This is a genomic window from Hyphomicrobium zavarzinii ATCC 27496 (genome assembly GCF_000383415.1).
Taxonomy (GTDB): Bacteria; Pseudomonadota; Alphaproteobacteria; order Rhizobiales; family Hyphomicrobiaceae; genus Hyphomicrobium_C; species Hyphomicrobium_C zavarzinii.
On sequence record NZ_KB911255.1, the window covers coordinates 170,001 to 627,688 of the forward strand.

Annotated in this window: 407 protein-coding genes, 4 tRNA genes, 2 rRNA genes, 3 pseudogenes and 4 riboswitches (2 of these 420 cut by a window edge); of the genes and pseudogenes, 232 read left to right on the forward strand and 184 right to left on the reverse strand. The window is 63.7% G+C overall.

Annotated elements, in window-relative coordinates; translation table 11 throughout:
• Together F812_RS0100780 and rrf are read left to right on the forward strand one after the other, a co-directional pair.
• A 23S ribosomal RNA gene (locus F812_RS0100780) occupies window positions 1-2,486 on the forward strand; it begins 313 nt to the left of the window's first position.
• 188 nt (window positions 2,487-2,674) lie between these two features.
• A 5S ribosomal RNA gene (gene rrf, locus F812_RS0100785) occupies window positions 2,675-2,789 on the forward strand.
• Between the two features lie 127 nt (window positions 2,790-2,916).
• Here the strand turns inward: rrf and F812_RS0100790 are convergent.
• Window positions 2,917-3,279, reverse strand: coding sequence for a hypothetical protein (locus tag F812_RS0100790; RefSeq protein WP_020084045.1), 363 nt, complete (start codon window positions 3,277-3,279; stop codon window positions 2,917-2,919).
• 127 nt (window positions 3,280-3,406) lie between these two features.
• Between F812_RS0100790 and msrA the strand changes: the two genes are divergently transcribed.
• From msrA to F812_RS0100825, 7 genes are all read left to right on the forward strand, one after another.
• The gene (gene msrA / locus F812_RS0100795) at window positions 3,407-4,066 is read left to right on the forward strand and encodes a peptide-methionine (S)-S-oxide reductase MsrA (protein ID WP_026867738.1); all 660 of its coding nucleotides are present in this window, start codon (window positions 3,407-3,409) and stop codon (window positions 4,064-4,066) included.
• 266 nt (window positions 4,067-4,332) lie between these two features.
• Window positions 4,333-4,584: a hypothetical protein gene (locus F812_RS0100800; protein ID WP_020084047.1), complete on the forward strand. Its 252-nt coding sequence runs from the start codon at window positions 4,333-4,335 to the stop codon at window positions 4,582-4,584.
• A gap of 507 nt (window positions 4,585-5,091) precedes the next feature.
• Window positions 5,092-6,972: a PQQ-dependent dehydrogenase, methanol/ethanol family gene (locus tag F812_RS0100805; RefSeq protein WP_020084048.1), complete on the forward strand. Its 1,881-nt coding sequence runs from the start codon at window positions 5,092-5,094 to the stop codon at window positions 6,970-6,972.
• Between the two features lie 161 nt (window positions 6,973-7,133).
• Entirely contained in the window at window positions 7,134-8,966 is a 1,833-nt protein-coding gene (locus F812_RS22045; protein ID WP_020084049.1) for a quinoprotein dehydrogenase-associated putative ABC transporter substrate-binding protein, read from the forward strand.
• A 131-nt stretch (window positions 8,967-9,097) separates the two neighbouring features.
• Entirely contained in the window at window positions 9,098-9,667 is a 570-nt protein-coding gene (locus tag F812_RS0100815) for a c-type cytochrome (protein ID WP_020084050.1), read from the forward strand.
• Window position 9,668: 1 nt separating this feature from the next.
• Window positions 9,669-10,937 (forward strand): ABC transporter substrate-binding protein, encoded by a 1,269-nt coding sequence (locus tag F812_RS0100820; RefSeq protein ID WP_020084051.1) that lies wholly within the window; start codon window positions 9,669-9,671, stop codon window positions 10,935-10,937.
• A gap of 18 nt (window positions 10,938-10,955) precedes the next feature.
• The gene (locus F812_RS0100825) at window positions 10,956-11,930 is read left to right on the forward strand and encodes a PQQ-dependent catabolism-associated beta-propeller protein (protein ID WP_020084052.1); all 975 of its coding nucleotides are present in this window, start codon (window positions 10,956-10,958) and stop codon (window positions 11,928-11,930) included.
• A 33-nt stretch (window positions 11,931-11,963) separates the two neighbouring features.
• On the opposite strand, the gene F812_RS22050 is transcribed toward F812_RS0100825, so the two are convergent.
• On the reverse strand, window positions 11,964-13,487 hold the full coding sequence (locus F812_RS22050; protein WP_020084053.1) for a glycosyltransferase: 1,524 nt from the start codon (window positions 13,485-13,487) through the stop codon (window positions 11,964-11,966).
• 188 nt (window positions 13,488-13,675) lie between these two features.
• On the opposite strand from F812_RS22050, the gene F812_RS22055 reads away from it, so the two are divergent.
• The 4 genes from F812_RS22055 (at window position 13,676) to F812_RS0100850 (ending at window position 17,329) form a co-directional block, all read left to right on the forward strand.
• Window positions 13,676-14,566, forward strand: a complete 891-nt coding sequence (locus tag F812_RS22055) for an ABC transporter substrate-binding protein (RefSeq protein WP_245257597.1) — start codon at window positions 13,676-13,678, stop codon at window positions 14,564-14,566.
• Between the two features lie 132 nt (window positions 14,567-14,698).
• Window positions 14,699-15,493: a UDP-2,3-diacylglucosamine diphosphatase gene (locus tag F812_RS0100840; RefSeq protein WP_020084055.1), complete on the forward strand. Its 795-nt coding sequence runs from the start codon at window positions 14,699-14,701 to the stop codon at window positions 15,491-15,493.
• Window positions 15,493-16,554 carry a glycosyltransferase family 4 protein gene (locus tag F812_RS0100845; protein ID WP_020084056.1) on the forward strand — a complete coding sequence of 354 codons (1,062 nt, stop codon included), beginning with the start codon at window positions 15,493-15,495 and terminating at the stop codon, window positions 16,552-16,554. The genes F812_RS0100840 and F812_RS0100845 overlap by 1 nt, the downstream gene beginning before the upstream one ends.
• A 193-nt stretch (window positions 16,555-16,747) precedes the next feature.
• Window positions 16,748-17,329 carry a hypothetical protein gene (locus F812_RS0100850; RefSeq protein ID WP_156827161.1) on the forward strand — a complete coding sequence of 194 codons (582 nt, stop codon included), beginning with the start codon at window positions 16,748-16,750 and terminating at the stop codon, window positions 17,327-17,329.
• A gap of 48 nt (window positions 17,330-17,377) precedes the next feature.
• Here the strand turns inward: F812_RS0100850 and infA are convergent, their stop codons facing one another.
• Window positions 17,378-17,659, reverse strand: coding sequence for a translation initiation factor IF-1 (infA, locus tag F812_RS0100855; protein WP_026867740.1), 282 nt, complete (start codon window positions 17,657-17,659; stop codon window positions 17,378-17,380).
• A gap of 167 nt (window positions 17,660-17,826) precedes the next feature.
• Complete coding sequence (locus tag F812_RS0100860; protein WP_020084059.1) at window positions 17,827-18,033, reverse strand: cold-shock protein; 207 nt, start codon at window positions 18,031-18,033, stop codon at window positions 17,827-17,829.
• Window positions 18,034-18,690: 657 nt separating this feature from the next.
• Between F812_RS0100860 and rpmI the strand changes: the two genes are divergently transcribed.
• The 8 genes from rpmI (at window position 18,691) to F812_RS0100900 (ending at window position 25,827) form a co-directional block, all read left to right on the forward strand.
• Entirely contained in the window at window positions 18,691-18,891 is a 201-nt protein-coding gene (gene rpmI, locus F812_RS0100865; protein WP_020084060.1) for a 50S ribosomal protein L35, read from the forward strand.
• A gap of 51 nt (window positions 18,892-18,942) precedes the next feature.
• On the forward strand, window positions 18,943-19,308 hold the full coding sequence (gene rplT, locus F812_RS0100870; RefSeq protein ID WP_020084061.1) for a 50S ribosomal protein L20: 366 nt from the start codon (window positions 18,943-18,945) through the stop codon (window positions 19,306-19,308).
• Window positions 19,309-19,420: 112 nt separating this feature from the next.
• On the forward strand, window positions 19,421-20,494 hold the full coding sequence (gene pheS / locus F812_RS0100875) for a phenylalanine--tRNA ligase subunit alpha (protein ID WP_020084062.1): 1,074 nt from the start codon (window positions 19,421-19,423) through the stop codon (window positions 20,492-20,494).
• Between the two features lie 23 nt (window positions 20,495-20,517).
• Window positions 20,518-20,964, forward strand: coding sequence for a cytochrome c (locus tag F812_RS22060; protein WP_020084063.1), 447 nt, complete (start codon window positions 20,518-20,520; stop codon window positions 20,962-20,964).
• An 81-nt stretch (window positions 20,965-21,045) separates the two neighbouring features.
• Window positions 21,046-23,478, forward strand: a complete 2,433-nt coding sequence (gene pheT / locus F812_RS0100885) for a phenylalanine--tRNA ligase subunit beta (protein ID WP_020084064.1) — start codon at window positions 21,046-21,048, stop codon at window positions 23,476-23,478.
• A gap of 130 nt (window positions 23,479-23,608) precedes the next feature.
• Complete coding sequence (locus tag F812_RS0100890; RefSeq protein ID WP_020084065.1) at window positions 23,609-24,970, forward strand: NAD(P)/FAD-dependent oxidoreductase; 1,362 nt, start codon at window positions 23,609-23,611, stop codon at window positions 24,968-24,970.
• Between the two features lie 41 nt (window positions 24,971-25,011).
• A complete protein-coding gene (locus tag F812_RS0100895; RefSeq protein ID WP_040497799.1) occupies window positions 25,012-25,446 on the forward strand; it encodes a GFA family protein in 435 nt (144 codons plus the stop codon).
• A 114-nt stretch (window positions 25,447-25,560) separates the two neighbouring features.
• Entirely contained in the window at window positions 25,561-25,827 is a 267-nt protein-coding gene (locus tag F812_RS0100900; protein ID WP_156827162.1) for a hypothetical protein, read from the forward strand.
• Window positions 25,828-25,854: 27 nt separating this feature from the next.
• Here the strand turns inward: F812_RS0100900 and F812_RS22065 are convergent, their stop codons facing one another.
• From F812_RS22065 to mbfA, 3 genes are all read right to left on the reverse strand, one after another.
• The gene (locus F812_RS22065) at window positions 25,855-27,234 is read right to left on the reverse strand and encodes a YiiX/YebB-like N1pC/P60 family cysteine hydrolase (RefSeq protein WP_156827163.1); all 1,380 of its coding nucleotides are present in this window, start codon (window positions 27,232-27,234) and stop codon (window positions 25,855-25,857) included.
• 170 nt (window positions 27,235-27,404) lie between these two features.
• Entirely contained in the window at window positions 27,405-28,859 is a 1,455-nt protein-coding gene (locus F812_RS22070) for a lytic murein transglycosylase (RefSeq protein ID WP_245257598.1), read from the reverse strand.
• A gap of 186 nt (window positions 28,860-29,045) precedes the next feature.
• Window positions 29,046-30,002 carry an iron exporter MbfA gene (gene mbfA / locus F812_RS0100915; protein WP_020084070.1) on the reverse strand — a complete coding sequence of 319 codons (957 nt, stop codon included), beginning with the start codon at window positions 30,000-30,002 and terminating at the stop codon, window positions 29,046-29,048.
• 183 nt (window positions 30,003-30,185) lie between these two features.
• Here mbfA and lepA point away from each other — a divergent pair, with 183 nt between their 5' ends.
• Window positions 30,186-31,988, forward strand: a complete 1,803-nt coding sequence (gene lepA, locus F812_RS0100920; protein WP_020084071.1) for a translation elongation factor 4 — start codon at window positions 30,186-30,188, stop codon at window positions 31,986-31,988.
• A gap of 427 nt (window positions 31,989-32,415) precedes the next feature.
• On the opposite strand, the gene F812_RS22075 is transcribed toward lepA, so the two are convergent.
• The 4 genes from F812_RS22075 to F812_RS0100945 all read right to left on the reverse strand — a co-directional run bounded on the left by F812_RS22075 (window position 32,416) and on the right by F812_RS0100945 (window position 35,871).
• Window positions 32,416-32,691, reverse strand: coding sequence for a hypothetical protein (locus F812_RS22075; RefSeq protein WP_020084073.1), 276 nt, complete (start codon window positions 32,689-32,691; stop codon window positions 32,416-32,418).
• A 227-nt stretch (window positions 32,692-32,918) separates the two neighbouring features.
• Complete coding sequence (locus F812_RS0100935) at window positions 32,919-34,199, reverse strand: DUF2130 domain-containing protein (protein WP_020084074.1); 1,281 nt, start codon at window positions 34,197-34,199, stop codon at window positions 32,919-32,921.
• A 233-nt stretch (window positions 34,200-34,432) separates the two neighbouring features.
• The gene (gene copM, locus F812_RS0100940) at window positions 34,433-34,813 is read right to left on the reverse strand and encodes a CopM family metallochaperone (RefSeq protein ID WP_020084075.1); all 381 of its coding nucleotides are present in this window, start codon (window positions 34,811-34,813) and stop codon (window positions 34,433-34,435) included.
• A gap of 65 nt (window positions 34,814-34,878) precedes the next feature.
• Entirely contained in the window at window positions 34,879-35,871 is a 993-nt protein-coding gene (locus F812_RS0100945; protein WP_020084076.1) for an aldo/keto reductase, read from the reverse strand.
• Window positions 35,872-36,223: 352 nt separating this feature from the next.
• On the opposite strand from F812_RS0100945, the gene F812_RS0100950 reads away from it, so the two are divergent.
• Window positions 36,224-36,523, forward strand: coding sequence for an EF-hand domain-containing protein (locus tag F812_RS0100950; RefSeq protein ID WP_026867742.1), 300 nt, complete (start codon window positions 36,224-36,226; stop codon window positions 36,521-36,523).
• A 331-nt stretch (window positions 36,524-36,854) separates the two neighbouring features.
• Here F812_RS0100950 and F812_RS0100955 read toward each other — a convergent pair whose 3' ends face one another.
• The gene (locus F812_RS0100955; RefSeq protein ID WP_020084078.1) at window positions 36,855-39,242 is read right to left on the reverse strand and encodes a heavy metal translocating P-type ATPase; all 2,388 of its coding nucleotides are present in this window, start codon (window positions 39,240-39,242) and stop codon (window positions 36,855-36,857) included.
• A gap of 103 nt (window positions 39,243-39,345) precedes the next feature.
• On the opposite strand from F812_RS0100955, the gene F812_RS0100960 reads away from it, so the two are divergent.
• Window positions 39,346-39,621 carry a metal-sensitive transcriptional regulator gene (locus tag F812_RS0100960; protein ID WP_020084079.1) on the forward strand — a complete coding sequence of 92 codons (276 nt, stop codon included), beginning with the start codon at window positions 39,346-39,348 and terminating at the stop codon, window positions 39,619-39,621.
• A 41-nt stretch (window positions 39,622-39,662) separates the two neighbouring features.
• Here the strand turns inward: F812_RS0100960 and F812_RS0100965 are convergent, their stop codons facing one another.
• On the reverse strand, window positions 39,663-41,033 hold the full coding sequence (locus F812_RS0100965; RefSeq protein ID WP_020084080.1) for a methyl-accepting chemotaxis protein: 1,371 nt from the start codon (window positions 41,031-41,033) through the stop codon (window positions 39,663-39,665).
• A 218-nt stretch (window positions 41,034-41,251) separates the two neighbouring features.
• Between F812_RS0100965 and F812_RS0100970 the strand changes: the two genes are divergently transcribed.
• Together F812_RS0100970 and F812_RS0100975 are read left to right on the forward strand one after the other, a co-directional pair.
• Window positions 41,252-41,740 (forward strand): DUF411 domain-containing protein, encoded by a 489-nt coding sequence (locus tag F812_RS0100970; RefSeq protein WP_020084081.1) that lies wholly within the window; start codon window positions 41,252-41,254, stop codon window positions 41,738-41,740.
• A 253-nt stretch (window positions 41,741-41,993) separates the two neighbouring features.
• The gene (locus F812_RS0100975; RefSeq protein ID WP_026867743.1) at window positions 41,994-42,761 is read left to right on the forward strand and encodes a DeoR/GlpR family DNA-binding transcription regulator; all 768 of its coding nucleotides are present in this window, start codon (window positions 41,994-41,996) and stop codon (window positions 42,759-42,761) included.
• A gap of 51 nt (window positions 42,762-42,812) precedes the next feature.
• On the opposite strand, the gene F812_RS26740 is transcribed toward F812_RS0100975, so the two are convergent.
• Window positions 42,813-44,168, reverse strand: coding sequence for an aspartate aminotransferase family protein (locus tag F812_RS26740; RefSeq protein WP_051113754.1), 1,356 nt, complete (start codon window positions 44,166-44,168; stop codon window positions 42,813-42,815).
• A 12-nt stretch (window positions 44,169-44,180) separates the two neighbouring features.
• Window positions 44,181-45,182 (reverse strand): phosphotransferase enzyme family protein, encoded by a 1,002-nt coding sequence (locus tag F812_RS26745; RefSeq protein ID WP_020084084.1) that lies wholly within the window; start codon window positions 45,180-45,182, stop codon window positions 44,181-44,183.
• A gap of 213 nt (window positions 45,183-45,395) precedes the next feature.
• On the opposite strand from F812_RS26745, the gene F812_RS0100990 reads away from it, so the two are divergent.
• From F812_RS0100990 to F812_RS22080, 7 genes are all read left to right on the forward strand, one after another.
• Complete coding sequence (locus F812_RS0100990) at window positions 45,396-46,529, forward strand: ABC transporter substrate-binding protein (RefSeq protein ID WP_156827164.1); 1,134 nt, start codon at window positions 45,396-45,398, stop codon at window positions 46,527-46,529.
• The gene (locus F812_RS0100995) at window positions 46,526-47,686 is read left to right on the forward strand and encodes an ABC transporter ATP-binding protein (protein WP_020084086.1); all 1,161 of its coding nucleotides are present in this window, start codon (window positions 46,526-46,528) and stop codon (window positions 47,684-47,686) included. Before F812_RS0100990 ends, F812_RS0100995 begins: the two co-directional genes overlap by 4 nt.
• 1 nt (window position 47,687) lies before the next feature.
• The gene (locus F812_RS0101000; RefSeq protein WP_020084087.1) at window positions 47,688-48,542 is read left to right on the forward strand and encodes an ABC transporter permease; all 855 of its coding nucleotides are present in this window, start codon (window positions 47,688-47,690) and stop codon (window positions 48,540-48,542) included.
• Window positions 48,542-49,348: an ABC transporter permease gene (locus F812_RS0101005; protein ID WP_020084088.1), complete on the forward strand. Its 807-nt coding sequence runs from the start codon at window positions 48,542-48,544 to the stop codon at window positions 49,346-49,348. The genes F812_RS0101000 and F812_RS0101005 overlap by 1 nt, the downstream gene beginning before the upstream one ends.
• Before the next feature lie 17 nt (window positions 49,349-49,365).
• Complete coding sequence (gene fabG, locus F812_RS0101010; RefSeq protein ID WP_020084089.1) at window positions 49,366-50,145, forward strand: 3-oxoacyl-ACP reductase FabG; 780 nt, start codon at window positions 49,366-49,368, stop codon at window positions 50,143-50,145.
• A 71-nt stretch (window positions 50,146-50,216) separates the two neighbouring features.
• Window positions 50,217-52,121, forward strand: coding sequence for a propionyl-CoA synthetase (locus F812_RS0101015; RefSeq protein WP_020084090.1), 1,905 nt, complete (start codon window positions 50,217-50,219; stop codon window positions 52,119-52,121).
• A 166-nt stretch (window positions 52,122-52,287) separates the two neighbouring features.
• Complete coding sequence (locus tag F812_RS22080; protein ID WP_020084091.1) at window positions 52,288-52,557, forward strand: hypothetical protein; 270 nt, start codon at window positions 52,288-52,290, stop codon at window positions 52,555-52,557.
• Between the two features lie 102 nt (window positions 52,558-52,659).
• Here F812_RS22080 and F812_RS0101025 read toward each other — a convergent pair whose 3' ends face one another.
• Both F812_RS0101025 and F812_RS25870 read right to left on the reverse strand, forming a co-directional pair.
• The gene (locus F812_RS0101025; RefSeq protein ID WP_026867746.1) at window positions 52,660-53,913 is read right to left on the reverse strand and encodes a GGDEF domain-containing protein; all 1,254 of its coding nucleotides are present in this window, start codon (window positions 53,911-53,913) and stop codon (window positions 52,660-52,662) included.
• Between the two features lie 377 nt (window positions 53,914-54,290).
• Window positions 54,291-54,551 (reverse strand): annotated as a pseudogene (locus tag F812_RS25870) (heavy metal translocating P-type ATPase); the annotation flags it as partial.
• On the opposite strand from F812_RS25870, the gene F812_RS26750 reads away from it, so the two are divergent.
• Window positions 54,436-54,687, forward strand: a complete 252-nt coding sequence (locus F812_RS26750; RefSeq protein ID WP_198011134.1) for a hypothetical protein — start codon at window positions 54,436-54,438, stop codon at window positions 54,685-54,687. The pseudogene F812_RS25870 and the gene F812_RS26750 overlap by 116 nt on opposite strands.
• Here F812_RS26750 and F812_RS0101030 read toward each other — a convergent pair.
• Window positions 54,658-54,733, reverse strand: a tRNA-Ala gene (locus F812_RS0101030). The two genes, F812_RS26750 and F812_RS0101030, sit on opposite strands and share 30 nt — an antisense overlap.
• Window positions 54,734-55,183: 450 nt before the next feature.
• On the opposite strand from F812_RS0101030, the gene F812_RS0101035 reads away from it, so the two are divergent.
• The 3 genes from F812_RS0101035 to folD all read left to right on the forward strand — a co-directional run bounded on the left by F812_RS0101035 (window position 55,184) and on the right by folD (window position 56,734).
• Entirely contained in the window at window positions 55,184-55,474 is a 291-nt protein-coding gene (locus F812_RS0101035) for a YggT family protein (protein WP_020084093.1), read from the forward strand.
• Between the two features lie 65 nt (window positions 55,475-55,539).
• Window positions 55,540-55,815 carry a DUF167 family protein gene (locus tag F812_RS22085; RefSeq protein ID WP_020665342.1) on the forward strand — a complete coding sequence of 92 codons (276 nt, stop codon included), beginning with the start codon at window positions 55,540-55,542 and terminating at the stop codon, window positions 55,813-55,815.
• A gap of 43 nt (window positions 55,816-55,858) precedes the next feature.
• Window positions 55,859-56,734, forward strand: a complete 876-nt coding sequence (gene folD, locus F812_RS0101045) for a bifunctional methylenetetrahydrofolate dehydrogenase/methenyltetrahydrofolate cyclohydrolase FolD (RefSeq protein ID WP_020084095.1) — start codon at window positions 55,859-55,861, stop codon at window positions 56,732-56,734.
• A 37-nt stretch (window positions 56,735-56,771) separates the two neighbouring features.
• Here the strand turns inward: folD and F812_RS0101050 are convergent, their stop codons facing one another.
• The gene (locus tag F812_RS0101050; protein ID WP_020084096.1) at window positions 56,772-57,134 is read right to left on the reverse strand and encodes a four helix bundle protein; all 363 of its coding nucleotides are present in this window, start codon (window positions 57,132-57,134) and stop codon (window positions 56,772-56,774) included.
• A 54-nt stretch (window positions 57,135-57,188) separates the two neighbouring features.
• Window positions 57,189-58,715, reverse strand: coding sequence for a YifB family Mg chelatase-like AAA ATPase (locus F812_RS0101055; RefSeq protein ID WP_020084097.1), 1,527 nt, complete (start codon window positions 58,713-58,715; stop codon window positions 57,189-57,191).
• A 157-nt stretch (window positions 58,716-58,872) separates the two neighbouring features.
• Between F812_RS0101055 and F812_RS0101060 the strand changes: the two genes are divergently transcribed.
• Window positions 58,873-59,310 carry a VOC family protein gene (locus tag F812_RS0101060; RefSeq protein WP_020084098.1) on the forward strand — a complete coding sequence of 146 codons (438 nt, stop codon included), beginning with the start codon at window positions 58,873-58,875 and terminating at the stop codon, window positions 59,308-59,310.
• On the opposite strand, the gene F812_RS0101065 is transcribed toward F812_RS0101060, so the two are convergent.
• Window positions 59,277-60,980, reverse strand: a complete 1,704-nt coding sequence (locus F812_RS0101065; RefSeq protein WP_020084099.1) for a SulP family inorganic anion transporter — start codon at window positions 60,978-60,980, stop codon at window positions 59,277-59,279. The genes F812_RS0101060 and F812_RS0101065 overlap by 34 nt on opposite strands.
• A 299-nt stretch (window positions 60,981-61,279) precedes the next feature.
• Between F812_RS0101065 and F812_RS22090 the strand changes: the two genes are divergently transcribed.
• Complete coding sequence (locus F812_RS22090; RefSeq protein ID WP_198011113.1) at window positions 61,280-61,609, forward strand: META domain-containing protein; 330 nt, start codon at window positions 61,280-61,282, stop codon at window positions 61,607-61,609.
• A 68-nt stretch (window positions 61,610-61,677) separates the two neighbouring features.
• Here the strand turns inward: F812_RS22090 and F812_RS0101075 are convergent, their stop codons facing one another.
• Together F812_RS0101075 and F812_RS0101080 are read right to left on the reverse strand one after the other, a co-directional pair.
• The gene (locus F812_RS0101075) at window positions 61,678-61,884 is read right to left on the reverse strand and encodes a hypothetical protein (protein WP_020084101.1); all 207 of its coding nucleotides are present in this window, start codon (window positions 61,882-61,884) and stop codon (window positions 61,678-61,680) included.
• A gap of 267 nt (window positions 61,885-62,151) precedes the next feature.
• Complete coding sequence (locus tag F812_RS0101080; RefSeq protein WP_020084102.1) at window positions 62,152-62,538, reverse strand: hypothetical protein; 387 nt, start codon at window positions 62,536-62,538, stop codon at window positions 62,152-62,154.
• A 512-nt stretch (window positions 62,539-63,050) separates the two neighbouring features.
• Between F812_RS0101080 and F812_RS0101090 the strand changes: the two genes are divergently transcribed.
• Entirely contained in the window at window positions 63,051-66,320 is a 3,270-nt protein-coding gene (locus tag F812_RS0101090; RefSeq protein ID WP_020084104.1) for an autotransporter family protein, read from the forward strand.
• 61 nt (window positions 66,321-66,381) lie between these two features.
• Here the strand turns inward: F812_RS0101090 and gshB are convergent, their stop codons facing one another.
• Window positions 66,382-67,335 carry a glutathione synthase gene (gene gshB, locus F812_RS0101095; protein WP_020084105.1) on the reverse strand — a complete coding sequence of 318 codons (954 nt, stop codon included), beginning with the start codon at window positions 67,333-67,335 and terminating at the stop codon, window positions 66,382-66,384.
• 7 nt (window positions 67,336-67,342) lie between these two features.
• Entirely contained in the window at window positions 67,343-68,002 is a 660-nt protein-coding gene (locus tag F812_RS0101100; RefSeq protein WP_020084106.1) for a pyridoxamine 5'-phosphate oxidase family protein, read from the reverse strand.
• Window positions 68,003-68,185: 183 nt separating this feature from the next.
• Here F812_RS0101100 and F812_RS0101105 point away from each other — a divergent pair, with 183 nt between their 5' ends.
• A complete protein-coding gene (locus F812_RS0101105) occupies window positions 68,186-68,527 on the forward strand; it encodes a hypothetical protein (RefSeq protein ID WP_051113756.1) in 342 nt (113 codons plus the stop codon).
• Window positions 68,528-68,621: 94 nt separating this feature from the next.
• Here the strand turns inward: F812_RS0101105 and F812_RS0101110 are convergent, their stop codons facing one another.
• The 3 genes from F812_RS0101110 to rsmI all read right to left on the reverse strand — a co-directional run bounded on the left by F812_RS0101110 (window position 68,622) and on the right by rsmI (window position 70,609).
• Entirely contained in the window at window positions 68,622-69,161 is a 540-nt protein-coding gene (locus tag F812_RS0101110) for an SRPBCC family protein (protein ID WP_026867748.1), read from the reverse strand.
• 132 nt (window positions 69,162-69,293) lie between these two features.
• Complete coding sequence (locus F812_RS0101115; RefSeq protein ID WP_020084109.1) at window positions 69,294-69,677, reverse strand: YraN family protein; 384 nt, start codon at window positions 69,675-69,677, stop codon at window positions 69,294-69,296.
• Window positions 69,678-69,682: 5 nt separating this feature from the next.
• On the reverse strand, window positions 69,683-70,609 hold the full coding sequence (gene rsmI, locus F812_RS0101120; protein ID WP_020084110.1) for a 16S rRNA (cytidine(1402)-2'-O)-methyltransferase: 927 nt from the start codon (window positions 70,607-70,609) through the stop codon (window positions 69,683-69,685).
• A 288-nt stretch (window positions 70,610-70,897) separates the two neighbouring features.
• Here rsmI and F812_RS22095 point away from each other — a divergent pair, with 288 nt between their 5' ends.
• Window positions 70,898-72,181, forward strand: a complete 1,284-nt coding sequence (locus F812_RS22095; RefSeq protein ID WP_083929023.1) for a penicillin-binding protein activator — start codon at window positions 70,898-70,900, stop codon at window positions 72,179-72,181.
• Between the two features lie 35 nt (window positions 72,182-72,216).
• Here the strand turns inward: F812_RS22095 and F812_RS0101130 are convergent, their stop codons facing one another.
• The 4 genes from F812_RS0101130 to F812_RS0101145 form a co-directional block, all read right to left on the reverse strand.
• The gene (locus F812_RS0101130; RefSeq protein WP_020084112.1) at window positions 72,217-72,771 is read right to left on the reverse strand and encodes a hypothetical protein; all 555 of its coding nucleotides are present in this window, start codon (window positions 72,769-72,771) and stop codon (window positions 72,217-72,219) included.
• 246 nt (window positions 72,772-73,017) lie between these two features.
• Window positions 73,018-74,550, reverse strand: coding sequence for a DUF1287 domain-containing protein (locus F812_RS25145; protein ID WP_020084113.1), 1,533 nt, complete (start codon window positions 74,548-74,550; stop codon window positions 73,018-73,020).
• A 118-nt stretch (window positions 74,551-74,668) separates the two neighbouring features.
• Entirely contained in the window at window positions 74,669-75,541 is an 873-nt protein-coding gene (gene gluQRS / locus F812_RS0101140) for a tRNA glutamyl-Q(34) synthetase GluQRS (protein WP_020084114.1), read from the reverse strand.
• Window positions 75,542-75,545: 4 nt separating this feature from the next.
• Window positions 75,546-76,061 (reverse strand): hypothetical protein, encoded by a 516-nt coding sequence (locus tag F812_RS0101145; RefSeq protein WP_020084115.1) that lies wholly within the window; start codon window positions 76,059-76,061, stop codon window positions 75,546-75,548.
• A 158-nt stretch (window positions 76,062-76,219) separates the two neighbouring features.
• Here F812_RS0101145 and F812_RS0101150 point away from each other — a divergent pair, with 158 nt between their 5' ends.
• Together F812_RS0101150 and F812_RS0101155 are read left to right on the forward strand one after the other, a co-directional pair.
• Window positions 76,220-76,882, forward strand: coding sequence for a DNA-3-methyladenine glycosylase family protein (locus tag F812_RS0101150; RefSeq protein ID WP_020084116.1), 663 nt, complete (start codon window positions 76,220-76,222; stop codon window positions 76,880-76,882).
• Between the two features lie 174 nt (window positions 76,883-77,056).
• Complete coding sequence (locus F812_RS0101155; RefSeq protein ID WP_026867749.1) at window positions 77,057-77,617, forward strand: HNH endonuclease; 561 nt, start codon at window positions 77,057-77,059, stop codon at window positions 77,615-77,617.
• A 189-nt stretch (window positions 77,618-77,806) separates the two neighbouring features.
• Here F812_RS0101155 and F812_RS0101160 read toward each other — a convergent pair whose 3' ends face one another.
• A complete protein-coding gene (locus tag F812_RS0101160) occupies window positions 77,807-78,022 on the reverse strand; it encodes a hypothetical protein (RefSeq protein ID WP_020084118.1) in 216 nt (71 codons plus the stop codon).
• 1,223 nt (window positions 78,023-79,245) lie between these two features.
• Between F812_RS0101160 and F812_RS0101165 the strand changes: the two genes are divergently transcribed.
• The 4 genes from F812_RS0101165 (at window position 79,246) to F812_RS0101180 (ending at window position 83,132) form a co-directional block, all read left to right on the forward strand.
• Window positions 79,246-79,665, forward strand: a complete 420-nt coding sequence (locus tag F812_RS0101165) for a hypothetical protein (protein ID WP_026867750.1) — start codon at window positions 79,246-79,248, stop codon at window positions 79,663-79,665.
• Window positions 79,666-79,713: 48 nt separating this feature from the next.
• On the forward strand, window positions 79,714-79,866 hold the full coding sequence (locus F812_RS26755) for a DUF5989 family protein (RefSeq protein ID WP_020084120.1): 153 nt from the start codon (window positions 79,714-79,716) through the stop codon (window positions 79,864-79,866).
• Between the two features lie 86 nt (window positions 79,867-79,952).
• Window positions 79,953-81,794, forward strand: coding sequence for a carbamoyltransferase family protein (locus F812_RS0101175; protein WP_020084121.1), 1,842 nt, complete (start codon window positions 79,953-79,955; stop codon window positions 81,792-81,794).
• 63 nt (window positions 81,795-81,857) lie between these two features.
• Window positions 81,858-83,132: an alginate O-acetyltransferase AlgX-related protein gene (locus F812_RS0101180; protein ID WP_020084122.1), complete on the forward strand. Its 1,275-nt coding sequence runs from the start codon at window positions 81,858-81,860 to the stop codon at window positions 83,130-83,132.
• 45 nt (window positions 83,133-83,177) lie between these two features.
• Here F812_RS0101180 and F812_RS0101185 read toward each other — a convergent pair whose 3' ends face one another.
• From F812_RS0101185 to rph, 7 genes are all read right to left on the reverse strand, one after another.
• On the reverse strand, window positions 83,178-83,693 hold the full coding sequence (locus tag F812_RS0101185) for a disulfide bond formation protein B (protein ID WP_020084123.1): 516 nt from the start codon (window positions 83,691-83,693) through the stop codon (window positions 83,178-83,180).
• 42 nt (window positions 83,694-83,735) lie between these two features.
• Window positions 83,736-84,317, reverse strand: coding sequence for a YqaA family protein (locus F812_RS0101190; RefSeq protein WP_026867751.1), 582 nt, complete (start codon window positions 84,315-84,317; stop codon window positions 83,736-83,738).
• Between the two features lie 109 nt (window positions 84,318-84,426).
• Window positions 84,427-85,773, reverse strand: coding sequence for a radical SAM family heme chaperone HemW (gene hemW, locus F812_RS0101195; protein WP_020084125.1), 1,347 nt, complete (start codon window positions 85,771-85,773; stop codon window positions 84,427-84,429).
• On the reverse strand, window positions 85,770-86,648 hold the full coding sequence (gene rdgB / locus F812_RS0101200; RefSeq protein ID WP_020084126.1) for an RdgB/HAM1 family non-canonical purine NTP pyrophosphatase: 879 nt from the start codon (window positions 86,646-86,648) through the stop codon (window positions 85,770-85,772). Before rdgB ends, hemW begins: the two co-directional genes overlap by 4 nt.
• Window positions 86,645-87,055, reverse strand: a complete 411-nt coding sequence (locus F812_RS0101205; RefSeq protein WP_020084127.1) for a VOC family protein — start codon at window positions 87,053-87,055, stop codon at window positions 86,645-86,647. The genes rdgB and F812_RS0101205 overlap by 4 nt, the downstream gene beginning before the upstream one ends.
• Window positions 87,056-87,095: 40 nt before the next feature.
• The gene (locus tag F812_RS0101210; RefSeq protein WP_020084128.1) at window positions 87,096-87,524 is read right to left on the reverse strand and encodes an anthrone oxygenase family protein; all 429 of its coding nucleotides are present in this window, start codon (window positions 87,522-87,524) and stop codon (window positions 87,096-87,098) included.
• A 52-nt stretch (window positions 87,525-87,576) separates the two neighbouring features.
• Complete coding sequence (rph, locus tag F812_RS0101215; RefSeq protein ID WP_020084129.1) at window positions 87,577-88,290, reverse strand: ribonuclease PH; 714 nt, start codon at window positions 88,288-88,290, stop codon at window positions 87,577-87,579.
• Between the two features lie 253 nt (window positions 88,291-88,543).
• Here rph and hrcA point away from each other — a divergent pair, with 253 nt between their 5' ends.
• From hrcA to F812_RS0101270, 11 genes are all read left to right on the forward strand, one after another.
• Window positions 88,544-89,617, forward strand: coding sequence for a heat-inducible transcriptional repressor HrcA (gene hrcA / locus F812_RS0101220; protein WP_020084130.1), 1,074 nt, complete (start codon window positions 88,544-88,546; stop codon window positions 89,615-89,617).
• A 111-nt stretch (window positions 89,618-89,728) separates the two neighbouring features.
• Window positions 89,729-90,394, forward strand: a complete 666-nt coding sequence (grpE, locus tag F812_RS22105; RefSeq protein ID WP_020084131.1) for a nucleotide exchange factor GrpE — start codon at window positions 89,729-89,731, stop codon at window positions 90,392-90,394.
• Window positions 90,395-90,881: 487 nt separating this feature from the next.
• Entirely contained in the window at window positions 90,882-92,801 is a 1,920-nt protein-coding gene (dnaK, locus tag F812_RS0101230) for a molecular chaperone DnaK (RefSeq protein WP_020084132.1), read from the forward strand.
• A 350-nt stretch (window positions 92,802-93,151) separates the two neighbouring features.
• Complete coding sequence (dnaJ, locus tag F812_RS0101235; RefSeq protein ID WP_020084133.1) at window positions 93,152-94,306, forward strand: molecular chaperone DnaJ; 1,155 nt, start codon at window positions 93,152-93,154, stop codon at window positions 94,304-94,306.
• A 97-nt stretch (window positions 94,307-94,403) separates the two neighbouring features.
• Window positions 94,404-94,994, forward strand: coding sequence for an NADPH-dependent FMN reductase (locus tag F812_RS0101240; protein ID WP_020084134.1), 591 nt, complete (start codon window positions 94,404-94,406; stop codon window positions 94,992-94,994).
• 3 nt (window positions 94,995-94,997) lie between these two features.
• Window positions 94,998-95,735 carry an orotidine-5'-phosphate decarboxylase gene (gene pyrF / locus F812_RS22110; RefSeq protein ID WP_020084135.1) on the forward strand — a complete coding sequence of 246 codons (738 nt, stop codon included), beginning with the start codon at window positions 94,998-95,000 and terminating at the stop codon, window positions 95,733-95,735.
• Window positions 95,736-95,789: 54 nt separating this feature from the next.
• Window positions 95,790-96,077 (forward strand): DUF1330 domain-containing protein, encoded by a 288-nt coding sequence (locus F812_RS0101250; RefSeq protein ID WP_020084136.1) that lies wholly within the window; start codon window positions 95,790-95,792, stop codon window positions 96,075-96,077.
• 87 nt (window positions 96,078-96,164) lie between these two features.
• On the forward strand, window positions 96,165-96,320 hold the full coding sequence (locus tag F812_RS26295) for a hypothetical protein (RefSeq protein ID WP_020084137.1): 156 nt from the start codon (window positions 96,165-96,167) through the stop codon (window positions 96,318-96,320).
• Between the two features lie 294 nt (window positions 96,321-96,614).
• The gene (trmD, locus tag F812_RS0101260) at window positions 96,615-97,340 is read left to right on the forward strand and encodes a tRNA (guanosine(37)-N1)-methyltransferase TrmD (protein ID WP_020084138.1); all 726 of its coding nucleotides are present in this window, start codon (window positions 96,615-96,617) and stop codon (window positions 97,338-97,340) included.
• Between the two features lie 220 nt (window positions 97,341-97,560).
• Entirely contained in the window at window positions 97,561-98,901 is a 1,341-nt protein-coding gene (locus F812_RS0101265) for a globin-coupled sensor protein (protein WP_020084139.1), read from the forward strand.
• 194 nt (window positions 98,902-99,095) lie between these two features.
• On the forward strand, window positions 99,096-100,943 hold the full coding sequence (locus tag F812_RS0101270) for a monovalent cation:proton antiporter-2 (CPA2) family protein (protein WP_020084140.1): 1,848 nt from the start codon (window positions 99,096-99,098) through the stop codon (window positions 100,941-100,943).
• Between the two features lie 22 nt (window positions 100,944-100,965).
• On the opposite strand, the gene F812_RS0101275 is transcribed toward F812_RS0101270, so the two are convergent.
• Window positions 100,966-101,484 carry a TetR/AcrR family transcriptional regulator gene (locus F812_RS0101275; RefSeq protein ID WP_245257599.1) on the reverse strand — a complete coding sequence of 173 codons (519 nt, stop codon included), beginning with the start codon at window positions 101,482-101,484 and terminating at the stop codon, window positions 100,966-100,968.
• A 299-nt stretch (window positions 101,485-101,783) separates the two neighbouring features.
• Between F812_RS0101275 and F812_RS0101280 the strand changes: the two genes are divergently transcribed.
• The 7 genes from F812_RS0101280 to trxB all read left to right on the forward strand — a co-directional run bounded on the left by F812_RS0101280 (window position 101,784) and on the right by trxB (window position 109,564).
• Complete coding sequence (locus F812_RS0101280) at window positions 101,784-103,082, forward strand: HlyD family secretion protein (protein WP_020084142.1); 1,299 nt, start codon at window positions 101,784-101,786, stop codon at window positions 103,080-103,082.
• A 24-nt stretch (window positions 103,083-103,106) separates the two neighbouring features.
• The gene (locus F812_RS0101285) at window positions 103,107-104,714 is read left to right on the forward strand and encodes a DHA2 family efflux MFS transporter permease subunit (RefSeq protein WP_020084143.1); all 1,608 of its coding nucleotides are present in this window, start codon (window positions 103,107-103,109) and stop codon (window positions 104,712-104,714) included.
• Between the two features lie 246 nt (window positions 104,715-104,960).
• Complete coding sequence (gene rplS / locus F812_RS0101290) at window positions 104,961-105,620, forward strand: 50S ribosomal protein L19 (protein WP_026867753.1); 660 nt, start codon at window positions 104,961-104,963, stop codon at window positions 105,618-105,620.
• A 199-nt stretch (window positions 105,621-105,819) separates the two neighbouring features.
• Entirely contained in the window at window positions 105,820-106,644 is an 825-nt protein-coding gene (map, locus tag F812_RS0101295) for a type I methionyl aminopeptidase (RefSeq protein WP_020084145.1), read from the forward strand.
• A 12-nt stretch (window positions 106,645-106,656) separates the two neighbouring features.
• Complete coding sequence (gene radC / locus F812_RS0101300; protein ID WP_020084146.1) at window positions 106,657-107,439, forward strand: RadC family protein; 783 nt, start codon at window positions 106,657-106,659, stop codon at window positions 107,437-107,439.
• A gap of 141 nt (window positions 107,440-107,580) precedes the next feature.
• Window positions 107,581-108,471 (forward strand): alpha/beta fold hydrolase, encoded by an 891-nt coding sequence (locus F812_RS0101305; RefSeq protein WP_020084147.1) that lies wholly within the window; start codon window positions 107,581-107,583, stop codon window positions 108,469-108,471.
• A 127-nt stretch (window positions 108,472-108,598) separates the two neighbouring features.
• Window positions 108,599-109,564, forward strand: coding sequence for a thioredoxin-disulfide reductase (trxB, locus tag F812_RS0101310; protein WP_020084148.1), 966 nt, complete (start codon window positions 108,599-108,601; stop codon window positions 109,562-109,564).
• 57 nt (window positions 109,565-109,621) lie between these two features.
• On the opposite strand, the gene F812_RS0101315 is transcribed toward trxB, so the two are convergent.
• Entirely contained in the window at window positions 109,622-110,488 is an 867-nt protein-coding gene (locus F812_RS0101315) for an SMP-30/gluconolactonase/LRE family protein (RefSeq protein ID WP_020084149.1), read from the reverse strand.
• A 286-nt stretch (window positions 110,489-110,774) separates the two neighbouring features.
• Here F812_RS0101315 and F812_RS0101320 point away from each other — a divergent pair, with 286 nt between their 5' ends.
• The 8 genes from F812_RS0101320 to F812_RS0101355 all read left to right on the forward strand — a co-directional run bounded on the left by F812_RS0101320 (window position 110,775) and on the right by F812_RS0101355 (window position 117,676).
• Entirely contained in the window at window positions 110,775-111,677 is a 903-nt protein-coding gene (locus F812_RS0101320) for a LysR family transcriptional regulator (RefSeq protein WP_020084150.1), read from the forward strand.
• A 355-nt stretch (window positions 111,678-112,032) separates the two neighbouring features.
• Window positions 112,033-113,439 carry a 3-isopropylmalate dehydratase large subunit gene (gene leuC / locus F812_RS0101325; RefSeq protein ID WP_020084151.1) on the forward strand — a complete coding sequence of 469 codons (1,407 nt, stop codon included), beginning with the start codon at window positions 112,033-112,035 and terminating at the stop codon, window positions 113,437-113,439.
• A 93-nt stretch (window positions 113,440-113,532) separates the two neighbouring features.
• The gene (locus F812_RS0101330; RefSeq protein WP_020084152.1) at window positions 113,533-113,952 is read left to right on the forward strand and encodes a metallopeptidase family protein; all 420 of its coding nucleotides are present in this window, start codon (window positions 113,533-113,535) and stop codon (window positions 113,950-113,952) included.
• Between the two features lie 327 nt (window positions 113,953-114,279).
• A complete protein-coding gene (locus F812_RS0101335) occupies window positions 114,280-114,759 on the forward strand; it encodes a hypothetical protein (RefSeq protein WP_051113757.1) in 480 nt (159 codons plus the stop codon).
• Window positions 114,760-114,830: 71 nt separating this feature from the next.
• Window positions 114,831-115,262, forward strand: a complete 432-nt coding sequence (locus F812_RS0101340; protein WP_020084154.1) for a hypothetical protein — start codon at window positions 114,831-114,833, stop codon at window positions 115,260-115,262.
• A gap of 21 nt (window positions 115,263-115,283) precedes the next feature.
• Window positions 115,284-115,889 carry a 3-isopropylmalate dehydratase small subunit gene (gene leuD / locus F812_RS0101345; RefSeq protein ID WP_020084155.1) on the forward strand — a complete coding sequence of 202 codons (606 nt, stop codon included), beginning with the start codon at window positions 115,284-115,286 and terminating at the stop codon, window positions 115,887-115,889.
• 126 nt (window positions 115,890-116,015) lie between these two features.
• The gene (locus tag F812_RS22115; protein ID WP_156827167.1) at window positions 116,016-117,191 is read left to right on the forward strand and encodes a D-alanyl-D-alanine carboxypeptidase family protein; all 1,176 of its coding nucleotides are present in this window, start codon (window positions 116,016-116,018) and stop codon (window positions 117,189-117,191) included.
• Window positions 117,192-117,451: 260 nt separating this feature from the next.
• Window positions 117,452-117,676 carry a hypothetical protein gene (locus F812_RS0101355; protein ID WP_040497816.1) on the forward strand — a complete coding sequence of 75 codons (225 nt, stop codon included), beginning with the start codon at window positions 117,452-117,454 and terminating at the stop codon, window positions 117,674-117,676.
• 8 nt (window positions 117,677-117,684) lie between these two features.
• On the opposite strand, the gene F812_RS0101360 is transcribed toward F812_RS0101355, so the two are convergent.
• Genes F812_RS0101360 through F812_RS0101370 form a run of 3 tightly spaced genes read right to left on the reverse strand, consistent with a single transcriptional unit; the run spans window position 117,685 to window position 120,556 of the window.
• Window positions 117,685-118,371, reverse strand: a complete 687-nt coding sequence (locus F812_RS0101360) for a LutC/YkgG family protein (protein ID WP_020084158.1) — start codon at window positions 118,369-118,371, stop codon at window positions 117,685-117,687.
• A complete protein-coding gene (locus tag F812_RS0101365; RefSeq protein WP_020084159.1) occupies window positions 118,368-119,792 on the reverse strand; it encodes a LutB/LldF family L-lactate oxidation iron-sulfur protein in 1,425 nt (474 codons plus the stop codon). The genes F812_RS0101360 and F812_RS0101365 overlap by 4 nt, the downstream gene beginning before the upstream one ends.
• Window positions 119,789-120,556 carry a (Fe-S)-binding protein gene (locus tag F812_RS0101370; protein WP_020084160.1) on the reverse strand — a complete coding sequence of 256 codons (768 nt, stop codon included), beginning with the start codon at window positions 120,554-120,556 and terminating at the stop codon, window positions 119,789-119,791. Before F812_RS0101370 ends, F812_RS0101365 begins: the two co-directional genes overlap by 4 nt.
• A 277-nt stretch (window positions 120,557-120,833) precedes the next feature.
• On the opposite strand from F812_RS0101370, the gene F812_RS0101375 reads away from it, so the two are divergent.
• The 4 genes from F812_RS0101375 to F812_RS0101390 are packed head-to-tail and all read left to right on the forward strand — an operon-like array spanning window position 120,834 to window position 125,869.
• Window positions 120,834-122,336: an FAD-linked oxidase C-terminal domain-containing protein gene (locus F812_RS0101375; RefSeq protein ID WP_020084161.1), complete on the forward strand. Its 1,503-nt coding sequence runs from the start codon at window positions 120,834-120,836 to the stop codon at window positions 122,334-122,336.
• Between the two features lie 23 nt (window positions 122,337-122,359).
• The gene (locus tag F812_RS0101380; protein WP_245257600.1) at window positions 122,360-123,568 is read left to right on the forward strand and encodes an FAD-binding protein; all 1,209 of its coding nucleotides are present in this window, start codon (window positions 122,360-122,362) and stop codon (window positions 123,566-123,568) included.
• A 50-nt stretch (window positions 123,569-123,618) separates the two neighbouring features.
• Window positions 123,619-124,992: a glycolate oxidase subunit GlcF gene (glcF, locus tag F812_RS0101385; protein ID WP_020084163.1), complete on the forward strand. Its 1,374-nt coding sequence runs from the start codon at window positions 123,619-123,621 to the stop codon at window positions 124,990-124,992.
• Window positions 124,982-125,869, forward strand: coding sequence for a metallophosphoesterase (locus F812_RS0101390; RefSeq protein WP_245257601.1), 888 nt, complete (start codon window positions 124,982-124,984; stop codon window positions 125,867-125,869). Before glcF ends, F812_RS0101390 begins: the two co-directional genes overlap by 11 nt.
• A gap of 3 nt (window positions 125,870-125,872) precedes the next feature.
• On the opposite strand, the gene mepA is transcribed toward F812_RS0101390, so the two are convergent.
• Window positions 125,873-127,222: a penicillin-insensitive murein endopeptidase gene (gene mepA, locus F812_RS22120; RefSeq protein WP_020084165.1), complete on the reverse strand. Its 1,350-nt coding sequence runs from the start codon at window positions 127,220-127,222 to the stop codon at window positions 125,873-125,875.
• Between the two features lie 209 nt (window positions 127,223-127,431).
• On the opposite strand from mepA, the gene F812_RS0101400 reads away from it, so the two are divergent.
• Window positions 127,432-128,085 (forward strand): alpha/beta family hydrolase, encoded by a 654-nt coding sequence (locus tag F812_RS0101400; RefSeq protein ID WP_040497819.1) that lies wholly within the window; start codon window positions 127,432-127,434, stop codon window positions 128,083-128,085.
• Here F812_RS0101400 and F812_RS0101405 read toward each other — a convergent pair.
• On the reverse strand, window positions 128,073-128,522 hold the full coding sequence (locus F812_RS0101405) for a tellurite resistance TerB family protein (RefSeq protein WP_020084167.1): 450 nt from the start codon (window positions 128,520-128,522) through the stop codon (window positions 128,073-128,075). The two genes, F812_RS0101400 and F812_RS0101405, sit on opposite strands and share 13 nt — an antisense overlap.
• A gap of 14 nt (window positions 128,523-128,536) precedes the next feature.
• Window positions 128,537-129,541, reverse strand: a complete 1,005-nt coding sequence (locus F812_RS0101410; RefSeq protein WP_020084168.1) for an alpha/beta fold hydrolase — start codon at window positions 129,539-129,541, stop codon at window positions 128,537-128,539.
• A gap of 323 nt (window positions 129,542-129,864) precedes the next feature.
• Between F812_RS0101410 and folE the strand changes: the two genes are divergently transcribed.
• The 3 genes from folE (at window position 129,865) to F812_RS0101425 (ending at window position 131,895) form a co-directional block, all read left to right on the forward strand.
• On the forward strand, window positions 129,865-130,467 hold the full coding sequence (gene folE / locus F812_RS0101415) for a GTP cyclohydrolase I FolE (protein ID WP_020084169.1): 603 nt from the start codon (window positions 129,865-129,867) through the stop codon (window positions 130,465-130,467).
• A 31-nt stretch (window positions 130,468-130,498) separates the two neighbouring features.
• Entirely contained in the window at window positions 130,499-131,317 is an 819-nt protein-coding gene (locus tag F812_RS0101420; protein ID WP_026867758.1) for an SDR family oxidoreductase, read from the forward strand.
• Between the two features lie 161 nt (window positions 131,318-131,478).
• Window positions 131,479-131,895: a universal stress protein gene (locus F812_RS0101425; RefSeq protein WP_020084171.1), complete on the forward strand. Its 417-nt coding sequence runs from the start codon at window positions 131,479-131,481 to the stop codon at window positions 131,893-131,895.
• Between the two features lie 34 nt (window positions 131,896-131,929).
• Here F812_RS0101425 and truA read toward each other — a convergent pair whose 3' ends face one another.
• The 4 genes from truA to def all read right to left on the reverse strand — a co-directional run bounded on the left by truA (window position 131,930) and on the right by def (window position 134,646).
• Entirely contained in the window at window positions 131,930-132,688 is a 759-nt protein-coding gene (truA, locus tag F812_RS0101430) for a tRNA pseudouridine(38-40) synthase TruA (RefSeq protein WP_020084172.1), read from the reverse strand.
• Window positions 132,689-132,795: 107 nt separating this feature from the next.
• The gene (locus F812_RS22125; RefSeq protein WP_020665343.1) at window positions 132,796-133,056 is read right to left on the reverse strand and encodes a hypothetical protein; all 261 of its coding nucleotides are present in this window, start codon (window positions 133,054-133,056) and stop codon (window positions 132,796-132,798) included.
• A 94-nt stretch (window positions 133,057-133,150) separates the two neighbouring features.
• The gene (gene fmt / locus F812_RS0101440) at window positions 133,151-134,095 is read right to left on the reverse strand and encodes a methionyl-tRNA formyltransferase (protein ID WP_020084174.1); all 945 of its coding nucleotides are present in this window, start codon (window positions 134,093-134,095) and stop codon (window positions 133,151-133,153) included.
• 32 nt (window positions 134,096-134,127) lie between these two features.
• The gene (def, locus tag F812_RS0101445) at window positions 134,128-134,646 is read right to left on the reverse strand and encodes a peptide deformylase (RefSeq protein ID WP_020084175.1); all 519 of its coding nucleotides are present in this window, start codon (window positions 134,644-134,646) and stop codon (window positions 134,128-134,130) included.
• Between the two features lie 170 nt (window positions 134,647-134,816).
• Between def and F812_RS0101450 the strand changes: the two genes are divergently transcribed.
• On the forward strand, window positions 134,817-135,284 hold the full coding sequence (locus F812_RS0101450) for an ATP-dependent zinc protease family protein (protein WP_020084176.1): 468 nt from the start codon (window positions 134,817-134,819) through the stop codon (window positions 135,282-135,284).
• A 24-nt stretch (window positions 135,285-135,308) separates the two neighbouring features.
• On the opposite strand, the gene F812_RS22130 is transcribed toward F812_RS0101450, so the two are convergent.
• From F812_RS22130 to F812_RS0101470, 4 genes are all read right to left on the reverse strand, one after another.
• Window positions 135,309-136,412: a glycosyltransferase family 4 protein gene (locus F812_RS22130; protein WP_083929024.1), complete on the reverse strand. Its 1,104-nt coding sequence runs from the start codon at window positions 136,410-136,412 to the stop codon at window positions 135,309-135,311.
• Window positions 136,413-136,520: 108 nt separating this feature from the next.
• Window positions 136,521-137,894 carry an MATE family efflux transporter gene (locus tag F812_RS0101460; RefSeq protein WP_020084178.1) on the reverse strand — a complete coding sequence of 458 codons (1,374 nt, stop codon included), beginning with the start codon at window positions 137,892-137,894 and terminating at the stop codon, window positions 136,521-136,523.
• A gap of 87 nt (window positions 137,895-137,981) precedes the next feature.
• Window positions 137,982-138,587, reverse strand: a complete 606-nt coding sequence (gene recR, locus F812_RS0101465; RefSeq protein ID WP_020084179.1) for a recombination mediator RecR — start codon at window positions 138,585-138,587, stop codon at window positions 137,982-137,984.
• Between the two features lie 174 nt (window positions 138,588-138,761).
• On the reverse strand, window positions 138,762-139,784 hold the full coding sequence (locus F812_RS0101470) for an AraC-like ligand-binding domain-containing protein (protein WP_020084180.1): 1,023 nt from the start codon (window positions 139,782-139,784) through the stop codon (window positions 138,762-138,764).
• A 205-nt stretch (window positions 139,785-139,989) separates the two neighbouring features.
• Here F812_RS0101470 and F812_RS22135 point away from each other — a divergent pair, with 205 nt between their 5' ends.
• From F812_RS22135 to F812_RS0101495, 5 genes are all read left to right on the forward strand, one after another.
• A complete protein-coding gene (locus F812_RS22135; RefSeq protein WP_051113734.1) occupies window positions 139,990-140,481 on the forward strand; it encodes a MarR family winged helix-turn-helix transcriptional regulator in 492 nt (163 codons plus the stop codon).
• Between the two features lie 284 nt (window positions 140,482-140,765).
• Complete coding sequence (locus F812_RS22140) at window positions 140,766-142,946, forward strand: DUF1217 domain-containing protein (RefSeq protein WP_020084182.1); 2,181 nt, start codon at window positions 140,766-140,768, stop codon at window positions 142,944-142,946.
• A gap of 322 nt (window positions 142,947-143,268) precedes the next feature.
• Window positions 143,269-143,991, forward strand: coding sequence for a GntR family transcriptional regulator (locus tag F812_RS0101485; protein WP_020084183.1), 723 nt, complete (start codon window positions 143,269-143,271; stop codon window positions 143,989-143,991).
• A gap of 274 nt (window positions 143,992-144,265) precedes the next feature.
• Window positions 144,266-144,643 (forward strand): TadE family protein, encoded by a 378-nt coding sequence (locus F812_RS0101490; RefSeq protein WP_020084184.1) that lies wholly within the window; start codon window positions 144,266-144,268, stop codon window positions 144,641-144,643.
• A gap of 36 nt (window positions 144,644-144,679) precedes the next feature.
• Entirely contained in the window at window positions 144,680-146,344 is a 1,665-nt protein-coding gene (locus F812_RS0101495) for a TadG family pilus assembly protein (protein ID WP_156827169.1), read from the forward strand.
• A gap of 36 nt (window positions 146,345-146,380) precedes the next feature.
• On the opposite strand, the gene F812_RS25150 is transcribed toward F812_RS0101495, so the two are convergent.
• From F812_RS25150 to F812_RS0101520, 4 genes are all read right to left on the reverse strand, one after another.
• Complete coding sequence (locus tag F812_RS25150; protein ID WP_020084186.1) at window positions 146,381-148,876, reverse strand: MASE1 domain-containing protein; 2,496 nt, start codon at window positions 148,874-148,876, stop codon at window positions 146,381-146,383.
• Window positions 148,877-149,006: 130 nt separating this feature from the next.
• Window positions 149,007-151,850, reverse strand: a complete 2,844-nt coding sequence (locus F812_RS0101505; protein ID WP_020084187.1) for a cation-transporting P-type ATPase — start codon at window positions 151,848-151,850, stop codon at window positions 149,007-149,009.
• A 313-nt stretch (window positions 151,851-152,163) separates the two neighbouring features.
• Window positions 152,164-152,895 (reverse strand): hypothetical protein, encoded by a 732-nt coding sequence (locus tag F812_RS22150; RefSeq protein ID WP_156827170.1) that lies wholly within the window; start codon window positions 152,893-152,895, stop codon window positions 152,164-152,166.
• Window positions 152,896-153,243: 348 nt separating this feature from the next.
• Window positions 153,244-153,594 carry a hypothetical protein gene (locus F812_RS0101520; protein WP_020084190.1) on the reverse strand — a complete coding sequence of 117 codons (351 nt, stop codon included), beginning with the start codon at window positions 153,592-153,594 and terminating at the stop codon, window positions 153,244-153,246.
• A gap of 312 nt (window positions 153,595-153,906) precedes the next feature.
• Here F812_RS0101520 and F812_RS0101525 point away from each other — a divergent pair, with 312 nt between their 5' ends.
• The 5 genes from F812_RS0101525 (at window position 153,907) to F812_RS0101545 (ending at window position 158,960) form a co-directional block, all read left to right on the forward strand.
• Entirely contained in the window at window positions 153,907-154,950 is a 1,044-nt protein-coding gene (locus F812_RS0101525) for a glycosyltransferase family 61 protein (protein WP_020084191.1), read from the forward strand.
• 309 nt (window positions 154,951-155,259) lie between these two features.
• Entirely contained in the window at window positions 155,260-155,814 is a 555-nt protein-coding gene (locus F812_RS0101530; RefSeq protein WP_020084192.1) for a serine O-acetyltransferase, read from the forward strand.
• Between the two features lie 38 nt (window positions 155,815-155,852).
• On the forward strand, window positions 155,853-157,445 hold the full coding sequence (locus tag F812_RS22160; protein ID WP_020084193.1) for an AMP-binding protein: 1,593 nt from the start codon (window positions 155,853-155,855) through the stop codon (window positions 157,443-157,445).
• 44 nt (window positions 157,446-157,489) lie between these two features.
• Window positions 157,490-157,726 (forward strand): acyl carrier protein, encoded by a 237-nt coding sequence (locus F812_RS0101540; protein ID WP_020084194.1) that lies wholly within the window; start codon window positions 157,490-157,492, stop codon window positions 157,724-157,726.
• Between the two features lies 1 nt (window position 157,727).
• Window positions 157,728-158,960 carry a type III PLP-dependent enzyme domain-containing protein gene (locus tag F812_RS0101545; protein ID WP_020084195.1) on the forward strand — a complete coding sequence of 411 codons (1,233 nt, stop codon included), beginning with the start codon at window positions 157,728-157,730 and terminating at the stop codon, window positions 158,958-158,960.
• 110 nt (window positions 158,961-159,070) lie between these two features.
• On the opposite strand, the gene F812_RS0101550 is transcribed toward F812_RS0101545, so the two are convergent.
• Window positions 159,071-159,147 (reverse strand) — tRNA-Met (locus F812_RS0101550).
• 350 nt (window positions 159,148-159,497) lie between these two features.
• Here F812_RS0101550 and pabB point away from each other — a divergent pair.
• Window positions 159,498-161,348 carry an aminodeoxychorismate synthase component I gene (gene pabB, locus F812_RS0101555; RefSeq protein WP_020084196.1) on the forward strand — a complete coding sequence of 617 codons (1,851 nt, stop codon included), beginning with the start codon at window positions 159,498-159,500 and terminating at the stop codon, window positions 161,346-161,348.
• A 446-nt stretch (window positions 161,349-161,794) separates the two neighbouring features.
• Here pabB and F812_RS26760 read toward each other — a convergent pair whose 3' ends face one another.
• A complete protein-coding gene (locus F812_RS26760) occupies window positions 161,795-161,971 on the reverse strand; it encodes a hypothetical protein (RefSeq protein ID WP_020084197.1) in 177 nt (58 codons plus the stop codon).
• Window positions 161,972-162,311: 340 nt separating this feature from the next.
• Between F812_RS26760 and F812_RS0101565 the strand changes: the two genes are divergently transcribed.
• A complete protein-coding gene (locus F812_RS0101565) occupies window positions 162,312-162,578 on the forward strand; it encodes a hypothetical protein (protein WP_020084198.1) in 267 nt (88 codons plus the stop codon).
• A gap of 184 nt (window positions 162,579-162,762) precedes the next feature.
• Here F812_RS0101565 and hrpB read toward each other — a convergent pair whose 3' ends face one another.
• The gene (gene hrpB / locus F812_RS0101570) at window positions 162,763-165,291 is read right to left on the reverse strand and encodes an ATP-dependent helicase HrpB (RefSeq protein WP_020084199.1); all 2,529 of its coding nucleotides are present in this window, start codon (window positions 165,289-165,291) and stop codon (window positions 162,763-162,765) included.
• A 152-nt stretch (window positions 165,292-165,443) separates the two neighbouring features.
• Between hrpB and F812_RS0101580 the strand changes: the two genes are divergently transcribed.
• Window positions 165,444-165,944 carry a DUF2147 domain-containing protein gene (locus F812_RS0101580; RefSeq protein WP_020084201.1) on the forward strand — a complete coding sequence of 167 codons (501 nt, stop codon included), beginning with the start codon at window positions 165,444-165,446 and terminating at the stop codon, window positions 165,942-165,944.
• 44 nt (window positions 165,945-165,988) lie between these two features.
• Here the strand turns inward: F812_RS0101580 and F812_RS0101585 are convergent, their stop codons facing one another.
• The 6 genes from F812_RS0101585 to F812_RS0101610 form a co-directional block, all read right to left on the reverse strand.
• Window positions 165,989-167,233 (reverse strand): SAM-dependent methyltransferase, encoded by a 1,245-nt coding sequence (locus F812_RS0101585; protein WP_020084202.1) that lies wholly within the window; start codon window positions 167,231-167,233, stop codon window positions 165,989-165,991.
• Window positions 167,234-167,252: 19 nt separating this feature from the next.
• Window positions 167,253-167,948, reverse strand: coding sequence for a ribulose-phosphate 3-epimerase (rpe, locus tag F812_RS0101590; RefSeq protein WP_020084203.1), 696 nt, complete (start codon window positions 167,946-167,948; stop codon window positions 167,253-167,255).
• 156 nt (window positions 167,949-168,104) lie between these two features.
• Window positions 168,105-168,800, reverse strand: coding sequence for a ParB-like protein (locus tag F812_RS0101595; protein WP_020084204.1), 696 nt, complete (start codon window positions 168,798-168,800; stop codon window positions 168,105-168,107).
• Between the two features lie 110 nt (window positions 168,801-168,910).
• Window positions 168,911-170,737 (reverse strand): EAL domain-containing protein, encoded by a 1,827-nt coding sequence (locus F812_RS22165; protein WP_083929026.1) that lies wholly within the window; start codon window positions 170,735-170,737, stop codon window positions 168,911-168,913.
• 141 nt (window positions 170,738-170,878) lie between these two features.
• Window positions 170,879-171,757, reverse strand: a complete 879-nt coding sequence (locus F812_RS0101605; protein WP_020084206.1) for a phosphoribulokinase — start codon at window positions 171,755-171,757, stop codon at window positions 170,879-170,881.
• A gap of 57 nt (window positions 171,758-171,814) precedes the next feature.
• Complete coding sequence (locus F812_RS0101610) at window positions 171,815-172,855, reverse strand: class 1 fructose-bisphosphatase (RefSeq protein ID WP_026867763.1); 1,041 nt, start codon at window positions 172,853-172,855, stop codon at window positions 171,815-171,817.
• A gap of 223 nt (window positions 172,856-173,078) precedes the next feature.
• On the opposite strand from F812_RS0101610, the gene F812_RS0101615 reads away from it, so the two are divergent.
• Complete coding sequence (locus F812_RS0101615; RefSeq protein WP_020084208.1) at window positions 173,079-174,041, forward strand: type I secretion system permease/ATPase; 963 nt, start codon at window positions 173,079-173,081, stop codon at window positions 174,039-174,041.
• 21 nt (window positions 174,042-174,062) lie between these two features.
• On the opposite strand, the gene F812_RS0101620 is transcribed toward F812_RS0101615, so the two are convergent.
• Genes F812_RS0101620 through F812_RS0101635 form a run of 4 tightly spaced genes read right to left on the reverse strand, consistent with a single transcriptional unit; the run spans window position 174,063 to window position 178,056 of the window.
• On the reverse strand, window positions 174,063-174,794 hold the full coding sequence (locus F812_RS0101620) for a proteasome-type protease (RefSeq protein ID WP_026867764.1): 732 nt from the start codon (window positions 174,792-174,794) through the stop codon (window positions 174,063-174,065).
• A 27-nt stretch (window positions 174,795-174,821) separates the two neighbouring features.
• Entirely contained in the window at window positions 174,822-175,649 is an 828-nt protein-coding gene (locus tag F812_RS0101625; RefSeq protein ID WP_020084210.1) for a transglutaminase family protein, read from the reverse strand.
• A gap of 7 nt (window positions 175,650-175,656) precedes the next feature.
• Complete coding sequence (locus F812_RS0101630) at window positions 175,657-176,604, reverse strand: alpha-E domain-containing protein (RefSeq protein ID WP_020084211.1); 948 nt, start codon at window positions 176,602-176,604, stop codon at window positions 175,657-175,659.
• A 36-nt stretch (window positions 176,605-176,640) separates the two neighbouring features.
• Window positions 176,641-178,056 carry a circularly permuted type 2 ATP-grasp protein gene (locus F812_RS0101635; protein WP_026867765.1) on the reverse strand — a complete coding sequence of 472 codons (1,416 nt, stop codon included), beginning with the start codon at window positions 178,054-178,056 and terminating at the stop codon, window positions 176,641-176,643.
• 268 nt (window positions 178,057-178,324) lie between these two features.
• Between F812_RS0101635 and F812_RS22170 the strand changes: the two genes are divergently transcribed.
• From F812_RS22170 to gdhA, 5 genes are all read left to right on the forward strand, one after another.
• Window positions 178,325-178,912 (forward strand): GbsR/MarR family transcriptional regulator, encoded by a 588-nt coding sequence (locus F812_RS22170; RefSeq protein ID WP_051113735.1) that lies wholly within the window; start codon window positions 178,325-178,327, stop codon window positions 178,910-178,912.
• Between the two features lie 54 nt (window positions 178,913-178,966).
• Window positions 178,967-179,683: a DUF4166 domain-containing protein gene (locus F812_RS0101645; RefSeq protein ID WP_020084214.1), complete on the forward strand. Its 717-nt coding sequence runs from the start codon at window positions 178,967-178,969 to the stop codon at window positions 179,681-179,683.
• 125 nt (window positions 179,684-179,808) lie between these two features.
• Complete coding sequence (locus tag F812_RS0101650) at window positions 179,809-180,306, forward strand: hypothetical protein (RefSeq protein ID WP_020084215.1); 498 nt, start codon at window positions 179,809-179,811, stop codon at window positions 180,304-180,306.
• A gap of 173 nt (window positions 180,307-180,479) precedes the next feature.
• Window positions 180,480-180,569: transfer RNA gene (locus tag F812_RS0101655), tRNA-Ser, on the forward strand.
• 478 nt (window positions 180,570-181,047) lie between these two features.
• Window positions 181,048-182,391, forward strand: a complete 1,344-nt coding sequence (gdhA, locus tag F812_RS0101660) for an NADP-specific glutamate dehydrogenase (RefSeq protein WP_020084216.1) — start codon at window positions 181,048-181,050, stop codon at window positions 182,389-182,391.
• Window positions 182,392-182,467: 76 nt separating this feature from the next.
• On the opposite strand, the gene F812_RS0101665 is transcribed toward gdhA, so the two are convergent.
• From F812_RS0101665 to F812_RS0101680, 4 genes are all read right to left on the reverse strand, one after another.
• Window positions 182,468-183,247 carry a cobalamin-binding protein gene (locus F812_RS0101665; protein WP_020084217.1) on the reverse strand — a complete coding sequence of 260 codons (780 nt, stop codon included), beginning with the start codon at window positions 183,245-183,247 and terminating at the stop codon, window positions 182,468-182,470.
• Between the two features lie 15 nt (window positions 183,248-183,262).
• Window positions 183,263-183,838 (reverse strand): hypothetical protein, encoded by a 576-nt coding sequence (locus tag F812_RS0101670; RefSeq protein WP_020084218.1) that lies wholly within the window; start codon window positions 183,836-183,838, stop codon window positions 183,263-183,265.
• Window positions 183,839-183,976: 138 nt separating this feature from the next.
• Window positions 183,977-185,494, reverse strand: coding sequence for a DUF4332 domain-containing protein (locus F812_RS0101675; protein ID WP_026867766.1), 1,518 nt, complete (start codon window positions 185,492-185,494; stop codon window positions 183,977-183,979).
• Window positions 185,495-185,775: 281 nt separating this feature from the next.
• The gene (locus F812_RS0101680; RefSeq protein ID WP_020084220.1) at window positions 185,776-186,654 is read right to left on the reverse strand and encodes an alpha/beta fold hydrolase; all 879 of its coding nucleotides are present in this window, start codon (window positions 186,652-186,654) and stop codon (window positions 185,776-185,778) included.
• 73 nt (window positions 186,655-186,727) lie between these two features.
• Here F812_RS0101680 and F812_RS0101685 point away from each other — a divergent pair, with 73 nt between their 5' ends.
• The gene (locus F812_RS0101685; RefSeq protein WP_020084221.1) at window positions 186,728-187,576 is read left to right on the forward strand and encodes a fumarylacetoacetate hydrolase family protein; all 849 of its coding nucleotides are present in this window, start codon (window positions 186,728-186,730) and stop codon (window positions 187,574-187,576) included.
• Window positions 187,577-187,595: 19 nt separating this feature from the next.
• On the opposite strand, the gene F812_RS0101690 is transcribed toward F812_RS0101685, so the two are convergent.
• The 5 genes from F812_RS0101690 to F812_RS0101710 all read right to left on the reverse strand — a co-directional run bounded on the left by F812_RS0101690 (window position 187,596) and on the right by F812_RS0101710 (window position 190,550).
• The gene (locus F812_RS0101690; RefSeq protein ID WP_020084222.1) at window positions 187,596-188,027 is read right to left on the reverse strand and encodes a YciI family protein; all 432 of its coding nucleotides are present in this window, start codon (window positions 188,025-188,027) and stop codon (window positions 187,596-187,598) included.
• 164 nt (window positions 188,028-188,191) lie between these two features.
• Window positions 188,192-188,902, reverse strand: coding sequence for a cell envelope integrity protein TolA (tolA, locus tag F812_RS0101695; RefSeq protein WP_020084223.1), 711 nt, complete (start codon window positions 188,900-188,902; stop codon window positions 188,192-188,194).
• Between the two features lie 25 nt (window positions 188,903-188,927).
• Window positions 188,928-189,377, reverse strand: a complete 450-nt coding sequence (locus F812_RS0101700) for an ExbD/TolR family protein (protein ID WP_020084224.1) — start codon at window positions 189,375-189,377, stop codon at window positions 188,928-188,930.
• Complete coding sequence (locus tag F812_RS0101705; protein ID WP_020084225.1) at window positions 189,377-190,093, reverse strand: MotA/TolQ/ExbB proton channel family protein; 717 nt, start codon at window positions 190,091-190,093, stop codon at window positions 189,377-189,379. The genes F812_RS0101700 and F812_RS0101705 overlap by 1 nt, the downstream gene beginning before the upstream one ends.
• Before the next feature lie 16 nt (window positions 190,094-190,109).
• Window positions 190,110-190,550: a hypothetical protein gene (locus F812_RS0101710; RefSeq protein ID WP_020084226.1), complete on the reverse strand. Its 441-nt coding sequence runs from the start codon at window positions 190,548-190,550 to the stop codon at window positions 190,110-190,112.
• A 713-nt stretch (window positions 190,551-191,263) separates the two neighbouring features.
• Between F812_RS0101710 and F812_RS0101715 the strand changes: the two genes are divergently transcribed.
• Together F812_RS0101715 and F812_RS0101720 are read left to right on the forward strand one after the other, a co-directional pair.
• Window positions 191,264-193,735, forward strand: a complete 2,472-nt coding sequence (locus F812_RS0101715) for a TonB-dependent receptor (protein ID WP_020084227.1) — start codon at window positions 191,264-191,266, stop codon at window positions 193,733-193,735.
• A 472-nt stretch (window positions 193,736-194,207) separates the two neighbouring features.
• Window positions 194,208-196,805, forward strand: coding sequence for a TonB-dependent receptor family protein (locus tag F812_RS0101720; RefSeq protein ID WP_083929027.1), 2,598 nt, complete (start codon window positions 194,208-194,210; stop codon window positions 196,803-196,805).
• Window positions 196,806-196,913: 108 nt separating this feature from the next.
• Here F812_RS0101720 and F812_RS0101725 read toward each other — a convergent pair whose 3' ends face one another.
• Window positions 196,914-197,267 carry a hypothetical protein gene (locus tag F812_RS0101725; protein ID WP_020084229.1) on the reverse strand — a complete coding sequence of 118 codons (354 nt, stop codon included), beginning with the start codon at window positions 197,265-197,267 and terminating at the stop codon, window positions 196,914-196,916.
• 321 nt (window positions 197,268-197,588) lie between these two features.
• Between F812_RS0101725 and F812_RS0101730 the strand changes: the two genes are divergently transcribed.
• Window positions 197,589-198,557 (forward strand): 2-hydroxyacid dehydrogenase, encoded by a 969-nt coding sequence (locus F812_RS0101730; protein ID WP_020084230.1) that lies wholly within the window; start codon window positions 197,589-197,591, stop codon window positions 198,555-198,557.
• Between the two features lie 85 nt (window positions 198,558-198,642).
• On the opposite strand, the gene F812_RS0101735 is transcribed toward F812_RS0101730, so the two are convergent.
• Window positions 198,643-199,053, reverse strand: coding sequence for a hypothetical protein (locus F812_RS0101735; protein ID WP_020084231.1), 411 nt, complete (start codon window positions 199,051-199,053; stop codon window positions 198,643-198,645).
• Window positions 199,054-199,238: 185 nt separating this feature from the next.
• Between F812_RS0101735 and F812_RS0101740 the strand changes: the two genes are divergently transcribed.
• On the forward strand, window positions 199,239-200,255 hold the full coding sequence (locus F812_RS0101740) for a patatin-like phospholipase family protein (protein WP_020084232.1): 1,017 nt from the start codon (window positions 199,239-199,241) through the stop codon (window positions 200,253-200,255).
• 19 nt (window positions 200,256-200,274) lie between these two features.
• Here the strand turns inward: F812_RS0101740 and F812_RS0101745 are convergent, their stop codons facing one another.
• Complete coding sequence (locus F812_RS0101745) at window positions 200,275-200,712, reverse strand: nucleoside deaminase (RefSeq protein ID WP_156827225.1); 438 nt, start codon at window positions 200,710-200,712, stop codon at window positions 200,275-200,277.
• A gap of 64 nt (window positions 200,713-200,776) precedes the next feature.
• Between F812_RS0101745 and F812_RS27245 the strand changes: the two genes are divergently transcribed.
• Window positions 200,777-201,925 (forward strand): pseudouridine synthase, encoded by a 1,149-nt coding sequence (locus tag F812_RS27245; protein ID WP_020084234.1) that lies wholly within the window; start codon window positions 200,777-200,779, stop codon window positions 201,923-201,925.
• On the forward strand, window positions 201,925-202,494 hold the full coding sequence (rsmD, locus tag F812_RS0101755) for a 16S rRNA (guanine(966)-N(2))-methyltransferase RsmD (RefSeq protein WP_020084235.1): 570 nt from the start codon (window positions 201,925-201,927) through the stop codon (window positions 202,492-202,494). Before F812_RS27245 ends, rsmD begins: the two co-directional genes overlap by 1 nt.
• 163 nt (window positions 202,495-202,657) lie before the next feature.
• Here rsmD and mutL read toward each other — a convergent pair whose 3' ends face one another.
• From mutL to F812_RS0101770, 3 genes are all read right to left on the reverse strand, one after another.
• Complete coding sequence (mutL, locus tag F812_RS0101760) at window positions 202,658-204,481, reverse strand: DNA mismatch repair endonuclease MutL (protein ID WP_020084236.1); 1,824 nt, start codon at window positions 204,479-204,481, stop codon at window positions 202,658-202,660.
• Window positions 204,482-204,632: 151 nt separating this feature from the next.
• Window positions 204,633-205,877 (reverse strand): hypothetical protein, encoded by a 1,245-nt coding sequence (locus F812_RS0101765; protein ID WP_020084237.1) that lies wholly within the window; start codon window positions 205,875-205,877, stop codon window positions 204,633-204,635.
• A 168-nt stretch (window positions 205,878-206,045) separates the two neighbouring features.
• On the reverse strand, window positions 206,046-207,254 hold the full coding sequence (locus F812_RS0101770) for a hypothetical protein (RefSeq protein WP_020665344.1): 1,209 nt from the start codon (window positions 207,252-207,254) through the stop codon (window positions 206,046-206,048).
• A 203-nt stretch (window positions 207,255-207,457) separates the two neighbouring features.
• Here F812_RS0101770 and F812_RS0101775 point away from each other — a divergent pair, with 203 nt between their 5' ends.
• The gene (locus tag F812_RS0101775; protein WP_020084239.1) at window positions 207,458-208,852 is read left to right on the forward strand and encodes an FAD-binding oxidoreductase; all 1,395 of its coding nucleotides are present in this window, start codon (window positions 207,458-207,460) and stop codon (window positions 208,850-208,852) included.
• A 288-nt stretch (window positions 208,853-209,140) separates the two neighbouring features.
• Here the strand turns inward: F812_RS0101775 and F812_RS25155 are convergent, their stop codons facing one another.
• On the reverse strand, window positions 209,141-210,508 hold the full coding sequence (locus F812_RS25155; protein ID WP_020084240.1) for a thermonuclease family protein: 1,368 nt from the start codon (window positions 210,506-210,508) through the stop codon (window positions 209,141-209,143).
• 228 nt (window positions 210,509-210,736) lie between these two features.
• On the opposite strand from F812_RS25155, the gene F812_RS22180 reads away from it, so the two are divergent.
• A complete protein-coding gene (locus F812_RS22180; RefSeq protein ID WP_020084241.1) occupies window positions 210,737-211,285 on the forward strand; it encodes a tetratricopeptide repeat protein in 549 nt (182 codons plus the stop codon).
• Window positions 211,286-211,353: 68 nt separating this feature from the next.
• Window positions 211,354-211,911: a tetratricopeptide repeat protein gene (locus tag F812_RS25160; RefSeq protein ID WP_020084242.1), complete on the forward strand. Its 558-nt coding sequence runs from the start codon at window positions 211,354-211,356 to the stop codon at window positions 211,909-211,911.
• An 89-nt stretch (window positions 211,912-212,000) separates the two neighbouring features.
• Here the strand turns inward: F812_RS25160 and F812_RS0101795 are convergent, their stop codons facing one another.
• On the reverse strand, window positions 212,001-214,403 hold the full coding sequence (locus F812_RS0101795; protein ID WP_026867770.1) for a WD40 repeat domain-containing serine/threonine protein kinase: 2,403 nt from the start codon (window positions 214,401-214,403) through the stop codon (window positions 212,001-212,003).
• Between the two features lie 341 nt (window positions 214,404-214,744).
• On the opposite strand from F812_RS0101795, the gene F812_RS0101800 reads away from it, so the two are divergent.
• The 4 genes from F812_RS0101800 (at window position 214,745) to F812_RS25165 (ending at window position 217,947) form a co-directional block, all read left to right on the forward strand.
• Window positions 214,745-215,476 carry an FHA domain-containing protein gene (locus tag F812_RS0101800; RefSeq protein WP_020084243.1) on the forward strand — a complete coding sequence of 244 codons (732 nt, stop codon included), beginning with the start codon at window positions 214,745-214,747 and terminating at the stop codon, window positions 215,474-215,476.
• A 119-nt stretch (window positions 215,477-215,595) separates the two neighbouring features.
• Window positions 215,596-216,288: an FHA domain-containing protein gene (locus F812_RS0101805; RefSeq protein ID WP_020084244.1), complete on the forward strand. Its 693-nt coding sequence runs from the start codon at window positions 215,596-215,598 to the stop codon at window positions 216,286-216,288.
• Window positions 216,289-216,472: 184 nt separating this feature from the next.
• Window positions 216,473-217,306, forward strand: coding sequence for a PP2C family protein-serine/threonine phosphatase (locus tag F812_RS0101810; protein ID WP_020084245.1), 834 nt, complete (start codon window positions 216,473-216,475; stop codon window positions 217,304-217,306).
• Window positions 217,307-217,503: 197 nt separating this feature from the next.
• Complete coding sequence (locus F812_RS25165; protein ID WP_020084246.1) at window positions 217,504-217,947, forward strand: hypothetical protein; 444 nt, start codon at window positions 217,504-217,506, stop codon at window positions 217,945-217,947.
• Between the two features lie 24 nt (window positions 217,948-217,971).
• On the opposite strand, the gene F812_RS0101825 is transcribed toward F812_RS25165, so the two are convergent.
• Complete coding sequence (locus tag F812_RS0101825; RefSeq protein WP_020084247.1) at window positions 217,972-218,403, reverse strand: hypothetical protein; 432 nt, start codon at window positions 218,401-218,403, stop codon at window positions 217,972-217,974.
• A 276-nt stretch (window positions 218,404-218,679) separates the two neighbouring features.
• On the opposite strand from F812_RS0101825, the gene F812_RS0101830 reads away from it, so the two are divergent.
• The 14 genes from F812_RS0101830 to F812_RS0101895 all read left to right on the forward strand — a co-directional run bounded on the left by F812_RS0101830 (window position 218,680) and on the right by F812_RS0101895 (window position 229,580).
• The gene (locus F812_RS0101830; protein ID WP_020084248.1) at window positions 218,680-219,459 is read left to right on the forward strand and encodes a response regulator transcription factor; all 780 of its coding nucleotides are present in this window, start codon (window positions 218,680-218,682) and stop codon (window positions 219,457-219,459) included.
• Window positions 219,456-220,730 carry a flagellar hook protein FlgE gene (locus tag F812_RS0101835; RefSeq protein WP_026867772.1) on the forward strand — a complete coding sequence of 425 codons (1,275 nt, stop codon included), beginning with the start codon at window positions 219,456-219,458 and terminating at the stop codon, window positions 220,728-220,730. Before F812_RS0101830 ends, F812_RS0101835 begins: the two co-directional genes overlap by 4 nt.
• Before the next feature lie 33 nt (window positions 220,731-220,763).
• Window positions 220,764-222,233, forward strand: a complete 1,470-nt coding sequence (flgK, locus tag F812_RS0101840; RefSeq protein ID WP_020084250.1) for a flagellar hook-associated protein FlgK — start codon at window positions 220,764-220,766, stop codon at window positions 222,231-222,233.
• 10 nt (window positions 222,234-222,243) lie between these two features.
• On the forward strand, window positions 222,244-223,293 hold the full coding sequence (locus F812_RS0101845) for a flagellar hook-associated family protein (RefSeq protein ID WP_020084251.1): 1,050 nt from the start codon (window positions 222,244-222,246) through the stop codon (window positions 223,291-223,293).
• A 36-nt stretch (window positions 223,294-223,329) separates the two neighbouring features.
• Window positions 223,330-223,677 carry a flagellar biosynthesis regulator FlaF gene (gene flaF / locus F812_RS0101850; protein ID WP_020084252.1) on the forward strand — a complete coding sequence of 116 codons (348 nt, stop codon included), beginning with the start codon at window positions 223,330-223,332 and terminating at the stop codon, window positions 223,675-223,677.
• Window positions 223,674-224,099, forward strand: a complete 426-nt coding sequence (locus tag F812_RS22195) for a flagellar biosynthesis repressor FlbT (protein ID WP_020084253.1) — start codon at window positions 223,674-223,676, stop codon at window positions 224,097-224,099. Before flaF ends, F812_RS22195 begins: the two co-directional genes overlap by 4 nt.
• A gap of 1 nt (window position 224,100) precedes the next feature.
• Window positions 224,101-224,523 carry a flagellar hook assembly protein FlgD gene (gene flgD, locus F812_RS0101860; protein WP_020084254.1) on the forward strand — a complete coding sequence of 141 codons (423 nt, stop codon included), beginning with the start codon at window positions 224,101-224,103 and terminating at the stop codon, window positions 224,521-224,523.
• A 2-nt stretch (window positions 224,524-224,525) separates the two neighbouring features.
• Complete coding sequence (locus F812_RS0101865; RefSeq protein WP_020084255.1) at window positions 224,526-224,792, forward strand: flagellar biosynthetic protein FliQ; 267 nt, start codon at window positions 224,526-224,528, stop codon at window positions 224,790-224,792.
• A 172-nt stretch (window positions 224,793-224,964) separates the two neighbouring features.
• Complete coding sequence (flhA, locus tag F812_RS0101870; RefSeq protein WP_020084256.1) at window positions 224,965-227,052, forward strand: flagellar biosynthesis protein FlhA; 2,088 nt, start codon at window positions 224,965-224,967, stop codon at window positions 227,050-227,052.
• Window positions 227,049-227,804, forward strand: coding sequence for a flagellar biosynthetic protein FliR (locus tag F812_RS0101875; protein ID WP_020084257.1), 756 nt, complete (start codon window positions 227,049-227,051; stop codon window positions 227,802-227,804). Before flhA ends, F812_RS0101875 begins: the two co-directional genes overlap by 4 nt.
• A gap of 5 nt (window positions 227,805-227,809) precedes the next feature.
• Complete coding sequence (locus F812_RS0101880) at window positions 227,810-228,217, forward strand: hypothetical protein (protein WP_156827174.1); 408 nt, start codon at window positions 227,810-227,812, stop codon at window positions 228,215-228,217.
• Window positions 228,218-228,263: 46 nt separating this feature from the next.
• Complete coding sequence (locus F812_RS22200) at window positions 228,264-228,665, forward strand: rod-binding protein (protein WP_020084259.1); 402 nt, start codon at window positions 228,264-228,266, stop codon at window positions 228,663-228,665.
• Between the two features lie 4 nt (window positions 228,666-228,669).
• Window positions 228,670-229,122 (forward strand): hypothetical protein, encoded by a 453-nt coding sequence (locus tag F812_RS22205; protein WP_020084260.1) that lies wholly within the window; start codon window positions 228,670-228,672, stop codon window positions 229,120-229,122.
• On the forward strand, window positions 229,119-229,580 hold the full coding sequence (locus tag F812_RS0101895) for a hypothetical protein (protein WP_020084261.1): 462 nt from the start codon (window positions 229,119-229,121) through the stop codon (window positions 229,578-229,580). The genes F812_RS22205 and F812_RS0101895 overlap by 4 nt, the downstream gene beginning before the upstream one ends.
• Before the next feature lie 35 nt (window positions 229,581-229,615).
• Here F812_RS0101895 and fliI read toward each other — a convergent pair whose 3' ends face one another.
• The 3 genes from fliI to F812_RS0101910 are packed head-to-tail and all read right to left on the reverse strand — an operon-like array spanning window position 229,616 to window position 232,596.
• The gene (gene fliI, locus F812_RS0101900; RefSeq protein WP_020084262.1) at window positions 229,616-231,031 is read right to left on the reverse strand and encodes a flagellar protein export ATPase FliI; all 1,416 of its coding nucleotides are present in this window, start codon (window positions 231,029-231,031) and stop codon (window positions 229,616-229,618) included.
• A gap of 50 nt (window positions 231,032-231,081) precedes the next feature.
• On the reverse strand, window positions 231,082-231,807 hold the full coding sequence (flgF, locus tag F812_RS0101905) for a flagellar basal-body rod protein FlgF (protein WP_020084263.1): 726 nt from the start codon (window positions 231,805-231,807) through the stop codon (window positions 231,082-231,084).
• Complete coding sequence (locus tag F812_RS0101910) at window positions 231,808-232,596, reverse strand: DUF1217 domain-containing protein (protein ID WP_020084264.1); 789 nt, start codon at window positions 232,594-232,596, stop codon at window positions 231,808-231,810.
• 214 nt (window positions 232,597-232,810) lie between these two features.
• Between F812_RS0101910 and motA the strand changes: the two genes are divergently transcribed.
• From motA to F812_RS0101930, 4 genes are all read left to right on the forward strand, one after another.
• The gene (gene motA / locus F812_RS0101915) at window positions 232,811-233,692 is read left to right on the forward strand and encodes a flagellar motor stator protein MotA (RefSeq protein WP_020084265.1); all 882 of its coding nucleotides are present in this window, start codon (window positions 232,811-232,813) and stop codon (window positions 233,690-233,692) included.
• An 82-nt stretch (window positions 233,693-233,774) separates the two neighbouring features.
• A complete protein-coding gene (gene fliN, locus F812_RS0101920) occupies window positions 233,775-234,152 on the forward strand; it encodes a flagellar motor switch protein FliN (RefSeq protein ID WP_020084266.1) in 378 nt (125 codons plus the stop codon).
• 84 nt (window positions 234,153-234,236) lie between these two features.
• Entirely contained in the window at window positions 234,237-235,319 is a 1,083-nt protein-coding gene (flhB, locus tag F812_RS0101925; RefSeq protein WP_020084267.1) for a flagellar biosynthesis protein FlhB, read from the forward strand.
• Window positions 235,320-235,329: 10 nt separating this feature from the next.
• Window positions 235,330-235,803: a hypothetical protein gene (locus F812_RS0101930; RefSeq protein WP_020084268.1), complete on the forward strand. Its 474-nt coding sequence runs from the start codon at window positions 235,330-235,332 to the stop codon at window positions 235,801-235,803.
• 18 nt (window positions 235,804-235,821) lie between these two features.
• On the opposite strand, the gene F812_RS0101935 is transcribed toward F812_RS0101930, so the two are convergent.
• Window positions 235,822-236,097, reverse strand: coding sequence for an usg protein (locus F812_RS0101935; protein ID WP_020084269.1), 276 nt, complete (start codon window positions 236,095-236,097; stop codon window positions 235,822-235,824).
• 213 nt (window positions 236,098-236,310) lie between these two features.
• Here F812_RS0101935 and F812_RS0101940 point away from each other — a divergent pair, with 213 nt between their 5' ends.
• From F812_RS0101940 to F812_RS0102030, 19 genes are all read left to right on the forward strand, one after another.
• On the forward strand, window positions 236,311-236,949 hold the full coding sequence (locus F812_RS0101940) for a MarC family protein (protein WP_020084270.1): 639 nt from the start codon (window positions 236,311-236,313) through the stop codon (window positions 236,947-236,949).
• A gap of 144 nt (window positions 236,950-237,093) precedes the next feature.
• On the forward strand, window positions 237,094-237,474 hold the full coding sequence (gene flgB / locus F812_RS0101945; RefSeq protein WP_020084271.1) for a flagellar basal body rod protein FlgB: 381 nt from the start codon (window positions 237,094-237,096) through the stop codon (window positions 237,472-237,474).
• A 3-nt stretch (window positions 237,475-237,477) separates the two neighbouring features.
• Window positions 237,478-237,897, forward strand: coding sequence for a flagellar basal body rod protein FlgC (gene flgC, locus F812_RS0101950; RefSeq protein WP_020084272.1), 420 nt, complete (start codon window positions 237,478-237,480; stop codon window positions 237,895-237,897).
• Window positions 237,897-238,238: a flagellar hook-basal body complex protein FliE gene (gene fliE, locus F812_RS26905; protein WP_020084273.1), complete on the forward strand. Its 342-nt coding sequence runs from the start codon at window positions 237,897-237,899 to the stop codon at window positions 238,236-238,238. Before flgC ends, fliE begins: the two co-directional genes overlap by 1 nt.
• 21 nt (window positions 238,239-238,259) lie before the next feature.
• Window positions 238,260-239,048, forward strand: coding sequence for a flagellar basal-body rod protein FlgG (gene flgG, locus F812_RS0101960; protein ID WP_026867773.1), 789 nt, complete (start codon window positions 238,260-238,262; stop codon window positions 239,046-239,048).
• A gap of 24 nt (window positions 239,049-239,072) precedes the next feature.
• Window positions 239,073-239,573 carry a flagellar basal body P-ring formation chaperone FlgA gene (flgA, locus tag F812_RS0101965; protein WP_083929028.1) on the forward strand — a complete coding sequence of 167 codons (501 nt, stop codon included), beginning with the start codon at window positions 239,073-239,075 and terminating at the stop codon, window positions 239,571-239,573.
• Window positions 239,573-240,682, forward strand: coding sequence for a flagellar basal body P-ring protein FlgI (gene flgI / locus F812_RS0101970; RefSeq protein WP_020084276.1), 1,110 nt, complete (start codon window positions 239,573-239,575; stop codon window positions 240,680-240,682). The genes flgA and flgI overlap by 1 nt, the downstream gene beginning before the upstream one ends.
• Window positions 240,679-241,731: a MotE family protein gene (locus tag F812_RS25170; RefSeq protein WP_020084277.1), complete on the forward strand. Its 1,053-nt coding sequence runs from the start codon at window positions 240,679-240,681 to the stop codon at window positions 241,729-241,731. Before flgI ends, F812_RS25170 begins: the two co-directional genes overlap by 4 nt.
• Before the next feature lie 11 nt (window positions 241,732-241,742).
• Window positions 241,743-242,501: a flagellar basal body L-ring protein FlgH gene (flgH, locus tag F812_RS0101980; protein WP_020084278.1), complete on the forward strand. Its 759-nt coding sequence runs from the start codon at window positions 241,743-241,745 to the stop codon at window positions 242,499-242,501.
• 12 nt (window positions 242,502-242,513) lie between these two features.
• Window positions 242,514-243,011, forward strand: coding sequence for a flagellar basal body-associated FliL family protein (locus tag F812_RS0101985; RefSeq protein ID WP_020084279.1), 498 nt, complete (start codon window positions 242,514-242,516; stop codon window positions 243,009-243,011).
• Complete coding sequence (gene fliP / locus F812_RS0101990; protein ID WP_020084280.1) at window positions 243,008-243,751, forward strand: flagellar type III secretion system pore protein FliP; 744 nt, start codon at window positions 243,008-243,010, stop codon at window positions 243,749-243,751. The genes F812_RS0101985 and fliP overlap by 4 nt, the downstream gene beginning before the upstream one ends.
• A 181-nt stretch (window positions 243,752-243,932) precedes the next feature.
• Complete coding sequence (locus F812_RS0101995; RefSeq protein ID WP_020084281.1) at window positions 243,933-244,889, forward strand: flagellin N-terminal helical domain-containing protein; 957 nt, start codon at window positions 243,933-243,935, stop codon at window positions 244,887-244,889.
• A 334-nt stretch (window positions 244,890-245,223) separates the two neighbouring features.
• Complete coding sequence (locus tag F812_RS0102000) at window positions 245,224-246,183, forward strand: flagellin N-terminal helical domain-containing protein (protein WP_020084282.1); 960 nt, start codon at window positions 245,224-245,226, stop codon at window positions 246,181-246,183.
• A gap of 191 nt (window positions 246,184-246,374) precedes the next feature.
• A complete protein-coding gene (locus F812_RS0102005; RefSeq protein WP_020084283.1) occupies window positions 246,375-247,307 on the forward strand; it encodes a flagellin N-terminal helical domain-containing protein in 933 nt (310 codons plus the stop codon).
• Between the two features lie 200 nt (window positions 247,308-247,507).
• Window positions 247,508-249,205, forward strand: coding sequence for a flagellar basal-body MS-ring/collar protein FliF (gene fliF / locus F812_RS0102010; protein ID WP_020084284.1), 1,698 nt, complete (start codon window positions 247,508-247,510; stop codon window positions 249,203-249,205).
• The gene (locus F812_RS22215) at window positions 249,202-249,804 is read left to right on the forward strand and encodes a hypothetical protein (RefSeq protein ID WP_156827175.1); all 603 of its coding nucleotides are present in this window, start codon (window positions 249,202-249,204) and stop codon (window positions 249,802-249,804) included. Before fliF ends, F812_RS22215 begins: the two co-directional genes overlap by 4 nt.
• On the forward strand, window positions 249,801-251,024 hold the full coding sequence (locus tag F812_RS0102020) for a MotB family protein (protein ID WP_020084286.1): 1,224 nt from the start codon (window positions 249,801-249,803) through the stop codon (window positions 251,022-251,024). Before F812_RS22215 ends, F812_RS0102020 begins: the two co-directional genes overlap by 4 nt.
• Entirely contained in the window at window positions 251,024-252,328 is a 1,305-nt protein-coding gene (locus F812_RS0102025) for a hypothetical protein (RefSeq protein WP_020084287.1), read from the forward strand. The genes F812_RS0102020 and F812_RS0102025 overlap by 1 nt, the downstream gene beginning before the upstream one ends.
• Window positions 252,325-253,920, forward strand: coding sequence for a flagellar hook-length control protein FliK (locus F812_RS0102030; protein ID WP_020084288.1), 1,596 nt, complete (start codon window positions 252,325-252,327; stop codon window positions 253,918-253,920). Before F812_RS0102025 ends, F812_RS0102030 begins: the two co-directional genes overlap by 4 nt.
• Before the next feature lie 389 nt (window positions 253,921-254,309).
• Here the strand turns inward: F812_RS0102030 and F812_RS0102035 are convergent, their stop codons facing one another.
• Both F812_RS0102035 and F812_RS26300 read right to left on the reverse strand, forming a co-directional pair.
• Complete coding sequence (locus F812_RS0102035; protein WP_020084289.1) at window positions 254,310-254,534, reverse strand: hypothetical protein; 225 nt, start codon at window positions 254,532-254,534, stop codon at window positions 254,310-254,312.
• Window positions 254,535-254,779: 245 nt separating this feature from the next.
• On the reverse strand, window positions 254,780-255,052 hold the full coding sequence (locus F812_RS26300; RefSeq protein WP_156827177.1) for a hypothetical protein: 273 nt from the start codon (window positions 255,050-255,052) through the stop codon (window positions 254,780-254,782).
• Window positions 255,053-255,192: 140 nt separating this feature from the next.
• Here F812_RS26300 and F812_RS25175 point away from each other — a divergent pair, with 140 nt between their 5' ends.
• Window positions 255,193-255,981, forward strand: coding sequence for a lysozyme (locus tag F812_RS25175; RefSeq protein WP_020084290.1), 789 nt, complete (start codon window positions 255,193-255,195; stop codon window positions 255,979-255,981).
• 37 nt (window positions 255,982-256,018) lie between these two features.
• On the opposite strand, the gene F812_RS0102045 is transcribed toward F812_RS25175, so the two are convergent.
• The 13 genes from F812_RS0102045 to F812_RS0102105 form a co-directional block, all read right to left on the reverse strand.
• Entirely contained in the window at window positions 256,019-256,957 is a 939-nt protein-coding gene (locus F812_RS0102045) for a CheR family methyltransferase (protein WP_051113759.1), read from the reverse strand.
• 79 nt (window positions 256,958-257,036) lie between these two features.
• Complete coding sequence (locus F812_RS0102050; RefSeq protein ID WP_020084292.1) at window positions 257,037-257,402, reverse strand: response regulator; 366 nt, start codon at window positions 257,400-257,402, stop codon at window positions 257,037-257,039.
• A gap of 134 nt (window positions 257,403-257,536) precedes the next feature.
• Complete coding sequence (locus F812_RS0102055; RefSeq protein ID WP_020084293.1) at window positions 257,537-258,007, reverse strand: chemotaxis protein CheW; 471 nt, start codon at window positions 258,005-258,007, stop codon at window positions 257,537-257,539.
• On the reverse strand, window positions 258,004-260,652 hold the full coding sequence (locus tag F812_RS0102060) for a chemotaxis protein CheW (RefSeq protein WP_020084294.1): 2,649 nt from the start codon (window positions 260,650-260,652) through the stop codon (window positions 258,004-258,006). The genes F812_RS0102055 and F812_RS0102060 overlap by 4 nt, the downstream gene beginning before the upstream one ends.
• A gap of 36 nt (window positions 260,653-260,688) precedes the next feature.
• Window positions 260,689-261,171, reverse strand: coding sequence for a hypothetical protein (locus F812_RS0102065; RefSeq protein WP_026867777.1), 483 nt, complete (start codon window positions 261,169-261,171; stop codon window positions 260,689-260,691).
• 302 nt (window positions 261,172-261,473) lie between these two features.
• Window positions 261,474-262,433, reverse strand: coding sequence for a flagellar motor switch protein FliM (locus F812_RS0102070; protein ID WP_020084296.1), 960 nt, complete (start codon window positions 262,431-262,433; stop codon window positions 261,474-261,476).
• On the reverse strand, window positions 262,430-263,467 hold the full coding sequence (locus tag F812_RS0102075; protein ID WP_020084297.1) for a flagellar motor switch protein FliG: 1,038 nt from the start codon (window positions 263,465-263,467) through the stop codon (window positions 262,430-262,432). The genes F812_RS0102070 and F812_RS0102075 overlap by 4 nt, the downstream gene beginning before the upstream one ends.
• Window positions 263,468-263,795: 328 nt before the next feature.
• Window positions 263,796-264,323 (reverse strand): L,D-transpeptidase, encoded by a 528-nt coding sequence (locus F812_RS0102080; RefSeq protein ID WP_040497847.1) that lies wholly within the window; start codon window positions 264,321-264,323, stop codon window positions 263,796-263,798.
• Between the two features lie 307 nt (window positions 264,324-264,630).
• Complete coding sequence (locus F812_RS0102085) at window positions 264,631-265,110, reverse strand: DUF4186 domain-containing protein (RefSeq protein ID WP_342446736.1); 480 nt, start codon at window positions 265,108-265,110, stop codon at window positions 264,631-264,633.
• The gene (locus F812_RS22225) at window positions 265,086-266,942 is read right to left on the reverse strand and encodes an O-linked N-acetylglucosamine transferase, SPINDLY family protein (protein WP_156827178.1); all 1,857 of its coding nucleotides are present in this window, start codon (window positions 266,940-266,942) and stop codon (window positions 265,086-265,088) included. Before F812_RS22225 ends, F812_RS0102085 begins: the two co-directional genes overlap by 25 nt.
• Before the next feature lie 187 nt (window positions 266,943-267,129).
• A complete protein-coding gene (locus F812_RS0102095) occupies window positions 267,130-267,318 on the reverse strand; it encodes a hypothetical protein (protein ID WP_020084301.1) in 189 nt (62 codons plus the stop codon).
• Window positions 267,319-267,437: 119 nt separating this feature from the next.
• Entirely contained in the window at window positions 267,438-268,814 is a 1,377-nt protein-coding gene (locus F812_RS0102100) for a HAMP domain-containing sensor histidine kinase (RefSeq protein ID WP_020084302.1), read from the reverse strand.
• The gene (locus tag F812_RS0102105; RefSeq protein WP_020084303.1) at window positions 268,801-269,478 is read right to left on the reverse strand and encodes a winged helix-turn-helix domain-containing protein; all 678 of its coding nucleotides are present in this window, start codon (window positions 269,476-269,478) and stop codon (window positions 268,801-268,803) included. Before F812_RS0102105 ends, F812_RS0102100 begins: the two co-directional genes overlap by 14 nt.
• 604 nt (window positions 269,479-270,082) lie before the next feature.
• On the opposite strand from F812_RS0102105, the gene F812_RS0102115 reads away from it, so the two are divergent.
• Window positions 270,083-270,661, forward strand: a complete 579-nt coding sequence (locus tag F812_RS0102115; RefSeq protein ID WP_020084305.1) for a hypothetical protein — start codon at window positions 270,083-270,085, stop codon at window positions 270,659-270,661.
• A 73-nt stretch (window positions 270,662-270,734) separates the two neighbouring features.
• On the opposite strand, the gene F812_RS0102120 is transcribed toward F812_RS0102115, so the two are convergent.
• The 6 genes from F812_RS0102120 to F812_RS0102145 form a co-directional block, all read right to left on the reverse strand.
• Complete coding sequence (locus F812_RS0102120; RefSeq protein WP_156827179.1) at window positions 270,735-271,250, reverse strand: hypothetical protein; 516 nt, start codon at window positions 271,248-271,250, stop codon at window positions 270,735-270,737.
• A 44-nt stretch (window positions 271,251-271,294) separates the two neighbouring features.
• Window positions 271,295-271,585 carry a DUF883 C-terminal domain-containing protein gene (locus F812_RS0102125; protein WP_020084307.1) on the reverse strand — a complete coding sequence of 97 codons (291 nt, stop codon included), beginning with the start codon at window positions 271,583-271,585 and terminating at the stop codon, window positions 271,295-271,297.
• Between the two features lie 87 nt (window positions 271,586-271,672).
• On the reverse strand, window positions 271,673-272,788 hold the full coding sequence (locus F812_RS0102130) for an AI-2E family transporter (RefSeq protein ID WP_020084308.1): 1,116 nt from the start codon (window positions 272,786-272,788) through the stop codon (window positions 271,673-271,675).
• 46 nt (window positions 272,789-272,834) lie between these two features.
• Window positions 272,835-274,421 (reverse strand): GTPase, encoded by a 1,587-nt coding sequence (locus tag F812_RS0102135; protein WP_020084309.1) that lies wholly within the window; start codon window positions 274,419-274,421, stop codon window positions 272,835-272,837.
• Window positions 274,418-275,710: a YcjF family protein gene (locus tag F812_RS0102140; protein ID WP_020084310.1), complete on the reverse strand. Its 1,293-nt coding sequence runs from the start codon at window positions 275,708-275,710 to the stop codon at window positions 274,418-274,420. Before F812_RS0102140 ends, F812_RS0102135 begins: the two co-directional genes overlap by 4 nt.
• Before the next feature lie 133 nt (window positions 275,711-275,843).
• Window positions 275,844-276,227 carry a c-type cytochrome gene (locus tag F812_RS0102145; protein WP_020084311.1) on the reverse strand — a complete coding sequence of 128 codons (384 nt, stop codon included), beginning with the start codon at window positions 276,225-276,227 and terminating at the stop codon, window positions 275,844-275,846.
• 182 nt (window positions 276,228-276,409) lie between these two features.
• Between F812_RS0102145 and F812_RS0102150 the strand changes: the two genes are divergently transcribed.
• The gene (locus F812_RS0102150) at window positions 276,410-278,254 is read left to right on the forward strand and encodes a CHASE3 domain-containing protein (protein ID WP_020084312.1); all 1,845 of its coding nucleotides are present in this window, start codon (window positions 276,410-276,412) and stop codon (window positions 278,252-278,254) included.
• Window positions 278,255-278,269: 15 nt separating this feature from the next.
• On the opposite strand, the gene F812_RS0102155 is transcribed toward F812_RS0102150, so the two are convergent.
• Window positions 278,270-278,476: a hypothetical protein gene (locus F812_RS0102155; RefSeq protein WP_020084313.1), complete on the reverse strand. Its 207-nt coding sequence runs from the start codon at window positions 278,474-278,476 to the stop codon at window positions 278,270-278,272.
• A gap of 308 nt (window positions 278,477-278,784) precedes the next feature.
• Here F812_RS0102155 and F812_RS0102160 point away from each other — a divergent pair, with 308 nt between their 5' ends.
• Window positions 278,785-279,018: a hypothetical protein gene (locus F812_RS0102160; RefSeq protein ID WP_020084314.1), complete on the forward strand. Its 234-nt coding sequence runs from the start codon at window positions 278,785-278,787 to the stop codon at window positions 279,016-279,018.
• A gap of 97 nt (window positions 279,019-279,115) precedes the next feature.
• Here the strand turns inward: F812_RS0102160 and secD are convergent, their stop codons facing one another.
• Window positions 279,116-281,638, reverse strand: a complete 2,523-nt coding sequence (gene secD / locus F812_RS0102165) for a protein translocase subunit SecD (RefSeq protein ID WP_020084315.1) — start codon at window positions 281,636-281,638, stop codon at window positions 279,116-279,118.
• A 108-nt stretch (window positions 281,639-281,746) separates the two neighbouring features.
• Entirely contained in the window at window positions 281,747-282,115 is a 369-nt protein-coding gene (locus F812_RS0102170) for a hypothetical protein (protein ID WP_156827180.1), read from the reverse strand.
• Window positions 282,116-282,535: 420 nt separating this feature from the next.
• Between F812_RS0102170 and F812_RS0102175 the strand changes: the two genes are divergently transcribed.
• The 3 genes from F812_RS0102175 (at window position 282,536) to F812_RS0102185 (ending at window position 285,179) form a co-directional block, all read left to right on the forward strand.
• Window positions 282,536-283,834 carry an MFS transporter gene (locus F812_RS0102175; RefSeq protein ID WP_020084317.1) on the forward strand — a complete coding sequence of 433 codons (1,299 nt, stop codon included), beginning with the start codon at window positions 282,536-282,538 and terminating at the stop codon, window positions 283,832-283,834.
• Between the two features lie 111 nt (window positions 283,835-283,945).
• A complete protein-coding gene (locus F812_RS0102180) occupies window positions 283,946-284,533 on the forward strand; it encodes a TetR/AcrR family transcriptional regulator (RefSeq protein ID WP_020084318.1) in 588 nt (195 codons plus the stop codon).
• 160 nt (window positions 284,534-284,693) lie between these two features.
• Window positions 284,694-285,179: a hypothetical protein gene (locus F812_RS0102185; protein WP_020084319.1), complete on the forward strand. Its 486-nt coding sequence runs from the start codon at window positions 284,694-284,696 to the stop codon at window positions 285,177-285,179.
• 15 nt (window positions 285,180-285,194) lie between these two features.
• On the opposite strand, the gene F812_RS0102190 is transcribed toward F812_RS0102185, so the two are convergent.
• Both F812_RS0102190 and F812_RS0102195 read right to left on the reverse strand, forming a co-directional pair.
• Window positions 285,195-285,914 (reverse strand): MOSC domain-containing protein, encoded by a 720-nt coding sequence (locus tag F812_RS0102190; protein ID WP_020665346.1) that lies wholly within the window; start codon window positions 285,912-285,914, stop codon window positions 285,195-285,197.
• Window positions 285,915-286,008: 94 nt separating this feature from the next.
• The gene (locus F812_RS0102195; RefSeq protein WP_020084321.1) at window positions 286,009-287,826 is read right to left on the reverse strand and encodes a methanol/ethanol family PQQ-dependent dehydrogenase; all 1,818 of its coding nucleotides are present in this window, start codon (window positions 287,824-287,826) and stop codon (window positions 286,009-286,011) included.
• A 560-nt stretch (window positions 287,827-288,386) separates the two neighbouring features.
• Between F812_RS0102195 and pdxR the strand changes: the two genes are divergently transcribed.
• The gene (gene pdxR, locus F812_RS0102200) at window positions 288,387-289,856 is read left to right on the forward strand and encodes a MocR-like pyridoxine biosynthesis transcription factor PdxR (RefSeq protein ID WP_051113737.1); all 1,470 of its coding nucleotides are present in this window, start codon (window positions 288,387-288,389) and stop codon (window positions 289,854-289,856) included.
• A 60-nt stretch (window positions 289,857-289,916) separates the two neighbouring features.
• Here the strand turns inward: pdxR and F812_RS0102205 are convergent, their stop codons facing one another.
• On the reverse strand, window positions 289,917-291,671 hold the full coding sequence (locus F812_RS0102205; RefSeq protein WP_020084323.1) for a trimethylamine N-oxide permease: 1,755 nt from the start codon (window positions 291,669-291,671) through the stop codon (window positions 289,917-289,919).
• A gap of 259 nt (window positions 291,672-291,930) precedes the next feature.
• Here F812_RS0102205 and F812_RS0102210 point away from each other — a divergent pair, with 259 nt between their 5' ends.
• The gene (locus F812_RS0102210; protein ID WP_020084324.1) at window positions 291,931-292,599 is read left to right on the forward strand and encodes a helix-turn-helix domain-containing protein; all 669 of its coding nucleotides are present in this window, start codon (window positions 291,931-291,933) and stop codon (window positions 292,597-292,599) included.
• 87 nt (window positions 292,600-292,686) lie between these two features.
• Here the strand turns inward: F812_RS0102210 and F812_RS0102215 are convergent, their stop codons facing one another.
• From F812_RS0102215 to glnT, 4 genes are all read right to left on the reverse strand, one after another.
• Window positions 292,687-294,021, reverse strand: a complete 1,335-nt coding sequence (locus F812_RS0102215; protein WP_020084325.1) for an FMN-binding glutamate synthase family protein — start codon at window positions 294,019-294,021, stop codon at window positions 292,687-292,689.
• Window positions 294,021-294,710, reverse strand: coding sequence for a GltB/FmdC/FwdC-like GXGXG domain-containing protein (locus F812_RS0102220; protein WP_020084326.1), 690 nt, complete (start codon window positions 294,708-294,710; stop codon window positions 294,021-294,023). Before F812_RS0102220 ends, F812_RS0102215 begins: the two co-directional genes overlap by 1 nt.
• On the reverse strand, window positions 294,710-295,609 hold the full coding sequence (locus tag F812_RS0102225; protein WP_020084327.1) for a class II glutamine amidotransferase: 900 nt from the start codon (window positions 295,607-295,609) through the stop codon (window positions 294,710-294,712). Before F812_RS0102225 ends, F812_RS0102220 begins: the two co-directional genes overlap by 1 nt.
• A 135-nt stretch (window positions 295,610-295,744) precedes the next feature.
• A complete protein-coding gene (glnT, locus tag F812_RS0102230; protein ID WP_020084328.1) occupies window positions 295,745-297,139 on the reverse strand; it encodes a type III glutamate--ammonia ligase in 1,395 nt (464 codons plus the stop codon).
• Window positions 297,140-297,303: 164 nt separating this feature from the next.
• Here glnT and F812_RS0102235 point away from each other — a divergent pair, with 164 nt between their 5' ends.
• From F812_RS0102235 to F812_RS22230, 3 genes are all read left to right on the forward strand, one after another.
• The gene (locus F812_RS0102235; protein ID WP_020084329.1) at window positions 297,304-298,653 is read left to right on the forward strand and encodes an NAD(P)/FAD-dependent oxidoreductase; all 1,350 of its coding nucleotides are present in this window, start codon (window positions 297,304-297,306) and stop codon (window positions 298,651-298,653) included.
• Window positions 298,654-298,674: 21 nt separating this feature from the next.
• Window positions 298,675-299,067 carry a Rid family hydrolase gene (locus F812_RS0102240; RefSeq protein WP_020084330.1) on the forward strand — a complete coding sequence of 131 codons (393 nt, stop codon included), beginning with the start codon at window positions 298,675-298,677 and terminating at the stop codon, window positions 299,065-299,067.
• Between the two features lie 212 nt (window positions 299,068-299,279).
• Window positions 299,280-299,816, forward strand: coding sequence for a DUF2478 domain-containing protein (locus F812_RS22230; RefSeq protein ID WP_020084331.1), 537 nt, complete (start codon window positions 299,280-299,282; stop codon window positions 299,814-299,816).
• 69 nt (window positions 299,817-299,885) lie between these two features.
• Here the strand turns inward: F812_RS22230 and F812_RS0102250 are convergent, their stop codons facing one another.
• From F812_RS0102250 to F812_RS22235, 7 genes are all read right to left on the reverse strand, one after another.
• Window positions 299,886-301,091: an NnrS family protein gene (locus tag F812_RS0102250; protein WP_020084332.1), complete on the reverse strand. Its 1,206-nt coding sequence runs from the start codon at window positions 301,089-301,091 to the stop codon at window positions 299,886-299,888.
• 9 nt (window positions 301,092-301,100) lie between these two features.
• A complete protein-coding gene (locus F812_RS0102255) occupies window positions 301,101-302,327 on the reverse strand; it encodes an NnrS family protein (protein ID WP_020084333.1) in 1,227 nt (408 codons plus the stop codon).
• Window positions 302,324-303,073 carry an ABC transporter ATP-binding protein gene (locus F812_RS0102260; protein WP_020084334.1) on the reverse strand — a complete coding sequence of 250 codons (750 nt, stop codon included), beginning with the start codon at window positions 303,071-303,073 and terminating at the stop codon, window positions 302,324-302,326. Before F812_RS0102260 ends, F812_RS0102255 begins: the two co-directional genes overlap by 4 nt.
• Window positions 303,070-303,882 carry an ABC transporter permease gene (locus F812_RS0102265; protein ID WP_020084335.1) on the reverse strand — a complete coding sequence of 271 codons (813 nt, stop codon included), beginning with the start codon at window positions 303,880-303,882 and terminating at the stop codon, window positions 303,070-303,072. Before F812_RS0102265 ends, F812_RS0102260 begins: the two co-directional genes overlap by 4 nt.
• A 7-nt stretch (window positions 303,883-303,889) precedes the next feature.
• On the reverse strand, window positions 303,890-304,927 hold the full coding sequence (locus F812_RS0102270) for an ABC transporter substrate-binding protein (protein ID WP_051113738.1): 1,038 nt from the start codon (window positions 304,925-304,927) through the stop codon (window positions 303,890-303,892).
• The gene (locus F812_RS0102275; protein ID WP_245257604.1) at window positions 304,927-307,200 is read right to left on the reverse strand and encodes a TonB-dependent receptor family protein; all 2,274 of its coding nucleotides are present in this window, start codon (window positions 307,198-307,200) and stop codon (window positions 304,927-304,929) included. Before F812_RS0102275 ends, F812_RS0102270 begins: the two co-directional genes overlap by 1 nt.
• Window positions 307,201-307,436: 236 nt before the next feature.
• Complete coding sequence (locus F812_RS22235) at window positions 307,437-308,126, reverse strand: Crp/Fnr family transcriptional regulator (RefSeq protein WP_020084338.1); 690 nt, start codon at window positions 308,124-308,126, stop codon at window positions 307,437-307,439.
• Window positions 308,127-308,264: 138 nt separating this feature from the next.
• Here F812_RS22235 and F812_RS0102285 point away from each other — a divergent pair, with 138 nt between their 5' ends.
• Window positions 308,265-308,720 carry a YbaN family protein gene (locus F812_RS0102285; RefSeq protein ID WP_020084339.1) on the forward strand — a complete coding sequence of 152 codons (456 nt, stop codon included), beginning with the start codon at window positions 308,265-308,267 and terminating at the stop codon, window positions 308,718-308,720.
• 157 nt (window positions 308,721-308,877) lie between these two features.
• Complete coding sequence (locus F812_RS0102290; protein WP_020084340.1) at window positions 308,878-310,395, forward strand: O-antigen ligase family protein; 1,518 nt, start codon at window positions 308,878-308,880, stop codon at window positions 310,393-310,395.
• 38 nt (window positions 310,396-310,433) lie between these two features.
• On the opposite strand, the gene F812_RS0102295 is transcribed toward F812_RS0102290, so the two are convergent.
• Entirely contained in the window at window positions 310,434-311,843 is a 1,410-nt protein-coding gene (locus F812_RS0102295) for an oligosaccharide flippase family protein (RefSeq protein WP_020084341.1), read from the reverse strand.
• 242 nt (window positions 311,844-312,085) lie between these two features.
• The gene (locus F812_RS0102305) at window positions 312,086-313,459 is read right to left on the reverse strand and encodes a polysaccharide biosynthesis/export family protein (protein WP_020084343.1); all 1,374 of its coding nucleotides are present in this window, start codon (window positions 313,457-313,459) and stop codon (window positions 312,086-312,088) included.
• 609 nt (window positions 313,460-314,068) lie between these two features.
• Between F812_RS0102305 and F812_RS0102310 the strand changes: the two genes are divergently transcribed.
• From F812_RS0102310 to F812_RS0102325, 4 genes are all read left to right on the forward strand, one after another.
• Window positions 314,069-315,079, forward strand: a complete 1,011-nt coding sequence (locus tag F812_RS0102310) for a glycosyltransferase family 2 protein (RefSeq protein ID WP_020084344.1) — start codon at window positions 314,069-314,071, stop codon at window positions 315,077-315,079.
• Complete coding sequence (locus F812_RS0102315) at window positions 315,076-316,086, forward strand: glycosyltransferase family 2 protein (protein WP_020084345.1); 1,011 nt, start codon at window positions 315,076-315,078, stop codon at window positions 316,084-316,086. Before F812_RS0102310 ends, F812_RS0102315 begins: the two co-directional genes overlap by 4 nt.
• Window positions 316,087-316,386: 300 nt before the next feature.
• The gene (locus tag F812_RS0102320) at window positions 316,387-322,338 is read left to right on the forward strand and encodes a non-ribosomal peptide synthetase (RefSeq protein WP_026867788.1); all 5,952 of its coding nucleotides are present in this window, start codon (window positions 316,387-316,389) and stop codon (window positions 322,336-322,338) included.
• Between the two features lie 90 nt (window positions 322,339-322,428).
• On the forward strand, window positions 322,429-323,448 hold the full coding sequence (locus F812_RS0102325) for a hypothetical protein (RefSeq protein WP_156827181.1): 1,020 nt from the start codon (window positions 322,429-322,431) through the stop codon (window positions 323,446-323,448).
• A 7-nt stretch (window positions 323,449-323,455) separates the two neighbouring features.
• Here the strand turns inward: F812_RS0102325 and F812_RS0102330 are convergent, their stop codons facing one another.
• The 6 genes from F812_RS0102330 to F812_RS22240 form a co-directional block, all read right to left on the reverse strand.
• On the reverse strand, window positions 323,456-326,044 hold the full coding sequence (locus tag F812_RS0102330) for a glycoside hydrolase family 5 protein (protein ID WP_020084347.1): 2,589 nt from the start codon (window positions 326,042-326,044) through the stop codon (window positions 323,456-323,458).
• 30 nt (window positions 326,045-326,074) lie between these two features.
• Entirely contained in the window at window positions 326,075-327,202 is a 1,128-nt protein-coding gene (locus tag F812_RS0102335) for a Wzz/FepE/Etk N-terminal domain-containing protein (protein ID WP_198011116.1), read from the reverse strand.
• A 59-nt stretch (window positions 327,203-327,261) separates the two neighbouring features.
• Complete coding sequence (locus F812_RS0102340) at window positions 327,262-328,029, reverse strand: tyrosine-protein kinase family protein (protein ID WP_020084349.1); 768 nt, start codon at window positions 328,027-328,029, stop codon at window positions 327,262-327,264.
• A 7-nt stretch (window positions 328,030-328,036) separates the two neighbouring features.
• Window positions 328,037-329,077: a glycosyltransferase family 2 protein gene (locus tag F812_RS0102345; RefSeq protein ID WP_245257625.1), complete on the reverse strand. Its 1,041-nt coding sequence runs from the start codon at window positions 329,075-329,077 to the stop codon at window positions 328,037-328,039.
• Window positions 329,078-329,214: 137 nt separating this feature from the next.
• Window positions 329,215-330,552, reverse strand: coding sequence for a glycosyltransferase (locus F812_RS0102350; protein ID WP_020084351.1), 1,338 nt, complete (start codon window positions 330,550-330,552; stop codon window positions 329,215-329,217).
• Window positions 330,553-330,595: 43 nt separating this feature from the next.
• On the reverse strand, window positions 330,596-331,156 hold the full coding sequence (locus F812_RS22240) for a flavin reductase family protein (RefSeq protein ID WP_083929032.1): 561 nt from the start codon (window positions 331,154-331,156) through the stop codon (window positions 330,596-330,598).
• A gap of 272 nt (window positions 331,157-331,428) precedes the next feature.
• Between F812_RS22240 and rfbC the strand changes: the two genes are divergently transcribed.
• The 5 genes and pseudogenes from rfbC (at window position 331,429) to F812_RS0102380 (ending at window position 336,652) form a co-directional block, all read left to right on the forward strand.
• Window positions 331,429-331,995, forward strand: coding sequence for a dTDP-4-dehydrorhamnose 3,5-epimerase (gene rfbC, locus F812_RS0102360; RefSeq protein WP_020084353.1), 567 nt, complete (start codon window positions 331,429-331,431; stop codon window positions 331,993-331,995).
• Between the two features lie 13 nt (window positions 331,996-332,008).
• Window positions 332,009-333,067, forward strand: a complete 1,059-nt coding sequence (gene rfbB / locus F812_RS0102365; protein WP_020084354.1) for a dTDP-glucose 4,6-dehydratase — start codon at window positions 332,009-332,011, stop codon at window positions 333,065-333,067.
• Window positions 333,068-333,072: 5 nt separating this feature from the next.
• Window positions 333,073-333,950 (forward strand): annotated as a pseudogene (gene rfbD / locus F812_RS22245) (dTDP-4-dehydrorhamnose reductase).
• 32 nt (window positions 333,951-333,982) lie between these two features.
• Entirely contained in the window at window positions 333,983-334,855 is an 873-nt protein-coding gene (gene rfbA, locus F812_RS0102375; RefSeq protein WP_020084355.1) for a glucose-1-phosphate thymidylyltransferase RfbA, read from the forward strand.
• Between the two features lie 330 nt (window positions 334,856-335,185).
• Window positions 335,186-336,652, forward strand: coding sequence for an undecaprenyl-phosphate glucose phosphotransferase (locus F812_RS0102380; RefSeq protein ID WP_083929033.1), 1,467 nt, complete (start codon window positions 335,186-335,188; stop codon window positions 336,650-336,652).
• Between the two features lie 61 nt (window positions 336,653-336,713).
• Here the strand turns inward: F812_RS0102380 and F812_RS0102385 are convergent, their stop codons facing one another.
• Window positions 336,714-337,463, reverse strand: coding sequence for a WecB/TagA/CpsF family glycosyltransferase (locus F812_RS0102385; protein ID WP_026867790.1), 750 nt, complete (start codon window positions 337,461-337,463; stop codon window positions 336,714-336,716).
• Window positions 337,464-337,999: 536 nt separating this feature from the next.
• Here F812_RS0102385 and F812_RS0102390 point away from each other — a divergent pair.
• Window positions 338,000-344,491: a type I polyketide synthase gene (locus tag F812_RS0102390; protein WP_020084358.1), complete on the forward strand. Its 6,492-nt coding sequence runs from the start codon at window positions 338,000-338,002 to the stop codon at window positions 344,489-344,491.
• Window positions 344,492-344,555: 64 nt separating this feature from the next.
• Here F812_RS0102390 and F812_RS22250 read toward each other — a convergent pair whose 3' ends face one another.
• Window positions 344,556-345,212, reverse strand: a complete 657-nt coding sequence (locus F812_RS22250) for a 4'-phosphopantetheinyl transferase family protein (RefSeq protein WP_020084359.1) — start codon at window positions 345,210-345,212, stop codon at window positions 344,556-344,558.
• Window positions 345,209-349,882 carry a MupA/Atu3671 family FMN-dependent luciferase-like monooxygenase gene (locus F812_RS0102400; RefSeq protein ID WP_020084360.1) on the reverse strand — a complete coding sequence of 1,558 codons (4,674 nt, stop codon included), beginning with the start codon at window positions 349,880-349,882 and terminating at the stop codon, window positions 345,209-345,211. Before F812_RS0102400 ends, F812_RS22250 begins: the two co-directional genes overlap by 4 nt.
• A 341-nt stretch (window positions 349,883-350,223) precedes the next feature.
• Here F812_RS0102400 and F812_RS0102405 point away from each other — a divergent pair, with 341 nt between their 5' ends.
• The 3 genes from F812_RS0102405 to F812_RS0102415 all read left to right on the forward strand — a co-directional run bounded on the left by F812_RS0102405 (window position 350,224) and on the right by F812_RS0102415 (window position 352,778).
• Window positions 350,224-350,793: a TetR/AcrR family transcriptional regulator gene (locus tag F812_RS0102405; RefSeq protein ID WP_020084361.1), complete on the forward strand. Its 570-nt coding sequence runs from the start codon at window positions 350,224-350,226 to the stop codon at window positions 350,791-350,793.
• A 214-nt stretch (window positions 350,794-351,007) separates the two neighbouring features.
• Window positions 351,008-351,889: a quinoprotein relay system zinc metallohydrolase 2 gene (locus tag F812_RS0102410; RefSeq protein WP_280647554.1), complete on the forward strand. Its 882-nt coding sequence runs from the start codon at window positions 351,008-351,010 to the stop codon at window positions 351,887-351,889.
• 40 nt (window positions 351,890-351,929) lie between these two features.
• Window positions 351,930-352,778, forward strand: a complete 849-nt coding sequence (locus F812_RS0102415) for a quinoprotein dehydrogenase-associated SoxYZ-like carrier (RefSeq protein ID WP_020084363.1) — start codon at window positions 351,930-351,932, stop codon at window positions 352,776-352,778.
• 101 nt (window positions 352,779-352,879) lie between these two features.
• Here F812_RS0102415 and F812_RS0102420 read toward each other — a convergent pair whose 3' ends face one another.
• From F812_RS0102420 to cobO, 4 genes are all read right to left on the reverse strand, one after another.
• Entirely contained in the window at window positions 352,880-354,988 is a 2,109-nt protein-coding gene (locus F812_RS0102420; protein WP_198011118.1) for a TonB-dependent receptor plug domain-containing protein, read from the reverse strand.
• A gap of 245 nt (window positions 354,989-355,233) precedes the next feature.
• A riboswitch (cobalamin riboswitch) is annotated at window positions 355,234-355,472 on the reverse strand.
• A gap of 103 nt (window positions 355,473-355,575) precedes the next feature.
• The gene (locus F812_RS0102425) at window positions 355,576-356,622 is read right to left on the reverse strand and encodes a DUF6925 family protein (RefSeq protein WP_051113739.1); all 1,047 of its coding nucleotides are present in this window, start codon (window positions 356,620-356,622) and stop codon (window positions 355,576-355,578) included.
• 181 nt (window positions 356,623-356,803) lie between these two features.
• Window positions 356,804-357,017: riboswitch (cobalamin riboswitch) on the reverse strand.
• 117 nt (window positions 357,018-357,134) lie between these two features.
• Window positions 357,135-358,616 (reverse strand): cobyric acid synthase, encoded by a 1,482-nt coding sequence (locus F812_RS0102430; protein WP_020084366.1) that lies wholly within the window; start codon window positions 358,614-358,616, stop codon window positions 357,135-357,137.
• Between the two features lie 5 nt (window positions 358,617-358,621).
• Window positions 358,622-359,233 carry a cob(I)yrinic acid a,c-diamide adenosyltransferase gene (gene cobO, locus F812_RS0102435; RefSeq protein WP_020084367.1) on the reverse strand — a complete coding sequence of 204 codons (612 nt, stop codon included), beginning with the start codon at window positions 359,231-359,233 and terminating at the stop codon, window positions 358,622-358,624.
• A 99-nt stretch (window positions 359,234-359,332) separates the two neighbouring features.
• Window positions 359,333-359,526, forward strand: a riboswitch (cobalamin riboswitch).
• Window positions 359,527-359,561: 35 nt separating this feature from the next.
• Between cobO and F812_RS0102440 the strand changes: the two genes are divergently transcribed.
• The 9 genes from F812_RS0102440 to cobJ are packed head-to-tail and all read left to right on the forward strand — an operon-like array spanning window position 359,562 to window position 368,869.
• Window positions 359,562-359,750 carry a CbtB domain-containing protein gene (locus F812_RS0102440; RefSeq protein WP_020084368.1) on the forward strand — a complete coding sequence of 63 codons (189 nt, stop codon included), beginning with the start codon at window positions 359,562-359,564 and terminating at the stop codon, window positions 359,748-359,750.
• Window positions 359,751-359,762: 12 nt separating this feature from the next.
• On the forward strand, window positions 359,763-360,509 hold the full coding sequence (locus F812_RS0102445) for a CbtA family protein (RefSeq protein ID WP_020084369.1): 747 nt from the start codon (window positions 359,763-359,765) through the stop codon (window positions 360,507-360,509).
• 23 nt (window positions 360,510-360,532) lie between these two features.
• Window positions 360,533-360,934, forward strand: coding sequence for a DUF1636 family protein (locus F812_RS22255; protein WP_040497746.1), 402 nt, complete (start codon window positions 360,533-360,535; stop codon window positions 360,932-360,934).
• The gene (cobW, locus tag F812_RS0102455; RefSeq protein WP_020084371.1) at window positions 360,931-361,968 is read left to right on the forward strand and encodes a cobalamin biosynthesis protein CobW; all 1,038 of its coding nucleotides are present in this window, start codon (window positions 360,931-360,933) and stop codon (window positions 361,966-361,968) included. The genes F812_RS22255 and cobW overlap by 4 nt, the downstream gene beginning before the upstream one ends.
• Before the next feature lie 9 nt (window positions 361,969-361,977).
• Window positions 361,978-365,415, forward strand: coding sequence for a cobaltochelatase subunit CobN (gene cobN / locus F812_RS0102460; RefSeq protein WP_020084372.1), 3,438 nt, complete (start codon window positions 361,978-361,980; stop codon window positions 365,413-365,415).
• The gene (gene cobG, locus F812_RS22260; protein WP_020084373.1) at window positions 365,412-366,713 is read left to right on the forward strand and encodes a precorrin-3B synthase; all 1,302 of its coding nucleotides are present in this window, start codon (window positions 365,412-365,414) and stop codon (window positions 366,711-366,713) included. Before cobN ends, cobG begins: the two co-directional genes overlap by 4 nt.
• A 4-nt stretch (window positions 366,714-366,717) precedes the next feature.
• Complete coding sequence (locus F812_RS0102470; protein WP_020084374.1) at window positions 366,718-367,350, forward strand: precorrin-8X methylmutase; 633 nt, start codon at window positions 366,718-366,720, stop codon at window positions 367,348-367,350.
• Window positions 367,347-368,105 (forward strand): precorrin-2 C(20)-methyltransferase, encoded by a 759-nt coding sequence (locus tag F812_RS22265; RefSeq protein WP_020084375.1) that lies wholly within the window; start codon window positions 367,347-367,349, stop codon window positions 368,103-368,105. The genes F812_RS0102470 and F812_RS22265 overlap by 4 nt, the downstream gene beginning before the upstream one ends.
• Window positions 368,102-368,869 (forward strand): precorrin-3B C(17)-methyltransferase, encoded by a 768-nt coding sequence (cobJ, locus tag F812_RS0102490; protein WP_020084376.1) that lies wholly within the window; start codon window positions 368,102-368,104, stop codon window positions 368,867-368,869. The genes F812_RS22265 and cobJ overlap by 4 nt, the downstream gene beginning before the upstream one ends.
• On the opposite strand, the gene F812_RS0102495 is transcribed toward cobJ, so the two are convergent.
• Window positions 368,833-369,600 carry a cobalt-precorrin-6A reductase gene (locus tag F812_RS0102495; protein ID WP_020084377.1) on the reverse strand — a complete coding sequence of 256 codons (768 nt, stop codon included), beginning with the start codon at window positions 369,598-369,600 and terminating at the stop codon, window positions 368,833-368,835. The genes cobJ and F812_RS0102495 overlap by 37 nt on opposite strands.
• A gap of 13 nt (window positions 369,601-369,613) precedes the next feature.
• Here F812_RS0102495 and cbiE point away from each other — a divergent pair, with 13 nt between their 5' ends.
• The 4 genes from cbiE to F812_RS0102515 are packed head-to-tail and all read left to right on the forward strand — an operon-like array spanning window position 369,614 to window position 373,330.
• Window positions 369,614-370,855, forward strand: coding sequence for a precorrin-6y C5,15-methyltransferase (decarboxylating) subunit CbiE (gene cbiE / locus F812_RS0102500; RefSeq protein WP_020665348.1), 1,242 nt, complete (start codon window positions 369,614-369,616; stop codon window positions 370,853-370,855).
• Window positions 370,846-371,247 carry a cobalamin biosynthesis protein gene (locus F812_RS0102505; RefSeq protein ID WP_040497865.1) on the forward strand — a complete coding sequence of 134 codons (402 nt, stop codon included), beginning with the start codon at window positions 370,846-370,848 and terminating at the stop codon, window positions 371,245-371,247. The genes cbiE and F812_RS0102505 overlap by 10 nt, the downstream gene beginning before the upstream one ends.
• Window positions 371,244-371,999, forward strand: a complete 756-nt coding sequence (cobM, locus tag F812_RS0102510) for a precorrin-4 C(11)-methyltransferase (RefSeq protein ID WP_020084380.1) — start codon at window positions 371,244-371,246, stop codon at window positions 371,997-371,999. Before F812_RS0102505 ends, cobM begins: the two co-directional genes overlap by 4 nt.
• Before the next feature lie 2 nt (window positions 372,000-372,001).
• On the forward strand, window positions 372,002-373,330 hold the full coding sequence (locus F812_RS0102515) for a cobyrinic acid a,c-diamide synthase CobB (protein ID WP_026867793.1): 1,329 nt from the start codon (window positions 372,002-372,004) through the stop codon (window positions 373,328-373,330).
• On the opposite strand, the gene cobF is transcribed toward F812_RS0102515, so the two are convergent.
• Window positions 373,309-374,106: a precorrin-6A synthase (deacetylating) gene (gene cobF / locus F812_RS0102520; RefSeq protein ID WP_020084382.1), complete on the reverse strand. Its 798-nt coding sequence runs from the start codon at window positions 374,104-374,106 to the stop codon at window positions 373,309-373,311. The two genes, F812_RS0102515 and cobF, sit on opposite strands and share 22 nt — an antisense overlap.
• Before the next feature lie 175 nt (window positions 374,107-374,281).
• Window positions 374,282-374,492: riboswitch (cobalamin riboswitch) on the forward strand.
• A 217-nt stretch (window positions 374,493-374,709) separates the two neighbouring features.
• On the opposite strand from cobF, the gene F812_RS22270 reads away from it, so the two are divergent.
• Genes F812_RS22270 through F812_RS0102535 form a run of 3 tightly spaced genes read left to right on the forward strand, consistent with a single transcriptional unit; the run spans window position 374,710 to window position 377,380 of the window.
• Window positions 374,710-375,627, forward strand: a complete 918-nt coding sequence (locus F812_RS22270) for an ABC transporter substrate-binding protein (protein WP_020084383.1) — start codon at window positions 374,710-374,712, stop codon at window positions 375,625-375,627.
• Complete coding sequence (locus tag F812_RS0102530) at window positions 375,624-376,613, forward strand: FecCD family ABC transporter permease (RefSeq protein ID WP_020084384.1); 990 nt, start codon at window positions 375,624-375,626, stop codon at window positions 376,611-376,613. Before F812_RS22270 ends, F812_RS0102530 begins: the two co-directional genes overlap by 4 nt.
• On the forward strand, window positions 376,610-377,380 hold the full coding sequence (locus F812_RS0102535) for an ABC transporter ATP-binding protein (protein ID WP_020084385.1): 771 nt from the start codon (window positions 376,610-376,612) through the stop codon (window positions 377,378-377,380). The genes F812_RS0102530 and F812_RS0102535 overlap by 4 nt, the downstream gene beginning before the upstream one ends.
• A 97-nt stretch (window positions 377,381-377,477) precedes the next feature.
• Here the strand turns inward: F812_RS0102535 and F812_RS0102540 are convergent, their stop codons facing one another.
• The 4 genes from F812_RS0102540 to F812_RS25875 form a co-directional block, all read right to left on the reverse strand.
• Window positions 377,478-378,062 (reverse strand): hypothetical protein, encoded by a 585-nt coding sequence (locus F812_RS0102540; RefSeq protein WP_020084386.1) that lies wholly within the window; start codon window positions 378,060-378,062, stop codon window positions 377,478-377,480.
• A 147-nt stretch (window positions 378,063-378,209) separates the two neighbouring features.
• Window positions 378,210-379,277 (reverse strand): energy transducer TonB family protein, encoded by a 1,068-nt coding sequence (locus F812_RS25180; protein WP_020084387.1) that lies wholly within the window; start codon window positions 379,275-379,277, stop codon window positions 378,210-378,212.
• A gap of 289 nt (window positions 379,278-379,566) precedes the next feature.
• The gene (locus F812_RS0102550; protein WP_020084388.1) at window positions 379,567-379,770 is read right to left on the reverse strand and encodes a YgaP family membrane protein; all 204 of its coding nucleotides are present in this window, start codon (window positions 379,768-379,770) and stop codon (window positions 379,567-379,569) included.
• Window positions 379,767-380,093 (reverse strand): ArsR/SmtB family transcription factor, encoded by a 327-nt coding sequence (locus F812_RS25875; RefSeq protein ID WP_020084389.1) that lies wholly within the window; start codon window positions 380,091-380,093, stop codon window positions 379,767-379,769. Before F812_RS25875 ends, F812_RS0102550 begins: the two co-directional genes overlap by 4 nt.
• 68 nt (window positions 380,094-380,161) lie before the next feature.
• Between F812_RS25875 and F812_RS0102560 the strand changes: the two genes are divergently transcribed.
• From F812_RS0102560 to F812_RS26910, 4 genes and pseudogenes are all read left to right on the forward strand, one after another.
• Window positions 380,162-381,175 carry an efflux RND transporter periplasmic adaptor subunit gene (locus tag F812_RS0102560; protein ID WP_020084390.1) on the forward strand — a complete coding sequence of 338 codons (1,014 nt, stop codon included), beginning with the start codon at window positions 380,162-380,164 and terminating at the stop codon, window positions 381,173-381,175.
• The gene (locus F812_RS0102565) at window positions 381,172-384,381 is read left to right on the forward strand and encodes an efflux RND transporter permease subunit (protein WP_020084391.1); all 3,210 of its coding nucleotides are present in this window, start codon (window positions 381,172-381,174) and stop codon (window positions 384,379-384,381) included. The genes F812_RS0102560 and F812_RS0102565 overlap by 4 nt, the downstream gene beginning before the upstream one ends.
• Window positions 384,382-384,703: 322 nt before the next feature.
• Window positions 384,704-385,150, forward strand: a pseudogene (locus tag F812_RS27250) (integrase arm-type DNA-binding domain-containing protein); the annotation flags it as partial.
• Between the two features lie 38 nt (window positions 385,151-385,188).
• Window positions 385,189-385,917 carry a tyrosine-type recombinase/integrase gene (locus tag F812_RS26910; protein ID WP_245257606.1) on the forward strand — a complete coding sequence of 243 codons (729 nt, stop codon included), beginning with the start codon at window positions 385,189-385,191 and terminating at the stop codon, window positions 385,915-385,917.
• Between the two features lie 131 nt (window positions 385,918-386,048).
• On the opposite strand, the gene F812_RS25880 is transcribed toward F812_RS26910, so the two are convergent.
• The 4 genes from F812_RS25880 to F812_RS0102595 all read right to left on the reverse strand — a co-directional run bounded on the left by F812_RS25880 (window position 386,049) and on the right by F812_RS0102595 (window position 388,664).
• The gene (locus F812_RS25880; protein ID WP_083929036.1) at window positions 386,049-387,200 is read right to left on the reverse strand and encodes a Fic family protein; all 1,152 of its coding nucleotides are present in this window, start codon (window positions 387,198-387,200) and stop codon (window positions 386,049-386,051) included.
• Window positions 387,201-387,355: 155 nt separating this feature from the next.
• Window positions 387,356-387,682 carry a HepT-like ribonuclease domain-containing protein gene (locus F812_RS22285; protein ID WP_156827183.1) on the reverse strand — a complete coding sequence of 109 codons (327 nt, stop codon included), beginning with the start codon at window positions 387,680-387,682 and terminating at the stop codon, window positions 387,356-387,358.
• A gap of 36 nt (window positions 387,683-387,718) precedes the next feature.
• Complete coding sequence (locus F812_RS0102590; RefSeq protein WP_020084395.1) at window positions 387,719-388,015, reverse strand: nucleotidyltransferase family protein; 297 nt, start codon at window positions 388,013-388,015, stop codon at window positions 387,719-387,721.
• Between the two features lie 22 nt (window positions 388,016-388,037).
• Window positions 388,038-388,664: a recombinase family protein gene (locus F812_RS0102595; RefSeq protein ID WP_020084396.1), complete on the reverse strand. Its 627-nt coding sequence runs from the start codon at window positions 388,662-388,664 to the stop codon at window positions 388,038-388,040.
• Between the two features lie 431 nt (window positions 388,665-389,095).
• Between F812_RS0102595 and F812_RS0102600 the strand changes: the two genes are divergently transcribed.
• Together F812_RS0102600 and F812_RS26305 are read left to right on the forward strand one after the other, a co-directional pair.
• Complete coding sequence (locus F812_RS0102600; protein ID WP_020084397.1) at window positions 389,096-390,760, forward strand: AAA family ATPase; 1,665 nt, start codon at window positions 389,096-389,098, stop codon at window positions 390,758-390,760.
• A 2-nt stretch (window positions 390,761-390,762) separates the two neighbouring features.
• On the forward strand, window positions 390,763-391,980 hold the full coding sequence (locus F812_RS26305) for a hypothetical protein (RefSeq protein ID WP_156827184.1): 1,218 nt from the start codon (window positions 390,763-390,765) through the stop codon (window positions 391,978-391,980).
• Here the strand turns inward: F812_RS26305 and F812_RS0102610 are convergent.
• The 3 genes from F812_RS0102610 to F812_RS0102620 form a co-directional block, all read right to left on the reverse strand.
• Window positions 391,966-393,234 (reverse strand): DNA-methyltransferase, encoded by a 1,269-nt coding sequence (locus tag F812_RS0102610; protein WP_051113742.1) that lies wholly within the window; start codon window positions 393,232-393,234, stop codon window positions 391,966-391,968. The two genes, F812_RS26305 and F812_RS0102610, sit on opposite strands and share 15 nt — an antisense overlap.
• Window positions 393,235-393,598: 364 nt before the next feature.
• A complete protein-coding gene (locus tag F812_RS0102615; RefSeq protein WP_020084400.1) occupies window positions 393,599-394,279 on the reverse strand; it encodes a hypothetical protein in 681 nt (226 codons plus the stop codon).
• 246 nt (window positions 394,280-394,525) lie between these two features.
• Window positions 394,526-395,155 (reverse strand): hypothetical protein, encoded by a 630-nt coding sequence (locus F812_RS0102620; RefSeq protein ID WP_026867794.1) that lies wholly within the window; start codon window positions 395,153-395,155, stop codon window positions 394,526-394,528.
• A gap of 162 nt (window positions 395,156-395,317) precedes the next feature.
• Here F812_RS0102620 and F812_RS0102625 point away from each other — a divergent pair, with 162 nt between their 5' ends.
• Complete coding sequence (locus F812_RS0102625) at window positions 395,318-396,562, forward strand: hypothetical protein (RefSeq protein ID WP_156827185.1); 1,245 nt, start codon at window positions 395,318-395,320, stop codon at window positions 396,560-396,562.
• Window positions 396,563-396,640: 78 nt separating this feature from the next.
• On the opposite strand, the gene F812_RS26310 is transcribed toward F812_RS0102625, so the two are convergent.
• Both F812_RS26310 and F812_RS0102630 read right to left on the reverse strand, forming a co-directional pair.
• Entirely contained in the window at window positions 396,641-396,841 is a 201-nt protein-coding gene (locus F812_RS26310) for a hypothetical protein (RefSeq protein WP_156827186.1), read from the reverse strand.
• Window positions 396,842-396,966: 125 nt separating this feature from the next.
• Window positions 396,967-397,170 carry a hypothetical protein gene (locus F812_RS0102630; protein WP_020084403.1) on the reverse strand — a complete coding sequence of 68 codons (204 nt, stop codon included), beginning with the start codon at window positions 397,168-397,170 and terminating at the stop codon, window positions 396,967-396,969.
• An 813-nt stretch (window positions 397,171-397,983) separates the two neighbouring features.
• Between F812_RS0102630 and F812_RS0102635 the strand changes: the two genes are divergently transcribed.
• On the forward strand, window positions 397,984-398,931 hold the full coding sequence (locus F812_RS0102635) for a hypothetical protein (protein WP_026867795.1): 948 nt from the start codon (window positions 397,984-397,986) through the stop codon (window positions 398,929-398,931).
• Window positions 398,932-399,022: 91 nt separating this feature from the next.
• On the opposite strand, the gene F812_RS0102640 is transcribed toward F812_RS0102635, so the two are convergent.
• A tRNA-Gln gene (locus F812_RS0102640) sits at window positions 399,023-399,096 on the reverse strand.
• A 247-nt stretch (window positions 399,097-399,343) separates the two neighbouring features.
• Window positions 399,344-400,051 carry a M15 family metallopeptidase gene (locus F812_RS0102645; protein WP_245257607.1) on the reverse strand — a complete coding sequence of 236 codons (708 nt, stop codon included), beginning with the start codon at window positions 400,049-400,051 and terminating at the stop codon, window positions 399,344-399,346.
• A 481-nt stretch (window positions 400,052-400,532) separates the two neighbouring features.
• Here F812_RS0102645 and F812_RS22290 point away from each other — a divergent pair, with 481 nt between their 5' ends.
• Window positions 400,533-401,579, forward strand: a complete 1,047-nt coding sequence (locus F812_RS22290) for a Ppx/GppA phosphatase family protein (RefSeq protein ID WP_342446737.1) — start codon at window positions 400,533-400,535, stop codon at window positions 401,577-401,579.
• 11 nt (window positions 401,580-401,590) lie between these two features.
• Complete coding sequence (locus tag F812_RS0102655) at window positions 401,591-402,322, forward strand: RlmE family RNA methyltransferase (RefSeq protein ID WP_020084407.1); 732 nt, start codon at window positions 401,591-401,593, stop codon at window positions 402,320-402,322.
• Between the two features lie 125 nt (window positions 402,323-402,447).
• Here the strand turns inward: F812_RS0102655 and pqqA are convergent, their stop codons facing one another.
• Window positions 402,448-402,537, reverse strand: coding sequence for a pyrroloquinoline quinone precursor peptide PqqA (pqqA, locus tag F812_RS22295; protein WP_020084408.1), 90 nt, complete (start codon window positions 402,535-402,537; stop codon window positions 402,448-402,450).
• Window positions 402,538-402,844: 307 nt separating this feature from the next.
• Between pqqA and guaB the strand changes: the two genes are divergently transcribed.
• The 5 genes from guaB to F812_RS0102685 all read left to right on the forward strand — a co-directional run bounded on the left by guaB (window position 402,845) and on the right by F812_RS0102685 (window position 408,759).
• A complete protein-coding gene (gene guaB, locus F812_RS0102665; protein WP_020665350.1) occupies window positions 402,845-404,344 on the forward strand; it encodes an IMP dehydrogenase in 1,500 nt (499 codons plus the stop codon).
• 30 nt (window positions 404,345-404,374) lie between these two features.
• A complete protein-coding gene (locus F812_RS0102670) occupies window positions 404,375-404,809 on the forward strand; it encodes an MAPEG family protein (protein WP_020084410.1) in 435 nt (144 codons plus the stop codon).
• Window positions 404,810-404,841: 32 nt separating this feature from the next.
• Window positions 404,842-406,137, forward strand: coding sequence for an RsmB/NOP family class I SAM-dependent RNA methyltransferase (locus tag F812_RS0102675; protein WP_026867796.1), 1,296 nt, complete (start codon window positions 404,842-404,844; stop codon window positions 406,135-406,137).
• A gap of 210 nt (window positions 406,138-406,347) precedes the next feature.
• A complete protein-coding gene (locus F812_RS0102680; RefSeq protein ID WP_020084412.1) occupies window positions 406,348-408,288 on the forward strand; it encodes a methyltransferase domain-containing protein in 1,941 nt (646 codons plus the stop codon).
• Between the two features lie 6 nt (window positions 408,289-408,294).
• Window positions 408,295-408,759, forward strand: coding sequence for a TspO/MBR family protein (locus tag F812_RS0102685; RefSeq protein WP_020084413.1), 465 nt, complete (start codon window positions 408,295-408,297; stop codon window positions 408,757-408,759).
• 6 nt (window positions 408,760-408,765) lie between these two features.
• On the opposite strand, the gene F812_RS25195 is transcribed toward F812_RS0102685, so the two are convergent.
• Both F812_RS25195 and F812_RS22305 read right to left on the reverse strand, forming a co-directional pair.
• Window positions 408,766-409,698 (reverse strand): leucyl/phenylalanyl-tRNA--protein transferase, encoded by a 933-nt coding sequence (locus F812_RS25195; RefSeq protein ID WP_020084414.1) that lies wholly within the window; start codon window positions 409,696-409,698, stop codon window positions 408,766-408,768.
• A 167-nt stretch (window positions 409,699-409,865) separates the two neighbouring features.
• Window positions 409,866-410,726: a leucyl/phenylalanyl-tRNA--protein transferase gene (locus tag F812_RS22305; protein ID WP_198011119.1), complete on the reverse strand. Its 861-nt coding sequence runs from the start codon at window positions 410,724-410,726 to the stop codon at window positions 409,866-409,868.
• A gap of 301 nt (window positions 410,727-411,027) precedes the next feature.
• Between F812_RS22305 and guaA the strand changes: the two genes are divergently transcribed.
• Both guaA and F812_RS0102705 read left to right on the forward strand, forming a co-directional pair.
• Window positions 411,028-412,614 (forward strand): glutamine-hydrolyzing GMP synthase, encoded by a 1,587-nt coding sequence (guaA, locus tag F812_RS0102700; RefSeq protein WP_020084416.1) that lies wholly within the window; start codon window positions 411,028-411,030, stop codon window positions 412,612-412,614.
• A gap of 2 nt (window positions 412,615-412,616) precedes the next feature.
• Window positions 412,617-412,982: an ArsC family reductase gene (locus F812_RS0102705; protein WP_040497750.1), complete on the forward strand. Its 366-nt coding sequence runs from the start codon at window positions 412,617-412,619 to the stop codon at window positions 412,980-412,982.
• A 600-nt stretch (window positions 412,983-413,582) separates the two neighbouring features.
• Here the strand turns inward: F812_RS0102705 and prfB are convergent.
• The 3 genes from prfB to F812_RS0102720 form a co-directional block, all read right to left on the reverse strand.
• A protein-coding gene (gene prfB / locus F812_RS0102710; RefSeq protein WP_156827190.1) for a peptide chain release factor 2 occupies window positions 413,583-414,714 on the reverse strand; the annotation gives its coding sequence in 2 pieces (ribosomal slippage) (window positions 413,583-414,644 and window positions 414,646-414,714; 1,131 coding nt in all).
• 139 nt (window positions 414,715-414,853) lie between these two features.
• Window positions 414,854-417,415 (reverse strand): penicillin-binding protein 1A, encoded by a 2,562-nt coding sequence (locus tag F812_RS0102715; RefSeq protein WP_051113743.1) that lies wholly within the window; start codon window positions 417,413-417,415, stop codon window positions 414,854-414,856.
• Window positions 417,416-417,799: 384 nt separating this feature from the next.
• Window positions 417,800-419,047 (reverse strand): N-acetylmuramoyl-L-alanine amidase, encoded by a 1,248-nt coding sequence (locus tag F812_RS0102720; RefSeq protein ID WP_156827191.1) that lies wholly within the window; start codon window positions 419,045-419,047, stop codon window positions 417,800-417,802.
• 922 nt (window positions 419,048-419,969) lie between these two features.
• Between F812_RS0102720 and F812_RS0102725 the strand changes: the two genes are divergently transcribed.
• Both F812_RS0102725 and F812_RS26915 read left to right on the forward strand, forming a co-directional pair.
• Complete coding sequence (locus F812_RS0102725) at window positions 419,970-422,993, forward strand: Rne/Rng family ribonuclease (protein ID WP_020084421.1); 3,024 nt, start codon at window positions 419,970-419,972, stop codon at window positions 422,991-422,993.
• Between the two features lie 445 nt (window positions 422,994-423,438).
• Window positions 423,439-424,029 (forward strand): D-Ala-D-Ala carboxypeptidase family metallohydrolase, encoded by a 591-nt coding sequence (locus F812_RS26915; RefSeq protein ID WP_245257608.1) that lies wholly within the window; start codon window positions 423,439-423,441, stop codon window positions 424,027-424,029.
• A 50-nt stretch (window positions 424,030-424,079) separates the two neighbouring features.
• On the opposite strand, the gene F812_RS0102735 is transcribed toward F812_RS26915, so the two are convergent.
• On the reverse strand, window positions 424,080-425,285 hold the full coding sequence (locus F812_RS0102735; protein ID WP_020084423.1) for a pyridoxal phosphate-dependent aminotransferase: 1,206 nt from the start codon (window positions 425,283-425,285) through the stop codon (window positions 424,080-424,082).
• 215 nt (window positions 425,286-425,500) lie between these two features.
• Between F812_RS0102735 and F812_RS0102740 the strand changes: the two genes are divergently transcribed.
• The 8 genes from F812_RS0102740 to F812_RS0102775 all read left to right on the forward strand — a co-directional run bounded on the left by F812_RS0102740 (window position 425,501) and on the right by F812_RS0102775 (window position 433,089).
• Entirely contained in the window at window positions 425,501-426,904 is a 1,404-nt protein-coding gene (locus F812_RS0102740; protein WP_020084424.1) for a M48 family metalloprotease, read from the forward strand.
• Window positions 426,905-426,968: 64 nt separating this feature from the next.
• Window positions 426,969-427,814, forward strand: coding sequence for a DsbA family protein (locus F812_RS0102745; protein WP_020084425.1), 846 nt, complete (start codon window positions 426,969-426,971; stop codon window positions 427,812-427,814).
• A 283-nt stretch (window positions 427,815-428,097) separates the two neighbouring features.
• Window positions 428,098-428,535 (forward strand): type II 3-dehydroquinate dehydratase, encoded by a 438-nt coding sequence (gene aroQ / locus F812_RS0102750; protein ID WP_020084426.1) that lies wholly within the window; start codon window positions 428,098-428,100, stop codon window positions 428,533-428,535.
• A gap of 64 nt (window positions 428,536-428,599) precedes the next feature.
• Window positions 428,600-429,097: an acetyl-CoA carboxylase biotin carboxyl carrier protein gene (accB, locus tag F812_RS0102755; RefSeq protein ID WP_020084427.1), complete on the forward strand. Its 498-nt coding sequence runs from the start codon at window positions 428,600-428,602 to the stop codon at window positions 429,095-429,097.
• A gap of 93 nt (window positions 429,098-429,190) precedes the next feature.
• Window positions 429,191-430,534, forward strand: coding sequence for an acetyl-CoA carboxylase biotin carboxylase subunit (gene accC / locus F812_RS0102760; protein WP_020084428.1), 1,344 nt, complete (start codon window positions 429,191-429,193; stop codon window positions 430,532-430,534).
• A 103-nt stretch (window positions 430,535-430,637) separates the two neighbouring features.
• Window positions 430,638-431,333, forward strand: coding sequence for a leucyl/phenylalanyl-tRNA--protein transferase (gene aat, locus F812_RS0102765; RefSeq protein ID WP_020084429.1), 696 nt, complete (start codon window positions 430,638-430,640; stop codon window positions 431,331-431,333).
• On the forward strand, window positions 431,330-432,280 hold the full coding sequence (locus F812_RS0102770) for an RsmD family RNA methyltransferase (protein WP_020084430.1): 951 nt from the start codon (window positions 431,330-431,332) through the stop codon (window positions 432,278-432,280). The genes aat and F812_RS0102770 overlap by 4 nt, the downstream gene beginning before the upstream one ends.
• A complete protein-coding gene (locus tag F812_RS0102775) occupies window positions 432,277-433,089 on the forward strand; it encodes a TrmH family RNA methyltransferase (protein WP_040497874.1) in 813 nt (270 codons plus the stop codon). Before F812_RS0102770 ends, F812_RS0102775 begins: the two co-directional genes overlap by 4 nt.
• 179 nt (window positions 433,090-433,268) lie before the next feature.
• On the opposite strand, the gene F812_RS0102780 is transcribed toward F812_RS0102775, so the two are convergent.
• The 3 genes from F812_RS0102780 to F812_RS0102790 all read right to left on the reverse strand — a co-directional run bounded on the left by F812_RS0102780 (window position 433,269) and on the right by F812_RS0102790 (window position 435,824).
• Entirely contained in the window at window positions 433,269-434,018 is a 750-nt protein-coding gene (locus F812_RS0102780) for a glucose 1-dehydrogenase (RefSeq protein WP_020084432.1), read from the reverse strand.
• A 15-nt stretch (window positions 434,019-434,033) separates the two neighbouring features.
• Window positions 434,034-434,945 (reverse strand): prephenate dehydratase, encoded by a 912-nt coding sequence (locus F812_RS0102785; protein ID WP_020084433.1) that lies wholly within the window; start codon window positions 434,943-434,945, stop codon window positions 434,034-434,036.
• A 132-nt stretch (window positions 434,946-435,077) separates the two neighbouring features.
• Window positions 435,078-435,824 (reverse strand): 3-deoxy-manno-octulosonate cytidylyltransferase, encoded by a 747-nt coding sequence (locus F812_RS0102790; protein ID WP_020084434.1) that lies wholly within the window; start codon window positions 435,822-435,824, stop codon window positions 435,078-435,080.
• Between the two features lie 525 nt (window positions 435,825-436,349).
• Here F812_RS0102790 and F812_RS0102795 point away from each other — a divergent pair.
• The 7 genes from F812_RS0102795 (at window position 436,350) to F812_RS0102825 (ending at window position 445,897) form a co-directional block, all read left to right on the forward strand.
• Window positions 436,350-436,916 (forward strand): c-type cytochrome, encoded by a 567-nt coding sequence (locus F812_RS0102795; protein WP_245257609.1) that lies wholly within the window; start codon window positions 436,350-436,352, stop codon window positions 436,914-436,916.
• A gap of 405 nt (window positions 436,917-437,321) precedes the next feature.
• Complete coding sequence (locus F812_RS0102800) at window positions 437,322-439,388, forward strand: extracellular solute-binding protein (RefSeq protein WP_020084436.1); 2,067 nt, start codon at window positions 437,322-437,324, stop codon at window positions 439,386-439,388.
• Between the two features lie 32 nt (window positions 439,389-439,420).
• Window positions 439,421-441,259 (forward strand): extracellular solute-binding protein, encoded by a 1,839-nt coding sequence (locus tag F812_RS0102805; protein ID WP_198011120.1) that lies wholly within the window; start codon window positions 439,421-439,423, stop codon window positions 441,257-441,259.
• 50 nt (window positions 441,260-441,309) lie between these two features.
• A complete protein-coding gene (locus F812_RS0102810) occupies window positions 441,310-442,428 on the forward strand; it encodes a microcin C ABC transporter permease YejB (protein WP_020084438.1) in 1,119 nt (372 codons plus the stop codon).
• Window positions 442,429-442,466: 38 nt separating this feature from the next.
• The gene (locus F812_RS0102815) at window positions 442,467-443,669 is read left to right on the forward strand and encodes an ABC transporter permease (protein ID WP_040497876.1); all 1,203 of its coding nucleotides are present in this window, start codon (window positions 442,467-442,469) and stop codon (window positions 443,667-443,669) included.
• Between the two features lie 11 nt (window positions 443,670-443,680).
• Window positions 443,681-445,318: an ABC transporter ATP-binding protein gene (locus tag F812_RS0102820; protein ID WP_020084440.1), complete on the forward strand. Its 1,638-nt coding sequence runs from the start codon at window positions 443,681-443,683 to the stop codon at window positions 445,316-445,318.
• A 129-nt stretch (window positions 445,319-445,447) separates the two neighbouring features.
• The gene (locus F812_RS0102825) at window positions 445,448-445,897 is read left to right on the forward strand and encodes a hypothetical protein (RefSeq protein ID WP_020084441.1); all 450 of its coding nucleotides are present in this window, start codon (window positions 445,448-445,450) and stop codon (window positions 445,895-445,897) included.
• 4 nt (window positions 445,898-445,901) lie between these two features.
• Here the strand turns inward: F812_RS0102825 and F812_RS0102830 are convergent, their stop codons facing one another.
• A complete protein-coding gene (locus F812_RS0102830; protein ID WP_020084442.1) occupies window positions 445,902-446,840 on the reverse strand; it encodes a C40 family peptidase in 939 nt (312 codons plus the stop codon).
• Complete coding sequence (locus tag F812_RS0102835; RefSeq protein WP_020084443.1) at window positions 446,837-448,285, reverse strand: leucyl aminopeptidase family protein; 1,449 nt, start codon at window positions 448,283-448,285, stop codon at window positions 446,837-446,839. The genes F812_RS0102830 and F812_RS0102835 overlap by 4 nt, the downstream gene beginning before the upstream one ends.
• Window positions 448,286-448,393: 108 nt before the next feature.
• Between F812_RS0102835 and F812_RS0102840 the strand changes: the two genes are divergently transcribed.
• Together F812_RS0102840 and F812_RS22315 are read left to right on the forward strand one after the other, a co-directional pair.
• The gene (locus F812_RS0102840; RefSeq protein WP_020084444.1) at window positions 448,394-449,050 is read left to right on the forward strand and encodes a glutathione S-transferase family protein; all 657 of its coding nucleotides are present in this window, start codon (window positions 448,394-448,396) and stop codon (window positions 449,048-449,050) included.
• 114 nt (window positions 449,051-449,164) lie between these two features.
• Complete coding sequence (locus tag F812_RS22315) at window positions 449,165-450,178, forward strand: tetratricopeptide repeat protein (RefSeq protein WP_020084445.1); 1,014 nt, start codon at window positions 449,165-449,167, stop codon at window positions 450,176-450,178.
• 170 nt (window positions 450,179-450,348) lie between these two features.
• Here F812_RS22315 and F812_RS0102850 read toward each other — a convergent pair whose 3' ends face one another.
• The 7 genes in view from F812_RS0102850 to cpaB are tightly spaced (at most 37 nt apart) and all read right to left on the reverse strand, a layout consistent with a single transcriptional unit that may run on beyond the window.
• A complete protein-coding gene (locus F812_RS0102850; protein ID WP_020084446.1) occupies window positions 450,349-451,326 on the reverse strand; it encodes a type II secretion system F family protein in 978 nt (325 codons plus the stop codon).
• A gap of 18 nt (window positions 451,327-451,344) precedes the next feature.
• Window positions 451,345-452,355: a type II secretion system F family protein gene (locus F812_RS0102855; protein ID WP_020084447.1), complete on the reverse strand. Its 1,011-nt coding sequence runs from the start codon at window positions 452,353-452,355 to the stop codon at window positions 451,345-451,347.
• Window positions 452,348-453,817, reverse strand: a complete 1,470-nt coding sequence (locus F812_RS0102860) for a TadA family conjugal transfer-associated ATPase (RefSeq protein ID WP_020084448.1) — start codon at window positions 453,815-453,817, stop codon at window positions 452,348-452,350. Before F812_RS0102860 ends, F812_RS0102855 begins: the two co-directional genes overlap by 8 nt.
• A 10-nt stretch (window positions 453,818-453,827) precedes the next feature.
• Window positions 453,828-455,135, reverse strand: coding sequence for an AAA family ATPase (locus tag F812_RS0102865; RefSeq protein WP_020084449.1), 1,308 nt, complete (start codon window positions 455,133-455,135; stop codon window positions 453,828-453,830).
• 14 nt (window positions 455,136-455,149) lie between these two features.
• Complete coding sequence (locus F812_RS0102870) at window positions 455,150-455,893, reverse strand: CpaD family pilus assembly protein (protein ID WP_020084450.1); 744 nt, start codon at window positions 455,891-455,893, stop codon at window positions 455,150-455,152.
• Between the two features lie 23 nt (window positions 455,894-455,916).
• A complete protein-coding gene (locus F812_RS0102875; RefSeq protein WP_020084451.1) occupies window positions 455,917-457,503 on the reverse strand; it encodes a type II and III secretion system protein family protein in 1,587 nt (528 codons plus the stop codon).
• 37 nt (window positions 457,504-457,540) lie between these two features.
• Window positions 457,541-457,688, reverse strand: the end of a protein-coding gene (gene cpaB, locus F812_RS0102880) for a Flp pilus assembly protein CpaB (RefSeq protein WP_020084452.1). 656 nt of this gene lie beyond the right edge of the window; only the last 148 of its 804 coding nucleotides appear in the window; its start codon lies off the right edge, out of view — the gene reads right to left on this strand; the stop codon is at window positions 457,541-457,543.

Here is a 457,688-nt window from a genome sequence, read left to right on the forward strand (position 1 = left end):
CTAGGCCAGTATTTCAGTTAGGACAAGTGGAACCGGACAGGAAAGCCGGGCCTCAGAGGGTGATAGCCCCGTACACGTAATGCCAAGCTGAAATCTCGAGTAGGGCGGGACACGTGAAATCCTGTTCGAACATGGGGGGACCACCCTCCAAGCCTAAGTACTCCTTACCGACCGATAGCGCACCAGTACCGTGAGGGAAAGGTGAAAAGCACCCCAACGAGGGGAGTGAAATAGTACCTGAAACCGGATGCCTACAAACAGAGGAAGCCCGCAAGGGTGACCTCGTACCTTTTGTATTATGGGTCTGCGACTTAGTCTGACGAGCAAGCTTAAGCCGATAGGCGTAGGCGTAGCGAAAGCGAGTCTGAACAGGGCGTTCAGTTCGTCGGATTAGACCCGAAACCTGTCGATCTTGCCATGGTCAGGTTGAAAGCAGGGTAACACCTGCTGGAGGACCGAACCGGTGTCTGTTGAAAAAGCCTCGGATGAACTGTGGCAAGGGGTGAAAGGCCAATCAAGGCAGGAAATAGCTGGTTCTCCGCGAAATCTATTTAGGTAGAGCCTCGAGTGAATACCCCAGGGGGTAGAGCACTGGATGGGCTAGGGGCCCCCACAGGGTTACCAAACCTAACCAAACTCCGAATACCTGGGAGTACTACTCGGGAGACACACGGCGGGTGCTAACGTCCGTCGTGAAGAGGGAAACAACCCTGACCGACAGCTAAGGTCCCTAAATAACGGCTAAGTGTGGAAGGATGTGGGAATCCCAAAACAGCCAGGAGGTTGGCTTAGAAGCAGCCATCCTTTAAAGAAAGCGTAACAGCTCACTGGTCTAGATAAGGGTTCCTGCGCCGAAAATGTATCGGGGCTAAAGCCGTTTACCGAAGCTTCGGATGTGCAGCAATGCACGTGGTAGCGGAGCGTTCCGTAAGCCTGCGAAGGGCGACCCGTGAGGGCGCCTGGAGGTATCGGAAGTGCGAATGCAGACATGAGTAACGACAGGAGTGTCAGAAACACTCCCGCCGAAAGTCCAAGGGTTCCTGCGTAAAGCTAAACTGCGCAGGGTTAGCCGGCCCCTAAGGCGAGGGCGAAAGCCGTAGTCGATGGGAACCACGTTAATATTCGTGGGCCAGTGGGTGAGTGACGGGTGCTGCAAGTTGTCTGGGCTTATCGGATTGCCCGGGCAGCGAAGGTGCCCCAGGAAATAACCCCCACATAGACCGTACCCGAAACCGACACAGGTGGACTGGTAGAGAATACCAAGGCGCTTGAGCGAAGTGTGCTGAAGGAACTCGGCAAATTACCTGCGTAACTTCGGGATAAGCAGGCCGTCATTCTGGGCAACCAGAGTGGCGGGGCACAGACCAGGGGGTGGCGACTGTTTACCTAAAACACAGGGCTATGCTAAGTCCAACGACGACGTATATGGCCTGACGCCTGCCCGGTGCTGGAAGGTTAAGAGGAGAAGTGCAAGCTTTGAATCGAAGCCCCAGTAAACGGCGGCCGTAACTATAACGGTCCTAAGGTAGCGAAATTCCTTGTCGGGTAAGTTCCGACCTGCACGAATGGCGTAACGACTTCCCCACTGTCTCCAGCACACACTCAGTGAAATTGAATTCCCCGTGAAGATGCGGGGTTCCTGCGGTTAGACGGAAAGACCCCGTGCACCTTTACTGTAGCTTTACACTGGCAATCGTGTTTGCATGTGTAGGATAGGTGGTAGGCTTTGAAGCAGGGGCGCCAGCTCTTGTGGAGCCGCAATGTGAAATACCACCCTTATGAACATGGTTGTCTAACCGCGGACCGTTATCCGGTCCCGGGACATTGTATGGTAGGCAGTTTGACTGGGGCGGTCGCCTCCTAAATGGTAACGGAGGCGTGCGAAGGTGGGCTCAGGTTGGTCGGAAATCAACCGTCGAGTGCAATGGCATAAGCCCGCCTGACTGCGAGACTGACAAGTCGAGCAGAGTCGAAAGACGGCCATAGTGATCCGGTGGTTCTGTGTGGAAGGGCCATCGCTCAACGAATAAAAGGTACGCCGGGGATAACAGGCTGATGATTCCCAAGAGTCCATATCGACGGAATCGTTTGGCACCTCGATGTCGGCTCATCTCATCCTGGGGCTGGAGCAGGTCCCAAGGGTATGGCTGTTCGCCATTTAAAGAGGTACGTGAGCTGGGTTCAGAACGTCGCGAGACAGTTCGGTCCCTATCTGCCGTAGGCGTAGGAGAATTGAGAGGATCTGACTCTAGTACGAGAGGACCGAGTTGGACGCACCTCTGGTGGACCTGTTGTCGCGCCAGCGGCACAGCAGGGTAGCTATGTGCGGACGGGATAACCGCTGAAGGCATCTAAGCGGGAAACCCACCTCGAGACGAGTTCTCCCTTGAGAGCCGTTGTAGACCACAACGTTGATAGGCCGGGTGTGGAAGTACAGCAATGTATGGAGCTTACCGGTACTAATAGCTCAATCGAACTTCGATCGCTCTCATTAAGCAATGCTCATCTTGGATCTCACGCAGCATGTCCGCGCTGACGCGCAGACTGCTCCGATGGGGCGGCATTTATGCCGGCGCGCCTTGTGCGCTCGGGCTTTGGCCTGAGTGACGGCGCGCGAAGATGAGCGTAGGAGCAAGCATGGAAAGACCAGAAATTCGCTACACGCTTCCGCTGACCTGGTGATTATGGCGGGGTGGCTGCACCCGATCCCATTCCGAACTCGGCCGTGAAACGCCCCAGCGCCAATGGTACTTCGTCTTAAGACGCGGGAGAGTAGGTCGTCGCCAGGTCTGCCGAAGCGTGCTGCGAATTCGAATTCATCATCCTCTTCACAATGAAATTTCAAACGCCGCCTTGGCTCACGCCAAGGCGGCGTTTTTCGTTGTTTTGCGGCCCCGCTGCGGCGCCCGTGCGTGCTCAGGTGGCTGAGATGAGGGCGAGGCCCACGAGAGCGGCGATCGACATTGCCGTCGACAGGTTGATGTCGCCGAATTCTCGCACTTTGATCTCGCGGATAACCTCGCGGGTCTCGACGCCGCCGCGCGCCTCCGGCTCGCGAGCTCGTATCCAGTTCCAGAAAAATTTGAAGAACGTTTGCGAGCGGCGCCAGATCTCGAAAGGCGCGCGCTTCCACCCATATTTAACTCCGTAGATGGCGACTATGAGAACAGCGATCTGGAGGAGCGTCGAGACCCATCCGCTTATCAGAAACCAGATCAGCGACCAGGCAAATCCGACGGCCGACAGGATAAAAGAAAACAGCCAAGCAAGGATGTCCATGAAGCTCCACCCGCGGAAAACGTCGGCGCCGGTTGTCGGCTCGCGGAAACGTTACGGCCCACTCTGCAACCGGGTTCGCCCATTTCCGTAATGGTTGATGCACATACGCATTCCCTGAGGTGTGACAATGTTGTTCTCGAGAAAAAATACTGAAATGCCGACGCGAGAGACCGCGCTCGCGGGGCGTTCCGCGCCGCTTCGCACGGCAGACGAGCACTTCATCTTTGGGCGGCCGCTCAAGGGGCCATACCCGGATGGCCTCGAGACGGCGATGTTCGGTTTGGGCTGCTTCTGGGGCGCAGAGCGGAAGTTCTGGCAGCTCGGAGCCGGGATTTGGGTCACGGCCGTCGGGTACGCCGGCGGTTTTACCCCGAACGCGACGTATGAGGAGGTGTGCACGGGGCGCACGGGGCACAACGAGGTGGTGCTGGTGGTGTTCGATCCCAAGGTCATTTCCTATGACGCGCTGCTCAAGACGTTTTGGGAAAATCACAATCCCACGCAGGGCATGCGGCAGGGAAACGATGTCGGTACGCAATACCGGTCCGGGATTTATGTTTTCTCGGATGCGCAGCGCAAAACGGCGGAGGCCTCGAAGGCTTCCTTTCAGGAGCGCCTTTCATCTGCCGGATTTGGAAGGATTACGACCGAGGTTCTGCCGGCGCCGGAGTTCTTTTTTGCGGAGGATTATCACCAGCAGTACCTCGCCAAGGTGCCCCACGGCTATTGCGGCCTCGGCGGCACGGGCGTGACCTGCGCCGCACCGGCCGGTGTCGACGCGGCGTGAGGTAAACTCTGTTATTATTCAGATGGTTGAGGTCGCGCCGATGGTCAATTTCGGTGCGACCTCAATGCGCTCGATTCTTCTCCACCGAGACGCCATTGTTTGGCGGCTGCATTTTGCGGCCGCTTGGGCCAGCGCGCTCTCACAGGATTGGCGCGCTACGGATCTGATTCAAATTTACCCAATTCACCATTGACTTAGTGCGCTGCACAATTTGGCCCTTATTGTGCAGTGAATGAACCAATTGATAAGCAAAAGACGAGGGTGTCATGAGCGCAAAGCGTTCCCTTTTGGCTTGTGCCGGTTTCGTGGTGGCGACGGTTGCTGCCGCTGAGGACTTCAAGATGCCGCCGGAGGTGACGCCGCAGTTGCGCGCGGCCTGCGAGACGGATGTCCGCCGGCTCTGCATTGGGCAAAATCCCACGGTTGCGAAGGTGAAGCGTTGCGTCGCGCTCAAGTATTTCCAGCTTGGCCGCAAGTGCCAGGTGGAGCTCGCGTCGCTCGGTTTCGGCGGGCGCTGAGCGCCCCTCCCACCTTCGGCTTCTTTCCCTGAAATGCCTATCGGCCGTCCGTTCGGGCGGCTTCTTTGTTTATCGGGCCGAAACGACGCCCTTCTTTTTTGCGGCTTTGGTGGCTGTTCACGTCTGTGTGATCAGGAATATCTCCCCGCCATTATAGGAAAATGCCCCCTCGCTGTTCTGGTATAACATCCCTACCGTGCTTTCCGTTGGTGAGGGCATTCCGCGGGGACGTTTCCAATGGAGTCGTCCTGGCGTTCGGCGCTCATCAGCGCTTGTTTCTTGAAAACCAGGGAGCAGACGAGCGGTTCGACTGGGAGATTTTCCTGCGAATTCTGCAGGCTCACAGTCAAGAGACCTCCAAGAGTCTCGATCGCATCCGAAATGCCAAAAATTCGCGTGGCGCGCCGTTTCGCATGAGGCTCCGAGGAGCGCCTTGTGCAGCGGATGGCGCAGCTTTGCCTGGTGAGCGCGAGAAGCGAGCCTCTGTAGCTAGGAGAGGAGACCGCAATGACTCATAAGCTAGGCCTGCTCGCGGGCGGCCTCATGCTCGCGATGCTGGGGATGTCCGCCCCCGCGTTTGCGAACGACGAGGTCGACAAGCGCGCGGCCGACCCCAATCAGTGGGCCGCGCCGGGACGCGACAACCACCTGACACGTCACTCGCCACTCAAGGACATCAACACCGACAACGTCGGCAAGCTGCAGATGGTGTGGTCGCAGTCGACGGGCGCGCTGCGCGGCCATGAAGGCCAGCCGCTGTTCATCGAGGACGTCGGCGGCAAGCCGATGCTGTTCTTCGTTTCGGGCTGCCCCAACATGGCTCAGTGCAACATTGCACAGGGCATCGACCTTTCGGACCCCGACAATCCGAAGCAGATCTGGAACTACGTGAAGACGACGGACCGCGATGAATCGGCCGTGCCGCGCGCCTGCTGCGACACTGTCAACCGTGGCCCTGCCTTCGCCGACGGCAAGCTCTACTACGGTACGCTCGACGGCTTCCTCATCGCGCTCGATGCCGCGACCGGCAAGGAAGTGTGGGTGGTGAAGCACGCCTGGCCCGAGAAGGGCGAGACGAGCACCAGCGCTCCTCTGATCGCCGACAACGTCGTGATCCTCGGCTTCGGCGGCGACGAGTTCGCAGCTCGCGGTCGTGTCACGGCTTACGATCTCAAGGACGGCAAGAAGGTCTGGGAGTGCCACTCGACGGGCTCCGACAAGGACGTGTGCCTGACGCCCGAGACCAACAAGGCCAATCCGCACTACGGCACGGCCGGCAAGGACCTCGGCATCCACACGCACGTCGGCGAGGACTACAAGATCGGCGGCGGCGCGGCGTGGGCCTGGTTCAGCTACGATCCCGAGCTGAAGCTCGTGTATTACTCGACCGGTAACCCGGGTCTCTGGAGCCCCGCCTACCGCTGCTCGAAGAAGACGCACGAGGAGTGCAACACGGGCGAGTTCGACAACAAGTGGTCGATGACCATTTTCGCCCGCAAGGTGGACACCGGCGAGGCCGTCTGGGCTTACCAGATGACGCCCTTCGACCAGTGGGACTATGACGGCGTGAACGAGAACATCCTCGTCGACATGGACGTGGACGGAAAGAAGCGCAAGGCGCTCGTTCACTTCGACCGTAACGGCTTCGCCTACGTTCTCGACCGTGCGGACGGCACGCTGCTGCGCGCCCACAAGTACGTGACCGTGGACTGGGCCGAGAAGGTCGATCTCAAGACCGGCCGTCCGGTCAAGGTTCGCGAGCACTCGCCGCTCGAGCGTGGCCGCAACGTCTCGGCTTGCCCGTCGGCGATGGGCGGCAAGGACCAGCAGCCTTGCGCTGTCGATCCCGCGGAGCCGACCAAGTTCTATTGCCCCACCAACAACTGGTGCATGGAGCTCGAGCCGCAGGAGCGCACGCACACGCAGCAGGGCACGGTCTACGTGTTCGCCAACGTGTTCATGTATCCGGAGAAGCCCGGCACGACGGGCAAGATCAAGAAGTTCGACGTGCTGACCGGCACTGCGGACTGGGAGATTCCGGATCCGTATCCGAACTGGGGCGGCACGATGGTGACCGACGGCGGACTCGTGTTCTACGGTTCGCTGGGTGGTGACTTCCGCGCTGTCGATCGCAAGTCGGGCAAGATCCTCTGGCACCGCAAACTTGCCTCCGGCATCATCGGCAACCCGATCACCTACAAGGTGAAAGGCAAGCAGTACGTCTCGATCCTGGCCGGCATCGGCGGCTGGATCGGCGTGCCGGTGACGGCAGGCCTCGATCTCAACGACAAGTTCGGTGCGATCGGCGCGACGGCGATGACCAAGGCTGCCAACCTCGACAAGATCCCGCAGGCGGGCACGCTGTTCACCTTCCGGGTCTTCGAGTGATCACACGCTGAAAAGGAAACGCCCGGCGTCGACGACGCCGGGCGTTTTTGCTGTCTCGGATCGGGAAAGATGGCTCGGGATCAACGGAACTTGATCAACCGGAGCAGGTTGATTGCCTTGTAGGCCCGTGATCGCAACGATATAGAGTTACAATAATTCGCATGTACGAGAAGCGCGTGACGGTGCAGCGGTTCCCTATTCTGACGTCGATCCTCGCGGCGGGAGCCTTTCTGGGCTTTGCCGCCGTTGCGGCGTCCGCCGAAGAGCCGGGCTTTCGGGCGAACAAAGAGTTCGACGAGCTGACTGCCGCGGAAAAGACGGCGGCGCGGGCGGCAGGCAAGAAGGTTTTCGAATCCAAGAATTTCGGCGCGCTTCGCGTCTGTGGCGACCCTGGCAACATGCCGCTTTCGGCGATGGACGGCGGGGGCTTCCAGAACAAGATCATGGCCGTGCTCGCAAAATCGATGGGCGCGGAGGTGATCAACTTCTGGCGGCCCTATCTCGAGCGCGGCATCACACGCCAGACGTTCGAGACCAACGATTGCGACGTGCTCGTCGATATGCCGAGCGCCTACGGCGGGGTGCTGACGACGGTTCCGGTCTATCGCACGACTTATGTTCTCGCCTGGCGCAGCGACCGCGGGCTCGACATCAAGGGGCTCGACGATCCGAAGCTGCGCGATCTCAAAATCGGCGTCTATCAGACATCGGCGATCCGCGAGGTTCTGAAGCGGCGCGGGCTCAGCACCAACGTGGTGGTGCATACGGTGAGCCACAACGGCGACCTGCTGCCCGAGCAGCAGCCGACCTATCAGGTCCAGCAGGTCATCGATGGCAAGCTGGACGTTGCAGCCGTGTGGGGGCCGTTCGCGGGCTGGTTTCCGAAGATGAAGGGGGAGCCGCTGTCGGTTCTGCCCGTCAATCTCATGGATGATGACGTCCCGCTCGAGTTCGATCTTTCGCTTGGCGTGCGGCCGACCAACGTCGTGCTCAAGTATGCGCTCGACTACGCGCTGGAAGCCAACCGCGCCGAGATCGAGAAGATCCTGCGCGACTTCGGCGTGCCGCTGGTTTCGTGCAGCAAATGCGTGGTGCCGGGCGATCTGCCTTCGCATGGCTCCTATACCAAGCCATTCGAGGTGAGCGAGGGGCCGAAAGTCGAGGCCTCGCCCGATCAGCGGGTGACGCGGGAGCGGCTCGAGGCGTGGCTCGCTGAAGGCGCAGACGTGCAGGCGGAGCTCGCGAACGCGGTGCTGGCGGCGGACGAGGAGCGTATCCGTTTCCTCGTCGAGAAGGGAGCCGACATCAACAAGCCCGACGCGCAGGGCTATGGCGCGCTGCAGAGCGCGGCGCGCAACCGCAGCGACAAGATCATTCCCTTACTTGTTTCTCTCAAGGCCGACGTGAACGGGCGCGACAAGGACGGCTTCACTGCGCTGATCCATGCCGCGCAACGTAATCATGTGCCGTCCATCCGCGTGCTGGTGGCCAACGGCGCGGATATCGAAGCCTCCGTCGATGGCGGGTTCGGCCCCCTGTCGCTCGCGATCGAGGACGGGAAGCTCCTGGCGGCGAAGGCGTTGATCGAGCTCGGCGCCAATGTCAACGCCGCAGCGGGCACGGATCGCGTTACGCCGATCATGGTGACGGCCAGTCAGCTCGCGGTGGGCGAAGCAGCCAAGGAGATCGAGCGGCGGCAGGGGCTGAGGTCCACGGATATCGCGACGGCGCTCATCGAGCGGGGCGCGAACGTCAACGCCGTAAACGCGCAGGGCGTCAGCGCCTTGATGATCGCGGCCGCGCGCGGGAACATTCCGATGATCGGTCTGCTGTTGGAGGCGGGCGCGGATCCAAGCCTCAAGTCGAAAGCCGGCAAGACGGCGATCGATGTGGCACGGGAGAACCTCAACGAGGACGCCGTGAAGTCGATCACGCTGTTCGAGGCGACCATTTCCGAGCGGTCACAGCCGCGCGGCGGAAAGGAGAAGCTTTGAAAAGCTCACGCCTGGCCCGCGCTTTTTTTGGAAATCTCTGCAAGCACGGGGAGAGAGGCGCAGGTGCCTCACTGCAACTCAACTGAAACTTCGAGGCGGATATCAATTGCCATGAAACGAGGGACCTAAACGTGAAAAGCAATTTCCTCACCCTGCTGCTCGCCGCAGCGGTTTCGAGCGGAGCCTTCGCGGCCGTCTGCGCCGCCGCCGACGAGCCTGCACCGGCTGCCAAGACGGAGCCCGCCGAGGCGGAGAAGAAGTCAGACGCGGCAGCTCCGGCCGCGGCCGACGCCGCCGGCGGCGCGCCGATGAAGCCGATCGACCGCGTGAACGCGACGGAGAAGGGCAAGCTCAAGAATCCCTTCGATTACAAGGATCCCAAGATCGTCGAGGAAGGCCACAAGATCTACATGGGTCTCTCCTGCAACGGCTGCCACGGTGGTGGCGGCGGCGGCGGCATGTGCCCGCCCTTGACCAACGAGACCTGGGTCTACGGCGGTGACGACGATACGCTGTTCCGCCTGATCGTGCTCGGCAGCCAGGAGCTGCAGAAGCACGGCTATGCGCGCAAGGGGCAAGAGGGCGTCGTGGGCCCGATGCCGCCCTACAAGGATCTGATCGACGACGAAGCCAAGCTCTGGAAGGCGATCGTTTGGATCCGCAGTGTCTGGAAGGGCCGCGAAGAAAAGAAGGTGTGGTGAGATGACCGCTTGGCGGCTGATGAACTTGGGCAAACGTATCACGCTCGGCTCGGCGGCCGCTGCAGCAGTTCTTCTGGGGTGGCTCGCGACCGTTCAGACGGCGCGGGCCATTCCGGAGGCCCCCACGGAAGCGGCGCCCGGCGCGCTCGTGACGAAGATCATGTTCGTCGGAAAGCGCTATGCCGAGCCGCCGCCTCTTTCTCTTCTCGACAAGGTTCTGACCGACGAGGGTCTGCAGGGCGCACGCCTCGCGATCAAAGAAAACAACATGACCGGGCGGCTGGTCGAGCAGCACTTCGAGCTGGTCGAGGTGATGGCCGGAGAGACGGAGGACATCGTCCCCAAAGTGCGGGCCGAGCTTGCCAATGGACACAAGCTCATCGTCGCCGATCTGGAGCCGTCCGACCTCTTGGCTGTCGCGGATCTTGCCGAAGCCAAGAACGCCGTCATCTTCAACGCCCGCTCGAGCAGCGACGATCTTCGCCAGCAGGAATGCCGGGTGAACGTGTTCCACATCACCCCCAACTGGGCGATGCGGGCGGATGCACTGGCACAATATCTCATCTGGAAGAAGTGGCGCCGCTGGCTCCTGGTCTACGGTACGACGCCGGGTGACAAGGAGTATGTGGCGGCGATCAAGCGCGCTGCGCAGAAGTTCGGCGCGAAGATCGTGGAGGAGCGCCCTTACGAGTTCGATGCCGGATCGCGGCGGACCGACTCGGGGCATCAGCAGATCCAGACGCAGATGCCTCTGCTCACGCAGGGGGCCCCGGAGTACGACGTGATCTTCGTCTCGGATGTGGGCGAGGCGTTCGGCGACTATCTCATGTTCCGCACCTACGAGCCGCGCCCCGTCGTCGGCTCGCAGGGACTGCAGGCCGTGGCCTGGCACCGCTCGTTCGAACAGTATGCCGGCACGCAGCTCCAGAACCGTTTCGAGAAGCAGGCCAAGCGCGTGATGACCGAGCGCGACTACACCGCCTGGCTCGGCGTGCGCGTGGTGGGTGAAGCCGTGACGCGGACGGCGAAGAACACGCCGGAGGACGTGAACGCTTACATCCTGTCCAAGGATTTCGAGGTGGCCGGCTTCAAGGGGCTTGGCCTCACCTTCCGCAGCTGGGATCATCAGATGCGCCAGCCGATCCTGCTCTCGGGGCCGCGCGCGCTGGTTTCGATCTCGCCGCAGGAGGGCTTCCTGCATCAGAAGCACGTGGCCGACACTCTGGGCTTCGACGAGCCTGAAACGAAGTGCCGGATCTCAAAAAAATAATCCGAGGAGAGGAACCCCATGACGCGTATCCTGGCTGCTGCAACCATGGCGGCGGCGCTCGTATCCTTGTCTGTGTCGTCCACTTTCGCGGCGACCATTTTCGTTTCTAACGAGAAGGACAACACGGTCACGGTGCTCGATAGCGAGACGCTCAAGGTCGTGAAAGTGATCCCGACCGGCGCGCGCCCGCGCGGCATGGTGCTCACACCTGATTTCAAGGAGCTTCTCGTCTGTGTGGGCGACGACAACCGGCTGGATGTCGTCGATACGGAAAAGCTAGAGGTGGTACGGACGCTCGAATCCGGTCCTGATCCGGAACTGCTCGACGTGGACCCCAAGGGCGAGCGGATCTACATCGCCAACGAGGACGAAGGGTACGTCACTGTCATCGAGCGCGTGAGCGGGAAGGTGCTCGCCGAGATTCCGGTGGGTGTCGAGCCTGAGGGCATGGCGGTGTCGCCGGACAACAAGTTCACGGTCGCTACGTCCGAGCAGACGAGCATGGCGCATTTCATCGACAACGAGACGTTCAAGGTGACGGCGAACGTGCTCGTCGACACGCGGCCGCGCGTTGCGGAGTTCACGCGGGACGGCAAGCTCGTGTGGGTGTCGGCGGAGATCGGCGGCACGGTTGCGGTCATCGATCCCGTGACGCGCAAGATCGTAAAGAAGTTCGGTTTTGAGATCCCGGGCGTCCGCCGCGAGCTGATCCAGCCGATGGGCATCCGCTTCACCAAGGATGGCAAGACGGCCTTCGTTGCGCTCTCGACTGCGAACCGCGTGGCGGTGGTGGATGTCGAGACCTATACGCCCAAGCATTACATCCTGGTCGGCCAGCGGCCCTGGCACATGGCGCTCTCGCCGGATGGCGCGAAGCTCTACGTGGCCAACGGGCTCACCAACGACATGACGGTGGTGGATGTGGCAAGCCTCAAGCCCGAGAAGTCGGTGCCGGTGGGCCGCCTGCCGTGGGGTGTTCTGGTGAAGCCCTGAGGGCATCAGCGGCGGACTGCAGATAGATGCGGGCTACGCGCTGGGGCGGTTGGTCGTCGTGAATGCGGCGCGCGGGCGGTGCTGCGTCTTCTCCCAGATGTAGGGCGTGAAGGCGAGCTGGAACAGCGCGCGATAAGCGGCCAGCGACACGAGCAGCCAATAGACGGGCATCATCAAAGCCGAAATCGCGAGCCTCTGGCGTCCGCGGCCGGCGACGGCCACACAACCCAAAGCCACGCCGGAGACATAGCCGAGCACCAGGTTGGTGAGCCCGATGACTTTCACCGCGTCTGACAGTGTGTGGTGGTGCGGCGCGCTCAATGGGCCGAACGCCAGCTCGGCCGCCATGACGGCATAGAACCACGGGTGCACCAGGGCGGAGAGGATGACGCCGCCCATCAGCACTTGAAGCCCGAAGAACTGGAGCCAACCGAGGTCGCGGGCGGTCCGCACCGGGTTTCTCATGTGGACCAGGTAGGTCTGCATCCAGCCCTTGAGCCAGCGGGTACGCTGCTTCAGCCAGGTGCGGAAGGTGGCGGGTGCCTCCTCCCAGGTGGTCGAGGTGAGCACCTTCACGGTCCATCCGCTGCGCGCGAGGCGGATGCCGAGGTCGGCGTCCTCGGTCACGTTGAAGGGATCCCAGCCGCCAACCTCTTCCAGAACTGCGCGTGGAAAATGGTTCGAGGTGCCCCCGAGCGGGACCGGCAGCGCCAGCCGCTGGAGCGTGGGGAGGAGGCAGTCGAACAGCACCGTGTATTCGATTGCGAACTGGCGGGTCAGCCAGTTCTCCTCCGCGTTGAGGACGTTGAGGCGGGCCTGGACGCAACCGAGATGCGGGCTCGCCGCGATCAGGCGTGAGGCGCGCCGCAACTGGTCCGGCTCCGGCACATCCTCCGCGTCGTAGACGACGACCAGATCGCCGGTCGCGCGTCGAAGAGCGTAATTGAGCGCGCGGGGCTTCGTGCGTGGCTTTCCGTCCGGCACGACGACGATGGAGACGTGATCAGGCAGCGGCGTCTCGGTCACCGCGCGGCGGGTTGCCGTGTCCGTCTCCTCGAGGATCAAAAGGATCTGAAGCCGCTCTGCCGGATAGTCGATGGCGGAGAGCGCCGAGACGAGGTCGCGCACGATGCCGGCTTCGTCGTAGAGCGGAACGAGCAGCGTGTAGCGCGGCAGCTCGACCGGGTGGGTTTCAATATCCTGTTCAGCGGTGTGGCTCTTGCTGCCGAAGGCGGTGTGCCAAAGGGCAGCGGTGCGGAGCGCGACAACGCAAAAGAACGGCAGAACGAGAAGGGCTGCGAGGGCAAATATGAGCTGATCGAGCGCGATGAGCGCGGCGGCGAGACACGCGGGAGGGAGAAGGGCGAGCGTCCACTTCTGCCATCTCCACGCCGGTTCTCCGGCGGAAAGCTCGGGGTGGCTTCGGCGGAGGCTGTTCACGGCGTGGTCGAGGTCGCCGCGCTCGCGCGAGCTATCCCAAGCCGGAACGTTCTGGGGACTGCGCGAGGTGCCGAGGATGTTCGCTCGCGCCGCCGCCGCATCTCGTTGCAGCGGCATGGCCGGGCCTCGGGGCTCCGGGTCCCAACTGCCGTCGAAATCTTGAGGCACCCTCGTCCCCCGAAGCGCTCGGCTTTATGCGCGCGATTTTCGGCCGCGCGCAGATGTAATGATCTTGCCATATTGCTTTCAATGTTAAATAGGGAGATTGCGTTTGCGCCGTTTCTCTTCGAGAGGCCTGCTGCATCATGACGTCCGAGACATCTCATTGCGTTGCAGCACGCGGCGCGGCGGGAACGCGAGGCAGGGCGCTTGCGTGGGCGATGGCGTGTTTCTGTCTGCTCGCCGGTGTGGGCCTCCTCGCCGCATCTGGCCACGGGCAAGAGAAGAGCGTCATTCCGGGCGCCGCCGAGGAAGCCGCGCCGGCGGAGCCTCGCCGCTTCGTCATCCGCTTTCTCACCGAGGGTGAGTTTCCGCCTTTCAACTACTACGACGACGAGGGCGTGCTCTCGGGCTTCAACGTCGATCTGGCGCGCGCGATCTGCCTCGAGGTGGGGGCGGCCTGCGATATCAAAGTGCGCCCCTGGGAGGAATTGCTGATCGGCTTGCGGCGCGGCGATGCGGATGCCGTGATCGCGGCGCACATGGTCACGGCCACCAGCCTCGCGGAGGTCGATTTTTCCGATCGCTATTTCTACACGCCCGGGCGTTTCGTCAGCCGGACCGGGAGCGGAATCACGGACATCAGCCCCGACGCGCTCGACGGCGTCAGCATCGGCGTGGCGAAAGGGACGGCGCACGAGGCATTCGTCAAAGCGTTCTTCCGCGACAGCCGGATCGTGCTGTTCGAGAACCCGGAGCTCGCGCGTGAGGGCCTGCAGCAGGGCAAGGTGGATTTGATCTTCGGAGATGCGATCAGCCTCGCGTTCTGGCTCAACGGGTCGCTCTCGCGGCAGTGCTGCGAGTTCAAGGGGGACGCGTTCCTGGAGCCCAAGTACTTCGGGGACGGGCTCGCGGTTGCGCTGCCGCGCAACGATCCACAGATCAAAACTCTGATCAACGGCGCCTTGAAGCGGGTCCGGCAAAGCGGGCGTTTCCAGGAGCTCGTCGAGCGCTATTTCCCGGTCCGCATTTACTAAGACCGGCGCAACCGTTGCGGTTGGGGCACGCCGCGGCGTCGCGGGCCGGCCATTGTCATACTCCTGAAATGCAAATCCCTTTGTAAGGGAGCCTAAGGATACCCGCAGACGACGCGGATCGGAGGCTTGCCGATGGGGATCGAACGCTCATACCGGACACTGTTCATTTCGGATGTGCATCTCGGGACACGTGCCTCTCAAGCCGAAATGCTCCTCGACTTCCTCAAATATAACGACGCTCAGACGATCTATCTGGTTGGCGACATTCTCGATTTCTGGCGGATCAAGCGCGGCGCGATCTGGCCTCAGGCGCACAACGACGTGCTGCAGAAGCTCTTGCGCAAAGTCCGCAAGGGCACGCGGGTGATCTATATCCCCGGCAACCACGATGAAGGCATCCGCGACTACGCGGGCATGCACTTCGGCGGGATCGAGATCGAGCGGCAGGCCTTTCACACCACGGCCGACGGACGCCGCTTTATCGTGCTGCACGGCGATGAGTACGACGTGGTGGTGCGCTACGCGCGCTGGCTCGCGTTCCTCGGAGATCGCGGTTATGAGCTTGCGCTGTGGTCCAACTGGCCGCTGAACTTCATCCGGCGCCGGCTGGGGCTCGGCTACTGGTCGCTCTCGGCTTACCTCAAGCATCGCGTGAAGACGGCGGTGAGCTTCATCGGCGAGTTCGAGAAGAACCTGGCGGAGGAAGCGCGCCGGCATCAGGTGGATGGCGTGATCTGTGGGCACATCCATCACGCGGCCAGCCGGGATATCGGCGGCGTTCACTACATCAATACCGGCGATTGGGTCGAAAGCTGCACGGCGGTGGGCGAGACCGAAACCGGCGAGATGGAGCTGATCCGGTGGCTGGATGTGGTGCGCGAGCGTAGAGAGGCTCCCGTGGCGGATGCGGCGCTTCAGGCCGCCTGATGCGAATCCTGCTCGCAACCGACGCCTGGAGCCCTCAGATCAACGGCGTCGTGCGCACCTATCAGCGGCTCGCCCACGAGCTTCAGCTCATCGGGTCCGAGCTGGTGGTGCTGGGGCCCGAGAATTTCCGCCGCGTGCCCTGTCCGAGCTATCCCGAGATCGGCCTTGCCGTGCCGGATCAGCGCCATTGCTCGAAGCTGATCGAGAATGCTCGGGTGGATGCAATCCACATCGCGACTGAAGGCCCCGTCGGCTGGATGGCGCGCGCACACTGTCTGCGCCGGCGCCTGCCGTTCACGAGCAGCTTTCACACGCGGTTCGCGGATTACGTGAGCGCGCGCTGGCCCATTCCTGAGTCCTGGGTCTATGCGTTCCAGCGCCGCTTCCATGCCCGCAGCGCGGGCGTAATGGTGGCGACCGAGAGCTTTGCCGCCGATCTCAGGCGGCGTGGCTTCGAGCGGCTGCTTCCCTGGACGCGCGGCGTGGATACGGCATTGTTTCGTCCCCGGCCGGTGCGGCTCTTCGGAGAGGGGCCGGTTTTTCTCTATGCGGGCCGCGTGGCGGTGGAGAAGAATATCGAGGCGTTTCTGCGTCTCGATCTCCCCGGCATTAAAGTCGTCGTGGGGGATGGGCCGCAGCTCGCGGAGCTCGAAGCGCAGTATCCGGAAGTGATTTTCACGGGCGTGCGTGAAGGCGAGGGGCTTGCCGCCTGCTACGCCTCGGCGGACGTTTTCGTGTTTCCGAGCCTCACCGATACGTTCGGCATGGTGATGCTGGAGGCGATGGCGAGCGGTGTTCCGGTCGCGGCGTTTCCGGCGATCGGTCCGAAAGATCTCGTCACGTCCGGCGTCTCCGGCATTTTGAGCGATGATCTCAGGACGGCCGCACTCGCCGCGCAGGCGCTCGACCGGGCGCAGGTGCGCGAAAAGGCAATGGCATTCACGTGGCAGGCGGCCGCCAAGCTCTTTCTCGCGAACATCGACACTGCGCTCGCGCAGGCGCGCCAGCGCGGCGATAGCGTCTCGCGGAATTTCCCCATGGCACGCGCCAGGTCAGTCTAGGCCTGCGTCCGCCGGGGCCTTGCGGCTCTGTCTTCTTACAAATTCTCAATTCTCAGGAATTGCTCTGGCCAGCGATTCTGAATTGGCTATGCTCACCCGCTCTCGGGAAGGAAAGGCGCACGGTTTGCTCGCTCGCCAGCCCGCAGGAATACACGCTCAGGCACGGCTGCGCGGGTGGGGGGACCGGGCTTTCATGTCATCTCGTTGGATGCTCGGCGTGCATGGACTTGCTGTGTTGCTGCTCTTGCCGCTTGCAGCGGATGCGGCAGCGGCCAAGTGCCGGATACGCAATCCGGACGTGTCGATCGCGGGTGTGATGCTGACGGATGCGGAAAGCGCAATCGCGGTCGTGGGCAGCAACGCGAAACTGATCGAGAGCGAGGACGATCTTCCGCACGCGCGCTTCGTCTCGACCAATGGCGTCGAAGAGTTGGTGCTGTTCGCGCCCTACGGAGCGGTGGCGGACGAATATGCCGAAGCCGAGGTGCGGTATGCGGGGCCCGAGGCGCTGGTGCTCAAGGATCTGCCGATCGAGAGCTTCAAGACGGGCCGGGGTGTTCAGCTCGGCATGAGCGTCGCGGAGGTCCAGGCGCTGTTCGGAACGTGCTTCAAGTCACGCCAGAAGACGGGACCGGATCTGTTTTTCGAATACGAAATCGAAAAGGCCGATCGCGATCCCGAACTGACGAAGTTCGGCTTTCCCGTCTATTACGCGGAATACGAGTTCAAGAACGGCAAGCTCGTGCGTTACCGCTTCGGGTTTGCCTTTCCCTGAAAGACCGGCTCGGGACTGGTCTTGAGAGCGGGCTCTCGACCGCTCGTCTCAGCGAGGGCGGCGCGGTCCGCCGCCGGGGCCAACCGAGGACGGAGGGGGACCCGAACGGGCGTCCTTATGGCGGAAGTTGATGCGACCCTTCGTGAGGTCGTAAGGCGTCATCTCGACGGTGACCTTGTCGCCGGCGAGAATGCGAATGCGGTTCTTCTTCATGCGCCCGGACGTGTAGGCGATGACCTCGTGTCCATTGTCGAGCTTCACGCGGCAGCGGGCGTCGGGCAGCACCTCCTCCACCACACCTTCGAACTCGAGCATCTCTTCTTTCGCCATTCACACTCCCTGGGCGATCCCGACAGCAATCAAAGTAAGTATAGAGGATACTTCAGCCCTGCCGATGGCAACGGCGCGAGCCGACAGAACATGGCCTCATTACGATCTTGCAAAAGCAACGGGGAGCAGACACCGCCGCTCCCCGTGCTCGTCCGTTTTCTCTTGGCTCAGAGCGGGCGCAGGTTGACGGCAGCGATCTTGCCGTTGCGCCCACGCTCGGTCTCGTACGCGATCTTCTGGCCTTCGCGGAGAGTCTGCAGCCCGGCGCGCTCTACGGCCGAGATATGCACGAACACATCAGCCCCGCCTTCTTCGGGCTGAATGAATCCATACCCCTTTTGACCGTTGAACCACTTTACAGTGCCGTTCGACATTATAGTGCCTCCAAAGCATCGTCATATCTCCGGACCCGATGACCGGAGAGTCATCAAATCGCGCGATGGAGACTTCTAGTTTCAGCGTGGGGCGCTGTCGCAGAGTGAACCAAGGCGTGTTCGATGGCCTTATATGAACCGGCTTTTCTATAAAGGCAAGATGTTGCACGGGGACGGAGGAGCATGATCTCGAAGCTGTTTTACCGTCGGTAAATTGAACAGCATGAGTAAATGAACGCGTTTCTGTAGCACATCTCTGGTGTCTGCTCTTTATCCGGGCACTAATTCTATGACGAAGGCGCAAGAGCGAGAATAGAGGCAAGTCCCTCTTTCAGATCGGTCTAAGCAACTTATGTAACGCGCTCTCCCGGCTGGGTTATTTTTTTTTGGATCAAACTTCGGGTTTTCCCGGAGCCGCCTCCCGTCCGGGGGCGGGCAACCTGCTTTCAAGGGCAGTTGCAAATGCGAAGACACGCCCGTATAAGTCCCGGCTGAGCCGCCCGGCGGGGCATGCCGTGGCGGCTTTTCATGCTTTTACTATCCGCGCTTTCCGCAAAAAGCGTCCCTCCTCCCGTGGCGAACCGCCTGGCGAGGCGGAGGGTTTGTCCAGCCGTTCGCGGCCGGACTGCGGAGCGCTTCGAACTCAAGGAGAGCAAAATGCCCAAGATGAAGACCAAGAGCGGCGCCAAAAAGCGCTTCAAGATGACTGGCACCGGCAAGGTGAAGGCGGCTGCCCAGGGCAAACGCCACGGCATGATCAAGCGTCACGCGAAGTTCATTCGCGACGCGCGCGGCACCATGGTGCTGAACGACAGCGACGCGAAGATCGTCAAGAAATACATGCCCTACGCCCGCTGAGCTCAAGTCGAGCTCGCCTCAGTCCATTCCAGTCATTAAGGAAGCAAATCCATGGCTCGTGTAAAACGCGGTGTTACCGCTCACGCCAAGCATAAAAAGGTTCTGAAGGCCGCCAAGGGCTACTATGGCCGCCGCAAGAGCACCATCCGCGTCGCCAAGCAGGCCGTCGAGAAGGCGCTGCAGTACGGCTATCGCGACCGCAAGCGCCGCAAGCGCACGTTCCGCGCGCTCTGGATCCAGCGCATCAACGCTGCCACCCGCGAGCACGGCCTGACCTACGGCCGATTTATTCATGGCCTCTCGAAGGCCGGTATCGACATCGACCGCAAGGTGCTGGCGGATCTCGCCGTTCGCGATGCGGCTGCCTTCAAGGCGCTCGTCGAACAGGCGGCTGCAGCGGCAGGCAAGGCTGCCTGACCTTTCGTTTCGTGCTCGATAGTCTTGGCCGCGCGATGTCCTGGGTGACGCCCCGGTTTCGGCGGCCTTTTCCTACGCCGCCCACCCAAGGGCCACTGATGGCAGGCATGGCATGACTGGCACGACCGAACTCGACACTCTAAAGGACGAGCTTCTGGGGCAGATCGCGGCGGCGAAGGATCTTGCGCAGCTCGAGGCGGTGCGCGTCGCGGCGCTCGGCAAGAAGGGGCGCATTGCCGAGCAGATGTCCAAGCTCGCGACGCTGCCGCCCGATCAGCGCAAGGCCTTCGGCGCCGCAAACAACGCGGTGAAGGAGGCGGTTACCCAGTCGCTCGAGGCGCGCAAGACGGATCTCGAGGCGGCCGCTCTCGAAGCCCGGCTCGAGAGCGAGCGGGCGGACGTGACGCTTCCTGTGCGGGCTGGACCGGAGGCGCTGGGGCGCATCCATCCGGTAAGCCAGGTGTTCGACGAATGCGTCGAGATCTTCGCCGATCTCGGTTTCGATGTGGCCGAGGGGCCGGATATCGAGACCGACGACATGAACTTCACCAAGCTCAACATTCCGGCCGAGCATCCCGCGCGGCAGGAGCATGACACCTTCTATTTTCCGGCCAAGCCCGACGGCTCGCGCCTGCTCCTGCGCACGCATACGAGCCCGGTGCAGATCCGCACCATGGAGAGCCGTAAGCCGCCGATCCGCATCATCGCGCCGGGGCGCGTCTACCGCTGCGACAGCGATCAGACGCACACGCCGATGTTCCACCAGATCGAGGGGCTCGTCATCGACGAGACGACCCACATGGGACATCTCAAGTGGGTGCTCGAGGAGTTCTGCAAGGCGTTCTTCGAGGTGTCGGACGTGAAGATGCGCTTCCGCGCTTCGCACTTTCCGTTCACGGAGCCTTCGATGGAGGTCGACATCGGCGCGGAGGCGATCGGCAAGCCCGGCCAGTGGCTCGAAATTCTCGGCTGCGGCATGGTGCATCCGAATGTGCTCAGGAACTGCGGTCTCGATCCCGAAAAGTACCAGGGCTTCGCCTTCGGCATGGGCCTCGACCGGCTCACGATGCTGAAATACGGCGTGCCGGACCTACGCGCGTTCTTCTCGGCGGATCTGAGGTGGCTGCGCCATTACGGCTTCTCCGTGCTCGACGTGCCGACGCTCGGCGGCGGACTCTCCTCTTAGGCGGCGCGCGTGGGTTCACCCCGATGAGATCCAGGATCGCCGCTTTCTCGCTCTGCCTCCTCGGCGCTCTCGCTTCGGGCGGGGGCGCGGCGCGAATTGCGGAAGCGGGGGACGGGCGTGAGTCTGTTTCGCTTGCGCGCGCCGACCGGGAGCATCTGCTGGCCGGTATGCGCCGCTATCTCGACAGCGTCCAGGGCATCGTAGACGGTCTCGCACGCAGCAACATGGCTGCGGTGGCGGAAAGTGCGCGCAAAGCTGGCGCGGCCATGGTGTCGGATATCTCGCTCGTGGCGATCGTCGGCTTACCGCCGGATTTTCTGCTGGCCAGCATGGCGACGCATCAGAAGTTCGACGAGCTTGCAGACGAGGCGAAGGCTGGGGCGACGCGGATGGCCGTGCTCGACAAGCTCAGCGGAATTCTGGCGACCTGCAACGCCTGCCACGAGACTTATCGCGTCGCGATCCGGTGACGCAGCCGGGCATCCGGCGGTTGTTTTTCGCCTCGGGCCACATGGGCTCGGGCGACTACGGTCTAGAGAGGAAAGACGTCCATGAAGTTCACGCTCTCCTGGCTCAAGGATCATCTCAAGACCAAGGCGACGGTCGAGGAGATCTCGACCAAGCTGTCGGCCATCGGGCTCGAGGTCGAGAGCGTCGAGGATCCGGCCGCGAAGCTCGGCGCGTTCCGCGTCGCGCGCATCGTGGAGGCCAAGAGGCATCCCAACGCCGACAAGCTGCAGGTGGTGCAGGTCGAGGTGGAGAAGGGCCAGCCGCTGTTCGAGGTGGTGTGCGGAGCGCCCAATGCGCGCGCCGGCATGATCAGCGTGTTCGCGCCGCTTGGCACCTACATCCCGGGCTCCAAGATCACGCTCGAGAAGAAGCCGGTGCGGGGCGTCGTCTCCAACGGCATGATGTGCTCGGCGGCGGAGCTCGAGCTCGCTGAGGACAGCGAGGGTATCCTGGATCTTCCGGCCGAGCTCGCCGAGCAGGTGGGCGCGCGCTACATCGACGTAGCGGGCCTCAACGATCCCGTGTTCGAGGTGAAGCTCACGCCCAACCGTCCGGACTGCACGGGCGTGCGCGGCATTGCGCGCGATCTCGCGGCGGCAGGGCTCGGCACGCTCAAGGACGAGAAGACGATCTCCGGTGTCGAGGGCAGCTTCGACAATCCGGTCGCGGTGAAGCTCGACTTCGCGAACGGCACGGAGGATGCGTGCCCGGTGTTCGCGGCGCGTCTCGTCAAGGGCGTCAGCAACGGGCCGTCGCCGGAGTGGCTGCAGAACCGGCTCAAGGCCGTGGGGCTTCGGCCGATCAATGCGCTGGTCGACGTCACCAACTACATCAGCCAGGATCGCGGGCGTCCGCTGCACGTCTATGATGCGGACAAGCTCAAGGGCGCAGTGCGGGCGCGGCTTGGCAAGGGGGGCGAGACGTTCCAGGGCCTCGACGGCAAGGAGCACACCGTCGACGAGACGATGTGCGTGATCGCGGACGACAGCGGTCCGCTCGGCCTCGGCGGCATCATCGGCGGGGAGGCGTCGGGCTCGACCGAGACGACGACAAACGTGCTGATCGAGAGCGCCTACTTCGATCCGCTGCGCACGGCGGCGACCGGCCGCAAGACCGGGCTCGTCACCGATGCGCGCTACCGGTTCGAGCGCGGCGTCGATCCCGAGAGCGTGCTGCCGGGGCTCGATCTCGCGACGCAGATGATCCTCAAGCTCTGCGGCGGTAAGCCATCCAAGGCGACGGTTGCCGGGCGCGTTCCGGATACGAAGCGGGCGATCGTGTTCGAGCTTGCCCGCGTGGAGAAGCTTTCCGGCCTTTCGCTGCCGGCGGACGAGATCAAGACGATCCTGGAGACGCTCGGATGCGTGCTGGTGGGCGGTGGCGAGACGCTCGAGGTCACGCCGCCGTCGTGGCGCCCGGACATTCATGGCTCGGCGGATCTCGTCGAGGAAGTGGTGCGCATCGCGGGCATCGATCGCGTGCCGGCGACGGCGCTGCCGCGCATGAGCGGCGTGTCGCGGGCGGTGCTCACCGACAAGCAGAAGCGCGCCCGGCGCGCACGCCGGCTGCTCGCTGCACGCGGCCTCGTCGAGGCGGTGACGTGGTCGTTCCTTCCCAAGGATCAGGCTGACGCGTTCGGGACGGGTGCTACGCTCGTCGAGCTTGCCAATCCGATCTCGGTCGATCTCGCCGTAATGCGTCCGAGCCTGCTGCCGGGCCTGCTGACCGCCGTCGAGCGCAACCGCAATCGCGGGTTCGCGGACGTCGCGCTGTTCGAGCTGGGGCAGGCCTATCGGGGCGACAAGCCGGAGGATCAATACCTTGCGGCGGCAGGCGTGCGGGCCGGAACGGCCGGTGTCTCAGGTGGCGGGCGCCATTGGGACGGCAAGGCTCAGGCAGTTTCGGTGTTCGATGCCAAGGCCGATGCGGCCGCCGTGCTCGTGGCGCTCGGTATCGACGCAGGCAAGGCCCAGGTCACGCGCGATGCGCCCGCCTGGTATCATCCGGGCCGGTCGGGCACGCTGCGGCTCGGGCCCAAGACCGTGCTCGCGCATTTCGGCGAGCTGCATCCGCGGACGCTTGCGGGCCTCGACGTCGAAGGCCCTGTCGTGGGCTTCGAAGTGTTCCTGGATGCGCTGCCGCCCGAGAAGAAGAAGGGCCGCGCCAAAGCGCCGTTCGCGCAATCGGATCTGCTGCCCGTGCGGCGCGACTTCGCGTTCGTTCTCGATCGCGGCGTCAATGCAGGCGATGTGGTGCGCGCCGCGCTGGGTGCCGACAAGGCGCTGATCTCGGGCGTCTCGGTGTTCGACGTGTTCGAGGGGGGCGCGCTCGCGGCAGAGGGCAAGAAGTCGGTTGCGATCGAAGTGACGCTGCAGCCGACCTCGGAAACGCTGACCGACAAGGACATCGAGGCCATCTCCCAGAAGGTCATCGCGGATGTGAAGAAGGCAACCGGCGGAGAAATCCGGAGCTAGGACGTTTCAATTTCTCCGGCATCACCGCCGCCGCCTCTCCGTCTCGGATTGATGTCCCCTGTTCGACAGTCCTGTTGCCAGAGGATCATTCCTGGTATGAGACTGCCCGCGGAAGTGCGGGAGATACGAGATGGTTGCTGACGTCGGCACGGATACCTCGAAGCCTTTGGTTCTGCCCAAGCCGGATTTGCATCACATCATCGTGGTGGGCGGCGGAGCGGGCGGCCTGGAGCTGGCGACGCGGCTCGGCGACAAGCTGGGGCGGCGCAAGAAGGCGGCGATCACGCTGGTCGACCGCTCGCGCACGCATATCTGGAAGCCGCTGCTTCACGAAATCGCCGCGGGCAGCATGGACGTCGACCGGCACGAGGTCGAGTACATGGCGCAGGGCCACTGGCACGGCTTCAAATTCCGCTATGGCGAGATGATCGGCCTGGACCGGGCGCGGAAGCTCATCCACCTGGCGCGTACCGTCGACGAGGACGGGCGCGAGATCACGCCGGATCGCTGGCTTCCCTACGACACGCTCATCATTGCCGTCGGCAGCGTCTCGAACGATTTCGGCGTGCCGGGCGTGAAACAGAACGCGATGATGCTCGATACGCCCGAGCAGGCGGAGCGCTTCAACCGCCGCCTGATCAACGCCTGCGTGCGGGCCAATACGCAGCCGGGCCCCATTCGGCCGGAGCAGCTCCACGTGGCGATCATCGGCGCGGGCGCGACGGGTACCGAGCTTTCCGCCGAGCTGCACGGCACGGCGCGTGGCGTCGTGGCGTTCGGTCTCGACAAGATCGATCCGGAGAAGGACATCCGCATCACCCTGATCGAGGCGAACGATCGCATCGTTCCGGCGCTCCCGCCGCGCATTTCCCAGGCGACGGCCGAGATCCTGACGGGGCTCAACGTCGATATCCGCACGAGCGCTCGCGTGACGGAGGTGACCGAGCACGGGGTGAAGCTCGCGAGCGGCGATTTCATTCCTTCGGAGCTCGTGGTGTGGGCGGCTGGCGTGAAGGGGCCGGACGTGCTGAGCAACCTCGACGGGCTCGAGGTCAGCCGGTCCAACCAGCTCATCGTCAAGCCGACGCTCGAGACCACCTTCGATCCCAACATCTTCGCTTTCGGCGATTGCGCCTATCTGGTGCCTCCGGGCGAAACGCTCGCCATTCCGCCGCGCGCCCAGGCGGCGCACCAGGAGGCGTCGCATCTCGTGAAGCAGCTCAAGGCGCGTCTCAATGGCGAGCCGTTGAAGCCGTTCGTCTATCGCGATTTCGGATCTCTGGTGTCGCTCGGCGACTACTCGACGGTCGGAAGCCTCATGGGCTTCGTGACCGGGCGCAAGATGCTGATCGAGGGCTTCGTCGCGAAGCTCATGTATCGCTCGCTCTACAAGATGCACGAGACGGCCTTGCACGGATATTGGAAGGTGATGCTGGATTCGATCTCGCGCCTTCTGACGCGCCGCACGGAGCCGCACGTCAAGCTGCATTAGGGAGGCAGCGGGCAGGGCAGTAAGGCAGTGGGGGCGTGGAGATGGTGCAAGAGGTGAATGCGGCCGGGGGCTGTCTCTGCGGTGCCGTGCGTTTCAAGGTCCACGGCGTGCCGATCCGCATGGCGCAGTGTCACTGCCGCGATTGCCAGCGCGCGTCCGGCACCGGCCACATGTCGAATGCCATCTTCAAGACGGCCGACGTCGAGGTCTCAGGAACGACGGCCAGCTATGCGAGCACGGCCGACAGCGGAAACACGCTCACCCGCCATTTCTGTCCGACGTGCGGCGGCCGCCTGTTTCTCTACAGTGCAGCGCGGCCGGGCATGATCGTGATGGCGGCCGGGGCTTTCGACGACATGAGCTGGTTCGAGCCGCAGATCGTGCTCTACACGAAGAACAAGCCGGCCTGGGATCTCGTGAGCGAGGCCGTGCCGCATTTCGAGGGGATGCCGCCGCCCCCGCCGCCGAAGGCTTGAAAGCCGGGCGGCTGACTATTGCTTCAAATTTTAAGAAAGCCTTCAACTAGGGATTGACGGGGCTTTGTTATCCTTACTCCGCGGGCCATGAGGGATCCGATGGAGTGCGCACCCGTGTGTGAGCTCAGTGTCGTCTTAATGTTCGTCGTAGCGCACATCGTGGCCTGGGCCGCGCTCGGCGGGGGCTGGCGAGGTGCCGCCAGGGCTCCGTTCGCCGTGCTCGTTCCCGCCGTCGCGCTGATCGTCCTCAACGCGGTGTTCTACGACTCCTACAACGATCTCCTGATCAAGATCTGGGCTTTTCTGAGTTGGGAGTTCCTGTATCTGCTCGGCTATCTGACGTTGCGCATCATGACGCGCGCCTCGCCCGTGCGGTCGTAGGGTACGTCCGGTTTTCGGTGTTCGAGGCTAGGGCTTGCCGCGCAGATAGCCGATGCGGCCGCCGGAGGTCTCGCGCAGCCGTTCCAGGTGATCCAGAAGCTCCCGGGGATGGAGCGGAAGCCCGGTCATCCTCACATGATCGTCCTCGAGCGCGGCGAGCGAGGGCATGATCCCTTCGGCCGTCTTGTGCAGCATGGCGATGGTGGCGACGCACGAGCGGGTCATGTTGCGCGGGACCTTCGGGATCGCGCTCGAGATCAGATTGCGCGCGCGGTCCGACAGATAACTCGACAGGCGGCCGAACACGGCGATGAGCTTGATGAAGAAGTCCTCGCGGAAGCGATAGCCCCGCGTCTCCATCCATTCGAAGAACTTGGTCATGATCATATCCTGCCGGCGCAGGATCGGCGTGAGGCGGTAATCCTGCCACTCGGCCACGAGATCGAAGCGGGGATCTAAGTCGATGTCGCCGGGGGCGAAAGTCTCCCTGGCCTTGACGCCCACGCTCTTGAAGAAGTCCTTGTTGCTGCGCGTATCGAGACGCGTCTTGAAGGCGGGCAGCTCCACCGCGCCGTCGCTGGCATCGGAGAAGGCCTGCGCGACCAGCTTGGCGCAGAACAGTTTGCGGCGGCCCTTGAGGCGCATGCTGAAGTCGTAGGGGATGTGACGCGCTTCGCCCGTCTTGGTCGCTTGGATACGGGCATATGCGAGGGCTGCGGCGCGGGCTGCAAGATCCGCATCGCGGAAGCGGTAGAGCACCGCGCGCCCAAGGCCGTGGTCGAGCACGTGCTCCAGCGTGTTGATCACCGAGCCGTCCTCGATCAACGCCTCGACGACCCAGTGCTGGCCCTTGCCGTCGATGTGGATGATCGCGATGTGGCTGAACTGGGTGTCCACGTCGCCGATGCGGGCGATGGCCGCGCTGTTGTGCGCGCTGCCGCGGACGAGGAGCACGTCGCCCGAGCGGAAGGGGATGTTCTGGCCGGTGTAGAAGGCGGGATTGACGAGGGTGTTGTAGGCCTTGCCGGTGAAGCCGCGTCCGCCTTTCTCGCCCGATGCAAGATGCGGATTGCCGGCGGCGATCTCGCCCAGGATGTCGGAGCCGTAGCGTGCGATGCGGAACACGTCGCGCAGCGCGATCTCGGCCGGGCGCGTCAGCAGGCCTTTCGAATGCCAGACGGCGATCCGGTCGCGCAGACGCATGCGTCCCCTGAACAGCTCGCCCAGGAGCGCGGGGGCGGCTTTTGTGATCTCTCCGCTGCCTGTCGTCACGTCGATGGAGTTGAGGAGGTCGTAGAGCGTGCGGAGCGCGGCTGCCAGCTCATCGGGCGTCTCGAACTGCCGGTCCGCCACGATGCTGAATTGGGCAAGACGCTCCTCAAGTCCCGTCACGACAGACCGTTGCACAACACGCCCCCTTACTCGCGGCCCGCTTCGACACGGGCACTGCCCCTTGGCCAGTATGGCATTCTACTACGACAGCTCTGCCCGCGGAAAATGCTCCGGGTTCTTATTAAGCGCGGGCTTTGCGTGCGGAATAAGGGCCGGACGCCCCGTTGGGGCGCCCGGCCTCGATTCTATCCGCGGCGAAGCGCGGCCAGAAGCTCTGGGGTGGGGTAGGAATCGGCCGGGAGCTTATATTTCAGCTGCATGGCCTTGATGGCCTGCCGGCTCTTGAGGCCGATCAGGCCGTCGATCTCGCCCACGTCGAAGCCCCGCGCGGTGAGAAGGCGCTGCAACTCCTTGGCCTCGTCCTGGGTGAGGGTGGGGATGCCCTCGCGTCCGCGCCGCATGGCCGGGGCGCCGTTGATGCGCGTTGCCAGGTAAGCGGCGGTGGTGGCGTAATTGAGAGACTGGTTCCACTGCAGATAGACGTTGAAATTCGGGAAGGCGAGGAACGCCGGTCCGAACCGGCCCATCGGCAGCAGCAAGGAGGCGGGTAGCGCGTCCTTCTCGAGCGGCGCGCCGTCCGCCTGCGTCACGCCCCACGCCGCCCACTGCGAGCGCGGATGCGTGATGGCGAGGTCCGACTGATCCCAAGGCATCTGCTCCGGCACGCGCACCTCCTGGATCCACGGCTCGTTGGGCCGCCAGCCGAGGTGGGCCATGTAGTTCGCGGTGGTGCCGATGATGTCGGTCGCGCTGTCGAACAGGTCCGGGCGGCCGTCGCCGTCATAGTCGATGGCGTGCTCAAGATAGCGGGTGGGGAGGAACTGGGTCTGCCCGATTTCGCCGGCCCAGGACCCGATCATCGTGGAGGGGGTCATGTCTCCGCGATCGATGATCTGGAGCGCGGCCTTGAGCTCATCGCGGAACATCGGGCCGCGGCGGCAATCGTAGGCGAGCGTCACGAGCGAGCGCATGATCGGCAGCTTGCCCATACCGGCGCCGAAGTCGCTTTCGAGTGCCCAGAACCCGGTGATGACGCCGGGGTCGACTCCGAACTGCTTCACGGCGCGATCGAAGGCCGCGCGGTTCTTCTGGATCTGCGCGCGCCCGTTGGTGACGCGGTTCGGGGTGGCCAGCTTGGCGGAAAAGTCGAGGAAGCTCTGCGAGAAGAAGCCCTGGCGGCGATCGCGCGAGATGACGCCCTGGTCGGGCGTCATGCCGTCGAGGGCGAGCGAGATGGTGCGCTGGCTGATGCCCTCGGCGGCGGCCTCGCGGCGGAAGTCACGCATCCAGGTGTCGAAGGCCCAGTTCGTCTTGCAATTGCGCGGAGCGGCGGGCGGCGGCATGCCTTTGGTCGAGACGCGTCCACCGGTCGCCTGGCCGACAGCCGGGGTCTGCACGGCAGCCGGAGTGGCAGCAGCCGGCGTTCCAGCGGGGGGCGCGGCCGAAGGGGCCGCGGCCTCGCCCGCCAGGGGGGCGCCTGCGTCGGGCGCGGGCTGCGCCTTCTTCTTCTGCGGCTTTGCCTTCGGTGCCTGGTCGGTCGGGCCGAATTCGATGCCCCCTGCCATCACGGAGGATGCGGGGAGGAGAGCGGCTGCGGCGAGAGTTGAGAGGGTGGCGGAAAGAAATAGAGCAAATCGCATTTCGGTCCTTCCGGATCTCGGGTTCGCCGCCACTCATGCCGACCCATGTGGCGCCGTCAAGACTCAAGCCCCCCGGCTGTTTTCCTTGAGTGCTGATGATTTCCGGTGAGTACCGGTGGCCCGTTGCCGCATAGAGTGACGCAGCGCGGAGATCCGCGGCGCCATTTCCGTTTTGTCGGAGGGGTTTCAGGCACTTCCGATGAGAATGCCGACTGCGAAGACGATGAGGCCGCCGGCCACGACCTCGACGGTTGCTCGCATGAACGGGGTATCCATGTAGCGGGCGCGGATCCAGGCGATGGTCCAAAGCTCGATCAGCACGACGACGGCCGCGACGCCGGTGGCGGTCCAGAAATCCGGGATCAGGTAGGGAAGCGTGTGGCCGAGGCCGCCGAGGGCGGTCATGACGCCGGTGATGGCGCCGCGAATCCATGGGTGTCCGCGGCCGGATATCAGGCCGTCATCGGCCATGGCCTCGGCAATTCCCATGGAGATGCCAGCGCCGACGGAGGCGGCCATGCCGACCAGGAAAGTCGCCCAGGTGTCGTGGGTGGCGAAGGCGGCGGCGAAAATGGGCGCCAACGTGGACACCGAGCCGTCGATCAGGCCGGTGAGACCCGGCTGAACGTACTGGAGCACGAACGCGCGCCTCTCCGCCTGCGCTTCCTCCACACGGGTGTCCGCCGAGATGCCGGTTTCCCGAAGGCGAACGGCCAGGCTCGCGTGTTTGTCCTCGGCCGCGATCAGGTCGCCCAGGAGCTTGCGGATGGAGGCGTCGGTGGTGCGGGCAAGGATGGACCGGTAGAAGCGGCCCGTCTCCTGCTCCATGGATTCCGCCTGGGCGCGCACCTTCTCGAGCCCCAGCGGGCGAACCATCCAGATCGGATCGTGGCGTATGAATCCGCGGACATCCTGCCGGCGGATCAAGGGGATGTGGTCGCCAAATTTCTGGCGATAGAGGTCGATAAGCCAGCGGCGATGCTGGTTCTCCTCCTCCGCCATCTCCGTGAAGAGCTTGGCGGAAGCGGGATAGGTCTCCTCGAGGGCGTGGGCATACTCGGAGTAGATGCGGCCATCCTCCTCCTCGAGCGCGATGGCAAGCGCCAGCACCTCCCGCTCGTCCAGATCCTCGAACCTGCGCATGAACTGCCCCTTTTTGCCCAAATAGTTTAGAATAATTCTAATTAATAGAGCTATGCGATGCAAGGGCGCGAGACCCGGCGCGACACTCCGCCGAGGCCCGGATTTTCGCCGATTTTGGGAAAAGCGACGCGGTCCGCGCCCCAAGCTTGTGAGACCCAAGCGCGAGGTGATAAGGACGCGCGCATGACCGACATCTCATTGATCCGCAACTTCTCCATCATCGCCCACATCGATCACGGCAAGTCCACGCTTTCGGACCGCCTGATCCAGATCTGTGGCAACGTTTCGAACCGCGAGATGAAGGAGCAAATCCTCGACTCGATGGACATCGAGCGCGAGCGCGGCATCACGATCAAGGCGCAGACCGTGCGCCTCGACTACAGGCACAAGGATGGCAAGGTCTATCAGCTCAATCTGATGGATACGCCAGGCCACGTGGACTTCGCCTACGAGGTCTCCCGCAGCCTCGCCGCGTGCGAGGGCGCAATCCTGGTGGTGGACGCGAGCCAGGGCGTTGAGGCGCAGACGCTCGCCAACGTCTACCAGGCGCTGGACAACAATCTCGAGATCCTGCCGGTTCTCAACAAGGTGGATCTGCCGTCCGCCGACGAGGACCGCGTCAAGCAGCAGATCGAGGACGTGATCGGCCTCGATGCGTCCGACGCCGTCGGCGTTTCCGCCAAGACGGGTCTCAACGTCGAGGCCGTTCTGGAAGCCATCGTCGAGCGCCTGCCGCCGCCGAAGGGCGATGCCTCGAAGCCGCTGAAAGCCATGCTGGTCGACAGCTGGTATGACGCCTATCTCGGCGTCGTCGTTCTCGTGCGCATCATCGACGGCACGCTGAAGCGCGGCCAGAAGGTGCAGATGATGGCCACCGGCGGCCACTATCAGGTGGAGCGCGTCGGCATTTTCCGTCCCAAGCAGGAGATGCTGGATCAGCTGGGCCCCGGCGAGGTCGGCTTCTTCACGGCCGCCATCAAGGAGGTGGCCGACACCCGCGTCGGCGATACCGTGACGGATGAGAAAAACCCGACGCCGGAGCCGCTACCGGGCTTCAAGCCGGCGCAGCCGGTGGTGTTCTGCGGACTCTTTCCAGTCGATGCGGCGGACTTCGAAGATCTGCGCGATGCGATGGCGCGGCTTCGGCTGAACGATGCGAGCTTCTCGTTCGAGGCGGAAAGCTCCGCGGCGCTGGGCTTCGGCTTCCGTTGCGGCTTCCTCGGCCTCCTGCATCTCGAGATCATCACCGAGCGGCTCGAGCGCGAGTTCAACCTCGATCTGATCACGACCGCGCCCTCGGTCATCTATCACATCCATATGACCGACGGTTCCGTCGTCGAGCTGCACAATCCGGCCGACATGCCCGATACGGTCCGTATCGATCACATTGAGGAGCCGTGGATCGAAGCGACGATCCTGGTGCCGGACGAGTATCTGGGCTCCGTGCTGAAGCTCTGCCAGGATCGCCGCGGGCGCCAGAAGCAGCTTACCTACGTCGGCACGCGCGCCATGCTCGTCTATGAGCTGCCGCTCAACGAGGTGGTGTTCGATTTCTATGACCGCCTCAAATCGGTTTCGCGCGGCTATGCGTCGTTCGACTATCAGATCAAGGGCTACGAGGAGAACGAGCTCGTGAAGCTGTCGATCCTCGTCAACGACGAGCCGGTCGATGCGCTTTCGATGATCGTGCACCGCACGCGCGCGGAAAGCCGTGGCCGGTCCATGTGCGAAAAGCTCAAGGAGCTGATCCGGCCGCACCTCTTCAAGATCCCGATTCAGGCTGCTATCGGCGGCAAGGTGATCGCGCGCGAGACCATCAGCGCGCTGCGCAAGGACGTCATCGCCAAGTGCTACGGCGGCGACATCACGCGCAAACGCAAGCTGCTCGACAAGCAGAAAGCGGGCAAGAAGAAGATGCGCGAGTTCGGCAAGGTGGAGATCCCGCAAGAGGCCTTCATCGCCGCGCTCAAGATGGACGAGAACTGACGCAGACGCGGGACCAACAATTTCTGACGTGTGTCTGGGCCCCGGCCGTCCGTGCGTAGCGTGGCTTCGCCATGACGCCGGGATAACGGCCTAGCCCCGATGCAGGCCGATCCAGCCACACTACGATCGCATTCAACGCCAACTCGATAGACACCTAGAAAGGATATCTCATGCCCACGATGACCGATCAGCGCCGCAAGAAGATCCAGGCTCGCCAGCGCAAGGCCAAGAACGCGCTGAAGCGCGAAGCCAAGGCGACCAAGCGCGCGCGCAACAAGGCGAAGTAAGGCGAGGGCTCGCTCGCAGACGACGGCCTCGCGCGAGCGGGCAGGTCGGCGGGGGCCACGAGGCTCTAGCGAATGAAAACGGAGGGCACCGGCCGGTGCCCTCCGTTTGCGTTAGGTGGCCATGATCGAAGCGTGTGCGCTCAATCCCAGCGGCGCGTGAGACGGCGGACCTGGGGCATATCGAACACGTCGAAATAAGGGCTGGTGCCGGGCGCATAGTCTTCGGCGTATTTGTAGCCGCCATCGCACCAGGGATTGCCATAATAGCCGTAGGGGCCATTGTAAGGCTTGCAGTCGCGTGCGACCTCGCGATCGCGAACCGGCTTGCGCTTGCCGTGGGCAAAGGCGTCGGCCGGCGTCATGGCGAAGGCGGCAATGCCAAGCGCGGCGATTGTCAGCAGCGGTTTCAGGGTCATGGGGCTCGGCTCCTGTCGGAAAGCACTTGCTCGGTATTTGGTACCCACCGGCTGATTACGCAAGAAACGGGTCAGGGCATTCCTGAGGTTTGCTTCCTACCTGTGACCATTAAAGCGCGTTCGATTCGGACGGACGCGCGAGTTTTCTCGATTTACTCGAAGTGACGATACCTGACGATTGGCCTGAACCGGCGCGAGCCCCCGTGGATCGCGCCGGTCGTGGTCTGTCACTCGGCCGCGGTATCGAACGCGTCGCTCTCGATCATGGGCAGCGTCAGCGCGTCGATCTCGTCGAGCGCCTTGCCAGCGATGCCCTGCACGTCGCCGTACATGCCGACGGTGGCTTCGATCACGCCTTTGATCTGCGCCTCGCGCTTGGCCCAGAGCCGGGTCATGGCCTTGCGCTCGCGATCGAGGTCGGCCTGCATGTCCGAGAACTTCTCGACGATCGCCTCCACGCGATGGCGGAAGCGTGGGCCGGTGAGGTACTCGTAGACCAGCTCCATCTTGGTCTGCTGGCCCTCCTTCGAGTGGCGCGCGGCGGCAAGCTCGACCAGCGACTGGCGGAGCGCGATGGCTACGGGAATGGCGCAACGCGAATCCGTGACCCAGATGCCGTCGATCAGATCGAACGTATCGACACCCTTCGGCAGCGCGTTGGAGACGAGGAGCGCGATCTCGGCCTTGGCGGCGCGCTGGTCGCCGCGCAGCTTGGCGAGCCAGCCGTCGCTCCAGTTCTTCGTGCGCTTCGATTCCCATAGGATGGTGCCGCACGGCTGATCGAGCGGGCCCATGACCCGCTGCAGCACGTCGCCGCCAAACTCTCCCTTCGGGACCGCCTCGATGAGATCGCGGGGGAACTTGCCGCGCAGCGTCTTCTCGAGCTCGAGCTCGAGGGCTTCGCCCTGGAGTTGCTGCGAGCCCTGCTCGGCCTTGCGCTTCAAGTCCTCGATCTGGCGCTGCATGGAGGAGATCTGCTCCTCCTTTTCGAGGACGCGCAGCTTCAGGGCCTCCTCGGCTTCGAGCTTCGCTTTCTGGCGCACGTCTCCCAGCGAGTCCTGCACGCGCTTCTCGATGGTCAAATCCATCTCGCGCTTGGCGTCGTCCAGCTCGCGTTGCTTGCGGATGAGGTCCGCCTGCGCCTTCTGCGCTTCGGCGAGCTTGCCGTCGCGCTCGCGCAGGACCTCCTGGAGATCCTGGAGCTGCTTGTTCTTCTGGTCCATGTCGGAGGCGACGAGGAGTTTCGCCTTCTTGGTCTCCTCGGCGGCGATGCGCTCCCGCTCGGCCTGGACGCGGGTGGCGACCTGCTCGGCAATGGCGGCCTTCTCCTTCGCGAGGGCCGCCTGCTGGTTGCGGATCTCCGCTTCGCGCCTGGCGACCTCGGCATCCTTCTCGGCGAGCGCCTGCTCGAACTTCCTGCGCGTCGCTTGGATGATCGGCGCGGCGAGCTGTTCCGTGAGCTTGATCTCGGTGCTGCAGCTCGGACATTTGATGGCGGGCTCGGTCATGCCGTCCTTTCGATGCTTTCGAGTTCAATACGGATTCGCGAATCCGAATCCCTCGCGGGCCTCTCGGGGAGGCTCACTTAGGCGCGGCTGCCGACGCAACCGGTCAGATGATTTCGCGAGTCGATGTTCTCTAAATGTTCTCACCCTTTCCCCTGCCGGTCAACAGCAATCTTCGGGGAAGTGGCGGATACAAGCGAAGGCGCCGCCGCGGCCAGCGCCTTCGATTTGCTGCGTTACTTGCCGCGCTTGGCCAGCCATTCCTTCATAAAGGCGATCTCCGCTGTCTGGGCTTTGACGACCTCCTCGGCGAGTTTCCGCACCTCGGGGTCCTTGCCGTATTTCAGGACGACCTCGGCCATGTCGATCGCGCCCTGATGGTGGGGGATCATGCCGCGCATGAAGTCCACGTCGGCGTCGCCGGTCAGCGGGATCGACATCCCCGCGTGCATCTTGGCGTTCACGGCCTCGAAGGCTTTCGCCGCGTCGTTTGCGGGTTGGGCGGCGGTCTCAGCGTGATGGTGCTCGTGCCCCGCGTGCGGGTCTTCGGCCCGGGCGTAAAGCGGCAGGGCGACGGCCGTCAGGGCTGCGAGGGGAATAGCGAGAAGATGCTTCATCAGGGCTCCCAAGTTTAGGCCGCTCTCTCCGCGGCGCATGCGAAAGGTTATGCAGGTCGTGGCGATCAACGATTGACGACGGTCATCATCGCCTCGGGGTAGCGGGTGCCGGAGGCGGCGCCCGCAGGGAAGGCGGCTTCGATCTCCGCGAGTTCGCCAGCCGTGAGCGTGATGTCGGCGGCGCGCGCATTTTCCTCCAGGTATTTGCGGCGCTTGGTGCCGAACAGGGGCACGACGAACTCGTCCCTGCCGAGCAGCCACGCGAGCGCCAGCTCCGAGGGCGTGACGCCTTTTGCGGCAGCGATTTCGCGCACCTTGCCGACGAGCTTCAGGTTCTTGGCGAAGTTCTCGCCGGTGAAGCGAGGGCTGGTGCGGCGGTAGTCGGCCGGCTCGAAATCGTCGGGGCTCTTGATGGCGCCGGTCAGGAAGCCGCGGCCGAGAGGGCTGTAGGCGACGAAGCCGATGCCGAGCTTGCGGCAGGCTTCCAGGATGCCGTCCTCCTCGGGATCGCGCGTCCACAGCGAGTACTCGGTCTGCACGGCCGTGATGGGATGCACCTTGTGAGCGCGGGCGATGGTCTCCGCGGAGGCCTCGCTCAGTCCGATGTGGCGGACCTTGCCTGCTTTCACCAGCTCGGCCATGGCGCCGACGGTCTCCTCGATCGGCGTCGCGGGGTCCACGCGGTGCTGATAGTAGAGATCGATATGATCGACGCCGAGGCGTTGGAGGCTGCCTTCGACGGATTTCCTCACGTACTCCGGCCTTCCGTCGATGCCGCGCGCGGCTGGGTTCTTCGGATCGCGCACGATGCCAAACTTGGTGGCAAGGAAGACGCGGTCGCGCTTGCCCGCGAGCGCGCGGCCCAAGAGCTCCTCGTTGGTGTGAGGCCCGTACATGTCGGCGGTGTCGAGGAAAGTGATACCGAGCTCGATCGCTCTGTGAATGGTGGCGATCGACTCCGCGTCGTCGCGCTGGCCGTAGAAGTCGGTCATGCCCATGCAGCCGAGTGCGAGTGCGGAGACTTCCGGCCCGTTGGGGCCGAGCTTGCGGGTTTTCATGTGAGCTCCATGGCGTTCAAATTTGCGTTGGGCCGCAGCGAATATGGGGGCCGGATGCCTCCGGCAAAGCCCCTCTCAGGGGCCGAAAGGCCAGTGTGGACGCCGTCCATCAGCCTGCCCACCAAGTGTTTCCCGACATGATTGCCGTTCAGTCCGGCTATATGTGCAACATATCCCGATGATCATTGCCTCATCTGACCTTGTTAAAGTGTCGCACACGCTGGCTGAATTGCTCTGCACTGAGAGTGACCGACGCGTGGCCGGGCTCGCTCGTTTTCGTCGCGTTTGGCTGGAGGCCTCCGGTGCGCGAATGCCCAGAAGGGCAAGGCAACCATACTTGGGAGACGAAACGATGAGGAAAGTACTTCTGATTGCAGCAGCGGCGATGATCCCGGCCTCTGCGGCTCTGGCCGATTGGGCAAGCAGCTTCAAGACCCTCGACACCGACGGCAACGGCCGGATCAGCCGTACCGAATACGAAGCCAACGTAGCGAAGCTGAAGCTCGATCCGGCGCCGACCTTTACGGCAATGGATGCCGACGTGAACAACGGCGTCGACGAGGACGAATGGGCCGCTGCGGAGAAGATGGCGAAGGCCTTCCCCGTGTCGTGCAAGTCGTCCGGCGAATCCTGGTGCCCCAAGCAGTACTGATACGTTCGTACGCTCAGACCTAACCCGAAACCCGGCAGGCAACTTCCGGGTTTCGGAGACGCTGTGGCGGCGACGGCCGGTCTGGCCGGCCACTTCGAGACACGTGACGCACTCGGCAACGGCGTCATGCGCTGGATCGATGTGGAGCGGCAGGCGGGCGGGTGCGTCATGCACTGTCGATCACTCTCACACTCGGCTTGGTTAGAGCCTCGCGTCCGCGGCGGGATGTGAGGTGGGGCGCCCGTTCGCATAAGCGGGGTGCGGGCGCAGGCGCCCCTTTCTGCCGAGCGCCGCTACGTTGCGAAGTCTGCCCCTGCCAAGCGGCCGGCATTCATAGCTCCACGCGGTTCAAGCGCAGCGCGTTTGCGACCACGCTGAACGATGACAGCGACATCGCAGCGGCTGCGATCATCGGCGAGAGAAGCACGCCGAGGACGGGATAGAGAACGCCCGCTGCGATCGGCACGCCGGCCGCGTTGTAAACGAAGGCAAAGAACAGGTTCTGGCGGATGTTGGCCATCGTGGCCGCGGAAAGTGCGCGGGCGCGCACGATGCCGTTGAGGTCGCCTTTGACCAGTGTGACGCCCGCGCTTTCCATGGCGACGTCTGTTCCGGTACCCATGGCGATGCCGACATCGGCTGCGGCGAGCGCCGGGGCGTCATTGGTGCCGTCTCCTGCCATCGCCACGATGCGCCCTTCCCGCCGCAAGCGTTCGACGACCTTGCTCTTGTCCTCGGGCAGCACCTCCGCCTCGACATTCGCGATGCCGAGCGTGCGTGCGACCGCCTCGGCCGTCGTGCGCTGATCACCCGTCAGCATCACGACGCGGATGCCGGCGGCCTTCAGCGCGGCGATGGCCGCGGGCGTGGTGGGCTTGATGGGATCTGCGATAGCGATGAGGCCCGCCGCCTTGCCGTCGATGGCGACGAAGATGGCTGTTGCGCCTTCGCGGCGCAGCTCGTCCGCCGTCGCGTCGAGGCTTCGCGTGTCGATCCCGGCATCCGCCATGATCCTGACGTTGCCGATGACGATCTGGCGGCCTTCGACCTTGCCGACGACGCCCTTGCCGACGGGGCTGTCGAAGCCCTGGGGCTCGGTGAGGGCGAGGCCGCGCTCCCCGGCGGCGGCGACAATGGCCGAAGCAAGCGGATGCTCGCTGCCGCGCTCGAGGCTCGCAGCAAGACGCAGGAGGTCGAGCTCTGCTACGCCGTTCGCGGGGCGGATGGCGACGACGCGCGGCTTGCCCTCCGTCAGCGTGCCGGTCTTGTCGACGAGCAGCGTGTCGACCTTCTCCATGCGCTCCAAGGCCTCGGCGTTCTTGATCAGCACGCCGGACTTTGCGCCGCGCCCGACGCCGACCATGATGGACATGGGCGTGGCGAGGCCGAGCGCGCAGGGGCAGGCGATGATGAGCACTGAGACCGCCGCGATGAGACCATAGGTGAGCTTGGGCTCGGGACCCCAGATCGACCAGGCCGCGAAGGCCAGCAGCGAAACGAGGATGACGGCCGGGACGAACCAGGCCGAGACCTGATCCACCAGCCGCTGGATCGGCGCGCGGCTGCGCTGGGCGTCGGCCACCATCTGCACGATGCGGGCGAGCACGGTGTCGCGTCCCACCTTATCGGCCCGCATGACGAAGCCGCCGGATTGATTGGTGGTGCCGCCGATGACGGCATCACCGATGGTCTTGGTCACGGGCATGGATTCGCCGGTCACCATGGATTCATCGATGGCGCTACGGCCTTCGAGGATCTCGCCGTCGACGGGGATGTGCTCGCCGGGGCGCACGCGCAGGCGATCGCCGGAGGCGACCTGATCGAGGTCGATGTCCTCGTCGGCGCCGTCGGAGCGGATGCGGCGTGCCTTCTTGGGGGAAAGGTTGAGGAGCGCGCGAATGGCGCCGCTGGTCTTGTCGCGGGCGCGCAGCTCCAGTACCTGGCCGACGAGCACGAGCACGGTGATGACGGCTGCTGCCTCGAAGTAGACGGCGACCGATCCATCATGCTCGCGCATCGAGGCAGGGAATAGGCCGGGCCAGAGCGTGCCGACGATGCTGTAAATCCATGCCACGCCCGTGCCAATGGCGATGAGCGTGAACATGTTGAGGTGGCGCGTCTTGATCGAGGCCCAGCCGCGCTCGAAGAACGGCCAGCCCGCCCAGAGCACGACGGGGGTGGCGAGCGCGAGCTGGATCCAGTTGGAATTCTGCCGGCCGATCCAGTGATGGAGCCCGGTGAGATGGCCGCCCATTTCGAGGGCGAAGACGGGGAGCGTGAGGGCGAGCGCGAACCATAGCCGCCGCGTCATGTCGGCGAGCTCTGCGTTCGGCACATCGTCGGCGGTCGCGACCTCGGGCTCGAGCGCCATGCCGCAGATCGGGCAGGAGCCGGGGCCGACTTGGCGAATTTCCGGATGCATGGGGCAGGTGTAGATCGCGCCAGGTTCTACCGGTTCGGGCTCCTTGGGGGGCTCGAGATATTTCTGCGGGTCGGCCGCGAACTTCTCGCGGCAGCGCGCCGCGCAGAAATAGTAGGTGTGCCCTGCGTGGGTTTGCTGGTGCTTGGCCGTCTTGGGATCGACGGTCATGCCGCAGACGGGGTCTTTGACGCCCTCGGATGCCTGTGCGCCGTGATCATGATGATGAGGCTTGGCCGCGTGACCGGGCGCGTTGTGCTGGCAGCAGCACCCCTGTTTCGGCGTTTCCTGCTGGGTCATGACGTTTTCTCCGCCGCAAACTTTCGGACAGCCTCTCATGGGGCTCTATACCCTGTGGGGGTATGTATTGACAGATATACCCCCATAGGGTATCCGTCAAGGCATGATGAAAGCATCGAAAGCCGCACGTCTGAAACGCCTCTCGCGCATCGAGGGACAGGTGCGCGGGCTTGGCCGGATGGTCGAGGAGGATCGCTACTGCATCGACATCGTCACGCAGATCGCAGCGGTGAGGGCCGCGTTGCGGCGGGTCGAGGAGGACGTGCTGCGCGATCACATCTCGCATTGCGTTGCGCATGCGATGGCCAGCGGCGACGCTGCGGAGCAGAAGCAGAAAATCGAAGAGCTGATGGACGTGCTGGCGCGCAGCGCGCGCTGATCAGGGCACGTCAGGAGCGGTTTGTTTTTTCCGGGAGCGCGCTAGGCCGTGTAGGCGAGCCGCAGTCCGCCCCAATGGCGTTCCTTGATCATGATGGGCGCTGAGATGTCGACCATGGGCACGTAGTTACCCCCGCCCATGTCGCGCATATAGGTCTGGACGAGGAACGAGCGATGATTGCGTCCGGCGCCGAGGCCGACACGATCGTTGAAGATCCTGCGGTTGCGGCAGTGGGCGGCATTCCAGATAGGGTCATTGCCCTGGGGCGATGAGAATTTCGTGTTGTGCGTCGGCAGGAAGCCGTTGCCGTCCACCGGCGCGCAAAAGACGACTTTGTTGTCGAAGCGCAGCGCTTCATCGATGATCGGCGTGATGATGCGGTCGAAGACCTCGATGTAACGCGTGCGATACTGCTGCGGATTGGTGCCCGCGATCGGCATGTAGGTGGTGTCGAATACCTGATCGAGTGTCGCGTCTCCGCGGTCGACAGCCGCCTCGAGCGCTTCGGATACGATCTTGGCGCGCCGCATCACCTCCTTGGCGAACGGGCTGTCGTCGGTTTCGACGCCGGAGCCGATGCTGATGGTGATCAGAGCTTCGCCCGATCTCTGAAGCTCGCCCAAGCGTCCCTCGATGCGCGCGATGTTCTCGGCCGACTGGCTGAAGCTCGCCGACATGTCTTCCACGCCCTGGATCAGGGAGCGGCTGCGGGTGTCGATCGAGGCGGCCGCGGTCTGGATGGCCGAGGTGTCGGCGACGATGTTGTTCACCGTCGCTTCCATGGAGTCGAACGTGGCGGATATGAGAGAGGTGCTCTCGTCGACAGCGTGCGCCAGATCCGCGCTCTTAGTGCCTTTTTCGATCAGGAGGTTGGCCTTGGTGGTCAGGTCGCCGACCGTGATCGAGATTTCGCGGGTTGCGATCGCCGTTTGTCCGGCCAGCGCTTTCACCTCGCTCGCGACCACCGCGAAGCCGCGTCCCGCAGCGCCCGCACGCGCCGCCTCGATGGTGGCATTCAAGGCGAGCAGGTTCGTCTGGTGCGTGATGGTTTCAATGCCGGCCGCGACGATCGACACCTTCTTCAGGGCGTCCTGGAAGAGACGCAGAAGCTCGCGCTGCTCGGAAACGGTGGTGGTTAGCGCGTCGATGCTGGCGATGGAGGCGCGGATCGCGGTCATGGAGTCCGCGATCTCTTTGCTGGTGCGCTGGGCAACCTCGAGGCTGTTCTGGGCGCTGGTGGCAACGCGGGCGTTCTCGGTTCCGAGATCGCGCATGTCGGTGCCGATCTCGATCATGCGGGCGGACTGGGTGGCCATGCGCGTGCTCAGCACCTTGGCGTTGCATGCGATGTCGACGATCTGGTGCCCGACGCCTGTCGCTTCCTCGGCGAATACCTTTACAATGGGGGTCAAGTCGCCTGAACCTGCGGGATCGGAAGCGCAGGACGACAGCGGATCTAGCACAGCGGTGTGAGACGGGTGCTTTGTCATGCGGCAATTGGTACCTGATTCGTGAGCCTAAATTGTTGATCCAAGGCTTAGACTTAAGTCCATCAGTCGGCCCATTGTCCGGGTACACCTGGGTCCGAGACAGGCTCGGCCCCCGGATGAGTTCGAGAGGAGTGTGACGCATGTCATTCGATTTTTCGGCAAGCCTCAGCAGGCGCTTCGTGCTCGGGCTGGCGGTGTCGGGCGCGGGGCTTCTCGTCTGCGGGGGACGCGTGAACGCGACTGCGCTGCCTCAGATGGTGGTCCATCGTGATCCGACGTGCGGATGCTGCCACAAGTGGGTCGAGCATCTCGTGGCGAACGGCTTCCCGGTCACGGTGAACGACGTGCCGGGGATGAGAGCGGTAAAAGCCAAGCTCGGCGTTCCGCCCGATCTCGCCTCATGCCACACGGCGGAAATCGATGGCTACATCGTCGAGGGGCATGTGCCGGCCAGCGCCATCAAGCGTCTCATTTCGGATAAGCCCCAGGCGCGCGGATTGGCCGTGCCGGGGATGCCCGTCGGCTCACCGGGAATGGAGGGCGGCGAGCCCGAGACCTACGACGTCATTCTGTTCAACGCCGATACGCGCCAGACATTCGGCCGCTATCGCGAGGACAAAGCTGTTTGAGACGGGAGCTGCCGCATCGCGGTAGCGTGCCCTTGCGCTTCCATACCGTTAACAGCGGATCGTGGCTCGCGCGCCAGCGTTTGCGGAGAGGGAGGTGCAAGGCGAGCGGTGCGAAGCTCTTCTTCCTCGCCTAGACGACGCGCCAGCATTGCGTAAGATGGGCCTTCACCGGCCGCTTGCCTTCGATGCGCTGTGGCTTATTCCGACGCGCAGCCGCTGGAGCGACGCAATTCATTTCTCTCTGAAGCAAGACATGAGCAAGAAGAGTGTTCGCCAGCGGGAAATCGTTTCCTTGCTTTCCGATCAGCCGACGTTGCGCGTCAGCGAGCTGGCGGAGGCGCTTCGCGTCACGACGGAAACCATTCGCCGCGACCTCGACGAGCTGACCGGCCGGGGGCTGATCAGCCGGACCTACGGTGGCGCGATCCTGCGCAAGGCCGCGGAGCCTTCGGTTGCGCAGCGGCACACGCTTCTGATCGAGGAGCGCACGCGGATCGCAAAGACGGCGTGCCGGATGTGCGACGGTGCGCGCGTGTTCATGATGGGGTCCGGCGCGACCACTCTGCATGTGGCGAGGCGCATGGCGGCGGGCATGCAGAACGTGACCGTCATCACGCATTCTTTTGCGATCGCGACGGCGCTTGCCTCCAATCCGACCATCACCGTGCTCATGACGCCGGGCTTCTATCATGCCGGTGAAGGGGCGATGTTTGGGGCGCAGACGCTGCGGTTTCTGGAGCAGTACAATGCGCAGTGGGTCATTCTCGGGGCGAGCGGTCTTGCGCCCGAAGGGGCCAGCGATGCCCTGATCGAGATGGCGGACGTCTATTCGGCGATGATCGAGCGCGCCAACCGCCGGATGATCGTGGCCGACGGTTCCAAGTTCAATCAGATGTTCACGGCGCGCTATGCGAGCTGGAGCCAGGTCGATTTGCTGGTGACCAACGAGACGCCGAACAGCGTACTGTTCAAGGCCATGCAGGCGGCCGAGGTCGAGCTCAAGATCGCGGAAGCAGACTAGAGAGCTTTCCTCCGATGCGGCGGGTTCCGCATCGGAGCTCGGTTCGCTGCTTCAGGCCGCCGGGAGGGCCGAGAGGGTGTCGGCAAGGCGGTCGACGAAGATGTCGGCCTCCTCCTCCGAGAGCGACAGCGGCGGGCGAACCTTGAGGGTGTTGCCGAACTTACCGGCCGCGCCGATCAGCACGCTACGATCCTTGAGACCGTTGATCACGCTCGATGCCACCTCGGCATCCGGCTGGTCCCTCTTCCCGGACCGGCAAAGCTCGATGCCGAGGAAGAGGCCCGCGCCGCGAACCTCGGCGATGCGGTCGTCCTTCGCCGCGAGGTCGCGCAGGCGCTCCTTGATGTGATTTCCCTGGCGGAGTGCGTTCTCCTGAAGCTGCTCCTCGTCGATGACGTTGAGCACGGCCATGCCCGCCGCCGCAGCGACGGGATTGCCGCCGAAGGTGCTGAAATAGCCGGTATCCTCGCAGAAGCGCTCGAGCAGCTCAGGGCGCGTCACGAGGCCCGCCATCGGGAAGCCGTTGCCCATGGGTTTGCCCATGGTGACGACATCCGGCATCACATCGTGGCGGGCGAAGCCCCAGAAGGCATCTCCGGTGCGGGCAAATCCAGGCTGTACCTCGTCGGCGATGTAGAGGCCGCCGGCCTTGTGAACTGTTTCGATAGCCTTGCGCAGGAAGCCGGGCGGATCGGCATAGACGCCGTCGCTCGAAAAGATCGAGTCGCAGATGAAGGCCGAGAGCTTGTGGCCGCGCCGCCCGAGCTCCGCGATGGCGCGCTTGATGTCGGCGGCGAAGGCGTTCTCGATCGAGTCGCTCTGTCCGGCGTTCGAAGGCGCGGCGACCGTGACCACGTGATCCGGCAGGCCGCGCCGCTTCAGGGCGGAGGGCGAGATGTCGGAGATGATCGAGGTGTTTCCGTGATAGGCGTTCTCGGACACGATGATGCCGGTTCCGCCCGATGTGGCCGCCGCGATGCGGAGCGCGAGGTCGTTGGCCTCGCTACCGCTGCACGACAACACCACGTTGGAGAGCGATGCGGGGAATCTGGCTTTCAACGCATCCAGATAGAGATCGACGACGCTGTTCAGGTAGCGCGTGTTGATGTTGAGGCGGCCGATCTGGTCCGTTACCGCAGCCACGACGCGCGGGTGGGTGTGACCCACCGAGGGGACGTTGTTGTAGAAATCGAGGTAGCGCTTTCCGTCGGCTGCCGTCATCCAGGAGCCGCTGGCGGAGACCACCTCGATCGGCTCGCGATAGAACAGCACCGCGGAAGCACCGACGTTGGCGATGCGCCGTTCGAGAAGGGGGTTGAGCGCGCCGGTGTGAGCACCTGCATCGAACGCGTTCATGTCCAGGATCTGGCGTGCTGCCGGGAGCACCTTTACGTTCTTCTTAGCCATGTCGGCGAGCACCTATCGCTCTGTTTTTGAAAGGAACGCCTCGGCGAGCTCTACGGTGCCGTGCGTGAACGGCGCGCCGAGAGACTGTGCCGTGGGTGTCTCGGCGTGGCTTGCCACCCAAGCCGTGAGAAGAAAGCGCCGCAGAAAAACGAAAGTCGGGATGGCCGCTACGTCGGCTGCCGACAGGGGCGCGACCGAGCGGTATCCCTCGGTCCACGACTCCAGAAGCTCGGGGACGATCGGCTCGTGCTCGAAGAAACTCACGGCGGATGCGAAGTCGTAGACGAACCAGCTGAACCCGCAGTCGTCGAAATCGATCACGCCGAGGCGGTCGCCGTCGACCAGCAGGTTCGCCAGCCGAAGATCGGCGTGGATGAGGCCGAAGCGTTCGGGGCCTTCGCCGAAGTCCGCGAGGAACTTCTGGAGTGCGCGGCTCGCCCGCTCGAGAATGGACATGCCGACGGCATTGAGGCCGAGCGCTTCGCGCCAGTCGCCCCACAGGGGAGACGAGCCGAGCATGGTTTCGTAGTGCCAGGTCTTGCGGCGGAACGTGCCGGGGCGCTTCCAGCCCTGGGCATGGCGGTGGAGGCGGGCGCTGATGGCACCCAGCTCGCGGAAGCCGGCGACGATGCCGTCGCTCGCCTGGGACGGCTCGGCGCCGCTCATGAACTCGAAGGCGACCACATCGCGATTGTCGCCGGCGGCGAACATGCTTCCGATGTAGCTGCCATCCTTGCGGGCGAGGGGTTTGGGAGTTGCAACAATGCCTTCGCGCCGCAGGTCGTGAATCCACTGGAGCTCGGATTCGATCTCCTGGCGGGTGTGATAGCCGGGGCGATGGACGCGCAGGATGACGGGCTGACCGGTGTCAGGGTCGACGGCTTTGAAGGTGGCGTTTTCCGAGAGATTCAACGTCGTTACGTTGCACTGCGGTGAAAGCCCCCATCCTTCCGTCAGGCCGGAAAGGCCTTGGCGTAGTTGCTCGACGAAATTGTCCTCGTACATGCCTGCCATTGGTCGCGCCCTGCTTTCTCGCTACCGATGGAGATAAAGAAAATTTCTGCGTTCTGCAACATTCCGCTTGCGTTTCACAACAATTCCCGTTGATCCTACGCTCAATCCGGCGTGACGCGACACGCGCGCGGCGGATCAAGACAAGGGCCGCAAAAACAAAGGTCCAAAGGTTTCTAGGGGAAACACCGCCTAACCGTCCCAGGGAGAGGTTTGATGGAGCTCACTCGTCGTCATTTCACGAAAGGTATGGGAGCCGTCGCGGGTCTTGCCGCGTTCGGATCCGCGCGCCAGGCCTTCGCCGCGCGCGAGAAGGAAATGAATATTCTGTGTTGGGAGGGCTACAACACCGACAACGTGCTCGGTCCCTTCCGCAAAGCGTTTCCCGGTGTGACGACGCGCGCGGAAAGCGGCACGTCCGATCCGGACATGATCAACAAGCTGCGCGCGGGCGAGCTCAAGGTCTGGGACCTCATCAACGTCAACCAGCCGTGGGCGCGCCAGCAGCTCTTCCCCGAGAAGCTGATCAAGCCGCTCAACAAGGATCGTTTTCTCCCCTATTTCGCGAAGATGTCGCCCGAGTTTTCGGCGCCCTATCCGCTGGCTTTCGCCGAAAGCGGAGAGCTCATCGGAATGCCGCAACGCTACGGGCCTTTCTGCTTCGTCGTGAATACAGACAAGATCAGCCGCGAAACGGCCGAGGATCAGGGTTGGTCGATCTTTCTCGATCCGGCAATGAAGGGCCGCTACGGCATCCTCACCTACGACAACTGGAACGTCATCCATTTGTGCCTCACGGCGGGCGTGGATCCGTTCAAGTCGGTCGGCGCGGAGGGCGTCACGAAGTTCACGGAAACGACGAAGGCCGTGTTCGCCGGCGCCAAGATGCTCAGCGACGATCTCGTGGCGATGAACACCGCGCTCATCAACGGCGAGATCGATGCGTACTTCACGGGCGGCACCTATACCGCGAGCCCGGCTCGCTTCGACGGCGCCACCAACATTCGCGGAATCACGCCGAAGAAGGGTCCGGTGGACGGCAAGGGCGGCGTGGTCTGGGTGGAGCTGACCTCGGTCGTCAACAACCCGAATGTCAGCCCGCTCGCCGAGGACTTCCTGGAGTTCGTGCAGAAGGCGGAGATCGCCAAGGCCGTGAGCTTCGCGGAGGGCACGTACAATCCGGTGAGCCAGATGGGCAATCCGGAAACCTTCAAGCTGTGGAACAACACCGAGCTGGACGCGATCCAGTGGGATAGCCTGTCGGAAGAGCTTCATCGCTCGGCAGACTTCTCGGTGGTTCCCGACTACGACGAGCTGCTCAAGATCTATACGGCGGCGAAGCGTCGATGAATATCGCAGCACCGGTCCGCCTTCCCGACGGGAAGGCGGACCTTTCCAATTTTAGCGACACGTCTAGACTGACCCACATGAATGTGAATGCGCCGCCTATCCTTCGCGTTGTCGATCTCAAGAAGACTTTCGACAGCTTCACGGCCCTCGATTCCGTGAACCTCACGGTGGCCGACGGCGAGTTTCTCGCCATCGTCGGACCGTCGGGTAGTGGAAAGACGACGCTCATCCGGCTGCTCGTAGGCATGGAAGAGCAGACCAGCGGCGAGATCTGGCTGCGCGACCGGCGCATCGACGACGTGCCCGCCAACCGGCGGCCGACGTGCATGGTGTTCCAGTCGCTCGCGCTGTTTCCGCACCGCACGGTCGGGCAGAACATCGAGTTTCCACTCAAGATCCGCGGCGTCGATCCCGCCGCGCGCCGGGCGCGTGCGCTCGAGCTGCTCGATCTCGTGAGGCTGCCGCAGCACTACTACGATAAGCGCATCCAGCAGTGCTCGGGCGGCGAGCGTCAGCGCGTGGCACTTGCGCGTGCGCTCGCGTTCGATCCCGAGATCCTGTTCTTCGACGAGCCTCTGTCCGCGCTCGACTTCCGGCTGCGCAAGATGCTCGAGAAGGAGCTCAAGGATCTTCACCAGAGAACCGGTAAGACCTTCATCTACATCACGCACAGCCTCGAAGAGGCTATGGTGATGTCGGATCGCATTGCGATCATGCGCTCTGGCCGGTTCGAGCAGCTCGGACCGGCGGAAGAGATCTACGCCAAGCCCAAGAGCCGCTTCGTCGCGGAATTCATGGGCGAGGTGAATCTGTTTCGCGCGAACGGAAACGGCAAATCCGTTTCTTTCGAGCATGTCACGGTGGATCCCGTCGCGGCTGCAAAGAGCGGACTGAAGCCGGGGTTCCAGGGTTACATGATGGCGCGCCCGGAGAGCGTGCGGCTCTTGAAGCCCGGCGAAGGCGCGGACGTGACGGCCAAGGGGCTCGTCGAGTCCGAGTACCTGCTCGGCTCGCGCGTGCAATACCTCGTACAGCTCGACAGCGGCTACAAGGCGACGGTAGAGCTTTCGCGCGAGAACCGGGTGACCTGGGAGCCGGGCTTGAAAATGGGCATCGGTTTCGACCTCGATCGCACGCATCTCATCCAGGAGGCGTAGCGTGGAGCGGATCAACCAGCGCCTCGGTCTTCTGAGCGCTCTTCCGGTCGGCGTTTTCCTGGCGGCGGGATTTCTTGCGCCTCTCTGCGTCGTGGCTGCCTTCTCGGTCATGCCGCAGAAGGTGTTCTCGCTCGCGAACCTGCCGGATTTCTCCTCCTATGCGATCATGCTGCAGGAGGGATATTGGGAGTCGCTGCTCATCTCGCTCGCGATGGCTTTCGCGGCGACGTTCATCCTCTTCCTCATCTGCTGGCCGCTCGCGTTCGCCATGGCGAAGGTGTTCGGGCGCTTCACGCTGGTGCTCACCATCGGCGTGGTGATGACGCTGTTCGTCTCGGAGAATATCCGCCTGTTCGGCTGGGTGCTGACCTTGATGAAAGGTGGTCTCATCGAGGGCTACTGGCGGAACTGGACGGGACAGTCGTTCGACGGACTGCTCTACAACGTTCCCGTCATCATCTTCGGCCTCGTCTACGTCTATCTGCCGTTCATGCTGTTCCCGCTGGCGCAGGGCATCTCCATGGTGCCCGATGATGCGCGGCAGGCGGCCTTCGATCTCGGCGCGACGAGGTGGCAGATCTTCCGCGAGGTCGAGTTGCCGCTTTCGGCTCCCGGCATCGTCGTCGGCTGTCTCATCACCTTCGTGCTGACAGCGGGCGCTATCGCGGAATCGAAGCTGCTCGGCGGCCGTGCCGTTATCGTGATCTCTGACGAGATCGAGCGCGCGTTCACCTACGGCCAGAACTGGCCCCTCGGCTCGGCGCTCGCCATGACGCTGATCGCGGTGGTCGCGTGTTTCGCGATCGCAGGCGTGACGCGCATCGATCTCGACAGCATCATGGGGAGGAAACGCTGATGCATCCTTCCAAGTCGGGCCGGATCGGCCTCTATCTCTATGGCGTGCTCATTCTGGCCTTTCTCTATCTTCCGCTGGTCGCCATCGGCTTCGCGTCGGTCTCGACGGCGCGCTATCTCTCGTTCCCGATCCGCCAGTACACCACGCAGTGGTATGCCCAGGCGCTCGAAAGCGACACGGTTTCGGATCTGCTCTGGATCTCTCTGCAGGTGGCCACGATCGTGACCATCGTGTCGATGGTGCTCGGCTTCTTCGGCGCGCTCGCTTTCGCGCGCTACCAGTGGCGGTTCCGGCGGCTCTATCAGAAGCTCATCCTGCTGCCGATCTTCTTTCCGCAGTCGGTTCTCGGGCTCGCGCTGCTGATGTGGTTCAATGCCATCGGCATCACGCCCACGTGGCACACCGCCATTATCGCGCATCTGGTTTGGATCGCGCCGATCGCGACGCTGATCATCGCGATCCGCGCCTACAGTTTCGATCCGGCGCTGGAGGAAGCGGCTCGCGACATGGGGTGCTCCACGTGGCAGACCCTGCGGGAGGTCACCATTCCGCTGCTGATGCCGGGCGTGGTGTCGGCGGGACTGTTCTCCTTCCTTCTGAGCTGGGGGAACTTCCCGCTTTCGCTGTTCACCACGGGTGCGGATCTCACGCTGCCCGAATGGCTCTATGCCAAGATGGTATCTGGCTACTCACCGCTCGTGCCGACCGTCGGCATGCTCTCGGTGGCGGCGTCCATCGTGCTCGTCGCGCTTGCGCTCACGGTGCCGCTGCTGATCAACCGCTTCACGCGCAAATCCTCGGACTGATACGGGAGACTTAGACAATGCTGACGTCAATTGCCGGCCAGAGCGTCATCGTGACCGGTGGCTCGAAGGGAATCGGAAAAGGCATCGCCAAGGTGTTCGCCGCCCAAGGCGCGAAGGTGATGGTCACGGCGCGCGGGCTCGCCGATGCGGAGGCCACCGTCAACGAGATCCGCAACGCGGGCGGCACCGCGGTTGCCCACGCGTCCGACGTTTCCAACTGGGAGAGCGTGCAGGGGCTCGTGGCCAAGACCATCGAGGCCTTCGGCAAGGTGGACATCCTGTGCGCCAACGCCGGCGTGTTCCCGCAGAAGAAGATCGTCGAGTTGACGCCCGAGGATTGGGATCAGGTGCTCAGCACCAATCTCAAGAGCACGTTTCTCTGCGTGAAGGCGTGCATTCCTGCCTTCGAGAAGGCGGGCAAGGGGCGCGTCGTGGTCACCTCCTCGATCACCGGGCCGATCACGGGCTATCCAGGCTGGTCTCACTACGGTGCCTCGAAAGCGGGACAGCTCGGCTTCCTCAGAACGGCGGCCATGGAGCTTGCGCGCTACAACACCACCATCAACGCCGTGATGCCGGGCAACATCATCACCGAGGGTCTGCAGGATCTCGGCCAGAGTTATCTCGACGGCATGGCGAAGGCCATTCCGCTGAAGCGGCTCGGCAAGGTGGAGGACATCGGCTACGCCGCGCTGTTCCTCGCCTCGCAGGAAGCTTCCTACATCACCGGACAGACGATCGTCGTTGACGGTGGACAGATCCTCCCGGAATCTGTGGAAGCGATCGACAGCATCTAAGACAGTTTGTGATACCAGCACCCCGGAGCCGGAAAGCGGCTCCGGGGTGCTGTCAAAAAAGAAGCAGGCAGATGGGCAGATATTGGGACGTCTATAACGGATGGCTGGCCGATCCCGAGGCTTTCTGGGGGGAAGCGGCCAAGGCGGTCGACTGGTTCAAGCCTGCCGACAAGATCTTCGACGCGGGCAGCGGACAATATGGCCGCTGGTTCGCGGGTGCGGAGTGCAACACATCCTACAACTGCATCGATCGCCACGTGAAAGCGGGGCGTGGTGCGCAGCCTGCGATCATCTATGACAGCCCGGTCACGGGCACCAAGCGCACGGTGACCTACGCCGAGTTGCTCGACGAGGTGGAGGTCTTCGCGGCTGCGCTCGCCGGGCTCGGTGTCACCAAGGGCGATCGCGTTGTGATCTACATGCCGATGGTGCCCGAGGTCGCGGTGGCGATGCTCGCGGCGGCTCGGCTCGGCGCGATCCATTCGGTTGTGTTCGGCGGGTTCGCCGCGAACGAGCTCGCCGTGCGGCTGAACGATGCGAAGCCGAAGGTCATCGTCTCCGCGTCTTGCGGTATCGAGCCCAAGACCATCGTCAAGTACAAGCCGCTGCTCGACGCCGCCATCGAGATGGCCGCGCACAAGCCCGCGCATTGCGTCGTTCTCCAGCGTCCGATGGAGACGGCCGCGCTCAAGGCCGGCCGCGATCTCGATTGGAGCGAGCTTGTCGCGAAGACCCGCGAGAGCGGGCAGAAGGCGGCATGTGTGCCCGTCAAGGCGACAGACCCGCTCTACATTCTCTACACGTCAGGCAGCACCGGGCAGCCGAAGGGTGTCGTGCGCGACAACGGCGGGCACATGGTGGCGCTCACGTGGACGATGCGGAACATCTACGGCGTCGCGCCGGGAGACGTGTTCTGGTCCGCGTCCGACGTGGGCTGGGTGGTCGGCCATTCCTACATCATCTACGGCCCCCTTCTGAACGGCAACACGACCATCATCTACGAGGGCAAGCCCGTAGGCACACCCGATGCCGGCGCGTTCTGGCGTGTGATCTCGGAGTACAAGGTGGCGGCGTTCTTCACCGCCCCCACGGCGCTTCGAGCCATCAAGAAGGAGGATCCGACGGGAAGCCAGATCGCGAACTACGATCTTACCGGCTTGCGCACGTTGTTCCTCGCGGGAGAGCGTGCCGATCCCGATACGGTGCGCTGGGCGGAGCAGGCACTCGGCATTCCCGTGATCGACCATTGGTGGCAGACGGAGACGGGCTGGGCGATCGCGGCCAACCCGATCGGGCTCGAAGCCTTGCCGGTGAAGCCCGGCTCGCCGACAGTTCCGATGCCGGGCTACGACATCCACATTCTCGACGAGGATGGGCACGCCGTGCAGCAGGGGCAACTCGGAAACATCGTCGTCAAGCTGCCGTTGCCGCCGGGCTGTCTGCCTTCGCTCTGGAATGCGGACGAGCGTTTCGGCCCGAGCTACACCGACCATTTCCCCGGCTATTACAAGACCGCAGACGCGGGCTACCGCGATGAGGACGGCTATCTCTTCATCATGGGACGCACGGACGACATCATCAACGTCGCTGGCCACCGGCTTTCGACGGGGGCTATGGAGGAGGTGCTGTCGTCTCACAAGGATGTAGCGGAGTGCGCGGTGATCGGCGCGGCGGATGCTCTCAAGGGCGAGCTTCCGGTCGGCTTTATCGTGCTCAAGGCCGGTGTCGAGCGCGACGCGAAGGACATCGAAAGCGAGATCGTGGCGCTCGTACGCGAGCGGATCGGGCCGGTTGCGGCGTTCAAGACGGTGCGTGTCGTAGGGCGCCTGCCGAAGACGCGCTCCGGGAAAATCCTGCGGGGCACCATCAAGAAGATCGCCGACAAGGCGGACTTCAAGATCCCCGCCACCATCGACGATCCGGCGATCCTGGACGAGATCGGCGCGATCCTGAGCACGCGGCCGATTGCCGGGTGAGGCGAGGCGGCGAGGCGCGGAACCGCAACGCGTGCCTTGTGTTGGATTAGGGTTTTATGAGGCGCGTCCGCCTCGGCGGCCGCGCGCCTCGTTGTCTTACATCAGGGCATTCTTTAGTGTTGTCTGGCGGGCGGGGAACAGAGGCCCTGGCTAGACGGAGCCGCACATGACAACCGAGGATCCAGTCCCGGTCAGCGGGCGACAGATACCCCTTCTCCTTCAGATACTCGGGCTGAGCTCGCTTCTCGGGGTGGCCATTGGCGTCGCTTTCGTCTCGGTCTTGCTCTTGACCAACGTGGCGGGGCTCAAGGATCTGATCGCGAGCTCCAGCGAGCCTTATCTCGCGCTTTTCCTTCTCTATTTCTTCAATGGGCTGACCTTTTCGAGCGTGACCATGGGCGTCACGATCATGGGGCTGCCCTGGGACAGGCCCTAGCCCGCCCGATGTCGTGATAACGATCTGATTTAATTTGGGCCGCAATCGTCGGCGGCGCGGGGCGTGGCTCTCAGGCTGGACATCTCGTTGAGGTGGGCCGGACTATCCGCTGAACTCCGAAGCATCGCAGACTCTGTTCCTGCCGAGTGCCTTGGCTCGGTAGAGCGCTTGGTCCGCCCGCTTCAGCAACACCGCAAATTCACGCGCATCGCTGGGAAAGCTCGCAATTCCGATACTCACGGTCACCAGTTGGTCAAGGCCGGGGTGAGGGCTGTGTTCCACGGCTGCACGCACGCGCTCCGCGAGTGTCTGCGCGTCCGGGCGGGATTCAGGACATAGCAGCACGAACTCCTCGCCGCCAAAACGGAACAGTTCATCGTCATCCCGCTTCACCTTGGCAATCGTCTCGGCGACGCTACGCAGCACACGGTCACCGGCAAGGTGCCCGAAGTTGTCATTGATACTCTTGAAGTGATCGACATCGATCATCATCAGGCTCACCGTCAATCCCGCACGTGATGCAACCCGGAGCATCGCGGGCCCTTTGGCGTCAAGTTGTCCGCGATTCTGCAACCCCGTCAGAGAGTCCTTACCCACGCGCGCGACCAGCTTCTCGTAGTGGTGCCGGTAGGTCAGCCGGTCGAAAACATCTCCCGTTGTGTGCGCCTCGCTGCGGAGTTCGCCGCGCTCAACAAACGCCAAATAGGCCGATACCATGAGCGTAAAGAAGACCGCTGCGCCCATCTTGGCAATCCAGCCGCCGTAGAACGCCGAAATCGGCACGCCCGTCACGTACTTCAGGCCGGCATAGAAAAGAACCTGGTCGAAGCTCAAAACAATGGCCAAGCTTATAAACATGCGGCCTGGAATGGTGTTCGTCACAACCGCGCCTAAACGCTCGTAGATCAGCACCAGGGCAATGAGGTCGATGAAGAGAAGGCCCGTGCCCCAAACCATGAGCAGGCCGATCTGGTCAATGAACTGGAGGTCTGAATTGTAGCCGGGCAGCCCCGCCGGGTCGCTGTGAAGGCGTAGGAACGACGCCAACGCCACCATAAGGAGGTTGCCGACCAAGAGCCCGTAAACGGGCTGGCGCATGCTCTCCGCATCTTCTTTGATGTAAAGAAGCAGAAAAAAAGCGAGCTTGCCCGTGAACATAACTGTCGAGCCGGGCGAAATCAGGCCGAACGGAAGCTCTATGAAATAGACGGCGGCAAGATAAGTCTCGAGAAAATGTATCGCACCGATGACGCAGAAGAAGACGCCAATACCGATGGTCTTCCTCTTGTAGAATATGTAGGCCAAGCCGACGAAGTAGACGATGGCCTGCCCAAGCAGCAGCAAAAACCCAGACATGTCGTCGCCCCCCAAGATGGCCAGCCGCACTAGCCTCACGCGGTCGCCACTTCTCATAAACGCTCAAGAGAATCAACGCCGGGATAACGCCCCCGACCAAGACCCGCGCTGTCTCGAGCGCGGTGTCGTGTGGTTTTGTGCGATGAGCTTTCTTCACGGCCTGTGCTGGCCACTGGCCGGCCGCGAGGCTGCGTCCTAACGCCAGCCGGGTTTAGCCCACCCCACCCAAGGTGACACGACTTAAGCGCTGACGGATGTCATCTTCCTGACGATGATCCCGATCGCGTCACGCGGGCCAGGGCTCGCCGCGCTCGACGGGCATTGGTTGCGCGCCGGCTGAGCGACGCAAGCTTTATCGATGACAGACCGGCAGGGGCGACACTGAGGCTCACGACGACATTTTGCCGGATTACAGTTTCGGGTATGCCGGCTCAATCCGACCGCCAATGGAAGATGTGCGCGGCGGTCGGCCATCAACGCCACATCCGCGGTCTCAAGGGCAACGTCGGAGCCGCCGCTCCCATGACGCTGCCGACCGTGGCGTTTGCCATTGCCGGCGCGTCGGTCACGCCGTCACCGACCATTGCGACCTTTGTCTGTGCCCGCAGTTTACGGATCGCTTCCAGCACGGTGCTCGGCGTCGTTATGGCAAGCGCGCACGGGGTTTGCGGCCACGAGGCCTGCCATTGCAGAGCACGGGCTTCAGAAGGCGGCCAGAGAGCTTTAAAAAATCAATTGCTTAATTGGTGGAGCCGAGGGGAATCGAACCCCTGACCTCTGCAGTGCGATTGCAGCGCTCTCCCATCTGAGCTACGGCCCCTAAAGGCATGGGATCTTGGCGACGTTTGCACCGGCCCAAGAGGATCGGTGCGGTCGCTGCCTGAAGTTCGCGCATTTACCGTCCGCTTTTCCGCGTTGTCAAGGAAGGGGATAGGCGGCTCCGGCTTGGAACAGCGGACTGGCTTGTCCGGAGGGGGCGCAGGGTGTGCGCCAAGCCCCACGGCGGCTTGCCGCCTAGCGCCTCACCCGTTACACGTCGTCAGATGAAGCGGTATCCGATCCGGATACCCGCTTCCGGTCGAAAAGGGGCGACGCGGCGACGGGGAGCGCGGCAAGCCCTTGGCGTACGGGAAAGATCCGTCGAAAATGCTCGTGGAGCCGGTTCGGTCTTGGTTCAATCGCGAAACGTCTCCAGCTTTCTGTTTTGCCGTGCTTCTTGTCGGAGACAGGGTCCCCACTTCTCCGGAAGCACTCTAGGATTTTGCGCCCAATGATCGAGCTGCTCGGCTTCATCAGCTATCTTATCGATCTCTACGTCTACATCGTGCTGGCCTCGGTCATTCTGAGCTGGCTCATGGCTTTCGGGGTCGTCAATCCCTACAACCGGTTCGTCAGCTCGCTGGCCCAGGCGCTCGCGGCCGTGACGGAGCCGCTGCTGCGGCCGATCCGAAACGCGCTGCCGGACCTCGGGGGCATAGACATTTCGCCGCTCGTGCTGCTGCTCGGCTGCTTCTTCATCCAGCAGGTGGTGCTGACCAATATCGCTAAGCTGTTCCTGTGACGGGGATTGCCGGGACAGACACCCCGGCCTCCGTTCACCGGCGGGCGGGCGCCGGGTGCGTCATCGTGCGCGTGCGTCTGACGCCGAAATCGTCCAAAGATAGTATTGACGGCATCGAAACGACCGCCGAGGGGCCTGCCCTGAAGGCCAGGGTGCGTGCGGTGCCCGCCGACGGGGAAGCGAACGCTGCGCTCTTGAAGCTTCTGAGCGGATGGCTCGGAATGGGAAAGAGCAGCTTGCGGCTCGCCCAAGGCGGCAAGTCGCGCGTCAAGTCGGTCGAGATCACCGGCAATGCAGACGAGATCGAAGCGCGGTTGGCCGAAAGGCTGGCCGCCTTCTAGTTACGGCTACGACTAGGGCAACGCAAAAAAGAGGAAGGGAACCATGGCAGCCCAGATCATCGATGGCAAAGCCATCGCAGCAGATGTTCGCAAGCAGGTGGCGGCGGACGTGAAGGCACTTCAGGCCAGCCATGGGCTTACCCCGGGGCTCGCGGTGGTGCTCGTGGGCGAGGACCCGGCCAGCAAGGTCTATGTGAAGAACAAGGCCGAGCAGACCGTCGAGGTTGGCATGAAGTCGTTCGAGCACAAGCTGCCCGAGAGCACCTCCGAGGAGGAGATCCTGGCGCTCGTGCAGAGCCTCAACGCCAACCCGGAGGTGAACGGCATCCTGGTGCAGCTTCCGCTGCCCAAGCATGTCAACGCCGAGAAGGTTCTGAACACCATCGATCCCGACAAGGACGTGGACGGCTTCCATCCGACGAACGTCGGCCGGCTGTGGATCGGCGAGCGGACGCTGGTCCCCTGCACGCCGACCGGCTCGGCGATCCTGGCGAAGCGCGCGGTTCCGAGCCTCAAGGGGCTCCATGCGGTGGTGATCGGCCGCTCGAACATCGTCGGCAAGCCGATGGCCGCTCTGCTGCTGCGCGAGAGCTGCACTGTGACGATTGCCCACTCGCAGACGAAGGATCTTCCGGGCGTGGTGCGCGAGGCCGATCTCGTGATCGCGGCCGTGGGCCGTCCCGAGATGGTGAAGCGCGATTGGATCAAGCCGGGCGCGATCGTCATCGACGTCGGCATCAACCGCGTGCCGGGCGAGAACGGAAAGACGAAGCTCGTGGGTGACGTGGCTTACGCGGAGTGCGCCGAGGTTGCGGGCGCGATCACGCCGGTTCCGGGCGGCGTCGGCCCTATGACCATCGCGTGCCTCCTGCAGAACACCGTGACGGCAGCGAAGATCCAGAAGAATATCAAGGATTAGGCAGTAGGCAGTAGGCAGTAGGCAGTAGGGGGTTGCTCTATTGCTTGGCCTTGAGCGCTCTAATGAGCGCGTTCAGCATTCTGCCTATGCTTTCTGCACTTTTCAGCATCTCTCCCGAGCGCGTGGGGTCCAATAATCCCACGCGCTCCGAAAGCAGGATGTGAGTTTCGAGTTCCTTGAGAGAGCCGCGCGCAGTTCTGAGAAAGTAGACGTAGGCACCGGTCGTCTCGCGGCCGTATCCCTCAGCAATGTTGGCGGGCACTGAAGCGGCCGAACGGCGGATTTGGGACGACAATCCGTAGGTTTCTGCGTTTGGCATGCATTCCGATTGCCGATATGCGCACTCGGCCAAATCCATCGCAAGCTGCCAAACTTTCAAATCTCGATAGGATTGGATCATTCCAGCCACCACTGCCCTACTGCCTAACTGCCTTCTCCCATTTCCCCCCTTCCCTCACGCAACCCGCTCCTGCCTCAACGTCTCGCCGCGGTAGGAGAGGGCTTCGGCGATGTGGATGCGGCCGACGGTTTCGGCGCCGTCGAGGTCAGCCAGAGTGCGGGCGACGCGGAGGGTGCGGTGGAAGCCGCGGGCGGAGAGCTTGAGCGTTTCGGCGGCCTGGCGAATGAGGGTGATGCCTGCCTGATCGGGCTCGGCGGTTTTTTCGAGAATGTGGCCCGTGCATTCGGAGTTGGTGCGCAGTTTCGGGGCGCCGTGCGCGAGGAAGCGCGCACGCTGGCGTTCGCGAGCGGCGGTGACGCGGGCGCGCACCTCGGCGCTGCCTTCGTTGGGCGGCGGCAGCACGAGATCGGCGGCGGAGACGGCCGGCACCTCGATCTGAATGTCGATGCGATCGAGCATGGGACCTGAGATGCGCGCCTGATAGTCTGCGGCGCAGCGCGGGCCGCGTTTGCAGCTCTGCCCCGCTCCGCCTCCGCACCGGCAGGGGTTCATGGCGGCCACAAGCTGCATGCGGGCCGGATAGGCGATGCGATGGTTGGCGCGGGCGATGATCAGCTCGCCGGTTTCGAGCGGTTGACGTAGCGCATCGAGTACCGCTGGCTGAAACTCGGGAAGCTCGTCGAGGAAGAGGACGCCGAGATGGGCGAGGCTCGCTTCGCCGGGACGCGGCCGCGTTCCGCCGCCCACCAGGGCTGCCATGCTGGCGGAATGGTGAGGCGCGCGAAAGGGACGCTCGGTGCAGAGCTTTCCGCCCATCAGCTCTCCGGCGAGGCTGTGGACCATCGAGACGTCGAGCATCTCCTCGGGCGTGAGCGGGGGAAGGATCGACGGGAGGCGGGCGGCGAGCATGGATTTTCCCGATCCCGGCGGGCCGATCATCAGCAGGTTATGTCCGCCGGCAGCCGCGACCTCGAGCGCACGCTTGGCGCTTTCCTGACCGCGGACGTCGCGGAGATCGGGAAGAGCGGTTCGGTCCTGCTCGAGGGCGGGCTTGGGGCGCGAGAGCGTTTGCAGCCCTTTGAAGTGGTTGACCAGCGATAGAAGGTGAGGAGCGGCGAGAATGTCGGCGTCCTCTCCGGCCCAGGCTGCTTCCGAACCGCAGGCCTGCGGGCAGATCAGCCCTTTGCCCATGGCGCTGGCGCCAATGGCGGCGGGCAGGGCGCCGGGGATCGAGCGGATCGATCCATCTAGCGCCAACTCGCCAATGGCGGCGTATCGCTCGATGGCGTCGGGTGCGACGGCCTCCATGGCGACCATGAGTGCGAGCACGATGGCGAGATCGAAGTGGCTGCCCTCCTTCGGCAGGTCGGCGGGGGCGAGGTTTACGGTTATGTGCTTGTAAGGGAGGCCCAGGCCGACCGCGTGCAGCGCGTTGCGCACGCGCTCCCGGCTTTCGGCGACAGCCTTGTCGGGCAGGCCGACGATGGCGAAGGTCTGCTGGCCCGGGGTAATCCGCACCTGGACTTCGACGGCGCGCGCCTCCACGCCCACGAACGCAACTGTTGCGATGGTCCCGTACATCTCACCCCCGGCGCGGCTGTCATCAGTAGGGGGAACGCCTGACCCGGGAATATCCGTCGCGAAAGGCTGTGCGAAACGCCGGTACCGCCAGAACCTCGCCTCGCGAAGTGCGTTCTATCTTCCGTCGTCTCTTGGATTTTCTCAGGGAACTTTCGAAATGGCCGGACCCAGTGCGAAGTGCAGTCTCATCCCCTGCCTCGGCTACAAGGATGCCGACGCGGCGGTCGATTGGTTGTGCGAGGCGTTCGGCTTCGAGCAGCATGCGGTCTATCGCGACGACGCGGGTCAGGTGGTTCATGCCGAGCTCACGTTCGCGAACTGCATGATCATGATCGGGCCGGACAACGGGGGTGAGTTCGGGAAGCTCGTCATGACGCTGCCCGAGCGCGCGGGCGGGCGGTGCACGCAGACCCTCTACGTCATCGTCGAGGATGTGGACGCGCACTATGCGCGGGCTTCCGCGGCGGGTGCGGAGACCGTGATCGCGCCGCGGGGAGATAGCTACGGCGGGCGCAGCTACTCCGTCCGCGATCCCGAGGGGCACGCGTGGAGTTTCGGCAGCTACGATCCCTGGGCTGCGTCCACAACATCCTGAATGCTCGGGGCATAGTGGACGCGCGGAGATCTGAGGCCCGCGCTGAGGAGCGTTCGGCGCACGTTGGGGCGGGCTGCGGTAAAAACCACTTTCGTGCCGGCGCCTTCGAGCTGGTGCACGAAGCCTTCCAGGGATTTGGCGGCGGTGCTGTCGACGAGGGGTACGTCGGCGAAATCCAGGATGAACGTCTTGGGATGTTCTCCGATGCGGTCCAGCACGCCGCGCACGGCGGCGGTGGCGGCAAAGAAGAATGCGCCGGAGATGCGGTAGACCACGACATCTTGGCCATAGGTGGCAGGCTCGTAGCGTGTGCGCTGCTCTCCGGCCGTATCGGCGGCATCGTCCGCCACGAGGGCGTGCCCCGTTTCGACCTCCACGTTCTCCGCCATGCGGTGCATGAACAGGAAGGCGCCGAGCGTCACGCCGACGGCGATGGCGATCGTGAGATCCTCGAAGATGGTGAGGAGGAAGGTGGCCATGAGAACGGTCGCGTCTCCCCAGGAGGAGCGCAACAGCGCCGCGAATTCCTCTTTCTCCGCCATGTTCCAGGCGACGACAGCCAGGACACCGCCGAGGCTGGCGAGAGGGATGTAGGCGGCGAGCGGCGCGGCGACCAGCAGGAACAGCAGGATGTAGACCGAGTGCAGCATGCCGGAGACCGGCGTTCGCGCTCCGGCGCGCACGTTGGTCGCGGTGCGCGCGATGGTGCCTGTCACGCACATGCCGCCAAAGGTGACGGCTGCGATGTTGGCGGCGCCCTGGGCGACCAGCTCGCAATTGGAGCGGTGCTTGCGTCCGGTCATGCCATCCGCCACGACGGCCGAGAGCAGGCTTTCGATGGCGCCCAAGAGGGCAATGGCGAGGGCGTCCGGGAAGACGGCGCGCAGCTTGGCGAGATCGAACGAGGGGAGCGAAGGGGAGGGCAGCATGCGCGGCACCTCGCCGAAGCGCGAGCCGATGGTGGCGACATCGAGCTGGAAAAGCGCCGTGAGCAGCGCCGTCACGGCGACGGCGATGAGCATACCGGGCCATTTGGGCTTTACCCGGCGCAGGCCGACTATGAGGACGACGGCAAGCAGCGACAATCCGATTGCGGCCGGGTTGAACGATCCGAGCGCGCTCCAGATGGCCGCGAGCTTGGGGGCGAGGGCCGCGGGCTCATGGGCGAGATCGAGGCCCAGCAGCTCTTTCATCTGGCTCGCGAAAATGATGACGGCGATGCCCGCCGTGAATCCGACGGTGACGGGCAGGGGGATGTATTTGATGTACGTTCCGAGCCGCAGGAAGCCTGCGAGCATCATCAGCAGGCCGGCCATGGAGGTTGCGAGCACGAGACCGTCGTAGCCGTGCCGTTCCACGATGGCGGCGATCAGCACGATGAAGGCGCCCGCAGGCCCGCCGATCTGGAAGCGGCTGCCGCCGAGCGCCGAGATCAGGAAGCCGCCGACGATGGCGGTGAACAGGCCCTTCTCCGGGGAAAGGCCCGAGCCGATGGCGATGGCCATCGAGAGGGGGAGCGCGACGATTGCGACGGTGAGGCCTGCCAGCGCGTCCGCTCCGAAGTCTTTCGCGCCGTAGCCTTCACGCAGGAGCGTGATCAGCTTCGGCGTGAAGAGCTCGCGAAAGGTCGGCGCAGGCGGTTTGCGCGGGGGTGACGCGGACGCGTCCATGGATCCGTCTCCTTGATCAAGGAGCGGCGGGATCGTCGGCTCGGGTGTCGGCGGTCGCCGTCGCAACGAAGTCGCGGCAGGAGTAATAAGCGGTTCGAATTCTACAGAATTCGGCCACGTTCAGGTGTGCATCTTTAGGCCATAGGGCGTGCGTGTCCGGTTCGCAATCGTCGCAGGGCGCACTCCTGCATTTTTCTGTGCTTTGGGAGACTGTCCTTATGAGGTCGTTTAGATTTGTGGCCGGACTTCTTGTTGCCGCAGGTTTTCCATTTGCCGGAGCGGCTGCGGATGATGCGATTTTGACAGACATCACCTGGCTGGCCGAGGACATCGAGGGTCGCGGCGTCGTCGACAACGTCGCTTCCACGTTTCGTATCGATGCCTCCGGAAAGCTGAGCGGGGCTGGCGGCTGCAATCGGATTTCCGGCACGGCGAAGATCGCCGGAGAGAAGATCACCATCGCGCCGCCTGCAACCACGCGCATGATGTGCCCGCCCGCGGTCATGGACCAGGAGCAGAAATTCCTCGGCGCGCTTACGCGGGCTCGCAGCTACAAGCTGGAAGGGTCCATCCTAAGATTGCAGGGAGAGGACGGCGCCGAGCTGCTGAGACTGGTGAAGTCCGATTAATCCACTCCGCGCTATCACCGCGCGAACCCGTATCGCCGAGTGCGAGCCGGCGATACGGAGAGAGGTCCTCAAATCTTTGCGACGGTGCCTGCGGGACGGCATGTCCAGCGCTTCACGTACCAGCGCGGATGCTCGTCGGTCCATTTGGCAATTTCAGGCGCGGCGCCCATCACACACTGCATCGGCGTCATGCTCTCCGCTTGAAAGATGAGGCCGACATCCTTGCATTTGCCGGGTTCGGCGGTGAGGCAGGCAATCAGTGCGAGCTCGATCATCGATGGGACCCTTTTTCTTTGGCATTGAGCGCTCCTCAAGGCCGGACGTTTCGGTTCCCATCGTCGTTCTTATCGTTATTGGAAGCGCAGACATGCGGTCCGCGCTTCAAAGATTGTGGAGTGACTCTAGGTTTTGATACTTCCCGTCCCTACCAACAAAATGAGATTTGTAATTCGGCTACGCCATTTCCAGTCCGGATAATGTCGCAGCCAAAAAGGTGCGGCGAATTTCCGGGCTTTGTTCAAATAACAATGGGCTTGCTGTTTCTAGAGCAAAAGCAACGTCAAAACGCTCGCTGCGCAGACGGCAATCAGGGTGGATTCGACGGGGCCGAAGCGATGGTCCACCCATCGGGGTAGGGCGTTGTAGCGCGGGGCATGACGCGCCAGCCAGAGCGAGCTGAGAAAGATCCAGCTCAGGATAAACCCGATCAGGGCGAGGGTCGCGATGCCGCTTGCGTTTCCGGGGGGCTCGGGCACGAGGGCAATCATCAGCGCGACGCCCGCGAGGCTGAACACCAGGAGAGCGGCGACCAGCTTCAGCGTCTTTCGGAAGCCCGGCGGATCATTGATCCATTGCCGGCGCATGCCGGCGATCGACGCCGCCCCGAAGGCGAGGAAGAGAACGATTTTCGACAGTGCCGTGTAGTCCACCCGCGTGCCCCTTTCGGGCTCATGTCCCCAGAGTCTGATGCTCCGCTCTAATCGAACGTGATGCAATCGTTCGGGTGCTGCACTTGCTCGGGCCTGTATCCATTCTGCCACTGGCAAGATGTAACTCTGGCGAGATTACATAAGTAGGGAACTAGTCCCGTAGGCAAGTTCCATCCGTATGTTCACTGTAGGGGTGAAACGTTATTGCGTTTTGCCTATCTGCCATCAGCGCGCGGGCAAAGCTGACAAATAACGGTACAGATTGGGCCCGCTGACGCCTTTTGACGGGAACTGTTCCGCATCGGTGTCGGGAGGGTCTGACGGGAGGACAGTCAATGTATTGCGTATCGCCTGGCGCATCCGCCCCAGCATATCTGCCACATTCGTCTTGTCCGCCCGAGGGGCCGCCCTGGCTTTGAAGCCAGTGTGAGGCCGCGCGCTAACGCGCTCCAACACCTTCGCCTTCCAGAAAAAAAGAACCTCGCCAACCAACATCTTCGATGGGGGAAGATATGACACGTTTTGCGTTCAAGCCGCCTGTACGTCTCGGCAGTGCGGCCGCTTCACTCTCGCTGGCGCTCATGCTGAGCGTTTCCGTCTCGCATGAGGCGATGGCCGCATGTGCGCCGAGCTCAACCTTGACTGTCGGCATCGAATGCGAGGGGGAGCAGGAGAACACGTCCCACATCACCATTACGGATGGAGGAAACGCAGGCGACAAGTTTGCTCCGGGGCTGGTCTCGGATCTGTTCGCGAACTCGGCACTCAATGCATCCTTCACGCCTGCGACAGCCATCACGGTCAGCGGTATTCTCGTCACCCCTATCGATGGGGAGGGAAACCTCAAGAACAGCGGCGACATCGAAAATACGATGTCGAACGACAAGATCCTCGACAACGCGGTCAAAACGACCGCGAAAACAACCGTCCATGTGCCGCCTGGAGGTTGGGGTAGCAGCACGCCTTCCGGCACGACGACATACACGGTGACTGACAAGGATGGCGCCGTAACGACGGTGGCAAGGGCCGCTACTGCGGCCGAGATCCGGGCGATCACGGCCGCGCCGGTCGTCAACGGTGACGGGAGCAAGGACTACGCGAGGACGTTCGGTGCCGATACCATTTCCTCGTCGTCCAACGTTGCCAACATCATTGGGATCAACGCAAACGACGACGGCGAATACAACATCGAGAACACCGGGAACATCAAACTGAGTCATGCCGGCGTCGGCCAGCTTTACGGCATCGCAGGAAACGGTGATGTCGAGGAACTCAATGTCACGAACTCCGGAAAAATCGAGGTCGAACGCGACAGCATTGTCATCACCCGCCTCAGGAGCGACGCCATTCAGGCGCGCCCGGACGATGTCACGGCGAGTGTCGGGACGATCCCAAATGCCGGTCTGCAAGTGGCGGCTGGCGTTTTCGTGGAGGAAGAGCTCGAGTCGTTCTCGCTAGATAATGAAAAGAGCGGAACTATTTCCGTTTCCGGAAGCCTGGCTGCTGGAGTCTACAGCCGCGCTGCCGAATTCAGCCTCATCAACGATGGCCTCATCGAGCACACGGATGGGCCTGGCGGCGGTATCGCCATTGCCGCCGTCTCCGATTCCGGCATCACGAGCACAGCCGAGATCGAGAACCGCGGCACGATCTCGGGCGATATCGTGATGACGAACGGTCACGCGCTCCGCTGGTGGGGTCTCAATGTGCTCGGCCCAATCGATGCCAGCACGGCTCTTCAGAAAGACTACCTCCGTATCAACTCTCAATTCGGCCAGCTCGACTCGACCATCGTCAACAGCGGGACGATCACCGGCGATTTCTACTACTCGAACGGCGCTCATGTTCTGAGCAACGAAAGCGAGGGGACAATCGAGGGCGACATCCATGTCGATCAGAGACGGACGCTGGCGCCCGGCAGGTCGTGCACGGTCGGCAGTGAAGGCTGCTTCGCCACGGGAGTAGCAGTCGGCGATGCCGTGCAAGGCAATCCGGCCCACGGTGAGCTGCCGGCCAGCGAAAACTCGGCGTCAATCGTCACCGCGGTCGACAACAGTGCCGCCGTGATTGCGAATCCCGATCTCGGGATTGCAGGCGCTGCCGCCGGCGCAACTCAGTCCGCCACATTCGATATCTCTATCTGGGGTTCGAAAACATTCACGCTGGAAAACGCCGGAGACATGGAGGACGTCGACCTCACGATCTTCACCAGCCCCGCGACCACGATCTACGGGTTCGACGTCGCCGACAGCCGCAATGTACTCAAACCGCACATCTTCGGTGGAGGCGCGGGGTCCACTGCCGCGTTGCCTTCGGAGAACAGCGGCTTCATCGACGATCTCACCGTCGTCGACGTGGACAACAGCGGCAACGTCACCGGTGGGTCGCTCAGCCGGACGACGACGATCGCTCCCGTGATCGACAGCGTCGTGAAATCCGGCGAGTGGTATCTCGTTGCCAAAGAACTCGATGCACTGAACGTGGGAGACACTCCTGAAGTCGAAGGCACGGTACTCGTGAGCTGGACAGCGGACGCCGCTGCGGGCGCGGGCGGGGATTCGCTTGCGATCCAAGCCACCGTTGCCGACGCTTCGAGTGTTGAAGGCCTGTCCAAGCCGGGCATCTCGGCTCTCAACGGGTTGCTATCCGTCGAGGACAGCGACTCCGATGCGGGTGCCTTGGCGGGTGCCGTCCAGAATCTCTCGGAAGAGGACGACGTGCGCAAGGCCGGCGAGCAGTTGAAGCCGGAGACCAACTACGCCACGCAGCAGGCTGCAATCTTGCTCAACCAGGTCACCGGGCAGCATATCGAGGCGCGCCTTGCCTCGGTCGGCGCAACCGGGTCCAGCGGAAACAGCTTCCCTCAGCCGTCTGGACTGGGCATGAAGCAGAATGATCCCAACCGGTCCAACCTCGGCGGATCCACGCCGAGCGTCGATGCGGGGCCGTCGCAGGGAGGCGGCGCTCTCTGGGGCCGAGCCTTTGGCGTCGGCTTCAATCAAGACGAGATCGAAAACGTCGACGGCTACGACGCGCGCCTCTACGGCATCCTCGCAGGCTATGACAACTGGGCCGCACCCGGCGTTCGTGTCGGCGTGGCGATCGGATATGCCAACACGGATATCGACGGAGAGGGCGACACGAAGGCCAACAAGACCGGGATCGACAGCTATTTGGCCGAACTCTATGCCTCCTACAGGGGTTCGGGCTGGTATGCGACGGGCCGCACCGGCTTCACGTGGCACGACTACGAAACGACACGCGTTCTGAGCGTGCCTTTGCAAGACGTAGCAAAGGGCGATCACGAGGGCGATCAATACAATGCTGCGTTGGAGCTGGGTGCGCCGATGCACGTCGGCGGCGGCAACATTCTGACGCCGGTCGCGTCGTTGACGTACTCCAAGCTGCGGCAGGACGGCTATAAGGAGACCAGCGACGCCGGCATGGGGCTCTCCGTCGGCGATCAGAACAACGACTCGCTGGTGTCGGGTCTCGGCCTGAAGGCGCTGGTGCCGATCGCTGTCGATACTGTGCTCGAGGCACGGGCGCTTTGGTTGCACGAGTTTTCGGACGATGCGCAGGATGTCACGGCGAGCTTCGCGGCCGGCGGCGCGACATTCACGGCCGCGGGGCCAGGTGTTGGGCGCGATTCAGCAGCGCTGGGCCTGGGTCTGCTGGCGCAGATCGGGCCGGAATCGACGTTCCAGCTCAACTACGACGCCAATATCCGCGAAGACTATCTCGCTCATATCGGGTCGGCGCAGTTGTCGGTCCGCTACTGATCGTGCTTCGGCGCTCCGGCTCGATGGCGGAGCGCCGAACGATCTGCTTACGGGGTCGCCGTCAAGCGGTCTTGGCGGCGACCTTCGTCTCGATGACGTCCCAGATGCGTGCGGCGATGTCTGTGCCGCCGAATGCCTTCACCTGGCGGATGCCAGTCGGCGAGGTGACGTTGATCTCGGTGAGGAAGCCGCCGATCACGTCGATGCCGGTGAAAATCAGGCCGCGGCGCTTGAGCTCAGGTGCAAGACGGGCGCAGATCTCGCGCTCGCGATCGGTGATCTCGGTTTTCGCTGCCGTGCCGCCGACATGCAGGTTCGAGCGGGTTTCACCTTCGGCCGGCACGCGGTTGACGGCGCCCGCGATCTCTCCGTCGATCAGAATGATGCGCTTGTCGCCGTTGCGGACCTCGGCGCGATATTCCTGAACCATGAAGGGCTCGCGGAAGACGGTTTGGAACAGCTCGACCAGGGAGGCGAGGTTGCTGTCCTCGGGGCGGATGCGAAACACGCTCGCGCCGCCGTTGCCGTAGAGCGGCTTCACGATGATGTCCTTGTGCGCCCGGCGGAAGGCCAGCACGTCGTCCAGCGAGCGGGTGACAAGGGTCGCCGGCATCAGGTCGAGAAAATCGAGAACGAAGATCTTCTCGGGCGCGTTGCGAACGTGCGCTGGATCATTCACCACCAGCGTCTTTGGATGGATGCGCTCCAGGAGATGCGTGGTGGTGATGTAGGCCATGTCGAAGGGCGGGTCCTGCCGGAGCAGAACCACGTCCCAGTCGGCGAGATTTTCCCGCCGCGCGTCGCTCAGCCGGTAATGGTCGCCGAGCTTGTCGACGACGTTGAGGCTGTGGCCGCGGGCGAGCAGCCGGTCGCCCTCGAGCGCGAGGTTGGGCGGCGTGTAGTAGAAGATCTGGTGACCGCGCCGCTCCGCCTCCAGCAGGATGGCAAACGTGCTGTCGCCGCGGATGTCGATCCGCTCGATGGGGTCCATCTGGCAGGCTATGCGAAGCGGCATTGGTCTCTCAGGCCTTCTCGTCGCCGGTCATGACCCGGCCCATCCATTCGTCGATCGTGATATGTCCGGCCCGTTCGACGGCTGCGGTCTCGTGCGGGCGCAAGGTGTCCTGCATCCCGTCGATGCGCTTCCATTCGCAGAGGGGCGTCTCGGTGTCCGCGCGCGGCACATAGCGCGAGGCGGACAGCTTCTTGTAGCGGTGGATGTAACGAGGGCAGTTCATCCACACGTCGGAAACCGCGACTTTCACGACAAGCTCGGCCTCCTTGAAGAGCCCCATGAGCGGGCCCTCCTTCAACACCTGTGCCTTGCCCTGCAATCTCAGGCGGAAGGGGCGCTCGAAGTCGATGAACAGGCAGCCGATCTCGCCGTTACCCGCGATGTTGCCGGTGGAGTAGTGCATGCCGTTGCCGTCATAGCTCGGAAAGGCGAGCGTGGTGGCGTCGAGCACTCTGACGAAGCCGGGATCGCCGCCCTTGTAGGATACGGTCGGCCGGCCGTTGTGGTCGGCGGAAGCGAGGAAGAACATGTCGCGGCTTTCGATGAAGGCGCGCGCGACATCGTCGATCTCAGTCTTGGCGGCGATCGCTTCCACGCGATCCGCCATCGTGCGGCTCTCGAAGAGATCCTGGAACTCGCGATGCTTTGGTCCGTAAAGCCTGCTCATATTTCCTCCTCGTCTCTCGTTCCTCTCCGTACCCCTGCGTCTTGGCAACGCTTCGATTTTTATGGGGCGCGTTAAATCCATCTTAACCGGAAAAACCAGATTTTCTCCATAGTTACCTGCGGGACAGCGCGCAGGCGCGACATAACCTAGTTTCTGCGTCATGCAAGGCCGATGGAGATTGCCATGACGCCTCAGACCTCGATTGCCACAGCCGTGACTTTCAAACCGGTCCGCGTTGCCATCGCGGCCATTATTCTCACGGGCGCGCTTAACTCCCAGGCCGGCGCCGTCAGTCTCGGCGTCAAGCTCGCCTGCGCTTCCGATTACTACTCCTATTGCAGCCAGCACGCGCCTGGAAGCACCGCGGTTCGCCAGTGCATGCGTTCGCATGGGCCGCAGCTCTCCAACCGCTGCATCAACGCGCTCATCTCCGCGGGAGAGGTTTCCAAGATCGAGGTCGATCGCCGTCGTGCTGCGGCGATGGCCGCGAAGTCGGGCCGCTCCAAGACTGCATCCGCGGACTGATCTTCCATCCCTTTCCAGAACGAATTGAGGGCGCGACCCGGTTGGATCGCGCCCTTCGTTATTCCGGCCGTCTTCGAGATCGGACTTCGCGCGACTACTTCTTGTCGTCGTCGTCCTTTTTGCCGTAGGTGGCCTTGATGCTGTCGATGCCGGCCTTGAAGATGCCGTCGATGGTGCTGCGAGCTTCCTTGTCCTCCTTGCCGTCAGCGGCATCGTAGGTGGAGCTCCATACGACGTTGATCTCGTCGAGGTCGTCGTCATCGGGGGTGACGGAGAACTGTGCCTCGTAGTTCTTCACAGGAAGCGGGCTCTCGACGATGGAATAGCGGTAGCTCATTGCGCCGCGGTCGAGGAGCTTCTCCTTGATCTTGCCGCCGTCCTTCAGGGTCAGCGTGCGGAAGGTGTCGTCACCCTCCTTGCTCTCGTCGCAGGCTGCTACTGCCGGGTGCCATTCCTTGATCGCGCACCAGCCGCCCAGCTTGTCCCAGAGCGCTTTGCGCTCCTCTTCGACCTTCTTTTCGTCGACGTTGAGCTCAAGCTTCTTGGCCGAGACGAGGCTCGCGGCGGAAGCCACTCCGGCTCCCACGGCCAGCGCGCCCGCTGCCAGCATTAGCGCGATAATCGATCTTCTCATGGCGTACTCCCGTGAAGGGCCCATTGAGGCCTCAGTTTGCAAATGCGTTACACTGTAGCGTATAAAACATCCGGTGTGCCGGCAGGAAGTCCTGGCAATCACAAATGTTCGTGTGGTCGAGAAAATTCCCGGCTACAGGCCATTCTCGAGATGCCGGGGCCAGCCGCGCCCAATCAGGAACACGATGTCGAAGCCCAGCTCATGGGATTGATAACGCGTGTGCTGGGCGAGCCAGAGATCGGCAGCCCTGCGAATGCGGGCGCGTTGCTTCGCGGTGACGGCGGCTTCTGCCGCTTCCAGGGTGGCGCGTTGCTTGACCTCGATGAACGCGAGGCGGCGGCCCCGCACGGCGATGAGATCGATCTCGCCGAGGGGCGTTTTTTCCCGGCGCCCGAGAATGCGGTAGCCGCGCAGGCGCAGCGCCAGCGCCGCGATCCATTCCGCATGACGGCCGAGTTTGTATCTGGCGCGGCGTTCCTCCCTTAGACGATCCTTGCGCGGAGGAGGCGCCGGCATCCCGTTCAACTCCCCGCGCGGCGCTTGAGACCCAGGGCTACGTCGTAGACACGGGCTTTGGGGACCTTCAGCGTGTCGGCCACCATGCGGGTGGCGTCGCGGATGCTCAAGCTTTCGAGCGCGGGGGCGAGGCTTGCTTCGATGGCGGCGTCGGTAACCTCCGTCTCCTGCGGGGGACCGACGACGATCACCACCTCGCCTTTCGGAGGATCAGCCGCGAAGTGGCGGGCCAGGCCGGTGAGAGGCGCGCGGCGGACATCTTCGTGCAGCTTGGTCAGCTCGCGCGCGACGGCCGCTTCGCGGTTGCCGAGTTCCTCGGCCAGATTGGCGAGCGTGTCGGCCGTTCGCGTGGGGGCTTCGAAGAAGACGAGCGTGGCAGGAATGGCGGCCAGCTCGGCGAGCCTGGATTTTCGTGCGCCCTCCTTGGCGGGCAGGAAGCCTGCGAAGAAGAACGCGTCGGTCGGCAAGCCGCCCACAGTGAGTGCGGCGAGTGTCGCCGAGGGGCCGGGTACGGCGACGACGGCATGCCCCGCCGCGGCGGCATCGCGAACGAGCTTGAAGCCTGGATCGGAAATCAGCGGCGTTCCCGCATCGCTGATGAGTGCGATCGAGCGCCCGGCCTCCAGCTCCGAGAGGATGCGGGGGCGCTGCTCCTCGGCGTTATGCTCATGATAAGGACGCAGGGGCGTGCGGATCGCGTAGTGCGCGAGCAGCGTGCGGCTGTGGCGGGTGTCCTCGCAGTAGACGACATCGGCGCGCGCCAGGGTTGCGATTGCGCGCAGCGTCATATCGGCCAAGTGGCCGATCGGGGTCGAGACCAGATAGAGGCCCGGGCCCAGGGGCAGGCCAAGCTGGCGCTCGATTTCGAACCCGACGCGGCTTGCGGTCGCGAGGCTGTTTACCTTCTCGTTCTCGGGAGGCTCGTCTCTCATCTTTCCGCCCCTAACCCGGACTAGCTTCCCACTCCATCCGGACAGACAGTCGGGCGATGGCCGTGTCGCGGCACCTCTCTTTCACTCCTTTGCCGTGGAAAAACCAAGAGATATTTGGATTGCCGTGACACAATTCACTTCACGCCCCGGCGCTTGGCCTGTAACCAGAGGCTCTTCAGGATGCTTGGCCGCCTCTGTCGCCGGCCAGGTATCTTTTGCAATCATCTTCCCTGGTCATGGTACTCTCGGCGTGACGTTGTTTTCTACCGGCTGCAGAGGACCGCACTCATGATCGACGCCGGACCTCCAGTCCGTCCTGCGGGATGGCGCGCGCGGCTTCGCGCGGCGGGGCGTCTGGCGTGCCGCGCGGCTGGGGTCATGGCCGCGGCTGGCCTGGTTGCAGGCTGTGCCACCAATCTCGGCAGTCCGACCAGCGACGTGACGGCGGCGCTGGGCGATCAGAAGGGCGCGCCGGCAATGGGCGGGAGGCCGCAAAAGCCCGTGCGCATCGGTATGCTGCTGCCGCTTTCGGGCTTCGGGCCGCAGGCCTCGACGGCGAAGGGCATGAAGCAGGCGGGCGAGCTTGCGCTGTTCGAGCTCGACAATCCGCTGGTGCAGCTCATCGTCAAGGACGACAAGGGCTCTCCGCAAGGTGCCGCACAGGCGGCACAAGAAGCTATCGGAGAAGGGGCCGAGATCATCGTTGGCCCGCTGACGGCGCAGGCGACGCAGGCGGTGGCGCCGGTGGCGCGCAAGGCTAACGTGCCGGTGCTCGCGTTTTCCAACGACCGGCGCGTGGCCGGGAACGGGGTCTATCTGATGAGCTTCCTGCCCGAGCAGGAAGTGGATCGCATCGTCGCCTACTCCGTGGGCCGGGGGAAACGCCGCTTTGCGGCGCTGGTGCCGGATGACGCTTATGGCGCGGTGATCGAGCCCGCGTTTCGCCGGGCGGTGGAGCGGAATGGCGGGGCGCTCGCCGTTATCAGCCGCTATCCGCTCGAGCCCAACGCGATGCTGTCACCGGTGCGGGCGCTGGCTGACGAATTGAAGCAGAGCCAGGATTCGGCGGCGCCCATCGATGCGCTGCTCATTGCCGGCGGCGCGGACGTGCTGCCGCAGATCGATCCCATCCTCACCTATTCCGGCATCAGCGCCGATCGCGTGCAGTTGCTCGGAACGGGCGGCTGGGATTTCCCGAACGCGGGGCGCAGTCCGGCCTTCGTGAAGGGCTGGTATCCGGGACCGGATCCGCATGGCTGGGCCGACTTCGCGCAGCGATTCTCCCGCTCCTTCGGGCAGGCGCCGCCGCGTCTCGCGAGCCTTGCCTACGACGCGGTGAGCATTTCCATCACGCTGTCTTCAGCGGAACCGGGGCAGCGCTTCACGCCGCAGGCCTTGACGCGGGCCTCGGGATTCACGGGCATCGACGGTAGCCTGCGCTTCCGTGCGGATGGGCTGCCGGAGCGTGCTCTCGCCGTGCTCGAGCTTCAGACTTTCGGTGGCAACGTGCTCGACCCCGCCCAGGCCACGGCGCCGGGAGACGGCCGCGTCACGGCGGTCGGCGCGCAGTAGCGTGGCGCGCTGCGATCCGGTTTTTCCAGGTCAGATCAGGCGGCGTTGAGCGCCCGGTTCTTGGGGCGTGTCGCCGCGTTCTTCCTCGAAAGCTCGAGGAGCGCCTCGATCGAGGTTTCGAGGCGGATGTCGTCCAGCGTCTGGACGCGCCCCTGCTCGAAGCTGGCGTAGCTCATCAGCGGCCTTAGCTCATCGCGCATCCGGTCGATGACGTACGTCAGTGCGTCGAGTTGCTCGCCCGCGGATTTGTGGAAGCCGACCGCGGCGTGGGTTCCCGTGTCTGCCGCGACAAGCGGCTCGGTGGCGAGCGCCCAAGTCAGGGGCTCGTCGAGGAGATCGGCCTGCTCGATACGCAGGGCGGGTGCGGTCTCGTTTGCCGGTCTGGCCTTCGCCGTCCAATCGCGAACGCGGCCGGCGAGCTCGGAGTCGAACCTCGCCGATACAGAGGTCCAGGCCGTCTCAGCGATCCGGCGGATCTGTGCCGCTGCCTTGCTGGCCCGGGCGGGCAGGCGGCGTCCTTCGTCCAGCACGAAGAAGAGGAGATCCTCGTACCAGAAGGGACCGGGCGTATTGAGGCGGAAACCAAGCATGGGCGTCTCGTGCGCTGTAACACCAACGCGAAAACCATGGCGGCGCGTGGCGACGCATCCTGTCTTCGCGGCATTTCGGTGGGCACTCGAAAACTGTGCTTATTCGCGGCTTTAAGCAAGACTATTCAGTTCGTAAGGTTTTTGTCTGCCGCAAAATTTTGAAAACTATTCTGAAATTGTATGGCTAATAAAACGTAACCAGATTGAAGCTCCGCCGGATTTCGCGCCTTTTTTGCCCCGCGTGGTTCAGTGCCCGGCAGGGCGCGGGGCTTCGGCTGACGGCGGGGGAGCGTAGGAGGCGGGAAGCACGGGCGTGCGCGGCCCAAGCTTGCCGCGGGAATGTCCGGCGGGCAGTTTGTCGTGCAACTTTTCCTGAGCCGCATTGCGCGCCGGCGACGGACCCCGATAGCGGTAGTGGCCGGTGATCTGATCGACGAACAGCGCGTCCTCGAGCTGCGGACCCCAGCCTCTGTTGTGGATGATCATCGGCCGTCCGGATGGCGCGATCACGGACGACACCATGGCGATGTGCGAGCGCGAGCGCTGGTTCTGAGGCCGGTAGTAGGTGACGATGTCGCCGGGGCGATAGTCTTCCGCGAACGAGGTGATGGGCAGGCTCTCGCCCTGGGTGGCGAAGAAGCGGCGCAGCACCTCGGTGCGGCGATGGTCGATGTTGGTATCGCCACTGCCGGAGCGGGCTTGATGCACGAGGGCCTGGAGGTCGAACCCCAAGGCGCGGTAGGCGCGCACGATCACGTCGGTGCAGACGCCGAACAGGCTCGGCACGTCGCCCATGGGAAATGAAATGCGCCGGTAGGCGTCGTTGTAAATGACGAAGCCGCCGGCCTGAGCCTCCGCGGCTTGCGCGAGGTGCAGGCCGAAGGCGTCTCCCGAGAGCGTCTGGCCTCCGGAGCTCGCGTAAGCCGGAGACGATGCGCTTTGTCTCGCAGTTCCTTGCTCGATGGAGCAGATGCCCGCGAGCACGGGATTGCCATGCTCGTCGGCATCGTAAGTGTCGATCACGGCAGGCGGGACCGCAGGGAGATCGTCACGCGGTGCTAGCGCGGGCGAGAGGAGCGCCAGTTTCGTATCACGCGATGGCGCCGGTGCGGGTGCAAGAGGAGCCAACTCGGCGATCCCGGTACGGGGGGCTAGTACGGCCTCCGGCCGCGGAACGAGTGCCAAGGGTGCTTCGGAAGGCCGGGCTGCGATTGCGCGCCCGAGCGGAGCGGTGCCGACAGTTTCGGACGCAATCAGTGCTATGGGCGGCAGCACCGCAAGGTTTGGGGTGACCTCATGCGCGACGGTGCGAGGCAACGCAGCGAGCGAGGGGCTGCTTGTTATGTTGGGGCGGACCGGGGCGATCTCCATGTCCGGGGCGCCGACCACGACGATGTAGGACTGCAAGGTGCGCACCGATTGGTGCACGACGATCGCCGATGCCACGAGCAGGAACGGCAGGAAGAGGAGGGCGAGGGCTTCCCGCTCGTCGGACGAATAAGGCAGCGAGAGTGCGCGCGCCTCTGCGCCGATGCGGCGCAACTTCGCGCCGACGTCACGCGGAGACATGCGGCGGGCGAGAGCGGAAAGATCGCGCGCTTCGCCGCGGATGAAGGCGAGGCTGGACGCGCCAAAGGCAGAGACGCGGCGCTCGGCCGTGCGGAAGATGTCACCGAGACGAGGCTGCTTTCGCGGAGCGGCGTAGACGCGGCGAGGCGGAGCCGCCGGCTTGGGAGCACGGTGCCTGGCCCTCGGCTTCTGCTTGCGCGACTTCTTCACCTCGATCCCCGAAATACGGGAGAAATCAATTGCTCAATTCTAGGTTATAACCCGATGTTTCACCATCGGAAAAATTGGTTTACGAATGATGGCATGACGGATGTTTCAGCCCGTTGCTTCAGTATCCCACTTTTTGTCGGATCTGCAACGCATCCAGTCCCTGCCTGTGCAAATCGCGAAGCGACGTGTCGCGTGCGCTTTTCGAAAGTTTGCGTCCTTCGGCGTCCGTCAGCAGCCTGTGGTGATGGTAGATCGGCTCGGGCAATCCCAGCAGAACCTGCAGCAGGCGCTGGAGGCTCGTCGCGGGGTAGAGATCGCGGCCGCGAGTGACGTGGGTGATGCCCTGGCGCGCGTCGTCGACCGTCACGGCGAGGTGGTAGCTCGCCGGCACATCCTTGCGGACGATCACGGCGTCTCCCCACTCCGCCGGGTCCATCTCGATGCGCTGGGGGCGGCCGTCCTCATCCAGCTCCGTGAAGGTGACCAGGCGCGACCCCGTCATGCCCTCGAGGGCATTCAATGCGCGATCCATGTGAATGCGGAGCGCGAACGGCTCGCCGCGCCCGAGGCGAGCGGCGATCTCCGGTGCCGAAAGGTGCTTGTGGAGGCCGGGGTAGAGCGGGGCGCCATCGGGATCGACGGCATGAGGCGCCGATTGGGCCTTCTCGGCGATCTCGCTGCGCGTCGCGAAGCAGGGGTAGAGGAGGCCCGCACGCTTCAGCCAGTTTGCCGCTGCCTGATAGGTTCCGAAATGCTCGCTCTGTCGCAGCACCGGTTCTTCCCACTTTAGGCCGAGCCAGGCGAGATCCTCGAAAATCTGCGTGATGTGCTCGTCGCGGCAACGGGTGGTGTCGATATCCTCGATGCGCAGCAGGAAGCGTCCGCCGAGTTTCTGCGCCATGTCGAAACCGACGAGCGCGGACAGCGCGTGGCCGAGGTGAAGCTCGCCGTTCGGGCTCGGCGCGAAGCGCAGGACGGGCTGTGCGCTCATGCCGTCAATCGCATTGTCCGGTGCGGCCGGCGCCGGGAGAATAGGTGGGCGCTATCGCTTCGACGATGCGGTCGTAAATGTGCCGCTCTGACACCGGGTAGAGGAGCGCCCAACTGTTGATCAGCCGTCCACCGCAGGTGAAGCTCACGCGCTCATAGAAATGCATGTCGCCGCGCGTGCCGGAGATGATGAAGGAGCGCTTCTTCACGGGGGCGTAGTCGAGATCGGCGCCGCTGTAGTTGTCGGAGAGAAGCTGAGCGCGGTATTCGGCGAGAGAGGCTTCGGCGTCATTGGGAAATGCGCCGACGATGAGCCGGGCGCCGCCGTCGCGCGAGACGAGGACACGGCCGTCTTCGTCGTTGGGGCCGCTGTTGCGCGATGTGAAGACCGATCCGGGATAGGCGATCATGAATCCATGCCGGTCGCTCTGGATGGTCTCCCAGTTTTTGAGCTTCTCGCGTGCCGCCAATGCCTCCGGTGCGATCAGCGATACGCCAGCCAGGAGCGCGGCCAACAGCATGTGTGGGGATCCCGGTTCTCTCAGGTTGTGCCGCATCACACCCTCTCTACGCGCAACACACTCACTATTCGCAATGCTCTTGCGCGGCGTTTCCAAACGCCGGGTTCCACATTACTTTGAGCGGGAAGCGGCGAAAAGCGTGGAGCGCGTCACACCTCGTGCGGAAAATCGATCGCCCACAAAAATCCAAGCGTGGCGCCGCGACGATCGAAACGATCGCGGACATCCGCAAAGGCGTGAGCGGCTTGCGGAAGATCTGCCCGGCGATGCGGCGCGTGCACGACCTCGTCGGCGATCCTCCTCTGCGACGGCTCGAACCCGGGTTTGCGGGGCTCGCGCAGGTTGTCGTCGGCCAGCAGCTTTCGGTCGCAAGCGCGGGCGCGATCTGGAAGCGCACGGCGCAGGTGGTGGAGCCATTCGAGGCGGCCACGCTTCTCCGGCACGACGTTGCCCGGTTGCGGGCGGCAGGGCTTTCGCAAGGCAAGGTCAAAACGCTGCGCGCCATCGCGGATGCGATCGTATCGGGTGCGCTTTCGCTCGATCGCTCAGAGGCTGAAGAAGACCTGCGTGAAGCCCTTCTCGCCATCAGCGGCGTTGGGCCGTGGACGGCGGACATCTACGTCATGTTCTGCCTCGGCGCGCAGGATGGCTTTGCGGCGGGCGATCTCGCGCTGCAGCTTGCCGCGCAGCGGGCGCTGGGGCTCGATGCGCGCCCCGGCGTGCGTGAGCTGGTCGACATTGCGGAGCGCTGGCGTCCTTGGCGCGGGATCGCGGCGCGACTCTTATGGTCGCTCCATGCCTATCGGGACCGCGACGCGTGAGGCGGTCATCCAAAGGGCATTTTTCCTCGTAATAGCTCTATGATGGTGCGGTTGCGAACGCGAAAGTGGACCCGTTGTCCCCGGGACCTTCACAGAGGTGACATGCGTCGCTAGTATCCGCTCCCGAAAGCGGGGGTGACGCCTCGATTCGACGAACCGACTGGAAGCAAGCTCGTGAATGCTCATGCTGCCACGCCGGAAGCGTTTCCGGCACTGGTTCTCAACGCCGACTTTCGGCCCCTGAGCTACTATCCTTTGTCGCTCTGGAGCTGGCAGGAGTCGGTGAAGGCCGTATTTTTGGATCGCGTCAACATCGTCTCCGAGTACGACCGGACGGTCCGGAGCACGACCTTCGAGATGCGGCTTCCCTCTGTCGTCTCGCTCAAAACCTACGTAAAGCCAGCGCTTTATCCGGCATTCACGCGGTTCAACGTGTTTCTGCGCGACCGCTTCTCATGCCAATACTGCGGCTGCCGCGAAGATCTCACCTTCGATCATCTCATCCCGCGCTCGCGGGGCGGACAGACGCGGTGGGACAACGTCGTGACGGCGTGCGCACCCTGCAATCTCGCCAAGGGTGGTGAGATGCCGTGGGATGCAGGCATGCAGCCGTATCAGATGCCGTACCGGCCCACGGTTTTCGAGCTCCACAGGAACGGGCGGCTGTTCCCGCCCAACTACCTGCATGATAGCTGGCTTGACTATCTCTACTGGGATACGGAGCTCGAGCCTTAGGCTGCGGTGCGTCTTTCGGAAAACCGACAGTTTCGTTTTGCCTGGACCCTCGTCTCGGCAGGGGTGCCGTGCGTGCGCTCGTCAGCTACCGGTCTATCGCGCGCGGACGGAAACGCAAAAAAATGGCCCCGTTTCCGGGGCCAGGATTGGAAGGTCTAACAAACAAAGTCTGCTCGGGCAGGGCGCAGCTCAGGCGGCACGCTTCTCGGGCTTCGCGCACAGGACGAAGGCGATGGCTTCGACGGCCTTGCTCCAATCTCCGGCGTCTGCGGTCTTGGCCTCGGCGCCGAATGCGCGCATGGCATCTTTGGCCGTTCCGCCATCGCGGAAGAAACGGGCGCACGATTGGCGCGCAATGCCTACAGCCTGATGCCACTGCATGGGATTGATGTGCTCGGGGATCATCGGATCGCTCCTTCTTTGACGCGATAATATGTCGGCAAGCACACCAGTTTTCTTCAGTGCCACTACGCGTGACCGGATCATGTGGCACCAACTGGGACTGATGTCAGGTGCCTGGTATGCTTGCCTACTCGTTGGAAGCCCTTTCGGGGCCTCCGAATCTCAGGGTCGAGAAACGCATCACTCCGGGGCTCGACCTCATTCCCGTTACTTGCTGTCCTGATGCTGGCCGCTCGCGGAGACCGTACCTCCGTCTCGGGCACCAGGGTTGGACGCCGCCAAAATTACGCCGACGACATCCTGCAACGAACGCCACGCACTTTCTTCATGCATACGCTTCACTCACACTCTGACGCTTTCACTGCTTGTCCGGCGCGTTGAGGGTAGGCCTCGCCCCGTCGGAGGGGGACTTCGAGGCGGGCCATCGAGCCGGCTGGAACGCATACGCGGGACGCTTACTAGGGGGTGCGAGCCGCTCGGCCATACGCTCGAACTTTTTGGTCCGAGCAGCTCGCTTCATTCGTTCGAACACGCCGCAGAGCGTGCTCTTGGGGGATGCAGAGGGGTACGCAAAATCTACTGTACGCAACGCAGGGGAACGCTTACGCAACGCAACGGCACTCGGTACGCAACTGACGCAACGCTTACTCAAATGGTTCCTGAGAACGGAACGGACTTCTGTTGATAACGTCTGGCCGGAGCCCTGAAGCTCTTCCATTCGCACGACAATCCGGTTCCGGGATGTTTCGAGCGGGACAGTGTCTCGGGATCCAGTTTCCTGGTGCCCCTCGTTCCCCCTGCTCTTCGACGCCTCACCCCGGCACGGTACGCTCGCCACACGCGGTACGCTCAACTGGAAGTTCCTTTTGTGTTCCGCGAATGAGAACAATTAACCGTGACACTGTGGCCACGCGAAGGCGCAAAATTGTCTGGCCGACGAAATGATCTTGACTTGATGTGAAATCGCCACATGCGACGCATGCAAGCGCTTCACCTGTCTGGCTTTTCGCGTTCCTGACCGCTGTTGTTGATAACTCGGCGGCTCCAGGGGCGAGGTTGGGGCCTCTCGGGAAAGGGCGCCGGGCGGCTCGCGCGCCGGGGGAAGCGGCTTCGAAAAGGGGCCGGGTGGATACCAGTCCCGATAACCAACAGAGGCGATCTCAGTCGACCGCGCCGGGTGCGGCACTATAGCTTCCGTTCTCAGATGATCCTCAGAGAGCGGCCCCATGAGCGGACAATTACATGAGCAATTCGAACGGCCAGAGCACCCGCTGCCGTCGGATCGTTCCACTGGACTGGTGTTCACGGCTATCGCGCTCGCCGTGGCCTTTTTCTGGCGGTCCCACACGGCGGTATTAACCATCGCGGCGGGGCTTGCGGTGGTGCTGGCTGCCATCAGCCTGCTTCAGCCTTCTCTCCTGCGTCCGTTGAACATCCTCTGGATGCGCTTCGCGATGCTGGTGAGCAAGATCATGAACCCCATCGTCATGATGATCCTGTTCCTGATCGCCATCGTGCCGGCAGGGCTCATCATGCAGCTTTCGCGCGATCCACTTCGCCGCCGCAAGGGTGACGGCAACACGCATTGGATCGCGACGAGCGCGTCCGAGCGCGCCTCTCTTTCGAACATGAAGAACCAATTCTAGCGGCAGGATCGAACCTGCTGCTCAGGCCATCGTCATAGGGGAAACGTCATGCTTTCGCTGTTCAAGGAACTGTTCGCCTACATGGGGGCCCGCAAGAAGTGGTGGCTCTTCCCGATCATTCTCGTGCTGCTCGTCGTCGGCGGCCTTCTCGTGCTGGCGCAGGGATCGGCGATCGCTCCGTTCATCTACACGGTCTTCTGACGGGCATTGCTTCGCTCGTGTCCGGCATTGCGTCGCGGGCGTGCGGTCGTTTCGCACGCCCTCCCTGAAACCTGGAAACAAAACTCATGCGCGTACTCGGTATTTCGGCTTTCTATCATGACAGCGCAGCCGCGTTGCTCGTGGACGGCAAGCCCGTTGCAGCGGCGCAGGAGGAGCGTTTCACCCGCAAGAAGCACGATCCGGGATTTCCGGAGAATGCGATCCGCTATTGCCTCGATGAAGGCGGCATCGATCTCGACGACGTCGATCACATCGCCTTCTTCGAGAAGCCGCTGTTGAAGTTCGAGCGCCTGCTCGAGACCTATCTCGCCAATGCGCCGGCCGGTTATCGATCTTTCAAGATGGCGCTTCCCGTCTGGATCAAGGAGAAGCTGTTTCAGAAAGTCGGCATGGTGAAATCGCTGACGCCGCTCTCCCGCTCCGGCAAGGGAATCGAGGAGAAGCTGCTGTTCGCCGAGCACCACCAGAGCCACGCCGCATCGGCGTTTTTTCCCTCTCCGTTCGAGGAAGCCGTTGTTCTCACGCTCGACGGCGTCGGCGAATGGGCGACGACTTCGGTTGCGATCGGGCGCGGCTCGACGCTGGAAACGGTGCGCGAGATTCACTGGCCGCACAGCATCGGCCTGCTCTACTCCGCGTTCACGTACTACACGGGCTTCAAGGTCAACTCCGGCGAATACAAGGTGATGGGCCTCGCGCCCTATGGCGTGCCGAAATATGCGGATCGCATCCTCAATACGCTGATGGACCTCAAGGAGGACGGCAGCTTCTGGCTCGACCAGAAGTATTTCAACTATGCGACCGGCCTCACGATGACCTCGCGCGCCTTCGACGACGTGTTCGGCGGGCCGCCGCGCAAGTCCGAGACGCCGCTCACGCAACGCGAGATGGATCTCGCGGCCTCGGTGCAGGCTGTCACGGAAGAGGTGATGTTGCGCATCACGCGGGATCTCGCCAAGACCTACGGCATCTCCAATCTCTGCATGGCAGGCGGTGTCGCGCTCAACTGCGTCGCAAACGGCAAGATCCTGCGCGATGGGCATTTCAAGCGCATCTGGGTGCAGCCGGCGGCGGGCGATGCGGGCGGTGCGCTGGGTGCGGCCTATGCGGCCCACAGCATTCACGCGAAGAAGCCGCGCGTCGCGACGAACGGCGCCCTCGACGGGATGCACGGCGCGTATCTCGGGCCGGCCTACACGCAGGCCGATATCGAGCAGCGCCTCAAGAAGGCAGGCGCCAAGTTCAAGACCTATGACGACGCGGGGCTGCTCGAGCGCACGGTGGACGCGCTGGAGGCTGGACATGCCGTCGGCTGGTTCCAGGGGCGCATGGAGTTCGGTCCGCGTGCGCTCGGTGCGCGCTCGATCCTTGGAGATCCGCGCAATCCAGAAATGCAGCGCAACCTCAACCTCAAGATCAAGTATCGCGAGAGCTTCCGTCCGTTCGCGCCGTCTGTTCTCGCGGAGGATGTTTCCAACTACTTCGATCTCGACAGCGAGAGCCCGTACATGCTGCTCGTCGCCGACGTGGTCGAAGGTCGCCGGCGTTCCATGACCGAGGACGAGACGAAGCTGTTCGGCATCGACAAGCTCAACGTGCCGCGCTCGGACATTCCGGCCGTGACGCACGTCGACTACTCGGCGCGCGTGCAAACGGTGCACAAGGAGACGAACCCGCGCTATCACGCGCTCATCTCCGCGTTCAAGGCGCGCACGGGCTGCCCCGTCGTCGTCAACACGAGCTTCAACGTGCGGGGCGAGCCCATCGTCGGCACGCCGGAGGATGCGTTCCGCTGCTTCATGGGCTGCGAGATGGAGACGCTGGTGGTGGGCAATTGCGTGCTCGACAAGAGCGAGCAGGATCCGTCGCTGCGCGTCGACTACAAGGACAAGTTCGAGCTCGACTGACGCGGCCCGCGATGACGCGGATCGTGCGGAGTTCCGTTTCCGGTTGCAACGAGGTGGCGCGCGATGGTGGCTGAAGCAAACAATCGGCGACTGCTTCTCGTCGCGGGTAGCGTGTGCTTCATGCTGCTCACGCTTCTGTTGTGGCTCACGGCCGATACGGAGCCGACGACACCGTCCACGCGGCGGCTGTTCGGTCTGTGGCGAATCCGGACGATCGTTCCGGCTCTCGCGCTCGCCGTGATCGGAACCGGGTTCCTGCTCGCTGCGTGGTCGCGTTCCCGCCTGCTCGCCTATCTTTCCTCTGTGTTTGCTATCGTCGCGACGCTCGGCGCTCTGGAGGCGCTCGGCGCCGTGGGGCTCGTCTCCTGGGAGGCGATGTTCAAGCCTCGGGTCGACGAGCTAGGCAGCCTCGGCACCAAGCGCGAGCCGAACATTGATAAGCACGGGACCACGCACCAGGACACGGCCTCGGCGTGGGGGCTGCCGAGCGACCCGATCCCGTTCCAGTATCGCACCGACCGGCATGGCTTCCGTAACGCGATCGATCGCGAGGGCGGTGAGATCATCCTGCTCGGGGATTCGATCCTCGTCGCTGCGCTGGTGCCGGTCGAGAAGACGCTCGGCGCGCGGCTTGAAGCGCTGACATCGCGGACTACGCAGCAGATCGCACTCATCGGCATCGCGCCGCAGGAGGAGCATGAGCTTTTCTGGGAGACCGCGCCCGACCTCAAGGGCAAGCGCGTCGTCCAGTTCATTTTCGAAGGCAACGACCTTCTCGATTCACGCCGCTTCGAGCGCATGAAGAGCGGTGGTGCGGCGCCGACCCCGGAAGGGGGGCTTCTCCACGATCAGATCTGGAAGATGCTGACCGCGGCGACGGACGGCCAGCAGGGCGTGCACGGACTTCGGGTGTGCACCGTCAACGATCAGCTCTACACGTTCCTGTGGGCACGCAACTCCTTCGAGGGCGTCGAGAGCGAGGTGGAAAACATCACCCGCTCCCTCGATCAATTCGGAGAGCGGGTGCGCGCCGCGGGCGGGCAGTATGCGGTGGTGTTCGTGCCGAACAAGCTGCACGTGCTGGCGGGGCTCTGCAGGTTCCCCGCGGAGGGCGAAATCAAGGATCCGGCTCAACACATCGGCCAGCTTCGTGGGCAGCTCGAAGCGTGGGGTGCCAAGTCCGGTGTTCCGGTTCTCGATCTTACCGATCCCTTGATCGCGGTTGCGCGCGAGGGAAGGGTCCCCTGGTTCTGGGGCGATACCCACTGGAACGAGACCGGGCATGAGGTTGCGGCGCGCGCACTAGCAGATTGGCCAGCCCTCAGCGCGGCACCCTAGAGCCTTCGAGATACCGGGCGCTTTGCAGAAGCGGCCCCTTTCAGGTCAGGGACCTTCGGCGGCGAGGAAGGCTGCCTTGATGGCGCCGGCGAAGGCGAGCAGCGAGGCGATGACGTTCCAGCCTGCGAGGGAGAGGCCGGCGAAGGTCCAGGCTGCTTCGTCACAGCGGACGACGCGGGTCTGGTCGAGGCCGCTCAGCAGGTCGGACGCGGAGGTGGGGAGTGCCTGGGCCGTGCCGCATGTATCGGGGCCGGGCCAGAATTTCCACTCGACGCCCGCGTGATAGACGCCGAGCCCCGCATTGGCCAGGAACGCGAGCGCAACCACGAAGAAAATCAGCGCGGCGACCCGGGGCTTCTCAGATACCAGCGCCATGGCGATGAAGAGCAGAGGGATCGAGGCATAGTACGCATACCGCTGCATCAAGCAGAGCGGGCAGGGTGCCAAGCCGCCGAGGTGCTCGAACGCGAGCGCTCCCAGAATGACGCCGGTGGCGAGGAAGAGCGTCAGGCCGCCATAGCGATAGGCGGCGGTTTTTTCCGGTAGCTCGGTTGTCAGCATGCGCGTGGCTCCTCGGGGCCGCCCTGCCGGCGGACCCCTACTCTAGAATACATATTTGATGGCGACGAAGCCCAGAACCAGCAAGACTACGAACACCGTGGTGACCAAGGTCAGCCGCTTCTCGATGAACTCGCGGATCGGCTCGCCGAAGAAATAGAGCAGGCCCGCCACCAGATAGAAGCGCATGGCACGTGCGATGACGCTCGCCAGCATGAATTCGATGAGTGGCATGTGGGTGACGCCGGCGGTGATGGTGAGCACCTTGTAGGGGAACGGCGTCATGCCCTTGATGATCAGGATCCAGACGCCCCATTCGTTGAACCAGTTGGTGAACTCGCCGAAGCTCTGTGCCTTGCCGTAGAACTCGAGGATGGGACGCCCGATCTGCTCGAAGAAAAAGTAGCCGATGCCGTAGCCGAATGCGCCGCCGATGACCGAGCCGATCGTGGCGACGGTGGCATACCACCACGCCTTGGCGCGCTGAGCGATCACCATCGGGATCAGCATCACGTCCGGAGGGATGGGGAAGAACGAGCTTTCGATGAAGGACACCCAGAACAGGGCGTGGGGAGCGCGGTCGTTGCGCGCCTTGGCCATCATCCAATCGTATAAACGCCGCATCATGATTGTGTGTCCCCCGGGAGAGCGCCAACGGCTGATTAGAGCAGGATCGCTCCGATTGGAAGGGCGCCGTCTGGTGCAAAAGTGGCCGGAGTCCTGACGGGAGCTTGTGTCATGAGCTTGACGGCGGGCCGAGCGGTTCGAAGCTCGCGGACAGCTCCAGTACGAGCTGGTTGAGGATGAAGCGTCCGGAGGGCGTGGCGCGGATGCGGCCTTCGCGGGCGAGCGGGCGGGGCTTTGCCGTGACATGGGACGGGGCGAGGCCCGGCCCGAGGCACGCGCGGATCTCGTCCAGGCCGCCGCTTTCAGGGTGTCGCGGCGGGTCGACCCATTCCATAAAACCTTGCGCGATGAGGGCATCGACGACGGACTTGCGTGGCGCGAGGCGGCCTAGGCTCGCGAGCCGCGCGAGATCGATGCCCTCGGACAGCCGCAACCCCATCAGCATCATCTCGTCGGTACGCGCGGCCGGAGAGAGTGTCTCCGTCTCGACAATGCCGGTGCCGGTGCGCTCGACCTGGTCCAGCCAGCGTTCCGGGCTCCGCTCGGTCATGGTGGCAAGATGGGCGCTAGGCGCGGCGAGGCGGCCGTGAGCGCCAGGGCCGACGCCAGCGTACTCGCCGTAGCGCCAATAGAGCAGGTTGTGGCGGCTCTCCTCTCCTTCGCGCGCGTGGTTCGAGATCTCGTACTGGCCGAAGCCGGCGGCGCCCGTCAGTTCCTGCGTCAGCTCATAGAGATCGTGTGCGGCCTCGGCTGCGGGAATGACGAGCCGCCCTTTGGCGTAGAGATCGGCGAAACGTGTCTCAGGCTCGATGGTGAGCTGGTAGAGCGAAAGGTGGTCGCCGGCCATGTCGATCGCTTCGGCAAGCTCGGCGCGCCAATCCGCGAGCGTCTGATCAGGTCGCGCGTAGATGAGATCGAAGGAGAAGCGATCGAAGGTGCGGCGCGCGATCTCCACGGCGGCTTTGGCCTCGGCGACCGAGTGGATGCGTCCCAGGCGTTTCAGGTCTCCTTCTCGCAGGGACTGCACGCCGATGGAGACGCGGTTGACGCCGGCTGCGCGATAGCCCGCGAAGCGCGCGGCTTCCACGCTGCCGGGATTGGCTTCGAGCGTGATCTCGGCATCCGCATCGACGGGCCAGAGCTCCGCGATGTGATCGAGGATGGCGCCAACGGTCTCCGGCTTCATGAGGGAAGGCGTGCCGCCTCCGAAGAAGATCGACGATACGGTGCGCGCGTTCCTGCCGCTCTCGGAGGACGACGCTCCCGCGATGAGGCGCGCGACGTGGTCCAGCTCGCGTTTGTAGGCGGCGAGATAGCGCGGCTCGTCCCAGCCGCCGAAGCGGACATGGCTGTTGAAATCGCAGTACGGACATTTCTGCGCGCAGAACGGCCAGTGGATGTAGACGCCGAAGCCCGGCTCTCCGTCGTTCTGGCGTATGGTGGTGTCGGTTGTCATCGGCTGGCCGCGAGGAGCGCGCGGGCCAGGGTTCGCCAGCGGGGCTCTGCGTCCGGGACATCGGCGGCGGAGGCCGCCTTTTCAAGGGCGGCGAGAAACGCGGCGAGGTCGGCCGCTTTCCACTCCGGCGCGTTCCGCGCGAAGTCCTCCCGCAGACTGCCAATGAAGCGAGCCAGCTCGGCCTGCGTGGAAAGATTGCGGGCGGCGGCTTCGAGAGCTTCGAGATTGCGCCCGGATTTGGGGGCGGCGTGCTGGGGCTTCACCTGCTCCAGGCAGTCGCGCTTGAACGCCTCGAAGGCGCGCGTTCGGTGCGAGATCGCATATTTGGATGCGGGCTCCATCTCGCCGAAGGTGAGGGTCTCTCCGTCCGCCACGAACATGGGATCGTAGCCGAAGCCGTTGCCGCCGCGGGTAGGCCAGACGAGTGTGCCGTAGACGCGGCCTTCGAACAGGCGATGCTCTCCCGTCGGCCACGCGAGGCAGAGTACGGAAATGAAGTTCGCGCGGGGGGCGGCGCCGTTCCAGGCCCCCTTTTCCGCGAGCGCGTCGTGGACGCGGCGCATGGCGAGGCCGAAATCCTTGCCCGGTCCTGCCCAGCGGGCGGAATAGATGCCGGGGGCGCCGCCGAGCGCCTCCACCTCCAGGCCGGAGTCGTCGGCGAGCGCGGGCAGGCCCGAGCCCTCGGCGGCCGCGAGTGCCTTGAGGCGCGCGTTGCCCTCGAAGGTGGGCTCGGTCTCCTCAGGTTCGGCGAGGCCGAGGTCACCGGCAGAGACGGCATCGAAGCCGTAAGGCGCGATCAGCTCCTTGATCTCCCACACCTTGCCGGGATTGTGGCTCGCCACCACGAGACGGCTTCCAGGCGCCAACTGCTTCATTCGTCAAATCCCCAGATGCGCGGCTCGGCGAACTCGACGGAGTTGCCGGCCGGGTCGCGCACGTAAATCGAACGGCCGCCCGATGGCCAGGTGAAGTCTGCCTCGATCGCGACGTCGAAGTCGGCGAGGCGATGGCGCCAGGCTTCGATCTCGAACGAGGTTGCCGCGAAGCAGACGTGGCCTTCGCCTTCCGCGCCGTGGGCCGGCACGGGCAGGGGGCCGCCCATGGATTTGCGCGTTGCTTGCGGGTTGAAGATCAGAAGCATCTGGCCTTCGAGCTTATAGAAGATGTGGCGGCCTTCGGTCTTGGCATAAAGCTTCAAGCCCAGCACACCGCTGTAGAAAGTCTCCGCGGCGGCGAGATCGCCGGCGTAAAGCACGGTTTCGAGGATCGCAGTTGGCGGCATCTGGTGATTTCTCCTCTTTTCCCGCGAGGCTGAGGAGGGGCTAGTTGAGCGCCCACAGGAATATCACGGTCGACAGGGCGCCGAGTGCGGTCCGGATGGCGTGGAGACCGCCCCACTTCTCAATGAGTGCGCGCGTGTCGGGGCCGGCCGATCCGGAGGGCGTGGCGAGCAGCCGGGTGTTGGTCGGCATGATGGCGATGAGGGTGAACGGCCAGTTGGCAATGATGACGAGGCCGCCTGCGATCCAGCGCCAATCGCCGGTGGTCCACCAGGCCGAGAGCGCGAGAAGGAAGCCGATCACGGCGAGCGGTGCCTGCATGGCGAAGCCGCGCTTGTAGCTGGGTTTCCATTCCGCCAGCAGGGCGCGGTCATCGAGCTGAAGGCGAGCCGGTTGCTCGGCGAAGTTGATGTAGACGGCCGCGCCGGTGAAGACGGCGGCCGTGACGAGAGCCAAGTGCCCAGCGAGCATGGCGTGCTCCTGTTCTCAGGCGGTCGGCAGCAGGCCTTGGTTCAAGACGCCGTCAGGCCACCGTGAGCTTCTGCAACTCGACCAACTCGGCGATGCCCTTGCGGGCGAGCACCATCAACTGGTCGAAGCTTTCCTGGCTGAAGGCGACCGTCTCGGCCGTGCCCTGCACCTCGACGATGCCGCCGGCCCCGGTCATGACGAAGTTCGAATCCGCGTCCGCGGCCGAGTCCTCGGCATAATCCAGATCGAGGACGGGCGCGCCTTTGTAGAGGCCCGCGGAGACGGCGGCGACGTGGTCGCGCAGGACCCCGTCCTTGACCATGTCCCGCAGCTTCATCCACTGGATGCAGTCGTGGAGCGCGACCCAGGCGCCGGTTATGGCGGCAGTGCGCGTGCCGCCGTCGGCCTGGATGACGTCGCAGTCGATGGAGATCTGGCGCTCACCGAGCTTGGGGAGGTCCACGACGGCGCGAAGGGCGCGGCCGATCAGGCGCTGGATCTCCTGGGTGCGTCCGGACTGGTTGCCGACCGCGGCCTCGCGGCGGGTGCGCTCGCTGGTGGCGCGGGGCAGCATGCCGTATTCGGCCGTGACCCAGCCTCGCCCCTGGCCCTTGAGCCATGGCGGAATGCGCTCCTCGAGGCTCGCGGTGCACAGCACATGGGTGTTGCCGAACTTGATGAGGCAGGACCCTTCGGCGTGCATGGACACCGCGCGCTCGAGGGAGACGCGGCGAAGCTCGCCTGGCTGGCGTTTGGAGGGGCGCATGGGATCTCGGTTCTCTATGGAGGATCAGGGGCGCGCAGGCGCCCTCACCCCTCGTATCCTGGTAATTCGCGCGACCCTACGGGAGGGCTCAGTCCGGATCAACCTCCAATTCCGGGCCTGCTCGCCGGTCCGGGGGCTCTCTTTCCGACGTGCACGCTCAACTTAGCGGCGGGTGTTCGCGGGGGTGAACTTGGTCTTGCATTGACGAGCAGCCTCGCCATTTTTTAGGGTCTCCCGCGACGGCCGACGCCGCATGACCGGTAACTCGATGTCCGACCCTCAATCCGAAATCAAAAAGCTCAGTGAACGCTCGCGCACGATCCTTCGCGAGATCGTGGACAGCTATCTGGCGACGGGCGAGCCCGTCGGTTCGCGCAACCTGTCGCGCGTGCTGCCGATGGCCCTTTCGCCCGCTTCGATCCGTAACGTGATGAGCGACCTCGAGCACGCGGGCCTCATCTATGCGCCGCATACCTCGGCCGGGCGGCTGCCGACGCAATCCGGGCTCAGGATGTTCGTCGACGGCCTCTTGGAGGTCGGCGACCTCAGCGAGGAGGAGCGGCGGAAAATCGAGGCGCAGATCGCCGTCAAGCGCACCAAGTCGCTGGACCAGGTGCTGATGGAAGCCGGCGAGATGATCTCCGGCCTTTCCCATTGCGCGGGCGTGGTGCTCGCGGAGAAGCAGGTCGCGCGGCTGAAGCACATCGATTTCGTGCCGATCGAGCCGACCAAGGCGCTCGTCATCCTCGTTGACGAAGACCAAAACGTCGAGAACCGTCTGATCGACATTCCGGCCGGGCTTCCGCCCTCGGCGCTCACGGAGGCTGCGAACTATCTCAATGCGCACATCCGCGGGCTCACCATTCCCGAGGCGCGCGCCTCGATGGAGGCGGAGCTGGGTCAGGCGCGGGCCGAGCTCGACAAGCTGACGCAGAAGGTGATCAAGGCGGGGCTCGCCGAGTGGTCAGGCACGCTGGACGATCGCAAGAGCCTGATCGTGCGCGGACAGGCCAATCTGCTCAAGGATCTGACGGCGATCGAGGACTTGGCGCGGATTCGACAGCTTTTCGACGATCTCGAAACCAAGCGGGACCTGTCGCAGATCCTGGGGCTCGCGGAACATGCCGACGGCGTGCGCATTTTTATCGGCTCGGAGAACAAGCTGTTCTCGCTTTCCGGCTCGTCGCTGATCGTCGCGCCGTTCCACGACGGAGACCGCAAAGTTGTCGGCGTTTTGGGTGTTATTGGCCCGACGCGGCTCAACTATGCCCGTATCATTCCGATGGTAGACTATACGGCGCGGCTGGTTAGCCGCGTGCTGGCTTGATTTTTCCTGGTTGGCGGCTGATATCGGGCGCACGTGTGCGCCTTCGGTGGCCGTTCGATCGGCCGCACCCGAGACGGCGTTCAACCCAGTTCGCATCGACGCGGAGATGTCATGGCTGACGAGACGACGAATCCCAATGCAGCAAGTGGTGCGGGCGAAGCTCCCTCCGATGCGCCTGCCAACGCGGCCGAGGAGGTGCTGCGGCTCGGAGCGGAGGTCGATACCCTCAAGGGACAGGTTTCGGATCTGACCGACCGCCTTCTGAGGGCGCATGCGGAGATGGACAACGTCCGCAAGCGCCTCGAGCGCGAGCGTGAGGAAACCGCGAAGTATGCGATCACCAAGTTTGCCCGCGACGTGGTGAACGTCGCCGATAACTTCGAGCGCGCCATCCAAGCGGTGCCCGCCGGCGCGGCCGATCAGGACGCCGCGCTCAAGGCGCTGGTCGAGGGCGTCAGCATGACGGAGCGCGAGTTCCTCAACGTGCTCGAGCGCAATGGCGTTCGCCGCATCACCCCCAAGGGGGAGCCGTTCAACCCGCACCAGCATCAGGCGATGATGGAGATGCAGAACGCGGACGTGGCCCCCGGCACGATCCTCGAAGTCTACCAGTCGGGCTACGTGATCGAGGATCGCGTGCTCCGTCCGGCCATGGTGGTCGTGGCAAAAGGAGGATCGAAGCCTTCCAAGGCCCCGGCCGCGGAGGGGGCGGACGAGGCCGGCGGCGGGGACGCGCCCGCGTCCGAGGCCTCGCCGGGGAGCGACACCTCGGTCTGAGGGCGCGCTCTCACGTCAGGGCGCGCGGGCAGGGTACCGATCGGTAACACTTGATCAAGCATATCGAGTGAAAGCCGGCCGTCTCCCGCGCGCTGAATTTCATGCCGGATGCGGCGCTTGGTAGCGGCCGGTGCTCTGGGGTCGAATTGATGCCTCAGGCCGTTGTCTTCCAGCGATTTGCGCCGGCAACTGCAGGCATGGCGCCATTTGCCCCCGCGGGTTTCAGCGCCATGAGCGCCATTCCCGCAAAAGGCTTGCGCGAAGCGCCGTGAGGAGTGTTAAAGCAGTGGCCCCAAAATTGATGCTGCGACGGTGAGCGGTGCCCGTTGTGCGCCGAAAACCTCGCCCTATATAAGTTCGCATCATCAATTGTTCTCCTTGGGGACCGTATCCCAAGCCTCCAAATCCGGAGGCTAACGGACAAAACCGGGCGCCGGCCTAATTTGGGTCCGGACGGTCTGCCGCAACGAAGAGGAATTTCGGAGACATGGCAAAAGTCATCGGTATCGACCTCGGCACAACCAACTCGTGCGTCGCTGTCATGGATGGGGGCAAGCCCCGCGTGCTCGAGAATGCCGAAGGCGTGAATACGACGCCGTCCATCGTGGCCTTCGCGGACGATGGCGAGCGTCTTGTCGGCCTTCCGGCCAAGCGCCAGGCTGTCACCAATCCGACCAACACGTTCTTCGCGATCAAGCGCCTGATCGGCCGTCGCTACGACGATCCGATGGTCGAGAAGGACAAGAAGCTCGTTCCCTACACCATCGTGAAGGGTCCGGGCGGCGATGCCTGGGTGGAAGCCCACGGCAAGCAGTATTCGCCCCAGCAGATCTCTGCCTTCATTCTCCAGAAGATGAAGGAGACCGCGGAAGCCAAGCTCGGCGAGACCGTGACGCAGGCCGTGATCACGGTGCCTGCCTATTTCAACGACGCCCAGCGTCAGGCGACCAAGGATGCCGGCAGGATCGCCGGGCTCGAGGTGCTTCGCATCATCAACGAGCCGACGGCGGCTGCGCTTGCCTATGGCCTCGACAAGAAGACGGGAGCCAAGACGATCGCGGTCTACGATCTCGGCGGCGGTACGTTCGATATTTCGATCCTCGAGATCGGCGACGGCGTGTTCGAAGTGAAGAGCACGAACGGCGACACGTTCCTCGGCGGTGAAGACTTCGACATGAAGCTCGTCAGCTATCTCGCCGACGAGTTCAAGAAGGAGCAGGGCATCGACCTGCGCAACGATAAGCTTGCCCTGCAGCGCCTCAAGGAAGCTGCGGAGAAGGCCAAGATCGAGCTTTCCTCGTCGCAGCAGACCGAGATCAACCTGCCGTTCATCACGGCGGATGCTTCGGGTCCGAAGCATCTCACGATGAAGCTCACGCGCGCCAAGCTCGAGAGCCTCGTGGACGATCTCATCGTCAAGACGCGCGGCCCGTGTGAGCAGGCGCTCAAGGATGCCGGCCTCAAGGCTGCGGAGATCGACGAGGTCGTGCTCGTCGGCGGCATGACGCGCATGCCGAAGGTGCAGCAGGTGGTGAAGGAGCTGTTCGGCAAGGAGCCTCACAAGGGCGTCAACCCGGACGAGGTCGTGGCTGTCGGTGCGGCGATCCAGGGCGGCGTCCTCAAGGGCGAAGTCAAGGACGTGCTGTTGCTCGACGTGACGCCGCTGTCGCTCGGCATCGAGACGCTCGGTGGTGTGTTCACGCGCCTCATCGATCGCAACACCACCATCCCGACCAAGAAGAGCCAGGTGTTCTCGACGGCTGAGGATGGACAGAACGCCGTGACGATCCGCGTGAGCCAGGGCGAGCGCGAGATGGCTGCCGACAACAAGCTGCTCGGCCAGTTCGATCTCGTTGGCATTCCTCCGGCGCCGCGCGGCGTGCCGCAGGTCGAGGTCACGTTCGACATCGACGCGAACGGCATCGTGCACGTTTCGGCCAAGGACAAGGCAACCGGCAAGGAGCAGTCCATCCGGATCCAGGCTTCCGGCGGTCTCAGCGACGAAGAGATCCAGGGCATGGTGAAGGATGCCGAGGCCCATGCGGCCGAGGACAAGAAGCGGCGTGAGCTGGTCGAGGCCAAGAACCAGGCCGAGGCCCTGATCCACTCGACCGAGAAGGAGCTCACCGACAACGGCTCCAACCCGGCAGTTGCCGCGGTCAAGGCCGATGTCGAGAAGGCGGTCGAAGCCGCGAAGGAGGCTATTGCCTCCGACGACGCGGAGCGGATCAAGTCCGCCACCACGGCTCTGGCCCAGGTCGCCATGAAGATCGGCGAGGCCATCTACAGCGCCAAGGGCGGTGACGCCTCGGGCGCGGGTGAAGCCTCCGCGAAGGACAGCGCCGATGACAACGTCGTCGACGCCGACTTCGAAGAAGTGAAGGACGACAAGAAGAAGGCAGGCTAACGCCTGCTTGCGACCCCTTCTCTCCCCGTAGGGTCCGGAGCGGCGACGCTTCGGTCGGGCGGGGAGAGGCAGGGGTTTTTTGCAGGACGCAGAAGATCCCATTCTCGTCGTGTTCGAGTTGCGGCCCTCGCTGGCCGCAAATCCTTGCGCAGCCAAGCGTGGATTGTCGCTAATCCTTTGTTTTGGCGTGCCTCTTGAAGGAAAGCCGTTTCACTTTTTTCCTGGAGGCACTCGAGGCCCGTGTGGATTGGCGCTGCGTCCGGCTCGGAAGTGCTGCGGCAGGCGATGGGTGGGGCTTTCCGCGATAGTGCTTGCTTCCAGTCTTCGCCCGCCGGATAGAATGCCGCCCCATGGCCAAACGCGACTATTACGAAATTCTTGGTGTTCAGCGCACCGCGAGCGAGCAGGATCTCAAGTCCGCATTCCGTAAGCTCGCCAAGGACTGCCATCCCGACCGCAATCCCGGCGACAAGGATGCCGAGCAGCGTTTCAAGGAACTCAACGAGGCCTATGAAGCGCTCAAGGATCCGCAGAAACGCGCGGCCTATGACAAGTTCGGCCATGCCGCGTTCGACCAGAGCATGGGCCGCGGCCATCCTGGCGGCGGTTTCGGGCCGGATTTCGCTTCGTCGATGTCGGACATCTTCGACGATCTGTTCGGCGAGTTCATGGGCGGGCGGCGTGGCGGCGGCGGGCAGCGGAACCGCTCCTCGCGCGAGCGTGGCGCCGACCTGCGCTACAACATGGAAATCACGCTCGAGGAGGCATTCGCCGGCAAGGCGGCCGAAATTCGCGTGCCGACCAGCATCTCCTGCGAAACATGCTCAGGAACGGGCGCCAAGGCCGGCACCAAGCCGTCGCCGTGCCCCACCTGCGGCGGCATGGGCAAAGTGCGCGCCAGCCAGGGCTTCTTCACCATCGAGCGGACGTGTCCGACCTGTGTGGGGCGCGGCGAGGTGATCGACGATCCGTGCCCGGCCTGCTCCGGTGCGGGGCGGGTCACGCGCGAGCGTACGCTGCAGGTCAATATTCCGGCTGGCGTCGAGGACGGCACGAAGGTCCGGCTCGTCGGTGACGGTGAAGCGGGGCTCAGGGGCGGGCCGCCCGGTGATCTCTATATTTTCCTCTCGCTCAAGCCGCACTCGTTCTTCCAGCGCGACGGGGCGGACCTCTTCTGCAAGGTGCCGATCTCGATGACGACGGCGGCGCTCGGCGGGCAGATCGAGGTGCCGACACTCGAAGGCGCGGCTAGCCGGGTGAAGATTCCCGAAGGCACCGAGAGCGGCAAGCAGTTCCGGCTCAAGGGCAAGGGTATGCCGGTGCTGCGCTCGAAGGTCGTGGGCGACATGTACATCCAGGTGGACGTGGAAACGCCGAAGAACCTGACGCGACGCCAGCGCGAGCTGCTCGAAGAGTTCGAGCAGGAGAGCCACAAGGGTACAAGCCCCGAGAGCGCCGGCTTCTTTGCGCGCGTGAAAGACTTTTTCGAAGGCAAAGGCGGCTAGATTTGTTCCGTTCAAGGTGGAAACATCCGGTTCCACCTGAGGCGGGGACAGGGCAAGCTCGCTCGCCGATGGGATTTGTCGCGATCAAGGAGACCCCATGAGCCTTTCCTCCACCAAGCTCCTCTTCTTCGCCGGCAGTGCGCGGGAAGCTTCCCACAACAAGCGCCTGGCGCGGCTGGGTGCGGAGATTGCGGAGGTGAATGGCATCGCCGCGACGTTTGCCGATCTCGGGGACTACCCGCTGCCGCTCTACGATGCGGACCTGCAGGCGATCGAGGGCATTCCGGACAACGCCCGGAAGCTCGAGGCGCTCATGAAGGTTCACACGGGCATTTTCATCGCGTGCCCGGAATACAACGCCTCGATCACACCGTTGCTCAAGAACTCGCTCGACTGGGTGAGCCGCGTGCGCATCGACGGCGAGGAGCCGATGGCCGTTTTCAAGACTCGTGTTTTTGCCCTGGGATCGGCTTCCCCCGGTGGCATGGGCGGTCTTCGTGGCGTAAATACTGTGCGGACCGTTCTCGAACTCGGTCTCAACGCGCTGGTGCTGCCGGATCAGTTCGCGGTTCCGAAGGCGGCTGAGGCGTTCGAGGACAACGGTCACCTCAAGAACAAGGAAGCGCAAGAGCGGTTCAAGCAGCTCATCCAGAAACTTGCGCGCGCGGCTCATGTCCTGCACGGCTGATCGATGACCCATACCTCGCCCCAAGACCATCTCATCGTTGCTCTCGACATGCCGACCGTCGAGGAGGCGCGCCGGCTCGTGGCCGTGCTCGGCGAGAGCGTGACCTTCTACAAGGTGGGCCTCGAGCTGCTGTTTGCGGGCGGGCTCGATCTCGCGCGCGATCTGAGGCGGCAAGGCAAGCGCGTGTTTCTCGACATGAAGCTGCTCGACATCGGCAACACGGTCGAGCGGGCCGTCGCCAATGCCACCGAGCTGGATGTGACGTTTCTCACGGTCCATGGGCACGACCTCAAGACGCTGAGGGCGGCCGTGTCGGGGCGTGGCGGGAGCGGGTTGAAACTGCTTGCGGTCACCGTGCTCACCAATCTGTCGGCAGACGATCTCGCCGAGCAGGGATCGCGCTTCTCACCCGCAGATCTCGTGCTGCGCCGCGCGGAACTCGCCTATGCCGCCGGCTTTGACGGGGTGATCGCGTCGGGACAGGAGGCCGCGCGGATTCGTGCGGCGACCGGGCCGAAATTCCTCATCGTCACGCCCGGCATTCGTCTGGTCGGCAGCACGACCGACGACCAGGAGCGCGTGATGACGCCGGATCATGCCATCGCGGCCGGCGCAAACCACATCGTGGTGGGGCGGCCGATCACGCAGGCGGACGATCCGAAGGCGGCTGCCGAAATGTTTCTGCACTACATCCGAGAGGCGTTGGCCCGTTCCCCGAACGGGGCCAAGGGCATCCATTAGGCCCGCGCGCCCGACGACCATCCATCAAACGAATTCAGAAAAGAGGAACGAGCCATGGCCAAGGGATACGTGATCGCGCACGCCGTCGTGACGGATGCGGAGAAGTGGGGGCAGTACGTCGCGAAGTCGAAGGTCGCGCTCGACAAGTACGAGGGGCGGCCGATCGTGCGCGGCGGCAAGTGCCAGATCATCGAGGGCAACGGCACGCAGCGGAACGTGGTGCTCGAGTTTCCGAGCTACGAGCATGCCGTCGGCTACGCCACGAGCCCCGAGTACGCCGAGGCCAAGGCATTGCGCCAAGGTGCTGGTACAATTGATATTACTGTGGTTGAAGGCGTTTGAAGCCCAGGTTGTGCCTTGTACCGGCCAAATTCATCGTTCAGTACTTCTTTACTTTTCCGATCTTAGGGTTGGATAAAGAGGTGATGAATGGCCAAGCTTCTGTACACACTCGAGGATCATTTCGATGTGGTGGCTGTAGAGCGTAAGGGCCACCTTTCCGGTTTGCTGAGCCTTGTCCTCAGCCGCGTGTTCGCCATCGCTGGCGACGTCGTCCGGGCGAAAGTTCCTAACGGGTCCTACTAGGGCGCGATTGCGCGTCCGGGGTAGCCCGGGTTGCTTCAGGCTCCAGGCTTCGAAGCGATCACAGTCGGTTCCGTCGAACGCCGGTTCAGGGGCATCCCCTGGCCGGCGTTGGCATTTGTGGACCTTCGTTCGCCGACGGGTGATTCGCGTGAAACATCCGCTCGCGCAGGGCGCTCTCCGTCTGCGGTGTTTCTCTACCCGTGCCCGCGCTTCACGATGCCGGGGAATAGGGCGTGCGCTGGTCTTGGGAGGGGCGCTATAGTCGCGTTCATCCCTTTTCGAGACGGATCCTTCATGCCTCACATTCCGACCGCCGGGGACCGCACGCCGTGGCGGGCATCGGTGCTCACTCTCTTTCCTGAAATGTTTCCGGGACCGCTCGGCTTCTCGCTCGTGGGGCAGGCGCTGGAGGCGGGGCTCTGGTCGCTCGCGCTTCATCAGATCCGTGACTGCGGCATCGGGCGCCATCGTGCAGTGGACGATACGCCGACGGGAGGGGGCGCCGGAATGGTGATGCGGGCGGATGTGCTCGCCGCGGCCATCGACCAGGCGCGTAGCGTGGCGCCGGATCTGCCGCTGATCTACATGTCGCCGCGTGGGGCACCTTTCACACAGGCGCGTGCACGTGCGCTTTCGGAAGGGCCGGGCGTCATGCTGCTGGCCGGCCGTTTCGAAGGGATCGACGAGCGCGTGATCGAAGGGCGGGGGATCGAGGAGATCTCGATCGGCGACTATGTGCTCTCGGGCGGGGAGCTTGCGGCGATGACGCTTCTCGATGCGTGCGTGCGGCTCATCCCCGGCGTGCTGGGGGCGGCCGACAGCCTCACGCACGAGAGCTTCGAGGGCGGGCTGCTCGAATACCCTCAGTATACAAAGCCTCGCGAGTGGGAAGGGCGTGCGACGCCCGAGGTGCTGCTTTCCGGAGATCACGCGCGCATCGCGGCATGGCGGCGTGCGGAAGCCGAGCGGATCACGCGCGAGCGGCGGCCGGATCTTCTGGCGCGCAAGACGAAGACGTAGCGCACGAAGCTTTACGCGTCGATGCAGGGCGAGCCGGCCGAGGGGCGATTGCCACCTTGGGAGTATCCGTCAGCGCGCGTCTGATTTTTCGCTTGCGACAAATCGTGCGCGCGAGACTTTCTGACGTGCGGCGCGCCGAAATCCGACACGTCGCAAGCACCGCTTAACTCCTGCGCCCTAATGATTCCTACGAATGAAGGATTTTCACCGGGGGACGGGAATGAAGGGTCAGGTTTCGCTAAAGGGTCGGCTGGCGTTCAACCAGATCGACGAGAAAACCTGCGAGACGATTCGTCAGCACAAAGATTTCATCATGGCCGAGCTGCCGGCGATCCTCGACACGTTTTACGATCACGTCGGACGGTTCGAGGAAACGCTCAAGTTTTTCGGCTCGCGCGAGCGCATGAAGGCGGCGAAGGCCGCTCAGATCCGTCACTGGGCGACGATCATGGACGGCCGCTTCGATGCCGCCTACGAGACTTCGATCCGGAGGATCGGAGAAACCCATCATCGTATCGGCCTCGATCCCTGCTGGTACATCGGCGGCTACAATGCCCTCATCTCGGGGTTATTGAAGGCGATTGCCGACAAGATGGCACCGGCTGCGAAGGGACTGTTCGGCCGGACCACGGGCGGCGGCGACGCGCGGACGGATCTGCAGATCGCCATCAACCGCGTGGCGTTGCTCGACATGGACTACGCCATCAGCGTCTACATCGAGGCGGGGCGGCGTGATCTGGGTGCGCTGGCATCTTCGGTCGTCGAGATGGCTTCCACCGTCGCGAGCACGACGAACCTGCTCGAAGGCGCGGCTGACCAGCTTTCCTCCTCCGCCAGGGCCTCGACCGATCGCACCACGGCGGTCGCTGCCGCTGCCGAGGAGGCCTCCACCAACGTGCGCGCCGTGGCGGCGGCCGCGGACGAGCTCTCTGCGTCGGTGCAGGAGATCGGCCGCCAGGTCGCGACGTCCACGGAGATGGCGAGCCGCGCCGTGCAGACCGTGACGGAGACGTCCAGCAAGGTGCGCGATCTTTCCGAGGCCGCCACGCAGATCGGGGCCGTGGTGGAGTTGATCAGCAGCATCGCGCGGCAGACGAACCTGCTGGCCCTCAACGCCACCATCGAAGCGGCGCGTGCCGGAGAAGCGGGCAAGGGATTTGCGGTGGTCGCGCAGGAGGTGAAATCGCTCGCCTCACAGACCGGCAAGGCCACGGCCGAGATCGGCGCGCAGATCAGCGCAATCCAGGCCGCAACGTCACATGCGGTGTCGTCGATCAACGCCATCACCGCGGTGATTTCCGACATGAGCACGGTCACCACGACCATTGCCTCGGCCGTGGAGCAGCAGGGCGCGGCCACGAGCGAGATCGCGCGCAACGTGCAAGAGGCCGCGCAGGGCACCGTCGAGGTGGCCGCGAACACCACCGGCCTGACGGACGCGGCGTCCTCGACCAAGGCCTCGGCCGAGCAGGTCGCGGTTTCGGCCAAGGACATCGCGGCGAAGGCCGCCGAGCTTCAGGAGCTGGCGGCCGGGTTCATCGGCAGGGCGAACGCCGCCTAAGGGCGTTTGCGGGCGGTTTGCCCGGCAACGTGGAGCATGCGGGTCACATCCCGGCGCTGAAGCTTCTCCAGGCGCCGGGCTCTGCCTTCCTTTGCTTGCGCAATCCGGTCCGGACGATTTATCGAGGTGATACAACCGCGGCTCCGAGCGCCGGATGGTTGTGACACCGTCCAGGACCGGAGACCAACGCGACGATGGCTGCTGACTCGACGTCGATCAATCTCGCCCACGCCGTGGCCCTCCTCACGGCGAGCGTCGTTGCGGTTCCGCTGTTCCGCAAGCTGGGGCTCGGCTCCGTGCTCGGCTATCTGACGGCGGGCCTGATCGTGGGGCCTTTCGGTTTCGGTCTCTTCAGCGATCCCGTCGCGATCCTCCATGTGGCGGAGCTCGGGGTGGTGATGTTCCTATTCATCATCGGGCTCGAGATGCGTCCGGCGAAGCTGTGGGCCTTGAGACGCGACATCTTTGGGCTCGGGCTTGTGCAGGTGGTCACGTGCGGGGCGATGCTGTCGGCCGTCGGCATCTATCTCGGCGGTCTTTCAATGCCCGTGGCCGTGATCGGCGCCATGGGCTTCGTGCTGTCGTCTACGGCGGTGATCATGAAGATGCTCGACGAGCGCGGCGAGACCGCGACGCCGGGCGGGCAGCGCGCGGTTTCCATTCTCCTGCTCGAGGATCTCGCGATCGTGCCCTTGCTGGCGCTGGTCGCTTTTTTTGCTGCGCTCGACGGCAACAGCGCGGGCGAGACGCAGCCCGCGTGGGTCAGCATCGGTATCGGCATCGCGGCCATCCTGGCGGTGGTGGCGGCCGGGCGATGGCTGCTCAATCCGCTGTTCAATCTCGTGGCGACGCTTGGCGGGCGTGAGATCATGCTCGCTGCGTCGCTGATGGTGGTGCTGGGCGCCGCGCTCTTCATGCAATGGGGCGGGCTTTCGATGGCGATGGGCGCGTTCCTCGCGGGCGTGCTGCTCTCGGAATCGACGTTCCGCCACCAGCTCGAAGCCGACATCGATCCCTTCAAGGGCTTGCTTCTGGGCCTCTTCTTTCTCAGCGTCGGCATGTCGCTCGATCTTTCGCTCGTGCTCAACGAGTGGGCGATCATTCTTGCGGGCGTGGCCGCGTTCATGGTCGCGAAGGCGACCGGCATTTTCCTGATCGCGTTGCTGTTCGGATCGAGCTGGCGGGAGGCGGTGCTGCGCGCGGCGCTGTTCGCGCAGGGCGGCGAATTCGCTTTCGTGCTCTATTCGGCCGCGCTCAGCGCAGGCGTTTTCGACCAGCGCTCGGCCGCCGTCATGAGCGCCATCGTCATACTCTCCATGGCGCTGACGCCGCTGATCCTGCTGCTGCTCGATCGCGTCATGCCGAAGGAGGAGGTTTCGCTCGACGGCGTGGATCTGGCCGAAGGGCTCAAGAACCGCGTGCTCATCATCGGGTTCGGACGCTTCGGACAGCTCGTCAGCCAGCCGTTGCTGGCGCGCGGCGTGGACGTCTCGTTGATCGAGATCGACGTCGACATGATCCGGGCCGCCGGCAATTTCGGGTTCAAGGTCTATTACGGCGACGGGACGCGGCTCGACGTGCTGCGTGCGTCCGGCGCGGAGACGGCGGAGGCCATTCTCGTCTGCGTCGACAACCAGGAAGCCGCCGACAAGATCGTGCAGCTCGTGAAGTCCGAGTTCCCCGTCGCTAAGCTGTTCGTGCGCTCGTTCGATCGAGGTCACACGCTGCGGCTGATCGAGGCGCGGGTGGATTATCAGATCCGCGAGACGTTCGAATCCGCGCTCGCGTTCGGCAAGGCGGTGCTGGTGGGGCTCGGGTTCGATCCGGCGGAGGCGGAGGCCACGGCGCGGGACGTGCGCAAGCGCGACGACGAGCGCCTGGCTTTGCAGCTCGTTGGCGGGTTCACGGCCGGGCGCTCGCTTCTGCGCGGGAACATGACGACGCCGGAGCCGACACCGCTGACGCAGCCGAAGACCAAGGCCACGCCATTGAGCCCCACGACGGCCGAGGTGATGGACAAGGACAAGGCGCCGAAACCCTAGGGTTCTCTGCAGATCATGCCGCTCAGCGGCGGTATGCAGCGAGGAAGACGCGGACGGCCGATCCGATCACCTTGCGGATCTCGTCGTCGGAGACGGGCTCCTTGGTGACGCCGTAGAGGCGGGGACGGAAGACGGTTGCCTGCGAAAGCTCGAGGAACTGGGCCGACGCCAGTACGCTGTCGTCGATTTTCAGCGTGCCTTGGGCGACGTGGTGCTCGAGAAAGTGCGCGAAGGCTTCCACCAGCCTCATCGCGCCCGCGTTGAAGAACTCGCTGCCGACGTCAGGCATCCGCTCGGCCACGCCGATGACGACGCGGTGGGCGGCCAGCACATAGGGCTGCGAAATCCGCTGCAGCATCTCCGTGCCGAAGGCGACGAGCGTTTCCTCCAGAGGCCTCGCGGTATCCAGGATCTCGATCAGATCGGCGATGTTGCGGTCGCGCCGCTCAGCGCAAATGGCCGTGAACAGGTGCTCCTTGTCCTGGAAGTAGACGTAGAGGGTCGCTTTCGACACCTGGGCCTCACGAGCCACGTCGCTCATGCTGGCGGCATCGAACCCGAGGGTGGAAAAAACGCGCCCCGCCCCGTCCAAGATCTGCCTGCGCTTGAGAGGGTCTGTCCCCGCCGGGGGACGGCCGCCACGACGGAGGTCTGAGGGCTCTCTGCTCTCAGGTTCGTCTTTTTGCAATGATTTCAATCTGCTCATCGCCAGCCTGTGCAAAGGTGTCACGGATCGAACCAAACGGTTCAGTTCGGTATTGATATTGTCGTATTTCTGCTCTATGTCAATAGCGAACTGAACTGTTTAGTTTAGATTGAATTCTGTTTGGATCGACACCCATGTCAAACGCCAAAGCCATTCGCTTCAAGGATCCGAAGCTCGAGCCTGTCGAAACGCCCCTTCCGGGTGCGCGTCTGGCCGGTCCCTCGGCTCAGCCGCCGCAGCCCCCGAAGGGCATGGCGCAGCATGACGCCGTGTCTTCTGTGGAGGCGCGTGCGGATCGTGAGGTGTCGCCCGCCGAGTCAGATGCGACGAAGGGCGGCGCCGGGGCGGCCCAAGGCGAGGCACCGCGCTCTCGCAAGAAGCTCCTGCTTGGAGGCATTGCGGCGGTCGTGCTCGGGGCGGGTCTCTGGTTCGGCTACGACTACATCACGGTCGGGCGATTCATGGTCTCGACCGACGACGCGTATGTGGGCGCGGACATGGCTCTGATCTCGCCCAAGGTCGCGGCCAATGTGGCCGAGGTGCCGGTCGTCGAGAACCAGTCCGTCAAGGAAGGCGACGTGCTGGTGCGGCTCGACGATGGCGATTTCCAGCTCGCGGTCTCGCAGGCCGAAGCGAAGCTCGCGACACAGCAGGCCGCTATCGCGACATTCGATGCGCAGATCCGGGCGGCGGAGGCAACGCAGCAGCAGATGCGCGCGCAGCTTGATGCCGCCAACGCGACCGTGCTCAAGGCGGAAGCCGACTACGAGCGCACCAAGCCGCTTGTTGATCGCGACGTGACGTCGAAGGCGACCCTCGATGCCGCAATTGCCGCGCGCGATACGGCGCGGGCGCAGGCGAAGGCCAGCGCAGCCGCGATCGAGACGGCGGGCGCGAACATCGCGCTGCTCAAGTCTCAGCAGAAGCAGGCCGAGCAGGTCGCCAAGGAATTGGATGTCGAGGTTGCCCGCGCAAAGCGCGATCTCTCGTTCACCGTGATCCGCGCCCCGTTCAACGGCGTGGTCGGCAACAAGAGCGTTCAGGTGGGCGACTACGTCACGCCCGGCAAGCGGCTGGCTGCGGTTGTGCCGCTCGACAAGGTCTACGTCGATGCGAACCTGAAGGAAACGCAGCTTCGCGGCGTCAAGGCCGGCGATGCCGCGCACATCAGTGTGGATGCGCTGGGCGGCGAGGTGGTCGACGGCACCGTGGAAAGCATCGCGCCGGCCTCGGGCTCGCAGTTCTCGCTGCTGCCGCCCGAGAATGCGACGGGCAACTTCACCAAGATCGTGCAGCGCGTTCCGGTGCGGATCGCGGTGCGGGCGCCGGATGCGCTGGGCAAACTGCGGCCCGGCCTCTCGGTGGTCGTCAGCATCGACACCCGCGCAGCGCACAAGTCGGACGGACAGCAAACCGCCAGCCACATCGAGTAAGCCCTCGCCGGTTCGAGCGCAGCCATGGCCCATTCAACCACCATCGACGAGATCCCGCAGGTTTCCGGGGCGGCAAAAGGCGAGACGCTTGCCTGGATCGGCGTCACGCCGCGCCAGCTCGCGGGCTTCCTCGCGATGGTGTTCGGCATGTTCATGGCGATCCTGGATATCCAGATCGTCTCCGCGTCGCTGTCGGAGATCCAGGCTGGACTTTCGGCGAGTGCCGATGAAATCCCCTGGGTGCAGACCTCCTATCTGATCGCAGAAGTGGTGATGATTCCGCTTTCTGGTTTGCTCGCGCGGGCGTTCTCCACACGCGTGCTGTTCACGGCATCGGCGGTCGGTTTCACGATTGCGAGCGCGCTCTGCGCCACGGCGACGACGATCGACCAGATGATCGTGTATCGCGCTTTGCAGGGCTTCATCGGCGGCGGCATGATCCCCTCCGTGTTCGCGGTCGCGTTCTCCCTGTTTCCGGCCTCCAAGCGCGGCATCGTCTCGCCGATGATCGGACTGGTGGCGACGCTCGCGCCCACCATCGGTCCGACGGTCGGCGGCTATCTCAGCAACGCCTTCTCCTGGCACTGGCTGTTTCTGGTGAACGTCGGGCCGGGCATCCTTGTCGCGGTCGCCGTGTTCTTTCTCGTCGATTTCGACAAGCCGGACCGGTCTCTGCTCCGCCGCTTCGATATCGTCGGCTTCGCGGCCATGGCCCTGTTCCTCGGCTCGATGGAGTACGTGCTCGAGGAAGGGCCGCGCTACGACTGGTTCGACGACGCTACGATCATGACATTCGCGGTGCTGTGCGCGGCGGGCGGCCTCCTCTTCTTCTGGCGTGCGTTTACCGCTGAGCAGCCAATCGTCGAGTTGCGCGCGTTCCGAAACCGCAACTTCGCGTTCGGCTCGGCCTTCAGCTTCATCATGGGCATCGGCCTCTACGGGCTCACCTACCTCTACCCGGTCTATCTCTCCCAGGTGCGCGGCTACGATGCCCTGATGATCGGCGAGACGATGTTCGTGACCGGCATCGCCATGTTCCTGACCGCGCCGATCGCGGGGCGGCTGTCGCAGATGCTCGATCCGCGCGTCATGATGCTCGTCGGCTTCATGGGATTTGCGCTGGGCACATATGTGGCGTCCGGCATCACGGCCGATTGGGATTTCCATGAACTGCTGCTGCCGCAGATCCTGCGCGGGTGCTCGCTGATGCTGTGCATGGTTCCAATCAACAATCTTTCGCTCGGCACGCTTCCGCCGGAGCAGCTCAAGAATGCCTCTGGCCTCTACAACCTCACCCGCAATCTCGGCGGCGCGGTGGGGCTGGCCGTGATCAACACCATGCTCAACAACCGGATGGATCTTCACCTCGCCCGGCTGCACGAAAGCGTTTCGTGGGGGCGGGCAGCGGCGGAAGAGACGCTGGCCGGGCTCACCCAGCAGTTCTCGGCGCAGATCGCCGACGGCGACCAGGCGGCCCTCAAGCAACTGGCGCTTCTGGTTCGCCGCGAGGCCAGCGTGCTCGCCTTCTCGGACGTATTTCTGGTGCTGACGGCCCTGTTTGCAGGCATGGCGCTGCTGGCTATGTTCATGCGCAAGCCGGCCGCGCACACCGGTGCGGCGGGCGGGCACTAACTCCGTTTTTTTTAGGGGTGGCCCGCGTCAGGGCGGGAGCGGCAACTCGAGTGCGCTTATGAGCTTGTCGGGGCCGGTTGCGGGGTGAAGGCGGCCCTCGACAACCCGCCGAAATTCGGTTATAGGCCCAGCCAACAAATTCCCCCATCGAGGGTTGCTCCACAAGGAGCCGCACGAGCCGCGCTCGCCGGACTAGCTCCGCGTCGCTGCTCCTCTGCATTGATATACAAACAAAAAGGAATGAAAATGAACATCATTCAAGAGATCGAGCGCGAGCAGATGGATGCCGTGCTCCGGACCCGTTCGGTGCCTGAATTCTCGCCTGGCGATACCGTCAAGGTCATGGTCAAGGTGATCGAAGGCGAAGGCAAGAACCAGTCGGTTCGCCTCCAGGCCTACGAAGGCGTTGTGATCGCCCGTTCCGGCGGTGGCATCAACGAGAGCTTCACCGTCCGCAAGATTTCCTACGGCGAGGGCGTGGAGCGCGTGTTCCCGGTCTACTCGCCCTATATTGCCGAGATCGAGGTTCTGCGCCGCGGCAAGGTCCGCCGCGCGAAGCTCTACTATCTCCGTGGCCGCCGTGGCCGCGCTGCGCGCATCTTCGAGCGCACGGACGTTCGTGCCCGCCGCCTCAACGCCGCCTGGAAGGGCTTCAAGAAGCCGAAGGGTGATGTCGATGATCTGACGCGCATCAAGGGCATCAACGCGGATCTCGCGGCCCGCCTCAAGACGCTCAACTGCTACAAGTTCGAGCAGGTCGCGAACTTCTCGGATGAGGACATCTCGAACGTCGACGAGGCACTGAAGCTCAACGGCCAGATCGAGCGCGACAACTGGGTTGGCGAAGCTCAGAAGATCGTAACGGAAGCTGCCGCTGCCGAGGTTCCGGCCGAGGAAGGCAACTAAGACCGGCTGGGGCTCCGCTCTGTGGCGCTCCAAGGGACAAGATAACGGCGGCGGCCTCCGGGCAGCCGCCGTTTTGCTATTCGCCGCGTGCAAAGGTCTACGGCCGGGAGCGTTGCACGGCGACCGATTTGGACTACATTCACTTTCGAGCACGTCGAGAGTTTTTCGTTCCCTCACGCACAAGGGCCCGCACGCCATCATGTCCAACGTCGAAGTCACACGCGCGGCGCGCGAGTCGACAGCCATCAAGCGCCACGGCGCCGAGGCTTTTGCCGCAATGCGCAAAGCCGGGCAGCTCGCGGCGTCCGCGCTCGATATGATCGCACCCTACGTTCAGCCCGGCGTCACCACCGAGGAGCTGGACGACCGCGTGCTCGAGTTCGCGCTCGATCACGGCGCTGTGCCGGCACCGCTCAACTACCGCGGATTTCCGAAGTCGATCTGCACATCCATCAATCATGTGGTGTGCCACGGCATTCCCGGACCCAAGCCGCTGCGCGAGGGCGATATCGTCAACATCGACGTGACGCTGATCGTCGACGGCTGGCATGGCGATACGAGCCGCATGTATGCGGTGGGGGCCATCAGCCGACGCGCCGAGCGCTTGATCGAGGTGACCTACGAAGCACTGAAGATCGGTATCGCGCAGGTGAAGCCCGGCAACACGACCGGCGATATCGGCGCGGCGATCCAGGAATTCGCCGAGAAGGAACGCTGCAGCATCGTGAGAGATTTCTGCGGGCACGGGCTCGGCCAGGTGTTCCACGACCGGCCGAACATTCTTCATTACGGCGAGGCCGGAGAAGGCGCGGTGATGGAGCCGGGGATGCTGTTCACCATCGAGCCGATGATCAACCTCGGAAAGCCGCACGTTAAGGTCCTGGCGGACGGGTGGACGGCGGTGACGCGCGATCGCGAGCTGTCGGCGCAGTTCGAGCATACGGTGGGCGTGACCGAGACCGGGGTCGAGGTGTTCACGCATTCGCCGGCCGGCCTCGAGTGGCCTTCTGCCCGCAACGGATAGCCGAGCGGGCATATGCAGGGTCCTGGCGCGAGAGATCCGAAAGCAAATGCCGCGGTCGCGCCGCCGGAGGCGGAAGCCGATGCGCCGGGCAGCGGCGTGCAAGGCTCGTTTCTCGAAGCCTCTCAGCCGCTCTACTCAGGGCACAGGCAGCGGCTCCGTGACAGGTTCCGCAAGGCGGGCGGGGATGCGCTGCCCGACTACGAGCTGCTCGAAATGGTGCTGTTTCGCGCCATTCCTCGCCGCGATACCAAGGATCTCGCCAAGCGGCTGCTTGCCAGGTTCGGCTCGTTCGCCCAAGTGGTGAATGCGCCGGACGCGCGCCTCAAGGAGATCTCGGGTGTGGGCGACGCCGTCATAACGGAGCTGCGCTTGATCCGCGCCGCGGCGCTCCGGCTGATGCGGAGCGAGATCGCGAGCGGGCCTCTGCTTTCGTCCTGGACGCAAGTGCTCGACTATCTCAAGGCGGTGCAGGGCTACGAGCATCGCGAGCAGTTTCGCATCCTGTTTCTCGACAAGAAGAACCACCTGATCGCGGACGAGATCCAGGGCCAGGGCACGGTCGATCACACGCCGGTCTATGTGCGCGAAGTGGTGAAGCGGGCGCTCGAGCTTTCCTCCACCGCGATCATCCTCGTGCACAATCACCCTTCGGGCGATCCGACGCCCTCGCGTGCCGACATCGATATGACCCGGATGATCGTCGATGCGGGGCGTCCGCTCGGCGTCCAGGTTCATGATCACGTGATCGTGGGGCGCGGAGGATACGCGAGCTTCCGTTCGCTCCGCTTGATCTAAGATACCTGCGTTTTGATTGAATCATTTCACCATTCCTTTTCACGATGAGAGTCTATCGGCTTTCCCTTCTCTCCCTTTTTCGTGGAGATATGATTTTCCGATAGGGCTCGTGCAAAGCGAATTGCAGGAGATCTCCGGTCGATGACGATGTTCTTCGATCGACGGCTGAGGACACGGCCTGTGCGGCTCGACGGATTTCCGCCGGCGCTGGCGGGCGACATCGCTTACAGGCGTTTCTGCCAGCCGAAGTTTTCGTCGCGGCGCAGGCCGGACCATGCCGTGCTGGTGGAGCGTGCGCGGTTTCATCTCAGGAACGCGCGCTGGGTGCGCGTGCCGACGACCCAGGGCTGCGTCCAGGCTTACGTATTCGAGCCGGATGCGGGCGTGCCGGATCGCGGCGGCGTGCTGATCGCCCACGGCTGGACGAGCGAGGCCTCGTTCATGGCCGTGTTCGCCGAGCAGCTTCGGCGCGCCGGCTTCCGTGTGGTGGCGTTCGATCAGCCCGGGCACGGAAAAAGCGGCCGGGAGCGGGCGAGCCTCATCGACTGCTCGCGCGCGCTGCTCGATGTGGTGCGGACGCTCGGGCCGCTGCGGTTCGCGGTCGCCCATTCGATGGGCGGGCTCGCGGTTCTGCTCGTGGGTGAAGGGGCCCCGCCTCTGCCGGGCGGGCATTCCTTCGAGCGTTATGTGCTCGTCTCCTCGCCGAACCGGTTCTCCACGGTAACCGGTGAGTTCGCCGAGGAGCTGGGGCTCGGGCGGGTGGCGAGGCGCGCCTACGAGCGGCACCTGGAGCGGATCGCGCATCGCTCGATCGCCTCCTTCACCGCCGCCAATCTCCTCTCTGCCGTCAACCGGCCTGCCCTCGTAATCCATGCCCGGGACGATTTGGAGGTCACGTTCGATAATGCCGAGGAGATCGCGGCGGCGTGTCCGCAGGCGGAGCTGCGGGCGTTCGATGGCCTGGGACACAGGAATATTTTGTTCGCGCCGCCCGTGATTCGCGCAGCGTTGTCCTATCTAACGGACGGCTGACAACTCTTCCCTTGCGTTCGGCAGGGCTCGCGCTCGCCCGTCTCCTTGATTATATGAGGGCAGCTATCGCGCCCGGCGGCGCGACTCATTGGGGGGCCGCGGGTCGCGCGGTCCGGAAGGGTCGATCATGAGCACCACCAAGCACTCACGCGTCATCATCCTGGGATCGGGGCCGGCCGGCTACACTGCCGCCATCTATGCCGCCCGCGCGATGCTGAAGCCGGTCATCATCCAGGGCAACCAGCCGGGAGGCCAGCTCACCATCACCACCGACGTGGAGAACTATCCGGGCTTCGCCGACGTGATCCAGGGTCCGTGGCTCATGGAGCAGATGAAGGCCCAGGCCGAGCACGTCGGCACAGAGATCATCATGGACCACATCGTGAAGGTGGACCTCGGCGTGCGCCCGTTCCGTCTCGATGGCGATTCAGGCGATCGCTACACCTGCGATGCGCTGATCATCTGCACGGGTGCGCAAGCGCGCTGGCTCGGTATCCCGAGCGAGCAGACCTTCAAGGGCTATGGCGTCTCCGCGTGCGCAACGTGCGACGGCTTCTTCTACAAGGGCAAAGAAGTCGTCGTGATCGGCGGCGGCAACACCGCGGTCGAGGAGGCGATCTTCCTCACGAACTTCGCGAAGAAGGTGATCGTGGTGCACCGGCGCGACCATTTCCGTGCCGAGAAGATCCTGCAGGACCGCCTGTTCAAGAACGACAAGATCGAGGTGGTGTGGGATAGCGCGGTCGAGGAGATCGTCGGCGTCGAGGAGCCGCGCTCGGTCACCGGCGTGAAGCTCAAGAACGTGAAGACGGGCAAGATCACCGAGCGGAAGGTGGATGGTGTGTTCGTCGCGATCGGCCACGCGCCCGCGACGGAGCTGTTCAAGGGGCAGCTCGAGACGACTCCGTCGGGCTATCTGATTACGGCGCCGGATTCGACCGCGACGGCCATTCCCGGCGTGTTCGCGGCGGGCGATGTGAAGGACGAGGTCTATCGCCAGGCCGTGACGGCCGCGGGCATGGGCTGCATGGCGGCTCTCGAAACCGAGCGCTTCCTAGCCCAGCATGAGACCACGGCCGCCGCTGCGGAGTGATTGGTCGCGATGGGCATCACGGATCCCGGCCCGCGCCGGGATCCGTATAACTCGACTTCAGAGCTTGTAGGCGACGACCTTGCCGTCGACCATCATCGGGACGATGAGGGTGCGCGTGCTCGAGATGAACCCGATGTCCGCGCTTCCCTGGCCGAGCGAGAGAAGCTCCTTGGCGCTGCCTGAACGGGTGATCTGGAACACCTTGCCTGCCACCCAGTCGCTCACGATGTAGCTGTCGGCGTCGAAGGGCTCGAGCCCGTCGAGATGGCCGACCGGCTTGCCGTCTCCGAGGTTGGCGATGGCCTTGTCGCCAAGGCTTACGGTGAGGAGATGGCCGGGTGTCTTGGTGGAGAAGTCCGCTCCCATGCCCTCGCCCCAGGCGGCGACGACGAGCTTGTCACCTTCGATCAGGAGGCCGTTGGGCGATTTGAGACCTTCTCCTTCGACCCACTTCTCGAACTTGCCGTCGGCGAGGCGCCAGATGGCGTTGCCCGGCCAGTCGGACGTGTAGATCTGGCCATTGCCGTCGGCGGCTACGTCGTTCAGAATTTTGGCGCCGGGGGCTTCGTGCTTGGCGACGATGGTGCCGTTTGCGGTATCGATCTCCACGAGCTTGTCGATGTCTGCGACGTAGAGCTTGCCGCCGAACAGCGCGAGGCCCTTGGGGGCGTCGAGCCCGGTCACCCACTTTTCGGCGATGACCTTGCCATCGAGGGACAGCTTGGAGATGTAGCCGTTGCCGTCCCGATCACCCGGGCCGCCGGCCACGTTGCTCACGTAGATGACATTCGCGGCCGTATCGGGCAAAGCGGATTCGGGGTTCTGAAAGCCGGTCGCCTCCCACAGCTTGGTGGGCTCTTTCGAGCCGCCGCACGCCGCAACGGCGGACGCCAGGGTTAGAGCTGCAACATGGTAAAGCCGCATGGGGAAATGACCTCCGCTAGGGCCGGCGCGCGAAGGCCCGGCAGATGTTGAGGATTTGTTTTATCGGGCGTGAACCGTCGAGCGGTTGCCCGACATATAGGCAATAGCGGCGGCTGTTGCCAACGCCTACGATCCCTGCGGTGGAACGGCGCTGGTATGCATTTTTCGATGGCTCCGGCGCTGCCGATATCAAATAATCGCAATGCTGGGGCAATGGTGCGTATGCGTGCTGGTTGAGCGCTCGCCAGCCCGGTTGTCGGTCGATTGCGCCCCCGGGGATGTCTTTATGGACTGGGACAAACTCAGAATTTTTCATGCCGCCGCCGCGGCCGGCAGCTTCACGCACGCCGGCGACGCGCTGCACATGAGCCAATCGGCAGTAAGCCGACAAGTTTCCGCGCTCGAGCGAGACCTCAAAGTGTCTCTCTTTCACCGCCATGCCCGCGGCCTGGTGCTGACGGAGCAGGGGGAGCTTCTCTATACGACGGTCGCGGAGGTGATGAGCAAGCTGCAGACGGCGGAAACGCTGCTTGCCGACACCACCACCAAGCCGTCCGGACAGCTCAGCATCGCCGCACCCGTGGGGCTCGGCACGGTCTGGGTATCTCAGCGGCTCCGGGAGTTCATGGATCTCTATCCGGAGATCAGCATCGAGCTCATTCTTGATGACGATCAGATCGATATCGCCATGCGCGCGGCCGACGTGGCGATCTGGACGCGCGAGCCCGAGCAGTCCGATCTCATCCGCCGTCCCCTGTTCTCGGCCAGCGTGCGGCCGATGGCGTCCACGAAATATACGCGCCGCTTCGGCGTGCCCGAGACTTTTGCGGATCTCGATAGCGGCAATCATCGCGTTCTCTCCTACAGCGGGCTGCCGCCTCAGCTCCTGCCGGCCATAAGCTGGCTGGAGACTGCGGGCCGGGAGGGAAAAGAGCCGAGGGCGCCGGTGCTGCGCACGAACAGCGTGGTGGCGATCAAGCAGGCCGTGCTCGCAGGCATCGGCATCGGCATGATCCCCGACTACATGACCGAGCAGGACAGCGATCTCGTGCCGGTGCTCACCAAATGCGAAGCCGACAAGCCGAGCCTGCCCGTCCTGTTCGTCTATCCGGAAGAACTGAAAAGCTCGAAGAAGGTTCAAGTACTGAGGGATTTTCTCGTCGCGAAGGCCCGGCACTGGCGGGAATAGGAGTGACGAAAATTTAAGCCTCGGGCGCTGATCCAAAGGCGCGATTGGGATGTAATAATGTTATCCGGACAGTCCGTGCTCCAGGGTTATTTGCCACCACCCGAGAGCGTCGGATACCGGTGTCCTTTGGGTCGGATGCACGGGGTTTTCCGGGTGTCCGGCCCATTTCATTGGCCGGACGGTCAAAAAGTCGCGCAATCGCCGCTTCGACTTATGGACGGAACAAGGCCTGCTGATTTGCAACACGGGCCGCGAGACGCTATCTGATAGGTCTCATTTGATTGTCGTGCTTCTCACCGGAAAGCTGCTCCCGCTTTCTGGAAGCACCTAAGTCTCGGAAAATAGAGCCTTATCCATGGCCAAGACGCTTTACGACAAGATCTTTGAAGACCACGTTGTCGACCGGCAGCCGGACGGTACGTGCCTGCTTTATATCGACCGCCATCTCGTACACGAGGTGACGAGCCCGCAGGCGTTCGAAGGGCTTCGGATGTCGGGGCGCAAGGTGCGCGCGCCCGAGAAGACGCTGGCAGTGGTCGATCACAACGTGCCGACGACCGACCGGCGCAAGGGCATTGCCGACGAGGACAGCAGGATCCAGGTCGAGACGCTCGCGACCAACGCGCGGGATTTCGGCGTCGAGTACTACAACGAGCTCGATAAGCGCCAAGGCATCGTCCACGTGGTCGGGCCGGAGCAGGGCTTTACGCTGCCGGGCACCACGATCGTGTGCGGCGACAGCCACACGTCGACGCACGGCGCATTCGGCGCTCTGGCCCACGGCATCGGCACGAGCGAGGTCGAGCATGTGCTCGCCACGCAGACGCTGGTGCAGAAGAAGGCCAAGAACATGCGCGTGTCCGTGGACGGGAAGCTTCCCGCGCACGTGACGGCGAAGGACATCATCCTCGCGATCATTGGCGAGATCGGCACGGCCGGCGGCACCGGCTCGGTGATCGAGTACGCGGGTGAGGCGATCCGCGATCTCTCGATGGAAGGCCGCATGACGGTCTGCAACATGTCGATCGAGGGCGGCGCGCGCGCCGGCATGATCGCACCGGACGAGAAGACTTATGCGTTCATCAAGGGCCGCCCGAAGGCGCCCAAGGGTGCGGCCTGGGACATGGCCCTCAAGTATTGGGACACGCTGCGCACGGACGAGGGCGCACACTTCGACCGCGAGGTGAAGCTCGACGCCGCCAAGCTGCCGCCGATCGTATCCTGGGGCACGAGCCCGGAGGACGTCGTGTCCATTTCGGGCCTGGTTCCCAATCCTGGCGATGTGGCCGACGAGAACAAACGCGCCTCGATGGTGCGCGCGCTCGAGTACATGGGGCTCCAGCCCGGCACGAAGATGACGGACATCCCGCTCGACGTGATCTGGATCGGTTCGTGCACCAACGGCCGCATGGAGGATCTGCGCGAGGTCGCGAAGATCGTGGAAGGCAAGAAGATCTCGGATCGTCTCGCCTATGCGATGATCGTGCCCGGCTCCGGCCTCGTCAAAGAGCAGGCAGAGGCGGAAGGTCTCGACAAGATCTTCAAGGCGGCCGGTTTCGAGTGGCGTGAGCCCGGCTGCTCCATGTGCCTTGGCATGAACCCGGACCAGTTGAAGCCCGGCCAGCGCTGCGCTTCGACGTCGAACCGCAATTTCGAGGGACGCCAGGGCTATCGCGGCCGCACGCACCTCGTCTCGCCTGCAATGGCTGCGGTCGCGGCGCTTGCCGGCCATTTCGTCGATATCCGGACCTGGCAGGCCTGACGTCCGTATTCTCACCCCCATGGCTGGGCTTGCAGTCGTGGGGGCGAAGCGCCTATCTCTCCCGTTCGCAAAAAGAAGAGCGGGAGGCGAATAATGGCGGGACCTATCGATTGGAAGTCAGCAGCGGCACCGAGCCTGGCTGATTTCGAGGTCATCGCGGCCAGTGCCTGGGAACGGATCCAGCCCGAGTTCCGTGAGGTTTGCGGCGATCTCGTCATCCGCGTCGAGGACTTCGCGCTGGATGAGGTTCTCGACGAGCTCGATATCGAAAGCCCGTTCGATCTCATGGGGCTCTATCAGGGCCTCAGCCTCGACAAGAAAAGCGTGCTCGACGTGCCGCGCGAGCCGGACATGGTGTTTCTGTACCGGCGCGCGATCCTCGACTACTGGACGGAGAATGGCGAGGAGACGCTGGGCGAGATCATCACCCATGTGCTGATCCACGAGATTGGCCATCATTTCGGCTTCTCCGACGACGATATGGAAGAGATCGAGGATCAGGCCACTCACTGAGGGGGCACGAGGACACGGGAAGAAACTCCGCCGTTTAATTGGTCATGCGCGGTAATTCCGCCACACGGCCGGAATGTCGCCTCGTGCGCGCCTTGTCTGGGTGATTGTTAACTTTTGCAGCGGATGTTGGACCTGCTAGGGTGCCGGGGCTTTCGATGCAGCGCTCGGATCATTCTGCCGTCCGATGGACGTACTTCTCATCGGAAAACGAAAGCTAAATCAGATTCTCCGGGGCGCGTGCGGGTGTCACGTAGAGGTGCTCAGTTGACGACGGCTTGCCGTCCAGTGCTCGGCTTGTTCGGGCGTGTGGCCTTGGGCGTTTGCCTCATGGGTCTTGCGTTTTTTGCGCCATCCGTCGCGATGGCCGATGACGTTCCAACACCTGAGGAATATGCGGAGCATGTGGGCGGGGACGCGCACGTGCTGAAGCCGGGCGAGCTCAAGCTCGACGGGCGCCAGCAGGTGTGTGGGCAGCGGCCGACCGTGATCGACAGCCAGCTCGACGACTACGGCGCGGCCTATCCGGGCTTTCTCATCCTCAACCCCAGGCTGCTTTCGAAGGTCTCCACGCCGGTGAAGCTCTGGATCTTCGCGCACGAGTGCGGCCACCAGTTCCGCGGCCCGGACGAGGAGACGGCCGATTGCTTCGCCGTGCAGCGCGGGCGCCGTCAAGGCTGGCTCGACGAGGGCGGGCTCGAGGAGATCTGCCAGTTCATCGCGCCGGCCAAGGGCGACAGCATGCATTTCGCGGGATCCCATCGCTGCGAATACATGCGCAAGTGCTTCGCGGATCCTTCCATCCGCTGACGGGCGATGTTGTCCCCGCACGTACGTGAGGGCCTAGGATCGGGCGTCGATCCCATTTTGGCCCGCGCCCCATGCAGCTCGTGGACTTTCCCAAACGTCTGCTCTCGATTGCGGAGACGCTAAACCGGTGGGCCGGCGCGATCAGCGCGCTCGACCGGAAACGGCGCGCCAAGGTCGCGCGTTACGCCGATGCGGTGGCGGAAACACTGGCCCGGGCGGGGCGATTTTCCGTAAGATTAACGGCGAAGCCTGACGACAAGTCGGCCCAGCGGGGTCTCATGCGCGAGTTGGGGCGGATTTCCGGGTATCTCGAGACACTGGTTGGCGTGCTGCAACACCATCTTGACGGACGAAAGCTAGCTGGCGTTAAAAGACGGCTTGAACAGCTCGGTCCCCATGGACAGGCTGAGGAACCATCGGCGTCGATGTCTCTAATCCGGGTCGACCGCCTACTTGCCGCCGAAGGATATTTTCGAGCGCTGGCCGACAGCTTGCGCGTCTAACGCTCCCAGGGACGATAAAAAATGCAGAAGTTCACGAAGCTGACGGGTGTCGCGGCTCCCTTTCCTTTGCGGAATGTGGACACTGACATGATCATCCCGAAGCAGTTCCTGAAGACGATCAAGCGCACGGGTCTCGGCAAGGCGCTTTTCTACGAGCTGCGCTACGACCAGTCGGGCAAAGAGAACCCGGATTTCGTGCTCAACAAGCCGGCCTACCGGAAGGCCGAGATCCTGATCACGGGTGAGAATTTCGGCTGCGGTTCGTCGCGCGAGCATGCGCCGTGGGCGCTTCTGGATTTCGGCTTCCGTTGCGTGATCGCGCCGGATTTCGCCGACATTTTCTTCAACAACTGTTTCCAGAACGGCATCCTGGCGATCAAACTGCCCCAGGAACAGGTGGACAAGCTGCTCGACGATGCGAACCGCGGGGCCAACGCGACGCTTTCGGTGGATCTCGAAGCCCAGGAAATCCGCGGGCCGGACGGCGGCGTGATCCGCTTCGAGATCGATCCGTTCCGCAAGCACTGCCTGCTGAACGGTTTGGACAACATTGGCCTGACGCTCGAAAAGGAAAAAGCGATCAAGGATTTCGAAGGGCGCGATGCGGTTGCGCGGCCGTGGGCCTAGAGACTTGGCGCTCTCTTTTGCGTTAGCATGACCACATGTGCGGGGAATTGCGCCCGCTGCGGATTGCGACTGCGCCCCCGAATATGTTAGGTGCCGAACTCGTCTCGGCATTCTCTAAGGAAGGCCATGAGAGCCAGGTGGATCCTTGCCGCTTTGTCGGCGCTGACACTCATGTCCGGCGGGGTTGCTGTGCTCTCCGCCAGCTCCGCGCGGGCCGGCGGCCCGGCGCTCGTGTTTGATGCGGCCGACGGCAAGGTGCTCTACGCGGAAGACCCCGACGATCACTGGCACCCCGCGTCTCTCACCAAGATCATGACGGCCTACGTGACGTTCGAGGCCCTCAAGAGCGGCAAGCTGAAGCTCGATCAGCGCATTCCTTATAGCGAGGCCGCTCAATTGCAGCCGCCGAGCAAGCTCGGGTTGCACGTGGGGGCGAACCTCACGGTCGATCAGGCGCTCAAGGCGCTCATCATCAAGTCGGCCAACGACGTGGCTGTGATGCTGGCCGAGGCGATCAGCGGATCGCAGGCGGCGTTCGTCTCGCGCATGAACGAAACCGCGCGCGGTCTCGGCATGACGCGCACCATCTTCGTCAACCCCAACGGCTTGCCTGCGCCGGAACAGGTGACGACGGCCCGCGATCTCGCCAAGCTCGCGCGCGCGGTCATCAGGGACTATCCGGAGCATCTCGCCTACTGGTCGATGTTCGATGCGCGGATCGGTAAGATCCGTATCGGCACGCACAACGGTCTCCTTCGCTCGTTCGAAGGCGCGGATGGCATGAAGACCGGCTTCATCTGCGATTCCGGGTTCAACGTGGTGGCCAGCGCGACTCGCGACGGCCGGCATCTGATGGCGGTGGTACTCGGCGAGTCGACGAGTGCGTTGCGCACAGTGCGCGCCGCCAACCTTCTGGAGCACGGCTTCCAGAGCTATGAGTGGAAGCAGCTCTTCAATCACTCGGCGAGCCTCGACACGCTTCCGCTCGCGGACAGTGCCAAGGGCGTCATGAGCGTGCGCAATGACGTGCGCTCGTTCGAATGCGGCACCGGGCACCGCAAGACGCCGCGCAAGAACAAGATCGTGAAAAAGAAGCGCTCGGACGGCGCCGAGCAGCAGACGCTGGACAAGGCTCCGTCCGGCACCACCAAAGTCGCGGCTGATCCGGACAATGCGCCCGCGGGCGCGAAGGCCAAGGCCGAGGTATCGCCGGGGGATCGGCCGCGGAAGCCGGTGCACGCCTCCTCCGAGGCCCAGGCGCCGGCTGCCAAGCCTCTGAAGGCCAATTCGGCTTTGCCCTAAGGGCAAAAGGCATTTCTCCGCGACAAGCTGACCACATGCTTCGGGCGTTCGTTAACGGCCGGAAGTGGAATTTCAGGCTGGGACAGGTGGGCGGCGAGGCGGGTTGGCTTTTTGCCGAAAATGGGACGTTAACGTTCGCGCCGGGCGCTGTTTTCGGCTGCGGGGCGGCTCAAACCCGGTATTCGGCCCGGTTTGGCTGGCATGGCCAGTTGGCTTCGATCTTGCTCCTCACTTCGCGACAACGAATTCAGAGGACCGCAATGCGTAGCTCGTCGCCCGAAAAGAAAGAGGATCTGTCCACGCTCCAGGACGCCGAGCTGATGGCTGTTGTGCTGGAAGGCCGGCATGGCTCGTTCGCGGCGGATGTCGCGGAGTTCTTCGCGCTCCTGCACCGGCAGCTCGGCGATCTCACGCGCTCGAAGGCGTGGGGCGGCGTGGCACGGATGGTGAGGCGGCGCGAGCACGACCGGATGCTGGCCGCTTAGATCGGCGTCTAGCCGTAAAGGATCACGCCGAGGCGGCGGGGCCCGTGGGCGCCCTTTACGATGCGTCCTCCGATGTCGCCGGTGCGCGATGGGCCTGACACCAGATTGACGGCGCGCGGGAAGCGCTGGTCCACACGGCTTTCCGCAATGCGTTGGAACGCTTCCTCGAACGAGCTCACGATGCTCTCCCGTGCCAGCGCGACGAGGTGAAACTCCGGTAGGAACGTGAGCGAGGCGGGGCTCGCGGCTCCCGAGAGGAGGACGAGCGTTCCTGTTTCCGCGACCGCGCCCCAGGCGTGCGTGAGAGCGGCATCCCCATCCTCGAGCGGCGCGCTGGCGTCCCATTGTTCAGGGCGTGCGGTGAGGCTCGTTTTCTCCCATGACAGCCCGGCAAGGCGCGCGTCGTCTCCAATCACCAGACGCGGCGGCGTGGGCTGGCTTCGGCCGAGCAGGGTCGCGACCGCTGCCGGTACGTCGCCCAGGGAGGCGACTTCGATCACATCCGTGCCCTGGGTTTCGAGCGCCGCGATCAGGCGGGCGTGGCGTGCCTCTCCGGTCAGGCTCGCAAACGCAGGCCGCGGATGGTGGGGCGGGTCTGCCAGGCGTTGTGCGACGGCGCGAGGACGTTCGTCCGTCCGGCCCGCTGCAGCGGGAAGGGCGCTTCTGATGCGGGCAAGAATGGTCTCGCGGCTCATCGAGGCACACCCCGCTGGTGCTCAGCCCAGAGCTGCTGGAACGTGCGTCCTTGCGGAGCGGGGAAGTCGCGGCGTGCCGTCCAGCCGCCTGCGAGCGGCAGGCGCTTGAACGCCCCGCGCGGACGGCCGAGCACCGAGAGCGTGGCTACGGCAAAGCGCGTTGCCAGATGGTACAGCCGCGGCCGCCTCGCGAAGAATGCCCAGGCGCCGAGCAGCCAGCGCTCGTGGCGCCGCTTGCCGGTTTCCAGGCTCTTCTCGCGCCAGCCTCTCAGCAGCCGCGTGATGGGAATCTTCACTGGGCACACCTCCTCGCATTTTCCGCAGAAGGTGGAGGCGCTGGGCAGGTCCTGCGCCGCGTCTATTCCGAGAAACGCGGGTGACAGCACCGCGCCGATCGGCCCTGAATAGACCCAGCCATAGGCGTGGCCGCCGATGGCATTGTAGATGGGGCAATGGTTGAGGCAGGCGCCGCAGCGGATGCAGCGGAGGGCTTCTCCGAGGCCGTTCTTCAGCATTTCGCTGCGGCCGTTGTCGAGGATGACGATGTGGCATTCGGCCGGCCCGTCAGGATCGCCCGGTGCTTTCGGGCCGGTGAGCAGGCTGGTGTAGGCCGTCATGTCCTGGCCGGTGGCCGAGCGGGCGAGCACGCGCAGCAGGGTGGCGGCATCCGCGAGCGTGGGCACCACCTTGTCGATGGCGGCGAGCACGATGTGGGTCTTCGGAAGATGGGCCGAAAGATCGCCGTTGCCTTCGTTGGTGACGATGATGGCGGAGCCGGTTTCGGCGACGAGGAAGTTCGCGCCCGTGATGCCGATGTCTGCTGCCAGGAAGCGTTCCCGCAAGACAGCGCGCGCTTCGGCGACGAGGGATTCCGCGGTCGTGAGGACGCGATCGGGCGCGAGGTGGTTGTGGTGGACGCGAAAATCCGCCTCCACCTGGTCCTGGCTCAGATGGATGGCGGGGGCGATGATGTGGCTCGGCGTCTCGCCGCGGATCTGGAGCAGGTATTCGCCGAGGTCGGTCTCGACCGCCGTGATGCCGAGATCCTCGAGATGCCGGTTGAGGGCGATCTCCTCCGACACCATGGACTTGCCCTTGGTGACGAGGCGTGCCCCGCGTTCCTGGCAGAGGCGGGCAATGATGGCGCGGGCCTCCTCCGCGGTTTCTGCCCAGTGCACGCGGCTGCCAGCCGCTTCGGCTTTCTGGGCGAAGGCTTCGAGGTAGAGATCGAGGTGTGCGAGCGTGTGGTCGCGGATGTCGCGGGCGGTGTTGCGGAGGGCCTCGAACTCGGGCACGCGCCCCTTGGCGGCCGTGCGCTGGGCGACGAGCCCGCCGGGCAGACCGGCGAGCGCCTTGGCGAGCTTGGCGTCGGCGAGGGCGGCTCGCGCATTCGATTTGAATGTCTCGGTCGATGGCGTCACCGGGCGTCCTCTTCTCCCCAGGCTATGGGGGGATCGTGAAGCTCGCCGGCCAGAACCTCCGCCACATGGCGGCAGGGCAGGTGGATGCCGGTGCGGCGCAACCGGCCCGCAAGGTTCATCAGGCATCCCAAGTCGCCGCCGGTGACGAGATCGGCCGCCGGGGCTCGCAGATCCTCGATCTTGCGGTCCGCGACGGCGCCAGAGATCTCCGGGTATTTGACCGAGAACAGGCCGCCGAAGCCGCAACAGGGGCTCACCTCGCGCGCCTCTACGAGCTCCAAGCCTTCGACGGCAGCGAGGAGCTGGCGCGGCTCGCTACGGATGCCGAGTTCGCGCAGGCCCGAGCAGGCGTCGTGATGGGTGACGCGGCCCGAGAATTTCGCGCCGGTCTCGGTTTTGTGGCGCACGTTCACGAGGAAGGATGTCAGCTCGTGGACGCGCCCGGCGAAGGCTTCGACCTCGCTTTCGACCCCTCCGCGTCCCTTGAAGAGCGCGGGATAGTGGATGCGTAGCATCGCGGCGCAAGAACCAGACGGCGCGACGACGAAGTCGCATCCCTCGAAGGCGCGGACGGTTTGCAGCGCCAAGTCGCGGGCGGTTTCGGGATCGCCCGCATTGTAGGCGGGCTGACCGCAGCAGGTTTGACCGGCAGGGACGACCACGACGCATCCAGCCTCCTCGATGAGACGGGCGGCTGCGAACCCGACAGAGGGGCGCATCAGATCGACAAGGCAGGTGACGAACAGCCCGACACGTGGCTTCAAGGCGCGCTCACGAATTGCTGGAGGTGGAGCTGCCGTTCAGACTACAGCGGCGGCGCTATCTCCGCCACAGGCTGTGAAATTTTCCGATCGCGTCACGAAACGGCTTGGGATTGGCCGCCCGTCGCGTGCGCCGGAATGTTGCCGCTTTCCCCTGCGCATGCGAGACTCCCGCGCGAATTGATCGCGCATCGCGAAACGGGGCGCGGTTTCCGCGCGTTCTCCGTTTGGCGCAAATCCGTTTGCCACAGTCCGGTTTCGATCCGAGAGGAACAGAAAGATGTCGTCGATCGAGCTGCCGCTTCCCGATTCGTCCATCGTCGGGCGACGGGATGCGATCGTGCGCGATCTGGTGGCCCTCTGTGGCGCTGACGCCGTGATTTCTGACGAGGACGGACGGCGCGCGTTCGAGACGGACGCGTTGACCGCCTATCGGCGCATGCCGCTGGCGGTGGTGCTGCCGACCTCGACGGAAGCCGTCTCGGCCGTGCTGAAATACGCCAAGGCCAACCGCATCCGCGTGGTTCCCCGGGGCGCCGGCACGTCTCTCTGCGGCGGCGCGCTGCCGCTCGAGGATGCCATCGTGCTCGGCGTCTCGAAGATGAACCGCGTGATCGAGATCGACTTTCAGAACCGCTTCGCCCGGGTCGAGGCGGGCATCACCAACCTTGCCATCTCGGGAGCTGTGTCGGCCGAGGGCTTCTTCTATGCGCCGGACCCCTCCAGCCAGCTTGCCTGTACGCTCGCCGGAAACCTGGCGATGAACTCGGGCGGTGCCCATTGCCTCAAGTACGGGGTTACGACCAACAACGTGCTTGGCGTGAAGATGGTGACGATGGACGGCGAGATCGTGGAGATCGGCGGTTCGCACCTCGATGCGGAGGGGTACGATCTGCTTGCGCTGATCATCGGCTCCGAAGGTCAGTTCGGGATCATCACCGAGGCCACCGTGCGCATCCTGCGTGCCGCGGAAGGGGCGAGGCCGATGATGATCGGATTCGAATCGAGCGCGAAGGCGGGGATCTGCGTGGCGCGCATCATCGCGTCCGGCATCATTCCCGTGGCGATCGAGTTCATGGACAAGCCGGCGATCGAGGTCTGCGAGGCGTTCGCCAAGGCGGGCTATCCGACAAACGTGGATGCGCTGCTCATCATCGAGGTGGAAGGCTCGGAACAGGAGATCGCCGACCGGCTCGCCTATATCGCCAGCATCGCCCACGAGCTGAAGCCGGTGGCGCTGGCCGTCAGCGGATCGGCCGAGCAAAGCGCCAAGATCTGGAAGGGCCGGAAAGCCGCGTTCGGTGCGATCGGGCGGATCTCGGACTACTACTGCATGGACGGCACCATTCCGCTCGCGCATCTGCCGCACGTGCTTGAGCAGATCTCGGAGATCTGCCGCCGCTATGGCCTCAGGGTGGCCAACATCTTCCACGCCGGCGACGGAAACCTGCATCCGCTGATCATGTACGAAGCCAACACGCCGGGAGAGATGGAGAAGGCAGAGCAGGCAGGCGCCGAAATTCTCAAGCTGTGCGTCGCGGTCGGCGGATGCCTCACGGGCGAGCACGGCGTCGGCATCGAGAAGCGCGATCTCATGCGGGTGCAATTCAACGACGAGGACATGGCGGTTCAGCTTCGCATCAAGTCGGTGTTCGATCCGGACTGGCTGCTCAATTGCGGGAAGGTGTTTCCGCTGGATGCGGTGGAGACGGCCAAGGCTGCCGCCACAGCGCAGGGCGTGCCCGCCGGACACGTCGACGGCAATCCCGCGGCGGCGGCTTGAGGGCAGGCATCATGGACGACATCATGAGGCCAGCGACCGAGTGGGAGCTCAAGAGCATGATGACCGCGCTCTCCGAGCGCGGCATTCCCGTCGAGATTCTGGGAGCCGGGACGAAGCGCGGTGTGGGGCGTCCGGTGGCGGCGCCCGTTGCGATGACGACAGGGGCCATGCGCGGCATCTCGCTCTACGAGCCGTCGGAACTGGTGATGGCGGCGCGGGCGGGAACGCCGCTGTCGCAGATCGAGGTGGAGCTCGCTTCGCGCGGGCAGATGCTGCCGTTCGAGCCGATCGATCTCGGGCCCGCGCTCGGGACCGATGCAGGGCTGCAGACGATCGGCGCGATATTCGTGGCCAATATCTCGGGCTCGCGCCGTATCGCGGCGGGGGCGGCGCGGGACTATCTGCTTGGCGTGAGGGGCGTGAACGGGCGGGCGGAGATCTTCAAATCCGGCGGGCGCGTCATGAAGAACGTGACGGGCTATGACGTGGCGCGCGGCCTCGCCGGGAGCTGGGGCACGCTGGCCGTTCTCTCCGAAGTTACCTTCAAGGTGCTGCCGCTGCCGGACGACGTGCTCACGCTCGTCTATCCCGATCTTACGGAGGATCTCGCCGTCGAGCTGATGAGCCTTGCGCTCGCGCAGCCCTACGAGGTGTCGGGCACCGTGCATCTTTCGCAGGCGCTCGCGGGGCGGCTCGCGCACAAGGGGCTTTCCAAGGAGCCGCGGTCGCTCACCGCAATCCGGCTCGAGAACTTCACCCGGTCGATCAGCTATCGCAAGCTGAAGCTTCGCGAGGTGCTGTCGGCCTATGGCGCTCCGCTCGAACTCGAGCTCGAAAGCTCGCTCGAGTTCTGGGCTGAGGTGCGGCGGCTGTCGTTCCTGCCGCCCAATGGAACGCACCTGTGGCGGATTTCGACCACGCCAAGCGCGGCGGCTCCTTTGGTGGCCGCGATCCGCAGGCATATGAAGGTCGAAGCGTTCTACGACTGGTCCGGCGGCCTCGTGTGGCTCGAAACGCCCGCGACGGCAGATGCGGGCAGCGCCGATATCCGCCGCGCTGTTGCCACGCACGGCGGGCATGCGACGCTGATCCGCGCGGATGAAGCCGTGCGCCGCACCGTCGAGGTGTTCCAGCCGCTCGGACCCGCGGTGGATCGCATCACACGGGGCATCAAGCAGGCGTTCGATCCGTTGCGCCTGCTCAATCCCGGCCGCATGTACGCAACGATGTGAGCAGGACGCGACCCGTCACGGCGAGATCTCTTCGGAGCGAATGACCAACGATGCAGACCAACTTCACGTCCGAGCAGCTCGCTGATCCGCGTGTGGCCGAGGCCGACCGGATCCTGAAGCGGTGCGTGCATTGCGGGCTCTGCACGGCGGTCTGCTCGACCTACGTGGTGCTCGGGGACGAGCGCGATTCTCCGCGCGGGCGTATCTACCTGATCAAGGACATGATGGAGCGCGGGACGGAGCGCGCGCCGACGCATCAGATCCGCCACCATATCGATCGTTGTCTTTCGTGCCTCTCGTGCATGTCCACCTGCCCGAGCGGCGTCGACTACATGCATCTCGTGGATCTGGCGCGCGCCGAGATCGAGGAGAAGACCCCGCGCAGCTTCAAGGAACGGTCGCTGCGCAATCTGCTCGCGTTCCTCATTCCCTATCCGAGGCGTTTCCGGCTGGCGCTCAAGGCCGCGCCGCTCGCGCGTCCGTTCATTCCGCTGTTGGAACGGGTCGGCCTCAAGGAAGTGGCCGCGATGCTCGCGCTGGCACCCACTGCCGCCATCACGCGGGAGGCGCGCTTCGGCGGACCGGGAACGGCCGTGACCCATAGCGAACGGCGTGCCCGCGTGATCCTTATGACGGGGTGTGTGCAGCCGGTGCTTCGCCCGGACATCAACGATGCCACCATCCGGCTGCTTGCGCGGCGTGGCGTCGACGTGGTGGTAGCGAACGGATCGGGCTGCTGCGGCGCCATCGTGCAGCACATGGGCCGCGAAGCCGAGGCGATGAAGCTCGCCCGGCGCAACATCGACGCGTGGTCGAAGGAGATCAACCGCGGCGAGATCGATGCCATCATCGTCAATGCCTCAGGCTGCGGCACGACCGTCAAAGACTACGGGCACATGATGCGCGGCGATCCGGCCTATGCGGAGCGGGCGGAGAAGATCTCGAGCCTTGCGAAGGACGTGTCGGAATTCCTCTACGAGTACCAGCTCGGCGCGCCGGAGCGCTGGTCGTCGCTCAGGGTGGCCTATCATTCGGCCTGCTCGCTGCAACACGGGCAGCGCATCCATGACGAGCCGCGCGCTCTCCTGAAACAGGCCGGTTTTGCTGTGGTGGATGTGCCGGAAGGTCACATTTGCTGCGGGTCGGCCGGAACCTACAACATCCTCCAGCCTGAGATCGCGGGCCAGCTCAAGAAGCGAAAGCAGGACCACATTCGCTCCACGCGGGCCGATGTGGTGGCGGCCGGGAACATCGGCTGCATGACCCAGCTCACCACGGGCCTCGATATTCCGCTCGTGCATACGGTCGAGCTGCTGGATTGGGCCTATGGCGGCCCGGTTCCGGCGGGTCTCGCGCACCTTGCGCCCTTCGTGACGGACGTTCCGCGCCCCAGGCGGCAAGTCGAAGATTTTATTGAAACTTAATCGTCATGTGCGCGACATTGTGCGCACGTATCTGACCATCGCCATGACTGACATCGAGCTTGACGATCCACGGGCCCGCTCCGACCGGAGAGAGGTTAGCGGTCCGTTCGACATCATCGGAGACGTGCACGGTTGCGCGGGTGAGCTCGAGACGCTGCTCACGCGTCTCGGCTACGATGTGCGCTGGAGCGGAACGCCCGGCACGGCTTCCGTGGAGGTTGTTCCGCCTGCCGGGCGCCGGGCCATTTTCGTCGGCGATCTCGTGGACCGCGGGCCGCGCTCTCCCGACGTGCTGCGTATCGTCATGAGCATGGTGGAAAGCGGGGCGGCTTTTGCGGTGCCCGGCAATCACGACGTCAAGTTCCTGCGCTGGCTCGACGGCAAGGACGTGAAGCCGACGCATGGGCTCGACCGCACGATCGCGCAATTCGAAGGCGAGACGAAAGCTTTCCGCAATCGCGTGCGGGAGTTCTTCACTACGCTCCCGATCTACGTGTGGCTCGAAGGCGGGCGGCTGGCCGTGGCACATGCCGGCATCAAGGAGGAGATGCTGGGGCGCGTGTCCGGCGAGGTTCGCCGCTTCTGTCTCTACGGGGAAACGTCGGGGGAGACCGATGAGTTCGGGCTTCCGATCCGCTATCACTGGGCGGCCGAATACCGGGGCCGCACAGCCATCGTCTACGGTCACACGCCCGTGCCTGCGGCGGGCTGGGTCCACAACACCATCTGCATCGATACCGGATGCTGTTTCGGTGGAAACCTCTCGGCCTTGCGCTGGCCCGAGCGGGAGATCGTCGCCATCGCGGCCGAGCGCGTCTACACGGTGCCGGTGCGGCCGTTCGGCCATCCGCCGCTACGCCCTGGCGCAATGGTCTAAGTCTTATCGCCCAGCTTTAGACGGCGGCGGCGCGCTGCCGGCAGCGGGTGCGGCGTCGGTCGCGGCCACGTCCTTCTCGGGAGGCGCCGCAGGGCCGGCATTCTTACTCGTATCAACCAATTGAGCGGGCTCGGTCGGCGGCACGTTTCCGCCTGCCGTCAGCACCGTGCGGCAATCGGCCGGAAGATCGGCGAGCGTCATCTCGGGCTTGGGCGGCGCAGGCTTGGAAGGCTTCGGCGGCGGCTTCGACGCATCGACCGGCGGCTTGGGCTTCGGCGCGACTTTCTTCAGCCAATCCTTCAGTTCCCCATCGCAACCGTCATCGCCGGGAACGGGGGGCTGATGCTGGCAATTGGCGGATCCTTTCGGGCAGCCGATGCGCATGTGGAAATGGTAGAAGTGCCCGAAGTAGGGGCGCACCTTGCTCAGCCACGCCCGATCATCCTTGGGGGCGGCTTCGCAGAGCGCTTTCTTGATCGCGGGGTGGACGAGAATGCGCTCCACGGCAGAATAGGACGCGGCGCGCTTGATCAGCTTCACCTGACCTTCGCCCCAAACCTTCGGATCGACCGAGCTGTAATTCGAGATCATGGAAACGGCCGACATGTCCTCACGCTCGCGGCGCGTGAGCTTGCGGTCCGGCATGGGCGTCAGCCAGATGTCGGCGTCGAGCCCCACCTGATGGCTTGCGTGGCCCGAGATCATCGGGCCGCCGCGCGGTTGCGAAATGTCGCCGACGAGAAGACCCGGCCATTCCTTGTTGGCGGTGCTCTCACGTGCCAGGCGTTCGATGATCTTGATGAGATCGGGATGTCCCCACATGCGGTTGCGGGACAAGCGCATCACCTGCCAGCCGGGGCCGTCGACGGCGAGCGGCTTGGCGCCTGCCAGGCAGCCTTTGGCGTACCAGCCAACGGCGCGGGCCGCGAGGGGAGCTGCCGACTTCACGGAGCCGAAAAGCTGCTTGGCGGAGAGAGCCGGCTTCTTCGGCTTTTCCTTGTCGGCAGCGGCGTCCTTTGTATCCTTCGGGTCCGCCTTCGCGGCCGCGGCCTTTTCGGCGGGTGCGGCGGCAGCCGGCGCTTTTGCGGGGGGTGATGCCGGGGCGGCAGCTTTTGCGGGCGCTTGAGGAGCGGGCCGCTCTGCAGGCTTGGGGGCGGGCGGAACTACGGCGTCCTTGGCGGCCTCGGCCGCTGCGGCGGCTTCAGCGGTGGCCGCGGCGGGGCCGTGCCACGTGCGCGCGGTTTCCTCGCTCGCTGTCTGGCTCGCACCTCGGCTGTCCTCGGCCGCGACGGGTCCGGACAGCACGAGCAACGGCGTGAACAGCCAAATTGCGACGCGTCGGGCGAATGCCATGAAACCCCGCAGCAAATCAGATGGGGTCATCCTAGCCGATGGCGGGGCCAAATTGCGACGACCTCGTCGAATCGCGTGGAAATTGTTCTGACGGGCGATCAGTTTTTGTCGTCGCGACCGAGAGCCCATGTGATGATCCGGAGGCGTTGTCGCGAAATGTCTCGCGCGGCTCGTCTGCGATCCATCAGCCCCGCAAATCCGAGTGTGCCGTGACCGATCTGCTCATCACAGGACCTCGCAACGCCGAGACAGTGCTGGTGCTGGCGCCGGGTGCGGGCGCGCCGATGACGAGCCCCTGGATGGGGCGCGTTGCCGAGCTTCTGGGCGAGGCAGGGCTCAGCGTGGTGCGGTTCAATTTTGCTTACATGGCGGCGCGCGTTGCCATGGGATCGCGCAAGCCGCCTCCGAAGGCAGAGGCGCTGATCGCCGAGTATGACGCGGCGCTCGCGCGGATTTCCGCTGAAGCGGGGGCTGGAAAACGAATCCTGATCGGCGGGAAGTCTCTGGGCGGGCGTGTTGCCAGTCTCGGGGCACAGGCCTTTTTCGACGCCAAGCGAATCTCGGGGCTCGTGTGCCTTGGCTATCCGTTTCATCCGCCGAAACAGCCTCATGCGCTGCGAACCGCCCACCTCCTCGGCCTCACTTGCCCGACGCTGATCGTGCAGGGCGAGCGCGATCCGTTCGGCGGCGTGGAGGAGGTTGCGACCTACGGCTTGCCGCCTTCGATCGCGGTTGCTTGGGCGCGGGACGGCGACCACGATCTGGCGCCGCGGCGCAGCTCCGGCGTGACGCTGGAGGATAACCTCGCCATGGCAGCGGGCGAGATTGCGCGTTTCGCCGAGCGCTGCGCTCAGACTGTCTGATGGCGCGCGCGGGCGCCACGCAGGAGCGCGGCGCAGGTCGGCTTTTCCAGCTCAAGCGTGTCCGCGAGCAGGGTCAGGAAGCGCTCCTCGTCATTGTGAACAGAGAGATCCGACACGGCGACCTCTGCGCACAGCACGTAGGCGGTCTCGTAGAGGCGCGGTGACAGGCTCCGCTTGACGAGGGCGAGGACGTTGTCAACGCCGCCTGGCTTCTTCAGAAGCTTGCCGCATTCCTGCGCGGCATCCGCCAGCCAGTTGTCCGTATAGGACTGGAAGGGCGGCAGCTCGCGCACGATGGACCCGATGCGGGCCAGTTCCTCCGTTGTGATGGTGCGGTCGGCGGCCGACACCGTCACCATTGCGTAGATCAGCGCCTCGGGGGCGGAGATGCGGTCTGGCGTGTGCGTGCGGGTTTCGGGTTCATCCGGTGAGGACATGGAACGGTCAGGGCTCAAGGGGTTGAAGGAAGCGATGTGAGGGCATCGAGCAGCGCGGCATTGAATGCCTCCGGCTCCTCGATGTGGGGGGCGTGTCCGAGCTTCGGAAAGGCGATCAGGCGCGCGCCCTTGATACGGCTTTCGGCTTCACGTGCAAGCTCGGGGTAATTGCCGAGTATCTTGGCGACCTCTGGGGATGCGCGGTTTTTGCCAATGGCGGTGGTGTCTTTCTCGCCGATCAGGAGGAGCGTGGGCACGGCGAGCCTCGGAAACTCGTGTACGACCGGTTGCGAGAAGATCATGTCGGAAGCGCGGGCCTGCGAGAGCACGACGCTGTCGCTGCCGGGCCCTTGGTACATTGATGCGAGCATTTCCACCCAGCGATCGAACTCCGGTCTCCAGCGGCCATCGTAGTAGGTTTTCTGCTGATAGGCCTTGATACTCTCGGCCGTGGTCTTGCGTTCGCCTTCGATCAGCTCGTCGATGGTGCTCGGGGGGACGCCCTTGGCGCTCCAGTCCTCGAGCCCGATGGGGTTGACGAGAACGAGAGCTGCGGTCGCGGCCGGGAAGCTCAGCGCGTAGCGGGCCGCCAGCATGCCGCCCATCGAGTGACCGACGAGGATGGGGCGGGTGACGCCGATGCTGTCCAGAAGCGCGTGCGTGTTGGCTCCGAGCTGGTGCAAGCTCATCTGATAGGCGGCGGGCTTGGTGGACCGGCAGAATCCGATCTGGTCGGGCACGACCACCCGATAGCCGGCCGTGGCCAGCGGCGCGATCACGCCCTCCCATGTGGCACCGCAGAAGTTCTTGCCGTGAAAGAGCACCGCCGTTTTCCCGTTGGGGGTGCCTGCGGGGGCGATGTCCATATAGACCATGGTGAGCGGCTGGCCCTGGGAGGTGAAGACGAACTCCCGGACTGGGTGTGGATAGGGGAAGTCCTTCAGCATGGCATCCGCGCGGGCCTCGCCGGCGAACATGGCTAATCCCATCGCCAACACGAAGGCGCCTCGCCAATCCATCGTGTCCCTCTCTGCCTGTTTTCTGCGTCTCGGCGGGATATGGCGTCTATCTTGCGGTGCACAAGGTTGCGGCCTGGTGCCGCGTTCCCGCATTAAGCATGGTGCGAGCGGGGCGCGCGCAGGGGCGGCCCAACTTCTTTTCTTTCCCTTTGGCGACACTATGTTATTGGGAGGCCAAACGTCAGGCTTCCCTTTATTTTCCGGACCTCGTGGGGCGGATCGCAGGGTGCTTTCCGTGTCCCGCGAAACTGATCCGGGACGGCACCGGTTTCGTATAACACGAGCAGTTCCGTTATTTCTCTACAAGGCAATCGCCCACACCCATGAAAAGTAAGATCATCAAAGCTCCCGCCGCCGAGGCGCCTGCTCCCACGCGTGCCGAAGCAGAGGAGGCCGTGCGCACGTTGCTTCGCTGGGCTGGCGATAATCCGGAGCGGGATGGACTGCTGGAGACGCCCTCGCGTGTCGTGAAGGCTTACCAGGAGTATTTCCGCGGCTATCACGACGATCCGGAGGCCATCCTCCAGAAGACGTTCGAGGAGATCGAGGGCTACGACGAGATGATCGTGCTGCGCTCGATCCGTTTCGAGAGCCATTGCGAGCACCACATGGCGCCGATCGTCGGGCGTGCCTGGGTGGGTTACATCCCGAACGGGCGCGTGGTCGGCATATCGAAGCTCGCGCGTGTCGTCGAGACCTATGCGAAGCGTCTCCAGATCCAGGAGAAGATGACGTCTCAGATCGCCAACACGATCGACAAGGTGCTCAACCCGCAAGGCGTGGCCGTGGTCATCAAGGCCGAGCACCACTGCATGACGACGCGTGGCGTGCACAAGCCGGGCACGGACCTGGTGACGAGCCGCATGCTCGGCATTTTCCGGGACAACGCGATTACCCGGCAAGAATTCCTTTCCATGATCGACTGAGTAAGTCCTGGGTTTCTTTGGAGTTGTCTGCGTGAGCGCCGACAAGACTGTACTTATTACCGGCGCATCCAGCGGAATCGGTAGAGCAACGGCAGAGCTTTTCGCACAGCGCGGCTGGACCGTGGCTGCAACCATGCGCAAGCCCGAGACCAGCGATCTCGCCAGCAAGTCGGATCGCATCCGCCTGTTCAAGCTCGATGTGACGGATCAGGCGTCCGTGGAGGCGGCGGTCGCCGACGTGATCGCCCAGTGCGGCGGCATCGACGTGGTCGTCAACAACGCGGGCTATGGCCTGATGGGGCCGTTTGAGGCGCAGACGGACGAGCAGATCCGACGCCAGTTCGAGACCAATCTGTTCGGTGTGTTGAACGTGACGCGCGCTGTGCTGCCTCACATGCGCGAGCGCCGTCAGGGGCGGATCGTCAACGTCGGATCGGCGGCAGGCCGCATGACGCTGCCGCTCTATTCGATGTACAGCGCCACCAAGTGGGCGCTCGAAGGTTTCTCCGAGGGGCTCTGGTTCGAGCTCCGCCAGCACAACATCAAGGTCAAGATCATCGAGCCCGGCATGATCAAGACCGATTTCTTCGAGCGCTCCCGCGAGGTGGCGACGAAGCCGGGGCTCACGGCCTACGACGACTTCGTGGCGCAGGTCGCGCCCAACCTGAAGGCGTGGGAAGAGGCGGGCGCAGAGTCCGATGTGGTCGCGCGCAGCATCTGGCGCGCCTCCACCAGCATCTGGCCGCGCCTTCGCTATCAGCCCAACGCAACGTTTACCGTGTGGGGCCGCGGGTGGGTGCCAGGTCACCTCTATGTGCGCCTCATCCGGCGCCTCTTCAATGCGTGGTAACGAGGCGCGCAAAACACGCGCGTTTGTTGAAGCATTTTCTACAATGCTCCGCGTACCCGTTCAGTAATCGTCCTTTCGGTTGATCTCACTCAATGTCTGCTATGATAGTCGCTGCGATCCTGTGATCCGACGAGCGAAAGTCAGTAGGAAAGAGGTGGATCATGACGAAGATTCTCTGCGCAGTTGACGACACGGAGCATAGCAAGCCGGCAATCGATCTCGCGGCGAAGCTCGCCCTTGCTCTCAAGGGGGATCTCACCGTTGCGACGGTGAACCAGTTGATCGGCGGATACGGCCGGGGTGGAGCGGCAACGCTCTTCTGGACCGAAAACGAGCTGCAGAACGTCCTTCAGAAGGCAGCCGCAGAGGCGAAGTCCGCAGGCATCGCGAACGTGAAAGCGGTGAGCATCGAGAGCCGCGATCTTGCGCTGGCGATCACCGACTATGCCCGCGAGGGCAACTTCGATCACATCGTAGTGGGCACCGGCGGCAAGAGCGCCGTCTCTCGCATGATGCTCGGATCGGTGTCGCGTGACGTGGTGCATCTGGCGCATTGCCCGGTGACGGTCGCGCGTTAATCCGCGTTCCATTCACGGGATCGTTGTTTCGTTTTCAATCAGTCGTGGCAGACGGGCCGTAGTCGACCGCCATCAGGTAAAGGCCTGATGCGGGGGCGACCGGCCCGCAAGCCGTTCTGTCGCGCGCTTCGAGTGCCTGGCGAAGATCGTCACGGGTCCATTTTCCGTCACCCACGAGCTTCAAGCTGCCGACCATCGAGCGCACCTGATTGTGCAGGAACGAGCGCGCGGAGGCCGCGACGCGAATTTCCTCTCCGTCCAAACTCACATCGAACCGGTCGAGTGTGCGCAGCGGCGACTTGGCCTGGCATTGAGCGGCGCGGAAGGTCGTGAAGTCGTGGCGGCCCACAAGCGCGGAGGCGGCATCCCTCATGGCTTCGCCGTCGAGCTTGCGCGGAACCCACCATACCCGGTTGCGATCGAGGGCAGGCGGCGAGCGCCGTGCCAGGATGCGGTAGAGATAGTGCCGCGCGGTGGCGCTGAAGCGCGCGTCGAAGTTGCCCGGCACCTCCGCGCAATCGATCACGACGATCGGCTGCGGCTTGAGATAAAAGTTGATGCCATCGCGCAGGCGCGAAGCGGGCCATTCCTTCTCAATATCGAAATGAGCGACCTGCCCGCGGGCGTGTACGCCCGCGTCCGTGCGGCCCGCGCCACGGATGCCGGCGGGCGATCCCGTGAGCTTCAGGATTGCGGTTTCGAGCGCGCCCTGCACGGAGGTGCCGGCAGATTGGATCTGCCAGCCGACAAACGGCGTGCCGTCGTATTCGATAGCCAGGCGATAGCGGGGCATTGCGGAGACTTGCTTGTTGGCGAAGGCCCCTGCCTACTCTTTCAGGCGCAGCACCTCAAGGGCGTGCCGAAAAGGGGCTCGCCCGGGCTCAGCGTGCCGCCACGGCCTCAGCGCGGGGCGGCGCCGCGGACGGGAACGCCGGTGACGGGATCGTAGTAGTTGAGGCTCAGCGGCGTGCGGCCGCCGGGGTTCACGATCACATGGCGCTCGGAGGGCAGCGGGCGGAAGACGCGGACGCCTTCCTCAATGGTTACGGTGGCGCCGTATGCGTTCGACGGCTCGATACGGGTGGTGTGGGCGTCCTGCGCCTGGACGTTTGCGGCGGTGAGGAGAAGGGCGGCAGCGCCGGCTGATAGGCTACGGATCATCGTCGGCTCCAAAAGCTCGTTTTGCCGCGAGTTTAGGAGACAACGGCGCTCTGTGCTGGACGTTCGCGCGCGATGCTTAATGCGGCGCTCGCCGTCAATCCACGCGGCCGATGCGGGTGCCGCGAGGAATGGTGAAGCCGCGCAGGAATTCGTCCGCGGTCATGGCCCGCTTACCGGCGCGCTGGATCTCCACCAGGCGGACAGCGCCATCCCCGCAGGCGATCGCGAGCTTGTCGTCGAGCACCGCGCCGGGGTGGCCCTGGCCTTCCACGAGGGTGGTGCGCAGCACCTTGATGCGCTCGGGCTTGCCGCCTTGGAGCGTCGCCTCGAACCAGGCTCCGGGAAACGGCGAGAGGCCCCGGACGTGGTTATGGACCTCGGCGGCCGGCTTCGAGAAGTCGATCTGGCTTTCCTTCTTGTCGATCTTGGCGGCGTAGGTCACGCCTTCCGCGGGCTGCGCGAGCGTGGCGAAGGTTCCGGCTTCGAGGTCCGCCAGCGCCTTCACGATCAGGGCGGCGCCGCGCTCGGAGAGCAGGTCGTGCAACTCGCCGGCCGTGAGGTCGGGCGTGATCGGCACCACGTCCGTCAGGCCGACGGGGCCCGTATCCAGCCCCTCGTCCATGCGCATGACCATTACGGCGGTGTGCGCGTCGCCTGCCATGATGGCGCGTTGGATGGGAGCGGCGCCGCGCCATCGCGGGAGCTCCGATGCGTGCACGTTGAAGCAGCCCAGGCGGGGGGCTGCGAGCACGGCGGCCGGAAGCAGCAAGCCATAGGCGATGACTACGGCCGCATCGGCACCTAGGCTCGCGAAGGCCGCTTGCTCTTCAGGCGATTTCAGGGACTGCGGCGTCCGGACGGGGATGCCGAGAGCCGCCGCCTTGGCATGAACGGGAGTAGGGCGTTCGGCCATGCCGCGTCCGGCCGGGCGGGGCGGCTGGGAATAGACCGCGACGACGTCGTGGCCAGCGGCCACGATCGCCTCCAGGGCCGGGACCGAAAAGTCCGGCGTTCCCATGAACACGAGCTTCAAAGGCATGAGGGCTCCGGCTGTCCCGACGGGGTGGCGGCTCAGGCCGGGGCTTCGCCGCGGGCCGCCTTCTTGAATTTGCGGACGACCATATCGCGCTTCAGCCGCGACAGAAAATCGATGATGAGCTTGCCGTTCAGATGATCCACCTCGTGTTGGATGGCGGTGGCGAGCAGGCCCTCCGCCTCGAGTTCACGCGGCTTTCCCTCACGGTCGATGTAGCCGAGGGTCAGGGTGGCCGGACGCTCGATATCGATGCGAAAATCGGGAATCGACAGGCAGCCTTCCTCATGCACGCGGGTGGCCGTGCCGAGCTTCAGGATCTCGGGGTTGAAGAGGGTCAGCGGCCGCGGCTCGTTCTCGTCCTCGGAAACATCGAGCACGATCAGACGTTTCATGACCCCGACCTGGACGGCTGCCAGCCCGATGCCGGGGGCGTCGTACATCGTCTCCAGCATATCGTCGGCGAGCTTCAGCAGCTCGGCATCGACCCTCTCGATTGGGTCCGAGATCTTGCGCAGCTTGGGATCGGGCAGGGTGATGATGGGCAGCGTGGACATGGTCTTGAAATAGGGAAGTCCGGGGCGGCGGTCAATCTGCTGACCTGGTACAGTCCGGTGCGACCTCTTCTTCGTTAATGGCTAAGTACTATTACCAAGCTCGACAATCCTCCTGCATTCGTCTTCAACTCTCATGTAATATTGCGTGAGTCCCGCACTGAGACGGACGCATGAAGCATGATCTCAAACCGCTGATCATCGGACGCCGCGAGTGGGTGGCGCTGCCGGATCTCGGGCTTTATGCGATCAAGGCAAAGGTCGATACCGGAGCCAGGACATCGGCGCTGCATGCCGAGGCGGTCGAGACCTTTGGCCCCATTTCCGCGCCGCGCGTGCGGTTTCTCATTCACCCTCTTCTGGAACAGCCCGAGGTCGCAGTCTGGTGCGAGGCCGAGCTGCTCGGCGCGCGCGACGTGACAAGCTCGAGCGGCGAGCGGGAGAACCGCTGCATCATCCGCACGATGCTGCGCGTCGGTATGCGGGAGTGGCCGATCGAACTCGGGCTCACCAATCGCGAAGGGCTCGCGCACCGGATGCTGCTAGGCCGGCAGGCCATCAGACCGGGTATGCTGGTGGACCCGGCGCGCTCGTTTCTGCTGCCGAAGCTGAGCCCACGGCTTTATCGCGCGCCCGCGTAACCGGGTTTTTTCAATCGAACCAGATCAAGTAAGGCCCAGCGTGCGCAGCAGCGCGGCGTTGACATCGTTCACGTCGAAGCGGCGCTCAGCCTTGAGACGGGCGGCGCGCGATCCGGCGGACAGAAGGCCGGGGTTTCGCAGATAGCTCTCCATGGCGACCACAAGCTCCGCCACGTCGGCGGGAGCCACGAGGCAGCCGCTCACCTTCTCGTCGACCGTTTCCGCGCATCCGGGGGTGCGCGTGGTGATGACGGGGCGTCCCGTCGCGAGCGCTTCCAGGATGGAGCGGGGCATGCCCTCGGCGTAGGAGGGATAGACGTAGACATGGCAGGCGGCGAGGGCGGGGCGCACGTCGTCCAGCTGGCCCAGGTATTCGAGGGTGCCGCCATCGTCCAGGCTCTCGGGGGGCACCGCGTCGCGTGCGTCGCTCGGTGAGCCTGCAAGGCGAAAGACGGCGTTCGGCCAAGCTTTTTTTATGCGCTGGGCGGCCGCCTTGTATTCCAGGACGCCGCGGCGGCGCTCCAGGCGGCTCAGCATCAGGAAGACGAGGCCTTGATCGAGTGTGGGGAGCGGCTCGGCTCTGAACTCGGTCAGGTTTATGCCGCTGCCGGGCACGACCACGGTTTCGAGGCTGGGCCTCAGCAGACCGAGCCTTGCGAGCGTGCGCTCGTCGTCGCGGTTGTGGAACACGACGGCGTCGCTGGCGCGGAGCGCCTCGGCGAAGCGGCGACGACCCACGCTTTCGATGCCGTCGCTCGGCAAGCCGTTGACCATGGTGACGACGCGGCGGACATCGGCCCGGCGCGCGGCGTGGGCGGCCAGCATGGACGTTCTCAAGCCGAAGCTCACGACAACGTTGGGCTGCCAGTCCTTGAACTGGGTGACGAGGCTCGAAATCATCTGCCAGTCGGTCACGAGGCGGAGCGGGGAGGGAGGCGGTTCGAGGATGCGCTGCTGGGCACCGGCGGCCCGCAGGATGCGCGCATATTTTCCGAGGCCGGGCGGCGTGAGACAGAGCACGCGATGGCCGCGGGCGGTGAGCGCCTCGATGAGATCCCGCCGCAGGATGGCGGCTGACTCGGCCGATGGGGCGACCAAGGCGATGCGTTCCGATACTGGTTTGGTCACTGCGCGAGGCCGCTCATGTCGATTCGTATATCGGGGTAAATCCTATCCCACGGCAGCGCGCATCGCCAAGGAAAGGCGACCGGTATAAGCGCCGGGATATGCACAGCTTCAGATGTGCCGGAAGGGCTCGGATAGCAGTTTCTCGATGAGGTGCCTGCAAAGCCAGACGCTGAGGCACCCGAACAGGATGCCGCCAACCATGTGCCCGGCGAGTGCGCCCTCCGCTCCCGCGAGCGAGCTGCCCAGGTGAACCACGGGGATGGTTCCGAGCGTGGCCCGGCCCCAGTTCAAGAGCGTCGCGTAGTGGGGGAAGTCCAGCGTGTTGAAAACGGCGTTTGCGACGAACAGGGCGCCCATGAAGGCAAACAGGGGGGCGAGCCAATAGTTGAAGAGGTTGATCAGAGCTGCGGCGTCGCCTGTCGCTCCGAACAGACGGACGAGATGGGCTGACAGCAGCGCCAGCACGATCCAGGCGGCGAGCGTGAACGCGCCGTTGACGGCGAGCGCCAGCCTGAACGCTTGTCGCACGCGGTCTCCCTCGCAGGCCCCGTAGTTCTGGCCGATGATGGGGCCGATGGAGGACGAGAGCGCGTAGATGGTGCCGAACGCCACCGGAAGGATGCGGCCGATGATGGCCCAGCCCGCGACCGCGTCGTCGCCGTGCGTCGCGATGGCGGCGGTGACGTAGGCGTTGGAAACGGGTGTGGCGACGTTGGTAAGGATGGCGGGGACGGCGATGGATGCCATGGCCGGAATGTCGACGAGGAGCGCGGGCAGCCGGGGCCTAGCGACGAGCCCGTGCACGCCAATGACGCCGTAGAGCCCCACCAGCATGAATACGATGCGCGCGATGACCGTGGCCCACGCCGCGCCTTCGATGCCGAGGCCCATCACGATGATGAAGATGGGATCGAGGATGGTGTTGATGATGGCGCCGTAGAGCGTGATGTTCATGGCGCGGCGCGCGTCTCCGATGGAGCGGAGCACGGCGGCCGACGTCATGGCGAGCGTCAACACGGGGATCGACGGCACGAGAATGTAGAGATACCGCGCGGCGAGATCGTGCGTGCGCCCGGTTGCGCCGAAGAGCGTCAGGAACCACGGTATGGCGAAGTAGATGAGAGCGGCGGCAGCGAGGCCAGCGACGAAGTTTGCAATGTGTGCGTTCACCGAGAAGCGGCAGGCGCGCAGGCGGCGGCCCTCTCCGAGGGCGCGGGACACGAGCGTCGTGGACGCGATCGAGAGGCCGATGCCGGTTCCGATCATCAGGAAGAGAATGGAGCTCGCATAGCCGACGGCGGCCAGCACGGCCTGATCGTCGAGGAGCGAGAGGAAGGCGATGTTGGCGAGATCGCTCAAGAAGATCGCGCCGAGCCCGACACCACCCGCGCCGCTCATGACCAGGATATGGCGCAGGAGCGATCCCACGACGAACTTCGCCGGCGCGCGTGGGAGAGCTTCCGCTTTTGTGGGGGCGTTCATCGTTGTCCTTGCGGGCGGATGCTCGGGGTGACGCGCGAGGTGTTTCAGATGCGTGCTGCTCGGCCGGCTTTGCCCGGGGCCTTTCGCTCAGATCCGTTTGCGGGATTTGATGGCGGCGGCCAGCGTTCCTTCGTCGAGATAGTCGAGCTCGCCGCCGATGGGGACACCCTGGGCGAGACGCGACACCACGACGCCCGTGGGGGCCAGTTGCTCAGTCAGATAGTGCGCGGTGGACTGTCCTTCCACGGTGGCGTTGAGCGCCAGGATGACCTCCTTCACCTCTCCGGAGGCGGCGCGGTCGATCAGCGTCGCGATGTTGAGGCGGTCGGGTCCGATGCCGTCGAGCGGCGAGAGGTGGCCGCCGAGGACGTGATAGGGCGCGTTGATGACGGCGGCTCTTTCGAGCGCCCAGAGATCTCCCATCTCCTCGACCACGACGATGAGCGACCTGTCCCGCCGCTCGTCGCGGCAGACGGTGCAGGGCGCCACGGTGTCGAGGCTGCCGCATACGGGGCATTCGACAATGGTGCGGACGGCGACGGCAAGGGCATCCGAGAGCGGTACGAGCAGATCCTCACGCCGCTTCAAAAGGGCCAGCGCCGCCTTGCGGGCGGAACGCGGCCCAAGTCCGGGTAGACGTGCTAGGAGCTGGACAAGCCGCTCGATCTCGGGGCCGGCTATCTTTTTCGACATCTAGGCTTCTTGCAGGTTCTCAGAGCGAGGCTCCGAAGCGGCGTTCGGCTTTGGCTCGCACCGATGATTGGCTATTCGGAGGCATTGGGTCCGAAGCGAGCTTCGGTCTAAGCACGCTCGGCGCACGTTGTCACCTTGCGTCACGGCGCACTGTTCGTCCGCCGTCGGGGGAGATCAGCTTCCGGGAAGGCAGAGTGCCGAAGTTCTCTGGCCCTTGCGGATGCGGGCTTCCAGCGCCTGCGCGCTCTCCGTTTGCCGCTCCATGTGGCGGCGGAAGTCCGTCGGCGTCAGGCCGTAACGGCCCTTGAAGCGCCGGCCGAAGTGGGAGAGATCAGAGAAGCCCCATTTGAACGCGATCTCGCCGATGCTGCGGTGGGACTGAGCCGCATCCTCGAGCGCATTGCGGCATCGCTCGAGCCGCCGGTCGACCAGATAGCGCTCGAGAGACGTGTTTTCCTCGGCGAGCAGGGCATTGGCGTAGCGTACGGAAATACCCGCCTCTGCAGCAATGCGCTCAGGCTTGAGGCCCGGCTCGATCAAGAGCCGCTCGATGGTGGCTTTCAGGTGAAGGAGCGCGGTCGCCTTGGGCGAGGAGAGCGTGGTCTTGCGCTCGCGGCTGCCGTTCAGCGTGAGAGCTGCGAGATCGAGAATCTGCTCCGCCACCTTTAGCCCCGATACGCCGTCGAGCGTTTCGGCCTGTTGGGGAAGCATCTCGATGAACCCCATCGTCAGCGATCCGATGCCCGTGGAGGTGTCGATAGGACGGCCGGTCAGATCGGCGGTATTGCCGATGCGCGCTTCGAGCGAGGAGCGCGGGATCTTGACGATGACGTGCGTGCAGTGCTCGCGCAGCGTCAGCTCGAAGGGGCGGACGGGGTCGACCAGGTAAAGGCCGCGGCCCTGGAGCGTGCTCTCGCGGCCGTCCTGCATGAAGCCGACCTCTCCCGCGAAGAGGCCGCTGAGCAAGAGGTCGCCGCTGTCCTCGTGGGATGCGTTGCGCTCAGAGCGCTGCACGTGATGCGCATCTGCGTTAAATGTTGAGAGGCCTAGCCCGGGCAGGCTCGTGATCTGCACGCTGCCCCGGAACGAGGGGGCATCGCCGGGCTGGAAATCGTGCTCGACGTAGCCGCGCGTGGCAACCTCACGCCAGTAGCTGAGCCGCTCTCTCGGGTGCACGCCCTGGGTCGAATAGATCATAGCGATCGTCTTCTCGTGCTCGGATTGCCGTGTCAGTCGACAAATAGCGCCGCGTGGTGCGAGCGCCCTGCTCCCCTTTGCATTTCAATACAATTTCTCCACTGAGGAGTCGAATGGCGTTTTCCGCTTTCCCATCTTGGTTTCCGCCCACTGTCGATCCCCAGGCCAGGACTACCCCTGCGAGCAAAGGACGTTTAGAGCAGCCATGACGCGAAAAACTACGGGGCCCGATCTCGGACAGTCTCCTTTGCACCTGTTCCACCGAGCCGTCCAAGTGGTCACCGAGATCTATCAGACTGAGATGTCGTCTTACGATCTGACGGCCCGGCAGTATGCCGTGCTGTTCGCCCTCGCCCATTCGGAAGGGCTCAGCCAGAGCAAGCTGGTCGATGCAACGGGCATCGACCGCTCTACGATGGCGGACATCGTGCGCCGGATGCTCAAAAAGGGCATTATTCAGCGCAAGCGCGACAAAGAGGATGCGCGCGCCTACGAGGTGAAGATCACCGAAGAAGGCACGCGCCTGTTCAAGGCCGTGACGCCGATCGTGCACCGCATCGAGGAGAGGCTTCTTTCCTCGCTGAAGGGCGGCCGGGTCGAGGAATTCCTTGACGATCTCGGCACCATCGTCGGCGCAGTGGCGCCCCCGGCGGCGCCGGCCGCCAATGGTCACTTCGCCGAGAGCGAGGCCCGGTAACTCCGGACAAGACGAGCGCGGAACGGGCTGTCCCGTTCCGCTTTTTTTTGACCCCGTCTTTCCTTCCCCGGATTTTTCCCTTCCCCAATCGTTCCTGGCGCTCTCCCAGGTGGCCCGCCCCGCGATTTGCGGCAGGCTCGCATAAGCTCCTGACCTTATAGCTCGGCAAGCTGCCTGCGTGATTCGCGGCCTGTGGCCCGTCGTGCCGTGCTCCGGCCATCCGCGCGCCTGATCGCGATCTGCTTCAGCGACACACAGAGGCTGGGCGCGATCGGAAAGCCGAAATGGTTTCCACATACCTCTCCTACAAGATGTACACCTCCGACCTTTCGAAGAGCGTCGCGCGCACGCTCTCGGATCCGCAGGTGTCGCGGGAGCAGACCTACTATCGCGACAACATCGGCAAGGTTACGTCGGTCGACGACTTCCTCAAGGATCAGCGTCTCTATTCCTACGCCATGAAGGCGTACGGCCTCGAGGACATGACCTACGCCAAAGCCTTCATGCGGAAGGTTCTGGAGAGCGATCTCACGGACGACAAGAGCTTCGTGCGCAAGCTCGTAGACCAGCGCTACATCACGTTTGCCAGGGCCTTCAATTTCACGACGACCGGAGATGTCGCCTCCGGCACGACCATCGCGCAGGACGCTTCGGACGAGGAGGACACTGTCGGGCTTTACTCCGAGCAGCGCGTGCGCAAGGGCGCCGCGGTTGCGGCGGAGGTCGAATACTATCAGGCCCGCATCGGATCGATCACCACCGCGGATCAGCTCGTTTCGGATTCGCGGCTGTTCTCGTTCGCACTCAAGTCCTTCGGGATCGATCCCAGCACCGCGTCCGAGGCAACGATCAAGAAAGTGCTGACGAGCGATCTGTCCGATCCGGACAGCATGGCCAACAAACTCAACGACAGCCGTTATCGCGAGCTTGCCGCCGGATTCTCTTTCGAGAGCGACGGGAGCGTTCCGGCGGGCCAGACGGCGCAAACGGCCGCGCAGCGCCGCGACACGATCCTTCTGCACTATGAAGCCACCGGAAACGGCACCTCGCCTGCCGCCGCGGCATTCAAGTCCCAGGCTTATGCCGAACTGATGGCGGGCGTCACGTCGGTCGACGATGTGGTCAACGACGATTTCCTGAAGACCTACGCCGCGACCGCCGCGGGGCTGGATCCGATCCTGCTCTCGCCCCTCACCCTGCGCGAGGTTCTGACCAGCGATCTTTCCGATCCCGACAGCCTCGCCAATTCGCTGGACAGCTATCGGACGCTGGCAGAGGCCTTCAATTTCAACACCGACGGTACGCTGGACGATGGCGTGCCGGCGCAGACGGCGGCTCAACTCGATAATTTCGCCGATGGCTATATCGAGAACTACGACAACAAGGTGGTGAGCACCGAGGAGCAGGAGACCAGCTACTACAAGCTCGCCATGTCGGAGGTGAAGTCGGTCGACGACCTTCTGGCCAACGCGAAGCTCTACAATTATGCGCTGAAGGCGTTCGATCTGGATCCGACGCAGGAATCGGCTTCCAAGATCAAGCAAGTGCTGAAGAGCGATCTTTCGAACAGGGACAGCTTCGCCAACAAGCTCGGCGATTCCCGCTATACCGCGCTGGCCGCCGCCTTCAACTTCGGCACCGATGGCGAGGCTCAGGGCGCCATCCGCGCGCAGATCACTCACTCCAAGTCGGAGACGATCACCCGCTACACCGTCACGCTCGGCAAGGAGGAGGCCGACCAGGCGCGTGGCAAGACCGAGAGCGAGTACTACAACCAGCAGATCGACACCATCACGTCCGTCGACGAGCTGCTCAAGGATACGCGCGTCGTCGCGTACATCAAGAAGGCGTTCGGGTTCGAGAAGGAGAGCATCTCGGATCAAACGCTCAGGCAGATCCTCACGAGCGATCCGTTCGACAGCAAGAGTTTCGTGAACAAGGGCGCTAACACCAAGTACCGGGATATGGCGGCTGCCTTCAATTTCGGCGCCGATGGCAAGGCGCAGCGTATCGCGTTGGGAGAGGCGCAGGACAAGGACGAGCGGATCCGTACTCAGGACATGTACATCCGCCAAACGATGGAAGAGCAGGCGGGCAGCCAGAACGAAGGCGTGCGGCTTGCGCTCTACTTCCAGCGCAAGGCTTCCAGCATCGTGTCTCCCTACTCCATCCTCGCCGACAAGGCGTTGCTCCAGGTGGTGCTCACGGCGCTGGCATTGCCCGACAGCATCGCGCAGGCGGAGGTCGACACTCAGGCCAAGGCTATCTCCAAGCGGCTCGACGTTGCCGATTTCAAGGATCCGGCGAAGGTCGAGAAATTCCTGGCGCGCTTCACCGCACTCTACGACGTCAACAATCAGCAGACGTCCTCATCGCCGGCTTCCATCCTGCTCGGCCAACAGCAGGGGGGCGTCATCAGTGACGCGCTCTTAAGTTCGATCCAAGCCACTAAACTTCGCTTCTAGCTAAAGTTGCGCCGTTGCTCGCGCGGGATCTCCGCTGCTTCTCGCGGAATGGATGCCCGCGCGCCCCGGGCAATTCCGAATTCCCGCTTCGCTATCTCATAAGTCATATCCTGCAACGGTTATCCATCATCCTGCAGCGATCCGTATGCTTTCGAAATGTAAGAAGAAGCTCAGTGAATGGCTGTTTAAATATACAATTTATGGTTGCATAAATGTGTTCTCACCCCTAAGACTTTTTACGAGCAAAGGCCGCTTCGTGAGATTGTCAGTTTGCTGAACGCAGCGTCGCTGAGGCTCGCTCTCAAGAGCTCGGGGGATCGGCATGCCTGATTTGGAAACACGCCTTGCGGCTCGTCCGCTCTATCTGCAGGTTCGCGACGTTCTCGTTCAACGCATCGTTGTCGGTCACTGGAAGCCGGGTGCTACGCTTCCCAACGAAACACAGCTTGCTCAGCAGCTCGGTATCAGCATCGGCACAGTGCGGAAGGCGCTGGACCTCATGGAGGTCGAGCGCATCGTCACGCGGCGGCAGGGGCGCGGCACCTTCGTCAACGACTATGCGGCTGCTGAAAATACCTTTCCGTTCTCGATGTTCCACGATTTCTCTGGTCACCGTATCTCCGGCCAGAAGCGTGCGCGGTCGGTGACGCGCATTCAGGCGTCTGTGCACGAAGCCGAACGGATGGGTGTGCGCAAGGGTGATGAGCTGATCAAGGTCGATCGCGTGCGCGAGCATCAGGGGCAGATCTTCTTGTCGGAGATCTGTTTACTGCCTGCGAAGCTCTTTTCGCGCATTCCGGAGGATTTCGGCAGCTATCGTCTTTCCGCGCTTGCGCAGCTCAACGCCATTCTCGTGGGGCGCGCGGACGAGAGCGTGGATATCGTGATGGCGAGTGAGGAGGACGGAGAGAACCTCAATGTTCCGCCCGGCACGCCTCTCCTGCGGCTGGATCGCCTCATCTACTCGGACCACGAGGATGTGCTCGAGTGGCGGGTGGCGCACTGCTTCATGCGCAATGAACGGTATCTCGTACGCTTCAACTGAGAGCAAGGCCGCGTGTCTGGAGATCCGCCGCGGGTGAGTATTCTCCATCCAACAACGGACGGTGGATGCGCGTTCTTCTTTAAATGATGTCCTTCTTCTCTTTAGCAGCAAAATAAGTTTGTCATGACTTCATCGATGGTTTTCCGTCGATCCGTTATTCGCCGTTTAGCATTAGGCGCCTAGGTTGTGACGCATGTCATGGCGAGGGTGTGTGATGCGTAATTTTCACAGACGGGTGCGAGATGCGGCGCAAGCCGATGCGGGATCCGCAGCAGTGGAGTTCGCGCTAATTTTTCCGGTGGCGTTGATTTTTTTCTGCGGCCTTCTCGCCTACGGGCTCTATTTCGGAGCTGCGCACTCCGTCCAGCAACTCGCCGCCGATGCGGCGCGTGCGTCGGTGAGCGGCCTCAACGATTCGGAGCGGGCCTCTATCGCGAGTGCGCATGTGGCGGCGAGTGGCGGGGTCTATCCCTTGTTGCGTGCCGACCGCATCGCCGTTGCAGCGCATCCTCTCGCCGCCGATCCCTCGCAGTTCGAGGTGAGGGTTTCCTTCAACTCGCAGGATCTGCCGATCTGGCTTCTCTCCGGACTGGTTCCGCTGCCGGGAAAAGTCATCGAGCGAACAGCCGTCATCAAGCGCGGCGGCTATTGACCGCCTTTCTCAGTCCCCCAGGAGGAGGTGCATCCCGTGGCCCTCAAATCATTTGCGAGAAGAATATGCCGTAACCGGCGCGGCTCCATCGGCGTGCTGATGGCGCTGTTTCTCACGGTCAGCGTCGGGTGCTGCGCGATCGCGGTCGATATCGCATCGCTCTACCTAGAGCGGCGCACCGCGCAGGGTGTGGCGGACCTCGCCGCAATCGCGGCCGCAGGCGACATTGTGCGCGCCCAGGAGGCCGCGCACGCCACGCTTGCGGCAAACGGTTTCAGCGCGATCCGCTCGCTCGATGTGATCAAGGGGCGTTACGAGATGGATCCGGCGCTGTCGCACGAGAGGCGTTTCGAGGCCGGCAAGCAGCCTTTCAATGCGGTTCGCCTCAATGTGGCGATGGGGGGACAGCTCTATTTCGCGAAGTCGTTCATGCCGGAGCCCGAGATTTCTGTGTCGGCGATCGGTACTGCGGATGCGCAGGCGACGTTCTCCATCGGCAGCCGATTGGCTTCGGTTCAGGGCGGACTGTCGAATGCCATTCTCGGTGCGTTGCTCGGCGGCAACGTCTCTCTTTCGGTGATGGACTATCAGGCTCTTCTCAACGGGAACGTCTCGCTGTTGAGCTTTCTCTCGGCGTTGTCGACGGAGGTCGGCGTGACGGCGGGGACCTACAGCGACGTGCTCAATGCGAACGCGACGGTGGGACAAGTTCTCTCCGCGTTGGCCAAGGCCGCGGCTTCGAGCGGTCAGTCGCAAGCAGCTCAAGCGGCAACCGTGCTGCTGGGCCAGGCTAATGCCTCCGTCACGGTGCCATTGCACTCGCTGGTCGATCTCGGACCCCTGGCGCAAGCCGCGGTCGGACAGCCACAGGCGGGGCTGGCGGCAGACGTCAACGCAATGTCTCTCGTTACGGCGCTTGCTTCGCTCGCCAACGGGAACAAGCAGGTCGCGGTGAACCTCGGCACGACCATTCCAGGTCTGCTCAGCCTCAAGGTCGATATCGCCATCGGCGAAGCGGCCCAGCATTCGGGCTGGGTCGCGGTGGGGCAGCCCGGCGCGATCGTGCGCACGGCGCAGACGCGGCTCCGGCTGCTCGCGGAAGTCGGCGGAAGCGGGATCCTGAGCGGGGTTCGGATCAGGCTGCCTCTGTACCTCGAGATCGCGAGCGCCGAGGCGCGCTTGAAGAGCCTTGCGTGCACGGGGGGAGCCTCCAACGCGCAAGCGACCGTGGAGGCGCGTCCCGCGGCAGCGAGGGCCTGGATCGGCGATGTCGCCCCGGGTGGGCTTTCCTCCTTCGGGTCGAGCGTTCCCGTGACGAGCGGCACCATCGTGCAGGCATTGCTGGTGAAGGTAACGGGGAGCGCTTACACACAGATGAGCAACACGTCGGCGACGGATCTCACTTTCACCATGAGCGATGTGAACGGGCACGTGATAAAGAGCGCGGAGGTTCGCGACTTTCTCTCTTCGCTGACCTCGCATCTTTTGCAAACGATGGATCTTCACGTCGACATTCTGGGCCTCGGCGTTGGCCTCTCGGTCTCCGCCGTTAAAGGCGTGGTTCTTGCGGCGCTGACGCCCGTCACTTCGACGCTCGATGCTCTGCTGGTGCCTCTTCTTCAACTCGTGGGCGTGCGCCTGGGCGAAGTCGATGTGCAGGTGAACGGTATCCGGTGCGGCGGGGCCGTGCTGGCTGGATAGATGGATCGCGAGTGGCGCGAGGCCAGAGATCGCCGCTCAGACTTCCTGTCCGCGCTCGCTCAGCACGCGATTGATCGCTCGTGCCAGCTCTTCCTGCCGGTAGGGCTTCGAAAGACGGAACAGATCCGGCATGGCGTTTTCCGGCAGGTCGGCCCAGCCCGTTGCCAGAATGATCGGCATGTCGGGCCGTTGCTCGCGGATTTTCGCAACGAGCTCTATGCCTGTCATGCCGGGCATGGCCTGATCGGTGATCACGATGTCGACGGGTGCGCCGGAGTCGAGAACGGTGAGTGCCTTTCGGCCGGACGAGACCTCAATGGTGCGATAGCCGAGATCCTCGAGCATGGCGACGGTGCCCATGGATACGAGCGGATCGTCGTCGACAACGAGGACCTGGCATTCCTTGACGGCCTCGTACATATCGGGCTCGGGCGGCGAGGGGAGGGTCGCTTCACCGTCGGATGCGGGTATCCATACGCTCACGGTGGTGCCTTTGCCGACCTCGCTCTCGATTTTCATGGACCCGCCGGATTGTGCGGCCAGGCCTTGCACCATGGAGAGTCCCAGTCCGGTTCCCTTGCCGATGCCTTTGGTCGTGAAGAACGGCTCTATGGCGCGGCGCAGCGTATCGGCGTCCATGCCGGTGCCCGTATCCGTGACCTCAATCAACACGAAACGGCCGGGTTTGAGCTCGGTGCCCGGCAGGCTCTGCGTCACGATCTCGTCGCTGATCTCGATGGTCAGCGATCCGCCGCTCGGCATGGCGTCGCGGGCGTTGAGTGCAAGATTGAAGAGGGCGAGCTCGAATTGTGTGGGATCGACGGTCGCCATCGTGCGGTCGCTATGTAATCTCGTCGTAATGGCGATGGAGGGGCCGATCGAACGGCGAAGAAGCTCGGTCATTCCGGCGATAAGCTTCTGAATGTCGACGGTTTCGGGCTTAAGGTCCTGCCTGCGCGCGAACGTCAGAAGGCGCTGTGTGAGGGAGGCGCCCCGTTCGGCCGCGCTCAAGGCATTGTCGAGCAGCCGTTTCGATTGCGGCTCGGCGGGAAGCTTCTTTTCGAGCAGGCGAAGGCTCGAGATGATGGCGGCGAGCAGGTTGTTGAAGTCGTGCGCGACGCCCCCCGTCACTTGTCCGATGGTTTCCATCTTCTGGGCCTGGGCGAGCTGATCGCGCGCTTTCTCCAAGGCGAGCATCGCTTCGCGCTTTTCCGTCACGTCCCGCGTGATCTTGCCGAAGCCGACGATGTTGCCGTGGGAATCGTGGATGGCGTCGATCACGACGTTGGCCCAGAAGCGCGTTCCATCCTGGCGCTGCCGCCAGCCTTCGCCTTCGTAGCGTCCCTCGCGGGCGGCCGTTTTCAGGGCTGTGCCGGGGAGATCGATCGCCTTGTCCTCGGGCGTGTAGAACATGCTCACGTGCTTACCGAGCGCCTGCTCGCGGGTGTATTGCTTGATGCGGGCGGCGCCTGCGTTCCAGCTCACGATGCGGCCCTGCGGGTCGAGCATGAAGATGGCGTAGTCGTGAATGCCGTTGATCAGGCGCTGGAGCTGATCTTCGCTCTCACGCAGGCCGGTATCGCCGTCCTTTGCCTCGCTGGCACCGCTCGTCTCCTCGTAGTCCGCGAGAGCCAACTTCTGCTCGTTGGGCTTGGCGCGCCTCTCGGCGGACAAGGCGAGGCTCGGAAGTGCGATGCTGGCCAGGAAGACGAGTCCGGTCAGCAGGGCATTGTTGAGAAAGAGGGGGCTCAAGGCGTTGCTTCCGGCGAGCGTGGCCCAAATCATGCCGGTGGCGAGAACGAGCGCCACGGCGGCGGTATTGCGTGGGCTCTGGTAGAGCGCGGCCCACAGAAGCGGGATGAGGGCGATGAACGCCAGGAGCCCGCGATCGAGCCACGCCGCCAATGCCGGGCTGAAGGCGATGACGCCTGCCAGGAAGGCGATCGCCAGGATTTGCAGCAGCGGACGAAGCTCACCCGATGCCAGGGGGTCGCGCAGGAAGAGGACGATAGCCGGCGCGACGAGCACTGCGCCGGCAAGATTGCCGAGCCACCATGTCAACCAAAGCGAGGGGGCTGATTGCGAAAGCGTGCCCTCTGCAACTTGGAGCGCGCCCACGCCAACGGTTGCGCTGATGGGGGTCGAGATTAGAGCGACGACGAGCGCGAAGACGGCAATGCCCGGGGCGGTGTCGAAGGTGCGGATGCCACCGGAGAAGCGATTGATGAGGAGCCCGGCGGCGATGGCTTCGAGCGTATTGCCGGCGGCGATAGCGAGGGACGGCGCCACGGTGCCGGTGGTGGTAAAGTCGGCGAGGAAGGCCGCGACAAAGATCGCGGGCGAAATTCTCAAGCCCCATATCAGGATAGCAGCCAGAGCCAAGCCCGCCGCCGGCCAGATGGCGCTGGCGCTCGGATGTGCCGCTGCAAGCAGCATTCCGCCCTTAGCCAGCAGGAAATAGGTGATGCCCACCCCAACCTGGTCAAGTGCACGGGCGGAGCCAGTCGTCAACGCGATCTCACTTGAATTCATTGGGATGCCTCAGGAGCGAGACATTCGCACTAAATTCCGGACCGCGAAAACGGTTCCTGCCTTTCACAACTATTTCTTTGCGCGCTGGCTCGGGGATCCCGCGGCTCGAACCCGGGCTTTGCGCGAGGGCTCAGCCGGCCTTCCGGGTCGCCGGCTGATGGGGATCTACGGTGACCACCTCGGGGTCAAGTCCGTCGAAGATCTGGAGGCGGCGCAGGATGATCTTTTCCATCTCCAGAATGACCATGAGCAGGACGCCCGCACCCGCGATGACAATGCCATCGGCGAAAGCGATGGGACGCGTGTCGAACAGCTCCTGCATGAAGGGTGCGTAGGTGAACGCGAGCTGCGCGATGACGACCGCGGCAAGGGCGAGCAGCACGGGCGGGGTGCCCATGGTGCCTCGGAAGGTAAACGACGTCATGTGCAGATAGCGCACGTTGAAGAGGTAGAAGATCTCGAACACAACGACGACGTTGACTACCATCGTGCGAGCCATCTCGATGCCGAGCCCGCGATTGAGGGCATAGAAGAAGATTGCAAGCGCGCCGATGGTGAAAAGGGCCGAGACGAAGAAGATGCGCCAGACGAGGAATTGAGAGAGGAGCGGCGCGTTGGAGCGGCGTGGAGGGCGGCTCATGACACCGGGCTCGGTCGGCTCGAACGCCAGCACGAGCCCCAGCGTCACCGTCAGGATGAGATTGATCCAGAGGATCTGGGCCGGCGTCATCGGCATGGTGAAGCCGAACAGAATGGCCGCGATCACCGTCAGAGCCTCGCCGCCGTTGGTCGGGATGGTCCAGGCAATTACCTTGCGGATGTTGTCGTAAACCGTGCGTCCTTCGTGCACGGCCGAGACGATCGAGACGAAATTGTCGTCCAGCAGCACCATCTCGGAGGCTTCCTTCGCGGCCTCGGTGCCTTTCCGGCCCATGGCGATGCCGACGTCTGCCTGCTTGAGGGCGGGGGCATCGTTGACGCCGTCTCCGGTCATGGCGACGATCGCGCCGGTTGATTGCAGCGCGCGCACGATGCGAAGCTTGTGCTCGGGGTTCGTGCGGGCAAATACCTGCGTGCGGGTGGCGATGGTCCGCAGCTCGTCGTCCGTTGCCTTGTCAAGCTCGGCGCCGGTGACGACTTCGGCCGTGCTCGCGAGGCCGAGCTGGCGTGCGATAGCGGATGCCGTTGCCGCGTGGTCGCCTGTGATCATCTTGACGCCAATGCCGGCGGAGCGGCATTCGGCGATGGCGTCGATCACCTCGTCGCGCGGGGGATCGATAAAGCCGACGATGCCGAGAAATACGAGGCCGTGCTCGACGTCCGCGAACGTGAGGCACTGGTCCGTGCCTTCCGGGTGCTTCATGGCGAAGCCAAGAACCCGCTCGCCTTCCGCTGCGGCGCGGGCGATCTCCTCGCTCCAGTAGGCGGGATCGAGGGGCTGGGTGGCGCCGGACGCGGTGGCTTCGGCCGAGCACATGGCCAGGAGCGCTTCCGGAGCACCCTTCACGAAGATCGCGTCGCCGTGATGGTGCTTCGTTCCGTGGTTCGGCGTGGTGGGAGCGGGCGAGACGCTTGCTGCCGTGGCATGGCGGGTGGCCATGAAGCGATGCTGCGCGTCGAAAGGGATCTCGTCGGCGCGCGGCCACTCGGCACGCACGTGCTCCGGGTTGAGCCCGGCCTTCATGGCGAGCGCGACGAGCGCGCCCTCCATGGGATCGCCCTCCACACCCCAATGCCCGTCCGCATGGCGAAGGTGCGCATCGTTGCAGAGCAGGCCCGAGCGAATGAGCGGCGCGGCGGCTTCGAGCGCTGCGACGTCGTCATCGCCGTCGAGTGCCGTGAGGTCGCCCACGGGCTCATAGCCCGAGCCGCTGACGAGGAGGGCATAGTCCGGTGTCACGATCCTGCGCGCCGTCATCTCGTTGCGCGTGAGGGTGCCGGTCTTGTCGGAGCAGATGACGGAGGTTGCGCCGAGCGTTTCCACGGCGGGGAGGCGGCGGATCACGGCATTGCGGGCCGCCATGCGCTGCACGCCGATGGCGAGCGTGATGGTGATCACGGCCGGCAACCCTTCCGGCACCACGCCGACTGCCAGGGCTACGACGGCGATCAAGGCATCAGGCCACGGGTAGTCACGCAGGAGCGTGGCGAACGCGAAGAGAAGCGCGGCGGCGGTAATCGCGACCCAGGTGAAGCGCTCTCCGAAGCGGTTGATCTGGCGAAGCAGAGGTGTCGTGAGCAGCTCGACGCCCTGGAGCAGCGCGCTGATGTGGCCTATCTCGGTTTCGCCGCCTGTGGCCACCACGACTCCCGTTCCCTGGCCCGCGGCGACGAGCGTGCCTGAGTAGGCCATACCCGTGCGATCGCCGAGGGGGGCGTCCGTGGCAACGATGCCCTCGCGTTTCTCCGCCGTGACGGATTCGCCGGTGAGCATGGCTTCGTCGATCAGCAATCCGCGCACGCGTATGAGGCGCAGATCGGCAGGTACGCGATCTCCCGCCTCGATGAGCACGACGTCTCCCGGAACGAGGCCGGCTACCGGAATGCTGGTGCGGTGGCCGTCGCGCCAGGCATTGGCATGGGGCGAGATCATTTTGCGGATGGCGGTGAGCGCCTTCTCAGCCTTGTCCTCCTGGATGAAGCCGACGATGGCGTTGATGGTGACGACGGCGACGATCACCGAGGCGTCGATGTAGTGGCCAAGAATCCAAGCGGCCACGGCGGCCATCAGAAGGAAGTAGATCAGGACGTTGTTGAACTGTGCCAGGAAGCGGAGCAGGGGATGGCGCCGCGCGGGCTCGGGGAGGCTATTGGGCCCATAAGTCTTGAGGCGGCGGGCCGCTTCTGCCGTCGTCAGTCCGGCAGTTGTGGTTTGCAAAACGCTGAAGAGGGTTTCGGCCGGTTCCGCATGCCAGGGGCGCAAATGCGAGCTCGTTCCCTGGTTGCCGGTTGTGACTACGGTCTCTCCACCCATTCAGATATTCGCTCCGTGTTTCGTGCGCTTCGCCTTCTCAAAGGATCGAGCCCTAGGCCGCTGCCGGATCGCAAGGCTCGTCTCCCTCGGTGTGAGTCCGTCGGGATCGCGATATCACGAAACCGCATACGCCCGAACGGTCGGCGTTCGAACTCTTCTCACTCTTGTCCGTATAGGTGCGAGGGGAGAGGCAAACTTTGATCTCCATCAACCGGTGCTCGGATCCTTCCTTTTCTCCAAAGAGATCGCGCTCGCGAAGCCCATTGGACGGACCTCGCGAGCGCGCAGCTATGCGGATTTTAGGGAGATCGGCTCAGAGCCGTATCACACGCCGGTAGAGGATGATCAGATAGAAGAGAATGAACATGTAATAGAACGTCTCGGTGACCTCGCTCGGCCGAGCGATGATCTCAGAGATCAGGCTGTTCTTCTGCAGCCGGTCGGTCCCCTTGAACGCGATGGCGCCGAGCGACACCGGCAGCATCGCGAACGGCGGTGTCAGGAACGCAATGAGGTCGCCTCCTACAGGGCCGTGGCGTCTCGTCACGAAGGGCGCGATCACGCCGCCTGCGACGATGGCAATCTCCAGGATGAGTTGGGGTAGCTGGTTGAAGACATAGGAGGTGTTGTGAAGATTGGTCTCGTCCTGCCGGTTGTGCTGAGACCACGCTTCAGGCGTCTGCCACTGGAACAGGTGCTGGCCCCAGCTTTCCTCTTCGCCTGCGATATAGATGCAGGCGATCGCGAAGACGATGATCGCGGCGCGCAAATAGGTCAGGCGCCGGACTTGCTCCATCGTCAATAGCTTGAAGCATATGACGGCGCCTGCCGCCGGCATTAGGAAATGCAGGCGTTCCAGGTATCCGACGTGCTCGGGCAGGACGTGTGTCTCGTAAAACGCGGGTGCGAACGTCGCAACGGCCATGACGATCGCGGCTGTCGCGAGCGGGATCGCCCACCACCACACCTCGCCGACGCCCGGACCCCACATCGTCGCTGCGCGAAGCCTGCTTGCGGCTTCAGGAGGCCGGTTGTCAGTTGTCATGACGCCCTTTCCTTCCTCCGAGTCCGGGAGACTTGCGGGCGGAGAGCGGAGCGGGTTCGGCCTTCGGCAGAAGGAAAAGCACGACGACGAGCGGGGGCACCAGAAGGCACCAGGCTGACCACGACGAGAGATTTCGGTTTCTGTTCTTTGCGAGGATGGCACCAGCGATCGCGGCTGAAAAAGCGATGGCGCCCCAAATGACGATTGTGAGCATGGAATGTGTCCGTTGGCTTGAAAGGGTGAGGTTGGCGATATGGCCTTGCGCATGCCGCAGACGGGAGGCTGCGAGCGATCTCGGCGGGCGAGACGCGGTTGCCGGATTGTCGTCGGCTTGCGCAGGCGAGCGGATCAGGCGGCGCGCGGAGGGGCTCGCGGTGCGTTGCTCGTCTCGCGGAGGTGATAGGTCAGCGTGCCAAGCAGCGACGACGCGCCCGGCTGAACCCCTTCAGCGGCGCGAGACGGTTTTGGGCACGGAACTGCGGGCGGCTGCGTTGCCGGCTTCATCGTGTGCAGGCGATGGCAGGTTGCGACGGGGGTGTCCTCGTCGCTGGTGTCCTCGCCCTGCTCGGCGTGCCGCGGTTTATGGAGCGGGCGCTCGTAGCCCGTGGCCGCCTGCCAGGATCGGAATTCATCCGCGCAAGCAGGCGTCGATCCCGCCGCAATCCAGGTTGCGACGAACAGCGCCAGTGATGCCAGCAATGTTCGGGCGATCGGCAGGCTAGGCTCCGTGGGTGCGGCGACGGGGGTGTCGGGGTTTTGGCGGATGGCGCGCTCGCAACGCGCCGTATCCAGGTTCACAAAGTAGGGTTTACCGCGATCCTGGTCCAGGCCCGTGTCATAGGCAAGGCGAGCGCTTCTGAAGCGCGGGAGTGGGCCAGCCGGCCATGGAGCGGGGTCTCCGGAGTTAAATTAATATAATAACGATCAAAGGCTTGCCGGACGACGGCAAAGCCTTCTCTGGTCTGATCGGTCTTGCGCTTTGCGCGAGGTCCTGACGCCGGAGTTTCTGCCTTGATCTCGTTCCGTCCCGCCTTGCACGCGCTGAAGCAAGCCTGTGGCCTGCCGCAGGCGGAGATCGAATCCGCTGCGGTCGAGCGGTGGGTGGTGGCGCCAAGTGAAACCCGCTTCATCCCGCCCGCCAAATTCCTGCCTGGGCAAATCGAGCGCATCCGCGAGGCCGAGTTCGGGTCGGTCGCGAGCGTCGTGCGCGATTTTCGCGGCGGATACGACGCCGTTCAGGAAGACACGCTCGGGTTCCGCCTCAAGGATGTGGACCTGGTGGATGGCGTTCTCTACGCGTCGGGCGCCATCAAGCATCTGAGGCCTCGCCACCGCAAATGGCCCGCGTATCTTCAGCCGCGGGAGGTCGTAAGCGGGGCGCTCTATGAAAGCTGGGTTGGCAACACCTGGTTCGGCTCCTGGCTCTCGGACGATTGCCTGACCTATCGCCTGGCTGAAAAGTACGGCGCGCCGGTCACCACGACCATGACCACGGGCGGGCACGTTCCAACCTATGAAAGCAAGCTCGGGATGAAGCCGCGCCGCATCAATCGCGCGCATTTCGAGCATCTGATCCTGTTTCGAGATCTCTCCCAGAATAGCCACAAGAAGGCGCGCGCCGATCAATTCCGGGAGCGGGTGATTGCTGGCATTCCTCATGACGCTCACGCCGGCGTCTTTCTGCTGCGCGGGAGCACGGGTATGCGCCGGGTGCTCGCAAACGAGCGCGCAATCGCGGAGGAACTCGCGTCAAAACGGGGATTTCGCATTCTCGATCCGTCGACGGCGCCGGTGGAGGAGATCGTTTCGGCTTGTGCGGGCGCGCGGGTCGTGGCGGGCGTCGAGGGCAGTCATCTCGTCCACGGCTTACTCGTCATGCCGCCCGATGCGACGCTGTTCGTCGTACAACCTCCGGAGCGGGCGGTCTCGGCTCTGAAGGTGATCACCGACCGGCAGGGTCAGACGTTCGCGTTCGTGGTCGCTACGGGCGGGGAGAACGAGTTCATCGCGGACGCCGGAGAGATCCAGCGAACTCTGGATCTCGTTTCGGGCTGATCGCGCGCCTCAATTTTGGGCAGAATGTTAACGGCGTTTCCCTGGTATTTCCGGTGTAGATGGCGCCAAACTCTGCGGCCGTTTACTTCATTTCCCGAAACAGAAGTTACAGAATCCTGTTTCTCATAAAAGTACTCCCAATTGTCATATCATGGAAATGACCTGGGGCTTGAGTGGGCTGTCGTTCTTGGCTGTCCGGCAGAAGCGGGCTCCAGATAATTCAGGCGGTCGAGGGCTGCGCCGACACATGATTGTTCCGCATGACCATCACGCATGCTGGGGGCTTTTCTCACCGGGAGCCTGTGGGAAATGTCCGTGAAATTTTTGAATCTGGTGCGGGGAGATTACGAGCGGCATGGACGCTCGGCTCTCAATGCCGCCTTCGTCTCGCTTCTGGTCTATCGTTTCGGGCGCTGGGCGATCGAATTGCCCAATCCAATCGCGCGGCGCGTCGCACAGAAGATCTATGGCGCGATCAATGTCGTTGTCGCGAACGTTACCAAAATCTGGATTCCGCCGCAGGTGACCATCGGCGACGATTTTCACATCATCCATGCGGAGGGCTCGCTTTCGATCCATCCGGAGGTGGTGATCGGAAAGCGGCTCGGCGTGATGCACAACGTGACGATCGGCACCAATATGGGGCCGGGTACGCCCGTGATCGGCGATGATGTTTTCATCGGCGTCAACTCGACGGTGCTCGGCGGCATCAAGATCGGGGACCGGGTGCGTATTGCCGCCAACACGGCGGTAACGACGAATGTTCCCTCGGATTCCATCGTGGTCGGCTCGCCCGCAAAAATTTATCCTCGTCTCACTCCGTTTCCCAAGAAGGACCGTGCTCAAAGCGCCGGCCAGGGATAGAGCGATTGCGGGATGAAAGACTTCCCGGAGAGTTTGTCGTGAACGCGCTGACAACGACTTTCTATCACCTTCTCGCGGACAACCTGGAGGTTCGTCCGCACAAGCAGGCTTTGGTGGATGCCGACCGTTCCGCGACCTACGAGGAGGTGTCCTCAGAGGTCGACCGCATCGCGGCTTATCTCAAGGCGCAGGACATAAAGCCGGGAGACCGGGTGATCGTGCACCTGCGCAAGAGCATCGCCGAGGTTACGGCGATGTTCGCCGTCTCGAAGATCGGGGCGGTGGTCGTCAACGTGAACACGCAATGGACGATCGAGCAGCTCGGCTATGTGGCGGACGACTGCGAAGCGCGTCTGATCATCATGGACCCGCGTCCGGCGAAGGCTCTGGCGCGTAGTGCGCTTCCTGCCTCCGTCGCGCGTGTGCTCGTTCTCGGTGATGCGCCGGACGACGCGCGTTTCGACGGGTGGACTGCCACGGCGGCGAACCCGAGCACGCCGGAGGTGGCGCGTCTCGAGACCGAACTCGCGATGATCATCTACACCTCGGGATCGACCGGCAAGCCCAAGGGCGTGATGTTGAGCCATCGCAACATCGTGGCTGGCGCAAGGTCGGTCGCGCGCTATCTCCAGCTTGCCGAGGACGACCGCCTGCTCAGCGTGTTGCCTTACAGCTTCGATTACGGCCTCAACCAGCTCACTACGATGATGCTGATGGGCGGCACGGTGGTGCATCAGCCGGTCGCGATGGCGACCGAGATCGTGCAGGCGATCCAGCGCTATGAAATCACCGGCGTCGCGGCGGTGCCGCCGCTCTGGAACCAGATCGTGCGGCTACTCGACGAGAAGCCCGCGAACCTTCCGATGCTGCGGCGGATCACCAACTCGGGCGGAAAGATCCCGCTCAATATTCTCGAGCGCATGCCGGATGTGTTTCCGGACGTCGACATCTACCTCATGTACGGCCTGACGGAGGCGTTCCGCTCAACCTATCTCGCGCCCCAGAAGTTCAGGGCGAAGATGGGCTCGATCGGCCGGGCCATTCCCGGATCAGAGATCTACGTGATCAAGCCCGGCGAGGGTGTCGCGGGGCCGGGGGAGCAGGGCGAACTCGTCCATCGCGGTCCTCTCGTGAGCCTCGGCTATTGGGGGAAGCCGGAGATCACGAGCGAGAAGATCCGTCCTTGTCCGGAGCTTATGGATCTGATAGGTGCCGAGCCGGTCGTCTACAGCGGCGATACCGTTCTGGTCGACGCGGATGGTGATCTCTGGTTCGTCGGGCGCAACGACGCCATGATCAAGACCAGCGGGTTCCGGTTGAGTCCCGACGAGGTCGAGGATCTGATCTACCGGAGCGGGCTCGTGGGCGAGGCGGTTGCTTTCGGTGTGAGCGACGACGATCTGGGCGAGGTGGTGCATGTCGCCGTCACGCCGCTCGCGGGCTTCGACGAGGCGGCCTTGCTCAAGCATTGCCGGATCGCCATGCCACACTACATGATCCCGCGCTCGATCCATGTGTGGGACACGGCCATGCCGCGCACGTCCAGCGGCAAGCTGGCGCGGCCCGACGTGATCCGAAGCTGCAAGGAGCGTATTTCCAGGCAGGAGGCGCTTTCGGGCGCCAGCGTCTGATCTATTCGTCAAACTGGTGAGTGAAGGGCACTCGAGTGGACACAATGACTTTGACTGAAACGCAACTTCTTTCATTCCTCAAGGACACGCTCAACGTGGATGGCGACGTGAGCCTCGAGAGCGAGCTGTTCTCCTCCGGCGCGCTCGATTCCGTCGCGATGCTACAGCTCATCACCTTCGTCGAGGAGACGGCAGGGGTGCGTGTGCGTCCCGAAGACGTCACGCTCGAGAATTTCGATTCCGCTCAGCGCATCCTGAGATTTGCAGAAAGCCAGCAGTGATATGAGCGGCGCTTCCGTCGACGAATGCCTCCTGCGCGTCGCTACGTCGATCGGCACGCCGTCGTTCGTCTATTTCACGGAGCCCATCGTGGCACGGGCGGCGGCCTTGCAGGCCGCGTTCGGCGGCCGCTTCGCGCTCAGCTATGCCGCGAAGAGCAACCCCAATCCGGCGTTGCTCGGCTGGCTCAAGGATCATGTCGCATTTCTCGACGTGTCGTCGATAGGCGAGTTCCGGCTCGGAACGCAGGCCGGGTGGGAGCCCGCGCGTGCGAGCTTCACCGGCCCCGGCAAGCGCGACTTCGAGCTCAAGGAGGCCATCGAGGGCGGTCTCGGCGAGCTGGTTCTCGAGTCGGTTCGCGAGGCGATTGCGGCGGACCGGATCGCGGGTTCGCTCGGGCGCGTTCAGCATGTTCTGGTGCGTATTGCGCCCTCGCGCGTGCCCAAAGGGTTCGGCGACCAGATGGCGGGACGGCCGAGCGCATTCGGCATCGACGTGGAGGAGATCCACGAGGCGTTTCCGAAAATCCTGGCGCTTCCCAACCTGCGCGTCACGGGGCTGCACATCTACTCCGGCACGCAATGCCTCAAGCCCGATGCGATCGCTGAGAACTACCGCACCTTCCTTTCGATTTTCCGCGAGGTCTGTGACCGCTACGATCTCGCGCCGGAAAAGCTGGTGTTCGGATCGGGGCTCGGCATTCCCTATCACGATGGGGACAAGCCGCTCGATCTCGCCGCGGTCGCGGGCGGCATCATCGGCGATCTCGACGCCTTGAAGGGTGAGGCGCGCTTTGCAAGCACCCAGCTCGTTCTGGAGCTTGGCCGCTATCTGGTGGGTGAGGCCGGCTACTTCGTGACGCGTGTCATTTCCGTCAAGGAGTCGCGCGGGAACCGCATCGGCATTTGCGATGGCGGCATGAACAATCACCTGCCGGCTTCCGGTCACTTCGGGATGGTGATCCACCGCAACTACGCCATGCACAAGGTTGGCGGCGGAGATCCCGCAGAGAAGATCGACCTCGTGGGCCCGCTCTGTACGTCGATCGACCGGCTCGCCAATGGCGTCGTGCTGCCCAGGATCGAGGAAGGCGACCTCATCGCCGTCCACAACAGCGGGGCGTATGGGCTGACCGCCAGCCCCATCCACTTCATCAGCCATGCGGCTCCGCGCGAGGTGCTGGTAGAGGCGAACGCACCGCGCGATGTGACGCGCCAGCTCGGCGATATCGCCTAGCCTCCCGCTCCGCCGTGGCGCAGCGGCCGACACGGCCGGAGGACGCGACAGCATCGCTCGGCGCAGGCAGGCTCGGTCCGTATTTTAGAAGATGGATTTGTAGAGGATGTTGGTTGCGGGAGTAGGATTTGAACCTACGACCTTCAGGTTATGAGCCTGACGAGCTACCGGGCTGCTCCATCCCGCGATACCGACATCACCGACCCGACGAGGCCTCCGTATGGGACACCCTGTCGCGTCGTCTCGAACGATCCGGCCACCGAGTGGTGTAGGGGCTGATCTGGGCCCTCATATCCCGTGAATCCGGGCCGGCCCGTTCGAAGGAGCCGCTCCGGTGCGGCTCGGCAGGGTCTATAGCATGTTTTTCGGGTTTGTGAACCCCACTCAACCGGGGTGCGGCAAAGGCCGTGGATTACCTGTCCATAGACCCCGGCAGGCTGCATATTTCATGCGCGTTCTTATCGGCCACGAGCGGGAAAGTTTCGTATAAGCTGGCGTCAAAACAGTGCTCAGAACTTGAGACGAGACCCCGCACGCATGACTAAAGCCGACCCCAAGCGAGCCGCCGACCAAGCCGGTCAGAAGAAAACCGGTGCCGGGCTCGAGGAAACGTTCGTTCTTCTCGACAACAGCACCGGGCGCGGGGCGCCTTCGCTGCTCTTCTCGGAGCCGGTCGAGATCGTATCTGCCTTCGCGCCGGAGGAGGTGCCTGAAGCCATTTCCCGGCTCGAGGCCGGGGCGGCCGCCGGGCTGCATGCGGCCGGGTTCTTCGCCTATGAGCTCGGCTATGTGCTCGAGCCCAAGCTGCGCAGTCTGCTGCCCGAGGGGCGCAATGTGCCCTTGCTCTGGTTCGGCCTTTATCGCGGGCCGCGCGAGATGAACGAGGCCGAGGTCGATCATTGGCTCTCGACGCACACGCGCAGCGGCTCCTACCAGTTCACGTCGGTCGCGTGTGCGTGGGGTCAGGCGGAGTACGAATCCCGTTTTTCCGCCGTGCAGGACAAGATCCGCGCCGGCGACATCTATCAGCTCAATCTCACGTTCAAGGCGCGCTTCCGTCTCGAAGGCTCTCCGCTGACCTTCTATCGCGACATGCGCCAGCGCCAGCGCGTCGCCTATGCCGGTATCGTCGATACGGGCGAGGTGACGGTGCTGTCGGCGAGCCCGGAGCTGTTCATCGAAAAGCATGGTCGCGTCGTTTCCACGCGGCCGATGAAGGGCACGGCGCCGCGCGCCGGTACGCCCGAGGCGGACGCGGATGCACGGCGGGTGCTCGCGAGCGACGTCAAGCAGCGCGCTGAAAACCTGATGATCGTCGATTTGATGCGCAACGATCTCGGGCGCATCGCGGAAGTGGGGAGCGTCAACGTCACCGATCTCTTCACCGTGGAGACGTTCCGGACGCTGCATCAGATGACGTCCGGCGTCACGGCCACGCTCCAGGACGGCATCGGCCTCACCGATCTCATCCGCGCGATCTTCCCGCCGGGTTCGGTGATCGGGGCGCCGAAGATCCGGGCGATGGAGCTGATCAGCGACTACGAGACTGAGCCGCGCGGCGTCTATTGCGGCGCGATCGGACACATCAGCCCGAAGGGCACGGCGCTGTTCAACGTCGCCATCCGCACGCCGGTCATTTTCCGCGACGGGCGCGGCGAGATGGGGATCGGGTCGGGCGTCGTCTACGACTCGGTCGGCGCGAAGGAGTATGCCGAGTGCCTGCTCAAGATGAAGTTCCTCACCGATCCGCCGAAGAGCTTCGAGCTGATCGAGACGCTGCTTCATGACGCGGGCGCGGGGTACTGGCTCCTCGAAGGGCACATCAAGCGCCTCAAGGCGTCGGCCGCCTATTTCGGCTACGCGTTCGATGAGGCGGCCGTGCGCAAGACGCTGGCTGATGCGGTCAAGGGCCGGGAGGGGGAGCGGCTGAGAGTGCGGGTTCTGCTGGCCGAGGATGGGACGCTCACCCTCACCACGGCGGAGCAGCCCGCCCAGAAGCCGGACGCGGTGATGCGCTATGTGATCTCCGAGACCCGGCTCGACAGCACAAACGCCTTCCTGTTCCACAAGACTACCCGGCGTGAGCTTTACGACCGGGAGTGGCAGCACTACGCCGACACCGTGAAGGCCGACGAGGTGCTTTATCTCAACGAGCGGGGCGAGCTTGCCGAGGGCAGCCGGACCAACGTGTTCGTGGAGAAGGATGGGACGCTCTTAACCCCACCGCTTTCGTCCGGGCTTTTGCCGGGGGTGTTGCGCAGCGAGCTGATCGCGACCGGCAAGGCCACGGAGGCCGTGCTGACGCAAGTTGATCTCGCAAGTGCGAAGACCGTCTATGTCGGGAACTCGGTGCGGGGACTGGTGCGGGCTGAGCCCATCAAGGCCTGACGGGCATGCGCTGGCGGGTGTCAGGGCAGCGTGAAAAAGTTCAGGATTGTTAGAGAGTTTCTAAGGCGCCGCTTTCGAGCGGTGCTGATGATGCGTGCGTTCGTTAATTAGAACTGTTCGCACCCGGCTCCTGCGACGAGGAGATGGCAGCCGTTTCCGGCGCGTGGCTATGAAGTGCCGCTACGACAAAGACCAAAGCCGCAAGCGTCAGGGCGACGGCCAGTGCGATTTCACGCACGGAACGACGCGCTCGCTCGGCAAAGGGGCCAGACTGCAATTTGCGTATCATCATGGGTGCCAATTTGCGCAAAGGAACGTGCCACATCCAGGGTTCCGAACGCCGCGCGACAGAAGAGCACAGCGAACGCACGCGACTTAACTGACGCTGAAATTTTTGACACGGCGCGGAAAGGTGCCCCCCGGCAAGAGGGCGCCTAGGGGCCTCCCTACAAGCCCCGCATGATGCATCCGAACACGAGCACGAACTGAGCGAGAAGGATAACCCAGAATTCTTGACCCGTAATGTATGGAATTGACGCACCGAAGACGTACGTCACCAGTGCGAGCACGGTGAGAATGACCGAAAGCATGAATGTCAGGATGCCCGGAGCTTTCAGTGCCATGGGTCGTTCTCTCCCTCGAAGTTTTGGATTTGAGCGGGTGGCGACCGGCGCGATTGCGCACAGAATCTAACCGACTCGCCCGCATGCGGCGCTTATAGCAGGCACCACCCGCTCTGGCACGGGCTTCACGGCAACACTCCCGCCGCAGATGGCCGAGGGAGTCCGCAAGGGCTCGAAACACGCAATCTTTGGTGCTAAATTTTTGTGGATTTCCATGGGCTTTATGGATTCTTCTGCGAAGAATGATGCCGGCTCCGCAGTTGTGCCCTTGAAGGTGCGTGTCGCGAGTACGAGATCGTTTCGTGGGGGAGCGTGACAAGCCCGCAGAGAGGAGCCCCCGATGTTGCGTACCTGCCTGGTTGCCGCCGTTGGTTTCGTTCCACTGCTTTTTTCGGGCGAGGCATCCGCCTACGACGACAAGGTGAGAAAGCACTGCCGCGCAGATTACATGGCCCATTGCAGCCAGCATGATCTCGGCAGTGCCGGCCTGCGCGCCTGCATGCGCAAGGTGGGACCGAAGCTCAGCCCGGCGTGCATCAGTGCGCTCATGGATTCCGGAGAGGTGTCTGCGAGTGCCGGTCAACACCGGCGTGTGGAGGGGCGGTAGCGTTGGTTGGCGCCTGTCCGGTTTGAGCGAGACCATCGCCTCATGTTGCGGTGTGTCTTAACTCCGGCCTTCGCCGGAGTGACGGAGTATGTGGGCTGGTACTTGGAAATGCGACCCCTGTCGTCCTGGTGCAGGGCCTTCAGAACATTCTCGGCGAAGAGTTCACGTCCAGAACAGAGAGCCGCTAAGTGCCGCGTGGTTTGGCGCGGGCCGTCGGCGCGGCGCTCGCCGGATCGTCCGGCCAGGGGTGACGCGGATAGCGCCCTTTCATCTCCGCCTTCACCGCGTTCCACGAACCGCTCCAGAAGCCCGGCAGGTCGCGCGTGATTTGGATCGGCCGATGGGCGGGCGAGAGCAGGTTGAGCGTGAGCGCTAGCCGCCCGCCCGCAATCGACGGATGGGTCTTCAGCCCGAACAACTCCTGCACGCGAATGTGCAAGGCCGGCGCGCCCGCGCCTTCGTAGTCGATAGCGTGACGATTGCCTGTCGGAGCCTCGAAGTGAGTCGGGGCCTCCTCCTCGAGACGGCGCTTCAGGCTCCAGGGGACAAGACCGTCGAGTGCGGTGCCGAGATCGTCGGCGCCGATGTCCGCAAGGCGCGTCTTGCCCGCGAGGTAAGGTCCGAGCCAGTCCGGCAGCGTGGCCGTCAGCGCGGCATCCGAAAGATCCGGCCAGTCGCTCGAGCCCTCCGATCCGGTGGCACCGCGCAGGAACGCGACACGATCGCGAAGCTGAAGCTGGGCCTTGCTCCAGGGCAGCTTGGCGGCGCCGAGCGCGGCGAGACCCGCGGCGAGAGCGGCTTCCACGCTGGGGCCAGGCTCTGCGGCGCGCGGCTCGCTCGCAAGCTCGATTGCATCGAGGCGGCGGACGCGCCGGGCGCGGACGGCGGCTGCTTCCCGGTCGAACGTCGTCTCGTCGCGCGCCAGGATGCGATCGCCCGCGAACGCGATCACCTCCGCTTCCGATGTCTCAGCCGCGAGCACGATGCGGGTGGCGGCGGCCGTGCCCTGCATCTCGGCGACCACGAGAAAGGGAGCGCGCGCGAGCGCATCCGCGGCATCGAGGGTTGCGCCGCGCCCATTGGCGAGCAGGAACTGGCCGCGTGCGCCGCGCGCCTTTGCGATGCGCTCGGGATACGCGAGGGAGAGAAGGGCTGCGGTCGAGACGGCGTGGCTGTCGGCCGCTTCGTCGCGTTTGGCTGAGCCACCCTCGCGCGCGCTTCTTGCCCAGCCTTCCGCGAGGCGGCGCATTTCGGTCGCGCGCCGTGAGCGGTCGCGGCGGAAGTTCTCCAGACGATGATCGAGTGACGTGTCGTTGCCGCCGAGACCGCGCTCCACGAGAACGGCTGCGATCTCGGAAGCCTCGCGCTCGGCGGCGTGGCGCGCAGCCTCTACGAGCATGGCAGCGAGGCGCGGCGGCAAGGGAAACGCGCGCAGGCGGCGGCCCGTTTCCGTGATATGACCCGCGGAATCCAGAGCGCCGAGGATCTGCAATTCCTCGCGCGCGGCATCGAGGGCGGCCGACGTCGGCGGGTCGAGCCACGCCAGCGTGCGCGGATCGGTGACGCCCCACTCTGCGCAATCGAGCAGCATCGGGGCGAGATCGGCCGCGCGGATCTCGGGCTCGCTGAAGGGCGGCAGGCTTGCCGTCTCGGCCTCGTCCCAGAGCCGGTAGCAGACGCCGGGCTCCACGCGGCCGGCGCGCCCGCGGCGCTGGTCAGCGGAAGCACGCGAGACGCGAACGGTGGCGAGGCGCGTGACGCCCACATCGGGATCGAAACGCGGCACGCGCGAGGTGCCGCAATCGACGACGACGCGGACGCCTTCGATGGTGAGCGAGGTCTCGGCGATGGAAGTTGCGAGCACGATCTTGCGCTGTCCGGCGGGGGCAGGCTCGATGGCGCGGTCCTGCTCGCGCCGGTCGAGCGCGCCGTAGAGCGGTGCGAGGATAGCGGCATCGGGCGACAAACGCTCGCGCAAACGCTCTTCGGTTCGACGGATCTCGCCTTGGCCCGGAAGAAAAGCGAGAATGGAGCCGGTATCCGCGCGCAGGGCTCGCTCGATAGCGTCCGCCATGCGGTCTTCCAGGCGCTTTGTGGGATCTTTTCCGAGGTAACGCGTCTCGACGGGATAGCTCCGTCCTTCGCTGGTGATCACGGGCGCGTCGCCGAGCAGCGTCGCGACGCGGTCTCCCGCGAGCGTCGCCGACATGACGAGAAGGCGAAGGTCCTCGCGGAGGCTGCGTTGTGCGTCGAGCGCGAGCGCAAGTCCCAGGTCCGCGTCGAGCGAGCGCTCGTGGAATTCGTCGAAGAGAACGGCTCCGATGCCTTCGAGGGTCGGATCGTCGAGGATCATCCGGGTGAATACACCCTCGGTCAGCACCTCGATGCGCGTCTTGCGGGAGACGCGCGTCTCGAGGCGTGCGCGCAGGCCGATGGTTTCGCCCACGTCCTCGCCGAGAGTTTGGGCCATACGGCGGGCGGCGCCACGGGCGGCGAGGCGGCGTGGCTCCAGCAGCAGGATCTTGCGGCCTTCGAGCCAGGTCGCACCATCCAGGGCAAGGGGCACGCGGGTGGTCTTGCCGGCGCCGGGCGGGGCGATGAGAACGGCCGACGAGCGGGAGCCGAGCGCGGCTGCGAGCGGGGCGAGCGCGTCGTCGATCGGGAGTGCAGGCGCGAATCGCCTTAGAGAATTCGAGATTGTCGGCTCTGTCATAGTGGCGGACTTAGCACGTCGGCTTGGCCGTGAAGAGTGAGACTGTTCGCGTCGCCTTTACAACATCGTGGTGCTGGCGGATATCGAGGGCCAGGGGCTGCGGCGCCATGTTCCGAGGCCGCGGATCCCGGAACGTTTTCAGGGAAACTTTCATGCTTCGCTTGGCGGCAGTGCTGGGTCTCTTCGTTTCATTCGCGTTCGCGGCGGACCGCGCGCGGGCGACGGAGCTCGATGGGTTCTGGATGGATTCCCACGGCGAGGTGGTGCTGGAGGTGGAGCCGTGCGGAAAGGCGATGTGCGCCAAGGTCGTCTGGCTCCGTCTCCCTTACGGTCCCGACCGGTTACCCCTCAAGGATTTCCGTAATCCGGACAAGTCTCTGCAGCATCGCGAGGTGTGCGGGCTGCGCGTGATCGACGGGTTCACAAAGCAGCCCGACGGCACCTGGGGCGGCGGCAACGTCTACGTGCCCGATCTCGGCATGAGCTTCAGCGGCTATGCACAGATCCTGAGCCCCACCCAAATCGAGGTGAGGGGCTACGTGTTTCTTCCGTTGTTCGGCTCGACGGAAGTCTGGAGCAAGGTGGCAAAGCCCGCGTATCATTGTCTCAAGGACGGGGTGCCGCCTGCGCCGGACCGGGCGAAGGCCGAGTAAGGCTGCTACCTTCGGCTTTTACATCTTGCGTTTTTTCCGCCCGGTTACGGGGCGGAAATGCCCCGCTCGGCTTCGCGCTTCACGAACTCGCGCTGGGTGTCGGTGATGTAGTCGCGCACGATCGGCACGGCATCGCGCTTCTTGGCCAACTGCATGTGGAATACGAGCTGGCTGCCGGTGCGGAACATCATTTCCGCGCTGATGAGATAGAACTCCCACATCCGGCAGAAGCGCTCGTCGTACATCTCGGCCACCTTGGCGCGGTTCGCCTGGAAGCGGCTTTCCCAATGCGCGAGCGTCTTTGCGTAGTGCAAGCGCAGGAACTCGAGGTCGGTGACCCAGAGGCTGTTCTGCTCGACGGCCGTGAATACTTCGGAAAGAGCGGGCGAGTAGGCGCCGGGGAAGATGTACTTCCTGAGCCAGGGGCTCGCGGTGCCGGGCGGGCTCATGTGGCCGATTGAGTGAAGCAGCATCACGCCGGTGTCGGTCAGAAGCTCGTTCACCTTGGCGAAGTACTCGCCGTAGTGGTGCACCCCGACGTGCTCGAACATGCCGACGGAGACGATGCGGTCGAAGCGGTCGGTGAGATCGCGATAATCGCGCAGCTCGAAGCGGACGCGGTCAGCGAGGCCGAGGGCCTTGGCCTTCTCGTTGGCGAGCTTGCACTGCTCCTTTGAGAGCGTCACGCCGACGACCTGCACGTCCGCCATGCGGCCGAGATAAAGGCCCATGTCGCCCCAGCCGCAGCCGATGTCGAGCACCTTCTGGCCGGGTTTCAAGTCGAGCTTCGAGGCGATGAGGCGCAGCTTGTTCTGCTGGGCTTCCTCGAGCGTGTTGTCGTCGCTCGTGAAGTAGGCGCAAGAGTACTGCATGCCGCGGTCGAGGAAGAGGCGGTAGAAGTCGTTGCCGATGTCATAGTGATGAGCAACGTTCTGCTGCGCCTTGCCGATCGGGTTCGCCTGCTGGAAGCGCTTCAGTCCGCGAGAAACTGAGCGCAACACCTTCTGCAGCGGATAGGAGCCGAGCGAGAGTCGGTTGACGGAGAAGAGCGTGAGGAAGTCGCGCAGTGTCGAGTTCTCGAAGCTCATGCGGCCGTCCATGTAGGCTTCGCCCGCGGCAAGCTCCGGGTTGAAGAACAGGCTGCGGTAGAGCGTCGGATCGGTCAGGCGCATGGTCACGTCGGGACCGGGTGCGCGGCCGCCGAAGACGTGGGTGCGGCCCTCGGCGTCGATCACCTTGAGGGTGCCGACGCGAACGAACGACTTCATCATGTGCGAAAGCGGGAACATTGCGTCGCTACCTCTAAACTCAGGCGTAGAGAATCGTGGGCGTCCGGGCTGCCTCGGCGGCTGCGCGGATGGCGGCGATGTTGGCGGCGTAGCTTTCCTTGGTACCGCCCTTGAAGACGGCGGATCCGGCGACGAGTGCGTTGGCGCCGGCAGCGACGACGAGGCCCGCGGTGTCGGGCGTCACGCCGCCATCGATCTCGATGTCGATCGGGCGATCTCCCACCATCGCGCGAACGCGACGGATCTTCTCGAGCTGCGCCGGGATGAAGGCCTGGCCTCCGAAGCCGGGGTTCACCGTCATCAGCAGGATGAGGTCCACGCGATCCAGCACGTGCTCGATCGCGCTCTCGTGCGTCGAGGGATTGAGGGAGACGCCCGCACGGCAGCCGAGCGCGCGGATGGCTTGCAGCGAGCGATCGAGATGCGGGCCTGCCTCGGCGTGAACCGTGATGATCTCGGCGCCGGCCTTGGCGAAGGCTTCGAGATAAGGATCGGCAGGCGTGATCATCAAATGGCAATCGAAGGTCTTCTTCGAGCTCCCGCGGATGGCACTGATCACGGGCGGGCCGAAGGTGATGTTGGGGACGAAGTGGCCGTCCATCACATCGAGATGGATCCAGTCCGCGCCGGCCGCATCGACAGCCGCCACTTCGGCGCCGAGACGCGCGAAGTCCGCGGACAGGATCGAAGGCGCGATGATGAGGGGCCGGGGCATCGTATCTCCGCCATCCGTTCGAGGTTTCAGGCTCTTGCCCTACACGCGGAGCTGCAACTCGACAAGTGCGGAAGGCCCCGCATCCCAAAGATTGTCCGTTGACCGGTCCTTGGAATGGGTTAGGCGGGTGCGTTCAGGCGTTGCTCTCGGCCCGGATCAGTGGGCGTATCCGGGAAGTTCTGCGGCATCCTTGGACCGGCAGAGCTTGAGGGCGAGACGAATGGCCTCCTTGGGATCGCGGCGGATCGTCGAGAGGGGGATTCGCTCGCGGAAGAAGTTCGCCCAGTGAAACTCGGCGTAGGGCTCGGGCGCCTTATCGAATCCTTCCGCCTCGCGCACTTCCCAGGCCAAGTCGCGGAACGGATCATGTCGCAGGGCATGAAGCGAAGTCGGTAGTAACGACGGCGGGATGCGCCGTCCGAACTCGTCATAGGGGTAGAGGCGGCCTTCGGCTTCCATCCGCTGCCAGAATGCGTGGCGGGACAGTTGCGAAATGTCGTCGATCACGTGGACGTAGGCGGTCTTCACCTGCGCGAGGCAAAGGGCAAGCCCGAAGTGGTGGTGATCGACAATGAAGAGTGCGCCGTCGGGGCCGCGCACGGCCGGGATCGGTCTCTTGCAGAGAAGCTTCTCGATCTTCTTGCGCTTGCCGGCGCGGTTTTCGACCTTGCGCTGCTTGCGCGTCACGGAGCGCATACCGACGGCCATCTGGGTCGGGCGAAGCGCTTCGAGAGGCGCCTGGAGGAGCGCGCCAACGGCCATTCGATTGCGCCGCTGGGCAGTTTCATCGGGATGTGCGGTGGAGAGGGTCTTGCGTGGCCAATGGTAATCGAACGCCAGCGCATCGTACATGTGCGTTACCCCACGCGTCGTCGGTCGTTGTGTCCCTTCCGGAAAAGCTAACGAGGCTTTGGTAAACGAAAGGTAAAGGCGGAGGGGGCGGCCCCGCGGCATCGACTGCTTCAGGCGACGTCGGCGAGGGCCAGCGTGCTGGCCGTGCTGTTCGCGCCGACCTGAGCGACGGCAATTCCGGTCTTTGCGCTTTTCGCACGCAGCTTGATCTGAGCGAGATAGGAGGCGACCTCCTCCGCGCTCATGGCGGGTGCGTGCTGATCGAGGTCGAGGGCCGCGATCGAGCAGGTGAGAAGAGGGAAGGCCTGATCGCGGCCGTCGCGGCTCTTGCCGATGATGACGCCGGCTTCGCGGTCCAGAGGCGAATAGAGGCTTTCCGCCTCGAGATTGAAACGCTGCCGGATGGTGGGCAGAAGGGCGAGGAGAGGTGCGCTGTGCTCCTCCACGCCGCCTATGAAAAAGTCGTCGCCGCCGATGTGGCCGACGAAAATATCGCGCTCGATCTGAAGCGACTTCAAGATGTTGGCGAGCATCATGAGCGCCCGGTCGCCGATGCGGAAGCCATATTTGTCGTTGAACGGCTTGAAGTTGTCGACGTCGAGATAGCAGACCAGACGCCGCAGCCCCTGGCGTTCGGCAAGCTCGTCCAGATAGGCGCGGATGGCCTGATTGCCGGGCAGGCGCGTCAGAGGATTGCGGTTGGACGCCTCGCGCGTGCGCATGTCGTTCGAGAGCTTGAGCAGCCCTGTGGTCGGCAGGACGCCGCAATAGGCCATTTGATCGATGACGATGATAGCATCGTTGGCGTCGCTTCCTGACAGCTCGAGCAGGGGATCGAACGGGGAGTTGATGTCGGCGACGACGGCTGAGCAGACGAAGTTCTTGAGGCCAAATCCCAAAGCCTTGTTGCGCAGCAGCTCGCGGCCGAAGCGGGAGTAGATGAAGGGCTTGATGTCACGCTCGCGGACGATGCCCCTCGGCATTCTTCCGGCGTCGATGATCGGAATCATGGTTTGGCGGGGATTGCGCTCGAAGATCTCGAACACGTCCGCGAGGGACGCCTCCACGGACAGCGGCATGAGGGGTTCGACGAGGGCGCGCACGTCGTCGGCCGAGAGTCCGTTGCCGCGCCGGCATTGCTCGTTGCCGATCACGCCGTAGCTGGTCTTCAGCTCGGCCGTGTCGATTACAGGACGGGAAATGTAGTAGCCCTGCGCCAGGTCGCAGCGAATGCGGCGGCAGCTATGCAACTCCGCCGTCGTCTCGATGCCTTCGGCAATGACACGGATGCCGAGCGCATGAGCGAGATCGACGATGGATGAAACGAGCACGCGCTTCTTGGGATCGGATTGCACCGAGGAGACGAAGAAGCGGTCGATCTTCAGGAAATCCGGATTGCATTTGTAGAGCATCTGCAGACCGGAGTTTCCGGTGCCGAAATCGTCGAGGGCAACCGAGAAGCCAGCTCTGCGGAGACTTGCGACTTCGCACTCGAAGGCTTCTGCTTCGAGAATCTGATTGCGTTCCGACAACTCGATGCACACGTCGGATGGGTTCATGCCGTGTGCGGACAGAAGCTGCGTCAGATGCGCCTCGATCTCGCGGCGTCTTCCGAGGAGGCGGCCGTCGAGGTTGAGAAAGAGCAGGGCCCAGCCATTCTCCCGGGCGCCTGCAAACTTCGCGAGCGCCTTGGTCTGGATGACGAGCTCGAGCTCAAGCAGCACACCCGTTGCGTGCGCGTGCTCGAACAGGCTTTCGGGCGAGGCAAAGCCGAGGCGGTCCGTCTGGCGCACGAGGCTTTCGTAGGCAAGCGTGCGGCCGGTGTTGATGTCTACGATCGGCTGGAGCGCGCAGTCGAGATCCGCGCCCGCGCGCATGAGAAAAAGGTTCGGATCTCGTTGCCAACTGACGTCGACTTCGGCTGTTGCATTCGGCATTGCACGACCCTGTACCCGCTTGAGCGGACCCTAAGGGTGCAGAGCTTAAGGACGCGCTAATCGCAATCCACGCAAGTTGCTGAAATATATGGTATTATTCCCGTCTTTTTGTCGTCGTTCCGTCATCTTTCGCTGTGCTGCTCAGAAGAACGTTCTTCTCTTGCGCTCGATGAGCTGAAGGATCATCGGCGTCAGGATGAGCTGCATGGCCAGATCGAGCTTGCCGCCCGGAATGACGATCGAGTTTGCGCGCGACATCCAGCTGTTCTGGATCATTGACAGCAGATAGGAGAAGTCGATGCCGCGCGGGTTCTTGAAGCGAATGACGACCATGGATTCGTCGGGCGTGGGAATCCAGCGCGCAACGAACGGGTTCGAGGTGTCGACGGTCGGGATGCGCTGGAAGTTGATGTCGGTCTCTGTGAACTGCGGGCAGATGTATTTCACGTAGTCCGGCATGCGGTGGAGGATGACGTCGGTGATCGCCTCGGGCGAGTATCCGCGCTCCTCCTTGTCGCGGTGGATCTTCTGGATCCATTCGAGATTGATGACGGGCACGACGCCGATGCGTAGATCCGCGTGGCGGGCGATGTTGACCTTGTTGGTGATCGCGGCGCCGTGCAGACCTTCGTAGATCATGAGGTCGGTGCCGTAAGGGATCTCCTCCCAGGGCGTGAAGGTGCCGGGCGGTGCGCCGTAGATTTCGCTTTCGGCCTGGTCGTGGACGTAGTGGCGCGCGCGGCCCGTGCCGATCTCCCCATAGGTCTTGAAGAGCAGCTCGAGCTCCGGCAGCAGGTTCGCCTCCTCGCCGAAATGGCTGAGCGTGTAGTTGCCTTGGGCCGCGGCGGCCTCTGACGCGGCGTGCATTTCATCGCGGTCGTAGCGGTGGAACGCATCCCCCTCGATGAAGACCGCCGTGATCTTCTCGCGCCGGAAGATCTGCTCGAACGTGCGCCGGACACTGGTGGTGCCGGCGCCTGATGAGCCTGTGACGGAGATGATGGGGTGCTTGGCGGACATTTTTCTTCGTTCGGTCTTGTACGGATTGGCGGAAAGGGTGAGGTGCGTGGCTTCGGATCAGATTCTGAACAGGCCGCGCCGTCCGAACAGCGGCGAGCGCTCGCCTAGTCCGTGCGGGTCGTGGTGCAGGCGTGCAAGATATTCCACCTCGCTCTTCGATCCGCCGACGAAAGCCGTGCGTTGGTGAAGAGAGGCGGGCGTTTGATCGAGGATACGCTCGCAGCCCGAGGTCGCGGCGCCCCCGGCTTGCTCGATGATCCAGGCGAGGGGGTTTGCTTCGTACACCAGGCGCAGCCGGCCCATGGTGTAGCTGTCGCGGAGGTCCGCCGGATAGAGGAAGATGCCGCCCCGGACCAGGATGCGATAGATGTCGGCGACCGGAGAGGCCGTCCAGCGCATGTTGAAGTTTTTGCCGCGCGGTCCCTCGCTGCCGCGCAGGCAATCGTCGATGTAGGTGCGGATCGCCTCGTCCCAATGACGATAGTTGGACGCGTTGATGGCATACTCGCGCGTGGTGGCAGGAATCTCGATGTTCTCCGCCGTCAGCAGGAATTGCCCCGAGACGCGCTGCAGCGTGAATATGTGCGTACCGCTGCCGAGGGTGAGAACCAGCGTGGTGTAGGGGCCGTAGACGGCAAAGCCCGCCGCGAGTTGCGCGCGGCCCGGCTGGAGAAAGCTCGACGCGTCCACGCCATTACAGCGAGCCGGCAGCACGGTGAAGATCGTGCCGACCGAGACGTTGGCGTCGATATTGGAGGAGCCGTCGATGGGGTCGACGGCGACCGCCAAGGGGGCGCCGGGGTGGATAGGAAGCGCCCATTCCAGCTCCTCCGATCCGAGCGAGGCGACAGGCGCGTCCTTGAGCGCGGCGACGATCAGATCGTTGGCGCGAACGTCGATCTCCTTCTGGGCGTCGACACCGCTCTGGCGGCCTGTTTCCGAGCCGAGCGCGCCGGCCAGTGCGCCCAGGCTCACGAGATTGCCGATCCGGCCACAGGCCTCGGACAGGCGAACGACCGTGACGGCGATGTCGGCCCGCGCGGGATCTCCGTGGGCCCAGCGATCCAGAAAGGCCCCTAGATCCATCGGGTCTGTCATCCAGCCTTTTCCTCCCATGGCTTCCCGGTCGTTAATCGGCCGCTTCCGGCCTGCCGAGACTTTTGCCTCGTCTCATTCGAGGGGTAGCCGGGCGTTCGCGCAAGGTTGAACTTTAGTCTCACCTATGAGTAGCCGCGATGTGATGAACAATTCTTAGCAAATGACGATGTATATCTTTTAGCGTGTATAATACTTATGAGCACAATTAATAGGTGTATGTGCGATGGAGGCTGTCGAGCGTACCCGGCCCTCGGCCGGGAACTGGCGGGGCGGTGCGCGCGCGGGCGGAGGGTTCGCCTTTCTTGCCGCGCCCCTCATGGCACAGGTTCTTCTGCTGTCCGGCGTGCTCAACCTGCTGCAGCTCTCGACCTCGGCGTACATGCTCCGGATCTACGACCACGTGCTGCCGTCGCAGAGCCTGGGGGCGCTCGGGATGCTGACGGGGCTGGTGCTGGGCCTGCACGCAGGGTTTGCGCTGCTCGACATGGTCCGCTCGCGCCTCCTTTTTCGCGCCGGGCTGACGTTCGTCCAAAGCCTCGACATCAAGGTACTCGACGTCGTGCGCACGGCTCCGGCGCGGCGAGGCCTCGAAGCACTCGGCGACGTGGAGCGGATCAGCCGGTTCGTCACCAATTCCGGCCCTTCGGCCTTTTTCGATATGGTGTGGGCGCCGGCCTTCCTGGTGGCGGTGGCACTGCTGCATCCGGTGCTCGGCCTGTTCGCACTCGCGGGAATTCTGCTGCTGGTCACGGTGGCCGTATCGGCGGAGCTTCACGCGCGGGATGTGAGCCGGAGGCTTACGCGGAAGCGGCATCAGCGCGCGGTTCTGGTCCGCGACCTCGTGGCTGCGTGCGCCGTTCCTGATGGCTGCGTGCGCTGTCTCGATATCGCCCACCGCTGGCGTGCGGCGTCACGAGGGTACTATCGGCTCAGGGCGTGTGCGGCGCGCCGGTCGTTGCGGTTCGGTGCGCTCGCAAAGGGATTGCGGTTCATGCTGCAATCGGGTGGGCTCGCGGTCGGCGCTCTGCTCGTGATTGAAGGCGCCATGAGCCCCGGCGCGCTCATTGCCTCCTCCATCATCCTGGGCCGCATTTTCGCGTGCTTCGACGCGGGTATCGCGCATTGGCGGGACTTTTCCGCCGCGCGCGAGAGCCACGACCGGATCGCCGCGCTACTCGCGAGGTAGGAGGTAAGGAGAGGGCGTTCGCTAGATCTTGAATTCCTCAATGTTGGCGAAGGCGGAGCGCAGGGCGTCCGACCAGGCGGTCGAGAGTTTCTTGAAATACTCGTCGTCCTGGAAGATGCGCTTCTCGCGGCGCGCATCGAGGCTGTCGCGCTCATAGAGCAGGATGTCGATCGGCATTCCGACCGAGAGGTTCGAGCGCAGCGTCGAGTCGAACGAGAGCAGGATGAGCTTCGCGGCCTCGCCGAGGCTCATCTCGGGACGCGCCACGCGGTCGAGGATCGGCTTGCCGTACTTGTGCTCGCCGATTTGCAGGAAGGGCGTGTCGTCGGTTGCTTCGATGAAGTTGCCTTCGGAATAGATCTGGAAAAGGCGGGGACGCTCGGTGCCGATCTGTCCGCCGAGGATGAAGGACGCGGAGAAGCCCGCCTTGCTCATCTCGAGCGCGGCGCCATCCTGGCGGCGCACGTCGCGCACGGCGTCGCCCACGAGGCGGGCCGCGCGATACATGGAGGGCACGGTGAAGAGCGTCGGGCCGCTGTTGTCGGTGGAGGCAAGCTGCTCGTTAAGATTACTGACGACGGACTGCGTCACGGCCAGATTGCCGGCAGAGAGCAGCACGAGCACGCGGTCGCCGGGCTGGCGCCAGAAGTGGAGCTTGCGATACTGGGCGATGTTGTCGACACCGGCGTTGGTCCGCGTGTCGGCCGCAAAGACAAGGCCGCTGTCGAGCCTCAGCGCGACGCAATAGGTCATCGCGAGCATCCTTCCTGGTTCAGGCAGCTACTGTTGCTGCTGAGCGCCTTGCTGCTCAACTTCGACCTTGACGTCAAGGGCCTCGTTCTCGCCGCCGCGCTGGGTGCCACGAATGGGTGAGGCGGTGGCGGCATCGAAACCGCAGGCCAGGCGCACGTAGCGCTCTGTGGGGCACATGCCGTTCGCCGGATCGAAGCCGACCCAGCCCAGACCGTCGACCCAGGCTTCCGCCCACGCGTGGTGGGCTTCCGATGGTGCCAGCGTGCCCGACAGGAAATAGCCGTTCACGTAGCGGGCCGGGATGCCGATGAGGCGGGCGGCGGAAATGAAGATGTGGGCGTGATCCTGGCACACGCCCCTTCCCTCGGCGAGGGCTTCGGCCGCGCTCGTGTGCTCGTGGGTGGCGCCGATTTCGTACTCCACCGCATCGCGCACGGCGCGCATGAGGGCATGCAGGCAATCCAGCGTGTCGGTCGGGATCTTGCCGTTGCTGACGCTGCGGGAGAGATCGCGAATGCCCTTGTCGGGGGCGGTCTTGGGTGTTTCGCGCAGGAAGACGCGGCGCGGGGCTATTTCGGTAAGCCCTCGCACGATGCCGCACGTATCCTCGGTCTCGACGATGCCGGAGGCTTCGATCGTGATACCTTCGTGCAGGGCCCCGAGGGAGGCCAGGTGGACGAGGTTTCCGAAGCCATCGCGGTATTCGATGTGCTTGTCGAAGCCCGGCGCGGAGATGGCCCAGCTCACCACCTCCTGCCCTTCGAAGGACGGCGGCGTGAGGCGCAAACTCTGGATCGAGTAGCGCGCGGGTGTCTCGTAGCGGTAGGTCGTTCTGTGGCGAATCTCGATCAGCATCCGCCCCTCAAGAATTGAAGTGATAAGCCTCGGAGATCTCATGCGCGACGCGATTGTTGCGTGCGATGAACTCGATCAGGAACTCGTGAAGACCCGATTGGAAGATGGTGTCGATGTCGCCCTTGTCGAGGAGCGCGAGCGTGGATCTCGCCGTTTTCGCGCAAGGCATCTCCTCGCCGTAAAGGGAGGAGAGATCATCGAGGGTGCTCTCGATCTCGCCGTAGCAGGCGCGCAGCGAGCGGGGCATGGCGCGATTGAGGATGAGATAGTCGGCGATGCGCCATGAGCGATAACTGTCCTTGTAGACCCAGCGGTAGCTTCGGTGCGCCGATACGGATCGCAGGATCGCCTCCCACTGCGCGTTGTCGACGCCGCTGCCGATCATGCTGGTGGAGGGCAGAAGCACGTAATACTTCACGTCCAGGATGCGCGCTGTGTTGTCCGCCCGCTCCAGGAAGGTGCCGAGCTGGCTGAAGAAGTAGGTATCGTTGCGGAGGATGGTGTTGAGGAGGGCGCCGCGATAGGCGGCCGATCGCTCCTTGATCCAGTCGAGGATGCGGGGCAGCGCATCCGGGCGCAGCGTATCCGGCTTGATGGTCTGGAATTCGAGCCACGAGCTGTTGAGTGATTCCCACATCTCCCGCGTGAGGGCTGTGCGCTGGGCACGGGCGTTGCGGCGGGCGGTTGCGAGGCAGGCGTGGATGCTCGAAGGGTTGCTCGCGTCGAAGAGAAGAAAGTCGACCACGTTGCGGGTGTCGAGCGTGCCGTGCTTGGCGTGGTACTGCGCGGCGCAGCCGGCGCTTTCGAGGGTGGACGTCCATTCCTGATTGCGGTCGTCGCCCGCGCGGGGAAGGAGCGCGATGCGATAGCCCGCCTCGATGAGGCGAGCCATATTCTCGGCCCGCTCGATGTAACGCGATAGCCAGTAGAGATCGTTCGCCGTGCGCCCTAGCATGTGTTCTGCGACCCGTTTCGCTCGCGGTTTCTTGTCTTAGTCCTGGAGCACCCACGTATCCTTGGTGCCGCCTCCTTGGCTGGAATTGACGACGAGTGAGCCCTTGCGAAGCGCGACGCGCGTCAAGCCGCCGGGCACGAGACGGACCTCGTCTCCAATCAGGACGAAGGGCCTGAGATCGAGATGGCGCGGCGCGATGCCGTCCTCGACCAGGGTGGGACAGGTCGAAAGGGCGAGCGTCGGCTGGGCGATGTAGTTGTCGGGGTTGGCCTTGACGCGTGCGCGGAAGGTTTCGATCTCCTCCTTGGTTGCCGCGGGGCCGACCAGCATGCCGTAGCCGCCCGAGCCATGCACCTCTTTGACGACCAGCTCGGCCATGTTCTCGAGGACGTATTTGAGCGCGTCGGGCTTGCGGCAATTGTGGGTCGGCACGTTTTTCAGGATGGGCGGCCGGCCCATGTAGAATTCGATGATCTCGGGGATGTAGCTGTAGATGGCCTTGTCGTCGGCGATGCCGGCGCCGGGGGCATTCACGATGGTGACGTTGCCGGCGCGGTAGACATCGAACAGGCCGGGGACGCCGAGCATGGAGCTGGGATCGAACGTCAGGGGATCGAGGAACGCGTCGTCCACGCGCCGGTAGAGAACATCGACGCGGCAGAGGCCCTGCGTCGTCTTCATGTTGAGATACCCGTCCATGACGACGAGGTCGGAGCCTTCTACAAGCTCGACGCCCATCTGGTCGGCGAGGAAGGCGTGCTCGAAGTAGGCGCTGTTATAGATACCGGGCGTGAGCACGGCGATCACGGGGTCCGTATCGAGGCGATGGGGCGCGACACTTTCGAGCGTCTTTCTCAGATTATCCGGATAGGTCTCGACGGGGGCGACACGGTTCTCCGCGAACAGGTTCGGGAACATGTGCATCATCGTCTCGCGGTTCTCCAGCATGTAGGAGACGCCGGAAGGCGTGCGGGTGTTGTCCTCGAGAACGTAGAACTCGTTCTCGGCTGTCCGCACGATGTCGATGCCGATGATGTGGGAGTAGATGCCGAGCTCGGGCTCGACGCCGATCATCTCCGGCACGAACGCGCTGTTCTGGATGACGAGCTCGGCGGGGATGCGTCCCGCCTTGATGATCTCCTGGCGGTGGTAGATGTCGTACATGAAGGCATTGAGCGCCTTCACGCGCTGCTCGATGCCCGTCGACAGGCGGCGCCATTCGGCGGCCGAGATGATGCGCGGGATCATGTCGAAGGGAATGAGGCGCTCGGCCGCCTCGGCGTCGCCGTAGACGGCGAAGGTGATGCCCGTGCGCCGGAAGAGTAGCTCTGCTTCGGCGCTCTTCTTGCGAAGGTCCTCGACGCGCATCGTATCGAGCCATGCGGAAACCGCCGCATAAGGCTCGCGCACGCCCTGGCCGAGTCCGTTCATCTCGTCAAAAGCTGGCTTCAAGTCCGATGCCCTGATTTGCTCCATGCTTCGTGTATGGCAAGAGCCGGGCCAATCCGAAGGCCGAAAGAAAAGCCAATGTTTCCGCGGATTTCGTCAGAGGCCGCTGCTTATTTCGCAGACAGTTGCCTTTCTCGCGTGCAGTGCACGATTAAAACGTGGTCACCTTGGCGAAGGCGCACACATGCCTTCCCTGAACGCAGAGCTGCGTTGCGCGGGAGACGCCAGCCGGGCCTTGACGAGTGCGGCGTTCCGTTCTTTAATTTCTGTCATGACAGAAATAACAGTACATAATGGTTCGCTGCCTCCCGCCGTCGAGCGCTTCGTGGTCGCCTGGGGCGAAATGGGGGAGATCTGGGGCGTCAACCGCTCGGTATCCCAGATCCATGCCTTGCTTTACGTGTCGGACCGGCCGCTTTCGGCGGAAGAGATCGCGGACAAGCTCAAGCTCGCGCGGTCGAACGTATCCACCTCCCTGCGCGAGTTGATGAGCTGGTCGCTGATCCGGCGCGTCTCCGCGTTGGGAGACCGGCGCGATTTCTACGAGGCCGAGGCGGACGTGTTCGAGATGGTGCGTCGGATCGCAGCCAACCGCAAGACGCGGGAAATCGATCCGGCCATCGCGGCGCTTCGTCAGTGCATCGCTGCGGCCGAGGGCGATGCGCGCGTCTCGGGCGAGGTGCGCAAGCGGTTCCACGCGATGCTCGATTTCACGGAGGGCGTGGCGCGGAGTTTCGACGAGGTGCTGCAACTGCCAACGCCCGTGCTTGCCAAGCTGATCAAGATGGGGGGCGCGGTGGCGCGCTTTGCCGGGCTCACGGCCGGGCGCCGTTCGAAGCGAGGCCCGCCAAGCGCCTGAGCCAGCCGGGGCGCGACCGAAAGTCCGGGCGGTGGACGTGTCGAGGATGTTGCGATGACCGCGTTGCCAGCCTTCCAGCCTGACTGGGATTCGAGCCCCGATGCTCGACCGCAAGAGGTCGCGCTCCCGCTTTTCGCCGCCGGGCAATGTCCGGACTTGGATACCAGCGTGGTCGACCTCAGGTTCCGCGCCCTGGTCGGAGAGGCAGGCTGGATGCGGCTGCCGATGGCCGTGCAACGCCGCTTCTCAAAACGTCTCGCTGCCGGTGCAGTGCTGATCTATGCGGGGGAGGTTCTCGAAACGCGGCTTTCACGCGCCGGGAAAGTTCTGTCGTTCCTCGCTCGCGTCCTCGGTGCGCCTCTTCCGCTCGACGACGGCATGACGGGTGGCGCCACGGTGGCGGTGATGGAGAACGCCGGGCTCGGCGGGCAGAGTTGGACGCGGACTTATGCGCGTGCCGGGCGGTTTCCCCAGGTGATCCACTCGGCCAAGTGCTTCTCCGGCCCGACGGGGCTCGAGGAGCACGTTGGCCGCGGGGTGGGCATGTCGCTGTCAGTGGTGGAGGAGAACGGTGCGCTCGTGTTCCGCTCGGTGCGCTACTTTCTGGCGTTGGGACGTTGGCGGATCCCGGTGCTGCGTGCGATTGCGCCTGGAGACATGGAGATCGTGCACAAGGACGAGGGCGGCGGTGCGTTCCTCTTCACGCTCACGCTTTCTCACCGTTGGTTCGGAACGCTCATACGGCAGACGGCCCGTTTTCACGACGCGTGACGCCGGGGACCGCGTGCCCTTGGGCCGCCTTGATTTGGATTTGTGGTGACCGGCAGTGGAGGATAAGGTCCGCCTCCTTTCCTCTTGGGCTTGTTTTCGAGCCGCCGCAGCACAGGGAGCCCAGTATGATCGGATCCGCCAAGGATTGGGCGTCGCTCTTGGGATTTGACCGGGAGTCGGACGAGAAGACCATGGCGGCGCGGGCGCGGGTGCTGAGCAAGACACTCGCCTATCTCGACTTGCACTTCTCCGATCCCGACGGCCAGCGGCCTTCGGAAGAGACGGTGATGGAGATCGGGCAGTTCCTGATCCTGGCCGAAGGCATGGAAGCCAAGGGCCGGGGTGCCAAGTTCAAGGAGCTCTACGACACCCTCGTTCAACTGCATCTTGGATGGGACGAGATCGACCGGGACGAGGCGTTTCGCGCCATCGGGCAGAAGGTGGCGCTGTTCAAGGGGATCGTGGCGTTCTCGGACGCGTGGCTCGGAACGGTAACCGCGGTTGCGGCGCCTGCTGTAGCGCCGTCGTCCGTGTCTGCGGCGGTCTCCCCGTTCGCCGCTCCCGAGTTCGACGAGGCGGACGTGAAGACCCGGCTCGTGCGCCCCTCCCATTTGCGGCCTTAGACCCTGGTTTAGCCCCCGGGCGGGGCCGTGGAGCGCGTGTCTCCGGGCCGCCTGTGGCAGCGCCTTCTAAGCGCTCTTGCGCCCCGGGCGATCACCGGCTATTGAGGCCCGCTCGGTTCGCAAATGCCCGGTGATGTGACCACTGTCACCTCGGCGCGATCCGTGACACGGCCGGAGAGGTGGCAGAGTGGTCGATCGCGCCGCACTCGAAATGCGGAGTACGGGCAACCGTACCGGGGGTTCGAATCCCTCCCTCTCCGCCATTTTTCCGCTCACGCGCCTGTAGGCGCTCCGCGAGGGCGGGCCACTTGGCCCGGGTCGCCTTGCTCCCGAGCCCTTCGGGCTGAAGTTCTTCCGCTCACGCGCCTGTAGGCGCTCCGCGAGGGCGGGCCACTTGGCCCGGGTCGCCTTGCTCCCGAGCCTTGCGGGCAAGAGTTTGCAGGCTCACCTCCGCTTGAATGCACCTCCATTCATAAACCTCGCTTCGTCAATTGCTTGGCCAGCCTCGCTTATCGAAAGGCTGCGCTCGGTCAGGGGGCGATCTATACCCTCCTTGGTCTGATCAAAAATTAAGCAGAGGCTGCCTCAAAAACAGTCACAAAAGCTTTGAATGGGGTGTGAACCCCGTATATACGGGGCCTCGAAACCTCGGGCCGGTTGTGAAACCGGCCCGTCGCTGAATGAAAAACAGGCGGGGGGACCCGCCTGTTCGCGTGTCTGGACGTGGATAGGGAATTCTCGATGCTCGACGAAAAGCTGGAGCCGATATTTGCCGAGGTGTTGCGGCGCAATCCTGGAGAAGACGAGTTTCACCAGGCGGTGCGCGAAGTGCTGGATAGTCTCGGCGCTGTCGTCGCGAAGCATCCTGACTATGCGGACGGCGCGCTCATCGAGCGTCTGTGCGAGCCGGAGCGGCAGATCATCTTCCGCGTGCCGTGGGTGGACGACAAGAACCGGGTGCAGATCAACCGCGGCTTCCGCGTGCAGTTCAACTCCGCGCTCGGCCCCTACAAGGGCGGTCTGCGCTTCCATCCGAGCGTGATGCTCGGCACCATCAAGTTTCTCGGCTTCGAGCAGACGTTCAAGAACGCGCTCACCGGCATGCCGATCGGCGGCGGCAAGGGCGGCTCGGACTTCGATCCGAAGGGCCGCTCGGACCATGAGATCATGCGGTTCTGCCAGTCGTTCATGACCGAGCTCGGCCGCCATCTCGGCGAATATACCGACGTGCCCGCAGGTGACATCGGCGTCGGCCAGCGCGAGATCGGCTACATGTTCGGCCAGTACAAGCGCATCGCCAACAAGTACGAATCCGGCGTTCTCACCGGCAAGGGCCTCACCTGGGGCGGCTCGCGCGTGCGCACCGAGGCGACGGGCTACGGCGCCGTCTACTTCGTCGAGCGCATGCTGCGCACGAAGGGTCAGAGCTTCGACGGCAAGAAGGTCGTGGTGTCGGGCGCCGGCAACGTCGCGATCTACACCATGGAGAAGGTGAAGCAGCTCGGCGGCCGCATCATCGCCTGCTCGGACTCCGACGGCTATGTCGTCGAGGAGAGCGGGATCGATCTTGCGCTGCTCAAGGAGGTCAAGGAGCGCCTCCGTGGCCGCGTGAAGGACTACGCGGCTCGCAGGGGTTCGAGCGCGACCTTCGTTCCGGAGGGACGCGTGTGGGATGTGCCGGCCGATATCGCCATGCCGTCCGCCACGCAGAACGAGCTCACGGGCAACGACGCGCGCACGCTCGTGAAGAACGGCGTGGTCGCGGTGGGCGAAGGCGCCAACATGCCGTGCACGCCGGACGCGGTGCGCGTGTTCCTGGATGGCAAGGTTCTGTTCGGCCCGGGCAAGGCAGCGAACGCGGGTGGCGTCGCCACAAGCGCGCTCGAAATGCAGCAGAACGCTTCGCGCGATTCCTGGAGCTTCGAGGCGACGGAGAAGCGTCTGTCGGACATCATGCACGGCATCCACGATCGCTGCGCGCAGACGGCCGAAGAGTATGGCGCGCCCGGCAACTACGTGCTTGGCGCCAACATCGCCGGCTTCACGCGGGTGGCCGAGGCCATGCGTGCGCTGGGCGTGATCTGAGCCTCGCGTTCGATCTCTGACATTTCAAGCGCGGCAGGCCGACAGGTTTGCCGCGCTTTCCTTTTGTGAGTCGCGCTCAAGCGAGGGCGGCGAGGATGGCGTCGAGGCCATCGGTCAGGGCGGCGGGGCCGGGCTGAAGGATGATCGGCGATTTGATCTCGACGATCCGACCCGTGGCGACGGCGGGAATTGCGCTCCATCCTGCGCGCGTCTTGAAACTGTCGAGCTGGACCTTCTTTCCGCACCAGGAGGCGAGGATGACGTCAGGTGCGCGCTCGATCACCTGCTTCGATGTGACGACGCGCTCGCTGGCTGCGGCCTTCGCACGCAAATCCGCGAAGACGTCGGTTCCGCCCGCGATCTCGATCAGCTCGGACACCCAGCCGATGGCGGAGATCATAGGGGCGTCCCACTCTTCGAAGTAGACGCGGGGCCGTGTCGTTCGTCCTTTCGCCTGCTCTGCGATTCCGGCGAGGCGGGTTTCGAGCGTGCGTGCCAGCGCGTCGGCTTTCCCGGTGCATCCGATCAGCGCGCCAAGCGTGCGGATCATCGCGAAGATGCCGGCAATGTCGCGCTGGTTGAACAGGTAGACCGGCAGGCCCCGCTTGGCGAGATCGGCGACGATCGGGCCCTGGATGTCGGAGAAGGCAAGGATGAGGTCGGGCTCGAGCGCGATGATCCGCTCGATGTCGGCCGACAGGAAGGACGAGATGCGCGGCTTTTCTTTTCTGACGCCCGGCGGGCGCACGGCGTAGCCCGATACGCCGACAATGCGATCCTGCTCACCGAGGAGGTAGAGGGTTTCTACCGTCTCCTCGGTGAGGCAGATGATGCGTTCGGCGGGATAGCGCCGCAAGAGAGCGGGCCCCCGCTAGGATGCGGCCGAAGCCGTTGCCTGAGTCGCGGGGGTCACCAGCTCGAGCGCGATGGCTGCGCGGTGAACGAGCACGAAGGCGACGTAGGCAACGGCATTGATGACGAGCACCTCGGTGACGATGGCGATCGAGAAGGCATCGCCCTCGTATGCGAAGGCCACGCCCGCGAGATAGAGGCCGATCTGGTAGGTTACGAAAGCGGCGGCGAAAGCGATGACCGGAGACAGCGGCTGAGGCATGGCAGGCCGCGTTGCGATGCAGGCGGCCAGGAAACCGAGAACGGCCGAGACGCCGATGGCCGCGCCCCAGGCGTAGCTGTCGGCGGTGTGCGGATAGCTGAGCAGCAGGAAACCGACGGCTTGATTGACGAGCCACGCAGTGACGACGAGAGCGAGGCCTTCGCTGCGCCCCATCTTGAGGGCGGCAAGCGCGGCAACGGCCGCCAGGGGTGCGGCACAGGCGAATGAGAAGCTGCCGATGACGGTGAGGCCAGCGATCAGAGCGATCCAAATCGCCGTGCCTGCTGTCTGGCTCGTGGAAGCGTTGGAGGTGTCTGCTGTCCTGTCGGTCACGGGCTTATCCTTTGGCGAGTCTCGATCCTGCGTGTGCGATAGCGGAACGCTTCGTCCGTCCTACCGATACGACGCACGCGGGTAGTGTCAATCCGGTAAAGACGATGACTGACGCCGGACGGCTTGTCTCGCGCGGGATCAGGCGGCGCGGGAGGCTTTTGCAGCGGCGAGCCAGCCTTTTACCCGCTCGACATCGGGAGCTCTCCCGTCGCGCAGGATGCGCTGGCCCGCGGGACTTGCAGCGAATGCCAGCACGTCGGCGCAGAGCTTGGCCTCGTCCACGGCGGCGAGACGATCGCCGGTCCGGTAGCCGGCCTGGGCCAGCAACTCGGCGTAGGTGCCACGCAGGCTCGGAATCTCGAGCATGAGCCGGCATTGGTCCTGCCACAGCGCGATCGTCTCCTCCGAGACCTGCCGCAGAGCCAAGCCTTCGGCGATCCCGCGGGGCGAGGCAGCCAGGAAGTCGGCCACAGACTTAACCCCCAGGGGGGCCAGGCGCTCGGCCATGCGCGGCCCGATGGAGGGCGCGCGCTCGATGTCGTCGGCGAGCGCGAGGCGGTGCCGCTCTGTCGGCCGTTCGTTCAATGGCGGCTCGGCGGCCGGGGGCGTTACGTCCTGCGGAGCAGGCTCGGTTTGCGTGGCGGCAGGCTCGTGAGCTTTGACCTGCAGTGCTGCGGGCTTCGGCGCCGTGACCTTCTTCGGCGGCGCGATGGCGGCGGCACGCTGCTCGGCAAGGCGCGCGCGCTGCGGCGCCTCGATCTCCTTGGCGTAGAGGTCGCGCACGACGCGATCGTCCTCCGGCAGCGTTGCGTTCACCTGACCGGTGGTGGTCAGCTCGTCGTACATGGCGGTCACGATGCGGCGGTCCTCCGCATCCGCGAGGCGCTTGGCCAGCATCTTGGCCGGGATCTTCAAGGCGGCGAGCACTGTGTCGAGCGTCAGGCTGACGTCCGGCGGGGTGACGGCGCTATCTGTGAACGCGCGGTCGAGCACGCTTGCGAAGGTAGCCGCTGCGTAGACCACCAGCTCGGCCAGGATCTTGCGGCTCAAGGCATCGAGCCCGGCCGGAGGATCGATAACGCCGGTGTTGAGATCGTAGTGGGCGATCAGCGCTTCGTAGTGCGGATTGGCTTTCTCCGCGCCGCGGCAGACCAGCTCGCGCAGCCAGCGCTCTCCATTTCCCGCGCCAAGTCTCAGCTCGCCATGGGCGGCAAGGCCTTGGGTGCGGAGGGCATCGTAAGAGCGCGAGATCGACCACTCGGCCGCGCGGTGGATGCTGTTCTCCGCGTCCGACTGTCCGGTGTGGAAGGGCTGGATCGGATCGGTGACGTAATGGGAGAGCACGCCCGCGTTCCAGATGGCCTGCTCCCAATCGTTGCGGCGGAGCGCGTCCGTCAGCTCGCCATACCATTTCTCGGCTTTGTCCAGGGCGCCGCCCCAATAACCGTCACGCACGTGAAGAACGTGGTTCTTGAAGTCCTTGAACTGGTCGTCGGGCGCCTTGGAGCCTTCCATGTAGAGGTCGGCATGTTTCAGGAACAGGCGCTCCCAGCGATCAGCGTCGGGGCTTTGCAGATGATGGAGGGCGTCGAGCGCCAGCTTGTGGTGCGTGCCCTTGGCGTGGGCGGCGTAAACGATGCGGAACAATAAGGACATGCGCTTTCCCCGGGGCCTCTCTCATGCGTCGCTGCAACTTGGGGCGAGTCGGGCACGGAAAGAAGAAGGCCCGAGCGCAACCCTGTGCATGAGTGGCTTGATTTGCCTTGAGGGCGTGCCTGGATCCCGGCCACCTTGCGAGGCACGGCTCCGCCATGACGCCGGGATGACGTTGCTGGACAAGATTTGGCAGGCCCATTTCACCGTCACCCCGTCTCAGGACGGGGTGCAGATCCGAGAGCTTTCTCGCTGCGTGTTGCCGACAGCCAGCGGTCGCGTGCTCAGAGGAAGTCGAGCAGGGCCTTCAGCGTATCCTCCGGGGCTTCCTCCGGCAGGAAGTGGCCGCAATCGAGGGCGTGGCCGGTGACCGTGGCGGCGGATTTCTCGCGCCAGCTTGCGAGCACGTCGAACTTGCGGCCCACGATGCCGCGGCTTCCCCACAGCGCGAGCAGCGGCATGGTGAGCTTCACGCCTGCCGCATCGCTTTCGGCATCGTGGACGAGATCGATGGTGGCGGCTGCGCGGTAGTCCTCGCAAGCCGCGTGAATGGCCATCGGATCGAAGAAGGATTCCACGTAATGGCGCAGCACAGGCTCATCGAAGGCGCCGTCGGTGCGGCACCAGGAGGCCAGCGTGTGGCGGATGTAATAGTGCGTGTTGTTGGCGATCATCCGCTCGGGAAAATCTGCCGGCTGGATCAGGAAGAACCAGTGGTAGTAGGCGGTCGCGAACTCGCGGTCGGTGGCGGCGTACATGGTGGCCGTCGGCGCGATGTCGAGCACGGCCAGGCGCTCGACCGCGCTCTGATGATCGAGCGCGAGGCGATGGGCGACGCGCCCGCCTCGGTCGTGGCCGACGAGGCGAAAGCGCTCGAAGCCCAAGGCCCGCATCAAAGCGACCTGATCGGCGGCCATGGCGCGCTTGGCGTAGGCGGCATGATCGGCGCCGCCCGGCGGCTTGCTCGATTGTCCGTAGCCGCGCAGATCGGCGGCGACCACGGTGAAGCGCTCGGCCAGGGGCGCGGCGATTTTGCGCCAGCAGGCCCGCGTTTGCGGATAACCGTGCAAAAGCAGCAAAGGCGGGCCGGAGCCCCCTTTCACGGCTGCGATCTCAATGCCGTTGCCGACCGGGATGGTGTGTGATGTAAAGCTCTCGAACATCTCGGACAGGGGCTGGCCACGTTAACGTTTGGCCGATCCTACGACAGCTTGCACACGATGAGGGGGACTTTTCATGAAGCTTGTGCGGTTCGGACCCAAGGGCTCGGAGAAGCCCGGACTGGTGGACAAGGACGGCAAGATCCGTGATCTCTCCGCGCACGTGGCGGACATCACGGGTGAGACGCTCTCGCCGGAGAGCCTCGCCAAGCTCAAGGCGCTCGATCCGGCCTCGCTGCCGCTGGCGCCGGAGGGCGTGCGGCTCGGGCAGCCGGTGGCACGGCCGTGGAGCTTCATCGCCATCGGCCTCAACTATGCGGATCACGCCAAGGAGGCCGGCCTCGAGATTCCTTCCGAGCCGATCATCTTCAATAAGCTCGGCAACACCGTCTCGGGTCCGTTCGACGACGTGATCTATCCGAAGAACTCCGACCGCATGGACTGGGAGCTGGAGCTTGCCTTCGTGATCGGCAAGCGCGCCCGCTATGTCGAGGAGAAGGACGCGATGGACTACGTCGCGGGCTATGCGATCTGCAACGACGTCTCTGAGCGGCGCTTCCAGATGAAGCGCAACGGCCAATGGTTCAAGGGTAAGGCGGCCGAGACGTTCGGGCCGCTGGGACCGTGGCTGGTGACGACCGACGAGATCCCCGATCCGTCAAACCTCAAGATGTCGCTCAAGGTCAACGGCGAGGTGAAGCAGCAGGGATCGACGGCGACCATGATCTTCTCGATCCCCTATCTCGTCGCGTACGTCACGCAGTTCTGCGTGCTGGAGCCGGGCGACATCGTGACGACGGGCACGCCGCCCGGCGTCGGCTCGGTGATGAAGCCGCCGCAGTACCTCAAGGCCGGCGACGTGATGGAACTCGAGATCGAAGGCCTCGGCCTCCAGCGCCAGACGGTCGTACCGTTCACGGGCTGAGCGGCCCTCCTCCTGACATTCAGCCGCCGGCGTTCCGTTTGGCGTCGGCGGCGATCCGCTCTTCCTGCGCGCGCAGCTCGGGGGTGAAGGCTTCGCCGAAGTCGTCGGCCTCGAACACCGGGCGGATCTCGATCTCGGTTTCCTCGTCGTGCGGGTTGGGGCAACGCTTCACCCAGGCGATGGCCTCGGCAAGGTCTTTCACCTTCCAGAGCCAATAGCCGGCGATCACCTCCTTGGTTTCGGCGAACGGTCCGTCGATGACGAGGCGGTCCTTGCCCGAGAAGCGCACACGCGCGCCCTTGCTGGAGGGATGGAGTCCTTCGCCCGCGAGCAGGATGCCCGCCTTCACCAGCTCCTCATTGTAGTTGCCCATGTCGGTCAGAAGCTGCTCGCCCGGCATCTCGCCCGCCTCCGACGACTTGCTGGCTTTGACGATGACCATGACCTTCATGGGGATCTCTCCTGCTTACGGTTTGTGTCTCCGGCTGTCCGGCGTTCGCCCGATCAGCGGCTCTCGCAATGAAGACGGCGGACACGCCTGCGTTCCGACATCCCGCGAAAAAAAGAAATGAGGCGTGATGAAATCGGATCCGTGCGGCCGCGCGGGGCGATCTGTCAGCGCACCGAGAACTTGAAAGGCACCGAGACCACCATGGGGCCGTTGTTCGCATCGCTCGGCATCGGGGGGAAGGGGGCGGCCCGGTCGATCGAAGCGACGGCGGCTTCGTCCAGAACCTTCGAGCCCGAGCTTGCGGTCACCTCGCGCGAGATCAACTCGCCTTGCGGGCCGACGGTGAAGCGGACAATGACCGTTCCGACCTCGCGGGAGCGCGGGTTCACCTTCTTCTTCGAGATGTGCGAGAACAGCCTGCCGCGATAGGCGGAGATGGCGGTCGTATCGCCGCCCGTCTGCTTGGCGCCGGCAGCGCGCTGCTCGTCAACGGCGATTTCTGTCTGCTCGACGGCTGCGACCTGCTCGGGCTTCGCCTCCTTGATCTCCTCAGGCTCCGGCTCGCGAACGATCTTCTCCTGCTCGGGGCCGAACTCGGACCCGATCACGTGCTGCACGTCCTCCTCGATCGGCTTTACTTCCTCGACGGGAGGGGCGGCCTGGACGACCGGGGGCGGGGCTTCGACGGCGTCGACGTTCATTTCCGCTTCGCCGAGCTTGGCCACGCCTTCGATGGCGATGCCTTGCTCGACCACGAAGGTGTCCTCGCCGGTTCCTTCATCCAGAGATGCGCCGCCGGGCGAAATCAGGAAGAACCCCACGATCGCCCCGTGGAGGAGGAAGGAGACCAGCCATGTTACAGCCCGTAGCGTCATTGCGCCTGGCGGCTCCGCATTTGCGTTATTGTGCGCTCTTGGGCTTGGGCTGGGAGAGAAGCGACACGCGACCGTATCCACTCTCGCCCACGCGGCCCAGCACGTCCATCACGTCGCCGTAGTTGCTCTTCTTGTCGGCTCGGACGTAGACGACGGTATCGCCCTCGGAGGCACGCAGCTCACGAAGGCGCGGCACGAGATTGTCACTCGAGACCTGCTCCTCGCGAATGTAGAGAGACCCGTCGCCCGCGAGCGAGACGACCATGGCCTTCTTGGATTGACTGACGCGGGCGGCGGAAGTGTTGGGCAACTCCAGGGGGACGCCCGCGACCATCAGGGGCGCGGCGACCATGAAGATGATGAGAAGAACGAGCATCACGTCGACCATCGGCGTGATGTTGATCTCCGCCATCGGGCGATAGCCACTATCGTCCTCGTCGCCCTGGGGCGAGCCATTTCCGACCGCCATGCCCATCAGTGAGACTTTCCTGCACGCAGGGGCTCGCCGGTGGTGGCGGTGCGGGCGAAGCCCTCAGACTGGGGGCGCGAAAGGCGGCGGGCCAGCTCAGTGATGGTGGAACCTGCGCGATTGGCGCCGCGGCCGAGCGACACAGAGATCATGTTGTAGGCCATGACCGCCGGGATGGCCGCCGCAAGGCCGAGAGCCGTGGCGAAGAGGGCTTCCGCGATGCCGGGCGCCACGACCGCGAGGGACGTGTCCTTCTGCTGGGCGATCGACGTGAAGCTGTTCATGATGCCCCACACCGTTCCGAAGAGGCCGATGAAGGGGGCTGCCGAGCCGACGGTGGCGAGAAACGGCAGGCCGACCTCGAGGCGCTGCAATTCGCCCTTGAGGGCGGAGCGCATGGCGCGCTCCAGGCGCGCTCGCAACTCGCTGCGGCTCTCGTTGCGGCTGGCGCCGTCGTCGGCCTCGTGGTGGGCCGCGGAGAGGAGCGTGCGGACAAGGCCGCGAGGGGCCTCGGCCGGGCTCTCGTCGGTCACCGAACGCTCCAGGCGGCGCAGGTCGCGGCCTAGCTTCGTGAGGCGGATCGACTTCTCCAGGATGATGGCCCAGCATGCTACCGAGGCGATCGCCAAGAGGGCCATGACCGTCTTCACGACGGGGTCTGCTTGCAGGATAAGGCCGTAAATCGAGAAATCGTGACCGGCCGCGACCGTGATCTGCTCCACGACGGATACCCTTTACTTACTTCGACAGTTGCACATTCGTGAGCGACTTCACCGTCATTCCCGCGAGGCAGTTATCGAGCGGACCTGCATCGGCTTTGCACTCCACGACATCGTTGATCAGGAAGCTCCCGATCTTGTCGCAGGCAATGTTGTCCAAATCGAAGAGCTTCACCGTGCGCTTCTGGGGCTTGAGCGGTGCCAGATCCATGGCGAAGCGGCGGCCGATCACGCCATCCTGCTGAAAAAGCACGATATCGAGCTTGTAGGACTGGTAGGCCGTCGCGTCATCGTTCTGGACGACGAGATAGGCGCGGCAGCCAGAGCCCTGCGGCTCCAGCTTGTTGAGCTCGACGGACAGCGCGGGCGGTCCTGCAAGGACCGGAAGGGCGCCTACGGATAGCGATGCAAGGGCGACGAAGCCGAGCGCGGTGCCTCGGGAGCGAATGGGCCAGTTCAAGAAATGCCTCCTAGACCTCAGAATTCCGGCCCGCTTTGCCCACTCTTCGCCACGCGGGCGACTGCGGGATGCCGGCTCTTTGCTTCATTATAACCTGACACCGAGCCGCAGTCCCCGCAGTCTTGAGCAGAAATCTCGGGTCGGCATTCCGAATCTTGCGTCGTCCTCACGCTCTTCTTCGACAGAACGGAGTGGTGCCTGGAAACCGGCATCCCCGGCCGGTGATTTTCGAGGTGGGCGCAGAGCTTGCCCGTCAATATCGCGAAACCTGCCCTTGGCGCAACTCATCCGAACACGTTCACACCCGGCATGGCGGGCCAGGAATACCTCGCGGAGGGCACTCAGAAGGCGGCAAAACCTGCCGGTGCCTGCCTGCACCACTCCGGTTCCTTAGGTGTATCCGGAGATGACGATCCTGATTGATTTTCACCCAGATTATTACGGGACTTATTCCCTAAATAGGATGAAGTTCTGTAATTGGGAGCAGGTGATTGCAAAATCGGGAAAAATTCCCGATGCGAGAGTGTCACATACTCCATGAAATCCTGCCGTTTGTGGGAAAGATCACTGTTACTTTGTTGACCGTTTTTTCCTGTGGCTCATAGTCCTCCCGAAGGGAAGGGGAACGGCTGTCAAGGAACTGTGCGGATACAACGTTACGCGCACCGCCAGCCCACTACCGACTATTAGTAACCAAGGGGAGCACGGGGCTAATGAATCTCAGTCGGATCGCGCTGGTCGCAGGAGCACTTGTCGTCGGGTCGCAAGGCGCCGCCGCGCAGGACGCCGCTGGCGGTAATCAGTCAGGGGCCGCTGGAAGCGAGCTGCCCGCGATCGACGTCGTGCAGGAAACCCCGGTTCAAAAGGCTGCGCGGGCCAAGAAGAAGGCCGTCGCCGTGTCGCCGCTCTCGAGCGCACCGTCGACGCCTGCGCCGGAGGCTCCCACCGAAACTCCGGCCGTGAAGGTGCCGAGCGCGGTGACGACCGTATCGGACAGCGACATCCAACGCGAGGGCACGGGACAGGTACAGCAAGCGCTGCAGCAGCAGGTTCCGGGTGTCATTCTCTCCGACGCCGCCGGCAACCCGATGCGCGCGGAAGTTTCGTTCCGCGGCTTCGACGCCTCGCCGGTCAGCGGCCGCTCTCAGGGCCTGGCCGTCTATCAGAACGGCGTGCGCATCAACGAAGCGTTCGGCGACACGGTTCAGTGGGACGTTCTTCCGAGCAACGCGATCGCATCGATGTCGGTCGTCAGCAACAACCCGTCGTTCGGTTTGAACGCACTGGGTGGCGCGGTCAGCATCCTCATGAAAGACGGGTTTAGCTACGAGGGTGCCGAGGTCGACGTGATGGGTGGCTCGTACGGACGCCGCCAGGTTGGCGTTCAGGCGGGCGGATCGAGCGGAAACGCGAGCATCTATGTCGCGGCCGAGGGTATCAAGGAAGACGGCTTCCGTGATTTCTCCGACAGCGAGATCAAGCGCTTTTACGGCGACATCGGCCTCAAGGGCAGCTTTGCAGAATTCCATTTCAGCCTGACCGCCGCCGACAATCATTTCGGAGCGACGGCTGCTGCGCCGATCCAGCTTCTCGAGAAGAGCTGGAGCAATACGTTCACGTCGCCTCAGACGACCGATCTTGAAGTCTTGATGCCGACGATCTCGGGCACCGTGAAGGCAACCAATACACTGACGCTCTCCGGCGCAGGCTACTATCGCCGTTATAAGAACCGCGTCGTTGACGGCAACGTCACGGAGGCTGAAGAGTGCCCCTCTACGCCGCCCGGTGGCGACCCCGCCGAGGAGTACCTCTGCCTTGAGGGCGACGATAACCAGCCCATCGTCGATACGAATGGAAATCTCATCCCGATCGATGACGTTAGCGACAACGAGGAGCTCGTTGGCTCTATCGAGCGTCTCAGAACCGACAGCGACAGCTGGGGTGGCGTTATTGAAGGGCAGGAGAAGAGCCCGCTGTTCGGCCGTCCGAACCTGTTCATCGCCGGTTTGTCGTACGATCACGGACGCTCGCGCTACAAGACGTCGAGCGAACTCGGCGAGATCGGGCCGGGCTACGTGGTTGATGGCTCCGGCGTGATGATCGGCGGCGTGGAGAACCTGGTTGATCCGGACGAGGCGGATGAACTCGCTCCGCGCGACCTGAAGACCGAGAACACCTACTGGGGTCTCTATTTCTCGAACGCGCTGGACGTCACGGACCGCCTCACGGTGACCGTGGGTGGCCGCTATAACTATGCGCGTATCAAGCTCGAAGATCAGACGGGCGAGTTCAGCGAACTCAACGCCACCAATACCTATGAGCGGTTCAACCCGATGGCAGGCGCCAACTTCAAGCTGCTGCCCGGCCTCTCGCTCTACGGTGGCTACTCGGAATCGAACCGCGCGCCGACGCCGGCCGAGTTGGGTTGCGCCGAGCCTGAGGTTCCGTGTCTTATCGAGAGCTTCCTGACGGATGACCCGCCGCTGGAGCAGGTGGTCGGACATACGGCAGAACTCGGACTGCGCGGACAGGGCAACTACTATGGCGGCCGCTACACCTGGGGCGCCGGCTTGTTCCGGACCCTGGCCTCCGACGACATTCTGCCGGTCATGGTCGACAATCGCATCTTCTTCGTGAACGCTGGCGATACGCTGCGGCAGGGCGTCGAATTGTCCGCCGGTTACGAGACGCGCAAATGGAATGTTTATGCGACGTACGCCTTCGTCGACGCGACCCTCGACAAGTGCACCAATCCTGACGATGACGGCCTCTGCGCCTTCCTGGAGCAGGGCGACCGCCTCCCCGGCATTCCGCGCCATCGCTTCAAGGCAGGCTTCGAGTACTGGCTGACCTCCAAGTGGAAGTTCGGCGCGGATCTCGTTGCGGCCAGCAACTCGCCGTTCTTCCCCAACGAGGAATCGGCAGAGGATGACCTTCACGCTCTTCTTGCAGGCTATACTCGGGTCGACCTCCATACGTCGTACGACATCACGGACAACATCCAGATCTATGGTCTCGTGAAGAATCTGTTCGATCGGAAATATGGCCTCTACGGCACGTATTTCGAAACGAGCGATGTCAGCCCGATCAACGAGGAGCTGAACGGCTTCCCGCTCACAGACCCGCGCACCATCTCCCCGTCTCAGCCCTTCGCGGCCTACGGCGGCGTGAAGGTGAAGTTCTAAACTCCCACCTTTCTCCCAAAGGCGGCTCTTAAGAGGCCGGTTGCTCAGCAACCGGCCTCTTTTCTTTTTTGGCGGTCTGCGTGGCGGAGCGGAAGAATCGGTAGCCGGCTTGCTTCGCGACGAGCGCTTCTTCGCTCTAGGGCCTTTCATCCGATCGGGCGTTTTCTGGCATCAAATAGTTCCCGGGCAAATTTCTTATCCGTATAATTACATCAGTATACACACTTCAGCATGTAACGTACAAATACTGATGTAAGTAACGCATAAGGTATTGTTGCCACCGTATAGATCGCGAGTCGAAGATGCTTAGGTGCAACATCTGAAGAGTTTCCGTGTTCCCGAGAAATATCGGGAAATAGTGCCATTGTCGGTGCCAGGACTCTCCGACATTTCTGAATTTGACCAAAAAGAGGCCAATTGGCGCTGGGGTGCCTTGGTCCGCCAGAACAGGGTCGAATAGGGAGTGGGCGGGATGCAGACCTTCAGGTTCACCACGACGAGATCTCTACTTATGGCAGGTGCATCCTGCCTGATTTCAACCAGTGCGTTTGGCCAGCAGGCCGCGCAGCCCGCTAACGAGGGCGGTCTTCCGGAAGTCCAGGTCATCCAAAAGAAGGCTCCGGGGGCTACCAAGGCGGCGACCAAGAAAGCTCCTCCGCCTCAGGCTCCCGCGCCGGTCGCTCAGCCCGAGCCGGTGCAGGACGCCCCGATCGAATCCAACTCGCCCTACGGTGCGGCCAACAGCGGAGGGGCGCGGGCCCGGGCCGAGAACTCGCCGACGTCTCCCATCAACCCGTCCAACATCCTGCCGGGCAACCTGCAGAACTTCTCGTCCGCGGCCAGCCGGGTCGACACCGCACAGATGGACGAGTTCCAGCCGCGGCAGACCAACGACGTGCTGACGCGCGTGCCGGGCGTGAACGTGATCAACGATGATGGCTTCGGGCGCCACGGCGGCATCGGCGTGCGCGGCTCGCCTCCGCGGCGCGGCCGAAAGGTGCTGCACCTCGAGGATGGCCAGCCGATCAACATGAGCGTCTGGATCGATCCTTCGGTGCACTACGTGCCGCCGGTCGATCGTCTCGAGAGCATCGAGGTGCTGCGCGGCACGGTGATCAACCACGGCCCGCTCAACAACCATGGCGTGGTCAACTTCCGTAATCTCTCGCCGTTCGGACCGAACGAGACGGTGATCGGCGCTTCGATCGGACACACCGAGAACGACGGGCGCGGCGAGGCGAAGAGCCAGGATCGTTGGGGCGTTTCCAACACCCGGCATTTCCATACGCGCCAGGGCATCGGCAACGTGGGCGTGGTGTTCTCCTACAGCGGCGCGGAAGCCGACGGCGCGTGGGATACGGAGCGCCTGCGCTACAACGACTTCTACGGCGCTATTGGCTGGAAGGGGATCAACTCGGATCTCACCTTCTCGGTGACGCACTTCCGCCAGCGCGACAACTACGACGAGGCCAACATCGAGGGCGAGGAGGGTGATGGTCCGGGCAATGCCGAGGCCAAGTTCTTCTCGATCGGACACGCCAAGTCGTTCGAGAACCCCGGCGCGAACTACAACACCTACAATGCCGACGTGACCAAGCTTCAGCTCGTGCACAACTACTATGTGGACGACACGACGACGATTACATCGCGCGTCTACGGTTTCGATCATCGCCGTGACCGGTACCAGAACTTCGAAGGCGAGGATCCGAGCGATCCCGGTGATGGGCTCTCGGCGGAGATCGACGGCGACGACGTCTTCGTGCCTGAAGGCGTGATGCTGGGGCGCCTGCGCACCTATCGCCAGCTCGGCGCGGAAATGCGCGCCGAGTTCGCCGACCGCCCGTTCATCGGCGGTCTGCGCCAGGATATCCAGGTGGGCATCCGCTACGAGTACAACGACTTCACGAACAAGAACTTCTTTGGACGCCAGGGGCAGATCCTGGAGGATGGCGACGAGACCGGAACCGTTGTGTTCGACACCGACACCAACGCGAACGCCTTCTCGACGTTCCTGCAGTCGACTATCCATGTAACGAACACCTTCAACGTCACGCCGGGGTTGAGGCTCGATCACTACCGTGTGTCGCGTCTCACGCGTGCGTCCACCGAGGAAGAGGGCGAAGGTGAAGAGGAGGATGTGGGCGATTGCGGTCCGCTCGATCCGTTCCTCGATCCCGTGGATGGCGAATGCGTCGTGATCGAAGGGTTCGATGGCACTCGCCGCACGGACTCCTTCGACACCACGGCCGTATCGCCGGGCATCTCCTTCGCCTACACCGGCTTCTTCAAGTCCACGATCTACGGCGGCTATCACCGCGGCCTGACGCCCCACGTTCTGCGTGAGGCGAACGCCGGCTTCCCGCCGGAGGACGAGATCGGCGACAACTTCCAGATCGGTCTTCGCTCGACGGCGATCCGGGGCGTGACGTTCGACATCGCGGCTTTCCACCACAACATCGAGAACTTCCAGGTCAAGGGCGCTGGTACGGATGCGGCCGGCAACAACGTCTATCACACGCTGGATCGCGTCCAAATCAACGGCTTTGAAGTCTACGGCCGCGTGGACAGCCGCCCCTTCACGGGCGGGCCCTTGAACCTCTTCTTCGAGGGCAACTACACGCTCTCGGACGCCAAGATCAAGAAGGGCACGCTGTTCGAGTGCGAGGAGCCGAACGATGCGGAAGATTGTCAGGCCGATCCCTCACTGCTCGAGGTGGAGTCTGTCGGCGGCAATCGCGTGCCCGAGGTCTACAAGCACTTCGCGCACCTGACCGTCGGTGTCGAGCACCGCTGGGGCTGGGACGCAAGCGTATCCTGGACCTATCGCGGCAACTTTTACACCGACGAGGTCAACACGCCTTATGGCGGCGACGAGGAAGGCGAGGACGGTCTCGTGCCGGACGTGTGGTTGCTTTCGGCCCGCGCCAACATGAAGCTCGGCGATACGGGAGCGAGCCTCTTCATCGCCGGCGATAACCTGCTCGACAAGCTCTACATCGCAGACCGCGAGGACGGCATCAAAGCCGGCCAGGGCCGTACGGTGTGGGGCGGGTTCAAGTACAAGTTCTAATCGCTATTGCGCTTCTCCCGCATTTGCGACACGGCGGAACGCGGCGTCTCGAAAGAGGCACCGCGTTCCGTCTTTCGAGGCCGTACGGATGCGGGTTTTCGAGGGGCGCTACGAGCGGGCGATCTCGGCCGTGTCTGCGAGGATGTCGTAGGTGCAGGAGATCCCGGTCCGCGTTACCGACAGGATCAGGTAGGGCTGGCGGAAGCGCGCGTTCCAAAGCTCGTGCTCGAACTGCCAGACATGCACCGGAATGGCCGGGTTGCCGACGGCGACCCGAGGCTCGGCCTCCGCCGACCAATCGACCGCCCCCGCAGGCGCGGGCGCGCGATGGGCGCAGGCATCGGCTGCGCGGGTTCGATATGCAGAGACGAGGGCCTCCTCGGTTGCGGACCGGTAGAGGCTATCCTGAAACCAGACCTTGAGGACGGCGAGCAACGCCAAAGCCAGGACGAGAGCCCTCATGACGGATTCGCAATCTCGGCCTTTCGCGGCCGGCCAACGGACAGGGCCGCGCTGCATTCAGCCCTTGGGCGGACGCTGCGGCGTTTGATCTCAGAGGCGGCCAGAGTGCCTCCGGCATGGTGAACAAAGAGTTACGGCGAGCGCGCGGCGGCAAGCGAAAGAGGCTCACTCCGCCCGCCTCATTTCGCAGTGCGGCAAGCGCCGAGGGCCGCGTTTCGGCCGGGAATTGCCCGCGAAAGGCTTGTCAGAGCGCGTTCCATGCGGCATGGATCGCGGCCAGTCTCACACCAAAGTCGAACTTCCGGGGAGGACATACGACCCATGGCAAAAAAGAAGATCCTGATCACCTGGCCTCTGCCGGATGCCGTCATGGCCCGCGCGCGGGAAACTTATGATGTGATCGCGCACGGAGACAACCCGAAGATCACCGTCGACGAGATGCTGGAAACCGCCAAGTCGGTGGATGCCATCCTGCTCACGCTCAACGAGAAGTGCCCGAAGGCCGTGATCGATCGCGTGCCTGAGAACATCAAGTGCATCTCGACGTTCTCGATCGGGTTCGACCACATCGATCTCGAGGCCTGCAAGGCTCGTGGCATCAAGGTCGGCAACGCGCCCCATGGCGTGACGGTCGCGACGGCGGAAATCGCCATGCTGCTGCTGCTCGGTGCTGCGCGCCGTGCGGGCGAGGGCGAGAAGATGATCCGCACGCGCTCCTGGCCGGGCTGGCAGCCGCTGCAGCTCGTCGGCCAGCGGCTCGACAACAAGAAGCTCGGCATCTACGGCTTCGGCAAGATCGGCCAGGCGCTGGCGCAGCGTGCGCGCGGCTTCGACATGGAAGTCCATTACTACGACATCTATCGCGCGAAGCCCGAGGTTGAGGCGAAGTACAACGCGACTTATCACGACAGCCTCGACAGCCTGCTCAAGGTCTCGCAGTTCTTCTCGATCAACGCACCTTCGACGCCGGAGACGCGCGGCTTCTTCAACAAGGCCACCATCGAGAAGCTGCCGCACGGCGCTATCGTCGTGAACACGGCGCGCGGCGATCTCGTCAACGACGAGGACATGATCGCGGCGCTCAAGTCCGGCCGCCTCGGGTATGCCGGCCTCGACGTGTTCGCGGGCGAGCCCAAGATCAACGAGGGCTATTACGACCTGCCGAATACGTTCCTGTTCCCGCATCTCGGCTCTGCGGCCATTGAGGCCCGTAACCAGATGGGCTTCGAAGCGCTCGACAACATCGACGCGTTCTTTGCGGGCAAGGACATGCCGTTCAAGCTGGCCTGATCGCCTGACCAGATATGCTTCGTGGCGGCATACGGATTTGAAAACCGTATCCCGCCCCGATTTTTTTCGGACCGCTCGAAGTTGGCTATTGCTTCAGCTCGGCCTGCTTCTTCGGCTCCGACTTCTCGGCGCGCACGCGGGCGAGCATGTCACGCACCATGTCGCGGGCCGTGAAATCGCAAGCTTCGCGGCTCGAATAGCTTTGATTGTAGTCGCGGGCGAGCTGCGGGAAGACGCTCTCGCTCAGGCGCTGATTGGCCTTGTTGCCCGTCATGAAGGCCGTCTGGCTTTCATCGATGTAGGTGTCGAGCTCCCCGATCTCAGCGGGCGTCAACGGGCCGCTGCACTTCACGGCGATGATGCGCGCGGCGATGGCGCCGCCGATCGAGGCCTTCGTACCCGGCCAGCGGGCGGTGTTCGCGGATGCGCCGCTTGCGGCGATGAGCGAGAGGCCGAGCGCCAGTGTCGAGGCGCGGAAAGCCCAGGTAGTCTTCATGATCGTCTCCGTCGTTGAATGACCGCCGAGCTCGTTTCATTCGTTCCGGCCGGCGTTGAGAGGGAAGCCAGGCCGTGCTCTTGGATCGGTCATAGAACTTGAGGCGAGGGCTCGTCCGACAAGTGTTTTGTCCGGACACCGGACCCGCCTATGATGCGCAGAGAAGATATCTCTGAGGCTTGATCATGGCAGACGGCGAGGCGGGGCGCATTGCGGCAAATCGTGGCCAGAACCCGTCCAGGGAAAGCGGGAAAACGCCATCGATCGGTCTTGTTCTCGGCGGCGGGGGCGCGCGAGGGCTTGCTCATCTCGTCATGCTCGAAGTGTTCGATGAGCTTGGAATCAAACCGAAAATCATCGCCGGAACGTCCATCGGCGCCATCTATGGCGCGGCCTATGCAGCCGGACTTTCCGCCCGCGACATTCGCGCGCATACGGAAGAGACGTTAACCAACAGATTTGAGCTCCTGCGTGATCTGTTCGCCGCACGCGTGCAGGGAGCGGGGCGTTTCTGGAACCTGTTTTCAGAGCGTCACGCCATTCTGACGCCGGAGGCGCTTTTGGATCTCGTGTTTCCCGAAGGGGTTCCAAGGTCGTTCGACGAACTCGCCATTCCGCTCCACATCGTGGCGAGCGACTTCTACGCGCTCGAGCCCGCGGTCTTTTCCTCCGGCCCCTTGCGGCCGGCAGTGGCGGCGAGCATGGCGCTGCCCGTCATCTTCGAGCCGGTTCTGATGAGCGGACGCAGCTATGTGGATGGCGGCCTCACCAACCCGTTGCCGTTCGATCTGATGGCGGGGCAGGTGGACGTGGTGGTGGCGATCGACGTGTCCGGCTCGCCGGTGCCGTCTCCCTCGCGTTTGAGGCCGACGGCGATCGAGGCGCTGTTCTCCTCCTCGTTCCTGTTCGAGCGCTCGATCGTGCGGGAGAAGCTCAAATCTCACCAGCCCGACATCTATATCGATGCCGGAACGGGGCGGTTCCAGGCGCTCGAGTTCTGGAAGGTCCGCGAGATTCTCGCGGCCGCGGAGCCTGCCAAAGCGCAGCTTCGCGCCAAGCTTCAGCGGGTTCTCGGCTCCGAAAGACTGGCGGAGATCGCGCCTCCCGAAAAGCACGCAGCACTCGCCCCGCCGGATGGCGCGAAAGAGCGGATGCGCCGCCTGCTTGCGCGCGCCAAGTCGGATGGAGACCGGCAGACGTGATGCGGTGTGCTGGCGTTTTCTAGTCCGCGCGGCGCGAGGCGAAGAACGTCTTCAGAAGCGCGGCGGCCTCTGTCTCGCCAAGACCAGGATAAAGCTCCGGCCGATGATGGCAGGTGGCGTGGCTGAACACGCGGGCCCCATGCTCCACGCCGCCGCCCTTGGGATCGGGCGCGGCATAGTAGAGGCGGCGGATGCGCGCGAAGGAAATCACAGCCGCGCACATGGGGCACGGTTCGAGCGTGACGTAGAGATCGTGGCCGATGAGCCGCTCGCTGCCGAGCCTGGCGGCGGCTTCGCGAATGACCAGCATTTCCGCGTGCGCCGAGGGATCAGACAGCTCGCGCGTGCGATTGCCCGAGGTGGCGACGACAGCGCCGCTCTGATCCGTCAGGACGGCGCCGACGGGAACCTCTCCCCGCGCCGCGGCGGCTTGGGCCTCCGCGAGCGCGAGTTCCATGTGGCCGAGGCGGGCCGGGGGTGCCATAAGGTCGTCTTCCATTCGAATCCAGAGCCTGACGTCCATGCGCAAGTCATCATTCGGTCATCGCCCGCCGCGGGGCAAGCCGCAAGACGGCGGTTCGCGACATCGCGATCGTTCCAGCACCTCCGCCTCGGGAGGCCGTGGCGGTCGGGAGGAGCGGCGCGACGGCCAGGGCGGCAAGAAGAAGCCGTTTGCGGCCAAGTTCCGTGCAAGGACTGGCGAGCAGGGGGAAAAGCGCGGGAGCGAGGGGGAGCGTCCGGACCGGAGAGAGAAGCCGTCGCCGGCTACCAGTTTTCGCGTCCGCAAGCCGGGGCCGCGTCCTGGCGGCGGCAAGAAGGGCGCTCCGCAGCAGCGTGTTCCTTCGGTCTCAGAGCCCATGCGCATTGCGAAGGCGATGGCGCGGGCTGGGCTCTGCTCGCGGCGAGAAGCGGAGCGCTGGATCGCGGACGGGCGGGTTAGCCTCAACGGGCAGGTGCTGAAAACGCCAGCGGTGGAGGTGCGGCCCAAGGATCGCGTGCTGGTGGACGGGCAGCCTCTGCCCCTCGCGGAGCCTTCACAGCTCTGGCGCTACAACAAACCGAAGGGTGTGGTCACTACGCACAACGATCCGCAGGGGCGGCCCACGGTATTCGACAACCTACCGCCCGGATTGCCGCGCGTGATCTCAGTGGGGCGTCTCGACTTCAATACCGAGGGCCTCATCCTGCTCACCAACGACGGCGAGCTTGCGCGCCATCTCGAGCTGCCGGCGACAGGGTGGCTCCGGCGCTATCGCGTGCGTGCGAAGGGGCGCGTCACGCAGGTCGATCTCGACAAGCTGAAGGAGGGCGTGGAGATCGACGGCGTGCGCTACGGGCCGGTGGAGGCGACGCTCGACACGATGCAGGGCGCCAACATGTGGCTGACGGTCGGCATTCGCGAAGGCAAGAACCGTGAGGTGCGCAAGGTGCTTTCGAGCCTCGGGCTCGACGTCAACCGGCTGATCCGCGTGTCGTTCGGGCCGTTCCAGCTTCTGGACCTGAAGCCGGGCGAGGCAGAGGTGGTGCGGCGGCGCGTGCTTGCCGACCAGCTCGGGCCGCAAATCGCGGCGGAGTTCGGACTGGTGGATGCGAGCGAGGACAAGCCCGCCAAGAAGAAGGGTCCGCAGCGGCCGCATCCGAAATCCAAAGGCGAGCACGAGGACGCGTGATGCGGGTCGTCGGCGGGACTTTCAGGGGGCGCGCGCTGGCGACGCCTCAGCACGACGGGCTCCGGCCCACATCCGACCGGGTGCGTGAGGCGGTGTTCAACATCCTCCTGCATGGCGTGCCAGATTTCACGCTCGCAGGCGTGCGTGTCATCGATCTCTTCGCTGGGACTGGCGCGCTCGGCATCGAGGCGGTTTCGCGTGGGGCTGCGTATTGCCTGTTCGTGGAAGAGGCCCCGGAGGCGAGGGCGTTGATCCGGACCAACGTGGAGGCGATGGGGCTCACGGGCGCGACACGTATCTTCCGCCGCGATGCCACGGATCTCGGTCCGGCCGGAAACATGGAACCCTACGGGCTTGCGTTTCTCGATCCGCCCTACGGCAAGGGCCTCGGTGAGAAGGCGCTCGTCGCACTGCGCGACGGGAAGTGGCTGACACCCGGCGCGGTCGTCGTGATGGAGGAACGGGCCAACAGCGAGGCGGTGCTGCCCGACGGGTTCACCGAGCTCGACCGGCGCACCTGGGGCGACACGCAGGTGGTGTTTGGTGGCTTCAACGGATCCGGCGGATGAGGTTTGCTTCCGTGGCGCTCTGGTCGGCTTTCCGCTTCGTTCTTACTGAGCTGTGTCTGGACCCCGGCCTTCGCCGGGGTGGCATCAGTTTGTGGCGAGCGGCTTCAGCATAACGAACGTCATACCGGCGGAGGCCGGTATCCAGACACGTATCAAGTGGGTGTCACTTGCGGCCGAAGAGACGCTCGATGTCGGAGAGCTTCAGCTCGACATAGGTGGGGCGTCCGTGATTGCACTGGCCGGAGAAAGGCGTCGCTTCCATCTCGCGCAGGAGCGCGTTCATCTCGGCTGCGGTGAGGCGGCGGCCGGCGCGCACGCTGCCGTGGCACGCCATGCGCGAGGCAATGGCTTCGAGGCGTTCGCGCAAGGGCGCGGCGGTGCCTTCGTTCAGCAGCTCGGCGGCGAGATCCTTCACGAGTCCATCTACTGACGAGGTGCCGAGGAGGGCCGGAACCTCACGCACGGCGACGGCGGCAGGGCCGAACTTCTCGAGCACGAGGCCGAGCTCCGCGAGCTCTTCGGCCTTCTCATCGAGGGCGAGCGCTTCGTCGTCGCCCACTTCGACGACGGCGGGGATGAGGAGGGCTTGGCGCGCGACACCGCCATTGGCAAGGGCACGTTTCAGGCGCTCGTAGACGAGACGCTCGTGTGCGGCGTGCTGATCGACGATGACGACGGAGGTCTCCGTCTGCGCGACGATGTAGGTTTCGTGAAGCTGCGCGCGGGCCGCGCCAAGGGGACGGTGCTCATTGCCGGGAACAACGGACGCTTCGTCGTGCGCATTGCTGTCGGCGCTCGGCGTGTCGAACGCTTCGAAGGGCGCCTGGAAGGCCGCTTGCCGCTCTTCCGCGAAGCCTCCGCTTTGGGCGGGTGCTTCGAAGCGGAAGGACGACGGCGCGGGGTCGTAGTGGCGGTACTGCTGCGGTGTGGCGGCCGGTGTGCGCGCGAGCGTTTCGAGTGTTCGCGCGCCACCCTGCGCGCTGGCCCGGAAGCCCGCGTTTTCGAGTGCATGACGCAGGGCGCCAATGAGAAGGCTGCGCACGGTTGCGCCGTCGCGGAAGCGGACCTCTACCTTTGCGGGATGTACGTTGACGTCCACTTCCGTCGGCGGCAGGTCGACGAAGAGTGCAAGCAGGGGATGGCGCCCCTTGGGAACGAGATCGCCGTAGGCGACACGCACGGCGCCGAGAACGAGCTTGTCGCGCACCGGGCGGCCGTTGACGAAGAGGAACTGTTGGGATGCGTCGGGACGATGCAACGTCGGAAGGCCAGCGAAGCCTCTCACGCCGATGCCGTCGCGCTCACCCGATACGGGCACGGCATCGTCCATGAACTCGCGTCCCATGATGCGGCCGAGGCGCTGCAGCATACCTTCGGACGTCGCGTCCGTGCGAGGGAGGCGCAAGCCCGTGCGCTCTCCCATGGTGAGGGAGAAGCCGACGTTGGGATGCGCCATCGCGAGACGCTTTACGGCTTCGGAAACGGCCAGATTTTCGGAGCGTTCCGATTTCAGGAACTTGAGCCGCGCTGGGGTAGCGGAAAAGAGGTCGCGTACCTCGATGCGCGTTCCCGGATTGAGGGCTGCAGGCTTCAGCGGTTGCTTGGCGCCACGGTCCACGGCGATCTCCAGCGCATCGCGTGCACCGCGTGGCCGGGAGGCGATGGAGAGATGGGCGATGGCGCCGATGGAGGGCAGGGCCTCGCCGCGAAATCCCAGGGTGTGAATGGCCAGCAGATCGTCCCCGTCGAGCTTCGAGGTCGCGTGGCGCTCGACGCAGAGGGCCAAGTCGCGGGCGTCCATTCCGATGCCGTCGTCTGTCACGCGGATCAGCGACAGCCCTCCCGAGACGGTGACCACCTCGATCTCCGTCGCGCCCGCGTCGAGGGCGTTCTCGACCAGCTCTTTGACGACGCTCGCAGGCCGTTCGACCACCTCGCCTGCGGCGATGCGGTTGACGGTTTCTGGGCTGAGCTGGCGAATGGCCATCGTGAGATCGGAACCTGCGGTGGGAGCGAATGGTAGGCGGCGGCGCCGACTCGATACCGTGTTCCTCAGGATAGCCGCAGGCAGACGGCATAAAAAGGGGGCGGAAACTTCATGCGTTTCCGCCCCTTCTTCGTTCGTAAGTTCGTTTTCCTCAGTTCAGGCCCCAGACCTCGACGATGCCTTCGCCTTTGAGGCCAAGCTTCGAGCGGTATTTCAGCTCGATTCGGTCGACCCGCCGGCCGCGGCCCTTGAGGTCGATGGGCGTGGTGAATTCGCCGTCCTTGAGCTTGCGGGCGAATGGCAGGTTCTCGGCCTCGCCGTTCTCGTAGACGATGCGGGCGCTGTAGAACGTGACGTCCGACCGGCGCGCGGCGAAGCGGATCGCCTTGATGCGGCCGACGCGGGGATCGACGCGGATGGCGTCGCGCTCCTTCGAGAACATGGAGACGCGCTCGGCGCCGAGCATCAGCCAGCCGCCGTTGCGGCCGGGGCGATCGCGGTCGCCGATCCAGGCGTTGGCGATGTCGCCGTAGATCTCGACCACGGCGGGGCCGCGGCGATTGGGGGCTGCCCTGTAGACCAGCTCGATCTCGCGGATGAAGCGGTCGCCTCGCAGATCGATCGGCCGGGTCTGGCTGCCGGCGGGGATGGCGGTCTCGATGACCTTGCGGTCGCGCTCGCCGTTTCCATAAACCACGGTCAGTTCGCGCAGGAAGATGTCGTTGTCGGAGACGCGGAGCGCGAGCCGCTCGAAGCGGCCGAACTGCTCTCCCACGCGGATGACGTCGCGCTCGCCGCGGAACGTTACGTCCTGCACGCCGAAAAGCACCCAGCCGGGCGGGATGTTTCCGCCGATGCCGCCCCATTGCCCCGGACGCGGGCCGTCTGCGCCAGGACCGGGGCCGGGACCATGCGGCGGACCGCCTTCGACCTTGCCAATCACTTGCAGGATCGTCTCGCCGGGCCTGAGGCCGGGGCGCTTGGTGACAGAGATCTGTCGCACGGCGCGGCGCGGATCGACGGCGATGGGTTTGCTCTGCTGGCCGGGCGCGACGCGGTTCAGGATCGGCGATCTCTGGCGCGTCCCGTCGGCGTATTCGATCTCGGCGTCTTCGAGGAGGACCGGCAGGTTGCCTGAGCGGATCGCGATTTCGGAGACGTGTGACTGGCGCGGGTCGATGCGGAAGACGACGTTGGCCATCCGATTGTTTATGCGCGCTTCGCCTATGATTTCCGGCGGACGCTCGCGGGAGGGCGGGCCGCCCCGGTCGCGCTCGCGGAACTGAGCAAGGCGGATCTGTGCGTCTGCCGCCTGGGCGACGGATGCGAAGCTGCCGGCCAGAGCCGATACGAATGCAGCTGAGGCAAGTGCGAGCGAGATGTGGTTACGCGCCACGGCGTATTCCCCTGTTAGGCCTATTGTCTTCATCGAAGTGCGCCTGGCCGGGACGCTTTCGACGCTTCGGAGAGTAAGGGCCGACGGAGCCCAAAAAAAGACAGGACTCGGATGAGCCCTGCCTCATTTCGTTCTACCGGTTTGCCAGCGAGCTACGCAGCCCGGCGGTCAGTGCTGACCCCAGATCTGGACCACGGCCGGACGTCCGTCGAGCGCGCTGCGGAGACCCTTGGCGAGGTCGAAGCGCGACCGGTAGCTGGCCTCGATGGATTTAATCGGCGCTTTGCCGCCTTTGAACTCCAGCGGGCCGTAGGGCTTGCCGGGGTCCACGCGCTCGCGCATCGTGAAAACCTCGTCTGGGCCGCTCGCGTATTTCACGCGGATTTCCTTCAGCGTGATGGCGCGGTCCACGGCCTCGATGCGGAGGCGCGTGAAGCCGCCCTCGTTCTCGCCGACGGTGATCACGTCGCGGTCGAAGCCGGTGAAGCCCGCCGTCTGGGCGCCGAGCAGCACCCAGCCTTGGCGATAGTTGCGCCCTTCGCCCGCAGGATCGAGCCAGCCCTTTGCATATTCGCCCGTCACCTCGATGCGGGCTTGCCCGCGGAAATTCGGATGCGAACGGTAGGTCAACTGGATTTCACGAATGAACCTGCTGCCGTCGATTTCGAACCATTTGGAGCGCGTGTTGGCTTTGAGGTCGGCGTCGACGGCGAGGTTCTGCTCCTGCCCGTCGACGAACACCACCCTGAGCGCGTTGACGTGGACGTCGTTGCCGATCACGCGCAAGCGGATGCGCGTGAACTTGCCGAGGTCGCCGCCGACCTTGATCACGTCACGGTCGATGCCGAAGCCGACGTTCTGGTATCCGAACATGACGTCGCGGCCGTCCTTGACGGTGCCCGGGACGGAGTTGTCCGGCAGGGTGCCGGATTTGGCGTCGGTCACGTCGCCGGTGGAGGGCGCGGAGCGTTGCTTTTTCGCGCCCTCGGCGGTCTGGATGCCGAGTACCTCGATCACCGCCTTGCCGCTGCCGGGCGAGTTCACGATGTTGACAGTGTCGATGAAGCCATCGCCCGATGTGTCGTTGATCGGCCGGGTGCGCTCGCCTTTTGAAAGCACGATGGGACGCGTCTCGTTGTGGACGGTACCGTCGCGGTAGACGATCTGCACGCGATCGATGTTCGCCGTCCCCGTCTTGGCGCGAATGCGGATGCCGCGAAACGCGCCCGGCGCCTCGCTGACGTCGATGGATACGCCGCTCCCGCTGAGATCCACGGTTTGCGTGCCGATGAGGACGAGGCGATCTTCGGCTTCGGCGACGGACAGAGCGCCGGCCGCCATCAAGGCGAATACGGCAACTCCCAGCCTGCGGAACATGATGGTCTCCGTTATGGACATGCCAAGCTTTGGCGTGGCCAGTGTTACGCAAGAAAGCGCCGAAAAAGAAGCGGGCGGTATTCTGCTCGTCCGCTCACGGCCTAGGCGGCGGTCAACATGCCGGACTAGTGGGATCGGCGGGCGAACTCGCCTATGGTCGGGGGCATTCAGCCCGGTGCGCGTTGATGGGAGACTTTCGAGCGATGCGGATCGATCCGGGGGCGGCCATCGCGGAGTTCGCGGCGCTGTTCGGGGAGCGTGTGCAGACGGGCGAGGCGGTTCGCCGTGCTCATGCCAACACGCTGACCTGGATCGCGGCCGAGCCGCCGGACGCGGTGGTGTGGCCCCTCACGACTGAGGAGGTGGTTCAGATCGTGCGGGTGGCTGCGGGCCATCGCGTGCCGCTGGTTCCGTTCGGGGCGGGAACCTCGCTCGAAGGGCAGGTGAATGCTCCGCGGGGAGGCATCTCGGTCGATCTCAGCCGCATGACGCGGATCCTCTCGGTTTCGCCGAGCGATCTCGATTGCGTGGTGGAGGCCGGTGTTACCCGCCCCTCATTGAACGCGCATATCCGCGATCTTGGTCTCTTCTTCTCCGTCGATCCGGGGGCGGCGGATGCGACGCTCGGGGGCATGGCTGCCACCCGGGCATCCGGCACCAACGCCATGCGGTATGGGACGATGCGGGACAACGTTCTTTCCCTTAAGGCGGTGATGGCCAACGGGGATGTGGTCGTGACGGGAGGACGGGCGCGCAAGTCGGCAGCAGGGCTGGATCTGACGCGGCTTCTGATCGGCTCGGAGGGCACGCTCGGCATCATCACCGAGCTTACCCTTAAGCTCAATCCCATCCCCGCGCGTATCATCGCCATGGCCTGCCCGTTCTCGTCGCTCGGCGGGGCGTGCGATGCGACGATCGAGGCGACCGAATGCGGCCTGGGACTCGCCCGCGTGGAGCTTCTGGATGCGCTTCAGATCCGCGCCGTTAATTTTCATTCCAAGCTCTCGTTGCCGGAGCAGCCGCATCTGTTCGTCGAGATCGCGGGCGGAGAGGCCGCCACGGAGGAGCAGCTTCGAGACTTTCGCGAGATCGCGCTTCGCAACGGAGCCATGGCTTGCGATTGGGCGGACGGCGAGGAAGGGCGGAGAACGCTCTGGCGCGCGCGGCATGATGCGTTCTGGGCGGTCAAGACCATGTGGCCGGGCAAATCGGTGATCGCGAGCGATGTGTGCGTGCCCGTTTCAGAGCTGGCGCGCTGTGTCTTGGAGACGGTTGCCGACATCGAGGCCTCGGGATTGACCGCTCCCATCGTGGGACATGTGGGCGATGGGAATTTCCACGTGCTGCCGGTCGTGGACGTGGAGAGCACCGCGGAGCTTGCTCGGGTACGCGCGTTTCTCGACCGGCTGGTGATGCGAGCGCTCGACATGGGAGGGACCTGCACCGGTGAGCATGGGGTCGGGCAGGGAAAGATGGCGTATCTCGCCCGGGAACTTGGTGCACCCGCCGTAGAAACGATGAGAGCAATCAAGAGCGCCCTCGATCCGTTTCAAATATTAAATCCTTGTAAGATGTTAGGAGACGGATTAGGGAATTGAGCGCGGGTGCCCTGGCATTCATCTAGTTGAAAATACTGTATATTTTTAAAATACAGTTCTTTGGAGTTATTAGCCTAAATCTTAAGCAATATCTCCGGTCGTTTTCGCAGCAGCTTGCAAAGTCGTTTCATTTGGGGTGAAATAAAAATTGCGAACGTGGCGCCGTCCCACCTATCCCCCCCTAGGGGCGTCACAGTTCTTCAGCCCGCGACCTCCCCCCCGGTCGCGGGCTTTCCATTTTCTGGAAGGTCGTCGTGGGATCGTGGCGGCTCTCGCGTCGCTCGCCCTTCATGATGGGGCGGCGCGTCTCCAGCCAGCGGCCTTTGCTTCGTTCTCCGAGCAGAACCAGCGCTCGCCCTTTGCGGTGCTCAGCTTCACGCTGTCGTAGGAAGGTTGCCACGGGAGCAGGTAAGTGCGTGCGCCCGAGCGGATGCGGCCCTTGATGGGGCAACCTTCGGGTGCGGATCGTGTTGCTTCCTCCCAGCGTTTGTCGCGGTAGTCCTGCGGGCGCTCGATGTCTCCAGCCCACAGCCCCACCTTGTCCGTCTGGGCTTCGCTTTCGACACTGGCGTAGCGGCTCAGGAAGCCTCCGGTGGCGAACACGCTGCCTTCCCGCACAAGCTGCCGGGCGATGTCCTTGCCGCGCGTGTAGCAGCGGGCCTTCTTGCCAGTTTCGCCGTCGCTCAACAGCTCGCAGGAGATACGCCGGCCGCGCACCAGGTTGGCGAGGGCATCCTTGGCAGCTACGCCGCAGCGCCACTTGCCGCTCTTGCGCTGGCAGGATTGGCCGGTCTCGGGGGCCTCGATCCCGTCGAGGGTGATGAGCGTGCCGGCGACACGCAGCGTATCTCCCGAGATGGCGATGGCTCGGCCTTCGAGTTTTACTGCATCCGTGTCGGGGAGGGCGCCTGTCGTGGACGGCGCGGATACGACGCCTGCTATCTGGCTTGGCGCCGCATAATAAAGAGCAGCGCTGCCCGCCGCTGCGATGGAGACGATGCCGAGCAGCGCGAGGCCTGCCGTCGTGACGGATACGCGCGTATCTCCGGGAAACACGACCTCGTAGTTGCGCAGCTTGGCCAGCAGGCCTTCCCGATCTCCAGACCGGCGGTCGCGGCCGGGACCGGTCAGGTGGGCCAGCACAAGGAGGAGAGCGAGAACGCTTGCGATGACGGCTGCGACGAGGGCGTCGCCATCGAAGCCGAATGTCCAGGTGCGATACGCGGTGCCGAGCACTGTGAGAGCGGCCGCAATCCTGAGCGCGAGATTGATCTTGGGAGCGCGGACGACAGACAGAAGCGGTTCGAGGATCGGTCCAAGCGGCTCTCCTGCGCGCCGGGCCAGCGTGGCCGTGCCTGCCCCCAGTCCCTTGGCCGTGGCGGCCAAAGCGGAGCCTGTGGCTAGGCTCGCCCGTCCCAGAAAGGAGGCTGATGCAACCGAAAGCGACTTGAAGTGTGACCAGGCGCCGGTGCTGGCGCTGCGAACGCCGGATACGCTGGCGTCGAGCCCGCGCTTGCCGGCCTCCTTCACGTGGGCGGCGGCTGCCGACTGCACGTCCTTCAAGCGCTGGCGGCGCTGCTCACGGCGCACGAGGATGGTGGTGCGGACGTAGTCGCGCCATTCGAAGCCTTCATTGCGTTTTCGCCACCAGAACACGCTCTATCCTCGTGCCGTCTTTCCGTGATGTTTCGATGGGGAAGGGGCCAGCTTACACGCGGGCGCCACGCTTCCTGCCGGACCCATGTCCCCCAATGATGGCAGGGCTTTGTCCGAACGACACAAAAAGCTCAAAATCCCCAGCCGGCGCCACATGGACTTGAGCGCGGACGAGGGATAAAATTCCCGCCAATTGGATTTGTCGTTTGCTGCAACTGGAGAAATCTCATGAAGCCGGTTGGTTTGCGCTTGGTTGGTCAGCTCGTTGCGGCAGCCGGTGTCACGGCCTTTTTCGCGGCCGCTACCCCGGTTCTGGCCATCGACGACGACGGTCCCGCCAAGCCGCGTATCGATTGCACGAAGCCAGTCAACAAGAAGAAGCCTGCCTGCAAGCCGCACAACGTCTCCGACGATGCCGTCATCAACGGGGCCTACTGGCTGGCGCATACGGGGCGGCTGGCGGAGTCTCTGGCTCTTCTCGGTACGGTCCAAGATCGCGAAAATCCGCGCCTTCTCAACGCGATAGGCTTCGCCACGCGGAAGATGGGAGATGTGGACGGCGCTCTGCCCTACTACGCGCGTGCACTCGAGATCGAACCCGATTATGTTCAGGCGCGCGAGTACATGGGAGAGGCGTTCCTGGCCAAGGGTGACCTCGCCCATGCGACCGAGCAGCTTGGTGAGATCGAGCGCCGGTGCGGCCAAGGCTGCGTGGCGTTCACGGAGCTCAAGCGGCAGATCGTGGCGTTCGAAGCGACGCATCCGCAGCGCGGGTGAGCGAACCTCGCACAGATTTTGATTGAGACTAGCGGGGGCGGGCATCTCGCTTCCCAAGGGGGACTTTGATGATCAGACTTGCGTCCAGAACCGTTCGGCTTCTCGGTGTCTCGGCTCTCGGTGCCGCGCTTTGCGCGTCTCCGCTGCTGGCTGAGGGACAGCGGGTTTCCAAGGATGTGGGACCCACGAGTGCGGCGTGCGATGCGCTGGCCAAGGGAACGGCTGCATGGACGGCCTGCGTTGGGCAAGCGAGCGCCAAGATGGCGGACGACGAGCTGTTCTATGCCGGCTACTGGCTGGCGAAGAACGGACAGTACGAGCAGGCGCTCGGCTATCTCACTCTTGCCCAGAAGAAGGACGAGCGGGTTCTGACCTACATCGGCTTCGCGACGCGTAAGCTCGGCCATGTCGACGAGGCGATGCCGATCTACCAGAAGGCCCTCGAGGTCAACCCGAACTACACGGTTGCGCGCGCCTATCTCGGTGAGGCGTTCCTCACCAAGCACCAGCCGGAGCAGGCTCGTGTGCAGCTTTCTGAGATCGAGCGCCGTTGCGGGGCTACGTGCCCAGCTTACGTGGATCTCGAGGGACATATCGCCGACTACGAGCGCGCAGCGCGGGGCTGATCGTCTAGCGATCCGGCCAAAGGCAACAGATAAAGAGCGTGTTCTCGCACATGAGGCCACGCTCTTTTCTTTTTCGGACTGGCGGCCGGTCAGTTGGTGGCGGGCCGCAGAAGCGGGTTTGCCCAGAGGCGCACGATGCCATCCGCGCCTGCGGAGGCGAGGCGTGATCCGTCCGGCGAGTAGGTGACGGCGTTGATCGCGCCGGTATGGCCGGTGATGGTGCGGATGGTGCGCCCGCGTGAGACATCCCAGATGCGAAGCTGCCCGTCGGCGCCGCTCGACGCGAGATTTGCGCCGTCGGGCGAGAACGAGAGCGAGCCTACGCGGCCGCGATGGCCGTATAGGCGGCGCTGGGAGCGGCCGGAGCTGGTGGACCAGAGACGGATACTGCCATCGAGACTGGCCGAGGCGATCGCCTTGCCGTCCGGCCGGAAGGCCAGTGCGGTGATGAAATCCTGGTGGCCGCGATAGGTGCGGATGCGATCGAGGGTATCGAGGTTCCAGAGCTTGACGGTTTTGTCGGCGCCGCCCGAGGCGAGGCGCGGACCTTTGTCGGTGGTGGCGTAGGCGACGGCTTGCGCCGCGCTGGCGTGGGCGTCGATCACCTGCACTGGGCCGCCGGGCGTCGCGGTATCCCAGAGCGTGACTTTCCAGTCGTGGCTAGAGGCTGCGAAGCGGTCCGCGCGGCCGGCAAAGACCACGGACCAGATCTCGGCCTCGTTGCGCTTGAAGGAGCCGAGCTTCTCGGCGCGCTGCCAATCCCACAGCACGATTTCGCCGCTGCCATGGCCCGTTAGGGCGTGTGTGCCGAACAAGGCGAATGCGGTCGCCGGGCCATTGTCGAGCTCAATCGTACGGATGAGCATGCCGGAGCTTGGGTTCCAGATCTTGAGGCGAGCGTCCGCGCCGACGGTGGCGATGGCCGAGCCGTCATTGGAGAATGCCACGGCGGTCACCGGCCCAACGTGTCCGCTCAGCTCGGCGACGGGGCGAATGACGGGGGCTTCCTGCAAGGACGCGGTGCGAATGGACGATCCCGTCGAGACGCCAGCCGTGGTCTCGCCGCTGCCGCGGCTTTCGAATTGCGGAAAGCGATCCTGCATGGCGACGGCGCCACTCGCGACGCCGACGCCGACGAGAAGCTTGAACAGGATGGGGCGCCATCCCACGCCTTGCCGCGCGCGGATCGGGCGAGGGCGGCTCGCGGGTTTGCGCTTTTCCTTGTCCTTATCTTTCTCCTTGGCCTCCGCCTTCGGCTCCTTGACGATGATGGCGGTGCCGGGGTCCTTCTTGCGCAGGATGCGCGGGAGCTTGATGGGCTCGGGCGGCTGAGACAGTTTCTTGGTGCCGCCCGCTGCCGCGGCTGGCGCTGCGGCGGCGGCAGGCTCCGCCTTGGCAGGAGCCACCTTCTCTTTTTTCTCTTTCTCTGCTGCGGGTTTCTTCTTCAGCCCGTCGAGGAAATCGAGCATGCCGCCCTTGGGACCCGGCGCATCGGGTTGCGGCGGTGTCGCCGCGGCGGCAGGAGATTTCGCAGGCTTGGCAGGGGGAGCGGCCTCCTCCTGAGCATCTGCCGGCTTTGCAGCCGGGGCTTTTGCAAACCAGCTCGGCTTCGCGGGCTCGGGCGCGAGCAGCGCGCCGCGCCAGGCCGCGATCGATTGCGGGCGAGCTTCCGTCTGGAGGGCGAGTGCGTGATCGATGGCCTTGAGGAAGCCCGCGCGGTAGGCCGACAGTGCCGCGTCGCGCGCGGGCGTCAGCTCGTCCTTGACCATGCGCGAGGGGCTATCGGACGGCCGCTTGCCGGTGACCGCATGATAGAGCGTGGCGCCGAGTGCGTAGATGTCGGTCCAGGGGCCCTGCTGGCGGCTCGTCTCGGCGTACTGCTCATAGGGCGAGTAGCCCGGCTTCACGAGTGCGGAGACGGTTTTCGAGTGCGCGGCGATCTCTCCGCGCGCCGAGCCGAAATCGATCAGAACGGGCGAGCCGTCCTTGCGGATGATGATGTTGTCGGGCGCGATGTCGCGATGCAGGAAATCCTGCTTGTGAATGAGCTCGAGTGCATCGAGGAGCGGCGCGATGATGGCGTCTAGCTCCTTCTGGCGGGGCGCGCGGCCGAGACCCTTGAGCCACGACTTGAGGCTTTGACCCTCCTCGAAGTGAAGCACCATGTAGGCTGTGTTGTTCGCTTTGAAATAGCGATACACGCGCACGATGTTGGGGTGCGAGAACTTGGCGAGCGTCTGGGCTTCCTCAATGAAGCGGTCGAGCCCCCAGCGATAGTCGCCGGCGCAGTCCTGCGAGCGGGGACCGGCATCCGCGGTGGAGGAGCGGGCGGCGAAGTCCGACGGGAAGTATTCTTTGATGGTGACGTTGCGGTCGAGCGCGACCTCCTCGGCGAGATAGGTGATCCCGAAGCCGCCCGCGCCAAGCACGCGCTCGATGCGGTAATCACCGACAAGCTCCGTGCCGCTCTTTAGCGCAATCAGATTGGTCATCAGCTCTCGGGCTCTGCGTTGGCTCGGGACGCGTGTTCGAGGCCTGTGGCTCGAATTTTGTTGAATCGCTCCAACAGTCTAGCATCTTGGTGGGCGCTCATCCGGCAGGGGGCAATCAATACCCATCTTTCTCGGCGGGCCACTCTTCAAATTGTGCTCCTCGCGGAAAAGCACGTCGTGTGCAAATCACCTCCGTTGCCCCTTGTGAAGCAGGAATGTGGCGGAGGCGTGCGCTTGGCGCTCCAATGTTGTGCCATTTTGCGCGGGAGCCGCCGTCCGGCCATGTTGCTGCCGCAGAGCGCAACGAAGACTTGAGGCAGATTCGGGCCTGAGCATATCCCATGCAACCTTCGAAACGCGAACCCGTCAGGCTCCGCCGTGGTTGGGCGCCGACGATCCTGATTGTGGCCGGCGGACTTGCGCTCGCCGGGCTCGGCACGTCCGCGTGTGCCAATCCGGAAGCCGCGCCGGGCGGGAGCGGTTTTGCAAATGCCAGCTCGGCCTTCGACTCGTGGGCGGCTTTCACAGATTGGATCGCTGCTAGCTATGCGCAGGCGCCCGCGCTGGTGCTCGGCCTCGTGGCGCTGATTGCGGTGCCGCCGTTGGCGCTGATCGGGTTGCTGGTTCGGAAACGCGAAGCGGCATCGCTCGAGGTGTCGCAGCTTCAGACGCAGGTGCGCCGTGTTTCGCGCGAAGCGGCGGCCGAGCCTCGTGAAGGCGTGAGGACGGGGCATATTCCATTGCGTCCGCTGGAAGCGTGGATCGAGATCGTCAATGCCGGCGAGGTGGCACCATCCGCCACTCAGCAGCGTTACGGACTTCGGCGCACTCTGCTCCGGATCGGCCGTGAAACCGACAACGACATCTGCCTCGAGGACATGACGGTGCATCGCTATCATGCTGCCATTCATCGTACCGAAGATGCGGAGTTCGTGATTACCGACCTTTCGAGCGCGGGCGGAAACGGCGTGGTGGTCAATGGACGCGCGGTGGCGGAGGCGCGGCTCGGCAGCGGCGACGTCATCGAGCTCGGCAACGCGCGGCTGAAATTTTCGGCCGCTCCGGCGAGCTAAGACTGGCGAGCTTAGAGAACACAGGATCAGGAGGAGGACGAAGCAGCATGTCTGGGAACGCTGGTGGGCCACAAGGTCAACGTTCGGGCCGTTTTCTTGGGTCGCTCAAGGATGCGCTGGTGGCTGCCAGCCGGGAGGATACCGGGCGGCAGGAGGCGGCGGTAAAGCTGGCCGCGGCCCAGGCGAGCGAGGGTGCGACGGTTGCCGTGCCGGGGCCGGATGCGGCCGTCCAGCTTCCTCCGCCGCGCGGCGAGGCAGCAACGCCGAGTGCCGCGGAAGCGGCGCGTGAAGCGCGCACGCCGCGGGTGACGGTGGAGAGCCGTCATGTGGAGACCGATTCGCCGCCGACGACGCGCGTGGTGCGTGCGGTCGGCAAGCCGTCTCAGGATGCGCCTCAGCGCACGACGCTCGTGCGCGGCAAGATGCAGGTGACGCGCGGCGCGTTCGAGCACGATCCGGTGGTGGGATGGCTGGTCGTCGTGGGCGGGCCCGGCATCGGACAGTTCCGCCCGATCTTCGAAGGCAACAACTCTCTCGGCCGCGCGAGCAGCAACCGCATTCCGATCGATTTCGGTGACGACGCGATCTCGTCCGAGGAGCAGGCCTATATCCGCTACGATTCGGCGGAGCGCTCGTTCCTGTTCGTGCCGAACCTCGCGAAGACCAATGTCGTTTCCGTGAACGAGAAGCGGCCTACGGGTGCGGTCGAGCTCGCGCAGATGGACGTGATCACGATGGGGCGGACGCAACTCGTGTTCGTGCCGTTCTGCGGGGCGGACTTCGACTGGTCGGCGCTGCAGGAGCAGAGTTGAGCACAAGCTTTCACGACTTTGACGACGGGCCGTGGCGACACGGCTTAAATACTTGTCATGTCTGGCTCCTCGCCGGAAAACCGCTTCACACTGCTGTTGAAGCGCTCTAGGTTTTCGAGGAGCCCGGCGCTGCCGTTTCGGATCCCGCGAGCCGGGGCCGAGCGATCATGGTCTAAAAGGACGAATGCTAGCTTTCGAGCATGCCAGCCGCACCACCAAGGGTGCGCGTAGCTACCAGGAAGACACCGCTCTTTTCTGGAGCGGGGAAGATGCAGCCGCTCCCGGCGCGGTCGTTGCCGTGCTGGCCGACGGCATGGGCGGGCACGCGGGCGGCGCGCTTGCGAGCCGCATGGCGTGCGAGAGCTTCATCAAGGCCTACGCGGATCAGGACGGCCCGAACACGGAGCGCCTGATCGAAGCGCTGACGGCGGCGAACCAGGCGATCGCCGATACCGTAGATGCCAATCCCATGCTGGCGGGCATGGGGTCGACGCTGGTCGGCGTGACCTTCGGGGCGGACGGGATCGAATGGGTCAGCGTGGGCGATAGCCCGCTGCTGCTCTACCGGCGCGGTGAGATCGCGCTTCTCAACGAGGACCATTCGCTCGCGCCCGAACTCGACCGGCTGGCCGCCGCGGGCGCGATCTCGGAGGACGAGGCGCGCCGCGATCCGCGCCGCCACATGCTGCGCTCGGCCGTGACCGGCGACGACATCGATCTCATCGATCTGTCGCGCCGTCCGCTCAAGGTTGAGCCCGGCGATTATATCATCCTGGCGAGTGACGGCTTGCAGACGCTCGAGTCGATGGAGATTGAGCGTATCGTCGCTGCCTATGCCGAGGATGGGGCGGTGGCGGTGGCCAATGCGCTGATCCGCGCCGTCGAGGCGCTCAAGGATCCGCACCAGGACAACGCCACGGTGGTGGCGGTGCGCCTTCTTCCTCAAGACGCCAGCAGCGCAGGTGTCGCCGATGCAACGGGCGATGCGCGGGCGCCAGTGCAAGACGAGGACCGGTAGCAGGTTCTTGCGACCGGGTCTCCCCTGCAACGCGGCGGCAAGGTCCAAACAAGCGAACGGCGGCACTATGGGTGCGTGGACGTCTGCCGTCCGCGGACGCGATCTCTCCAGACACGAGAGATTGCGCGGCCCCGCTTTCGTGAGCGGGCCTCGGTCCGGCAGGCAGGTGCACATCGATCGTGGTCTGGGAGGTCGCTTTGGTCTGGCCAACGCGCGTTCGGCGCCGTGAGCAGAAGCATGCCTTCGAGGCTGCGCTCGAAGACGCACGCCTCGATCCGGACGGGCAGCCCATTCTGTTCGAGGAGAGTGCCGGGATCGGGCCCGCGATCGGAAGTCTTGGCGACATCGCGACGGCCTCCGGCTACGTGGCGCACCAATCGCTGGCGAACGCCTACAGTGCGGAGCGCGATCCCATCGAGGCCAAGACCGTCGAGCCGCCGGGCGAAGCCGCGCGCAAGCTCAAGGAGCTTTTGACGTCCAAAGTGCATTCGCCGGGTGAGTTGCGGCGCTTCAGGCGCCGGTTCGCTGCCCAGAACCATCCCGACCGGGTTCCGGCGGAGCTTCGCGCCGAGGCGCTGGCGGCGATGGCCGAGGTCAATGCGGAGATCGACCGGGCCTTGAAAACGGCTAGGCCGTCCTAGAGCGAGGTGGGGGGCTGGGGCGCGCTACTTGATGCGGCCTCCGTATTCGAAGCCGCCACCATCGATCGTGTCTTCCCAACTGAACGCGGCGAGGAAATCCTCGCATCGTCCCATCACGCGGCTGGGGTAGGCGCGCATGTGCTCGACGCGGCCGCTGTTGAACCACACGGTCACGAACAGTGGCGGCTCGGTCTCGCGGCCCAGCATGTCGTCGATGAAACGGATGAGGGAGCGGGGCGGACAGTATTGCCAGGCCTGGCGGAGTCCTTTGACCTGAATGTAACTCGGCGGCCCCATGACGGATTGAAGCTCGGTCTGATTCATGCCGGGAGCCACGAGTGAGATCTGGTAGCCGTCGCTCAGGGCCGCGCGCGGCAGACCCGCGAGCGCGAGCGCTGCGGGGGCGACGAGGACCAGCTTTCTCAGCCACATCGATACGCGGATCTTGAATCGCATTGCCGCTCCCACTCGCAATCCGGACGCGGTGGGCATTAGAGCGGGCTGCGCTTGTGCCAGGCTTGAGGGACGCCAGGTTTTCTCCGTACGCGGTTCTTTATTCTGCGACTCTCTCCAAGGCGGAATGACCACTTTCAGCAACACTTCAAGAGCGATTCGCGGCAGCGTCCGAGAAATCCTCAACAAATCGTTGATCGAAAAGCCGACGCACTGCATCCCGGTTAAGTGGGGTTGCGTTTCTGATTCGGGGGGTGCCGATGTGCGGGGGAACATCAAATGATCGTCGTGGTGGACGAGCGGGCGACCGTTACGGAAGGATACACGTCCTGGTTTAACCGGGAGGGAATCTCGGCGTGCGGCTTGGCGCCGGGAGAGTTCGAAGGCTGGGTGAGTGCTGTTTCCGAGGCGGATATGCGGTCCGTCGAGGCGTTTCTGCTGGGTGACTGCGGGAACCGCTGCGCGCTTGCCAAGATCATCCGTCGCCGCTCGGCGACAACTGCCGTGATCGCGATGAACGAGAACCGGTCTCTCGAGGAGACGCTGGATCTGTTCTCGGTCGGCGTGGACGACGTGGTGAGGAAGCCAATTCACGTGCGCGAGATCATCGCTCGCGTCAAGGCAATCCGCCGGCGCGCGGTGGGGGCGCCCGACTATACCGATGTCGGCGAGATGCGCGTGTTCTTCGATGGGCGCGATCCCGAGGTGAAGGGAGAGGTTCTTCAGCTTCCGCGCCGCGAGCGGCGCATCCTGGAGTATCTCGTCAGCAACCGCGGTTGCCGCATCAACAAGACCCAGATCTTCAACTCGGTCTACGGCCTGTTCAGCGAGGACATCGACGAGAACGTCGTCGAAAGTCACATCAGCAAGCTCAGGAAGCGGCTTCGCCACCGGCTCGGCTATGATCCGATCGACTCCAAACGCTACCTCGGCTACCGGCTGGTGGTCGACGCGGTGGCCGAAAAACGGGGCGAAACTGGTGATCCGTCCAGCTTCGCGCAAGATGCGGATGCTCTACTCGATAGGTCAGAGCTATTCGTGAAGGATCCCGTCGTATGAGCATTTCCGGCATGATGCGGACCAGTGCGTCCGGTATGGCTGCGCAATCGAGCCGTCTCGGCACTGTTTCCGACAACATCGCCAATGCCAGTACGCACGGCTACAAGCGCGCGTTCACGGAGTTCTCAACGGTGGTGCTCGAGTCCGGCTCGTCAAGCTACGTGCCGGGCAGCGTGGATGTTCAGGTCCGCTATGGCATCACGCAGCAGGGCGGCTTCGACTACACCACGTCGAAGACCGATCTTGCGGTGAGCGGCGAGGGGTTCTTCCTGGTCAACGACGGCAGCGGCGTGACGTATCTCACGCGCGCAGGCTCTTTCGTCAAAGCTGCCAACGGAGATCTCGTCAACGCGGCGGGTCTTACGCTCCAGGGCTACCCGTTGAACGGCGGCGTGGCCGCCGTCTCCGCCAACGGAACGACGGGCCTGCAGAACGTCAACATCAGCGCGATGTCGCTCGAGGCAACGCCCTCTACCCAGGGCACGTTCTACGCGAACCTCAAGGAAGACTCGGCTATCCAGACCTCGACGCCTGGAACGGTCAACGACACGACCTCCGTCTATTCCGCGAAGACGTCGATGACGGTGATCGACAACGTCGGCCGCGAAGTGACGCTCGACATCTATTATACGAAGACGGCGACGAACACGTGGGAGGTCTCGATCTTCGACGCCTCCACGGCCGATCCGACGACAAAGTCGTTTCCCTATGGCTCGGCCGGCGATCCGCCGCTCGCGATGGAAACGCTGTTGTTCGACCCGACCACAGGTCAGCTCGATACCACCACGCCGAGCCCGACCTACATGGATATTCCCGTGCCCAACGGACAGACCCTGCGCCTCGACATGGCCGAGTCGAGCGAGCTTGCCGACGAGTTCCAGATCCTCAAGTCGGACGTCAACGGCAACAAGCCTAGCTCGGTGGAGAGCGTGGAGTTCGCCGGAGATGGCACGCTCTATGCCGTCTACGGCAACGGCGCGCGCGTCGGCATCTATCGCATTCCGCTCGCTACCGTGCCGAGCCCGGACAATCTTACGCCTGAGGCGGGCAATGCCTATTCCGTCAGCGCGGATTCGGGAAATCTTCAGCTCGGTTTTCCGGGAACGGCCCTGTTCGGAAAAATTCGTTCGTCGGCACTCGAAAAGTCGACCGTCGATACGGCAAGCGAACTCACCACGATGATCGAGTCTCAGTTCGCCTTCACGGCGAACTCGAAGGTGTTCCAGACCGGTGGCGAGCTCATGGAGGTCCTCGTCAACCTCAAGCGCTAAGCGCTTGAGATGATCTAGGGGGAAGCACGCGCGATGAGCCTTTCGGCAAGTTTGTCCACCGCGAACTCGTCCCTCTGGGTCTCTGGCGACCGCACCTCGGTCGTCTCGCGGAATATTGCCAACGCGGATCGCGCCTATTACACGCGCAAGTCGGTCGAAGTCGTCACCATGCCGGGTTCCGGCGTGCGGAGCTCGGGCGTAACGCGGGCGGAAGAGCCCGTTCTTTTTCGCCAGATTCTGTCGTCGAGCTCGTCGTCCGCGATGCATTCGGCGATCCTCGATTCCCTCGATCTTCTTGATGCCACCGTCAATGACGTGGAGCTCGATGCGTCGCCCGCCGCGCTCATCAACAAGCTCTCGACGGCGCTTCAGAGCTATTCGACGCAGCCTCACAGCGAGCTTGCCGCGAAGGCGGCCGTGCGGGCAGCCCAGGATTTGGCGACCGGCCTCAATGGCGCGGCGGCAACCGTGCAGAAGGTCCGCAACGACGCGGATGCCGGCATCCAGTCGTCCGTCGATCGCGTGAACTCTCTGCTCGCGCAGTTCCAGACGCTCAACGATCAGATCACCAAGGGGACGATCTCCGGCACGGACGTCACCGACTATCTCGATCATCGCGACCAGATTCTCGCCAGCCTCTCGAACGAGGTGGGCATCCGCACGGTGTCTCGCGACAACAACGACATGGCGGTCTATACGGACAGCGGCGTGACGCTGTTCGACAGATCGCCTCGCAGCGTGGTTTTCGACCGGACGACAAATCTCACGCCAGGTCTGGCGGGCAGCGCGGTGTACATCGACGGCGTTCCGGTGACGGGCGCCAATGCCACCATGCCGCTGCAGTCAGGCCGCCTTGTGGGGCTCGTGCAGGCGCGCGACGATATCTCGCTTGCCTACGAGGCTCAGCTCGACGAGATGGCGCGCGTGCTCGTCACGGCCTTCGCCGAGACGGACGCGAGCTCCGCTCTGCCCGATGCGCCTGGACTTTTCACCTATTCGGGCGCGACGACTGTTCCTCCGGACGGTGTGCTGATCAGCGGTCTCGCGGCCGCGCTGCGGATCAATCCGAACGTCGATCCCGACAAGGGCGGCGTCGCGACCCGTTTGAGGGACGGCGGCATCGCGGATCCTTCGGTCTCGAACTACATCTACAACACGACCGGAGCGGCGAGCTATACGGATCGCCTCGATGAGCTGATCACCAAGATGGGCGGGACGTATGCCTTCGATGGCGCGGCCAAGCTCGCCAACGGTGGCACGCTCGAGACCTATTCCTCGTCCTCCGCCGGTTGGCTGCAGGAGGCGCGTAAGGTCGCCGACGACAGCTATCAGTATCAGAACACGCTTCATCAGCGGTCCTTTGAATCCTACACAAAGCTAACGGGAGTGAACCTCGACGAGGAGCTTTCGCTCATGCTCGAGCTGGAACGGTCGTTCCAGACATCGTCGAAACTGATTTCGGTTGTCGACACGATGTACACCGCGCTTATCGGGGCCATCTAGGTAAGACGCCATGAAAACAACCTCGATATCGACCCTGGCCCTTACCAACGCGACAAGAGAGACGCGCGTCAATCTGCAGACGAAGCTTGCCGAGGCGCAGAAGGAATCGACGACGGGGCGGCATGCCGACGTGGGGCTGAGCCTCGGCTATCTCACACAGCGCACGGTCTCGCTGCGGCAGGATCTCGATCGCCTCAATACGTTCAAGGATACCAATTCGGTCGCCTCGTCGCGGCTCGAGCTGACGCAGACGACGCTCGAAGGCATCGGAGACGCGGCGCAGCAGTTCATGCAGACGCTGATGGCTGCGCGCGCCGCGCGCAGCAGCGACGGCGTCGCCATTACAGACGCGAAGGCCAAGCTGACCTCCTTCACCGCGGCGATGAACACCGCGGTCAACGGCGCCTATATCTTCGCGGGCGTCAACACGGACGTGAAGCCGATCACCGACTACTACGGGACGCCGCCATCGGCCGGCCGGGTGGCAATGGAGAATGCGTTCGTCAGCGAGTTCGGTGTCTCTCAGACCGGGCCCGGCGTCGAGAATATCACCGGCACTCAGATGACGACGTTCCTCGACGGCGCGTTCGGCGATCTGTTCAACAATGCCAACTGGACAACAACGTGGTCGGCGGCTGCGGACCAGAACATCACGACGCGCATTTCGACCAACGAGCGCATCGAGACCTCGACGAATGCCAACGAGGAGGGGCTTCGCAAGATCGCCTCCGTCTATACGATGATCTCGGATATTGGCCTCGAGAACCTCGGCTCGGATGCCTATTACGCCGTGGTGGACAAGGCTATCGCCGTTATGGGCCAGGCGCTCGGCGACCTCACGCAGCTCCGGTCCGGTCTCGGCACGTCGCAGGAGCGTATCTCGGCCGCGAACGATCGCACGGATATTCAGGTGTCGCTCCTCAAGGAGCACATCACCAGTCTCGAAGGCGTAGATCCTTACGAAGCCACTGCAAACGTCAACGCTCTGCTCACGCAAATCGAAACAGCCTACGCACTCACGGCGCGCCTGCAGAACTTGAGCCTCATCAGCCACATCTAAAGCGCAGCCTGAGCGTCCGGAGATTTGGGAAGCCGAATGTACAAGTTCTACTACAACGAGGTCCTCGACGAGTCGCCCAAGGAGGCGAGGGAGCAAGAGCGCTCAGCGCTCGAGCGTTCGATCGCCTTGCTGCAAATCGCCGAGAAGCATGGCTCCCAGTCCCGCGAGGCTGTGGACGCCATCTATTTCGTGCGCAAGCTCTGGGGGATTTTCATAGAGGATCTGGCCAAGGCCGAGAACGGATTGCCGCCGAAGCTCAGGGCGGATCTGGTGTCGGTGGGGCTTTGGGTGATGCGCGAGGCGGAGGAGATCCGGCTCGGACGGTCCTCCAATTTTGCAGGGCTGATCGAAGTATCAAGGACCATTTCGGAGGGATTGAGATGACGACGACGCGGGTCACGCTCCGCCCTGGCGAGCGCATTTTTCTCAACGGCGCGGTGCTGAAATCGGAGGGAAGGTCGTCGTTCGAGATCCTGAACGATGTGCCCTATCTGCTCGAAAACGAGATCATGCAGGTGCAGCAGACGATCACGCCGCTCCGCCAGCTCTATTACATCCTGCAGACCATGGTGATGGAAGCCGATGGCATGGCGATGGCGCGGGGCGTCTATGAGGACACCATGCGCTGGCTGCGGGTAGCCTTCGAAAATCCCATCGTTCTGGCAGGCCTCGACACGATCGGCCAGCAGGTGAACGCCGGGTCGCCGTTCGCGGCGCTCAAGACGCTCCGCACACTCGTCCCGATCGAGGATGCGATCCTCGGCGGAAACAAGGGTTCCGAGCTCCGACTGGTGGAGGCCGGCTGATATGGACGTCGGAAGCTCTACCTCGACCTCGAGCAATCAGCAGACCAACAACTCGTCGTCGACGTCCTCCAGCTCCTCTACGAGCGGGACCTCGACGCTCGGCTACGACGCATTCCTGAAGCTTCTCACCGCGCAGATGAAGTTCCAGGACCCGACGAAGCCCATGGACTCTACCCAATTCGTGGCCCAGCTCGCCTCGTTCTCGAACGTCGAGCAGGCCATGAAGACGAACACGAAGCTTGACTCTCTCATCACGTCGCTGGCGCTCAACCAGGCCGACGGGCTCATCGGGAAGACGGTGACGTCGGCTGACGGCTCGGTGAGCGGCAAGGTCGCCTCCGTGCGCATCGTGTCGACGGGCGCCGTTGCCGTGCTCGAAAGCGGCAAGGAGATCGTGATGGAAGCCGGAGTGAAGGTCTCTTAGTCATGAATCCAGCTGACGCACTCGACATCGGACAGGCGGCCATCTGGACCGTCGTGATCGCGGCTTCGCCCGCGGTTGTTGCAGCAATGTTCGTGGGTATCCTGATCGCGCTTCTGCAGGCGCTCACCCAGGTGCAGGAAATCACGCTCACCTTCGTTCCGAAAATCATCGCGATCCTGGTCGTGACCTCGTTCACGGCCCCGTTCGTCGGATCGGTGATCTTCGCGTTCGCCGAACAGACCTACGCGCGCATCCCTAACGGCTTCTGACGCCGTTCTCTAAGGCCGCGCAGGCGCACGCGTTTTTCTGCGGCGTGTGCCTGGCGGAGACCTTCGCGCAAGGTTGATCGGCCAGACTTTCCTCGGCTTTTTTGTGAGATCGATGATTCTCGCCTCGGGCGGCGTGCGCCCGATGTGATCATCGTCCTGGCTCGGGGGTAGCATGGCCACGACCGTCGCCGTACCTGGCGCACCGGACCGTAGCAGCAGACGCGACATCGGGTTTGCGGTCGGCATCGTCATCATCCTGACGGTGCTGTTCCTGCCGCTGCCCGCGATCATGATCGACGTCGGCCTTGCCTTCTCGATTGCCTTCGCCGTGCTGATCCTCATGGTCTCGCTTTGGATCCACCGTCCGCTCGAGTTCTCCGCCTTTCCGACCGTGCTGCTGATCGCGACCATGCTGCGTCTGTCGCTCAACGTGGCGACGACGCGTCTCATCCTTTCGAATGGCGCCGAGGGCCATACCGCGGCGGGGCACGTGATCGCGGGCTTTGCCAATTTCGTCATGGGCGGCGACTTCGTGATCGGAACCGTGGTGTTCGTGATCCTGATCACGGTGAACTTCCTCGTCATCACGAAGGGCGCCACGCGTATCGCAGAAGTGGGCGCGAGGTTCACCCTCGACGCGATCCCCGGCAAGCAGATGGCGATCGACGCCGACTTGTCGGCCGGCAACATCGACGAGAAGGAAGCCATGCGCCGCAGGCGCGAGCTCGAAGAGGAAAGCGCGTTCTTCGGCTCGATGGACGGTGCCTCGAAGTTCGTGCGCGGCGACGCCATCGCCGGTCTCATCATCACGGCCGTCAACGTGTTCGGCGGCATCATCATCGGCGTCACGCGCCATGATATGGACCTCGGCCACGCAGCCGACGTGTTCGTCCGCCTGTCGGTCGGTGACGGTCTCGTCACCCAGATCCCGGCCCTCATCATCTCGCTGGCCGCGGGCCTTCTCGTTTCGAAGGGCGGCACGCGCGGCTCGGCGGAAATGGCCGTGTTCAGCCAGCTCGGCAATTATCCGCGCGCCCTTGGCGTCGCCGGCGCCGTTCTGCTTGCGCTCGCCGTTGCGCCGGGTCTTCCGTTCCTGCCGTTCGCTCTTCTGGCCGGTGGCCTGATCTTCGTTTCGATCTCGATCCCGAAGAAGCTCGCCGAGGCGAAAGCGGCGGAGGAGGCCGTCAAGAAGGAAGAAGAACGGCGCACCAAGGAAGAAGCGCGTCAATCGGTCAAGGAGCAGCTCAAGACGGCCGAGGTGGAGATCTCTCTCGGCAAGCAGCTTTCCACGGCGCTGCTGTCCTCGCAGGGAGAGCTTGCGCACCGCGTGGGCCGCATGCGGCGCGCGTTCGCCAAGCAATACGGCTTCGTCGTGCCGGAGATCCGGATCAGCGACGATATCGCGATATCCAGCAAGACCTATCAGATCAAGATCCACGGCACGGTCGTGGCGTCGGAAGAACTCAGGATCGGCGACGTTCTGGTCATCACCGGCGATGGGCCGGTGCCGGACGTTCCGGGCGACGAGGCGCGGGAGCCGGCGTTCGGCATGAAGGCGCTGTGGGTCTCCGAGATGTTTGCCAACACCGTGAAGCGCGAAGGCTTCAATCCGGTCGATCCTATGTCGGTGATGCTCACGCACCTGCGCGAGGTGATCCGTGGGAACCTGTCGCAGCTTCTCTCGTACAAGGACATGCGCTCGCTCATCGACCGGCTGGAGCCGGAGTACCGCAGGCTGGTGGACGAGATCATTCCCTCGCAGCTCTCCTACTCCGGCCTGCAGGCGGTGCTGAAGCTCCTGCTCGCAGAGCGCATCTCGATCCGCAATCTTCACCTCATCCTGGAAAGTATCGCCGAGATCGCTCCGCACGTGCGCCGTGCCGAGCAGCTCGCCGAGCATGTGCGCATGCGCATGGCCCAGCAGATCTGCGGGGATCTCGCGGATGCCGGCGTGCTGAAGGTGCTCCGCCTCGGGAACAGGTGGGATCTGGCGTTTCACCAGAGCCTCAAGCGCGACGCGAAGGGAGAGGTGGTGGAGTTCGACATCGATCCACGCCTCATCGAGCAGTTCGGCGCGGAGGCGTCGAAGGTCATTCGTGGCCTTCTCGATCAAGGGCATCAGTTCGTGCTGGTATCGGCGCCGGACGCACGGCCTTATGTGCGCATGGTGACGGAACGGTTGTTCCCGACGCTGCCGGTGCTCTCGCATCTCGAGATTGCACGCGGCGTGCAGGTCAAGGCCTTGGGAACGATCTCGTGATCACGATCACTGCAGGAACGGTGTTGCTCACCTTCCTGGTGTTCTGCCGTATCGGCGGCTGCCTCATGATCATGCCCGGGTTCGGAAGCCCGCGCGTTCCCGTGCAGGTGCGCGTGTTTCTGGCGGTCTCGGTGACGCTCGCACTCGCGCCGATCATCATACCGGAGGTGGAGGGCGATCTCGGGAAGGCCACGCCGCCCGCCATCGCGCAGCTGATCCTTTCCGAGACGATGATCGGCGTCGTGATCGGCATCATGGCGCGCATCTTCTTCCTTGCGCTGCAGTTCATGGGGACGGCAGCGGCCATGCTGGTCGGCTTCAGCGGCATGGCTGATCCGCCTGTCGAAGAGGGTGAACCTGCGCCCGCTGTTGCCACGCTGCTCACGCTCACCGCTACGGTTCTCCTGTTCGTCACCGGGCTGCATGTGGAGGTGATGCGGGCGCTGGTGGCCTCCTACTCGGTGCTGACGGTCGTGGATATGTTCGATCCGCAGTTTGCGCTGGCGAAGGTCACGGATGCGGCTTCGGATTCGTTCATCCTGATCGCCCAGCTCACGAGCCCGTTTCTCGTCTACTCGCTGATCGTCAACTTTCTCTTCGGCATCATGAACAAGATGACGCCGCTCATTCCCGTCTACTTCATCTCGGCGCCGTTCGTGCTCGCGGGAGGGCTTCTGCTTCTCTATTTCACCTTCAGCGAGGCGCTCACGCTGTTCATCTCGGGCTTCCAGATGTTTCTTTCCAACGGGTGACCGCCATGCGGGATCGGGTTCGCGGCCTCAAACGTATTCTGGAAGTACAAAAGCACCTTCACAGCATGGAGGAGCTCAAGTACGCGCGCCTTCAACAGCAAATGACGCGGTGCCAGACGGAGCAGCGAGAGCTGGCGGAAGCATTGTCGGGCGAGGGCGCGCTGCACGGGCTGTTCACCGACGTGACGGTGCGCCGCCTCAAGTCCCTGCGGCAGGAGGAAAGCAAGCTCTTGCCGGAGCTCGAAGCGCAGATGCAGGTCGTGGTGGCGCATGGCGGGCGCGTGCGCAACTCGGAGCGGCTTGCGGAGGAGCTTGCGGTGGAGTTGCGGCGGGTGGAGGAGCGGGAGGAGCTGGAGCGGCTGCTCGAGGCCGGGTTCGCGCAAAGCGGCGCAAGCTCCAAGCAAGACCGTTGAGTCATGGTGAACCTGTCAAGACATCCCCTACGGGAGGGCCTGCTTTTTGGCGGCTGATCTTACAATCCGTCCGATTTCCGATGTGAAGGCCGCGAGCGAGGCTCTGCCTTCTCCGCACCCCACGCATGTGCGCAAGACGCCAGATGTCGCGCAGAAGTTCGAGGCGTTCGTGCTGCAGTCGTTCATCCAGGAGATGATGCCGGATACGGCGGAGGGCGTTTTCGGCTCGGGCATTTCAGGCGATTTCTGGAAGTCGATGATGTCCGAGAAGATCGCGGAGCAGGTGGCCGAGCGCGGTAGCGTCGGCATCGCAGATTACGTGAGGGCCGGTCATGTGGTGCCGGTCCGTCCCGGAGGGTTCTCCTCTCCGGATGTGCTGAGCCACATTTCGACCCTGAACGGCTCGGTGGGGTCGGCACTTGGTATCGAGCCGAATACTGGAGAGTAAACTTATGTTGCAGCGCTTTTCCGTTCCGCCTCAGACACCTCAGCCCGCCCAGAGCGCGCCTCCTCAAGCGGCGTCTCTGCCGCCGAACGCGGGGCGAGGCTCCGTCATTCCGATGCTCGAGGTTTCCATTCAGCGGCTGGAAGAGATCGTGGATCAGGAGACCGCGGCGTTGCGCGATCGCAAGGCGATCGATCTCAAGGACTACAACGATCGCAAGAGCCAGGCACTTTTGGAGCTGACCCGCTCGCTGCGCAACATGCAGGGAGCGGTGCCCAATCCGATGCTCGCAGCGCGCGTGGGCTCGCTGCGCTCCAAGCTCGCGGCGAACCAGCATATGCTCAAGCTCCATCTCGAAGCGGTGCGTGAGATTTCGACTTCGCTGTCGGATGCCATCCGTCAATCGGAATCCGACGGAACCTACACGCGGGCGATTTCGGCCGCTTATAGTCGATCATGATCAAGGTTCTTGCCACGGGTATCTGGGTCTGTGTGGTGACGCTGGCCGCCGTATTCGGCGTGCTCGAATGGCAGAAGAACAGCGGTACCGGGCAAGTCGCCGAATCCGAGAAGAAGCTCGAGGAGCTGCGGACGAAGGCCATCAACGTGCCCATCATCGGCGCGGGCACGATCCAGGGCTACATGGTGGCGCAGTTCGTGTTCACGGTGGACGCCAACGCGCTCAAGAAAGTGCCGGTGAACCCCGAAGTCTACGTTCTCGACGAGGCATTCAAGACCATCTACGCGGGCGAGCAGGTCAACTTCCAGAACATGAAGAAGCAGGACCTGCCGCTGCTTGCTAAAAAGCTCGGCGAGAACGTGAACAAGCGGCTCGGGGTGGAGATGGTGCAGGATGTCCTGATCGACCAGCTCTCCTACATTCCGAAGAAGGACGTGCGCGGTCCGCCGAAGCTGTAGGATCGTGCCGCAGCAGCAGGCGCAGGGAACAAAGATCAGCGGCCGGGCGGCTTCTGGCCATCGTCCTTGGCGGGATCGGGCGCGAGCGCGCGCGCGATCTCCTGGAACGGATCGACGCTCTGCGGGTCGGTCAGGGTCTGCTTCATCGCCTCATAGAGTTTCGGCACGATGTCGATCGCCCTGTCGAGCTCCGCGTCGGCGCCGCGCTGGTAGCCGCCCATGAGGCGGAGATCGCGGGTGTCTTCGAAGTGGGAGATCATGGCGCGCAGCATCATCACGAGCTTGCGCTGCTCCGCCGACCAGACCGTATTGGCCAGACGCGAGACGGACGTGAGAACGTTGACGGCGGGATAGCGGCCCTGGTCGGCGATCTTGCGGTCGAGCACCACGTGACCGTCGAGGGTGCCGCGGATGCTGTCTGCGATGGGATCGTTGTGATCGTCGCCGTCGACGAGCACGGAAAAGACGCCTGTGATCGAACCGGTCCCTTCGGCGCCGGGGCCTGCGCGCTCCAGGAGCTTCGGCAGCTCGCTGAAGACAGACGGCGTGTAGCCTCGGGCGACCGGGGCTTCGCCTGCAGCGAGTGCAACCTCGCGCGTGGCGTGGGCGAAGCGTGTCACCGAATCGACGATGAGCAGCACGCTGTCGCCCGCGTCTCGGAACGCTTCCGCAATGGCGAGCGCGGTCTTCGGGGCAAGGCGGCGCATCATCGGGCTCTCGTCGCCCGTGGAGACCACGGTGACGGCGCGGCTGCGGTTCTGCGCCAGCGCGTCCTCCAGGAACTCGCGAACCTCGCGGCCGCGTTCACCGACGAGCGCGAGGACGACGGTGTCGAAGCCGCGCGAGCGGGCGAGCATGGAGAGCAGGGTTGATTTGCCGACGCCGGAGCCGGCGAAGATGCCGATGCGCTGCCCGGCGCAAAGCGGTGTGAACAGGTCGATGACGCGAACGCCCGATTTGAGCGGCGTGCGGACGCGCTCGCGGCTCATGGCCGATGGAGGCTCTGCGTCGAAGGGGTAGGCGCGAGGGCCTTCGAGCAGCGGTCCCGCGCCGTCGATTGGGGCGCCGAGAGCGTTAAGCACGCGCCCTTTCCACGAGGGATGCGGGCGCAGGCTCTGCTCGCCGTGCTGCCAGACGATGCCGCCCGGGCCGATCTTCAGATTGGCATCGAAAGGCTTGATGGTGGCGCCACTGCCGTCGATGCGCACGACCTCGCCGAGCTGGGGCACGGGGGTCGAGCTGAAGCTCACGCAATCGCCGAGTTTCAGATGCTGGGAGAGACCGGAGACTTGAACGTAAGCGGGCGTGACTTGGGTGACGATGCCGCCGATGCGAACCAGCGGAACGGCCGACGTGGCGTGCGCGATGCGATCACCCAGCCGTTCGAGCGCATTCGGAGGCCGCTTTTCGGCCTTGCGCTCGTTCGCTGTCTCGGTCGCGGGTTTTGTCATGCTGGCTCAGTCTCGAGAGGAACCCGGCGTTGTGCGGCGGGCGCTTGGGTCTAGCTCGTCTCGCCGAGCGTCTTGATGGCGGTGGTTAGGGTCTGCTCGGATTGGGCGATGGAATTGCTGATTGAGTCGAACGACCGCTGGATCTGAATCAATCGCGAGATCTCCGATACGGGATTGACGTTTGCCTGTTCCATGAACCCCTGCAGCAAGCCTACCCTGCTGAAATCGAGCGCCGGCTCGGCAGCCATGTCCGGCATCACGCCGGAGTTCTCGAAGCGGCTGAGGCGTGCCTGGTCAGGAATGGTGAAGAGACCGACGGCGCCAACACGGTTCTGGCCCTGGGTCATGGTGCCGTCGCGGGAAATGCTGGGCGGGCCGCCGTTGGGATTGAGCTGGATCGGCGCGCCGCCGACGTCAAGGACGGGATAGCCGGTCAACGTTCGCAACTCGCCTTCAGGCGTCATGGTCATGCGGCCGTCACGCGTGTATACGGGGCCGTTAGGTCCCTGGAAAGCCAGCCAGGCGTCGCCGGTGACGGCAATGTCCAGCGGGTTCTCGGTGCGCACGACCTCACCGGCCTGGCGCGACAGATAGGTCTGTCCCGTAGAGACGAACGCGGTCGGCTCGTCCGTCTTCTGCGAGATCAACTGCTCGAACTTGATCTCCTCCGCGCGGAAGCCTGCCGTGTTCACGTTGGCGACGTTGTGCGCAAGCGTGTCGAGACGGCGCATGAGCGACAACTGGCCAGACAGCGAGACGTACAGACTTGGCTGCATTCAGCGGCCTCCGAGTTTCAGGGTTTGCAAGGTCGCGAGCACGCCGACGGAGATGCCCACGGGGCTCGCGCCGGTAATGGACGGGACGGCGAGCGAGGCCGACAGCGAGGACGCGGCGTTGTTGAGCTCCCACATGTTGGTGAAGCGGGAGATGAACTTTTCGAGCTTCTTGGGGTCTTTGAAGTCTGCGACGTCGATGCGCTTGGCATACATTTCGGCCTGCTTGTCGATGTCCATCAGCGACGTTTCGGCGGGAATGTTCAAAGCGGTCTGCGCAACCTTGAGGAGCGCTTTGTCGGCGAGGATGCCGAGCGTGCTCGAAATGGTGGGGGCCTTGCGGGCGAAATAGAGCGCGAGGCGAACGCCCTCGTTCTGCTCTCCAGAGCGCTGCTCCAGCGAGATGCGCATGAAGCGGTCGACAGTGCCTTGCTGGGTGTCCGCCGCCTGAGTGGTGGTCTCACCGTTGGCGGCGAAGTTGAAGGTGGAGGCGAGCTCCTTGAAGCGCTTGTCGGTCAGCGTGTTCGCGAAGGCCTTCGAATCAGAAATGCCTTCCTTCAGGACCTTTTTGACGAACGCCTTGGCGTAGGTCATGTCCTCGAGGCCGAACGCCTTCATGGCAAAACGATAAATGCGGTCGTTCTTGATGAAATCGTCGACCGTTTTGATTTGCCCGATATTCTCTAGATAATATTTTGATTCGCGCGCGATCTGCGGATCCTTCGAAAGCGTGGTGAGCGACTTCGAGAGGTTCTGGGCGATTAGTCTGTAGCTATCGGACGTTGTGAGCACGGTTTTCGGCCTCGCGTGTCTCGGGTTGCCAGTTTCGTCAAGCCGCCTTGCCTCAGGCTGACGTCAATTCGTTCTGCAACTAGCTCGAGTGATTTGGGACGCGGCACGCGACGGGAGCATCCGGGAGGCCTGCCAGGGCCGGACCACAGATCAGGCTCGCACAAGGAGGTCACCGCTAGTAATGCGTTAACAACCATTAACGCGAGGTTAGCTCGTGACGATCATCCTCGGTCTCGTCGTTATGCTCGGATGTATGCTCGGTGGCTTCATGGCCATGGGCGGGCATGTGGAAGTGCTGTGGCAGCCGTGGGAATTCGTCATCATTCTCGGCACGTCGCTCGGTACCTTCATCGTCGCCAATCCGATGAAGGTGATCAAGGACGCGGGCAAGGGCCTCGGCGAAGCATTCGGCAATGCCGCGCCCTCGGGACGCCAGTACCTCGACGTGATGGGGCTTCTCTACTCGCTCATGCGAGAGCTGCGCAGCAAGCCGCGCAACGAGGTCGAGAAGCACATCGACCAGCCGGCAGAATCGCCCATCTTCCAGAAATTCGCGACGGTGCTGAAGAACAAGGATCTCACCGTCTTCATTTGCGACTATTGCCGTCTCATCATCATCGGCAACGCACGCACACACGAGGTCGAGGCGTTGATGGACGAGGAGATCCAGACGCTGCGCCACGACAAGCTCAAAGCCTATCAGGCGCTGACCAATGTCGCGGACGGCCTTCCTGCCATCGGCATCATCGCGGCGGTGCTCGGCGTCGTGAAGGCCATGGGCGCGATTTCGGAGCCGCCGGAGGTTCTCGGTCACCTGATCGGCGCGGCGCTGGTTGGAACGTTCGCAGGCATTTTCTTCTCCTACGGCGTGTTCGGCCCGCTCGCGACAAAGGTGAAGGTGGGCCGCGAGAAGCAGATGCGCCTCTACATCGTCGCCAAGCAGACGCTTCTGGCCTTCATGAACGGGGCCATGCCGCAGGTCGCGGTCGAGTATGGGCGCAAGACCATTTCCGCCTACGAGCGTCCGACCATCGACGAGGTGGAAGCAGAGACGGTGGGCGGCGGAGGCGGCGGCGAGGCCAAGAAGGCCGCGTAAGCCGCACGGGCGCCCGCAGGATTTTACGTAACGCGAGTCTTTCGGATCATTTTTGAAACGCAGTCAACCCAGGTAGCCCGCGATGAGCCAAGAAGGTTCCGATTTTCGTCCCGCCGCAGCCGAGCTGCAGTCGATCAATGATCCGGGGCAGGGTGAGGTAGACGGGGCCGCGAAGGCGGCTCTTGGCCAGAAGCCGCGCCATCTGGAGACGGTGCTGCAAATCCCCGTCTCGGTGAAGATCGTGCTCGGGTCGGCGACGATGCCGGTTGCGAACGTTCTGAAGCTCGGACGTGGCGCTGTAGTTCCGCTCGACCGTAAGGTGGGCGAGCCTGTCGACGTGGTGGTGAACGGCCGTGTCATCGCCCGGGGCGAGGTGGTGGTGCTCGACGAGGACAATTCGCGGTTCGGCGTGTCGCTGACGGAAGTCATCGGCAGCTCGGCGCCGACGCGGGTAGCCTGATCGCGAGACTATTGCGCAACCGTGCTTTTTTCAGCGGCGGCGCCCGTTTCCACTTATTGCCCATTCTGAGCAGGTCTCATCTCGATGTCAGAGGCGCCAGACAAAGAGAGTAAAACAGAAGAGGCAACAGAGAAGAAGATCCGCGATTCGCTCGACAAGGGCCAAGTCCCTCACTCGCGCGAAGCGACCACTCTGGCCTCTATGCTCGCGATCCTCATCGCGGTCTACTTCCTGATCTCCGACAACGTGGTGAAGCTGCGCTTCTCGCTCGAGAGCTTCATCGATCATCCTGGAAGCTTCTCGGTCGGAACAGGTGCGGACGCATCTGCGATCCTGCTCGTGGTGGCGATCGAGGCGGCGAAGGTGATCGCACCCGTCGTTCTGGTGCTGGCGGTCGCGGGCGTCGCAGCGTCGTTCCTGCAGAATCAGCCGCAATTCGTCGTGGACCGGATCGAGCCCAAGCTCGAGCGCATCTCGATCGCCAAGGGATGGAGCCGGATTTTCGGCGTACAGGGCCAGGTCGAGTTCCTGAAGAGCCTGTTCAAGCTCTCGATCGTGGCGGTGGGCGGCTACATCGCGCTAGGCGGCTCTTACCGCGAAATGTTCAACGCGCTGTTCATGGAGCCGACCGCAATCCCGGGCCTGATGCAGGATCTCAGCATTCGGTTTCTATCGGCCGTGGTGGTTACGACGGCTATCCTCGTCGCGGCGGATCTCGCCTGGTCGCGCTTCTCCTGGCGCAAAGAGCTGCGCATGACCAAGCAGGAGGTCAAGGATGAGCACAAGCAGGTCGAAGGCGATCCGCTCATCAAGATGCGCTTGAGGTCTCTGCAGAGAGACCGTTCGCGGCGCCGGATGATGGCGGAGGTGCCGAGAGCGACGCTGATCGTCGCCAATCCGACGCATTATTCCGTCGCATTGCGCTATGTGCGGGAAGAAGGAGGCGCGCCAGTCGTTCTTGCTAAAGGCAAGGATCTCATCGCGTTGAAGATCCGGTTCATCGCCGAGCAAAATAATATTCCGATTTATGAGGACCGGGCGCTGGCACGCTCGCTCTACGCAAGCGTCGAGGTGGATAAGATGATTCCACCGGAGTTCTACAAGGCCGTGGCCGGCGTCATTCTGTTCCTGCAGCAGCGGGGACAACAGCCACGACGGGCCGTGTGAGGATCGAGATATGCTGAAGCAGGGCAAAGATTATTCGCGCGAGCGTGAAAAGGCACTGGCCGAAGGCATGAGGGATGTAGCCTCGGAGCTGAGGCTCGTCGATCCTGCCGATTTCATCGCTTTCATCCGAACGGAGCAGTTCGGAAACATCCGCAATCTCGTCAACTCGTCCACCGAGATGTTCTTCAAGCCCGGGACGATCTGCTTTGGACTTTCAGGAGAGGTGGATCTGCCGTGGGGATGCGCGCCGTGCATCTCGCTCGACATGGAGTTCCATCATCTCAACGTCTCGGCCTACTTCCGTCTGGTGCTGCAATCCCTGCAAGCGGGGATCGAGATCAGCTACGTATCTTTCGAGGGTGGCTCCGAAGATCCGGACAAGAACACGGCCCGCCTCGTCGAGGCGATCGAGGACGCGCGCCTCGTGCCGACGAGCCGAGGACATCGGCCGCAAGCGGATACGGGCGCGCGCGCCGAGCACTAGATCCCTGCGGATTGCTCGTTACTGGAGCCTGAACTCGGCTCCAATCAACTTCAGCTCGCACGGCTTTACGAGACCTGAGTGCGCAACGAGAACCTGATGAAGTTTGCCTTCCAGGTTGTGCGACCAGAAGTCGAGGAAGCTCTTCAATTTTGGAAAGCGCGGGTGCAGGTCGTAGTCTTGCCAGATGTAGCTCTGCATCAGCGACGGGTGGTCGGGCAGGCGGTAAATGATCTCGGCGGTCGTTAGACTGTAGCCCGCAAGCATGCGGACAAAGTCGTTGTCGGCTGTGCTCAAGGTTGGCTCCCCCGGTTGCCAGGTTCACGCAAACAGGGTACGTGAAATTCAGAAATTTCCAATTATTATTTATTGCAATCAATTGCTTAGCAGCATCTCGGTGGTGTTGCTAACAGCTTGCCTAGTGATTTTGCATCGCTTCGCTAGACTGCCTAAACCTCGTTCGCTTTCTTCGTTTGCGATGGCTCTTCATTTCCGCTCGGAGCCGAGCTGATGCTTGCCGCGGCGCTCACAAGCTTCACGACGTTCTTCGCCACGATCGGTCCGATCGAGGCGGCTGTGCTGTTCGCAACGCTGACCCCCAAGGTCTCGGCGGCGGAGCGTAGGCGAATCGCGATGCGTGCGACGTTCATCGCGAGCGTCATTCTGGGGGCTTCCACGCTTGCAGGCGGTCCGCTGCTGAAGCAACTCGGCGTTTCGATCCCGGCCTTGCAGACCGCGGGCGGAGTCATTCTGCTCGTCATTGCGCTCGACATGGTGTTCGCGCGGCCAACTAGTGCGTTCAAGCTCACTCCTCCGGAAGGAGCAGAGGCGCAGCACAAGGAAGATCTTGCCGTCTTTCCCCTCGCGACGCCGCTGCTTGCAGGGCCCGGCGCGATGAGTGCGGGTATCCTGCTCGCGGCCAACGCGCACGGCGATGCGTTCGCTCTTTCCATGACGCTTGCCGCGCTCGCGACCGTGATGGCGCTCACGCTCGCGCTGCTGATGCTCGCTCATGACGTGACGCGTTTCATCGGGGTGACTGCGCAACGCGTGCTGATGCGGGTGTTCGGCATTCTGCTGGCCGCCATCGCGGTGCAGGCGCTCTTCAACGGCATCGGCGCGAGCGGGCTGATCCCCGCGCATGGCTAGCGGACGCTCACCGAGACGACGTTAACACTTTCAGCCGCCGATGATTTCTCTCCCTGCTCAGGGTCGCACGCGCGGACAATCACAAGGTTCAGACAAGATTAGAGACCTAAAACCGATGGAGGCTCAGAGGGGACTGCGCTTCCCATGGATTCCATCAACTTCTTCTCGATCGCGTCTCAGCAGAACCGCTGGCTTTCGGTGCGCCAGTCGGTGCTCGCGCAGAACGTCGCGAATGCGAACACGCCCGGATACAAGGCGCTCGACGTGGAGCCCTTCGAGGCAGTTCTCAACTCGACCGGCATCGAGATGCGTAAGACGCAGGCCAACCATCTCAGCCCCACGAGCGGCGCCGGCAGCGATGCCGACACCGAGGAATCGGCGAAGTGGCAGGTGGTGCATTCGGGGAACAGCGTGAGCCTCGAAGAGCAGATGCTCAAGTCCGGCGAGGTGGCCGGCGCCTACGCACGCAACACGAGCGTGCTGAAGACGTTCCATCGCATGCTTCTAGCCGCGTCGCGGGGGTAAGACATGGCCGATCCGATGCAAGTTGCGATCAAGGTGGCCGCCTCGGGGCTCGAGGCGCAGTCGCGGCGCATGCTGGTCGTGTCGGAAAACCTGGCCAACGCGTCATCGACTGGCAAGACGCCGGGCTCCAATCCCTATACGCGCAAGACCGTCAGCTTCGAATCGGCCCTCGACGATGCGTCCGGCGCCAAGATGGTGCAGGTGGATCGCGTCGATCTCGACCGCAAGCCCTATCGCATCGAATACGATCCGAGCCATCCGGCGGCGGATGCCAACGGCAACGTCAAGCTGCCCAACGTGGATATGCTGGTGGAGCTCGCGGACATGCGCGAGACCAATCGGTCCTATGAAGCGAACCTGCAGGTGGTGAAGCAGGCCCGCTCGCTGATCTCGATGACCATCGATCTTCTCAGGAGCTCGTGATGCTGGACGGCGTCGGCAAGCTTTCTCCTTACGGCGGATTTGCCGGAACGGTCGGCGCGGGCCAGATCGCCCAGCCGACGCCGGTCGTCGGCACGCCGAACACGGTCAAGACCGAGACGCTTCCTACCGATTTCGGGACGGTGCTCGGGCAGATGACGCTCGATGCGATCACGACGCTCAAATCCGGCGAGCAGACCGCCGTCGCGGGCGTTCGCGGACAAGCAACCACGCAGCAGGTGGTCGAGGCCGTGATGGCCGCCGAGCAGACGCTGCAAGCCGGTATCGCCATTCGCGACAAGGTCGTCGCTGCGTATCTCGAAATCAGCCGTATGACCATTTAACGGTACAAGCAGGACACCTTCATGAGAGCGCTTTCGATTGCTGCGACCGGTATGAATGCGCAGCAGACAAACCTGGAGGTGATCGCGAACAATATCGCGAACATCAACACCACCGGGTACAAGCGGGCACGGGCCGAGTTCACGGACCTGCTGTATCAGGCGGAGCGGGCGCTGGGAGCGCCGGCGCGCGGCGGTGAATCCAACGTGCCGGAAGGCGCGTACGTGGGCCTCGGCGTGCGCACGGCGGCCGTCCGGCATCTGCACGAGCAGGGCTCGCTCGCACAGACCACCAATCCGCTCGATCTCGCGATCAATGGCCGGGGCTGGTTCCAGATCACCGGGCCCGAGGGCGAGACGTTCTATACGCGCGATGGCGCCTTCAACAAAAACGACCAGGGGCAGATCGTGACCCTCGACGGGTACGAGGTGCAGCCTGCGATGACGGTTCCGCAGGATACGACGAAGATCGTCGTCAACGAGACGGGCGAGGTCTACGCGACGATCGCGGGCCAGACGCAGCCCCAGCTTATCGGCCAGCTTACGATGGCGGCGTTCGTCAACGACGCTGGTCTCGAGCCCATGGGCGGCAACCTTTATCGGCAGACGCAATCGTCCGGCGATCCGGTCACGGGCGTGCCCGGAGATGCTGGTTTCGGACGTATCCACCAGGGCTATCTCGAAAACTCCAACGTCGATGCGGTGAAGGAGATCACGCAGCTCATTTCGGCGCAGCGCGCCTATGAAATGAACTCGAAGGTCATCCAGACGGTCGATGCGATGTACGGCACTGTCGCCAACAACATGCGGTAGGCGTGAAAAGGAGCGGTGACGACCATGGTGCAGGCTTTTAGACCCGTCATTTCCAGAATGCGGGGCTGGTTCGCGCCTGTGGCGTGCTTAGCTCTCTGCGTGGTTGCCGCCTTGCCCGCCGTGCCGGCTCTCGCAGCCGAGCGCGTGCTGCCGGTTCCGCGCGTGACCATCTATCCCGGCGACGTGATCGCCGACACCATGCTGGTCGACCGGGTTTTTCGGAGCCCCGACTTCGAAGGCCCTGGCTTCGCCGGTGCGCGGGAGGAGCTGATCGGCAAGGTGGCGCGCCAGACGCTGCTTCCGAATGCGCCGATCGCAGCAACCGGCATTCGTGAGCCTTTTGCCGTCAAGCAAGGACAGCCCGCGGTCGTCATCTTCCAGTCGGGCGCGCTTATCATCTCTTCCGTGGCGGTGCCGCTTCAGGCCGGCTCGGCAGGCGAGATCATCAGCTTGCGCAATACGGAAGCGGGGACCACGATCCGCGGCGTCGTGCAGGCAGACGGAACGGTGCGGGTGGGCATGTGATGATGCGCTGCCTCACGCTCTTCGCTCTTTTCATCCTGATGAGTCTACCGGCGAGCGCGGGCGGCGACGGGGTGCGAATAAAAGACATCACGGCCGTGCAGGGCGTCCGCGCGAACCAGTTGATCGGCTACGGTCTCGTCGTTGGCCTCAACGGTACGGGAGACAGCTTGCGCAACTCGCCGTTCACGGCGCAGTCGCTGCAATCCATGCTCGACCAGATGGGCGTCAACATCCGAAATGCCAATTCGCGGACCAAGAACATCGCGGCGGTGCTCGTCACGGCGGATCTTCCGCCGTTCGCAGGGCCGGGCTCACGCATCGACGTCACGGTGTCGTCGCTGGGTGACGCCACGTCGCTTGCGGGCGGATCGCTGGTCATGACGCCGCTCAACGGTGCGGATTCGGCCATTTACGCGGTTGCGCAAGGGCCGGTTGCGGTCAGCGGGTTCTCGGCGACGGGACGGGCGGAATCGCTCAGCCAGAACGTGCCGACGACGGGGCGCATTCCGAACGGCGCCCTGGTGGAGCGGGAAGTCGCGGGCTCGCTCGACGACGAAGGCACGCTCGTGCTCGAGCTGCGCAATCCTGACTTCAGCACGGCGGTTCGCATCGCGGATGCGATCAACGACTACACCACGCACAAGTACGGCAAGCGGACGGCGCGCGAGCAGGATCTGAGAAGCGTCGCGCTCGAAAGGCCCTACAACGTGAATGCGGCCCGTTTTCTGGCGGAGATCGGGGAGCTCTTCACCCATGCCGATGGCCCCGCCCGCGTCGTGATCGACGAGCGCACCGGAACGGTGGTGATCGGCCGCGACGTGCAAATCGCGACGGTTGCCGTTTCGCATGGAAGCCTCACGGTGCGCATCACCGAGGGCGCCAAGGTCTCGCAGCCCGAGCCGTTCTCGGATGGGCAGACGGTGGTGGTTCCGGAAAGCTTCGTGACGGTCAACCAGGAAGGCGCGAATCTCGCGATCATGGGCGGCACGAACCTGGAGACGCTCGTGCGCGGGCTCAACATGATGGGGCTCAGGCCGACCGGGATCATCGCCATTCTTCAAGCGATCAAAACTTCGGGTGCCCTGCAGGCGGAGCTCGTGGTGCAATGAGGCGGCAGCAGGCTCATGACTGGCGGTTTGACCGGATAGAGGCGCAGGCGCTGCCGCGCGGTTTGGAAATCGCCTTCTGGCTTGCAGCGCTGTTGCTCGTCGCGGCGCTCTGGTCGCCGGCGTCCGCTCAGCAGGGCTGGATGCCGACCGTCGCCACGACGCCGGGCGGAACTTTCAACGCGCCGCCGCCGGGTTCGGCCAACCGGCCTGCCGCTACGATCGATCCGCGCTTTTTCCCCGCGCAGCGGAACACGCCGCCAAATGTGCGCAACCCACTTCCCCAGGGCGCCTGGTCGCCGATCGTAACGGGGGCCATCCCGCAGCCTCGCGCTACGACGCCTGCAGCCGGGGCTCGCCCGGTTCCGGACGCGACCGTTCCACCGCTTGCGGGGCCGACGCCGATCAGGCCGCTCACCGCGCAACCGGTTGCGCCGGCGCAGGCCGTGGCGGCAGCGGCTGAAAATGCAGCGGCTGCGAAGGCGCCTGAGGCTGCCGCGGGCGAATCTGCGCCTGCAACTGACAACGGCACGCTCTTCAAGAAGCCGGGTCCTTTGGACGCGCTGCCGCCTAATGCGACCGCGGCGCAACAGTACTGCTTCAATACCGCGGATACGGCGGCAGATGCCCGCTTTGCCTGGCAGGCCAAGAAAATCAAGGAAATGGAAGCGGAGCTCGACAAGCGCGCGCAGCTGCTCGAGTCGAAAACGCTGGAGTACAAGCGCTGGCTCGAACGGCGCGACGAGTTCTCACGTAAGGCTCACGAAAAGCTCGTGGGGTTTTATTCGCGGATGCGGCCCGATGCGGCGGCGGTGCAACTCGCAACGCTCGACGAGGAGATGGCCGCGGCCGTGGTGACCAAGCTCGAAACGAAGGTGGCCAGCCAGATCATGGGTGAGATGGACCCTGAGCGGGCTGCCAAGATCGCGACGATCATCTCGGGTGCCGCGAAAGTTCCGCCTGAACGACGGCGCGCTGCCGGACAGGCGGGGGGTGCTGCGCCGGAGCCGCCCGCGGGGGAAGCTCCTCAGCCGCAGCGGCCGGGAACATGACGAGGTGAGCCATGACGAGGATCTGTCTTTGGCGGAAGCCGGCGCTCTCGAGGCGGCCGGCCCTCGTCGTTGTTGCGCTCACGCTGTTTGCGGGCGGCTGTGCGAATGACATCCGTGATTTTAACCGCGAGCCGGCGCTGAGCGCGGTGGGGTCGGGATTGCTTGCCGACCGCGTCCCGCTGCCCGCGGAGCCGACGCCGCAGCCGGCCTATCGGCCTGGAAACTCGATCTGGCAGGATGGGAGCGCCGATCTTTTCCGCGATCCGCGTGCGCGCAAGATCGGCGACGTTGTGACGGTCAAGATCTCGATCAAGGACAAGGCGAACCTCGACAACAACTCCAAGCGGTCGCGTGACGCCACGACCAAGCTCAAGCCGAAGATCGGCTACGATCTCGCGACGTCCGGCGGCCTCAACCACACCGGCGATATGTCCGTCAACGTGGAGGCCGATGCGGAGACCTCGACGGACAGCAAAGGCGGCATCACCCGGTCCGAGAGCATCGAGCTTCTGGTGGCGGCCGTCGTCACCGGCGTGCTGCCGAACGGCAACCTGATCATCAGCGGCAGCCAAGAGGTGCGGGTGAACTTCGAAGTCCGCGAGCTCAGCGTGGCGGGCATCGTGCGGCCGCGCGACATCTCGACCGACAACGCCGTGGCCTATGACAAGATCGCGGAAGCCCGCATCTCCTACGGTGGCCGCGGTCGCATCACGGAAGTGCAGCAGCCGGCGGTGGGCCAGCAACTGTTCGACCTTCTCACGCCCTTCTAAGGAGAACCGGCGGTGGCGAAGAGCGATGCCAAGGGTGACGGGAAGGGCGGTGGCGGCGGTCTGATCGGGATCATTGTCGTGACCCTGCTGGCGCTCGGCTTTGGAGCCGGGTTCGGTTTCTTTCTCGACGGCAAGCTGAAGAGCGCGGCTGAAGCGAACGCCAAGCAGAAGGCGAAGGAGCCTGAGGCGCAGGAGCCGGTCAAATCCACAGTGCCTTCCACCGCTAAGCTCGTCACCATGACGCCGATCGTGGCCAATCTCGCCGAGCCCAAGGATGCCTGGATTCGCATCGAGGCATCGCTGTTGATGGATGACATGCCCCAGGGCGCCGATACCTTGGCGGCCCAGCTCGCCGAGGATTTCGTTGCCTACCTCCGCACGGCGACGCTCGCGCAGTTCGAGGGGCCGAGCGGGTTCCAGAACCTCCGGGAGGATTTCATCGATCGCGCCACCATTCGTGACCGCACGCATATCAAAGATGTCATCATTCATGGCGTGGTGATCGAATGAGACGTCTCGCCGCTTTCTCCGTGCTCATGCTTCTGCTGGTGCTGCCGAGCGCTGCTCTGGCGCAGGGGTTGAACCTCGAGGGCCTGTTGCCGGCGGGCGAGCAGACGGTCAGCGGGCGCATGGTGCAGATCATCCTGATCGTCACCATGCTGTCGGTGGCGCCCGGCATCCTCATGATGGTGACGTGCTTTACACGGTTTGTGATCGTGCTCTCGCTGCTGCGGTCGGGTCTCGGACTGCAGACGACGCCCGCGAACATGATCCTCGTGAGTCTGGCCTTGTTCATGACCTTCTACGTGATGGCGCCGACCTTCGACAAAGCCTGGCAGAACGGACTCAAGCCTTTTGCCGAGAACAAGATCAGCGAGGAGGAGGCGTATGTTCAGATCACGCAGCCGCTGCGGGAGTTCATGCGGGCCAACGTGAGGCCCAAGGATCTCGAGCTGTTCGAGGATCTCGCGCAGGAGCGCTTTGGTCCCCGTCCCGCCGATGCGGAGGTGGAGCTGCGCGTCTTGATCCCCGCGTTCATGATTTCGGAGCTGAGGCGCGGCTTCGAGATGGGCTTTCTCGTGGTGCTGCCATTTCTCGTCATCGACCTGATCGTCGCCACGCTCACCATGTCCATGGGCATGATGATGCTACCGCCCACTGTCATGAGCCTTCCGTTCAAGGTGCTGTTCTTCGTGCTGATCGACGGGTGGAATCTGCTCATTGGCGGGCTCGTGCGCTCGTTCCCATGAGGCAAAGCTCCGAATTTTACGGAGGGGAGCAAGGCCGAATTAACCGTGGATCAATACCTCGACGCTATAACTTCGATTAGTGGCAGATTGGGTTGGGGGGCAAGGCCCTAAGCACGGTGCCGCGAGTGTAAAAGAACGGCCGTAGTCGCGGTCGCGGTGGTGTAGCGTAAAGGTAGTAGTAATGAGTAGCATCAATACGAACATCGCGGCGATGACCGCGTTGCAGTCGTTGAACCAGACCAACAAGTCCATGTTGGTCACGCAGAACCGCATTTCGACCGGCCTTCGCGTCGGCAATGCCTCGGACAACGCCGCTTATTGGTCGATTGCTACGACGATGCGCTCGGATCGCAGCGCCGTGTCGACCGTCTCCGACGCGCTCGGGCTCGGCTCGGCCACAGTCGACGTCGCCATGCAGGGCATGGAAGGCGCCATCAAGATCGCCGGCCAGATCAAGGACAAGCTGCTCGCTGCCCGCGCGCCGGGCCTCGATCGCGGCAAGATCCAGTCTGAAATCACTCAGCTTCAGGAATCGCTGAGAAGCGCTGTCTCTACGTCGAACTTCTCGGGCCAGAACTGGCTCGCGGCAGACGGCGCCGACAGCACGCGCTCGCTCGTCTCGTCCTTCTCGCGCGATGCCTCCGGCAACATCTCCGTCGGCACGATCTCGGTCGATCTGTCGAAGACGCGCCTTCTCGATACGGGCTCGGGCACGACCGGCATTCTCGACAGCATGATTACGGCCGCCAGCGGCGGCGCCGATTTCCGCATCGTCCCCGAGGACGACGGAAGCGGCACGCCTGATCCGGATGCCATCAACATCAGCACGCTTACGGATGATTCCCAGGCGAACCTCGATCGCATCGAGGACTTCATCAAGGGTGTCGACTCGGCGATCGCCAAGATGACCGATGGCGCGACCGTCCTCGGCGCCGTGAAGTCGCGCATCGATATGCAGAAGGATTTCGCGGACAATCTGATGGATGCCATCGACACCGGTATCGGCCAGCTCGTCGACGCAGACATGAACGAGGAGTCGACGCGTCTTCAGGCTCTGCAGGTGCGTCAGCAACTTGGCGTTCAGGCGCTCGGCATGGCCAACCAGTCGGCGCAGTCCATCCTTTCGCTCTTCAGATAAGCAGCGTCAGGATTCGATTTGACGATTTCGAAGGCCGCACCCTTGGGTGCGGCCTTTTATTATTTATTGTTTTTGGGCCACCGGGAGGTGGCAGATGCCCCGTCGTTGCGGCGCCGGGATAGTCCGGCTTTTGGCGGCCGGGCCGTATGGCACCCTCAATTCTGCTGCGTTTTCCAGCACTTCCACCGCGCGCGGGGGGTGGGAGTGTCCCATTTTGAATTGTTTTGGTGCATTTGGGGCACTGTTTAACGGTTCGGTAAGCAACAATGCTTATTTTCTTCCGTGAAAGCCCGACTTGGGGAGCGGGACAGACGAGTCGGAAGAGGAACACACGATGAGCAGCATTAACACCAACATTGCGGCGATGACTGCCCTGCAGTCATTGAATCATACCAATAAGGAAATGTTGACCACGCAGAACCGGATCTCTACCGGCTTCCGGGTCAACGATGCGTCCGACAACGCAGCTTATTGGTCGATCGCCACGACGATGCGTTCAGATCGCAGCTCCATCTCCACGGTGTCGGATGCGCTGGGTCTCGGTGCCGCCACGGTCGATGTTGCTATGCAGGGCATGGAAGCGTCGATCAAGACCGCGACCGCCATCAAGGACAAGCTGCTTGCCGCCCGCACGCCGGGCCTCGATCGAGTCAAGATCCAGTCGGAAATCTCGCAGCTTCAGGAATCGCTGAGAAGCGCCGTCTCGACGTCGATCTTCTCGGGCCAGAACTGGCTCGCCGTCGACAGCACGGGCGAAATGGAGCGTACGCTCGTTTCCTCGTTCTCGCGCGATGCCGCCGGCTCGATCTCGGTCGGCACCATCACGGTCGACCTCAACAAGACGATCCTGCTCGATACCGGCGCAGGCACCACGGGCATTCTCGACAAGATGCGGACCGCTGCCAGCGGCGGCGCCGACTTCCGTATCGTCCCCGAGGACGACGGCAGCGGCACGCCGGATCCGGATGCTATCAACATCAGCAGCTTCACCGATGACTCGCAGACGAACCTCGACCGTATCGAGGACTTCATCAAGGGCGTCGACGAGGCCATCAAGGAGATGACCGAGTCCGCGACCGTCCTCGGCGCCGTGAAGGCCCGCGTCGATCTTCAGAAGGGATTTGCCGACAGCCTGATGGACGCCATCGATACCGGCGTTGGCCAGCTCGTCGACGCAGACATGAATGAGGAATCGACTCGCCTCCAGGCTCTGCAGGTTCGCCAGCAGCTCGGCGTCCAGGCGCTCGGAATGGCCAACCAGTCGGCCCAGATGATCCTGAGGCTGTTCCAGTAAGCCTCTACAAGCTTCGACCGTTCCCCCAATCGAAAGCCGCGCCCCCCCAAAAGGGGCGCGGTTTTCGCTTTTTTGCGCTTTTCCGATTCGTGACTCCCTCGTGGTCCTGCGCCGGGCCTACGTCAGGGTGGCAATCCCCACACAAGGTTCAAAGGAAACAATGAGTCACGAATCGGTAAAAGGGCGCCGGAATGAGCAGCTTAAATACCAACGTCGCGGCCATGACCGCGCTGCAAACCCTCAACAAGACCAACAAGGATATGTTGGTCACGCAGAACCGTATCTCGACGGGCCTGAGGGTTAAGGACGCCTCCGATAACGCCGCCTACTGGTCGATCGCCACGACGATGCGATCCGACAATATGGCGGTTTCAACGGTTCAGGACGCGCTCGGCCTTGGTGCGGCAACCGCCGACGTCACCGTGACGGCGATGAACAGCGCGATCGAAACTGTAAGCAAAATCAAAGCCAAGCTGGTGGCTGCCCGCGCCCCCGGCCTCGACCGCGGCAAGATCCAAAGCGAAATCTCGGCGCTGCAGACAGAGCTGCGCAGCACGGCCGAATCAGCAGTGTTCTCCGGCGAGAACTGGCTGATGACCGATTCGACCGGCATCATCTCCAAGACGATCGTGGCTTCCTACTCGCGCGACAGCACCGGCGAGATCACGATCGGCAAGATCGAGGTGAACGTCGGCCCCACCGGCACCATGCTGTTCGACACCACGACGTCGGGTACCCTGCAGGGTGTGCTCGACAAGGATCGGACGACCACGGCTGGCACCACCTACACGGCTGCGACCCTCGATATCTCGACAATTACCGACGATACGGCCGATCTGGCCGACCTCGAGGATATGATTCGAGGCGTGGACGATGCGCTCAGCTCGATGACGGACGCGGCGACGGTGCTGGGCGCGGCTAGGTCGCGCATCAACCTGCAGAAAGATTTCGTCAGCAAGCTCATTCAATCGATCGACACCGGCATCGGCCAGCTTGTCGATGCCGAGATGAACGAAGAATCGACTCGCTTGCAGGCGCTTCAGGTCCGCCAGCAGCTCGGCGTCCAGGCGCTTGGCATCGCCAACCAGTCCGCTCAGCAGATCCTGCAGCTGTTCCAGGGCTAACCGCCGTCCCAAGAGTTTCCGGGCCCGGATCCCATCACCCCGCGCCCCCGAAGGCCACGCCACCCCGCCCCGGCGTGGCCTTCGCTATTTTGGCGGCGTTTCAGGGCGTTTCGTTACTCGGCGCAATTTCCACGCAAGCTTAATTGCCCAGAATCCCTTCGGCACAAATCCAACAAGCCGCGCAAGGGGTTGAGTCGGCAATGCTCGGACTCGAACAACTCGACAGACTTTGGGCAAATCTGCTGGCGCTCGGGACGAAGCGCCTGGCAGCGCTCGGCTTGGTTGGTCTCGCCGTTTTCGCGTCGGTCGGCTTCGGCAGCTACTACCTCAGCCGGTCCGATTTCGACACGCTCTACTCCGGCCTCAACGCGCAGGATGTCAGCCGCATCGGCGCCGTTCTGAAGGATGCCGGCATCACTTTCGACGTCAACTCCGAGGGAACCAAGGTGATGGTTCGCCGCGAGGAGACGGCGCAGGCGCGCATGCTGCTCGCGGAGAAGGGCCTGCCTTCGAGCTCCAACGCGGGCTACGAGCTGTTCGACAAGCTCGGCCCCATCGGCCTCACCTCCTTCATGCAAGAAGTGACGCGCGTGCGCGCCATCGAGGGCGAGCTTGCGCGCACCATCCAGGCAATGAAGGGTGTGAAGGCCGCGCGCGTTCACATCGTCATGCCGGAAACCGGCTCCTTTCGCCGAGGCCGCCAGCCCGCTTCGGCCTCCGTCGTCATCCGCACCGAGATGGCGGCCGACGCCTCGACCGCGCAGGCGATCCGTCACCTCGTCGCGGCGGCCGTTCCGGGCCTGACCGTCGATGACATCAGCATTCTGAGCACCGACGGCACCGTGCTCGCCTCCGCGGGCGATGCCAGCTCCACGTCATCGAGCCGGATGATCGAGCTCGAGAAGACGGTGAGCAAGGATCTGACCGACAATGTTCGCAAGACGCTGACGCCCTATCTCGGCCTCGATAATTTCGAGGTCAGCGTCGCGGCGCGCCTCAACATCGACAAACGCCAGACCAACGAGACCTCGTTCGATCCGGATTCCAAGGTCGAGCGCTCGCTGCGCGTCGTAAAGGAAAGCGGAAGCCAGCAGGATACCTCCAGCAAGCAGCCGGTGGGTGTCGAGCAGAACGTTCCGGAGCAGAGCGCGGGCGGCTCGGGCGGCGATCAATCGAAGCGCACCAACGAGCGGCGCGAGGATCTCACGAACTTCGAGCTCAACTCGAAGACGATCTCCACAACGAGCGAGGGCTACCGGATCGACGCGCTGACGATCGCGGTCGTGCTCAACCGCAAGAGGTTGCTGGCGACGCTGGGTGAATCCGCGACGCCGGAAGCCGTGCAGGCGCAGGTGAAAGAGGTCGAAAGACTGGTCGGAACCGCGGCTGGCGTGGATGTGAAGCGCGGCGATCAGATCAGCGTCGTGGCCGTCGAGTTCGCCGAAGACACCCAAATGAACCAGGGCTTCGACACAGCGAGCCTCATGGGGCCGCTGATCGGGCTCGCTACGGGACTGATCAAGGCACTGACGGTGCTCGGCCTCGTGTTCATCGTGGTTACGTTCGGACTGCGGCCCGTGACGCGGCTGCTGCTCGACCAGAAGGAAGGTGCGCAGGTGGCCGGCGGAGCGCTTGGCGCGGCCGAAGGTGGCGCGGCCGTCGACGACGGGTCGCTGCTCACCTCGAACGAAGAGGCGGAGATCGCGGCTCTCGCGGCCGACTCCGCGGCGACCGCCGAACTGCTTGGCATCAAGGCGCAGCGCGAGCCCAATCTCATCGAGGACATCACGACCGACGTCATGCGCTTGTCGCAGCGCCGGCTCGAGCAGATGGTCGCGCTCGATGAAGAGCAAGCCGCCAACATCCTCAAGCAGTGGATGCGGGAGCGGGCCGCATGACGACGGCACTTCCGGTCGCCTACTACCTCACCGAGATGAGCGGGGAGCCGTCACGGCGTGGCGGCCGAGCCCCGATCGGCGGAGAGGGCAACTCAGATATCGCCGCGCAGATCAGCGATGCGCACGCCCGCGGCATTCTGGAAGCGCGCGCAGCCGCGCAGGTGGAAACCGACGCGGCCCTCGCAGCTCAAGCAGCCGCGTTCGAAAAGAAGCTTGCCGCCGAGCGGCAGAAATGGGCGGCAGAGCAGGGCGCGCTTCTTGGGCAGCTTCTCTCGTCGTCCATGGAGGATGTCGAGCGGCGCATTGCCGATCAAGCGAGCCGCATTCTCGTTCCGATCATCAGCGAGCAGTCCCGCGTAAAGGCCATCGAGGAGCTATCCGCTCTCCTCAACAGTCTGCTGGCGAAGGGCGAGTACGCGAAAGTCTCTGTCTCTGGGCCGAATGATCTGATCTCGGCGATGGAAGGCCGGCTGGGTGCCTATGAGGGTGTGTCGTTCTCGGTGACCGAGAGCGTTGATGTGACCGTGCGCGCCGACGAGACGATTATCGAAACACAGCTCGGCGCCTGGGCGAACGCAATCGAGAGGGATGGCGCATGAGTGCCGACGGAGATGTGTCTAGCCCGCATGAGGTCGTCATCGTCCGGCGTCGCGGCGGTGACGGCGAGGAAGGCCATCACGGCGGTGCGTGGAAAATCGCGTTCGCCGACCTCATGACGGCGATGATGGCGTTCTTCCTTGTGATGTGGCTCCTCAACGTTTCCGACAAGGAGAAGATCCAGCAGATCGCCACCTACTTCAATCCGCTGAAGCTCAATTCTAAGAGGCCGACCACGAAAGGCGTCGAGGAGGAGCAGGAGACGGAGAAGACCGCTCCCACGACGGTCGGGCCCTCCGACAAAGGCGCCAACATCAGCGACATCGAGGGCAAGGACAAGATGCAGGGCGCTTCGAAGCCGGGAGGCGACGGAGAGCTCAAGGAGGGCGTGGCGCAGAAGGCCGAGGAGGAGCTGTTCAACGACCCTTACGGCGTGCTGGCACGGCTCGCGCTCAAGGCCGCGAGCGACAACGATCAGATCAAGGACGCCAAGAGCGAGAGTACGCTGCCCGGGGGAGACGCCTACAGCAATCCGTTCGAGCCGTTCGCAGAGCGCCCCATTGTTCCGGACAAGAACACGGGCCAGGCCGAGCCGTCGCCGATGACACTCGACGAGGCGGGTGATTATCCGAAGCCCCCGGGCCTCGAGCCGCCGCTCGAGGTCAAGCCGGAAGAAGCGGGGGAGCCGGCGCCCAAGGCCGTCCCCGCGGAAGCGCAGCCGGCAGATGCAGCAAAGGACGCGGACGCGGAAAAGAGCAAGGCGGAAGCGCGCGCTCTCGAAGGCGAGATTTTGAAGGAGCTTCAGGGACTCGCGCCGGAGAAGAAGCCAAGCATCGAGGTGAAGAAGGTCGACGAGGGCTATCTGATCAGTCTCACGGACGATTTTCGTTTCGGCATGTTTGCCAGCGCTTCCGCAGAGCCGCGGCCTGAGCTGGTGCTCGTGATGGAGAAAGTGGCGAAGGTGCTGGCTGCGCGCGACGGCAACATTGTCGTGCGCGGGCACACGGACGCGAAGAAATTCCGGTCGGAGAAGAACAACAACTGGCGTCTTTCTATGTCGCGCGCGCAGATGGCCTACTACATGCTCGTGCGGGGCGGCGTTCAGGAAACCCGCTTCGAGAGCATCGAGGGGCAGGCCGATCGCAAGCCTAAGATTCCGTCAGATCCCAATGCGGCGGAGAACCGCCGTATCGAGATCCTTCTCAGGGTGCCCAGGACGTGATGAGAGGTGGTGCTCTCTTCCTGCTGCTCGCACTCGCCTGCCTCTCGGCCGGCGCCGGCGGAGCCATAGCGGCGGGAGACCATGGCGAGAGCGCGAAGGCGGAAAGCACTCCGCCGCCCGAGGGCGCGGAAGCCGGGCATGGCGAGGCCACCGATAACGCGAAGGCTGCTGAAGGCGGCGAAGCGGAGGGCGAGCCTCCGCCTGAACCGCTTTGGCCCGAGATGCCGGCCGTTGAGCTCGACAAGCAGCCCTACGTTCTCGTGCGCTCGCTTCGCTCCGTGCAAGACGAGGTCGCTTCCGGCAGCACGACGGCGCATGAGCTTCAGCGGAAATTGCTGCGCGATTACGGCGAGCAGATGCGCGATCTGCCTGTGGGCGCCTGGGACGACGTTCGCAATGTTCGCGCGGCCATCTTTTTCGTTCTGAGCGGCGGCGATCCGGCGGTTCTCAAGACGGTTATCGGGCGTAAGAAGACGCCGTTCATCGAGCGCCGTCTTCTCAAGGGTGCGCTGGCCTACGGGGAAGGCCGGCTCGTCGATGCGCTGAGCATGATCCACAAGATCGAAGCCCGGAAGCTCGATCCGTTGCTCGGCGGCATGATCGCGCTCATCCAGGGCACGCTGATCGGCAAGAAGGACATCAAGAAGGCCATCGATTTCTTCGACGAGGCGCGCCTGCTCGCGCCGGGAACGCTGATCGAGGAATCGGCCCTGCGCCAGCAGATCCTGCTCCTGGCGCGAGAAGGCGAGGTGGAGCGCTTCGACGTGCTCGCCTCACAGTATTCGCGCCGCTTTCCACGCTCGCTTTTCGCGCGCAACTTCCGCAGGCAGTTCTTTGCTGGCGTGGCGCGTCAGAACTACAAGCGCGCGTCGGAGTGGGTGTCGCGCACCGAGTCCGAGCTGATGAAGGTGCCCGCGGCCGAACGTGTCGGCCTCTACCTTTCGATTGCGGAGGAAGCGACGAAGGGCGGCAACATCGACATCGCGAAGTTCGCGGCGAACAAGGCGCGGGATCTCTCGCAGCCTGGCAGCCGCGCGGTCGAGCGGGCGAAGCTGTTCGAGGGGGCGTCCCTGGTCGCGACCGACGAGTTCGAGCGCGGGGTCGAGCTGCTGAACCAGGTCGATGTCGCAAAGCTCGGTGCTTCGGATCGGGAGGTGCGCGAGTCCGCGCTCGCCGTGGCGCGGTCTGTCGGCAAGTGGCCGGAGGCTCCGGAGAAGCTCGAGGAAGCGCCGCCGGAAGCCGTCGGCCGTGCGCAGACGTTGCTTTCGAAAGTCGATTCACTATTGGAAGGAGTGCCGCAGTGAGCGCCGCGCAGGCTTTGAATTCAGCCATGCTCTCCGTGACAACGAGTGTGCGCCAGAGCCCGGGTGAGGGCGCGCGCAACGATCGTGGAGACACGTCATTTCGCGATGCTCTGGATTCGGCTTCGCGCTCTTCGGATACGCCGGCTTCCTCGTCTTCGCGGAGCGCGAACGCGTCCGAACGGGCGAGCACAGAGCGCAAGGACGCGAGCAACGAGGATGCGGCCGATACGGGCAAGCGCGAGGACGATTCCGCGCGGTCGAGCGACGAGGGCACGAAGCGGACCGACCAGGGCGGTGTCACTGGCCTTTCGTTGATTCTTGCGGCGTTGGAAAAGCCTGTCGAGCCTTCGGACCCGGCTCAGAGCGGGGAGTTTGCCGAGGCACTCGCGACATTGAAGACGGGCGAAGCGCTGGTGCGCCGTGGCGATATCACGGAGGATAAGAAGGCCGAGACGCAAGAGGACGGACCACTGCTGCCGAGCGAGGTCATCGAAAACGAGGATCAGCTCGATGCGGCCAAGCTTCTGGCCCTTCTCAAGAACCCGGAGGCGTCCGAGGAAATCGGCGTGGACGCGCTCGCTGACGCACCCGGCGTGGAGCCTCCGGTCGAGATCAAGGTGACCGTCCTGGGCCAGGAGAAGCATCTGGCTCTGGAGCCGATGCCATCGGATGCGGTCGCGTCTTTCGGTGAGCCGGTGGATGCGGCTGCGTCGGAGGCGGCGGAGGCCGCTCCGGAGGGAGAGCAGCTTGCCCGTGAGACGGCAGCAGCCAAGGCGGGACAGGGTGTTCGAGAGACGTTCGATCGCGTCCGGCCGGAGATGAATACAGACACCACCGCATCCAAGAGCGAGACCGGTGCGAGCCGGTCACCGGCGGTCGAGGCGCGGAGCCAGGGTGGCAGCGCATCCGCGGATCAAGCCATGGGAGCCCATGCGGGCGGGCGCCAGCAGGATAGCGGAGGCTCTTCGAGCGGGAATTCGCAACAGCAGGGGGCGAACTCGTTCGTGTCCATGCTCAACGCCGCTCAGGCCAGCCGGCCGATGGACGAGGCCTCCGATGCGACTGGCACTTACGAGCCCCTGAGCGATCAGATCGCCCGGGAGGTGAAAGCTGAGTTGCGGGCCGATGGCCTCGGCGAAAGCTCGTCGGAAGGCGTGGTCAAGGTCCTGAGCATCGAGCTCAAGCCCGCCAATCTCGGCAGCGTGACGGTGCGGCTCGCGCTCAAGGACAACGCGATCACCGTGCATCTCGAGACACAGCGGCGCGAGACGCTGGCCGTGATCGAGCGAGAACGCGATGCGCTGGTCGGTGCTTTGTCCTCGGCGGGCTACTCGGTCGACGGCGTCACGACCGGCCCGCAGAGCGAAGCCTCCCGCTTGAGCGTTACGCAGTCCGGCTTCGGCGGTTCCGGCTCCGCGGCATCCCAAGGGTCGCCGCAGGGGCAGCTTGGCCAGGGCCTCGCGAATTCCTCCGGTGGCCAAGGCCGCCAGGAGAACGGATCTTTCGGCCGGCAGGACTATCCCACACCCGCGGATGGTAAGGATGCCGGCAGCAACGGCATTCGCAGGAGCGCGGAAGGGCTATATGTTTAATCCCGCGTAAACGGCGTTGTTAGAGCGTGAGTTCGGTATGAGCGTAATTCCATTCCCGTCTGGTCCACGAGCGGCGAGAGCGATGACAAGCACAGGACTTCTCGGGCCCTTCAGGCTCGCTTACGACGACATTACCGACACCATCCCGCGCGTCGCGCCGGGAGCCTTTGTGCTTGGACACAAAGGCCCCGACGGCAGGTTCTATGTCGACTACGTCGGCCGGGCCGACCATGACGTCCGCGACAAGCTTCTTCAGCTCATCGGGTCGGGCAATCTGTTCAAGTACAGATGCTCGACGTCCAGTGAGGCGGCCTTCCATGCGGAGTGCGAACTGTTCCACGACTTCCAGCCGCCGGGGAACCGGATGCATCCGGATAGGCCGGCCGGCACTAATTGGGAATGTCCGAGGTGTCGTTTCTTTCGCCTTCAAGGGCGAGCATAGCCATGATGTCGCTCAGCGCGGCTTGATAGCCATGGTGCCAATAGGCACGCTCGGGCGTATGGGCATCGAGGTGACGCTGGTCGACGTCGGTGTACGGGGCTTCTTCCTCCAGCCACTCGCGGATGTTGTCGCGACGCTGACGGAGCATAGTCACATTGGCTTTCTGGTACATGTTTGAACCGACCCTGACCCTGATACTTTTTTCGGCTCACCGCTTTGGTGCGGCAGCGTCACTCTTTGTACCTCAGGGCCTCTTGCAGTCGGCTTAGGTGACACAGGAAAAGTTTGCTCAAATTTTACGGGCTTATTCGTGCCAGAACGGGACAGGCAGTAACGGCTCGTCAGGCTTCGGCACGGTGAGGCGGGAAGACCGGCGCAATTGCGATGGCACAACGCTTCCAGTGAGCCGCTAAGAGCTCAGTGGATCTCCGGTAGAACGTCTCCGATGCGGCGCGGACCGGCCGGCTTTCTAGGCGTGGCGGTCTCGGTAGGGGCTTTTTCGACGATCTCAGCGGCAATACGGCGAATCCAGCCGTCGATGGTGGCTTGTGGATCGCGGCCATGGGCTACGTCGGTCGCGACTGCATTGACGAGCGCGCGGGCAAGAGCCGTCGCACGGGTTTCTCCCAAAGGGCGGGACAACTCACCGAGAGCGGAGATTCGAGCGCGAAGGTTAGCGGATAGCTGCATGGCTGCACCAAACGAGGACACATACCGTTCTACGCAACTGCCGTGCCAAGGATCTCGTGAGTCTGGGTCTGGAAATCGGCGTCAGCTTTACGCAAGGGCCTCGGGTTAACAAGGCTGGTCGGAGGCCACAGATCCCTGCCATGCACAGCTTTTATCTGGATGCGATCCGCAACTTCGAAGGTTTCACGCCCAAGGCGACTTGGGACTATGCGCAGCACACGAACGGCTACGGCACGCGGGCACGCTACGCCGGTGAGGTCATCAGCCGTACGGAGGCTGAGCGCAGGTTCCAGGCCGAGGTGTCGTCTGCGCGTTCGATCGTCGAAAAGGCGGCGCCGCATGTGGACGAAGGCACCAAGGCGGCGCTGACGTCGCTCACCTACAACGCGGGAACGGCTTGGATCGACAGCGGCCTCGGCGATGCCGTGCGGCGGGGCGATCTCGATGCAGCCCGCGACATCTTCCAGAAATACAACAAGGCGGGCGGCGAGGTTCTGCCGGGGCTCGTCAATCGGCGCACTCAGGAAGCGATGTGGATCGGCAATCCGGACGCCATGCCGGTCGCCAGCGCCTCGAACGACGCGGCGGCGAGCGGCGGCGCGGCGGAGATGTTGCCGCCGGTCGTGCTCGATCGTGATGCGAGCGCGCTCAAGGTCGCCGAGCTTTTGAAGGCGAGACCGCCACGCTCGACCGATGCACCGGGCGACACCGGATCGGTCGCGCTCGAGCGCGGGCCGCGGACGGAGCGTCTTGCGGTCAGGACAATGCTGCAGAGCGTAGCGGGCGACGCGCTGGCCGCACTTGTCGATACAGAAGGCCTCGGAGCCAACAACATCGCCGACATCACGCGGCTCGCGCAGCTCGGGAGAGGCAGCGAGCTTGCACGGCCTGACCGGGATCGTCAGGAAAAAGAAACGCGGCGGATTTGACCGCCGCGTTCAATACGTCCAATTCTGAGATGATGACCTAGCCGGCGGTGCGAAAGCGGGCCGCGGCATTCATGGCCGTTGCGCCAAAGCCGGGCGGCAGGGTGGGAGCCGGTGTGTCGATGCGCGAGGCAAAGCGGGAAGCCGCGTCTGCTGCGGGAGACGCCATGGCGCCGCCGCGCTGGAAAATTCCGCGGTGCTCGGGATGCGGGACAAGATCCGTCTTGAGGCCGATCAAGCTTTCGGATGCGCCGAGCGTGAGGAAGCCATCGGGCGCAAGGATGCGCGTCATGCGGCCGAGGATGTCCATCTTGCGGGCGGCATCGAAGTAGATCAGCACGTTGCGGCAGAAGATGATGTCGAAGCGGCCGAGGGAGGTGTAGTCGGCGAGCAGGTTCATCTGGCGAAAGGTGACCTTCGAGCGCATCGCGTCCGAGATCTGCCAGCTATCGCCGATCTGATTGAAGTGGCGCAGCAGCATGGGCGTCGGCAGGCCGCGCTGAACCTCGAACTGCGAATAGATGCCTTTGCGGGCCTTTTCGAGCACCTGGTCCGAAAGGTCGGTTCCGAGGATCTCGATCTTCCAGCCGGGCATACGTGCCGCGTTCTCGTCCAGGATCATCGCGAGCGAGTAGGCTTCCTGGCCGGTGGAGGCCGCGGCGGACCAGATGCGCAGGCGCTTGTCGTTCTGGCGTGACGCGATCAGCGCCGGCAGCATGACGTTGCGGAACTGATCGAAGGGGGCCTTGTCGCGAAAGAAGTAGGTCTCGTTGATCGTCATCGCCTCGATGACGTCTTTGGTGAGCTTGGGGTTCTGGTTCTTCTGGAGGATGAGCACCAGTTCCTCGAGCCCCGAAAGCTTTTCGCGCCGGACGATCGGCATGACGCGGCTTTCGACGAGGTACTTCTTGCTCTGCTCCATCACCAGGCCGGACGAGCGGCGCAAGAATTCGCAAAGGGCGTCAAATGCTTGGGACATGTTACGCATCACTTATATTAAGGTTGAGCCGATCGTGGCGGGCTTGCCTTCGCGGGCTCACACGCACGGGCTTTGATCGTCACACCATCCCGATCTGCTCGAGTTTGGTGCGAATAATTTCCTGATCAAAAGGCTTCATGATGTATTCGGTCGCGCCGGCTTCGAGCGCGGTCAGGATCTTGTCGCGCGTGTTCTCGGTGGTGCAGAAGACGACCTGGGGTTCGTCGCCGTGCGGCATCTTGCGGAGCTTGGTCAGGAACTCCAGACCGCTCATCACGGGCATGTTCCAGTCGAGAAGGATCAGGTCGGGCAGGGATGCCTGGCACTGCTCGAGGGCATGTGCGCCATCCTTGGCCTCCGAGACTTCGAAGCCCATGTTGTCGAGAATCTGCCGGGCGATCTTGCGGATGAAGGAAGAGTCATCCACCACGAGCGCTTTCTTCATGTCACTCACCTTTACGCTACACTACTCACTTTGCGGACCGTGTTTCGCCTTCGGGCTCCGTGTGGAGCCGAAGGGATCGCAGCCACGTTCTTGAGGCCGGCGTGCCGGGCCCGAGAGCCCGGGCCTCGTCCGGTCTAGTTGGAGAAGTCGAAGAGAGCCCCGATGTTGAGTGCGGGGATCAGGAGGTTTCCGACTTTGTAGAGACCCGCCATGAAGCGGGAACGTGCAGGATCGAAGTGGGCAGGAATCTGCACCTTCATCGAGGCGTCGAGCGTCAGCACGTCGCCGACCTCGTCCACGATGAGAGCGAAGTTCTCGCCTTTGTGCTCGATGCCGATCGCAAGCGAGTTCTGCACCTCGTCGACGGGGATGCCGAGGCGGCGGCGCAGGCTTACGGCGGTTACGATCTTTCCGCGCAGGTTTACCAAGCCGACGATGTCGATCGGGCCAAGCGGGATCGGGGTCACGCTGGTGATGCGGAAGATGGTCTGCGTGTGGAGGACAGACAGGCCAAATGCTTCCCCGCCAGCGAATACGGTGAAGTAGCTCTCCTCACCTGCGGTCGGAACGTCGGAGACGGTCTGAAGGGCGACAGCGGCGCTCATGCTGCAATCTCCATGCTCGTGGCCTTGGCATCGGCGGCTGCATCGAGAGCGTAGGCGAGCGTCTCGAGCAGGGCATGGCGGTCATGCTTGCTCAGAAGCGCGAGCATGCCGTTCTCGGTGGCGATGCGCGAGGTGCGGTTCGTGGGTGTCCGGCTGACACCGATGATGGGCGTGCGGGCCGGATCCTTGCGCTCCTTGAGTGCGCGGAGGAACCCGGGCGCCGACAAGGCCGGTGCATCGGCATCAAGGATGATGGCGTCGAAGGAGGCGAACTGGTTGACCAGCTCGCTGATGTCGGCCGGGATGGACGTCGCGACAAGGTTGTAGCTTGCGGCCGAGAGAGCCGGGCAAAGCATGTCGCGGACGAGTTGGTCGTCGGCTGCGAACAGCACCCGCTGAGGCACGGGGTTGGTCCTGCCGGGCGAGTCGGCCATGCGGATGAAGTGCGAGACGTCGATGAGCTCGACGGCTTCGCCGCGGATCTCGGCAGAGCCCACCAGCTCGGAGTTGGCAGAGGCGAGCTGGATCTCGAGCTTGTCCTCGAGGATGTCCACGATCTCGTCGGCCATGAGTCCGATGGAGCGGTTCTCCGTTGCGACCACCAGCACCGGATACGACGGACGCGACATGTCGATATGCGACGAGATCGGCACGATCGGCATCAGGCGGCCCTGGAGCAGCACCATAAGGCGGCCGTCCGAGCTTTCGATGCGGTTGGTCTCGACCATCTCGATGCGCGAGACGAGCGAAAGGGGCAGAACCTTCGGCGCGCCGGGGCCGGCGCGGAACATGACGAGACGGCGGCGCTCCTGGGCGTTCTGGTCGCGGGCCTGCTCGCGCTTCTTCTCGGTCGACTTCTCGATGCCAAGGTTGGCGCCAATGCCGGCGGGATCCAGGATGAGAACGACCGAGCCGTCACCGAGGATGGTGTGGCCGCTGAAGACCTTGAGGTGAGCCAGCGAGGCGCTGAGCGGCTTGACGACGATCTCCTGGATGTCGGCAACGCCGTCGACGATGATGCAGAAAGAGTCCGTGCCCACGCGCATGACGACGGCGAGCTTCTCGCTCTCCTCGTTCGCGTCATTGTTGCCGAGGCCGACGACTTCGCGCAGCTCGACGGCGGGAATTACTTCCTCGCGCAGCTTCAGCACCAGAGCGTTCTGCACGTTCTGGATCAAATCCTTGTAGTTCTTGCCCAGGCTCACCGCCTCGACGACGGACGTCTGGGGCAGGGCGAAGCGCTGGCCGGCGACCTCGATGATGAGGGCAGGCGCGATCGCGAGCGTGAGCGGAATGCGGAGTGAGAAGCGGCTGCCCTTGCCTTCGTTCGAGGAGAGGGTGACGGAGCCGCCGATCGCCTCGATGTTCGAGCGCACGACGTCCATGCCGACGCCGCGGCCGGACACGTTCGACACGACCTGCGCCGTGGAGAATCCGGGCTCGAAAATGAAGCGATAGATCTCCTCGTTGCTCATGGCGTGGAGCTCCTGCTCCGTCGCCATGCCCTGGGAGAGAATCTTCTTCTTGATGCGCTCGGTGTCGAGGCCCTTGCCGTCGTCGGCGATGTCGATGGTGATCTGGCCGGCTTCGTGAGCGGCAGAGACGCGAATTTCTCCGCGCTCGGGCTTGCCCTTCGCGAGACGCTCTTCAGGGCGCTCGATGCCGTGGTCGGCGCAGTTGCGGATGAGGTGGGTCAGCGGATCGCGAATGACCTCGATGAGCTGACGATCGAGCTCGGTATCGGCGCCTTCCGTAACGAGATCGATGCTCTTGCCAAGGCTGGTCGAAAGCTCGCGGACGAGGCGCGGCAGGTTCGCGTAAAGACGGCCGACCGGCTGCATGCGGGCGCGCATCACGGCGTCCTGCAGGTCGCTGGTCAGCGTCGAAAGGTGCTGAAGCGGTGTCTTGATCGCGTCGTCCTCACGGTGACGCGCGAGCTCGAGGAGCTGGTTGCGGCTGAGGACAAGCTCGGAGACGAGCTGCATCATGCGCTCGATGGTGTCCACCGAGACGCGAATGGATTCCTGGTTTGCCGTGGAGCCGCCTTGCGAGCGGCCTTCCTTCGACTGGGACGCAGCGGCTTCCGCCTTCGGAGCCTCGGCGCGTGCTGCGGGTGCTTCGACCTTGGGCTCGGCCGGCTTGACCTGCTCGACAGCGGCGGCTACGGGGGCAGCTTCCACAACGGGAGCTGCGGGTTCGGGCGATGCTGCCGGCGCGGCGGCCTTGTTGGAGCTTGCCTCCGCTGCTGCGGCGGCCGTTGCGGCCTCGGAGCCGGCGGCATAGTAGGCTTCGAGCGCATCGATGATGGCGCTGTCGTCGCCCGGGGGCTCGGAGCCGTGGGCTCCGATTTCCTCAATGATTGTCTTGATGCGATCGATTGCAGCAAGAATGATGGTGACGGAGTGCTGCGTCGGCGGAACGCCGTCGCGCAGCATGCCCATCACCGATTCCGCTGCGTGGCCCACGCGCTCAAGGCGTTCGAGGCCCAGGAAGCTCGATGTGCCCTTGATGGTGTGAACAAGGCGGAAAATGCTGGTGATCAGAGACGCATCGGAGGGATTGCGCTCGAAATGCACGAGCTGGGTTTCCGCTCCTTCGATGTGCTCGGTCGTCTCTGTCAGAAAGTCCCGCAGTAACTCGTCCATTGGAAGTCCCCCTTGGCGTCTGGCGCGCTTACTCGGTTACGCCACACACGGGATGAGCCGGTCGGCCATGCCCTGAGGAGACTCGGCCGCGTTTTCCCTTCCGTTGTTCACGAGATCGGAGGCGCGGTTGAGTGCGCTCCGGATTGCGCAAGATGCATTCTCGCAGAAGTCGGAAACGCGCGAAGGATCGAGTTCCCCATCGGGGCTGCGATGAGCGCGAATAACGTCGATGCTCGCCATCGCCATGGCGTTGATACCGTCGATGATGCTTTCGAAGTCGCGCCGGAAGGCTTCGTCCAGGCCTTCGTAGATTTCGAGGGCGCGTGCGCTGCCGGGCAGCAGGGACTTCGCGAAATACTCGCGGTAGGTCACCGGGCGCCACTCGAGCAGCTCATCGAGCATTTCGGGCAGGAGCGTCGGAAGGTTCTCGATCAGAAGGAGAACCTCGTTGAAGTGATTGAGGTAGTCGTTTGCGATTCCCGACGCGGGATTAACAAGACACGCAGCACGTTGTTCCAATGAGTCGACGCTTCCGGCTTCTTGTGATCCGGTTTCGATTTCAGTCATTCCCATTTGCTGCCGCCCGCGCTGAAGTTTCGTCATATGAACGACGATACTCCACGGCCTTGCCTAAGAATCGGTTACGAGCGGCGTTGTTTAGGACGCAATCTGATCAGCTTCTTTAGGTGAAAGCGCAAAAAAAGCGGCGTGCACCGCGGGAGAACCGCTCTGGCCACGGGGCGGCAGACTTAACGAAGCGTAAATTTCAGAGCGTCGTTCACGCGCCCCGCGGGCAGATGACGCAGTGCGACTGTCTCGCGTCAGCGCGCGGGAGAGCTCGAGATCAGATCCGCAACCAGCTCCTTCTGCCGGTCGATCGGCTGCTCGACGACGAGAGCGAACTGGCTCTTGGATTGCGCGAGGCGGCACCAGAAGAGGCGCTCGTCCTGACATTCGAGGGCGATCAGGCTCTTGGTGTCGGCGTCGAGGCGCAGGATCTGGCCGGGCTCGAGCGCCGTAATCTCAGCGAGCGTCATTTCCGGACCCTCGAGCACGCCCTTCAGAAGCATGGTTGAAGACGCAAGTCCGTCCTGCATCTTCTTCTGCCACTCGGGATCGACGCTGGTGCCGTCCAGCGCGCGAGACCGTTCGAGCAGCTTGCGGATCGGATAGAGCGCCGATTGCGGAATGATCATGAACATGCGCCCGCCGTTATCCAGGATCTGAAAGAGGATCTGGACGGCGATGACGGGCACGTCGGTCTGGCCGAGGATCTGGAAGTCGAGCTTGGTTTCGAGCTTCTCGAGATCGAGATTGACGGGCGTGATCGGGTTGAGGAGGTCCTCCAGCTCGGGAACGACGATGCTGAAGACGCTGCGGGCGAGGCGCGCTTCGAGCGAGGTGAAGGGCCGATCGGCTTCGAAAGGCGGCATGCTGCCGTCACCGCCGAAAGCTGCGTCGATCAGCGAGAAAATGAAGCGGCGGTCGAGGCCGATGACGATCTTGCTGTCCCACTGGCGGCAGTAGTAGATGCCGGCGATGCTGTCCTCGTAGGATTCGAGAACGTCCCAGGAATTTCCGCTTTCGACCTGGTTGACGAAAAACGACGAGGGAACGTTGCAGTAGTCGCGGAAGCGCTCGGCGAGCGTGGTCACCAGGCGTTCGAGCACGCCTTTGAGCACATGCAGGCGCTCGACTTCGAGCTTGGGCGGCTCCAGCAGCTTGTCCGTGCCGGGCTGGCCGCCGGAGTGGCGGATCTCTGCGTATTCCTCCCGCATCATTCCTCCTCCGAATTCCCGATCTCAATGATACCTTTTTCGATCATCTCCATCGCCGCGTCGGCGATGGCGCGCCGTGCCTTCTGAACTTCCTTGGCACTGGCCTTCTTGCCCGTGGCGAGCTCCTGCTCGATCATGCGGCGGGCGCGCGCGGGGGTAGCTTCGAGGATCAGCTCCGCCATCTTCGGATCGGCGCCGAAAAGCGCCGTGATGGTGCGATCCGCCGGAACGCCGTCGAACAGCGTGACGAGGGCCGGCTGCGAGAGACGCATCAGATCGTCGAAGGTGAAGAGCAGGCCGCGCACGACCTCGGCTTCCTTCGGGCGATGCTGATCGAGATCGGTCAGGATCTCGTCCATCTGCTTGCGATCCATCTTGTTGATGATGTCGGCAAGACGGGCGTGGATGGTGGGGCCGGTGTTCTTCGCGCTCTTGTAGAGCAGTTCTTCCTTCACGGCGCCCTCCAGCAGCATGATCGGCCGTTCGAGCACGATCTTGAGCGCAAGCATCCGTCGCATGATCTCGTTGCGCAGCGGGGTGGGCAGCATCTTGAGGGCCGCAGCCGCGTAGGCAGGAGGCGTGCGTGACAGGACGAGCGCGGATACCTGGGGATGCTCCTTCGAGAGATACTGCGCTGTCGAAAGCTCCGGCACCTCGCCGAGCTTGATCCAGATCGATTGCAGCGATTTCGAGCGCACCTGAGACATGATCTCGGCGATCTGCTCCGGGGGCACGACACCGGCGAGGAGCTGCTCGACCTCGTTGGCGGTCGCGACGAGATCGCCGCCCGTGCGCAGGCTCATCGCGAATTCTTCGATGAGGGCGTCGAGCGTCTGCTTCGAGACCGCGCCGAGATCGGTCGCGGTCTGGGCGATGAGTTTGATGTCGTCTTCGTCGAAGTGCTTCAGAAGGCGCGAGGCGACCTTCTTGTCCATGGAAAGGAGAAGCGCGGCCACCTTCTTGGGGCCGGTCAGCTCGACGTTCTCGACGTCGTCGCCACCTCTGCTGGATCTTCTCTCGGCCTGCACCGGGCTCATCAACCGCTCAAGGGGCCACTGCTGCGGAGCGCGATCGGTTTTTCATCGACCCGCGCTCCAAGTCTTCCGTGAGACCGGTGCATCGCGCTCCGGAGAGGTCCGAAGCGAGCACGGCCTAGGCACCGTTCCTCCACGGGCCGCGTCCGGCCCGCTCCATCGCGGCTTGTAGATCACACAACGCGATCGAGACGTTCTTCGTGCTGGACGGAAGCCTAGCCAAAAGACTTGCTCGATTTGCCTTGAGCGAAGCTTGTGGGGGAGGGTGTGCTACAACTCGAAACGCGTGTTCTGAACGGAGCTGTGGCCCGGTTTCCCGGGCCACGTCAGATCAGCCAAAGCGCTGCCACGTCACGGTGACTTTGGTTCCGACCGGCACGCGCGGGTAAAGGTCCAGCACGTCCTCGTTGTACATGCGAATGCATCCCTTGGAGACGGCGGTGCCGATGGTCCAGGGCGCGTCGGTGCCGTGGATGCGGTAGGCGGATGCACCGAGATAGAGTGCGCGTACACCCAGCGGGTTCTGCGGATGGCCGCCCGGCACCCAGCGAGGCAGGCGCGGGTTCTCGCGCAGCATGGTGGGCGTCGGCGTCCAGCTCGGGTTCACCGCCTTGTTCGAGACACTCGTCACGCCCGACCAGCGGCTCTGCTCACGCGGTACGGCGATCGGGTAGCTGATGGCTTCGCCCCGCTTGTGGATCCAATAGAGCTTCCTGTCGCCGAAGGAGACGATGATCTGGCGCGGCTCATACTTCGAACTGAAGCCAACGACCGAGCGCGATCCGCCATCCCAGAGGAACGAGAACAGGTCCTGGGCGGATGCCCGCGTGGGCGTGAACGAGGATACGGCCAAGGCCATCAAGGCCAGCAAGGCGAAACGCGGTGTCGAGGGCAGGCGCGAACCTCGACCTCTGGAACGCTCGATCGTCATGCGAAAGGTCTCCCCCTTCGGTGTTGCGATGGACCCTCAAATTGCCGTGGCGGGCACGGTTTCCCGTCCGGTGTCCGGCGCGATGTCAGATAGGGTGCCTGGGAGGCGTTGCGGGCGCAAGCCCGTGCTACCCCGTAATCGGCATCACTTCCTGCCGAATGTGTTGCAAATATGCATCGTTGTGAAGCCGTCTATCGCGTCGGCGGAGCCGGGCGGATGTTCGAGTGCTGGTGGGTCAGAGAAGGCGTGGCTGGCGTGGCTCGCGACAGTCACCCGCGTGCTGTCTCAGCCAGTGCTCGATCACCGCGATGACGTGGTCGACTTCGGCGGCACCGAGCGGATGGCCTTGGCCGATGCCGTGCCATTTTTCGAGGCATCCCCGGCAACAGGTGGCCGTTGCGTGCTGGGCGATGAAGACGGGATGGCTTTTAAACGGTGTCTGCTTGCCGTCGTTCTCGGGAAAGGCGGCGGCGAGGCGCTTTCGGATGAAGCCGCGGGCTTGCTCCAGGATGCCTTCGAGGCCATGGGTTTCGAGATAGGCCCGTTCTTCAGCGCGAAGTTTGAACCTCTGTCGAAACGGCGACTTCGACAGACGCGCCAGAATATCCTCGATGTCCTGCATGGGACGCGATCCGACAAGGTGTAAGAGGGAGATTAAGCGCTCTCGGCCGCCTCTCCAAGTCTGCAGCTTCAAGTGGCGGCGGATTGGCACCATTCGCGCCAGCACTGACGGTAGAGCCTTTCCATCGCGCGGGTGAGCCCTTCGACATCGCCGAGCGCCGATCGTTCGCAGCGGGCTCGCAATCCGGCTCTCACTGCGGCGAGACCTTCGAGATCGCGCGCTGCGCGGGCCGCCTTGTCCACGTAGTCCTGGTCGTCGCGTGCGATCCAGCCGTGGAGATCCAGTGCTCCGAGCAGACTCGCTCCGAGGCGTCCGACCGGCGGACGATCGGTGAGCGTCAGCACCGGCACGCCCATCCACAAGGCTTCGAGCGAGGTCGTCCCGGCGTTATGCGGAAAGGGATCGAGCGCGATGTCGATCTCGTTGTAGGCGGCGAGCACGGCGGCATGGATGGGCGTATCACGGAGATCCAAGCGCGCGGCGGGGATGCCGTGCGCGAGAAAACGCCGGCGCACATCCTCCTGCGTTCCGGGGGAACCGAAAGGCTTGTTGTCGAGACGCAGGCGGCTGCCGGGGCAGGCGCGCAGGATGTCCGACCACACGCGCACGACGCGATCGTTGAGGCGGATGGGGCGGCCGAAATATCCGAATGTGACGTGGCCGTTTCGCAAGGCGGGAAGCGGTCCCACGGGAGGCATCGTCGGGGGAGGCTCGTAGGCGACGAACGGGCGATCCAGGTGGCGGGGCCGCTCGCTGATGAAGGCCTCGGAGCCGGCCGGCAACAGGTCTTTGTCGGCGATCAGGCCATCCATCGTCAAGAGCCCCGTCGTGGTGCCGGTTCCGATCACGTAGGAAAGCTGCACGGGCGCGGGTTTGCGCGCAAACACCAGTTGGCGGTTGCCGGGCGAATGTCCGGCGAGATCCACCAGCACGTCGATCCGGTCCTGCTCGATCTGCGCGGCGACACGCTCGTCGGGCAGGCCCGTGATCTGCACCCAGTTCGAGATTCCCTGGAATTTGCGGCTGGTCTCGTCGACGTGACGCACATCCGCGTAGCAGTAGATGTCGACGGCGTTTCGATCATGCCGGGTCATCAGCGGGAGCATGAACACGGCGACCACATGATTGCAGAGATCCGGCGAGACGTAGCCCACCCGCAGACGGCGCTCGGGCTCCGGTGTGTTGGCATGGCGCGCGAGCGGCCGCGCGACGGGCTTCGCGTAGGCGGTATCATAGGCGGCCGAGGCGGCGCGAAGCGCGGGAGCGCTCATTTCGGGATCGTAAGTGAGGCAGATCAGCAGGCTCGAGTGCAGCTCCGGATCGGGCTGACGCGCGAGGGCCGCGCCGTACACCTGTTTGGCATCGGCAAAGCGGGCAAGATTGGCGAGCGTGCTGCCGAGGTTTCTCACCGCACCGACGTTGTAGCCGATGTCCAGCGCTTTCCTGAACGATTGAGCGGCGGCGATCAGATCGCCTTGCCGAAACTGAGCGTTGCCAAGGGTGACATAAACCTGAAGCGAGGTGGCGCCGTTGGCGATTGCGCGCCGTGCCATGGTCTCAGCGGCCGTGTAGTTGCCCAGATCGACGAGCACGTTCGCGTAGTTCGCGGCCGCATCCACAAAACTGGAATCGATCGCAAGCGCGCTCTCGTAGGCGTTCGCGGCCTCGGTGAGCTTGGCGGTGGCGCGATAGGCGGCGCCGAGGTTGTTCCAGGCAGATGCGGTGGGGTTGAGCGTAATGGCCCGCTGCAGGGCCTCGACGGCGCCGTCGTAATCGCGGCGTTGATAGTGCACGATGCCGAGGGTGAAGTGGGCGAGATCCTGGATGCGCCCTTGCGCGAGGAGGCTTTGCGCAAGCCTCTCCGCTTCGTCGTAGCGCGCGCCGACCAGGAGCGAGGAGAGCTGGACCGCTTCGTTGTCCGTCATGAGGAGGGCCGGGCTTCCTTTGCCGCAAGAAGACGAGACGGCGAGAATCAACCCGCCATCTCATCCTCTTAGTAGAGCACGAACTCCGCGATTGGAATCAAGCCGTCGCGGAGTGTGCTCCGGGCGCCTGGCTGCTCAGGCGTCTCGCGTTCGCGGCAGAGCCCGCTTTGCGAGCGTCGCTGCGTGATTACTCGGCAGGCTTTTCCTCGCTCGCAGGCGCGGCGTCGGGAGCCGGGGTGTCGGTGGAGGTCGTCGCCGAGCTGTCCGCCGGAGCTTCGGCGGCGGGCTGTGCATCATCGGCGAAGGCCGGAGCGCCATAGAGAGCCGCCGTCATGAGCGCGGCGAGTGCAACCGTTAGGACAGTCAGTTTTCTCATAGTCTGTCTCCTGTTCTAGGGTGTCGCCGACTATGTCGCAGCGGGTTTACCCTGGTCTGGAGGCGACCTTACAAATCCCGTAATGTGGATTGCCGTGAGATGATGCGCGGCTCGCTGCGTTACGGTCTTTGTGGAAACGTGATCGAGACCTTGAGGCCCGGGGCGTTGTCGATCAGGTCGATGCTGGCGCCGTGCAGGTCCGCGATGGCGCGCACGAGGCTGAGGCCGAGACCATGGCCGGGGCTCGAGCGCTCGCGTTCCAGCCGGTAGAAGCGCCGGAAGACCTTCTCATGCTCATCGGACGGGATGCCGGGGCCATTGTCGGCCACCGTAAGGTTGGGTTTGCGCGGATTTCCGGAGAGCGCCAACTCGATGGTGGTTCCCGAGGGGCAGTGCTGGATCACATTCTCGATAAGGTTGGCGACGAGCTGGAGAAGAAGCTCGTGGTCTCCGCGAATGGTGAGCGCTGCGGCTTGCTGGGCGTTCCATGCGAGGTTGAAGCCGCTGTCCTCAATGACTGGCGCGTAAGCCTCCGTCGCGTCGTCGAGCACCTTACGCAGGTCAATGTCGACGAAGCGCGCGCGCCGGTCGCCTGCTTCGAGCTGGCCGATGTTCAGAAGCGCTTCGAAGGTGGAGACGATGCTGTCCACCTCCTCGATGGCGCCATCGAGGATGGGCTTGATTTCGGAGTTGGCGGGCTCGGCATCGTAAGCGCTCTCGAGCTGCTGGCGCAGCCGCGTCATGGGGCGCTTGAGATCGTGGGCGATGTCGGTCGAGGATTGGTTGGCGCTTTGCACCAGGCGTTCGAGCTGGGTCAGCATCGCGTTGATGCGCTGGCCCACTTCGTCGAGATCGTGCTGGGACAGCTTGATGGGAACGCGCCGATCGAGCTCGCCGGCGGAGACGGCCGAAAGCGTGTTGGCGATGTCGTCAATGCGCCTTTGCGCGCCGCGCGCGAGGTAGATGCCCGATCCGACGCCCAGGATGACGGTGGCGAGCAGGCCCCAGCCCAGGCTGCGCATCAGGATCAGCCGTGCCTGCTGCACCTCGCGGTCGCTGCGGCCGATCAGCAGCATGCCTTTCGAGACCGGGGTCCAGAGAGCGAAGAAGCGATCGCGGCCGGTTCCGTTCCCGGCGATGTCGGGCAGGTGGGAGCGTTCCAGCACCCGCCAACCTTCGAACGGGCGTTCGGTGCGGATGTTGCCGGCGACAATGGCGCCATTGGAGTCCTGGACGGCAAAGATGCTGTCGGCGTCGCGGACGGATTCCGCCTCGTCGACGACGACGCTCACCAATTCGTCGAAGCCGTAACGCCGGTCGATGGCCAGGAGCGCGTCTCGCGTGTGCACGACGCGCGCCCGCACGCTGTCCTCGAGGCCGGCTGCGAGGTGCACGATCAGAACCGCGAACAACGCCGTGACGCTGACCGTGATGATGAGGGTGAACGCGACGGCAGAGCGGACCTGCGTGCGCCGGAACAGATCACGGACTGTCATTGATGGAATAGCCGCTGCCGCGAACGGTGTGGATCAAGGGCTTGGCGAAGGGCCGGTCGATCTTGGCGCGCAGGCGCGAGATGTGCGTTTCCACGACGCTCGTGCGCGGGTCGAAATGGAAGCCCCAGACGCGCTCGAGCAGCATGGTGCGTGTGACGACACGGCCTTTGTTGCGCATGAGCGTTTCCAGGAGCACGAACTCCTTGGGCTGCAAGTCGATGCGCTCTTGGCCCCGTTTCACGACGCGGCTACCGACGTCGAGCTCGAGGTCACCGGCTCTGAGGATGTCTCCCTCCGACCGCATGGGCGCACGCCGTCCGAGGGCGTTGACGCGGGCGAGCAGCTCCGCGAAGGCGAACGGCTTCACGAGATAGTCGTCGCCACCGACGTCGAGACCTTGCACGCGATCGTTCACCCCGCCAAGGGAGGTGAGGAACAGGATCGACACGTGGCTGCCGGCAGTTCGCAACGTGCGGGCCAGCGAGAGGCCGTCGAGGCCCGGCAACATGCGGTCGAGGATCACGATGTCGTAGTTCTCGCGAATCGCGAGCGCGAGGCCGTCCTTGCCGTCGGATACGACGTCGATGGTATGCCCCGCCTGGATGAGCCCCTTCGAAACGTAGCGCGCCGTCTCCTTGTCATCCTCTACGAGAAGCAGACGCATGCCGGAACTCCCTGGGTCGCGACGTGGTCCTGCCATCCCTGTGGCGCGCATGTCCATCGCCTCTTCTTTCCGCGTCTATAGCACCAATCCGGCGGTGCCAAGACCGCATCTGGCCCGGGGTAGCCGCGCGTGCACGACCGGCTTTCCCGGGGTTGGGGGCCGTCCCAAGTATCTGACGGACCCAAGGTTTTCCGCGTCGCCGTGATGGGGGACCAGCGCCATCGAAGTTACGGTATATGAAAAGAGCCCGAACACCTTTTGGGGCGTTCGGGCTCTGACACCCAGCAAGGTTGGGTGCCTATTCCGGGCAGCACTCGAGGGGGGACCAATTTGTTCAGGAGCTGGCTGTGGGCAACACGAGGAAGCCCACACTCAGTGACCGCCCGACCCTGATCCTAGGGGGCCATTCTTACCCCCGTATGTCCCATACTTTACAATTCCCGTAAGCTCACCATTCCGTCTGAGTGCCGTCTTGGTCGTCCGCTAGATTGCCTCCGGTTTTGCTCAAGGGGAGCTTTGCGGTCGGGATATGTGTGGCCTCGATCGCCCCGGCGGGCGACATCATTCTCTCGGTATTTTCAAACATCACAGATGGGGAACAGGGATGAAGTCTCAGGGCGTTGTCCGCGTGCTCAAGCTTGCCGCGGTGGGGTTGGTGGCTGCGGTCAGCTTCGCGAGCGCGAGCGTTGCGCGCGAGTGCAAAACGGAGCCGATCGTGGCTGAAGGCGAGCCGGCCCTCTCGAAGAACCTCGGCGCGTATCAGAACTCGCTCTTTGCGTGGCGCCGCGCGGTGGCCGAGAAGGTGGGGCCCGAGTTCAACTCGTGGCGCTATGCAGACGCGCGTAGCGTGGATTGCAACGAGGTGAAGACCCCGAAGGGGCAGCGCTGGGTGTGCAAGCGCAAGGCGATCCCCTGCAAGGATACGCTCTCAACCGTGCTTTCCGGTGAAAAGCTCGAAAAGTTCACCTGTAAGGGCGAGGCAGTCTCCTCCTATGGACGGCGGGAGAAGACGGAGGCGGAAGCCATCAACCAGGCCAAGTGGGCCTGGCGTCTCGATGTCCGCAAGAAGTACGACGAGAGCTGGGCGAAGTGGGATGTCGCCAAGGATGCCGATCACGACTGCCGCAAGATCGGCACGAAGTATCAGTGCATCGGCGTCGCGACACCCTGCAAAGAGAAATAGTCTCAGCCAACACAAGAGGTCCCGCCCGGCAACGGGTGGGACCTTTTCGAGCGCTTAAGCTCTTCGAGGCCGATCACGCCGCGGGAGGCGCGGCGGCCAGATCTCCCTCTGACGGCGTAGAGACGGTCTCCGCGTTCTCCGCGAAGCGCGAGATCACGAAGCCGATCAAGGCCAGCAGCAGAATGAGCGGCAGATTGCGGCCGACGCCCCTAACGATGCTCGGCAGTGCTGCCGGCGCCGCAGAGGCAAGGAACGCTTTCACCTCTGGTGTCAGCAGATCGGAGGCATCGGGTCCGGTGCTCTCGGCCGTGCCTTCGGAGGCGGTCGAGGGTTCCGCAGGCTGGCTCTCAGCCGGGCGTGCACCCGTGTTTATGACGGCCATCGTCACAAGCCCGATCAGGGCGAAGAGCGCCGCCATGATGGCGTAGGCCGTGACGGAGCCGTAGATCTCGACAAGCTTCACGGTGAGGGCGGCGGTGGCGAAGCCGCCTGCAATGACCAGGGGGATGGCGATAGCCGCGCGCCCCACATACTTTGCGACGACCGAGTCGATTGTGGATTCGGCGCGCCTGAAGAGGCCTTGGAACATATCGCGCATCTCCCCGGATTGCTTTCGACGTTATCTTCGTGCGCTTAAGATTTCCAAAGCGCGCCGATGATGAAGCCGAGGCCGGCGGCAACGGCCAGCGTGGTGAGCGGCTGCTCCTTCACCGACTTGTCGACAGCGGTCTTGAAGTTCTCGGCGACGACCTGCACTTGCTCGGTGGCCTGACGGCCTTGGTCGGCGACGTTCTGCACCACGCGCTCGATCTGCTCGCCGGTCTTCTCGGCCAGGTTCGCGGCCTTGTCGGCGAGATCGTCGGCGGCATTGCGGCCGTAATCGCTCGTGGCGCGCGTGCTCGTGCTCGAGGTTGATTGTGCCATGGGGTGGAGCTCCTTGTGTATGTGGGACGGCCTTTGCGGCCTGCGCGTTCAACGCAGATCCCCGTCACTTGGTTTCATGACTTGGTTTCATGCGGGCAGCTCGGGTGCGTCCTTAGGGAAGAGATGGCGGAACGTGACGGTGGTGGTCATCAGAATGGGCACCGCGACGAAAGCGCCGATCGGTCCCCACATCCAAGTCCAGAAGCCAATGGCGAGAAACACGGCGAAGGGGTTCATGGTCATGCGTTTGCCCATGAGCGTGGGCGTGATGAAATGGCCTTCGACGGTGGTCATGGCGATGTAGATGAGAGGTGCGACTAACGCTTCGGAAATGCTGGGGAAAGTGAACAGCCCTATGAGGAACAGCACGGCCACCATGATCACGGGGCCGATGTAGGGGATGTAGTTGAGGACCGCAGCCAGCACGCCCCAGAGCAACGGGTTCGGGAGGCCGGCAGCATAGGCAAGGATCGTGGTGGCGAGACCTAGGCAGGCGTTCACGATGGTGAACGTGCCGAAATAGACGGTGGTGTTGCGCTCGATGTCAGACAGGATCTTGAGTGCCGTCAGGCGCGCATCGCGGTTCGGCAGGATCAGGACGGAACGTGCTTTGATCTGCTTCTGATAGATCATGTAGAAGATGAGGGCGCCGATGAAGAGGATGCCTTGCGTGACCGCAGGCGTGAGGATGCTCACGATGCCGCCGACGATGTTGGTGCTCTCCTCCACATGAAGGCCGGTGCCCGCCTGGCCGGTGGCCTGACCGATGGCGCCAAGGATCTCTTTCAGGAACTCCAGCGGCTGCGCCATGGACTGAAGCTTTTCCTTGATGAGCGCGCCGAGCTCGGTCGCGCGGCCGAGCCAATAGGTGAGCGGCAGCGACAAGAGGGCCACGATGGTGAGCACGACCGCCACCATGGCAAGCGCCACGATCAGGACGGATGCGCTCCGCGGGAGCCCGCGTTTCTCCATCCAGGCGACGACGGGGAGCAGGATGTTGGCGACGACCCACGCGAGGATGACGGGAACGACCACCTCCTTCATGAGGTAGAGGGCCGCGAGGGTGGCCAGCGCGAACAGGCCCGTCACCGACACGTTCGCAACCAAGGCCCATGTCTCCTCGGTCGTGCGCTCGGCCCGCGCGTCCTCTTCGGCTCGCGCGCGTTCGCGTGTCTCGGATGGTACCTCTGCGATCATCGCCATGGGGCCGCTCCCGTAGTTTTTTCTGTTTTCTGCCGGTCCGCGCTGATCATGGGGGGCGTCCGGAGCGGGCGGGCTCTCTCTTGAAAGAGCCTGCGATGGCGCGGCCCGCGCCGCTGGCCTGGGACCACACGGATTTCCATGTCCATTTGTCCTTGAGATCGTGAAGGCAACGAAGGAGCTGCGCGCGCATGGCTTCGGGGAGCGCGTCTGCGATGCGTTGCCAGAGCTGCTCGACGTTGTAGGGCGCGCCGGGATCGAGAAGGCTGACCGGTACGGTTTCGTCTGCTGCAAACCCGAGGTCGGCCGAGGCGGCGGACACCGCGTCGCGGATATTGCGCGCCTTCTCGCGATCATCGGAGAGAAGCGCATAGGGCGGGTTCCACTCGCCAAAGGGACGCAGCCGGTCGATGTGGGTGGTGACGAGGATAAGAGGTGGCCGCCTGCGGTTCAGGCGCGCTGCAAAGTGAAGCCGCAAGGTTTCGAGCGCCTTTCGATCGATCTCACGGTCGGCGCGATGGGCGGCAACGACCCACAGAACGAGGTCGCAATCGGCTGCCCGCTCCATCAATTCCTCGAGCATCTTGGGATCGGTTCCGATGCCGGGGCTGTCGATCAGAAATGCGGCGGGAAAACCTTCGCGTTCGAGCACATAGGCGGTAAACGCCGAGGTGGCGGGCAGCGTGTCCGTCGCGGCCTTGACCTCGGTGGCGAGGGCGTTGACCAGGCTCGACTTGCCCACTCCCGTCTGGCCAGCAACCAGAATGCGAAGCGGCTCGGCGCGGATCTGGCTCATGGCGGCTTGATCGGCGGCGGTTTCGTCGGAGACGTGGGCGGCGAGCGCTGCCGATGTCACGCGCAGGCGCCCGCCGTAGAGATCGATCGCGGCGCGTCCGATCTCTGCGACGTAGATCTCCATGAGGCGGCGCGTAACCGCGTCCCGCCCCCATTGCATCATGGCCTTGGAAAGCTGCTCGCGCGCCTCCTGGACGGCGGCTGTGGCTGGATTTGCGAGCCTGATCACGCGCCACACATCGTAGACGCGCTCAGCCGTCTCGAGGAGGCCGCGCCGTCTGTAAAGCGCGCGAACCTGGGCGATCGTGAGCCGGTCGCCGAATGGAACGCTTTCCAGCATGAAGACGCGGAGCTTTCGGCTGACACGCTCGATGATGGCGAGCGCTTCCGGTGTCGTGAATTGCCAGAGTGGATCGCTGCGGCCGGGATGAAGGCGTTTCGCCACGGTCTCGATGGCATCCTGTCCGAGCTTGAGAAGGCCGCCGGTGGTGGTGATCCGGGCCGGGTCGGTGCGGCTGGCGAGCGCCTGAACGTCCATCCAGGCTTGCTCCTCGAGCGGGGACCAGCCGGGATCGGGCCGTGTCGCCGCCTCCTCCGCGGCTGCAGTTGCGGGGGTTTCCTCTGCGATTTCCGGTGCCTTCGGAAGCAAGCGGCGCTGGGCCAGATAAACAGCCAGGACAGCGGCCAGCGCGAAGCCGGTCCAGTAGAGCAGATAGCCGTTCTGCCAGAGCCAGATGCTGCCGAGCGGAATGAGCGACAGGGCCGGGATCAGAAGGCCGAACGCGATGAGAATGAGAGAGGCCGTTCGGCGCGCGCTGCGGTTGCCGGAGGGGGTGCTCATGGCTGTGCCCCGCGATCCCGGTCCGCAAGCCGACGCTCCTTCGCCATACGGAAGGCGTCGCGCAGGGCCTGCTGGTAGATGGCGGCAACGCTCTTCGTGTCGGTGTTGCCGAGGCGGCGGCCATGGAGGTAGGCGACGGCGGCTTTGCCGAGTGCGTAAGTGACGGCAAAGCTCGCGGCTGCCGAGGCGGCCGCGCCCGCGGTTTGGCCATAGACCGGCAGGAATTTCGCGAGCTGGCGGACGCCGATTCCCGTTGCGACGCGTGCGAGCGTGCCCGCTCCCAAGGCTGCGGTCAGCTCCGCGTAGGCGCGCCGATCCCACGCGATACCATAGAGGCCGCCGAGCTGGCTCAGCATACGCGCCTGGATGGTGGAGGCGGCAATGGCACCGGCAACCGGGATGGGGACGAGGTCACTTCCGGCGGCGGCCATGGCATGACCCATTACGATTGGATCGGCCGAGCGTGCTTTTGGATCGGCCTCGAAACCGGGCATCGCCGACAACGCAGCGAGCATGCCGGCGGGGGCGACGCCAGCGAGGGCTTCGGTGAGCGCATCGAGCCCGTAGTCGCTGGGCGGGAGCCTGTCGTCGGATCGGGTGAGATCGACGGGGACGAAAAGAAGCGGGCCTTTCCCGGGAAGGTCATCGAAAAGCGTGCGCTGATAGGCGAGGCTGCGCATGAGGTCCGTCGGAATACGCTCGACGGCTTCCCGTGGCGATCCCGCCTCGAAGGGATAGGGGAGGATATGGCCCTCTCCTGGCCGGTAGGCATCGTGAAGGCTCGTCTGTGCAACGACGATCGGCCAGTCCGGATGGCGCGCCCGCACCTTGCGCAGGGTGTCGACCACGGCATCCTGGCTCGGGTCCATGGCCCGCATGGTTGTGAGGATGAGGTGAGCATTGGCCTCGTTGAAGGCCAGATCCTCAGCGGGATCGTAGGCGGATTCGCCGAGCCCGCGGGTGTCGAGGAAGCGCAGGACCGGCGTCTCGGCAGGGAAGGCGTAGATGCGCGAGGTGCGGGTACACGGGCGGAAGCCATCGCCGATCTCGGCATCCGTGCTTTGGGTGATCGCGCGGATCACGGAGGTCTTGCCGCTCTGAACCTTGCCGAGCAGCCATACCACCGGGGCGTTGAGGCGGGCGGTTTCGGCGAGTGTAGACTCAACCGTTGCGCCGGAGGCGGCGCCTGCGTGTGCCTTGGCGCCGTTCACGCTGTCCTTGCCTGACGCGCTTTTCTCCTTCGACGAGCCGGGCAGCACGCCCCTCAGCGCCGCAGCCCATCTTGTCATAGGGATGCCTCTCACCCGAAGAGTTGTCCGAGACTGCCGCTTGGTCCGGCAGGCCGCGCGGTGACCGAATGAACGCCCCAGGACGCGAGAAGTTCCCGGGGCGTGGGGCCGTCAGGCGGTCTTGGGGTGGAGTCTAAGACTTCGATTTTGTCTTCAGGAAGTCGATGATCAGCTTGCGCTGCTCTGCGTCAGCCACGCCCGCAAACGGCTTCATCGTGGTGTTGGATGCGAGCGCGGTGGGGTCGGTGATGAACTTGTCGAGGGTGGCTTCGTCCCAGGTCATGTCGCTGGTGAGGCTACCCGAATAGTTGGCGAAGCCGTGGACTTGGCCCGCCTTCGCGCCGAAGATGTTGTGCAGGCTCGGACCGAGGCGGTTGTCGCCGGGATTGGTCGAATGACAGTTGCGGCAGTGGGTATTGAACGCAACTTGGCCGGCGTCGTCTCCTGCGCTGCCTGCGGCGAAAACCGGGGCGTACCAAGCGAGACCTACAACCAGGGGGAGGAGTGCCTTGTGCATTCTTGGCTCCTTTTTCTTGGTTATTTTCCCTGAACACCGGCGCGGGGGCATCGGTTCCGCCGTTGGCGGAACTTCACAAACCTACCCGGGCTTTCACGCGGCGCGGCGTCGCCTAAGCATTGCTTAGCGAAAGCACATCTGGGATATGTGCTCGGGCGGAGGCGCAAGGGATCAGGCTCTCGATGACGAACACCGTGTTTCACGTGCTCAAAAATCGTGTGCCTGAAGTCGCTGGCGCGGCTCTGATCCTCATATTTGCGATGACCATCTGGCTAGGGACGCGGTACGTCAACCAGGCCCATTGGGTGCGCCATACGCTCGAGGTCGAGACGCGGATTTCCGAGATCTGGTCGCTTTTGCAGGATGCCGAGATTGGGCAGCGCAGCTTCATCCTGACGGGCGATGACGCGTTTCTCACTCCGTTTCTGGAAGCCAAGGCGAAGCTTCCGGACAAGCTCGCGGACCTTCGCGTGCTCGTGGGAGACAACTCGGACCAGGCCAAAGCCGTGGCGTCGGCGCTTCCGCTCATCGGCAAGCGCATCGAGGTCGCCGACCAGACGATCGAGCTACGCAGGAACAATGGGTTCGAGGCGGCGCTCGCGAAAGTGCTCGACCGGCAGGGCCTCGAACTGATGACCGATCTGCGGGAGCGCTTTCGCAGCATGAGGCGCGAGGAGCAGAACCTGCTCGATGCGCGTGAGGACGCGGCCGATCGGACCATCGCCACCTTACTCGTCGCCATTGCGCTCGGACTTTTCGCAACACTCGGCGCGCTTGCGGCCTGGATCGTCAACACACGCAGGAGTGCTGTCGAGATCGCAAACGCAAATCAACTTCTCAAAGCTTCGATTGCGGAGCGAGAGGCGGCGGAGCTTCAGATCCGCCAGATGCAGAAGGTGGAGGCGATCGGCCAGCTGACGGGTGGCATCGCGCACGACTTCAACAACATGCTGGCCGTGATCGTGAGCGGTGTGGGGCTCGCGCAGAAGCGCCTCGCAAAAGGTGAGGCCGGGGCGGAGGCGTTTCTCGCCGGAGCGCTCGACGGAGCGAACCGGGCCGCGACGCTCGTCAAAAGACTGCTTGCGTTCTCACGCCAGCAACCGCTCGCGCCCAAGCCCATCGACGCCAACAAGTTCGTGGCCGGAATCTCCGAGCTCATCTCGCGTGCGATCGGAGAGGCGATCAGCATGGAGACCATCCTGGGCGGGGGCCTATGGCTGACCCATGCCGATCCCGTGCAGCTCGAAAGCTCGCTTCTCAATTTATGTGTCAATGCGCGCGATGCTATGCCCGAGGGCGGCAAGCTCACCGTGGAGACGGCCAACTGCCACCTCGACGATCGCTATTCGCGCCTCCATCCCGGTGTTCCGGCCGGCCAGTACGTGCTGATCGCGGTCACCGATACAGGCACGGGCATGTCGCCGGAGGTTATGGCGAAAGCCTTTGATCCATTCTTCACCACCAAGGAGCAGAGCAAAGGCACCGGGCTTGGGTTGTCGCAGGTCTACGGCTTCGTGAAGCAGACCGGGGGCCATGTGAAGGTCTACTCGGAGATCGGGCAAGGCACGACCATCAAGATCTATCTGCCTCGCTACTATGCCGGCGAGGCCGAGCGGGCCACCGAGGAGACGTCGGGCGAGCGCCAGATCGGAGGCACGGAGACGATCCTGCTCGTGGAAGACGATGCGCGTGTGCTGGAGCTCACTGCGGCCGGCTTGCGCGAGCTCGGCTATACCGTGCTCGAAGCGCGCAATGCGAGTGAGGCGCTGGTCCAGATCGGAAATGGCAAGAGCGTCGATCTTCTTCTGACCGATATCGTCATGCCCGAAATGAATGGCCGGAAGCTCGCCGACCGAGCTCTTGAGTTGCGGCCCGATCTCAAGGTCATGTTCATGACCGGGTTTACGAAGAACGCCGTCGTCCACAATGGCGTTCTGGACGCTGGCGTGCACTTCCTCGCCAAACCGTTCACGCTCGAGGAGCTGTCGAAAAAGATCCGCGAAGCGCTCGAAACCCTGCGAACCTGACGGCGACGACAGGCTTCAGGTGTGGGCGAACATCTTTGCAGGCTGGCACGTGTAGCGCGTGACGTAGAAGTTTGGGTGCGCCTCCACCCATTTCGCGCCTTCTATCTGAGACGCGACGAGGCACCCCATCATTCCGACGTGCTCTTCGAGCTGAATAGGGTTCTCCTGCCTGCATGAGGCTCCGACGAGAACCGAGCATACCGTGAATATCAACTCATACATTGGGGCGCTCTCCAGCCTGTTGCGGCTGGCCGGGTAATCGCGGGCGATCAGCTTTGGTTCCCGTATATGCAACGGAAGACTGTTCAGCATGGGGCGCGCGCGGAACGGAGTGTGCACGCTGACCGTTCTCTAGGAAGATGCTCACGAGAAGAGGAGTGTACGCTTTGCTGTTGCGCTATCGCAAAACGCGAGCTGATCCTCGGTGGCGCGCTTTTGCCGGATCAATTGCGCTTTGCGCATTCTTCGGCCCTGCCGCCGCGGTCGCTCAACCGTCGCCTTCTGGCGCGCCTGCTTCGCCGCCCGAGGTAATGGAGCCGCCATCCGAAAGCCCGGCACCACCGCCCGATCCAAGCACCGGGGGCGACAAGCCGAAGGAGCCGCTGTCGAAAGAGCTCAAGGAAGGAGAAGGCGTTCTCGAGCCGCCGCGCGGAATTGATCCGAAGATCCAGAAACCCATCCCCGACGACTTCAAAGGCAAGATGCCGGTCATCCCGCCCCCGAGCGATACAGGGGACCCGCCTCCGCCTCTGCCGCGGAAATGAGACAACTCAAAAAACAAAGAAAACCGCGGCTGGTCATCCAGCCGCGGTTTAGTTCCGCCGCGCGTTCGAGGTTTGACGAGGAGTTGCGACCCGGTTGCTATTTGGCGGGTAGCGCTCCTTCCGGTGCGGCCGGTGCCGGTCCGCTGCGGCGGAGATAACGCTCTCCGATGTTCAGCAGGATCGGTGCCGCGATGAAGATCGACGAGCTCGTGGCGAGCACGAGACCGAAGAGAAGCGTCAGCGCGAACTCCCGTAGCGCGGGGCCGCCGAATGCCGCGAGCGGGGCGATCGACAGGAACAGAGCGAGGGATGTCCCGATAGTGCGGGACAGCGTCTCGTTGATGCTCTTATCGACGATCTCGCGAAGCGGCGTGCGCTTGTAGCGGACCAGGTTCTCGCGGACGCGATCGTAGACGACGACCTTGTCGTTGATGGAGAAGCCCATGATGGTGAGGATGGCCGCGATCGAGGTCAGGTTGAACTCGAAGCCCGTGAGGGCAAGAAAGCCAACCGTCTTCGTGAGATCGAGGAACATCGTCACGATCGCGCCCACTGCGAACGGCCACTCGAAGCGGAAGGTGATGTAGGCGAACATGGCCACGGCGGCGAGGCCGAGAGCCCACATTCCATCACTCAGCAGCTCGGCGCCGACCGAGGGGCCGACCACCTCCACGCGGCGGATCTCCGTTCCGGGCGCTGCTTTCTGCACGGTCTCGCGTGCGGTCTGCAAGGCGGCCTGCTGCTGTTCGGGCGTTCCCTGCGGATGCTCGAAGCGCAGCAGCACGTCATCCGGGCCGCCGAAGCGCTGGACCTGGACCGGGCCGAGGCCCGCATCGGCTAGCGCGCTTTGCAGCGTGGGTGCATCCGCGGGGGCCGGCGTCTTCGCCTCGATCACCACGCCGCCCGCGAAGTCGATGCCCATCTTGAGGCCGGGGTGGAAGGCCAGCCCCAGAGACGCAAGGCTGATGGCGGCCGATACGATGAGGCCTGTGTAGCGTGCCTTCATGAACTGGATGGTGGTATGATCGGGGAAGAAGCGGAAGCGCGTCCCGATGCTTAAAGACTTCGGGCGCGCGTACTTGATCCACGTTGCGGTGAGCAGGCGGACGAGCACGATGGCCGTGAAGATCGACACGACGATGCCGAGGCTGATGGTGACCGCGAAGCCGCGAATGGCGCCCACGCCCACGACGAACAAGATGAGCATCTTGATGAGCGTGGTGATGTTGGCGTCCATGATGGTGGTGTAGGCGCGACGGAAGCCGGTCTCGATCGAGGAGATCACGCCGTTGCGTTTGGTCAGCTCCTCCCTGGTTCGCTCGTTGATCAGGATGTTGGCGTCGACTGCCATGCCGAGCGCCAGCAGAATGCCCGCCATGCCTGGCAGGGTGAGGGTTGCGCTCATCATCGAAAGGCCGGCGATGGTAAGGGCAAGGTTGGCGAAGAGAGCCGTGGCGGCGAACAAACCTAAGCGCCCGTAGGTGGCGATCATGAAGCCGACGACAAGCGTGAAGCCCGCGATTATCGAGTAGAGACCCGCCCGGATCGCGTCCGCGCCAAGGCTTGGGCCGATGGTGCGCTCCTCGACGATGGTGAGCGGCGCGGGGAGAGCGCCCGCGCGCAGCAGCACGGCGAGATCGTTTGCCTCCTCCACAGTGAAGTGTCCGCTGATCTGGCCTTGTCCGCCGAGGATCGGCTCGCGGATGACCGGGGCGCTGATCACCTTGTTGTCCAGCACGATCGCGAAGGGCTCGCCCACGTGCTTCGTGCTCGTGTCGGCGAAGCGGCGGGTGCCGATGGAATCGAGACCGAAGTCGACCACCCATCCGCCCGCGTTGCGATCCATTGCGGCGTTGGCGCGGGTGAGGTTCATGCCGTCCACCTCCACGTGGCGGCGCACGGGAAGCTTGGCGGTCCCTTCGGCCTTGTTGGCCATCGGCAGCATTTCGATATCGGGACCGGCGGCCGTGCCCTCCGGCGCGACGAGGCGGAAGGTCATTTTTGCCGTCGAGCCCAGCAGGCGCTTGATGCGGTCGGGGTCGGAGACGCCGGGCAGCTCGACGAGGACGCGGTTCTGGCCTTGACGGGCTACGACCGGCTCGTTGACGCCCGTTTCGTCGATACGGCGGCGCACGATGGAAATCGACTGTTGGATGGCTTTGCTCGAGAGATCGAGCACGCCTTGCGGATCGAGCGTCAGGGTGATGATCGCGCCGTCGGTGGTGGTGACGAACACGGGCGCACGCGAGGGGCCGTCCACGCGTTCAGCCAGGATGTCTTTCATGGCTTGGCGAGCGGCGCCCATGTTGGCGGCGTCCGTCAGGGTCACCGTAACGCTATCCTTGCCGGAGACCACCGAGGTGAAGGGGACACGGGCTTTGCGGAGCGCCTCGGCCGTGGAGGAACGCGCGCTTGCGATCCGTTCCTTGATGACGGAGTTCATATCCACCTCGAGCAGCAGATACGAGCCGCCCTGGAGATCGAGGCCGAGGTTGATGCGAGGTTGAGGAACCCAGGAGGGCAAGACGCCGGGCTTTATGAAGTTGGGGATGCTGAGCAGGACGCCGAGCAGGCACACGCCCAGGATCAGCAGTGTTTTGAAGCGCGAGAAATGAAGCATTGTCGCATTCCGATATGGCCGACACCGCCGGGAGGCGTGCTCCGGGCGGTGGGCGGGAAATTGGCTATGTCAGGTAAAAAGGCGCAGCGGGCCGATCAGGCGACCGGCTCAGGCGACAGGCGGTGCGCGGCTGCGCCCATCGCGAACGAGCGCGACGGCGATGGGCAAACGAAACGCGCCGGGCAAGGCCAGACAAGTTTCGCGGGGCCAAGGATCGAAGCTTTCGCTGCGTGAGAGGGCGGCGTCGGGGGATGTGCCGCCGACGCTGGCGTCCGGGTTGGACGCGTCGAGCCGGACGGAGGCCGACTTGCCGGCAGTGCGGGCATCGAGGCCGTGATCCGCAATGGAAATGCCACCCGCCGTGCTGGTGGCAAAGCCGAAGCCGGATGCGAAGCCAGCGAGCGCACCAAGGACAACCGCCAAAATGGCGGCCCAGGGGCTGCGGGTTTTCTGCCGGCTTGCGGGGCTTTGCGTCACGGCCAGGGGTCCAACTTCACGATGCTTCCAACATAGGCCGGTTGCGGGAAATAGCTAGGGAGGGATTGAGCGCAGGGGGATGGCGCTCCTGCAAGTCTCTGGCGGATCAGAGATGTTTGTTGAGCATTGGTGCGTTTGGATGCGCTTTCTGGGTCGCCCGGCCCTCGATGCGAAGGCCGCTTTCTGATGCCCGCAGAGGTGCGTCGATGCAACTCCTGGGCGCGTCTCCGATATCGAGAGTTTGCCGCCGGGGGGCGAGCCAGGAACACCGGCGCTGGTCAACAAGTCCGGACTATTATATTATGTCCATAATTTAATGCGGCTTGTGCCACGCTGATGACGAGCGGCGGACGAGGGGCCTATGATGGACGCCGCACGGGGCGATTTGCAATTCTTGGACACGATGCGAGGGCGCGGGTTGTGATCTCGAACGCGCTTGCGGGTGTGCTGCGCCGCCATGATATCCATTACGGATGGGTGGTGGTGGCCGTTACGTTTCTGACCATGCTGGTCACGGCCGGTGCGGTCGGTGCCCCCGGCGTTTTCATCGAGCCCTTGGAGAAGGAATTCGGCTGGCGACGCGATGAAGTGTCGGCTGCGCTCGCGGTTCGCTTTGCGCTTTTCGGTTTGATGGGGCCGTTCGCCGCCGCGTTCATGAACCGCTTCGGCGTGCGCCGGGTGGTGCTGGCTGCCCTCTCCCTCATCGCCGCTGCGCTCACGGCCTCGCTGGCCATGAGCGAGATTTGGCAGCTCGTCGTGCTCTGGGGCGTCGTTGTCGGCATCGGTACCGGTCTCATGGCGATGGTGCTGGGCGCGACGGTTGCGATGCGCTGGTTCTCGGCTCGCCGCGGCCTGGTGCTCGGTCTGCTGGCGGCAAGCTCGGCGTCGGGGCAACTCGTCTTTCTTCCGCTGCTGGCGCGCCTTACCGAGGCTCTCGGGTGGAGGACGGCGCTGGGCGTGGTGTGCGGTGCCCTGCTGTTGACTGCGCTGGCGGTGCTGGCCCTGATGCGGGATCGCCCTCGGGATGTGGGATTGCCCGCTTATGGCGAGAGCAAACCCGACGAGCGTGAGGTGCCGGTTTCCGGAGGGCTCGGGCAATCTCTTCTCGCGCCGCTCCTAATCCTGCGGGAGGCTGTGCGTGTTCCCGTCTTCTGGGTGCTCTTCGGCACGTTCTACATCTGCGGCGTGAGCACCAACGGGTTGATGCAGACGCACTTCATTCCCTTCTGCGGCGACTTCGGGCTGGTTGCGACGAGTGCGGCCGGTCTGCTCGCGATGATGGGTGTGTTCGATTTTTTCGGAACGCTTGGTTCGGGGTGGTTGTCCGACCGGTTTGACAACCGGTGGCTTCTGTTCTGGTACTATCTCTTGCGCGGGCTCTCGTTGCTCTACCTTCCTTTCAGCGATTTCACGATAGTGGGGCTCACGATATTCGCCTTGTTCTATGGGCTCGACTGGATCGCGACTGTGCCGCCCACGGTGAAGCTCACGGCCGAGCGGTTCGGAGACGGCAAGGCCAACATCGTGTTCGGCTGGATCTTTGCGGGACATCAACTGGGGGCGGCCTCGGCCGCCTATGGCGCGGGTCTTTCGCGCACCGTCTACGACACCTATTTGCCTGCGTTTTTCGTGGCGGGTGTTCTTTGCATCCTCGCCGCACTGGCATTTGCAGCGCTCAGAAACTCCGAGGGGCCGCGCCGAGCGCCTCTCGCAGCCTGACAGGCAATTGATCTCGCGCAGGGCGACGTGCCGCATATATTGGCAGGATCATAAATGGCGTGTGCTATTCGGCGGCGATGATCGCGGCCCAAAAATAAGAGGAGAGGAAGCATGCCCCGCGTTTCCCGCAAGCAGGCGGATCAGCACCGGATCGACGTCATCCGCGCGGCGTCGCGGCTTTTTCCGCAGCATGGCATCGATGGGGTCAGCGTTCCGTCTCTCATGGCGGAGGCCGGGCTTACGCACGGCGCGTTCTATGGTCATTTCCAGTCCAAGGAAGCGCTGGTCGTCGCAGCGTGCGACGAGGCGTTCGAAGCGAAGCGCAAGTACTATGACGATCTCATTGCGCGTCATGGCTCCGACGCCGAGGGGCTGCGGGCAGCATTCATCAAGCGCTACACGCGGCTCAGCCACCGGGACGAGCGGGCGGAAGGCTGTCCGATTGCCGCGCTCTGCGGGGATATAGCCCGCAATGAGCGCAAAGGGCCAATCCGGTCTGCGTTCGCGGCGGGTGTGATGTCGCTGATCGACAGGCTGCCTCAGATCCTGTCGCGGCGAAAAAAGAAGGCTTCGCGGGAGGAGGCGCTCACGACTGCCAGTATGCTGGTCGGAGCGCTGGTGCTGGCGCGCGCGACGGAAGGGCATGCGATCTCCGAGGAGTTCCTGTCCGCCACGCGCAAGGCGCTGCTGGAGAGCTAGGGGCCTGCGTGTGAGGGACCGGCTGTTTTCCTCCTTTGCGGTTTTCCGTCTTGCCTTATTTCGATTGCGGTTTCCCCGGTTGCAGGTATTTTCATGATGCTGATAATCTTTTAGGGCTCACATTCTGTCGAATGTTCGAGAGATCTATGCTGGGGGCAAGATGATTTTCGGGCTGGAAGGGTTCACGCTTTTTCACGTTGCGCTGAGTCTCGTGGGTATTGCCGCGGGTTTTGTGGTCGTCGGCGGCTTTTTGTCGAACGAGCGGCTTGATGGCGCGACACATGTATTCCTTGCGGCGACGGTGGCGACGAACGTGACAGGCTTTGGATTTCCGTTCGTTCAGCTGCTGCCTTCCCACATCGTAGCGCTCATTTCGCTGGCGGTGCTCGCTGTTGCGGTCTATGCGCGTTACGTCGCTCAGTTGTCGGGTGCGTGGCGCGGGATCTACGTGGTGTCGGCTACGCTCGCGCTCTATCTCAATGTGTTCGTGCTGATCGTGCAGACGTTCCTCAAGAACCCTGCGCTTTCGGCGCTGGCCCCGACGCAATCCGAGCCTCCATTCGCCGCAACTCAAGGGGCGGCGCTCGTTCTGTTCGTGCTGCTCGGGATTGCGTCGCTTCGCAGGTTCCGGGTGTCAGGGGCCTGACAGACAAAGGGGCAGTCAAACCTCGCCGAGGAGGCGCGGCGCCCAGTCTTCGACAGCGTGTTTCTCGATGCGGCGTGTGGCCAGCGCGCGCCATCCGGCGGCGAGCTCTGCAATCTCCGCCATTTTCGCCAGCTCGTCGTAACGGCGCGTGTCGCGGTAGAGCAGCGTGATCAGCCGCGAGAGCGGCCAGGCCTCGTGCAGTCGCTCGACAAGCCTTAGCTCGTCTCCGGGATTTGCCTCGCCTTCCTCGATCACGCGATAGTACCAACCGGTGCGGCCGCTCATTTGCGTCAGCATCGACATGTCGCGGCGTGAAAAGCGCGCGTTGAGCTTCCAGCAGGGCTGCCGTCCCTGGCTGACCTGAAGCACGGCTGATCCGAAGCGCACGATGTCGCCGATGTGGACGTTCGATTCCGTCCATCCGGTGGTCGAGAGGTTCTCACCGAATGCGCCGGGCGCGCCGAGAAGGGCATGCTCGCCGATCTGCGCCTCCCATGCTCGGTAGTGATCAAAGGGATAGTGGTGGACCGCCTTCTCGGGGCCGCCGTGGTTCTTCTGATCGGCCTGCTGGTCGCCAGCGAGGCCTGTCCGTGTCACGCGCCATGGGCTTTCGAGGGGCGTTTTGGCGATGGCGCTCATCCGCTCCCGCTCATCGATGGGCGCGATGCGTCCTGCGAGGACTATGGGCGCAACGGCGGGAAGTTCGGGTATTCTCGTCTGGCTCACGTGCGGCACTCCAATTTCGGACGGTCATCATAAGCCAAAAAGGACCGGCACGCGGGGTGCCGGTCCAAGTTGCTCGCAGGCCTAACCCTTGTTGGAGGAAGCGCTATGGCAGCGAGTAGACGGAGAGTGTTCCGCCAAGAGCCGTGAACTCCTTGAGGCCCGCATAGTTGCCGACCGCGCCGAGGCCGTCGGTGGGCTTGTCGAGACCTGCCGCCAAGCCGATGCCGGCCCAGCCGCCAACGCCCGAGAACACGCCGATGTACTGCTTGCCCTTGTGGCTGTAGGTGAACACGTTGCCGATGATGCCGGACGGGTTTCTGTGCTTGAACAGCTCTTTGCCGTCCTTCTGGTCGCGGCACTTGAGGTAGCCGTCCAGCGTGCCGTGGCAGAAGATGCCGCCGGCAGTGGCCAGTACGCCCGACCACACCGAGAAGCGTTCGTCGTGGCTGTAGACGATCTCACCCTTGCCGGCATCCCACGCAATCACATGGCCCGTGTTGGTCTTGCCTTCGGGCGGGAACATCGAGAGCGTGGCGCCGACGTACGGCTGTCCCGGTGTGTACGAGACCTTGAAGGGCTCGTAGTCCATGCAGACGTTGTTGATCGGGACATAGAAGAGACGCGTCTCCGGCGAGTAGGCAGCCGGCTGCTGATCCTTGAAGCCGAGCGCGGCTGGGCAGATGTTCTTCGTGTTCACGTCCGCGCCGTTGAGGAACGTCGACTTCGAGGCGACGACAGTCGGTCTGCCGTAATTCGGCTTGGACTTGTCCATCTCGACGCCGCTCGACCAGTTGAGGTCGGGATCGTAAGGCTTGGCGACCAGCAACTCACCATTGGTGCGGTCGAGCGTGTAGCCGAAGCCGTTGCGATCGAAGTGGACGAGGGCCTTGTGCGTTTTGCCCGCGACTTCCTGGTCCACGAGGATCATCTCGTTGATGCCGTCGTAATCCCACTCGTCAAACGGGGTCATCTGGTAGGCCCAGGCAGCGACGCCCGTGTCCGGATTGCGGGCGATGATCGACATCGTCCACTTCTGGTCGATCTGCTTTCCATCGGGTCCCGCGCGCTGAGCCGGGTTCCAGGTCGAGGGGTTCGCGGTACCGTAGTAGAAGAGATCGAGCTCCGGATCGTAGGAGAACCATCCCCATACCGAGCCGCCGCCGATCTTCCACTGGTCGCCAGTCCAGGTCTTGAGGGAGCTGTCCTTGCCGACCGGCTTGCCGAGCGAGGTGGTCTTCTGGGGATCGAACAAGATCTGATCGTCGGGGCCGACGCTATAGCCGCGCCAGGCCCGCTTGCCGGTCTTGATGTCGTAGGCCGTGATCGAGCCCTGGATGCCGAACTCCGCGCCCGAGATACCGACGATCACCTTGTCCTTGATGACGACGGGTGCGGCAACGCCGGTCTCGCCCTTCTTGGGATCGCCGTTCACGACCTTCCAAGCCTCCTGGCCGGTCTTGGCGTCGAGTGCGACGACTGTGGTGTCGGCCTGGTAGAGGAAGATCTTGCCTTCAGCATAGGCGAGCCCGCGGTTGACGGTGTCGCAGCACATCACGCCGATGACCGAGGGATCCTGCTTCGGAGAGTACTTCCAGATGATCTTGTTCTCGTCGTCGAGGTTCAACGCATAGACGACGTTCGGGAACGGCGAGTGGAGGTACATCGTGCTGCCGATGACCAGCGGCGTTCCCTCGTGACCGCGCAACACGCCCGTCGAGAAGCTCCAGGCGACCTTCAGATCGCCGACGTTGCGCGTGTTGATCTGATCGAGGGTGGAAAAGCGGTGATTTGCGTAGTCACCCGTTTGCAGGGCCCACTGGTTGGGATCCTTGCTCTGCTTCAACACATCGTCGTTGGCGATGGCTGGCATGGCCAAGGCGGTCGTCAACAGCAGCGCCGCGGCGCCGACTGATCTGGACATGATGTTTCCTCCTAGACGTTTCTCAGGATTTTCTTGTCCTGGTCACGGGCGCTTGGGTGTGGGCGACTATTTTCTTTTGAAATCCGCGAATCCTGCTGGAAGCGGCAATTTTCTTATTTCCGCTTCATTTCCTGTTTCTCGCTCCGCCGTTCCCGAATTTAATTCGGAAATGACCGGACGATGATTTCGCGGCTTCTGCCAAGTGTTCCCACCCATTGTGCCGTGGCGTGGCAACCATAGGCTCGCGGCTTGGCTCTCACCTAGGGCCAGGGAGAAAACGACTGCTGGTGCCATCTCTCCTTGCCCGTGGCCTCTCCGGAGTGTCGCCAACAAGTTTGAAGGCGGAGCGTTATCGTCTGGGCAAAAGACCGATCAAACCGAGAATAAATGTTTCTGTACAGGGCATTATCCCGGGATCTGTGCTGTTCTTACGGCGCAGGCAAGGCGCGGTGGCTCTACCCGCTGCGTGAGGCGTGGCTCTATGGAATTGATGGCCACTCGCACTACTATGGTGCCAATGCGGAACTCGGTTCTGCGATCTGCCGGGGAGCTTTCCAGCCGTGACATTGCCGCTCAGACTTCAGCGTGAGGGCGAAATCAGCCTGCAAATCCAGATTTTTGAGCAGGTACGCGGGATGATTTTGGAAGGGAGGCTTCGTCCTGGAGAGCCGCTGCCTGCTACGCGTATTTTGAGCGAGCAACTTGGTGTTTCTCGAAACACGATCAGTCTCACCTACGAGCGTTTAATGGCGGAAGGTTATATCGAATCCCGCAAAACGCGCGGGACGTTCGTGTCTTTGCAGATTCCTGAGGATGTTCTCTATACGGCTACGCATGGCGAAGCGCGCTCCGTCTCGCGAAAAGTGCGCCGCCCGTCGAAGGTGATGCAGCGCGAGTTTCGCGCGCAGATGCTCGTCAATCCTCATCGGCGCAAGCTGACGGCCGACTTCTGGGTCGGCCGGCCCGATCCGAACTCGTTTCCGCGCAAGGCGTGGGCGACACTCGTCCACCGGCGGCTTCAGTCGGCAGGGTCGGCGCTCACCGAGTACCGGGACGTCGCGGGGCTGATCGACCTGCGTCGCGCGATCGCCGACCGGCTGCGGCCGGCGCGGAGCATTGTCGCGAGCCCGGACCAGATCCTGATCGTGGGCGGAAGCCAGGATGGTCTCAATCTCGTGAGCCGGATGATCCTGGAGCCTGGCAGCACGGCGGTTGTCGAGTCGCCCTGCTACCAGGGTGCTGCGTTTCTGTTCGAGAGCTTCGGCGCGAAGCTCGTGCCTGTCCGGATCGATCATCGCGGGCTCGATTGCAGCCAGCTGCCAAACATCCGGAATGCGATCGCCTACGTGACGCCCTCGCATCAGTATCCGCTCGGCGTTACGCTGTCGCTCGAGCGGCGGCTCGAGTTGCTGGCATGGGCGGCGCAGACCGGCTCCTATATCGTCGAGGACGACTACGACAGCGATTTCCGGTTTCACGGGGCGCCGATCGCGGCTCTAAAGGGGCTCGATCGCGCGGATCGTGTCATTTATCTCGGCACGTTCTCCAAGTGCCTCGGCGCGGGGCTCCGTCTTGGATACGTGGTGGTGCCGAACGATCTTATTTCACGCGCGCGTCAGGTCAAAACGCTCATGAACAACGGGCAGCCGTGGCTCGAGCAGGCTGCGCTTGCCGATTTTATGACCGGCGGCGGGTTCGAACGGCATGTCCGGCGCATCCGCAACCTCTATCTCGCGCGGCGGAACGCGCTCGTCTCCTCGCTACGCCGGCATTTCAACGAGAGCGAGATCATCGGCGACGAAGCAGGCATGCATCTGGCGTGGCGGTTGCCCTCTCATTTGCCTTCGGCCAAGGAGGTCGAGGAGATCGGGCTCGCGGCGGGTGTGGGCGTCTACACGCTGGCCTCTGGAGCGGCCATCAATTTCGGGCCAGTGCCGGAGGGAGACCGTTATCTCGTGCTCGGGTTCTCCTCGCTCAGCGAGCGGGAGATCGAGGCCGGCATCGCGAAGCTCGCGGAAGCGCTCTCCTGATACAAAAATGGCCGGGTCATGAGATGACCCGGCCAGTCCGCTAGGTGCTCCGTCTCAGGCTCAAGACGGGAGCTGGAAGTAGTAGTGGCCGAAGAGGACGATGGCAGCGCCCGCGGCGAGTGCCAGGTAGGGCAGGATGCCCGCACGTCTCTCGCCGAGATCCTGGCTCTTGAGATCCAGGTCGATCAGCATGTGATCGGGGAAGCGTCCCTTGTCCTGCACGTAGTGACGGAACAGGAAGACGGGTATGATCAGCAATCCGAACGCCAAACCGTACCAAAGCGCGTTGGGATTGCCCCAGACCTTGGCGCCAACGCCCATGAGGAACAGGTTGAAGAAGCCGAGTCCTGCGTTGACGGCGATCAGCCAGTTCGGTGCCCGGTAGGGGCGGGGAATGTTGGGGCTGTCGATGCGGTGGATCCACGTCGCCTGAAGGTTCAGGAAGATGAAGATCATGTAGCCGACGTTCGAGATGGAGAGGATCAGGTAGTACGCCGTCGCGTCCGAAGCCGCGAAGGTGAGAAGACCGAGGTTGAAGATGAGATCGGTCCACATGGCGCGCGTGGGGGCGCCGTGCTCGTTGGTGTGGGCGAGGTACTTCGGCAGCCAGCCATCGACGCCGCCCTGATAGAGCGTGCGGGAGGAGCCGGCCATCGCCATCTGGATCGCGAGGATGAGCGCGAGGATCATCATCATCTCCAGAAGATGGGTGATGATCTGCGAGCCACCGCCGACCATGTGGCCCATGGCAGCCGCAACGCCGGTGCCGTCCACGATACCGGGCTGCGTCATGCCCTCGAGGCCGAGGTATCCCTGAAAGGATGCAGCAACCAGCGTGTAGAGCAGGACGCAGAGAAGACCAGCGGCGATGATCGACTTCTTGGTATCGGAAGCCGGATTCTTGAACTCGCGCGTGTAGCAGACGGCCGTCTCGAAGGCGTAGGTGGACCAGCCGGCGATGAACAGAGCGCCGAGGAAGAACGTCCAGCCGCCGTTGTTCCACTCGCCGTTCGGAGGCACGAGCGGCGTATAGTTCTGGTAGTTCACGCCGCCGTTGAAGTAGGGAACGATGCCGACGATGAGCATCGGGATGACGACGAGAAGGCCGATCGCCATCTGAACGCGCGCGGTGCCGAGCACGCCGCGATGCTGAATGGCGAAGGTGATCAGCATCAGCGCCGCGCCGATGAAGAAGGTCGGGCCGATCTCGATGTTGGCAAGGCCGAAGAACGAGAAGCTCGCAAGCGTCATCGTGCGAAGAGCGGGTGTTGCCGCTTCCGTCACGGCCGCGATGGCGAGCTTTGCAGCTTCCTCGGCGGATTTGCCGTCGATGGCGGCGGCATTGGCTGCGTTCTTGAGCCAGGCGAGAACCTCAGGCGAGTCCGCGCCGAACACGGGGATGGGCGCGATGGCGTTGAGGATGTAGCCGGCGGCGATGGCACAGCCGAGCGATAGCACCGGCGTCCATGCATACCAATTGCACCAGACCGACAGCGGCGCGATGAGCTTGCTATAGCGCAGCCATGCAGCCGAGCCGTAGACGGCGGCGCCGCCCGACTTGTTTTTGAAGAGGCCTGCGATCTCGGCGTAGCTGTAGGCTTGGAGGAAGCCCATCACCACGGAGATCGTCCAGACGAGGAAGGCGAGCTTGCCGGCCGTCGCCCCCATGCCGCCGATTGAAATCAGAACGAGCGCGGGCACACCGCTCGCAATCCAAAACGCACCCTTCCAGTCAATTGTTCGGTGCAACCCGCCGAATTCATCGCCGGCAAAAGCAGTGTTTGCCTCCGGCTTTTTGTTCGCCACGTCCTGCATGAATCGCTCCCTATGCTCCCCTTCAGGAGGAGTTATTGATGAAGTGTTAGTGCGAGGCATACTGCCGCAGAGTTGCCTCTGATGCAATAAATTTGCATACCCTGTATGCAAATTTATTGCCCGTCAGGTAACTGGACTGTGCGCTGCAGCATCGGTTGCCAATCCGGAGCAACGCTGCATTATGGGAGCAGCCCCCTGCTTCGCGCGGCAAAGTTCGTGCGTTTGCAGTACGTTTGACTCATCTCAGGCAAGGCACGACATGGCAAAAACCAAAGTCCGGCGGGCTCCTTCGCGACGTCACAAACTTGCGGAAGGCCAGCCGGCTGCGAAGGCGGACGCGCAGCACGACACGGCGAACGTGCCGTTGGAAAAGCGCATCGGAGAGGTATTCAAGCAGCTTCGGCTGGCTGCGAACCTCACGCTTGCCGATCTCAGCACGGGGGCGGGCATGTCCAGCGCCATGCTGAGCCGGATCGAGAATGGAATGGCGACGGCGAGTCTCGATTCTCTCGAGCGGCTGTGTCACGCACTCGGCATCGGGCTTTCGGATCTGTTCAAGCAGACCGATAGGAAAGAGGGCACGGCGCAGCTCGTCAAGCGCAGCGAGCAGATGGAAGTCGTGCGGGTCGGTACGAAGTACGGCTACACTTACAAGCTTCTCTCCTACGACAAGGGGCCGAAGAAGCTGTTCGATCCCTTCTTCATCGAGATGGACAAGAAGAGCCAGTCCTATCCGCGCTTTGCCCATCCCGGCACCGAGTTCATCTACATGCTGCAAGGGCGGGTGGAGTACCGGTTCGGCGAGTACACGTATCTGCTCGAGCCGGGAGATGCCTTCACCTTCTCGGGAGACGTGGTGCATGGCCCGGAGAAGCTGCTCGACGAGCGGGCGAAGTTCATCTCCATCATCATCTATGGCGAAGAATGAGAGGCGCTTCACGCGCTTCCGGAAAAAAATGCCGGGAGTTTTCACTCCCGGCAGTTGGGGGAAATGGCCTGAGAGCTGCTGCACAGCTCAAGCCGTAGCCCCGGGGATCCAAGTGGTGCCTGCCAGCGGAACGCGGGCCATGGCTGCTGCCTCGATGGTGAGTGCCGCCAAGTCCTCCGGCTCCAGGTTGTGGAGATGGTTTTTGCCGCAGGCACGCGCCAGCGTCTGGGCCTCCAGCGTCAAGACCTTGAGGTAGTTGGCGAGCCTGCGGCCAGCGATGACGGGGTCCAGGCGCTTGTAGAGCTCGGGCGTCTGGGTGGTGATGCCTGCGGGGTCGCGTCCCTCGTGCCAATCGTCGTAGCAACCCGGGGCGGAGCCGATCTGCGCGTACTCCTTCTCCCATTTTGGGTCGTTGTCGCCGAGGGCCACGAGCGCTGCCGTGCCGACAGCCACTGCATCGGCGCCAAGCGCGAGCGCCTTCGCCACATCCGCGCCATTGCGAATGCCGCCCGAGACGATGAGCTGCACCTTGCGATGCATGCCGAGGTCCTGGAGGGCCTGCACGGCGGGGCGGATTGCGGAGAGCAGCGGAATGCCGACGTGCTCGATGAACACCTCCTGCGTCGCCGCCGTTCCGCCCTGCATGCCGTCGAGCACAACGACGTCCGCACCGGATTTAACGGCCAGCGCGACGTCGAAGTAGGGGCGGCTCGCGCCGACCTTGAGGTAGATCGGCTTCTCCCAGTCTGTGATCTCACGCAGCTCGTTGATCTTGATCTCGAGATCGTCGGCACCGGTCCAATCGGGATGGCGGCAGGCCGAGCGCTGGTCGATACCCTTCGGAAGCTGGCGCATCTCGGCCACGCGGTCGGAGATCTTCTGGCCGAGCAGCATGCCGCCGCCGCCGGGCTTGGCGCCCTGGCCGATCACGATCTCGATGGCGTCCGCCTTGCGCAGGTCGTCCGGGTTCATGCCGTAGCGCGACGGCAGATACTGGTAGACCAGCGTGGTGGACTGGCCGCGCTCTTCCGGCGTCATGCCGCCGTCGCCCGTGGTCGTGGAGGTGCCAGCGAGGGAGGCGCCGCGTCCGAGGGCTTCCTTGGCATTGGCCGAAAGCGAGCCGAAGCTCATGCCTGCGATGGTGACGGGGATCTTGAGGTGGATCGGCTTCTTGGCGAAGCGCGTGCCGAGAACCACGTCGGTTCCGCATTTCTCACGATAGCCTTCGAGGGGATATCGCGACATGGAGGCGCCGAGCATCACCAAGTCGTCGAAGTTCGGCAGGCGGCGCTTCGAGCCGCCGCCGCGGATGTCGTAGATGCCGGTAGCGGCGGCGCGGCGGATCTCGGAGAGCGAGTAGTCGTCGAAGGTGGCCGACTTGCGCGGAGTGGTCGGCATCCAGTTCCGTTCGTGGCTGGTCATCAGTAGGCTCCGGCGTTGTCGATGTTGAAGTTGTAAAGTTTGCGCGCCGAGCCGTAGCGGCGGAACTCGGCGATATCGATCTTGTGAGCCTCTCCCGCTTCCGTGAGCAGCTCCATCAGCTCGGCCTTGTGCGTGTCGCGCAGCGGTTTCTCGATGCAGTCGGCTCCGAGCCCAGCGACAGGGCCGCGCACATAGAGACGGGCCTCGTAGATCGAGTCTCCGAGAGCTTCTCCCGCCTCGCCGAATACGACGAGACGCCCGTTCTGGCCCATGAAGGCGGAGAGGTGGCCGATGCCGCCCTTCACCACGATGTCGATGCCCTTCATGGAGATGCCGCAGCGGGCTGAGGCGTTTCCGTCCACGATCAGCAGACCGCCGCGTCCGGTGGCGCCAGCGCTCTGGCTCGCGTCGCCCTTCACGTGTATGCGGCCGGACATCATGTTCTCGCCAACGCCCTGGCCGGCGCTGCCGTCGATGACGATATTGGCGTGCTTGTTCATGCCGCCACAGAAATAACCGACGCTGCCCTGCACATTGATGGTGACAGGGGCGTCGACGCCTGCGGCGATCGAGTGCTCTCCGTTAGGGTTGGTGACCGTCCAGAGCGTTTCGTTGGTGTCCGCCTTCAGCTTGTGGAGCGCGGCATTCAGCTCTCGAACGGATGTCTTCGACAGATCGATGCTCGGCATCAGTTGTGCTCCCAGAAGTAGACGGTGGCGGGTTTCGGCTCCCAGACCTTGGCTTTCTCAATTCCGGGGAGGCAGGTGAGGCTCTTGTATTCGGAGGCGAACGCCACATAGCGGTCGGTCTCCGCCATGACGGCAGGCTTGCACGCGATGGGATCGCGCAGCACGCCGAAGCCCTGCTCGGTGCCGACCACGAACGTGAAGAAGCCGTCGAGGTCGTCGAGGCTGGATTTCAGCGCCTCGCCGAGGGTTTGGCCCGCCTGCATCTGCTTGGTGAGGTAGCCGGCCGCCACCTCGCTGTCGTTCTCGGTCTTGATCCGGATGCCTTCACGCTTGAGCTCGCGGCGGAGGGAAGCATGGTTCGAGAGCGACCCATTGTGCACGAGGCACTGATCGGCGCCGGTCGAGAAAGGATGCGCGCCGTTGGTGGTGACGGCCGATTCCGTGGCCATACGCGTGTGGGAAATGCCGTGGCTGCCCGCCATGCCGGCGATGCCGAAGGCCTTCGCCACGTCGTCCGGATAGCCCACCTCTTTATAGATCTCGAGGCTCGTGCCCTCGCTCATCACAGTGACGTCGGGGTGGTTGGCCGTGAGCCATTCCTCCGCCTTAGCCACGTCCTCCGGCCGCAGCGAGACTACGGCATGAGAGTACCGGACCGCGCTTTTCGCGCCGTTGCCGATGAAGGTGGCGAGCTTTTCAGCGACGCCCGCGATGTCGAAGCTCGTGGAGGGACCGGCGATGGTGAGTTTGGAGAGATCGCCCTTGCCCCGGCTGTAGATCGCGAATCCCGCCGAGTCGGGGCCGCGGCTGCACAGCGTCGAGGTCATTTTTGCGAGAAGCGCGCCGAGCTCTGGCTCGAGCTTCGGGTCTTTTATGAAGAGCCCAGCAATTCCACACATGGGAGGTTCATTCCTTCAGGTTTGGTGTTGCGCAGGGCGCGCACCGGCCCTTCGTCGCCGAAGACCGGCGCCGCCCTGCGTTCTGCTGTTGTAATTTTTCTCAGCCGGGCCTGCGGCCGGCCGAGAGCACGCGTCCTAGAAGAAGCTCAGGTAGCGCTTCACTTCCCAATCGGAGACGTGGCGGTGGTAGTCGGTCCATTCGTCGCGTTTCAGCGATACGAACTCGTCGATGAACTCGGTTCCCAGCGTCTTGCGGAAGAGCTCGCTCTTGTTCAGAGCCTCGACGGCTTCGCTGAGAGACTGGGGAAGGATGTCGATGTTTCTTGCGGCAATTTCCTGCGGCGAGAGCGCATAGAAATTGACGTTGTGCGGCGGGCCGGGATCGAGCTTGCGGTCCACGCCGTCGAGGCCGGCCGCGATCATGGCGGCCTGCGCGAGGTAGGGGTTCATGCCCGAGTCGCCGGTTCTGAGCTCGATGCGTCCGTAAGGAACGCGGACCATTGCCGTGCGGTTGTTGTCGCCATAGGCGACGAAGACCGGAGCCCAGGTCGTGCCAGACGCCGTGCGGCCGATGACGAGTCTCTTGTAGGAGTTCACGCTTGGCGCAAGCAGGGCCGTGAGAGCGGCTGCGTGCTTCAGGATGCCCGCCAGGAAGTGGTAGGCAAGCTGCGACAGGCCCATGCCGTTCTTGTCGGATGCATCGTGGAACAGGTTGCGTCCGGCTGCATCGGCGATCGAGGCGTGGATATGCATGCCGTTGCCGGTGGTGGAGCTCTTCGGCTTCGGCATGAAGGAGCAGATGGCGCCAAGCTCATGAGCGATCTCGGCCGCGGCCATCTTGAACAGAATGATCTGATCGGCCGATGTAAGTGCGTCGGCGTACTTGAAGTTGATCTCGTACTGGCCGTTTCCGTCCTCGTGGTCGATCTGGTAGACGTCGATTCCGAGCGCCTGCAGGCTTTCCGTGACGCGCTCCAGGAAGACGCGGACGCGGGAGAGGCCGCGATAGTCGTAGGCGGGCTTCTGGAGGACGTCCGTCGAATCGAACGGAACGATCGAGCCGTCCGTCGTGCGCTCGAACAGGCTGAACTCAGGCTCGATGCCGGTGTTCAGGGTCCAGCCGCGCTCGGAAAGGCGCGCGATCTGCGTCTTCAGGATGTTGCGGGTGTCGATGGGATGGGGCTTGCCGCACACGGTGCCCGTTCCCATCATGCGGGCATAGCCGGGCGCCCAGGGCGTAAGCGTCATCGTCGAGAGGTCGCCGATCACCATGTACTCGGGCTCGTGAGGCGCGAGCCTCATGCCGAACACGCCGCCGCCCGCGAAGCCCACGCCATCGGTGACGATGTCTTCGAGGTGGTCGACGGGAACGGCCTTGCTCTTCGCGACACCATAGATGTCCACGAACTGAGCCAGTACGTAACGGACCTGATGCTGGGCGAGAAACAGCTTGGCTTTCTGAATATCGAGATCTTGCGGTGCAACAAGTTGCCCTGGCGAATTACGCCAGTTCCAATGTGCCATCGACATGGCATTCCTCCCAATGCGAGCTTGTCTTTGAGCGGTCGACTTTGTCTGCATGCTCGCTGATCATGGCGTACAACAAACTTGCATGAGGTGCAACTTCTTTGTATGCAGTGAAAGCCATGATTTTTCGAATTGGCTGAATTTCCGATCAAAAAGGAACGTGCTCGATGACGAGCGAAGAGCCTACTGGTCCAACCGTATCCAGCCTCGCAGAGGGGCGCGTCACGTCGTCTGCCGGGCTTCTCTATCGTCCCTACTGGTGGGAGGCGGCACCGCGGCGAAAATCGGATCGCGCACTTCCCGCGACCGTCGATGTCGTGGTGGTGGGATCCGGCTTCACCGGACTTTCAGCGGCGCTTACGCTTCTGCGCAACGGGCGCTCCGTGGCCGTGCTCGAGCGCAACGATCCCGGGTTCGGTGCTAGCACGCGGAATGGCGGACAGATCGGCAGCGGCAATCAGAAGTTCCGGGTCAAGCGGCTCATTCAGTTGCGCGGGCGAAGGAAAGCCGAAGCGATGCTTCGTGAAGGCGTGGAGATGCTCGACTACATAGAGCACCTGGTCACGACGGAGCAGATTGCGTGTCATTTCCAGCGGTGCGGCCGCTTTCGCGCGGCTATCCAGCCTGAGCACTACGATGCCATGGCGCGTGACATGGAGGATCTGCGGAAGCTGGCCGGCGTCGAGAGTTTCATGGTGCCGCGCTCGGAGCAGCACGCAGAGATCGGATCGGACGTTTTCCATGGCGGCTCTGTGCTGCCGGCTGACGCGTCCCTTCATCCCGGGCTTTATCACGCGGGGCTCGCGCAGCGGATCGAGGAGGCAGGGGGCTTCGTCATCGGCAATGCCGGGGTTGAGGACATCTCATCGCGCGCAGGCGGGTTCGATGTGCGCACCGCGCGCGGCGAAGTGAGCTGCCGCAACGTCATCATCGCCACCAACGGCTATACGGACAACCTTCTGCCGGAGCTTGGACGGCGGATCGTTCCGATCGGCTCCGGCCTGATTGCGACGGATAAGATTCCAGAGGCGATCTTCGCGCCGCTGATGCCGAAGAATCGCGTCTACGGAAACACCAACCGCGTCTTCTACTATTTCCGGGCGGCTCCGGGAGAGCGCCGCGTGATCTGGGGCGGGCGCGTGGGACGTCTCGCCTCCGACACGTCGCCGCTGGCGTTCGGCCACCTCGCGCGCGACATGCTGCGGGTTTTTCCGGCGCTCGCGGACGTGCCCATCACGCACGCGTGGGATGGCCTCATCGGCTACACCTACGACGAGGTCCCGCATCTCGGCCGCACGTCCAAGGGCGTTCACTACGCCATCGGCTACTGCGGGACCGGCGTCTCGCGCGCCACCTATTTCGGGCACAAGATCGCGCTTCAGCTCATCGGAGATACGTCCGGGCGGACCGCGTTCGACGATCTCGTGTTCCCGAGCTACCCGGCTCACCCAATTGCGAAGCGCGTCGTGCCGGTCGTCGAGACCTGGTACCGGCTCCGCGATGCGACCAAACTATAAACAAGCGAAAGGAAGGAAAAGATGACGACTGCCAGCAAGGCCAAGCGCGTGAACGTCTCCTCGGGGGGAGCTTACGAAGGCGTGTTCGGCTATTCGCGCGCGGTGCGGATCGGCAACGACGTGCACGTCTCGGGCACCTGCGCGCCAGTGGGCCATGAGAAGAGCGATGCCTACACGCAGACACGGGCGGCGCTCGCCATCGTCGGCAAGGCGCTCGAGGACGCGGGCGCGAGCTTCAAGGATGTGGTGAGAACCGTCGTCTACGTTCGGGACATCAACGACGCCGACGCCGTCGCCAAGGGACATCTCGAGTCCTTCGATGCCGTGCGTCCGGCCAGCACCCTTGTTCAGGTAACGTCCATGCTGCGCCCCTGGCAGAAGGTCGAAATCGAAGCTTACGCCAAGATCGGTTGATGCGGAGGCGGGAGGGAGCCTCGTGCTCTCTCCCGCTATTTTCTCGGGACGACATTGGGGATGTGTCAGCCGCTTCCGGTCTGTTAGGCTGACTTAACGCAAATCAATGCCGTTCGGGCGGCGCTCGGCTTCATTTCAAGCTAGGCTGATTGTCGGCTTGATCGGGCGAAGGCTGCAGTCGATCGAACGGAAAAAACGCGTTGGGCTCATCCATGAATGTCGCGGCGATTCTTTACGAAGGCGATCAAGGCGAGCTGACGGATGCCTTGCTCACCGATGTGGCCTACCAATTCCGTCATGCGGGCGTGAAGCTCGCAGGCGCCGTGCAGTCCAAGTCTGCGCCGCGCCCCAACCGTTGCGAGATGACGCTCGAGGACCTCGCCACCGGGCAGTGCATCAAGACGTCTGACGATCGGGCTCCGCCGGAGCCGGGATGCCGGCTGGACGCGAACGCGCTCGAGGATTCCGTCGGTCTTGCGGCGTCGTCGCTCGATCCCGCAACAGAGCTCGTTATCATCAACCGGTTCGGGAAGCGGGAGTCGGATGGGAACGGCTTCCGGCCGTTGATCGAAAGTGCGGTTTTCCTTCAGGTGCCGGTGCTGGTCGGCTTGAAGCGCGTCCATTTCGAGGCGTGGCGCGATTTCGTTGGAGACGACCTGGTTTTCCTCCCGCAGCGCCGCGAGGACATACTGGGGTGGTGTGCGGCGGCGATGTCGGAATCGGCCGCAGAGCGCGCGGCTGCATCCTGAGCCGGGCTGCAATCCTTATTCGGTCATCGATGTAAACTGTGCTGTGCGAACGGAAGGTGGTTCGCGCGATTACAGCCTTTGCTTCATGAGCATGGGGCCGTAGAGCGCGGCAAAGCCGCCGAAGGCCAGGATCCAGGCGGCGCCCGAGACCGGAAGCAGGATGGACGTCAATTCCGGGTGGAGCGCCGCGCCGATGCGGGCGCAGGTTGCAATAAGCGCCGTGGCATAGAGCACGACCGTGCTTGCGGGTGCGGTGAGCTTTCGGCCGCTGTGGCCTCTCGAAACGCGCGTCATCACCGCGATGATCATGGTGCCGATGGCGCCCGTGGTCCACGCGTGGAGGCCGGCGGACGCAAACTCGAAGTTGTCGTTCAGAACGCCAAGGCCGGACAGCAAGAAGCCGAGGCCCACGAAAACGTACGCCACGTGAAGAATGGCGAGCAGCGGCTCGGCGAAGGTACGGAGCGGTGTCCAGCGGCTTTGGCGGTAGAAATTCGCGGCTGCGGCCGCAATCATGGCCGAGCCCACGATCGGACGAGCCTGAGCGGTCAGGCTTTCCAAAACTGGAAGGCAGGCCCAGCCGAGGAGCGCGGCTCCGCTGAGCACCATGGCAGCCATGTCGTAGCGGCCAAAGAGTTGCGGCAGGGCCCCAGGCCGGTTCTGCTTCAGCCAGTTGGTGGTGAAGAACGGGATGATGCGCCCGGCGATGGTCATCACAAGCAGAAGCGCCACGGCGACGGCCAGCGTCTGCGCATGCTTCAGTCGGCCGAACTCGAAGACCTCGTAGTGAAACAGGGCGTCGGCTCCGGCGAGGCCGATCAGGGCACCGACGATCTTGAGGTTGCGCCAGTTCTTTGCTGCAACGATCTCGCGCCCTATGATAGCCGCCAGCGCGAGGGGGAACGATACGCAGAGTGCTGCCGTGAGCAACGGATCAAGGTGTGCGGACAGCGCGAGGGCGATGCGGCCCGTGAGCCAGAGCAGCACGAGGGCGCCGAGTGACAGCCCCCTCACGGGTGCTCGTCCGGTCCAGTTCGGTACCGCCGTCAGCAGGAAGCCCGCGACGATGGCGGGTACGAAGCCGAACAGCAACTCGTGGGCGTGCCAGGCGGTGGGCGGGAAAGCGCTCGGCACGGAGATGAGGCCCAGGAACCACGGCACCCAGAGCGCGATCAAGACCGCGGCATAGATGGAGCCCAAGAGAAAGAACGGCCGGAATCCGAGACTAAGGATTGCGGGCGGGTTTTTCTGCCGGATGAGATGGGTGGTGGTCACGGGAGCGCCTCAACAGCCGTCGTGTTGGAAGGTGCTACGATCGCGTATGAACGGCCAGTAGACCTTAACCCAAAGCAAGAAGGCTGCGGCCCAGAGTAGCGACACAAGCGCATAGGGCGGGGACGAGAGCAAGTCCGTTGGCCAGATCTCGGGAAGAACCCGCACGACCATGGCTGCCACCAGGAAAAGCATTGCGGCCCTGGTCTGGCGGACAAGGCCGAGCGCCTGTCCCGTGTGCCTCAGCCCGGCAATCGCGAATACGGTGAGGACGCCGAGGCCCAGCCCGCCCATCAGGGCGACGTGCAGCCCGGCACGCTCCGGGATCGGGGCTCCCAGGTGGGTTGCGCCAATCAGGATCAGGCCGATGCCGGCAAATGCGCTCGAGCCTGCGAGCGCCAGGATCTCGGCCCGCACGATTTCCTTGCCGATGAAGGCTTCGGCCACGCGGTCCATGAAGGCGGCGCCAGCGGCAATGAACAGATAACCCGTGGTCTGTTGGGATAGACCGAGGACTTCCGCGCCTATCAGTACGGCGACGAGCCCGGGTGCGAGGTTCATGCGGCCGGGGTGCGGGCGGAACGGCGAGGTCTCCTGGGTGGGATCGAGCACAAGATTGGTCACCGGCACGGTGATGCGCGCCAGCGCGATCCCGAGAATGCCGAGGAAAATGAACCCGGCGAGGTGGCTTGCGCGCTGGGCAAGCTCCATGCGGTTCGCGATGTCGAGGAACGCGTAGCGGGTGACGGCCTCGGCGAGAAACAGGGACGCGATCCAGAACACGAAGCCGATCAAGCGCGTGGACTGTTTCCTGAGCGAGATCTGCACGAGATAGGCGACGAGGAGCGCGAGCCAGGCGAGATCGCAAACAGCGGCGATGGGACCGAGGGATTCCAGGCCGACAAGGCCGGCGATGCGGGGAAAGCCCCAGAGACCTGCAAACACGAACAGTGCGCGCCCGCGAAGCCGCGGCGTGTCGGTCCACTCCGGAACGGCGGTGGTGATGAAGCCGATGAGCGCGGCACCGAACGATCCAATGATCAGCTCGTGGACGTGCCAAAGGCCAGGGGGGATCTCGGTCGCGAGCGGCAGATTGAAACCGTAGATCACCGCCCATAGAAAAGGCCATAGCGCGGCGTGAAGGGCGGCTAGCGGAAAGAAGAGGCGAAACCCCTCGTCGCTGAGAACATCGAGAGTCCCGGACAGAGACTCGAATCGCGCCGACTGAGACGTGCTCATGATGCCCGCCGCTCGTTGGTATCGTGGATATGGGCGAAGAGAGGATCTTCGTTCAAGAAGGCCTGCACGGTCGCGAACACGAAGGCGTCGTCACGCTCTCCCTGAGGCCGGGACAGGAAGCGTTCTCCGGCGATGCCGCGAACGCGCTCGTCCAGCACAACGATCCGGTCGGATACGCGCACGGCTTCCGCGAGATCGTGGGTCACGAAGAGGCCCGCGAAACGCGCCTGGCGCGCCGCGGCGATCACGAGATCCTGCATCTGGCGTTTCAGCGCGACATCGAGTGCGGTGAACGGTTCATCAAAGAACACGAAGTCCGGCTCCACGACAAGCGCGCGAGCGATGGCCGCCCGCTGGCGCATGCCGCCCGACAACTCGACCGGGTACTTCTCGAGATCCCGGCGATCGAGGTGCACGAGGTCGGCGGCCGCCCTGGCTCGCGCACGGCGCGCGTTGCAGCGCACGCCTGCGAGGCGAAGCGGATAAGCGATGTTGTCCTCAGCCGTGGCCCACGGCAGGAGGCGGTGCTCCTGAAAGATCATGCCGTGACGGCGGTAGCCATTGGCGACGCGGCCTCGCTGGGGCTCGATGAGCCCGGCGGCGATGTGGACAAGCGTGCTCTTGCCGCAACCGGAAGGACCGACGAGCGAGACGATCTCTCCGTCGCGTACGTCGAGCTTGACCCGGTCCAGAACGGTCCGGCCGAAATAGGCGTGGGAGACGCCTTCGAGCGCAAGGGCTGTCATCTCTTGACCCCCCATGGGCGAGCGGCTTCACGCCAGCGCTCGAGCTCGGCGCGGATGGGCTGCACCACGCCGTACTCCACCATGAAAATCGCGGTGACGATCACCACCACCCAGGCGATCGACTGAGCGACATCGAGATTGGAGCGCGACATGGCGAGCGCGACGCCGATGCCGTCGATGTTGGCAAGAAGCTCGGCCATGACCGCCACTTTGAAGGCCGATCCGAGGGCGACGGCCAATGCCGGAAAATACTGGCCTGCCACATGGCGCATCACGACCGTCCATAGCCTTTGCAGCGGGCCGGCGCCGAAGGCCTTGGCCATCTCCTCCAACGCGCGGTCGCGCGTCGCCACGGCTTCGGCGACGTTGGCGAAAACGAGAGGGAAGCCTGCGACGACGATCGTCGTCAGAACCGTTCCGCTGGTCGATCCGAACCAGATCATGGCGAGCACGATCCAGGCGATCGGCGGCACGCCCATGATGATGGTGAGGAGGGGACGCGCCAGGCGCATGGCCGCGGCGGAGTACCCGACCGCGAGTCCGAGCACGCCGCCGAGAAAGGCGGTCAGCGCGAAGCCCTGGATGGCGCGGGTGGAGGTGGCTCGAGCCAGCCGCCATGTTTCCTCCGCGCGCAATAGCTCTGCCGTGGCGTGGAAGGTGGCGATGGGAGAAGGGAGAATGAAATCGCCATAGGCTTCGTGGCCTATCTGCCAGACGGCGGAGAACAGTGCGAGACCGGCGACGCCCACCCATCCCGACCACAAGAAGCGGCCGAGGCGTCCCATCCTGTCGAGCAAGACCTGTCCCATCGGGGCCTCACAAGTAGAAATCGGCATCCGGCAGCTTGCCGCCGATGTAGCCGGGGTTGACCTCTGCCATGGCCTCCAGAACGCTTTCGACGGCCGTGCGGGCCTCGCGTGCCGGTGTGGCCACGAGATTGCAGTAGGGGATGGACTTCTCGATTACGGGCCACGGCATCTGCAGCGGTCCCGCTGCGTTGTTGGCGGCGCGTGCCGGATGGGCTGCCACGTCGGCTGCGGCTTTGGCGAGGGCGTCCTGAAGCGCCTGGAGAGCAGGACCGTTTGCTTCGCGGAAGCTGTCTGTCACCACGAGACCGGCCTGGGGGACGATGGTCGGCTTTCCGGTCAGGCGCCCCCATTCGGCCTGGAGGTCGATGACCCGGTGGATAACCTTGCCGGCGAGGTTTCCTTTGACGATGGCAGCCGATGCGGCGGGCTCCGGAATGATTGCGGCGTCCACGCGGCCGAGAACCAGGAGCTGCATGGCTTCGAGCGGTGTGGCGCTCGGCACCTGCTCCAGATCCTTCTTGCCGTCCACGCCTGCAAGACGGAACAGGCGCTCAAGGATCAGGCTCGGAAGCTCGTTGGGGAACAGCGTCGCGAGCTTTCGACCACGGAGCTTTTCGAGGCTCGTCAGGTCCGGATCCGCCGACATGACGTAGAGGATGCCGTTCGTCATGACGTTGACGAGCCGCACGCCGAGGCCCTTGTTGTAAAGATTGGCCGCGACCGGGACGGGGGTGATGCCCACGTCGAAGCTTTTCGATGTCAATCCCGCGCGCACCTCGTCGACCTGGCGCCAGACGCGCAGGGTGGGTTTGCGTGCGACGCCGTCGAGCTTTCCCGTGGCGATGGCGTGCAGAACGGTGATCGAAGGTCCCGCAGGCGGCCCCCAGATCTCGAGCTTGTCGAGAGGCGCGGCGAATGCGGGCGATGGCACAAGCGCAGAAACGGCGAAAGCGCCGCCAAGCGACGCTCCGCCTTTCATCAAGGTTCTGCGCGTGATGCCTGTGGGCTCGGCGTAACCGCGCCCCAAGTGCTGTTTTCTAAACATCAGAACTTCGCTTTTACTCCCGCTACGAATGCACGCCCGTCACCCGGCAGGAAGACAGCCTGGTTGGGGCTCGAGACGGAGTCGACGACCAGCGTCGCGGATGCGTACCTTTCGTCGAAGATGTTCGAGACCTCGCCGAAGATCGAGAGGTTGTCGGTTACGGCGTAGCTCGACCGGAGATCGACCAGCGTGAAAGCCTCGTTGTAGAGCTTGTTGGCGTTGTCGACCGGGGTTTCGTCGGGAACCCAGTTGACCTCGGCTTCGACCCATAGACCCGGGATGACCGTGTAGCGCAGAGCTGCGTTCACGATGTGACTCGGGGCGCCGGCCAGGCGATTGTCGCCGTAGTTGCGGTCGCCGTCGAAGCGGAAGTCCTGGTAGGTGTAGGCCACGCGGCCGCTGAGGTTTGCGGTGAGTGTGACGGCGGCTCCCAGCTCGATGCCGAAGTGGGTTGTCTTGTCTGCGTTGACGGCGCCGAGGGAAACGCCCGATGCGTCACGCAGGTTGAGCAGCTCGTCCTCGACCCAGGAGTAATAGGCAATGGCGGACCATGCGATGGAGCTGGTATTGCCCTTCCAGCCGCCTTCGAGCGTAGTTGCGGTCTGTGCATCGAGATCGGGTGTTGAGAACACGGCGGCCAGAGGGTTCGGCGCCGATCCGCCAAATCCGGCGCTGGCATTCGGATTGCCGTTGACGGTGGCGATCAGGTCGTCGTGGGTCGGCGGCTCGAAGCTGCGGCTCACGGCGGTGAAGACAGATTGATCGCGAGCGATGTCGTAGCTGAGCGCGAGGCTCGGGCTCCACTCGGAGTAGGAGCGATCATAGCTCGTGTCCCTGAAGGGGCGCGTGCCCCGCATCGTCGCTGCGGGATTTGGGATTGCGAGGAAGGGGCGCGTCGTCGCGGTATAGATGTCGTCGTTGTCGCGCGTGGCGTAGGAGTACGCGATGCCAGGCGAGACCGTCAGCCGGTCCGTGATGGGGACGTTGAAGCCGGCGTGGATCGAAAGCGTGCTCGAGTCGAGCTCGTTCTCGCCGACAAGGAGATCCTTGTCGCCGCGATTGTTGATGAAGTAGCTGCGGTCGGCGGAGCCGACGACATACTGGCCGGTCAGCTCGAATAGGGGCAGAGCGCGGCTCGGCTCTGGCGCGTAGGCGTAGCGCATGACAGTTGTGAAGTCGCCGCCGTCCGTCTCGCGCACGCCGCCGGAAATCGGGAACGTGAAGCTGTCGTCCGTGTAAGTGTAACCGAACGCGACGTCGAACAGGTTAGCGCCGTAACGCGCGGTCGTGCGCGAGCCGACGCGGAACTGTTCGGCTTCACGGCTCGGATCGTCACGGCCGACGTTCGGACCGAGGCAGTTGGGCGGGCCCGAGCAGATCTGCTTCGGGTTCTGCTCCATCAGCTTGCTGGACAGCGGACCCACGACGTCGAAGGCGAGGTCGGTGTATCCGAAGAACAGGCGTGTGTTGATGTTCTCGTTGATGCGCGCGCCTGCATTGATGTTCAGGTTTGTGCGTTCGGATTCGTTGTGAATACGGTAGCCATCGCGCTCGGCGTAGCTGAGGCTCGCGTGGGCGTCGAGATCACCCTGGCGCGCGCCGGCCTGTGCGCTGGTGGCGAAATGACCGAAGCTTCCGCCTTCGACGCTGACCTCGACGCCGGGGTCCGTGATGCCTGTGGGCGAAACGAAATTGATGGCGCCGCCCAGTACCGTGGCGCCGAGCCGGTTGGCGGTGTAGCCGCGATAAACCTCGACGAACTCGGCGCTCTTCGGATCTGCGAAGCCGACGATATAGGATCCGTCCGCGCGGTTGATGGGCAAGCCGTCCTGAAGCACGAGGGTGCCGCGCTCCGAGGGGTTCTGCTGAAGGCCGGAGCCGCGGATCTGGAGGCGCGGCTGGTCGTTGCTGCCGAAGAAGTTCTGCACGACGACGCCAGGGACGAACGCCAGCATCTCGGAGAGCGACGCGCTGGCCTTGGGCGTGATCTCCTCGCTGGTGACGACGGCGGTGCCGCCGGGGATGGCGTTCAGGGTTCTCGCGGCTTCCTGGCTCGGCGAGCCTTCGCTGGCCGGAGCGGCCTCGGCACCTACGCCCTCGGATGCTTGCGTTGCTCCAGACGCCGCCGAGGTTGCGGCTTTCTTGGATTTCTTTGCGGGCTGGGACGTGGTGCCCTGAACGACGACCGGGGGCAGGTCGACGCTCGCACCCGGTGCGGCCGACTGGCTCGATGCGTCGGTCGGCCACGCGAGAAGCAGGGCGCAAAGGGCCAATCCAGCTTCGAGGCCGCCTGCTTGGCGGCCAGCGATTTCCCCTGCACGGAGCGTCTCATCCGAGGGACGGCGATCTTTCTGACTAAAGTTTCCCGTAAAATACATCTTTTTACAGACCCCGATGCGTTGTTTCTTGACCAACGTATTCCAGTTTGTTCGAAAGCTACTTGCTCTTGGTCAAGTGGTGTCTTGGCATGGAGGGTGTGTGTCCTGTGCGACACGCGGACGTGCGATATTCAGAACTCATCCTGGTTGACGAAGCGGGCGAGTCTGCTGACGTCGCTCACGACAATTCTTCGTCGTTTCGCTTCTACGCCGATCGCGGCAAGCTCACTTAGCGCGCGCGACAGTGTTGCCGGCGTCATGGATAGGCGTGCTGCGATGTAGCGCTGCTCGACGGGGAGCTCGAAGCGGCAAATGCCGTCATTGTCCCCGCAGATCTTATGCAGGAAGGCCGCGACCCGGCGCTGGGGTGACCACTCCTGATCCTGCTCAATGCGCGCAACGAGACGACGAAGCTTTCCGAAGACCGCGGCGATGATCGACAGCGACAGCTCGGGTGATTGCAGGATGAGGGCGCGGAAGCGCGCCGTGTCTATTCTCGCGAGCCGGAGATCGGTCGCGGCTTCGGCACTGACGGGATAGTGGGCTTCGCGGGCGAGCACGGCCTCGGCGAACGATTCACCCGGGCCGATGAGATGGATCGCCGTCCGCTCGCCGTCCGAGCCTTCGCGGAACAGGGCTGCCCATCCGTCCAGGACGAAATAGAAGGCCGTCGCCACGTCGCCCTGGTGAAACAGGATTTCGCCCGCGGAGAGTGTTACGATGGGTGTCTCGGCAGCGAATTTCTTGAAGTCGCTCTCGGACAGCCCTGACAGAAACAGGGCGCCCCGCAACATTTCAAGATCATGACTGTCGCTCGCCATGGCGGCTCCTTTTGTGGCGGCTTCACGGGCGCCGTAGGGCGGTTTCGGTCTGCAGCCTTGAGGGATCTCGCTCAGCACCACAATTTTATTCTATATTATGGCGGTCGTGATTATTGATTCAGATCAAGCCGATGCCCGATGCGTACGGCACGCAAGACCGATATGATCCGGATCTGCAACTCAATTCACTATGCCACTGACCGGGAGATTGGGCATCGCGTGCAAAGGTTGGCCTATATCGCTGTCGGCGGCATTGCAACGCTGCTCGCCATTGCCGGTGCGATCCTGCCTGGCCTGCCGACAACTCCCTTCCTGCTGGTCGCGCTTTGGGCGTTCGCACGCTCGAGCGAGAGATTGCTCGGATGGCTCGACCGGGTGCCGTTGCTCAGGGAGGCCATGGCGGAAGCGCGGCGCTTCGAGGAGCGGCGGGCGATCCGGCGCGAGATCAAATTCACTGCCGTTGCGGTCGCGTGGGGATCCGTTTTGTTCACGGCTGTGGCGTCGGACTTTTCGAAGCCGCTGCTCATCGGCATTGTTGCTGCCGCGGCAACAGCGGGCACCATCGCGATGATCTGGATTCCGACCGACCGATAGGGCCTTTCCCCCGTCTGGCGCCGGTATGCCCCGTTAATCCGAAGCATCAACCATATTCTCCGCACATGATGGCGGCGCTTGTCGCCGCGTATTATTTGGTTAGCGGAAACAATGGCTTTGGATTCTCCATGGCCATGGGCCTCAGGATCACGGTTGCATGGGCGCAAGCGTTTCGGCCGCCATCTATGCCTTTGCTGCGCTCGGTCTCGCGATCGTCGTATTGAGAACGGTGCATCTCGATGCGGGCCGCGGGCTTTTCCTGTGGCTCCTCAGCATTCCGGTCGTCTTCCTCGTCGTCGACCCTCTCACGATCCTCCTGACCACGGCCGCGCTGATGCTGGCGCTGGCGCCCCTCTCGGCGGCCCGGCGCGTGGCTTTCTTTCTGATCGCGGTGCCCTCCGTGCCGCACTTCGTTCATGCCGATCTTCCGTTTCCAGGCATCAACTTTCTCGCCGTGGTCTCGAACAGCCGCATCGCGGTCGTCGTCATTCTTCTGCCGCTGCTGTTCTACGCGCGATCGCCGGATCGGCCGAAGCTCGGCTGGTCTCTCGCCGATTTCGCGGTGGTGGCGTTTGCCGCGTATACGGCGGCCATGGTGGCGCAGGCCCTCAACGTGACGAGCGGGTTCCGCTTCTTCGCGGAGCAGTTCATGATCCTCATCGTGCCCTATATGGCGCTGGTGCGCGCCATAGACAGCGATGACGCGCTTGAAACCTGTCTGCGGGGCTTCCTCGCCTGCGCGGTCATTCTCGCGGCCGTGACGTTCATCTCCACGCTCAAGCAGTGGGATTTCTACAGACTGTTCGAGCCGCCTTCCGTGATGGGCATTCCCGATTATCGTGGCGGGCTCCTGCGCATCTCGGCTACGGCGAACACGCATTCGCTCGGATTCTATCTGGCGGCGGGCATGCTGCTACTCGAATATCTGAAGCATCGCATGTCGCTCGGGTTCATCCGGCTCAACCTGCTTCGGGCGTTTCTGTTCATCGGGCTATTTGCCACCGGCTCGCGCGGGGCGATGGTGGGGCTCGCGCTCGGCTATGGCGTCTATGCGATGTTTGCAATGCGCTCGACGGTGCTGCGGACCACCTACTTCGTGGGGTTGTTGGCCGGCGTTATGGCGGGCAGCGTCTGGCTGTTCGAGACCGATCATTCGGAGATCGATCCTTACGGGACGTTCGATTATCGCAAACAGCTTCTGATCACGTCGCTGGACTATATCCGCAGCCATTTCCTGTTCGGCAACATCGGGTTCATGTCGAGCGGGAAGTTCGATCACCTTGTCCAGGGGCAGGGCATCATCGACATCACGAACCTCTACCTGCAGATCGCGCTCAGCTACGGGTTCGTCGGGTTCGTGCTGTTCTTCTCCATCTTCCTGCAAAGCGTTTACGGCTTGCTGGTCGGGGCCTGGCGCGAGGCGCGCCACGGAGATCGTTCGACGTGTGCCGTGCTGCTGGCGATCCTCGTGGGCTGGCTGACGCTCGTCGCGACGACGAGCGATGTCGCATTGACGGTTCATCTCGGTATCGTATTCGCGGCGCTGGGGCGTGCCGCCTACGGCCTTTCGGCAAAGAGACATGAGGAGGTGGTTCGCGTGCGGCCGCCCTCTCCGGTCTGCGTACCCGCTTGGCAACCCGCTCTGGCGCGGAAGCTCCCTGCCCCTCAGATCTAGGATGGCATCGCCGCGCTGCGATCGCCTGACGAGGCGTCTCAGCCGAGGATGCGGGTGAGGATCGCTATTGCGGTCAATCCGGCGATGTAGCCCGCGGGCCATGCCGGGAGCACCATCAGCTCGTATTTCAGATCCGCAAGACCGAGCTCGCGGGCGAAGACGTAGTGGAAAGGCATCATGACGATGGGATGGAGCGCGATGGCGTACATCGCGCCGTGAAGGCCGTACATGTAGAAGAGGGTCGGCAAGAGAACGGCAACGGCAACCAGTCTCACGAAGCTCAGGATCGCCTGGTACTTCGGCCGTCCAACGGCGAGGTAAGCCATGCTGAAAACGCCGTATCGCGCGAACACGAGAGAGAACGACAGGATCTGGAGGAGGGCGCCCGCATCCTCGTAACGGTGATCGTAGAGCAGCGAGACGAGGCTCGGCGCAACCGCGAACAGAAAGCCGGCAGAGCTCAGATACCAGATGTCGATCGGTGGGCGCAGGCGCATCAATTGCTGGCGCAGCTTCTCGTGGCTCTCACGAGAGGCCTCGCTCAAAGCCGGGAGAACGACATTGTCGAACAGCCGCGAGATCAGCCCGTCGACCGCTCCATGCAGGTTGAGCGCGATGGAGTAGATGCCGAGGGTCGCAGCGCTGACGACGGCGCCGAGGAAGGCGCGATCGATGTTGGTTGCGAACACGAAGGTGATCGATGAAACCAACACCCACTGGCCGAACTTCGATATCTCGGTGAGTGCCTCCCGGTTCCACATGAAGCGGTTCTTGATGCCCGGGAGATACGTGTGGCTCATCACGGTCGTGATGAGTGTCGCGACCACGCTGGCAGCGACAAGAGACCAGATCGACCGGGTGAAGTAGCCGAGCGCGATCATCAAGATCAGGCTGCCGATCTGGGCGGCCCCGTCGATGATGATGAGACGGCCGAGTGCAAGGTTGCGGCCGGCCGTCATGTGGTTCGTGGACTGGAAACCACCGATCACGAACACGAATGACGCGGCAATGAGCAGGAGGGGCAGCTCGGGCGCGGTGAAGGCGGTTCCTTCCTTGAAGAGACCGAAGCTGTTGGCGAGATACAACAGCATCGCGATGGCGACGCAGGCGATCCACATGATCACGCCGCGGAGCACCTGCACCGAGAACGCGGTGTTGAGGAGCACGGGATCGTCTCCGCGCTTGCTCTGAATGATGGCGGAGCGAAGTCCGATGTCGGAGAGCAGGCCGAGCGTGACCTGGATCATGATCACGAGGATCATGAGGCCGAACATCTCGGGAGCCAGCAATCTGGTGATGATCAGGTTGCCGCCGAGGCGGATCACCTGGCTCAGAACCTGAGCGCCCATCATCAGGCTGGCGGCCTGGAAAATGCGGCCGTGGATGAAGCGGTCGCGGAGCGCGGAGAAGCTGAGCCGGGAGAGCGCATCAAGCGGTACAAATCGCACGCGATGCTCTCCTCGCATCAAGTTCCGAAAGTGCCCGGTCGGCCTGGGACAGGCCTAATCACCATCGAAGGGGCTGGTTGGCAAGCCATTCACGCATGAGGAGATTAATATCGGGCCAACATGGCGTCCGTGGGCCTTGCGGCGTCGCGCCGGGGTGGCTGGCTCGTGACGAAGATGCATCCGTTTGGGCACGAAAAAGCGGCCGCGCGGCAGGTCATGCCGCACGGCCGCTGGAAGCAATCTCAGTAGTGGCTGCGGCTGCCTGCGTCCGAGGACGAGGAAGACGTGCGGCGGAGGATCGCCGGGGCGTCCACGGCCGCGTCCTCGATCATGCGCTGCGCGGCGTCGGCAGCGTCGATCGCGTTGTCGCTGCCTTCGAGAGACGACTGCTCGCTGGCGGCCTCAGGCTGGGCGTCCTGGCCTTCGGCCACGATCAGCACATCACCCGGCAGGATCTCGGTGAACACGGAGGCGGGAATCGTCTGTACGCCTTCAGCGGTCTCGCGGGCGATGTGATACTTGAGCTTCAGCACATCCTCCTGGTCAGCGGTGCCGGGGCGCACGCCCGAAGCGAGCTCGAGCTGGGCGACCTCACGCTCGAGCGCATCGATACGCTCGCTCAGAGCGGCGCGGCGCTGCTGCGGAACCATCACGAGCTGCTGGTCGATGTTGCTCAGGCGAACGCGTGCACGCTCGACCATGGAGTGCGCCTCTGCGTAACGCACCTCGCTCGAAAGCAGGTCCGACTTCTGGCTCAGATAACGGCTCTTGGAGACGAGCTGCTTGTCCTTGAGGCTCTCGATGTCGGCGAGCTGAGCGCGCGTGATCTCGAGCTGGCCGAGGACGGCCTTCTCCTGGCTCTGGGCGGCGGAGAGCTCACGCTCGGCGGCCTCGCGCTCACGACGAAGGCCGATGAGCTGGGTTTCCATCATGTCGCGCTGCTCGCTCAGCATCGTGTTCTGGCGAGCGACGAGCGTCGTCAGAGCCGTGCGGCTCGATTCCGGAACGCTCTTGATCAGCGTCTTGACGCGCTCGGTCGTTGCGACCGCGTCAGCACCCTCACGCTCGGCCTTTAGGCGCGCGAGCTGTGCGAGAGCGAAGGTCAACTGCGTCCGCGTCTGGCGGTTCGCAACCGTACGAACCTGCGTGCTGCCTCCCTCGACAGACGAACGCATCACACCGCGTGCGAGAGAAATGGCCTGGATCACCTTGAGGCCCGGGCGCCATTCGATGGCACCGGCTTCGGCAACCTGACCCATGATGAAGTAGGGACGGAACTTGGCGACCTCGATGGCCACCGTCACGTCGGTGCGCGTCAAGGCGCTGAGCTTCTGGGCCAGCATCTGCTCGAGCTCGGCCGGCGTCATGGTGCCGATCTCGATACGGCCCAGGCGCGGGAAGGAGAGCGAAGAGTCCGGATCGATGGTGTAGTCGCCGCTTACGTCGGCGTTGCCCCACACGCGGATCCGGATGCGCTCGACGTGCGACATGTCGAATGTCGCCCGCTTCTTGGTTTGAGCCTGCGTTTGCGCGGCGGGTACGCTATACTCGACCTCGCGGATACTCGACGCGTTTGGCGAGAGCGCATGCGCGGGCGATACGGATGCGAGATCCACCGCCGAGGCCGCATGCCTATCGGCATGGGCCGAGTCTTCTCCAAAGCTGTCGGCAAAAATAGCGCCAGGCAATATGCTTGCTGCGACACACGCGCCCAAAAGCGTCGGAATGCGCACTCGCCGCACGATCGGGCGGCTAACAATTTTACTCGTCACGGACTCCACCCTTCCGCTACGGCGTTCGTCTGCACAAAGATTGCAGGCCAACGACGTGCCCCATGTGAACGACCTAAGTCAGGAGCAAATACGTGCCAAAACGGCACGTCTAGAAATCGAAAAATATGACCTGATACAATCATGTGCAACATAAATATTATGATATTGTTTACCTTGGTTAACCGCTGCCGCCGCGAGCTGTGGATTGTCACACGGAAGGGCGGTGTTTCATCGGATCGTCGCAGTCGAGAACGTGCGGTTTGGGGCCGGTTCGCGACGACGGAACTTGCAGCCGGGCTCCGCGCCGAGGCCTGTGGATGACGCCGCGCGCGAGGCGGGATTTCGCCCCGCTCAACCAAAGTCAGCGGGATTTCTTCCGAAGCTTCGGTGCTGTGATAGTACGAGTGCCGCGCGTCTGAGGCGCAACCGCGTCCGATCGTAGTGGGTGAAATTATGTTTTCTGAGCAGACGGATAAGACAGCTTCGGGTGTCACCGTCGTTGTCGCGCTCGTGAATTATTGCACGCGCGATCTCACGCTGGACGCTCTTCGCTCGCTCGAGCCCGAGATTGCGCAGTATCCCGGCTCTCATGTGGTGGTCGCAGACAACGCCTCGCCGGATGGATCGGGCGCAGAGATCGCGCGCGCCATAGCGGAGAACGGATGGTCCGCGTGGGCGCGGCTGCTGCCGATGCCGATCAACGGCGGCTTCAGCTATGGCAACAACGGCGTGGTTCGCGAGCAGCTCGCGAAGCCGCAGCCCCCTAAGTACATCTGGCTTCTGAATACCGACACCGTCGTGAGGCCGGGCGGGCTCCGCGCGCTCATCTCCTTTCTCGAAACCCATCCCGATGCGGGGATCGCCGGAAGCCGCCTGGAGCACCCCGATGGGGAGCGCCAATGCTCGGCGTTTCGCTTTCATTCGGTCGCGGGCGAGTTCGAATCGAGCCTTCAGATCGGCGTCGTGTCCAAGCTGCTGAAGCCGTGGGTGATCGCGCCTCCTCTCACCGATGAGCCCTCCCGCTACGATTGGCTTTCGGGCGCGAGCATGCTGATCCGCACACGCGTTTTCCAGGACGTGGGGCTGATGGACGAGGACTACTTCCTCTACTACGAGGAGACGGATTTCTGCCGTCGTGCGTTGGATTACGGCTGGTCTTGCTGGTATGTGCCCGAGAGCCGTGTGATCCATCTCGTGGGCAAGAGCACGGGCGTCACCGATGCGGCGGGGCGTGTCAAGCGGCGGGCTCCCTACTGGTTCCAGTCGCGGCGGCGCTACTTCATCAAGCATCATGGCGTGGTCTATGCGGCGCTGGCGGATCTCGCGCTTGCGGCCGGAACCGCACTATCGATGCTCCGCAACGTCGTGCGGGGACGCGCACCCACGAATCCCGAACGGTTTCTCAGCGATCTCGCGCGTCAGAGCGCGATCCTCAATCCGTCTGCCGGCGGGGAGCCGCGATGACGGAGGGCGGCCCGGGCGCGGTGGAGCAGCCTCACCAGGACGTCGCGGCAATCGTCATCGGGCGCAACGAGGGCGAGCGGCTTCAGCGTTGCCTGCGCTCGCTCCTCGGGCAGGTTCGCACGATCGTCTACGTGGATTCCGGATCGAGCGACGGCTCGATCGCGTTCGCGGAAGGGCTTGGCGTGCACGTGGTGCCGCTTGACCTCAGCTTGCCCTTCACGGCTGCCCGGGCGCGCAACGCGGGATTTTCCCATCTGGAGAGCCTTGGGGAGCGCCCGGCCTACATTCAGTTTGTGGATGGCGATTGCGAGGTGGAGCGCGGCTGGATCGGGACCGCACGCCGCTTTCTGTCCGAGACGGATGCGGCGGCCGTCGTATTCGGCCGGCGGCGGGAGCGGTTTCCGGAACGCTCTCTCTATAACCGGCTTTGCGATCTCGAATGGAGCGTTCCTGCGGGCGAGGTGAAAAGCTGCGGCGGAGATGCGTTGATGCGCGCAAGCGCGTTCCGCGAGGCCGGCGGTTACCGGCCGGATCTCATTGCGGGCGAGGAGCCCGAGCTGTGCGTTCGCTTGCGTCGGCGGGGGTGGAAGATTTTCTGCCTCGATCACCCGATGACGCTGCATGACGCGGCGATGACGCGTTTCTCCCAGTGGTGGCGCCGCTCCGTGCGCTCCGGCTACGCGTTTGCCCAAGGCGCTCACCTGCATGGCGACCCGCCTGAGCGTCATTGGGTGGCCGAGTCCCGCCGCGCGTGGATCTGGGGTGCCGGCATTCCGGCAGCGATCGCCGCCACGGTGGTGCTTGTGGGGCCTGCGGGCCTTGCGCTCGCGCTGGTCTATCCCGTTCAGGTGCTCCGCCTTTACCTCAAGCGCACGGGGCGTGAGCCGATGCCTCTGGCGTCCTCTTTTCTCCACGTTCTGGGCCGATTTCCCGAGGCCGCCGGACAGATGAAATTTCGGCGAGACCTGCTCACGGGGCGTGCGGGAAAATTAATTGAATACAAGTGATTCCGTCGTCGTGCGATCCCGTCTTGCGGAGGCGGGCACAATGCTTTTCGCTCCGTTAACGCTAGTGCTCTGGGGCGTTTGTTAGGCGCTGCGCGGACGGATAGGATTTGGTTCGGGTTTTTTCGTTTTTTCTGAATGTTGGCAGGGGCGTCTGGGTGGCTGAGGCGTCATGTCGGTCGTGGAAACAGTCGTGGCTGCGATAACGTGACTCATGTCAGTCCCAGAGACCGGCTTCGTGCCCTCTCTCCCAAAGCATCCAAGCTGCGCACCGCCTCGCCGGAGGACCGGGCTCCAGCAGATTTGCGCACTCTCTTTCTGCGTCAATGCAGCCGCCTCGGCGCGACGACGGTCGCCTACGCGCTGCTGGCCGACAATCTCGGCATAGCCTGCCAGATCACTTACGAAGAGCTGCAGCGGCGGGTGTTCACTCTCGCCTATGCCCTGGCCGCGCGTTGCGAGCCGGGGGAGCGTGTGCTTCTCGCGTTCGACAACGGTCTCGAAAGCATCGAGCTGTTCTGGGCGTGCATCGTGGCCGGCGCGGTGCCCATTCCGGCGCCAGCGCCAGCGCCGCGGCAGTTTGCGGAAATCGGATACCGTCGCCTGCAGGGCATCGCGGCCGATGCCGGCGCAAGCCTTGTCGTCACCACCGCAGACCAGCTCGCGAAGCTGCCGCTGCCAGTGCCTGATAATTGGGTGTCTTACGAGGCGCTCGATGGAGGTCTCGCGACGGCACCGCCAGACGTCACGGTTTCGGAAAGCGATCTTGCGTACCTGCAATATACGTCCGGCTCGACCAGCGAACCTCGCGGAGTAGAACTCACGCACGCCAACGTGCTGCATCACTGCGCGGTGATCACACGCACAGCGGATTCGAGCACGGAACCGGTCAGCTCCCTCAATTGGCTCCCCTGGTTTCACGATTTCGGGCTTGTGCAGGGCGTGATCGCGCCGCTCTACAAGGGCGCGACCTCCTATCTTATGCCGACTGTCTCGTTCATGCGCAGGCCGCTTTCGTGGCTCGAGGGAATAGCCAAATATCGCGTCTCGCATAGCGGTGGGCCGGATACTGCGTACCTGTCTTGCGTGAGAGCTCTAGCCCGCCGTCCGAACTGGACGGTGGATCTCGGCTCCTGGTCTCTGGCGACGAGCGGCGGAGAGCCGGTTCGCGCCGATACCGTCCAGGCTTTCCTGCGCGCTTTCGCTCCGCATGGGTTTCGTAGCGAGGCTTTCGCGCCGGCCTACGGAATGGCGGAGGCCGTTCTCGCCGTAAGCCTCAATTGCGAGGAAACGCCGCCGCGTTTTCTACGCTTGGACAGCGCCGCCCTCGAGCGCAACGAGGTTTGCGAGGCGCCAGGCCATGCCGCCGACGCCAAGACGCTCGTCGGGTGCGGCGCGGTGCTCGATGGGCTCGATCTTCGCATCGTCGACGCGGAAACTGGCGTTGAGCGTGCGCCGAACCGGGTTGGCGAAATCTGGGTGCGCGGGCTGACCATCGGGCAAGGCTACTGGGGGAAGCCGGACGAGAGCCGCGAGGCGTTCGGCGCAGAGCTCGCGGGAAGCGGCGAGCGCTTCCTGCGTACCGGCGATCTCGGCTTTCTGCACGATGGTCAGCTCTATATTTCCGGGCGCCGCAAAGACCTGATCGTCGTGCATGGGCGCAATCTTTATCCGCAGGACATCGAGCATACGGCGGAGGCGGCACATGATGCCGTGCGCGAAGGTGGCGTTATCGCCTTGGGCATCGAACGATCCGTCGGGGAAGCCGTGGTGCTGCTCGCCGAATGTTCGGGGAGGCCTGACGAGGCCGCAATCCGTGACCTGGCCGAGCGTATTAGGCGTGAAGTGAGCGCGGAGCACGGCGTCGAGGTTCACGATGTCGTGGTGTTGAAGCGCGGGGCGTTGCCCCAGACTTCGAGCGGAAAGCCGCAACGTGCTGTCGCGCGCCAGCGCTATCTCGCACGCGGCTTCGAGGGTGAGAGGCTCAATGGCGGACCGGCCGTGCAGGCCAGCCGGGATCCTGCGGATGCCACCGAACGCGTTGTCGCCGACGCGTGGATGGCTGTGCTGGGTCTCGATCGCTGCAATGTGGACGATGACTTCTTCCTGCAGGGCGGAAACTCCCTCACCGCGACACAGCTCGTCTCGCGCCTGAAAGCTGCCTCCGGCGTGGATCTCGCGATCCGGAGTGTGTTCGAGGCGCCGACCATTGCCGGTCTCGCGCGGAAGCTTCGGGACGAAGCGGGCCGCTCCGTTTCTTCGTGCGTGGATCGAGGGCAAGGCGGCGAGATCGTTTTGGCAGACGCTACGCCGCTGTCCTTCTCGCAGGAACGCATGTGGTTCATTCACCAGCAGGCGCCGGAAAGCCCTGCCTACCACATGCCGCTCGCCTTGCGGCTCAGGGGCACGGTCGATGCGGATGCGATGGAGGCGGCATTCGCCCGCGTCATCGAGCGTCACGATATTCTACGGACGACGTTCGAGACGACTGCGTCCGGAGTCGAGCCGCGCGTTCACCTGGCCATGCACGTTCCGCTTCGCCGTGTTGCGCTTTCGGCCGCCGATCCCGCGGCGCGGGCCGAGGAGCTGGAGCGCCTGCTTGCGCGCCTGACACACGAGACGTTCGATTTTGAGCGCGGCCCGTTGATGCGGACCTACCTCGTCGAACTCGGGGCGGGGGAGGCGGTTCTGCTCATCGTGATGCATCATATCATCGGCGATCAGTGGTCGTTCGCCGTGCTGGCGCGCGAGCTTGCGCACTTCTATCGCGCGGCTCTTGGCGCCGAAGTGGGGCTGCTGCCTCCTTTGGTCGCGCAATATGCGGATTACGCCGCGTGGCAGCGCAGCACGTTTGCCGGCGCGCGGCGTGAGCGTGAGGAAGCGTACTGGGAACAGGAGCTTGCCGATCTCGAGCCGTTTGCGCTCGCTTCCGATGCGCCGCGTCCCAATCATCCGCTCTATCGCGGCGGCCGTGTGCGGGTGCCGCTCGATCCCGGTCTTGTGAAGGAATTGACGGCGCTGGGCGCTCGTCACGCGGCGAGCCTTTCGATGGTGATGATGGCGGCGCTCGACGCGCTGCTGCACCGTCATTCCGGGCGAACGGATATTTCGTTCGGTGTTCCCATTGCCAATCGCAACCATGCGCGCTCGGAAGCGCTCATCGGTACATTCGTCAACATGCTTGTGCTGAGATCCGATGTCGACAGCGGGCAGGATTTCGCGTCGCTCCTGCGGCAGGTTCGTCAGCGCGCGCTCGACGCCTTTGCGCATCAGGACATGCCGTTCGAGCTTCTGGTGCGTGCGCTGAAACATCAGCGAGACGCCAGCCGCGCGCCTCTCTTCAACGTCCTGTTCAACATGATCAACACGCCGGTCGGTAAGCTCGATTTCGGCGGGCTCGAAGTCTCGCGCTTTGATTTCGACCGCGAGGCCACGCAGTTCGATCTTGCAGTGATGGTGGATGCCGAGCACGATTTTTCGATCGGCTTCGAGTATGCGGCGGAGCTGTTCGAGCGGGAGACGATGGAACGTCTCGCCTCTCATTACGAGCGGGTTCTTCGGGCTGTGGCCGCTTCCGAAACGGTGACGATAGCGGCTCTCCCGATGATGGATGCCGAGGAGGCCGCATGGATCTCCTCGTTCGGGCGGGGGCGCGATCTTGCGTTGCGCGCGGAGACGGTTCCTGCGTGGCTGGCGCCTGCGTTCGAGAGAAATGCCGACGAACCCGCGGTTGTGTTCCAAGGGCGCGCGACGAGCTATGGGGAGCTGGGCCGTGCGGCGGACGCGGTTGCACGCGCGTTGCGTGCGCGCGGGATCGGCCGAGGCGACCGCGTCGGGCTCTATGCCGTCAGGTCCGTCGAGATGCTGGTGGCGCAGCTCGGCATTCTGAAGTCCGGCGGCGCTTATGTGCCGCTCGACCCCACCAATCCCGCTGCGCGGCTGCGCTACATGGCGGGCGATGCAGGCCTCGGACTCATTCTCACCCATGCTCCGGAGGGAGCGCTCGTGGATTGGGCATCCGAGACCTCGCGTCTCGACGTCGGCAAGGCGATTTCCGAAGGGGCGGATCTGGCGCGGACCGATGATGCGTGGGACGTGTCGCGTGATGCCGGTCCGGATGATGCCGCCTACATTCTCTACACGTCGGGCTCGACAGGGGAACCGAAAGGCGTGGTGGTCCCTCACCGCCCGGTTGTGAACCTGCTCGCGAGCGTGGAGCAGGAGCCGGGGCTTGCCGCATCCGACCGCATTCTCGCGGTGACCACGCTGAGCTTCGACATTTCCATCACTGAAACGTTGTTGCCGCTCGGCGCCGGGGCGCAGATCGTGCTGGCTGGCGGCGACGAGATCGCGGATGGCGCTGCCTTGTGGCGCCTGATTGACGAGCACGGCGTATCCGTGGTGCAGGCGACGCCGTCGACCTGGTATCTGCTGCTGGCAGCGGGATGGCCCGGCTCACCGTGGCTCAAGACGGCTATCGTAACGGGCGAGCCGCTTCCGCCGGATTTGGCAATGGCCTTGCGGGTGCGTTGCGAGGCGGTCTGGAACATGTATGGGCCGACCGAGACGACGGTCTGGTCCACCGGCGGGCTGGTGGCAGACCCCGCGGAACAACGCATCTCCATTGGACGGCCGATTGCCAATACGCAGGTCTACGTGCTCGATGCCGGCATGCGGCGGTGCCCTATCGGTGTCGAGGGTGAGCTGTTCATCGGCGGGCTTGGCGTCAGCGCGGGCTACCTCAAACGGCCGGAGCTGACGGCGGAGCGATTTTTGGCAGATCCGTTCTTCCCCAGCGACGGCCAGGCGAGGCTCTATCGCACGGGTGATCGCGCCTTGTGGCGCAAAGACGGCATGCTGTTGCATCTCGGCCGGTCGGATTCGCAAGTGAAGATCCGAGGATACCGGATCGAGCTTGCGGAGATCGAGGCGGCGCTGGCGCGGCATCCGCAGGTCTCACGTGCGGCAGTCGACGTCCGTGATTTCGGCGGAGACAAACGGCTCGTCGCGTATGTGGCGTCGGGCGCGGAGCCTGCGGGGCGAGAGGCGCTTCGGGATCATCTGCGCGCCCTTCTGCCGGACTACATGGTACCGCAGCATTTTACCGAAATGGAAGCCTTGCCGCTGCTTGGGAGCGGAAAGATCGATCGCAAGCAGCTGGCGGCAGGGCCGCTGCCCGATCTCACGATCGAAGCCGCGACGCCGCCGCGAAACCTCACCGAGCAGGCCATTTGGGAGATCTGGCGTGAGGTTCTCGGCACCGAGCGCTTCGGCGTTCACGAGAACTTCTTCGATCTCGGCGGTCATTCCATGCTGGCGGTGCGCGTCGTGAACCGCATCCGGGCCGATATCTCGCCGCGGTGCACGCTACCGCTGTTTTTCCAGAACCCCACCGTCGCCGGATTGGGCGCGGCAATGAGCATGCGTCCGCATCTCGAGCAGCCATCGCTCGTGTCGCTGCAGGAGCAAGGGGAGGGACCGCCGCTGTTCTGCATCTGCGGCATCCATCTCTATCAGGAGCTGGCGGACCAGCTTGCGCCGCATACGCCGGTTTACGCGATCTTCGTTCCGTGCGAGCTCGGCATCCTGAACGGAGACGCGGATGAGAGATCGCGTTTTATCTCGGTCGAGACGCTTGCGGCCGACTATCTCGTCGAGGTGCGCAAGAAGCAGCCGCACGGTCCCTATTCTCTCGCCGGGCTGTCGTTCGGAGGCTTGCTCGCCTACGAAATGGCCCAGCAGCTTCGCCGCGCCGGTGAGGAGGTCGCGTTCCTCGCGATGTTCGATACAGTGATGCCTGAGCGCAAGATCAGGACAGTCGCACGCCGCGCGCTGCATCACGTGCAGATGTTCCCGAAAGAGGGCGTGATGCCGGGGTTTGTGCGCGGGCGTGCGCGCTTTTCGGAGCTGATCAGTGCGTTTGCAGGCCCGGCCGGGGACGCGTTCCCGGTGATGAACATCCTGGACGTTCAGGATGCCCGGCGCGCTGCTTTGCGCGATACCATCTATGCGCGGGCGGCGCGCCGATACAAGGTGAAGCCCTACGACGGAACGACGGTTCTGTTCCGGGCGGATGATAGCAAGACGCTGGACACGACGGCGCGCTGGAGGGCTGTCGTCCGCAACCTCGATGTGCAGCACGTTCCGGGTGATCATCTCGATGTTCTCAAGGCGCCGCATGTGAGCGTGGTCGCGCGGCAGATCCTGAAGCGGCTCAAGCGCGCGCTTTCGTCTTCGCGCATGCTGATAGGCTGAGAAATGGCCGGATATCGCAATCCTCTTTGTGTCTCGCTCGCCGTTGCGGCGGCCGGCTGGGCAAGCCTTTTCGAAGTAAGGGCTCAAGACATGGTGCGCGCGCCCGCGGAGAGCTGGCAGGAGCACAGGCTCGGTCCCAAGCCGGGTATTTCGGTCATGTGGGTGGGGCACAGCCTCATCGAGCAGAAGGCGGACTCGGCGTGGGGCCGCGTCGACATCATGTCGGTCGTCGGCAGGCTGGCGGAGAGCCGAAAGCTTGCCTACACCATGACGGATCACACGCTGTTCGGCTCCCCATTGTCGGCCCTCTGGCGCGGGCGGCCACACAGCTACGATCGCGACGCTTCTCCGATGGCCAAGAAGCGAGCGGTCTTCGAAACGGAGGCGGGGCGTTACGATACGCTCGTTGCGACGGAGGCTGTTCCGCTTGCGGGAACGCTCAAGTACGAGTTCAGCCCCTATTATCTGCGCAGCTTCTACTGCACCCTGCTCAAGGCCAATCCTAAGGCACGCGTCTATCTCTACCAGACGTGGGTGAACTTCCAGGGCTCGCATCGGGCTGGAGGCAAGCCCGCGCCCGAGGGTTTCGATTGGCGCGCCGAGATGAAGGCGGAGCGGGTGCTGTGGGATGAACTTGCGGACGCGGCCCGGAAGCCGTCCGTCGTCGCGCCTCATTGGCTGCATCGGCTCGGCTGGACCTCGACATCAGATGCCGGTTGCGGCATCGAGGATCCCATTTATTCGGCCCCGGTGGGCGACGCACTCCTGGCGCTCGATGCGCGTATGGCGGCTCCGAAGCCGGGCGATCGTTTTGAATGGCCAGACGGAAGGCCGTTTCGCCTGATCGATATGGTGGCCAATCCGGTCGTCGACTCTGCCACCGGCGCGCTCAGAGATCCCTCGAAGCCATTCGACGACATTCACGCGAGCCTTGCTGGCATCTACTTCTCGGCGCTGGTGCACTTCGCGACGCTCTATCGGCAAAGTCCGGCCGATCTTCCATCGCCGCCCGAGATCGGCGAGCCGCTTGCGCGAACGCTCCAATGCATTGCGTGGGAGACTGTCGCTAAAAACCCGCGTTCGGGTGTGCTTGGGGACGCGGACTGCTAGCTGGCGACTATTGCAGGAACAGCCAGTGCGAGCGGATGTCTGGCGTGAGGCGCAGAAGCGTGTAGCCTTCGGCGGTGGTTTCGAGCGGCACGGGTGACAGGACGCCTTCGCGATCCGCTTTGTAGGCCTTGAGCCCAGCCCGCGCGCGAATTCTGATTTCCCCTTCGACGGGCTCGGTGAGATACGGCAGACGTCCCTGCACCTCGGGTGTCGACCGGGCCGAGATCGAAACCATAAGCCTGCTCGACTGGGGCAAAGGCTCGCCGTCGAGGCTCTGAACGGCAACTGCGGCATTTGCGGTGCTCAGAGCTACGGTGACGTCGCGCAGCGCGATTGTCTTTCCGCCGAGCCAGCCGCTCGCGATCTGGGATTTCGCAGTGTTGACCGTGAAGACGCCTTGCTGCCAGTCGCGGCAGAGCTCGCCGGTGTCGGAACAAACGCTGGTCTTGCCTTCCCCGATGGCGTCGAAATCGGGATCGGTGATCTGTTTTGCGCTGCTTGCCGCAGGCTGCTCGGTGATCCAGCTCAGGGCCGGCATCTGGGGCACCCTGATGCGCAGCTTTGAGGTTTCGGTGAGGGTTCTGATGGCGCGCGAGGTGCGTGCGTTGACCTCGGTCCCCGTAAACACCTTTTCAGGCAGGTCGAGCTCGTATGTGCTCTTAGCCTCGCTCACATGCTTGGCGCGGAACAGAAGAGCGGCGGCCGGCATGGTCGCGAGCAGGGCCGGATCATTGTAACCCTCCCAGTTTCCGACGGAGGCGTAGCCGTTCATGGGGGCCTGGGTATAGGCGTACTGAAGCAATGCGTTCCAGCCCTGGAGGCTTGCGACGGAGGCGAGATGGGCTGGAACCTGGAAGCGGTCGAATACGGGGAATGGCTCGACGTTCCACTCGCTGACGGAAAACGGCTTGTTGACGATCGCGCCGCCGGAGATCCAGCTCATCAGGCTCGGCGTGAAGCGCGGATTGTTCTCGACCTCGTTGGTGCCGCCGTAAGCGTGCGCATCCACCATATCGCCTTCAGCGAGCGAGGTAAGGCCGGACGTATTCATGCCGCCCCAGTAGTTGGTGCCGACGATCGGCACCTTGACGCCGAGCTTACGCAAGTGGCTCGTCATGTCGCTGAAATAGGCGTGTTCTAGGTCGGCGAGGAAGATCTTCGACGCCCCGAACTCCCAGCTTCGCCAGACCTTGCTCTTATCGAGCCCGGATTTCGCCGCGAACGCGTCGGCGCGTGCGAGATAGCGCTCCGAATGCCAGGGCACGTTCTTGTCCGGCAACAGGCCGTTTCCGTAGTGCTGGGTGAGGTCGTTCTCATTCGTGATCAGCACGGTGACGACGGCCGGATCATCCTTGTAGGCGAGCCCGGTGTGAGGGTTCACATGCGAGAGGTAAGCGTCCGCGAACTCCTTCGTGCGGGCCTTGATGCTGTCGTTGACATACATGTAGCCCTTCATTTCGGCCGTGGCACCGTCCTTGTCCGCGATCTCCTGGAACGCATCGACGCCGTCGGCCTTCTTGAGCTTCCGTCCAACGTGGAGGTCCAGCCAGACGTAGATGCCTTCGTCCCGGAGACACTTGATCCACCAGTCGATCTTCTCGAGCGAGGCGGCGTTGAGGGAAAGGGTGTTCGGCGGCTCGGCGCCGAAGATGTTGGGTGAGACCCAGGCCGAGTCGTGGTGATGAATGCGGACCAGATTGAAGCCAAGCTTCGAAATGCGCTTGGCCTGATTGCGCACGAGCTCGGGCGTGGTGCCCTGGAACAGCGCGTAGCCCGACAGGTTCGTGCCCCAGAAGCGGGCCTTGGTTCCATCCTCGAACACCAGGTCCTCGCCGACCGCGTGCAGGAAGCCCCGCTTTCCGGCGGGCTTCTCTTCGGCGTTAAGGAAGCTCAGGTCGACAGGCGTGCGGTTCCAATGGATGTCGCTTGCCCACCAGGTGTCCTTCTTCTCGCCCAGGCGCTCGGAGAGAGTGGGCACGAACTCGCCCGGAAGGGACACCGTCATCTTGAGATCGAGTGAATCGGGCCTGGTGTTCTTCTGGAGGAGATAGGCGCGGATCTCGTTACGGTTTCCCATCTCGAAGCTGAGGCTTTCGACGGGTTTGTCGAACGTGATCGTCAGGGGTGGCTTGTCCGGCTCCAGAAGCAGCGACCATCCCATCCGGTCGGGACGCACGTCCGCCACGGGATCGAAACCCTTGCGCTTCAGCGCGTCGCTCGAAATCCTGAAGATAATGGTGCCGAAGACGTCCGTGGCGCGCTCCGGATCCTCCTTAAGCCGCAAAGCCCAAGTGGCTTTGCCGGGCTCCGAAAGCTCCACATCGGCATCGAGTGTCATTTTCTCGGCTGCGTCTCCGCGCACCGAGTAGCGGCGCAGGGGCTCCACCACGCTCGTCACCAGGCCAAGGCCGAGCCAGGACCACTCACCGCGCCAGAAACTGAACTCGGCATCCACGACGGTCGAGGTTTTGTATTCGACCCTGAAAAGGCCGGTATCGGGGTCGAATTTGGCGTGCGCCTGGGCCATTGCGGCGCTGGCGCAGAAGAGCATGGACAGTGCGATCAGAGCGGATCGGACTACGCGTTTTGCGATCATGTGATCCGTATCCTCCGTTCTGGGCTGTGCTCAGCCGTGGGCAAGCTTCCTTCGCGGAATTCTCGAGACCCGTCCGACGACCTGAAGGCCGGATGCGTTCTCGTGGTCGCGTCTCGTGCGCAAGAGGCCGGCGAACAGCTCGACCAGGAATACGAGGCCGCAGCCTCCGATCACGCTCAGCAGGATGCCGGCCACGGCGAGCTTGCGCGCGACGCTTTCTCCGACGATTGGATCCTTCGGGCGTCCGATGATGAGCAGATCGTCAGGCGAGTCGAAGATGCCGACATAGTTGTTGCCGCGCGCGCCGCCTGCCTGGTTCTGCAGGGCCTGGAAGCGATCGAGGGCGGCCTGATAGACGCCATACAGGCGTTCGAGGTTCTGAACCACCTTCGGGTTCTCGCTGATGGCAAGGCGGAGCCTGTTGGCTGCAGCGAAAGCCCTCTTGTCGTCGTCCGAGGCCGTTTCCGGCGGAGGCTCCGCGCTCGACGACATGTCGTAGCTCGCGTTGCCGCGGCGCTGGGTCATGGTCCACAGCTGCTGAAGCTCAGCGCGCACCTGGAGCGGTGCCTGGAAGCCGCCTTCGTTGATGGCCTTCATCAAGGCCGTCTCGGCGATGGCCACGTCCTCGCTTCTGCGCATGAGCACGAATTGGGGCGCGCTGAAGATGTTCTGCTCGGGGCCGGTGAGGCCTTCCATGAGGCGCGAGAGGATGACCTCGAGGTCCCGTCCGAGGCCCACGGGATTGCGGCCTTCGAGACCGACCTCAAGAATGGAGCCGCCCACGAGCTCGAAGGTCAGCGAAGCGCCGAGCGCTCTTGTCTGGATGAACAGCTCGGCCGGCGACTTCGCGGGAGGGAAGGCCTTGATCTGAGGCAGGATGCCTGCGAGCACGTGGTCGCTCTTCAGCCACGCTTCGATCGCGCGGACCTGCTCGTAGGTGCTGGAGCGCTGGATGGTGTTCGATCCGCCGATGCTGCGGTTTGCAGCCTGGAGGAGGATGAGCGACTTGGCGGTGTACTTGGTGGGCGCGAACTTGACGGCGAAGGCCGAAAGGAGGGCCGCGAGCAAGATCGGCAAAGCGAGAAGGAGCCAGCGCCGGCGCAGTACGTCCAGCGCGAAGACCAGATGCTCCCGGATGAATTCAGATCCAATGCCCATGTGCGGCATCACTCCATTGCAGATCGTCCAGGCGGCCGGTTTCGGCCGCCGTCAGGGTGTCAACTTTCCAGGATGCTGCTGCCAGGAAGCTTCCAGTCGTTCAGGATCAGGCCGCCGACCTTCAATTCCATGATCGCGCACGTTTGCACGCACGAGATCAGATCCTTGCGCTGCATGGTGCCGCTCAGGCAGACGAGAAAGACGAGATCGCACGCGGCGCCCGAGATGGCTGTAGCAGGAACCGGCTGGCCGGATTTCTGCAGCACGGGGGGCAGATCGACGATGATGGTGTAGCCAGATCGCGAGGCGGTATCGAGCGCATGGTGAAGCTCGGAAAGCGTCTTCTCGTGCAGCAGAGGCACGGCGGTGCCATCGACGACGCTGAGGCCCGGCCGGATCTCCGACGCATAGTCCAGAAGCGTGATCGGGGCTGCGGGGGCGTGAGCGGAGCCGAGGCTCGAAAAATCGACTCCGCTCAGGTCGACGAGAAGCGTCTTTCTTCCGAAGTTCGAGATTGCTCCTGCGAGCTGGCGGCTGGTGACCGTTACGCCGACGCCAGGGCGTGCGCCGGTGACGCCGATGATGTGCGCCGACTGCGTGTTGGCAATCGCGATGATCTTCGCCATGCGGCGGGCGCTGGTGGGGTCACCGAAGAACATGTCGCAACTGTCGGCCTCCTGTGCCGCGGCATCTCCCTCGTCGGCAGCCGGGCGCGCCAGTTTCGACTCGACGGGAGCCGTATCGGCATCGGCGGATGGGTTTGCGAGGATCTGACTTAGCTTCTGGGTCGCGTCGAGAGGGTTCGGTATGCGTTCGAAAATAGTCATTCCACACTCAGTCCCTTTTCGACCTGATCCAGGAAATGTGTTTCCCTTTCAAGATTTGAGCATATAGCGATAATTTTGAAATGGCATAAGCGGGTGCGCGGGCCAATTCAATTAATGTAATGTTATCCCTACCTACGCTTTGCCAGGCGAGCGCCACGGCGATCGTGAAAGCGGCGGCGATGGCGGCGGCGAGGATCAGGGGGGACGTGACCCCCGTCAGAAGCGCCCAGATTAGTGAGGCGACGCCGAAGACGGCGAGGGCCATCGCGTGCAACGCAAGCGGCGGCACAGCAGCATCGAGCGCCAGGGCGAAAAGTGGCCAATTTCGTGAGGTTATGGCTTCAGATAGTAAGAGCGGAACGCGGCGGGCTATGGTTGTCAGGTGGCCGGTTTCCCAGCGAGCGCGCTGCGTTTGGCTGCCTTCCTCACTCACGGGAAAGCGGCTTGTGACGCGCGCCGTTGGACAAAACATGGGGGGAATTCCGGCCCGGGCGAGGTCTAATCCGAGAACCAAATCTTCGGCGAGCTCGCCGGAATTAAGGTCGACCTTCGAAAAGGCGCCCCAGGGAAATGCCATGCCGGTTCCCATGAGCTGGCAGGGCAGGCCAACATTGTAAAATCCGAGGGCGCGAAGATAGTTTTTAACCTTTGCGGCAAAAACCGCGATGCCGACGCGCGGCGGCGGGCTTTCGGCGGGCGCAAGCAGCTCGTAGTGGGCCTGGACAGGGCGGCCGGTCTCGTAAGCTTCTTTGCCGATGGTCGGGAGGCAGCCGGAGTCGAGGGCGCAGTCCGCGTCCACGATGATGACCACGTCGGGAGGGTTCGAGGCGAGGTGGCGGATGCCGAAATCGAGGGCGTAGCTCTTGCCGCGCCGTGTGGTGTCCGTGCGCCGGACGACTTCGGCGCCGAGATTTTCGGCGATCTCGGCGGTTGCGTCGGTGCAGTTGTCGGCAACAACCAGCAGACGATCGCCGGGTGAAAGCTGATCGCGGATATTGAGAAGGGTCTCGGTGATGACGAGCGCTTCGTCGTGCGCGGGCACCAGCACGGCCAAGCGGGGTTTGGCGTCGCCCCGGCGTCTCTGCGGGCTCGAAAAGGCAAGGGCGGAGACGATCTCGACCAGAAGCACGGCTACCGGGACGGCCAGCACGATGCCTACAAGCAAGAGACCAGCGGTGGCGACGTCTAGGAGTGCCATTCTTCGATCTCGCGGCCTATCGCGTTGCTTTTGAAGAGCCGGGCGAGCTTTTCGGCTTCCTTGTCGATGTCATGGCGTCCAACGACACGTGCGTAGCCGGCGTCTCCCATGCGCTTCAGGGCTTCGGGAGAGGAGGTGAGGCAAGCTTCCATGGCGTCCACCAGGGGCGTGATGGCTGCGGCCGGCACGAGCCAGCCGGTTTCCCCGGGGATGACCAGCTCCGGAATGCCCGCGACGTACGTGGTGATCACAGGGCGGCGGAGCGCCATGGCCTCCATGATGACGACCGGCAGGCTCTCCTGGAAGCTCGGCAATACAAGCGCTTCGGCTGCGAGAATCTCGTCGCGCACGGCGGCGCTGCTGATCCAGCCGGTAATGGTGACAGCGCCGGACAGGCCGAGCGTTGCGATGCGGGCTTCGATCTCAGGGCGCATCTCGCCGTCGCCAGCCAGAACGAGATGAGATCCGCCGATCCTCTTGCGCAACTCGCTGAAGGCGTCGAGAAGGACGAGTTGTCCCTTCTGCTCGCAGAGCCGTCCGACGCATACCAGGCGGCCTTTGGTCGGCTCCGGGCTTTCACTTGTGGCGCGGAATTCAGGCTCCAGCCCGCAATGGACTATCTTGATCTTTCCCCAGTCGGTGAGGTTGGCGCGGCGGAAGAGTTGCGCGCGGCAATAGGAATTCACGGCCGCGACGAACTTTGCGTGGCCGATCTTCTTGTCGAGGTGGAGACAATGGGCCTTGTCGAACTCGTCCGGGCCGTGGACCGTGAAGCTGTACGCCGGGCCGCCGAGCAGATGAACGAGTGTCGCGACCTCTGCCGAGTTGGTTCCGAAGTGAGCGTGAACGTGCTTGACGTCCGCTTCGCGCAGCCATTCGAGAATGAGACAGGCCTCGGCGAGATAGATGAGGTGATAGGGCGCGGAACGTTCTCCGCCCCAGGACATGCGCAGGGCTTCGCGCAAGGCGTTCGCGAACTGGCGGGGCGAGGCGAGCAGGGTGCGCCACGACGCCTTCAGGAGTGGCAGCATTCCCCCTTTCAGGGCGTAGCGGGTGCGTGCCTGCTCGGCGATGTCCTCGGCATCCACGACTTCGGCATCCCATCCGCGAATGGCGACGCGCTCCACGGCGATACCTTGCCGCTCCACGGCCAGGATCTCCCGGCGGATGAAGGTGTGGCTGACCTTGGGGTATTGGTTGACGAGATAGGCAATCCGGAGCGGCTCGGCGCCGGGTTGCGTGGCGGCTGCCGCGCTCCGGGCATGAGGCTCGGCTGTGCTGGTCTTGTTCTCGGTAAAGGCGGTGCTCGGGGTCTCGCGATCCATCACCGCAACTCTCAAACTCTCCGCACCCGGCACGGCGGCGTCCCTATTTGATACGCCCGCCCGAGACACATACCTCGTTGCGGGCCTGATCCCGCTCATCCTGCAAGCTCTGTTCCAAGCCCACATACGAGCCGCGCATGTAAAGGAGCGGGCTTGCCTCGGCGGACGCGGATCCTGCGATCACCTGCCCAAAGAATACGGTGTGGGACGAGGCGGTTCTGTATTCGGACAGGCGGCATTCGAGCCGGCAGACGGCGTCGGCCAGAATGGGCGCTCCGGTTACGCCCGGGGACCAGTTGCCGGTCTCGAAGCGGGCTTCTCCATAAGCGCGGGTGGCGCCCGAAAAGACGCGCGCGACGCTCTCCTGATGAACGGCAAGCGCGTTGATGCTGAAGAAGCCGTTCCGAATGATCGGGTCGTGGGCGCCCGCCGTGCGATTGACGCAGACGATGACGGTCGGCGGCAAATCTGTCAGCGAGCACACGGCGCTCGCGGTCAGGCCCATGCGGTTGCCGGGTGCGCCGGTGGCCACGACGGACACTTGTCCAGGTACGTTTCGCATGAGTCCGCGAAACACATGACGGTCGATTGGTTCGGCGCTCATGAACGTTCCGAAAAGCCTTGGCCTTGCATCAGGCCGCTATTCGCCTGTCCTTACGACGACATTGGTCGGATCGCCACCACGGACCGTCCGAAGTATGCCAACAGGCGATTGCAGCATACACCTCAAACCGCCAATACAGTTAAGAGCGGCGAACGCCTTATTTTGGATCAACAATGGCGCGCGGGGCGCGTCATAAACCGAACCAACGGACAGTTCTTGCACGGAAAGCGCGGAGACCATTAAGGCATTGGTCGCGATACGACGAGCAAAGGATGCCGGATCAGGTGATCTTCGAGAGATGCCATATTCCCGACGTGATCAAGATCACGCCAAAGCGGCATGGCGACAGTAGAGGCCATTTCGTCGAGCTTTTTCGTGCGGATCTGTTTCAGTCGCAAGCGGGCGATGTGCAGTTCGTGCAGTACAATCAATCTCTTTCCCGTCCTGCGGGCACGGTGCGCGGGCTTCACTATCAGATCGCGCCGGCCGCTCAAGGAAAGCTTGTCCGTTGCGCGCAGGGTGCGATGCTAGACGTCGCAGTCGACGTGCGGCGCTCCTCGCCCACCTTCGGTCAGCACGTGGCGGTAAAACTTTCCTCGGAGGACGACAGCCAGCTTTGGATTCCGCCGGGGTTTGCGCACGGTTTCTGTACCCTCGTTCCGGATACCGAGGTCTGGTACGCGGTGACGAGCACCTACAGTCCCGAGCACGAGCGCGGGGTTTTGTGGGACGATCCCGACCTCAACATTGCCTGGCCGCTGGCGGGGCTGGAGCCGCTGGTCTCGCCGCGCGACGCCAAGCTGCCGAGATTTCACGACCTTGCGCGCGACTTCGAATAAGCCGGAGAGACAGATGCGTATAGTGGTGACGGGAGGAGCCGGGTTCATCGGGTCGGCGCTGGTGCGCTATCTCGTCAACGAGGCCGGCGCGGAAGTGCTGACGTTCGACAAGCTCACTTATGCGGGCAACCTGGCCAGTTTGCGTGCGGTGGAGCACGCTCCGAACCATCGCTTCCTGCGGGCCGATATTTGCGACCGGCAGGCCGTTGCGGCAGCCCTCAACGACTTCCAGCCGGACCGGATCTACCATCTGGCGGCGGAAAGCCACGTCGACCGGTCCATCGACGGCTCGGCGGATTTCATCCAGACGAATATCGTCGGCACCTACACTCTGATCGAGGCAGCGCGCCACTACTGGCTCGGACTCGATGAGGCGCGCAAAGCAAGCTTTCGGTTCCTTCATGTCTCGACGGACGAGGTCTACGGCTCGCTCGAGGCGGACGGCTTCTTCACCGAGCAAACGGCCTACGATCCGAGCTCGCCTTATTCGGCGTCGAAAGCCGCTTCCGATCATCTGGTCATGTCGTGGCACCGCACCTATGGCTTCCCCGCGATCATCTCCAACTGCTCCAACAATTACGGGCCGTATCATTTTCCCGAGAAGCTCATTCCTCTCACGATCCTGAACGCGCTCGATGGCAAGCCGTTGCCGGTCTACGGAAACGGCTCGAACGTCCGTGATTGGCTCTATGTGGAGGATCACGCCCGCGCCCTGCACCTGATTGCGGGCAAGGGACGGCTCGGCGAGAAGTACAACGTGGGCGGGCGCAACGAGCGGCGGAACATCGACGTCGTGGAGGCGATCTGCGGCATTCTCGATCGGGTGCGTCCGGCGCGCGAGCCGCATGCCAATCTCATCCGCTTCGTGACGGACCGCCCCGGGCACGACTACCGCTATGCCATCGACGCGTCACGGCTGGAAACCGAGCTTGGCTGGCGCGCTAAGGAAACCTTCGACACCGGCATCGAGAAGACGGTGCTGTGGTATCTCGATAATGACTGGTGGTGGCGTCCGCTGCGCGAGAAGGTCTATTCCGGCGAGCGGCTCGGCACTGCTGTCGGCGCCGGATAGCTCCCATGCGCATCGTCGTCACCGGCAAGAAGGGGCAAGTGGTTCAGGCGCTTCTGGAACGCGGGCCTGCGTTCGGCGCTGACATCGTGCCCCTCGGCCGGCCGGAGCTCGATCTCGCGAGCCCCGAGCGCGTGGGCGCGCTGTTGGCCGCTGCGAGGGCGGATCTCATTGTCTCCGCCGCGGCTTACACCGCGGTCGACAAGGCTGAGAGCGAGCCCGATCTCGCCTACGCTGTGAACGCGGAGGGGCCACGGGCGCTGGCGGAGGCTGCGAGCTCACTTGGCGTTCCGCTGATCCATATTTCGACCGACTATGTGTTCGACGGTTCAAAGGATAGCCCCTGGACCGAGACCACATCCCTGCGCCGCTCGGCGTCTATGGCGCGTCGAAGCTCGCGGGCGAAAACGCCGTGCTTGCTGCTTCCCCCAACACTGTCGTTCTGAGGATCGGGTGGGTGTACAGCCCGTTTGGCGCCAATTTCGCGAAGACGATCCTTCGGCTGGCGGGGGAGCGGGACGTCCTGCGTATCGTTTCGGATCAGGTGGGCGCGCCGAGCTCCGCGCTCGACGTCGCCGACGGTGTTCTGACCGTGGCACGGAATGTGCTCTCCGAACCCGATCGGGCGGATTTGCGTGGGCTGTTCCACATGGGGGCAGGCGGCGAAGCCACCTGGGCGGAATTTGCGGCCGAGATCTGTGATTGGCTGCGGGCGAGAAAGGGCAGGACTGTGACGGTGGAGAAGATCACGACCGCCGACTATCCCACGCCTGCGCGGCGGCCCGCCAACTCGCGGCTGGACAGCGGCAAGCTCGCGTCGCTGCACGGCTATCGCATGCCGCTATGGCGCGCTTCACTACCGGGCGTGCTCGAGCGGCTCGCCTAAAGACGATCTCGCGGCATGGCATCGAGGGTATCATGAAGGGCATCATTCTGGCGGGCGGTAGCGGAACGCGGCTGCATCCGATGACGCACGTCACGTCGAAGCAGCTCCTCCCCGTCTACGACAAGCCGATGGTCTACTATCCGCTGACCACGCTGATGCTGGCCGGGATCCGGGACATTCTTTTGATCTCTACGCCGCATGACCTGCCGAACTTTCAGCGTCTGCTCGGTGACGGATCACAATGGGGAATCTCGCTCACCTATGCCGAGCAGCCTCATCCCGAAGGACTTGCGCAGGCCTATATCATCGGCGCGGATTTCGTTGCCGGGCAGCGCTCTTGCCTAATCCTGGGCGACAACATCTACTACGGTCACGGACTGCCGGAGCTATTGAAGGTGGCGGTTGGCCGGCAGAGCGGCGCGACGGTTTTCGCCTACCATGTCACCGATCCCGAGCGTTACGGCGTCGTCGAGTTCGATCAGGGCATGAAGGCGGTCTCCATCGAGGAGAAGCCGGTGAAGCCCAAATCCAACTGGGCCGTGACGGGCCTCTATTTCTACGACGAGAAGGCGCCTCACATCGCAGTGGGGCTCAAGCCGTCCGCGCGGGGCGAGCTCGAGATCACGGACATGAACCGCGCCTACCTCGACAGCGGCACGCTTTCGGTCGAGTTGATGGGACGAGGCTATGCGTGGCTCGATACCGGGACGCCCGACAGCCTGATCGAGGCTGCGGAGTTCGTTCGCACGCTTGAGAAGCGGCAAGGCTTCAAGATCGCGTGTCCGGAGGAAGTGGCGTGGCGGATGCGTTTCATCGACGGGGCGCAACTCGAAGCCGCTGCGGTGCGGCATGGAAAGAGCGCATACGGACAGTATCTCTCGCGGCTGCTCACATCACAGAGCTGAGCGTCGCCGGGAAGCGCGCTTTCATTCGACACCTGTCAGTCAGATGACTGATTTATAACTCGGCCCTCTGCCTCCGAAAATATCAGTCAGCTGATGGAGTTGACCCCGTTGGCGTGCCCGTTCCGCCTTTACGGTGGATCAGCAACGTTAACCAATTTATTTGTTTATCCTTTCCAAAACGTTGATGTAACGAAATATTATCCACGCATCCAAGCCTGAAATTTTACGGTATGGCGCGCTGGACCGGGGCGATGGAGCACGTCTGCGCATGCTTATTTTCGAGCGCGACGGCCAAAGAATTAGAATTGCGCGCGCGTGGTCGGGACAGTTATGGCTGAGAGTAACGTGCACGTTGAGCCCGTGTCGGCGAGGGCTCGGCAGCTCGCGCGGGTGGATAGTGCTCGATCTGGAGTTCTGTCCAAGTTCGAGAACTGCATAACGGCCTGTGCGATTGCCGAAGGGCTCTCGGTCATCCTGGCGGCTGCGGTTGCCAAGTTTCTCTACATCGATCTGTTTCTTGACCAGGATCAGGGCCTGCTTCCCTATCTCGCGCCCGCGCCTCTGCTCTCTGTCACGCTTTACCTATTTATGAAGCAGGCGGGGCTGTACGAGCCCAATGTTCTGGTCGATCGCGTCGTCGGCTACGGGAAGCTCTGGGGGGCGCTCGCGATGTCGCTCCTCGTCCTCTTGGGCATTCTCTACATCTTCAAGAGCGCTGAAGGGTATTCGCGCGGCTGGTTCCTGACCTGGTTCGCGCTCAGCGCCGTGGCTCTCGTCACGGTGCGTGTGGCTGCGATGCGGCGCGTGCGCCATATGGTTGCGACCGGTCAGCTCCGTCGGCGGGTGGCCATCTTCGGCACGCTCGAGTTTATCACCGCCATGAAGGATCAGATCGAAAACTCCGAGCAATCAGTGGTGGTCGAGGGCGTGTATCTCGCCAAGCCCGCCGCGATCGGCAGCTCGGATCTGCCTCTCGACGGTGGCCTCGCGGAGCTCAAGGACGCGATCGAGCGCAACGAGTTCGACACCGTTTTCATCGGCTTGCCGGCCCAGGATACGGCCCGGATTCAAACGGCGGTGAACGGGCTGGCGTCGTACTCGACTGAGCTTTTGCTGTGCACCGAACTCGATCCTTATCCGGTGGTCGTCCACGGCTCGCGGAATTTCGGTCCGCTCAGGACCAACGTCGTGAACCTGGTGCCGCTTTCCGAGAGCAACGTGCTCCTGAAGTCGATGCTGGACTACGCGGTTGCGCTGGTCGGCCTGATCGTGCTCGCCCCGCTGCTCGCGGTGGTGGCGCTCGCCATCAAGATCGACAGCCCCGGCCCGGTCTTCTTCCGGCAACGCCGCTATGGCCAGAACAACAGCATCTTCCGGATCTTCAAGTTCCGCACCATGGCGGTGACGGAGGATGGCCCGACGGTCAAGCAAGCCGAGCGCGATGATCCCCGTGTGACGCGAATGGGCCGTATTCTAAGGCGTACGAGCATTGACGAGCTTCCGCAGCTCCTCAACGTTCTCACTGGCGACATGTCGATCGTGGGGCCGCGCCCCCATGCGCTGGCGCATGATCAGCTCTTCGAGCAGAAGCTCGATCTCTTCTCCCGCCGCCGCCGGGTGCGTCCCGGTTTGACCGGATGGGCGCAGGTGCATGGGTTCCGAGGCGAGACGAAGACGACCGAGGATATCCGCAGCCGCATGCAGCACGATCTCTATTACATCGACAACTGGTCGATCTGGCTCGATATCGAGATCATCACGCGCACGGTGTTCGTGCTGTTCCGCGGCGCGTACTGAGGACGCGCCGTTAGTTCAAGCTATAGCTGACGTGGGATTTGCGTTGGCTGGGAGCCAGACCTCAGCGGCGGGCCAATCCGCCCAGCAGAACGCCCGGAAATACGTACAGGCATTCGAGGTAACGGCGTGCGAGGCGGCGCGGATTGAGCGCCATGCGCCACAGCCACTCGCAGCCGAGGGTTTGGAACACCTTCGGGGCGCGGCGTTGATGGCCGGCGAGGAAATCCAATCCTGCGCCGATGCATATGAACGAAACGCCTTCCACTTCCTGGGCGCACCGGTCGGCAAAAATCTCCTGCTTCGGTGCGCCGAGGGCAACGAAACAGATTTTGGCGCCGGAGCTCTTGATGAACTCGATGCCTTCGTTGGCCTCTCCGGAGAGGACATCAATGCCGTGGGGCGGAGAGTACACACCGGCGATGGTGAGGCCGGGATGGTCTTTCTTGAGATGGCGCGCCGATCCGGCAAGAGAGTCGAACGTGGAGCCGAACAGCAGCACCGGTAGGCCACGGCGGCTCGCTTCCGCGCAGAGAGGCTCGATCAGGTCCGCCCCCGTCGTGCGGGACAGGTGCCGTCCTTGAAGGCGGCCAGCGAGAACGATGGGAAACCCGTCCGCCAAAACGATGCGTGCCCTGTCGTAAGCAGCGCGGAACGCCTTGTTGCAGCGCAGTTTTACGATGTGGTCGAGATTGAGGGTGAAGACCGAGAAGGATTTCCCCGAGCCCACCTCCTCGCAGACGCGTGAAGACGCATCTCCCAGGGAGAGTGTCTCGACATTTACACCTTCGACTAGAAATGGATCGCTGTGCACGCAGGAAACGTCCGCATTATCTGATCGCTTCGATCTGGCGACGCCTCTATAGCATGCGCAGTGTTCCTCCTTTTGCGGCGAAGGTAAAATATGGTTTATTTGATTGGTTAATTTTTTATCCTGAAAATTGCTCGGATTTACCTCGGGCGGGTAGGCACGGCCGAGCCTCGCTGTGCGGACGCCGACCTCGTTTTTCTGTCATAAAACTGTGGCTTAAGCGGGATTTCCATCTGCGGTGTACGCCGTGATGGCTTTCGCGCTGTTAACCATAGCCGCTCTTCGTCGATCTGCAGTCTGTCTTTTTGGATAGCTTGTCGTATTCAATTAATATCATCTCGGGCGGGAATGCTTTAAAAAGGGAATAGGTGCTTTGCATCAATATCCAAATCCGTTTTTTGTGCGACTTTTATTGATCTGATGCGAACGGGTGAAATCTGGCGCGCTTCCTGCAGCCGAGCCCGAAATTGGTGCTTTGCCGTTTCTGTGCGGTCGTATCCGGCAAGGCGCCCGGCCAATTGAGTTGAGACGAGGCAAGTATGTCCGAGAGTGAGAGCGGGGCGTCCCAAAGCGACATCGCGATCGTTGGGATGGCGCTGCGCGTACCCGGTGCCCGTTCAGTCGAGGAGTTTTGGCACAATCTCCGGGAAGGTGTGGAGTCCATCGAGACCCGAACGCCGGAGCAACTGCTGCAGGCTGGCGAGAGCCCGGACAATCTTCGCCGTAAGAATTATGTCCCCCGGACCGCGGAGCTTCGCGGTTTCGAAGGCTTCGATGCCGAGTTCTTTGGGTTCAGCCCGAAGGAAGCGGCGATCATGGACCCGCAGCATCGCCAGTTTCTGGAATGCGCGTGGGAAGCGCTGGAGGATTCGACGCGCACGCCAGAGCGCATCGCGGGCCCTGTCGGGGTGTTCGCCGGCTGCGGCATGGGCAGCTATTTCTATTTCAACGTCTGCAGCCATCGCGCCCTGGTCGACAAGACGGGCATGTTCCTGCTTCGTCACACCGGCAACGACAAAGACTTCCTCGCGACGCGCGCGTCCTATCTTTTCGATCTGCATGGGCCGAGCGTGAACGTGCAGACGGCGTGCTCGACATCGCTCGTCGCCGTGCATTATGCCTGCCAGAGCCTGCTCAGCGGCGAATGCGAGATGGCGCTCGCGGGTGGCGTCACTATCGAGCTTCCGCAAGGGCGGGGCTATCTTTTCCAGGATGGCGAGATCCTTTCGACGGACGGTCATTGCCGGGCCTTCGACCATCGGGCCTCCGGAACCGTGTTCGGAAGCGGCACGGGTGTCGTCGTGCTGCGGCGGCTGGCGGATGCGCTCGCTGACGGCGATCCCATCCATGCCGTGATCAAGGCGACGGCGATCAACAACGACGGCGCAAGCAAGGCGGGCTATCTCGCCCCAAGCGTCACGGGGCAGGCCGAGGCCATCGTCGAAGCGCAGGCGCTGGCGGGTCTCGAGGCGAGCTCCATCGGTTATGTGGAGTGCCACGGCACGGGGACGTATCTCGGCGACCCGATCGAGATCGAAGCTCTCACTCAGGCGTTCCGCCAGACGACCGACAAGACCGGCTTCTGCCGGGTCGGCTCGGTGAAATCCAACATCGGGCATCTCGATACCGCGGCAGGTGTCGTCAGTCTCATCAAGGCCGTTCTCTCCGTGAAGCACGGGGAAATCCCGCCGACACTCGGGTTCGAGAAGCCCAATCCGGCCATAAATTTCGCCGCCAGCCCGTTTGTTGTGAACGACCGGCTGACGCCCTGGACGTCCACTGGCGCCCCGCGCCGCGCGGGCATCAACTCCCTCGGTGTCGGCGGGACGAACGCGCATGTGATCGTCGAGGAGGCGCCTCTGCGGAAGGTGCCTGCCGCGCGCGCGGATGCAGGCCCGCAGGTTCTGGTTCTCACGGCCAAGAGCCGCAAGGCGCTCGACGAGGCCGGTAAGCGGCTCGCGAAGCATCTCGAAGCCAATCCGGATCTCGGGCTGGAGGACGTGGCCCACACGCTGCTCAACGGGCGGCGGCATTTCGAGCATCGCAGGGTGGCTGCCGTCGCTGACCGGGCGGATGCGATGGCGCTGCTTGCTCAACCGGACACGCATCGCGTGTTTACACACACGCCCGTCGAGGGAACGGCCGAGGCCGTGTTCCTGTTTCCGGGCGGCGGAGCGCAGTATCCGCATATGGCGCGTGCTCTCTATCGTGACGAACCCGCGTTCCGGCGCGTCGTCGACGAAGGGCTCTCCTATCTTCCGGCACCTGCCGCGCAAGAGATCCGGGACATCTGGCTTCCGCAGGGTGCGGAGGCGGCCGACGCGGTGGAACGGCTTCTGCGGCCCTCGCTTCAGCTTCCGGCCATTCTCATCGTGGAGGTTGCGCTGGCGCGCCTCTGGATGAGTTGGGGCGTGAAGCCCGCAGCGCTCATCGGCCATTCGATGGGCGAGAACGCGGCGGCGTGCGTTGCCGGCGTGCTGAGTTTCGAGCGAGCGGTGAAGCTCGTGCGGTTGCGCGGCGAACTGTTCGACGAGGTTCCGCCCGGCGGAATGCTGAGCGTGGCGCTTCCCGCCGAGGCGCTGAAGGCGCGGCTGCCCGCCGATCTCGATGTTGCCTCCATCAATGCGCCCGAGCTTTGCGTCGTGTCGGGCTCGAACGACGCCCTTGATGCTTTCCGTCAGGTGCTCGTCGCTGAAGGAATCGAGGCAAGCCGTATTCCGATCGACATCGCGGCTCATTCGCGGATGCTGGCGCCGATCCTCGAGCGCTTCCAGGATTTTCTGCGCTCGACGCCTTTGTCCGCGCCCACGATCCCGATCGTGTCCAACCTGACCGGTACCTGGCTGACGGCGGCCGAAGCCCGCGATCCCGCCTACTGGACGAAGCACCTGCGCTCCACGGTGCGGTTCGGCGACGGCATGGCGCTGCTCGCTGCGCAACCGTCGCGCGTTTACATCGAGGTCGGGCCCGGCCGTGTGCTCGGTTCGCTGGCCAAAGCGCAAGGCATTCCGGCCAATCAGGTGATCAACAGCCTTCCTCATTCGGAGGAGGCGATCGATGACAATCTGCATTTCCTCACGGCGCTTGGGCGTGCGTGGGCGGTTGGCGTGGCGGTGCCGCTCGAGAAACTTTCGGAAGGGGCGGATCCCCAGCGGGTCAATCTCCCGACCTATGCGTTCCAGCATCAGAGCTATTTCCTAGAGCGGATCGCGGCCAGCGGCGCAGCGCAGGAGGACGCTTCGCCTGCCAAGATCGCCGACATGGCGAATTGGGGATGGCAACCGGTTTGGAAGCAATCTTCGCCGAATGTGCGGCTCGATGCGGAACAGGAGGCGTCGTCGTGGCTTGTGTTCCTGGACGATGGCGGTATTGGCGCGGGGCTCGTCGCCCGGCTTCGTGAACTCGGCCATACGGTGCGCACGGTCACCTTGGGTGATGCCTTCGGCGTTACGGCAGCGGGCGACTATGTGCTCTGCCCGGAGCAGGGTCGCGACGGCTATGACGCGCTCGTGAAGGATCTCACGGGCGCGGGCGGCGTCCCGCAGCGGATCGTGCATCTTTGGCTGGCGACGCACGACGAGAGCTTCCGTCCGGGATCGAGCTTCTTCCATCGCAATCAGGAGCGGGGCTTCTACAGCTTGTTCTTCCTGGGGCAGGCGCTGTCTGATGCCGGCCATACGCTTCCGACCCACATCACGGTTCTGACCAACGGCATGCAGCGCATCGGCAACGAGTGCCTTGCCTATCCCGACAAGGCGACGGTGCTGGGTCCCGCGCAGGTGCTTCCCCGCGAGATGCCCAATGTGTCCGTGCGGGTGATCGATATTCCGCTCGCCACCGGCGGACGTGAGACGTTCGTGCGGCGTCAGCGTGCGCTGCTGGTGAAACGCCTTGCCGCCGCTTTGGATGCGCAGGGCGCGGAAGTCTCGGCGGCGGATCGCATCTGGGACGACATCCTGGCGGAGCCCTGCAACGAGATCGTCTGCTACCGGAAAGGCCGGCGCTGGACACAGAGTCAGGAGCCGCTTTCTCTCGACAAGGCCGGGGAAGGCGAGGCCGTGTTCCGCGAGCGCGGCGTCTATCTGATCACGGGCGGCCTCGGTGAGCTTGCAACGGCTTGCGCCGAGGATCTGGCGCGGCGTTTCAAGGCTCGGCTCGTGCTGGTGGCGCGCACTGCGCTGCCCGACAGCGCGGAGTGGGATGGCTATCTGGCCGCTTACGGCGAGAACGACCGCATCGGCCGTGCCATTGCCGCGGTTCGCAGGATCGAAGCTGCGGGCGGCGAGGTGGCCGTGGCGCAGGCCGACATCACCAATTCGGAGGCGATGCGCGCCGTCGTCGAGACGGCGAAAGCCCGTTTTGGCCGTCTCAACGGCGTGCTGCACACGGCCGGCGTCGTGAAGGACGATCTGATCGCCCTCAAGGCTCTCTCCGACATTGAGGACGTTTTCGCGCCCAAGATCCTCGGCACGCTGGTGCTTGCCGAGGTGCTCAAGAAAGAACCGCTCGACGTGATGGTGCTGTTCTCGTCGACGAGCACCGATACGGCTCCGGCCGGTCAGGTCGACTATGTGGCGGCCAACGCGTTCCTCAACGCGTTTGCGGAAAGCCGTGTGGGGTCCAGCGTTCGCACGATCGCCGTGCATTGGGGCGTGTGGAAGGATGTCGGTCTGGCGGCGCGCGCCATTGCGCAGGCCGAGCAGCAAGATGCCGCGCCGGTTGTGGAAGCGGCGCTTGGGCCCTTGTTCGACCGGCGCGTGCGCGTATCGGACAAAGAAGAATGGCTCGAGGCGCGTCTCGACAGCACGCGCCATTGGGTGCTGAACGAGCATCGCCTTAAGAGCGGCCATGCCATCTGGCCGGGCACAGGCTACATCGAGCTGATCGCGGAAGCCCTCTCCGAGCAGCGGATCGAAGGGCCGTTCGAGATCGAGGATCTGACGTTCCTCAGGCCCTTGCACGTTCCCGACGACGAACCGCGCACAGCGCGCGTCACGCTCACACCGGAGGCAGACGGCTATCGGATCGCGATCGACAGCGAGCAGCCCGGAGCAGCGCTCGTGCGTCACGCGGAAGCTATCGTGAGGATCGCGCCTTCCTCCAAGCGACGCGTTATCGATGCCGCCAGGATCGGGGCTGCCTGCGAGACGAAAGCGCTTGTCGCGGGTGACAAGCCGCATCGTTCGGCGCAGGAAGATCACCTGAGGTTCGGTGCGCGCTGGCAGGTGCTGCGCTCGGCCTCGTTCGGGCGTGGCGAGGCGCTGGCTCAGCTTGCACTGTCTGACGATTTCGTCACCGATCTCGATCACGGCTATCTGGTTCATCCTGCCTTGCTGGACATCGCGACGGGTTACGCCATGAACCTGATCGACGGCTATTCGCCGGCGGCGGGCCTGTGGGTGCCGATGACGTACGGCAAGCTCTGCATCAACGGGGCGCTGCCTGCCAAGATCTGGAGCCACGCCCGCCTCAACACGTCGAAGGATCTGGGACCGGGCTACGCGACGTTCGACGTCACGATTGCCGACGCCGAGGGGCGTGTGGTGATCGAGGTCGAAGGCTTCACGATCAAGAAGCTCGCGGCTGGAACCGATCTCTCGGCGTCGCTCTCGAACGAAGGTGAGGCGAAGACGGCCGAGGCTTCCAAGGGAAGCGATACGGCGGAGCTCTCGCCCGCACTGGCGCGGCTTGCCGCCCAAGTCGATCAAGGCATTCTTCCGGGTGAAGGGTTCGAAGCGCTTTTGCGCGCAGTCGGCTCCGGTAAGCCGCAGGTGATCGTGAGCTCGATGGATCTTCCGGCGCTGCAGCGGGCTGCCGCGCGGGCCGAGGTTCAGGCGGCGGCATCTTCTACGACGTTCGAACGGCCGGATCTTGGTGTCGATTTCGTCGAGCCCGGCACGGATATCGAGAAGGCGCTCGCGGGCTTCTGGACCGAGCTCCTCGGCGTGAAGAAGATCGGCATTCACGACAGCTTCTTCGATCTCGGCGGGCATTCGCTGATCGCGGTTCGCCTGTTCCGCATGATCAAGAAGGCGTTCTCCGTCGAGTTCCCGATTTCGGTGCTGTTCGAGGCCCCGACGATCGCGCAGTGCGCAGCCCTCATCGAGCAGAGTGGCGTGAAGCCTCAGAGCGATGCCGGTGCGGATGCAGGAGCGACTGTCACTGCCCTCGAGCGGCCGCGCCTGCTGCACCTGGTGCGGATGGACAGCGGCAAGGATCCCCGGCGCACGCCGTTCTTCCTGTGCGCGGGCATGTTCGGCAACATTCTCAACCTGCGGCATCTGGCAGTGCAGATCGGGGCAGACCGTCCCGTTTACGGCCTCCAGGCGCGGGGCATCTACGGCGGTCAGGCGCCGCACGAGACGTTCGAGGAGATGGCGCGAGACTATCTTGCGGAAGTTCGCACCGTGCAGCCGCATGGTCCCTATCTGCTCGGCGGGTTCTCGGGTGGCGGGCTCGTGGCCTACGAGATGGCGCAGCAGCTTCGGGCCGCTGGAGAAGAGGCCGCGATCGTCGTTCTGCTCGATACGCCCTATCCGGCGAACCCCGTGCTCTCCGCGCAGGACCGCTTGATGATGAAGATGCAGGATGTCGAGAAGGAAGGTCTCTCCTTCTTCAGCAACTGGGTGCGCCGCCGCATTGAGTGGGAGCAGCGGAAGGCGCAGGCGCGTGCCGGCGTGCAGCCCAAGTCTGCCGAGCAGTTCCACAACGAGGAGATCGAGGCTGCCTTCCGCCGTGCGCTTTCGCGCTATCAAGGTGCGGCCTACGACGGGTCCGTTCTGTTGATGCGTCCGAAGCTGCAGGTCGCCTACCGGGTGACCGGCGGGCGCGAGCTCAATCACGAGCGCAGCCTGCTGCGTGCAGACAATGGATGGTCGCCTTTCGTTGCGGACCTCGCGATCCACGAGGTTCCGGGCGATCACGACAGCATGGTTCTTGAGCCGAACGTGCGCGTTCTGGCGAGCCACCTCCGCCAGGAGCTGATGCGGGCCGACCGGAGCCGGACGGTTCAGCAGATCGCGGCCGAGTAGCGAACAGACGTCACCGCCGCATTCACGTGCGGCGGTGCCTCACCCCTGCTTCAGCAACACAGATTCAGCAATAGAGAGCTATGGCGCTCGCGAGTAGGCCGTTGGCCACGCGTATGCGGCCGCGGGCGGTGTGGCCGCGCGGAAACTCGCCGGCGTCGCGCTCGAATGTGGCCTTGAAAGTCTCCGCGCGGAGATCGATCTCGATTGAGAGGTCTTCGAATTCGAGCATTTCCCGCGTCACCGGGAACTGGCACTTGAACGTGCATTCCTTGGCGCTGAAGAGGGCGCGGGCGAGGAGATCTCGCTCGTTTCGCGCGGCCGATTGCAGCCACGCAATTTCCTCGGCCCGGCCGATCGTTTCCAGGACGCCTGGAGGCAACGTCTCGGCCGGTTCCAGGTCGATGCCAATGGCGCGCACACCGTCGTCCGCGCGCCCGACCGCCACGGCGCAATGGCAATCCGTGTGCGTGATGCTGCCGACGTAGCCTGCCGGCCAGAGCGGCATTCGATCGGGGCCTGGGAGAAGGGGCTTTCTAGGAGCGCCGAGCTTTGCAAGCGCGTCATGGGCTGCATTTCGCCCTGCCAGAAACTCACGCCTGCGCTTCGCCACAGCAGGGGCGACGGCTGCTTGCTCCTCGGGAAAGGATGCGGCGAGGCCGTCCCCGATCGCACGTTCGACGATCGCGATGCGTGGGTCGAGGAGGCCCGCGAAGATGCTCACGATACGCCGCGTGTCCGCTCCGGCACGGCCCGGCGTCCCAGCATGGCCTGGCGACGTGCGGCGGCGCGATCAGCAACCTGGCTCAGGTGCTTTCCGGCCTGTCCGCGATCCTGGATGTGTCCCGCAAGACCGGCCACTGTCGGGAAGCGATAGATGTCGGTGATGGTGAGCTCGGGCGCGATGCTGGCCTTGAGGTCGCGGTGAAGCTGGACGGCCAGCAGCGAGTGGCCGCCAAGCGTGAAGAAGTTGTCGAACGCACCGACCCGTTCCACGCCGAGCAGCTTCTTGAAGGCATCCGACAGGCGGAGCTGCAAGTCGTTCGTCGGGGCGATGTACTCGACGGGAGCCTTCGTGCGGCAGGCTTCCTCGGGGCGGGGCAGAGCCTTGCGGTCCACTTTCGCGTTAGGGGTCAGCGGGAACGATTGCATGGTGACGAAGTGCGCCGGCACCATGAAGTCCGGTAGCGCATGACGCACGTGAGCCTTCAATTCCGCATCCGGCACGGGCTCGCGCTCGTAGCGCACGTACGCGACGATGCGCACGTCGTTCGCTTCGTCCTCTCTCGCCATTACAACTGCTTCGGCGACGGCGGGGTGGAGACCGATACGCGCTTCGATCTCACCGAGCTCGATGCGATAGCCGCGCACCTTGACCTGATGATCCGCGCGGCCGAGGAAGTGTATCTCGCCATCCTCGCCGATGCGCACGAGATCGCCCGTGCGATAGACGCGCTCGCCTGGGACGAACGGATTTTCGAGGAAGCGCTCGCGGGTGAGGTCGTCACGGCCGAGATAGCCGCGGGTGACGCCGTCGCCGCCGATGTGGAGCTCGCCCGGGACGCCCGGCGGAACGAGCCGGCGCGCGTCGTCGAGAATGTAGAGCTGCGTGTTGGCGATGGGCGTTCCGAGCGGCACGGCGCCGCTGCCCGCAGCGGTGGCCGGTCCCGTCGAGGACCAGATGGTGGTTTCGGTGGGGCCGTACATGTTCTCGACCGTGGCGGCGGTGGTTTTCCTCAGGTCGTTGAGGAGCGCAGGCTGAAGCGCTTCGCCGCCGATGAACAGGTGGCGGATGGACTGAAGCGCGGCGCGATCCTCGTCGCTCATGAGGATCATGGCGGCCATGGACGGCGTGCACTGCATATGGGTAACGCCGTGGCGGCGCACGAGGGCGGCGAGGCTGCCGTGCTCGCCCATGTCGACGATGGAGTTGCCCTGGGCGTGAACCGCGCCCACGACTTCGGCGAGAGGCTCCAGTGCCTGCAGAGCCACTTCCGTCGAGACGCCGAAGTCGATGAGGCACGCAATCTCGTTGACGCCGATCGCCTTGAGCTGCTCGGTGCGCGCCATGGCGTCGTCGAAGGTGCCGAAGAGGCCGCTATCGTCAAAGTAGCGCAGGAACGCGAACTCGATGATGGCATCGACCTCCTCGGGATCGAGGGTCTGGAGATCGATGTCCATGGGCTGTGTGACGCCCTTGGGCTTCTTGAAGGCGGGGAAGGCCCAGGCATACTGCTTTATCAGCGCCGCTGCGCTTCTGAGATAAGCCTTCATCGGCTCACGGGCGGCCGCGCGCACTTCTTCCCTGTCGTGCCCGATCAAGGTGTGCAGCATCAGCGTGACGGTGTAATCGGCTGGATTGCGTCCGGTCTCGGCGAGCGTTTCACGGTAGATGCGGATCTTGTCCGCGACCTCGTCGATGGATTGGCCGAGAAGATGTGTGAGCACATTGGCGCCGAGGCGGGCTGCTTCGCGGTAGGTGTCCGGATTGCCGGCCGTCGTCACCCAGATCGGCAGCTCCTTGCTGACCGGGCGAGGCTGGGTGAGCACGTTCACCTGCTTGCCGCCGGGAGCGTCGAACTGCACGGCCTCGCCGCGCCAGAGACGTCGCACGGCGTCGATGTCGCGCAGCATGGCGCTCTTGTTGTTGGGCGGCGCGTTTTCCGGGCGCAGCAGGAAGTCCTCGGGCATCCAGCCCGACGCGAACGCGATGCCCGCGCGGCCGTTGCTGATGTTGTCGATGACCGCCCATTCCTCGGCCACGCGCGCGGGGTGATGCAGCGGCAGCACGCAACTGCCGGCGCGGATGTCGAGGTTGCGGGTGACGGCCGCGACGGCCGCACCGGTTACTGACGGGTTGGGGTAGGGGCCGCCGAAGGCGTGGAAGTGCCGCTCCGGTGTCCACACGGCGCGGAAGCCGCGTGTGTCGGCATAGCGCGCGCCCTTGAGCAGGAGCTGATATTTCCGCGGCCCCGCTCCATCGTCGTTGCCCCAGAAGTAGAGGCTGAAATCCATAGGTGCGTGGGCGCCTTGCCGCCGCTTCGCGGTCGTGGCGGCCCGTTGCTGGCTCGTGTGGACGACAACCGCAAAGCCGTTGGCCAGCGTCCAGAACAGCTCGAGCACCGAGATGTCGAACGAGAGGCTGGTTACAGCCAGCCAAACGGGCTGCGTGTCTGCCGCGCGCGGAATGCGATCGTCCATTCCGGCGAAGAAGTTCACGACGTTCCTGTGCTCGACCATCACGCCCTTGGGACGCCCGGTCGATCCAGAGGTGTAGATCACATAGGCGAGGTTCGCGGAGGTTGTTTCGGTCTGCGGGGCCGATGCGGCGGCGCTCGCCTTGGAAGCTGCCTCCTCGACCGACAGCACATGGACGGCGCTGGTGCCAACCGGCGGCTGGAGGCCCTTCTCCGTGAGGACGATGGAGAGGCCGCTGTCCTCGATCATGAGGGCGATGCGGTCCTTCGGATAGATGGGATCGAGCGGAACGTACGCGCCGCCTGCCTTGAGGATCGCGAGCGCGCCGACGACGAGGTCGCACGACCGGTGTACGTAGAGGCCGACGAGCGTATCCGGCTTCACGCCGAGGGAAACGAGCGTCTCTGCAACGCGGTTGGCTCGTGCATCGAGATCGCGGTAGGTCAGTTTCTCATCCTCGCAGATGAGGGCTGTCGCGTCGGGCGTGCGCGCTGCTTGCTGTTCGATCAGGCGATGCACGAGTGCGGTGCGGTCGTAGGGGCGGCCCGTCTGGTTGCGGCCGACGAGCAGGGTTTCGACTTCCGCGTCCGACATGAGCGGAAGATCCGCGACCTTTTCGGGTGCGCTCTTGCTCGCTAACGCCGAGAAAACCGCCTGGATCTGACGTGAGATCGCATCGAGAGCGGTGCGCGGCAGACGAGCCGTGTCAGCGAGAACGTCAATGGCGTGTGCGCTGGGCGGAATGACGAAAGTGAGGATGCTTCCCGGGAGAGGCTCCGAGCTGGTGGATCCGCCCGTCAGTCGAATTGCGACCGTGGCGCGGCCGGGAGAAAGCTTTGGATTGCAGTTAACGAGATCTCCGGCATAGCCGCGGCGGCGGCGGGCTTCGGCCAGCTCCTTTGCGACGGAGGTGGAGAGAGAAGCTGTCGTCGTGTCCGATGCGACCTCGAGAGTCAGAGGGACGGCCGGTGCGATATAGCCCGCGAACGTAGCGCTGTCCGCGGCGAGGCGGTCGCCGACGAGGGCGATCCGGAAGCGGGACTGGTTGCCTGTGCGCGCAAAAAATGCGGCAAGCGCCGAGACAGTCCGCTCCGCCTCCCAGGTCTCGGGCAGGGGAAGCTGGATGGTCTCATACGCGGGGATCGCGCCGTCGTCTTTCGGCAGCACGCCGTTGAGATCGGGATCGCGCGCCTCCGTGAGGCGATCGCGGAAATAGCTCTCGTTCTTCGCCAGCTCGTGCGTCAGCTCCGTGAGCCGGATGCTTTCGTCTGCGTCGAGCGGGCGGATCACCTCGCCCTTGGCGAGAACCGCGCTGGGATCGACAGCCTCACCCGCGCTGTCGCGGAGTGCCTTGATACGCACGCTGCCGTCGGCTGCGGCGAGGGTGGCGCCGCTCTTGTCGACATCGATCACCGTTCCTGGGCGCGCCGCGACGCTCGTCGTGTCGATTTCGAGATCGGTCACGGCGTAGGCGCCGGATGCGGTTCTGATCTTGGGCAGGCAGAGCGGGTTTGCGTAGCGCTGGCCGAAGGAGAGCGCGCGCTGAAGACGTCCGATCTGGCTGACCGACTGGCGGAAGTCTAGGGTGGCGGCGGCTTCGGGGCGTTTTGTCTTCCCGAAGTAGAGGCGCTCGCCGAAGGATTGCGGGCGGCCTTCGAGGCTTCCGCTCTCGATCTTCTCGATCAGCTCGGAGAACGAGGCAATGCCAGCTTCGAAGCACTTCGTATTCAGCGTGAGCGCTGTGTCATCGTCGCTGATCTCGAAGGCGCGCTCGGCGTAGATCGCGCCCTCGTCGATCCCCTCCGACAGTGCGTGCCAGGTGACGCCGTAGCCGGTCTCTCCGGCCAGGATGGCCCAGACCGGCGTGTTGAGGCCTGCGTAGCGAGGCAGAGGGCCATCATGGAAGTTCGCCGAGCCTTCACGCGCGCGCTGCCAGACACCCTTGGGGATGAGCCGGAGATTGGCGATGCTGAAGAACCAGTCGTAGGTGTAGGGCGCGAGATCCTGCTCGAGGCTGGCGCCGGGCGCCAGGGTCGGGATGCCGTGCCCTTTGGCCCAGGACGCGACCTGATCGTTGGCCGTAACGACCGCTTCGATCTTGTGCTGCCGCTCTCGCAGCGCCTCTCCGCATTGGACGAGGAGCGATTCATCGCCCATCACCACACACGCAATCTTCTTTGCTGCGGCTTGCGTCATGTCAGCCCTATAGAAATACGACGTAGGTTCGGAGACCGCCCTGGAATTGACGGGAGGCGGCACGCGTCAAGAAAGGTCACTGTTTTCAGTGCCTTGGTCCGCATCCCTCTGGTTCCCGTTTGGGCGCATCTTAGCTTCTTTGCCACCATCCGTCAGACGAGCCCGAGCACATGGTGAAAGCGAACAATTTTCTGGATTCTAGCGCGGAAACCCCCTTCACTTCCGTGGGCGGATAGAGTGATGGTTAACGGCGGGTGCTCGCAATATCATCCGGCGCTTCGGGAGCGGGCAGCCGGCGCGCTCGATTGACAACCTACCAGTTGGTAGGTAAAAAGTGGCAAATGACGACCATGGATACCAAGACAGCTTTGCTCGCGGAGGCGGAGAGCCTCGTGCGTACCGTCGGGTATGCTGCTTTCAGCTATGCCGACCTTTCGGAGCGCGTCGGGATACGCAAGGCCAGCATCCACCATCACTTTCCCACCAAGGAGAGCTTGGGGAACGCGCTGATCGACTCTTATCTCGAGCGCTTCCAGGCTGAGCTCGCCAAGCTTTCGGAGCGCCGGCTCGACACCAAGGGCAAGCTTCTGGCTTACGGCGATTTCTTCGTTCAGGGATTACGCGATCGGCAGATGCCCCTTTGCGGCGCATTGGCTGCAGATGCGGCCTATCTGCCGCCTTCGATGCAAGGGCGCGTCGAGCATTTCTTTCGTATTCATCTCGAGTGGCTGGAGCAGACGCTTCGCTCCGGTGTGTCGAGCGGCGATGTTCGCGCCGATCTCAAGCCCGAGCGGGCGGCGCTTCTCGTGCTGAGCACGCTTCAAGGGGCGAGCCTCGTCGCGTGGGCCTTGAAAGATCCCAGCACCATTCGTCCCGCCCTCAAGGAGGTCGTGGACAGCCTTGCGACGTAATTTTTTGGATCGATAGACTACCGACTGGAAGGAAGTCGGACCGATGGAAAAACTGGCGGATCGTTCGCGTCTTGAAGGAAAAGGTGCGGGAAGGCGAAAAGCCCTCGCGCCCGACGCGGAGTTGCTTTCGCGGGAGATCGAGGCGGCACATTCCCTTTCGCGCCGGACCTTTCTTGCCGCAACGTTCGCATTGGCTGCGCCAGTACTGCGATATGTGCCTGCGCGAGCGGGTGCGCCGTCCGCACTTTCGGTAAGCGAGGTGGCGCCGGGGGTCTTCGTTCATCAGGGGCTCTACGAGGAGCAGTCTCCGCAAAACAGGGGTGATATCGCGAACGCGAGCTTCATCGTCGGCAAGGACGCTGTGGCGGTCATCGACACGTCGGGCAGCTTCAAAGTGGGCCGGGAGCTGCACGCAGCGATCCGAGGCGTGACGGACCGGCCAATCAAGTACGTCATCAACACGCACATGCATCCAGATCATGTGCTGGGCAATGCGGCCTTCAAGGCGGACAGGCCGGACTATGTCGGTCATCACAAGCTACAACGCGCGCTCGCCATGCGGGCCGATAGCTATCTCCAGTCCAACAAGCTGATGCTCGGCGACGAGGCGTTCGAAGGCTCGGAGATCGTGCTGCCCACCGTGCTGGTGGAGGACAAGCTGTCGCTCGATCTGGGCGGGCGTAGCCTCGTCTGCGAGCCCCAGAAAACGGCGCATACCGATAACGATCTCATAATCACGGATACGGCAACCGACACGCTGTTTCTCGGCGACCTGCTGTTCTCCGTCCATATTCCGACGATCGACGGCTCCATCAAGGGCTGGCTTTCGCTGCTGGACGAGCTTGCGACGCGGAAAGCGGCGCGCGTGGTGCCGGGGCACGGACCTCCAGCCATGGAGTTCCCAGGCGCGCTCGATGCCGAGCGGAAATACCTGTCCACGGTGGCCAGCGATGTCCGCAAGCTGATCGCTGACAACAAGACGATGAGCGAGGCCGCCAAAACCGCCGCGCTTTCGGAACGGGCGGATTGGAAACTGTTCGACACCTTCCACGTGCGAAACGTGACCACGGCGTTCGCGGAGTTGGAATGGGACTGACCGAGACAAGAGCAACAAGATCAATCGAGGAGGATAGCCGGTGAGCAGGATTTTCAAGGTCGGAGGACTTGTCAGCGACGTAGGGCGCCGCACAGCGATCGCGGTTGCTCTCGCGCTTGGTGTGGCGGGAATGTCTTTGCCTGCCGTTGCCGGCGATGAAGACCTTTGGCCGTCGCTGCGCAAGGAAGTCTTCGGTGAAAGAGCGATCGTCGAGGGCGACGGCCTCATTGTGATCGACGCGCCGGAGCGGGCGGAGGACGCAGCGATCGTTCCGATCACCATGCGCGTGCCGCCCAGCGTCAAGGGCGCGCTGAAGTCGCTCACGCTGATCATCGACCAAAACCCGGCGCCCGTGGCAGCTGCGTTCACGTTCGGTCCTGCCGCCGGGGATGGCGGCGGAGAGCGGCGCATGACCACGCGCGTACGCATCGATACCTACTCGTATGTGCGCGCCATCGTGGAGACCAGCGATGGCACGCTGCACATGGCAAAGACTTTCGTAAAGGCGTCCGGCGGATGCTCGGCGCCCGCACCCAAGGATATCGACGGCGCGAGTTCGGATCTCGGGAAGATCGTCGTGAAGAGCTTCGATCCTGCGCTCGAGACGACGCCGCTTCGGGAAGCGCAAATCATGATCCGTCACCCGAACATCAACGGGCTTCAGATGGACCCGGTAACGCGCGCCTATACACCTGCGCGGTTCGTGAAGACGATGACGGTCAATCGGGGCGAGGATCTCGTTTTCCGGGTTGAGACCAGCATCTCGATCTCATCCGATCCGCACTATCGCTTCACCTACGCCAACACAAAGAACAACGAGCTCGACGTCGTCGCCATCGACACCGACGAGACCGAGTTCAAGGGCGAGACCCGTCACAAAGGTCTTTGACGGTTGCAAACGAAATGCCCGCAGCCGGTGTGGTTTGGCTGCGGGCGCGCGACGAAGTGACGGGAGCGTGGGGGCACTCCATCGCTTTCCGAGTTCTTCTCTTAGCGATACTTGGCCCAGTGGGCTGTAGAGGGATCCTCGAGCTTGATCCGCACGCCGCCGTAGGCTGCCAAGCCAAGCGTATTGTAGCCCAGGATCTCCTGATACTGCTCATCCAGCAGGTTATCGACACGTCCGAAGATCTCGAACTGCGGCGTGACCTCGTAGGATCCCGCGATGTTCACGAGCCAATAGTCGTCCAGCACGACGTTCTGGAAGCTCACGAAGTCGGTGTCTTCCGTCTGGCCGTTGTAGATCGCCGCAAGGTTGAGATTTCCGCGGCCACCATCGAAGCTGTAGTTCACGTCGCCACGCCCCGCGTGCTCGGGGCGGCGGATCTCGATGGAGCCGTCGGGGTTGGAAGCGTCGAGGTAGGTGTAGCTGGCGCCGATTGTCAGGCCCTGCATCACGGCGAGACGGCCTGAAATCTCCACACCCTTGCGCTCGCTCACACCGAGCTGATTGTACATGGAGTTACCGGAGCTGGTGATCTCGTTCTTGAGGTCGGCTTCGAAGTAGGTCACGTCCAGGATAGCGCGGCCCTTGAGGAAGCTGAACTCCACACCGGCGTCCCAGCTGTAGGATTCCTCGGGAACCAGGTTCGGGTTTCCGATGAAGTTACCGAGAACGGTGCCGAACTGCTCGAACATGCCGGGCAGGGCAACGCTGGTGCCGGTGCTGGTGTGCGGCCTCAGGCCGATCTCAGGCAAATTCAGCGACGCGTTGACGTTCCAGGTCGTGAAATCGGCGAACGTATCGTTGTTGTCACGACGGATCGTGCCGCCCACGAACAAGCGGTCGTAGAAGCCCGTGCGGTATTCGCCGACCGTCGCCACGTGACCGCGCTCGCGGGTGAGCGCGTCGGTGTAGCTGTATCCCGGGGTGAACTCCTCGTCCTTCTTCTCGATGAAGCCGCTGATGCTGTGCTTCGATTGCAGAAGCTCAGGTGTCGAGAAGCGATAGGTGGCGAGGTAGGAGTAGGTTTCGGCGATGGAGTCGTTCGTTGAGACGCCGCCCCAGGGGCCCGATGCGAAGTACCAGGAGTCCGTGTCGGTCCGGTTGGCTTTGACCACGTGCGTGAGCGCGCCTCCCAGCATGTCCCACCGCAGGTTCACGCCGCCGAGGAAGAGATCCGTCTTGGAATAGTCCGGCGCATCGCCCACGCTGTTGTAAGGGGTTTGGGGGCGCGGCATGTAAAGATCGGGGTCGGAGTTGACGAGCTTGTGCGAGTTGCGCACGAAGAAATCGAGCGTCATGCCCTGCATCAGGGTCACACCGCCTTTGACGTTGATGCTGGAGTTGTTCCAGGGATCGTCTTCCGTGCCCCAGATGTCCCAGTTGAAGCCGTCCTGCTCGCGGTAACCGGCGCTGATCGCCAGCCAGAACTGGTCGGTGCCGCCGGAAGCGCGGGCGGACACATCTCGCGTGCCATAGCTGCCGAACTCGGTCTTCGCAGCCAAGGTGATCGGGCCCTTGCCGCCCTTCGTGATGACGTTGACGACGCCACCGATCGCCTTCGAGCCGTAGATACCGCTCTGTCCGCCGCGAATGACCTCAATGCGCTCGATGTCGTCGGCCATGAGGTTCGACCAGTCGAATTCGTTGCCGGTGGCCGCGGAGGCGTCGATGCCGTCGATGAGCACGAGGGTGTGATTGCCTTCGGCGCCGCGGATACGGATTTGCGTGATGCCGCCTGCACTTCCCGATTGGCTGACCGAGACGCCCGGCAGGCTGCGAAGCGCGTCGGCGGCATGGCGGATCTGCTGCGCCTTGAGCTGGGCGCCGGTCACGACTGTGATGGCTGAGCCGATCTGATTGGCGGGGACGCCGGTCACGGTCTGGCCGTCGCCGCCGTTCGATGTGAGCGTGGCCGCATCAGCGGAATCCGCGGGGCCAGGGACGGCGTAGGATGACGGCGAGCCAGTGGTCTTGCTCACCTTTGTTTTGGGCTTCTCGACGGTCGCGCCTTCGACGACCAGCGGCGGAAGCTCCTCCGCTTCCTGGGCTACGGCGGGCGTCGCGAGCGTCACAAGCGTGGCGCTGGTCGAGAGCAGAAGCGCTTTCAAGACACCTTTTGGCGCCGATGTCGCGGCGATATTACGATACGTCACAAATTCCCCCGTCACGAGTGATGGACGGGAACTCCGGCAGGTCGGCCCGACGGCTCGCAACGGCGGCACACAATGCGAAGGCGCCGCAAGTATCGCGGCACGATGCATTGCCCGCCATACGCGAGCGTTCTTGGTTCTCAAATCAGGTGGGTATCGAGACCCTGGGCATGCCTGACGTTGCTCCCATTCGGTTGCACATCAGCCGCCACTACGGGTAACCGTTCCAACGCGCGTCCCGCACGTAGGATGGGCGACTCGTGCCGGCAGGTCTCCTGGCTCACGGCTCAAGCGTCTCTTTACCTGCCTTCCCGGTTGCCCAATTGGGGGCCGCCAGTGGCGTCGTTGGTAGAGACTCGCCGTTTACAGTTGCGGGAGCAGCCTCGGCTTCGACGTGCTGCGCTTTTCAGCGCTCGCGTCACACCGTGTTCCCTCTTAGTCGCCGCCTGCTTGCGCAGATGGTGACACCGTCACGTTTCTTAGAGCGCCTCAAGGGAGGGGCAGAGTCAATGTGCAAACCTCGAACTCTTCCAACAGCACCTCCATGCGAGACACATCTGCCACACTCCTGATGTGGAGCGTTGCGCAGGTTACTCGTCGTCGCTCTCGGAGGCCCTGTCGAACTCAGCGCGCCAAGCTTCTATACTCTGCTGCAAAGCTTGATCAGCCGATGCTTCGCTGCGCCGGATCAGTTGGCGGATGGCATTTCGCAGCGCGGCTCTTTCGAGGCGGGTTTGTGGCTCGTCGAAGTTTGCCGGATCTTCCCGGTTCTCGATGGCGCGCCACACACGCTGCTTCGTCGCGGTGTAGGCAGGCGGTCCGAAAGCTGCGAGATAGTTCTGGAATTTTACGAACAATCCATCGTCGTAGGGAGTGTCCTCGCCCAGTGCGCCGATGACGGGGTTGCCGGGATAGAGGAACGCGCACGGCGTCAGGCCGTCGGGGATTGGCGTGTTCGCCGAATGCGTTCTGCGCGCGGATAGTAGTTTGGGCAGCACGTGGGTGTGAGGACCTGGCGGCGAGACGCCGCCCGTGTCCGGCCCGCCGATCTTCTGATAAACCTCGGCGCGGCCGAGATGCGATATCACGACCCGGTGCGGATGCTGCGAGAGGATGGCCATGCCGGCCTCGGTGGCGAAGGTCGGTTTACCGCAGCAGCTCCTGAGCACGCGCAAGAGATCCGGATCGCTGGTGCGCACGCAGAAGTCGATTTGCGGCTGGGCAAGGCCCACATCGAACAGAATGGCGCCTCGATCCTCGGGGCGGATGGCGTCGCGATCGATGCCGAGCTCGGTCAAGGCCTCGCGCTGAGCGGCTGCGGCTTCCGCGTCGGGCAGGCAAAGCGCGATGCCCTGGCTCCAGCGATGGGGACGAGGGCTCAACAACTCGTAAGCGACGGGCTCTACGTTCTCCTTCAGCGCAATGCGGATGGCGCCGCGGCTGGTGGCGCGGGTGAGATTGGCCGGATCGTCGACGATCAACCTCTCGCCCTCGTCCTGGTGATACTCGCCGATGGCGCCGAAGGAGCCGACGCTCCAGCCGCAAGTCCAGCTTCGAAGCTCTGCCTCGATGAGTGTGCGCAAGTCTGCCAGCGTAACGAAAGCGGGCGATGGAGCGTGTGGATCAAGTGTAGCCATGGCGAGTTCCCCGTCAGAGACGATGGAACGAGAAGCCGCCCGAGGACAGGTATGCCGGAGTTCGGGAGACAAGCGAGACAGCTCGCCGGTTGCCCATCCGTGATGTCCTGACGCTGCTTCCGTTCGGTTGCGCATCAGCCGCCACTACGGTGAACCGTCCTTCTGCGCGTCCCGCACAGCAGGTGGGCGACATGTGGCGGCAGGTCTCCTGGCTCACGGCTCTGGCGCTTCTCCCGGCCTTCCCAGCGATCAGGTCGATCGCCAGTGGCATTGCGAAAGATGCTTGCCGCTCACAGTTGCGGGCGCAGCCGCGGGGTCGACACATGGTCTCACCGCGTTCCCTATTATCCGGGGAGACTTTCGTATCCCGCGGAACCGTCACGGGGCGTATGTGCTCAGAACGTGCGGCAGGGAGTCAATTTAGAAATGCACACGGAGGGGCGGGCGCTGAGGGCGAGAGTACAAATTCGCCACAGAGATACACGTGCCCTGACCGCGAGTTGTGCGCTCTCTTATACCGAGCTTGCGAGCGTCGGTGTGCGAGCGATTTCAAGGATGCGGTCGCAATCGAGGTGCGCTTCCAGATGTGCGGCGAGCGCGTCGAGCGTGGCATCGACGCCCGCCTCGTAGTCATGGACGCCGGACGTCGCGCCAAGCCCATCGAGAAGTGCCGAGCGATACGCGTCGCTCGCGAAGAGGCCGTGCACGTAGCACCCCGAGATGCGACCGGACGGGCTCACGGCTCCGTCGCGTCTGCCATCGGAGAACTGCAGCATGGGGTTTGCGCAGCCCGGACCATTGGTCCGGCCGACGTGCATCTCGTAGCCTTTTATCGGTATGCCGCCGGTCGCCGTACCCGCTACCTCGACCAGCATTTTGTCTCCCGCCAGCATCGTTTCGACATCGAGCAGGCCCAAGCCGCGCGTTGATCCCGCCGGGCCTTCGATGCCGCCGGGATCGGCGATCTCGCGGCCGAGCATTTGATATCCCCCGCAGATCCCGAGCACGTGGCCGCCGCGGCGCACGTGTGCCGCGAGGTCGATGTCCCAGCCGGTTTCCCTTAGCGCTGCGAGGTCTGCGATGGTGGATTTCGAACCCGGCAGAATGACGAGGGCAGCCGTTCCCGGGATCGGCTCTCCCGGCCGGAGGAAGGCGAAGTCGATGCCGGGCTCGAGGCGCAAGGGATCGAAATCGTCGAAGTTGGACAGGCGCGGATAGGCGAGCACCACGACGAGCGGGTGGCTCGCGTCGCCGCTCGCCGTGCGGCCCGTTACGAGCGATTGGGAGTCCTCGGCGGGCAGGTTAGCCGCTTCGGTGAAATAGGGCACGAGGCCGAGCGCGCTCCACCCGGTCTGCTGGGCAATGAGATCGAGCCCGGTTGCAAAGAGCGCCGGATCGCCGCGGAACTTGTTGACGATGAAGCCTTCGACCATGGCTGCATCTTCGGGCGTGATCACCGCACGCGTGCCTGCAAGGCTTGCGAAGATGCCGCCGCGCTCGATATCGCCGATCAGCACGACCGGCACATCCGCAGCGCGTGCGAAGCCCATGTTGGCGATGTCGCCCTTGCGAAGGTTGATCTCGGAGGCGGAGCCCGCGCCTTCCACCAGAACGATGTCGGCCTCCTGGGAGAGCCGCTCGAAGCTGTCGAGCACGGCGGCCATCAGGCGGGGCTTCATGTCGTGATAGCCGCGCGCAGGAGCGTTGCCGATCACGCGGCCTTGCACGACCACCTGAGCGCCGATCTCGCTCTGCGGCTTCAGGAGCACCGGGTTCATGTGGATGGTGGGGGCGATGCGGGCCGCGCGCGCCTGGAGGGCTTGGGCGCGGCCGATCTCGCCGCCGTCGGGCGTCACGGCCGCGTTGTTCGACATGTTCTGCGGCTTGAACGGGCGCACGCGCAGGCCCCGGTTGGCGAACGCGCGGGCGAGCCCGGCAACCAGCAACGACTTGCCGACGTCCGAGCCCGTGCCCTGGAACATGATCGCTTTCATGGGCGTCAGAACTCGATGCCTTCCTGGGCTTTGACGCCGGCAGCGAAGTGATGCTTCACGAGGGTCATCTCGGTGACGAGATCGGCGGCCTCGATCATCTCGGCCTTGGCGTTGCGTCCGGTCACGACCACGTGCAGATTGGGGCGCTTTTCCTTGAGGGCTGCGACGACCATTGCGAGGTCGAGGTGGTCGTAGCGCAGCGCGATGTTCAGCTCGTCGAGGATGATGAGTCCGAAGGACGGGTCCGCCATCAACTCCATGGCCACTGCCCAGGCCCGCTCGGCGGCGGCGACATCGCGGGCGCGATCCTGCGTTTCCCAGGTAAAGCCTTCGCCCAATGTGTGCCAGACAACCTGATCCCCGAACTTCTCGACAGCTTTGCGCTCGCCGGTTTCCCAGGCGCCCTTTCCGAATTGCACGACACCAACGCGCAGCCCCCTGCCGAGCGCACGCAAGAGAAGCCCCCAAGCGGCCGTGGATTTACCTTTGCCCTTGCCGGTGTGGACGATCAGCAGTCCCTTCTCCATGTTTTTGGAAGAAACTTCCGCGTCTTGCACGGCTTTCCTGTTCGCCATTTTCTCTTTGTGGCGGGCCTCTTCGCTGGTGCCGTTCTGCATGGGGCGATGCTCCTTTTCAAGCGGGGGGACGAGGCCGTTCGCGCCTGTACTGCCGGCCTTCGCGGAGCCGGATTTCGATTGACGCAATGCCGAAACAGCCCTTATCAAACTGGTGACGGTTCCTCGCAAGAGGATTGAACGGGAATGCGGTGTCGCCTCGTCATGGCCAATCCGCAGCTGCCCCCGCAACTGTTATCGGTGAGTGCTCGGCCTGAATGCCACTGGGAAACCGGGAAGGCGCTTGAGCGCGGAGAACCGAGAGCCAGGAGACCGGCCGTCGAAACTATAAGCTCGTGTGGCCGCGGAGGGGCGGCCTGGGAGAATTGAGATGAACACGCAATCCTACACCTCTACGACCGTACCTGCGGAAGGCACGAGAAGCGAAAGCCTGAAGGCCGCGGCGCTTGCGCTCGTGCTGGGCGCCGGTCTCGTCTTCACGGCCGGTTTCTCGCATTCCTCCACCATTCACAACGCCGGACACGATACGCGCCACGCGCTCAGCTTTCCTTGTCACTGATCGAGGAACGCCATGATAATTCGTGTTCTTTCAACCAGCCTTGTGGCTGGTTTTCTTGCTGGCGTGCTCGTAGCGGTCATCCAGCACTTCACGACCACGCCCTTGATTCTCGCGGCCGAGGTTTTTGAGAGCCAGGCTGCGGAGGCTCCCTCCCTGATCAGCCCTGCCGTGTTCCGGGGCGACGACGCGCGTCTCATCCTCGCCCATGCCGACCACGATGCTGCGGCCGGGGGCGAAGAAGGATGGGCCCCCGCCGACGGCATCGAGCGCACGCTCTATACGAGCACGGTGACGATTGCGACTGCGATCGGCTTCGCATTCCTGCTGCTTGCCGGGCTGCTCGCCTCGGGTGATCGCATCGATCCGCAACGGGCGCTGATGTGGGGTGCTGCCGGCTTTGTCGTGACTGGCCTCGCGCCTGCGCTGGGGCTTGCGCCCGAGCTTCCTGGAATGCCAGCCGCGGATCTTATCGACCGGCAGGTCTGGTGGGTCGCGACGGCGGTGGCAACGGGAGGTGCCCTCTGGCTCATCCTGAGGTCGCGCAGTCTCGCGCTCCAGATCCTGGGTGTCGCTCTGCTGGTCTCCCCGCATGTGATCGGCGCTCCCCACCTTCATGGGGGCGAGGTGAGCCGCGTGCCGGCCGAGCTTGCGGCCCGTTTTGCGGCGACATCGCTCGCGGTTCACGCGGTGCTGTGGGCTGCGACGGGGCTCGCCGTTGGCTGGTTCTGGCAGTGGACGGATAGCACGGGGCGCGCTTAGCGCGCTCTGAGGTCCGGCATCTTATGACCCATTCCGACGTAACCATATTCGTTTGCGTTTCATGCCGGCGAGCCAATCCTGAAGGCGAGGGTTTTCATCTGCCGGGGCGTGCGCTGGCAGATGTGCTGCATGAGAAGCTCGCGCAGACGGACGCGAGCCATATCAAGGTCACGCCTGTCGAGTGCCTTGCCGTGTGCAACCGGCCCAGCACCGTCGCCATGGTGGGGCCGGACAGGTGGACCTACCTCGTCGGCGATCTCGATGCCGAGCGGCATGCCGATCAGATCATCGCGGCCGCTACCGCGTTTCAGAAAACAGAGAATGGAATCGTGCCCTGGAAGGAGCGCCCCGAAGCGTTCCGCAAGGGCGTGATCGCACGCGTTCCCCCGTTGGGTTTTTCCATGCCGGAGCAAGACAGAGAATGACAGCGCTCGCCAAAGTGCCGTGCAGCATCGTGACCGGCTTTCTCGGAGCCGGGAAGACGACGCTCGTTCGCAATATCCTCCAGAACGCCCAGGGCCGGCGACTGGCTGTCATCGTCAACGAGTTCGGCGATGTCGGCATCGACGGAGAGATCCTCAAGGGCTGTGGCGTGGAAAGCTGCAGCGAGGATCGCATCGTGGAGCTTTCGAACGGCTGCATCTGCTGCACCGTGGCCGACGATTTCGTGCCTGCTCTGGAACGACTGCTGGCGCTTTCCGATCCGCCCGAGCACATCCTGATCGAGACGTCCGGGCTCGCGCTCCCGAAGCCGCTCGTGCAGGCGTTCAACTGGCCGGCGATCGCCTCGCGCGTGACGGTGGACGGCGTCATCGCGGTGGTCGACGGGGCGGCGGTTGCGGCCGGCCGTTTCGCGGACGACCCGGAGGCGCTCGCGACGCAACGCGCCGATGATGCGTCGGTCGATCACGAGAATCCGCTCGAGGAGGTCTACGAGGATCAGCTTCTCTGCGCGGATCTCATCGTGCTCAACAAGGCCGATCTCATGACGGCCGCGGATCTCGAGCGGGTGTCGGAGGAGATCCGGCAGTCTGTTCCGCGCGCGGTCAAGGTAGTGGAGACGACCGGCGGCCAGCTCGAAGCAAAAGTGCTGCTCGGGCTGGGTGCGGCTGCTGAAGCCGATCTCGCGGCGCGCCCCTCGCATCACGATAACGAGGAAGACCACGATCACGACGATTTCGACACGTTCATCGTGGATGTTCCGCAGCTCGAGGATCCTGAGGTGCTGCTGGCCCGCATCCGGCGGGCGGCGGACGACCACGATATCCTGCGGATCAAAGGGTTTACCGAGGTCAAAGGTAAGCCGATGCGGCTCTTGATCCAGGGTGTAGGCTCGCGCCTGCAGCATCAGTTCGACCGCCCCTGGCGCGAAGGCGAAAGCCGGCAGGGCCGTCTCGTCGTGATCGGGCAGAAGGGACTTGACCGGGAGGCCATCGCGCGGGCGATTTCAAGCGTGTAAGGTTGCTTTATGCATCTACTTGCCGTCGAGACGGGATCGCTGGACGAAATTGACGGCGCGGTTGATCTCAACCAGACACCCGCCGATATCGTTGTCTTGTCGTTCAGCGACAGCGATCTCTCGGCACTCGCGTCGGCGTGGGAGCAGGATGCCTCCCGCTTTCCGTCGCTGAGGCTTGCCAGCCTCAAGAAGCTTCGCCATCCCATGTCGGTGGATGTCTACGTGGAGCGCGTGATCGAGCACGCGCGTCTCGTCATCGTGCGCAGCCTCGGCGGTCTCGACTACTGGCGCTACGGCTTCGAGCGTCTTGCGCGCGCCGCATCCGAGCGCGGCACGCTGCTGGTGGCGCTACCGGGCGACGACCGGCCCGATGCGCGGCTGGTGGCGCTTTCCACGGCGCCGCGAGACGTCGTCGAGGCGTTCGACCGCTACTTTCGTGCCGGCGGGCCGCACAATGCCTGCAACGCGCTCCTCTATGCCGCACATCTCTTGGGACGCGATGTCGCCTTCGATCCCCCTCTCGATATGGAACCGGCGCTGGCGCTCGACGGGGAGGGCCTGCCTGTCAGGCTCGATACCATCTCGGCCTGTCCGGATCGGCCGAGCGCGCTCGTCGTCTTCTACAGGTCGAGCCTGCTGGCGGGAGATTTCAAGCCGGTTACGCGGTTGGCGGATGCGCTCCGCGCGCGAGGGCTGCGGCCAGTGTGCGTCGCGCTCACGAGCCTCAAAGACCCGGATGCGACCCGTCCACTCGAAGCTCTCATTCGCCGCGTGATGCCGGCCGTTGTGCTGAATGCGACGGCATTCTCCGCGATGCGGGCCGACGAGACCACTGTTCTCGACGCCGCGGACTGTCCGGTGCTGCAGGTTGCGCTCGCGGGGCATCCGAAGGTCGCGTGGGAGGCTTCCAGGCGAGGACTGTCTCCAAGCGATCTCGCGATGAACGTCGTGCTGCCCGAGCTGGACGGCCGCCTCTTTACGCGTGCGATCTCGTTCAAGGCGGATGTGGCGCCTGCGGCCGATCTGCAATACGCGCGGGTGCTGCACGAGCCCGACGACGGCCGCGTGTCTTTCGTGGCCGAGCTCGCGGCTGCCTGGGTGCGGCTTGGGCAGGCCGAGCGCGCCTCGCGGCGTGTTGCGATCCTGCTGTCCGATTATCCGAACCGCGCGGGGCGGACGGGTTATGCCTGCGGCCTCGATACGCCCGAGAGCGTGGCCGAGATCATGGGGCTGCTGCGCGCGGAAGGCTACGACGTCGGGGATGAACCGTTCGAAGCGCATGATCTCATCTCGCGCCTCGCGGATCTTGCGCCGGGGGCCGATACGATCACGGTGCCGCTCCGCGACTATCTGGGCTGGCTGGGTGCGCTGCCGGGTGAGATTGCGAAAGAGATCGAGACCGCGTGGGGTGCGCCGGAGGACGATCCGTCCTTTGAGAACGGTCATTTCCGGTTTCGCGCTGTGGTGGCCGGGAACATCGTCATCTCGCTTCAGCCGGATCGCGGTGCGCACGGCGACCGCAAAGCGGGCTATCATGACATGCAGCTTCCGCCGCGCCATGCCTATGTGGCGCTCTACGGGTGGCTGCGCGAGACGCGGAAGATCCATGCGCTCGTGCATCTCGGTACGCATGGCACGCTGGAATGGCTTCCCGGCAAGGCGCTCGCGCTTTCTGAGGCTTGCTTTCCCGAAGCGGTGCTCGGGCCCGTGCCGGTGATCTATCCGTTCATCGTGAACAATCCGGGCGAAGCAGTGCAGGCCAAGCGGCGGATTTCTGCGCTTACCATCGGGCACATGACGCCGCCATTGTGCGAGGCGGGGCTTCACGGCCCGCTGGGAGAGCTCGAAGGGCTCATCGAGGAATATGCCGAGGCCGATGGCGTCGACAGGCGGCGCATCGCGATCCTCGAGCGGGAGATTTTGGATCGCGCGTGGCGCTCTGGCCTTGCCGCGGACTGCGGGCTGGAGAAGACCGATGCGCCCCGGGATGCGATCGGCAAGCTCGATGCGCAGCTTTGCGACATCAAGGATCTGGCGATCCGCGATCATCTTCACGTGTTTGGCAGGGCGGCTTCTCTGGATGCGCGGACGGCTCTGGCGGCTCAGATGGTTCGCGCCTCCGGCGGTGGGGAGGCGCAGATCGCGGGTGTCGAGCAGGCGATCCTCGCGTGCGCCGAAAGCGAGCGGGGTGCCCTGATCGCGTCGCTCGACGCTCGCCGCGTTGCGCCGGGGCCATCAGGAGCGCCCACCCGTGGGCGTCGCGATGTGCTTCCCACAGGACGGAACCTCACGACCATCGATCCGCGTGCCGTGCCAACGCGGACGGCCGCTATCGTGGGCGCGCGTGCGGCCGACGAGGTTGTGCGCCGTTACATGCAGGACCACGGAGATTATCCCCGCGCGCTGATGCTCGATCTCTGGGCCTCGGCCTCGCTGCGCACAGGGGGCGACGATCTCGCCCAGGCGTTGGCCTATCTCGGCGTGCGCCCGCGCTGGGACGACGGATCGAACCGCGTGGTCGGCGTCGAGGTGCTGCCGATTGCCAAGCTCGATCGGCCGAGGATCGACGTCACGCTGCGCATCTCGGGATCGTTCCGCGACATCTTTCCGGCGCAGATTGCCCTGTTCGACCTTGCCGTGCGGCTGGTTGCGGAGCGCGACGAGCCGGAAGAGTGGAACCCGCTGTCCGCTGCAAGGCTTCGCGGTGAAAGCCTGTCTCGCATCTTCGGCAGCGAACCCGGCACCTATGGCGCGGGGGCGGCTGCAACCGCGCTTGACAGCGCGTGGGAGAGCCGGGCCGATCTCGCGGCTGCCTATCTTCAGTCCAGCTCTCATGCTTATGGGGGCGACGACAGCGAGCGTCCGGCGGCGAAAGATTTTGAGGAGCGTGTCGCGGCGACGGATGCGCTGGTGCATCCGCAAGACGACAGGGAGCGCGATCTTCTCGACGGCGATGGCGTTGCGGATTTCGTCGGGGGTTTTGCTGCGGCTGCGGCGGGGCTCGGCAAGGCGCCGGCTCTTTATCACCTCGACACCAGTGTGGCCGCGGCGCCCAAGGCGCGCACGGTCAGCGAGGAGGTCGTGCGCATCGTTCGCGGGCGGCTCACCAATCCGCGCTGGGTTTCGGGCATGATCGCGCACGGACATCGCGGCGTGGCGGAGATCGCGCAGGGCGTCGACGCGCTCTATGCGTTCTCCGCGACGGCGGACGTGGTGGACGATCACCTGTTCGAAGCGGTGCATGACGTCTTGATCGCGGACGAAGATTGCCTGGGGTCGCTTCTGACGCTGAATGCGTCTGCGGCTCGTGCCATTGCCGAACGCCTGCAAGATGCGATCGCGCGGCGCTTGTGGTCGCCCCGGCGCAACGCGGTTCATGCCGAGCTGCATCGCGTGCTCGCCAGTGGCGAGGTGCGGCGTGCATCCGAAAAGAGAGCGCTGCCATGAGCGATCCCGCCGCCACCGCGCACCGGGCGCCCGTGAGGGGATGGTGCCCGGGCGCGCTCAAGCCTATGGAAACGGGCGATGGGCTGATCGTGCGCGTGCGGGCGCACTGCGGAACGCTCAGCGCGGAGCAGATGCTCGACATCTGCGAGATCGCCGAGCGGCATGGCAATGGGCATATCGATCTCACGCGCCGCGCCAACGTGCAGATCCGCGGAATCCGGGTAGAAGGGCTTCCCGAGGTCTGGAGCATGCTTTCGGCGCTCGGCCTTATCGATCTCAATGCGGAGGCCGAGTCCGTTCGCAACGTCATGATCAACCCGCTCGCCGGGCTCGATCCGACGGAGGTCTCCGACGTTCGCCCTATCGTCCTAGCCTTGGAGACGGCGCTCTCGCAGGCGAGCGACCTCTGGTCGCTTCCAGCGAAATTCGGCTTTTCGGTCGATGGTGGCGGCGTGCTTCCTCTCGACGGCGAGCGCGCCGATGTACGTCTGAGAGCGGTCCGCGATGGGGCACGTCCGGCGATCGCCATCGGCGCCGATAGGACCGATGGCGTGGCGTGGCTGGGGATCGTCGCGCCGGATGCGGCCGTGGATGCCGTAACAGCTCTCTTGAGAGCCTCTCTCGCAGCGACCGAGAACACGGGGCGGACCCGCTTCCGGGCTCTCGCGCCTCGCCTCGTTCAGGATCTAAAGCTGGCACTCGCGCCCTATGGCGCCGCTATCTCCGAGAATGTGCTGGCGCCGCCCCAGCAGTCTTGCGGCAGTGTGCTCGGTCCGATCATGGTGAACGGAACGGTGGTTGGCGCCGGGATCGGGGCGCCGTTCGGGCGTCTCGAAGCCGCATCGATGCGCGATTTGTTGGCTGCGGCCCAGAGTTTGGGCCTGGACGAGTTCCGGCTTTCTCCATGGCGGGCGCTCGTTGTGCCTGCGACTCGGATGCGGGACGTGGAGATCCTGCTTGCGAGGGCGCGGGAGTGCGGGTTTATTGCCGATCCCGATGATCCGCTGACACTGATCGACGCGTGTCCGGGCGCGCCCGCCTGCAGCTCCGCGCGGCTGGATGTGCGAGCCGCCGCCTACAGACTTGCCCAGTTGCTTCCCCTGCCGGGTGTTTCCTCGGTTCACGTCTCGGGATGTGCCAAAGGATGCGCCCGCTCGAAGGCGGCCGATCTCATGCTGGTGGATTGCGGTACTGTGTTCGGGGTGGCTCGTCATGGGCGGGCGGAGGCTCCTCCGGTTGCCTATGTGGAGCCGGACAACCTCGAACGTCTTCGCCTGATGCTGGAAGCTGGAATTTGATGCCGTGACGCACGAGCGCTCCTATATCCGCGACGGTGCCGAGATCTACCGCAACTCGTTCTCGATCATCCGGGCCGAGGCCGATCTCGCGCGTTTCAACGGGCATTCCGAGAAGGTGGCCGTGCGCATCATCCATGCGTCCGGCATGGTCGAGATCGCGTCCGACATTGTGATGTCGGACGATTTCACCGCACGTGCGCGGGAGGCTTTGCTCGCGGGCGCGCCTATTCTCTGCGACGCCAACATGGTGGCGCATGGCATCACCCGGAGCCGCCTGCCTGCCAACAACGAAGTGATCTGCACGCTTCAGGCCCCCGAGGTTGCGGAGCTGGCGCGCAAGATGGGTACGACGCGATCCGCGGCCGCGATGGAGCTGTGGCGGCCGAAACTCGCCGGAGCCGTCGTCGCCATCGGCAACGCGCCGACCTCGCTGTTCCGCCTGCTCGAAATGCTGGACGAGGGCGCACCGCGCCCGGCGGCTATCGTGGGGATTCCGGTCGGGTTTGTGGGAGCTGCCGAATCCAAGGAGGCGCTTCGGGCCGATGGCCGGTGCCCCTATCTGATCGTGAAGGGCCGTAAGGGGGGAAGTGCGATGACGGCAGCGGCGATCAACGCCCTTGCGAGCGAGGCCGAATGATCTCTCTCGAAGACATCGGCGGAAAGGCGGTCGCGGGAACGCTCTACGGCATCGGCGTCGGGCCGGGCGATACCCGCTACATGACGCTGCGTGCTGCCGCGCTCGTGTGCTCCGTCGATGTGATCGCCTTCTTCGCGAAGAAGGGTCGGCAGGGCAACGCCCGCAAGGTCGTCTCAGCGCTGGTCGGTGCCGAGCGCCGGGAGCTGCGTTTCGAATATCCCCTTACAGACGAGGTTCCTGCCGATCACTCCGAGTATCGGGAGCAGATCGCCAGGTTCTACAAGGAAACTGCCGCTGCTCTGGAAGCCGAGCTCAAGGGTGGGCGTTCGGTCGGGTTGCTCGCGGAGGGCGATCCATTCTTCTACGGCTCGTTCATGCACATGTGGCGCCGTTTGGACGAAGCGTTTCCTGTGGAGGTCGTGCCTGGTGTTACGGGCATGTCCGGATGCTGGACGCGCGCCAATGCGCCGATCACGTGGGGCGACGATATCCTCACCGTCATTCCAGGCACGCTCGACGAGGAGCGGCTGACGCAGCGGCTCGCGGCGTCGGATGCGGCCGTCATCATGAAGATCGGACGCAACCTCGAGAAAGTACGCCGGGCGGTGGAGAATGCGGGCCTTTCCGATCGCGCGATCTACGTCGAGCGCGGGACGATGGCGGATGAGCTGATCATGCCGCTCAGGGAGTGTGACGGCGTGGCCGGAACTTATTTCGCCATGGTGATCATTCCCGGCCAGGGGCGGCGGCTATGAACGGTAAGCTGACAGTGGTGGGGCTTGGTCCCGGCGCACCGGAACTGGTGACGCCTGCGGTGCGGAAGGCCCTCGAAGAGGCGACCGATCTCGTCGGCTATTTCACCTATCTCGATCGTGTGCCGCCGGGCCCTGCAGGGCAGCGGCGCCACGGTTCAGACAACCGCGTCGAGGTCGATCGCGCGCGTCATGCGCTGGCGCTCGCCGAGGCCGGTCATACCGTTGTCGTCGTGTCGGGCGGCGATCCCGGCGTGTTCGCGATGGCGGCTGCCGTTTTTGAAGCGATCGAAGAGGGCGAGCCTGCGTGGCGCGCGCTGGACATCCGTATCGAGCCCGGCGTCACAGCGATGCTGGCGGCAGCCGCTAGCGTGGGAGCTCCGCTCGGAGGTGATTTCTGCGCCATCTCGCTGTCTGACAATCTCAAAGCGTGGAGCACGATCGAGCAGCGGCTCGAAGCGGCCGCACGTGGAGATTTCGTGATCGCGCTCTACAATCCGGCTTCGCGCGCCAGGCCGGAGCAACTCGGCCGTGCGCTGGGTTTTCTCAGAGGCTTGAAAGCAGCCGATACGGTGGTGCTGTTCGTCAAGGCAGCGGGCACGGCGGACCTGCAGGTGCGGATCGAGAGCCTCGGCAAGGCCGATCCCGCCGGTGTCGACATGCGGACGCTGGTGCTGATCGGCTCCAGCCGGACGCGCCTGATCCCGCGCGACGGCGCTACGCCGTGGGTTTACACGCCGCGCTCGGAGCGCGAGGCATCAGCATGATGCCGGATGAGCCAGTCGAGCGCTTCTTCCGCGTCGCGAACGACGGCTGGGTTCGCCTTGTGCGGCCGCGCGATCATGATCACCGGAAGACCCAGCGTGCGGGCGGCTTCGATCTTGGCATAGGTGGCGCTGCCGCCGGAATTTTTCGACACGACCACATCGATCCGCTCGCTGCGGAGCAGTGCGATCTCGCTCGCGAGATCGAAGGGGCCGCGGTGCTGGAGCAGGGTCAGGAGGGGCGGAAGTGGCGCGGTGTCCGGCGGCTCGATGAGGCGCGCGAGATAGGTGTGGTGCGGCGCGCGCGTGAACGCGCCGATGGTCTGGCGGCCGATGCTCAGAAATACCCGGCGCGGTGTCTTTCCCAAGCTGTCCGCTGCGTCTTCCACGGTTTTGACGGTCTGCCAGCGGTCTCCGGCGACCGGTTGCCAGGGCGGGCGGATGACGGTGCACAGCGGAATTCCCGCCTGGATCGTGGCCGCGTTCGCGTTTGCGGAGATTTGGGCGGCGAAGGGATGCGTCGCGTCGATCACCGCTTCGGTTTTGGATTGAGCAAGCCACTGGGCAAGCCCCTCCGCGCCGCCGAAGCCTCCGATGCGGACGGCGATGCCAGGGGTTGCCGGTGCTTTGGTGCGACCGGCCAGGGACAAGGTGGGCGCAAAGCGCGGATCGCCTTCGAGGCGCTTCGCGAGGGCGGACGCTTCCGTCGTGCCGCCGAGTATGAGGATGCGCATCGGGGTGCTGCTCATGGCTGGTAACGAGACAGGCCGCTCCGGCGCGCGCTGGCTGTCTCTCATCGGGCTGGGTGAGGACGGCGTCGCGGGGCTCTCGGATTCGGCGAAGCTGCTCCTAGAGAGTGCCGAGCTGGTGGTCGGCGGGAAAAGACATCTCATGTTGGTCCGAGATCTCGTGCGCGGCAAGCAACTTTCCTGGCCGAGCCCGATCAGCGAGGCTTGGCCCGAGATCATGGCGTGGCGGGGGCGCCCGGTGGCGGTGCTGGCCAGCGGCGATCCCTTTTTCTATGGCGTCGGCAAGCAGCTCGTGGAGCTCGTTCCCGTCGAGGAGATGCTGTGCCTGCCGCAGCCGTCCGCGTTCTCGTTTGCCGCCTCGCGGCTCGGCTGGGCGTTGCAGGATACGGCGCTGGTGACGCTGCATGGGAGGCCGCTCGAAGCGATCATCCGGCACCTTCAGCCGGGTGCGCGCATTCTGGCGCTGTCGTGGAACGGCAAGACGCCGTCCGATGTCGCCCGGCTGCTCGCGGCGCGCGGTCTTGGCGAGGCGAGGATCACCATTCTCGAAGCGCTGGGCGGGCCGCGCGAGCGCGTGGTGTCCGGCCGGGCTTCGGAGCTTTCCTGTGGTGAGACGGACGATTTAAATACCATCGCAATCGAGGTGCCGGCGGGTGCCTGTGACGTTGCGCTCAGCCTGTCATCGGGGCTCGACGACGATCTTTTCGAGAACGATGGGCAACTCACCAAGCGTGAGATCCGCGCGGTGACGCTGTCGTCCCTCGCGCCGCGAGCGGGAGAGGTTCTGTGGGACGTGGGGCTCGGCGCCGGCTCGATTGCGATCGAGTGGCTGTTGCGTCATCCGTCACTCAAGGCGTTCGGCATCGAGGAGCGCGCGGACCGCGCGGAGCGGGCGGCTCGCAATGCGGCGCAACTCGGCACGCCGGATCTCGCCATCGTGAGGGGACGCGCACCGGAAGCTTTTTCCGGCCTCCCCAGTCCCGATGCGGTGTTCATCGGCGGGGGGATGGGGGACGCCGGCGTGTTCGAAGCTGCGTGGGCCGCGCTGAAACCTGGAGGCCGTCTCGTTGCAAATGCGGTTGCGCTCAAGACCGAGATGCTGGTGCTCGACTTGTTCCAGCGCTACGGCGGCGATCTCGTGCGGCTGGGTGTGGCGCGGCTGAAGCCTGTCGGGGGCGAGACGGTCTGGAATCCGGGCAAGCCGGTTACGCAATGGCGGGTGGTGAAGCCATGCTCGTAGCGGGGATCGGATGCCGGCGCGGTGCGTCGGCGGCGGACATCGATGCGGTGATCACGGCCGCGCGGGAGGCATTCCGGTGCGAAGCTCCTATCGCGCTGATCGCGACGGAGGCGTCCAAATCCGATGAGGATGGTTTGCAGGAGGCGGCGCGGCGCCTCGGCGTGCGTGTCGCAACCTATCCAACAGATGCGCTGGATGCGATGGCGGGGTCGGTGCTGACGCAATCGGCTGCCGCGCTGGAACACAAGGGCACACGATCCGTTGCCGAAGCGGCGGCCTTGCTGGCGGCCGGCGTGAACGGCCGGCTGCTGGGGCCGAGGGTGGCGACGCCAAGGGCGACGTGCGCGTTTGCCATCGGCGACGGCACGCGATCGGATGGAGGCGGAACGTGACGGTCCATTTCATTGGCGCCGGTCCGGGGGCTGCGGATCTCATCACGCTGCGCGGGCGCGATCTGATCGCGGCGTCTCCCGTTTGCCTTTACGCGGGATCTCTGGTGCCCAAGGAGCTTCTCTCGCACTGCCCGCCGGATGCCCGCATTGTCGATACGGCCCCCTTTTCGCTCGATGAAATCATTGCGGAGATGAAGGCGGCCACGGATGCGGGGAAGGATGTCGCGCGCCTGCATTCGGGCGACGTTTCGATATGGAGTGCGGTGGGCGAGCAGATGAGGCGCCTCGATGCGCTGGGCATTCCCTACACGATGACGCCGGGAGTGCCGTCGTTCGCGGCCGCTGCGGCTGCCCTGTGCCAGGAATTGACGCTCCCTGAAGTCGCGCAATCGCTCGTGCTTACGCGCACGCCGGGGCGCGCCTCTTCGATGCCGCCCACGGAGACGCTGGCTGCGTTTGCCGCCACGCGCGCGACGCTTGCCATCCATCTTTCAATCCAGGCCATCGCCGAGGTGGTTCAGGAACTGGTGCCGTTGTACGGCAAGGACTGCCCCGCCGTCGTGGTCGCGAAGGCGAGCTGGCCCGACCAGGAGATCCTGCGCGGCACGCTCGGCACCATTGCCGATGCAGTCGGCGAAGCCGGAATAGATCGCACGGCGCTCATTCTTGTTGGTCCGTCGCTGGGGCACCGCGATTTTCGTGAGAGCGCGCTCTACAGCGTGGACTACCAGCGCCGCTACAGGGGGCGCTGATGGTGACGGCGCGCAGGACAAGAGGGTTGATCGTTGCGGCGCCCTGCTCTGGCTCGGGCAAGACGACGGTAACGCTCGGCCTGCTCGCAGCATTGCGGCAGAGCGAACGCGCGGTTCAGCCGTTCAAGACGGGACCCGATTACATCGATACCGGCCATCATGAGGCGGCGGCCGGGCGGCCGAGCTTCAATCTCGATACATGGGCGATGCCCGCTCCTGCGATCAAGCGGCTCGTCGCCGATACGACGCCGGATGCGGATGTCGCCATCGTAGAAGGCGTGATGGGCTTGTTCGACGGCGCCTCGGATGCGGGGCGCGCCGGGAGCGGGTCCACGGCGGATCTCGCTGCGCTGCTCGGCTGGCCGGTGGTTCTGGTGCTCGACGTTTCCGGGCAGACGGAGACGGCCGCGGCGCTGGCGCTGGGTTGCGCTCTCTACCGGCCGGATGTGCGCGTCGTGGGGGTCATTCTCAACCAGGTCGCCAGCGCGCGTCATCTGGCGATGATCACGCCGGGCTTCGCGCGCATCGGGCTCAAGGTGTTCGGCGCCCTGTTCCGCGATGGCGATTTGCGGCTGCCGGAACGCCATCTCGGTCTGGTGCAGGCGGGCGAGACGGAAGACTGGCAAGCGAAGATAAACCGCATCGGGGCACGGATCGCGGACGAGGTGGATCTCGCTGCGCTTCTGGAGGCGGCTCATCATATCGAACCGGCTGCCTCGCCCGAGTTGCGTCCGGCGATGCGGCCTCCCGGTCAGCGGGTTGCCCTCGCCCGCGATGTCGCGTTCTCGTTCGCCTACAATCACCTTCTGAAATCGTGGCGTGACGCGGGGGCGGAGATCCTGCCGTTCTCGCCGTTGCAGGACGAGAGCCCGAGCGAAGCTGCGGACGCGATCTGGCTTCCCGGCGGATATCCGGAGCTGCATGCGGGACGGATTGCGGCCGCGTCTCGCTTTCTCACGGGCTTGAGAGCGGCGGCGGAGCGGGCCGTCCCCATTCACGGCGAATGCGGAGGCTACATGGTGCTGGGGCAGGGGCTCGAGGACGCGGACGGCCATCGGCATGCGATGGCGGGACTGCTCACTGCGGAGACCTCGTTCCTCAAGCGCAAGCTACATCTTGGATATCGCCGCGCGAGGCTGCTTTCCGATTGCGTGCTGGGCAGGAAGGAGGCCGAGATCTACGGGCACGAGTTCCATTACGCGACGCTGCTGTCGGATACGGGGCAGCCGTTGATGGAGTGCCGGGATGCGGGGACCGGCGCCGTGCGCCCCGCAGGCTCACGCAATGGCTCCGTGACCGGCTCGTTCTTTCATTTTCTGTCGTCGGATTGATCGCTCCGCGCTTTAGGGCGCGTTCTTCGCAGCACGTAGGTATCCATGATCCAGCCGTGCTTCTCTTTCTCGCGGGCGCGGATCTGCTCGATGACATCGACGAGATCGCGAAGCTTGCCGGACAGGAGAATTTCGTCGGGCGTGCCGAGGTAGGCTCCCCAGTGGATCTCGATATCGTCGTCGCAGATGGCGCGGAGCGTCTCGCCGCCGTCGAGCATGACGACGACGCTCTCTTCCGTCTCCGGCATTCCGTGCTTCACGAGTTTGCGCCCCGTCGTGATATGCACCGGCTCTCCCACCGCGTTCAGAACCATGGCGTGGCGCGCGGCGAGTGCCTGCACGCTGCTGATGCCCGGAATAACCTCGCAGTCGAATTCGAGGCCACCTTCCGAGCGTAGCAGATCCACAAGGCGCAAGGTGCTGTCGTAAAGGCTCGGATCGCCCCATACGAGGAACGCGCCGCAGCCGTTTACATCCACCTCGGCTGTGATCTGTGCGGCAAGCCGCTTCGCGCGTTCGCGATGCCAATCGGCGACGCCGAGCTTGTAGCCGCCGGGTTCCGGATCGCGCACGGGGTCTGCGATCGAAATGAACTTGAAGGGGCGATCCTTCATGTGGCGTTCGCAGATTTCCTTGCGAAAGCGCACGAGATCGCCTTTTGCCTCGCCCTTGTCGAACACAAAGAACGCATCCGCCTGATTGAGGGCGTTGATAGCCTGGATGGTGATGTAATCGGGATTTCCGGCCCCGATGCCAATGACGAGAAGGCGTCTCATGGTTCCTCGATGACGCCGTATCAATTCTCGCGCGCCTGTAGGGCTGCATTCTAGCCCCCGGCCGATCCGCGGGCCAGCTCTCTCGATGACGCCGGCGCATGGTTTCCGGAGCCCATTTTGCGGGTGAGGTGATCTTTGGCAGGTGTGGGCAGTTGACACCGGCGTCCGGCCGTAGCCAAAGTGGCGCCGTGACGGTTCCAGGAGGTCGAGTTCCCAGCCTCCGGATTAATAGGGAACGCGGTGAGACTTATGTCGAAGCCGTGGCTGCGCCCGCAACTGTTAACGGCAAGCTTTGGCCGAACTGCCACTGGCGATCCGTCGCCGGGAAGGCCGCTCGAAGCGCTTGAGCCGTAAGCCAGGAGACCTGCCTTCACAAGTCGCCCACCTGATGTGCGGGACGCGCAGAGGGACGGACAACCGTCGTGGCGACTGATGTGCAACCGAACGGACGCTGCGTCAGGTCATCGCGAAGTGGGCATTTAATTTCGAAAACAACGGGCAATCACGATACTCGCGCCGCATGAGAGATGCGGCTGCCCGTCGATCCGAAACAGTCACACGCGCGGTTCTCCGCAGCTTCCTGCTCCTCGCCGGCGGGATCAGATGATCATTCGTGCCACGCTTATCGCAGTTCGCCTTGCCGCCCGGATCAACGGTCGTGGCGTGAGGCTGCTGGCTGCCGCATGCGCGGCGGTGATGCTTGCCGGCTCCATGGCGGCTCATGCGGACGCGCCGCCACGGCGTGTCGTTTCCATGAACCTCTGCACGGATCAACTCGCCATGTTAATGGCCGACGAGGGCCAGCTTCGCTCTGTCTCGCACCTGGCGATAGATCCCGAGAGTTCGGTGCTGGCGGAGCAGGCGCGCCGGTTTCCGATCAACCACGGGCTCGCCGAAGAGATCTTCATGATGAAGCCGGATCTCATTCTGTCCGGCACGTTCACCAATCGCGCCTCCATTGCGATGTTGAAGCGCCTGGGCTTCCGGCTCGAGGAGTTTCCGCCGTCGTACTCGTTTCCGGAGATCCGGGAGCAGATGTTGCGGATGGGGCGCCTGCTGCATCGGGAGGCACGGGCACAGGAGCTGATCGGCGAGCTTGACCGGCAACTCGCCGCAATTCCCGAGTGGATTCATGGGGGGCGTCGCCCGCTTGCGGCTCTCCATTATGCCAACAGCTATACGTCCGGCTCGGGGACGCTGGCGAGCGCGATCGTGGAGCGCTCGGGTTTCGAGAACCTGGGGTCCAGGCTGGGCCTCACCGGCATGGTGCGGCTTCCGCTCGAGGTGCTCGTGAACTCCGCGCCCGATCTGATCATTGGCGGCCTTCGCCCCGGCACGGCGCCTGCGCTCGCCTACCAGACCTTCGAGCACCCGGCATTGAGAGCGGTCCTCGACGGGGGCGAGCTCACATCCATTCCTGACAGATATTGGATCTGCGGAGCGCCTTTCACCGCGCAAGCCGTCCGCTTGCTCTCGGCGCACGCGCCTGTGCTCAAGGCCGAGCGGGGCGCTGCGAAATGAGCTATCGCCTCCTGCTCGCGGCGCTCGCGGTGCTCGTCGTCCTCTTGTTCGCCATCTCGCTTCTGATCGGCCCGGCCGGATTGGACGTCGGGACTTCCATCGCCGGATTGCTCAATGGCGACAATGAAGCGGCGCGTCTGGTGATGCGGGAGATCCGCCTGCCGCGGGCCATCCTCGGCCTCGCGATCGGCGCGACGCTCGGTCTTTCGGGCGCCGTGCTGCAAGGGTATTTGCGCAATCCGCTCGCGGATCCAGGCGTGCTCGGCATCAGTGCGTCGGCATCGCTGGGCGCGGTGATTGCGCTCTATACCGGGTTATCCGGCGCATTCGCGCTTGCGCTTCCATTGATGGCGATGGGTGGCGCCGTCGCTGCTGTCGTGCTGATCCAACTGCTTTCGGGCACGCATGCCGGCACGCTCACGCTCATCCTTTCCGGTGTCGCCATCACGAGCCTTTCCGGCGCTCTCACCTCGCTGGCGCTCAACCTCTCGCCCAATCCATTTGCGGCCGTCGAGATCCTGTTCTGGATGCTGGGCTCGCTCGCGGACCGCTCGATGCTGCACGTCTATCTGTCGCTTCCCTTCATGCTGGCGGGCTGGGTCATGCTGTTCGCGCTGGGGCGGGCGCTGGATGCGCTCACGCTCGGCGCCGATGTCGCCTCCAGCATGGGCATCCGCCTTCGCCGGACGCAGTGGCTGGCGGTGCTGGGGACCGCCGCTTCGGTGGGGGCGGCAACGGCGGTGGCGGGCTCCATCAGTTTCGTGGGGCTCATCGTTCCTCATCTGCTTCGCCCGCTCGTCGGGGCGCAGCCGAGCCGGTTGCTCACCGCCAGCGCGCTCGGCGGCGCGGCGCTGCTGCTGGCGTCCGATATCGCCACGCGGATCATCGCGCCGGGACGCGATCTCAAGCTGGGCGTGCTCACGGCCATCGTGGGAGCGCCGTTCTTCCTCTGGCTCGTCATCAAGAACCGGAGGAACGTCCTATGACCACGCTTTCGGTCGACAAAGTTTCGGTTCAGCTCGGACCGCGCCCGGCGCTGACCGACGTCTCCTTGTCGCTAAAGGGGGGTGACTTCATTGGATTGATCGGACCGAACGGGGCGGGCAAGTCCACCCTGATCAAATCCATCCTGGGGCTGGTGCCCTCGACTGGGACCCTCGCCATCAATGGCCGGCTGCTTGCTAAGCTGGATGCGCCCGAGCGCGCGAAGCTCCTGAGCTACGTTCCGCAGGAGCGGGATGTGGCTTGGCCACTCAGCGTGGAGAAGGTCGTCGCACTCGGACGGACGCCGTACCTGCAACCGATGCGCGGGTTGACGGATCGCGACGGGGCTAGGGTCGAAGAGGCGATGGCGGAGGCCGACGTTCTCGTACTTCGCGACCGGCTGCTGTCGGAATTGTCAGGCGGCGAGCGGGCGCGGGTTCTCATCGCCCGCGCGTTGGCTCAGGATACTCCGATCCTTCTGGCCGATGAGCCGACGGCCGGCCTCGATCCGTCTCACCAGATCAGCCTGATGAAGGTGCTCGCCGGCCTCGCGCAGCGGGGACGGATCGTGGTGGCCTCGCTCCACGAATTGTCACTCGCGGCCCGATGGTGCACGCGGCTCGTGCTGCTCGATCGCGGGAGGGTGGCTGCGGACGGTGCGCCTCAGCACGTGTTGACGGAAGCGAACATCGCCGAGGTGTACGGCATCTCCGCTTTTCTCCAGCAAAGTGCGAAGGGCCTCATCGTGCAGCCGCTCGATACGATCTGAGGGCCTGCCGATCCAGGATTGCGGCTTTGCCGATCCGTTCCCACCGGTCTCTTTCCGAACGTCTGCAGAAAGATGCGATGAACATCCGCGTCTTGTTCTAGTGTTGTGCCTTGATGAAAGAGAGCAGGGCATTGAACGGCTCGATCTCTGTTTTGCCAAAGGCCCTGCATCTCGTCGTGCAGTCGGCAATCGTCCTGCCCGTGATGAACTGCTTGATCTTCGCCATATCGAATGGGCACTTCTGACGAACGATCGGCTCGCCATTGAACCGCTTCTCGAAGTAGAAGACGTTTTCGTAGAACGTCGCGCGGATGCTCTTTGTGTCCGCGTTCTGATAGGCGATGTACCAATCGCTTTGTTTTTCGCCAATGACCTGGCCCGTGCACTTCTCGCTCTTGCCGGTTTCATCCACCGTGCAGGTTCCCTCCTGAGCCAGCAGGTATTCGACCTTCTTCTCGCTGATCCACTTCGCATGATCGACGAGGTAGTACCGGAAGCGGCCGTCAGGGAGCTGTTCGGTGAATTTGTTATAGCAGCCGTTTTCTCCGAAGAAGTCCGGGTTCTCCTTGACCTCGTCGGCACCCGCCTCGCCCCATACGCCGGCGTAGGGATGGTCTCCGGCGATTGCCGGGGCGCATCCCAAAATCAGCATCATTGCCGTGGCCGTGACAGGGAGCTTCATGGGTTTCACTCGTTTGCTGCGTGACGAGCCAGAGGTTTGGGACACGCGCGAACCTGCGTAAAGCGCGGGAGCGGCAGTGGGAATTCTTGCCATGCTCTTTTGCCTGGCTTGGCACCACGGGTTGAACTGAAGCGGGCTTCCCTGCGGCTATCGGACGAGAAACCGGAATGTCTGCGAGAAAGTCATGGGTAGCGCGCTCACCTCCGGCGGAATTTCCGGGAAAGGGGCGGCGCGTTCGAGCGTCGTGAGAGCGGCGCGGTCCAGCACCTCGGCTCCCGACGATGAAACTACTTCCTTTGCTATAAGCGACCCATCAAGTCCCACCGTGAACTTCACGACGACGGTCCCGGTCATGCGCGAGCGCGGGTTCACCTTGGCGCGCTGGACGCGCTCGTTGATCTTGCCGAGGTAGAGCCTGGTGATGCTGGCGTCGCCGCCCTTCTTCTCCTCTCCGGAGCTGTACTCCGTCACGATCACGACTTGCTCGGGCTGGGCCACGAGCTGGATATCCTCGGGTGCCGCTTCCTCCAGGGGGGTGAGCGAGGGGGACTGTCCACGATAGCTTTCGAGAGCGGGCTCCTTGAGTGCGTCCGGCGAGGCGGGCTGGTTGGCTTCGGCGATCGTGTCCGGCGGAGGGTGATGCTGGGCGGCCAGCGGTGGAGCCTCTGAGAGCGATTGCGGAAGCGTCTCATCGGCCTTCACAGCGTCGGAGAGCTGGTTCTGCTCGGGGGATGATGCCTGATTGGCCGCAACAAACTCCTGCTCCTCAATGCGTTCCGGTTCTGGACCGCGCACATCGACGAGGTTTGGCTCGATGGTGCTTTCCTCGGACGCAATGACGTCGCGGATCGTCTCCGGCTGAGCGCGAGAAAGAGTATCGGCCGGTGCCTCCTGCGGAGCGAGCGGGGTGACGTTCTCGGCCAGGCTGCCGCTTGCATCCTCTGCCGTGTTTTGTGGCTCGTCCAAAGGCGCTACCATCGGAGGTGGCGGCGCGGCCTGATCGATCGCAACGGATGGCTGGGCCTCGAGGCTTTGGAGGTCATCTCCGATATTCGTGACCTCGCTCAGGTCCATGCCCTGAGGCTCAAGGAAGATCTCTTGCGCCTCTCCGAGATTCAACGCCTCGAATTGTTCCGGCTGAAGGCGCAGCCAGAGAGCATTGCCGACCAATCCATGGAGCAGCAGCGAAAAAAGGATGGCTGTTGCCCTCAGCATGGCCGTGTCGCTCTCCTTCCTCCTTTTCGATAGCGGGAGCGAGCGTAGCGTCCGGCCGAGGCGAGCGCCATATCGGCGGGGAAACGATCTGTGCTCAAACTCTACGAGGCAAAGTTGGGGCGGGACGGCGCGGCGGCTTGAGAGTCAGACGGGGGGCGCCCAGCGTGGAATTCCCCTCCTGCGACAGGGAAATAGCCCTGCCACCTTTGCCAAACTGCCTGCATTTCCTTGCTGTTTCGCTTTCAAGTCGCGTCTGTTCTGGGCAGCCGGACGGCTCCGAAAGCTTCGCCTAGAAGAACGCCTGGCCGGGACGCATGCCGAGCTTTTTCAGAATCAGAGCCAGCGGGCAGAAGCCTGTCAGCGAGGCCTGCAGGAGATTGGCTCCGACGAATGCCGTGAGGAAGAGCCAGTACGGGCTGTGATAGTGGCTCAATACGAGGCTCACCAGGATCATCGATCCTGCAAAGGCCAGCACGGCGCGATCTATGGTCATTTCGATAGTCTCCGGTTTTTTGGCGCGCGGTGCTCGCAGAAGATTTCATGCAGCACGCCGATAAGGCGGGATACGCGCTCATCAGCCAGCGCGTAGTAGATCATCTGCGCTTCCCGCCGCGTGGCGACGAAGCCGCCTTCTCTCAGTTTAGCGAGATGTTGGGAGAGCGCCGATTGGCTGAGCGGTACGACCTCTTCCAGCGCCGAGACCGACCGCTCACCGTTATGCAACTCACAAAGGATCATCAGGCGATGCGGGTTGGCGAGCGCCTTGAGCAGGGCCGCGGCATCTTCGCTACTGGAGGTTAGCTCTTTAATATTCATATTTGCTAATTTAGAATATTCTGATATTGAGTCAAGCTCAATTAGAGGCCGCCTAGAAGGGCCAGCCCATGAAGGCATTTGCCGGTATTCTTTCCGCCACATATCTGCTCGCGCTCGCCGCGGGCGTGGATGCGCGCGCGGCTGATCCATCGACGTTCGAGGTCGCTGCCACGGAGATCGACGATCTCAAATCCGTCTACGCCACGGTGCGCAGCCGCGATCTGATCTACGCGCGCGTGCGTACGCCTGGCACGGTGGTGGCGCTCAAGACGGACGAAGGAGATTCGGTGGGTCAGGGCCAAGTTCTCGCTCTCGTCGCCGATCCGAAGATCGCGCTCAAGATCAAGGCCATCGATGCCCGCATCGTCGCCGCGACTTCGCGCATGGAGACGGCGAAGGTCGAGCTCGAGCGGTCGCAAACGCTGTTGTCCCAGGGCGTCTCGCCGCAATCGCGTGTCGATCAGGCGCAGACGGCCTACGACGTGGCATCCAACGATCTCAAGGCTGCGCAGGCCGAGCGCGCGGTCGCCGAGACGGAGATCCAGGAAGGAGAGGTGCTGGCCCCGACGGCCGGGCGCGTACTCAAGGTTCCGGTTACGGAGGGAAGCGTCGTTCTTCCCGGTGAGAGCATCGCCACGATTGCCGCCAACGGATACCTTCTGCGCCTTGAGCTGCCGGAACGCTTTGCCCGTTTCATGAAAGTGGGCGATCCCATTCGTCTCGGCGCGCGCGGTCTCGAGAGCCCGGAGGCGCCGCTGGCGAGCGGGCGTATTACTCAGGTCTATCCCGAGCTCGACAATGGCCGCGTCATCGCCGACGCCGAAGTGCCGGACCTCGGCAGCTATTTCGTTGGAGAGCGTGTTCTCGCCTGGATCTCGGCGGGCAAGCGCCAGGGGTATGTCGTTCCGCGGCCGTTCGTGTTCCGCCGCTTCGGTATCGATTTCGTGCGGCTCGCGCGGAATGGCTCCGGGTATGCGGATGTCGTCGTTCAGACGGGGCGCACGGTTCAGACGCCGGACGGGCAGCAGAGCGTCGAAGTGCTCGCAGGGGTCAACGCCGGCGACAGGCTGGTGCTGCCATGACGGGTTCTCCTCGGCTCGGGATCTCGGGGTTCCTGACCCGCGCCTTCATTCAATCGCCGTTGACGCCGCTCATTCTGCTCGCGAGCCTTGCGCTCGGGCTGATCGCGCTGGTGGCACTTCCGCGCGAGGAGGAGCCGCAGATCTCGGTGCCTATGGTGGACATCTTCGTCTCCGCCGACGGGCTCAAGGCGGAGGATGCGGTCAAGCTCGTCACCGAGCCGCTCGAAACCATCGTCAAAGCCATCAACGGCGTCGAGCACGTGTATTCGAGCACTGAGGACGACAGGGTGGTCGTAACGGCCCGCTTCTTCGTCGGCACCCCGCAGGACGACGCCATTCTGCGCGTTCATGAGAAGGTTCGCGCCAACTATGACCGGATACCCGTGGGTATTCCCGAGCCCCTGATCGTTGGCCGCGGTATCGATGACGTCGCCATCGTCACGCTCACGCTGGCTCCTAAGGCGGGCATCACCCGCTACGAGGACAACGCCCTCTTTCATATCGCCGAGAATTTGCAGGTCGAGCTCGCAAAGCTTGAAGATGTCGGCCTTTCCTACATCGTCGGCGGACGGCCGGATCAGATCCGTGTGGAACCGGTTCCGGAAAAGCTTGCGAACTACGGTGTGACGCTTGCCGAGCTCGTCGGAAAGGTGAAGGGCGCCAACCGCTCGTTTCTCGCGGGACGCGTGCGTGAGGGCGGACAGAGCCTTTCGGTCGCGGCCGGGCAAACGCTTCAGGGTGTCCCCGACATTGGTCTGCTGCTGCTGACCACGCGCGATTCCCGTCCCGTCTATGTCCGCGACGTTGCGAATGTCGTCGTGGGCGCCAAGCCGCTCGAGCGCCGCGCGTGGCACATCAGCAAAGGTGAGACCGGAGAGCTGCAACGGGCACCGGCCGTTACTCTGGCGCTTGCCAAGCGCGCAGGCGCCAACGCGGTGGTGATCTCGGAGCGCATCGTCGAGCGGCTAAAGGATCTCAAGGGCCAGCTGGTCCCGGACGACGTGGATGTGATCGTCACCCGCAACTACGGCGAGACCGCCAACGACAAGGCGAACGAGCTGCTCTTCCACCTGGGCCTCGCCACTCTCTCGATCGTGCTTCTCGTCGGACTCGCCATCGGGTGGCGCGAGGGCGCGGTGGTGCTCGTCGTCATTCCCGTCACGATCCTGCTGACGCTGTTCGCATCCTGGCTGCTCGGCTACACCATCAATCGCGTCAGCCTGTTCGCTCTCATTTTCTCGATCGGCATTCTGGTTGATGACGCCATCGTCGTCATCGAGAATATTGCGCGCCACTGGGCCATGCCCGATGGCCGCAGCCGAACGGCCGCTGCCATCGACGCGGTCGCGGAGGTCGGTAATCCGACCATCTTCGCGACGCTCACCGTCGTTGCCGCGCTTCTGCCGATGCTGTTCGTTTCGGGCCTGATGGGACCCTACATGAGCCCAATCCCGGCGAATGCGTCGGCGGCCATGCTGCTGTCTTTCTTTGTCGCCGTCATCGTGACGCCATGGCTGATGCTTCGCTTTGTGGGCGGTGCGGCAGGCGGGCATGTCGAAACGGCCGGCGGCGGCTGGCTCGGTCATAGCTACCGGGCGGCTGCGCGTCCGATCATTTCCGCGCGGCGCTCGGCGCTCGGCTTTCTGCTGATGGTCGGCGCGGCGACGTTGCTCGCGCTGCTTCCGTTTGCCACCAAGGCAGTCACCGTGAAGCTCTTGCCCTTCGACGACAAGTCGGAATTCCAGGTGGTGGTCGATCTCCCTCCGGGCTCCAGCCTCGAGCAGACGGATCGCGTTCTCAACGCGGCGGCGGAACGCCTGGCAGGGCTTTCCGAGCTGTCGTCGATCCAAGCCTACGCGGGCACGGCCGCGCCGTTCAACTTCAACGGCCTCGTGCGGCACTCCTATCTGCGCAGCGCGCCTCACCAAGGTGATCTACAAGTCAATCTCGCGCCGAAAGGGGAACGCACCCGCGCGAGCCATGCAATCGCCCTCGAAGCGCGCCACCTGCTCGACGGTCTCCCAATGCCGCCGGGAACTGTCGTGAAGGTGGTGGAGGTTCCGCCTGGTCCGCCCGTGATCGCGACGCTGCTCGCCGAGGTGTACGGCGCGGACGCGGAGCAGCGGCGTGCGGTCGCCCGAGAGGTTGCGGCGCTTTTCCGGTCGGTTCCTTACATCGTGGACGTGGACGTGGGCTTCCGCGAGCATGCGCCGCGTCTGCGCATTACCCTCGACCAGGACAACCTCGAATTCCATAACGTCCAGGAAAACGACGTCTACAGCACCATCGGGGCTTATCTCACGGGCACCGCGGTCGGCTACTCACACAAGGGCGGAGGCCGCCACCCCGTCGAGATCGCGGTGCAGCTTCCGAAAAACGATCTCGCGATCTCGGAGCGGACGCTGTCGACGCCGGTACCGGCCAACGCGCTTCCCGGCGAGCGGGGTGTCGTCGAGCTGGGCGACGTTGTGCGTGTCACGCGAGAGGAAGCATCTCCGGTCGTGTTCCGGCACAACGGACGCGCGGCCGAGATGGTGATGGCGGAGCTGGCCGGCGCTTACGAGGCGCCGATCTATGGGATGCTGGCGGTGCAGCAGCTCATCGACGCCAAAGACTGGGGCGCGCTGCCGAAGCCTGAAGTGCGCCTCCACGGGCAGCCGCTAAGCGAGACGAAGCCGGTTCTCTTGTGGGACGGCGAGTGGGAGGTCACCTATGTCACCTTTCGCGACATGGGCGCGGCTTTCGCGGTGGCGCTGCTCGGAATTTATGTGCTGGTCGTGGCGCAGTTCCGCTCGTTCACGTTGCCGCTCGTCATTCTGACGCCGGTGCCCCTGACGCTGATCGGCATCGTGTTCGGGCATTGGCTGTTCGGGGCGCCATTCACGGCCACGTCGATGATCGGGTTCATTGCGCTCGCGGGCATCATCGTGCGCAACTCGATCCTGCTCGTCGATTTCATCCAGCATCGCCGGGTGAGCGGTGCGCCGCTGCGCGAAGTGCTGCTCGAGGCCGGCGCCATTCGCTTCAAGCCCATTCTGCTCACCGCTCTTGCCGCGATGATCGGCGCCGCGGTGATCCTGACGGATCCCATCTTCCAGGGGCTTGCGATCTCGATGCTGTTCGGCCTCGCCTCGTCGACGCTGCTCACCGTGCTCGTCATCCCGGCGATCTACGTGACGCTGCGTGACGACGCGGTGAGGGAGTAGGGGGAGGCCGTCCGGGTTCTCGCCAGGGCTATTTTGCTGGTGTCGACAAGGTGCCCACCCCGGTGACGCGCCCTGCGGAGATGTTAGCTAGTTGGTTGTTTTGATTGGCTGGGGGACTAGGATTCGAACCTAGACAGGCAGAGTCAGAGTATGTCCCAGTAGCTTTTCGGCATTGCGCACCTCTTCGCATCTTTGCGAAAAGCCATTGAAAAACAACATATTGAGCAGACGCTGGCGCGCGGCTATACTCGGCACTTTCTGGCCACCGGTGAGCCAAGAGTGAGCCAGAGTGAGCGAAAATCCAGTGCGGGGTTCTGCCGGCATGGCCGTTGTTACGGGACGGATTACCAAGACCGCCGTTGAGCGGCTTCAGTCCGGGGATGTCCTCCGGGACAATGAGCTTGTTGGGTTCGGCGTGAGGGTGCGAGGCACCTCGCGCAGCTACTTCGTACACAAGAAGGTACGAGGGCAAGAGCAGTGGGTCACTATAGGTCGCCACGGTTCGCCCTGGACGGCCGAGACCGCGCGCAAAAGAGCTAGCGACCTTCTCATCGAGATGGCTGGTGGAGGAGATCCGGCAGAGCGACTGCGCCGCGAGCGTGATGCGCTAACTTTCGAGGAAGCGCAGAAGCTGTTCATGGAGCAGCATGGGCCCAAGCTGAAGGCGCGCACCAGGACCGAGTATCAACGGCTCCTGGACAAGGTGATCGTGCCTCGGCTCGGCAAGCGCCAGCTGCACAAGATTACCCGCGCCGACGTTGCACAGTTTCACGCTAGCTGGCCTCGGTGCCGGGCCGCGCGAACTTCGTGCTGTCTGTTCTGTCCAAGCTTTTTAGCTGGGCGCAGGACACTGGCGTCGATGACCGTGAAGTTAATCCGTGTCTGCGGGTTACCAAGTACCGGCTCAGCAAGCACGAGCGCTACCTTACGCGCCAGGAATATGCGCTCATTGCCGCTACGGTGACTGCGTTAGAAGGCGAGGGGAAGATCACGGCTTCCAGCGCGTATGCGATCCGGCTCCTGATGCTGACGGGCGCGCGGCTCAACGAGATCCTTACACTTCAATGGAGCTTCGTCCGGGCGGATATGAAGAGCCTCTTCCTGCCGGATAGCAAGACGGGTGAGAAGATCATCCGGCTCAGCGATGAAGCGCTAGCTGTGTTGAAGACGATCCCCAAGGTCGAGGAGAACCCGTATGTGATCACCGGTCACGTACACGGGACCCACCTAACCAATCTCCACAAAGCCTGGTACCTGGTCTGCGAGACCGCCAAGCTCGACGGGGTGCGCATCCATGACCTACGGCATTCGTTTGCGAGCATGGCGGCCGATTCCGGCGCCTCATTGCCGATGATCGGCGGGCTGCTCGGCCATGCCGATCCGCAGACGACCGCCCGCTACGTGCATCTGGTCGATAAGCGATTGCATGAACTGAACGGGACGGTGGGAGCCGCCATCAGCTCAGCGATGAACGGCATTTCGAAGCCGGCCAAGCGCCGGGCGAAGCCTCCAAGGCAGGGAATTAGCAGCCGATAATCGCCTCGGCGATTACGCAACATTCTGAAATTATAGAGATAATATTTGTTCTAATCGCCCCTAATCGCCTCCAATCGCCTGGCGGCGGTTAGCTTGGCCAGCAGTTTTGTACCTTGGTCAGGACTCGAACCTCACAATATTGCTGCTGGGTAGAGCGTCGGTATCCAGCGTTCAATGACATCCGTTGGAAAACCTACACGTACACGGCTTCGTGGACCGTCAGAGACCAGGACACCACGGGCGAGCAAAGCGTTCAGAACTGTCCTTGCTTGGCGTTCTTTGTGCCCCGTCACAGCCGGCGCATCGCCTCTGGCAAAAGAGCCGAGTAGCAATGCTTCACGAAGAAGCGTCCACGAACGAGCCGGCAGACGACCGGCAGCAACTTCATGTTCACACCATAGCTGGACCCGCAGCATTAGCTCTTGCGGGCGGAGCATATCGCGCATGAAGCGAACCTGATCGATGCAGATATCCAGGAAAAAGTCGCAGAAGCGCGTCAGTCCTTCGTCAGTTAGATTTCCTCGACCGTCATAGTCACCGCGTCTTGGGTCATCGGCCGAAGCGAGCGCCGCCTTGTAGTGCTCGGCGTTTCGACCCAATCCCCGCGAAACTGACCAAAGGTGAGAGCCGATCTGCCACTCGCGGAACATCGCATGCGAGAACAAGCGCGCCACACGACCATTTCCGTCCAGGAAGGGGTGAACCCAAAGTAGGCGATGGTGCGAGGCAGCTACCGCAGCGCATCTGTAAACTCTTGAAATCTTATCATCCGCATAAGCCTTCACGAAACGATCCAAGAGCGGTTCGATTTGCTCTGGCGCTGGAGCCACATGATGGCCTACTCGGACGTGGTGTTTTCGGAACTCACCTGGAAGGACAGGAAGCCGCTCGTGCGTGTCCGGGTTTGTGACCCAAAGAAGCTCTTCAGGTAATCGGCGGCAGAACTCGTAGTGGGCCCATTTTAGAAACTCAGTCGACATGACGGGAGAAGGGGCCTGCCCGTGATCGATCATGGCCTGCACGGCAATATGGGCTACTGCTTCGAGCTGAAGGTTGCGCGCCTCCCGATTGTCGGCAAAGTCCCCGGAGAGCGCGCGTTCGATATCGACTGGGTGGGTCGGATGCCCCTCAATCAGGTTCGAGTAGTAACAATTCATCGACCGCACGAGATTACCCAGCTCGTTTCCAAGTGCGGGATTGACGCTGCTCCAAAGAGCGGAAGCTTCTTCGACCAGAACGATGGACTTCTCGGCAATGCGAAAGCCCCGGTCTTGGGGCATCATCGGTTCGAACGGAGTAAGTTGGCTCAGTATTGCCGCTTTCGTTGCCGCTTATTATTATTCATTATCAGGTACTTGGCAACAGAAGTGTTGGGAGGATTGCCGGTTCAATTGCCGGCATGATTTAGCGTCATCCTCATTGCTCAATTCTGCCAGCGTCACAACGGCAGCGCAGGCTGCGAGAGATCGGCAATTATCCTTCGAGCTGTCCGGTCCAGTGCTGGCAGATGGTTGACCAGCACATCCCAGAGAATGTCCAGATCAACTCTGAAGTACTCGTGGCGAAGCCGATGCCCCATATTGATAATGCTTTTCCAGGGTATCTCCGGGTATCGGGCGAGGAGGTCCGGCGGGAGGTTGTTAGCAGCTTCGGCGACAATCAGAACGCCGTGCTGACAGGCCATGCGCAACGCCCAGTCGGTCGACAAGTCTTCAAGCTTCCGTCCTTTGACTAGCCGCATCAGGTTAGCACTGGCCTCTGTCATGTCCTGTAGCCGGGGCAGGGGCGACCGGATCACGAACTAGAAGACTTTGATTGCAGTTTTCTCGATGGTCTCGCGGAGCGCGGGGTGCAATGCGCTTCGGGTGCAGAGGTCGACGTCGGTGCCCAAAGTCTCTTCGAGCAGAAACTCAAGATTGGAGAACTCAATAAGGCCTACATGCTTGGTTGGGTCACGATCCACGAAGATGTCGATGTCTGAGGTTGGCTTCGCGTCATCACGCGCGGTAGAGCCGAAAATATAGAGCGCAGCAGCGCCCAATGACCTGATCGCAGGCTCGATGGTTTTAATAAGCTCAATAGCGCGGTCACGTCTCATAAGTGATCAATTAATACAGTAATTACAGGGTTTTTTCAACGTTCTTGCGATGTTGTGGTGCGTCTTCGGCTCGGCGGCGAGAGCGCCAGAGTGTCGAACGGTGAACCCCAAGCTCTTCGGCGGCTTTCGCCAGTGAGAAGTTTTTGTCGCGAACAAGTGCTGCGTGTTCGGCCTTGGCGTTCACACCGGCAAGTGCGTAGGGCGAGAGTTTTGGCTTGGCGCCGCCCCGGCGACCGCGAGCGCGTGCAGACTTGAGGCCCGCCTTAGTGCGTTCGGATATCAAGGAACGTTCGAACTCGGCCAGAGCCGCAAAGATGCCAAAAGTGAGCTTACCCGCAGGCGTTGCCGTATCGATGTTCGAGCCTTGGCCAGTCAACACCTTGAACCCGACGCCGCGTTCCTCCAGTTCCCGAACCGTATTGATTAGGTGGCGAAGGTTGCGGCCTAGCCTGTCGAGCTTCCAGACGACAAGGGTATCGCCTTTGCGAAGCGCCTTCAGGCAACTATCCAGACCAAGGCGGCTGTCGCTCTGGCCGGATGCCTTGTCGGTGTAGACGTTCTCAGAGGCGACGCCAGCGCCGTGGAGGGCGTCGAGCTGGAGATCCAGGTTCTGGTCGGTCGTAGATACGCGGGCGTAGCCGATCTTCAAGTTTCATACTTTCATCGTGCGAGCATGCTGACACGATGGTAGATCGGCCGCGATGAATACAATCGATCGCCGTCTCTATGGCCCGACGGGGCGTTGCAGATCGGCAAACGATGCCGTTCATGCATCATGAAAATGCAACGTCATTCTGCAACGCGAGCGGTGTAACTAGCGACCAGATTTCCGCGCGTCGCGTTCCACGGTTCCACACGTTGCAGGAATGACCGTTCGTGCAACGGCAGGACGTGTTGGTTACAGGGGACCCTTGCTGACAACATTTCTAGAACTGCCAACCGGGTCGGCGCCTACAAGCAACGAGCTTCGCCTTAGTCTTCAACAACTTGCTCGCGTTCCGACGCTCTCACCACCGGTTCTCACCTTGTATTGCGGGTCTTCGGCTGATCTATGAAGATCGGACGTTGGGAACGATTCGCATGCCAAAATATGTCGCCCTGGATACCCAGAAGTGGGCCTTAAATCAGCTTAAGGAGGCCTGCAACGGCCTGTTCGTCGATTTTCTCGTGGTCAAGCGGGAAGGTTTGACCAATACCAACCCTATCACAATCAGCACAAAGACAACCCTCGACTCGACAACAAGACTGATGGGAATTGTAAGCAGCAATGGTTCTGCACTCGATTCCGACCATGTCTTCTTCAACCCCTTCGTCTGGCAGTGGCGGCATATGGGTTATCCCCGTTCCGGCACTTATACATCGCTTGAGCGCAGCAACACGCTGCGTCCGATCGTGCACATCGAGCACGACCGCGATGGGATGATACTAAAATTGACAGAGAACTACGTCGATGCAGTGCAAACGAAACTGCGTCGTTCCAAATCGAAGCAGCTTAAGGTCCCAGCAGAAGCTTTGGCTGCATGGGCACTAAGATATGATGATTTGACTGATGACGTGACACCCGAAAAGTTAGTCGATCGATTTAAGACTGAATACAAGTTTGATGACAAAGAGTTTGCAGCGTTTTTTGGCAGAGTGGGGATGCCGCAGGGGCACTCATTTGCTGACGTGCCAGTCGATCGCGATCAACTGCTTGAGCATCTTCTGACAATTGCGCCTCTTGAAGCGAAGCCCGTGGTGGAGGCAGAGGCTGAAAGCATCGAAGAGGATCTTCCTGAAGACCTAATTGAATATCTACGGCGCGACCTGTTGCTACCGGATGCGCTGTTGCGCCAGCTTGTGACGCTGCTGCGCGCTGGAAAACACTTGATACTCACAGGGCCGCCTGGCACTGGGAAATCGACCTTGGCGGGCCGACTTGCGGAAGTTGGCGAGAAGTATGCAAGCGAATTTTCGTTTCCCGCATCAGATGGGCACGTGTTCACGACGGCGACTGCTGACTGGACCACGTTTGACACACTTGGCGGGTATATGCCTGCGGTTGATGGAGCAAAGCTTGTGTTCCAAGAGGGACTGTTTGTTCAGGCCCTTCGTGAGAATAAGTGGCTGGTCATAGACGAATTGAATCGAGCTGATGTCGACAAGGCTTTCGGTCAGCTGTTTACGGTTTTGTCCGGCCATAACGCCGTTATGCCCTATCGACAGGGCGGCAAAAACGTCACGCTAGCATTCGACCGGAACTCCGCAGCGTCCGGCTTTTCCGGTGAGACGGGAAGATATACCGTTGGTCGGGATTGGCGGATTATCGCGACCATGAACACGTTCGATCGAAACCTGCTTTTTCAGTTATCTGCCGCGTTCGTTCGTCGTTTCGCAGTTGTGCATGTCGGCATTCCTCCGCCGGACGAGCTGATTGCTTGGATAGAGGGTCGAGGACTTGATCAAGCCGATCTTGAACTCGTCGGAAAACTTCTTCCCGTCCTTAACAGTGTTCGCCCGCTAGGGCCGGCTATCTGGGCTGACCTCGTGGATTATATGAGCATGAGAACGAAGCACTCGTTCGGCGGCAGTCTGGCGGCTTCGGCAGAAGCATCATTTATCGATGCTGTGACAGCGTATGTCCTTCCGCAGCTCGATGGGTTGGATCAGGAATCGCTTTCCTCAGTTGAAGGGCAGATTTTGGAACTGCTGCAAAGCGAGGCAGAAAAATCGCGGTTATCTGCAACGTTCAAAGAAGTCTTCTGAAATTGTGGACGAGCGATGAATTTGAGCAAGTCTTAGATGGGGTTTCTCGCCTCGGCTGGGTCCTGCTCAAACGATTTTCGGCTACCTATCGCCCATCAGATGTTCTTGCTGCGTTTGCCTGTCTTCCCAAGCGAGATTTCGAGACGCTACGCCGTTTGAACTTCGCACTTACTGATGAATTGAAAGCTTTCTTGGATGAGCATTTGCCGCATTTTATACGGACAATGCCATCTACCACGCAACACATGGTTGACGACCGTTCGGGGCCGCCACGTGGCCGGATAGATTGGCAGAGAACTATCGCGAGGCGTACCCAGTCGGGCAGTGATCCTACACGTTTTGTTACGCGCGCAATTGAACGCAGCGCGGATACAGGCGCGGCAAGACTTTTCTCCTTTCTCTTGGGCCGTATAGTTGAGAACGGCGAATGGCTAGATCGTCATCAAATCCCTGAAATTGCCCGTGTGCAGACGCTAAACAGCACCGATATTGCCCGAAGAAACGCCGGAGCGTTGCGAGGCAGAGGTGTTCGCCCCAGTAATCGTTTAAGTGCACGCGAAGTCGGCCCGCTTCGCAAAAGTAGGAGACCCGATGTACTTGCTGCCGTGCGAATTTACGATCTGTACGTCAACATTGTCGAACTGGCGAATGAGAACCTATTACGCAATCTTCTGAGACAAAAGCAACTTGCTCCTGAGGATCTTGATGACCTTTTTGAGGTTTGGACACTGCTGGTATTAGTGGAGATTCATCTGCGAAACGGCTGGGAGTTAAATGAGGCACTCTTGATCGGGGGCGACACTGCTCCAAAACGCCCAAAATTCACATTGGAGAAAGACGGACTGACTGTCGAAATTTTCTATCAGACGGTCCCGCAGGAAATGGGCAAAGCTAGTGCATATAAGGCGATTTTCAGCGAGTACGATCTTGACGCTTCAATGCGGCGACCCGACGTCACTGCACGAGTGACTTGGCCGACGGGCGAAATCCAACGCATCATCATTGAGGTTAAACGCACGAGAGATCAGCGCTACATTCTGGATAGTGTGTACAAAACGTTAGGTTATCTAGCTGACTTCAGAGAGACCGTCGGTCCAAACAGCCCATTAGCTATTCTCGTCGTTTGGGACGGTATCAAGCGAACCAAGGCAGCAGGGCGCCTTAGTCCGGTTGAGATTGTTACAGCATCCGAACTGCCGTCAATATCACTTCCCTACTGAGCCCTTTCCAGGCTTCTGGCGTCGAGTATTTCGGGCGGGCGGTTTGTTGGTTTCCCGAGATTGCTCTAGCTTCTTGTTGGCTAGATCGACGTATTCCTGTGACACGTCAAAACCGACGAACTGTCTCTTCAACTTCAATGCAGCAAGACCGCTCGTCCCGGACCCTGCAAACGGATCAAGCACTAAGCCGTTCTCTTTCGTGGACAGTGCGATGCAGCGCCCAGGAAGCGCCAACGGGAATTGCGCACCGTGACCATCACCACCTGACGAGGTCGGAAGGTGCCAAACATCTGTGACCTTGTCTTGTTCCAAAAGTGGGTTGCGACCGCCAAGCATGGCCGGCGTAGTTCGGAATGCTTCTTTATCGAAGCAGGGAGTCCGAACCTTCGTCAGGTGGATGATGTGCTCGACAGATTTTGTGACGCGAGAATTGGTTGGCTCAGGCATTGAGCCATCTTTGCTCCATGAGATCATGGATTTTACAAGGTAGCCGATCCTGCTGGCGCGCTCCGCGATACGCTGTGGTATCAGTGCTTGTTCGCCGTCCTCAAGATAGGCATGTCCAGCGCTGTAACGTCGGCAGTTGTGTTCTGTCCAGCGACGACGATCGAGGCCCTTCATGGCTCGAAGTGTTTCAGCCGCGTTGCCCCTAATCTGGGTGCGGGTATTAAAAGTATCTCCGATGTTCCACCAGATGGAACCCAGGTTCGCGAGTTTGGGCTTCAGCAGATAGAGAATTTCGACCGAGTGGCGAATGAAGCCCTCAGGCGTTTGTTCGTGGCCGTAGGGACAGACCTCCCCGTCAGCCCATTCGACCTGCTTCGGTGTGCCATAGATACGGACAGCCCAATAAGGCGTTGACGTCACTACGCAATCGACACTTTTGTCGGCCAGTGAAGATATGAGCTTGTGCGCATCACCACAGATCACTTGGTTCAACGGGATACTATGCGGGCGGAGTTGCTCGACGCTCCTGAGAGATGCCAACCTATTGAAGTATGCTGCCACCTTGCTTCTTGGCACAAAGGTCTCGGCCGCGTCATCGATCAGAAGTAATTTTTCGATGTCATCAAAGCCGACCCTCTTAGCCGAGCCAATAACCCTGCGAACAAACGACGGATGAAGCCCGACGATTGGGGCTACTTCGTCAACGGAAAAAAGCTGATCATCGTTCGAGCCTGGACGCTCCCACCCCGCCAACGAACTGCGGGGATGGATGTCCGGCCATCCTTCAAGCTGAGTTCGTGACTTCATACGACGTGGTGCCAAGCCTGCAAGAATCGGATTGAATCATGTAATCACGGTTTGTTCTCGTATGCTAGTGAGGAAGGGAGGAAAACCGGGACGCGCGTGAAGTTTGCTTGTTTGTAGGACCAACGAGCAACACGATCAGCAACTGCGATCGGAGCCAGTGGCTTCGCTCACGGCGACCGAGAGCGCCGTGGCGCTCAGCAACTAATCTATGGCCGCATCTAAGCTAAGAGGCGCGCGCCGACCACGCCACGTAGATGATTTAAGAGGCCGTGCGAACACGCACCAGATATCTGCACTAGGCGCCTACCACTGTTTGTTAAGTTCGCGGTCCGGATCATATGTCCTAAGTAATGCACCCCCTCTCTCATTCATCCTTGGGGTTATGCTCCAACAGACGTGACAGCACCGGGCCGAGGAAGGCCGCGTACACAGCCGGGGCTTGGTAGGACAGAAATTGTCGACCGCGGTTCAGGTAAATCAGCACCAAGGCGATCGCTACGACTGCCGACATAAGAGCCGTGTTGTTGATCGTCCCGGCAGCGGGATCGAGTGATGCGGTAAACCGCCAAGCTTCAACGATCGCATAGACGAGGAAGCAGAACGCTGCGCTCCGATAAAAGCCAAACTTCGCAAGAAACGGCATGAACGTCGTGCTCAGGCCGTTGGCTTCAACGTACTCCTTACACAATGGGTAAGGCCGGGCGCCTTCACCAAGGATCTGGTCTGTAAAGTGCTTCTGGATGTAGGTTTCCAGCGCCGTTCCCGAGCGGGCCATCGTGGTTTCTCTGCCGGCCTTACGCAGCAGCCAGAAGACGATCTTCTCGAAACCATTGGCGAGAGGTTCAACAAGTGCGCCGGCCAACATCAGAATTGCTGGGACGATAATGACTGCCAGCGCGGCCGAAAGCTTTTCAACCGCCTCCAACACGGCATTAAGATGCCTAGTGCTATGCAGCAAATCCTGGATGCCGACGAGCATCAGGATCAAGGCGCCGATGCCGATGTAGACGAATATATCCCACAGGTGCGATCGGAAATCGTTCATTGGAGCCCCTCGCGCGCTGAATGCCGAATCAATCGCCGCGTGCTCCGACCTTAGCCTATCGCCGAACGGCTAGCGGCCGGCGATAGCGTGTTTTACGCGGGGGTCGAATTTGTTGCTGGCGCGTCATTCATGACCATCGCCTGGGGACCGCGACCAGAGAATTACGCAACGCCATCGCCGGGAATATGGTCATCCCACTCGTTGCGACCTGTAAGATTGGAGGGTGGCGGGCGATAGATGCGCGGCTCAGGATGCTATCCCGTCGACATAGCCCTTCCATTGCTCGTTCTCGACCAGTGTTGAACGATTCAGCTTGATGCTCTTGCATCCCGGGATCGATCGGATGGTTGCCTTGACCGAGTCCGACAATGGCTTCGGCATCCACGGGCTAAGGTTGATGCGTGCAATTGCCGCCAAGTCGACGTCGAACTCCTTGAAGCTGAGTAGGTGCTCGTTGTCGACGTAAACGATCCGGAACTCCTTCTCGTCCTGATAGGGGAACCGCTTGATGAACGGCAGGTCGTTGACGGTCGGCGGTGCTTTGCCGAGCTTGCGCAGCTCGTAATACTCGACCGAACCGTGGCGCACATGCGGGATGCCTGCGAATGCTTGTATCAGGCGTTCGCGGTCGAACTCCAAACACACGCCGTCCATCCCCTGCGAAAACACTCGCCAATGGTGGTACGTCTCAAACTGCTGCGCGAAGCACAGTGCGAGGATGGAGCGGGCTTGCACCGCTTCCTGATACTTCCGCATGGTGTAGACGTCGTTGCGGTCGTCCCATAGCTCGGGATTGAGCAGCGTGAGTTTTCGCTGCCGAAGGATCTGGATGGCAGCCACCAGGCTGGTGTAGCGCCGGAGGGATGGCTCACTCATGCAAGGCTCCATGTCAGAAGAGCGTCTGGGTCGTCGATTTAGAGGCGTTTCCTTGCGTGATGTGAACCTGTTGTTTTGCGGAGGCGAAAGCCGTCCACAGGACGCTGGGGCTGCGTCTGGCGAGAAGCCGCAATTGCCCAGCAAGTATAGACCATGGGACCCATGGTGCTGTTCGACAAGTCTGCCATCGAGATGCTGAACGTGAACGAGGCGGCCGTCTTTGACTGCCTCTTCATGACCAACCTGTGCCCGATCTATCTGGTCGAGGTTCTTGCTGACCTTCAGAAGAAAGAAACCAGCGGACGCGACCACGCCAAGGTGGTTGCTGACATGGCCCGCAAGACGCCGGTGCTGCACACTTACCCCAATGTCGTACACACGACGATGTGCCTGCATGAGCTGCTCGGCCGCCCGGTCGGCATGGATGGTCGACCGTCGGTCGGTGGCGGGCGAGCCGTAAAGCATGCCGGCAAGGTCTCCATGGTATTCGACGCCCAGCCGGAAATGGAGGCGTTCAACCGATGGCAGGACGGCCGGTTTATGGACGTCGAGCGGATGTTTGTTGCAGGGTGGCGGCAAGCGCTTCTGGACATGGACCTGTCCGGCAGTGCCAAGGTGATCAAGGGGGCCCTTGGCGTGACCGCCATGCCGAAGAACGAAGCCGACGCCTTTGCGATGGCCCGACAGGTGATGGCCACCACGCCACGCTTTGAACTCCTCAAGACGGCGTATTTTGTCCTTGGCTTGCCGAAGGAGATGTTTCGCTATGTCGAGCAGCGCTGGAAGTCACATGGTTATCCAGCATTGACCGACTATGCGCCCTACGTGGCGCATTGCTTCCTGGTCGATCTGTTCTTCTACATCGCGATCGACAAGGGGTTGATCTCACCCGATCGGCCGAGCAATCGCACGGATATGGCCTACCTCTACTATCTGCCGTTCTGTGAGGTCTTTCTGTCGAACGACAAGCTCCATCGGCGTGCTGCGCCGCTATTTCTTACGGAGCGGCAACGGTTCGTCGTCGCTGGCGAGCTGAAGCCGGAGCTGACGACACTTGAGGCGGCGCTCTGGGAGTTGCCCGAAGACCAGAAGGAGGAGGGACTGTTTCATCTGGCGGGGCGGCCACCCGAAGGAAGCAGCGGGCTATTGAAGAGCCTGTGGGATCGTTTCAGGCCCGGACACGAAAAGAAGAAGGACGAGACCGACAGAATGACGCCCGAGCAGACTGACAGACTGCTGAAGGAACTCAAAAGGATGTCAGGCGGCGACAAGGCAGCGCCATCGAGTTGGCGGCCGTCTCCCAGCCAGTTGCGAGATCCGGATCGTGTGATGATCGAGCGCAAGATACCCGTTGGACGCGGACGCTGGCGTATGCTGCCGAAGGGCATCAAGGGCGACTTGGATTAACAAGCCCAGATGATGCGTGGTCGCGCCCCAGAATTCTGACTGCACACAAAAAAGCCCCTCCATTCGAGGGGCTGGAGTTCAAGGTAGAGGCAATGGACCGTCCCGGCGAATGTACTTGATGCAATCGATCACCGCCGTGAGCTTGGCGGCCCGCATACCGTGCTGGAGGGTATAGGCCCGCGTGTAAGCGAGCTTGTCCCAAGTGGCGGGCCGCTTGCCAATCTGGCGCAGGATACGACGCGCACGCGGGGATGGCGGCGGGCAAGAGTGTTTCTGCATGGCAGACTCCAAACGTGAGGGGGTTGGGCTTGAAGTCTGGGGCGGAATTCACGCTCTGCCAGTGAGAGCACGAAAAAAATCCCCGCCATTGCTGACGGGGACGCGCTCCGAAGAGCTTTGAGATGTCAGGCGGCTTCCGCCTCCTCCTTAGCCTTCGGGATCGAGAAGACGATCTTCTCGCCGACCGAGACGCCGGGATTGAGCAGCAGCGTGAACGGGTGAGCCTCGTTGCCGTTCTCGAAGACCGAACCCACGCGAGTCCAGAACTCCTTGCCGTCGCGCTTGGCGACGACGTTTGCGACATAGACGGGCTTCTTTCCTTCGGCCATGACTTTCACTCCATTGGGTTGAGTGCCAAACGTTTGCAGATTGGTCTGCACTCAAGGTCTGGGGCGGCAAGTCGGTTTCGCAAGTGGCGCCGCGTTGCTTTTTTTTGCTGCACAAACATTACTCCATTCAGTTGAGCGAACTTGGTTCAAATCCGTGATCTTGGCTTCGTCGTGATGTGAGGAGATAGCCTCAGGATACCTGCGGTATATGTATACAAGGCGGGCGTTTCCGCTTCTCGACCCATTCTTTGTCATGCAGGCTTTTCGTCCCGCACGATCCTGTCTCGAAGCGAAGGTTTCCGTCCAGAGCGTAAGCGGCGGACGGATTGCGGTTTGTGAGCGGTCTTCCGCGAACGCAATTTTAAGGGTCTCAACTTGCGGTCAATTTCTGATGAGTTGTCCACAAGGCTGTCTCGTCCCTTTAGGTCTTAATCTATTCTTATTCTAGTCTCTAATAAGTCTGTGGACGCCAACAGTGAATCAAATCAAATATTTGCATTGCATTTCTGGTGGGGCTGTTACGATTTCTGGTAACGCCATTACGAAATCTGGTAGGGCCACTACGGATTCTGGTAGCGCCATTACGCTCGTCGGAGCGACTTATCCACAGGGACGAGCATACCTCCCCACGCGCACGCGCAATCTCGTCACACACCTTCGCGTAAAGTCCCCGCAGTCACTTGCACTATTAGGGGTGGGCCCTCCAAGTCTTTGAATTTTCGTTTTGCCGTGCCTGCAATTTAAGCTTCTTTTGGTGTCGCGGTTCCGGCGTTTGGTGGCGTGGTTCCCAATTACGTGATTTACTCGCCATAAATGAGCACAGCGTACGGACCGACACTTTCGCCTGTTGAGTCGAAGCGACTCAAGCGCATCTCAGCACGTCGTGGCCGCCGCAATCCTGCAAAGGTTCCTGCTCGTCTCACGCGCACGGCCGCATTTGCGCCAAAGCGGCAAGGGCTGATCACCGACAGCAAGTTCAAGCGGCTTTACATCGTTCCAGGCCATTCGGTCATCCAAGTCTCCGGCCGAGAACTCGGCAGTCAGCACCGAGATGCGCTCTACGCCGTTTTTCGGCTCGATAAGAAGGAAACCTTTATTGTCGATCCAGAAAGTACCTGGAGACGCAGGGGGTTTGCCTCGTCAGCAACTTGGCGGGAGTTAATCCGCCTCATGGGAGTGTCAGAGCACACCAACAACGTTGCAACCCTGGTCTTCACCTTCGAGGAGATCAAGCAGGTCGTCATCACTGCGTACGAAGGGGATGCAGAACTCATTTTGGAAGAGTTTCAAGCTGGGCGTCTGCCCAAAGGCAAGGGCGCCATGGGCAACATTCTCCATGACGTGTCATGGACCGGTGTGGGCCTCGATGATGTGGTGACGGTGACCTACGGGGACTGGACAGTCGAAGCCATGATGAAGGCGCGCCTTGTGAGTCTCAACGCCGACGTCCAGTTCTCGCTTTCGTCCGATTACGCGAAGTCCTTCTGGCCCTACATCGACGGGATGAACAACAACTCCTTCGTCGACGAGGTTACTCTGGGTTATCTCACCGGCAAGAACGTCATGGAGATGACGTCCATGGAGCGCGCGAACTTCCGTAAAGCCTGTCGCAACGCCTTGGACGACATGGTGCGGGCGGGTGGGCTGGTCAAATGGCAGGAGGAGGTGAGAGGGATCGGGCGAAACAAAACGCGCCGGTACCACTATCATCATGGTCTCCAGCGACAGATGGAGTTGGATCTTGCTTCCGCCAAGCGGTAGGCCAGGAAATCGTCATGATGAAATCGGTGAGCCCGGAGTGAGCCAGACCGATTTACTCAAAACTGAATACTGCGTAAGTTATTGATTTTATTGGCTGGGGGACTAGGATTCGAACCTAGACAGGCAGAGTCAGAGTCTGCAGTCCTACCATTAGACGATCCCCCAAAGCCGGGATCGCGACGTGCGTCAGGTGGACGGCGATCCCTGCGTCAGGCTGGTAGGGCTGGCGCGATCACGGTCCGGCGCGTCGAGTGGGGCCGTATAACAGCTCATTCCGGGTCGCGCAAGAACGCCGGAAGCGCCGTTTTGCTTCAGACCCTTATTTTTCCGGGGCTTGGGCAACAAGGGGCGGCCGGGGCGCGGCGGACTGCCACGCGAATTGCGGGTTTGTCGCACAAGGGTGGCCGGCGCGTCAGCGGGAGGGGAGCGGCGCGAGGGGTGGCAGCAACTCGGGGCGGTACTCGAAGTGCATGGTGTCGAAGTGATACCAGCGGCCACCCCAGATGAACCCGTGCTTCTCGAAGATCTGGACGATCTCCAACGGGATGCGGTTGCGGTAGGCGGCTTGCGCGCTCCCCTTGGACCACCGCCAGTAGTCGCTTTGCGCCACGGCGATATCGATGGCGATGGCGAACCCATGGGCCGAGACGCGGTCCGTGCCGGCAATGACGCGGCAATTGTAGGTGCCGGCAGCCGGGATCAGATACTTGTCGAATTCGGCCGGAAGCGCGTCGAGCTCTTTAGACACCGCTTCGAGGCGGGCGGAGACGCTGTTGACCGTGGTGATCTGCAGCTTCTGTCGCGCTTTCGCCGGGAGCCAGGTGATCGTCGTCAGGCGTGATTTCACCCCGCCCTTCCGGCAGTCGCCATACATTTTCTCGAAGAATGCGGCGTTGCGTGCGCGCCCGGGATCGCTCTCGGGAGCGGGCGGGGTGGCCGGTGCGCCAGCGGGATAGGGGAGGCGCAGCATGTCCTCGATGTCCGGGTCGGCGAGCCAGGCTGCGAACGGCTTTTCACCCTTGCCGTCATCGACCGGCATACGCGTGCCATCCCGCCAGACGAGGGTGTTGCCGTCGAGCTTTTCGAGAACGCCGGGATAGGCCGCCACCAGTCCGGCCATGTCGCTTTTGGGGGTGGCTGGGCGCGGCCCGGATTCGGGATGGGCGCCGGCGGGAAGCATGCAGGCTAGGAGGAGGGCAAGGCAGGGTCGCAGCATGGGCACCGACTATCGAAGCGGGTCAGTCGCAAACGGAAGAAACACCGCCTTGTAGCAGGCGATAGGGCTGGAGCGCGCGGAGGCAACCGCAAATTTGCCAACCGCCGTTGTATACCACGCACGCGCTTTTACTTTACGCTGAGCCGTCTCCTGCTACACTCCTGCCAGATGCAGCCAGAACTTGGCCTGAAGAGAGGGTGAGCCCGCGGCAACGCCGTTCGGATCCCCGGAACCAGGCACTGGGGAAAAAGACGTGCCGGAACTGACGGATGACGAGCGCGCCAGCGCTCCCCCTCGCGATCCGCGACATGCCTCCGGGGAGGCGGGCGCCGCCAAGGCGCCATTCAACGGAATACACCATAACGTCCGCGGCAGGCATCCTGCCGTGAGTGAGCGTGGTCATGTGTATGGCGCGCTGGATCTCGGGACCAACAACTGCCGCCTCCTGCTGGCGCGGCCTTCGCGGCGCGGGTTTCGTGTGGTCGACGCGTTCTCGCGGATCATCCGGCTCGGTGAAGGTGTGTCGCAGACGGGGCGCCTGTCGGACGCTGCCATGCGGCGCACGATCGAGGCGCTCAAGATCTGCGCCTCGAAGCTCGCGCGCAACGACGTGGAACGCGCCCGCTGCGTGGCCACGGAGGCCTGCCGCATCGCCAGCAATGGACACGATTTCCTGCGTCAGGTGGAAGACGAGGTCGGCCTCAAGATCGAGGTTCTGGACCGCGAGACGGAGGCGAGTCTCGCCGTATCCGGCTGCGCCTCGCTGATCGACTACAGGGCCGACTATGTGCTCGTATTCGATATCGGCGGGGGCTCGTCGGAGCTGATCTGGCTCGACCTCTCGCGGGGTGCGCGAGAGGGAGGCCAGGACGGTGTGAAGCGGCCGGGCGTGAAACCGGGCATCCGGGCCTGGACCTCGCTGCCGGTCGGCGTGGTCACGCTCGCCGAGCGCTTCGGCGGCCATCACGTCACGCCCGAGAGCTTCGAGGACATGGTGCGGTATGTCACCGAGCTCGTGCATCCGTTCGAGGCGCTGCACGGCTTTCGCGAGCTGTCGCGGGACCGCAACGTGCACCTGCTCGGCACGTCCGGCACCGTGACCACGGTCGCGGGCATCCACCTCGGGCTCAAGCGCTACGACCGCGCGCGCGTGGACGGGTGCTGGCTCTCCATCGACCAGATCCAGTCTGTGACATATGCGTTGCTCGCGCGCTCCTACGACGAGCGAGTGGCGGAGCCGTGCATTGGACACGAGCGGGCGGACCTCGTTCTCGCGGGTTGCGCCATTCTGGAAGCGATCCTGCGGCAATGGCCGGCCGAGCGGCTGCGTGTTGCCGATCGGGGGTTGCGCGAAGGTATTCTTGCGACGCTGATGAGCGAGGACGGCGTTTATCGCGCGGGCCGTCGCCGGCGCCGCCAACGGTCAGGTTGATCTCTATGCGGATGAAGGGAAAATCGGGGCGAGGGTCCGGCGGCAAGGGCACCTCGAGTGCGATCGGTTCGGCTGGCGGGCAGCGCGATCTCAACGTGCGCCTCAGGACGGCGCGCAGCCGCACGGCCTCCTCTCAGCGCTGGCTCGAGCGTCAGCTCAACGACCCCTACGTGTCGGCCGCGAAGCGCGCCGGATACCGCTCGCGCGCGGCGTACAAGATCATCGAGATCGACGACAAGTATCACTTCCTGAAGCCTGGCGGCCGGGTGGTGGACCTTGGCGCTGCGCCCGGCGGCTGGAGCCAGATCGCGGCTGAACGCACCAAGTCCATCGACGGTCGCGGGCAGGTGATTGCCATCGACATTCTCGACATGGAGCCGCTGGCGGGTGTCGAGTCGGCGACGCTCGATTTCATGGACGAGCGCGCGGAAGGCTGGCTCAAGAGCAAAATGAGAGACGGCGCGGCCGACGTGGTGCTGTCCGACATGGCGGCGCCGACGGTGGGGCACGCCAAGACCGATCACCTCAGGATCATGATGCTCGCGGAGGCGGCCGCGCACTTTGCGTGCGATGTGCTTGCGCCGGGCGGGGCGTTTCTCTGCAAGGTGTTCCAGGGGGGCACGGAACGCGATCTGCTCGATCTTCTGAAGCAGCGCTTCACGACGGTGCGTCATGTGAAGCCGCCAGCGAGCCGCTCGGACAGTGCGGAACTCTATGTGCTGGCTACGGGCTTCAAGGGCTGATTCCGGGCCCTCTGATTCGCGCGCAAAGCCTTGTTTGCGGGGGCCTGAAAATAGCAACGGCGGCCGCTTGCTCGACCGCCGTGCCTTATCGGCTCGCCAGTGCGCGAGCCAGTCTTCATCATCAATTAGATGATGTCGATCTCCGCCGGGAGGTAGCTCGTGACCTCGAGGCCGACTTCCTGCTCGCGCACGGCGGGCTTGGACCAAATCTTCATTTTTGTTTCCTCCTTAAAACGCTCTAGAGCACTTTAGCCCGGTCTTCCTAACGCGATAAGCGCCCGAGGTCTAATTGAATTTTCAATGTTCGCCATAAGCGATGCTAATGTGCAGTTGCGAGAGAATTGGTGAACCGAACAATCGGGATTTCCCGCTGCCGCTCTCGGCCCGTCCTCTGGCGAGCCGCTCGGCCGCAGGGAGGGTCCCTTCCCCTCTCCATCGACCGATGCTATAGGGCATCCGACATTCGAGCCTGGCCGCTCCGTTCAGCGGCCGCCTTTGTCAAACCCGCCCAAGGAGAGAGCCATGGCTAACCGCCCAATCGATAGCGATTTGGGTCTGGCACTGACATTTGATGATGTGCTTCTGGTCCCGGCCGCCTCGGAAGTCCTGCCGAGCCAGGTCAACGTCGCAAGCCGGGTTACGCGCACCATCTCGCTCAATATTCCGATCCTGTCCTCGGCCATGGACACGGTCACCGAAAGCCGCCTCGCCATCGCCATGGCTCAGGAAGGCGGCATCGGCGTGTTGCACCGCAACCTCACGCCCGACGAGCAAGGCCGCCACGCGGCCTCGGTGAAGAAGTACGAATCCGGTATCGTTCTCAATCCCGTCACCATTCAGCCCACGGCCACGCTCGACGAAGCGTTGAAGTTGATGGCCGGCCACTCGATCTCGGGCATCCCGGTGGTCGAGGCGCCTAAGAAGGGCGAGACCAAGGGGCGTCTCGTCGGCATTCTCACCAACCGCGACGTTCGTTTCGCGACCAACCTCAAGCAGCCCGTAGCGGAGCTGATGACCAAGGAGCGGCTCATTACCGTCAAGCGCGACGTGAGCCGCGAAGAGGCGAAGCGCCTCTTGCACCAGAACCGCATCGAGAAGCTCCTGGTGGTGGACGACAGCTATCATTGCGTCGGCCTGATCACCGTGAAGGACATCGAGAAGGCGCAGAAGCATCCGAACGCGTGCAAGGACCCGGAGGGCCGCCTGCGCGTCGCCGCGGCGACGACGGTCGGCAACGACGGCTGGGAGCGGACGGAGAAGCTGCTTGAGGCCGGATGCGATCTCATCGTGGTGGACACGGCGCATGGCCATTCGCGCAGCGTGCTCGACGCCGTGACGCGCATCAAGAAGATCTCGAACTCGGTGCAGGTGGTGGCGGGTAACGTCGCGACCGCCGAGGCGACGCGTGCGCTGATCGAAGCGGGTGCGGATTCGGTGAAGGTCGGCATCGGGCCGGGCTCGATCTGCACCACGCGTATCGTGGCCGGTGTGGGCGTGCCGCAGCTCACGGCGGTGATGAATTGCGCCGCGGAAGCTCACAAGCACGACGTGCCGGTGATCGCCGACGGCGGCATCCGGTTCTCCGGCGACATCGTGAAGGCGCTGGCGGCTGGTGCCGATTGCGTGATGGTGGGCTCGCTTCTGGCCGGTACCGACGAGGCGCCGGGCGAGACCTATCTCTACCAGGGACGCACCTACAAGGCGTATCGCGGCATGGGCTCGCTGGGCGCCATGGCCCGCGGCTCGGCCGACCGCTACTTCCAGCAGGAAGTGAAAGATCAGCTCAAGCTGGTTCCGGAAGGCATCGAGGGGCAGGTGCCCTACAAGGGGCCGGTGGATGCGGTGCTGAACCAGCTCGTCGGCGGTCTGCGCGCGGGCATGGGCTACACGGGAGCCAAGACGCTCGCGGATCTGCGGAAGAACGCGAACTTCATCCGCATCTCTCCGGCCAGCATGCGCGAGAGCCATCCTCACGGCGTTCTCATCACCCGCGAGAGCCCGAACTATCCCGGCAGCGTTTAAGCCGAAGCCGCAGTCCGAACGGGTCCTGTCATGAGCCAGACCGCCATTCTCTATCCGGTGTTCGTGCAGGTGTTCCTGACGTTCTTTCTTCAGGGATGGATGCGCAAGGAGCGCGTGGGCGCGGTGAAGCGCGGCGAGGTGACGTTCGGAGACATCTCGCTCAGGCAGCCAAAATGGCCGGCGCGGGCGACGCAGGTTTCCAACGCGTTTCACAACCAGCTCGAGACGCCTATCCTGTTCTATGCCGTGGTCGCATTTCTGATGATCACGAGCCAGGTGAATCTCGTCTTCGTCGTTCTCGCCTGGGTGTTCGTGCTGGCGCGCCTCTATCACGCCTACATCCACACGACGGCGAACAAGCAGCCTTACCGCTTCTATGGCTATCTGTTCGCCTCGCTCACGCTCTTCGTCATGTGGGTGCTGTTCGCCATCCGCATTCTGTTCTTCTCTGCCGGCGGCGCGTGAGCGCGCCGGCGCCAATCTAAGGATCGACGTTCGTGAGACCGGGTGCCCGCATCCAAGCCGCGGCCGAGGTGCTCGAGGATATTTTCTCGCGTCACCAGCCGGCGGCGACCGCGCTTCAGGATTGGGGCAAGCGTCACCGCTTCGCGGGCTCGGGAGACCGGGCGGCGATCGGCACGCTGGTTTATGACGTGCTCCGGCGGCGGCTCTCGCTCGAGGCGCAAATGGGCAGCGCCGCGCCGCGTGCGCTCGCGCTCGCTGCAGCCCCGAAGGCTCTCGGCCTTTCCCCTGCGGACGTCGCTTCGGCCTGCGACAGCGGTCCCCATGCTCCGGCGCCTTTGAGCGACGAAGAGCGTGCCCGTCTCGAAGCCGGTGTTCCAGCCGACGCCGCTCCCAACGTCGCCGCTGACATTCCCGATTGGATCCTGCCCTTTTTCGAGCGCGCGTTCGGAGACAGGGTGATCGCGGAAGGGCGGGCGATGGCCGAGCGGGCGCCCATCGATCTCAGGGCGAATACGCTCAAGGCCGCGCGTGACAAGGTCGTCACGGCGCTTGTGAAGCTCGATGTGTCGCCCACGTGGCTCGCGCCCTACGGCGTCCGCATTCCGGCGCCGGAAGGCCCCGCGCGCAGCCCGCACGTCGAAGCGGAAGCGGCCCATGGTAAGGGATGGTTCGAGGTGCAGGACGAGGGCAGCCAGATCGCGGCGGCGCTCACCGGCGCGGCGCCCCGCCAGCAGGTGCTCGATCTTTGTGCAGGGGCTGGCGGCAAGACGCTGGCGCTCGCGGCGGCCATGCAGAACAGCGGCCAGATCTACGCCTACGACAGTGACAAAGGTCAGCTCCGGCCGATTTTCGAAAGGCTGCAAAGGGCGGGCGCCCGGAACGTCCAGGTGCTGGATGGCGGGGACAAGGACGCACTCGAAGCGCTGGGGCCGCGTTTCGACGTGGTGCTCGTGGATGCGCCATGCTCGGGTTCTGGAACCTGGCGGCGCAAGCCGGATGCGAAGTGGCGGCTCAAGCCGGAGGCGCTGGCAACGCGCATCGAGGAGCAGCGGGAGGTGCTGTCGCTCGCCTCGGGGCTCGTGAAGCCAGGCGGGCGGCTCGTCTACGTTACATGCTCTGTGTTGCCTCAGGAAAATGTCGATCAGGTTGCCTGGTTCCTCAGTCGGTCCGAGGGGTTCGAGATCCTGCCTTACGGCGATGTCTGGCGGTCCACCATCGGCGGGGAGCCCCCGGCGTCCGCCGATGGATCGGCGGAAACCCTGCTGCTCACCCCGGCGTCGCACGGCACGGACGGCTTCTTTGTCGCAAGCTTCAAGCGGGCCCGCTAACTCCCCCATCGCAGCGGGGGACGGCGCAAACATGCCGCTTGCTTTGTCACAATCCTTGACTAAGTTGCGCGCGCTGCGAAGGCGCCGAGCGGTCTTCGCGCGCCCGCCGCGAGCCGTGGCGACGAGAGTTCAGATATTGCCTGAACTTTTTCTCGCCCCATGAGTTGACCGGCTTCAGGCTCGAACTGCTCGCGAGGACGATCGTCCATCATGGCCCCCGTGCCGAAGGCGAAGAAGCCGAAGCGCCCCTCGCCGCGCTCCTGTCTCGGACCCGTTGCGGATCTCGAGCAGCATCTGCCAGCAGAGTGGTGGCGCAAGCTTTTCAATGCGCTCTACGTGAAAACCGACGGTGACGTCGTCGAGAACAACGAGAACACCCGCCGCGAGGTGGATTTCATCGTCTCGACGGCAGCAATCCAGCCGCACAGCGCGATCCTCGATCTGTGCTGCGGGCAGGGCCGGCATTGCCTCGAGCTTGCGCGGCGCGGGTTCAAGAACGTCTCCGGCGTCGACCGGTCGCGCTATCTCATCCGCCTCGCCAAGAAGCGAGCGCAGACAGAGGGTCTGCAGGTCGTCTTCAAGGAAGGCGATGCGCGCAATCCGCGGCTTCCCGAGAGCAGCTTCGACTGCGTTGCCATCATGGGCAACTCGTTCGGCTATTTCTCGAACAAGCAGGACGACGAGAAGGTTCTCACTACCGTCGGCAAGCTGCTGCGTCCTTCGGGACAGATCGTGCTCGACATCACCGACGGCGCATACATGGCCGATCATTTCGATCGCCGCTCGTGGGAGTGGATCGATGAGCATCACTTCGTCTGCCGCGAGCGCTCGCTGTCGGCGGACCGGGAACGCCTCATCTCGCGCGAGGTGATCGTGCACGACGAGATCGGCGTGATCGCGGATCAGTTCTATGCCGAACGCCTCTATACGAAGGAGAGCATCGGCAAGCTTCTCGAGCGCTGCGGGTTCCGGAACATCCGCTATCACGGCAGCGCGGAATCCGTATCCGATCGCGACCAGGATCTCGGCATGATGGCGCGGCGGCTGCTGCTCTCGGCGGATGCGCCTCAGCTTCCGGCGCGCAAGCCGCGCGGCAAGCTGCAGCAGCTCGACGTCACGGTTCTGCTCGGCGATCCCCGCCTTCCCGATCAGGTGAAGCGCGGCGGCGCGTTCCAGGACGAGGACATGGAGACGGTCCGCCGTCTCAAGGATGCGCTCGCGGAGCTTACGACGTACAAGTTCCGCTATCTCGACAATCATGCGACGCTCGATCGCGATCTCGCGGATCTCAGGACCGATCTCGTCTTCAATCTCTGCGACGAGGGGTTCAACAACGATCCCTTCAAGGAGCTGCACGTTCCGGCGATGCTGGATGCGTTGGGGCTTCCCTATACCGGTGGCGCGCCGGCCGCGCTCGCGGCCTGCTACGACAAGGGCCTCGTGCGGGCCGTTGCCATGACGCTCGATGTGCCGGTTCCGCTCGAAACCTACGTGCGCCCCGGAGACCAGGGGGCCACGCTGCCCTCGGTGTTCCCCGCGCTCTTGAAGCCTAACACGGGCGACAGCTCCCAGGGCATCACGATGGATGCGGTAGTGAGCAACGAGAAGGCCCTGCTCGATTATCTCGAGCGGCTGAGAGCGGAGTTTCCCAAGCGGTCGGTGCTGGTGCAGGAATTTCTGACGGGGGCCGAATACTCCGTCGGCCTGATCGGCAATCCTGACCAGGGGCTCAGGGCGCTGCCGATCCTCGAGGTCGATTACTCGAAGCTCGATCCGAACCTTCCCAAGATCCTCGGCTACGAGAGCAAGTGGGAGCCTGAGAGTCCCTACTGGACGCAGATCCGCTATCAGGAGGCCTCACTCTCGGAGCTTGCCCAGCAGCAGCTCGTCGAGCACTCGACGCGCCTGTTCGAGCGGCTCGGCTGCCGTGACTATGCGCGCTTCGATTTCCGGGCGGACAGCAAGGGCGAGCTCAAGCTGCTGGAGGTGAATCCCAATCCCGGCTGGTGCTGGGACGGGAAGCTCAACATCATGGCCGGCTTCCAGGGAATGCGCTATCCAGAGCTGCTGGCCCAGATTCTTCAAGCGGCCGTCGAAAGATTGAATATTGTGGCCAAGCCACAGACCCAACCCGCAGAGGCCGCGCAGTAATCCTTCATGAGACCGTTCCTCACCCTTCTGATCTTTCTCGCGTTGGTGGCAGCTGCGGCGCTCACCGGCATGACCTACCTTCCGGGCGCCTGGTACGAAGCGCTGGTGAAACCGGACTGGACGCCGCCGAACTGGCTGTTCCCGCCGGTGTGGACGGTGCTCTACATCATGATCGCCGTGGCCGGGTGGCTGGTGTTCGAGAAGGAAGGCTTTCGGCAGGCGCTGATCGTCTGGGTGATCTCGCTCCAGATCAACGCGGCCTGGTCGGTGCTGATGTTCAAGGAGCACCAGATCGCGCTCGCGGCCGCCAATATCGTGGCGCTCCTGGTCTCCATCGTCATCTTCATCTCGCTGACGTGGAAGACGAACCGGCTCGCGAGCCTTTTGTTCGTGCCCTATCTCGTGTGGGTGAGCTACGCGACCGCGCTCAATATCGCCATCTGGCAGCTCAATCCCGGTCAGCCCGCCTAAGACTAGCTACGCCGCGCGGGAAGCTTCCGCCGTTGCAGTCTCGTGCACGGACGTCTTGCCGGGCGTGCCGGCAATGGCCGGCCGCTTGTTCGCGGAGACCCATTGCGCTACGGTCGCGAGGTCGGCTTCCGCCACCCAGCGGCCCTGGCGGCCGCCCGTGTGGGCGTGCTTGGCGAGGATCGCTTCATAGTCCGCGCGCGAGATCTCGCGATATCCCATGGCGTCCTGCATGGGTGTGTAGTCGCGGCCATCGCAGAGCACGTAGCCCCACTTGGCAAGATGGTAGTAGAGCGCCGAGCTTACCATCTTCGAGACGTCGCGCTCGCGGCTGAACAGGGAGTCGGAGAGGAACACGCGGCCGATCGATATGCCGAAGCCGCCGCCGACGAGCTTGCCGTCCGCATTCCAGATCTCGAACGAATGAGCGTAGCCAAGCCGGTGCAGGTCCCGGTAGAGGCGCTGCATCAGCGGCGTAATCCAGGTCAGCGTGTGCCAATTGTAAGCGCGGGGCGCTGCGCACTCGCGCACCACCGTTTCGAAAGCGGTGTCGAAGCTGACGCGATAGGCGTTCTTCTTCATCTCGCGCAGGCAGCGCTTCTCAAGCTTGTGCTCGTTGAAGACCAGCGCCATGCGCTTCTCGCGTGTCCACCATTTGAGGGGACCGCAATGCGCCCAGGCAAAGAAGCCTTTGCGGGCGGCTTCGATCATGGTGAGGGCAGAGATGTCGCGGCAGATGCCTGCGAAGGTGTCGGGCCGTGACGCCGTGCGGGAGGCATCCGGCACCACAGTGCCGCCGCGCGCGATGTCGAGGGCCGAATGCCAGATCAGCGACGGCAGGTCTCCGATGCGTCCGGGACGAGCGGCATAGGCGAGCCCCAGAATCCAGCGGTGGATCCATTTGCTCCAGGTCTCGCGCGGCGTGGTGTCTTCGGCGTTCATGTGTGGTTTTCGTTTCTGCCGGTTCGGTCCGTATACTACTGGGACAATCCCTAAGTAGTTACGTTTCCTCGCAAGAGAGAGGCCGTGTGCGGGCTCGCGTTCGGCGTTCGCTCTTTTTTGGTTAGCAAGAGGTGAATGCGCGTCGGCAGCGGGATGGCAGACGCCTGCTACGTGGCCTTGTCGAACATTTCGACGGCTTCTGCGGGAGAGAACTCGGCGATCCAGCGCCCGGGGAGGCTGGTGCCGGTCGCGTGCTCCCGCATGAGGGCTTCGTACTCGGCGCGCGGGATTTCGCGGTAACCCGTCTTGCTCAGAACGGGCGTCGTGTCGCGAGCGTCCACGAAGGCGAAGCCCCAGTGTTTCAAGTGCGCGTAGAGCACCACGCTGCCGAGCTTGGAGGTATCCGGCTCGCGGCTGAACATGGATTCTCCGACGAAGACGCGTCCGGCCACGGTGCCGAAACCGCCGGCGACGAGCTCACCGTCGGCGTTCCAGACCTCGTAGGAGTGCGTGTGGCCTTTGCGGTGGAGCTCAGCGAAGAATGCCCTGTACCGCGGCGTGAGCCAGGTGAGGGCGTGCCAATTGTAGGCGCGGGGGGCTGCGCACTTGGCCAGCACCTCCTCGAATGCCGTATCGAACGTCACCCGGTATTTGCCTGTCCTCATGAGCCGCTTCAGGCGCCGGGAGATGTGCAGCTCGGGAAAGAACAGGATGGAGCGCTTCTCGCGGGTCCACCACTTGAGGGGACCGCAATGGGCCCAGGGGAAAAAGCCCAGGCGGGCCGCGGCCACATAGGTCTCGGCCGTCAGGCCACGAACGACGCCGCCGAATGTGTCAGGGCGGGACCGCGTCCGATTTTGATCTGGAATCTCCGTGCCGCCGCGTAACAGGTCGAGTGCCGTCCAGGCCAGAAGGTGGGGGACGCTCGCCACGCGGTGCGGCTGCAACGCATAGGCGACTCCGAGTGCCCATCTCTTGGCGGCCTCGAAGGGCGTCTCGCGCAGGGGCAGGCCCGCGGGCTCGGTCATTTCCTTGTCTCTGGCGCCCATTCCCTCGAGGGGGCGGGGCGCGAAGAGGGCTCGGCGAGGGGCGAACATGGCAGGGACTATGCCTCTCAGAAATGAACGAATAACCCCATGGATCGCAAGAGTTGGGCCAGTTAGCCGGTTTCGCGGCTCCCGCAAGGCGCTGTTTGGGGTGCTTCAGGCGGGGGAGGGGCGCGTTTCCGGTGCCGGCGGTGGAGTGCGGCTTTGCTTCACCCGCCGCTGTCTTGACGCTCGGGCGGCGGGGTGGTCTACCCGGACTTTCTCAGGGAGCGACCCAACCTCCATGTCCGCCACCGTCCTCATCATCGACTTCGGCAGCCAAGTCACGCAGCTCATTGCGCGGCGTGTTCGCGAGGCCGGCGTCTATTGCGAGATCCATCCCTTCCAGAATGCCGAAGCGGCGTTCGCCAAGCTCAAACCGCAGGCCGTCATTCTTTCCGGCGGGCCTTCCTCGGTCCCGGAAGAGGGCAGCCCCCGGGCGCCCGACGCCGTGTTCAAGGCCGGGATCCCGGTTTTCGGCATCTGCTACGGCCAGCAGACCATGGCGGAGCAACTCGGCGGCAAGGTGGAAAGCGGGCATCATCGCGAGTTCGGCCGGGCCGTTCTTTCGGTCGATGCAGAGAGCCCCTTGTTCGAGGGAGTGTGGGAGAAGGGCGACCGGCATCAGGTGTGGATGAGCCACGGCGATCGCGTGACCCGGCTGCCCGAGGGGTTTCGCGTCATCGCGACGAGTGAGAACGCTCCGTTCGCGGCGGTCGCCGACGAGGCGCGGCGCTTCTATGCCGTGCAATTCCATCCCGAGGTCGTTCACACGCCGGATGGCGAGAAGCTGATCTCGAACTTCGTGCATCGGATCGCGGGCCTCAAGCCCGACTGGACGATGGCCGCTTACCGGCGCGAGATGATCGAGCGTATCCGCAAGCAGGTGGGCAAGGGGCGCGTGATCTGCGGCCTTTCCGGCGGCGTCGACAGTGCGGTGGCCGCGGTTCTGATCCACGAGGCAATCGGCGATCAGCTCACGTGCGTGTTCGTGGATCATGGCCTCATGCGCCTCGGAGAGGCCGAGCAGGTGGTCGGCCTGTTCCGCGATCACTTCAATATTCCGCTCGTGCATGTGGACGCCTCGAAGCAGTTCCTGGATGCGCTCGCGGGCGTTTCCGATCCCGAAACCAAGCGCAAGACCATCGGCAAGCACTTCATCGAGGTGTTCGAAGCGGAAGCGCGCAAGATCGGCGACGGCTCCTCTTCTGGCGCTTCGCGTGCCGATACAGCGCCCGCGCAGTTCCTCGCGCAAGGCACGCTCTATCCGGATGTGATCGAAAGCGTGTCGTTCAGCGGCGGGCCGTCGGTCACGATCAAGTCGCATCACAATGTGGGCGGCCTGCCCGAGCGCATGAACATGAAGCTCGTGGAGCCGCTGCGCGAGCTGTTCAAGGACGAGGTGCGCGCGCTCGGGCGCGAGCTCGGGCTGCCCGACGCGTTCGTCGGACGTCATCCGTTCCCGGGGCCGGGTCTCGCAATTCGTATTCCCGGTGAGATCACCGTCGAGAAGCTCGACATTCTGCGCAAGGCCGATGCGATCTATCTCGACGAGATCCGCAAGGCGGGCCTGTACGATGCGATCTGGCAGGCCTTCGCCGTGCTGCTGCCGGTGCGGACCGTCGGCGTCATGGGAGACGGGCGCACATACGACCACGTTCTCGCGCTGCGCGCCGTCACCTCGGTGGACGGCATGACGGCCGACTTCTTCCCGTTCGACATGGGCTTCCTGGGGCGCGCCGCCACGCGCATCATCAACGAGGTGCGCGGCATCAACCGCGTGGTCTACGACGTGACGAGCAAGCCGCCGGGCACTATCGAGTGGGAGTGAAGATGGCCAAGACGCAATCGGTCACGATTTACGGTATTCCCAATTGCGACACGATGAAGAAAGCCCGGTCCTGGCTCGAGGCGCAGGGCATCGAGGCCGTCTTTCACGATTACAAGAAGTCCGGCATCGACAAGGCGCGGCTGGAGCGCTGGTGCAAGGAGGCCGGCTGGGAAACCGTGCTCAATCGCGCGGGGACCACGTTCCGGAAGCTGCCGGATGCCGAAAAGCAGGGGCTCGATCAGAAGAAGGCGATTGCCCTGATGCTCGCCCAGCCGTCGCTGATCAAGCGACCGGTGCTTGAGGTCGGGGCCAAGACGCTTATTGTCGGCTTCAAGCCCGACGTCTACGAGGCCGCCTTCGCCCACTGAGCGCGGAGGCCGGGCATCCACCAGACCCGAAAAAACAAAAGACGGGACAGGTGTGCGGGGCCTGTCCCGTCCATTGACGTGCTCATCGCGACACTCGGCTTTGATGAGACGCGGTATGCGGCTCGATTGCCAACGCGGGGACATAGGCATTCGGGTCGCACTTAGGGAAGAACGGACGACAAGGAACTTTATTCTGCGGGAGAGGGTGGGCCGCGCGAATTTTTGCGTGATCCGCTCCGGCGGGTTCGTTGAATGCTGTTTCTATTCAATTAGTTGACATATGAAGACGCGGTTCTTTCTAAACGGCATTCAACAAAAAGGCCCCCCAGCGGGGGGACTGGGGGGCCGATCGTGGGGTGAACACTGCCCAGCGTGGTCGGGGGAACCCGTGGCAGTGTTCTATCTCGCCAGGGCGCGGGGGGTGGCTGCTCTGGCGGATCTGGGAGACCAACAGCGGGGAGGGCGCTTTGGTTCCCACGAGTCGCACCATAAAGATTTGTGAGGTGGCCGCTGTTCCCTGGGGGACAGGGCAAGGGGAAGCGGCGGGCAGGCAGCGACCTCAGCGAACGCCGCTGCCGGTTGCCTGCTGCCCGCTGCTGACTAATCGAGGTCGGCAATCTCGGCGGCGGTGCCGCCCTTCATGCGCTGGGCCAAGGTCGCCTCAATGAACGGGTCAAGATCGCCGTCCAGCACTGCGTCCGGGTTCGAGCTCTGCTCTCCAGTGCGCAGGTCCTTCACGAGCTGGTAGGGCTGCAACACGTAGGAGCGGATCTGGTGGCCCCAGCCGATATCGGTCTTGGCCGCCTGGTCGGCGGAGGCCTGCTCCTCGCGCTTCTTCAGTTCGAGCTCGTAGAGGCGCGCCTTCAGACGCTTGAAGGCGATGTCCTTGTTCTGGTGCTGGGAGCGCTGCTCCTGCGCGAAGATGACGATACCGGTCGGCTTGTGCACGAGGCGCACGGCGGATTCGGTACGGTTCACGTGCTGTCCGCCTGCGCCGCTCGACCGGGCAAAGCTCACGTCCACGTCGGCCGGATTGATCTCGATGTCGATCGAGTCGTCGATCACCGGGTAGACCGTCACGGAGGCGAAGCTCGTGTGGCGGCGTGCGTTGGAATCGAACGGCGAGATGCGCACGAGGCGGTGCACACCGGCCTCCGTCTTCAGCCAGCCGTAGGCGTTCTCGCCCTCGATCTCGAGCGTCGCGGATTTGAGACCGGCTTCTTCGCCCGGGCTCTCGTCGATCAGCTTGACCTTGAAGCCGCGCCGTTCCGCCCACCGTATGTACATGCGGGTCAGCATGGAGGCCCAATCCTGGCTTTCCGTGCCGCCGGCGCCTGCATGGACTTCGACGTAGGTGTCCATGCCGTCGGCCTCGCCCGAGAGCATGGCCTCGACGCTCTTGCGCTGAACCTCCTCGTCGAGACGCTTCAGCGCGCCTTCACCTTCGGTGACGGTGGCCTCGTCCTCCTCGGCCTCGCCGAGCTCGATCAGCGTGAGATTGTCCTCGAACTCGCGCTCGATACGGCGGAAGTCCGTGAGGGAGCGTTCGAGCTGCTGACGCTGGCGCATGACCTTCTGGGCCTGCGCAGGGTCATTCCAGAGCGCGGGATCTTCCGCGCGCCGGTTGAGATCGGCTAGACGAGCCTCTGCCTGTTCCGGGTCAAAGAGACCTCCTCAAGAGGACGAGCGCCTCTTCGATAGAAGTCACGACTTTTTGCGCTTCAGCGCGCATAGCTGCCTCCCAACAGACAGTGATATAGGGGGTTATGGCGAGAGATATAGTGGCGGCGCGGGTGGATGTAAACGCGTCGTCGGGCTGCACGTAATCCTACGGTGGATCAACTAAAGCGCACCGTAAGCGGGAGAAATTCTCACCACATGCCCCCGCGTCCGCCGCCGTAACCTGGTTGGGCCGAAGGAGTTGCCTGCCAGGCGCCGCCGTCCTGGGGCTGTCCGCTCGCCGAGCTCTGTGCGTAAGGATCGGAGAAGCCGATGACGGAGTAGGCGTCGTCCGGCTCCTCGTTGGGCTTGAAGGCTTCCATGATGGCGGTCGTGTCATCCGGAGAGGCGCGCAGGCCGGTCTTCAGGTTGACGCGCACGAGCTTGATGCCGGGCGGGATACGGAAGGGCACGGCGGGCTGATCCGCCAGCGCGGCCTTCATGAAGTTGCCGAAGATCGGCGCGGTCACGTGGCCGCCGGTGTTGCCCTTGCCCATCGGACGCGGCGTGTCGAAGCCGACGAAGACGCCAACCACGAGATCCGGCGTGTAGCCGACGAACCAGGCGTCCTTCTCCTCGTTGGTCGTGCCGGTCTTGCCCGCGAGGGGGCGGTTCAAGGCCTTGAGCGAGGTGGCGGTGCCGCGCTGGATGACGCCTTCCATGATCGAGGTCATCTGATAGGCGGTGTGCGGGTCGACGATCTGCTTGCGGTCGTCCGGGATGTCCGGCTCGGGCTGGTTGGCCCAATGATCGGCGGCGCAGTCGATGCACTGACGTGCGTCGTGGCGCCAGACGGACTTACCCCAGCGATCCTGGATGCGGTCGATCAGCGTGGGGCGCACGGTCTTGCCGCCGTTGGCGATCATGCAATAGGCGGTCGCCATGCGCAGCAGCGTCGTCTCGCCTGCGCCGAGCGACATGGAGAGCACCGGAAGCAGGTCGTCGTAGATGCCGAAGCGCTTGGCATATTCGGTGATGATCGGCATGCCCATGTCCTGGGCGAGGCGGACCGTCATCTGGTTGCGCGATTTCTCGATGCCGACGCGCAGCGTGGTCGGGCCGCCCGACTGCTCCTTCTCGTAGTTGTTCGGACGCCAGATGTCCTGGCCAGGGCCCTGTTCGATCTCGATCGGCGCGTCGAGCACGATGGAGGTGGGCTTGTAACCATTGTCGATGGCGGCTGCGTAGACGAACGGCTTGAAGGACGAACCTGGCTGGCGCTTCGCCTGCAGGGCGCGGTCGAACTGGCTCATGGCGAAGGAGAAGCCGCCGACGACGGCGAGCACGCGGCCGGTGTGCGGATCCATGGCAATAAGGCCGCCGCTGATCTCGGGGATCTGCATGAGCGACCAGACGCCCGCGAGGTTCTTCTCGTCCTTGGGCGATACGTAGATCACGTCGCCGGGCGAGAGGATGTCGGAGATCTGCTTCGCTTCCGTGCGCTTGCCCGGAACCTTCGCCCACTTGATCTCGTCGAGCGTGATCTCGACGGCGTGGCGCTCGTCTGTGAGAGAGCCGTCCTGCTTGCGCGCCGGCTTGAGGCCGACGACGGCTTTCGTCTTCTCCATGGAGAGGACGACGCCGAGCCGCCAGGGGGCGATGTCGGAGGGGCTGTCGGTGGCGCCGAGGGGCACGCCCCAGTCGCCCGCAATGTCGATTTTGCTCACCGGACCGCGCCAGCCCTGCTTGCGGTCGTAGGCGACGAGGCCGTCGATCAGGGCCTTGCGGCCGATCTGCTGGAGACGCGGATCGAGGGTGGTGCGGACGGAGAGGCCGCCGGCGTAGAGCTTTGCCTCGCCATAGGCTGACATCAGCGAGCGGCGCACTTCCTCGGCGAAGTATTCAGCGGCAAAGATGTGCGCGCCGCCCGGGCGGATGTTCACGGTGAGCGGCTTGGCCTTGGCTTCGGTCGCTTCCTCTTCGGTGATGTAACCGTTCTCGGCCATCTGGCCGATGATCCAGTTGCGGCGCTCGGTGGCTTTCACCTTCTGGCGGAACGGATGGTAGTTGTTGGGGGCCTTCGGGAGCGCCGCGAGGTAGGCGACCTCCTCGATGGTGAGGTCCTTCAGCTCCTTGTTGAAGTAGGCGAGGCCTGCCGCTGCCACGCCATAGGCGCCGATGCCCAGATAGATCTCGTTCAGGTACAGCTCGAGGATCTTGTCCTTCGAGTAGGCGCGCTCGATGCGGATTGCGAGAATGGCTTCCTTGATCTTGCGATCGATGGTGCGGTCGCTGGTGAGAAGGAAGTTCTTGGCGACCTGCTGGGTGATCGTGGACGCGCCTTCCGTCCGGCGGTCGCCGCCGCGGGCCTTGGTTTCGATGAACTTGAAGACGGCGCGCGCAATGCCCTGCACGTCGAGGCCGCCGTGCTCATAGAAACGGCGATCCTCCGCCGAGAGGAAAGCTGCGATCACGCGCTTCGGAATGGTGTTGATCGGCACGAAAATGCGCCGCTCGCGCGCGTACTCCGCGATCAGCGAGCCGTCATGGGCGTGGATGCGCGTCATGACCGGAGGCTCGTACTTGGCGAGGCTTTCGTAGTCCGGGAGATCCTTAGAGACCTGCCACAGCACGTAGCCCGCACCTGCCGAGCCGACCAGGAAGAGCACGACGAACGCCGCGAAGCTCCAGCCGAGGAAGCTCAAGAGAAAGCTCTTGCGCCGCCTGGTCCGTCTGCGGGGCTCTTGCTGAGGTGGAAGGGTAGGGGCTCGCATTCAGCCTGGGTCCGCTCGACCAATAAGGTGTTCTGGGAACTCGCAAGTGCGTGCCCGATCCCAACATGGCAGATCGGAATACGCCCGAGACATTTGTGTTTGCCGCATTTCCTTCGACAAGCCTGTCACAACTGAGCCGGAAATGCCGTGGTTGCCCTTGCTATTGCACTGCAGCAACCCTTGGATCAAGCCGAAACATTAACATGGATTGTGGCATCACGTCGTCCATAAACCCTGCCCATCCTAAACCGATCTTTGCTGATGCCACTCCAAGCGGTTAGGCATTGAAAAAGTGCCGAAGTTTAGGCGCGAAGCAGTTGGCGAAGGTTTAATCCGCAGATATGCGCGCCGCGCTGCACGACACTTGGCCGCGGCGGGGCATGTTCAGGGGGCGGGCGAGCCCGCCGTGCGTTTCGTGAAATAGCTGTCCACGGCGGCGGTAATGGAGGACGCGACCTTCTTGTGCCACTCGGGCGAGTTCAGGAGCTTCTCGTCCTCGAGATTGCTGAGGTAGCCGAGCTCGATCAGCACCGATGGGGCATGGGTCTGCTTCAGCACCTTGAAGGCGGCGGCGCGCTGGGGATCCCGGGACAGCGTGGTCGCGCGCTTCATCTTGTGGACGAGGGTGTTCGAGAAGTCGGTCGAGAAATTTGCCGTCTCGCGTTTCATGAGGTCGATGAGGATGCTTTTCACCTCGTCGTCGCCGCGGCTGTCGGCGGAGCTCAGGCCGGCGACGAGATCCGATGCGTTTTCCTTTTCGGCCATGCGGCGAGCCTGCTCGTCCGAGGCTCGCTCCGAGAGCGTGTAGATGGTCGCACCACGGATGGTCTGGGCGATGTTCTGCTCGGGCAGGGAATCGGCGTGCAGCGAGATGAAGAGATCGACGCCCTGCGTGAGAGACATATTAAGACGCTGATCAAGAGAGATAAAAACGTCGGATGCCCGGGTCATGCGGACATCGTAGCGGCCCGTCGTTGCGAGCTGGCGCCCCAGTTCCTTGCCAACCGCCAGTACGACATTCTTCTCGAGCACGTTGCTGGCGCCGGTCGCGCCGCCGTCGATGCCGCCATGGCCGGGGTCGATCATGATGATGGCCTTGCCGGAGCGCTTGGGCTTGGCGAGGGCTTTGCTCTCGTCTGCCGGGGGAGTGGGGGAGGGCTCGGCCTTGCCAGCCCCCGTGCCCATGCCGAAGCTTTCGGGCGCCGTGGTCACCATATCGAAGGTGAAGACGATGCCGTTTCCTTTCGGCGCTGCGGTCATGGCCGCGCGCTCGATGCGGACCGGCCCCGTGGTGTCAAGCACGACGCGCGCCTTGCGTTCGGCGAACAGTCCGTAACGGAAGGCGCGCACCAGTCCGCTGCCCCCCTGGCCCGTGCCGTCCGGCAGGCGGAACGTCACGTCAGGCAGATCGACGATGACGCGATAGGGATTGGCGAGGGTGAAAATCTCGGCGGTGACGCCCGCGGTCAAATCGAGCTGGAAGGTGGTCCGGTTGGTGTCTCCGGTGAGCTCGGCGCGGGTTGCTGTGGCCACCGTATCGGCCGTGGCGGGGGAACCGCTCCAGATATGCATCAGCACCGCGAAGGCTGCCAAAGCCGTCCGCAGGCCAACAGTTCCGGTCCTGGTTCCCATCCCCGGCTGCACGCGTTCCCCATCGCGTTCGTGAGCAAATTATCACGTAGGCTCTACAAGTTAGGTCATATTCGCCGCTTTTGCGCAAGGGCATGGCCGATTGTGGGCGCCTGCGGCTCGGTTTCCTTGATATCGTACTTGCCAGCCTGCCAGCGAACCCGTACAAAATTAACCCGCATCGTGTTGAGTACGTCCTCTTCACGCGAGAGTTTAGCTGGTTGCAGGATGCTCGGTCTGGTTTAGGGCCAGCTTTTTTCCCAACCGGTGATCGCCAAGTCCCAGAAGCGGACGATGCGCACGGCTCGATGACAGCTCGGCGCGCGCTTTGTGATCGGCAGCGTTTGCCTTGGCCTCCGAGGAGGTTTGGCGGATTGATGCGCCGAAGCGCGTCGCACCCGATGTCTCGAACCAAGGGCGCGGTCTTGGCTACGATGCAGCTTGCCTGATTGGCGCCGTTGAAAGGGGTGCCGCAGGCGGGCGGGACTGTGCTCTTGCCGAACCGCGCGGGCCTTTTTCACCCGACGACGGCTGACGCTGTCCTCTCGTGCAAACTCCGGATCATCTCCGGTGCTGTTGCAGCTCACGTGCCGCGCACGCACCAGGGACGGTTCCCCGCTTTCCGCTCCAGCGCAGTTTCTGCGTTCGGGCATGCCCCAGGCCTCCATCAGGAAACCTGTCACTCGAAGCTCATGCAGATCGACCGCACATTCCGTTTCTCAGCTTCCGGCCCGATCGCGGCCCGAGGCGTCGCGCATCCGGCCCGCCCGGCTGTGCGCGGGATGCGCGCCCGTAAGTTCACCCCCAACACTTTCATTTCAAACACCACAACCAAGGCGCGCGCCACGACCCGGCCGCTTGTCGCCTCCGGCCGTCTGGCCGGTTCCGGTGGTTCGGCCCACCGGCGCGCAAAGGACAAAAACACATGGCACCCAACAAGATGCTTATCGATGCCACCCACCCCGAGGAGACTCGGGTGGTGGTTCTGCGCAACGGACGTGTAGAGGAGTTCGACTACGAGAGCGCTGCCCGCAAACTGCTTCGCGGGAATATCTATCTGGCAAAGGTTACGCGGGTGGAGCCTTCGCTCCAGGCGGCCTTCGTCGACTACGGCGGAAACCGCCACGGCTTTCTCGCATTCAACGAAATCCATCCCGACTACTACCAAATCCCGATGGCCGACCGGCAGGCGCTCCTCGACGAGGAAGCGGCCGCGGAAGCCGAGGAGGAGGCTGCCGCTGACGCACGGGCCGAACGGCTGGCGCGCAGACGGCAGCACCAAGGCGGCGCTCGCGGCCAGGAGGCCGGATCTGAGGACGGCGCCCGGTCAGACGACGACCACTCCGACGAGGAGAACGGTTCGGAGGATCTGGACGACGCCAGCACAGAGGACGACGGCGCCGACGACGATCATGGTCCCGAGGTCATCGCCGAGGCCAGCGTTCGCGACGACGTGCTCGTAGAGGACGTCGCGGAGCCCGAGAGCGCCGGCGGTTTCGAAGGCGGTGATCTCGACTCTTCCCCGGATGACGAGCCGGAGACGCCGGCGGCGGATGCCGTCGCCGTCGAAGCGGCTGAGGAGGCCTCTCAAGCCGAGGCCGCTCCGGAAGCCCCGGCAGGGGATGCCGGCGAAGGCGGCGTCGTGCAGGTCGTCGCCAGCGGGGCTAGCGAGCCCGAGGCGCTCGAAAGTGCTGGCGCCGAGGATGCGCTCGAGGAGCTTCCCTCGCGTCCGCGCCGCCGTCCGCGCAGCTACAAGATCCAAGAGGTCATCAAGCGCCGCCAGGTCATCCTGGTGCAGGTCGTCAAGGAAGAGCGCGGCAACAAGGGGGCGGCGCTTACCACCTATCTTTCGCTCGCAGGCCGTTACACCGTGCTGATGCCGAACACGGCGCGCGGTGGCGGTATCTCGCGCAAGATCACCAATCCGCAGGACCGCAAGCGGCTCAAGGCCATCGCGCAGGAGCTCGAAGTGCCGGAGGGCATGGGGCTCATCATCCGCACGGCAGGTGCCTCGCGAACCAAACAGGAGATCAAGCGCGATTTCGAATACCTGCTGCGCCTGTGGGAGAGCGTCCGTGACCTCACGCTCGAGAGCACGGCGCCGAGCCTCGTCTATGAGGAAGGCAACCTGATCAAGCGTTCGATCCGCGACCTTTACAACAAGGACGTGGAGGAGATCATCGTCGCGGGCGAGCACGCGCACAAGGATGCCAAGGACTTCATGCGCATGCTCATGCCGAGCCATGCCAAGAACGTCCTTGCGCACCAGGATCCCGAGCCGCTGTTCACGAAGTACGGCATCGAGCGCCAGCTCAATGCCATGTTCAATCCCTACGTGACGCTGAAGTCGGGCGGCTACCTCGTCATCAACCAGACGGAAGCGCTGGTGGCGATCGACGTGAACTCGGGCAAATCCACGCGCGAGTTCTCCATCGAGGAGACGGCGCTCAACACCAATCTCGAGGCGGCCGACGAGATCGCGCGTCAGCTCAAGCTCCGCGACCTCGCGGGCCTGATCGTGATCGACTTCATCGACATGGAGGAGAAGCGCAACAACCGCGCCGTCGAGCGGCGGCTGAAGGATGCGCTTCGTTTCGACCGTGCGCGCATTCAGCTCGGCCGGATCAGCCATTTCGGCCTTATGGAGATGAGCCGCCAGCGTCTGCGCTCGGGCGTGCTCGAAGGCTCCACCTCGCAGTGCCCGCACTGCCAGGGTACCGGCATTATCCGCTCCACCGAGAGCGTTGCGCTCGCCGTTCTGCGTGCGCTCGAGGATGCGATGCTGGCGGGTGCGCGGACGTCGCTGGTCGCTACCACGACGTCGAGCGTCGCGCTCTACATCCTCAACAACAAGCGCCACTTCATCAATGAGATGGAAGCCCGTCAGGGCATCTTCGTGACCGTGCAGGCGAGCGACAAGCTGCAGGGCGCGAACTTCCTGATCGAGAAGGGGCATGCCGCGCCCGTCGCAACGCGCCGTCCGGACCGTGCCGCGGTCAACATGGATTGGGGCTTCGCGGGCGAGGAAGGCCGTGAGGGTGACGCCGACGAGGAGGGTGCGGACGAAGAATTGGCCGCTTCCGGCAGCGAGCCGCGCGGCGAAAGCCGTGGCCGCGACGATGGCCGTGGCCAGCAGGAAGGCCGCGAGGGTGGCCGCCGCCGGCGCCGCCGGCGTGGCCGTCGCGGTGGCAGCGGTGATCGCGAGCGTGGCGGCGAGGGCCGGATCGAGGGGCGTCGTGGCGACGAGCCGCAGCCTTACGAGGACGATCTGCAGGACGGAGGCCCCGACGGCGATGAGCCCATCGAGGTCGGCGGCGAAGGCGGCCCGATCGAGATCGAGGATGCTTACGGGGACGACGAAGGCGCTCCTCGCGAGGAGCGCGCCTCGGGCCAGCGGAATGGAGAACGCTCTGAAGAGGGCGGCGGCCGGCGCAGGCGTCGTGGCCGGCGCGGTGGCCGTCGCGGCCGCGATCGCGCGCGGAACGGCGAGGGTGCCGGCTCAGTGAACGAGGCTGGCGAGCAGACTTTCTCGGGCGATGAAGATGCCGATACCGGGCTGGACGATGCTCAGGTCGACGACGCAGCGCCCATCGAAGTGATTGCGGAAGAAACTCAGGTGGCGGCTCCGGCGGCCCGTGAGCCGCGCCGCCGCGAGCGCGCACCGCGGGCTCAGCCCGACGCGCCGGTCGTGGAGGCGGTTGCCGTCGAGACTGAGGACGCGCCGCGCGCTAAGGCTGCTCCCGAGCAGCCTGCCGCCCCATCTCAAAGCGAGGTGCCGGCGCAGGAGGATACGGTCCTAGCGCGCGTTCGGGCCCGACAGGCAACCTCGGCCGAGCCGAAGCTCGAGCGGGTCGTGGTGTCGCCGGATCAGACCGGCAGTGCGGACGCAGGGGGCGGCGAGGAGCCGACCGTTCGGCGCGGCTGGTGGCAGCGCCGTCTGGGCGGCTGACTGCGCGGTCTCTTTTCCTGACTACATCATGGACGGGCCGGGCATAGTTGCCCGGCCCGTTTCACTGTCGTCCCCAACCGATTGGGGTCGCGACAAATTTGCTCGTCCGTTTCGGGGCGGCCGGAGAATCCCGAACGAATTCAAAGAGCGCTGTCCGACGCCTTTCGAGGCGCCCCTCGCGCGTGGCCGCAAGCCACATTTTGACCATATCCGGCTGGTGACTGCCGCCCCGTCGTGCGGAGTAATGGTAAGGCCGAGTTTCGATATTCCGGCCGTGATGGGGGCGTCACTCCATTGCTCCCATGACGTGAGCTGGGAACATTTCTTGATTTCGTTTCCAGATATCACGGTTGTGACTTGAAGTATTCCGGGACTGATATCTCTTTCTTCTTACCGTTGTTGTGCGGTCTCCGGAATTCCTCAGTAGATTTAAAGGGAGTTCTCCATGAGCAAGCGTATTCTTGCTGCCGTAGTGGGTATGGGTGTCGCTGCGTGTCTCGCAGCGCCGGCCGAAGCGCGGATCGACAACGGTCCCGTCAGCTCGCTCTACGAAGCGGATCGCCGCGCTGCGCCGAAGAAGGCGTACACCTCGAACAACAAGGCTCGCGCCACTGCGCGGCGCACCACCGGCAAGTCCGCCAAGTATCGTGGCCAGGGCAAGGTCGGCCGTGCCGCCCGCCTGCAGGGCCGTGCCATGACGGCCAGCCATACGGGCGGCGGTGGCGGCGGCGCCTCGCGCGGCTGCCTCCAGGCTTCGGCCCGCGCTCTTCTCGATCGCATCGAGGCACAGTTCGGCCCCGTGCAGGTGATCTCGACCTGCCGTCCGGGCGCGCGCATCGCGGGCAGCGGCAAGCCGTCGAAGCATGGTTTCGGCCTGGCCGTCGACTTCAACGCGGGCGGACGCAAGGCCGCAATCGTGAACTGGCTGCGCGCCAACCACATGGCGGGCGGCACCATGACCTACCGGAACATGAACCACATCCACGTGGATATCGGTCCGCGCTTCGTGTCGCTCGGTGCGGGCGGCAGAGGCTGATCGATCCGGCTTCGGAAAAGGGGGCGCCGGTCGCCCCCTTTTTTGTCGCGTCACCGCGCAGTCCGAAGACGGGGCCAATCGGCGATGCGGCGCGCGCCCTCCGCGATGTCGGCTTCCGTGCCGGCATAGGAAAAGCGCAGGAACTGGTTGCCGCGCGCCTCGTCGAAATCGAGGCCGGGGGTGACGGCCACGCCGATCTCGTTCAGCATGTCTGTGGCGAAGCTCCGGGCGTCGTGCGTGAAACGCGAGACGTCCGCATAGAGATAGAAGGCGCCGTCCGCGGGGGCGAGCGCCGTGAAGCCCGCCTTTGGCAAGGCGTCCAGGAGCAACGTCCGGTTCTTTGCGTAGGTCTCGCGGTTTCGTTCGAGCTCGTCGTGCGCCTCAAACGCGCCGAGGGCTGCGATCTGAGAGACGGCCGGAGCCGATATGAAGAAGTTCTGCTGAAGCCGCTCGATGGTGCGCACCAGCGAGGGCGGGACGACAAGCCAGCCGACGCGCCAGCCGGTCATGGCGTGATATTTCGAGAAGCTATTAATGACGACGGCGTTGCCGGAAACCGAGAGGGCCGTTGTTGCCGCCTTCTCGTAGGTCAGCCCGTGGTAGATCTCATCCGACACGAACCAGAGGCCGCGGTCGTCGCAGTATCCGGCCAGCTCCCGTAGGCGCTCGGGCTCGATCATGGTGCCCGTGGGATTGGCGGGGCTCGCGATCAGAAGCCCATCGAGGCCGACGTCGCGGTCGAGGGCTGCGAGCTGGTCGAGTGTCGGCATCCAACGCGTCTCGGGGCTGGTTTCGATGAGTGGCGAGGCGCAGCCGAGAGCCGAGAGGATGTGGCGGTAGCAGGGATAGCCCGGCGAGGGGAGCGCGACACGCGCACCCGCATCGAATAGGGCAAGGAACGCCAGGAGAAAGGCGGCCGACGAGCCGGTGCAGACGATGACGCGGCTCTGGTCGACGTCGACGTTGTAACGTTCGCCGTAGGAGCGTGCGATGCGCCGCCTCAGGTCGCCGATGCCGAGGGCCGCGGTATATCCGAGCGTTTCGGAATGGAGAGCGGACTTGACGCGCGCCAAGGCCGCCTCGGGTGCGGGTGTTCCCGGCTGGCCCACTTCCATGTGGATGATGGAGCGTCCCTGTGCTTCGAGCACGGCGGCCGCGTGCATGACGTCCATGACAATGAAGCTTGCGATGTCGCTCCGGCGGGCGGGTGCACGGGTGCGCGCATCTTTGCGGCCGGGGGCCTGGTTGCTCGTCATCGAACGCCTTCCTTTGGCCGCAATGGCGCAGGTCCATGTCATGGAAACGCGCCGTTCGCGTCGTTAATCGGGAGGGCTTATAGGCGCCAACCTGCGGTCTGGCCAGTATCGCGGCCGCTGGTCTTGCGCTCCTCGGCTCGGTATGCCCATTTAGGGCGAGGTGGGCGTTGTCTTCTGCACAATTCGGCGCGAGTTTTTCGAGCGATCCAACGAGCATGAACACATCGAACTTGAGATTCCGCCTTCGCGCGATCGTCCTTGCCGTATCGATGGCTGGCGCCGTCACGGGACTTTTCTCCGCGCCGTCCGCGCGGGCGCAAGGGTTGCCGCTGATCCGCGACACCGAGATCGAGCTTCTGCTCAACGACTACTCCCAGAAGATTTTCCGTGCGGCGGGCCTCGGCACCGGGCGTGTCACCGTCCGCATCGTCAACAACGATGCGTTCAACGCCTTCGTGATCGACGGGCGCAACGTGTTCATGCACACCGGCACGCTGATGCAGGCCAATACGCCGAACGAGGTGATCGGCGTGCTCGCGCACGAAGCAGGCCATATCGCAGGCGGTCATATGGCGGCCCTTCGCTCGCGCATCGCGAAGGATCAGACGCGTGCGCTCCTCATCCAGCTGCTCGGCATCGGCGCCATGATCGGCGGCGCGGTCTCGGGAGGGGATGCGGGCAAAGAAATCGGAAGCGCGGGACAGGGCGTGATGATGGGCGGCAACGAGCTCATCATGCGTGGTCTGACGGCCGAGCGGCGTTCACAGGAATCGGCGGCTGACCAAGCTGGCCTTCAGTATCTCAACGCCACTCAGCAATCCGGGCGGGGCATGCTCGCCACCTTCGAGCGGTTCGCGGGGCAGGAGCTGTTCTCGGACGCACACAAGGACGCGTTCGCGCGCACCCATCCCGTGGCCACGGACCGTCTGGCGCGGCTGAGGCAGCTCGTGGAGAGCAGCCCCTACTACAACAACAAAGATGCACCCGAGCTTCAGCTTCGCCACGACATGGTGCGTGCGAAACTCTCGGGCTACATCGAGCCGCCGGCGGTGGTGTTCAACCGCTATCCACCGTCCGATACGAGCCTGCCGGCGCGTTATGCGCGGGCCATCGCCTCGTTCCGCCGGGGCGGGGCGGGCGGCCTTGAGACGGCGCTGCAAGGCGCGGATGCGCTTCTGCGCGAGAGGCCGAACGATCCTTACTTCTGGGAGGTGAAGGGTGACTTCCTGCAGAAGGCCGGCCGCCCGCAGGAGGCCATCGGACCTTTCAGGAAGGCGCTGCAACTCCACGGCGGAGATGCGCCGCTCGTGGGCGTTCAGCTCGCGCAAGCGCTGATCCAGACGAAGGACCCCCGCGTTGCCGACGAGGCGATCAACCTCTTGCGCAAGGCCGTCCAGAAAGAGCCCGACAACGCCACGGCCTATAACACGCTCGGGCAGGCGTATTACGACAAGGGCATGATGGCGCAGGCAGAACTGGCGCGGGCGCAAGGGCTCTTCTATTTTGGAGCCTTGAAACAGGCGCAGGAGTTTGCGAAACGCGCCCAGGCCGGTCTCAAGGCGGGTTCACCCGACTGGGTGAAGGCGGACGACATCATCAACTACAAGCCCCAGACCTGAAGACCTATATTCCCCTATCGAGGCGCGGCCGAGAACTGGTCCGCGGCCATCTTATGGAGCGCATATGACCCAATCCAATCCCAACAAGCCGAACAGGCCCTCGGGCCTCAGCATCGGCGCGCTCGTGGCGGCACCGCTGCTTCTCATCACCGGACTGTGGTTCGTGATGGCCGGAGACGCGAAGGACCGTGCGGCGATCGCGGCGCCTCAGGTCGGCGCCAACGAGTTCAGCCCCGATCAGCGCAAGGCGATCGAAGCGATCGTAAAGGACTACCTCGTCAAGAACCCCGAGATCTTCCTCGAGGTGCAGAGCTCGCTCGAAGCCAAGCTCGCCAAGGACGAGGCCGATCGCACGAAGGCGATGGTTGCGGAGCACGCCAAGGAGATCTATCGCGCTCCCAATGCGCCGGTCGCGGGCAATCCGGACGGCGATATCACCGTGGTCGAGTTCTTCGATTACAACTGCGGATACTGCAAGCGCGGCTTCGGCGAGATCGCGAAGCTGGTGGAGAAGGACAAGAACGTTCGCGTGGTGTTCAAGGAATTTCCGATCCTGCGTGACGAATCCGAGCAGGCGGCCAAGGTGGCGCTCGCCGCGCGCATGCAGGGCAAGTATTGGGAAGTCCATCGCGACATGATCTCGACCAAGGGCCTCGTGAACGAGGCGGTCGGCCTCAAGGTCGCGGAGGCTCACGGGCTCGACATGGCGAAGCTCAAGGCCGACATGAACTCGCCCGAGGTCAAGGCCGAGCTCGACCGGGTGAAGGACCTCGCCCGCAAGCTCTCCATCAACGGCACGCCCCACTTCCTGGTCGGCGACCGTGCCATCGGCGGGGCGCCCGAGAACCTTTACGACGTGCTCGAGGAGCACGTGGTTGCGCTGAGGAAGTCCGGCTGCACCTATTGCTGAGAAACAGAAGGCCGCCGTGGCCGGCTTCGGTCCGCGGCGGCCTTCTATGCACTTGATTTTCCCCGTTTCTTAGGGGTGTGCCTTGATCCTCTGTCCGGAGACGGTTTGGTAAACACGCCCCATAACGTTTGGCTTGGCGACCTTTCGCGGGTGCGTTAAAGCTGCTAGGGACCTTGTGTGGCTTTCCCGGTGCCGGGAGGGCCTGCATTCATGGACGGAAGCGTCCGCGAAAAAGCGGTTCAGCTAACGACCACTCAGCCCACACTCCCTTGCAGAAGCGCGAATGGCCAAACCCGTATTCGTCCTCAACGGCCCGAACCTGAACTTGCTCGGCGTGCGCGAGCCCGAGATCTACGGCCGGGATACGCTCGATGACGTGCGCCAGCGGGCAGAGGCGAGGGCGGCTGCGCTGGGGCTTACTGTTTCATTCCGCCAGACCAATCACGAGGGCGAGCTCATCGGATGGATTCAGGAAGCGCGCGGCGCGGCTTCCGGGATCATTCTCAATGCCGGCTCGCTCACGCACACGTCCATCGGCATTCTCGATGCACTCACGGCCGCGGAGCTGCCGGTGATCGAAGTGCATCTTTCCAATATTTTCCGCCGCGAGAGTTTTCGTCACCACTCCTATGTCTCGCTTGCCGCAAAGGGCGTCATCTGCGGCCTCGGCGTTCAAGGCTACGAGCTTGCACTCGACGCAATGGCGAAGCTGGTGACATGAGCGTCTCGTGAAACACAAATCCAAAGACAGCGATAAGAAGCCGAAAGGGAAAGGGCTAGCGCGCATGACGGCGAAAGACGATGCCGAGAAACCGAGTGGCGAGCAGCAGTTGATCAGGGAGCTCGCACAGCTCTTGAACGATACGGGTCTCTCAGAGATCGAGATCGAGAAGAGCGGGCTCAAGGTGCGCGTTGCCCGCACGGTGACGATCGCGGCGGCCGTGCCCGCTGCCTCTCATTTCTCTGGTGCGCCTGCCCCGGTTTCCGCGCCTTCGGCCGGGCCGGGTGCGCAGCCGGCGCCCGCGGCAGGCGGCGATCCCGCCAAGCATCCGGGTGCCGTCAAGTCGCCGATGGTCGGCACGGCCTATCGCTCGCCCGATCCGAAGGCGCCTCCGTTCGTCGAGGTCGGGGCGCGCGTGCAGCAGGGCGATACGCTGCTGATCATCGAGGCGATGAAGACCATGAACCAGATCCCCGCCCCGCGTGCGGGAACGGTCACGGCCGTTCTGGTGGAGAATGGCCAGCCCGTGGAGTTCGGCGAGCCGCTTGTGATCATTGAATAAGGGAGAAGCGGCAGCGGGCAGCGGGCAACGGGCAGCGGGATCTGATCCTCGTATATGCTGCCAGCTGCCTGTTGCCGGTTGCCCGACATAAGAATGTTCGACAAGGTCCTTATTGCCAACCGGGGTGAGATCGCGCTGCGCATTCAGCGCGCGTGCAAGGAGCTCGGCATTGCGACGGTGGCCGTCCATTCGACGGCTGACGCGGATGCGATGCACGTTAGGCTTGCCGACGAGAGCGTGTGCATCGGCTCGCCGCCCGCCAGCGACAGCTATCTCAACATTCCGCGGTTGCTGGCCGCTTGCGAGATCACCGGCGCGGATGCCGTCCATCCGGGCTACGGCTTCCTTTCCGAGAACGCCCGCTTCGCGGAGATCCTCGAAGAGCATTCGATCACCTTCATCGGCCCCACGTCCGAGCACATCCGGATCATGGGCGACAAGATCGAAGCCAAGGAAACCGCCAAGAAGCTCGGCATTCCGGTGGTGCCCGGCTCCGATGGCGCGGTGACCAGCGAAGCGCAGGCGATGAAGATCGCCAAGGACATGGGCTTCCCTGTGCTGATCAAGGCGACCGCCGGCGGCGGCGGCCGCGGCATGAAGGTTGCCCATTCGGCGGCGGACCTCGGCATCGCTCTCGCGACGGCACGCTCGGAAGCCAAGGCGGCGTTCGGCAACGACTCCGTCTATATCGAGAAATATCTGCAGAAGCCGCGCCACATCGAGATCCAGGTGTTCGGCGATGGCAAGGGCAACGCGGTGCACCTCGGCGAGCGCGATTGCTCGCTGCAGCGGCGCCACCAGAAGATCCTCGAAGAATCTCCGTCGCCCGCGCTCAACGCCGCTTCGCGCCAGAAGATCGGCGAGGTCGTCGCCGCCGCGATGCGCAAGATCAAGTACCGCGGCGCAGGAACGGTCGAGTTCCTGTTCGAGGACGGCGAGTTCTATTTCATCGAAATGAACACGCGTCTGCAGGTGGAGCATCCGGTCACCGAGGCCATCACCGGCATCGACCTCGTGCTGGAGCAGATCCGCGTGGCGTCCGGCGGCCAGCTCGGGTTCAAGCAGGAGGACATCACGTTCTCCGGGCATGCGATCGAGTGTCGAATCAACGCCGAGAATCCGCGCACCTTCCGGCCTTCGCCTGGCCAGATCACTTACTGGCATCCGCCGGGCGGACTTGGCGTGCGTGTCGACAGCGGTGTGTACCAGGGCTATCGCATTCCCCCGTTCTACGACAGCTTGATTGGTAAGCTGATCGTGCACGGAAAGAACCGCAATGAATGCCTGATGCGCCTTAGGCGCGCGTTGTCGGAGTTCGTGATCGACGGAATCGAGACGACGATCCCGTTGTTCAACGAACTGATCCGGCAGCCGGACATTGCCAACGGGCTCTACGATATCCATTGGCTAGAAAAGTATCTCGGGAAGCAGTCCTGACGCGCGGTGTGGTCAAGGTACTCGCCACTCGAGTGATCCGGCTTTAGTATCGCGCCTGGTGCCGGATAGCCGGCGCAAGGACGTTGAGACGGGAGCATGAGTGATGGCGTCACGCGACGACATCATGATCGAGATTACGCCGCAGGTCCTTCTCAAGGCCTACAGCTGCGGCATCTTTCCAATGGCCGAGAGCGCGGATGATCCTGCGCTCTATTGGATCGAGCCTCAGCACCGGGGCATCCTTCCGCTCGAGGCGGTGCACGTTCCAAAGCGCCTGGCGCGGACGGTGCGGAGCGGCGCACTGCGGGTTGCCATCGATACCGACTACGAAGGGGTGATCGAGGGGTGCGCCGCGGAGCGCGCGGGGCGGCGGTCCACCTGGATCAACGGCCGTATCCGCGGGCTCTATCAGGAGCTCTTCCGGCTCGGCCACTGCCACACTGTAGAAGTGTGGGAGGGTGACCGTCTGGTCGGTGGTCTCTACGGGGTGGCGCTGGGCGGCGTGTTCTTCGGCGAGAGCATGTTCTCCTATGTGCGGGACGCTTCCAAGATCGCCCTCGTTCATCTTGCCGGACGGCTGATCGCCGGCGGCTTCACGTTGTTGGATACACAGTTCGTGACCGATCACCTTCGCCAGTTCGGCACCATCGAGGTCGATCGCGACGATTTCCATCGCCTGCTCGACGACGCGCTTCGCCAGTCGGCGGATTTCCTGCGGCTTCCGCTGGACACGCCCGGAGCTACCATTCTCGACATCATCGAGCGCGCGCGGGACGAGTCCCCACGGGACACGCGATGACCTCTGCCAAGGACGACAAGACCGAGGGCGCAGTGAAGCGCCGGCCCCGCCCGTTCGAGCGATCGGGCAAGCTCGAGCTGATCCGCACCAAGGGGCCAGCCGACTACGCGCTTCTCGACAGTGGCGGTGGGCGCAAGCTCGAACGGTTCGGTCCGATAGTCGTCGACAGGCCGGAGCCGCAGGCGCTCTGGAGCCGGCAGCTCGGCGGCGCGGCCTGGGGGAAGGCGCATGCCGTCTTCTCCGCTTCGGCCGACGACGAGGAAAAAGGAAAGTGGCGGCTCGACAAGCCAGTGCCGGACGGCTGGCCGGTGCGTGTGGGCGAGGTGGTGCTGACCTGCAAGCTGCAGGGGCTGTGGCATCTCGGGCTCTTTCCGGAGCAATCACCGCACTGGGACTGGATGATCGAGCAGATCGGTGCAGTGAGCGGGGAGCGCCCGCGCGTGCTGAACCTCTTTGCCTACACGGGTGCCGCCTCGCTTCTGGCCGCGCGGGCCGGGGCTGAGGTCACGCACGTGGATGCGTCCAAGAAGGCGATCCAGTGGGCCAAGGAGAATCAGACGGCGTCGGGGCTCGGCTCCGCGCCGATACGCTGGATCCTGGACGATGCGGCGAAGTTCGTTGCGCGCGAGGTTCGGCGGGGCAAGACCTATCATGTGATCCTGATCGATCCGCCGAAGTTCGGGCGCGGCCCGGAAGGCGAGGTGTGGGATCTGTTCCAGGGCTTGCCGGTCCTGTTGAAGAATGCGGCGCAATTGCTGGCGCCGGGGCGCGCGGCGATGATCCTCACCGTCTACGCCATTCGCGCGTCCGCGCTGGCATTCGAGCAACTTTCGGCCGACGTGCTCGCGGATCGCGGCGGACATCTCTCGTTTGGAGAACTCGCTTTGTCGGCTGAGGGCGGCGGGGCCGCGGTTCCCACATCGCTGTTCGTGCGGTGGACATCATGACCGGGCCGGAACCGCGCATCATCACCAGTCTCACCAACGACAGGGTGAAGGCGATCCGTGCCCTCGACATGCGCAAGGAGCGCAAGCAGACGGGCCTGTTCGTAGCGGAGGGCGCTTCGATCCTGGTCACGGCGCGCGAAGCTGGCTTCACGCCGACGAGCCTCGTCTATCAGTCCGGATCGGCGGCGAGCCCCGTATCGCGCTCGCTCGTCGGCTGGGCGCTGGGCGCGGGGGCGGACGTGCTCGAAGTCTCGGAGCCCGTGCTGGCGAAGCTCGCGTCGAAAGAAAACCCGCAGTCGATGATCGGGGTGTTCCGGCAGCGCTGGGTCGATCCTCCGGAGCGCGTTGCGAGCGAGGACTGCTGGCTCGCGCTCGAGGAGGTGCGCGATCCCGGCAATCTCGGCACCATCATCCGCACGGTCGATGCGGTCGGTGCAAAGGGCATCATTCTGGTCGGCAACTCGTGCGATCCCTATTCGCGGGAAGCGGTGCGCGCGACGATGGGGTCTGTGTTCAGCGTGCCGCTGGTGCGCACCACGCGCGAGGACTTCCTGCTGTGGCGCGCGACGTGGCGCGGCGATGTGGTCGGCACGCATCTCGATGCGCAGGAGGATTTCCGGCAAGCGGCCTACAAGGGGCCTGTGCTGCTGGTGATGGGGAGCGAAGGGCCTGGGCTCTCGGAAAGCCTTACGCGCTCGTGCTCGCGGCTCATTAAAATTCCGATGGCGGGCAAGCTGGACAGCTTGAACCTAGCCGTTGCGACCGCGCTCACGCTCTATCAGATCCGTGGCAGTGCCCTGAGGATATGACGGTCGCTCCGTTCGTGGGGAGGCAACCGACCCAATCCCTGCTCGATGTGTCTGGACCCCAACCTCCGTCGGGGTGACGTCGGGAGGAGGCGGCTGTTCGCCAGATGGGATACGTCATCACGCTCGTGGCGGAAGCATGCTTCGCATGGAGCCGGATCCAGAGACGCGAAATCGGGCGGCTAGATACAACGTCCGCCGTCGACCTCGATGGCGACACCCGTGACGAAGCTGGACGCGGGATCTGCCAGGAACAGGGCGGCGTTGGCGATGTCCTGAGGCTTCGACATGCGCCCCAGCGGGATGCCGGCTAGAAACTTCGCCCGGTTCTCGGGCGTATCGGCCGCCCCCATGAACTGCTCCAGCATGCCGGTTTCGCCGATCACGGGGTTGATGGCGTTGACGCGGATGTTCTTCGGTGCGAGCTCGGCCGCCATGGATTTCGTGAGCGTGATGACCGCGCCCTTGGAGCCGTTGTACCAGGTGAGGCCCGGGCGTGGGCGCACACCGGCGGTCGAGGCGGTATTGATGATGGAGCCGCCGCCGCGCTTCTCCAGCTCTGGAACGGCGGCGAGCGTGGTGAGATAGATCGACTTCACGTTGACCGCATAGATGCGGTCGAACTCCTCCTCGCTCACCGTCATGAGCGACTGGTTCTTGTGGGTCGTTCCGGCGTTGTTGACGAGGATGTCGAGACCGCCGAATGCTTTGACCGTTGCCGCGATCATGGCGTCGACGTCGGCTTTTCGCGAGACGTCGGCCGAAATGGAGATGGCGCCCGCGCCGATGCTCGCTGCAGCTTCGCCCGCCCGTTTCGCATCGATGTCGACGACGGCGACCTTGGCGCCTTCCGCGGCGAATATTTCCGCGATGCCGCGACCGAACCCGGAAGCCGCTCCGGTCACGATTGCGATCTTTCCGGCCAGTCTCATGGGGAACCTGTTCTGCTATTTGCCCGTCGGCGGAGCGGCCGCACGTGCCGCCTCGGCGCGGTAGGGGCTAGCCGGATAAGTGCCGAGCAGGCGCAGCTCCGTCGAGAAGAACGACAGCTCCTCGAGCGCAAGCTGAACCGGGCGATCGGCCGGGTGACCCTCGATATCGGCGTAGAACATGGTGGCGTTGAAGGTGCCCTCGAGCTGATAGCTCTCGAGCTTCATCATGTTGACGCCGTTGGTGGCGAAGCCGCCGAGCGCCTTGTAGAGCGCGGCGGGCACGTTGCGCACGCGGAACAGGAACGTGGTGACGACCGGGCTGTCCTCGGGCTCGGCGTCGTCCGGATCCTTGGCAAGGATGAGGAAGCGCGTGGTGTTGTGCGCCTCGTCCTCGATGTCGGAGCGGAGAATTTCGAGACCATAGATCTCGGCTGCCAGCCGCGAGGCGATGGCGGCGAGCGCCGGATCGCCCTGCTCGCTCACGATGCGGGCCGATCCCGCCGTATCGGCCTCCGGCACGGGCGTGAGGCCCATCGAGCGCAGCGTGTTGCGGCACTGGCCGAGCGCTTGGGTGTGGCTCAGCACCTTCTTCAAGGTTTCGAGCGAGCTGCCCTTCACCGACATGAGCTGATGGCGCACGCGCAGGAAGTGCTCGCCGACGATGTAGAGGTTCGCGCCGGGCAGAAGATGATGGATGTCGGCGACGCGCCCTGCGACCGAGTTCTCGATCGGGATCATGGCGTAGAGCACTTCGCCGGATGTGACGGCTGCAAGCGCGTCCTCGAAGGTGGGGTAGGCCAGGGCTTCGAAGTCCGGATATGCTTCCGTGCAGGCCAGATGCGAATTCGCGCCGGGCTCGCCTTGGTAAGCGATGCGCTTTGCTGAGGCCGAGGCATCGGAGGAGTGCGCGCGCGTGGAGTTCGTCATGGTGCAGGTCTCGACAGACGGAGGCGTGTTCGGATTGACCGCCTCTGGCCGCGGACGGCCCCGGTCATGGACACCGGACAGGTGCAGAGGTGGGGACGGAGGCCCGGCCCGGTGAGGGTGAGCCGACGGAGATCAGGAACGGCGCGCTCGTCTGATGAGCTGCCGGGCCCGGTTGAGATCGGCCGGAGTATCGACACCGAGGGGAACAGTGTCAACGATGGCTACGTCGATGCGCATGCCGTCCTCCAGCGCGCGAAGCTGCTCCAGGCGCTCGCGCGTTTCCAGATACGAGGCGGGGAGCGACACGAAGCGCTCCAGCGCCGTGCGCCGGTAGGCGTAGATGCCGATGTGGTGGAACAGCGGGCCGTCGCCGTGGGGAGCCGTGGCGCGGGTGAAGTAAAGAGCGCGCAGGCGGTTCTGGGAGACCGGGGTGCCGACGATTTTCACCACGTTGGGGTTGGTGCGCTCGTCGGCGTCGTGGATCTCGGCGGCGAGGGTTGCAATGTGCGGTTCCTTGCTGGTGAGCAGGACGGACGCACACTCCTGGATCAAGCGGGGCTCCAGGGTCGGCAGGTCGCCCTGCAGGTTGATGACGATGTCGGTTTCCGCTTCGGGATCGACGCGGTTCAGGGCCTCGAAAATGCGGTCGGACCCCGAAGCATGGTCGGGACGCGTAATCAGCGCCTCGCCTCCCGCATCGCGCACCGCGCTGCAGATCTCCTCGCAATCGGCGGCAACGACGACCCGGCCCATTTCGGCGGCATAGGCCTGACGCCACACGCGCACGATCATCGGCTCGCCTTCGATGTCGGCCAGCGGCTTGTTCGGAAGGCGGGTGGAGGCCATGCGGGCCGGGATGATGATCAGTGCTTTCGTCATTGTGCCTTCTCGTTCTCTGGAGCGCGCGATCCGATCCAGGTTTTGGTTGGTTGCATTTTCTTACCGGCCTTCACCTCGCCGGCAAATGCTTCCGTTGGGCCTGGCCGCCCGCCCCTGTCCGGCGTTTGCTCAAGGCATATCGCTCTGGGCCAGATGACCCGGACATTTGGCCCCATGTCCGGGGCCGCTCCGGTGCCTATGTTGGGGGCGGTCTTCTTCGTCGTATTGACAGGAATTGGGCACCAAAGGCCTTGAAACCCTTCGATCTGATGGCGCTGCGGCTCCATGTGACGACATGAGCTGTAGACTGGCCGGGTGTGGGGTTGCAAGGCATGGCCCGCGTCTTTTAGATGCGTTCTGAGTTGCGGGGGGCTCGGTATTAGCGAGCCGGAGAGGCTTTCCCCTTAGATTTGGTGAAGCCGGATCTCAGGCTGAAACGTTAAGTTCATGATTTGACGTTAACAAAATCGCACCTCGTGTTCGAAGCGGTGGACGAGGATCGTCCGGTTGCAGGGTGAAGAGAAGATGATGGATTCCTTTGAACTGACCAAGATTGCCGGAGCGGTGCTCGCGGCTTTGCTTCTCATCTTTGTGCCCAAGACGGCGATCGACATCGCGCGCAACGGTCATGGCGCGCACGGCCCGGTCGCCGGGGGCTTCACCCTTCCGGCTGCGACGGAGGCCGCTGGTGGCAAGTCCGAAGCGGGTGCCCCGGCTGCTGCCGCGTTCGATCCGGCGCAGGTGGTTGCCGCGCTTGCGACTGCCAAGCCCGAGAACGGCCAGGGCACGTTCAAGAAGTGCCTGGCGTGCCACACGGCCGACAAGGCCGCCGCCAGCAAGGCCGGTCCCAACCTTTGGGACGTCGTGGGCCGCGCCCGCGCCAGCCGCTCGGATTTCAACGGTTATTCCGAGGCCATGAAGGCCAAGACCGGCGAGTGGACGTATGCCGACCTCGCGGGCTTCCTGCACGCGCCCAAGGCCTGGCTGCCCGGCACCAAGATGATTTTCAACGGCGTGTCTGATCCGGCCGATCTCGCCGACCTGATCGCCTATATCCGGACGCTGGCGGACACTCCGCATCCGCTGCCTTAAAGGCCGGCTGCGGACGGATTGGTCCGCGCGACATATCGAGTTGTGGTCGGGGCTTCTCCTTCAGGAGAGGCCCCGATTTTGTTTGCCATCATCTTGCCGGACTATCCGTCGGCCGGGGATCCGTCCGGCCCTCTTCCGGCCCCTGATCTTGCCGATCTTTAATCCGAATCTGGATTTAAGGCGTGCTAGGGTCCGCTGCGGATTTAGTCGGATCGCGGACTTCTTCCTAGTGCGTTGTTTCCGCGTACTTCTTTCGGAAAAGTTCCTTCACACCTTTCCGGAAGCGCTCTAGGAACTGGTTTTCGCAATGCCTCCGCTTCCGCTGGGGCTGGTCGGTCATGGGTGGGCGTCCGCGCGGGTGCTTTGCGCGCGCCACCTTGGTGGTTGAAAGGGACGAAAGCGACGATGGTAGCGGCATACAGGGTTCATCAGTCTCGCTCGCGCGCGGATAACGTGACTGCCTCGCGCTCTTCACACCGCTCAGGTCCCTCGCTCCTCTCCGCCCGCTTCTCGTCCTTTCTCGCCGCGCTTTTTGTGACGGCTGCGGCACTCTCAGCGCCGGCTTCGGCCCAGGAGGAGAGCGCGCCCGCCGCTTCGCCTGCTGTAGTTCCGGCGGACGCGAGCTCTGTTCGCCATCATGCGCTCTCGCTGATCGGAGATCCGCGGTTCGGGCCTGACTTCAAGCATTTCGATTGGGTCAATCCCGATGCGCCGAAGGGCGGCACGGTGCGGTTCGCGGTCGAGGGTACGTTCGACTCCCTCAATCCCTACTCTATCAAGGGAATGTCGGCGGGCGGCATCGGCATGATCTACGACTCGCTGATGGCTGGAAGCCCGGACGAAGAGTCGACGGAGTACGGTCTCGTCGCCGAATGGGTTTCCTATCCGCCGGATTACTCGTGGGCCAAGTTCGGCCTGAGGCCGGAAGCCCGCTTCCATGACGGAAAGCCGATCACGCCTGAGGACGTGATCTTCAGCCTCGATGCGCTGAAGAAGGCTCATCCGATGTATGCCCGCTACTACAAGAACGTGGTCAAGGCCGAAAAGACCGGCGATCACGAGGTGACGTTCACGTTCGATATCGCGGGTAACCGCGAGCTTCCGCAGATCCTCGGGCAGCTTACCGTGCTTCCGAAGCACTATTGGGAGGCCACCGGCAAGAACGGCGAGCCGCGCGATCTCACCAAGAGCACGCTCGAAGTGCCGCTGGGCTCCGGGCCGTACAAGATCAAGGAATTCGATACCGGAAACCGCATCGTGTTCGAGCGCGTGAAGGATTACTGGGCGAAGGACCTGCCGGTGATGGTGGGCCAGTGGAACTTCGACGAGATGCGGTTCCAGTATTTCCGCGATCGCACCGCCGCGTTCGAGGACTTCAAGGCCGGCCGCGCCGACTTCTGGCGCGAGAACACGGCAAGCTCATGGGCCACGCAGTTCGCGTTCGATGCGATCCAGAAGGGTTGGGTCAAGAAGGAAGCGATCCCGACCAAGGGCGTCGCACGGATGCAGGGCTTCGTGTTCAACACGCGGCGCGACAAGTTCAAGGATCCCCGCGTTCGGCAGGCTTTCAACTATGCGTTCGATTTCGAGGATCTGAACAAGTCGGTTCTGTTCGGCCAGTACACGCGCGTCGGAAGCTATTTCGACAACTCGGAGCTGGCCGCGAAGGGGCTGCCGCAGGGCCGTGAGCTCGAGATCCTCAAGGAGTTCGAAAAGGATCTTCCGGCGGAAGTGTTCACGACGGAGTGGAAGAACCCGGTCTATGCCTCGCGTGAGGACGCGCGCAAGAATCTGCAGGAGGCGATGCGTCTCTTCAAGGAGGCGGGCTGGGAAGTGCGCCAGGAGGAGATCGACGATCCTGACTGCGGCATGTTCTGCAAGCTCGGCCGCGCGGTTGGCCTCGGCTCGGCCAAGACACAAACGGTGCTGCGCAACGACAAGGGCGAGCCGTTCACGGTGGAGTTCCTGCTCGGCTCCGATGCCTTCCAGCGGCATGTGGCGCACTATCGTGCCAATCTCGAGAAGATCGGCGTGAAGGCGTCGGTCCGCGTGGTCGATCCGGCGCAGTACGAGCGGCGCGAGACGACCTTCGATTTCGACATCGTCATAGACAGCTTCCCGCAATCCCTGTCGCCCGGAAACGAGCAGCGGGACTTCTGGGGCTCGGCCGCGGCGGACCAGGACGGCAGCCGCAACACCATCGGCATCAAGAGCCCGGTGATCGACGCGCTGATCGAGAAGCTCGTGGTGGCGAAGGATCGGGACGAGGTCGTCGCGCATACCCGAGCGCTCGACCGGGTTCTGCTGTGGGGGCACTATCTGGTGCCGCAGTGGTACAATCCCTACGAGTGGCTCGCGACGTGGGACATGTTTGGCCGGCCTGAGAAGCTTCCGTCTCTGACCGCAGGTTTCAGCCAGGTCTGGTGGGTCGATCCGGCCAAGCAGCAGGCGCTCGCGTCACACAGGAAATGAACGTGATGGTGGCGCGGTCTCTCGGAGGGCAGATGAGACGACTTCTCGGCGTGCGCGCTGGTCTTACAGCATTCTGCGCTCTGGCTTTCGCGGCGGGCCTCGCCTCGCCGCTCTCGGCGGAGCCCAAGCATGGGCTCTCGATTTTCGGCGATCTCAAGTATCCGGCTGACTTCACGCATTTCGACTACGTCAATCCGGATGCGCCGAAGGGCGGGAAAGCCTCGCAGATCGGCACGGCTGGGCTCACCACGTTCGACAGCTTCAATGCTTACATCCTGAAGGGCGACGCCGCCCAGGGCATGGAGCTGGTGTTCGATACCCTGATGGCGCGCGCATTGGACGAGCCGGATGCCGTCTACGGGCTTGTCGCCTCCTCGGCGGACGTGGCGCCTGACGGTCTTTCGGTTACCTTCAAGCTGAGGCCGGAAGCAAAGTTCGCCGACGGCAGCCCGCTCACCGCCGACGACGTCGTGTTCTCCTTCGACACGATCAAGGCGAAGGGGCATCCGGCGTTCGCCATTCCGCTGAAGGACGTGGTGTCCGCCGAGGCGCTCGATCCGCAAACGGTGCGCTACACGTTCCAAGGACAGCTTATTCGCGACCTGCCGATTTCCGTTGCGACGCTGCCGATCCTGTCGAAGGCGTACTACACAGCGCACGATTTCGAGAAGACGACGCTCGAGCCGCCGCTCGGCTCCGGCCCTTACAAGATCGGTGACTTCAAGGCTGGTACCTACGTCACTTACGTGCGGCGCGAGGACTATTGGGGCAAGGACCTGCCGATCAATCGTGGGCAGCACAACTTCGACGAGGTTCGCTACGAGTACTATCGCGACCGGACGCTCGAGCTCGAGAACCTGCTGGCCGGGAATTTCGATTTCCGCGAGGAGTTCACCTCCAAGGACTGGGCGGGCGGTTACGACAAGCCGGCTGTCAAGGACGGCCGGGTGAAGCTGCTCACGATCCCCGACGAGCGGCCTTCGGGCGCGCAAGGCTTCTTCATCAATACGCGCCGCGACAAGTTCAAGGACGTGCGCGTTCGGGAGGCACTTGGCCTTGCGTTCGATTTCGAGTGGAGCAACAAGAACCTCTTTTTCGGGCTCTATACGCGCACCGGGAGCTACTTCGAAAACTCCGACATGAAGGCGTCCGGAGTGCCATCGCCTGAAGAGCTGGCGTTACTGGAGCCGTTCCGGGACAAGCTTCCCGCAGCCGTGTTCGGCGAGGCCGTCTCGCCTCCGGTGACGGACGGCAGCGGCAACAATCGCGAGCAATTGCGGCGTGCCTCCAAGCTTCTCGCGGAGGCGGGATGGACGCAGACGCCGCAAGGGCTTCGCAACGCGGCGGGGCAGCCCTTTTCGGTCGAGATCCTGATCGACAGCCCTTCGTTCGAACGGATCGTGGGGCCTTATCTCAAGAACCTGAAGGCGATCGGTATCGATGCGACGATGCGGCGGGTGGATGCCGCCCAGTATGAGCGCCGGCTCAAGGATTTCGACTTCGACCTCACGACGCAGCGCTATGCGCTCCGGCTTACGCCCGGCATCGAGCTCAAGACGTTCTGGGGATCGGACGCGGCCAAAACGAATGGCAGCTTCAACCTGGCCGGGATCGCGGACCCTGTGCTCGACCAGTTGATCGATCATATCGTGACGGCAAAATCGCGGGCTGAGCTGGTGACGGCGACGCGCGCGGCGGATCGTGTTCTGAGAGCGGGCTACTACTGGGTGCCGCAATGGTACAAGGGCGCGCACAACCTTGCGTTCTGGAACAAGTTCGGATGGCCGGAGGTGAAGCCCAGGTACGAGCGCGGCGCGCTCGATACGTGGTGGTACGATAGCGAGAAGGCAAAAGCGCTGGTTCAGCGGTGACGAATGAGCCGATGACAGGGCGCGGCGCCCCAACGAGGATCTGATCGACGATGGCTGCCTATCTCCTCAAGCGATTGCTGCTCATCATTCCGACGATGATCGGTATCATGCTGATCAGTTTCGTGATCGTGCAGTTCGCGCCGGGCGGGCCGGTCGAGCAGATGATCGCCAAGCTCACGGGCAGCGACACGTCGATCTCGGACCGCCTCGGCGGCGGCGGACGCGATACGCTTGGGGGCGGGAGCCAGTCGCAACTCGGCCAGGGCGCGGGCGACAGCGTCACCTCGAAGTATCGCGGTGCGCAGGGGCTCGATCCCGAGTTCATCAAAAGCCTCGAAAAGCAGTTCGGCTTCGACAAGCCCGCGCATGAGCGCTTTCTGCTCATGATGAAAAGCTATCTCATGTTCGATTTCGGAAAGAGCTACTTCCGCGACGTGTCGGTGATCGAGCTGATCAAGGAGAAGATGCCGGTTTCGATCTCGCTTGGCCTCTGGATGACGCTGATCACGTATTTCATCTCCATTCCGCTCGGCATCCGGAAGGCGGTGAAAGATGGGGAGAAGTTCGATACCTGGACCAGCACGCTTCTGGTCGTCGGCTACGCGGTGCCGGGCTTCCTCGTGGCGGTGCTGCTGCTCATCGTGTTCGCGGGCTCGTCGTTCTTCCAGTGGTTCCCGTCACGCGGGCTCACCTCGGACAACTGGGAACAGCTTTCGACGTTCGGGAAGATCGTGGATTACTTCTGGCACTTGACGCTGCCAATCATCGCGATGTCGCTCGGCGCCTTCACCACCATGGCGTTCCTCACCAAGAACAGCTTCCTGGACGAAATCCGCAAGCAGTACGTGATCACGGCGCGCTCCAAGGGGCTTAGCGAGCGGGAGGTGCTCTACGGGCATATCTTCCGTAACGCGATGCTGCTCATCATCGCGGGCTTTCCGGGGGCCTTCATCAGCGCCTTCTTCTCGGGCTCGCTGCTGATCGAGACGGTGTTCTCGCTCGACGGGCTCGGGCTGCTCGGCTTCGAGAGCGCGATCAAGCGAGATTATGCGGTGGTGTTCGCCACGCTCTACATCTTTGCGCTGATGGGGCTTGTCGTGAACGTCGTCACCGATTTCATCTATACACTTGTCGATCCCCGCATCGACTTCGAGAGCCGGGAGATCTAGCCGTGGACGCCCGACGCGAGGATACCAACGAGCAGGCCGTGACGACCGATCCGGTGCGTCCGCCGCTTTTCACGCGGCTCCTTCCGCGCTTCACGCTCTCGCCGATCAACGCGCGGCGCTGGGCGAACTTCAAGGCGAACCGGCGCGGCTACTGGAGCCTCGTCCTCTTTCTCATCCTGTTTTTCGTCACGCTGTTCGCGGAGGTCATCGCCAACGATAGGCCGCTGATCGTGCGCTACAAGGGCGAGACGCTGTTCCCCGTGCTCGTCGACTATCCCGAATCCAAGTTCGGAGGCTTCCTGGCGGTGACGGACTATCGCGATCCGCTCATCATCGAGGAGATTACCTCCAACGGCTGGATGATTTGGCCGCCGATCCGCTATTCCTACGACACCATCAACAAGGACTATCCGAACCGCGTGGATGCCGACGGCAACTGCTTCCTCGAGCGGGATGGCGTGAAGCATCAGGCGGGGCTCGGTTATCCCGCGCCGCCGCAATGGGCTGCGCGCGCGAAGCTCTGTGACGCGCCGCCCGATCAGATGGCGCGCTATCTAGCCGTCGGAAACTGGAATTGGCTCGGGCTCGACAACCAGGGCCGGGACGTGCTGGCGCGCGTGATCTATGGGTTCCGCATCTCGGTGATGTTCGGCCTGATCTTGACTATCCTATCGAGCCTGATCGGCATCGCGGCAGGCGCTGTTCAAGGGTTCTACGGCGGGTGGATCGATCTCCTCATGCAGCGGTTCCTGGAGATCTGGGGCAACATTCCGACGCTCTACGTGCTGATCATCATCGCGGCCGTTCTGGTGCCGGGCTTCTGGACGCTGCTGTTCGTGCTGCTTGCCTTCCAATGGACGTCCCTCGTCGGCGTGGTGCGCGCGGAGTTCCTGCGGGCGCGCAACTTCGAATACGTGCGCGCGGCGCGGGCACTGGGGCTTTCCGACACGACCATCATGCGCAAGCACCTCCTGCCGAACGCCACCGTCGCAACGCTGACGTTCATGCCGTTCCAGCTTTCGGGCTCCATCACCACGCTGACGTCGCTCGACTTCCTCGGGCTTGGCTTGCCGCCGGGCTCGCCGTCGCTGGGTGAGCTGCTGTTGCAGGGCAAGGGTGATCTCGGCGCGCCTTGGCTCGGCATGAGCGCGTTCTTCTCCATCGCGATCATGCTGTCGCTCTTGATCTTCATCTTCGAAGGGGTGCGCGACGCGCTCGATCCCCGCAAGACCTTTGCGTGAGGGGGTAGGCGATGTCCAAAGAGGTGCTGATAAACGTCAAGAACCTGTCGGTGGCCTTCCGCTCGGGCGGCGGCACGACGACGACGGCCGTGAAAGGCGTCACGTTCAAGATCAACAAGGGTGAGACGGTGGCGCTCGTCGGCGAGTCCGGCAGCGGGAAGTCCGTCTCGGCGCTTTCAATCCTGCGGCTGCTGCCCTATCCGGCCGCGTCGCATCCCACGGGCGAGATCTTCTTCGAGGGGAAGGATCTGCTGAAGACGTCCGAGCAGGATCTCAAGCGTATCCGCGGGGATCGCATCTCGATCATCTTTCAGGAGCCGATGACCTCGCTCAATCCGCTGCATACCATCGAGCGGCAGGTGGGCGAGATCCTGGCGCTCCATCGCGGTCTCAGCGGACAGGCTGCCCGCGCGCGCGTCATCGAGCTTCTGACGAAGGTCGGTATTCCGGAGCCCGAGAAGCGGCTCAACGCTTTCCCGCACCAGCTTTCGGGCGGGCAGCGCCAGCGGGTCATGATCGCGATGGCGCTCGCCAACGAGCCGGATCTTCTGATCGCAGACGAGCCGACGACCGCGCTCGACGTGACCATCCAGGCGCAGATCCTGGAGCTTCTGCGCAATCTCCAGCGCGAAATGGGAATGGCGATGCTGCTGATCACACACGATCTCGGCATCGTGCGGCGGATGGCGGAGCGCGTCTACGTCATGCAGAGCGGCTCGATCGTGGAGGAGCAGCCGACGGAGGCGCTGTTCGCTTCTCCGCAACATCCCTACACGCGCCATCTGATCGCGGCGGAGCCCAAGGGCAAGCCGCCGCATTTCGATGCCGCCTCACCCGTGATCGCGGAGACGCAGGATCTCAAGGTGTGGTTTCCGATCAAGCGTGGCTTCCTGCAGCGGACCGTGGATCACGTGAAGGCGGTGGACGGTGTTTCGGTGAAGATCCTTGCCGGGCAGACGGTGGGCGTTGTCGGCGAGTCGGGATCGGGCAAGACGACGCTCGGGCTTGCGATCCTGCGGCTGATCTCGTCGTCCGGACCCATCGTCTATCTCGGCAAGCGTATCGACGGGCTCACCTCCAAGGAGATGCGCCCGCTCAGGCGCGAGATGCAGGTTGTTTTCCAGGATCCCTATGGATCGCTCTCGCCGCGCCTTTCGATCTTCGAGATCATCGAGGAGGGCCTGCTCATCCAGAAGCCCGAGTGGACCGCTGCGCAACGGCGCGAGCAGGCGGCGAAGGCCCTGAGCGAAGTGGGGCTCGACGCGGCTTCGTCGCTGGACCGGTATCCGCACGAATTCTCCGGCGGGCAACGTCAGCGTATCGCCATCGCGCGTGCCATGGCGCTCGAACCCAAGTTCATCGTACTCGACGAGCCGACGAGCGCGCTCGATATGAGCGTGCAGGCGCAGATCGTCGACCTCCTGCGGGAGCTGCAAGCCAAGCGTAATCTTGCCTATGTTTTCATCAGTCACGATCTCAAAGTCGTGCGCGCGCTCTGCAACTATGTGATCGTGATGCGGAACGGCAAGGCGGTGGAGGAAGGTCCGGCGGACGAAATTTTCACAGCGCCCAAAGCGGATTATACGAAGGCGCTTCTGGCGGCGGCGTTTGATCTCAAGGTGGCGCACCGCGCGGCGATCGCGGGTTGACCATTCTCGAACATCGCGCGGTCGGCAGAAATTTTCCCTACGTCAGGATGCGCCGCCTGTCATCGCGCTTGAGGGCGGTCACCTTTTGAGACATCCTGCGCACATTCCGATCAGGCCGGTGTATTTCGCATGACGACGACGCAAGAGGGTTTTCATCCGTCCTCGGTCCAGGCGACGATCGAGCAGCTTCGCTATTGGGTTCCGACGATCAAGGATGTTGCGCACGTCTTCGAGGGCAATGAAGACGAATGCTGGCTGCTTTCAATCGAGCCGGTCGTTGCCGCCGCGTGTCCGGTGGCGTTGGCGCTGAGGGAGACGGGGCGTTTCGACATCGCGATTGCCGGCGAGACGTATGAGGATCGGCTGGTCGGGAAGCTCGAGGAGCTGGTGCTGCTTCTCGAGCGCATTACGCAAGGCCAGATCATCCAGCGGCGCTGGGTGAGCTCCGTGACCGGAGTAGAGCGCGGCATCGAGACCATCATTCTGCTCGGGGACGGCACGGTTTGGCGCGACGGGCCGGAGCCGGACGGATACGGCGAGCGCCACGATCGCCACTTCCTGCCTTACCGTCGCGGTTGATCGTTCAGGCTTTCGGCGCCGTTGCCGCTTGCGGGATGCGCCGGATTGCAAGGATTTTCGAACCATCCCTGGCGATGCGTTGCGCGGCTTCCGGCAGCGTTTCCACAGCCACGGCCATGTGGTGCGCGTTGGCATGAACCAGCATCACGCCATCGCTCATGATCCCGACGTGACTTTTCCAGAAGATCAGGTCGCCGCGCTGCAGGCCTTCCAAATCCTCGGGGATCAGGATGGACGTGCCGAGCTCGTTCATCTGCATGTCGCTGTCGCGGGGGGCTGCCACGCCGGCCGCTTCGAGGGCGACTTGAACGAGGCCCGAGCAGTCGATGCCGATGCGGGTGCGGCCGCCCCACAGATACGGCGTGCCGATCAAGCGCTCAGCGATATCGACGAAATCGCGTTCGTAGCGGTCCTTCTCGATGATGTGGCGGGTGATTATGAAGCCGCCGCGTTCGAGACGGCAGAAGCGCTCTCCCCATTCGCTGACGCGGATCTCGGCGTTGAGCGGCAGGTGCATCACCGGCGGTGTCTTGATGTCCGCCGCCGCATAAACGAACGTGCCGAGCGCTTTGACGCGATGGGTCGAGAGCTGCACCTCGCTGCTCAAGGCACTCGAAGGAACGTAGCCTACATAACGGTCGCGCTGGAGCTGGACCCAGGCCCATCCTTCGGCTTCGTCGTACACTTTCACCATTTCGCCGAAGAGGGCTTCGGTCTCGATCCCCACATTGGGCGACGGTTCGCGGCGCAGAGGGATCGCAGGTTTCGCAACCTGGCGCGTCGTGCCTGCGGCATAGCGGGGTGAGACCACCTGGCCACGAAGCGAGAGGGCTGCGAGATCGGGCCGGACGACGTGACGGCGCGGGTCGAGCTTGGGCGGAGCGGCCGGCTGAGCAGGCTCGCTGACGTTGCCGCTCTCGTCCGCCGGCTTGTCGTTGGTCATGAGCAGAGCTCTTTGGTGAGAAGTGAGAAGAGGGCGCGCGCCGTCTGCGGCTCGCCGCCTTTGGGGCCGAGGGGACGGGGTGCCGGGCGCCAGCCATAAAGATCGAAGTGGGCGAAGCGGCGCGCGTTCTTCACGAAGCGCTTCAGGAACAGGGCGGCGGTGATGGCCCCGGCGAAGGGAGCATCATAGACGTTGTTCATGTCGGCGATGTCGCTGTCGAGGTGGCGCTCGTATCCCGGCCAGAACGGCAGACGCCATACCGGGTCGCCGACGGCCTCGGCCTCCGCGCTGAGCGCTTCGGCGAATGCGTTGTCGTTCGTGAAGAATGCGGGGAGGTCCGGGCCGAGGGCCACGCGGGCCGCGCCGGTCAGCGTCGCGAATACGAGGATCGTGTCGGGCTGCTCCTCGTCGGCCAGCGATAGCGCGTCGGCGAGCACGAGGCGGCCTTCCGCGTCGGTGTTTCCGATTTCGACGGTTTTGCCCGCGCGGCTCAGGAGAATGTCGCCCGGGCGGAATGCATCGCCTGAAATGCTGTTCTCGGCTGCTGCGATCAGCAAACGCAGGCGCACATCGAGGCCGCGGCTCATGATCAGCTCGGCCAGCGTGAGGGCCGCGGCGGCGCCACCCATATCCTTCTTCATGAGAAGCATACCGGAGGCGGGCTTTATGTCGAGGCCGCCGGTGTCGAAGGTGATGCCCTTGCCGACGAGCGTGAGCATCGGCGCCTTGGGGTTGCCGCCGGGCTTCTGCCATCTGACGTCGATGAGGCGGGGCGCACGGGAGCTGGCGCGGCCGACCGCATGGATCATGCGGAACCCTTTTTCGAGCAGGTCGTCGCCGACAATGGTCTCGATGCTCGCGCCGTGATCGCGGGCGAGGCGCTGAGCGGCGGCTTCCAGATCTTCCGGGGCAAGGTCGGACGCGGGCGTATTGATCAGATCGCGTCCTTTCCAGATCGCGCCGACCTGGTTGACGACCGCCTGATAGTCGAGCTTTTGGGGCAGCTTGAGCCGCGGCGGGGCCTCGCCGGGCGCGCTCTTGTAGCGGCGGAAGCGGTAGGCGCCGAGGCCCCACGCGATGGCGGCAAGCTCCGCATTGGGAACGTCGCCTCCAAGATGATAGAGGCCTTCGGGCAGGCTTGCGGCGAGCTGTCCCATCAGAAGGTCGGAGGGGCCGGAGGGATCGCCCGCGCTTCCGTTGCCGATGCCGAGCGCAACGCCTGCCAACGCGCCCTGAGGACCTGGAATGAGCGCCTGCTTCTTGGCCGCGCTCGTGAACCGCGTGCGCTCGAGCCACGCTTTGGCCGTGTCGTCCAGGCCCGTGAGGCGTGCCACCGGCTGCGATTCGGAGACGAGCCAGATTGGGGTGCTGGGGCCGGCGGTGTCGTGGGGGGCCAGCACATCGGTGGGGGAGAGCGCGCTCGGCCCTGAAGATTTGTCGGTCATGGATGGGTTCTTTTGGTCTCGTAAGAATGGCCGCTTGGACGGACCTCGGATGATCAGGCATTATCCCCAGACACGCAGGGAAACACAATCGCAAGAGGACGGCTCAGGATGGCGGCTGAAGGATATCGACTCGTCATTGGCAACAAGAATACGTCGAGCTGGAGCCTGAGGCCCTGGCTCGCCTTGAAGCAGGCGGGGATCGATTTCACAGAGGTCAGAATCAATCTCCGCGCCACGGACGCGAAGGAGCAGATCCTGGCGCATTCGCCGGCGGGAAAGGTGCCGGTGCTGTGGTCGGGCGATCTCATGATCTGGGACAGTCTCGCCATTCTCGAATACGTCGCCGAGCGCCATCCTGATAAGGCACTGTGGCCGTCGGATGTCAGGGCGAGAGCCGTGGCGCGCTCGGTCAGCGCGGAAATGCATTCGGGCTTTCAGCCCTTGCGCGAGCACTGCCCGATGAAGATCCTCTCGCAGGATCCCAAGCCCGAGCATCCCGATGCGGTGGTGGCGAACATCCGGCGGATCGTCGAGCTCTGGATGGACAGCCGCAAGCGGTTCGGCGGCGATGGTCCGTTTCTGTTCTCTCGCTTCTCGATCGCGGATGCCATGTTCGCGCCGGTGGCCTCGCGCTTCCGCACCTATGTTGCGGATCTCGGGGCGTTCGGCGATGACGGCACGGCGGCGGCTTACGTCGATACAATCCTCTCGCTTCCCGCCATCGAGGAGTGGATCAGAGGGGCGCGGGCCGAAGTCGCGGGTTAGGGCGCGGCCCTGCCGGATCGGTTAAGGCTTTATTGACTGCTGTATCGGAAAGTGACGGGAGACGGGCGCATAAGGCGCGCCCCGCCCCGTGACCGACGAGCAGTGGAGACATTCATGGCCGACCTCGACGCGCTTGCGATGCCGAAGAGGGCACGTCCCGTCGGTGTGCTCGCAGCCATCGCGGCCAGTCTGCTGCTCGGTGCGTGCGCTCAGATCGGCGGCGAGGAAAGCGCGGGGCTGTTTTCCGCGCTGGCTCCCGACACGGCGCCCGCAGCTACCGAGACGGCCCAAGCTCAGCAGCCCAGCGATCCGCGTGCGGCCACCGAGTATTGGGGACAGCAGTATTCCAAGAACCCGCGCGATCTCGATGCAGCGCTCGCCTATGCGCAGAACCTCAAGGTGATGGGGCAGAAGCGCGAGGCGCTGGCCGTGCTGCAGCAGGCGTCGCTGATCCATGGCTCGGACCGGCGCCTGGCTGCGGACTATGGCCGCCTTGCGCTCGATCTCGATCAAGTCAGCGTTGCGAAGAAGGTGCTCGCGGTGGCGGACGATCCTGCCAATCCCGATTGGCGCGTCATCCTTGCGCGCGGCACGGTGCTGGCCAAGGAAGGCAGCTATCGCGAGGCGATCTCGTACTATGAACGCGCGCAGGCGCTCAATCCCGGACATCCGTCCGTGCTGAACAATCTCGCGCTCGCCTACACCATGAGCGGCGAAGCGGATCGTGGCGAGCAGCTTCTGCGGCAGGCTTCGGCGACGGGTGGCGAGAACGCGAAGGTTCGGCAGAACCTGGCGCTCGTGCTCGGCCTTCAGGGCAAGTACGACGAAGCGACGAGGACGGCTTCAGTGGATCTCTCGCCGAGCGATGCGCAGGCGAATACCGCGCTTCTGAAGAAGATGGTGAAGCTCGATGCCAAGGCTGTTGCACCGGCTTCGGCGCCCGCCCGGACGCCACGTGAGACGCCGGCGCAGGAGCCTTCCTGGTCAACGGCTGTGGCCAAGGCCCAGGTGAAGGCGCCGACGCCGGTTGCTGCCCAGGCGCCCGCGCTCCGGTCGAGCAACATCGAGACCGGGTTCGGTGGCCGTACGGAGCCGGATCACGCAGCCTCTCTGTTCACCGCGGAGTAACGAGCGCCACCTGGGCATACCCAGGCGCTTGCGCCTACTTCATCGATGATCGACGACGAAAGCCGGCGCTCTGTTCGCCGGCTTTTCCGTGCTTGGGTGCGTGATGACGCCAGGCTAGCGGCAATTCTCCGCCATGTGACGCGCCAGGGGGCCGGGACCGTTCAGCGAGACTATTGCATCTTCCAGAAGGTTATCGCGGCGGGACCGAGGATCACGACGAACAAGACGGGCAGGAAGAATACGATCATCGGCACCGTGAGCTTCGGGGGCAGGGCCGCTGCCTTCTTCTCGGCGTCAGCCATGCGCATATCGCGGTTTTCCTTGGCCATCACGCGGAGGGCCTGGCTCACGGGCGTGCCGTAGCGCTCTGCCTGCACGAGCGCGGTGGTGACCGCCTTGACGCTCGGAAGGTTCGTTCGCTTGGCGAGGTTCTCGAAGGCCTGACGCCGATCCGGCAGATAGGAGAGCTCGGCTGTCGTCAGAGACAGCTCCTCGCCCAGCTCGACGCATTGGTTCGAGATTTCCTTTGCCACCTTCCCGAAAGACGCTTCCACCGACATGCCGGACTGGACGCAGATCAGCAGCATGTCGAGGGCTTCAGGGAACGCTATTTTGATGGCTTGCTGGCGCTTCTGCGTGAGGTTTTCGATAAACACGTTGGGCAGGTAATAGCCGGCGCCGGCGGCAAGGACTGAATAGAGCAGCTTCATATTCGACGACGCCTCGATTTCGGCGACGAAGAACAGGTAGAGCAGCGTGACGATGAAGGCTAGCGGCGGGGCTGCCACGCGGAAGAACATGTAGGCCACGAGCGGCGCCTGGCCTCTGAGACCTGCCATCTTGAGTTTGTTGCGCAGCTCCTCGCTGTCGAACTGGGCTCTCAGATTGAGCTTGTCGACGATCTGCTGCATGAAGCCTTTCGGCGCCTGCCGCAGCCTGCCTTGGCCCGCACGCTCCTTGTTCAGCTCTGCCAGACGCTTGGACCTCAACGCGTCGCGCTCGAGCGCCATGACGCGCATGCGCTGGTTCATCTGGTCGCGCGCAAGGATCGGCATCACGACCGCCAGTATGGTGGCGAAGACCGAAACCGCAGCCAGCATCGTCGCAAGAAACTGCGGAGATATAAGTGTATCTATGAGGTCTTGCATGGCAGCGCTCTTTCGAGACTAGAACTTGAAGTTGATCATCTTGCGCATGAGCAGCACGCCGATCAGCATCCAGGTTAGGCCGACGAGGATGAAAAGGTTTCCCGTTCGCGTCGTGAACAGCGGGCTGATGTAATCTGGCGACGACGAGTACACCATGAACATGACGCCCGGTGGCAGGGCGGCGAGGATCATGGCGGACGCCTTCGCTTCGGCCGAAAGAGCCTTGACCTTCATGGCCATCTTGAAGCGATCGCGCAGAACGCCGGAAAGGTTGGCGAGCGCTTCGGCAAGGTTGCCGCCGGATTGCTGCTGGATCGCGATCACGATGGCGAGGAACTTGACCTCTGGAAGGGGCATACGCAGCGTGAGACGATCGAGAGCTTCCGAGAGCGACACGCCGATGCGCTGCTGCTCGATCGTCTCGCGGAACTCGCTGGCGACAGGCTCGGGGGCCTCGCGGGCGATCACGCCGAAGCATTCGTTCAACGGCAGGCCGGATTTGATGCCGCGCACGATGACGTCGATCGAGTTCGCAAGCTCCGCCAAAAACTTTTTCTGACGGCGCGCGATCATCTTGGAGAGGACGAAGCGGGGAATGCCGAGGCCGCCGACGATCAGGGTGGCGATCATGATCATCGGCCGGAACGACGATGTGGAGGCCGGCAGGAAGCTCACGACAAGGATGGTGACGAGGACGGCCGAGACAGCGCTCGCGATCCAGAACATCTTCGGCTCGACGTCGAGGCCCGCGCGTTCGAGGCGCAGGCGCAAGGAAACCTTCTCGCGCGCCTTCTGCCTGTTCTCGATATCCTTGAGGCTTTCGGCAACCTGCTTCTTGCGGTTTGCCGCCACTTCGGCGGCCGAGCGCGTCGACATCTTCTTGGCGCGCGATTCCGTCACGTTCGCGACGCGCTTGTCCTTTGCGCGATCGCTCGAAATATAGGGATACATGACGGCGTAGGCCGTCGCCGCGATGGCGACCGCCGCGACAAGAGCCGTCAGCAGTGGCATCGCGCCGGCATCAATCACGGCCTTCTCCCATGGGATTGCCGTTGGTATCCAGCACCTCGGCCGCAGCCAAGGCCGCGGCCAGCCGGTTTTCTTCCTTGTAGTACTGAGCGCGGTCCCAGAATGCCGGCCGTGCGATGCCCGTCGACCTGTGGCGTCCGGTCAGCTTGCCGTTGGCATCCTCTCCTGTGATCTCGTAGACGATGAGATTCTGGAGAGTGATGATGTCCTCTTCCATGCCGGTGACCTCAGTGATGTGGGTCACCTTGCGCGAGCCGTCGCGCAGACGCGCGGCCTGGATGATGACGTCGATGGAGCCGACGATCATCTCGCGGATGGTTTTGATGGGGAGTGTGAAGCCGCCCATCATGATCATGGATTCCAGACGGCTCAGTGCTTCGCGCGGGCTGTTCGAGTGAAGCGTGCCCATGGAGCCGTCATGGCCGGTGTTCATGGCCTGCAGAAGGTCGAAAGCTTCGGGGCCGCGGACCTCGCCGACGATGATCCGCTCCGGGCGCATACGCAGGCAGTTCTTGACGAGATCGCGCATGGTGATCTCGCCTTCACCTTCGAGGTTCGGCGGGCGCGTTTCGAGGCGCACGACGTGGGGTTGCTGGAGCTGAAGCTCGGCCGAGTCCTCACAGGTGATGATGCGCTCGTCGTGGTCGATGGTGCCGGTGAGGCAGTTCAGAAGCGTGGTCTTGCCTGAACCCGTGCCGCCTGAGATCAGAACGTTGCAGCGAACACGTCCGATGATCTCGAGAATGGTCTTTGCCTGTGGCGTGATAGCGCCGAACTTCTGGAGCTGCTCGAGCGTCAGGCGATCCTTCTTGAACTTGCGGATCGTGAGCGCAGGGCCGTCGATGGCGAGCGGGGGCGCAATGACGTTGACGCGCGAGCCGTCCGGAAGACGCGCGTCGCATATGGGGCTGCTTTCGTCAACGCGGCGGCCGACCTGGCTCACGATGCGCTGGCAGATGTTCATGAGCTGCTGGTTGTCGGCAAAGCGCACGCCGGTCTTCTGCGTTTTGCCGTTGACCTCGATGAAGGTGGTCGTGGCGCCGTTGACCATAATGTCGGCGATGTCGTCGCGTGCGAGCAGGGGCTCGAGGGGGCCATAGCCCAGCACGTCGTTGCAGATGTCCTCGAGCAGCTCTTCCTGCTCCGCGATCGACATCACGACGTTCTTGACCTGGATGATCTCGCTTACGATGTCGCGGATCTCCTCGCGCGCGGCCGCGGAGTCGAGCTTCGCGAGCTGCGTGAGGTCGATGGTGTCGATGAGTGCGTTAAAGACGGTCGTCTTTACGTCGTAGTATTCTTCCGAATGGTGGCGCTGCTGCTCAACGGGCTCCGCGCGCGAGGGCACGGCCGCGGACGGAGGCGGGGGCGCGGACGCGGGCGCAGGCCCAGGGGCCGGCGCCGCGGAGGGTGCGGGCAGCTTACGTTGGGCGCCGGGTTCATTCGTGCGTCTGCCGAACATGAGGTCTCCGTCAACGCATGAGTTTGAGCTTTTCAAGGAGTGGGGCGAGCGGCGACTTCTTCTCGACCTTCACTTCCTTGCGGTGCGCAAGCGCCATGGCGATGTCGCGGAAGGCCTGGGGTGCCTTCGCCTTGCTGTTGTATTCCTCGACCATCTGACCGTTGTTGGCGGCCTGGCCGAAGTTCTCGCAGTCGAAATCGATCACGGCGAGGGTTTTGAGATCGAGCGCGTTCTCGAACTCCTTCGGCGTGATCTCGGGGCGCTTCTGCATGTTGGCCATGTTGAGCACCAGGTGGGGCGCGGCGTCGTTCTTGCGCGCGGTCTTCACGAGATCGATGATGTTCTTCGCGTTGCGAAGGTTGGCGAGATCGGGGATGGCCGTGATGACGATCTCGTCAGCCTGGAGCAGGAGGCGCTTGGTCCACGGCGCCCAGGTGTGCGGCAGGTCGACGGCGACGAACGGCACGTTCTGGCGCACGACGTCGATCACCGTCTCGCATCCTTCGGGCGACATTTCGTAGTCGCGATCAAGCACGACAGGCGCGGCGAAGATCGAGAGATGCTTCGAGCAGGTGGTCAGCAAGCGGTCGAGCAGAACCTCGTCGAGACGGTCGGGGTTCTGGAGCGCATCGGCGATGCCCTGGACGGGATCCTGGTTGAAGTCGAGCCCAGTCGTGCCGAATGCGAGATCCATATCGGCGATGACGATGTTGGTCGCGAGGGCTTCGGAGAGTGTCCACGCCACGTTGTGGCAGATGGTGGACGAACCTACGCCACCCTTGGCTCCGATGAAGGCGAAGACTTGGCCGACCGGATCGGAATCCGGGTTGTTATAGAGCCCTGACAAGCACTCCATCAGCTCGAACGACGAAATGGGCGCCACGAGGTATTCGGAGATGCCGCGCTTCATGAGATCGCGGTAGAGGACCACGTCGTTGGTGGAGCCGATGATCACGACCTTCGTGCCCGGATCGCAGCTCTGAGCCAGCTCTTCGAGCGTGGCCACGAGCTCGCCGTGGGGAAGGTGCGATTCCAGAATGATGAGGTTCGGCGTGGGGCTTTCCTGATAGTGGGCGACAGCGGCGGGAGCGCCGCCCATCTGGATGGTGACGTGGGCTTTGCTCAGGCGCCGATCCTCGGAGGCGGCCTGCAGTGCCTCCGCCGTTTGGGGCGTCTCGCAGAAGGCCTGGATCGAAATGCGGGGCAGGGGGCGTGCACGATCGCTCAGCGCCGGCGTCTCCGCGCCTTCTGCCTCAAGGGCAAAGGGCGAGAGCGCGTCGTACGCTTCCGTTGCCGAACCTTTCAAAGACTTGGACATGGCTGCGCCTACCGTCACTTTGCGATCTTTACTTTCTCGTCGTCGGTCTTCTTCGAAGCGGTCGATTCACCCCTCACGTACTTGTCCCACGCTGTGTCCCTGCGCTCGCCTGGGCGATCGCTTTCGGTGCGCGGGCCGAGGAGATCGCCCGGGTTCGCGACCATGACGGCGAGGTTGTGCTGATTGGCGCAGCCGAAATTCGGATAGTTTCCGTTGTTGGGCTCGCGAGCCAGATTGGTCGGCCAATAACCACACGTCGGCGCTTCGGCGACATAGCGCAGATACGAGATGCGCACCGGAGCGTCGGCGGTTTCTGCGGCATGGTAGGCCTCGATGGCGATCGAGGATTCCGCAAATCCGTTGTCGCTCAGGATCTGGCGGATCTCGCCGACCGCGTGCATGGCGGCGATCTCGTTGGAGCCGCCGCCGGGAGCCTGGATGATCACGCGGCTGTTGCCGGCGTCGCTTGCGCGGGCGCGGTCGGCGAACTCCAGCACCTCGGCGCGCTGGCGGGGCGCCAGTCCACGGGACGAGGCTCCGACGCGGAGCTGCATCGTCTGGGGCTGTTGGGAGACGATGATCGGGTGACGCTGGGTCGCGTCCACCATCGACCAGCCCGCGACCTGGGGCGCGCCAATGTCGTAGTCATGGCGACATCCTGCGAGAGCGGTCGCCAGGAAGGCGATCAGCGCGTAAGAGACCGGGCGAAAGCGCGCGGGGGCGCGTTTCTCTGGCGGCGAAGCAAGTGCGTAATCCATGATTGCGTCTCCAGGCTCGCCCACTATTCCACGATAAATCCGTAGTCGCCCTTGAGGTCGCCCGCGGGGGCCACGCTCTCGGTGCCGTAGATGCGATTCAAGTGACCCATGAAGTTGGCCCGCAGATCGCTGGACTCGGCGAGACCGTCCAGCGGCTTCGCGAGATCCTTGGGGGCAACGGGCTTGACCAGGTACGGCGTAACGATGACCACGAGCTCCGTCTCGCGCTTGATGAAGTCGCGGCTGCGGAACAGCGTGCCGAGCACGGGTACGTCCTTGAGGCCCGGGAAGCCGTCGATATTCTGGCGCACGTCGTCGGAGATGAGGCCCGCGAGCGCGATGGAGCCGCCCGAGGGAAGCTCGACGGTGGAGTTCGCCTGGCGTTTCTTCAGGGCCGGGATCGAGGTGGAATCGAGCACGATCGCGCCCGCGTTCGAAAGCTCGCTCACCTCGCTTTCGATCTTGAGGCTGATGCGGCCCTCGGAGAGGACCGTCGGCGTGAAGGCGACGCCAACACCGAACTCCTTGAAAGTGACAGTGGTCTGGCCGTTCGAGTCCTTCACCGGGATCGGATACTCGCCACCCGCGAGAAACTTGGCGGGCTCGCCGGAAATCGCGGTCAGATTGGGTTCGGCCAGCGTGCGAACGAGGCCATCGCGCTCAAGTGCGCGCATGGCCTTGCCGAGCTTGACGTCGCTCGAACTCCAGTTCGAGACCGTTCCCGAGTTTCCGAAACTGTTTGCGGCAGGTCCCTGATTATAGACGCAGCCTTGTCCCGCGCCGCAGGCTACAGCGGGGTCGTTCGGATCGCCGGCAGTCGAGACGCCGAATATGGGGAGGGCGCCGAGACCGGCTGCGGTCGTCAGCGGGAGCGCGTTGGCCGTCAGCAGGCTCCAGGTGAAGTTGCCGGCGTTGATGTCAGCTGCGAGGTTGATGCCGAACTGCTTCAGCAGCTCGCGCTGAACCTCGGCGACGACGACCTTGAGCATGACCTGCTCCTCGCCTTCGACGCCGAGCAGGTTCACAACCTTGTTCTTGTCGCGCTTGTCGGATTCGGGCGTCGCCACGATGAAGCGGGAGGCGATGTCGCTCGCGCGGTTCGAGTCGACCGGCGTGCGGACGGTGCCGGTGAGGATGACCGTATCGTTCAGGATCTCAGATTTGATGTTGGCACCGGGCAGCAGCCGCTGAAGCAGCGCGTCGAGCACGGCCGTGTCCTGCTCCACGCTGATTTCAAGCGTGAGCACTTGCTCGCCGTTGGCATCGAAGAAGAACGCGTTGGATTGTCCGATTTTCTTGGCGATCAGATGTACGCGGCTCGACGACTGGACCACGGCGTCGACGATATCGGGCGAGGACACCATCACGTCGCGGAGATCGACGGGCAATTCTACCAAAAGCGATTTGTTGCGGCCGATGCGCACGGCGCGCGATTGGGGCAAGGCCTCTCCACCGCTGATGCGCAGGACAGAGCTTTGAGAGCCCGGCGGAGGCACGAAATCGCCCCCAGCCTGCGCGCGCGGGCTGTGGAATGCGAGGACCAGACCTAAGACGAGCGCGGCAGACCATGCCAAGGCATAGCGAGCCGACGGTTCGACGTGAATGCGCATGTTATCGCCTTTTGACGGACTAAAACTCGAGAAGTGCTCAGTTTACGCCGTACGAACGCGATGCAGTTCCATAACGCAGGACGCGAATTGCAGTGCTCTCTTTGACCGATGGGTCGATGCCCGCAGTCGGGCCTTGGTTGACATCGAGATCGGCAATCGAACGCAGCGAGAGACTGATGTCGCCC

Coding starts and splice junctions, on each gene's coding strand:
- F812_RS0100790 (WP_020084045.1), bottom strand. CDS start 3,279: ATGGACATCCTTGCTTGGCTGTTTTCTTTTATCCTGTCGGCCGTCGGA.
- msrA (WP_026867738.1), top strand. CDS start 3,407: ATGTTGTTCTCGAGAAAAAATACTGAAATGCCGACGCGAGAGACCGCG.
- F812_RS0100800 (WP_020084047.1), top strand. CDS start 4,333: ATGAGCGCAAAGCGTTCCCTTTTGGCTTGTGCCGGTTTCGTGGTGGCG.
- F812_RS0100805 (WP_020084048.1), top strand. CDS start 5,092: ATGACTCATAAGCTAGGCCTGCTCGCGGGCGGCCTCATGCTCGCGATG.
- F812_RS22045 (WP_020084049.1), top strand. CDS start 7,134: ATGTACGAGAAGCGCGTGACGGTGCAGCGGTTCCCTATTCTGACGTCG.
- F812_RS0100820 (WP_020084051.1), top strand. CDS start 9,669: ATGACCGCTTGGCGGCTGATGAACTTGGGCAAACGTATCACGCTCGGC.
- F812_RS0100825 (WP_020084052.1), top strand. CDS start 10,956: ATGACGCGTATCCTGGCTGCTGCAACCATGGCGGCGGCGCTCGTATCC.
- F812_RS22050 (WP_020084053.1), bottom strand. CDS start 13,487: ATGCCGCTGCAACGAGATGCGGCGGCGGCGCGAGCGAACATCCTCGGC.
- F812_RS22055 (WP_245257597.1), top strand. CDS start 13,676: ATGACGTCCGAGACATCTCATTGCGTTGCAGCACGCGGCGCGGCGGGA.
- F812_RS0100840 (WP_020084055.1), top strand. CDS start 14,699: ATGGGGATCGAACGCTCATACCGGACACTGTTCATTTCGGATGTGCAT.
- F812_RS0100845 (WP_020084056.1), top strand. CDS start 15,493: ATGCGAATCCTGCTCGCAACCGACGCCTGGAGCCCTCAGATCAACGGC.
- F812_RS0100850 (WP_156827161.1), top strand. CDS start 16,748: ATGTCATCTCGTTGGATGCTCGGCGTGCATGGACTTGCTGTGTTGCTG.
- infA (WP_026867740.1), bottom strand. CDS start 17,659: ATGGCGAAAGAAGAGATGCTCGAGTTCGAAGGTGTGGTGGAGGAGGTG.
- F812_RS0100860 (WP_020084059.1), bottom strand. CDS start 18,033: ATGTCGAACGGCACTGTAAAGTGGTTCAACGGTCAAAAGGGGTATGGA.
- rpmI (WP_020084060.1), top strand. CDS start 18,691: ATGCCCAAGATGAAGACCAAGAGCGGCGCCAAAAAGCGCTTCAAGATG.
- rplT (WP_020084061.1), top strand. CDS start 18,943: ATGGCTCGTGTAAAACGCGGTGTTACCGCTCACGCCAAGCATAAAAAG.
- pheS (WP_020084062.1), top strand. CDS start 19,421: ATGACTGGCACGACCGAACTCGACACTCTAAAGGACGAGCTTCTGGGG.
- F812_RS22060 (WP_020084063.1), top strand. CDS start 20,518: ATGAGATCCAGGATCGCCGCTTTCTCGCTCTGCCTCCTCGGCGCTCTC.
- pheT (WP_020084064.1), top strand. CDS start 21,046: ATGAAGTTCACGCTCTCCTGGCTCAAGGATCATCTCAAGACCAAGGCG.
- F812_RS0100890 (WP_020084065.1), top strand. CDS start 23,609: ATGGTTGCTGACGTCGGCACGGATACCTCGAAGCCTTTGGTTCTGCCC.
- F812_RS0100895 (WP_040497799.1), top strand. CDS start 25,012: ATGGTGCAAGAGGTGAATGCGGCCGGGGGCTGTCTCTGCGGTGCCGTG.
- F812_RS22070 (WP_245257598.1), bottom strand. CDS start 28,859: ATGCGATTTGCTCTATTTCTTTCCGCCACCCTCTCAACTCTCGCCGCA.
- mbfA (WP_020084070.1), bottom strand. CDS start 30,002: ATGCGCAGGTTCGAGGATCTGGACGAGCGGGAGGTGCTGGCGCTTGCC.
- lepA (WP_020084071.1), top strand. CDS start 30,186: ATGACCGACATCTCATTGATCCGCAACTTCTCCATCATCGCCCACATC.
- F812_RS22075 (WP_020084073.1), bottom strand. CDS start 32,691: ATGACCCTGAAACCGCTGCTGACAATCGCCGCGCTTGGCATTGCCGCC.
- F812_RS0100935 (WP_020084074.1), bottom strand. CDS start 34,199: ATGACCGAGCCCGCCATCAAATGTCCGAGCTGCAGCACCGAGATCAAG.
- copM (WP_020084075.1), bottom strand. CDS start 34,813: ATGAAGCATCTTCTCGCTATTCCCCTCGCAGCCCTGACGGCCGTCGCC.
- F812_RS0100945 (WP_020084076.1), bottom strand. CDS start 35,871: ATGAAAACCCGCAAGCTCGGCCCCAACGGGCCGGAAGTCTCCGCACTC.
- F812_RS0100950 (WP_026867742.1), top strand. CDS start 36,224: ATGAGGAAAGTACTTCTGATTGCAGCAGCGGCGATGATCCCGGCCTCT.
- F812_RS0100955 (WP_020084078.1), bottom strand. CDS start 39,242: ATGACCCAGCAGGAAACGCCGAAACAGGGGTGCTGCTGCCAGCACAAC.
- F812_RS0100960 (WP_020084079.1), top strand. CDS start 39,346: ATGATGAAAGCATCGAAAGCCGCACGTCTGAAACGCCTCTCGCGCATC.
- F812_RS0100970 (WP_020084081.1), top strand. CDS start 41,252: ATGTCATTCGATTTTTCGGCAAGCCTCAGCAGGCGCTTCGTGCTCGGG.
- F812_RS0100975 (WP_026867743.1), top strand. CDS start 41,994: ATGAGCAAGAAGAGTGTTCGCCAGCGGGAAATCGTTTCCTTGCTTTCC.
- F812_RS26740 (WP_051113754.1), bottom strand. CDS start 44,168: ATGGCTAAGAAGAACGTAAAGGTGCTCCCGGCAGCACGCCAGATCCTG.
- F812_RS26745 (WP_020084084.1), bottom strand. CDS start 45,182: ATGGCAGGCATGTACGAGGACAATTTCGTCGAGCAACTACGCCAAGGC.
- F812_RS0100990 (WP_156827164.1), top strand. CDS start 45,396: ATGGAGCTCACTCGTCGTCATTTCACGAAAGGTATGGGAGCCGTCGCG.
- F812_RS0100995 (WP_020084086.1), top strand. CDS start 46,526: ATGAATATCGCAGCACCGGTCCGCCTTCCCGACGGGAAGGCGGACCTT.
- F812_RS0101005 (WP_020084088.1), top strand. CDS start 48,542: ATGCATCCTTCCAAGTCGGGCCGGATCGGCCTCTATCTCTATGGCGTG.
- fabG (WP_020084089.1), top strand. CDS start 49,366: ATGCTGACGTCAATTGCCGGCCAGAGCGTCATCGTGACCGGTGGCTCG.
- F812_RS0101015 (WP_020084090.1), top strand. CDS start 50,217: ATGGGCAGATATTGGGACGTCTATAACGGATGGCTGGCCGATCCCGAG.
- F812_RS22080 (WP_020084091.1), top strand. CDS start 52,288: ATGACAACCGAGGATCCAGTCCCGGTCAGCGGGCGACAGATACCCCTT.
- F812_RS0101025 (WP_026867746.1), bottom strand. CDS start 53,913: ATGTCTGGGTTTTTGCTGCTGCTTGGGCAGGCCATCGTCTACTTCGTC.
- F812_RS26750 (WP_198011134.1), top strand. CDS start 54,436: ATGACGCTGCCGACCGTGGCGTTTGCCATTGCCGGCGCGTCGGTCACG.
- F812_RS0101035 (WP_020084093.1), top strand. CDS start 55,184: ATGATCGAGCTGCTCGGCTTCATCAGCTATCTTATCGATCTCTACGTC.
- folD (WP_020084095.1), top strand. CDS start 55,859: ATGGCAGCCCAGATCATCGATGGCAAAGCCATCGCAGCAGATGTTCGC.
- F812_RS0101050 (WP_020084096.1), bottom strand. CDS start 57,134: ATGATCCAATCCTATCGAGATTTGAAAGTTTGGCAGCTTGCGATGGAT.
- F812_RS0101055 (WP_020084097.1), bottom strand. CDS start 58,715: ATGTACGGGACCATCGCAACAGTTGCGTTCGTGGGCGTGGAGGCGCGC.
- F812_RS0101060 (WP_020084098.1), top strand. CDS start 58,873: ATGGCCGGACCCAGTGCGAAGTGCAGTCTCATCCCCTGCCTCGGCTAC.
- F812_RS0101065 (WP_020084099.1), bottom strand. CDS start 60,980: ATGGACGCGTCCGCGTCACCCCCGCGCAAACCGCCTGCGCCGACCTTT.
- F812_RS0101075 (WP_020084101.1), bottom strand. CDS start 61,884: ATGATCGAGCTCGCACTGATTGCCTGCCTCACCGCCGAACCCGGCAAA.
- F812_RS0101090 (WP_020084104.1), top strand. CDS start 63,051: ATGACACGTTTTGCGTTCAAGCCGCCTGTACGTCTCGGCAGTGCGGCC.
- gshB (WP_020084105.1), bottom strand. CDS start 67,335: ATGCCGCTTCGCATAGCCTGCCAGATGGACCCCATCGAGCGGATCGAC.
- F812_RS0101100 (WP_020084106.1), bottom strand. CDS start 68,002: ATGAGCAGGCTTTACGGACCAAAGCATCGCGAGTTCCAGGATCTCTTC.
- F812_RS0101105 (WP_051113756.1), top strand. CDS start 68,186: ATGACGCCTCAGACCTCGATTGCCACAGCCGTGACTTTCAAACCGGTC.
- F812_RS0101110 (WP_026867748.1), bottom strand. CDS start 69,161: ATGAGAAGATCGATTATCGCGCTAATGCTGGCAGCGGGCGCGCTGGCC.
- F812_RS0101115 (WP_020084109.1), bottom strand. CDS start 69,677: ATGCCGGCGCCTCCTCCGCGCAAGGATCGTCTAAGGGAGGAACGCCGC.
- rsmI (WP_020084110.1), bottom strand. CDS start 70,609: ATGAGAGACGAGCCTCCCGAGAACGAGAAGGTAAACAGCCTCGCGACC.
- F812_RS22095 (WP_083929023.1), top strand. CDS start 70,898: ATGATCGACGCCGGACCTCCAGTCCGTCCTGCGGGATGGCGCGCGCGG.
- F812_RS0101130 (WP_020084112.1), bottom strand. CDS start 72,771: ATGCTTGGTTTCCGCCTCAATACGCCCGGTCCCTTCTGGTACGAGGAT.
- gluQRS (WP_020084114.1), bottom strand. CDS start 75,541: ATGAGCGCACAGCCCGTCCTGCGCTTCGCGCCGAGCCCGAACGGCGAG.
- F812_RS0101145 (WP_020084115.1), bottom strand. CDS start 76,061: ATGCTGTTGGCCGCGCTCCTGGCTGGCGTATCGCTGATCGCACCGGAG.
- F812_RS0101160 (WP_020084118.1), bottom strand. CDS start 78,022: ATGATCCCCGAGCACATCAATCCCATGCAGTGGCATCAGGCTGTAGGC.
- F812_RS0101165 (WP_026867750.1), top strand. CDS start 79,246: ATGAGCGGACAATTACATGAGCAATTCGAACGGCCAGAGCACCCGCTG.
- F812_RS26755 (WP_020084120.1), top strand. CDS start 79,714: ATGCTTTCGCTGTTCAAGGAACTGTTCGCCTACATGGGGGCCCGCAAG.
- F812_RS0101175 (WP_020084121.1), top strand. CDS start 79,953: ATGCGCGTACTCGGTATTTCGGCTTTCTATCATGACAGCGCAGCCGCG.
- F812_RS0101180 (WP_020084122.1), top strand. CDS start 81,858: ATGGTGGCTGAAGCAAACAATCGGCGACTGCTTCTCGTCGCGGGTAGC.
- F812_RS0101185 (WP_020084123.1), bottom strand. CDS start 83,693: ATGCTGACAACCGAGCTACCGGAAAAAACCGCCGCCTATCGCTATGGC.
- F812_RS0101190 (WP_026867751.1), bottom strand. CDS start 84,317: ATGATGCGGCGTTTATACGATTGGATGATGGCCAAGGCGCGCAACGAC.
- hemW (WP_020084125.1), bottom strand. CDS start 85,773: ATGACAACCGACACCACCATACGCCAGAACGACGGAGAGCCGGGCTTC.
- rdgB (WP_020084126.1), bottom strand. CDS start 86,648: ATGAAGCAGTTGGCGCCTGGAAGCCGTCTCGTGGTGGCGAGCCACAAT.
- F812_RS0101205 (WP_020084127.1), bottom strand. CDS start 87,055: ATGCCGCCAACTGCGATCCTCGAAACCGTGCTTTACGCCGGCGATCTC.
- F812_RS0101210 (WP_020084128.1), bottom strand. CDS start 87,524: ATGCTCGCTGGGCACTTGGCTCTCGTCACGGCCGCCGTCTTCACCGGC.
- rph (WP_020084129.1), bottom strand. CDS start 88,290: ATGCGCCCCTCCAAACGCCAGCCAGGCGAGCTTCGCCGCGTCTCCCTC.
- hrcA (WP_020084130.1), top strand. CDS start 88,544: ATGACCGGTAACTCGATGTCCGACCCTCAATCCGAAATCAAAAAGCTC.
- grpE (WP_020084131.1), top strand. CDS start 89,729: ATGGCTGACGAGACGACGAATCCCAATGCAGCAAGTGGTGCGGGCGAA.
- dnaK (WP_020084132.1), top strand. CDS start 90,882: ATGGCAAAAGTCATCGGTATCGACCTCGGCACAACCAACTCGTGCGTC.
- dnaJ (WP_020084133.1), top strand. CDS start 93,152: ATGGCCAAACGCGACTATTACGAAATTCTTGGTGTTCAGCGCACCGCG.
- F812_RS0101240 (WP_020084134.1), top strand. CDS start 94,404: ATGAGCCTTTCCTCCACCAAGCTCCTCTTCTTCGCCGGCAGTGCGCGG.
- pyrF (WP_020084135.1), top strand. CDS start 94,998: ATGACCCATACCTCGCCCCAAGACCATCTCATCGTTGCTCTCGACATG.
- F812_RS0101250 (WP_020084136.1), top strand. CDS start 95,790: ATGGCCAAGGGATACGTGATCGCGCACGCCGTCGTGACGGATGCGGAG.
- F812_RS26295 (WP_020084137.1), top strand. CDS start 96,165: ATGGCCAAGCTTCTGTACACACTCGAGGATCATTTCGATGTGGTGGCT.
- trmD (WP_020084138.1), top strand. CDS start 96,615: ATGCCTCACATTCCGACCGCCGGGGACCGCACGCCGTGGCGGGCATCG.
- F812_RS0101265 (WP_020084139.1), top strand. CDS start 97,561: ATGAAGGGTCAGGTTTCGCTAAAGGGTCGGCTGGCGTTCAACCAGATC.
- F812_RS0101270 (WP_020084140.1), top strand. CDS start 99,096: ATGGCTGCTGACTCGACGTCGATCAATCTCGCCCACGCCGTGGCCCTC.
- F812_RS0101275 (WP_245257599.1), bottom strand. CDS start 101,484: ATGAGCGACGTGGCTCGTGAGGCCCAGGTGTCGAAAGCGACCCTCTAC.
- F812_RS0101280 (WP_020084142.1), top strand. CDS start 101,784: ATGTCAAACGCCAAAGCCATTCGCTTCAAGGATCCGAAGCTCGAGCCT.
- F812_RS0101285 (WP_020084143.1), top strand. CDS start 103,107: ATGGCCCATTCAACCACCATCGACGAGATCCCGCAGGTTTCCGGGGCG.
- rplS (WP_026867753.1), top strand. CDS start 104,961: ATGAACATCATTCAAGAGATCGAGCGCGAGCAGATGGATGCCGTGCTC.
- map (WP_020084145.1), top strand. CDS start 105,820: ATGTCCAACGTCGAAGTCACACGCGCGGCGCGCGAGTCGACAGCCATC.
- radC (WP_020084146.1), top strand. CDS start 106,657: ATGCAGGGTCCTGGCGCGAGAGATCCGAAAGCAAATGCCGCGGTCGCG.
- F812_RS0101305 (WP_020084147.1), top strand. CDS start 107,581: ATGACGATGTTCTTCGATCGACGGCTGAGGACACGGCCTGTGCGGCTC.
- trxB (WP_020084148.1), top strand. CDS start 108,599: ATGAGCACCACCAAGCACTCACGCGTCATCATCCTGGGATCGGGGCCG.
- F812_RS0101315 (WP_020084149.1), bottom strand. CDS start 110,488: ATGCGGCTTTACCATGTTGCAGCTCTAACCCTGGCGTCCGCCGTTGCG.
- F812_RS0101320 (WP_020084150.1), top strand. CDS start 110,775: ATGGACTGGGACAAACTCAGAATTTTTCATGCCGCCGCCGCGGCCGGC.
- leuC (WP_020084151.1), top strand. CDS start 112,033: ATGGCCAAGACGCTTTACGACAAGATCTTTGAAGACCACGTTGTCGAC.
- F812_RS0101330 (WP_020084152.1), top strand. CDS start 113,533: ATGGCGGGACCTATCGATTGGAAGTCAGCAGCGGCACCGAGCCTGGCT.
- F812_RS0101335 (WP_051113757.1), top strand. CDS start 114,280: ATGGGTCTTGCGTTTTTTGCGCCATCCGTCGCGATGGCCGATGACGTT.
- F812_RS0101340 (WP_020084154.1), top strand. CDS start 114,831: ATGCAGCTCGTGGACTTTCCCAAACGTCTGCTCTCGATTGCGGAGACG.
- leuD (WP_020084155.1), top strand. CDS start 115,284: ATGCAGAAGTTCACGAAGCTGACGGGTGTCGCGGCTCCCTTTCCTTTG.
- F812_RS22115 (WP_156827167.1), top strand. CDS start 116,016: ATGAGAGCCAGGTGGATCCTTGCCGCTTTGTCGGCGCTGACACTCATG.
- F812_RS0101355 (WP_040497816.1), top strand. CDS start 117,452: ATGCGTAGCTCGTCGCCCGAAAAGAAAGAGGATCTGTCCACGCTCCAG.
- F812_RS0101360 (WP_020084158.1), bottom strand. CDS start 118,371: ATGAGCCGCGAGACCATTCTTGCCCGCATCAGAAGCGCCCTTCCCGCT.
- F812_RS0101375 (WP_020084161.1), top strand. CDS start 120,834: ATGTCGTCGATCGAGCTGCCGCTTCCCGATTCGTCCATCGTCGGGCGA.
- F812_RS0101380 (WP_245257600.1), top strand. CDS start 122,360: ATGAGGCCAGCGACCGAGTGGGAGCTCAAGAGCATGATGACCGCGCTC.
- glcF (WP_020084163.1), top strand. CDS start 123,619: ATGCAGACCAACTTCACGTCCGAGCAGCTCGCTGATCCGCGTGTGGCC.
- mepA (WP_020084165.1), bottom strand. CDS start 127,222: ATGGCATTCGCCCGACGCGTCGCAATTTGGCTGTTCACGCCGTTGCTC.
- F812_RS0101405 (WP_020084167.1), bottom strand. CDS start 128,522: ATGTCCTCACCGGATGAACCCGAAACCCGCACGCACACGCCAGACCGC.
- F812_RS0101410 (WP_020084168.1), bottom strand. CDS start 129,541: ATGGATTGGCGAGGCGCCTTCGTGTTGGCGATGGGATTAGCCATGTTC.
- folE (WP_020084169.1), top strand. CDS start 129,865: ATGAAAAGTAAGATCATCAAAGCTCCCGCCGCCGAGGCGCCTGCTCCC.
- F812_RS0101425 (WP_020084171.1), top strand. CDS start 131,479: ATGACGAAGATTCTCTGCGCAGTTGACGACACGGAGCATAGCAAGCCG.
- truA (WP_020084172.1), bottom strand. CDS start 132,688: ATGCCCCGCTATCGCCTGGCTATCGAATACGACGGCACGCCGTTTGTC.
- F812_RS22125 (WP_020665343.1), bottom strand. CDS start 133,056: ATGATCCGTAGCCTATCAGCCGGCGCTGCCGCCCTTCTCCTCACCGCC.
- fmt (WP_020084174.1), bottom strand. CDS start 134,095: ATGCCTTTGAAGCTCGTGTTCATGGGAACGCCGGACTTTTCGGTCCCG.
- def (WP_020084175.1), bottom strand. CDS start 134,646: ATGTCCACGCTGCCCATCATCACCCTGCCCGATCCCAAGCTGCGCAAG.
- F812_RS0101450 (WP_020084176.1), top strand. CDS start 134,817: ATGAAGCATGATCTCAAACCGCTGATCATCGGACGCCGCGAGTGGGTG.
- F812_RS0101460 (WP_020084178.1), bottom strand. CDS start 137,894: ATGAACGCCCCCACAAAAGCGGAAGCTCTCCCACGCGCGCCGGCGAAG.
- recR (WP_020084179.1), bottom strand. CDS start 138,587: ATGTCGAAAAAGATAGCCGGCCCCGAGATCGAGCGGCTTGTCCAGCTC.
- F812_RS0101470 (WP_020084180.1), bottom strand. CDS start 139,784: ATGATCTATTCGACCCAGGGCGTGCACCCGAGAGAGCGGCTCAGCTAC.
- F812_RS22135 (WP_051113734.1), top strand. CDS start 139,990: ATGACGCGAAAAACTACGGGGCCCGATCTCGGACAGTCTCCTTTGCAC.
- F812_RS22140 (WP_020084182.1), top strand. CDS start 140,766: ATGGTTTCCACATACCTCTCCTACAAGATGTACACCTCCGACCTTTCG.
- F812_RS0101485 (WP_020084183.1), top strand. CDS start 143,269: ATGCCTGATTTGGAAACACGCCTTGCGGCTCGTCCGCTCTATCTGCAG.
- F812_RS25150 (WP_020084186.1), bottom strand. CDS start 148,876: ATGAATTCAAGTGAGATCGCGTTGACGACTGGCTCCGCCCGTGCACTT.
- F812_RS0101505 (WP_020084187.1), bottom strand. CDS start 151,850: ATGGGTGGAGAGACCGTAGTCACAACCGGCAACCAGGGAACGAGCTCG.
- F812_RS22150 (WP_156827170.1), bottom strand. CDS start 152,895: ATGACAACTGACAACCGGCCTCCTGAAGCCGCAAGCAGGCTTCGCGCA.
- F812_RS0101530 (WP_020084192.1), top strand. CDS start 155,260: ATGTCCGTGAAATTTTTGAATCTGGTGCGGGGAGATTACGAGCGGCAT.
- F812_RS0101540 (WP_020084194.1), top strand. CDS start 157,490: ATGACTTTGACTGAAACGCAACTTCTTTCATTCCTCAAGGACACGCTC.
- F812_RS0101545 (WP_020084195.1), top strand. CDS start 157,728: ATGAGCGGCGCTTCCGTCGACGAATGCCTCCTGCGCGTCGCTACGTCG.
- pabB (WP_020084196.1), top strand. CDS start 159,498: ATGACTAAAGCCGACCCCAAGCGAGCCGCCGACCAAGCCGGTCAGAAG.
- F812_RS26760 (WP_020084197.1), bottom strand. CDS start 161,971: ATGGCACTGAAAGCTCCGGGCATCCTGACATTCATGCTTTCGGTCATT.
- F812_RS0101565 (WP_020084198.1), top strand. CDS start 162,312: ATGTTGCGTACCTGCCTGGTTGCCGCCGTTGGTTTCGTTCCACTGCTT.
- hrpB (WP_020084199.1), bottom strand. CDS start 165,291: ATGACAGAGCCGACAATCTCGAATTCTCTAAGGCGATTCGCGCCTGCA.
- F812_RS0101580 (WP_020084201.1), top strand. CDS start 165,444: ATGCTTCGCTTGGCGGCAGTGCTGGGTCTCTTCGTTTCATTCGCGTTC.
- F812_RS0101585 (WP_020084202.1), bottom strand. CDS start 167,233: ATGTTCCCGCTTTCGCACATGATGAAGTCGTTCGTTCGCGTCGGCACC.
- rpe (WP_020084203.1), bottom strand. CDS start 167,948: ATGCCCCGGCCCCTCATCATCGCGCCTTCGATCCTGTCCGCGGACTTC.
- F812_RS0101595 (WP_020084204.1), bottom strand. CDS start 168,800: ATGTACGATGCGCTGGCGTTCGATTACCATTGGCCACGCAAGACCCTC.
- F812_RS22165 (WP_083929026.1), bottom strand. CDS start 170,737: ATGCCGAATGCAACAGCCGAAGTCGACGTCAGTTGGCAACGAGATCCG.
- F812_RS0101605 (WP_020084206.1), bottom strand. CDS start 171,757: ATGTCCGCCAAGCACCCCATCATCTCCGTCACAGGCTCATCAGGCGCC.
- F812_RS0101610 (WP_026867763.1), bottom strand. CDS start 172,855: ATGACAGACCCGATGGATCTAGGGGCCTTTCTGGATCGCTGGGCCCAC.
- F812_RS0101615 (WP_020084208.1), top strand. CDS start 173,079: ATGGAGGCTGTCGAGCGTACCCGGCCCTCGGCCGGGAACTGGCGGGGC.
- F812_RS0101620 (WP_026867764.1), bottom strand. CDS start 174,794: ATGACCTATTGCGTCGCGCTGAGGCTCGACAGCGGCCTTGTCTTTGCG.
- F812_RS0101625 (WP_020084210.1), bottom strand. CDS start 175,649: ATGCTGATCGAGATTCGCCACAGAACGACCTACCGCTACGAGACACCC.
- F812_RS0101630 (WP_020084211.1), bottom strand. CDS start 176,604: ATGCTAGGGCGCACGGCGAACGATCTCTACTGGCTATCGCGTTACATC.
- F812_RS22170 (WP_051113735.1), top strand. CDS start 178,325: ATGACAGAAATAACAGTACATAATGGTTCGCTGCCTCCCGCCGTCGAG.
- F812_RS0101645 (WP_020084214.1), top strand. CDS start 178,967: ATGACCGCGTTGCCAGCCTTCCAGCCTGACTGGGATTCGAGCCCCGAT.
- F812_RS0101650 (WP_020084215.1), top strand. CDS start 179,809: ATGATCGGATCCGCCAAGGATTGGGCGTCGCTCTTGGGATTTGACCGG.
- gdhA (WP_020084216.1), top strand. CDS start 181,048: ATGCTCGACGAAAAGCTGGAGCCGATATTTGCCGAGGTGTTGCGGCGC.
- F812_RS0101675 (WP_026867766.1), bottom strand. CDS start 185,494: ATGTCCTTATTGTTCCGCATCGTTTACGCCGCCCACGCCAAGGGCACG.
- F812_RS0101680 (WP_020084220.1), bottom strand. CDS start 186,654: ATGTTCGAGAGCTTTACATCACACACCATCCCGGTCGGCAACGGCATT.
- F812_RS0101685 (WP_020084221.1), top strand. CDS start 186,728: ATGAAGCTTGTGCGGTTCGGACCCAAGGGCTCGGAGAAGCCCGGACTG.
- F812_RS0101690 (WP_020084222.1), bottom strand. CDS start 188,027: ATGAAGGTCATGGTCATCGTCAAAGCCAGCAAGTCGTCGGAGGCGGGC.
- tolA (WP_020084223.1), bottom strand. CDS start 188,902: ATGACGCTACGGGCTGTAACATGGCTGGTCTCCTTCCTCCTCCACGGG.
- F812_RS0101700 (WP_020084224.1), bottom strand. CDS start 189,377: ATGGGCATGGCGGTCGGAAATGGCTCGCCCCAGGGCGACGAGGACGAT.
- F812_RS0101715 (WP_020084227.1), top strand. CDS start 191,264: ATGAATCTCAGTCGGATCGCGCTGGTCGCAGGAGCACTTGTCGTCGGG.
- F812_RS0101720 (WP_083929027.1), top strand. CDS start 194,208: ATGCAGACCTTCAGGTTCACCACGACGAGATCTCTACTTATGGCAGGT.
- F812_RS0101725 (WP_020084229.1), bottom strand. CDS start 197,267: ATGAGGGCTCTCGTCCTGGCTTTGGCGTTGCTCGCCGTCCTCAAGGTC.
- F812_RS0101730 (WP_020084230.1), top strand. CDS start 197,589: ATGGCAAAAAAGAAGATCCTGATCACCTGGCCTCTGCCGGATGCCGTC.
- F812_RS0101735 (WP_020084231.1), bottom strand. CDS start 199,053: ATGAAGACTACCTGGGCTTTCCGCGCCTCGACACTGGCGCTCGGCCTC.
- F812_RS0101740 (WP_020084232.1), top strand. CDS start 199,239: ATGGCAGACGGCGAGGCGGGGCGCATTGCGGCAAATCGTGGCCAGAAC.
- F812_RS0101745 (WP_156827225.1), bottom strand. CDS start 200,712: ATGGAACTCGCGCTCGCGGAGGCCCAAGCCGCCGCGGCGCGGGGAGAG.
- F812_RS27245 (WP_020084234.1), top strand. CDS start 200,777: ATGCGCAAGTCATCATTCGGTCATCGCCCGCCGCGGGGCAAGCCGCAA.
- rsmD (WP_020084235.1), top strand. CDS start 201,925: ATGCGGGTCGTCGGCGGGACTTTCAGGGGGCGCGCGCTGGCGACGCCT.
- mutL (WP_020084236.1), bottom strand. CDS start 204,481: ATGGCCATTCGCCAGCTCAGCCCAGAAACCGTCAACCGCATCGCCGCA.
- F812_RS0101770 (WP_020665344.1), bottom strand. CDS start 207,254: ATGTTCCGCAGGCTGGGAGTTGCCGTATTCGCCTTGATGGCGGCCGGC.
- F812_RS0101775 (WP_020084239.1), top strand. CDS start 207,458: ATGCGGATCGATCCGGGGGCGGCCATCGCGGAGTTCGCGGCGCTGTTC.
- F812_RS22180 (WP_020084241.1), top strand. CDS start 210,737: ATGAAGCCGGTTGGTTTGCGCTTGGTTGGTCAGCTCGTTGCGGCAGCC.
- F812_RS25160 (WP_020084242.1), top strand. CDS start 211,354: ATGATCAGACTTGCGTCCAGAACCGTTCGGCTTCTCGGTGTCTCGGCT.
- F812_RS0101795 (WP_026867770.1), bottom strand. CDS start 214,403: ATGACCAATCTGATTGCGCTAAAGAGCGGCACGGAGCTTGTCGGTGAT.
- F812_RS0101800 (WP_020084243.1), top strand. CDS start 214,745: ATGCAACCTTCGAAACGCGAACCCGTCAGGCTCCGCCGTGGTTGGGCG.
- F812_RS0101810 (WP_020084245.1), top strand. CDS start 216,473: ATGCTAGCTTTCGAGCATGCCAGCCGCACCACCAAGGGTGCGCGTAGC.
- F812_RS0101825 (WP_020084247.1), bottom strand. CDS start 218,403: ATGCGATTCAAGATCCGCGTATCGATGTGGCTGAGAAAGCTGGTCCTC.
- F812_RS0101830 (WP_020084248.1), top strand. CDS start 218,680: ATGATCGTCGTGGTGGACGAGCGGGCGACCGTTACGGAAGGATACACG.
- F812_RS0101835 (WP_026867772.1), top strand. CDS start 219,456: ATGAGCATTTCCGGCATGATGCGGACCAGTGCGTCCGGTATGGCTGCG.
- flgK (WP_020084250.1), top strand. CDS start 220,764: ATGAGCCTTTCGGCAAGTTTGTCCACCGCGAACTCGTCCCTCTGGGTC.
- F812_RS0101845 (WP_020084251.1), top strand. CDS start 222,244: ATGAAAACAACCTCGATATCGACCCTGGCCCTTACCAACGCGACAAGA.
- flaF (WP_020084252.1), top strand. CDS start 223,330: ATGTACAAGTTCTACTACAACGAGGTCCTCGACGAGTCGCCCAAGGAG.
- F812_RS22195 (WP_020084253.1), top strand. CDS start 223,674: ATGACGACGACGCGGGTCACGCTCCGCCCTGGCGAGCGCATTTTTCTC.
- flgD (WP_020084254.1), top strand. CDS start 224,101: ATGGACGTCGGAAGCTCTACCTCGACCTCGAGCAATCAGCAGACCAAC.
- F812_RS0101865 (WP_020084255.1), top strand. CDS start 224,526: ATGAATCCAGCTGACGCACTCGACATCGGACAGGCGGCCATCTGGACC.
- flhA (WP_020084256.1), top strand. CDS start 224,965: ATGGCCACGACCGTCGCCGTACCTGGCGCACCGGACCGTAGCAGCAGA.
- F812_RS0101880 (WP_156827174.1), top strand. CDS start 227,810: ATGCGGGATCGGGTTCGCGGCCTCAAACGTATTCTGGAAGTACAAAAG.
- F812_RS22205 (WP_020084260.1), top strand. CDS start 228,670: ATGTTGCAGCGCTTTTCCGTTCCGCCTCAGACACCTCAGCCCGCCCAG.
- F812_RS0101895 (WP_020084261.1), top strand. CDS start 229,119: ATGATCAAGGTTCTTGCCACGGGTATCTGGGTCTGTGTGGTGACGCTG.
- fliI (WP_020084262.1), bottom strand. CDS start 231,031: ATGACAAAACCCGCGACCGAGACAGCGAACGAGCGCAAGGCCGAAAAG.
- flgF (WP_020084263.1), bottom strand. CDS start 231,807: ATGCAGCCAAGTCTGTACGTCTCGCTGTCTGGCCAGTTGTCGCTCATG.
- fliN (WP_020084266.1), top strand. CDS start 233,775: ATGAGCCAAGAAGGTTCCGATTTTCGTCCCGCCGCAGCCGAGCTGCAG.
- flhB (WP_020084267.1), top strand. CDS start 234,237: ATGTCAGAGGCGCCAGACAAAGAGAGTAAAACAGAAGAGGCAACAGAG.
- F812_RS0101930 (WP_020084268.1), top strand. CDS start 235,330: ATGCTGAAGCAGGGCAAAGATTATTCGCGCGAGCGTGAAAAGGCACTG.
- F812_RS0101940 (WP_020084270.1), top strand. CDS start 236,311: ATGCTTGCCGCGGCGCTCACAAGCTTCACGACGTTCTTCGCCACGATC.
- flgB (WP_020084271.1), top strand. CDS start 237,094: ATGGATTCCATCAACTTCTTCTCGATCGCGTCTCAGCAGAACCGCTGG.
- flgC (WP_020084272.1), top strand. CDS start 237,478: ATGGCCGATCCGATGCAAGTTGCGATCAAGGTGGCCGCCTCGGGGCTC.
- fliE (WP_020084273.1), top strand. CDS start 237,897: ATGCTGGACGGCGTCGGCAAGCTTTCTCCTTACGGCGGATTTGCCGGA.
- flgG (WP_026867773.1), top strand. CDS start 238,260: ATGAGAGCGCTTTCGATTGCTGCGACCGGTATGAATGCGCAGCAGACA.
- flgA (WP_083929028.1), top strand. CDS start 239,073: ATGGTGCAGGCTTTTAGACCCGTCATTTCCAGAATGCGGGGCTGGTTC.
- flgI (WP_020084276.1), top strand. CDS start 239,573: ATGATGCGCTGCCTCACGCTCTTCGCTCTTTTCATCCTGATGAGTCTA.
- F812_RS25170 (WP_020084277.1), top strand. CDS start 240,679: ATGAGGCGGCAGCAGGCTCATGACTGGCGGTTTGACCGGATAGAGGCG.
- flgH (WP_020084278.1), top strand. CDS start 241,743: ATGACGAGGATCTGTCTTTGGCGGAAGCCGGCGCTCTCGAGGCGGCCG.
- fliP (WP_020084280.1), top strand. CDS start 243,008: ATGAGACGTCTCGCCGCTTTCTCCGTGCTCATGCTTCTGCTGGTGCTG.
- F812_RS0101995 (WP_020084281.1), top strand. CDS start 243,933: ATGAGTAGCATCAATACGAACATCGCGGCGATGACCGCGTTGCAGTCG.
- F812_RS0102000 (WP_020084282.1), top strand. CDS start 245,224: ATGAGCAGCATTAACACCAACATTGCGGCGATGACTGCCCTGCAGTCA.
- F812_RS0102005 (WP_020084283.1), top strand. CDS start 246,375: ATGAGCAGCTTAAATACCAACGTCGCGGCCATGACCGCGCTGCAAACC.
- fliF (WP_020084284.1), top strand. CDS start 247,508: ATGCTCGGACTCGAACAACTCGACAGACTTTGGGCAAATCTGCTGGCG.
- F812_RS22215 (WP_156827175.1), top strand. CDS start 249,202: ATGACGACGGCACTTCCGGTCGCCTACTACCTCACCGAGATGAGCGGG.
- F812_RS0102020 (WP_020084286.1), top strand. CDS start 249,801: ATGAGTGCCGACGGAGATGTGTCTAGCCCGCATGAGGTCGTCATCGTC.
- F812_RS0102025 (WP_020084287.1), top strand. CDS start 251,024: ATGAGAGGTGGTGCTCTCTTCCTGCTGCTCGCACTCGCCTGCCTCTCG.
- F812_RS0102035 (WP_020084289.1), bottom strand. CDS start 254,534: ATGTACCAGAAAGCCAATGTGACTATGCTCCGTCAGCGTCGCGACAAC.
- F812_RS26300 (WP_156827177.1), bottom strand. CDS start 255,052: ATGCAGCTATCCGCTAACCTTCGCGCTCGAATCTCCGCTCTCGGTGAG.
- F812_RS25175 (WP_020084290.1), top strand. CDS start 255,193: ATGCACAGCTTTTATCTGGATGCGATCCGCAACTTCGAAGGTTTCACG.
- F812_RS0102045 (WP_051113759.1), bottom strand. CDS start 256,957: ATGTCCCAAGCATTTGACGCCCTTTGCGAATTCTTGCGCCGCTCGTCC.
- F812_RS0102050 (WP_020084292.1), bottom strand. CDS start 257,402: ATGAAGAAAGCGCTCGTGGTGGATGACTCTTCCTTCATCCGCAAGATC.
- F812_RS0102055 (WP_020084293.1), bottom strand. CDS start 258,007: ATGAGCGCCGCTGTCGCCCTTCAGACCGTCTCCGACGTTCCGACCGCA.
- F812_RS0102060 (WP_020084294.1), bottom strand. CDS start 260,652: ATGGACGAGTTACTGCGGGACTTTCTGACAGAGACGACCGAGCACATC.
- F812_RS0102070 (WP_020084296.1), bottom strand. CDS start 262,433: ATGATGCGGGAGGAATACGCAGAGATCCGCCACTCCGGCGGCCAGCCC.
- F812_RS0102075 (WP_020084297.1), bottom strand. CDS start 263,467: ATGAGCCCGGTGCAGGCCGAGAGAAGATCCAGCAGAGGTGGCGACGAC.
- F812_RS0102080 (WP_040497847.1), bottom strand. CDS start 264,323: ATGGCCTTGGCCGTATCCTCGTTCACGCCCACGCGGGCATCCGCCCAG.
- F812_RS0102085 (WP_342446736.1), bottom strand. CDS start 265,110: ATGGTGCCAATCCGCCGCCACTTGAAGCTGCAGACTTGGAGAGGCGGC.
- F812_RS22225 (WP_156827178.1), bottom strand. CDS start 266,942: ATGACGGACAACGAAGCGGTCCAGCTCTCCTCGCTCCTGGTCGGCGCG.
- F812_RS0102095 (WP_020084301.1), bottom strand. CDS start 267,318: ATGAGAAAACTGACTGTCCTAACGGTTGCACTCGCCGCGCTCATGACG.
- F812_RS0102100 (WP_020084302.1), bottom strand. CDS start 268,814: ATGACAGTCCGTGATCTGTTCCGGCGCACGCAGGTCCGCTCTGCCGTC.
- F812_RS0102105 (WP_020084303.1), bottom strand. CDS start 269,478: ATGCGTCTGCTTCTCGTAGAGGATGACAAGGAGACGGCGCGCTACGTT.
- F812_RS0102115 (WP_020084305.1), top strand. CDS start 270,083: ATGAAGTCTCAGGGCGTTGTCCGCGTGCTCAAGCTTGCCGCGGTGGGG.
- F812_RS0102120 (WP_156827179.1), bottom strand. CDS start 271,250: ATGTTCCAAGGCCTCTTCAGGCGCGCCGAATCCACAATCGACTCGGTC.
- F812_RS0102125 (WP_020084307.1), bottom strand. CDS start 271,585: ATGGCACAATCAACCTCGAGCACGAGCACGCGCGCCACGAGCGATTAC.
- F812_RS0102130 (WP_020084308.1), bottom strand. CDS start 272,788: ATGGCGATGATCGCAGAGGTACCATCCGAGACACGCGAACGCGCGCGA.
- F812_RS0102135 (WP_020084309.1), bottom strand. CDS start 274,421: ATGAGCACCCCCTCCGGCAACCGCAGCGCGCGCCGAACGGCCTCTCTC.
- F812_RS0102140 (WP_020084310.1), bottom strand. CDS start 275,710: ATGACAAGATGGGCTGCGGCGCTGAGGGGCGTGCTGCCCGGCTCGTCG.
- F812_RS0102145 (WP_020084311.1), bottom strand. CDS start 276,227: ATGCACAAGGCACTCCTCCCCCTGGTTGTAGGTCTCGCTTGGTACGCC.
- F812_RS0102150 (WP_020084312.1), top strand. CDS start 276,410: ATGACGAACACCGTGTTTCACGTGCTCAAAAATCGTGTGCCTGAAGTC.
- F812_RS0102155 (WP_020084313.1), bottom strand. CDS start 278,476: ATGTATGAGTTGATATTCACGGTATGCTCGGTTCTCGTCGGAGCCTCA.
- F812_RS0102160 (WP_020084314.1), top strand. CDS start 278,785: ATGGAGCCGCCATCCGAAAGCCCGGCACCACCGCCCGATCCAAGCACC.
- secD (WP_020084315.1), bottom strand. CDS start 281,638: ATGCTTCATTTCTCGCGCTTCAAAACACTGCTGATCCTGGGCGTGTGC.
- F812_RS0102180 (WP_020084318.1), top strand. CDS start 283,946: ATGCCCCGCGTTTCCCGCAAGCAGGCGGATCAGCACCGGATCGACGTC.
- F812_RS0102185 (WP_020084319.1), top strand. CDS start 284,694: ATGATTTTCGGGCTGGAAGGGTTCACGCTTTTTCACGTTGCGCTGAGT.
- F812_RS0102195 (WP_020084321.1), bottom strand. CDS start 287,826: ATGTCCAGATCAGTCGGCGCCGCGGCGCTGCTGTTGACGACCGCCTTG.
- F812_RS0102205 (WP_020084323.1), bottom strand. CDS start 291,671: ATGCAGGACGTGGCGAACAAAAAGCCGGAGGCAAACACTGCTTTTGCC.
- F812_RS0102210 (WP_020084324.1), top strand. CDS start 291,931: ATGGCAAAAACCAAAGTCCGGCGGGCTCCTTCGCGACGTCACAAACTT.
- F812_RS0102215 (WP_020084325.1), bottom strand. CDS start 294,021: ATGACCAGCCACGAACGGAACTGGATGCCGACCACTCCGCGCAAGTCG.
- F812_RS0102220 (WP_020084326.1), bottom strand. CDS start 294,710: ATGCCGAGCATCGATCTGTCGAAGACATCCGTTCGAGAGCTGAATGCC.
- F812_RS0102225 (WP_020084327.1), bottom strand. CDS start 295,609: ATGTGTGGAATTGCTGGGCTCTTCATAAAAGACCCGAAGCTCGAGCCA.
- glnT (WP_020084328.1), bottom strand. CDS start 297,139: ATGTCGATGGCACATTGGAACTGGCGTAATTCGCCAGGGCAACTTGTT.
- F812_RS0102235 (WP_020084329.1), top strand. CDS start 297,304: ATGACGAGCGAAGAGCCTACTGGTCCAACCGTATCCAGCCTCGCAGAG.
- F812_RS0102240 (WP_020084330.1), top strand. CDS start 298,675: ATGACGACTGCCAGCAAGGCCAAGCGCGTGAACGTCTCCTCGGGGGGA.
- F812_RS22230 (WP_020084331.1), top strand. CDS start 299,280: ATGAATGTCGCGGCGATTCTTTACGAAGGCGATCAAGGCGAGCTGACG.
- F812_RS0102255 (WP_020084333.1), bottom strand. CDS start 302,327: ATGAGCACGTCTCAGTCGGCGCGATTCGAGTCTCTGTCCGGGACTCTC.
- F812_RS0102260 (WP_020084334.1), bottom strand. CDS start 303,073: ATGACAGCCCTTGCGCTCGAAGGCGTCTCCCACGCCTATTTCGGCCGG.
- F812_RS0102265 (WP_020084335.1), bottom strand. CDS start 303,882: ATGGGACAGGTCTTGCTCGACAGGATGGGACGCCTCGGCCGCTTCTTG.
- F812_RS0102270 (WP_051113738.1), bottom strand. CDS start 304,927: ATGTTTAGAAAACAGCACTTGGGGCGCGGTTACGCCGAGCCCACAGGC.
- F812_RS22235 (WP_020084338.1), bottom strand. CDS start 308,126: ATGGCGAGCGACAGTCATGATCTTGAAATGTTGCGGGGCGCCCTGTTT.
- F812_RS0102285 (WP_020084339.1), top strand. CDS start 308,265: ATGCGTACGGCACGCAAGACCGATATGATCCGGATCTGCAACTCAATT.
- F812_RS0102290 (WP_020084340.1), top strand. CDS start 308,878: ATGGGCGCAAGCGTTTCGGCCGCCATCTATGCCTTTGCTGCGCTCGGT.
- F812_RS0102310 (WP_020084344.1), top strand. CDS start 314,069: ATGTTTTCTGAGCAGACGGATAAGACAGCTTCGGGTGTCACCGTCGTT.
- F812_RS0102315 (WP_020084345.1), top strand. CDS start 315,076: ATGACGGAGGGCGGCCCGGGCGCGGTGGAGCAGCCTCACCAGGACGTC.
- F812_RS0102325 (WP_156827181.1), top strand. CDS start 322,429: ATGGTGCGCGCGCCCGCGGAGAGCTGGCAGGAGCACAGGCTCGGTCCC.
- F812_RS0102330 (WP_020084347.1), bottom strand. CDS start 326,044: ATGATCGCAAAACGCGTAGTCCGATCCGCTCTGATCGCACTGTCCATG.
- F812_RS0102335 (WP_198011116.1), bottom strand. CDS start 327,202: ATGGGCATTGGATCTGAATTCATCCGGGAGCATCTGGTCTTCGCGCTG.
- F812_RS0102340 (WP_020084349.1), bottom strand. CDS start 328,029: ATGACTATTTTCGAACGCATACCGAACCCTCTCGACGCGACCCAGAAG.
- F812_RS0102350 (WP_020084351.1), bottom strand. CDS start 330,552: ATGGATCGCGAGACCCCGAGCACCGCCTTTACCGAGAACAAGACCAGC.
- F812_RS22240 (WP_083929032.1), bottom strand. CDS start 331,156: ATGAGCGCCGAACCAATCGACCGTCATGTGTTTCGCGGACTCATGCGA.
- rfbC (WP_020084353.1), top strand. CDS start 331,429: ATGCCGGATCAGGTGATCTTCGAGAGATGCCATATTCCCGACGTGATC.
- rfbB (WP_020084354.1), top strand. CDS start 332,009: ATGCGTATAGTGGTGACGGGAGGAGCCGGGTTCATCGGGTCGGCGCTG.
- rfbA (WP_020084355.1), top strand. CDS start 333,983: ATGAAGGGCATCATTCTGGCGGGCGGTAGCGGAACGCGGCTGCATCCG.
- F812_RS0102380 (WP_083929033.1), top strand. CDS start 335,186: ATGGCTGAGAGTAACGTGCACGTTGAGCCCGTGTCGGCGAGGGCTCGG.
- F812_RS0102390 (WP_020084358.1), top strand. CDS start 338,000: ATGTCCGAGAGTGAGAGCGGGGCGTCCCAAAGCGACATCGCGATCGTT.
- F812_RS0102400 (WP_020084360.1), bottom strand. CDS start 349,882: ATGACGCAAGCCGCAGCAAAGAAGATTGCGTGTGTGGTGATGGGCGAT.
- F812_RS0102405 (WP_020084361.1), top strand. CDS start 350,224: ATGACGACCATGGATACCAAGACAGCTTTGCTCGCGGAGGCGGAGAGC.
- F812_RS0102425 (WP_051113739.1), bottom strand. CDS start 356,622: ATGGCTACACTTGATCCACACGCTCCATCGCCCGCTTTCGTTACGCTG.
- F812_RS0102430 (WP_020084366.1), bottom strand. CDS start 358,616: ATGAAAGCGATCATGTTCCAGGGCACGGGCTCGGACGTCGGCAAGTCG.
- cobO (WP_020084367.1), bottom strand. CDS start 359,233: ATGCAGAACGGCACCAGCGAAGAGGCCCGCCACAAAGAGAAAATGGCG.
- F812_RS0102440 (WP_020084368.1), top strand. CDS start 359,562: ATGAACACGCAATCCTACACCTCTACGACCGTACCTGCGGAAGGCACG.
- F812_RS0102445 (WP_020084369.1), top strand. CDS start 359,763: ATGATAATTCGTGTTCTTTCAACCAGCCTTGTGGCTGGTTTTCTTGCT.
- F812_RS22255 (WP_040497746.1), top strand. CDS start 360,533: ATGACCCATTCCGACGTAACCATATTCGTTTGCGTTTCATGCCGGCGA.
- cobW (WP_020084371.1), top strand. CDS start 360,931: ATGACAGCGCTCGCCAAAGTGCCGTGCAGCATCGTGACCGGCTTTCTC.
- cobN (WP_020084372.1), top strand. CDS start 361,978: ATGCATCTACTTGCCGTCGAGACGGGATCGCTGGACGAAATTGACGGC.
- cobG (WP_020084373.1), top strand. CDS start 365,412: ATGAGCGATCCCGCCGCCACCGCGCACCGGGCGCCCGTGAGGGGATGG.
- F812_RS22265 (WP_020084375.1), top strand. CDS start 367,347: ATGATCTCTCTCGAAGACATCGGCGGAAAGGCGGTCGCGGGAACGCTC.
- cobJ (WP_020084376.1), top strand. CDS start 368,102: ATGAACGGTAAGCTGACAGTGGTGGGGCTTGGTCCCGGCGCACCGGAA.
- F812_RS0102495 (WP_020084377.1), bottom strand. CDS start 369,600: ATGCGCATCCTCATACTCGGCGGCACGACGGAAGCGTCCGCCCTCGCG.
- cbiE (WP_020665348.1), top strand. CDS start 369,614: ATGGCTGGTAACGAGACAGGCCGCTCCGGCGCGCGCTGGCTGTCTCTC.
- F812_RS0102505 (WP_040497865.1), top strand. CDS start 370,846: ATGCTCGTAGCGGGGATCGGATGCCGGCGCGGTGCGTCGGCGGCGGAC.
- cobF (WP_020084382.1), bottom strand. CDS start 374,106: ATGAGACGCCTTCTCGTCATTGGCATCGGGGCCGGAAATCCCGATTAC.
- F812_RS22270 (WP_020084383.1), top strand. CDS start 374,710: ATGATCATTCGTGCCACGCTTATCGCAGTTCGCCTTGCCGCCCGGATC.
- F812_RS0102530 (WP_020084384.1), top strand. CDS start 375,624: ATGAGCTATCGCCTCCTGCTCGCGGCGCTCGCGGTGCTCGTCGTCCTC.
- F812_RS0102535 (WP_020084385.1), top strand. CDS start 376,610: ATGACCACGCTTTCGGTCGACAAAGTTTCGGTTCAGCTCGGACCGCGC.
- F812_RS0102540 (WP_020084386.1), bottom strand. CDS start 378,062: ATGAAGCTCCCTGTCACGGCCACGGCAATGATGCTGATTTTGGGATGC.
- F812_RS25180 (WP_020084387.1), bottom strand. CDS start 379,277: ATGCTGAGGGCAACAGCCATCCTTTTTTCGCTGCTGCTCCATGGATTG.
- F812_RS0102550 (WP_020084388.1), bottom strand. CDS start 379,770: ATGACCATAGATCGCGCCGTGCTGGCCTTTGCAGGATCGATGATCCTG.
- F812_RS25875 (WP_020084389.1), bottom strand. CDS start 380,093: ATGAATATTAAAGAGCTAACCTCCAGTAGCGAAGATGCCGCGGCCCTG.
- F812_RS0102560 (WP_020084390.1), top strand. CDS start 380,162: ATGAAGGCATTTGCCGGTATTCTTTCCGCCACATATCTGCTCGCGCTC.
- F812_RS0102565 (WP_020084391.1), top strand. CDS start 381,172: ATGACGGGTTCTCCTCGGCTCGGGATCTCGGGGTTCCTGACCCGCGCC.
- F812_RS25880 (WP_083929036.1), bottom strand. CDS start 387,200: ATGATGCCCCAAGACCGGGGCTTTCGCATTGCCGAGAAGTCCATCGTT.
- F812_RS22285 (WP_156827183.1), bottom strand. CDS start 387,682: ATGACAGAGGCCAGTGCTAACCTGATGCGGCTAGTCAAAGGACGGAAG.
- F812_RS0102590 (WP_020084395.1), bottom strand. CDS start 388,015: ATGAGACGTGACCGCGCTATTGAGCTTATTAAAACCATCGAGCCTGCG.
- F812_RS0102600 (WP_020084397.1), top strand. CDS start 389,096: ATGCCAAAATATGTCGCCCTGGATACCCAGAAGTGGGCCTTAAATCAG.
- F812_RS0102610 (WP_051113742.1), bottom strand. CDS start 393,234: ATGAAGTCACGAACTCAGCTTGAAGGATGGCCGGACATCCATCCCCGC.
- F812_RS0102615 (WP_020084400.1), bottom strand. CDS start 394,279: ATGAACGATTTCCGATCGCACCTGTGGGATATATTCGTCTACATCGGC.
- F812_RS0102620 (WP_026867794.1), bottom strand. CDS start 395,155: ATGAGTGAGCCATCCCTCCGGCGCTACACCAGCCTGGTGGCTGCCATC.
- F812_RS0102625 (WP_156827185.1), top strand. CDS start 395,318: ATGGTGCTGTTCGACAAGTCTGCCATCGAGATGCTGAACGTGAACGAG.
- F812_RS26310 (WP_156827186.1), bottom strand. CDS start 396,841: ATGCAGAAACACTCTTGCCCGCCGCCATCCCCGCGTGCGCGTCGTATC.
- F812_RS0102630 (WP_020084403.1), bottom strand. CDS start 397,170: ATGGCCGAAGGAAAGAAGCCCGTCTATGTCGCAAACGTCGTCGCCAAG.
- F812_RS0102635 (WP_026867795.1), top strand. CDS start 397,984: ATGAGCACAGCGTACGGACCGACACTTTCGCCTGTTGAGTCGAAGCGA.
- F812_RS0102645 (WP_245257607.1), bottom strand. CDS start 400,051: ATGGCCGGACTGGTGGCGGCCTATCCCGGCGTTCTCGAAAAGCTCGAC.
- F812_RS0102655 (WP_020084407.1), top strand. CDS start 401,591: ATGAAGGGAAAATCGGGGCGAGGGTCCGGCGGCAAGGGCACCTCGAGT.
- pqqA (WP_020084408.1), bottom strand. CDS start 402,537: ATGAAGATTTGGTCCAAGCCCGCCGTGCGCGAGCAGGAAGTCGGCCTC.
- guaB (WP_020665350.1), top strand. CDS start 402,845: ATGGCTAACCGCCCAATCGATAGCGATTTGGGTCTGGCACTGACATTT.
- F812_RS0102670 (WP_020084410.1), top strand. CDS start 404,375: ATGAGCCAGACCGCCATTCTCTATCCGGTGTTCGTGCAGGTGTTCCTG.
- F812_RS0102680 (WP_020084412.1), top strand. CDS start 406,348: ATGGCCCCCGTGCCGAAGGCGAAGAAGCCGAAGCGCCCCTCGCCGCGC.
- F812_RS0102685 (WP_020084413.1), top strand. CDS start 408,295: ATGAGACCGTTCCTCACCCTTCTGATCTTTCTCGCGTTGGTGGCAGCT.
- F812_RS25195 (WP_020084414.1), bottom strand. CDS start 409,698: ATGAACGCCGAAGACACCACGCCGCGCGAGACCTGGAGCAAATGGATC.
- F812_RS22305 (WP_198011119.1), bottom strand. CDS start 410,726: ATGACCGAGCCCGCGGGCCTGCCCCTGCGCGAGACGCCCTTCGAGGCC.
- guaA (WP_020084416.1), top strand. CDS start 411,028: ATGTCCGCCACCGTCCTCATCATCGACTTCGGCAGCCAAGTCACGCAG.
- F812_RS0102705 (WP_040497750.1), top strand. CDS start 412,617: ATGGCCAAGACGCAATCGGTCACGATTTACGGTATTCCCAATTGCGAC.
- F812_RS0102715 (WP_051113743.1), bottom strand. CDS start 417,415: ATGCGAGCCCCTACCCTTCCACCTCAGCAAGAGCCCCGCAGACGGACC.
- F812_RS0102720 (WP_156827191.1), bottom strand. CDS start 419,047: ATGGGAACCAGGACCGGAACTGTTGGCCTGCGGACGGCTTTGGCAGCC.
- F812_RS0102725 (WP_020084421.1), top strand. CDS start 419,970: ATGGCACCCAACAAGATGCTTATCGATGCCACCCACCCCGAGGAGACT.
- F812_RS26915 (WP_245257608.1), top strand. CDS start 423,439: ATGAGCAAGCGTATTCTTGCTGCCGTAGTGGGTATGGGTGTCGCTGCG.
- F812_RS0102735 (WP_020084423.1), bottom strand. CDS start 425,285: ATGACGAGCAACCAGGCCCCCGGCCGCAAAGATGCGCGCACCCGTGCA.
- F812_RS0102740 (WP_020084424.1), top strand. CDS start 425,501: ATGAACACATCGAACTTGAGATTCCGCCTTCGCGCGATCGTCCTTGCC.
- F812_RS0102745 (WP_020084425.1), top strand. CDS start 426,969: ATGACCCAATCCAATCCCAACAAGCCGAACAGGCCCTCGGGCCTCAGC.
- aroQ (WP_020084426.1), top strand. CDS start 428,098: ATGGCCAAACCCGTATTCGTCCTCAACGGCCCGAACCTGAACTTGCTC.
- accB (WP_020084427.1), top strand. CDS start 428,600: ATGACGGCGAAAGACGATGCCGAGAAACCGAGTGGCGAGCAGCAGTTG.
- accC (WP_020084428.1), top strand. CDS start 429,191: ATGTTCGACAAGGTCCTTATTGCCAACCGGGGTGAGATCGCGCTGCGC.
- aat (WP_020084429.1), top strand. CDS start 430,638: ATGGCGTCACGCGACGACATCATGATCGAGATTACGCCGCAGGTCCTT.
- F812_RS0102770 (WP_020084430.1), top strand. CDS start 431,330: ATGACCTCTGCCAAGGACGACAAGACCGAGGGCGCAGTGAAGCGCCGG.
- F812_RS0102775 (WP_040497874.1), top strand. CDS start 432,277: ATGACCGGGCCGGAACCGCGCATCATCACCAGTCTCACCAACGACAGG.
- F812_RS0102780 (WP_020084432.1), bottom strand. CDS start 434,018: ATGAGACTGGCCGGAAAGATCGCAATCGTGACCGGAGCGGCTTCCGGG.
- F812_RS0102785 (WP_020084433.1), bottom strand. CDS start 434,945: ATGACGAACTCCACGCGCGCGCACTCCTCCGATGCCTCGGCCTCAGCA.
- F812_RS0102790 (WP_020084434.1), bottom strand. CDS start 435,824: ATGACGAAAGCACTGATCATCATCCCGGCCCGCATGGCCTCCACCCGC.
- F812_RS0102795 (WP_245257609.1), top strand. CDS start 436,350: ATGATGGATTCCTTTGAACTGACCAAGATTGCCGGAGCGGTGCTCGCG.
- F812_RS0102800 (WP_020084436.1), top strand. CDS start 437,322: ATGGTAGCGGCATACAGGGTTCATCAGTCTCGCTCGCGCGCGGATAAC.
- F812_RS0102805 (WP_198011120.1), top strand. CDS start 439,421: ATGAGACGACTTCTCGGCGTGCGCGCTGGTCTTACAGCATTCTGCGCT.
- F812_RS0102810 (WP_020084438.1), top strand. CDS start 441,310: ATGGCTGCCTATCTCCTCAAGCGATTGCTGCTCATCATTCCGACGATG.
- F812_RS0102820 (WP_020084440.1), top strand. CDS start 443,681: ATGTCCAAAGAGGTGCTGATAAACGTCAAGAACCTGTCGGTGGCCTTC.
- F812_RS0102825 (WP_020084441.1), top strand. CDS start 445,448: ATGACGACGACGCAAGAGGGTTTTCATCCGTCCTCGGTCCAGGCGACG.
- F812_RS0102830 (WP_020084442.1), bottom strand. CDS start 446,840: ATGACCAACGACAAGCCGGCGGACGAGAGCGGCAACGTCAGCGAGCCT.
- F812_RS0102835 (WP_020084443.1), bottom strand. CDS start 448,285: ATGACCGACAAATCTTCAGGGCCGAGCGCGCTCTCCCCCACCGATGTG.
- F812_RS0102840 (WP_020084444.1), top strand. CDS start 448,394: ATGGCGGCTGAAGGATATCGACTCGTCATTGGCAACAAGAATACGTCG.
- F812_RS22315 (WP_020084445.1), top strand. CDS start 449,165: ATGGCCGACCTCGACGCGCTTGCGATGCCGAAGAGGGCACGTCCCGTC.
- F812_RS0102850 (WP_020084446.1), bottom strand. CDS start 451,326: ATGCAAGACCTCATAGATACACTTATATCTCCGCAGTTTCTTGCGACG.
- F812_RS0102860 (WP_020084448.1), bottom strand. CDS start 453,817: ATGTTCGGCAGACGCACGAATGAACCCGGCGCCCAACGTAAGCTGCCC.
- F812_RS0102865 (WP_020084449.1), bottom strand. CDS start 455,135: ATGTCCAAGTCTTTGAAAGGTTCGGCAACGGAAGCGTACGACGCGCTC.
- F812_RS0102870 (WP_020084450.1), bottom strand. CDS start 455,893: ATGGATTACGCACTTGCTTCGCCGCCAGAGAAACGCGCCCCCGCGCGC.
- F812_RS0102875 (WP_020084451.1), bottom strand. CDS start 457,503: ATGCGCATTCACGTCGAACCGTCGGCTCGCTATGCCTTGGCATGGTCT.